The following is a 461,373-nucleotide window of genomic DNA, read 5'->3' as shown; positions in this document are numbered from 1 at the left end:
AAGATGGTTGAGTGGCCCAAACGAAATAGAGAGCGATCGGGTGCACTTAACAACTGTTCTTTCGACAAACTTAAAACAGGAATTTCTCTATTTGGAACGGTGTCTTTTGGTTTGTTAAATAGAAACTTCCACATGAGCTGGAGCGTTTTGCCAAAAGAAGGCTTGTGTTGGTTTGGACGCGTATTTCTAAATTTGCCATTGTGCTGCTGTGATGGCATTAAGGGAGCAGGCAAGTCTGTTGTGTTTAAAATAGTCATTTTGTTTTTCCTTATTGGAACAAACCTATATGTGCAAATAAGAACTTGGGCTAAGTGCTTATTTTGATTTATTTAAATGAGTATTTGCTCACTCATTAATTGCTTTAAAAATAAGGACGCCGCGCATCCTTAACTTTTATCTAAATTGAAACTGCATGCCAAAACGCTTCAAAACCAGATTTACGATAACGCTCGGTTTGAGAAGGGTCTTGGGTAATAAAATTAAGTGTAACTTCGGCAAGCGCACCTAAAATTGAAGCAATAAATAACGGTGGATAATCTCTTAATTTGCCATCGTTAATACGTTCTTGAATGTTTTGGGTGAGGTCACAAAAGGTTTGCATGCCAATTTGTTTGCTTTGTTCAGTAATTTGTTCCGAGGTTGAAAGCTGTGCCATGACTTTACGTTTAAGAGGAGCTTCTAAACTCCAGTCCAAATAGCTTTGCCAAATATGTGACATTTGTGTTTGTAGGTCAGAATCAGTAGGGTAACCAAGCATCATGACCTGACGTAGTTCAGCCTTTAGTGAAAGATATAACTGGTTCAGCAGTTCTTCTTTATTACTAAAATAGGTAAATAAAGTACCTTCTGCTACACCAGCGACTTTTGCAATTTTTGAGGTAGACGCACGCTCGCCAAGCTCTGCTAATGTTTCAATAGCAGCGCTTAAAATTGCATTCCGTTTATCTTCACTACGAGGACGAGCCATATATAAATACATTAATTGAGTGATTACTCAATCATACATAAAAATAATGAGAGAGCAAGACAATATGAATATATTTATGTCTATTCTTTAAAGTTTCAATAAATTGATTTTGTTCTAAAGATAATGAGGATAGTTTCAGGACTATTTGGTCTCAAAAGAGCAGCTCAAATTTAACCTGCCAATCAATTCAAAATAATGAAAGTCAGCTTAAGTTTGAGCATGCAAAGTTATACTAAATGAGTATTTATTGAATACTTACTCGCCAGATCGCATTCCCAACATCATCTGCAACCAGTAAAGCTCCTGAGCGATCTTGTGTTAGGCCTACAGGTGCACCATACAAACTCTTTTGATCTTGAGAGTAAAAACCACTCACTACAGGCTTAGGAATTCCTGTTGGTTTACCATTTATAAATGGGATGAACACTACGTTGTAACCATTTAAGGGGGTTCTATTCCAACTACCATGATTACTTACAAAAGCACCTTTTTTAAATTGATCACCAAGATTTGTTGTTTCCGATGCAAACCATAAACCTAAAGGTGCAACATGAGAGCCTAATGAATAATCTGGCTTAATTGCTTTTTTAACCAAATCTGGGCGTTGTTGTTTTACACGTGTATCTAAATGCTGACCAAAATAACTATAAGGCCATCCATAGAAACCTTTATCTTGTACAGCAGTTAGATAGTCAGGAACTAAACTTCCACCAATTTCGTCTCGCTCATTTACTATGGCGAAAAGTTGATTGGTTTCAGGTTCTATTTGTAAACCTGTTGGATTTCGTATTCCACTTGCATAGATACGACTAGCGCCAGTAAGTACATCAACTTCAAGTACAGTTGCTCGGCGATATTCAACAGCTAAACCTTTTTCACCAATATTACTATTCGAACCAACACCAACATATAGCTTGGTTCCATCTTTACTGGCGACTAAAGATTTTGTCCAATGATGGTTAATTGTGTCCGGTAAATCTGCTAGAACTGTTCCCGTATCATTAATAGAGGTTGAGCCTTCTACATAATGATATTTAGTAATGTTGTTTGTATTGGCAACGTATAAAGAGTCACCAATGAGCTGAACACCAAAAGGAGAATAGAGATTTTTTAGGAAAACATATCGTTTCCATTCACCTGTTTCAGTTGGTCGTAATAAGGTTATTTGGTTTCCACCTTTTCCGCCCTTTCCAGAAAGGCCTTTAACTTTATTTGCAATAAGCTGTTTTGGTGTCGTAGTCGGTGCTTCCCCTGGGCTATTCGATTCAACAACTAAAATATCGCCATTTGGAAGTGTGTAAAGCTGTCTTGGGTGTAATAATTTATCGGCAATTTTTTCAATTTTTAAACCTTGTGCGACAACAGGTTTTTGATTTTCTGCCCAACCCACTCCTCGGGGAACTTTCATAGGAGGAACTAAATAATTTTGGGCTTCTGGTAACTCAGGATTTGCACCATACTGTTTATCAAGATCAATAACATTTTCTTTACTACATCCAAATAGTGCTAAGTTCATTAAAAAAAATAATGTGGTTTTATAGATAGTTTTCATATTCCCTTCCTATTAATCTTCTACATCATTTCTAGCAGTCGACTCATATATGTAATAAATACAAATTAATAAAACAGTGATGAAAGAAAGAATTACGTTAGCAGGAACAATCCCATACGCATCTCGACTATGTATAAAAGCATTAAAGATTCCGCTCACTATGGCAAAACCATAAAGGAAAAAACCAGCTATTTCAGCTTTCCTGATACTTTGTATTGGTCGAAACCACACATAAAATAAATTAATTAAACGAGGAATAATGGCAAAAATTAGTCCCAACACAACGAGCCAACTCGCTGCATTGGCCCATAATATTTCACCTGTATTTTTATAAGTAATATCAAAAATTAAAGCTCCAACAAAAAAACCAAATGGAATAGGATTTAATAATGAATAAAGGGTGAAAAGCACTCCATTTCTTGATCTTACTATTTTCATAATCCATCCTTTTTTATAAAAAGAGTATTATTTTTATATATTCATATAAATATTTTGGATGTTTGTTTTTTGTAATGTTAATTTAGTAAATTACTTCCATTTATTATTTGGTTAGGATAGAGGTATGTTTATATGAAATAAAGTTTTTTTATAGGATTTTATTGAATTAACTTAGTGATTTTTTTGAAATTTAAATTTTTTATTAATTTAATTTATGAAAAAATTTTTATTAAAAATAAATGTTTATGATTTATTTATGCTTGTGGATATATTATATAATAATATTTTAAGTGCTTATTAGGTTAATTTATTTGAAACAAAAAACAATTGTTTTAAAAATAATGTTTCAAGGTTTGTACTTTTTTGTTGTCTTAAATAATTTAAAATAAAACTTGGTTTTAGATATTTTATTATATTTGATTTACATCAAGAATGGGTAGAGAAAAAATTAATGAGGAAGTCTATTTCATTAATTTAAAAGCCAATATATCAAAACAAAAAGCTTCTATGTTTTTTGTGGGATTAATGGGGCAATGGTTCAGCTTTTAGACCAGAACAAACCAGATGAAAGACAAATAAAAAGCCTCATTTTGAAGCTTTTTATATCAGCTTTAAACAATAGAGGCTGTGCCTGATTATGTTGTTGAGTTTGACCTACAAACTGTTTAATAGTCAGCTATATTTAACACCACTTTCCCTTTTGATCTGCCAGCATTTACATATTGAAGCGCTTCTTTGATTTGAACAAAGCCATAGGTCTGGTCAACCACAGGTTTAATTTTTCCAGCTTCTACCAGTTCAGTAATTTTTGAGAGCTGTTGACCATTTGGCTGCATAAATAAAAATGTATAAGTAATGCCGCGTTTCTTTGCTTTATGTCGAATTGACCAGCTTAACATCGGGATAACACATTTTAGGAACCAGTTCGGATTAATTGCCTCTGCAAAAGCATGGTCAGGTGGTCCTGAAATACTAATAAGACGTCCACCGCGTTTAAGAACGTTTAGTGATTTTTCTAAGGTTTTCCCGCCTTGTGTATCTAAAACTACGTCGTAGTCTTTAAGCTCCTGCTCAAAGTCCATTGTTTTATAGTCAATGATGATGTCGGCGCCTAGCTCTTTCACCCAACCACTATTTTTGCCACTGGTTGTGGTTGCAACCGTAGCGCCAAGTGATTTGGCAAGTTGAATTGCAATTGAACCCACACCACCTGAACCTGCATGAATAAGTACTTTTTGACCAGCTTTAACTTTTGCAATTTCAACCAGCGCTTGCCAGGAAGTTAAGGAAACTAAAGGTAGGGCTGCTGCTTGTTCCATCGAAATATTTTGCGATTTAAGCGCCAGTGAAGACGCTTGAACGACCGTATATTCAGCAAAAGCACCGTTTAAATCGGTCTTGGCATAGACTTCATCTCCGACTTTAAACTGAGAAACCTTCGAGCCTACTTCTACAACTGTACCTGCAAAATCATTGCCTAAGATGAAAGGAAATAGGACGGGCAGAATTGCCTTAAAATCACCCTCTAAAACTCTTAAGTCCAGAGGATTAATACTGGCTGCATGTACTTTAACCAGTACTCCATTTTCGGTTAAAGAGGGTTTGGGTTGTTCATTGATTTGTACATCATCAATCTTGCCGTAGCGGGTTATATAAGCTGCTTTCATTTGGAACCTCTATTCTTTTTGAAATTTTTTAATGTTTTAGTTTTGATTCTGCACTACACCTTCATGCTTCGCTGAACTAGCTTGTCAAAGACTTTGACAGGAGCAAAGCGACGAAGAGCTTTTAATTTTTTTGCAGTTTTACCTGCTGTATAGCGAGGTACGACGTCTTGACTCTCAATGACATTTAAAATGGTATGGGCCACTACACTCGGGTCATCTGACTTATTAATTGAATGAATCATTTGTTTGTGTAGCTTTTCACGCGTTTGATCGTAAAAAGAAACTTTATTGTCTGCTTCAAGTAAGTTTACTCCTAAAGAAGTATTCGTATAAGCAGGTTCAATCAAAGATACACGAATACCTTGTGATCTTAACTCGTGGTCTAAAGACTCAGAATAACCTTCAAGTGCATGTTTAGACGCCGAATAAAGAGCGCCAAAAGGCATAGGCACAAGTCCAAGAATTGAACTGATATTTAAAATAAGCCCTGATTTTTTCTGACGCATGTGCGGAATAACTGCGCGAGTCATTCGAACAGCACCAAAAAAATTAGTATCAAAAATAGCCTGTGCTTGTTGCATTGAGCTTTCTTCAGCACCAGCGGGTGAAATTGCAAACCCAGCATTGTTAATTAAGACATCAATTCGACCTTCATTTGCTATTACTTTTTCAATGGCTTGAGCGACTGAGTCATCTTGATTTACATCTAACTCAATCAGATGAAATTTATAGTTTGATGAGTTTTTTGCTTGTCGGCTTGTGCCATAAACAGTAAATCCTGCCTCATGTAAAAGGTCTGCGGTTGCTAACCCAATACCCGAAGATGCGCCTGTAATGAGAACTACTTTGCTGGTCATATCATGTTCCTTACTTAAACTTTGTCGCCTGAACCAAATCAATTCCGGCTTGATTTTTTCATCATAATCTAAAAATAAAATAGTTACTACTAAAAAGATAGTGACAATATATTTTTGCCTGTGTATAGTGAGTATTAAATCGATACTTACTCTGTTTTTTATCTTTTCTCCCTTTGAAAGATCACTCATAAAAAACAGATAAATCAGATCAATGAATTAAATTTGAGGATCAGAGAAATGAAGTTTTTATTAAATACAGTGGCTATGAGTTTGACGGCGTTATCTGTTTTTAGCGCTCCCTTAACTCAGGCAGAGGTTGTGCCATCGGTTTCTTTTAATGAACCGTCAATTCAGGCACATAAAGTGTCATCAATTGCCGTTAGCAATCTGCAAGCAGGGCAAAACGCCGAGCAAGATACAAATTGGAAGAATGTACCCACTCAATTTATTAATGCAGGTGGCGTTAACTTCGCTTACCGAGAATATGGTCAACAAAACGGTGGAACGCCTGTCATCTTCTTAAATCACTTGGCGGCTGTTCTAGATAATTGGGACCCACGAATTATTGATGGAATTGCGGCTAAACATCATGTGGTGGTGTTTGATAATCGTGGTGTTGGTGCTTCTACAGGTAAACCAGCCCAGTCGATTGAGCAAATGGCAGACGATGCGATTGCATTCATTCAAGCAAAAGGCTTTAAGCAAGTTGATTTATTTGGCTTCTCGATGGGTGGCATGATTTCACAAGAGATTGCTTTGAAGCAGCCGAATTTAGTTCGAAAAATGATTTTGTCGGGAACTGGTCCTGCGGGTGGTACAGGCATTAGTACGGTTGGACGAATTTCTAATTGGGATTTAGTTCGTGGAATGGTGACTGGCCAAGACCCTAAGGTTTATCTTTTCTTCACGCGTACAGAAAATGGTAAAGCTGCCGCTAAACAGTTTATTCAACGTATTAACGAACGTACCGAAAATCGCGATAAAGAAATCACCATTTCTGCTTACCGTGCCCAGCTTAAAGCACTCAAAAAATGGGGAAGTAAGAAACCTTCCGACCTTTCTTTGATTCAACAACCTGTGTTAGTTGCTAATGGCGATCATGACCGAATGGTCCCAACTGTGAACACCTATGATTTGGCAAAACGTTTGCCGAATAGTTCTCTCGTAATCTATCCCGATGCTGGCCATGGTGGAATTTTTCAATTCAATGAAGATTTTGTAAAACAATCACTTACATTCTTAGCGAAATAAGAACTTAAATTTAGGATAATGACGATGACAACAATTACACACCAAACAGCCGAGACCCAATTCATTGAAGTAGATGGAGCAAAATTTGCCTATCGTCGATGGGGTAACTCAAATACAGGGCAACCACCGCTATTTTTTCTTCAACACTTTCGAGGCGGTTTAGATAACTGGGACCCAATCATTACCAATGGTTTGGCACAAGGGCGTGAAGTCATTTTGTTTAATGGTCGAGGCATAGCTTCATCTACAGGTCAGCCTCGTACCCGTATTGAAGATATGGCAGATGATGCAGCCGCTGTCATTCGTGCATTGGGCCTAAAACAAGTTGATTTATTAGGCTTTTCACTCGGTGGGTTTCAGGCACAAGATTTAGTACGCCGTCATCCTGAACTTGTAAGAAAGCTGATGCTTTTAGGTACAGGGCCAAGAGGGGGTAAACCACGCGGTGACGACCCAGAAGTGGCGACATTAGTATTGAAACATGCCACAACTGCTGTGCCATCTGAAGAAGACTTTCTCTTTTTATTTTTTGGCCGATCTGAAGCTGCTATTCAAGCGGGCCGTGAATTTTGGCAACGTCGACATGAACGCAAAGATCAAGATACCCCAAGCTCAGTTGAAGTCATGCAGGCACAAATCGAGGCCAATATGCATTTCTTACCTAAACTTGATGAACAAGATCCATTTGCGCATTTACGTGAGATTAAACAACCTACTTTTATTTTAAATGGTGTTGATGATGTGATGATTCCGACCATCAACGCCTATCACATGGCACTTAACATTCCAAACGCGCAGCTATTTATCTATCCAGATGCAGGACATGGCGCTCAATTTCAATACCCTGAACGCTTTGTAAAGCATGCAAGCCAGTTTTTAGATGAATAAATGCATGAGTTCGAGCTAATCAATTTGATGAATCAAGAAGGCAAAAATCATGAAATTTAAATTGTTGCTGTGGATGCTCACTAAGCTCATGCAGCGTGCGGTAAAAAAGAATCCGAAATGTGCAGCGTTTGTGAATGATAAAAATGTCACCTTTCAGATTCAGACGGCAAGTGGTGAAGGGCGATATTTTGAAGTCAAGAATGGCAAGATTAACTCTTATTCAGGGCTAACCAAGTCGCCAAGTTTTATCTTTACATTTAAGACTGCGAGTAAAGGATTCGCCGTATTGTCTGCTAAAGACAGCGTGAATACGTTTTTAACTGCACTAAAAACACAAGACCTCGTCATTAGTGGAAATTTTGTAGATGTAATGTGGTTTCAAAGTTTAGTGGACTTTATTCAACCTCATTCAAAATCATCTTTAACTGTGTGAGATAAGACCATGGCTCAACCGCAATTAAAAACTAATCTCTTAAATCAGCCATTAATGTTACCCAATGGCTTTAGCATTCCAAACCGACTAGCGAAGGCTTCAACCAGCGAAACCTTAGCCACCTATTCAAATAATCCAACTGAAAAACATGTGCGGTTATATCAGCGCTGGGCTGCATCAGGAATTGGGATGATCATTAGTGGCAACATTATGATTGACCGACGTGCCTTGGGTGAGGCGGGTAATGTGGTTGTTGAAGATGAACGTGATTTGGCGATTTTACAAAAATGGGCAAAATCGGTGACCGAGCAAGGTTCTCAGTTGTGGGCACAGTTAAATCACCCAGGGAAACAGTCAACCAAAGGGTTAAATGTCCGTACTATTTCTGCATCGGCAGTGCCGTTTGGGCCAGAAATGCAATCTTTATTTGCGACGCCTGATGAAGCTGCACAAGCAGAGATTATAGATATTATTCAGCGTTTTGGTCGTAGCGCAGCGATCTGTAAAAAGGCTGGATTTAGTGGCGTTGAGATTCATGCTGCACATGGTTATCTGATTAATCAGTTCTTGTCGCCCTTACATAATTTAAGAAATGATGAATGGGGTGGTACACCTGAAAAACGCCGTCGTTTCTTAATGGAAGTTTATGCAGAAATCCGCAAACAAGTCGGTAAAGAGTTTCCGATTGCGATTAAGCTTAATTCGGCAGACTTTCAAAAAGGCGGTTTTACCGAACAAGACTCGTTAGAAACCATTCAGGCTTTAGCAGATGCAGGCATTGACCTTATAGAAATATCAGGCGGCACCTATGAATCAGGTGTAGCCAAAGCGCCACAAAAAGCATCGACCATTGCCCGTGAAGCTTTCTTTATTGATTTCGCAGAAAAAGTTAGAAAACTTGTAAAAACACCGTTAATGGTTACAGGTGGTTTTCGAACCGTAGAAGGCATGAATCAAGCTTTGCAGTCTCAAGCGTGTGATGTTATTGGGATTGCGCGAATTATGGCGATTGAACCTGATGTACCCAAACTTTTACTGGCAGGCAAAAATGGTCTTCAGTCGGTGCATCCTATCAAAACAGGCATTAAGAAAGTCGATAGTCTGGGGGTTATGGAAGTACTTTGGTACACCCAACAAATAAAACGCATGGGTAAAGGTCGAGAGCCAAAACCTCATGAAAGTGGTTTATGGGCATTTATTAAATCGATTTTACGTAGTGGTTGGGGAACGTATGCCACCCAACGGGCACGGGCAAAGTAACCTATTTACTTTACATGAACCCAATAAAAAGCACTCTAATTGAGTGCTTTTATCTATTTAACTTATCCGATTTTTTGACTAATCGGGCGAGTACCAATTTCGGCACCAGTAACTTGATCAATCACAATTGGCTTAATTTCAGTGCCTTGTTCTGCATCAAGAAAAGTCACCATTTTTTCGGGTTGTTCAAAGGGTTTATGTTTTCTACCCCATGCACCAATCACAAATAAAGCTGGTAAAAAATCTTTACCCGCTTCAGTTAATAGGTACTCTTCACGTGGCGGATGTTCAGAATATTGTCTTTTTTCGAGTAAGCCTTCCTCTACTAAAACAGACAAACGTTTAGTTAGCATGGTTGGTGCAATACCTAAACTTTTACGGAACTGATCAAAACGTGTAAAACCCGCATGAGCATCACGTAAAATCAACATACTCCACGCATCACCGAGAACAGAAAGACTTCTAGCGATTGGGCAGACTTCAAGATTGCTATTTTTACTCATATCGAATTAATAAACCCAATAGTAACTACTAAAAAAATACTAACACAATTCCACTAAATAAGCTATTACACTCGTCATGCCGATTGATAAGTTATAGTTAAAAAACGGTGTACTTCAATGTAAATTTAATCCTGCCAATAAGGTGTTTCACCATAGACTTCAGCAAAATAATCAATAATTACCCGAATATTTAAAGGCGGATGACGCACATTCGGATAAATTGCTGCGATGTGCTGTGGTTGCGATTTAATAGAGGATTCATATTGAGGTAAAAGTTTGATTAATTTGCCATTCTTTAAAGCCTCACCAATTAACCAGTCAGGAAATAAAACAATTCCCATTCCATTAAGTGCAGCCATCATTAAGCTTTCAGCATTATTTGAAGCAAGTAAGGGCACAATTGGATAATGTACCCATTCCTCATCGGGTTTTCTCACTAACCAACGATTAGGACCTTCAAATCCTTTATAGACTAAACATTTATGATCATGGAGTTGTTGGGGATGATCAAGCGTGCCGTATTTAGCAATGTAAGTAGGCGATGCTGCCAAATGATATTTTTGTGTGCCGAAAATACGTGCATGAAACGATGAGTCTGTCAGGGTTCCAATACGAAAAATTAAATCGGTACTATCCCGAAGAGGGTCTATAAATTCATCCGTCTGAATGAGTTCTATTAAAAGTCTTGGATACCGTTCTGACAAACCCGCTAACCAAGGCGCAATATGCCGTTGACCAAAAAATACGGGTGCATTAATTCGGACCAGTCCAGAGGGTTCTATTGTTTTATCTTGCAATGCCTTTTGGGCTTCATCAAATTGCTCTGTAATTCTTTTGGCATATTCAAAAAATAATTTACCCGATTCGGTCGGAGTGATTGCTCTTGTATTTCGATAGAAAAGTTGCTGCCCTAACGCATCTTCTAACTGTTGAATGGTTCGAGAAATCATCGATGCCGACACATCTTCTTTTCTCGCCACAATAGAGAAGTTTTGAGCATTATATACACTGATAAAAAAGCGAAGGGTACGAATATCAATCGAATTGGTTAAATTCATTTGTGCAATTTCTGCAAAAGTGATTCATGAATTATGCTGTTTTTCTAATGAATTGACTACTCTAAGATTCGTTGTCTAAATAAAATGAGGCAATGTTTTATGCAAATTCTATTACTGTTCCTTACCATTTTGGGTGGAATGGGGCTATCAGTAGAAGCAGGGCTGTTAGGGCCATTAGGAACAGAAGTTGGAGAGTTGTGGGCTACTTTTAGTATTTTTGGCGTAGGGGCCGCACTTACTTTTTTATTAATGCTTTTTTTTAGCCCACGTAACAGTCCTTCATTTTTTACCCTTCCATCTTGGCAGTTATTGGGAGGTGTTATTGGTCCGATCTACGTCATTATTCTCACCATTACCGCGCCGATTATTGGCATTGCCATGACCATGATTGGAATTTTGGCGGGTCAAGTTTTTAAGAGTCTGATTATTGATCACTATGGACTACTCGGAACTCCGCATAGAAAAGTAGATCGTAAACGTGTGCTTGCGCTTTTTTTTATTGTGGTTGCACTTTCATTAGTTGCAAAAGCATAAGTGGGTAATATGACAATATTCATGATTTTATTGGCAGTCATCGGTGGTGCTCTTTTAAGTGTTCAAGCCGCAATTAATGGTCAGCTTGGCAGTAAAGTTGGCGTATTTCGCAGTGCGTTTTTGACGTTTTCGGTAGGTGCTTTAATTACGGCATTGCTTATTTTTTACTTTGAGCCAAAACAAACTTTAACATTGCTAGACGTACCTAAATGGCAATTGCTTGGGGCAATGTGTGGCGTTCCCTATATTGTAATTATGGTCTTAGCTGTGCAAAGAATAGGGGCGGCTGTTGCTACGGTTGCGGTGATTTTTGGGCAACTCTTAATGAGTATGTTGATTGATAATTTTGGTTGGTTTGGCAATAAAATTCTACCTTTTTCAACATATCGATTAGGCGCACTCATCTGTTTAGCAATTGCCCTTTATTTTATCTATTCGAGTAGTAAAACGACTCAAGCAAAACCTAATAGTTAACATATATATAAAGTTGGAGAGTTTTATTAAGATAATATTTAAGATGTTCCTTAAATGTGTAATTTAATGAAAAACAATAATTAATTAAATATTATCTAGCCAATTTCACATTGACACCTTAAATATTGCAGATTACCATTTGCGGGCTGGCCTACATTGCCAGACGGTTTTGACGGACCGTAATTCAACCACATCAGAATTATTTCTTCTGAGGAATAGTTTTGTGTGCACATCTCGTTCCCTCCCGTAGCGGTAGGACGGGAGTGGGACACTTTCGAGTGTGCTGGAGTTGAACCAGTCCGTCAACCTGCTTCCGTTCTGCCACCATAATTTATAATGTTTCGGCAGAACTCCCAAAAGAAGGAGTTGGCTATGCACATTTATAAATTATTGGCAGTCATTGCCAAAGTCTATAACGACACAACTTAAACCATTTTAAAGCAGTTTGATCGCCGTTAGGCTTTTCAGGCTTTAAATCATTTCGATTAAAAACTTAGCAACAATAAAACTTGAGATGTGCCAAGCACAGTCTTTACGGCTTTGCTGTGCCTTTTTTTCTCCCAGAAAAGGCACAGGCTTTTTAATCTCTTTAGAAACAACAAGAATTTATAACGGTAAAAATATGCCAACTTTAGAAACTTCTTCCAAAAAATTACAGGTTATTCATACTGCAATAGAGCTGTTTAATAACTATGGATTTCACAATGCAGGCGTGGACCTCATTGCTAAAAAATCCAAAATACCTAAAGCTACGTTTTATAACTACTTTCACTCAAAAGAGCGTCTTGTTGAAAGGTGCATATCTTTTCAAAAAAGCCGACTGAAAGAAGAAGTGCTGGCAATTATTTACTCAAGCCGTTACCGAACCTCAAGCGATAAACTCAAAGAGATTGTTTTTTTACATGTTCATTTTAATAGTCTGTACTACCTTTTACTGAAAGCCTTTTTTGAAATTAAACAGATTTATTCTCAGGCCTACCACATGGCAATTGAATATAGAAAATGGCTGCTTCATGAGATTTTTGATCTGGTGTTTAGTTTGGAAAACTGCCCACTAAAACCCGATGCCAACATGGTTTTAAACCTTATTGATGGCTTGATGTTTCAGATTTTAAGCTCAAATCGTTTGGATGAAAGGAATGTGGTGGTGGAGAGGTTTTTTGGGTAATATTTGACAATGCTTAATTCTAAATTTTACTAACTAAAGGTTAGAGATTAATTTAAAGTTATAACTGTAGATTATTAAAACTAAACAAATAATGAGGGGATTTTAATGCAAGATGTGAGGACAGGCTTATTAATACTTGAAAATAAAGAAGTTGAGAATATAGCTGATATCTATTCTTTTGAACAAATTAGAGAAATACTGATTTTTGCTCTAACTGATAGTACTTCTGAATATTGGACTATATTAGCTCTAAACCTATTGAGTAAAAAATCTGAGTATATTTCTGATGAAATAATCTTAATGCTTAAAGAAATAGCAGGCATGCCAAAAAAATATACACAAAAAACCAGACATGAGGCATTAAAAATATTTAAAAAACAAAATGGAAATACTAATTAAGGGAGTTATATGAATTGAATTTTTCAAAGAATATAGTAGTTAATTTAACATAGAAGTGGCTATGTATAGATTGGATATACCGCAGTGAAAATTATGAATGAAAACTACGTTAATATTTTCATAGTGTTGGAGTTGTATTGTGCAAAATATAAAAATTAAAAATGATTCATGCCATTTTTTTTATGAACAAGAAGCAAATAGTAAGCAAATTATTAAAGTTTGCTTTGACATATCTGATTTTGATGAACTTCAACAAGTTTATGATTTTTTTGGCGAGAAAATATATGGAAATAATCGAGAGCACTTGAATGACATTCATGCAAATACAAAACAGTTTGGAAGTAATTTGTCTTCATTTCATGACTACTTAAGAGGATACCTCATTGGTGTTTTTCTAGAAAAAAGAGATGAAATTTTATCAGTAATTATAACTAATAAAAACAATAAAAATATTGATGAGGATTGGTTGGCTTTTTTTAATATAATAGTGCAAACTTTTTTTGATTCGCATAGAGATATAAAATATGGGCTTTATATGACATTGGATTTTTCAAGAAGTATCATGGTTAATATGATGGATTATTTTAGTTTTTTAATTTCTGATTATCATAATAGACCAAAAGATGAGCTAGATGAGAATGGTAATTATATGTGATATTTAATTAATTTATGAAGTTAAATTATAACCGCTATATAAATATAGAGTAAAAAAAGTGCATGATGTGATTGAGTCGTCAGTTCTTAGAACCAAATCTCCATTTTTTATTATCGCTAAAAATTTCTTTATCTTTGGATTGCTTTGGATTTTATCTTTATTCTTGTATGGGGATTTTGACACTAAGTCATATTTTTTTATATTTATTTATCTAATTAGTTTCTATGCTACTTATTTTTTTGGATATTTAATATCTAAACCTATTCTTGCAGACCTTGACTCTAACACTCTTAATCAAGTTAAGTTTTTAAGCCTTATATTTTTTACTCTTTATTATGTAATAGTTCCTCTACGCTGCTTTCTAGTTGAAATTCATGATGGTTTATATGGTTTTAGACTTGGTTTTGGGTTCGTTTTTCCGTTCTGGACACTAACCCCAATTTTTATCACTAATCTGAAGGATAAGTTTTATATTTATTTATGTGTCTTGCTATGTGCTCTAGAAGTAATTTTTTGGATATTGCTTTCTAAAATGAGTGGATCTGAATTTTACAAGAGACCTCTATCTGTTGCTATGTTCGTAGGTTCTCTTATATTTGCATTAACGTTTCCTTGGTATTTATCTTGGCTAAGAGAAATAGACATCAAGAAATGGGTTTTACCATTCTTTTTTAAAGAAGATAGATTTATATCTAAAGTAATATCATGGGTGACAATAGGACTCGGTAGTTGCTTTATGTTCTTGTTCTATTTTTTCTTCTAAAAAAGAATTCTAAAAATAGTAGAATTACAGCCTTTTTATTAAGAACAGAGGCGCAATTAGATGAAGCTTAAGAATATTAGGCAAATTTTTTAAATACTGGAGTACTATCAAATGCTACAAGATATTGGGGATCAGTATCCAAATGGCGCAATTAATAAAGAAATTATTGAAAATTTTGCAGCTACCTTAGAGGTAGTATTTCCGCCAGAATATGTTGAACTTATTTCTCAGCATGATGGCATTTATCCTGAAATTTCTAGCTTTGATTATGTTGACACTGATGGTGAACTAAATATCAGTACAGTAGAGTTGGGAGGATACTTGCATGAACCTCGAATAGAAGGGATGCAATTTCCCGAAGGGGCTGATGATTATGACGGAAAATTAATTAGCTTTGGATCTACACCTGGTGGGAATTTCATTTGTTTCGATTACAGATTTCCTTGGATCAAAGATCAACCTAAGATCGTGCTTGTTTTACATGATGAATTCTATGATTTTGGAATGAATGAGGGTAAAAGAAAGGTTCTGTACTTAGCAGATAACTTTGAACATTTTATTAATGCTTTACATAAATTTATTGAGTACTGATTATTACTGTCATTAAAGAAAGCCCACCACAATGCATGCTTCGTTATTACACACTGATTAAAATATATACAGAAACCTCGCTAAAACGAGTTGGAACGCTACAAACGTGAATGATACTTTAAATTTCACTCTTCCCAATAAGTGAGGTGAGCAATGAAATTGTTAGCTTTGTTCAGTATGGGAGTTGCAGCGAGTTATTGTTATAAAACTATAAAAAATAGCGAGCAAGCTCTTCTGAAACCAACTTTTGATGAAATAGTAAAAAACTTTGTATTAGCAGAATTTAAAGGCTAATACATACCATTAATTTTAATTAAATAAAAAGCTCATCGGAAGATGGGCTTTTTTGTTTTTTGTTATAGAATTCAGTTTTATTTTTTAGAAAAAATACACAAACTCTCTTGTTTATTTAGGTGTGTTGACCTAACAATGCGATATAACAGGAGTGTCAAATTATGAAAACAAGAATTGGCTACATTCCTAATGAGGAAGAAGAAGAGGAATCTTTGCTTACGGCGAAAGTTGATTCTGAAATTGAAAAATTAAGAAAAAGAAGGGATGAACGCACACTAACCTATACTGATGAGGAAAAAGATATTAAACATAAAATTCAAATAGAATCTTCATTGAAGAGTTAATATTAGATCTTCACAACTATATTGCGAATTAATTTGCAAAACCATTTTTTTTAAGGGTATAGAAAGTAGTACTTACATAGAATCTATGGCGATTACATTTAGCTATATTATTATTTCATTTTTTAACGTTAAATTTATCATAATTTCATAAAGAGGTACTGAAGCGTACAAAGACTTTTGAATCTCATAACTATAAGGAGATGGAGATGCCAAGGTATTTAGCTATCGCAGATAAAATATATGAAAAAATAAAAAATGATAAGTTATATACTGAAAATACAGTTGAGAACTTAAATTGTCTAATCTGTGAAATCCGTAAAGCTATTAAAGGTACTGAGTTTAAACTTAAACATAATTTTATCAATTTTGAAGAGTGTCTCTTAAAGCCATTAGCTGAGTGCGAAGTCAAAATTGATCTTTCTCTTATGCCTAAGTTTCAAAATGAAGATGAATTTATTTTGTGGTTGGCTGGCTTTATTGAAAGAATAACAATCGGTGGAAAGCCAAAACTTCCTCCTACGTCTCAGATGATACCAAAAGGTTTTGAATTTAATAAAGATATCAAATCTGTACCAATAATCCCCCAAAAAGAAGAAAGTGTTGAAATGATAATAAATTATTTTAAATCTGAGGATTACTTTAAAAAAACTAAAATATCTTCGTGATAAGAATATGAAGGTGTATGTGCATCATACTTCTTTACACTGCTGAAAATATTACAGCGACCGCCTCTGGGGCGGTTTTTTTTAGTTGAATTTTTTTAGCTTTAAATAGAGCTAAATCATTTAGGATTTTGAACAACATAAAAATTAACGACAGTAGAATTCGCCAAAATTAGATAAACATTTTTTAGTAATAAAAAAGATAATACGGTATAAAGATCGACGTGATATGGTATGTGAACACCTCCAAAAATAAGGATTAGATATGTCGGGCAATACAACGAAATGGCTTTGTGTGGGTGGTGTTCTAAGTGGAGAGTGGAGAGAGCAGCAATTAGAAGCTTTTGATGTTGATCCTAATGATTTAAATACTCATAGTTATGAGCCAATGAAACTTATTAATCCTGTTACCAAGGCAGAACAACATTTCTACGTATATACGGAGCTACAGGAACAAGCATATGAGAGGGCAATAAATTTTGCCTTATATAAAAATCAATAAGGATGAGAGAGCACTTAAGTGCTCTTTTTCTTATGGACAGATAAATACCAGTTAAGTTTAAAAACAATTAAAAAAGCCCCTCATATCTGAGAGACTAGTCATATCAATTTTCTGGAATGAATGGCTGTAATTTCTTAAATAACTAAACAAATCAAATTGATAAAAGTAGTTAATATTAAAATAAATCAGTGCACTAATTTATTTTTTATAGTAGCAGAGCCTCAAAACATCTTCCAAGGCACTGTTAATAAGAAATTATTTGTTATTTGGATCAGGTTGTTCATTATTCTCAGGCAGATCTTTTACGGTGCCAGGAACTTGTGAAGGTTCAGTTTCAGTAGGTGGTGTCGCCACAGAATGCTTGTTCATTTGAGCTTTGATTAGATTTGTGTTGTTAGTTGTATTTTGTGAAAAACTTTTAAAACCTGACATTTTTATCTTCTTATCTTCACTAGGGAGAGTTCATAGTACGCTTTAAAAGCCTTTACATTGCGGTAGTTTTAAGACTGATATGTGTTGATATGTCCTAGAAAGGATCTTTATCTCGACGACTTATTTCATAAATAAAATCAATTATATATAACCTGTTGAGTCTTATCCTTTAAATTTTGAAATTATGCGATCCAAATTTCAAGTAGGGGTACATAAAGCACACATATATAAATTTTTAAAGATAGTGGATTAATACAGTTTTAAAAATTAATTCAATCGAGTTGTCTACAAAATATTGATAGTATAAAAATATCGTTAGGCATAATATGCATGATTAAATTGGAGCATATTGATGCTAAAAGACATTACAATTATTGATTTCCAAGGTAAAGAAAAAAGAGCACAGGCAAACTATACGGAAGTAAATACTAATAAAATCAAACATTCATCTAGAGTTCAGAGACCAAAAGTTGAATATATTTTGTTAAAAGGTGAATTTATTTACCCTACTTCAAATTCTGTTTTCTACAGCTCCGATGGTAACAGCTATTATATAGAGTACAAATGACTCACTTCGGTGGGTTTTTTAATGGGTAAAATATAAAAAAGAAGTTGGCTTTAATCCAAGCAAAAATAAGCTCATCGGAAGGTGGGTTTTTTTTATTATAGTAGTGTTTATTGAGACTGAGACTAGAGCTTTTGATTTATAATTTAAATCCAAAGAATTTTTACGTCCAATAAAAATGAAACTATCTTCAATTATCCTTGTCTTATTTTATTTAAGCTCTACTTACTTACATGCTGAAAAATTAGAAAAAGAGAAAATCGAAACTTATGTAAAGTCGATAGAAAATTATCGAACTGCTGAACAAAACTTAGAAAATTATTTAAGCGGAATTCATTCGGTAGGACAAGTTAGCTTTAAACATCAAATGAGAATAGCAGACCTTTTATGTGATGTGGGGAAAGCGCAAAAACCTATGATTGAATTTATGGAGTTAAATAAAGAAAGATTTGGATTGAAACAACAGGATGTTATGAATATTTTTCCAAATGATCGACAAAAATTACAAGAGGAATTGGAAGAATTAAAAGATACACCGTATGAGTGCGGTAAGCAGAGTTATAAACATTTGTTGTGATGATCTTGTCACGGCAGTAACTGCCCTAAAACAAAAAATAATAGCTAGTAAGTTTGGTTTATTAATGAGCCAGCATCAAAAATAATATTTTTACAACCAGATAGCCTCAGAAATTATGGCACAAGATAGCTCCAGCTTATTGATTGTTTATGAGACATCATCTTATAACTTTTAATACTTGCACTAAGTTAAGCAAAAAGACTATTTAAAAAATAAACAAAAAATAACGGTTAATAATATTTTGTTTTATAAATTGTAATTCTCTAATTTTTCCTTATAAATATTATATTTAATGGCGAAACATTATATGAATACCTGAGGTTATGCTCCTCATGTTTAAAATTTGGTTGGTTTTTATAGAAACAATATATCGTTATATTTAAATCTTATTTTTTTGACCAGAAGGTAAAAAATGAAAAAAATATTAGCACTAACAATTTTAATATCCTCAACTTATACATTCGCTACACCAAATAATGGAGCTGAACAAGATATTCGAAGCTATTCTTTATTGCATGGCGTAAGTACAGCAGAAGCAAATAAAGCATTAGTATTAGAAGCTAACCGAGACTCGGCACTCGACACTATTGAAAAAGAATTTAAAGGGCGTATAGGTGGTATTTACGTGGAAAACGCACCTACATATAAAATTGTGGTTAGAGTCAAAGGTTATGGCCAGAATGAGAAAAGAAATGTAGCGGTAGGGAATGCTATTTCAAAAAGCAATTTGCCTATAGAAATTCAATACGGAGCTAAAGAAACAAGAGAGAATGCTAAAGGACAATTAAATAAAGCTGCTAAATTAGCTAGTAAATATTTTTCTAAAGTTCAAACTGTTGGATATGACGAAAAAAGTGGAAGTATTTATGTTCGTGTAAAGGGCAAACAAACAACAGAGAACCAAAGAAAAATAGATCAAATCAAAGCTGAATGGAACAACCCGAACTTACCGCTAGAAATTAATTTAGTTAACTGGTCTGTAAAGCCTCTTGTAGATGCTAATGGTGGGACTTTTGTTGCAGGACAAATCAGCTCAACAATGTATGCAGATTGTACTACAGGTTTTGGCATCAAAAATGCCAATGGTACAAAGTACATGAGTACAGCTGCTCACTGCCCTAATAACTTCAAGAGTAAACAGGATGGAACTCCATATACATTTGTAGGTGAGATTCCGTTTGCACAGTCTAATGATCTTCAGTGGAATAGTACAACAGCCAATATCACCAATAAGTTCTACGTAGGACCAACCACCACTAGAACACTTACTGGTCGACGTACTCTATCTGCAACAAGAGTTGGTGATAGTGTTTGTCACTATGGTAATGCAACAGGATATAGTTGCGGTACTGTTAGAGGTGTGGGCGTAATTGTTCCAGAATATGATCCTAATACTGGTGCGCCTCTATTTCCTGGCAGTTTTTGGGTAGATGTAAATACGTCTACTTGTGGTGGTAGTGATAGTGGTGGGCCCGTATTTACAGCTTTAACGATTGCCAGTGGTATTCTTTCACTCGGAGCAATAGATGATGTAACAGGTGCTTGTCAAGGATATTACTATGTCCCTACAGATAAAATTTATGAAAATGGTTTTTCTTTCATTTACTAATTAAATTCCATAGATGCGATAGCATTTTTTTTGATTAAATCTAAATACAGACTATTCTGTATTTTTAACTCCGCTAAAAAATTATTTAGCGGAGTTTTTTATGGGTGAAATCTAAGAAAAATAAAATAGGCTTTAATCCCAGTAAAAATAAGCTCATCGGAAGGTGGGCTTTTTTTTAATTTATAAATTTCCATAGAAAGTTCACTTATATTGTATAATTTTCAATCAATTAAAATAAATTAAGTAAAATTAATATATTGTTTTATAATACTTTTTATCGGAAAATTTTACCAAAAGTTAAAAAAATCTTTATTTTAAATGAAGAGGTTAATGGAAACCTCTTAAATAAAATAAAGGAAATTAAATGGATATTTTAAAATTAATAGGCGGAAATCTGCTCGCCGTGGCTTTTGTAACGGGAACTCAAACCTCACATGCAGAATTTAAACGGTTTTCTGTGTCTGCTGGGTGGTTGCATGTCATGCCACAAGGAAAGGCAAATCCATTCAACATCAATACTGCTGTAGCAAATGGAACCACGGCCAAAGTTGGAGCTATTTCTACTTCAGCATTTATGAAATCAATAGACCCTAATGCAACATTATCAACTGGAGAAAATGCCAAAGAAGTTCTCGATATGGTATTTAGCCATCCAGTCGATGAAAACGGCAATCAGCAGCAATCAGTTGGTCAGTTATTAGGGCTTGTAGATGAAAATGACATGGTTTCGGCTGATCTAACTGGAACAGCGACTATTAAAGGATTGGAGCAATGGGAAGCTCAAGGCACAGGCCTTGAAGCTGATGATGTAGATACTTTGGGATTAATGTTTAATTATTACGTTAATGAAAATGTGTCATTACAGCTCATCGGTGGGATTCCTCCAAAGGTTGATATTAAGGGGAAAGGAGAAATCAACGCGCCGTTATCTGGCTTTGCAAATCCAGAAGGCCTCGCTGCTTTAGTAATTGGCGATAAACTTGATTTATTACAAGATATTCCGATCACTAATCTTGGTAATAAATCGAAAGCTGCTACGGTACGTGCATGGACTCCAGCATTAGAGGCTCAATATCAGTTCGGAAAGGCAGGAGTAAATAAATTCCGCCCATATATTGGCGCAGGAATTATGTATTCACGCTTCTCTAATATTAAGTTAAACGACCAAATTAATTCTGACTTAATTGCTGCGGGGCATATGATTCAGAATGTTCTAGATAACAATGCTGGTGCAGCTTTAGATGGTAAAACTTCGAGTGCAAATCCATATGTTCGAGTTAAAGCAACTGATGCGATTGCCCCAATTGTGAGTCTAGGAGCTACTTATGACATTACGCCAAATTGGTATGCCGTTGGTTCAGTGTCTTATGCTAAGTTAAATAACCGCGCAAATATTGATGTGATTGATAGCAAAACAGGTAAGCAGTTAATTCATGCCTCAACCAAAGTTGATATTGATCCTTTAATTACATATCTAGGTGTGGGGTATCGTTTTTAATATTTGTCTTTAAATTAGAATCGTATTTACTACAGTAAAGAAAGCCCTGCTAAATATTGTTTTTAGTAGGGCTTTCTTAAATTATGAGAGCAAATTAAATATCATTGCTTAAACCACTTTTTGAACCTTTTGCGCCTTCGGCAAAGTTGGTTTCCTTCCCAAATATAACGCAATCATTGCACCCGTAAATGTAAGCATACATAGCGGTAAAAGAGAAATAGGGAAACTACCCGAGTAGTCTTTGACTATGCCCATGATAGAGTTCATAAGGCCAGTACCAATATGCGCGATAGTATTGACCGCCGCAATGCCCACAGCAACTAAAGTAGGTGGTAAACGTTCAGAAACCAAAGCCCAGAAAGGACCTTTAATGGCATAGTTACCCATCAAAACTAACGAGAATAAAAGCAAGCTTAATGTTAAAGATGAAGTAAAAATCGTAAGAAGCAAACCAAGACTCGTCACAAATAGCGGAATAGCTGTGTTCAAACTCTTATTACCACTTTTATCAGCATGTATGCCCCAAACAATCATAAACACAGCGGCTAAACCAAACGGAATCATATTTAACAGACCGGTTTGCATAGCAGTTAAATGAAAGGCTTTTAAAATTTGAGGCATCCATAACGATAAAATATTGCTGGTTGCTGAACTTCCTGCATAGATAATTGCGAAGAACCATAAATATTTATTGGTAATAAGAAGTTTAAACTTACTCTTTTTCTGCTCAGCACTGTCTTGTTTTTCAGAATTTAACAATTGGTTTTTTTCAAAAGTTAAGGTGTTTGAGAGCCATTCCTTTTCTTCTTGATTTAACCATTTAACATTATTTGCAGTGTTAGGCAGCCATACAAGACAAAATAAACCAAGAAGAATCGCGGGTAAGGCTTCTAAAATTAAAAGCACTTGCCATCCACTTAAACCCAGTAAACCATGTAAACCTAATAATAAAGCAGATAACGGTGAACCGATAAAGTTAGATAAAGGAATGGCAACCATAAATACAGCAACAATTCGAGCCATATATCGTTTTGGGAACCAGAGCGTTAAATACAGTAGTACGCCCGGGAAAAAACCAGCTTCGGCAGCGCCGAGTAAAAATCTTGAAATCGAATAAGAAATGGGGCCGGTAATGAAGGCGGTACAGCAACCCACAATTCCCCAAGTAATCATGATTCTTGCAATCCAGATACGTGCCCCCAGCTTTTCCATTGCCATGTTGCTGGGAATTTCAAATATAACGTAGGCAATAAAGAATAATGTCGCACCGAAACCAAAGGCGGTAGCAGTTAAACCAATTTCTTGGTTCATGGTTAAAGCGGCGAAACCAATATTCACCCGATCAATATAAGCGATGAAATAACAAAGAATGAGGAAAGGAAGAATACGAAAAGAAAGTTTACGGATCGTTGACTTTTCTACTTCCGATATAGATATATCATTTTTCATACATACTCCTTATGTACGTGAGAAATCAAACAGCTCGGTCGGGTTCTGATTTAAAATTAAACATTGCTCGTGTTTATCAAACACGATGTGTTTAAAAGTTTTAAATGCGTCCTCATAAGTTATTGAAGATTCATGTTGGGTATGCGGCCAATCGCTTCCCCAAATGAGTTTGTGTAAAAAGCCTTTTTCTTTAAGAATGTTATAGGCCTGTCGTGCCATATTTATATTGTTAGGCGTAGTACCTAAACGGTAGAAACCGGACACTTTAATCCAGTGCTGTTTTACGTTAAGTAAGCTTAGAAACTTCTGATAATCTGGATCTTCAATCCCTTTAACTGGGTCAACTCGGCCAAAATGGTCAATCACGACATTAAAACTATAGTCACCCAGTTGTGGTAAAAGCTGGACCAGATATTTTGGTGGAGCGTGCAATTCAACTTGCCAGTTGAGACTTTCCACATTTCGTAAAAACTTTTGCCATTCAGGCGTATTTAGCGAAGGTGGGTTAAGACCGAATAGATTTAAGCGAATACCGACGATGCCTTGTTCTTTAAGTTGCAATAGCTCATCAAAAGCCGTCGTATGTTGAACAACGGCGATTCCTTTTAAACGGTCAGGGGATTGCTGAATTGCATTTAACATCGCTTGATTATTTGTACCCAAAAAGCTGGGTTGAACTAAAACGCCATGCGTAAAATTGTGTTGATCAAGATGAGAGACAAAACTTTGTACAGTTGCATCGTAATCAGGTGCGTATCGTGCTGTTTCGATACTGTGGTCCTGAGTCGAAAAAACATGTGCATGTGTATCTATACAGTTCATTTCCATCTCACATTACAAATTTTAAAGCGAAAATAGCGATTAAAGCTGCGATTAGTCCTACAGGAATGGCTTTAAATAACAGTTGATTAAAGAATTTGGTTTTATCGATATCTGCTGGTGCTGAAGCCATAATGAGGCTACCGCCAGATGAGAAAGGAGAAATAGCTGTAGCTTGTGCCCCCACAACAATACAAATGAAGAGCACAAGTGGATTTAATCCAGACGTAATTGCAAGCGCTGGAACAATTGGAAATAGGGTTGGGGCAACAACACCAAGCGTGCTTGAAAAGACAGACATGATGGCACTAATCAGGCATAGCAGTACTGGAATAACCCAAACTGGAACGTTGTGTGCTAACCATTCTGAAAGTGTCGTAATAATGCCGAGTTTCACGCCTAATGCGATGAGCATACCGACACCACAAATCATGATAAGCGTTCCCCAAGGCACAAGTGCAACGACCTTTTTCTCATCGGCAAGTTTCATGAGTAAACTGATGAGTGAAAAGGTAATGGCAAGGAAAGCAATATCAATTTTGGAATTTAAAAAACTGATGGTTTTTGCATCTGGAAAAACAAGGTGCAATATGGGAAAAACCAAAACAATCGACATCATTAAAATAATGAGAAAAATTGATTGTTTCTGCTTTTTGTCGAATGGCTCAGGCTTTTGATCTTCAATGACAATTGAATTACTTTTTCTATTCCAGAGGGTATAAATTCCCAATACTGCAATTGGAATAATTAAAGTTAAGACAAAAATTCCGCTACTATATGAAAAAGCGGTTTGAGAGCTAATGCCTGTATTTTCCATTAAGCTTCGGAAAATAATGCCACTTTGTGATGTCATAAAATTTGCGCCAGCTAAAGCGCCGTAATTTGCAGCCATCCCACCAATAATCATATTCATATTGGTTTTTTTACACAGCAGCAGGGTAATCGGTGCCATAAAAGCAAGCACCGTATAAAAACCTGCGCCTAGGCCGGCAATAATGGTCGCGGCGAAAAAAATCGCTAAAGGTAAAAACTGAGGAAACTTACGGCATTTATATAAAAGATGGCTGGCAAGCTTCTCTAGTGCGCCATTTGCCAGAGCAAAGTTATAAAACAGAGTAACAGATAAAATAATAAAGAAAATTTTGACAGGCCATAATTCAATAACTTCAGAAGGCTTAAGACCCATACCAAAACAACCGATCAGGTAGGCAAACGCGATTGTAAAAAATCCAATATTGATTTTTGTTTTATAACCTAAACCTATAGATACAGCTAAAGCCATCAGCATTAATGCAGTCATATTATCTTCCTTGATAAATATATAAACATCTAAACATATATATGTTTGGTTTTTTGTATTACATAGAACTATGCTAATATTGTCAAATCGATTTCATAATGTTTAACGCAAATGCTTGATGAGACTGCATTTAAAAATTTTAAATTGCCAAGATATGAAAAGGTCCGTTGGGAACTTCAAAAACTCCTGATCCAGTCTAAGTGGACAGTGGAAGAGCCTATTCCAAGCGAACAAGAGCTTGCGCAAATGTATAGCGTATCGGTTGGAACCGTTAGAAAAGCTGTAGAAGGGCTGGTTGAGGACGGCTTGTTAATTAAGTTGCAAGGAAAAGGCACTTTTTTAAAACAACCTAATTTTGAAAACTCACTTATTCGTTTTTTTAGACTACGTAATAAAAAAGGCGAACTCATTCAGCCACAAGGTCAAATTAAAAAAGTAGAAGTATGTGAAGCGATACCGGAAGTAAACTCAGAGCTGGGGCTTGGGCTTACCGAAAAGTTGCTTTATATCGAGCGTGTGCGTAAGCATGAAGAAGTCGTTGTTTTAAGTGAAAGAATTTGGCTGCCTGAAGGTTTATTTAAAAATCTGGAAGAAATTCCGATCTCTGATTTTGGTAATTTACTTTATCCTTTTTATTATCAGCACTGTGGCCAATTTGTTTCTTCTGCAAGAGAACGGTTAACTTTTGAGAAAAACATTAAAGATAGCTATTTAAATAATAAGCTTGAAGATCCTTTAGTTAAGGTATGCCGTATTGCAAAAAATCTTGAAGGGGTTGCAGTTGAATACCGTGAGTCGTTTGGCTTGGCTCATAATTTTCATTATGAAATAGCAATTAACTAATTCTTTTTATAATCTTTAATTTTGGTTTGTAGTGGATTTTTTTACGATCTGGCGGAGGTAGAAACTACCTCCCTAATGATTCAGCACCCGCTTTTCGAGCATTTCCATAAAAGTTTTTAAAATAATGTTGTGGTTTTTGCCTTTATGAGTAATTAAGCAAATGGGCGTGCTGTAATGCATTTTTTCCTTTGAAACAGCTTGCATAAAACCATCTTCAACCCATTTTTTTGCATAGTGGTCGGGTAAAAAACCTAAGAATTTTCCCGTTAAAATCAGAAATGCGATTCCTTCACGGTCGCTTGCTGTCGCTTTACAGTCTAAAAGCTGGTGCAACTTTGCCGCTTCAGGTGTGATTGCATAATTAGGAAGTACAGCTTGCCATTTTTTTAATTCATCTAGTTCCATCTTGCTACATTTGCCAAACAAGGGATGGTTTTTACCGCAGTACAAAAATGAACTTTCGCTATATAAGTCAAAATAGTCTAGGCCAGACAGCGGAGTCACAAGGGGAATTGCTCCAGCATGTAAACGGTTATCTAATACACGGCACTCAATATCTGAAAGTGTGCTCATGCTAATGTTAATGATCACTTCCGAATGTTCTTCGGCAAGTTGTGCCAGCGTATTGGTAATGTAGCCACTTGGCATGGTCACAAGGTTATTAATAATACCTATATTAAATTCGCCTTTTAGACGGTTATGCATTTGATTGACTTTGGAGCGAAAGTCTTCGATAGATGCGGTGAGCACTTCTATATATTCTAAAATTTCCCGTCCTTCATCAGTCAATGCAAACCCTGCGCGGCCACGTTGGCATAGCCGAATGCCTAAACGATTCTCTAAATCGCTCATATGCAAACTAATTGCAGAACGACTAATGCCAAGAATACTTTCGGCAGATGTAAAGCTGTGACAGTCACAAACCGTTTTAAATATTTTAAGTAATTTAATATCAAAATCAGTGACTTGATTTAGTTTTTTAGGTTTCATTTAGTTTTGTTTTTTTAAATCTAAACTCAAGATAATTTGAATTTATCAAAACTATAGTGCTATGTACACTCAAAAAATAGCCTCAAAACAAGAAGAGTGATTATGTTTGATATCGACAAATTAACTGATGGCGATTCTGCATCGGAAAATATTCAATCAAATGCTCAGATGAGCTTAAATTATCAAGCGCATTGGATGCCATTTTCTGCAAATCGCAATTTCCATAAAGATCCACGGATGATTGTTGGTGCTAAAGGGTCTTATTTAATTGATAGTACTGGCCGTGAAGTCTACGACTCATTATCAGGGCTTTGGACTTGTGGTGCTGGGCATACGCTTCCTGAAATTCAGCAAGCCGTAAGTACTCAGTTAGCAAAGCTGGATTACTCGCCAGCATTTCAATTTGGTCATCCATTGTCGTTTCAACTGGCTGAGCGAATTATTCAACTTATGCCTGAAAAATTGCAGCATGTGTTCTTTACCGACTCGGGTTCAGAGTCTGCCGACACCGCAATTAAAATGGCGCGTGCCTATTGGCGAATTAAAGGCAAACCAAGCAAAACCAAGTTGATTGGGCGTGCACGTGGCTACCATGGTGTAAACGTTGCAGGGACAAGTCTTGGTGGTATCGGTGGCAACCGAAAAATGTTTGGTCAGCTTATGGATGTAGACCACTTACCGCATACCTTACAGCCCGATTTAAGTTTTACCAAAGGCTGTGCTGAAACAGGTGGTGTAGAGCTTGCCAATGAGATGCTTAAGTTAATTGAGCTACATGATGCTTCGAATATTGCTGCCGTCATTGTAGAGCCTGTTTCTGGTTCGGCAGGATGTATTGTGCCGCCGATTGGTTATTTAAAACGTTTAAGAGAAATCTGTGATCAACACGATATCTTACTTATTTTTGATGAAGTCATTACTGGTTTTGGGCGAATGGGGACTTGGACGGCTTCAGAATATTTTGACGTTACACCAGATATTTTAAATTTTGCCAAACAAATTACCAACGGCGCTATTCCACTGGGTGGCGTAGTGGCAAGCCATGAAATTTATGATGCCTTTATGCAGCAAGATTTACCTGAACATGCGGTTGAATTTACCCATGGCTATACCTATTCGGCGCACCCAGTGGCTTGTGCAGCGGCTTTAGCAACACTTGATGTTTTAGAGAAGAAAAATTTAATTCATCAATCAGCTGCTTTAGCTCCAAGCTTTGAAAAGCTTTTACATGAATTAAAAGGCGCTCCAAACATTCTTGATATACGCAACTGCGGGCTGATTGGTGCTGTGCAATTAGCACCGCGTGATGGCGATGCGACGATTCGTGGTTTTGAAATTGGTATGCAGCTTTGGAAAGCGGGTTTCTATGTCCGTTTTGGCGGAGATACGCTTCAGTTTGGCCCAATGTTTAATAGCACAGAGACAGAGTTACAACGACTCATGAATGCCGTCGGTGAGGCAATTTATCAAGTGAAATAACATTGATCGATTTAAAACTTAATTGGACAAGATGAATAGATACAAGGAATAAAGATGAATACTTTAGAGAATTTTGACAGTAACACGGTTGCCAACACAGAAATAGATTCAAGTCAGCAAACCATTAAAGTGGTAGGGCATTTTATTGATGGTGGACTCGTCACTAAAACCACCAGGAAACAGCCTGTTTATAATCCAGCGACTGGCGAGAGTACAAAAGAAGTTGCACTTGCAGATGCAGAGCTGGTCAATCAAGTGGTTCAAATTGCAGAGCAAGCTTTTCCTGCATGGCGTGATACACCAGTGATTAAACGCGCACGTGTGATGTTTAAATTTAAGCAATTACTTGAAGAAAATGCTGACAAGCTTTGCCAACTCATTGGTGAAGAACACGGAAAAATTTGCCACGATGCTAAAGGTGAATTACAACGTGGGATTGAAAACGTTGAATATGCATGTGGTGCGCCGGAGTTTTTAAAAGGCGAATATTCAAAAAATGTGGGTCCAGATATTGATTCGTGGAGTGAGTTCCAGCCGCTAGGTGTGGTTGCAGGTGTTACGCCTTTTAACTTTCCTGCAATGGTTCCGTTGTGGATGTTCCCAATGGCAATCGTTTGCGGTAACTGTTTTATTTTAAAACCTTCGGAAAAAGCGCCTTCTGCCGCTTTATTTTTAGCGGAGCTTTTAAAACAAGCAGGCTTGCCTGATGGTGTTTTTAGTGTTGTAAACGGCGATAAAGAGGCGGTTGATACGTTGCTTCATCATCCTAAAATTCAAGCAGTTAGCTTTGTTGGATCTACGCCTATTGCAGAGTACATATACCGTACGGCAACGGCGAGTGGTAAGCGCTGCCAAGCTTTAGGGGGAGCAAAAAATCATGCAATTATTATGCCTGATGCCGATATTGATAATGTTGTGACTTCTTTGTTAGGGGCGGCGTTTGGCTCATCTGGTGAACGTTGTATGGCGTTATCAGTCGCAGTTGCAATTGGCGATGAAGTTGCCGACGTTGTGATTGAAAAATTAAAACAAGAAATGAAGCAGTTGAAGTTTGGGCATTATGCAGATGAGCGTAATGACTTCGGACCGCTCATTACGCAAGCACATAAAGACAAAGTACAAGCTTTTATTCAAAGTGCAGAGCAACAAGGTGCTAAAATTGTTGTGGATGGTCGTGATGCAAAACCGGCAGGTTATGAAAACGGTTTTTTTGTTGGGCCGACTTTAATTGACCAAGTTTCACCAGACATGACAAGTTATCAGCAAGAAATATTTGGTCCTGTTTTACAGGTCATTCGTGTACAAACCATGCAAGATGCAATGCAACTTATTAATGACCATGAATATGGTAATGGAACGTGTATTTACACTCGTGACGGTGAGGCTGCACGTTATTTTACGAGCAATATTCAAGTCGGTATGGTTGGGGTCAATGTGCCATTACCTGTACCAGTTGCATATCATAGCTTTGGTGGTTGGAAGCGTTCATTGTTTGGTGATTTATATGCATATGGTCCAGATGGTGTGCGTTTTTATACACGCCGTAAAACCATTACCCAACGTTGGCCTTCAACTCAGCTTCGTGAAGCCAAACAATTTGCTATGCCTACATTAAATTAATCAATAAAAAGGGAAAACTCTGATTTTCCCTTTTTTGTTTCGTACAAGTTGGAGAAGTACATTTTTAAGACGGTTTTAAAATCAGTTTGTCAATTTGAAGGAATCGAATATGAACAATGATAAAACAATAAAATTAAGTGAAGGACTTTCTAATCGACATGTCACCATGATTAGTATTGGTGGTGTTATTGGTGCAGGTTTATTTGTAGGCTCTTCTGCGGCAATTGCAAAAGCAGGGCCTGCTGCCGTACTTGCTTATATAATTACAAGTATTTTAGTTTTTCTGGTCATGCGCATGCTGGGTGAAATGGCGGTCGCGCAACCTGATACAGGTTCATTTTCTACATATGCCCGTAAAGCAATTGGCCCTTGGGCAGGGTTTACCATTGGATGGCTATATTGGTGGTTTTGGGTGTTGGTGATTCCAATCGAAGCCATTGCTGGAGCTGAAATTTTACACGCATGGTTCCCGCAAATTTCTAGTGCCGTTTATGCATTTGCCTTTATTATTTTACTCAGTCTAGCTAACTTTTTTAGTACCAAAAGCTTTGGTGAATTTGAGTTTTGGTTTGCACTCATTAAAGTTATTGCGATTGTAGTATTTATTATCATTGGAGCAATGGCTGTATTTGGAATGTGGCCTTTAGCAACAAATGTCAGTGGCGTTGGTAACCTATTTTCAAATGGTGGTTTTATGCCACACGGAATGGGCGGTGTTTTATCAGCCATTTTAATCTCAGCATTTTCATTTTTTGGAATAGAAATTCTTTCTATTGCAGCGGCAGAATCTAAAAATCCAGAAGAAAAAATTAAACGTGCAACGAATTTAGTGCTTTATCGAATTATATTATTCTTTGTTGTTTCAATTTTTCTTGCTGTTGCTTTGGTCGATTGGCGTTCGCCAGACTTACAAAAATTCGGGACCTTTCAGTTTGTGTTAATGAGTTTAAATGTTCCCGAAACTAAATTGATTATGGATGCTGTGGTTTTTATTGCAGTTGCAAGCTGTATGAATGCCGCAGTTTATACCTCATCTCGAATGTTATTTGCTTTAGGTACACGCCACGAAGCACCGAGTGTTGTGACAAAAATTAATAGAGCAGGTGTACCGACTTCAGCTGTATTTTTATCTACTTTGGTTGGTGTGATCTGCTGTGCGGTGAACTATATGTTCCCAGGACAAGTCTTTGGGTTCTTGCTATCCACCACAGGCTCAATCGCATTACTTGTTTATCTTGTAATTGCATTTTCTCAATTACGGTTAAGACATAAATTGGAAAAAGAGGGCGCAGCTATATCTTTTAAAATGTGGTTGTTCCCATGGTTAACGTGGTTTGTGATTTTGGTCATTATGACCGTTTTAGGTTATATGTTCTTATCACCAACCTATAGTTATGAAACTACTTTATCTTTAGGCGTAACTTTATTGGTGGTCATTTGCGGGTTGTTTGTCACGCGAAAGCGTAAAGCAACCAGATCGGTTGCCATGAATTTAGATTAATTTAAAAAAGAGTTTATAAAGACTTTGTGTAGTGAGATTTTATTCATCTATGCAAAGTCTTTTTGTTTTTATTAGTTTTTTAATGGTGTCTGTTTAAATATTCTATTCAGAAAAAAGTTCAAAACATACTCTTCTTAACCATTGGTTACTTGGTGTTTGATGAATTCGTGCATGCCAATGCTGCTTTACGCTATAAGTCGGAAAATGATAAGGAGGTTCTAAAACTTTTAAACCACCTCTGACTAAAAGCACCTGACTTAAATAATGAGGAATAGTCGCAATCGCGTCGGTGTCTTGAACAACCAAGCCAACCCCTAAATAGCTTGGCAAACGAACCAGAATATTTCGGTTTACTCCCAGTTTTTGTAACTCATGCTCCAGCACGTAGTGTCCACCCGTTGCAAAAATATCGACATGTAGCTCTTGGCGAAATTCTTGGTCTGAAAGCATTGTGCCTGTAAGCCTTGGGTGTTCTTTACTGGCAATACAAATATAACGTTGCTGGAAAAGTGTTTGCTGATAAAAACCTGCTTCAAGCTGAGGCAAAAAACCAATGGCTAAGTCAATATCGCCATTTGACATCATCACTGGTGTATTGGCATCAATTGGGACAATTTCCAAGCGAATATTGGGTGCGTGGGCACGTAAATAATTGATCAGTTTGGGTAATAAAACCAGATGGCTAATATCAGTCATGCTGATTTTAAATTGATAATTTGAAGTCTGAGGATCAAATTCAATATTGTAGTTTTGAACCAGTTTTAGTCGGTTCAGAATTTCTACAACTAGCGGATATATTTGTTTAGATAACTCAGTAGGTTGCATCTTATTTTCAATACGGACAAAAAGTGGGTCCTGAAAATGCTCACGTAATTTATTTAACGCAATACTTAAAGTGGGTTGTCCAATTTCAAGCTGTTCGGCAGCTTTAGACACACTGCTATGTTTATAAATTTCAAAGAAAATTTGTAAAAGCCGAGTATCAAGATCAAACACTTTAATTTCCTTGTATTGTTTTTATCAATACAGACTATTGTTTTTTGTGCATGGATTCAACAATTTTCGATTGTTACATTGATGATCAAGGAAGAATAGGCCGTAAAAGTACAAAGTCTTCTTGTACAAATTGGCCTTAAATAGAGGATCTGAAATGGAACAGTTAGCAACACTAGATGACTTGCCGAAACGTTATCTTAGTCAACTTGAAGAATCAAATTTAGTCCCTTTATGGCCAAGTTTACGTAATGTATTACCTCCGCATAAACCGATGCCGCAGACCGTAGCAACCGCTTGGTATTTTCAGAATATTAAACCTTTATTGCTCGAAGCAGGTGAGTTAACACCAATTGAAAAAGCTGAACGCCGTGTATTGGTTTTAGCCAATCCCGGACATGGTCTGGAAAATATGAAAGCCAGTTCGGTCATGTATCTTGGCATGCAGCTTTTGTTGCCAAAAGAGTGGGCGCCGTCACATCGACATACCCCAAATGCAGTGCGTCTGATTGTTGAAGGTGAAGGGGCTTATACAACGGTTGAAGGTCAAAAATGCATGATGGAGCATGGAGATTTAATCCTTACACCATCAGGGCTGTGGCATGAACATGGACATGATGGCGATGAGCCTGTCATCTGGTTAGATGTACTAGATTTACCTTTGGTTTATTACATGGAGGCTTCTTATGTACAACCGGGTGAAATCCAAAAAGTGACCAGTGCCGGAAATGCTCATCATTATGGAACTGGCATTGTACCAACTGCACATTTTACCCGTGAAAATGCCTTGTATCCGATCATGCGTTACTCTTGGAAAGAAACCAAAAAAGTTTTGCACGCGCTTGCAGATGATAAAAACCATCAAGCCCCAACTCAGGTGACTTACATCAATCCTGAAACCGGTGATGACTGTCAAAAAATTATTGGTTACTCCGCTTTAATGCTCAGACCAAATGAAACTTTACAGCTCCAACCGCGTTCTACTGCCCAAATTTTTCATGTGATTGATGGTCAGCTCCAAGTCAAAATTGATCAGAAAGATTTCAATTTAAATAAAGCTGATACGGCATGTGCGCCATGTTTTGCTCATATTGATTTAATCAATACCTCAGATCAACCATGCTATTTGTTTATTGCAGATGAAGCGCCCTTACAACGGAAACTGGGTTTGTACTCTGTGCGTGAGCGCCAGTAAATAGAATATTTTATAAGGATATAAATCATGTCAAATACTCAACAACCGATATTAATTGCTGGTGGCGGCGTTGGCGGGTTTGCAGCTGCACTGGCTTTGGCAAAACAAGGTTTTAAGGTACAGGTTTTTGAACAAGCACCTGAAATTGGTGAGATCGGTGCAGGAATTCAACTAGGTCCTAACGCATTTCATGCCTTTGATGCGCTAGGAATTGGTGAGATTGCTCGTAGTAAAGCAGTTTATACCGACTATATGGTTATGCACGATGCGATTGATGAATATCAGGTCGGCAAAATTCCAACCGATGAAAAATTCCGTGAACGTTTTGGTAACCCATATGCGGTGATTCACCGTGCCGACATTCATGGTTCATTGGTCGAAGGTGCTAAACAATACGGCAACTTGGAAATTATTACTAATTGTCATATTCAAAAAGTTGACCAAGATGATGCTGGCGTAACGATTACCGATCAAAACGGGAAGCAATATCATGGTCAGGCACTTATCGGTGCTGATGGAGTTAAATCTGTTGTGCGTGATACCTATGTGGGTGACCCTGCATTGGTTACAGGTCATGTGGTTTACCGTGCTGTAGTACCTGAAAGCGAGTTTCCTGAAGACTTGAAATGGAATGCAGCCAGTATTTGGGTCGGGCCAAATTGTCATCTTGTGCATTATCCACTACGCGGTGGAAAGGAATATAACGTTGTGGTGACGTTCCATAGCCGTGAGCAAGAACAGTGGGGCGTAACCGATGGCTCTAAAGAAGAAGTGCTGTCTTATTTTCAAGGGATTTGCCCGAAAGCCCGTCAATTGATTGAGCTACCTAAAAGCTGGCGCCGCTGGGCAACCGCAGACCGTGAGCCGATTGAAACATGGACTTTTGGCCGTGTGACATTACTTGGGGATGCAGCACATCCAACCACGCAATATATGGCGCAAGGTGCATGTATGGCGATGGAAGACGCCGTAACTTTAGGTGAAGCGTTACGTGTTACTGACCATGACATTTTAAAAGCTTTTGATATCTACCAAAAAGCACGTGTGGCACGTACAGCGCGCATTGTTTTGTCTTCACGTGAAATGGGCAAAATTTACCATGCCAAAGGTGTGCAACGCTTGGTTCGCAACGATTTGTGGCGTGGACGTCCTACTGAACGTTTTTATGATGCAATGGAATGGTTATATGGCTGGAATGTCAATAACTGCCTTGATGCAGTGAAAAATTATCAAGGAAATGTAGCATGAAACTCTATAGCTTTTTCCGTAGCGGTACATCGCATCGAACTCGCATTGTGTTGAACCTAAAGGGTTTGGCTTACGAAGCAACTTATATCTCACTCGCTAAAAACGAACATCATCAAGCTGCTTTTAAAGCTTTAAATCCGCAAGGATTTGTACCCGTACTTGAAACTGAATCGGGAAACTTGTTGCAAAGTCCAGCCATCATCGAATGGCTAGAAGAACAATATCCCGAACCTGCTTTATTGCCTACAGATGCATTGGGTCGTGAAAAAGTCCGTGCCATTGCTGCATTAGTTGGATGCGATGTTCACCCCTTAAACAACAAGCGTGTTCTTGAATATTTACGCCAGAACTTAGGGTTGGATGATGCACAAATCAATGCATGGTGTGCCAAGTGGATTCAAGATGGATTTGCAGCTTTAGAACATATTTTGGAACAAGACCAGAGTCGCGAAAAGTTCTGCTATGGCAAGCAACCGACCATTGCAGATGCCTATTTAGTTCCACAAGTCGTTTCTGCCGAGCGTTTTAAAGTCGATTTATCGGCTTATCCAAACATTAATGAAATTTACCAACATTGTATGACCTTAGAAGCATTTCAAAAAGCAGCACCTGAACAGCAGGCTGATGCATTTTGAGTCGTGATTAACTTAATAGAAGGAATTTATATATGTCATTTATTTTTGAACCAATGACCACTGCGGGTCTATTTATTCACGGCTCAGAGCATAAATTTCCTGTACGCCGTGTGTATTGTGTCGGCCGTAACTATGCTGCTCATGCACGTGAAATGGGTTTTGACCCAGACCGTGAACCGCCATTTTTCTTTTGTAAGCCAAATGACCTTGAGTCGGTTGTTCCAGTAAATACAGATGCGGTTGATATTCCATATCCATCTGAAACTTCAAATTTTCATTATGAAATCGAATTAGTCGTTGCAATTGGTAAAGATGCCAAAAATGTCTCAGTTGAGGAGGCAGTGAACTATATCTATGGCTATGCCGTTGGTTTAGATATGACCCGCCGTGACTTACAGATGGCAATGCGTGAAAAAGGCCGTCCATGGGAAATCGGTAAGGCTTTTGATTTTTCTGCACCAGTTGGCCCAATTCATCCGATTACTCAAACGGGTGAAATCAATAATGCCGATATTCATTTAACGGTAAATGGTAAAACCGGACAGCACAGCGATGTCAGTCATCTGATTTGGTCTGTGGCCGAAACGATTGCCAATTTATCTACGTTATTTAAATTAAAAGCAGGTGATTTGATTTTTACAGGAACTCCAGAAGGCGTGGGTGCGGTAGTGAAAGGTGATGTTATGCATGCAGACATTACTGGACTGACTGGAATTACGGTGAATGTGAAATAAATTAAATTGATCTGATTTATTGAAATAGGTGCTCAACCTAAATAAAAAATACAGTTGGGCACCTTTGCTAAGGATTGCATATACGCCAATGTATTGGCGAAAGGAGCTCTCATGTCTCAAAATTCTATAGACGTACAAAGTTTCATTGATGAAATACCGCTATCGTCTTTGCAAAAATTAATCATGTGGTTGTGTTTTTTGATTGTTGCGATTGATGGGTTTGATACCGCAGCAGTTGGGTTTATTGCACCTGCTTTAAAGGCAGAATGGGGGTTGCAAGCAACCGATTTGGCACCTTTATTTGGCGCTGGCTTGTTTGGACTGATGGCAGGTGCACTCATTTTCGGACCGTTATCCGATAAATTAGGCCGTAAACCGATTTTGATTGGTTCGGTGATTATGTTTGGAATTGCCAGTGTTTTTGCATCTTTTTCAGCAGATTTACAAACCCTAATTATTTGGAGATTTCTCACTGGTTTGGGTCTAGGTGGGGCTTTACCCAATGCAATTACTTTAACGTCTGAATATGCGCCTACATCTCGTCGCTCTAATCTTGTAACCATGATGTTCTGTGGCTTTACTGTTGGTTCTGCTCTTGGGGGTATTTTTTCGGCTCAGTTACTTCCTCATATTGGCTGGCACGGTATTTTGCTCATTGGGGGAGTGTTGCCTTTAGCGACTGTACCTTTCTTATATTTTTTATTACCTGAATCTATCCGATTTTTAGTGCTTAAAAAGAAAGGCACCGAAAAAATTGAAAAGATTATTCACCGTATCGCGCCGCATTTAAATAGTAATCCTACGTTGGTTCCAACAGTCAATGAAGTCGAAAAATCAAGTTTGAAAGATTTGTTTAATAAAGGCTTTGCTTTGGGCACTTTTTTGATTTGGTTTACCTTTTTTATGAGCCTTCTCATTATTTATATGATTTCAAGTTGGATGCCTACTTTACTGACCAATGAGGGCTTTAATTTATCCAACGCGTCATGGCTGACTTCAATTTTCCAAATAGGTGGAACCATTGGTGCCATTGTCTTAGGCCTACTGATGGATAAGATGGATGCAACCAAAATTTTAAGTACGGCTTATGTTTTTGGTGGTTTTTTCCTGATTTGTTTAGGGTTTGGAATTGAACAGGCAAATACGGCTTTATTGATGTTTGCCATGTTTGGTGTAGGTGCAGGAATTAGTGGTTCGCAAGTAGGAGCAAATGCTTTTGCATCTAGTTTTTATCCAACACATTGCCGTGCAACAGGGGTAAGTTGGGCCAATGCAGTAGGGCGCTCAGGGTCGATTGTGGGGTCAATTATGGGCGGCTGGTTAATGTCATTAAATCTCTCCAGTTTTGAAATTTTAAGCATTTTAGCGATACCTGCATTTTGTGCCGCGGTTTCATTGTTACTCATTAAACGTTTAAAGAAAAATCGGTCTCAAGTTTTAGTCGCTTCAAATTGAGATAAGGCTATCGCAACGAACAAATATATGTCTGCGCCAAAGGATGGCGCAGACAATAATTAAAGGATGATTTGTTTCATGAAATATTTAAAAATACCATATTTAAAGTTTTCTACTCTTTTATTTATCTGTAGTGGTCATTCATTGTTGTGGGCAGCCAATACCACTCAACAAGACGAAGATGAGTGGAAATTCACGCTAAAGAATGCCTATATCAACCGCGACTTTGATAATGATGCACTCAAAGATACGGGTAGCTGGTCTCAGGCAGCGTCATTATTTTATAAATCGAAAATGCATGATACTCCGCTGCAAATTGCAGACAAACCCATCACCATTGGGGCTGATGCTTCTGTTCAATACGCTGTACGTCTAAGTTCAGATAAACATGTTGCGGACACGGTCTTACCTTTTAATAAGGAAACACAATCTCAAGCATCAGACTTTTTAAAATACGGTGCCACTTTAAAGCTGGGCTATGACAAAACCTTGCTGAGTGTCGGTGAACTCTGGTTAGACCTGCCTGTAACGGCTGTTGATGCCAGCCGACAATTACTTGCCTCTTATTGGGGAACCAATCTTAAGTCGCAACTTTCAGATCAGCTCTATGCTGAAATTGGACGGGTTGAAAAAGTGTCGCCACGAAATGAAGAAGACTTTAAAAAGTTTTCGTTTACATCAAATGGAATTACCAAAGATTCTGATGGCTTAAATTATATTGACCTGCGCTATCAAATTACGCCGTCACTCAAGGGCGAATACTACTTTGGTAACTTGGAAGACCTCTACAACAAACACTATGTAGGGCTTGAGCATAATTGGAAACAACCTAACTTTGCTCTTACGTCTAAGTTTAAATATTTCAATGCAAAAGATGACGGCAATACTTTTGATATTGATGCACAAAACATTGGGGTGCTAGAAACACTCAAAGTAAAAAATCATACCTTTGGTTTAGGTTATCAACAAATTATCGGCGAGTCAGCCTATCCCTTACCGGATGGCTTTTTACCAGAGACTTATTTCATTAACTGGAATGCCACGGGATTCTTTAAAAAAGAAGAAAAGTCTTACCACATTATGTACGGCTACGACTTTAAAGACTATATACCGGGCCTAAATGCGATGGTGAAATATGTTTACGGCCATGACTTTAAAGCGGCCAATGGCGAGAAAAACCATGAAACTGAGTCGAATGTGATTTTAAATTATGCGTTTCAGCAGCCGTTCTTAAAAGGCGTGGCCCTGCAATACATTCGTATTGATTACAACGTAAAACATGGCAATGACTTTGGTGAAGACCGCTTGTTTGTAAACTACACTAAAAAGTTTTAAAGACTTTTTAAAACTCATCATTAGAAAAGAGACCGTAAATGGTCTCTTTTTCTCTCATATTTTGAAATCTAGACTATCTATTTATTCGTATCTATTGATACTAAAACCGATAAACCAGGGCGTAATAATTTAACGTCTTTTTGATTTTCAACAAGCTTGATTCGTAAAGGAAGACGCTGAACAATTTTGGTAAAGTTACCAGTTGCATTGGTCGCAGAGATCGGAGAGAAAAATGCGCCAGTAGATGGAGAGAAACTATCTACCACGCCTTTTAGCTCAACGTTATAAGCATCTACATAGACATTAACAGGTTGTCCAATTTTTATTTGTTTTAGCTCAATTTCACGGAAGTTGGCTTCTACATAGACTTGATCTAAAGGCACAACCACCATGAGTGGATTACCAGCGCTCACAAAGTTACCTACGTTAGCTGATTTTTGACCAATCATGCCATCAATAGGCGCACGAACTTCTGTATAACTCAAATTCAGTTTTGCTTTATCAAGTGCTGCTTGTGCTTGTTTAAGAGCAGCTTGTTTGGCTTGTACCTGAATCTTGTATTGGTTGAGCTGATACTGTGCATCAATCACTTTTTCTTTACTACTGTCTAAGTCAGCATATTGTTCCGTCAAAGTCGTCTTAGATTGCTGTGTAATTAATCTAGACTCGGCCCCAAGTGCCTGTAGTTCCTCATAACGCGCCGTATTATCTTTTGTGAGTTTGATTCCAGCTTCTACTTTTCTCAGCTGTGCTTCAGTTTCTCGAATAACAGTGGGTTGTCTATCAACTGCGAGCATCGCTTCACTCACGTCAGCTTGTGCTTTTGCATAATTAGATTCAGCTTCAGCCAAAGCAGCTTGATAATCACGTGCATCAATCCTTGCTAAAAGTTGGCCTTTTTTTACGGTCTGATGATCTTTAATATAAATTTCTTCAATATTGCCAGATACTTTAGGGGCAATGGTTGAGTACTCTACATCCACACGCGCATCGTCTGTTTCAATAGTCGAAGAGGGTAAAAATATAAGTTTTAAAACCCACAAAATAGATGCTAAGACAATAATGAACGCAATAACCATAACCCAATGCTTTTTGAGATATTGCACCTTTGTTAACTTAGGTGGTTCGGTGTGGATAGTATCTTGGGCTTCGAGAGTACTCATAAAGATTTTCCTGAGTTATGACTATTCATTAACTTAATGAGAGCAATACGTGGCGGATAGGTTCGAACAGGCAAAATCAACATCACAATGAATAAAATAGCGGTAAGGCCAGCTAAGATGAGATATTGATCGCTAATAACTAAAACAGATTGTTGTGCTTGAATCGCAGAATTTAGGGCAGATAAACCACCTGAAATACGATCACTACCATTTGCAGTGAGTACAGGGGGAGTAAGTGGATTAATGACAGGGCCTTGAATATTTTGGAAAACATGTTGGGCTGTATTTTCAATCAGCCGTGTTGAATGGTATTCACCGCGCACTCTATTGATCCAATCCAAAATACAAACACCCAGTACACCGCTAATCGCACGCGGAGTATTAATCATTGGTGATGCATAAATTGCCATGGTTGGGTGAACGCTGTTTGTTCCCATCATTAAGAGCGAGAGCACGACACAGGTTTGCCCCAAACATGAGATTGCATGCCAAAAATAAAACTGATCTTGATTCCATGTGGTATCAAGTTGACTTGCACCTAGGCAACCCGCGATGACCAGAAGTAAACCAAACCCGTGTACATATCGGCTATCCACCCAAGCTTGATTTAAAAGCTTCACAACAATAGGAATATAGATAAATTGCAATGCCGCAATTTGTAAGCCAATCCACATGGTCTGAGTGGGTTTATAGCCATGCACAGCACTTAAGTAATTCAGTGGTAATGTGCTGGTGGACATACCAATAATGACAAAACAAAACAGGGCAATAACAGCGTAGGCAAAATTTCGGATTTCGAGCATTTGCGGTTTAATTAATGGCGATGGATAACGCCATTCATGTATGAAAAACCAAGGTAAAGTAATTGCACTAATTAAGGCCAATACACAAATTAATTGTGAATGGAACCAGTCTAAATGGTTGCCATGCAACAACATGGTGCTCAGGCTGGCTAAGCTAATAATCGCTAAAATAGCACCCATCCAATCGTAAGTTTTTATTCTTGAATAATTCAATGGATCTTGGGGAATCCCCAAATACACCAGTGCAGCGCTTAGTGCACAAAAAGGAATGGTTTGGAAAAATATCATTTTCCAGCCAATCACATCTAAATAAAATGCAGAGAGTGCGGCACTTAAGTTGGGAAAGAATGTTGCAGTTAATGCATAACAGGCGAGACCCCATAGCCGAATGTCAGGTCCTAAAAATCTAAGCGCACAGGCCATGAGCAAAGGAATGGTTAAACCATTGGCGAGCCCTTGTAAGCCACGCAATAAATAAAATATTTCGATATTGGGGCTAAAAGGAATTAAAACGCTAGAAAAGAGACAAAGTCCTATGGCAAAAAGCAGAACTCTGCGCATAGAAAAAATGACCGCCCAACTGGTGGATAGAATCATTCCAATAATCATGGCACTTGCATAAATACTGTTGACCCAAGAACCAGAGTCAACACTAATTCCCATCGCGCCACGAATGTCGACTAAGGTAATGCTCGTGATTCGGTTGTTAAATTCAACAGTCATTGCAGCAAATATTGCACCTGCTAAACCGATGAGTGGCTTTGTATTCATTTTTTACCTTAAAATCTTAAACTTCCATTCATTGCACGGAGCAGATATTTACTGTACTGTACCGATCGGTACTCTACTCTTTAATTAAATTTCCGTCAATTCTCGATTTTGAACTTTTCGATGAGTTACACTTAGAACGAAATCGCTAAAATTTTTATAAGGCCAATATGTCAGTTTCAACTAAAGCTAATGAAAAAGATCAAAAAATTCTGGATGCAGCAACCAAGTTTTTTTTGATTCACGGTTTTAGTGGCACAACGACAGACATGATTCAAAAACAAGCGGGTGTTTCAAAAGCAACGATGTATGGGTGCTATAAAAATAAAGAAGCGATGTTTGCAGCGGTGATTGAACGACAATGCACGAACATGCAAGAGCAAATCATTTTAGTCGAGACAAAAGCTGAAAATTTACGCTCGGCTTTAACCGAGATGGGGAAAACCTATCTGTGTTTTATATTGTCGCATTCAGGATTGGCATTTTTTAGAGTTTGTATTGCAGAAGCAGTTAGATTTCCCGAGTTATCTGAAAAATTCTTTGAAGTAGGCCCGCAAAAGCTTGCAAATATTATTGCGGGTTATCTTGAAAAATCTCAAAAAAATAAAGAGATTGAGTTAAATTCCTCTGCCGATATAGCAGCAAATATATTCTTGGCATTATTACGAAGTGATGCCCATCTAAAGTGTCTGACACATCCTAATTATGCAATTTCTGATAGTGAAATTAGTACTTGGGTTGAGTACGCAGTTGATTTATTTATGAAAAATATAAATTACAACCCCTGTTAATTTTGGGAATTTTATTCTATTTATCAGCTCTGCATGTAGAAGTTAAAAGAGACCAACGAGTGGTCTCTTTTTTTTTAATTGATTAGATAGCTGCTTTGGTCATCTCACCATTGACCAGTCTTAAAATCTTCAACGGGTTGCTATCTTTTAGAGCCTCTGGCAATAAGCTTTGCGGATAGTTCTGGTAACACACAGGACGCAAATAACGGTCAATTGCCAAGGTTCCAACAGAGGTACCTCGTGCATCTGAAGTGGCTGGATATGGTCCGCCGTGTACCATCGCATCACACACCTCAACACCCGTTGGATAACCATTGATGAGCAAACGGCCGGCTTTTTCTTCTAGCACAGGAACCACATCTGCAAACTCGGTTAAGTCTGCTTCATCGGCAATTAAAGTTGCAGTGAGCTGACCATTCATGCTTTGTAAGGCTTGAAGAAGTTGGGCTTTATCTTCAACTTCAATTACCACTGTCGCTGGCCCAAAGATTTCTTCTTGCAGAAGCTGATCACCTGCAAGTAATAGCTCCACATCAGCTTTAAATAGTTGTGGCTGTGCCTGATTGCTTTGCTGGGCTTGACCTGCCAAGTGTTCAGTGCCTTGATGCTCGGTTAAGTGCTCAAGACCAGCGGTATAGCTTTTTAAGGTTCCGGCATTCAGCATAGTCTGTGCAGGTTTGCCACCCATAATTTCAGTTAGGTTGTTAATGAGCTGGCTAAACTCGGCTGATTTAATGCCTAAAATTAACCCCGGATTGGTACAGAACTGACCACAGCCCAAAACAACTGAGTCGCCTAAGTCCTGTGCAATTTTATCCCCACGGTTTTTTAAGGCTTCGGGCAACATCAGCATTGGGTTAATACTGCTCATTTCAGCAAAGACAGGAATCGGTTGTGGGCGGGCCGCGGCCATGTCACATAAAGCTCGGCCGCCTCGTAGTGAACCTGTAAATCCAACCGCTTGTATTAAAGGATGCTTCACTAAAGGTTCACCCACGCCATTACCGTAGATCATGTTAAATACGCCTTTAGGCATATTTGATTTTTCTACGGCACGTTCAATTGCTTGAGCCACAAAATCTGCCGTGGCCATGTGTCCACTATGGGCTTTCACTACCACAGAACAACCAGCTGCCAGTGTAGAAGCAGTGTCGCCACCTGCGGTTGAAAAGGCTAACGGGAAATTACTCGCCCCAAATACAGCAACAGGACCAACACCAATTTTAATCTGACGTAGGTCTGGGCGAGGTAAAGGCTGACGCTCAGATAAAGCAGTATCAATACGGGCACCTAAAAAGTCACCACGACGCAATACTTTAGCAAACAGGCGCATTTGTCCACTGGTACGGCCCCGTTCACCTTGTAAACGGGCAAGTGGCAAAGCGGTTTCTTGCGAAATAGTCTCTAGAAAATCGGTGCCCAAAGCATCGAGTTCATCAGCAATGTTTTCTAAAAATGTAGCACGCTGTTCAGGTGAAGTATGACGGTAAGTTTTAAAGGCTTGGCTAGCTGCTACACAGGCCTGATTCACTTCCTGTTCGGTTGCATGGTGAAACTCATAAGGCAAAGCCTCACCAGTTGTTGCATTCACACTTTTTAATAAAGTTGTACTTTGTGCGCTACGTGAACCGCCAATAAAGTTGTGTCCGATAATGGTCATAACAAATATCCTGAAATTAATGAGAGTGTCTTGGGAGGTTGTCTTGATTTATGACTCGCATATATAAAGTTGCAGGTTCCAAACAACCACCAGTAGATAATTGCCCCACCATGTTGCGATACATTTCTTGCCAAGGCGTTTGAGATGTAGAGACAGTTGGTTTCCATTCCTCGCGGCGTTTGTCTAACTCTTCGTCTGAAATGAGGACATTTACGGAGCGTTTATTGAGATCAATACGCAAACGATCATTGGTTTTTAATAAAGCAATGCCACCGCCTACCGCGGCTTCAGGTGACATATTTAAAATAGAAGGGCTAGCAGATGTTCCGCTTTGACGGCCATCACCTAAACAAGGCAAGGAGTCAATTCCTTTTTTAATTAACTCTGCGGGGGGAGCCATATTTACAACTTCCGCACTGCCAGGATAGCCTACTGTGCCCGCACCTCGAATGACCAAAATACAATGTTCATCAATGTCTAAGGCTGGATCATTAATTCGTGCGTGGTAGTCCTCTGGCCCTTCAAAAACGATTGCCCGTGCTTCAAAGCTATTTTCCCCATTTGGGTCAGATAAATAGGTTTTCTTAAATGCTTCACCCACAACAGACATTTTCATAATGGCGCTGTCGAAGAAATTGCCACTAAGCACAATAAAACCTGCACCATGTTTTAATGGTTGTTCATATGGAAAAATAACATCTGCATTGGAGGTTTTTGCATTTTTAGCAATTTCTCCCATCGTTTTACCGCTGACTGATGCACAGCCTTCATGTAAAACACCTGCTTTTTGTAATTCATGTAAAACAGCTGGAACACCGCCAGCACGGTGAAAACCTTCACCCAAATATTTACCCGCAGGCATGCAGTTCACAATGAGAGGAATGTTCTCCCCAACGCGTTGCCAGTCTTCTAAACTCAGCTCAATACCCATATGACGGGCAATTGCAATTAAATGAGGAGGGCAGTTACTTGATGCACCTAATGCTGAGGCTACTGCAATGGCATTTTCAAATGATTGTTTGTTCATGATTTTAGATGGACGTAAATCTTCTAAAACCATTTCACATATTCTCTTACCTGTCATATAGGCCATTTGCCCGCGTTCGCGATACGGCGCTGGAATGCTTGCACATGAAGGTAAAGACATGCCCAGAGCTTCTGCCAAGGCATTCATAGAAAGTGCAGTGCCCATGGTGTTGCAATGCCCAACTGAAGGTGAGGCGGAAGTCGTCATTTCCATGAATCCTTCATAGTCAATTTCACCTGTGGCAAGTAAATTTCTTGCATGCCAAAGCACAGTCCCAGAACCAATTAACTCACCTTTAAAATGGCCATCTAGCATTGGTCCACCAGACAACACAATGGCTGGTATATCTGTCGTTGCGGCAGCCATTAAACAAGCAGGTGTAGTTTTGTCACAACCTGTAGTTAGCACCACACCATCAAGCGGATAACCATGTAATATTTCAACTAAGCCTAAGTAAGCTAAATTTCTATCAAGTGCGGCAGTAGGGCGACGGGTTTGTTCTGCAATCGGGTGAACGGGGAATTCCATGGGAATACCACCCGCATCTCGAATACCTGCTTTAACCCGTTCAGCAAGTTCTTTGTGGTGACGGTTACATGGAGTTAAATCACTACCAGTTTGTGCAATACCAATAATCGGGCGACCTGATTGTAGTTCGGCACGGGTCAGGCCATAATTCATATAACGCTCAACATAGAGTGCTGTCATGTCAGCATGTTCAGGATCATCAAACCATTCTTGGCTACGTAAAAAAATCCGTTTATTTTGATCATTCATTTTTTTGATCCTTTCACTCATACTTTTTGAAATTTAGTTTATTCACGAGATGAATCTTACAATTCAGCCGATCGATAATACGTGAAAATTACAGTAATTCACGTTGCTTTAAATTACGCATCAAAGCATTTATTCCAAAATTCCACGGCGTTGCTTTGTCGCTGGTCATAACCGTGTTGTATAAAGTACCAAGTTTAGGTGAATGAATACGGACGACATCCCCGACTTTATGGGTAAAGCCAGCCCCAGCTTGTTCACGATCTTGAGTAGGCGCAAATAAAGTTCCCAAAAATAGAACAAAACCATCTGGATATTGGTGATTTTCATTCAGGGTTTGTTGAATTAAATCTTCCGGATCACGGCTAATTTGAGACATAGAACTCACACCATTGAGCACAAAGTTATCTGTACCTTCAATTTTCAGTTCAACATCACAAGCACGAATGTCATTTAAAGTAAAAGTATGATCAAAAAGGCGAATAAACGGTCCAATTGCACACGATGCGTTGTTATCTTTTGCTTTACTTAATAACAAAGCACTACGACCTTCAAAGTCCCGTAAATTCACATCATTACCTAAAGTCGCACCTAAAATTTTACCGTGGCTATTTGCAACCAATACAACTTCTGGTTCCGGATTATTCCATTCAGATTTCGGGTGAATACCAATATTTTGACCAGTTCCCACAGCCGCTAAAACGGGTGCTTTAGTAAAAATTTCAGCGTCAGTACCAATGCCCACTTCAAGGTATTGAGACCACATTTTTTGTTCAATTAAATATTCTTTGAGTTGAAGTGCCTTTTCAGAACCGGGTTCAATTGTTTTTAAATTATCACCAATTACCCCTTGCACAACTGCACGGATCGATTGAGCTTTTTGTGCATCGCCGCCTGCTTGTTCTTCAATTACGCGCTCTAACATGCTTGCTGCAAAGGTCACACCAGCTGCTTTAATCACTTGCAAATCAATAGGGGCTAAAAAATATGCCTTGTTTGTATCTGGTTCAGCGACTGTGTTGGCAAATAGCGCATCAATTGATCCCACTAATTTTCCTTCAATTTCAGATAAAGCTCTTAAAGGATCTGAACTTTCTAGTAACTGGGAAATCGTGTGGAACTTTTCAGAAATATCAAAAACCTGATCGCCTTTTAAAAGAATCGGAGATGGACCAGAAATTTGATTTGGAATCCACGCACGACCAATTAAACATCCTTGAGTAGCATCGTCTGGTAATGAGTTCTGGGAATTTAACGTAAAGTTCATTTAAAGCATCCTTCTTTTATTTGAAATCATGATATGTTTCTTATTTAATAAACACCAATCGTAATAATTTAATTATTAATAACGAAAAGTTATCGGAAAGGATTTTTGAAAATGGCGGATTTAACTTACGCAAGCCTGAATAATTGGTTGAAATTCAAACATCTGGTGTTGTTAGAAACTTTGGCGAGGACCAATAACATGCATTTGGCAGCCGAGCAGATGAACCTAAGTCAGCCCGCGGTGAGTAAAATGCTAAAGGAAATAGAAGGTTTATTGGGCTTTCCTGTTTTTGAGCGACTGCCTCGAAATATGCCAGTAACAGCTTTAGGCGAACATGTAATTCGATATGCGCAGCGAGTTTTAAATGATGCAAAGCATTTTGTCGAAGACATAGAAATTTTACGGTTAGGCGGTCACGGATTTTTAAAAGTAGGCGGTATCTTTGCAGCAACAGCGGTGGTGATTCCAAACTCCATTATTGAGATTAAGAAACAATGGCCGTTACTTTCTATTGATGTTGTTGAACAAACCAGCGACCATTTAATGGAAATGCTAAGTGAACACACTTTAGATTTAGCCATAGGCCGCTTTACCGATGTGACACAAAGTCAGTTTTTTGATTTCCAACCGTTAGGCCCCGAGCCGTTTTGTATTGTTGTTAATAATGCCCATCCATGTGCCAAGAAAAAGTTTTGTACATTAGAAGAATTACTAAATTGGCCATGGGTACTTTATCCTAAAGGCACGCCAATTCGACAGCGTATGGAAGGTGCATTTGCCCGAGCAAAAGTCAAAATTCCTTTAAATACAGTCAATACCATGTCGATGCAGACATTTTTGCAGATCTTAAAAGGGGCGCCCATGGTGGGGATGTTGCCCGAAGCCATGGTGATTGATCAGGTAAAAGAAGGGCAATTACAGATTTTAGAAACAGATCTAATTTTAGATGCGCAGGATTATGGAATTTTAACGCGCAAAGGTGAGCCAGTTTCTGATATTGCAGCAGCATTTATTAATATTTTACTTAAAAATGCAAAACGTAAATAATCTATTCAGCCTCAAGCCATAGTTAGGTTTGAGGCTTTAAAATTAAAAAGAGAACCTGCTCTGTTTAGTAAATTTATAAACATAAAACTGATATTAAAAAGTTATCAATATTTAGAAATTATTCATTGGAAATTATTGCAAGGACTCCTTATCGTTTAATTCACGACAATTACAAAAGTTTTTAAGTGAATAAAAACTAGGAAAGGACCTCTGTATGAATGTGCTAATCACTGGTGGAACAGGTTTTATTGGAAAGCAAATTGCCAAAGAGATATTAAAAGCTGGCAGCTTGACTTTAGATGACAATAAACCTCAGTCCATCGATAAAATTATTCTATTTGATGCATTTGCTGGCGATGATTTGCCACAAGATCCAAGAATTGAAGTGGTGGTAGGCGATATTACCGATAAAACCACTGTGGCAAATATTACAGAAAATATTGATGTTGTTTGGCATCTGGCTGCTGTGGTGAGCTCAGCAGCAGAGGCCGATTTTGATTTAGGTATGGACGTTAACCTCTACGGACTCTTAAATTTATTAGAAGAATTAAGAAAGAAACAAACCACGCCTCGGGTTATTTTTGCCAGTGGCTGTGCTGTATTTGGTGGCCAATTACCAGAAGTTGTGACAGATGAGACAGTAGTTACACCAAAGTCTTCTTACGGCATGCAAAAAGCAGTAGGAGAATTACTGGTTTCAGATTATTCACGTAAAGGCTTTATTGATGGCCGTGTTTTAAGATTACCGACGATTGTGGTTCGTCCAGGCAAACCAAATAAAGCTGCATCAACATTTTTTAGTTCAATCATCCGTGAACCATTAAAAGGCGAAACGACTGTTTGCCCAGTCCAGTCAGATACTCCAGTTTTTGTTACTTCACCACGACGTTGTGTTGAATCAATGATTAAAGCTGCGTCAATTTCTTCAGATGTACTTCAAGATAACCGAATTATTCCTCTACCAGGATTAACAGTTACGGTTAAAGAAATGCTTGAGGCGCTTGAAAAAGTTGCAGGCAAACAAGCAACTGATTTAGTGCAATGGCAAGAAGACAAAACTATTCAACGTATTGTTCAAAGTTGGCCTGTTCAAGTGAAAGCTGAATATGCCGAATCTTTAGGTTTCCAAGCAGACGAAAATTTTGAAAGCGTGATTCAGGCACATATAGAAGATACCCAAAATTAATGGCAGTGATCGCCAATTGATGTGAGAGTTATTATGGAAGATATCAAAAATGTAACTGCTCTCGAAGAGCAGACAATCAAACGTATTTCGAATCGAATTATCCCGTTTCTTATTATTTTATTCATTATGGCATTTCTAGACAGGACCAATATTGGTTTTGCTGCGCTACACATGAATGATGCACTTGGAATTACTCAAACGATTTTTGGTCTAGGTGCGGGTGTTTTTTTTCTAGGTTATTTTATTGCCGAAGTGCCAAGTAATATCTTGCTTCATCGTTTTGGAGCGCGAATCTGGATTGCCCGAATCATGATTACTTGGGGAATTATTGCCGGACTCATGGGTTTTATTCATAGCGGCACGCAGTTTATTGTTTTACGGTTTTTACTTGGTATTGCAGAAGCGGGTTTCTTTCCGGGCGTTATCTTTTATTTAACCTTGTGGTTTCCCGCAAAATATCGTGCTCGTGTTTTTGCCACGTTCTATCTTGGATTACCAATTGCTCAAATTATTGGGGCGCCAATTTCAGTTGGTCTCATGCAATGGGGCAATACCATTGGTTATGAAGGTTGGCGTTTGATGTATATCCTAGAAGGTATTCCATCCATTATTTTGGGATTAATCTGTCTAAAATATTTAACCAATAATCCAAAAGAAGCACAGTGGTTAACGGCTGATCAGCGCCAATGGTTAATGTCTACACTAGAACGTGAAGAAAGAGAAAAAGAGCAATCTGCCGATGCTGCTTTAACTAAAGGTGAACTCATTAAACAAGTGTTTAAAAATCCTTTAGTGTGGATTATGGCAATTGTGTACTTTGGAATTACTTCTGGTTCAAATGCAATGTTCTTCTTCTTACCAAGTGTTTTAGAGTCATTCCGTAATACGTTTGGTATGCAAATCAGTCTTATTCAAAATGGTTTACTCACCGCAATTCCATATGCATTTGCAGCAGTCGGAATGGTTTTATGGAGCCGCCGTTCTGACCGTAAACAAGAGCGTTATAAACACGGCGCTTGTGCTGCACTTATGGCTGCATTAGCAATTGCGATTGCACTACTTGTAAATCAACCGTGGGCCATTATTGTGGGCTTTATCTTTCTTGCCATTGGGGTGTTTAGCGCAATTAACATTTTCTGGACCATTCCTGGGCAAACTCTCACGGGAGTAGGGGCCGCAGCCGGAATTGGATTAATTAACTCAGTGGGTAATTTAAGCGGTTTTACGGGTCCATATTTAACTGGATATTTATATACAACTACCGGCACCTATACAGTAGCTTTCCTGGCCATTGCAGGCTTTGTAGCGATGGGTGGCTTAGGACTGCTGCTATTAGCAAAGTTAAAATCGAATAGCTTAAAAGTAGAAAAACAGCAACTTAAAGTTCGAGCAGCTGCGGAGATAAAATAATGGCGACCATCGGGTTTGTGGGTACAGGCATTATGGGAATGCCAATGGCTATGAATTTACTTAAGGCAGGTCATCAGCTAAAAGTCTGGAATAGAACCTCCTCTAAAGCAGATAGCTTAAAAGAGGCGGGTGCTCATGTTTGCTCTGAACTTGAACAAGTAGGGAAAGATGTAGAGTTTCTGATTTGTATGCTCAGCGATGGAAAAACTTGTGATGAGATTCTGTTTAAACAGCATGGTGCCATCTCTCAGCTAAAACCTGAAAGCACGGTTATCGTCATGAGTTCGATAGCGGTTGAGGTTGCAAAAGCACAAAGTGAAAAGTGTAAAGAAAGAGGATTTCAATATTTAGATGCTCCTGTTTCTGGTGGTGAAAAAGGTGCTCAAAATGCAAGTCTTGCCATTATGGTGGGCGGTGACGCTAAAACATTTTCACAGGCTGAAACTATTTTAAGTGCAATGGGGCGCCCAATTTTAGTTGGTGGTGCTGGCTGTGGAATGCTCGCAAAACTTGTGAATCAAATGATTGTAGCAACGACCATTGCAACTGTAAGCGAGGGCTTATTATTGGCTAGTAAAGCAGGCGCTGATCCTATTAAACTAAAACAGGCACTCACAGGAGGTTTTGCCGATTCTCCAATTTTACAGCAGCATGGTGAACGTATGCTAAATCGAGATTTTAAACCGGGTGGCACTGCTCGAAACCAGCATAAAGATATTCATACAGCCGTTAGGTATGCCAAATCACTAGAGTTAAATTTGCCAATTGCTCAACAAGTCAGCCAATTATTTGAAAATATGCTTGCTGCTGGAGACGGTGAGTTAGATCATTCTGGTTTAATTCGTGAGCTTGAGCGAATGAATCAGGAGTAATTGCTTTGCTCAATGTTGATAGAGTATTTTTTATATTTCTATTTAAATGATTAAATTTAGCGGTATTTGATGAATGGACATAATCAAATACCGCTTTTTTCTGGTATTAATTTTTTAATGGTCCACGGTTATTACTTTTATATATTCTTAATATCTACTGACGGAGAAACCCCAAAAAAGCGTTTATATTCTCGGGAAAATTGCGACAAACTTTCATATCCGACTTGAATACTGGTCGTTGAAATATCATATTCTTCGGTCATTAATAAACGTCGTGCTTCGGTTAACTTCATTCTCTTTTGATACTGTAAGGGACTCATTGAAGTGATATCCCTAAAATGTTGATGAAAACTAGAAGCACTCATACCCATTTTACTTGCCAGTTCTTCAACGCTAAAAGATTTTGCAAAATTTGTTTTCAGCCATTCAATCGCTTTCACAATTCGATGGCCAGTAGTTCCGGCCGCCACAATGCGTTTAAGTCGATCGCCTTGTGGGCTCATCAATAAACGATAAAAAATTTCTTTAATAATAAGGGGAGACAAGATGGGAATGTCTTGTGGTGTATCTAATAGTTTTATTAACCGTATAAAAGCATCATTCAGCTCTGAATTCACTACTCCAACAGCCATTCCTTTTTTCTCAGTATTTACGTCTTTAAAAGGAATGTGGGCTTCAAGCATGATTTGAGCGAGTATATACGGGTCTAGCCGTAGCACTATCGAAAGATAGGGTCGTTCAATTGAAGCTTCAAGAACTTGAGCAATTACAGGTAGGTCAATTGCCGTAAAAAGGAAATGGTTAGAGTCGTACGTATAGGTTTCTTCGCTAAGAGTTACCTGTTTCTTCCCTTGAGCAATCATACATAGACTCGCATCCATCATACTGCTACTTGGTTGGGTCATTTTTTCTGCACGAAATAAAGTCAGTCCCATAATAGGTGTTTCGAATGTACCTTTTTCTCGGGTCCATTGATCGACAAGTTGAGCTAATTCTTGATTATGGTTTAGAGACCTATTCGCCATTCAGATTCCACCGATTACTCTCTGTGTTTTTATTGTAGGCATTTCAAATAAGAAAAATAGTGAGAAGTGCAACAATTCGGAGGATTAGGCAAATCTGTGAGAGGAATAGAACAACAGCTTACGATTTTCATTTTTATACTGATCAACATGGCACAAAGTCGATGAGTTGGAACTTAGTGAACCAAAACGTTCTAAAACCTATTTATGGATTTTCAAAATCTATAGCCATCAATGAATTTCCAGCGAAGAAATCGTCTTTATTTAAACATTAAACATGAGAGAAAAAATATGACAATTGAAGTTTTAGGTTATGCTGCGCTGTCATCAGAAACTCCTTTAGTTCCGTTTAAGTTTGAACGTAGAACCCCACGTGAAGATGATGTTGTTATTCAAATTGAATATTGTGGTGTTTGCCATTCCGATCTTCATCAAGCTAAAAACGATTGGGGATTTAGTACTTATCCAATTGTTCCGGGCCATGAAATTGTAGGTCGTGTCACTTCAATTGGTCCTAAAGTTACAAAATATAAGGTTGGTGATTTAGTGGGAATTGGCTGTATGGTCGATTCATGCCGTACTTGTTCGGCTTGTCATTCAGGGCTAGAGCAATATTGTGAAGAAGGTAACATCCAGACTTATGGCGGCGTAGATCGCCACGACCAACGCCCAACTTATGGTGGATATTCACAAAGTATTACGTGTAGCCAAGATTTTGTATTAAAAGTACCTGAAAATCTGGATGCTCAAGCTGTACCACCTCTACTATGTGCTGGTATTACGACTTGGTCGCCGCTGCGTCACTGGAATGTTGGAAAGGGTAGTAAAGTCGCTGTAGTCGGTTTAGGTGGTTTAGGACACATGGCGATTAAACTTGCCAATGCTCTAGGTGCAGAAGTGACATTATTCACTCGTTCAGCAAACAAAGAACAGGATGCAAAACAACTCGGAGCGCATCATGTTGTGTTATCAACAGATGAAGCTCAAATGAAATCAGTGTTAAATCAATTTGATTTGATTATTGATACGGTGCCTTATAACCATGACTTGAAGCCTTATATTCCAACACTAGCTTTAAATGGAACAATTGTGCTGGTCGGATATTTAGGTGAAATTAGCGCAAATTCAGTACCTATGATTTTAGGAAGAAAATCAATTGCAGGGTCGGTGATTGGCGGAATTAAGGAAACACAAGAGCTACTCGATTTTTGTGGTGAGCATAATATTGTTTCTGAAGTAGAAATGATTGACATGCAAAACATTAATGAAGCTTTTGAGCGCATGTTAAAGAGCGACGTGAAATATCGTTTTGTGATTGATATGAAAACACTGTCTGAAGATTAATTTAGTCGTCATTTTGGCTGTGCATACGATGAGGAGTGTGCACAGCTCAAAGATTTAATACCAATGTGAGTGTTATGATTTAGATGGAATGTATTTACGCATAGCAAAGATAAATAGCGTAAATAAAATACTGAAACCAAAAACAGGTAAGCTTAGCCCTAACACGAGACCCACCAATATTAATCCTATTTTTTGTGAGCCAGTTGCACGGTTCCAAATCAATAAGCTTTGACCAACAAAGTGACTCGTCATGAGTTTAAAATTCGAGTTTTTAAACGCAGCCCTATATGTATAAACAATCATAATGCACAGTATGAAAGCATAAAGCGCCAGTACCAATTGATTTATCCAACCAAATAAAACACCAATATGCGCATCAACTCCCCAACGAGTGAGCTTTGCCACCAGTGAATAATCTTTAAAAGCAAGTTGATCGATGACTTTATGTTGTTCCATATCGATTGCGATACTGTCTGCTTGAGTTGGCCATTTACGTTGAATCTCGGCTATCGTCCAAGCTTGATTTCCACTGGTTGGTGGCTTGATTTGTATTTGTGCCGCATCAATGCCATGTGCTCTGGCTATTGAAAGAGCGCTATCGTATTCACTTGAAATAATATTTAAGTTAACGTTTTCACTGTGCGGCATTTCGTGATGTTCATGGTGCATCACTGTAGGTAAATTATCTTCTTGAAGAGAAGTTGCCAATGTCGGGGTTTGCCAATTAAGCCATTGACGAGCAACCCGAATATTATCTCCAGCCCACTCGGACCATGTAAGACCCGTAATGGCGATTATTAATAAGAGAGGGAATAACGCTAAACCCAACGTGCTATGCCATTTCAGTAATTTATTTTTTTGTGTTTGCCTAATTTTAAGATTTTTACGACGTTTCCACCAATTATATAGTCCAGTTAAAGTCAAAATGGCTAACCAGCTTGCTGCCAGTTCACTATAAAAGCGACCCCATTTTCCTAGTAATAAATTGCTATGTAGCTGGTCGAGTGTAGTTCGAAACGGCAGAACCCCACTGGTACCATAAACCGCTAGATGGCCTTTGGCTTGAAGCGTAAAAGGATCAATAAAAACGGCTTCACTCGTAAAATCATGTAGAGGATCAGAGAAAATTACACGAGTTGTTTGGTCAGCACTTGGGGCTGGTCTAACTTCAATCACCTGTGCAGACTTAGGCATTACTTGCTTTGCGGCTTCAATTTGCTGGCTCAGCTTATGTGGCGGTTGCTTCAGTGGCTCAACAAATAGAACATCTTTATAAATCGCTTGCTCTATTTTAGGCGTAATTGCATAGAGTAAACCAGTGATTGCTGCGAACAAGATAAATGGCGCAATAAAAATACCAGCATAAATATGAATTAAACGGTAAAGACTACGCCAGAAGGATGATTGGATCTGCATCAGAAGAGAATGTTTGTCAGGTGTTGGGCGGATTATAACGACTTATTTATCTTGATGCTGATTGAGCTGTAACCAGTATTAAATTATTTGAGTAGCGCTTAGGCATATTGTTTGGTTTGATAATTAAATGGTTTTTATTACTTGGTAAACTATATATTTTTTAATTACGCTTTAAGATCTTATTTACATGACATATTTAATAATTACATAACTTATTATTTAAAATAATCTTGATATATATAGTGTGTCTCTCTACAAGAACGGATGATATGCAAATATCAGAATTAATATTTTAAAAACCGCTTATTTTAGGATAAGCGGTTTTATTAGAATAAAATTGTATTACAGTCCCAAATTAATGATGGCCTTGAGAAACGCCACCATTTCCATCAGGAAGACTAATTCTAATATTTTGCATCATGCCTTGATCTTCATGATCTAAAATATGGCAGTGCAATACAAAGTCACCGATGTAGCGTTCGTACTTGGTTCTAACAATGACTTTATAACTGGCTCCTTGTACGTTTTTAACCCAGATAGTATCTTTCCATGTCCCTTTTAGGCCGCGATATTGTGGGTCAGGGGCAGCTGTTTTGTCATAGTCATCCATGGCGTTTATATCACTGACATCTTTACCGTTAGGGTCATACACTGCCACGACTTGAAATGGGTTTACATGAATATGAAAAGGGTGGCTGGCTAATTTAGAGGTGAGTATCCATTCATCGGTTTTGCCTAACTCGAGCGTACGGTCAATTCGATCGGGTTGATAAGGTTTTCCATTTACCTGAAACTGAACTGGATCAGCATTTGTATCAATATTAAATTCTAAAAATTGTTTATACGGTGTAGCTGGTAAGTCCTGATGAGGAATAAAGTAGCTGAATTTCAAATTTTGTTGTAAATCTTGAAGCACAGCAGGACGCATATCTGGGGCAATATTGCGTGCTGCATTATTGCTTAACGCCGTTGTTAATGACTGAGGTGCTGAAGTGGCTTTATTGACTTGAATGATGCCCAATAAGCGTCTTTGCGAAAACGTACGGTCCACGTTAGCCGAAGCTGACGCCGCTTCATCAATTAAACAATAATGGCCTTCTTGTGGGAATTGCATTAATGCATCATAACGGTAACCCGGTTGAAAAACGGTAACTGTTTTATCCATAACCTGTTTAAAGGTTAGACCATCGGCTGCAATCAGGTGTTGGTTCACAATAGGCCCTGTACAGCTCTCACTTAATAATTTCTTTTCACCCATTGGGGTCAAATCGAGTTTGGAAGGAACATTCTGCATTTGACGAACGCTTAAGTTGATACTGTCGCGGACACCTGCATGTACCATTCGCCAACGCTCAACTTGTCCTGCAACCGTTTGAGTAATAAAAGGTTGTACTTCACCATTAATGCTTGTATATCGTCCTGATTTCCCCCAATCGCCCGGACCAAAACCCTGATAATCCCTAATTTCACCCATTTGATTGTTTTGGCAAATATAGTTGCCATTTTTATCGGTTTCGATTTTTCCGTTAGCATCATAGCAAGCATATTGGATTTGCTGAAAAACTAGCGTTCTTTCTTTAAAACCATAAGTAAGTAAATCTAAATCACCTGTCTTGTTTGGGGTAGGCTGACGATATCCACGAATGATTAAAGCACCTGCCATACCACTTGCAACTTGAATTGCGGTTGAACCATGTCGATGTGGATGATACCAAAACGTTCCAGCTGGATGATCGGGCGGGATGTTGTATTCATATTGGAAATTAACACCCGGATTAATTGAAACTAAAACGTTATCACTATTTCCTGCTGGATTAATCCATAAACCGTGAGTGTGCATGTTGGTGCCATCAAAACAATGAGGTTTATTCACCTCAAAATGATCGCTAGTACAACTTGGGTCTTTAGGAAGTTTTTTGTGAGTAATCGGGTCTATATCAAGTTGATTATCTAAGTTTGCTCGTACGGTTTCTCCGGGAAATACTTCAATCGTCGGAGCAATATAAGGCGTATTGGGCTGAGTATTTGTACCTTGATAACTACGTAACACAACTTCGTCATAACGATTTGTTGCTGGGTTCCATAGTCTGTTCCTCGTTTTTTTAACTTCCCATGTAAATAATGCTTCATTTGAGGATTGCATTTGCGGCGTATTTGTTGATGAAACTGTCGGATTTGGTGCAGCAAGTAATGCGACATGATTGCGAGCAACTGTCATATCGGGAGGGTCTTCTAATATACGTTCAGAAGAATCATTTGCTGATACACACCAACTTGCTAAAGTTAGAGGCGTGCATAATATTAAATGAGCTATTTTCATAATGAATATAGGCCTGAAAAAATCAGGCCTCTCCCTTAATTATTATTTTGACGTTTCTAAGCGAACCTGAGAAATACTCAAGCCTTGAGAGCTTACTTTTTCTTTCACTTGATCAAGTGTTAAATCAGTAGCAACAAACTGAACTTCTAAGTCTTCAGCAGCCATGCCTAATTGCTTAACTTGATCACTGACTTGATAGACCAATTGGCCAATATGACCTGGGTGTCCGCCGTGGTCATGATCTAACACACCGAAGTAGTTAATTGTGGCAACATAAATTTTTTGGTCAGATTTATTTTTTGGAGATAGATAAATCTTATAGGTTAGATTTGGATTACCAATCATTTGGACATTATCTAATATTAAATAGGTTTGTCCTGATGAGAGCTTTGTTTGAGTAAGTTGACTTGAGTTCTCTAGGAAACTTGCAGTTTGAGGGGCTAAAGCTACTTTTTGAGTTACACCCATAAGCTTAATGCTTTTATTACTGCTAACTGGTTTATGATTCATTTTAAATAGATTTGCTTTTTCAGCACCTTTACTGCTCATGACAGTAGCTTCAACTTTACAAGCATTTTCATTGGTATATCGCACTGGAATTTTACCGGGGGTGAATACATCAGCAATGGTCATGGTGACTTTGTTGCCGTTTTCATCTGCAAAAGTATATCGGGTGTCATACCAACTATCTGGCATACCTAAATTTTTCTTGGCCCATTCAAGCGTAATGGGTTGCCCATTTGCTTTTTTATTTAACCAACATTGCCACAAACGGTCGATATTTGCATGGTGCATATAAAATACGGGGTCTAAGCCTGCAATTGGTACAAATCCCATATCCGGTAGTACACAGTTTTTACCGACTGCACAGTGCATTACACCATGGGGTTGAGACTGTAATTGGTTAGAGAAGTCTGTGAAGTTATCCCATTTAAATGCTTGAGCAGCGCTGGCATTGTCTGGATCGATGGCGCTGATATTTGTATTTAAACCCGGTGTACGGTACTGATCATATAAAGTCCCAGCCTGTTTACCCCGGACCAATTGAGGGAGTGCTAAGCCTTTACCATTAGCAGATTTTTCTTGGTAATAATCCCAATAAGGAAGAGAGTAATCTTGCCCAACATATTTACGTACCGTTCGCTCATAAAAATAAAGCATCATACGGTGCCACGGTAAGAAATTTAGATTGCCATGTTGGCATGTACCCCAAACTTCATCGGTAAAGCCATCATTTGGGACTGGTGAATTTTGAATATGTTTATAGTAACTGTCACATACTGCTTTACTATATACCTGTAAACACTGGGGCATACGGTATTGATTAACATAATAATCTTTGTCTGTTGCATGTGTACCTGTGCCAAAATAGCCATGCGTATTGGCCCAGTAATTAAAGCTTGTACGAAACTCGGGTGATAAGGGGGGAGCATTATTATTTGCCCGCATTTTTTCCAAACCCTTTTGTAATGCGCTTACTTTGGCTGGATCTTTTGCGAACTCCGTAGCACTCATTCGTAGCGAGTCAGCATGAGTTGCTAAACTCATGCTAAACAAGAGAGTGCCTAAAATATAATAATTTCTCTTCATAATTTTAAATCCTTGTCATGTTTAATGTTTTTATATTTGATTATTTGTAATGTATGAATTTACCTTTGTTTGGGTAATTCTTAACCTAATCTAGCATATAAAATAGTTTTTATTAAAGGTTTATATTTAATATTAATAATGAAAAAATTAATTTTAAATCTTGTAATTTTTTAGAAAAACTTAATTATTTAGTGTCTTGTTTTTAATATAGTTATTATTAATAATTAAAAATATTTTAAAATAAATTTAATTATATTTTTGTGTAATATATTTTGTTTTTTAGAATTTTTATGTCTAAAGTCTCACTGTTGTCTAAAATATTAAATTTAAAAATTTATGATTAATTATAAATATTGAAAAGTGATTTTTTTATTTGGGTGGGTAATGTGTGAATTCTAAGATTTCGAAATAATGATCTATCTTCTGACTTTAAAATACAGATTACAATTGCATGATTATTAAGTTTATTTTGTAATTCTGGCATTTTTATTGCTTAATCGTTGTTATCTTCAGCCCAATACTTGATTTGATAGCTTCATTACTTATGATTCAAACACTTTTGAGCACTTATGGTGTGTTTTTCACATGAAAAATGCACCAAATAAGTACGTCTTTTTATTATGCACTGTATTTGTGCATTGGATGATGTAATGAAGTCATTGGTTTCAATACTGACTTTACTCATTCTATGTGGATGCTCTTCATCTGAACAAAGTAGAAAAACTAAAGAAAAGTTAACAGCCCATTCGATATGTGTTTTTGATAGTACAAATACAAAAGTCTGTGTAGCCAAACCTGCCCAAAGAATTGTTTCTTTGTTTGAGTCGGGTTTAGATGGTTTATATATGTTAGGGCAAGGCCATAAAGTGATTGGTATACCAGCTGAGGTCTACATTCAACCTTTATTATTCAATGCTTATTCAAAAATAGATCAACGTATTGCCAATAAACAGCTTGCGGCGCCTTCACAAGGGGCAAATGCAACCAATATTGAAAGTCTTGTGTTGTTAAAACCTGATCTGGTGATTTTGGGGAGCGGGCAAACCCAAACGATTGACCTGTTGCGGCAGTTTGGCATTGCTGTATATGTCATGGAGTCAGGTACTTACCAGCAAGTAAAAGAAGAGTTATCAGAAATTGCCGTTTTGAGCGGTGCCCAAAAGCGTGCTCAGGAAATTCTAAATTTCTCAGATGAAATTGTGGCAGAGGTCGCAGCCAAAACTGCACGTCAGCCAAATAAACAATCGATTTACTATGCGTGGTCAGGAGGGCGTATTTTTTCTACCTCGGGACGTCAGTCGATTACCAATGATTTTATTGAACTCGCTGGTGCTTACAACATTGTTCAGACCGATGCTAACCAGCCCAATGTAAACCCTGAGACCCTAATTGAATGGAACCCCGATAATATTGTGCTTTGGAATACAAACCCAAAACTGATTTATGAACGAAAAGAATTACAAGGCTTAAGTGCCGTACAAAACCGTAAGGTATTTAATTTGAGTCCTGCATTTATATATAACCCTCATACCATCAAAATCATTATTACGGCGATTTATTTGAATCATAGTATTTATCCTGAACAGTCTGATTTACCTGTAAGTGCTTTACAACAGCGTATTTTAACTAAGTTGTATGGTGAGCAGCTTGCCAAAGCGTTGGTGCAATGAATATGGAAAAGCTCAAATATTATTGGTTTTACCCATTACCGTTCATGATGATTTTTATCTCATTGCTCATAGGGCCAACGCAGACCTTGAGTGCATGGGACTATGTGCTGTGGGGGGTGCAAGCGGTGTTTGGTACGCCATATTTTGATGCTGAGCAATTTGGACTGATGCAAAACATTTTGGTCAATGTCAGATTACCTAGAATTTTACTGACTTTTATGGTGGGGGCTGCGTTAGCAACTGCGGGAAATGGTTTACAGGCATTGTTTCGTAATCCTTTAGTTGACTCGTATGTACTCGGTATTTCATCTGGTGCGGCGTTCGGTGCAGCTTTGGCACTTTCTTTAAGTTGGCTTTCACCAAATCTATCCGCCTTTATTTTTGGCGTTTGTGCTGTTGGCTTAACGTATTTATTTGCGCATCAAAAACACGAAAGCCAGACATCTTTAGTGATGGTAATTTTATCGGGCATGATTGTTTCGGGGCTATTTTTGGCGGGGCTTACAGTTATTCAGTACTTAAGTGATCCTTTTAAACTGCAAGCCATTGTGCAATGGACGATGGGCAACTTACATCAGGCGTCTTGGCAAAAAGTTCAATACGCCGTGCTACCGATTTGTATTGGCCTTGCCGGATTATTTGCGATGCGTTGGCGCTTAAACTTAATGGCACTTGGTGCTGAAGAAGCACAGGCGGTTGGTGTTAACCCACGCTGGGAACAGCTTCTTTTAATTGCGCTGGTGACTGTATGTACGTCAACTTCTGTGGCTGCTGCTGGCATTATTAGTCTATATGGGCTGTTTATGCCGCATATTGTGAGAATGTTGGTTGGGCCAGATCACCGTTACAGTATTCCTGCCAATATGATTTTGGGCGGCAGTTTTCTCCTGTTGATTGATAACTTTTCTCGGGTTTTACTGACGTTTGAAATACCGATTGGCATTTTTACCATGTTACTTGGTGCACCATTTTTCTTATTATTAATGAAAACACAGAGGACTCATTGGGCATGATTCAAATTGATCAGTTAAATTATGCCTATGGGCACAAACAGGTCCTTAAAAATATTCATCTGGAGTTTCCTGAAAATCAGTTTTCAGTGATTTTAGGGCGTAATGGTTGCGGAAAATCGACACTTTTTAAATTGATGGCGGGCCTAGAACCTGTAAAAGATGGCTTGATTCGTTACTCTGGAAAACCACTATCGGACTTTAAAGGCAAAGATCGGGCAGCCTTACTCGGCTTTTTACCGCAGTTTCATAAAACCGTATTTCCATTTTTGGTTAAAGATGTAGTGATTACGGGGCGTGCTGCTTTTAGCAGATACAGACCTTCAAAATCAGACTGGGAACGTGTAGACCAAGCTTTGCTTGATTTAGACATCGAGCATTTACGTGACCGTCCTTATACCGAATTATCGGGAGGTGAACGGCAATTGGTTATGATTGCCCGCATTTTAGTACAAGCACCGAAAGTCATTTTGCTTGATGAGCCAACCAACCATCTCGATGTTTATTACCAGTCTTATTTAATGAAAAAATTGCGTCAGTTGTCGCGGCAAAATTTTACGGTGATTGCGATTATGCATGATCCCAATTTGGCTTTTTTATTTGCCGATCATTTGTTTTTTATGCGCCAACATGAGGTGGTTAAGCCTGAGTCAAAAACACGAATAACCGATCCGAAGTTTTTAAAAAGTGTCTATGATGTTGAGTTCCATGAAGCCATGATTCAAGACAAAACCATTGTTATCCCTGATCATTCTTGGCTATAAATATGACTTTTCACTATCATCTAGCAGACAAATCAGACTATGCATCTGCGGTAGAGTTTGCACTTTATACAAGACATTTATTATTTCCAGAAATCTATCATGGGCAAGTCCCCAAAGATTTAAAAAATTTTGGGCAATATTATGTTAATGATCCACTAGGTTGCTTTATTACGGTAAAAGATAAAAACCGTATTATTGGCACTATTGCATATCGGGCGTATGACCATCGTTTTGATTTAAATTTGCCATCTAAGACAGTGGAAGTGGTTAAGTTGTTTGTATTGCCTGAATACCGCCGCAATGGCATCGCAACCATGCTATGTAAAATGTTGTTTAGCCATGCACAGAAGAATGAAATTACTACTTTGTATTTGCATACCCATCCATTTTTACCTGCGGCTGAAGAGTTTTGGCGGCTTCAAGGCTTTGACGTTATTAAACGAGAATGGATTGATACGTATGACACCATTCACATGAGTAAATCTTTATAGTGCTTTATCATGCGTATGAAATCTTTTTTGAAAATGGGTAGGTGGATAACCCATAATTTTACTGAACATTGCGGTAAAAGCTGCCGAGTGTTCATAGCCCAAACTAAAGGCAATTTGTGTAATTGAGATATTTTCTTTTAAGGCATTTAAAGCGTAGATGATGCAGACTCGATTACGCCAAGCTTGAAAGGACATACCCGTTTCTGACTTAAACCAACGATGAAAAGTCCGCTCGCTTTTATTGTGGTCATGTGCCCAATCTTTAGGGCTGCTATGAATATCAGGATGCTCCATAAACTCAGCACACTGTTTAGATAACAATGTGTTGTGAGGCAGAGGAATAAACAGAGGTAGGGCTGGTGCAGCTTCTAACTCATATAACAATAAATCGATAACAGCGCCGTCACGGCCTGCACGTTGGTAGTCAACAGGTAGCTGATTTGCCTGAATGAGCAGTTGATGTAGCAAAGGCGAGACTTTTATAACCTCGCAATATGTTGCCTGTCTTGGCGCATGGCTCGCTTCTATATACAAACTATAAGTACTGACTTTAGATAACCATACCCGATGTGGTTTACCTGCGGGTATCCATACACCGCTGTACGGCAACACGAGCCATTGTCCATCTTCAGTTTCAACTTTCATGAGACCTTCGGGTGCATATAAGAACTGAGCGCGGCGATGGCTATGTGTATCTAACAAGGTATCAGCAGGATAATCTGACCCTAACGCTAGAACCGCTTGCGGTAGATGGTCTACATCGTTAATTGGAATATTACGCATATATTTTTGGCTGAAAAAAATAAAAAGATGGCTTTTCTACGTTAGTTTGCCATAAGGCTATTTTATATCATGCCTCTATAAATATGAGGAAGATAACGATGCTATATGAGCTATTTTTATTTGGTCTACTTTCAGGCATAACCACTTTGTTATTTGGTTTTGGTGGCGGATTTGTTGCTGTGCCTTTGCTTTATACAGTCATTATTCAAAAGTGGGGCAATGAAAGCAGTGTCGGCATACATGCCATGCAAATTGCTGTAGCCACATCAGCCTTTGTCATGCTGTGCTCGGCAAGTTTTGTAACCTTTCGGCACTATCGGTCTGGACATATAGATTGGCAAAAGATCCGCTTTTTATGGGCTGGTATTGCACTTGGTGGAATTGTCGGTGCAGTAATGGCCTCATTGTTTAATGGCAGCTGGCTTCGCTGGATATTTATGGGCTATGTGTTCATAACGATTATTGATTGTTATCACCGACCAGGATTTATGGTGACATCAAGGCAAAAGCAACACTATGGGCAGAACAGCGAACTTATTAAAGGCGGAGTTATCGGCTGGGTTGCAGCATTTTTAGGTGTTGGAGGAAGCGTAATGACAGTTCCTTTATTACGGCGGCGGGGTAGTTCTATGGCAGAGGCTGCGGCTATTGCAAACATTCTCACGCTGCCTTTGTCTATAACTGCAACGCTAACCTATTGTGTGTTATCACTTTGGCAATCTACATGGGTACCTAGTGGATTTATCGGTCTAATCTGGTTTGAAGCTGCTTTATTCTTGGTTGCTGGAACATGGATCGGGCTATATTTTTCAGAAAAATTTATTTCAAAACTGCCGGATTTATGGCGGGCAAAGTTGTATCCGCTACTTTTAATAATAGTTTTACTAGTCATGCTTTTTGTAAATTAACTTTTTATTTCAATTAATTGAAGAATAATATCTCTTAAAAATTGAATCTCTAAATGCTCTAAAACCCCAAATTTTATGTCTCAAGTGGCTTTGAAAAAAGTTTGAAAAATAGACTTGAAATATATAGTGGCTTTATGCCACTATATATTCATCGAAGGTCATCAGACAAAAAGAGGATGATATGGCTATCCAGCTTTTAGATGCGGCAAGAAATGAAATTCCAGTGAAATTCACGCAGTTTTCTGGTGGCGAGCGTCATGTTCAAATTGATGAGACAACGTTAAGTTCACTATCTGGCAACGTATTGGTCCGTGCCAAAATGACCTCAAGTCACGATGTGATGGACTATTTGTTACTTGAAAATATATTGCTGAATCAGGGTTTAACCGTTGACTTAGAAATTCCGTATTTTCCATACGCACGACAGGATCGTATTTGTGCAGTAGGCCAAGCGTTCTCGCTTGATGTGATGACGAAACTACTTAACATCAATGCCGACAAAAAAGCGGGAAAACAAGGCAAGGTAACTGTTTGGGATTGCCATAGTGAAGTAACGATAGCCTTACTCGCTGCCAATACTTCTTTTAAGGAAGTTGTAAACATCAGTTCAGTTGACATCATCGCAAAGAGTGAAGCGCTAAGCACACTGTTAAAAGATGAAAAAACAGTACTGATTTGTCCAGACAAAGGCGCAAAAGCACGCACACAAATGGTTGCAGATGCTTTTAATAGCGAACGTAAACAACCCATTACTATTGTTCAGTGCGATAAAAAACGTGACCCTGTAACTGGCAAAATTTTAGGTACACATGTACATGCGACTGATTTATCAGGATTAACAGCGGTCATTACCGATGATATTTGTGACGGCGGTGCAACCTTTATTGGTATTGCCAAAGAACTCCGTCGCCTCAATTGCCATAAGGTCGTTCTATATGTGACCCACGGTATTTTCAGTAAAGGAATAGAGGTTTTTGATGGACTGCTTGACCAGCTATTTACCTCGGACAGCTTTCCACAACAACCATCAGACAAAATTTCAGTAATTGCTTTTGCAGCAAAATAAAGAGAATAAAGATGACTATTAAACTTAATCCATTAAACGCTATCGATTTTTATAAAGCTGATCACAGACGTCAGTATCCAGCAGGTACAGAATACGTGTACGCAAACTTTACGCCGCGTTCATCTCGACTCGCTAAAATGTTGCCTGACTTCGACGATAAAGTTGTATTCTTTGGGCTTCAGGGTTTTATTAAACACTTTTTAATCGATACGTGGAATGAAGGCTTTTTCAAGCAACCTAAAGATAAAGTGGTGGCTGCATATAAACGCCGTATGGATAGTTCACTAGGTGAAGGTGCTGTACCGGTTGATCACATTGAAGCATTACACGACTTGGGCTATTTACCATTACGCATTAAAGCATTGCCAGAAGGTAGCCGCGTCAATATGCGTGTACCCGTGCTTACTGTAATTAATACCGATCCGCGTTTCTTTTGGCTAACTAACTATATTGAAACGGTGTTAAGTGCTGAGCTTTGGAAAAGCTGTACTACTGCCACAATTGCCTACGAGTACAAACGCTTATTAACGCAATATGCTGTAAAAACTGGTGCACCACTAGATTTTGTACCTGTGCAAGGACACGATTTTAGTAGCCGTGGCATGAGTGGAATTTATGATGCGGCACAATCAGGAGTAGGCCACTTAACCAGTTTTATTGGAACAGACTCGGTTGCTTCAATCGACTACGCCGAAGAATATTACAATGCAACAGGTGTGATTGGAGTATCTGTACCTGCAACTGAACACAGTGTGATGTGTATGGGGACAGAAAACAGTGAGTTAGACACATTTAAGCGTTTAATCTGCGAGCTTTATCCGTCTGGTGTTGTCAGTGTCGTGTCTGATACTTGGGACTTTTGGCGAGTGATTACCGAGTTTACCGTGGCGTTAAAGCCTGAAATTTTGGCAAGAGAACCTAATGCTTTAGGCTTGGCTAAATTGGTTTTCCGTCCAGACTCTGGTGACCCTGTTAAAATTATTTGTGGTGACCCAGACGCCGAAGTCGGCAGCCCAGCTTATAAAGGCGCAGTTGAATGTTTATGGGGAGTGTTTGGTGGTACTACAACTGAGCAAGGCTATAAAGTGCTTAATGAACGTGTTGGTTTAATTTACGGTGACTCAATTACCCTAGATCGCGCACAGCGTATTTTGGAAGGGCTGGAAGCCAAAGGCTTTGCTTCAAATAACTTGGTGTTTGGGATCGGCAGCTTTACCTATAACTACTTAACTCGCGATACCTTTGGGTTTGCTGTGAAAGCAACTTGGGGACAGGTAAATGGAGTAGGCCGAGAGCTGTTTAAAGACCCGATTACTGACTCAGGCGTAAAAAAATCTGCGAAAGGTCTTTTACGCATCGAAGAAAGTGAAAATGGTTTTACCTTGTTTGATGAGCAAACAGCCGAACAAGAACAAGGCGGAGCACTAAAAACCGTCTTTGAAAATGGTAAACTTCAATATGAGTGTACTTTGGATCAAATTCGTGAGCGTTTATCCATCGCATAACTGAGTTTAGATGAGCCGTTGCGTGTGTATCGGCTCATCATTTTTATTGAGAGGCTGAACGTGACTATTCAAACTGAACAAGAATTCCTTGCCAGTTATGATCGCCGAGATTATGACGCACCTTTACTCACGGTCGATATGGCTATTTTCTCGGTTTTTAATGGTCAGTTGCAGGTATTACTCATTAAGCGCCCCAACTTTCCAGCCAAAGGCGAATGGGCTTTACCCGGCGGTTTTGCCGATTTAAAGTATGATCAAGACTTAATGGCCACGGCATATCGTAAGCTAGTCGAAAAAACTGGGATTTCTTCGCCTTACTTGGAACAAGTTGCCTCTGTCGGCAATGCTAAACGTGACCCGCGTGGTTGGGCCGTGACGATTTTGTATTTTGCTTTAATTGATTTTAATGCTTATCAACACCAAGCGTTGGCTGAATACAGTGAATGGGTGCCAGTAGCAAAAGCACAAGATTTAGCATTAGCTTTTGATCATAACGAATTACTGACTTTGGCATTAGAGCGTTTAACCAATAAAACCCGCTATACCGCATTACCAGCCAGTCTGATGCCTGAATTATTTACGCTGACTGAGCTACAAACCATTTATGAAATTATTCTTGGGCAATCCTTAGAAAAAAAAGCATTTAGACGCCGTATGATAGAAGTTGGCGCAGTTGAAGAAACCAACCACAGTAAAATTGTAGGGAAACGACCAGCTCAGCTTTATCGCTATGCACTCGATTCTTTCGATTTTATATTTCCTCGCTCACTCGAATTACCCAGAAATAAAGAGGGTGAAGATAAGCAAAACAATGAGCTTTCTGACTAGCGCATATTGATGCACTTTGATTTATAATGCCGCGCTTATGATTGATGTCATGTTTTGATCAGCACTTTGCCTATGTCACACGTTTCTCCCTGTTTCCAACAAAATCAGTTTTTTGTGTTGGTAGAATATCTCACTTCACTGCATGAAATTTATCCTGTGAAACATGAGTTTGCAGGGTATCCAGCTGCAATGACATTGGCAGATCGCGTACATTCAGATCATGATATCGCGCCGCTTGAAGCCAGCAAAAGTTACCCTGACTCAATCGATAAAGTCTTACACTTTTCAGGTAAGGCCCGAGACATACAAGACTTTGAGCACTTTTTAGAACAAGCTCAAGCAGCCAATATTCAAAACTTGTTATTGCTTACAGGCGATAAACTCAAAGAACACTATAATGGTCGAGATGGACAGCCTCGTAGTCGTTACTTAGAGTCAGTAAACGCCGTAATGGCTGCCAAGCAGCATGGTGGTTTCCGTATTGGGGTTGCTTTTAACCCATTTAAATATGTCGAAGCTGAGCGTGATGCACAGTACTTAAAACTACATAAGAAAATTAAAGCAGGTGCTGACTTTATCATTACCCAATTGGGCTATGACATTGAAGCCTTAAAGCAAGCCAAATCATTTTTAACAAAGCATCATTATCCACAGCAAATACTGGCTTGTGTGATGCCACTGACTTTGGGCCGTGCCAATTTTATGGTGAAGCATAAAGTCGCGGGTATTGTAATTACCCCACACATGTTAAAAGTTTTGGCAGATGAAAAACAGGCAGGGAATACAGACCGCGTTTATTTACGCTGTGCTTTACAGATTTTGATATGTAAACATTTAGGGTTTGCAGGAATTCACTTATCTGCTTGCCATAAGCCAGAAGAGCAAATGTTGCTTGAAAGCTACGTCAAGCAATATCGCCATTTGGAGCTTAAAGTTTTAGAAGAGCTTTGGAATTCACTTTGGCAAGTCACGTCAGGTAAAGAGTTTTCACCTGAAATTGCTCGATTTTCGCGTCAGCCCACATCTAGGCAATTAATTAAATATCGCCAGCTACATGTCATGCATGAAGCAATGTTTGAATCAAAAATTGCCAAAGGTGTAGGACGGTTTATTTTCAAAGCATCTTTTTGGGAAAATGCTTTGGTCGCCAAAGTACTACTTAAAACAGAAGTACTAAGTAAACACAGCCTAGTGGGCTGTGAAAGCTGTGGTCAATGTCGTCTAAGCGATACTTTATATATTTGCCCTGAAACGTGTCCAAAAGGTTTAGCCAACGGGCCTTGTGGTGGTACAACTTTAGATCGCTGCGAATTTGGTGACCGTGAATGCATTCATTCAGTCAAAGCAAGGCTTGCTAAAGCCCTTGAACAAACTGAAATATTAAAAGAAAAACTCATTCCAACTGTGCCTCTTGAAACCAGAGGAACCAGTTCTTGGAAAAATTGGTATTTAGCGACTGAGGCTTAAGATTTGTATAACTTCCTTGAATTGATTTTGTTAAAAAATCAATTCATATGCTAAAGCACAGCAATAATTTAAAAATAACAATTGTTTGGCTTAATTATGTTCAATCAAGATGTCTACCGAGGAGTATACTTAAAGCAAATCTTTTGCGTTAAAAGGAAAGCTGTCTCAATGAAAAAGTTGGTTGCTGTACTTACTGTAATTGTTGTTTTAACTGGATGCGTTTACGACCCTGTTAATTACGACAAAATACACGACCAAGAGTTCCAAGACCACCTCAGGCAAAACGGTTAGTAATAAAAAGCCCACTCAATGAGTGGGTTTCATTTTTGGTTCTGGTAATCTCTTTAACTTCCCGTGAAACAATTGCGGTCCAAAAAGTTAAGCTGTTCCCTTATTACTAAATTTATTCTTCATTTATACATTTAAATCCGATTTCAATTTTAGGAAAGTTACCTAAAATATAGGATGGTTTCTTAGTTGGGTAAACAATTCTGTATCAGTTCAATAATTCTTTTATCAGGTTTAACTAAAATCCTTTCGCCAGTGGTAAGAGCTATAATTATTTTCCACTTATTGATAGCTTTCCTTTTTATACCTTGATTTATTAAATCTGGTGCCCATATGTTTTTGACTGCATTTACTTCAATTGCCCATCTAGCTACTTCACCATAATTAAGCATTTTAGGAAGAGGAGTGTTAATAAGGTTAGGATTTATAGGAACTACAAAAGCTTTTTTCTTATCCATGCGCCAGCTTACACTTTGAATAGTTACTGGTCGATTTCCATTATTTGTAATTTCAATATGGATATAATGGTCATCATCATTATATCCATGATTAGCGCTAAACAAAAAAATTAAGTTGGAAGTAACTAACAAATTTACTTTTTCATTCTTACGAGCTAAATATAGTGAAGTAATTACTGCCGCTAAAGTTCCAATAGAGGCTAACCAAGTGCCAATCATTGACCAAAAAGAAAGATCAATATTTGTTAATCCAAAATAAGTGGTTTCTATAGCCATTAATTTAAGCCTTTAAGAATAACTCATAAATCTAATCTAATTTAGCTGATGCAAGTATTAACTTAACTGATACTTCATGAAGATTACATTAATATTTTTATGTGACAATTAGTAATCAGTTTGTTACAGTGGGTTAATTTATAACAAACGGTGAAAAATAATGAAACAGATTACATTAATAATTTTATTAACTTTAAGTTCTGTCAGCATTACAGAAGCTGGTAGAGGCCGCCAACCCTGTTCAGGTAGTAAAGGCGGGGTTAGTCACTGTGATGGTAGTAAATTCGTCTGTAGGGATGGCTCAATAAGTGGTTCCAAGAAAATTTGTACTAGATAGGTTTGGCTATGGGTTTTAACTTTAGAAAGAGTTTTAAAATCGCACCTGGTGTACGGCTCAATGTTGGCAAAAAAGGAATCTCTAGCGTTTCTATCGGTGGCAAGGGCGCTCGTGTAAATCTTAGTAAGAAAGGAACACGAACTACTGTCGGGATTCCTAGAACAGGCTTGTCATATAGTAGTTTTAGTTCCCATAAGAAAAAAGTACCACCTCAATTAAATAGCTACCAACAGCAACCATTTATTGATACTTCGACTTCTCAAATGCCACCAAACAGAAGTGTTTCATTTCTGCTCGGTTTTGGAATCTTTTGGATGCCGTACATCTTTGCATGGTTTACTTTAAGATCTGGCTATTCCAGTACAGCTCGGTGGATAAGCTTTATTTGGATGGTATTTGTTTTATTGATTGTTATGGCAGATTGAAACAGCTAATTATTAATAATGAGTTAATTTATGAAAAAGATTATTTTTACTACAGTGTTGGGTTTGATAGTTTCTAATTTTACAAATGCTGACACCCTTATTCCAAGAAGCGTTCAAGGCGATAAAGGAAAATATTATTTAATTGAGAAGAAAAAACAAGGCGATATTATTATTACACTTCACAAACGCATTGGTGTAGAAACTACAGATTATACTCGATTGGAGACAAACTGTAAGACTATGAAAATGCGTGAAATTGGAACTGGCGAGGGATCAATAAAAGCTATAAAAATTAATCCTACTAAGTGGTTTGATTTGGTAGAAGGATCAAGTAAAAGTGACCTAGCTCATTTTGTTTGTAAGAAATAAAATTAGCAAAAGTTAAACTTCTAAATCCTCAAACTTATTGATAAGAAAAAGAGTCTTAAAAGCACCAAAGGGTGCTTTTTTATATCTACATATTTTATTAAAAGTACTTTTGTTTCTTCATCAATTGATTTTATTTCTATATTTTTAAATTCGTTATTGTACAAACTCTTTAAATTTTCTATAGGTGTGTTATAGAAGAGCATAAGCTCCATTTTTCTCAAAATTCGATGTATTTCGTTAAATAGGTAAACGATGACCGTACTTTTAGAAAAGGATTTCAGCCCGTCTGAGTTTACATTGTTTTCTGAAATATTATGGAAACTTGGCTCAGGGAAAGGGCAATATAATTTACGTGAAAATATCATTGCAGATATTGCCATGTTGTTGCGGGCTGATTTTGCCGCGTCTTATATTTGGGATTCAACGCATAACTTATCGACAAAAGGTGTGATATGGAAAATCGACCCAAAAGCGATGGAGGACTATGAGTGTATTTGGCAATTTAATGACCCTATTACTGCACAGCTTCATAAACTCCAGAAACCGACATTTGTAAATGAGGTCATGCCTTTGGCAGACCTGAAAAAAACAGGCTATTACAATGAGTTTTTAAAAACCTATGGTTTGTATCACGGTATAAATATTTATTTTGTTCGAAATGGTATAGATATTGGTGATTTACGCATTTGGCGTGCACAAGATGCTGAAATGTTTGGTGAGCGTGAAAAAAGAATCTTAAATCTGCTTGAACCTTATTTTACCCAAGCCTTACCACTAGATCTATCAACACAATATGGTCTGACTCCACGTGAACAAGAAGTGGTTCATTTGGTCTCTAAAGGTTTAAGTGATAAAGAAGTGGCAAGTTTACTGGGAATTGGTTTTACCACATTAAGAACCCATCTGAATAATTCTATGAGAAAAATAGGCTGCAATAATCGCACTGAAATGGCTTTACTCATTCAACATTAAAGCAAAGCAATCCTCAATTTTGAGGATACGAATTATCAAGCAATTTGTACTAAGTTCTTAAGATCACAACTTAAATGGATTTTAAGTCACCATGTCAAATGCAGTTGAAAAAAATGATTGGATTGAGTCACAGGGTTTATCAAATGCTTCAGTAGATGTCATCATTCAAATGATTCATGAAAAAAAAGTGTCTTGTGAAGAACTCGTGCATCATTACTTCGACACTATTGAAAAACAACAGTCTTTAAATGCTTTTATTAGCACAGATAAAGCTTCAGCAATTCAACAAGCTCAATATTGGGATGAATATCTACTTAGTGGAAAACCATGTCGAGCTTTAATGGGCATTTTAATTGCGGTTAAAGATAATATTCATGTTGTTGGTTTCTCAAATAGTGCAGGCACACCAGCTTTAGCTGATTTTAAGCCTAAAAGCTCCGCACCGATTATTCAAAAGCTGATTGACCACGGCGCGATCATTGTTGGTAAAACTAATATGCACGAATTGGCTTTTGGGGTAACAGGTTATAATACTGCCATGCACATTGAAGGTGTCGTGGGTACACGAAATGCCGTAAATCCATTGCACATTGCTGGTGGGTCTTCTTCAGGTAGTGCTGTGGCTGTTGCCGCTGGAATGGTTCCGATTGCGATTGGTACAGATACAGGCGCTTCGATTCGTTTGCCAAGTGCATTAAATGGTTGTGTTGGCTTTCGTCCAACGGTAGGAAGATACTCACAAAACAGTATTACCCCAATTTCACATACGCGGGATACTGCTGGCCCTATTGCACACACAGTATCTGACATTATTTTAATTGATGAGCTTATTACTCAAGAGTCAAAGAAAAAACCATTACAGCCTCATCAAATTAGGCTCGGTATCAACCCATATTTTTGGAATCATTTAGATGAAGATGTTCGTGAGCAGGCTCATATTGCGCTTGAGATTTTAAAAGATGCGGGAGTCGAAATTATTCCTGTCGATATGCCGAATTTAGAACAACTTAATCACGCTATTTCATTTCCAGTGGTTGTCTATGAAGGCAAATATGACCTTATCCAATATTTGAAAGATCATCATGTAAATCTGTCTTTAGAAGATGTAATTGATCAAATCTCAAGCCCAGATGTACAGGCAATTTTTAAACAGAATATTCTTCCCCAATTAATTCAAGATCAGACGGGGCAACTTGTTCCTGTTTTACCTTTCTATCAAAAAGCCATCAGTGAAGCTCATCCCCAATTGCTTGAACTCTACCAAAACACATTTAAAGCGCATAACTTACATGCTTTATTACTTCCGACATCACCGATTGTTGCACCACTCGCAAATGAACAAGCCAACTCAATTGAAAATTTTCAAACACTCATTCGAAATACAGACCCCGGCAGTAATATCGGATTACCAGGGCTGAGTTTACCCATTGGAAAGGGAGCGAAATCGAAACTACCCGTTGGATTAGAAATTGATGGTTTACCTCATCATGATGGTGAAATACTTGCGATTGGAGGAACTTTAGAAGAAATATTTAAGGTTTTAAATAAGTAAAAAATAAACTGATAATTCTCTATTTTCTAAATAAAAAAGAGTTAAAAGTAACTCTTTTTTTAGATTAATCTTGTTTTTAATGATGTTTGGTTTCTTAAAAATAAGTTGGATTTGGTCGGAAAATTTTTATATTATTTTATTTAATATTATTAATCATAAATACATCTTTAATAAGCTGTGCTTTACTATGATTGATAAACCAGAATTTTTATATTTTATGCTTCTATAAATATTATAAAAATTCTCGAAGAATTTATTTAAATTACATATTGCTCTAATTAAATCAACATAAGTTATACAAAGTAAACGCTAATTTTTAATATTAATGCAATAAATTTTTCTACCAATTAATCACTTCCATATAAATAATTATATTTATAAATTATTGAATTCATTTGTTTAAATTAATTTTTAAAGAAAGTTTTTATAATTAAATTTTTTAGAAAATATAAAATTACATAATTTTTAAACATATTTTTTATAGCATGCAGTCTATTGGCGTAAATAGAAAAAATATATGTCAAAACGGTCAATGATATTTAATCGATTTAAGAACCATAATTTGCACCAAATTTTACGCTGTCACGATTCATTGAATAAACCAAGTGAAAAGTTACGTAAAAAAGACGCTAATAGTTTATTGGTGTAAATAAAAAATCGAATATTACAAATAAACGGAATGAATATGGATAACGTAGCTCAGCTAGAAACTGACACTAATTTCCAAAGTCGAAAAAAGATAACTTGGGGTGTTTTTAGTGTCCTGCTGTTATTTTTAGTCGCAGGCATTATATATTATTTTTTTATATACCGATTTTATCAATCTACTGATAATGCTTATGTTCAGGCAGATGTTACTTGGGTCATGCCAAAGATTTCAGGTGAAGTGATTGAGTTATTAATTAATGATAATCAGGTGGTAAAAAAAGGGGAAACTTTAGCGGTATTAGATCATCGCGATTACCAAGCTCGCTATGATCAGGCCCGTTCTGTGGTCAGCTTAAAAGAAGCAGCGCTTGGCGTACAACAACAAAATGAAAAGTCTGCTCGGTCTTCAATTACGGAAGCAAAGAGTGGTGTAGTGGCAGCGCAAGCTGATTTAACTCGTTTAAGAAAAGATTTTGAACGTTATCAAGATTTATTAAAAGATGGGGTGATTACCCGTCAAAACTTTGAGGGTATTCAGTCTCAATATTTAACAGCCCAAGCGCAACTCAGCAAGGCACAAGCCGCCGTCAATGCAGCAGAAGCTCAGTTGGGGAGCTTACAGGCTAGTCGAGCGCAGCTTTTAGCAGATATTCAAAGTGCCAATGCAAACTTAAATCTTTATCAGGTCGATCTGGCTTCCTCAAAAGTGGTCAGTCCAGTAGACGGCAAAATCGGTAGTCTTGCAATCCAGAAAGGCTCACGTGTTTCTCCGCAAACGCGCTTAATGGCGATCATTCCTGAAAATAGTTTGTATGTACAAGCGAACTTCAAAGAAACCCAAATTGAAAAAATGCATATTGGTCAGAAAGTTGAACTCAAACTTGATGCTTACCCAAGCCTGACCTATAGCGGAAAAATTGAGAGTTTTTCACCAGCTTCTGGCGCAACTTTTTCACTCATGCCACCAGACAATGCCACTGGTAACTTTAACAAAGTTGTACAACGCATTCCTGTGCGTATTGCCATAGATTCAAGCCCGCATATTGATTTGATAAAACCTGGAATGTCGGTGAGTGCCACCGTTGACCTAAGAACTTAATAATAAAATTTTAGGTAATAAGAAATGATTAAGCACGTTGAAGCCGAGTGGATGTTTCCCGCAAAGACGGCATGGGCAATTTTTGCTGCCATGATTTTTGGCAACTTCATGGCGATTCTTGATATTCAGATTGTGGCGAGTTCTTTAAACGAAGTTCAGGCTGGAATGAGTGCAAGTCGTTACGAAGTTACTTGGGTGCAAACGGTTTATTTAATTGCCGAGATTATTGCAATTCCAATGTCGAGTATTGTCTCACGGGTACTTTCAACACGGGTGTATTACACCATCTGTGCAATTGGTTTTACGGTCAGTTCTTTACTTTGTGCCTTGGCATGGAACTTAGAAAGTTTATTGGTTTTTCGTGGCATTCAAGGTTTTATGGGCGGTGGAATGATTCCGACCTCCATGACCGCATTGTACTTACTTTTCCCTGAAGCAAAACGCTCATTGCCTTTGGTGATGTTTGGAATGATCAGTACTTTGGGGCCGGCCATTGGCCCAACCATTGGCGGCTGGCTCACTAATAACTTCTCATGGCACTGGATGTTCCTGATCAATATTATCCCAGGGATTATTATTGCGACCGTCATCTACTCAGGTCCAAATATCGACCGTGCGAACTATTCACTCATCAAAAGTATGGACTGGTTTAGCCTGATGGGTATGGCGATGTTTTTGGGTGGGCTTGAATATTTCCTTGATGAAGGCGCAAGGCATGACTGGCTTGCAGACACAGGCGTTCGTATTGCTTTCATGATCTGCGTTGTGGGCGGCATGATCTTCTTCTCTCGAAGTTTTACCCAGCCTAAACCTTTGCTCGATTTATCCGTATTTAAAAATAAAAACTTTACCTTAAGTGCCATCACAACGTTTGTGATCGGCATGGCGCTCTATGGCTTGGGTTACATGATTCCCGTGTTTCTTGGGCAAGTCCGTGAAATGAACAGTAGCCAAATTGGTCACGTCATGATGGTGACAGGCATTGTGATGTTCTGCTTTGCGCCGTTTCTTGCATGGCTTATTCCTAACTTCGATACTCGAAAAACCGTATTTGTCGGAATGATTTTGGCTGGCTTTGGTGTTTGGCTCAATTCGCACCTCAGCATTCATAGCGATTATGACTTTATGTTTTGGCCGCAAATTTACCGCGGTATTGGCCTCATGATCTGCCTAATTGTGGTTTCACATTTAGCCATGAGCACTTTGCCACTCAGTAAAGTTGCCGATGCCAGCGGTATTTATAACCTGATGCGCAATATCGGCGGTGCGGTTGGACTGGCACTGATTAACTCATCATTAGATTGGCTCACTGCGCTACATGTCACGCAGATTAATCAGTCGATGACACCGCAAAACTGGATTTTCACAGAAAGACTCGATCAACTCACGGCGCAATATCAGGAAGTTGGCTCAAATGCACAGCAAATCGCGCTCAGTGTGATCTATCGTGATATTCATTTTCAGGCTCTGACATCGAGCTTTAATGACTTATTACGCATGCTCGCAATCATCATGTTTGTGACCGCATTTTTAACCATCTTTATGGATCGGGGGAAGAAAATGAACATGTAGCGATTTAGAAATAAAGAGCAGCTTTCAAAGAATGAAAAACAATAGGGCATATTAAAACGTATCCCTTCATAGAAAAAGAACATTGAGATGAGTTTTCTAAAATCGGTTGATGAGATCGGGGAACTCGCAAATTAAAGGTGGAAGGTTAAAGGATTATGATTAATACAACGTATAAACTAATTTCAAAATTGAACCTGAAAAACACGACTTATGGTCAATATTTTGAAAAAGAGCAAATCGATACTGAGCGATTAAAAGTGATGTATTCCATTTACGAACAGTATTATGAAAATACGAGATTTTCTATTTTCGTAGATGATTTCCAAAATAAAAGTGGTGCAATCTTAATTTTTGATTCACAAACAAATGAGATTGTGGGCTTCTCTACCGTTGTAGTGCAGCATTTCTACTTAAACGGTAAGGACTACACCGTATTATTTAGTGGTGATACGGTCATTTTGAAGAAGTTTTGGGGTACGCGTAGTTTACAAAGTACCATGCTCAAACTCATGATCAAGTTAAGAGTGAAATATCCATTTAACGAACTCTATTGGCTCCTGATTTCTAAAGGCTATAAGACCTACCTCTTACTCGCCAATAACTACTATGTGTATTACCCAAATATTAAAGATGAAAACCAGCATCTCTCAGAAGTCGTCGAACACTACTGTGAGAAATTTTTTGGCGAATATTATGACAAAGATGCAGGCCTGTTAAATTTTGGAGATGACTATCAACCTTTAAAAGGTGAGGTCGCACCAATTACTGCCGAAATGAGAGAAAAGAATCCAAATATTCATTTCTTTGAGCAGTTAAATCCGACATGGAAAGCAGGCACAGAACTACCGTGTATTGGTCGATTAGGCTGGAAAGATATTGCTCGTTTCCCAGTGAAGCTCATTACTAAACCTACAAGTAAGGGAAAATTTGAAGCCTGTGTAACGTCTAAAGCAAAACGTAGAGAGGCCATCCAATGAAATCTAATGAATGGCTGACGCTTGGCTCGCACCTGATTTTAAAAAAATGGTGTGATGCATCTGACCGTAATTTCCAAAAACAGTTTAACGCTTTAGAAGCGACACAACGTCAAATCCTGCATTCGATTCTACAGACCTCTACGTTTGCGAAAGATAAAAAAGTTCAAAACTATGAGCAGTTTGTAAAATCATTTCCTGCAACACGTTATGGCGCATGGCGAGAAGACATTCAACGCTACCGTGAACAAAAGCTTTCACTGTCTAGCAGTAAACTGGTTCGTTTCCAGCCGACCAGTGGTTCGAGTGAACAAATTAAGTTTATTCCATACACCAAGTTGTTTTTAGATGAACTTGATCATGCGATTGCGCCGTGGATGGCGAGTTTATATCGTAAATGTCCACAGCTCAGTTCGGGTACACATTATTGGTCGGTGTCGTGGTTGCCTGAAAGCCAGCGTGAAGTCTTAAAAGATAAAAACCTAAATGATGATAGTGCGCTACTCGGTGTCGGTAAGCGAATTTTGTCTAAGTTTACCCAAGCGGTTCCAAGTAATGTTGCCTTTGCCGCCAATGCGGACGATGCACTGTTTGCCACCATTTGTTATTTGGTCGCAAACCGTAACTTAGCCATGATTTCGGTGTGGAGTCCAACTTTTGCGCTGCAATTGCTGGAACGTTTGGAGTTGCTACAACAAGATGTGATTGAGGTTTTACAAAGTGGTTTATGGGGCAACCGTCAGGCTTCATTAAAAGAAGTCACTGCACCGCATAGCCCTGAAAGTGCTCAAGCCTTAATTGATAGTTCAAACGGCGAACAAATCGACTTTAAAAAGCTCTGGCCAAAGTTAAGCTTAGTGTCGAGTTGGGATACCGCAGGTTCAAAAGCTTGGGCTGAAAAATTACAAGAGAAGTTACCCAGTGTGCAGTTTGAAGGCAAAGGTTTATGGGCGACCGAAGGTGTCGTTACGATTCCCTATAACGACCAATACCCGCTGGCGTATCAAAGTCACTTCTATGAATTTGAATATTTAGAGGGTGAGAAACAAGGGCAAATCATTCCGTCGTGGCAGCTTAAACAAGGCGATGTGGTCAGCCCACTGATTACTTCGGGTAATGGCTTACTTCGCTACTGTCTGGATGATTGCTTAAGAGTGACTGGCTTTATAGAGCAAATTCCATGTTTTGAGTTCCAAGGCCGCCGTTTTGGGGTCGATCTGGTCGGTGAAAAACTCGCACCTGAAACTGCTCATCAGTTATTGTCGCAGTTAAATGAAACTGAATCGAAAGCGATTTCTTTACTCGCGATTGATACGCAGCAACAGGTTAAACCATTTTATTGCGTGCTTTTTGAAGGTGACATCCATCACAGCATTAACAATGAATATATCGACAGTATTTTGCGTCAAAACTTCCATTACGAACTTGCTCGAAACTTAGGACAGCTTGATCAACCTCAGATTCGCCAAGCCAATAATGGTTGGAATGCCTACAAAAAACTGGTCATGTTTGATGGCATTATCGAAGGCAATATCAAACCTGAGCCACTTAAAAAAGTCACCCTCAATAGTTTGGAACAACTATGAAAGGGATGAAGCCATTTAACACTCGTTTTTTAACACTTCGACACGCCTTGTATTTAGGCGTGTTGGTTGTGTCGAATGTACAAGCCATGACTTTAGATGAGGCTTTGTCTGCCAGTTTAAGACATGAAAGTCAGCTTGAAGTCAGCCGTTTAAGCGTAAACCAATCCTCCGCAATGCTTGAGCAAGCCAAGCAACGTGATGGACTCAAAGTCAATTTAGTCGGGCAACTGGACTATGAAAGAATAGATACGCCTTCACACGTTTTGTTTCCAACCGAAGGAAACCGTAAAGGTCGAAGTTTACAATTGCAGGCAGATTATCCGATCTATACGTCTGGACGACATCGTTTAGGAATTGATGTTGCCGAAAGTCAGCTCTCTGCACAAAACCAAGGTTTGTCAGATCAGAGATCGGAAACCATTTTAAACACCGTGATGGTTTATACCGACGTATTAAAAAAGAAAGCCATTTTAGAACTTAGACAGAAGACTATGGCAAATCTACAACGGTCTTTATATGAGTCAAAGCGCCGTTTTGACGTGGGCATGATTACCCGTGCGGACTTGGCTCAGGTTTTGGCGCAAGTCGCACAAGGACAAGCCGATATTACACAGGCCCAATCTAATTTAACCGTAAGCGAAGCACAGTTTTATCAAGTGACAGGTGTAACGCCTGACAACCTTGTTGCGATTAAACAACTACCTGCTATTCCTGCTAACCTAGATGAAATTTTGGCGCAAACTAAGAACCATCCGGCTCTAATGCGTAGCAAATACGAAAAGCAGGCTGCCGAGAAACAATATGCTTTAACTAAACGCGAACTCTGGCCAACGGTCATGCTCACCAGCCGTGCCGGAAAACAAGATGAAGCAAGCTATATTGGTTCGGAAAGTAATAACTATATGGTTGGGGTGCAGCTCAATGTACCGCTCTATGACGATGGTTTAAATCGCGCCAATGTTAAAAAAGCACAGGCCGATATAGATTTGGCTAACCAAAAAACGCGAAGTCTTGAACTCGATTTGAATAAGCGTACACGTACGACCTATGCGCAGCTTCAAACCATTCGACAAAATAAAGAAGCATTGGCAAATGCCATAGAGGCTGCGTCTATTGCCTTTGTCTACACGCGTAAAGAGTTTGATGTTGGCACAAAAACCACGTTTGATTTGCTCAATACCGAGCAAAAGTTACTCGATGCAGAAACTCAGAAAACCGTGAATGACCAAGACGAAGTGGTGTTTGTCTATCAGCTACTCGACCAAATGGGGCGTTTAAATAACTTAGTTCCTGTACAGACCGTACAACAGGTGAATAATGAATAAAACAAATCCACCGCTTACTGATAATACGCTTATTACCCGTGAAGCAACTTTGGCAGATGATCAGGCTTTAAGAGATTTAATCGCCGTGCCGATGACCACCAAAGGTATACAAATTAGCTTTCAGCGTGAACCGAGTTATTTTAGGGCGTCCGACATTGTCTATCGGCATAAACTGCACGTCGTGATTGAAGACACCGAGAGTCAAAAGAAGGTGGCTTGTTATAGCAACGGATACCGTCCGTGTTATGTCGATCGAACCGTTCAAAATTTAAGATATGCGGGAGATTTACGGGTAGATCACAGCTATCGTGGTAAATCACTGGTAAAGGTTTTAGGCAAGCATGTAAAAGATACGATGCACGCACCTAACTTTAGCCAAATGATTATTTTTGATGATAACCATGCCGCGCGCGCTGCCATTCAAACTGGTAAAACGGGAATGCCTGATTATTATGACGAAGGACTCATCGAGACATTAAGCCTCACCGACACTGGCGCAAAACGAAAAATCACGGCTTTTTTAAAACAGACTTCTCAGCAGAGTGACATTCAAGAGATTCGTACATGTGTTGCTGAAGCTCAGCATGTAGAAGCCATGAACCAATTTATTAGCGACATGGCAGAGTTTTATAACTTTATTCCCGCCTATAACTTTGAAGAACTGGCCCAAGGTCATCGGTATTTTTCAGGAATAAAACTCTCAGACTTTTCACTTTATTTTAAGGGTGAAAAACTGGTGGGTATGTTTGGTTTATGGGATCAGCACAGTATTAAGCAAACTAAAATTTTGCATTACAGCTCAGCCATTGGTGTGCTTAGACCCATTTACAACTTGTTGACTCCAATCACTAAAGGTATGCGTTTGCCTAAACTCGGAGACTCTATTCAGTACCATGTGCTACATACCCTCATGTGCCATCCCGAAGATTTAGCTTTGCACCACAAAATGCTTGAAGATGCCTATAGCAAGTCAAAACAGCAGGGTGTTGGTGTAGTGAGCTTTACGCTTTCCCATAAAGACCCGCGCTATCAGTTAAACCAGTTTTATAAAGGCGAACGTTTAACAGGAATGCATGGTTTTATTAGTTATGAAGGCGATCCACGACCTCATTTTGATAAAAACTTGATTCCATATTTAGAGGTCGGACGTATTTAACCTTGAGATAGGTTCGCCGTAGATAATAAATGAGCAAAAATTTGCTCAATTCTTAGGTAAGTTAAATAGGATTGAGCAAATATATGCGCAAAATGGTCAATGTCAGCTAGAGCAAGAGACTTTTCTGATGGTAACTTTGATTACGTTACAAAATCAAGATAAAACATTTTGGATTTAATAAACCTAGCGAATTTGACCCTTTAGCCCAACCTATCTTGCGCCGTTGAAACAATTAACATGGTTTGAAGATAATAATCTACACGTGAGTGATTATTGTCCTTATGTGAGTTATGCGCATTAAATGCTGCATCATGAAGTTTCACGATTCGAGCGACCGGATTCGAACTACAACGAATTAAATATTCTTCGCGTGTTTCACTTTCCCGTTTAGTTAATGCATCAACGGCATCGCGGACTTCTTTTCCAAACAAACTTTCGATTTTGTCTAGCGTAAGAGGGGTGTCTTCAACGCTATCGTGTAGAAGGGCTGTAATAATATAAACTTCTGAAAATTGATGCTCAATTAATGAATTGACCACACCTTTAATATGATAATCAAAGTAATCATGAGAACCATACTTTTGACCTTGATGAGATTCTTTTGATAATTTCTCTGCTAGTTCAATTTGATTTTGAGTCATTTTTTGCTCTTATCACTTTAAGTATATGACGCGGCCTAATGGGTGAGATGGCGCGATTAAATTCAAGTTTATACTGAATACTCAAATGAGGCATATATAAAAAGCAGCCTCGAAATGAGACTGCCCATTTTTAAGTGAACGATGAATCGGGGTATTCTTCATAAGCTTTAAATATTTGATAAAGTGAATGAGCTATTACCGCCAGTTAAAGCGACGTTCGTACCATTGATTAATAGAACAGGTTTATTTCCACCAATATTGGTTACGGCTAAGCTACCAAACCACCAGTTGTTATGTCCAACATAGTGACCTTGAGCGAGATATACGGGAATGGAAGCCGACGAAGTTTGCAAATTAACGCCAAAGTAGAAGTTAAGCTTGCTAGGGGTGTCGCCACTACTTTGACTATCAGCAAACATGTGACTACCTTTTTGTAATAGTTCAACATAACTATCAGCAACCTGCGAAGAGCCGCTACGGTTACAGTCTAAAGTGATAGTCCAAACATTTCCTTTCTTAGTAATGGATGGTGGCGGATCACAGGTTTCACCGTCTGTATATACAACTGAACCATCAATATATGTGATATTGGTTAATAGCCTAGTATCATCGGTAATAACAACAGTGTTGGATGAAGTTGACATGATTAAATCCTCTTAAATTATGTTTTATCCAATCGCTTTATTTTATTGTTTATAAAAGTAATCGCGCTGGATGATTTGTCTGGTATTTTAAATACCATTGGTTATAAAGCGTTTAAAGTATGATTTATTTATATGTCTTGGGTTTATATTTTCCTCTTTATTAAAATACCATTTGAGTTGAATTATTGATATTGTATTTATTAAAAATTAAATTGTTTTTGATACAAATTATATTTTACTGGCATTTTTTAACTATATTGTTTATAGGTGTGTAAATAGTTTTATTTTTTAAAAATAAAGATAACTCTTAATTGAAATGCGTTATTAGTGCTAATTAAAGCACTAGATAAAATAGAAATATTGTTTGTGTTTTGCTATAAGTAATTGAAATGGTTGATATAAATACTGTATTTTAGTTTAATTAAATTTAAGAATCTTATTATTAAGTTATATTAATTTTTTAATTGAGAGCTAGTTTTATTTTAGTTTTATTAGTTTGTCTTTATAATAAATATTAATTACTAAAAATAATGGATATTTTATATGGAATAATTATTCTGATATAAATATTTATAAATATTAGTGCCATAATAATAAAACTATTTAATATCTTAAAATTTTATCAATTATGTCATGAAGAAGTCAGAGTTGATTATTGGTTGCTTAAAGAGAGCAGATTGTTTCTTAATTTTTTCCATAGATTCATAAAGGGAGTTATTTAATATTTAAGCCATACTAGACGTTCAGTTTTAATGATTTTGAATTTTAACTTAATGATATAAAAGTAGATGGTAAATATTACTTAAGAATTTTCTTAATTATCTAATTAAATGAAAAATAATAACTATTTAAATAATTTCTAGCCAATTTCACATTGACACCTCAAATATTGAAGATTACCATTTGCGGGCTGGCCTACATCGCCAGTCGGTTTTAGCAGACCGTATTAGACCGCATCAGGATTATTTCTTCTGAGGAATAGTTTTGTGTGAGCATCTCCTCGTTCCCTCCCGTTGCGGTAGGACGGGAGAGGGACACCCTCGGGTGTGCTGGAGTCTAACCAGTCTGCTAACCCTCTTTCGTTCTGCCACCATAATTCTAATGTCTTGGCAGAACTCCATATATAAGGAGTTGGCTTTGCACATTCATCATTTCTTGGCACCTATTGCCAAAAGCTATAACGACACAGCTTAAAACATTTAACGCAGCTTGATCGCCGTAAGGCTTTTCAGGCTTTAGCTCGTTATTACTTAAAACTTAGACAATTAAAACTTGAGATGTGCTGGGCACAGTCTTTACGGCTTTGCTATACCTTTTTTTCTCTCCCAAAAAGGCAGCGGTTCTTATATCTCATTTATATACAACAATAATTTTATAACGGTAAAAATATGCCACATTTAGTTCTCCCAACACGTGCATTACAAGTCGTAAATAAATCAATCGAGCTATTTCATCACAACGGGTTTCATCTGGTCGGCATCGACAGAATTGTTAAAGAGTCTGAAATTCCCAAAGCGACTTTTTATAACTACTTTCACTCTAAAGAACGCTTTATTGAAATTTGCCTAATAGTGCAAAAAGAACGCTTAAAAGAAAAAGTGATTTCAGTGGTCGAATATGACCATGACTCAAATGCAATCGATAAACTCAAAAAGCTCTATCTTTTACATGCAGACCTAGACGGGCTGTATTACTTATTATTTAAAGCCATTTTTGAAACAAAACTGACCTATCCAAAAGCCTACCAAACCGCCGTGCGATATAGAACATGGCTCACCAATGAAATTTATAGCCAGCTTAGAGCACTTAATACCGATGCTTCCTTTACCGATGCCAAACTATTTATATATATGATCGAAGGTGCTGTTATTCAGCGTTTAAGTTTGGGTGAGCTTGATGAGAGAGTGGTTGAGGTGTTTTTAAGGGGGATGGGGTGAGGCGTAAAGTAAATGTTTCTATTTACATTAAAGCGATTTAAACAGCCCTAAATAAGTATTGGGTATACTATATTCAGAACCTATAGAATTAAAAATAAATTAACCAATAGGTTGATTTGTTTTTTAAATTGATTTATCTTTATCTAAATACTGTAAAAGTATTCACTCTTTCAATTAAGGAAGAGTAGCGCAATAGGGTTATGAAAATGTCTAAACTAACAGAATTTGGAAAAGCGATTAGGAAGCTTCGGATTGATTACGATAGCAACCTGAACGAACTTGCTACTTCTATTGGTGTTAGTTCAGCTTTCTTATCAGCTGTTGAAACAGGAAAAAAGCCAGTAAGTGCTGAATTAATTACAAAAATTACAAATGCTTTAGGACTAAGTAATGATGAAGAGAAATTGCTAACCCATGCTGCTAGCCAGAGTGTTGATAACGTTGTAATCAGAACACAAGATGCTGAAGAGGCAGAAATTGCTTTGATGTTTGCTAGACGTATTCAAACACAGTCAGTTGATTTAGCTGAATTACGGAAAATTTTAGAGGAGAATTAATGGATGGCATTTGCCTATTCAAAGCCTAGAGGGGTTAAAGTCCCTCCACTGAACAAACAGAGCATTAAACATAAAGCTCGGATTATTCGTGACAAGTTGTTTAAGTTGGACCCAAGTGAATCAATAGATTTAAGTAGGATACTTGAACATAAATTGCACCTTTTAGGTGTAACTTACGAAGTCTGGGAAATTGAAGAAATGCCTGATGTTGAAGCTTTGACTAATCCAGATGCAATGACAATTATTCTTCGAACAGATACTTATGAGGCTTTATGTAATCCTAAAGACCCTAAGTTCCGTAGAGCTAGATTTACTGTAGCTCATGAAATTGGTCACCTATTTCTTCATGAGGGATTTGCCTTAGCTCGTGGAGCCAATCGACACCAGCATTATGAAGATTCTGAATGGCAAGCAGATACTTTTGCCGCAGAACTTTTAATGCCATCCGAGGAGTGTTTAGGCCTAACTATTGAAGAGATACAGGCTAAATTTCTTGTAGGGTACAAAGCAGCAAAATATAAATTTGAATCTTTAAAATGAAAAAACCGATATGAAAGTTAGCTCTCATATCAGTTTCGGATAGTACAACCTAAGGGCTATTCGGCTTCTTAGATGAACTACATAAAGCGTAGGAACTTCATTGTAGATCATTTAAGCAAGCTTTTCAAATCTCCTTAGGTGGGGAGGTGAGCTATGTGCTTAAGAAGTTAGGTACTCAAAAACCGCCGAAAGGCAAAAAGTGGGTGTTCTGCCGTTATCGTCGTGTGCGAGGTAATTCAGGCCGAATTTTAGATGCTCACAAGTACGGCTATCATGCGTGGGCTTTCTTGGTTCCATGTGCGGCTTAAATGATCTGGTGCATAGGCATTCTTTATGTCTATGCATTTCTAAAACAAACAATGGAGATATATTTGTTATGAATGAAAAAAATAATGATAAAAAAAGTAGTCGAGAGCTTTTTTTGTTTACTGCCGAAGGGCGTAAAGCTGTAATGGAATATATGCGTAATCTTACTCCTCAAGTATTAGTCGGCTCGGCTTGGGTTGTATTCGCAGTACGTTCAATGCAATTATCTTTTTCTTGGGAAACACTAATTTTTTGGGGTGTAACTTGTGGAATGGTTGTTTTGTTTTTCTATATAGTTATAAGTAATATGACTGATTTTATTAACAAAATTACCGAACACATGGAGAAGAAAGTCAAAGGTATAGAGGGATTTCAACCCTGCGAAAACCCTTATAATTTTCAAATATGGATTCGGCACTTAGGGAAAACATTAAAATTAGTTTATGAGAATGAAAAAATATTATTTGTTGAATTCTTCCTTGCTATATTTTTCTTAATAACGCCAACAATAATAGTTTTTTTAATAGCTGCAAAACAGGCAGATGATCTTTATAGATCACTAATAGGGGGATAATAAAATGAGCAAAAATCTAATTAATCATAAGCGGTGTCCAGATTGTGGTTCACCGATAAAGGGGCATTACTATTATTGCGGACGTTGTGGTAATAATGATGTAGTAAACTGGAAAATTACAGGATATTTTTGGCTAGTAGTAGGCTCTATTTTTCTAATAGCAATGTATTTGGTGACTAAAAATTTCTGTAGTCATCCTTTTTTCACACAAGTTGATTTTTGCAAATATTTTTAAAGGGATAGCACTATGTTTGATAATTTTAAAAATAGATACTCACGTCGATTGAAAGCACGAAACCAAGAAGGAGATTTAATAGAATTTCAATTTTTCTCACAATATAAACCAGAAGAGCATGCTCAAAAAATTGAAGATATTTGGACTTATGATTTGATTCGTCTAGAGGGTTATCCTCAACCAATAAGGTTTTTATGGGGCAATCAGTCATTTCATCATCCCGTATCAAAAAAAGAATACTCAATAATCTATGGAGAAGAAAATTAATGAAAGTTAAAGAATTAATAGGAAAATTACAGGAATTTGATCCTGAACTAAAAGTTCTAATTGCAAATGAAGAAGAAGAGATTATCGGGACAAATAAACTAGTTCAATTTTTTGATATTCATAATATCAGTCCATTCAATGCTGAAACTCATCGTAATGAGAATGGAGAAATTGATTTCAAATTTACGGGAATGGCAACTAAAACATCCCAAGAATTTATAAGTATTGATGTGACATCTCAATTTTAGAGTTAGAAATTCTTATGTATACAAATTATTGGATTAGTAACGGTTTTATCTATGGTCCTGAGTACTCAGGAAGATTTTGGATTGAAAATGGTTTTATTTATGGACCTAAAAACTCAGGGAAATTTTGGATTCAGGATAATTTTATATATGGGCCAAAAGATAGTGGAAAATTTTGGATAAGTGAAGGGTATATTTACGGACCGAAAGGAAATGTACCTTGGATAGACTAAATACATCAATAAGCTCTATATTGAGATCTGTTCGCAAAATTTCAGGTATTATAGGCACTATCCCAAGCTCATTCCATGCCTTTTTCTATTGATCACACTCGTTTTAAATGAATCAATTTTGGTTAAAGCACTAAAAAGCCCTGAACATTCAGGGCTTTTATAACAATGATCTATTCACATACTTCTACAAAGTTTCGAGCAGTCTTATCTTTGCTATCGCGTAGCTTAATAATTTTTTGTCTTTCACCGTATAGGCTGTGAACATCATTTAAGGTTTCATCCTTAAGTTGTCTTTTGTATGGACCTTCAACTTTATTTACGTAGTTTTCCATGAATACCATCATCCAACATATTGTGTTGAGGTCACCATAGTCATAACCGTTTTTATCTAAGCCTTGAATCCAGTCTGGGTATTCTTCATTTAAAAGACTCCGTGCCGTTTCTAACTTAACATAGGAATTATTAAACAAAGAGTTTTTTAAAGCAGGCTCGTTGTTCACATTCTTATTCGCTTCAATGATCAATCTATAATTGTCAGTAGCATAATTTTTCAGATCTACTTTCACATAGTTATCAATGTCTTCTTTATCTGTCGAAGCCTTACAAGAAGTCAGGAATAAGCAGGAAAGTAGCAATATTGGTATTAATGTAATTTTCATAGTGAGAAGCGGTTATTAGGTGGAGAGTAGTGGTATTTCTGAATATATAATGAAACAGTGGCTTGATCGTAAGTACGTCCAAAGACATTTTTGTACATATATTCGTTAATACCATATGGTCCATTGTTGGTATACGTAGCTAAAGCATTAGCGGCAAGAACAGGCTTACTCGCATTAGATAATGCCAAATCTATTATTTCTCCAAAGTTTTGTTTTGCAATTGCCATACGAGCTTTAAAAGTATCTTTTGCAAGCTCTGTAATCATCTCAGCACCTTTATTCCTAGAGTGCTTTTGAGCATAAAGGGTGAACTTCAAATACATCATGGTATGGAATGAATAGCGTTCTAACACTTCATCTGAAAATTGACGTAAATCAAATTCAAGACCAAAACGGATTGCTAGATCATGCTCAAATGGATAATGCTGTTTTACCCAATCCCATTGTGCCTGATTCATCATGAAAGTGTAGGGTACTGTTGTATGATAGTTTAGGATTTTAACAATGCTATTACATAAGAGAGGATCTAGTAATTCATCCGCATGACAGACTTTAACTTCGTTATCCAAAGAGGGAATTAATGTCGGTGAAAATACTTTATCTTGTGCCATTATCAATCCTTAAAGCGGGGGGAGCGGTTTAGAAGCATCAATCGTCTGAAACTCCACCTCATCAGGTGTAGCAGCATTGATAACATGAGTTTTACCTTCTTTATCAGTCCAACCAGTTTCTACCTTTCCATCCTTCTTATAAATAATTGAATAAGGAATATCGCTAAAGACCTTTTGTGTCTTCTCGTCCTTTAACTGAAACTGAATTCCATATTCTTTAGGTTTATCTTCTACAAAGCTATCTCGAGCAGCCGTATTCGTAGTAGCTGCACTTTGAGACGAACCACCGCCATTATCCTGAACAACTAAATTTTGTTGAGGCAATAATTTGCAACCGCATGAAAGTGAATCATTTACACGCGCGGCAGCTTTACCAAAAATTTGCATGTATGGATCGCCAGATACAATAGTTGCAATGACTTTATGAGTTGGGCAGGTTGCTTTATCACCTACACATGCAACGGCAATACCGTCAACTAGAAACATACTGTTCCCAGAAATTACTTGACCACCACCTGAAGTTGGGCAGCCTATTGTTATATATGGTGTTGCCAAAACTATTCCTTCTTATTTTCGTGAAGTGGGGGAATGATAGCAAAGAGGGGTAGACAGTGCTGTATAGTTTTATTTAAGCAACTTCATGATGATAGTTGGTAAAAAGGAAGTCATTTTTATATATAATTCCTTCGCAAATAATTATTTAATTAATATCTAAGAAAAAGCTTTATTTAACTTTGAGAAAAAAATATGAAAGATATTGAAATTTTAGAAATAAAAGAAATTGGCGATTATGAAGAAGGCCTATCACTATTGTTGGAAGATTCTATCAATAGCGGAGCTTCAATAGGTTTCTTAGCTCTCATAGAAAAGAACGAAGTCGTAAATTATTGGCATGAGGTTAACCATAAATTACCACAAGGTAATAGCCGTCTATGGATTGCCATACGAGAAGGAAAAATTGTAGGTAGTGTTCAATTATCTTTGGTGAGTAAAAAGAACGGAGTTCATAGAGCCGAAGTTGAAAAACTCATGGTGCTTACCTCTGCAAGAAAACAAGGAATAGCCACGTTACTAATGAATGAGCTAGAAAAGTTTTCAAGAGAAAAAGGTCTGCGCTTACTTGTCTTAGATACGCGTGAAGGTGATGTGTCCGAACTTTTGTATAGTAAAATTGGATTTGTTCATGTGGGAGTAATTCCAAGTTTTGCATTAAGTTCTAATGGGAACTACGACGGCACAGCTATTTATTATAAAAAGCTTGTTTGAAACTAGAAATAACTATCCAAATGCATATACAACTACAGTGAAATATAGAACATAGCTTACTAACGAAATAATAGCTAGCTTAGAGTAACTTAAGTCAGATGCTTCTATTTACGTTAAAGCACTTTAAAAAAAAGCCCCGAGGAATCAGGGTTTTTTAATTAATTACCTACTTCAACTTCGTAAATAGTTTTAAACGAAGTCTTTAGTTTTTCATCTTGAGTTCCATCAATGTACTTTTGCATTTTCTCTTTGTACTCTGGGTGTCCGCCTTTGTACTTGGCTAGTAAATAGGTAAATTCACCTTGCTTATAATCAGGATCTGCCTTGTTTTCTGGTTTATCTAGCTGTGCTTTTAAAATGAATGCTGCATCATCAAAGCATTGGGTAATCAAATGCTTATCTTTCTGCTGGATATTTAATATATGGCATTTTGCGATATATAGTGCAGGATTTTCAGGCTTTCTTGCTATTTGTTTATCAGTTAAAGCTAAGGCTTCATCGTACATCTGTGCAGCTAAGTACACATTCATTTGAAGCATTTCTCTTTTGCCCTGGTCTTCCATTGCATTAATTTCAGGCAATAGTTCCTTCATACGTTTTTTTAAAACTTCTGGACTTTCAAGAGAATACTTTTGAACATAATCATTGTGTTTATCTAAAATTTGCTGATCCTTAGCAGACAGCTTTTTAGGTGCCTGAGTTTCATTTTTTACTTCGGTTTGTTTCGTGCTTTCAGAGGCGTTGCTGCAGCCGCTTAGAAGTGCTGAACCAATAATAAATAGTGCTAATTGCTGTTTCATTTTTTACGTCTTGTCGCAGATGTGATTGTAAATTCATGATTGGTATAGGATGGATTTGGTACGACTTGTCCTCCATCTATCCATCTTGGTATAAATATAAGGAAGAATAGATACACGAAAAAAGGCATAGAAGCCAATCACTAAAATTAAAGGAAGAATATAGTAAAGCGCTATATTCTTTTTCTGCTTAGAAAGCATATAAAACTCTATTGTAGTTATTTATGATTGCGAGTGATTTTCTAACTATTGAAATTGGAAATCAATATATGAATTTCTTAATTAAATAAAGACGAATATTTCTATAACATCCGTGTCGAAAAATTGGTTTAGGTTAATGATGAAAGAAGAAGTTTGCTTAATTTATTCATCATTTAACGCACATTCAAAATTACTAGGGTTTTCTTTACATCTCACTTTTTTCAAAAAATTCATCATTTTAGGGTCATAAATGCCTGCCTTGGTTAGCTGTATGCGTGCCTCGCGCATCATTTTCATATAATTTAATTGTTCATTTTTAGGAATATCCATCCAATATTTTGAAGGAATATCACTTTCATATTTAGCAATAATGCCAAACGTTCTATTTAATTGGCTGGCTACCCAAGTCCGCGACTTTTGTCCAAAACCTGCTGGAAACTGATCTTTACGAATAATGAAGTTTGCTGAAATTTGAGTCAAAGGAAAACGAATGATTGCTCCTTTCTCACCTAAACCTTTGTGTAGTTCAAATGGTTTAAATGCAACAATTGGAGCAGGGACAATATCAATTTCATGGTTATTAAACTTCGCACCAGCATTGGTGACATCTACAGATACAGCCTGACCTCCGACATGTTGCACAAGCTTTGGCTGCGCTTCATCATATTTAAATACCCCAATTTTTTTACCAGCAGCTTTAGCGAGCGTATTGATACTTCTATCATTTACAAATAAATATGCAGGGCCAATTGTACCTAAACCTGCAATTTCGTAAGGACCTACCACCATGTTTTTTGCTGCCATTGGTGAAGACAACAGCTTATAGGCATTAATTGCCGTTTTCATATTTGTTAATGCGCCAACTGCATCTAACGATCCTGTATATTTATTAAACTGACGGCCACGTAAGCCACTAATAATTGCTCCGTCACATTTGCCGACTTTTAAGTCTTCAGCCGCAACACGCTCATCAACATATGCTTTTAAAGATATATCAGCTCCCCAATTTTTGGCTTCAAGTGCATAGTCTTTGGCTAAAGCGAAAGCATCTCCCGATTTACCAATGGGGTCAAAAACACAGACTTCTTGTTGTTTGGCATAAAGAGTTGTTGTTAAACATGTGCTTGTAATAAATAAAATAATCTTAAAACGATCCATATTTAATTATCCATTATTTAAATTATAAAAATTATTTTATAAATCTTGGTTAGATTAGATATGGCATTTCAATAAAAATTTTAAGGGAAAAAGTCAAAAAGCAGCTTTGGGTAAGGAAGTCATTTAAGTATTTTTTAGAATGTTTTTTGTCCGATTTGCGGACAAAAATCTCATAAATCGGTATTTTCTCTATTCTTTTTATATCCTTAAATAAACTTAAAAATTAGTTTATCCATTCCACAATGGAGATTAATTTATGGAAAGCTTAAAAACAAAAATTGCAATTATGGACTCAAGGCTAACGAGCTTACCCAACAGTGAATTAGAGATTTTTGCGAGTAGTGCAAAGCATCGCAATAAACTATCTAAGTATATCAAGAGTAACAAAACTGTAGTCAATGGATAGACCTCAGTACTCAAAGACTTGATACAAACAGATCAACAAGAAGATTAGAAAACGATTATTAGAATTTAAATGATTTTTTGGAGTTAACAATGAGATTTAAAAAAGGATTTTTAGCACTTAGCCTAGGTTTACTCTTTATAAACTTAGGATGTTCAAACAATGATAGTGATGACAATAATGCTGCTGCAAGTATTTATATTAATGGAAAAATTTATACAGCTAAAGATAAAGACTCCCTTCAACAAGCTATCGCAATTGCCCATGATGGAACCATTTTAAAAGTAGGCAGTAACGAAGAAATCAAAAAAATTGCAGATAACAATACGCAAATTATTGACCTTGAAAATAAAGTTCTAATGCCAGGTTTAATCGATAGCCATATTCATGCCTTGGCTTCTGGTGTGGAGGCGATATTAGCCACCATGGACAGCGGTGATACCACCATAGATATTTCTAAAGTCGAAGCAAAACTTAAACAAGCCAGTCTCGACGGTACGGGAGTTGCTGGAGATGTTTTATTTTTAAATGGTTTGTCGTCAGAATATTGGGAATTGGCCGATCAACTCTCAAATGTATTTAATAATAATGAATGGAAAGATCGCCCTGTTGCTTTAGTGGGTAGTGACCATCATACCGCATGGGCAAACCAAGCACTTCTAAAGAAAGCGGGTATAGATGCAAACTTCATTCAGCAATTAAGCCCAGATGACCAGCAAAATGTTGCACACAATGAAAACTTTGAACCAACTGGATTTGTGATTGATTCTGGCTGGGATATGGTAAGTGATAAAATACCATCTGTATCACATGATCTGCTTTATAAAGGTTCTAAAGAGGCAGTTAAATACTATAACAGTTTGGGTCTCACCGCGTGGATGGATATCGCTGCAAACGCCAGTCCAAATAAAGGAATTACTAATATTAAAAATACAGAGGAAACCCTAGGGATGATTCCAATGTATAAAGAATTATCTCAGAAAGGAGAGTTAACAGCACGAGTTTCTGGGTTACATGTCATTAACTCAAAAAGTACGCCTCAAGTTTTTAACATCATTGAGTCAATCAATAGCAAATATAAAAACATAGATAACTTTAATTTAGTCGGTGTGAAAGTCTTTGCAGATGGCGTATTAGAGATTCCAGCGCAATCGGCTGCATTACTTGGTCGGTACTCTAATAGTAACAAGCAAGGGACTTTGTTATTTGACCCAAATACTTTTAAGTTGGTTGTTGATGAAGCAGATAAGCGAAATATGATTGTTCATATTCACGCTGTTGGAGATAGAGCTGTACAGGAATCTTTAAACGCCTTTGAGTATGCTCGCTCAAAGCGTCAGAGCAACGTCCCTCATAGCATTACCCATCTACAACTCGTTGACCCTAAAGACTATAAGCGCTTTAAACAAAACGATGTGATTGCTTCGATGCAATTGGCGTGGGCCTATGAAGACAGTTTTAATAAAGAATTGGTAAAACCTTATATCGATGCAACTTCTTATAAGGGAATGTATCCTGCACATTCGTTGTTAATTAACGGCGCAACCATTGCTGGCGCAAGTGATGCTCCAGTTTCAACAGCCAATCCTTTTGTTGCCATGGCGACTGCAATTACCAGAAAAGGAAGTGAAGGCGAAGTTTTAAACCCAGCAGAAGCCATTGATCGAGATACCGTCTTTAAGGCCTATACGATTAATTCAGCGAAAGCGCTTTATTTAGATAAAAGCATCGGCACGCTCGAACCGGGCAAAAAAGCCGATATGATTTTAGTAGATAGAGACATTTTTAATGTTTCACCTGAACAGTTGGCCGAAACAAAAGTGGTGTGGACCATTTTTAATGGGAAGAAAGTTTATCAAAAGTAATCTGGCTGTTTAGGCTTTAAGGTGAGCTGAAGAAAAATCAGCTTACTCGCTGGATCGTTTTATACAGAAGTTACGTTACTTTGGTGGGTATAAGCCGTAGGACTTTAGCTAACATTGAGCAAGATAAAGGTAAACTAACTTAGACTGTGTTAGATAAGGTATTTCAGCCACTGGGTTTAAAAGCGGGTCTTGTCCCTACACATGAGCATATTGTTGGGAAAATTATAAAGCCAAGCGAGTAAGTAAATAACTTTGTGAGTATTCAGAAGGGTAAGCTTTGAATATCAAAACTAGCTCATTAATGAAAAAGTCTATCAACAGCTTGGGGTATAGCGGTAGTCATAAAGATTTTAACATTGACTAATCATTAGAGAGATCTATAGTTTTAAACAATAGTTGGGATAATTGGGTTTGAAATAAGATGACTTTAATAAATGATCTAAGCCCAGTCATAGAGAAGACCAAAGCCTTAGCTCGTAAAGTTGATGGGTTGATTCAAAATGAAGATTTTCAAACAGAGATCTCAGGTTTTTCCCTACATAGACGGACGAACAAACAGTCCATACATTGCATTTATGATTTAGGTCTTGGGGTCATTTTACAAGGAGAAAAGCAAGTTCTTATTGGAAATGAGATTTTTAGTTATAGCCGTGGCCAAACCATGTTAACGACCATTGATTTGCCAGCAGTAAGTCGAGTAACACAGGCATCATATTCAGAACCTTTTCTTGGAATGATGCTTAAATTAGATATTGGAATGATCACAGAAATAGCGGGGAGCATGGGGAACATTCATGTTACTTCAAATATTCCATCTTTTTCGATTGAGGAAATGGATATAGGACTGATTGAGGCTTTAGATCGTTTAGTCGATTTAGTAGAAGACCCTTCAATGATTTCTCAAATAGCTCCACTTATAAAACATGAAATTATTGTTCGATTATTATTAGGTAAACATGGTGACTACCTAAGAAACCTAATAAAAATAAGTGTGAGTGAAAAGAATATTTTTAAAGTCATTTCATGGTTAAGAAATAATTTTCTAAATGATGTCAGTGTTGATGAAATAGCTGATCAAGCAAACATGACACCGGCAACGTTTAGGAACCATTTTCGAGAAATCACGAGAATGACGCCGCTACAATATCAAAAGCAGTTAAGGTTACAGGAGGCTCGCAAGTTGATGTTAATGCAATCTATTGAGATAAGAAGAGTTGCTGAGTCAGTTGGTTACGAAAGTCAGTCTCAGTTCACAAGAGAATATGTACGTTTATTTGGGATCACGCCACAAAAAGATCTAAAAGAAAATACTACCAAGTAAAGAGTAGGGTCTAAAAAACCATATTTTGATAATTAAAGCTCGAAATAGGCAAACAATATTTAAAATTAGGCAAATTGAATAAACAACTTCACCGTAGACTGAATTCATCAAGCAAGTGTACTTATTTATTACCGATATTGATGAGGTGAAAAGATGGAATCAGTAAAAATAAAAAATACCTATTGGGATATTGCTGCCGATTTGTATTTCCCACCAGATTTTGATTCAACAAAAAAATATCCAGCAATTATTAGTGCACACCCAATTGGAAGCTGTAAAGAACAAACTTCTGGCAATGTATATGGTCAAGCATTGGCAAAAGCTGGATTTATAGTCATTGCTTTTGATGCAAGTTTCCAAGGTGAGAGCGGCGGTGAACCACGCTATATTGAAGATCCAACATTACGTGTTGCAGATTTTAGTGTGGTGGTCGATTATCTGGTGACTTTGAATTATGTTGATGAAAATCGCATTGGGGTACTTGGTATTTGCGGTGGTGGCGGCTACTCGATTAATGCTGCAATGACTGAAAGACGTATTAAAGCGGTCGGTACAATTACTGGTGCGAACTACGGTCGCGTTATGCGTGAAGCAAGCGCAGGTAATCCAATTGCATTTTTAGAAGCAATCGCGGCCCAAAGAACAGCAGAAGCTCGCGGTGCAGAACTTCGTGTAGATCAAGGTTTATATCCTACTGTCGAAGCTGCAAAAGCAGACAACGCTGATATTGATCCATTGGAAGCGACTGAATATTACCGTACAGCGCGTGGTGAAAAACCAAATGGTGTAAATAAAACATTATTTTCTCGAAACGCTGTTGCTGTGGGTTGGGATGCGTTCCATTTAGCTGAACTGTTATTAACTCAACCCTTAATGATTATTGTCGGCAGTAAACCGGGTGGTTTCGGTGCGTATCGTGATGGTTTTGAAATTATTAACCGTGCAGCTTCCAAAAATAAAGAATTAGTTGTTGTCGATGGTTGGTCACATTACGACTTATATGACAAACCTGAACCAGTAAAAGTCGCTTTAGATAAGCTCATTCCTTTTTATCAAAACAATCTTTAATTTAATTAAAAAATCGGGGCAATAGTCCCGATTTTTTTACGCCGTTAATAGATTAAATATCGTTTAATTAATATGTATCTCAGCAGAATAGGCAAACAACTTTTCAGTTTAGGCAATTTGCATTAATCCTCTCAATTTATACTTTTTCTTAGAAAGTATTTTTACGAGATGAAACATGACAATGGAATATTCTAAATTATTTCAGTCTTTTGCTTTAACACCCGATATTGAGTTGCGTAACCGAATCATTATGGCGCCTATGACAACATGGTCAGCCAATCCTGATGGAACTGTATCAGAGCAAGAGTTGAACTACATCCGTCAGCGAGTGAACGGTATTGGTTTGGTCATTACAGGCTGTACCCATGTACAAGAAAATGGTATTGGCTTTACAAATGAATTTGCTGCATTTGATGATCGTTTTATACCGAGTCTAAAAAAATTAGCTCAAGCTGCAAAAAGCGGCGGAGCGCCAGCAATATTACAAATTTTTCATGCGGGCAATAAAGCGATACCTGATTTAATTCCAAATGCAGATGTGATCAGTGCCAGTGCATTAAACACACCTACAGGTTCCTTTGTCGATAGTCAGATGACGACCCGTGCTTTATCACATGAAGAAATTTTAGAGGCTATTCATGCTTTTGGTGAAACAACGCGTAGAGCGATAGAAGCTGGGTTTGATGGTATAGAACTACATGGAGCACATGGATTCTTAATTCAAAATTTCTTCTCGCCGTTGTTTAATCAACGTCAAGATGAATGGGGCGGTTCTTTAGAGAAGCGTATGCGTTTCCCGTTGGAAATCGTAAAAGAAGTAAAACGTGTAATTAAACAATATGCCAAAAGGCCATTTGCTTTGGGTTATCGCATCTCTGTTGAAGAATACGATGAAAATGGATTGCGAATTGGCGATAGTTTGCAGCTTATAGATTGTTTAATTGACTCAGCTATCGATTATTTGCATGTTTCATTAACTGATATTTTAAATAGCAAACCTGTCGATGGTGTTGATGAAAAACTGGCTATTCAACGTGTTATAGACCATGTGAATTATAGAATTCCATTCATCTCGGCTGGAAAAATTCGAACACCACATCAAGCGCTACAAGCATTAGCACTTGGGCTACCTTTAGTCGCAATTGGTAAAGCACTTGTAATGAATCCAGACTGGGTTGAATTGACCGCTAATGATCAGGCCGATCAGATTTCCACAGAATTAGAGCTTGAAAAGGACCCTGAATTACACATTCCAGATCATTTATGGCATGAAATCAAGATCAGAAAGGGTTGGTTCCCCATACGTCAACTAGAGCAGGTTTAATCCTGCTCTAAGTTTAAGTGTTATGGAATGGCTATAAACATACAGAAGATATTCTTTTATCAATATGGCTACTCAATAATTCTAATAGTTTGATTTTTTAATTATTTTAACTAAACAATTATTTACTGCATTCATTACAGATGATAAAAATTATTGTAGTTTTTGATTGGATTTAAATTTTTTTATGTCTGTCTCTTTTGCCCAAAGAAGCAAAAATATAGATCAGCTTATTCAAAAGGTTTCACATTTTTCCGAAATCGAGGGTGAGCATGAGTCTATTATTTCGGGGCTTTCTTTTCATAGTCGAATAAGTCCAACTGAGAGTACACATTGTATTTATAGCCTAGGACTAGGACTTGTTTTACAAGGACAAAAAGAAGTTACTATTGGAGATAAGGTTTATCAATGTCAAGAAGGTCACAGTATGTTGACCACTATTGATTTACCTATCACATCTCATGTTGTAGAAGCATCTTTAAAAAAACCGTTTTTAGCTCTTTTACTGCTATTAGATCTTAAAATGGTAAATGAGGTTATTGCAGATTTGTCTGTAAAAGAATTACCAACTTATTCTGATGATATATATGAATCTTTTACGGTTGAGTTAGCAGATATACCGCTTACGGATGCTGTATTTAGATTGGTCAAGTTGATAGATGAACCAATAATGATTCCACATCTAGCTGATTTAATTAAAAAAGAAATTGTTATAAGACTTTTAAATAGCTCTCAAGGCGTTTATTTACGTCAACTGGTGAAATCTGGCTCAGTCAATCAAAAAATTCATCAAATCGTGAGCTGGCTAAAAAACAATTTTGCTCAACCCATTCGCATGGATGATTTAGCTGAAAAAGCTTTTATGAGTCCATCAACTTTCAGGCAGCATTTTCGTGAAGTAACAGGAATGAGCCCGTTGCAATATCAAAAGCAACTTCGTCTACAAGAGGCTCGTCATTTAATGCTTAATCAAAATCTTGATGCAGGAAGGGCGGCTAGCTTAGTGGGCTATGAAAGTGCATCGCAATTTAGCCGTGAATACTCTCGCTTATTTGGAGAATCTCCACAGCGTGATATTCAACGTATGAAACAGAATACATAAATTATTTCTATCTATCATTCTAAATTTGAAAGGCATTTCATCTTCGTGCTTGTTAGAAGTAGAAATTATAAAAAGATCATGTTTGAACTAGCCAATTTCTTAGCGAGTTCAATTACTATACTGAAAATCAGTTTTCAATCATTTGATTTTAAAAGGATCTTCAATTGCTAGGGTGCCTACATTATCCCAGAAGTTTTGTAGCACAATCTTTAGAGGTCTCAAGATAAAACTAAAAATGGACTACACACATGTAGTCCACTGATTATTTACAGCACTAAAAAATGCTTAGCTCTATGAATCCTTTTTAGCTGCAAGCGCCTTGCGGTCAGTTAGACGATCATAGAATGCTGCTGCTTTGAAACCTGTTTTAAATACACACCACTGGAGTGGTTCGGGTAGCGTAGAAGGGGTCTTGTGGTATAAGTTGTTCAGAATAGGGTTTACTACTCCTTTGATTTTCTCGGCAAGAAGTTGTCCCATGAGCGACTGAGTCGCAAGCCCATGTCCCGTACAGCCAGCTGCATAGATAATATTTTGATGTGGCCCAGTTAATCCAACCACAGGCAAAAAGTCATAAGCCACACTAACGTAACCACTCCAGCAGTGCTTAATACCAAGACCTTTCAAGGTTGGGTGACGTTCACGTAATGTCTGTGCTAGTAAAGCATAGGCATCGTGATCTGGTATGTTCGGAGTTTTTGAACCGTAAACATAATTCAACTTCTTAACGGTCAACACCATTGTGTTGTGTGCAGTCAGACGATGACTTTCCATCATGAGGTGCGGTGTAATAATACCTTCTCGGCCAGGCCAGCCCAGAGACTCCAATTGCTTTGGAGTTAATTGTTGAGTTTCAATTGCCGACACCCGTATCGGAGCAACTTTATCACGTAGCATTCCCAACTGAGGTGTGAAAGCATTTGTGGTTAACACCATGATGGGTGCGCTGGCACTACCGCGAGCGGTTTTGCAGTTAATGATTGGTCCTTCGCTATAAGAGAGCAATGGTGTTTTTTCATAAATCTTAACACCTGCCTGAATGGCTGCACGGCGTAAACCACTCACGTATTTACCGGGGTTTAGCGTGCCGCCGCGTTGTTCGCTACCAAACAGAAAAGCTGGTGGAATCCCGCGAGCACGCATTTCGGCTTGATCTACAAAGCGAGTACGGGATCCTAGCTCCTCACCAACTCTCATACTGCGGCGTAACCATTTTTCCTGCGAAGGATCTATGACAGCCCGTATAATGCCAGAAGGATTGTAATCACAATCGATGCCTAACTCGACCAGACGCTTTTCAACATAGGTCACGCCCTCATCGTAGAAATTGACAAACTGTTTTGCACGTTCAACGCCGAGGCGCTTGGCGAACACTTCGAATTCAATTCCCATACTACCAAGCAGATAGCCAGCATTACGACCGCTGGCACCGAAACCACCGAACTCTTGCTCAAGTATGATGACTTTTGCACCACGAGCTGTAAGTTCAAGAGCTGTCGACAACCCGGCAAAACCAGCACCAACCACAATGACATCTGCGCTGACCGAACCAACTAACTCAGGTTGAAGATCGCTAGGCTGTTCTATCCAGCCACCTAAAAGACGAAATGGCATAGATTCAGGGTGGCCACTCATTACTTGTTCATTTGAATAATTCATTCGCTATCCTTCTGTATAACTTCTCAGTGCTAGAGCACCGGCTTTAATCTTTTTTAAAAGCAATGCTCTTAGTACGTTTTACTGGCGGGCTGGAATAAATGATTGAATGGAAACTTTCTGTGAGCGCTCAAGGGCATCATAGGCGTAATACAACTGAATGATGGCATAGCCCCATGTTACGAAAGCCCAAGTCATGAAAATCATATGGGTATCGTCGCCAGGGATCGGGAAAAAGTCATATACAACTGCTACTGCTAAACTCACCACAGCGGTTATTGTGGTGGCCAATGCATGAAAAATCTCTCCGGCACGTGCTAAGCAAATAATGAAATAGAACAGATAAATCACAAGGAAGACCCACATGGTGACGTAAAAATACGGACGTATTTCTTGAAAAAAATCTGCCAGAAAGACTACAAAAGTGCCGGCAAATGAAAATGCGAACAGCATGACTTCCTTAAAAGCGGACGGTTTGTAATTATGGGTCAGTGCCATTAGACCAAGTACAGCAATAATCGGCATGCCGAAACTACGCGAGAATGAATCGAGAAACATGGTAATTGAAAAATTAATATTCGAACTTGTCAGCATATAAGAGACAAAGTTTGTCGCGGAAAACGCAACGATCCAACACTCTAAACCGAGCAGAATATTCTTTTTTTTAAGGAATTTAGCGCCGTATATCCAGCCAATAAGGGCTAATACAATACAGGCGACCAGTCCAAAGATATTTACAATTTCCAAAATGGCGGCATGTGTCATTTCACTATTCGTTAAGATTTTTGATGTAGTAGCTTCCGTTTGGCTACCTGCATCAAGGCCAAGAATTTTCATAATATGACTTCCTTGTAATTAATTGACTGTCATGTCAGTAAAATAATATGCTATGATGAATTAGTAAACAATTTTTTATTTATGAAGATGATGGAAAATAAAATAGGAAGGCCGAGTAAGGCCCAAGAAAGGTCTTATGAAATTCTTCAAGCTGCTGTTTCAGTTGTGGCGAGAGAAGGGTTAGAAGGAATTACTTTTGCCAAAGTAGCAGAAGCTTCAGGCATGCAACGTACTCTCGTACATCATTATTTCTCGTCACGTTCAGAATTAATGAATGCTTTTATTGAACATTACATTTCGAAAATGGGTACTGAAATTATTCATCGTTTTAGTGGGAAACCATTGAGCGAGCGAATCATCATGATGTTCACACCCGAAGTGTATCGGACTCAAGATGATTTAATAGTTTGGTTTGAGTTGGTGGCTCAAAGTGCGAGAAATCCATTTATTCAGCAGATGCTCCATACACTTTGGACAAAGCACTGGCTTCCGGATTTTGAAAATCAATTGGCACAAGAATATCCAAAAGCGACTCCAGAAGCGATTAGCTCGGCTGCATATGTACTAGTTTGTTTGTTTGAAGCCTATTGGGCGTTTAGTATTCAAGGTGTCACTGATCAACAGAGACAAAAGCAAATGGAGCAAACGGTATTAATGATTTTAAATAGGCTAAGCTAATTATCCAATTCACAGTACCTATTTCTTATCTTTTAGAAAAACATAAAATTTAAAGGCTAATGACGGGTGCAAATTAGCCTTTAAAAGATTTATGAAGAATGGATTATTTATTTAACCCTCCACCCAAGGCTTTATAGAGTTCAATTTGATTATTTAATTTGGTTTGTTCGAGAACCAGTAAACCTTGTTGAGCCGCATATGCAGAACGCTGAGCATCCAAAACAGTCAAATAACTATCAATTCCAGCTCTAAAACGGGCTGTAGAAAGTTTATAAGTGGTATCGGTTGCAGATACTAAACGGCGCTGGGCGTTTAAACGCTCTTCAATATGAGCATGGGCAGCTAATGCATCGTTGACTTCACGGAAAGAAGCCTGAATCGCTTTTTCATATTCAGAAAGCGCAATTTTCTGGTCGATCTCTGAAACCTTAATATTGGCTTTACGCGTTCCCCAATCAAAAATAGGCAGGTCTATGCTAGGGCCAACTGACCATGCAAAACCGCCAGATTTAAATAAATCTTTGAGTTCAGTCGATGCATATCCAGCTGAACCCGTAAGTGTGATGGTCGGAAACATGCGGGCTTTTGCTGCGCCAATGTTGGCACCAGCTGCACGAAGTTGATATTCAGCGACTTTCAGGTCTGGACGGTTTTGTAGTAAATCGCTACTTAAACCTGTTGAAAAATTCTTTTCTTGAGTAATTGTTTTAACCGACTGAGTTGGAAGCAGGTTTGATGGAACCGCTTGTCCAGCCAAAAGATTTAATAAGTTTTGCGCTTGTGACACTTGAGTTCTGTAGTTTGCGACATCATTACGTGCTGTTTCGACCGAAATTTGGGCTTGGCGTAAAGGTATTTCGCTATCAATCCCGACATTAAAACGCTTTTGATTCAGATTGTACGAATCAAGTTGAGCTTTTAAAGTTTGCTGCGCAAGATTTAAGTTTGCTGTAGCAAAAGAATAATTTAACCACGCTTGTGCAACTTGGCTCACCAAACTAATTTGAGTTGAGTCTTTAGCACTTTGTGTTGCTAAGTAATTATTTAATGCTGCATCTTTGAGACTTTGAACGCGTCCCCAAAAATCAAGTTCATACGCCGTTACACCCAAACCTACCTGAAACGTAGAGTAAGGATTGTTAGGATTTACTGAAGGGTTAACTTGCCTAATGGCATTTGCTGTCGCACCAATCGTCGGTAGTTGGTCGTATTTGGTAATTTGGTATTGCTGCTGAGCACGCTCAATATTTAACGCTGCTGTACGTAAATCGCGATTATTATTCAAACTTATTTCAATCACTTCTAATAAACGAGGATCGGAAAAAAAGGCTTTATATCCTTGTTCAGCAATTGAAGGACCTGCATAAGTTTCGGTGAAATTTTGTGGAATATTAGACTTCACAGTGGGTTGTGGCGGCTGCATGCTTATACATGCAGTTAAAGTAATTGAGAGGGTGGAAATCATAAATCCACGAGATAAGACAGCCGATTTAGACATGCTTTTCTCCAAATAATAGAATAAATTTAGGCATAAGAGGAGCAAGGGAAATTGATTAATTTCCCTTGCTTTATTTCATTTAAGATTTAATTTTCTGTTTGGAAGAAAACAGTTTTTCGGCTGCACCTAGTACAAAGATGAAGAATACCGGTACAAAGAAAATTGCTAGGATGGTTGCTGAAATCATGCCGCCAAACACACCAGTCCCGAGTGCATGTTGTGTTTCAGAACTTGCACCAGATGCAATCACTAAAGGCACCACACCACAAGTAAAGGCAAGGGAAGTCATCAGAATAGGGCGTAAGCGGAGTTTGGCTGCGGCAACAGTAGCTTCAACTAAACTCATTCCTTCTTCTTTGAGCATCTTGGCGAATTCAACAATCAAAATCGCATTCTTGGCGGAAAGACCGATAATCGTAATCAGGCCAATTTTGAAAAAGACATCATTCATTAGCCCTTTGGTCATAATGGCAATGATCGCTCCAAAAATACCTAATGGTACAACCAACATAACCGATAGCGGAATTGACCAACTTTCATAAAGGGCTGCGAGTACGAGGAATACCACTAACATCGACAAACCAAGCAAGAATGCCATTTGTGATTCTGATTGTTTCTCTTGAAGAGAAATACCAGTCCATTCATAGCCAATCCCTTTTGGTAATTTTGCGATGAGTTGTTCCATTTCACGCATTGCATCACCAGATGAAGTATCGAAGTTAGGAATACCCGCAATACTCAAAGATGGTCGTCCGTTATAGCGATTGTATTGTTGCGGTGCTTTGTTCCATTGAGGTGTCACAACTTCCGATAAAGAAACCAGCTGGCCACTTGCACCCATCACTTTAAGATTCAAAATATCTTGCAATTTCATACGTGATTTTGCTTCAACTTGCACAATCACTTGCTGCATACGACCTTGGTTTGGAAAGTCATTGATATACATTGAACCCATTGACGTTGAGATGATGTCTGACACGTCGGCAAATTTAACGCCAAGTGCATTCAATTTATCTCGGTCAATTTTTAAAGAAATATTGTCTCCTTGAGGTAGGCCTTCATTCCAAACCATATAAAACTTTTTGTTTTTGGCTGCCATTGCCATTAATTGATCTTGGGCAGCAAGTAATGCAGGCATACCTAAGTTGGCCCGATCTTGTAGTCGAAGGCTAAAGCCAGAGAATGTACCTAACTCATCAATGGCTGGAGGTAGAACGGCCATAGATGAACCTTCTTTACTATGAGCCATTGTTTCATTAATTGAGTTAGTCATCTCAGATGCTGACGATTTTCTTTCTTTGAAATCTTTTAGTGTTGTAAAGGCAACGGCAACATTCTGACCTGAACCACCGAAACCCCAACCTAAAATTGACGTATTACTTTTAACATCCGGATTGTCTTGTATGCTTGCTTCAAACTCTTTCACTACATTTTTAGTTCGCTCAGTAGAAGCATCAGATGGAAGTTGGAACGTTGTTAAGAACCAACCTTGATCTTCTTCAGGCATAAATGCTGTTGGCCAAAACTTCATTCCAGCAAAAGTCGCAACTGTAATAATGACAAACAGCACCATCATTGGAATGGTATGTTTGATGACCTTAAAGAGAATGATTTCATACTTTTTAGTAAGGTTATCAAAGGTACGGTCAAACCAAGCAAAGAATCCTTTTTTCTGATGATGTTCATCAATTGGCTTAAGAATTGTCGCGCAGAGTGCAGGGGTTAAAATTAATGCTAACAGCGCCGAGAACAAGATTGACACCGACATGGTCAGCGTAAATTGCTTGTAAATAATCCCAACTGAGCCACTTGCAAACGCCATTGGTAAAAATACGGCTGCAAGTACCAAGGTAATCCCAATAATTGGACTGGTGATTTCCTTCATTGCTTTAGATGTTGCTTCTTTAGGTGGTAAGCCTTCAGTCGCCATAATCCTTTCGACATTCTCTACGACGACAATGGCATCATCGACGATAATACCGATGGCGAGCACCATACCAAACATGGTGAGCACGTTAATCGAGAACCCTGCAAGCAACATCACAGAGAATGTTCCTAGCAATGCAATAGGGGCAACAATTGCCGGAATAAGCGTATAACGGACATTATGAAGAAACAGATACATCACAATGAAAACCAAAACCATGGCTTCAATTAACGTGTGAATTACTTTTTCAATCGATATTTTGACAAATGGAGCAGTATCGTAAGGAATACTAAATTGCATACCTTCCGGTAAATTGACTTTTAACTCTTCAATTTTGGCTCTGACACCTTCAGCCGTTTTTACAGCATTTGCGCCAGGGCTAAGCTGGATTGCTGCCGCCGTTGCCGGTTTACCATTTTCTAAAATAGCGAAGTTATATGCTTGTGAACCAATTTCAACATTAGCTACATCAGAAAGTCTAATGACACTACCGTTGATCTTACTTTTTAAGCTGATATTTCTGAATTGTTCAACGTCATTTAATTGTCCTTGCGCAGACAAAGGAACCGTGATGAGCTGTCCTTTCTCAGCAGGTAAGTCACCTAAACGGCCTGGAGCGATTTCGACATTATTTTCACGAATTGCCGCATTTACGTCACTAATTGAAAGACCATATGAAACTAACTTGTTTGGATCTACCCAAATACGCATGGCCTTTTCGGCGCCAAATGATTGGACTTTACCAACGCCTTCAACACGTTTTAATTCTTCAACTACATTTCGGACAAGGTAATCGCTCAGATCAACTTCCGTATATTGTCCATTCGGTGAGTTGATTCCGACCAACATTAAGAAACCTGAAGACGAAGCCTCCACTTGTAAACCTTGTTGACGAACAATTTGTGGAAGACGGGCTTCAACAGCTTTAATTTTATTCTGCACATCAACTTGAGCCATATCGACATCTGTACCCGGTTTAAAGGTAGCCGATATTTGAGCCATACCAGAGGTGTCTGTTGTTGCGCTGTAATAAAGTAAATTTTTAACGCCGGATAGCTCTCTTTCAATCAGAGTCACAACACTATCGTTAATTGTTTTAGGTGTCGCACCTGGGTAGACAGCACTAATGGTGACTTGTGGAGGTGCAACACTAGGGAAGCGTGCTATAGGGAGTTTGGGAATACTGAGTAATCCAAACAAAATAATGAAAATTGCAATTACCCATGCAAATACGGGGCGACGAATGAAAAATTGTGACATCATCATTGAGCTCCTTGAGTAATGGGTGCTTTCCACTTACTTATTTCAAGCTTTTGATTCGGTTGAATTCGATCAATTCCTTCAACGATGACTTTGTCACCTACTTTGAGTCCTTTATTTACTAAGTAGAACTGCTCATATTGCTGTCCAAGTTCGATCGGACGGATGTCTGCCAAACCTTTAGCATTAATGACATAAACCTGTGGGTCACCATTGTTATTACGCTGGATTGCTTGAGAAGGCACAAGAAGGGCTTGAGGGACGGATGCTCGGTCAATATTGACACGTACATACATTCCAGGAAGTAGTTTGCGTTCAGGGTTGTTCACAACAATACGAATGGTGACATCGCCTGTTTCCGGATCTACATTAATATCTTCAAACAGCATTTTTGCGCTGACGTTGTAGAATTGGCCATGGCTATTAGCAATACGAACGGTTTTATCGCTATTGGCAGATAATTCGCCGTTTTGTAATGCAGTTTGTAAGCGCTCGTATTCACCAATAGATTGCTTTACATCAACATAAACTTTGTCAATCTGTTGTATGGTCGCCAAATTCTTCGTATCACCTTGGCTGACTAAAGCACCTTCAGTCACAAATGATTGCCCAATACGACCAGAGATTGGCGCACGTACTGTTGCGTATTGCAGATTCAGGTTTTGACGGGTGAGTAGAGCTTTCATTTGTGCGACATCAGCTAAAGCTTGGCGATATTCAGCCTGAGCATTACTGACTTCTTGTTTACTAATTGCATTACTTGGTAACAGTTGTTCATAGCGTTCCAACTGGACCTTTAAACGTGTGACCTCAGCTTCGGCTTTATTGAGAGAAGCCTTGTTGCTATTTACATCAGCCTGAAAAGTCTCAGCATTAATTTTGTATAAGGCTTGCCCAGCTTTTACTTCACTACCTTGAGTAAATAATACTTTTTCGATAATACCGCCGACTTGCGGACGAATTTCAGCAGTACGGAAGGCTTGAACACGAGCTGGGAGGTTTTCGCTAAAATTAACGGATTGTGGCTGGAGACTTAATACACTGACTTTCGCCGGTGGGACTTCTGGTTGTTTAGCCTCTTCGGAACTACAACCTTGGATGACTAGCCCAATAGATAAAAATAATGGAAGTAAAAGATGCTTTTGCATACTGTCCAAACCTATGGAGTTTTTGATGTTGTTATTATTTTGGGTAAGTGTGTAATCAAGATCTTTGAAATGTGGAAAAAGTGTGGAGATCAGCACATAAATAAGCGTATTATGACGTTTGTCTGAAATTTTTCGATGATTTACCTATGTTCGAAGCTTCATTTTCTTTTGATTGCCGTGATAAACAAATTCTTGTTGTAGAAGATGAATACGATATTGGGGACATTATTGAACAATATTTAAAACGTGAAGGCATGCGAGTTATTCGGGCAATGAATGGTAAGCAGGCAATCGAAATTCATGCATCACAACCCATTGATTTAATCTTACTTGATATTAAATTACCTGAACTCAATGGTTGGGAAGTGCTCAGTAAAATTCGTCAAAAAGCACAAACACCTGTCATTATGCTGACTGCATTAGATCAGGATATTGATAAGGTGATGGCCTTAAGAATCGGTGCAGATGATTTTGTGGTTAAGCCTTTCAATCCGAATGAAGTGGTTGCACGTGTGCAGGCTGTTTTAAGAAGAACCCATCAAAACAAACAAGCTGCTGTCAAAAATCTGTTTTATAAAAATATTGAAATCAATACCGAGATTCATAGTGTCTATATCAATCAGCTAGATAAGAAAATCTTACTCAACCTGACGTTAACTGAATATAAAATACTACTCTTAATGATTAATCAGCCCCATAGGGTATTTACTCGAGGTGAGTTAATGACTCAATGCTTGCCCGATAGTGATGCTTTAGAAAGAACGGTTGATAGCCATGTCAGTAAGTTAAGAAAAAAACTAGAAGAGCACGGGCTTGAACACATGCTTATTAATGTCCGCGGTGTCGGATATAGATTAGATCATCCCCAACAATAATAGGATTAGATAGAAAAAATCCAACATGCTAAAAGTTGATAAAAGACAATGAAAAATAAATTAGGGATTAATAAGCAATTTTTTATTGCTTTTAGTATGGTGAATTTAAGTATCACTTTATTGTCTGTATTTCTAGGCTATGTTGTTTATAACTATGCAATTGATCATGGCTGGATTTCATTAAGTTCCCTGCAAGGAGACTTTACAGATTTCCATCTGGTTGACTGGATTTGGCTAGGTACAGTCATTTTATGTGGTTCAATTATTTCTTTAATTATTGGGATGCAGTTAGCAAAAAGATTTATTGTGCCCATTAATTCATTGGCAGATGCCGCGAATAAAATTAGTGAGGGTGATTTGTCTGCCCGAGCAAATGATCAAAAAGTCCACTCCACAGAGATTTATACATTAATTTTAAATTTTAATGATATGGCTCAAAAGCTTGAAAGTTCTGTACACAATGCACAAGTATGGAATGCTGCTATTGCCCATGAATTAAGAACACCAATTACAATTCTGCAAGGTAGATTACAAGGGATTGTAGATGGAGTTTTTAAAGCTGAGCCTGAACTCATCCGAAGTTTGTTGAATCAAGTAGAGGGGCTGTCACATTTAGTAGAAGACTTGAGAACATTGAGCTTATTTGAAAATAAACAGCTTAAGTTAAATATTGAGTCAGTGGATTTTCTGAGATGCGTTGAAAAAGTAATACGGATGTTTGATGAAAAACTTAGACAATCAAATTTTACTATAACTTATAATATTTCTAATGAGTTGGTATCTTGCGATGCAAGACGTATGGAGCAAGTCTTAATCGCATTGATTGATAATGCAATTAGATACTCTAATCCTGGAGTTTTAAAAATTAAGTCTTCAGTTGAACAAGGACAATGGATATTAGAAATAGTCGATGAAGGTCCGGGAATTCCAGTTGAATATCAAAAAGAATTATTCAATCCTTTTTATAGAGTAGAGCAGTCTAGAAATAAAGCTTTAGGAGGAACAGGGCTGGGCTTAGCAGTTGTGCAAGCCATTGTTTTAGCTCACTCTGGCACTATTCGATATGAAAATCGGAAGCCAAATAGTGCTTTTATTATTCAAATAAAAACAATTGTTTAATCTAAAATATTTATAGTTTTCAATAAAAGAAAGAAACCTCTATGAATAGAAATTTCTTTCTTTTGGGTATCTTAGATATTAAGTGTTATATGATTCCAGTCGTTTTAAAATCCTGAACATTTAACATATCGATTGGGCTCATCATCTTACCTTCATGTTCGACAAATCCAACAAATGTTGTACTCATATTCCAGCCGAGCAATCCTCTTAGCTCATCTGGAAAGCTTTTAATTATTTCGGTTGATAGAGATAAATAATGGTTTTCTTCCTGTCGTAGAAAGCCAAGATCATAAGACATGGTCAATCCTATACGAGGCGCATGGCTTACATTAGCTCCGCCGCCATGATAGGTAGAGCCAATCCATATTAAAGCATCTCCAGCTTTCATTTCAGCCGCGATCGTTTCGTCTTCTTTAGGTACTCTTTGATCATCCCACAAATGGCTGGCAGGAATAACACGTGTAGCACCATTTTCTTCAGTAAAATCAGTGACGGCAAACATGATTTGTACCCTAGCTTCACGACCATAACCCGGATGTTGCCACATCCATACAGTATCGTCACGATGTAAAGGTTGTGCTTTTTGACCGGGCCAAATTTGAATCGCTTGAGTCACACCAACCTGAATGTCTGGATATAATTCAATTCTATTTTCACCACTCCAAGCCTGTAGAGGAGTTTGGAGAATCGCTTTTGCTGTATCTAAAAATACTGGATTCATTGCCACCAATGGCATTTGTGGCAAGCGCGCAAATAAGCGGCTCATTCGGCGGGTCTTTGTACCTGCAAAATATTCATCTTCGCCGTCTGGAATCAACTCTAATTGCTGAGATAATGTTTGATAAATATCTTGGGTATTTTCATCATTTAAAAAATTTTCAATGATGACACCACCATCTCTTTTAATAATCGAAACGATTTCATCGATTTGTGTATCTTTGCTTAATTTGACGAGTGACATAAGATTTCCTTATCCATCCTGATTGAGAATATTCCAAAGCATTTAAATGAACTGCTTTGTTGTGCGATTGGTTTTCATACATATCACTTCAATTTTCGTATTCATCCTTATAGCCACTAAATTTTGAGACTGTCGTAGAATGCTATGAACTTATGTATGTGTTTGAATTAAATATTTTTCTATAAAGAAAATTTATAAACCTTCATTTCTATTTGCTTGGGCAGCAAGAGTTTTCTTCAAGAAACTAATCTGATCGCTGAGTACAGTCCCATGCCATAATTCTGTATAGAAATCAAAATGATCAATTGGATATTCGAGTAGTTTAGAAGGCCCTTGAATTAGGCTGGCCGTTTTTCGAGCTGGGTCAGGTGGGGCAATTTGGTCATTCGAACCGACTTGAATCAAAGTAGGGCACTTAACATTTTTGGCAAAAGTAACTGGACGGTTGTATGAGACTTCTAGAGCTGCACGAGCACAGACTTCATTACGCCAAGTTGGACCCGCCATTGCGGTATAGCTTTCTTCAGCACCAGGCGTACTAATCATGGCAGCTGTACCAGGCTGCCCAACAATTGGAATGAGATGTGGAGGGCGTTGAGCTATGGCATGAATTAAATCCTTTATGCCATGACCTATAGCCGTTGTTATTTGCTTTATCCCTCCATATTGGAAAACTTGTTTTAACGCTGCTAAACCATCTGTAGCAGGATTCATTGATATGACAGCTGATATTTTAGGGTCTTGTGCAGCAACGACAACGACATGACCACCCGAATACGAAGTACCCCATTGCACAATCCGATTGCGATCAACAAATGGCAAACTTCGTGCAGCTGCAATTGCTGCATGATAATCCTCACGTTGGTTAATATAGGATACATGTTGTCTAGGTAAGCCTGCTGACTCGCCAAATCCACGATAATCAAATGCGAATGTATCAAAACCTGCTTGACTGAACGGCTCGGCAAAATCTAATAACCCTGTATCTTTTGTACCACCAAAGCCTGTTGCCATAACAATGCAAGGTCGTCCTCGAGATGTCATGAACTGTTCTGAAGTTGAAGGGATATACCATGCAGAACAGGTAACTCCTTTACTTATAAATTTAATATTTTCCATCATATTTTCCCTAATTGATTTTTGTCTCTTACTCGTACTTTAGATAAGAGATCAAAATGTAAATCGCCGTTGTTAAGCTTGGATTTTTATCTTTTCTGGCATCGTTTCTGTACTAACGACGCTTGGTTTCCTCTTGGGTTTGATATTTGTAAAATATAGTTCTTTATCAAAAACTGAACCTTTACGGAGTCTTTCAACATCGAATTTATAATCTTGTTTTACAATCCATGGACCTTCTGTGCCTGCCATTGGAAATTGTGCAATACTTCGTTGAATGTAGCCTGAGTTCAAATCCACAAATGGAACACGTTTCATGTTTTTATCATTAATTACAGGCGTGAATGTTCCATACTTATTTTCATCCATGTAATCCAGTAATCTACAAAAGTGTTTCCATACCAAATCAACTTTTAAAGTCCACGCAAGATTGGTATAGCCGAATGCGAAGGCAAAGTTGGGAATATCAGATAACATCATTGACTTGAAAATAGTGGTCTCTGGGTAATTAATTTTTTTCCCATCCACAACTAATTGAGTTTTACTAAATGCGACTGCGTTTAGACCTGTTGCGGTCACAATAATATCGGCTTCTAATGTTTTACCCGATTTAAGCAAAATGCCATCTTTGGTAAAACGTTCAATATGATCGGTTACCACAGAAGCTTTTCCAGCAGAAATCGCTTTAAACATATCTCCGTCTGGTACAACACATAAACGTTCATCCCATGGATTGTATTTTGGTGAAAAATGAGTGGCGACATCAAAGTCTTTTGGTACGTTTCGTTGTACATCTGAGATTAAAAAGCGACGCATGAGCTTCGGAAAGCGACGACTTAAATTGTAGACACCTCGAGTCAAGGCAATATTTTTACGGCGGATAAGATCGAAAGCACGTTGTGGTGAAAGAACACGATTGAGTGCGTTCGCGATTGAATCTGTACTTGGGGCAGCCATGACATAACTTGGCGATCTTTGAAGCATTGTGATGTGCTCAACATTCTGAGCCATCGCTGGAATTAAGGTAACAGCTGTAGCACCACTACCAATGACCACAACTTTTTTGCCAGAATAATCTAGGTTCTCTGGCCAATGTTGAGGATGAATGATGAGTCCTTGAAATTCCTCGGTTCCCTTAAACTCAGGTGTATAACCGTTATCATAGTCATAATAACCTGTACTCATCAGTAAGAAGCGGGAGCGGAAAGTGGTTAAAGTTTTTTGATCTTTACGCTTCACCTTAACTGTCCAAAGACCTTCAGTAGATGAGAATTCGGCACTTGTCATATAATGGCCAAATCGAATATGAGATTCAATTTCGTTCTCTGTGATCGTTTCTTTTAAATAATTACAGATCATTTGAGCACTGCCAAAAACCCTTTTATTGGTCCAAGGCTTAAAGCCAAATGCAAAAGATTGCATGTCTGAATCTGAGCGAATGCCTGGATAACGGAACAGGCTCCATGTGCCTCCAATTTCGTCACGACCCTCTAGCATAGTGAATGTTGTATTCGGTCTATATTTTTTTAAATGGTAGGCTGCACTAATACCTGAGATCCCTGCACCGATAATTAAAACATCAGTAATATCAATTTGATCTGATGTACTCATATCTTTTTCCTCTTCACACAATTTTAATAAATTGAGCATCAGTTAGATTATCTAAGATGATGATTTTTATAATCTTCATCTTCCCTGATGAACAAAGTCCTTGATCCAATCCACTTTCACTTCGATTTAAATCTAAGTGAGGTTTAGGTATGTGTGAATATTATTAAGCTAATAATTACACACTGTCAATGACTACGTGTAATTATTGCTTGCAACATAGATAGATTAATTATTACCGTCTTGTAGAGGAAAAATTTTTTAATTTAAGATTTTGATTTTTATAAATTATATTTTATTTTTAATTAAGTAATTTCTTCTTGTATTACGTCATTAGGATATGTGATAAGAGGGGATAAAGACTTGTCGAAAGATTTTTTAATACCTACAATGACGCCATGCTAAAAGGAAATAGGATAATATGACAACTTCTCGCCGTAGACCTAAACATGATCCAAAAGAATCTGAGCGAGAAATATTAGAAGCTGCTGAACAGTTTTTAAATGAGCATCATTTTCGTGACCTCAATATTGATGAGGTCATGCGACGTACAGGTTTAAAACGTCCGGCTTTTTATGTCCATTTCCGTGATAAACACGATCTTACGCTTCGTCTTGTTGAGAATATCGCTAGAGAATTGTTCAATATCACAGAACGGTGGTTAGCAGGAAATAATCTTCAAGACGATCTAGAGCGTGCCTTAGTCGACTCTATAAATGTCTATATAGAACATGGTCGTTTATTAAGGGCCTTTGTCGAAGCGGCAAGTGGAGATGAACGTGTTGATAGCGTCTATCGAACTATAATTCAAGACTTTATCAAGGCCGCTGCTCAACATATAAGAGCAGAACAGCAAGCAGGAAATATTAAACAAGATTTAGATGTCGACGAAACAGCGAAAGCGCTGATCTGGTTGGAAGAGCGTTATCTTTCAGAAGCATTCGGGCGCTCATCTCCTGTAGAACCTGAAGTCGTTATCCGTGTACTTCGAAATATTTGGACTTCAACACTTTACGTGAACAAATAAAAATTCCACCTGTAAGTTTAATCGATTTTAGATTTAAAGATATTTTACTTATCAGCTGATTATATTGAAAATTATAAACAAAGATAACAGATCCTTATTAATTACACAGAGTCATTGACATGGTGTAATTAATTTTGTAGCTTGTATTTTGTTCATCAAAATTACTCGCAGTAATTGAAGTGAATGAATAAATTGCTAGGTAATTAGTGATTTAAAAAAATTATAATTTAAGGATAAATAATGGAAAAATCTCTAAACAAGGATTGTGCTGAGTTAAGATTGCACTTGGAAATCGTAAAAAATACTTTCGGAAACGACCCGAATAAATATTTCTTTAGCCGAAAATTTCAGATGAAATCTGGGTTAATGATATTTAGCGTAATTGGTATTTGTTTTAGTAGTTATAGTCACGCTTCAGCACTTGACCAGTCAGGGCAGTCAATACTGCCATTTTTAGAGGCTGGTAATTATGCAGAAGCAAATGCTTTCGCTGTTGATCCTTCTGTTTCTGGCGTAGTTCATGATCGTCCAGATCTTGTTCGACCTAACCAGAGTCGTAATACAGGAGATATTGGGCAAGACAATCAATTTTATACTGCTGCATTAAAGCTACAACTTACAGACCAATTCAGTTTTGGTTTACTTTACGATCAGCCTTTTGCTGCAAAAACAGCTTATCCACTTCTTCCTAATAATAGTTATTCAGATGATGCCAGCCGTGAAGGTACTTCTGTAAATGTAAAAAGCCAAAATTTAAGTTTTATTTTGGGTTATTCACCTATTAAAAACTTTCAAGTTTATGGCGGACCTGTCTATCAAACTGTAGAAGGTGATGTCTCTTTCAGAGGAATGGCATATACCGAAGCTTTTAATGGATACAATGCTAAATTTAAAGAAAAGGGAGAATTGGGTTGGCTCGTAGGAGGAAGTTATCAAATTCCGGAAATTGCACTTAAAGCGGCTGTAACTTACCGTTCAAAAATTAAATATGATTTTCAAGTAGATGAAAACATCTTTGGTGAGCCATTAAAATATACTGCGCCAGCAAAGACAAAAGTCGAAACGCCTCAATCAGTAAATATAGATTTTCAAACAGGTATTGCTGAAAAGACGCTTGCTTATATGAGTCTGAGATGGGTGAATTGGAAAAAATTTAATATTCGTCCAGTGCAATACGATGCTCTTACAGCAAACTATATGGATACATTAACTGGAGGATCATATAAACAAGGCATTGATTTGGATTCTTACCAGAAAGAACAATATACAGTGACTCTGGGTCTAGGACGTCAGTTAACTGAACGTTGGAGCATTGCATCTGATATGGGGTGGGACTCAGGTACGGGTAATCCTGCTTCAACACTTGGACCAATGAAAGGCTACTGGTCTTTTGGTTTTGGTGCTCAATTTAACCCAACGCCTAACTATTTTATTGCTGCTGGCGTAAAATATTTCTGGTTAGGAAATACTAAAGCTGAAGGTGGTGGCTATTATTTACCAATCGAAGGTATAAAAGAGTTTTCAGAGCAGGCTGAGTTTAAAAATAATCACGCAATTGCATATGCGTTAAAATTTGGATATCGGTTTTAAATTGGGAAGAGTAGTTAAATTCAACTACTCTTATTCTCAAGCTTTAATTAATCTTTACTTAAGAATATCCTTAATTATGTAATTAAATGAAAAACAATAATTAATTAAATAATTTCTAGCCAATTTCACATTGACACCTTAATTTTTGAAGATTACCATTTGCCTGCTGGCCACATTGCCAGTCGGTCGTCGCAGACCGCATAATAACTCCCGCATCAGAGCCATTCCTTCTGAGGAACAGCCTTGTGTGGTGAACTACTCGTTCCCTCCCGTAGCGGTAGGACGGGAGAGGGACACCTACGGGTGTGCTAGTTTGAGTTATTACTAGTCTGCGAACCCTCTTCCGTTCTGCCACCATAATTTAAAATGTCTGGCAGAACTCCCTATAGAAGGAGTTGGCTTTGCACATTCATTATTTCTTGGCAGTCCTTGCCAAAAGCTATAACGACACAACTTAAAAATTTAAAGCAGCTTGATCACCCAAATGTTTTCAGGCCTTAAGTCATTACGGCTCAAAAAAACTTGCATTAACAATAAAACTTGAGATGTGCCAAGCACAGTCTTACGGCTTTGCTATGCCTTTTTTCTCCCAAAAAAGTATCTCTTTTAGAAACAACAAGAATTTATAACGGTAAAACTATGTCAGATTTAGAAATCTCTTCCAAAAAATTACAGGTTATTCGTACGGCGATACGCTTATTTACCACCTATGGTTTTCACACAGCGGGAATAGACCTGATTGTGAAAGAATCTGAAATAACCAAAAGCACTTTTTATCATTATTTTCAGTCCAAAGAGCGCCTGATTGAAATGTGTATCGCCTTTCAAAAGAGACTCCTTAAAGAAGAAGTACTGTCAATTATTTACTCAAACCGATACTACACTTCAAGCGATAAACTCAAAGAAATTATTCGTTTACATGTCTACTTTAATAGCCTGTACCACTTATTACTCAAAGCCATATTTGAAATTAAACTTGTTTATTCGCAAGGTTACCGTATGGCGATTGAATATCGAAAATGGCTACTTCATGAGATTTTTGATCTGGTTTTTAGTCTAGAAACTTGTGCAATAAAACCCGATGCCAACATGGTGTTAAATCTAATCGATGGCTTGATGATGCAATTTCTAAGTTCCAATAGTTTGGAAGAAAGAGATGTCATGCTAGAGCTATTTTTTCAAAGCAAGTACTTGAATATAAAAAATAATTTAAAAATATGCTGTGACGAGTAAACCAGAAGTGTCGTTCGATCAGCTAAACAGTTAATGTTTTGACTTTTGGGGGAGAATATTGTTATTTTGTTTTACGTTATTCATAAATTAATTACGAATAACGTAATTAAAATGAAAAGAATTGAAAGCGCAACATGGAGAAGGGATGACCATGAAAGAAGTTGCATTAAGTGATTTGATCAATCAGCAGAAAGTTGGACGCTATCAGAAATTTATTTTGTTCACCTGTTTACTGCTGATGATTATGGATGGGTATGACATTCAGTCTATGGCTTACGCAGCCCCCATGATTATTGAAGAATGGGGTGTTCATAAAACCATGTTAGGCGTTGTGTTTAGCGCCAGCTTATTTGGTTTGTTTGTCGGATCATTTTTATTAAGTTCACTTTCCGATCGATTTGGCCGTCGCCCCATATTACTGATCTCAACCTTTATGTTCTCCATATTGATGCTGGTCACACCACATGTCGGCAATATTGAGCAATTGACTGCAATCCGCTTTGTTACAGGAATTTTTTTAGGAGGCATCATGCCAAATGTTATGGCTTATAGCTCCGAAATTGTTCCATATAAATCTCGTATTTTCACCATGATGGTCATTTCTTGTGGCTATACGGTCGGGGCAATGTTGGGAGGAGGCATATCCGCCTTATTGGTTCCTTGGGGAGGATGGCAGGCGATTTTCTATTTTGGTGGTATTGTTCCTTTAATTATTTTCTTTATCACGTTGTTTAAGCTGCCAGAGTCTTTATATTTTTTAAGTGAAAATAGTAAAAACACGCCCAAAATTTTGTTTTGGTTAAAGAAATTTTATCCTGCATTAACATTTAATTCAGAGATGAAAATCATTAATAGGACTGAAGTTCAGGTTAAGAAGTCACCGCTTGAGTTATTTAAAAATAAGCGTGCGTTTTTTACCTATTCCATCTGGATCATCAGTATTTTAAACATGATCAGTCTCTATTTTCTGGCGAACTGGCTACCGACTTTGTCTAAAGAGTCAGGGCTTTCATTAAATCAGGCATTGATGATCGGCTCCACTCTACAATTAGGCGGTACGATTGGTAGCATTGTAATGGGCCTTAAAATCGATAAGACTGGATTTTATAAAGTATTAATTCCTGTTTTTTTGGTTGCAGTGATTAGTGTTGCTTTAATTGGCTATGCTATTAGCCATATCGTTTTATTATTTTTCATCATTTTTATTGCTGGCTTTGCGATTGTTGGTGGGCAACCTGCCATTAATGCGCTGTCTGCAAGTTATTACCCGGTTTCACTTCGTACCACTGGGGTGGGCTGGAGTATTGGGATTGCCCGTTTGGGTTCGGTCATTGGGCCGTTATTTGGTGGCTATCTTTCTCAATTTCTGGTCATTACCCATTTATTTGTAATTGCTGCAATACCTTCGTTGTTCGTTATTATCATGCTGATGATTCAGGCGAAGTATCGGTCATAGCGCTACAAGAGAATGAGTGGGAGAGGTTGCTTGAGTATTTCTTCCTGCAATTAGATATGTGAGAGTCGAGAGGGCTCTCACATTTAAACTTGATTGTGCCAAGCTAGTCGATCAGATTGTTACTGCTCTAGATATTTTTTCAAATAGTGGCCTGTGAATGATTTTTCTGCGGAGAGCAAACAGGTAACAGTTCCAGAAAACACCAATTCACCACCTTTGTCACCAGCTAATGGACCAATATCAATAATCCAATCTGCTTGGCTAATGATGTCTAAATTATGTTCGATAACGATGATTGTGTTACCTTTTTCAACTAAGCTATTTAATAAACTAATCAATTTTTCAGTATCAGAAGGATGTAAGCCTGTACTTGGTTCATCTAATACAAAAATATTATCTGTTTCATTGAGCTCTTTTGAGAGTTTTAATCTTTGACGCTCGCCACCAGAAAAAGTATTTAAGCGTTGGCCAATTGCAATATAGTCTAACCCTAAGCTTACCAATGAATTAAATTGCTGCTGCAAATTATGATCTTCAAAGAAGTGACTGGCTTCTGTAACAGTCATTTTTAGAATTTCAGCAATGTTTTTACCCTTATAGAGATATTTCAGCACCTCTGGGGCGTATCCTGAGCCGTGACAAAGGTCACATGTCATTTCAACATCATCTAAAAATGCGAGTTCAATTTTCTCGATACCTGATCCTTTACATTGAGGACAAGCACCTTCGCTGTTAAAACTAAAGAGCTTAGCACTCACTTTATTTGCCTTTGCAAATAGTTGACGAATCGGATCAAGAAGGTCTAGATAGGTTAGTAAATTTGACCGGATGCTTGCAGTAATTGCAGATTGATCAATCACTTTTGTTTCAGGATATTGTTGCGGTAAGACTTTACTGATTAACGTACTTTTTCCAGAACCAGCAACACCTGTAATAACGCTTAGACAATTTTTGGGAATATCGACATCAATATTTTTTAGATTGAATAAATGGGCATTTTTAATCGAAATCCATTCATTACTCATACGGGGTGTTTTCTTATATGTATTTGGTCTTTTAAAAAACTGGCCTGTTAAACCTGATGAGTTTTTTAACTCTTCGAAAGACCCTTGGTAAATAATTTGACCACCATTGACACCAGAAAGAGGCCCCATATCAATGACATGGTCAGCTGTTCTAATAAGATCAGGGTCATGTTCAACCAGTAAAACACTATTTCCTTTATCTCTAATCTTTTGAATGATTTTAATAATATTATCTAAATCTTTTGGATGTAGCCCAATACTTGGCTCGTCAAAAATGTAGAGTAGATCAACTAGACTATTACCCAAATGTTTAACCATTTTGATTCGTTGTGATTCACCGCCTGATAATGTATTGCTCACACGATTAAGGTTTAAGTAACTGAGACCAACTAAGTTTAAGTTGCTCAGTTTATTAATGAGTTCATGTAAAACGGTTTCAAATTTCTCACTTTTTAAGGACCCTATAAACTCTAAAAGCATTGATACAGAGAGGGCTGTACATTCAGCAATATTTTTTCCATTAATCTTACAAGATAAAGATTTTTGATTAAGCCGTTGGCCTTTACACAAAGAACATTCTTTGGTTGTAATAATCTGCTCAAGCTTATTCCCATAACGATTTCTTTCTCGTGTTTCTCCTTTTAGAAAGTTACGTTCAAATCTGGTCACCAATCCTTCGTAAAGTGCAGTTTTTCTCCATTTACTTGTTGGATTCAAAGGCTTGTGCTGAGGGGCATACAAAAACAAGTCCCATTCTTTTTCACTATAATCTTTTAACTTTTTATCTAAATCGAAATAACCTGAATCTGCATATCGAGTCCAACGCCATGCTGTGGGTTGATAGGTAGGAAAATTGATAGCGCCTTCTTCATTTAAGGATTTATCTAAATCTAATATTTTATAAATATCAATTGTTTGCTCTAAACCAATACCTTCACATTGTGGACACATGCCATTGGGATGATTAAAAGAAAAAACATTCGAATATCCAACAAATGGTTCACCCATACGTGAAAATAATAAGCGAAGATTGGCATAAATATCTGTAATTGTTGCAACGGTTGAGCGGATGTTACCCGTTAAACGCTTTTGATTAATAATGACAGGTACATTTAAATTCTCAATTTTATCAACATCAGCCACACCAAAATGCTGTAAACGATTGCGGACAAAACTATCTTGAGTTTCATTAATTTGTCTTTGTGCTTCTGCGCCAATGGTTTCAAAAACTAAAGAAGATTTACCCGAGCCAGAGACACCAGTAAAGACAACAATTTCATGTTTTGGGATTTTTAATGAAATATTTTTAAGGTTATTGTGTCTGGCTCCATAAATATTTATTGTTCTTTTAGTCATGTGTGATCACTTGAACTTAGGGATTTATAGTAAAAGTAAAATAAAATTTCTGAAAAGCGTGTAGATGTTTCTTAAATGAATTGTTTAAATATTCAACTTATAGGGCTTAATTGTTAGGAAGCTATTACATATTTTCCTACTAAAGAAGAGTGGTGGCAAACCACCACTAATTAAAATGCTGAAGTTAGAGTTTTGATCGCTACGATTTCTGTTTTGCTTTTTGGCGTAAGACATACAAATATAAGCTTTCTACTTTTTCACGTGCCCATGGTGTGGTACGTAAGAATCGTAAGGATGATTTAACACTTGGATCTATGCAAAAACATCTAATTTCAATTTTACGACTTAAGCCTTCAAATCCACCGTAGTATTCCAATAATTCATCCAATATGTCAGCAAGTTTTTTGCCGTGTAAAGGGTCATTGGAAGCATTCATAATAGATCAACAATATTTTGAGAGTCCCTTATTATAACCTGAGCTAGTTGGAAAATGAGAAGAATTGCGAAAACACATCCCAAAGCGTATTCGGCTGTAATTAATTATCAAAACTGGCTAATGTGATAGAAATCTAAAGAATAGCTGTACGCACGTACTATATCAGTTTTTCTAAGCCTGTAAAGGGTGTTTTTAAAATATATTTATAAATTTCAATAAGATATAAATACTTTGTGTATTAAAATTTAGCCTAAGCAAATTAATAACTTTAATGCTCAAAAGGCGATTTAGAGAAAGAAATCTGTACCGCAGTAGCCAATAGCCAAAAATGAAGCCCGTAAAGGTGGTAAGTAGCTTACGCGTTCTAGCTAGGGCAAATTAAAAATAATGACATTTTGTAGAAGGCTGCCTAGAGTGTTTTTCTGGCTAAGATTAGAAATAGGGTTAGTCAATTTAAGTTGTTAAGAGTGCCACGGCTAGTAAGTTGCTTGAGCAGCAGATACAGTTGAAGAAGCTTTTAATAATTCAGTGTAGTGAAGCGTAAACGGCGAAGTAACAATGCAGAGTAGCCAGAGCCTTATCTATTGTAGGTTTCCAAATCTTCTATTTAACATAATATACATTATGCGAACAATTATATAATTTACTATTAAGTCTCTGATGCTATTGAATTTTTAGCCCTAGCACTTTCTTCTAAGTGTAACGCCTTACCATCACACCATTACGATAAATATTGCCGTGCTTAATGATAACCTCAAGGGATTTCTTTACTCAGATAATATTTATAAAACTTAATTAATTGATGACGCTTTTCATCAATTTTAGCTGCCCACGCATATAGCACCATTTGCTTAAGTCCACGACCAAACTTCTTTAACTCTAAAAAGCTAAATGAATATTCATTATGGTTTTATCTCAAATACATGTGTTTCTTTAAATAATTTTTAAAGATGTTGCGTCTGAATACTGCTATGCTTTTCTCTAGTTCATATTTCTAATTGATATTGTTCATTCTTAAAAAATCGTACATATTTAAATTGTAGTCAGAAAACTATATTTTACGCCTCAATACATTGAAAAAGTGTGATGAGTTTCAATGTATTTTTGGTGCGTAATAATTTTTAATAAATAAAGTGAAATTAATTTTTAATTAATTTCTAATAAAGTTAAATTGGTCACATTTTAAATAAAATTGGTATCTTATTTCTCTGTAGTAATTCTGCAATATAAATATTAGAGATAAAATAATAAATTACATATTTATTAAATATTTAATCATATATCATATAATGTTTTTATATTGACCTGTTTATTTGTTAATCTTTAATTTTAAAAAATATATAAATATCAATTATTTAAATTAATAATATTTATTTTTAAATAATTACGTGGATTAATATGATTTAAGAATTTTAACTATTACATTATTTAAAATGATTAATGTGATTTATATCACATGAAAATTAATAATTTTTCTTGATTTAAACTTAATGATTGTTTTTGAATTAAAAATATTGTATCAAATATATATAAACTATTTTATAAATAGGTATATAAAATGAAAAATAATATTTTTAAACTTCTTATTCTGATGGTGCTTTCCACTTCCCCATTATTTTGTTATGCAAATAACACGATAATGATAAGAGGAAATATTGTTGAAGATACATGCTCAACACAACATAGCGAGATAGAATGTGTTGAGGTAAACAATTTAAATATTAAACTTGATAGTGAATATTTAAATAAAAATAGCCTTTCTAACTTAGCTCAACATACTGAGAAAATGGACACTAGCATTGAAAGTATAGGCTCTAATCGCAAAGTGGTGGTTATCAATTATCACTAACTTACTAAGGCGTAGCTTTTGAGGCTACTCCTATAATAAGTATGAATTAAGAGTGATTTGTCGAATTCATCGCACATTTTGATGAATTAAATGATGAGTCGCTCTTTTTTTATAAAAAATGGCTATTCGTATATTTTTTCTATATACATATGCATAAATTATTCTATATAATTGTATTGTAAGAATTTAAGCTTCTTTTTCACATAATTTGTTCAATTCTTTTTTATTTACATAGTGTTCTTATGTAACTTGCTTTTTTCGGCAGTCCCTCTTTTTCATAAAACAAAAAAACTTTTATAAACAGCTATATAAGCTGTAGTTACCAACCCTGCATTCCAAATCAAAAAATGTGATTTAATTAAAATTATGAAAAAATAATGTGATCTAGTTTGCATTTTGTTTAAGAAGTGTTAATATCGCCGCATTACTTTTCAAGATGTCAAACACTGGAAAAGTAAGGAAATAAACTTTTATCCAGACTTTTGAGAAAACACTATGAAAAAACTTGCTTTGATCGCTGCTCTTTCGGTTGTAGGGATTGCGAATGCTCAAGCTGCTGATGGTACAATTACAATTAATGGTTTAGTTACAGACAAAACTTGTGACATCGTTACTCCAGCTGGTAAAGACTTCACAGTTACTCTTCCAACTGTTTCTAAGCAAACTTTAGCTGTTGCTGGGGATGTTGCTGGTCGTACTCCTTTCCAAATTAAATTAGCTAACTGTTCTGAAGGTAAAGTAGCTACTTACTTCGAACCAGGTGCTAACGTTGACTTTAATACTGGTCGTTTACTTAACAAAGACGCTACTGGTGCTAAAAACGTTAACGTTCAACTTTTAGGTAGCAACAACAACTTCATCCCAGTTCTTGCTGCTGGTGCAAACGGTGCTCAAGCTAACTCTCAATGGGTTGACGTAGCTGCAGCTGGTAGCGCAGACCTTAACTACTATGCTGAATACTATGCAACTGGCGCTTCTACTGCTGGTAAAGTAAACACTTCTGTTCAATACACAATTATCTATCAATAATTGATGGATGAGAGGGTTTCTGTGTTCGCATAGAAGCCCTCTTTTTGTGATGCTTTCCCGAATCTTTGTTGGTTGAGAATTCTGAAATGAAATTGAACAGTTATAATTTTTTGTTAGGTTTGGCATTTGCTTCAGCAGTTGTTGCACCTGCTACTCAAGCAGAAATTGTAATTCATGGCACTCGTGTGATTTATCCTTCGGATGCTCGTGAAGTTACACTACAAGTTAGTAATAACGGTTCAAAACCAGCACTTGTCCAAGCATGGCTTGATGAAGGCGACTCAAAAAGCACTCCGGACCAATCAAAAGTACCTTTTATGATTGCTCCTCCTATTTCTCGTGTTGAGGCTACAAAAAGTCAGACTCTTCGTATTACTGCTCTGCCAACAGCTTCTCAGCTAAATCAGAAGCAAGAAACAGTTTTGTGGTTAAACGTTTTGGATATTCCTCCAAGACCAACTTCAAAAACTGAAAATACGACGCCTGATAATTTCCTGCAATTAGCAATTCGCTCACGTATTAAATTCTTTTATCGACCAGCTTCGATTAAAGACGATGCGAATTTAGCAGCTGATAAGCTTCAATGGGTTAAATCTGGTCAAAACTTAACGGTAAAAAACCCAACTCCTTTTCATATCACGATGACTTCTGTTTACCAAAAGGCAGGTGATAAAAAAGTTGATTTATTACCTCAAGGTTTAATGATTAAACCTTTTTCTGAAGAGTCTGTTCAGCTTAAGAATGGCAATCTTCAAGATATGAGTTTTATGAATGTCAATGACTATGGTGGTCGAGTCGAACACCAAATAAAACTTCAGTAATCAGATTTATCTTTTTAATAAATTTAAGCACCTATTATGTGAGTAGGCGGACTTAGTTATGCCAAAAAAAAGGCAAGAATCTTATAAATTATTAAAACGCCATATTTGTTACTACTTGGCTTCTGGTGTTGTCACAATGACAATGCCTGTATTCGTGCACGCTGAAGAAACAGCTGCGAGTGCTCCTGTAGAAGCTGAATTTGATTCTGCTTTTTTAATTGGCGATGCTCAAAAAGTTGATATTTCTCGTTTTAAATACGGTAACCCTGTTTTACCAGGCGAATATAATGTTGACGTTTATGTAAATGGCCAATGGTTTGGCAAACGTCGTATGTTCTTTAAAGCATTAGAATCAAATAAAAATGCTGTAACCTGTTTTACAGGAAATACTCTTGCTGAATATGGTGTAAAACAAGAGATTTTAGCGCAGCACGCTTCTCTTCAAAAAGAAAATAGTTGTTATAAAATTGAAGAGTGGGTTGAAAATGCATTTTATGAGTTTGATAACTCTCGCTTACGTGTAGATATCTCGATTCCACAAGTTGCTTTGCAAAAAAATGCGCAAGGCTATGTCGACCCAAGTTTATGGGATCGTGGGATTAATGCAGCTTTTTTATCTTATAACGGCAGTGCCTACAAAACATTTACTCAGTCTAATGATCAAAGCGAAACGTCAAATGCTTTTATGGGCGTGACTGCTGGATTAAATTTAGGTGGTTGGCAATTACGTCATAATGGTCAATGGCAATGGCAAGATACCCCTGCCGAAAATCAATCTAAATCAAGTTACGAAGAAACAAGTACTTACTTACAGCGAGCATTCCCTAAATACCGTGGTGTTTTAACACTTGGGGATAGTTTTACAAACGGCGAAGTATTTGACTCATATGGTTATCGTGGTATCGATTTCTCAAGTGATGATCGAATGCTACCAAATAGTATGCTTGGTTATGCTCCGCGTATTCGTGGTAATGCTAAAACCAATGCAAAAATTGAAGTTCGTCAACAAGGCCAACTTATCTATCAAACTACAGTAGCACCAGGTAACTTTGAAATTAATGACCTTTACCCTACTGGTTTTGGTGGTGAAATTGAAGTTTCTGTTATTGAAGCGAATGGTGAAATACAAAAGTTTGCTGTGCCTTACGCATCTGTTGTGCAGATGCTACGCCCTGGTATGAACCGTTATTCTTTAACTGTAGGTCAGTTCCGCGATCCAGATATTGATCTCGATCCTTGGGTTGTTCAAGGTAAATATCAGCAAGGGATTAACAACTACCTAACAGGTTATACGGGTATACAAGCAACTGAAAACTATGCTGCTGTATTGTTGGGTGCTGCTTTTGCTACGCCAATTGGTGCTGTTGCGTTAGATGTTACCCACTCTCAAGCTGACTTTGAAAAGCAGTCATCACAGTCAGGTCAAAGTTTCCGTTTAAGCTATAGTAAGTTGATTACCCCAACCAACACAAACTTAACACTAGCAGCTTATCGTTACTCAACAGAAAACTTCTACAAATTACGTGATGCTCTACAGATTCGCGATTTTGAAGAAAAAGGTATTAATACTTACTCTGCTGGTCGCCAACGTAGTGAATTCCAAATTACCTTGAACCAAGGTTTACCTGAAGGTTGGGGTAACTTCTATGTAGTGGGTTCGTGGGTTGACTATTGGAACCGTAGCGAAAGTACTAAACAATATCAGCTTGGTTATAGTAATAATTTCCATGGTTTAACTTATGGTTTATCTGCAATTAACCGTAAAGTTGAATATGGCTCAACGAATCAAACGCACGATACTGAATATTTAATGACATTATCGTTCCCGATTGATTTCAAAAAGAATTCAGTTAACGTCAACGTTACTGCCTCTGAAGACAGCCGTACTGTTGGTGCAAGTGGAATGGTTGGAGATCGCTTTAGTTATGGCGCTTCAATGTCACATCAGGACTATGCGAATCCATCATTTAACGTAAATGGTCGTTATCGTACTAACTATACAACTGTTGGTGGTTCTTATAGTGTGGCTGATTCTTACCAACAGGCGATGGTTAGCTTAACTGGTAGTGTAGTTGCACATTCAGAAGGTATTTTATTTGGACCTGAACAAGGTCAAACAATGGTACTTGTGCATGCGCCAGATGCTGCCGGAGCAAAAGTTAATAATGCCGTTGGTTTAAGCGTGAATAAAGCGGGTTATGCGGTAGTTCCTTATGTTACTCCGTACCGTCTTAATGACATTACCCTTGACCCACAAGAAATGTCGAGCGAAGTAGAACTTGAAGAAACAAGTCAACGTATTGCACCTTTTGCTGGTGCAATTGCTAAAGTAGATTTTGCGACTAAAACTGGTTATGCAGTTTACATTAATAGTAAAACTGTAGATGGCAACAGTTTACCGTTTGCAGCGCAAGTCTTTAATCAGAAAGATGAAGCTGTCGGTATTGTTGCACAAGGTAGTATGATTTACTTACGTACCCCACTTGCTCAAGATCGTCTCTATGTAAAATGGGGTGATGAGAGTAACGAGCGTTGTTCAGTTGAGTATAACATTAGTAATCAGTTGCAAAATAAGCAACAAAGCATGGTAATGACTGAGGCTGTCTGCAAATGAAAAGAATATTATTAACAGGTTTTTTATTTACGGCTGGTCTTGGTGTGTATGGTGAAGCTAATGCTTACTGTACTTTAGGCAATGATAATAATGGAGCCCCATTTAGCTCGGTTGACATTTCCATGGCCGTAGGTCGCGTTGTAGTCCGACCAAGTGATCCTGTTGGAATGGTTCTAAGAAAAGCAACTTTTCCAATTACTGACAATGGTTCAACAGCAAAATGTACGTCATATAGTGATACTATTACTGCTGCACTTACCCAAGGCTATGCATTAAGCCCACTAGGGAATAATATCTATTCGACGAATATTCCAGGAATTGGTATTCGTTTGTACCGTGAAGCGGAAAATGCAACTAACTTTTCTGGCTATTATCCGTATACCCGTAGTTTAACACCAGGTGTGAAATATTTTCTTGCTTCGGGATATTTTGTTGTCGAAATTGTGAAAACTGCTGCGCAGACTGGTTCGGGTGCATTAGTGCCTGGTTTATATAGTCGATACTATGTAAGTGGTTATATGAACCGCCCTTTTTTAACTAGTACAGTTAACGGTGATGCAATTACTATCGCCTCTTCTTCATGTGAAATCCAAGGTAACATCAATAAAGTTGTACAGCTTCCTACTGTTACAAAGGCAGGGTTCAAAGGTGTTGGCTCCACTCAAGGTGAACAAACTTTTGATATGAACATTCTATGTAATGGTGGTATCAACCCTACTGGTTATGAAGAGAAAAACGTCATTAGTTTAAGTTACGACTTTACTCAAGACGGTACAAATAGTCAGGTATTAGCAAATACAGCTACCGCTTCTGAAAAAGCGAATGGTGTAGGCGTACAATTATTGTGGAACTATCAAAATAAGAATCAAGTCATTAAAAAAGGTGACAAATTAGCCTTAGGTACATTGTCTTCTAACCAGACACTTCAATATAACGTACCAATGACAGCCCGCTATTATCAAACAGCAACAAATGTGACTGCTGGTAAAGTTCGTGCAATGGCTACTGTAACGATTCAATATGATTAATCATATTGAATCGTTATTAAGTGGAATAAAATTTAAAATCATAAATATTAATAATAAATTTTACTTTAATACTACTTTCTAAAAATTTAACACTTAACTCGATAGGAATATTTATGAAAAAAATAGGTATAGTTGCTGTTAGTGCAGTGACATTATGTTGGGCTATGTATGAGGTATCTTCTGACAATACGAGTACCAGACAGCGTAATGAATCTAACCAAAAAGTAGCATCTCAAAACAATTCATCAACTACAAAGAATGAAAAATTAGCACCTCAAATGTTCTTGGCTCAAACTACCTCCCTTAATTCTTCAGCCCCAGTCTGCCAATATAATTTTGACGCGACTCAAGAAGATTACGATCTTTGGAACAATGAACACCCTGAATATTTTTCTATGAATATATTTCCTTTAATAAGTGGGCAAAAATTTGGTTTTAAAGTAGAGCCTATACCAGAAAATGAGTATGGTATTGTAGAGTATGTAGCTAGAAGTGTAGCTAGTCTTAATTCGTCTAATGAAGTTGGAGATTTAACGATACCTCACACAGGTATTATTGCATTTGAAATGGAGCTTAAGATCCCAACCTCAGCTCTTGGGAGCACATCACTTGGAAATTCTACTTATTACTCCTCTAGCATTGCATTTAGTGGTGTAACAAATAATGGTTATACAGTTAGATCCAATTTTGGGTTTGGTATGGGCGGGTATGATCCAGATTTTGGTGAAAATCCTGCTAGCTTAAACTATTTTGTAGCATACCGACTTAGTGATGAGAGTGGCCCTGACAGTCGATATTCTAAAGGTCAAAACATGACAAATAATGCAAATGGATACCAAAGATTAGGTATTTATATTAATCAGAACACTAAGCAAGTTGGCTTTATTATAAATGGTGTTGATCAAGGATATAAATCTACTTTGCCTGCTCCACTAGAGAATATACGTTTTTCGGTTTCAAGCGCTATTTCAATAAATGCTGAACAATTATTTGGACAAGAGTTGTCGAACGAACTCATTACTGACCGTAATGCGTTACAGTTTAGCTATCCTCAGGGTACAACTGACATGTGCGGTAATGTTATTTAAGACATAAAACTATAAGTTGTAAAAAAGGGCTGAATCACAGCCCTTTTTATTTCATTTAGAAATGAATGACTGTGCGGATTGATTTGCCTTCGTGCATTAAATCAAAAGCAGTATTAATGTCTTGTAAAGGCATGGTATGCGTTACAAAAGGCTCAAGTTGAATTTCACCTTTCATTGCATCTTCGACCATTTTAGGAAGTTGTGAACGGCCTTTTACACCACCAAAAGCAGTACCTAACCATTTACGGCCAGTAACTAGCTGGAATGGACGAGTCGAAATTTCTTGACCAGCACCAGCAACCCCAATAATGACTGATTGTCCCCAACCACGATGCGCACATTCTAAAGCTGAGCGCATAACATTGACGTTACCAATACATTCAAATGAATGATCTACGCCCCAGCCTGTCATTTCTATAATGACTTGCTGAATTGGTTTATCGTAATCTTTAGGGTTTAAGAAATCTGTAGCGCCAAATTGCTTAGCAAGTTCAAATTTATCTGGGTTGGTGTCTACTACAATAATTTGCCCAGCTTTCGCTTGTCGTGCACCTTGTACAACAGCCAAACCAATCCCGCCTAAGCCAAATACAGCAACAGAATCACCTTCTTGTACTTTAGCTGTGTTATGCACGGCGCCAATACCTGTAGTCACACCACATCCAAGTAAACATACTTGCTCGTGATTCGCTTCAGGATTGATTTTAGCTAAAGATACTTCTGCAACTACTGTATATTCACTAAATGTTGAACATCCCATGTAATGATAAATTGGTTCACCATTATAAGAAAAACGTGTGGTTCCATCTGGCATGACACCTTTACCTTGAGTCGCACGTACTGCAACACATAAGTTGGTTTTTCCAGATTTACAGAATAGACATTCTTTACATTCAGCGGTGTAAAGTGGAATCACGTGATCACCAGGTTGAACGCTTGTTACGCCCTCACCCACTTCAACTACCACACCTGCACCTTCATGACCTAAAATGGCAGGAAACACACCTTCTGGGTCATCACCAGATAATGTAAAAGCATCGGTATGACATACCCCTGTATGGGTAATTTTTATTAAAACTTCACCCGCTTGAGGTGGTGCAACATCAACTTCAACAATCTCTAAAGGTTTTCCTGGGGCAAAGGCGACAGCTGCACGAGATTTCATCTTTGGGTTTCCTTTAAATCATTCGGTATTTATAGTCGAGCAAAATAGATTATATATCGGTAATACAAGAGCTTAATTTTGCTTAAATTAAAATTGGCTTTCATGACAATCCATCACAGCATAGCCAGTCATGTACCTCTAAGCAAGCTTCAGTTTCAAAAAGAAGAAAACCTCTTACTGGAAGAGGTTTCTTATCAAATCACTTATCTTATAAAAGGGTTATGTTTACTTAGAGGTAAATATCTGGTGGATATGGTGTGTTATCGCTAATTGGCGAATACAGCGTATTTTCAACAAAGAAGCCATTTGGAGCCTGAGTGGTATCAATCGTAATTGAATCAAACATAACCTGTGGATAGGCCCAGATAAATTGCTTCATTAAACCTAAAGAAACATTGTTTTTCATGTCACCAAAAATTCGTTGCCAAATGGGCGTTCGATAGGGCTTGGTTTTATCAAACCCATAAATATATGCAATAGATACATCAGGAACGAATCCGGAGAGATAGATGACTTTATTGGCAGGATAGCCTAGTCCTTGTATTGGTATTTGTGAAACTGCCTGATGTGCCAAGTCTAAACGAGCTTCCAATAGCCAGTCATAAGCTTCTGTCATCATGTAATCAAAATTAGGATATGAATAATGTTGGCTTGGATAGTTAATATAAGTGGCTAAAGTCTGAATCGGAGATTGAATAGAAGGAAAGAAAATAAGCGGGCTAACTTTAGCAGCGGAGTATTTCGCTTTGATAACGGTGCGAATGTCTTGGCAGGTTTGACCTAATTTATTTCTGAGCCATGTTTTAAACTCATCATATGGCGTTCCTGTCTTATTCATTGCTTCATAAATTGTACCCAAATCTGGTGCATATAAACCTGTATCTGCATTAAAGGCTAGTTTTGTTGGATAGTCATATACACAAGGTAGATTTGTGTCAGTGTTATACCACCACCAAGGTTCACCAATCTGCATGTTTACATCACATCCCCCTACTACCATTGCATCTGCAAATTCAATAAAGACTTTACGTAAATATGCCAAAGCATTCTGATGACTTAAACTAAAAAAATAGCTCGGTGGTTGGTAGCCTGTTTTACCTAAATTACTGTTCCAGTCACGCTGTGCCCAATATTCATTGGCTCCCAAGGAATACATTTCAAAGCTTACCCCAAAGATGGGTTGCAGACTGGCACTATGTAAAGCTTGAGCATATTTCTCATGCCATTTACGCGTGCATGAGTTAACGACCGCTTCACCTGTTACCAACGTATCTGGTATTTGCCATTTATTAATATCACTTTTCCATGTCATTTCAGGATAATGCGACATTCCACAATAGTGGTTAACCAAACCGTTATATCCCAAAGTCACCATATTGTTGACTAAGCGCTGAGGGTTTAAATCATAGTGGTCGTCATAGCTGGTACAGATACCATAATTGTGCTGAGGGACAACCACACGGCTCAAATTTAACTTTGCATTTGTACCGGTTACGACTGAATTGGTCAGACGAATATAGCCATCTTCAGGCTGGCTTAAAGGTAGGGCTGATTGGCTATTATAATGGCTCGTGAAACCGGAAAATGAAATCCGCTGAATGTTAGTCACTGGAAAGCTATCTGTAGCAGAAAAGCCAGCTTTTACTGTATCCCAGTTAATATGAATATGTGCCGTTCGTGATGAAGGATTATTTGCGTAATTAAATAGGACAACATAGGCAACTTTATCTACACCATTTTCATTATAGTACACCGTTAAAGTGGGCGTTAAACTTGGATTGTTAAGCACTGGCATCGTGGCAGATAACTCAATATCGAAGTCCCAAATCACCCCTGCATAGCTATATTTGGTTTGATACGCTAAAAATTTATGATCTTTAGTGTCAGAAGAATCCCAACTAATTCCTACTAGATCATTTGCCATTCGTGCTCTAAAAGATGCTTCAAAACCATTTCCATAATTCGTAATAGCAAAAGACATTGTTTGTGGACCATCTATTCTCCAATAGATAGGACTAAACCGATCAATAAGTGTATTTTGAGTGATTGGATGTGGTGATGAATTAGAATTATTTTGTACATTTTGTGAATTAGTTATCATGTCTACATTCTCTTAATGTATTAAGAGGTTTTATATTAAATAATAATTTTTATTTTATTGTTCAGATAAGTAACAATGACGTTTAAATTATTTACAGTTAATATTTTTAATAAAGCTCAAAATATAGTTAAACAATTAAACTTAATATTATCCTAAAATATTTTTGCACTGAGGAGATAATCAATGTCAAATTTTATGCAGCCTACACATTTTAGGGTGTTGTTTGTATTTACTCCTCTTGTTTTTGCACTAACAGGTTGTAGTGACGCTTTATATTCTCAAAAAACCACACCAGTAAAGACTTCTTCGGAAAATATTATATATCCAAAGATCGATCCATTTTTAGGAGAAAAGTTACAGCCTAATGAGGAAGTGCTAGCTCAGAACATAGCTCAAGTCATTGAAAAGTCAATTCGTGAACAATATACGGCGGGAAATGCTTTACGTGATGCACATCCTAAAGCGCATGGGTGTGTTCGAGCCGAGTTTCATGTCTCAAAAAATATACCTACTCAATTGGCTAAAGGGATATTTATTCCAGATCAAACTTATCAAGCATGGATTCGCTTTTCAAACGCCTCAAATGATGCATCGAATGCGGACATTAATAAAGACGCACGCGGAATCGCCATAAAACTTTTAGGTGTATCTGGAGACAAAATTTTAGAAAGTGAAAAACAAGCAACCACTCAAGATTTTATTATGATTAATCACCCTGTCTTTTTTGCCAACGATGCTAAACGATATCTTTCTTTCATGAATGATGTGAATAGTCACAATATGATCAGAAAACTTCATATTCCGATTGCTTTGGGTTTTAAAGGAACCATGAATGCACTCGGAGCACGTAATTCGCAAATCGCAAACCCTTTATATGCACGGTACTGGTCTATGGTGCCCTATCAGCTAGGATTAGGTAATGATCGACAAGCAGTTAAATATTCAGTTCGTTCTTGTTCAATGCAATCAAATAATCTACCTAAAAACCCTAGCCATGATTTTTTAAGAGAAGCTTTAAAGAACACTTTGCAAAGTACAGATGCTTGTATGGAATTTCTTATTCAGCCAAGGACCTCAAGCCAAATGTTGGTAGAAGATTCAATGACAGAATGGAATGAGAAAGCGGCTCCCTTTTATCAAGTGGCGACTATCCATATTCCAAAGCAAAACTTTGATACAGCTGAACAAAATAAGTTTTGTGAAAATCTATCTTTTACGCCGTGGCACGCCTTACCAGAACATAGACCATTAGGTGCAGTAAATCGAATGCGTAAAGTTATTTATGAAAATATCAGTAGAGTTCGGCATGATATGAATTCAGCACTTAGACAAGAACCTTAAATACCTTATGCATTAATGCCCTTGCTTGTATCTATGGTGATACGATCAATGAAATCTGCCAACCATAAAATAAACTCATCTTCATTTTTATGTCTTGGTATCAAGCTCATGTCTAATCTAATAGGTAATTCATTTTTAAAGCTAACAACTGCACCATCAAAATTCACAAAGTTATATAAAAATTTTAATTCTGTACCTGCAATGGCTTTTTTGATTTCTATGATGAGATTATTTAAGTTTTTAAAATGATTGTTAGAGTATTTATATTTAATATTTTTATTAATTTTTTCTGCTAATAGTAAGTATTTTGGCATTTCTATCTCCTTTTTAATTATTTATAAAATATAATTATAATTTCAAAGTTATAAAAATAAGTTTTTAATTTTTATTAAATTGTTTCTGTTTTTTTAATTTCAAATGATCAGTTGTGCCTATAATAGCAACATATTGTTTAAAAATGTGATTTATTTTTGACTTTTTATTCTGATTAAATTAGTAGGTATTAATATCGACTAAAACACTCGGCTTTAAAATTTATATTAAATAGGCTCAACATATTTAAACTATTAAGCCTATTTAACTTTTAATATTTACTTAAGAGGAAAAGCACTCCTTTAAATCTTAAGTAAGTTTGCGGAAGTTCTTCACTCTATGAACTTTCCCACATTTCCTACACTCTTTAATTTCGTCGTGAGTTATATCAAAATCATATTCCCAGACATGAATACAGAAAATTTGTCTAAGATTGTGGAGCATAGACACCTCCTTATAAAAAACTGACTCAGCAGTTAGTTCTTTATCAATGTACTTCGCTTATTTTGATGAATTTTCCTCTTTAGCTTTATCCTCCTTGTGTTTACAGCAGTAACCAAAAACAGCACCGGCGCCAAAGAAAAACATAGCTTTAAACATACTTATCTCCAAAAGATCATTAAGCAAATTTAAAACTAACATTGAAGGTTGTATCTGTTTTTAGGCCAATGAGGTTGATTCTGTGCGTTATGCAAACTTTTGTGAAAAGTTATAACAATATATTTTATAAGAATAAGAGAGCTAAATTAAAAAACCGCCCCAGAAGGCGGTTGCTGAATTTACAGCGACATATAGAAGTGTAGTGGACGATCACTTCTATATTTTTTGAACTTATTTTTCTTCTTTTATAATTTTAATAAAGGCATCTGATTTGAAATAATTAATAATCATCTCTCCATCATCACTTGTCGATGATGGCACTTTAGGAGGATCATCATAGTTAAACTTAAAGTCTGGAGGAATAAATTTCGAGATTGGTGGAAGCTTGGCCTCTCCTCCCGTTGTAATTCTTTCAATAAAACCCGCGAGCCAAAGTATATATTCATCTTTATTTTTATGGTTGGGCATGAGGCTCATATCCAACTTAATTGCACAGTCTTCTAATGGCTTGGTTAAGCACTCTTCAAAATCTATAAAATTATATTTAAGTTTAAACTTAGTTCCTTTAATTTCCTTACGAATTACACCAACCAACTGATTTAAGTTCTCTGCTGAGCTTTCTGAAAATAAATTTTTGTCATCAATTTTTTTATAAACATTCTCAGCAATGATTAAATATTGTGGCATTTTATTTTCTCCCTTTTATTATCAGGCTACTCACTCAGCCTTTTAAGGAAGTATGATAGATATCATGTTTTCTAATGTAATTGTTGTGCTGCCAATTGTAATTAGTGTGTTTTTGTGAAACTTGCAAGCATAACCATCCGAAAAAATTAAAGTTAATGCAAACTGAGTCTCGTTTTTTTACTAAGCATTTATTTTAATCAAAAATTATTTTTAGCTCATCTAAAGTTGGAAGCTGATTATAAGATTGATCTGCAATTACGGTATTTGCCCAGTTTGTCTTCGAAAATATACAAAAATTAAGCTTCTTTAGAACTTGAATGTCTTTGTCTAATAGACCTAATGGAATCCACATAAAATGAGTAGTTCCTACCAAATTAGGTACAGGCGATCCACATTTACTACAAAATGAAGATGTGAAGCCTGTTTCTTTTTTATAAGTATGGATAAGCTCAAAACCTGAGAGCCATTCAAATTTATCCTTACTCACTAAAGTTGCTGCATTCGCTCCTGTTCCAGTTTGTTTACGACAGAGACTACAGTGGCAATGGTACACAGTCTTGATTTCGTTAGTGATGGAAAATTTGACTTCATTGCATAGACAAGAACCTACATGACTCATCTCGAGCATCCTTAGAAAATAATATTGAATATAGCATTAGCCTTAAAAAGGTTAAATTTAACTTTATATGTTTAAATGGATATGCTCTCTTAGAAGTGCCTATAAATATAAGGAATTGCTAGAGTTGAGGCTTGGCAGAATGCATTTATACCGTTTAATATGAATTTTGACATATAAATTGAATATAAAAATGCTGTGATGTGCTTATCTTGGATGCGACTTAAAAGCTTACATGATTAATCAGTTCTATCAGCAGTACAGTAATATGGCATTAAATGCCTGGGGCTTTACACATACACCTTCGTATAACGATACATACGACCCTGATGAGAATGATACAGTGACAAATAGCTTTAATTGGTTGAATGATGAACAAGCTACAGAAAAAACTAAACAAGGATTAACTGCTTTTGTTGCATTGGATGATGCTTTTATCAGTATCGCCTCTCGTATGTATCTGATTAGAAATGCAAAAGAAAAAATCGATTTACAATATTATATTTGGACAAATGATTTTGTTGGAAACCTAATGCTGCACGAGTTATTAACGGCAGCAGATCGTGGTGTAAAAGTTCGCTTACTCATTGACGATCAAAATGGAGTAAAACTTGATGGTGTTCTAAGAAGTCTTCTACACCATCCTAACTTTGAAATTCGTTTATTTAATCCATACAAATTTAGATATATAAGAATCTTGGACTATATTTTCCGGTTCAAGAAAGTAAACCATCGTATGCATAATAAATTAATTATTGCAGATGGCGTGATTGCGGTAACAGGCGGTCGTAACATCAGTAGTGAGTACTTTGATGCAAGTAGTAAGTTCCAGTTTACAGATCTAGATATTCTATTTTATGGGCATACAGTACAGCATGCTCAAGCAGTTTTTAATGATTTCTGGCAAAGTGAGTTAAGCCAAGATGCGACCAAGCTGGTCGGGACTTGCGCTGTCCACCACTTGCAATCTTTACGACAGCATTATCATGATTTGCTTCATGAAAGTGAAAATCATACTCAAACCGAAGACAAGCTTTATGATGCTCAAACTTATTTAAAAGAACTTTTAGAGCATTATCCAATTCAATGGTCAAAAGCATATTTTGTTGCAGACTCACCGAAAAAGATCTTAGGAATAGCTTCTAAAGAAGAGATGCTTTATGGGCAAGTTATGGCCATTATGGGTGAACCAAAGCAGCATATCGAATTGGCTTCAGCTTATTTTGTTCCTACACAACAAGGTGCTTACTATTTAAAACAGTTAAAAGTTCAAGGTGTTAAAGTCAGGGTTTTAACGAACTCTTTTGCTGCAAATGATGTGGCAATTGTGCATGCTTTTTATAGTCAATATCGGGTTGAAATGCTGAAAAGCGGTGTAGAACTATTTGAGTTTAAGCCATTTTTAGAACGCAGACGTAGAACATGGTATGAAGTGGTAACTGGAAGTGTGATTCCAGCAAAAGGTAAAAATAAATCGAGCTTGCATGCCAAATTTTTTGATGTAGACGGTAAAGTGTTTATTGGTTCTTTTAATTTTGACCCACGTTCGACTTACTTAAATACTGAGGTTGGTCTTGTTATTGAGTCAAGTCAATTACAAGCTCAAATTTCGGTCATGCTCGATCAGCATTTACCTCAAGTCGCCTATCAACTTAAGTTAAACAGTGAAGGTAAAATTATTTGGTTAGATTATCAGTCAAATGGACAAGTTGTTGAATATGAAAAAGACCCAGATACGAGCCTTTTCCAACGTACAATGATTAAAGCCGTTTCATATTTACCCGTTGAATGGATGATGTAAGAAGACTTCAACTTGACTTATAAAATCCCAATCTCTTTAAAGAACTTTTGATAAGCCTCAGCTTTTTTCTCTAGCGCTAATGGATATGCTCGAGACGAAGATGGTAAGCGATATAAATTAATATCCCTTCCTGCAAAGTAAGTCGATGTAGATGTCCCTATAAGGGGTTTTTCAGTGTTCTCGGGTAAAACTGAAATTAAGGTATCAGTTGCTTTATCGCCAGTGGTCATAATGGTCTGACATAGAGGAATCTGCTGAAGCAAAACGGTAAGATCTGTTGGCGTTACGATTTCAAGAAATTTATCTGCGGCATTTCCCTTCAACCGCTTAATTTGATAAGCCGTGTCAAAGATCGCAATACCTGTTTCAATTAAGAAATTTCGGATAAGTTTTTCATTAAAATTTTTTTGGTTTTCACTTAAAAAATAAGTTTTGTCTTGGAAAAAAATTAAACCAAAAATTCGCCACATATCATTTTGGAAATTTGGATAGTAAAAATCCATCTTCCATTTATTACGCGGTGGTGGAAAGCTACCCAACATGAGTAAACGCGCATTTTCAGGTAAAAAGGGTTCTAGTGGATGTGTTTCTATCTCAATTATCATAAAAAATCAGTGTTTACTTAAAAACTTTATAAACAAATTAACCTATTTTTTAGTTAATCACGAGTCATGAAATGCAATTTCTCTTAATTAAAGCGTTAATGGGAAAAATCAGCTCTCACTGAAAAACATTGAGGTGATACCTCAGTAGGAATCACCTCAGAGCTGCTGAACTCAAGCTTATTAAGAGTTCAAGACTTTAAAAACCTTACCTGTTCTTGGATGAGCAAAACTGTTATCCGGATCTAAATTAATAACTTTATCCGAAATCACAATTTTAGAAAGTGGCAACCAACTTTGCTCTTGTTCAGCTTGGACAAAGTTTTTTTCATAAATATTTTCATAAATTTGTTCAACTACAATTTCCATACCACACATACTTTTGGCATTTACTTCTTTTAAAATATGGCGCTTTGACATTCTAGTCTCCTTTTTTATTATCCGCATCGCTAATAATAAAGACTCCACTGATACAATATGTAAATTTTAATAATGAAAGTGTTTTTTTTGTTTTAATCATACTTTTGTAATAATTAAATGAATAGTTGCGTAATTATTTAATTTAAATATTATCTTTAAGTTAAGCTGTTTAAAATAATTATGAGTTTTAATAAAATTAAAGGGTTCATTATCTGAACCCCTTCTTTATTTAATTTTAAACTTGTACAGCGTTATCAATTGAGCCGTCATCTTGGTTTTGGACCCTGTCTTTACTAGTCACTGAGTCGCTATCGTGATCTGTGTTAAAACTCTTACTGTTCTTTTGCTTCTTCTTGTAGACACACATCCCAATCGCAATACCTGTTCCTATCACTAAAATTGACTTTAACATTTTGCACCTCTTCGATTGACGGAGTAACTTTTGAAAAATCAGCTTTAATTAATAGCACATAATTTGTTATTTAACGGCTTTCATTTGCTCCGCTTTTGTAAGGTATTTAATTTTTATGTTAATTGAATAGTGTAATAGTTAAAAAATAAATTTTGATACAAAGCAAAAAGCCTATTCAATATTTTGAATAGGCTTTTTGCTGTATTTCAGGATTAAGCAGTATTATGAATTGCTTTAAGCAATCTTATTATCTTTGAATACACTACAAATGTATTTAATGCTGAACTTTTAGTCAAGATAGGATTGAGGAGTTTTACTAATAATTAGTGATTATTGTGATGACTGTCACGTTTATTTTATTGAGATAAGAAAAAACCCATTTCTACTTCTCATGAAGAAATGGGTAATGTGAAAACCACAAAAGACCTGAAATACCAAATGTTCTTACATTCAGTAAGGTTGAGTGTAGTGAATATACCGAATGGTTGACAATTAAACTATTTGTATTTTTTTTAGTCATTTCGGCCAATAAAAAAACAGTTATGATTCTGTAAATTAATTCTGTTTAGTCATTCATTAGTGACCAAAAATTCTATCAAGCACCCTCAGCCAATTATTAAGACATATATTTTCAATCAGTGTTTTCGAGTAACCACGCTGTTGCATACGCTCAATTAAACGATGTAGCCCCAATACATCTTCAAGTTCAGTACCAATAAGTGCACCGTCAAAATCAGAGCCAAAACCTACATGTTCTTCGCCCAAATGATCCATTAAATATTCTAAATGTTCTAAAATTACATCGATGGATGTATCTGCATTGCGTTGTCCATCCGATCGTAAAAACGCGACATCAAAATTTACGCCCACCATACCTTTACTCTCTCCGATTGCTTTAAGCTGCGAGTCAGTTAAGTTGCGTGCTTGAGCACATAAAGCATGTGAATTAGAGTGCGTTGCTACAATAGGCTGTTGCAATATTTCTACCGTATTCCAAAAAGCTTGTTCATTCATGTGTGATACATCAATCACCATCTTTTTATCAGCACAGCGTTTTATAAAGTTTTTGCCATCGCTGGTAAGACCTGCTCCAGTGTCGGGCGAATGCGGAAATTTAGCATTTAAACCATGTCCAAAGCGGCTCGGTCTATTCCAGAGAGGGCCAATACTACGCAGGCCTCTTTCATAAAATACATCGAGTAAATCAGGGTTATGTTGTAAAGCCTCTGCACCTTCCATATGCAATACAATTGCTAGCTTTTGCTCTGCTAAGCAATCCTGAATATTTTGAACTGATGTGCAAATTTTAATATTTTCAGAGCGCTGAGCGAGTTGATGAGCTAAATCGAGTTGTTCCAAGCAAATTTGTTCAACTTGCTGTTGGGTAAAATCAAAAGCATTTTGATCAAATAACTTATTGGGATGATGCTGTTGCACATAGCTGTATGGCGGTAAAAAAATCGCAAACATTCCTCCAATAAAACCAGCTTCTTGACAGCGTTTTAGATCAAGATGACCCGCTAAACGTTCATGAATAAAAGCATTTACTGGATCTGGATGATCACTTAGCCATAAGCGTGTTAAAGCATCATTATGCCCATCAAAAACTGGAATATGACTAGGCTTCATGAGCATTCCTATTACTTGCTATATGTCTGTAATTGTGTGGACTGGAATATTTTGCGTAGCGCTTAAAGATTTAGAGTTTCTACTATTACGGAATACTAAGTTTTGCAGTGGTGCAGCCAACTGACTTTCTGATCGTGCTTGTTCAATCATTTGATGATACGGCGATTTCCCACATACAGGATCGGCATTAGCTGCATCTCCAGTCAACATATAGGCTTGACACCGACATCCGCCAAAATCTCGATCTTTATCTGGGCAACTACGGCAACCTTCTGCCATCCATGCATCACCACGGAAATGATTAAATCCAGTTGATTTGTACCAAATATCTGACAATTTATGTTCGCGGACGTTTGGAAATGAAATTGGCAATTGTCGTGCTGCGTGGCAAGGTAGCGCTATACCATCTGGAGCAACTGTAAAGAAGATTTTACCCCAGCCATTCATACAAGCTTTTGGCCGTTCTTCATAATAATCAGGCACTACAAAAATGAGTTTGCAAGGATGGTTTTGCGCTTTTAATTTTTCTCGATATTCATTGGTAATCCGTTCTGCACCTGTCAGTTGCTCTTGTGTGGGTAATAAACCTTGGCGGTTTAAAAAAGCCCAACCATAAAACTGACAAATTGCTAGCTCGACTGTATCTGCATTCAGCTCTAGGCAAAGTTCAATGATTTGTTCAATCTGGTCAATGTTATGCCGATGAATAACAAAGTTAAGCACCATTGGATAATCATATTTCTTAACCAGTCGGCACATTTCATACTTTTGTTCAAAAGCATGCTTTGAACCTGCCAAGGCATCATTTACAACAGGATCACTCGCTTGGAAGCTCACTTGAATGTGGTCTAAACCCGCTTGCTTTAGATCGGCAATACGTTGTTCGGTAAGGCCCATACCTGAGGTAATTAAGTTGGTATAAAACCCTTGCTGATGAGCATGTGCAACGAGTTGTTCTAAATCTTGACGTACCAGTGGTTCACCACCCGAAAAACCGAGTTGAACAGCACCCATCTGACGTGCTTGATCAAAAACATCAAACCACTCTTGAGTGGTCAGCTCATTTTTATGCTGAGCATAGTCCAATGGGTTTGAGCAATATGGGCATTGTAGCGGACACCGATAAGTAAGTTCCGCTAATAACCATAAAGGTAGGCCAACACCTTCTGTCATACTAAATCAATCCAGTGTTGCTGCTTTGCGACCAGCATGTAATCCACTACATCCTGATCAATCTCAGCAATATCACCAAATTTTTGCTTTAACTGAGCAATAATTGCGGAAACATTTTGCTGCCCATCAATATATTGCCCAATTGCCCCTGCACTTTCATTTAACTTGATCATGCCTTCAGGATATAAAATCACAAAACCATTTTGAGCTGGCTCGAACTGAAAACGGTAACCTTGTCGCCATGTTGGCACAAGGTTTAAATCAAACTGCTCTTTATTCATTTAAATAGTCCTTTGTGCCAAACTCGTTTACTTGTCACACTGTGATACGGTGCTTCATTGTGAACATATGCAAGTGTTAAAGCATCTAAAATGCTCCATAAAATATCCAGTTTAAACTGCAATATTTCAAGCATTCGCTCTTGTTGCTCATGAGTTGTAAATGAATCAAGCGTAATTGTTAAACCATGTTCAACATCACGGCGTGCCTGACTTAAACGAGAACGGAAATATTCATAGCCTTTATCATCAATCCATGGATAATGCTGCGGCCATGAATCAAGTCGTGACTGATGAATTTGTGGAGCAAAAAGTTCAGTTAAAGAACTGCTTGCTGCTTCACGCCACGAAGCACGGCGTGCAAAGTTCACATAGGCATCTACTGCAAAGCGAACACCCGGTATTACCAGTTCTTCAGAAATAACTTGTTCACGACTCAAGCCCACAGCTTCGGCTAAGCGTAGCCATGCTTCTCGACCACCGCCATCTGGATATTCACCATCTTGATCGATCATGCGTTGAATCCATTCTTGACGGACTCGTTGATCTGGGCAATTTGCCATAATCGCCGCATCTTTAAGCGGAATATTAATTTGATAGTAATAGCGGTTTGCAACCCAAGCCTGAATTTGTTGCTGGGTGGCTTTACCTTCATACATCATCACGTGAAATGGATGATAGATATGATAATACTGACCTTTATCGATAATGGCTTGTTTAAATTGTTCTGTCGTTAAAGCTTCAGGTGTTTGAGTCATATTTCACCTTAGAGTTCAATCTGCATGCCGTCATAGGCAACTTCTACACCATTTGCTTTAAGTTCTGCAAACTGGCTAGAGTTTTCATTTAAAATTGGATTGGTATTGTTAATATGAATCAGCACTTTTTTAGGTGTACTCAGCTGATTTAAATAAGACAGTGAACCACCTTCGCCACTAATATATAAATGCCCCATTTCACGGCCAGTTTTAGTTCCAACCCCTGTTTGTTGCATTTCATCGTCTGTCCAAAGCGTACCATCAATCATGACGCAGTCTGAACTCTGCATAATCTGCATGATTTGATCGTCAATTTTTCCAAGACCGGGTGCATAGAATAACTGCTTTTGTGTCTTATGATCTTTGATAATTAAAGCAATATTATCGCCGTCATGTGGGTCATTTCGATGCGGTGAATATGGTGGCGCAGCACTTTTAATAATTAAGGGCAAAAATTCTAAATTTTCAAAACCATCAATTTTAAAGGCTTGTTTAGGATTGATCTCATGGTATTGAAGACCGCCATTCCAGTGTTTGAGCATATTAAATACTGGAAAGCCGCTCGTTAAATCTTGGTGGACCATTTCTGTGCACCATACATTCATTGGACAACCTTCGCGTAAGGTTAAAAGCCCAGTCGTATGGTCTAACTGACTGTCCATTAAAATAACGCTTGTTATTCCTGTATCACGCAATTTACGCGCGGGTTGTGCTGCTTTAAATTCGAAAAGTTGCTGGCGGATATCAGGTGATGCATTTAATAAAACCCAGTCTGTCCCATTTTCAGAAACAGCAATTGATGATTGAGTACGGGCTTTGGCTTGGATTGTGCCTGTGCGTACACCGTGACAGTTCGGGCAATTACAATTCCACTGCGGGAACCCGCCTCCGGCAGCTGAACCTAAAACATAAATATACATAGAATTAATATCTTATTAGAAAGAGATAAGCCCTAGAACAAGACTAGGGCTTATGACATATTTGGATAATACTGAATTAACGTGCTTCGAAGTACATAGTAACTTCAAAACCAATGCGTAAATCAGTAAAAGCTGGTTTAGTCCATTGCATAAATTATCTCCGGTTCATATTAATCTTGTGAAATGAATCACTTGATTAAATCTTATAAGGTCATTAAAAATTTATTCTAAATAAAAAATTTGGGTTTGTAGACCACCCCTAGCCAAGATATTGTTCGATAATTGTGTTTTTTGTCCAAATTTTAGTATTTTGAACATATTTGCTGATTGAAGGTTTCATCAAACATTCATACTAAAAGCGTATTTTTTATCCGTCTTAATTGATCAAATGATAAAAAAATGAAAAATTTAACAACACTTTTTAAAGTAACAACACTTTCTCTGGCAGTAACGTTATTGGCTGGATGTAATGACGATGATGATAATGACACCGCACCACCGGCTCAAAGAAGCAATCAAACTGTAAATATTTTAGCTTTTAATGACTTTCACGGAAATCTTGAGCCACCTAAACGCTATGTTGATGCAACTAACCCAAATGATGCATCTCAGACAGTACGTATTCCCGTTGGTGGTGTGAGTTACTTTGCAGATGCAATTAAGAAACTTAGAGCTCAAAATCCCAATAATGCTGTTGTTTCAGCGGGTGACTTGATTAGTGCTTCCCCACTCACTTCTTCATTGTTTTTAGATGAACCGACCATTGAAGTCATGAATGATATTCAAATTGACTTTAATGCTGTCGGTAACCATGAATTTGACCGTGGTACAGATGAATTACGCCGTTTAAAGAACGGTGGATGTCAGCAATATACAAGCACTACACCTTGCCAAATAAATAAAAACTTTAGTGGTGCAAAATTTGATTTCCTTGCTGCTAACGTAGCAATGAAAAATGATGCCAGTAAAACGATCTTTCCTGCATATAAAGTCAAAACTTATGGTGGAATTCCAGTTGCATTTATTGGTTTAACCCTTAAAGCAACGCCAAGTATTGTTTCTGCTGCCGGCATTAAAGATGTTGAGTTTCGTGATGAAGCCGATACGGTAAACGCCCTGATTCCTGAATTACAAAAACAAGGAATTGAAGCGATTGTAGTGGTGGTACATGAAGGTGCAGCGCCAAGTACGAAGTTTAATGAAAAAACATGTGATGGCTTAAGCGGCCCGATTTTAGGAATTTTGGATAAGCTTAATTCCGCAGTTGATATTGTTGTTTCAGGTCATACACACCAATCTTATATTTGTGACTATTCTACAAAAAATCCCGCAAAACCGTTCTTACTTACCTCAGCTGGACAATATGGCACGCTCATTACTGACATTAAGGTTGAACTTGATGGTAAAACTGGTGATGTGATTAAAAAGGATGCTAAACAAGTTCCTATACAAAGCGAAGCCTATACGTCTGGTACAACCACGGTAAGCCTTACCGATCTCTATCAAAAATTTAGTAAAACTCCAAGCATTGAAGCCATTTTAGATAAGTACCGTCAAGCGGTGACCACAATTTCAAGCCGTGTGGTTGGAACTGCAACAGCAGTAGTCAGTCGTACTCAAGTTGAAAGTGGTGAAAGCCCATTGGGTATTATGATTGCAGATGCTCAACAAGCGGCTGCCTTAAAAGCAAGTAACCAAGGCTCTGACTTTACCTTAATGAACCCAGGTGGTGTCCGTGCAGACCTACTCATTAACAGTAGTAACCAGATTACCTTCGGCGATGTTTTTGCGGTGCAACCTTTTGGTAATTCTATTGTGACCCTGAGCTTAACTGGCAAACAAATTAGAGATGTAATTGAACAGCAATGGTCTGGTGCAAATGCAAACTCACCTAGAATTTTACAGCCGTCTAAAGAATTAACTTATCAATATGCGGCAAATACGTCTGTTTCACCACGAGCAAGTAACATCATGGTTGCTGGTTCATCATTGGTTGACACTAAGGTATACCGCGTGACGGTAAATAGCTTCTTGGCAGATGGTGGTGACAACTTTACAGTATTAAAAGAAGGCCAAAACCGTGTAGGTGGTGGTCAAGATATTGATGCTCTTGAAAGCTATATTGCGGAAAACTCAAAGAATTCACCTTTAATTATTCCAGCGACTACTCGAATTAAAGTCATCAAATAGCAAATTTAATAAAAAAGGACAGTTTAGGCTGTCCTTTTTTCTATCTGAACTTTTTATTCTGTATAAAGATTAAGTTCAATACTGCTGATATTAGTTCCTGTATTCGCAAAAATAACATCTATGACTTCATGCAGTAGTTCTTTCACTTTTTCATGTTCATAGCTAGTTGCTTCTGCGGTTTTAAGACAAATCAAGTTACAGCTCATTTTATCTTTTCTGATCTTATAAATACTTTTACTTTTTCCTAAGAACACCCTTTTGATGAGCTTGCGATTTTCAAATTCAGATAAGATTCGATAAATTGTTCCGAGCGTAATTTTATGTTCATTTTTAATTTGCGCATAAATGCTCACCGCGCTTAAGCCTTGTGGATTTTGATTTAAAATTTCAAAAACTTGTATTCTCGATTTTTTTATTGGTAGTCCATTTAATAATGATTTTGAAGTTGCCGTCATGATTAATTAGCCTTAATGTTGAAAAGTATAGAAATTCTTAAAATTATTTTGTCTACACTGGTTTGAAAATTATGGATATTTGTTTAATAAAAAACAAAGCCTATTCCCCTACGAATAGGCTTTGTACTTGGTTTTAACTTAGAAACTATAAGTTGCTTTTACAAAATAGTTACGTCCATAGAGTTTGGTGTTGAAGGTTTTGTTTTTATCTTCCAGATCAACATCGGTTAGGTTTTTTACACCATAGTCCAATGTTAAACGTGGTGAAAGTGGTGAAGTAAATGTCACGTCATAGGTGGTATAAGCTGGTAACTCTTTGGTTGCAGAGTACATTTGTTTGCCTACGTAGCTCACCCCTGCATTTACACGGAAATCTTCAACCAATGCCCAAGAAATTGAACCGTTGGCAAGCCATTCTGGTCGTTCAGTTAAATCTTGGTCTGTCGTTTTATTTTTTGCATCGAGGTAAGTTGCGTTTGCCTTAACACCTACATTGTCTGTGAAATCGTAACCACCTGTAAGTTCCACACCTTTGAGTTCTGCACGGCTCACATTGGTCCAGATTTTTCTAAAATCGCCGACTAAACGCGGGTCTCCATCACTTAATGTAATGGCTTCGATCAGGTTCTTCACATCATTTTGGAAAACCGTAACGCCTGCATTCCAGTTTGGTCGAGTTACAATTAAAGACGCTTCGTAGTTGGTACTTTCTTCTGGTTCTAGGTCTGGATTACCTCGAATGTGACAACTGCCCCCACAAGAAATCATTGAGTAATTGATATCTAGCTGAGCAGGAGCCGGAACTTTATAAGCTTGGCCTACACCACCTTTTAGCACAACACCTTCCGCGAGTTCATAGGACAAATAGGCTTTACCAGTCGATTTACCATCGAAGTCATCAAAGTCGTCGTAACGGCCGCCTAAAGTTAAAGTCAGTGCATCATTAATATGGGTATCGTTTTGAACAAATACACCGTAGCTCTTCTGCTGGTTTTTTCCAGTGCCGATATAGCTCACAACGTCTGTAATTTTTTGGTCTTTATAATCAAAACCTGCTGTGGTGTTATTCATCAGCCAATCAAAGTTAGCAAAGGCACGACCAATTAAATTTTCTTGCTTATATTGACGGTTTTGTGGCGCATCATATTCGCTATCGTAGTCAGAAATTTTAGCTGTTTCTTTACCAATGTAAGCTTCTGTTTTACCCCAACCCCATTTTCCACGGTGAGCAATTCCTACATTGGTTCGTTTCATTTCTGATTCTTGAATTGAAGTTGCCGCATCTTGAGTCAGGGGGCGTTTATCGTTGTTATAACCCAAATCTAGGTCTAAAGTTTGTTGGTCATTAATATTCCAACTTAATGTACCGTTTACGTTTTTAGTATCTTTTTCTACAAAGTAAGCCCCATCTGGATCTGGTTTGCCATTTCGGTACCATGCATCACGGTTATAGGCATCTCCTGCCAAAGTAAAACTTAGATTGTCGGTTAAACCGCCGTATAAGTTAAATCCGTAACGGAATTGCTCTTTACCATTTCCGCGGTCTGCTCGGTTATATTGGCCAAAGACCGAACCATGCAGCTGCCCATCCTCGGCTTTCTTGGTAATAATATTGATGACTCCGCCCATGGCATCTGCTCCATAGAGCGACGACATTGGTCCTCGAATCACTTCTACTCGTTCAATACTATTTAAAGGGATTGCACTCCAGTCAAAGTCATTACCTCGCCACATGGCACCATTAGATGACATGCGCTTACCGTTAAGTAGGATGAGTGTGTAGTTTCCCGATGTATTTAGCATTCCCCGTATAACGATTTTATCTTGTCCACTGTTGTAGTTATAAACCCCAGCTTGTTTTTGTAAAACATCAGCAAGGCTGAGCGCCGCACTACGTTCAATCTCTTCACTCGTGATCACACTAATGGATGCAGGTGCTTTATCTACATCTTGTTCTTTTAATGCAGCGGAAACCACAATCGTTTTAAGTTTTTGAACTGATTCATTATTACTCGGCTGTTCACTATCTGTATTTGCTTGAACTGCAAACGGAAGCAGTGTTGAGATGGCGACCACCAGCGCCTTTTTAGTTAACGTCATTTCTCGGCCCTTATTCTGGATAATAATTACCATATGATAATTGTTATCATTTATGATGTGCCGAGCATCATATACTCATGACTTTTTCTGTTCAAGATAAAAATAATTATTAGTTATATAATGATAATCATTATTGTTTGTGATTTAAAAAAGCGTTAACATGGCACTTTCGTGTGCCTAAAAACCTATTTAAAACAATCTTAAAGTAGACATAACAATGCTCTCTCGATTTTTTATCTACCACCCTATCTTTGTTTCTGTCATTGCAATTACTATTCTTATTTTTGGTTTTTTTGCCACTTTAGCCATGCCGGTCGAACGCTATCCGAACCTTGCACCACCCGGTGTTACGGTTGTTGCGAACTATCGTGGTGCAGCTGCTGACACAGTCGAAGAAAGTGTGACCCAAATTTTAGAACAACAAATAAAAGGTCTGGATAATTTGCTTTACTTTACGTCCTATAGTGAATCATCAGGAACGAGTAGCATTGATATTCATTTTAAAATTGGCACAGATATTGATAAAGCACAGCTCCAAGTACAAAACCGAATTAATGGTGCATTAAACCGTTTACCTGAGGAAGTTCAAAGACAAGGTGTAAACATATGGAAAACCACGGGCGATATGCTACTTATTGTGGGGCTATATGATGAAACAGGTAAAACCAGCAATATTGATTTGTCTGATTATATGGTGAATCACTTTGAACAGCCTTTAAGTCAGTTGCAAGGCATTGGTGAAGTTAATGTTTTTGGTTCAAGCTATGCTATGCGCATTTGGTTAAATCCAAATCAGCTTAGAAATTACCAACTTGTACCGAGTGATATTGAAAAGGCCCTCGAAGATTATAATACTCAGATTGCTGCGGGTTCGATTGGTGCAATGCCCTCTGCTGCTGACCAAAATATTTATGCAAAAGTAAAAGCAGGTTCACGTTTAAAAACAATAGATGACTTTAAATCGGTGGTGGTTAAAGCAAATGTTGACGGTAGCCTTGTTTATTTAAAAGATGTCGCGAGAGTCGAATTAGGGGCAGAAAATTACGAAAGTATTAATACTCTTAATGGCTACCCATCGGCAGGTTTAGGAATTTCTCTAAGCCCTGATGCCAATGCAATCGAGACTTCTGCTCTTATTAAAGAAAAAATGGCTCAGCTTAGCCAGCATTTACCAGCTGGATATAAAGTCGTTTATCCACGAGACAATACGCCATTTATCGAAGAATCTATTAAGCAGGTCATAATCACTTTGCTTGAAGCAATCGTGCTAGTTGTTATTGTGATGTATCTCTTTTTACAAAATTGGCGTGCAACTCTTATTCCAACCATTACAGTTCCCATCGTCATTAGTGGCACATTTGTGGTGTTGTATTTGTTTGGAATGAGCATTAACACACTTACGCTATTTGCTCTGGTTTTAGCGATTGGGTTATTGGTTGATGACACGATTGTAGTCGTGGAAAATGTTGAACGGCTTATGCACGAACAACAGCTAAGTGTACGTGAAGCTTGTTTAATGTCGATGCAAGAGATTAGCGGCGCATTGGTGGGTATTACGCTGGTCTTAACCGCGGTATTTATCCCAATGGCTTTTTTTAGTGGTTCGACGGGTATGATTTACCGTCAGTTTTCTATTACATTAGCAGCAGCCATGTTGTTATCGCTATTTGTAGCCATGACCATCACACCAGCAATGTGCGCAGTTCTATTAAAAAAACAGCATAAAAAACCAAAATGGGGACAAATGCTTGAGCTTGCTCTTGAAAAAGTCAGATCAGCTTTTAGTTTTTTATCGGTTCGCTTAACTCAATTTAAAGTATTTTCCAGTCTATTGGTTGTGGGCATAGCGGTTATTTTATTTATGATTTACCGCAGCTTGCCTACAAGCTTTATTCCAAATGAAGATCAAGGACTGCTGGCTGTGCCTTATAGTTTGCATAACAGTGCTTCAATGAGCCAGACGGAAGAAGTTGGAAGACTCGTCAATAATTATTTTTTTGAACATGAAGCCAAAAATATTAATACCGTACTGGTCGTGAATGGACAAAACTTTTCAGGGAGCGGTCCAAATTTGGGTATGGCCTTTGTTTCGCTTAAACATTGGAATGAGCGTAAAGGAGAAACTAATACGGCGAGTGCTATTCGTGAACGTGCCCAAGCATATTTACAAAAGAACTTACCCGCTAAAGTCATGGTAGGAATGCCGCCAAGTGTATCTGGTTTAGGTCAGTCTGATGCTTTAGAGCTTTGGCTTAGAGATGTAAATGGTCAAGGGCGCGATGAATTAATTAAACAATATAAAGCCTTAGAAAAAGAATCTCAGAATTATTCGGCCTTTGAAAATCTAAGCCCGCTTGTGAGTGAAGATAAAGCCGAAGTATTTATTCAACTCGACCAAAATAAAGCCAAAATGTTAGGAATTGACCAACAAGCAATTCGTTCAACCCTTTCGACGGCTTGGGGTGGAAACTATGTGGGCGATTTTGTTGAACGAGGTCGAATTAAGAGAATCATTATGCAAGGCGATGCAGAATTCCGTTCTAAACCCGAAGATTTAGCATATTGGCATGTGCGAAATAACTCAGGTGGTATGCTTTCTCTCGCCCATTTTGCGCAAAGTCAGTGGACAGGTGGCCCAGAAGCTCTTACCCGATTTATGGGACTAGCTGCCATTCAACTCGAAGCCAATGTAAGTCCAGGCTTTAGCTCAGGTCAGGCAATGCAACAGTTAAGTGATATGGTCAGTAAACAATCTGGTATAGATGTCGCATGGAGCGGTCTTTCTTTACAAGAGCAACAATCTAGCCGCCAAGCAATTTATTTATATCTTATTTCTATTTTGTTTATTTTCTTATGTTTGGCTGCCTTGTATGAAAGCTGGAAAGTTCCTTTTATTATTTTACTAGGGCTTCCCTTAGGCATTACAGGCACTATTATTTTTGCTTGGATTTTTAAGTTACCTAACGATGTTTACTTTCAAATTGCCCTATTAACAGGTATTGGCTTATCTTGTAAAAATGCGATTCTCATTGTTGAGTTTGCGACTCAAGCACTCAAACAAGGAAAAAGTAAAATCGATGCGGCAAGTGAGGCTTTGAAACTGCGTTTACGTCCGATTTTGATGACATCTCTTGCCTTTGGTGCGGGTGTGGTTCCTTTAATTTTTGCAACTGGTGCAGGCGCTGCGAGTAGATATGAAATTGGAATGAGTGTATTTGGTAGTGTTGTGTTTGGTACATTACTGGTACCGCTATTTACTGTGTTCTTCTTTGTTGTGGTTCATCGTTTACCGAGTTTTCAGTGGTCAATGAGCAAACTATGGTTGAGCCGAACTTTGAGATTTAACAGCCGTATAAAAAAGGATAATACCTCCTTTTAAAGATTAAAATAAAAAATGGCAGATATTAAATCTGCCATTTTTTATTCTTTAAATTTAAGCGACTAGCTTATCAATCCAAACTTCTAAGGTTGGTTGTTCAGCCAAATCTTCAAAGCTTACCTGTGCGCCGTAAGCTTGCCATTTACCCACTAATGTCATGAGTCGTACCGAATCAAGCCCAAGCATGAGCAAATCATCATTTAACTGAATGTCTGATGCAGGAATCTGAAGCTGCTCGCTCACCGCCAAAACAATACCTTCTTGAGTGAGCGGTGATGCCGCTTGTTCAAGCGCCCAAGCTCGTGTGACCTGTTGAATTGTCATCACTTGCCCACAACGTGTACTTGCGTATTTTAAAGCCATATCGTGTTCTTCACGGCTAAAATCAGCGAGCGCATCTCCACATAAAAATGGCTGGATATTTAGCATAAAGGCTTCCGCTGCACTCATAAGACAGCCAATATGAGCATAGACACCACAAATGATGAGCTGGTCACGGTTTGACTCACGCATGAGTTGTTCAAGTGGAGAAAACTTAAATGCGCTATAACGCCATTTTGTTAAGACAGTATCATTTTTTTGAGGAGAAATTTCCGGCAAAATTTGAGTAATTTTTGGATCATCTTTTAGGCCAGTTCCCCAAAAGTCAGTTAATAACTGGCGATGTTCCGGTGTCTGGTTACCGGGCTGTGCCGTATAGACCACAGGGATATTAAACTTACGCGCAGTTTCAATTAGTTCTTTGGTATTTCTAATAAGCTCTGGAATAGGCGCTTGAGTTTGATCATAAAAATCTAAAAAATATTGCTGCATATCATGTACTAATAAAACAGCGCGATTGGTATGCAACTGCCAAGATGTTTTATTTGCCGTAAATTCGTGGGCTTGTGGCATGCTGTAACTAGCAATTTTAGGAATACTCATCAAATTTTTCCTTTTTTATCTTTAAGCAAGAACATTGGTATTAGTTTCAAGTTGTTGACGTAATCTTTTTTTGTCGATTTTTCCAAAGGCTGTATATGGAAATTGCTCCAGAAATTCGACCCGATCGGGAATTTTGTAGGTAGCAAGTCCATAGTCTTTCAGATGTTGACGAACTGACATTGCAAGGCGAATTTGGCTTGGGTCATCACTTTGTGCTTGCCATGCAATAAATGCACAGCTTTTTTCCCCCATAATCTCATCAGGCATAGCAACTAGTGCTGCCAAACGGATTTGTGGGTGAGTTAATAAAGCTTGTTCAACCTCTTCAGTCGCAATTTTTTCACCAGCACGATTGATTTGTTCTTTTGAACGCCCTTCTACCACAATGCAGCCATCTTTCCGAATACGCACTAAATCGCCTGTTCGATAAAAACCATCCAGTGTAAAAGAACGTGCATTGTGCTCTGGTGCTTGATAATAGCCGCGAATGGTATAAGGCCCACGAGTCAGCAAATGCCCTACTTCTCCAGCGTCTACTGGCTGATCGTTATCATCTAGCACCAAGATTTCATCATCTTGTGATATTTTTAAACCTTGGGTATGAACGATTTGCTCTTTCGTCATGTCAAAACGGGTGTAGTTCACCAGCCCTTCAGCCATACCAAAGACTTGTTGTAGATTGACTTGAAATTCATCAATTAGGCGTGAGGCAACGGCATCGGGCAAACGTGCTCCTCCGACTTGCAAACAACGTAAAGTCGATAATATTGGATCTTGATCTTTTGCCGCTTTATCCATCCATGGTCGGACTAAAGCAGGAACCAAGCAAGCATCAGTCACACCGTGTTTTTTGATTAATGAAAAAGCAGTTTCAGGACTTGAATCAGTTCCTAAAACCACAGCACCACCCGAATAAAAAATACCTAAAGAACCGGCCGAGCTCATTGAAAAGTTATGTGCCACGGGTAAAACCATGAGTAAGCGTGATGACTGATTGAGACGGCAGATTTTTGCGCTTTCACGTACGCTATATAAGTAGTCGTCATGGGTACGTGGAATCAGTTTAGGAACACCAGTACTTCCACCTGAAAGTTGTAAGAAAGCAACCTGATCTGCCGTAGTCGGCGAAATCGCTGCATCCAAAATACTGGTTTCTTTTAATAGATCTTGAATGGCTATAAATTTGCCGGCATTTCCAAGTACAAATACATGTTGTAAGCAAGGAGCAGTTTGCTGAAGCTTTTCGGCAAGCTCTCGGTAGTCAAATTTTTGTGCTCCAAAATCAGCACAGAAATAAGCTTTTGCTTGAGTTTGTTTAAAAAAACTGCTGAGTTCTGCATAGCGATGTGCAGGTAAAGACATCACAGGTAAAGCACCAAGCCGAATCAGTGCAAAAAATAAAATATAGAACTGATAGTGATTCGGCATCTGTACAACCGCTTTATCACCCGCTCTTAGTCCATGTTGATATAAGTGACTGGTACAGTAATCAACTAAATGATCAAAATGAGCGTAACTGACGGCTTTATCCCCATCATATACAGCAATATTTTCTGGGTATTTTTGAGCACTTTCACGCAAGAAATCACTCAAGTTTTGCCCAAGCCAATAACCTTTTTTACGGTAAATCTCAGCAAACTCTGCTGGATATGGCACGGCGCCATCCAGATAAACCTGTGTTGTCATGTATTTGGTCCTTGTATTGGCAATTGATTGGGCGAAATCTGGAATCCGTCCAGCACAGTGCGAAATTTAGCGGCAGTTTCAGCATGTTCAGCTTGCGGACGAGATGCTTCCACAATGCCTGCACCGGCAAATAAACGGGCAATGTTTTGATAAATTCGAGCACAGCGAACAGTCACCGACCATTCACCATTACCTTGTTCATCTGCCCAACCCATAGTTCCTGCAAATAATTCACGATTAAATGGTTCAAGTTGCTGAATTAATTCTTTAGCAATCGGACTAGGCTCCCCACAAATTGCAGGTGTTGGGTGTAAGCGTTCAATTAAGTCAAAAACATGAGTATCGGCTTTCTTAAGTTCGCCGGTGATATGGGATGCCAAGTGCCAGAGGCGTTTGGTACGAATGAGGGATGGTTGTTTTGGTACTTGTAATTGCTTGCAAAAAGGTGTGAGCTCATCGGCAATCATTTCGATGACGAGTGCATGCTCATGTTGATCTTTTTGTGAAGCCAGTAATGCTCTGGCATTGTTTTGGTCTACGGTTGGGTCATCATCACAAGCCAATGTACCGGCAACCGGTTTACTCCAGATTTTTGTATTTTGCTTTGCAATTAAGAGTTCAGGGCTTGCACCGACAAACCACCCTTCACTTTGAGGATGCCTCGCAACTGCATAGTTATAGCCTTCGGGATTATGCTTAGCTAAGTTATAAAATAAGTCTGAGACAGGAATATTTTGTTCAAATTCAAGTTGTAAAATACGAGCAAGTACGGCTTTATCGAGTTTTTTTGCTTGCATTTGCTGAACTAAATATTCAACTTGCTGTTGGTAATGTTCACCTAAAGGGAAATAATCCGCCTTTTCTAAAGATAAAGAACCAAAATCAATATCAGATTGTGCATAGAGTACTTTCTGAAAGATTTTTGCATTTTGCATGAGCATTAAGTTGACATCGGCTGCCGAGCAAAATGGTAGTCCACCCATAATTTTGACGTCTTTATAACCGTCATTTATTGCATGTTGTAATTGAGTTCGCGCTTCATCTAGCCAATCTTTTAAAAGGCTATTTTTAGCGACCTGAATATCTCGTAATTTTTGATGACTATTGATGGCGTATTCTGGCGTGGTAAAAATAAAACCTGCGTCATTTCCACAATTTAAAATTTCTTGCGCTAGTGCAACGCGGCTTTCAGTAAAATTTTCTCGTTGGATAAAATATGGATGCTGTGCCGACATCTCGCAACTCCTTATCAGTTATTTTGTTGTAATGAATGGATGTTTAAACGCCTAAAGTGGCTCCTCCATCAACCACAATTTCTTGCATGGTAATTTGTGCGGCCTGATCAGAAAGTAAAAAACTTACCGTATTGGCGATATCTTCAGGTTGGGCTAATTTCCTTAAGGGAATGCCTGTACGGTAATGGCTTAAATCTCCATCGATTACCGCAGGCGGAGGCGAATTATCTGTCCAAAGCTGCTGCTGCATTTGAGTTAGCGTAGAGCCTGGTGAAACAATATTAAGCCTGACTTGATGAGGTGCAATTTCAAGCGCAAGATTACGGCAGTAATGGCTCAATGCAGCTTTTGTAGTTGCATACATGCCAAGTTGCATACGTGGCATACGTGAACTATTTGAGCTAATCGTGACAATACTTCCCTGCTTTTTTTCACAAAAATGCTTGGCCAGTTGTTGACTAATCGCAATAGGTGCCATGACATTTACTGCGAAAAGTGTTTGCCAGTCTTCTGTTTTTGCTTCAAGCATAGAACGCATAATCAAAACACCCGCCGCATTCACTAAACCCGTCACGCTATATTTGTTTAAAATATTATTAATGAGCTTTGCTGTTGTTTCTTGATCAGTAATATCTTGCTGAAAGCCTTGCCAACGTGAAATGTCACCTTCTTCTAGCTTTTGAGTGATTTCCCATTGTTCTGGGTTTTCCTGTCGGTCGATGCCGATCACTTGATACCCTTGCTGCAATAATTTTTTTGCAATAGCAGCTCCAATACCTCTTGCAGCACCTGTGACTACGATGGTAGAGCTCATGTTTTACTCCAGTTTGACTCGAATATTAAATTGCGTCACATAATTGCAAATAATTATCATTATTATCAAGTGCGATAAATATCAAACATAAGATTACAATCTAAATCAAGTTATTTATTAACCATAAATCTAACTTAAATTATTGTTTTTAATTAACATTAGTAAAACGCATCTTTTTTTATTGATTATAATGATAATTGTTTTCATTTACTAATGAGAATCATTCTGATAATTTTACCGCGCTTTCTTGTCGAGATGGACTCAAAATGAAGCCATTTTCTCAACCCTTACATCCCCTATTTCAACAACTCAATGTTGGGAGTGAAGTCTGGTGGAATACCGTAAAAAAACTAGGTAGCCCGCTGGTCAACCTACAAAAAAATAAAGCGCTATGTACCTTTATTTGGCGTAGTTCTGAACTCAAAGAAAGCCTTTTTGTTTATATCGATATCTATTCACAAAGCCCTTCTATCTATCAAAAGTGGAATCGTTTTAGCCGCGTAGCTGGGACAGATGTGTACTTTTTTGAAATAGAGTTGCCTCTAGCTTGGGCTGGTAGTTATGTGGTCGTGACATCTAGTGAGGAGGCCCCAGAAACAGATTGTGCAGCAACACGACGCGCATGGTGGCAAACCCAGCTTAAACAGAATGCTCAAATTGATCCATTCAATCAACATCGATTTTACACGGGACATCTGGCTCGATATATCAATCAAATTCAACTTGAAAACACAAAATCTTTAATAGCCGATTGCCCGATTACAAAAACATTTCAATGGTCAAGTCGCTTATGCCAACAGGACTATTTAGTCGACGTTTTTATTAGTCATCAATCAACTCAAGAAGACTTGCCACTCATCATTTTGCTTGATGGCCAAATCTGGAGCCGAGAGCTGTCGATTATTCCCGATCTTCAGCATTTAACTGTTGCAGATAAGATTCGCCCAGCAGTTTATGTTTTTGTTCATAGTTTAAATAGTCAACAACGCCAACAAGATTATGGTTGTCATGATGCGTTTAGTCAGGCGTTGGTTTATGAACTTATTGAAACGCTTCTAAAAGAATATTCCTTTATTTCTAAAACAGACATTACCTTATGTGGTCAAAGTTTAGGTGGATTATGCGCTTTACATAGCGCCTTGTTGTTCCCGACCATTTTTACTTCTCTGATTTTACAGTCTGGATCTTATTGGTGGTCAGATTTTTCGAACAGTACGTTAGGTCAAAAATATAAAGGGAATATTTTAGAACTGCTTCAAAACCTATCTCATCCATTATCAAAAACAACTCGAATTTATATCAGTGCCGGCACGTATGAAACCGATATGCGGGACGATGCCCTACAGCTTTATCAACAATTGCAATCATTCAATCAAGTGAGCTTTCACAGTTTTTCAGGCGGACATGATGCCGTGAACTGGCGTACCGACTTGCTTAAGGCATTGCAAAAAACTCTTTCACTATAACCATTTGTTTCATCAAGGATAACAATATCATGAGCAACTTACAGGAAAACTATATTAATCCTTTCGATAACGAAAGTTTGTCTTTTCAGGTTTTAAAAAATCAACAAGGTGAGTTCAGTTTATGGCCTGCTCAACATCAGGTGCCGTCGGGTTGGGATGTTCAGCATGGATCGGATACACGGGCTTCGTGTATTGCATATGTGGAAAAGCACTGGGTTACGATTAACCCCTTTCAACAAGCGTAAAAAGGAGTATTGTCATGAATCAGGCATTAAACAATGAATTTACTCCGGACCTTTCACAACCCACTCGTTTTGAATTGGCCTCTACTCAGCTCGGCATTTTCCTTGCCGATCATTTAAGTTCAATTGAAGATTTATATACTATTGCGCATTGTTTGGAACTACCAAAAACTGTCGACATCCCCACATTTAAAAAAGCAATTCAAATCGGCTTAAATGAAGCCGACACGGTCATTGCTTCATATTCATCTGACCCGTCTCAACCATTTATTGAGCTTAATAATCAAGTTCAGTTTCAAATCGAAGAATTTGATTTTTGTCATTTAACGCCTAAAAAAGCTCAACAACGCTTATGGGACTGGATGCCATCAGATCGTCAATGTGCTAAATCACTTAAAGCTGGTGAATCTCAACTGTTCCGTCAGGTGCTATTTACTACACATGACAAAGTGTATTGGTATCAACGTTATCACCATATCATGCTTGATGGCTTTAGTATGATTAACCTAACCAAACGTATTGTTGAGCTATATCAACAATTACAAGAAGGAAAAGATCTTTCGGTTTCCCCGTTCATTGGCGTGAATGAAGTTATTTCAGAACGTCAGGCTTATGAAAATAGTCATCAATTTAAAATAGACCAAGCTTTCTGGAAAGCTTACTGTGAAGATTTACCTAGTCCAATTAGTTTAAGTACTCATCATTTAGCGGCAAAAACTACAGCAACATTTGTTAAGCATCAGTTGCGTTTTTCGCAAGGAATTTTAGAGCAAATTCAGGCTTTAGCTGCGCAAACCAAGTTAGCTTTAAATGACATGATGATGTCATTGTCATTACATTATATTTACAAAATGACCGATAAAACCCAGTTGGTTAACGGTATTCCATTTATGCGCCGTTTAGGTTCAAAAGCGATTCGCTCAACCTTACCGACGGTAAATGTCTTGCCTGTGAAGTTTAAAGTTGTTGAAAAAGACAGTTGGGTAAGCTTGGCTCAACATGTACAAGAGAAATTACGACAAATTCGTCCACATCAAAAATATGATGCTGAACAAATTTTAAGAGATTTAAATAGTATCGATATTCATGAACGAATGTACGGTCCTATTTTAAACTATAAAGCTTTTGATCAAGACTTGATGTTAGATGGTGAAAAGGTCAAAACACACCATATTTCTACAGGACCAATTGATGATTTTGAGTTTTCTTTTATTGTTCAAGATCATGAGCTGATTATCGAACTACGTGCAGATTCGCAGCGTTATACACAAGATGAACTATTTAACCATGGTCAACGCTTAACTTTATTACTTGAACAAGCTCTAATTCGTCCAGAACAGGCATGTAGCAATTTTAATATTACGACACAACAAGAACTTGCTGCCCTAACTCAAAGTGGCATTGGTCCACGTGTTAGCCATCCTGAACAATATAATAATGTTCTAGATATTTTTTATGAGCAAATTAAAAAGTATCCCGAACGTACCGCAATTGTGAGTGGTGAACGTCTAGACCTTCAGCATCTCCGTTTTGCTGAGCTTGCAGTACAAGTGAATCAACTGACTCGTTTTTTACAAGAAAATGGAGCCAAAAAGCAAACTGTCATTGCTGGAGCTATTCCTCGTTCGATTGACTCAGTTGTGGTGATGTTATCCGTATTAAACTCTGGTGCAAGTTTCTTGCCTCTCGATTTAGATTATCCAATCGATCGTATGCAAATGATGTGTGAAGATGCAAATCCATTATTTGTATTAACCACACAAGCACTCGCACAGCAACTACCACAAAATATTCAGCAGTTATATCTTGATCATGAAGATGTTCAAACGCAAATTCGAAAGCAAGATGCGAGTGATATTCCCGCTGAAAATCGCAAATTTGATTTCCAAGATGTTGCTTATGTAATTTTTACCTCAGGAAGTACGGGTCGTCCTAAAGGGGTAATGAATACACATGGTTCTTTACTCAACCTCATTTTGTCGCATAAACCAACCATTTACTGGCCAGTATTAGAAGCTGTAAATCAGCGTTTCCCTGAGCGTCCGTTACGTGCAGCGCATACACACTCTTTCTCTTTTGATTCATCTTGGTTGCAAGTTTTCTGGATGTTATGGGGCCAAGAGCTACATATTTTTGATGAAAACATGCGTCGAGATGCATTTGGTTTAGTGCAAGAAATTCAGCAACGACAAATCGATACACTGGATTTACCGCCATCTTTTTGTGCGCAAATGATGACGAATGGTTTATTTGCTGAAAATCAGCATCACCCAAGTCTTATTTTGATTGGTGGTGAAGCTGCACCTCTAGCCTTATGGCAACAGCTCAATGCTCAGCCAGCGCTTTTTGCTCATAACTTATATGGCCCAACAGAATATACGGTTGATACTTTCCGGGCAGAATTAAAACAGACCGCTCGCCCTGTCATTGGTAACCCTATTGGTAATACACAGGCCTATGTATTAGATCGCCATTTACAACGATGCCCTACAGGCGTGATTGGTGAACTTTATATTTCTGGCTTTGGCATTGCCAATGGTTATTTAGGTCGAGCTGATTTAAGTGCTGCCCGTTTTGTAGCGAATCCATTTGAACATGGACAGCGCATGTACCGTACGGGTGATTTAGTCCGCTGGAATAGCGCGGGTAAACTTGAATTTATGGGGCGCTGTGATGACCAAATCAAAATTCGTGGTTATCGAGTTGAGATTGGTGAAGTTGAAAATGCACTTTCGATTTTAGCCAATGTTGAAAGCGCAGTCGTGATTGCAGAACCGATCAATAACAGTCATCGTTTACTTGGTTACTGTGTGGTCAAAGACATTGAACTTGATGAAAAAACCAGTGAGCAATTAAGTCAACAATATTTAAGCCAGTTACGTCAAAACCTGCCTGAATATATGGTGCCATCTGCCCTGACTGTTATGTCCGAATTTCCACGAAATGTAAGTGGCAAAGTCGATAAAAAGGCACTGCCAAAGCCTCAAATTCGTACCCATAGCCGAATGGCCGAAACGCCTGAACAACAACTTTTATGTCAAATTACTGCATCTGTTCTTAAGCTTGACGCAATTGGAATTGATGATGACTTCTTTATGACAGGTGGCGATAGTATTTCGGCCATTATGCTTTGTACTCAACTACGCCAACGTGGTTATGGTTTAAGACCAAGTGATGTATTTCAATTTAAAACAGTCGCCGCTATGACACCGCAACTCACCCGTTTAGATGAACAACAAGCAGCCGTTTCAAAACCGTTATTTTCAGCAGACCTAGAGCAAAAAGTTCAAGAAAAATATGGAAAAAACAGCACTATTTTACCTTTGCTTCCTTTGCAAAAAGGCATGCTGTTCTTATCTCAAGTAGAAAATCAATCGAACTATAATGCCTTTACTCGTCTTAGTTTAAATGGAGAAATTGATCCGGTACGTTTGCAGCAAGCTTTGATTACCGTATTAAAACGTCACCCGCAACTAGGTGGGCATTTTGATAGCGAATTAGCTGAAGAACCTGTTTTTATCTATTCATTACATCCTAATCAAGCTTGGCCAGTTCAGTTTTGTTCGGTCACTCCCGATTTGCTTGAACAAACCATTCAAGAAGCATTGCAGCAACCGATTCACCTCGACCAACCCTATGGCTTAATTCGGGCAACCTTAATTCAACATGCTCCAGAACAGTCAGAATTATTGATTATGGTGCATCATCTGTTGACAGATGGTTGGTCAACTCCGCTGTTTTTACAAGACTTTATTAAAGCCTATCAGCAAACTAACCAACAATTGCCTGTGCTTGAATATAGTTATGAAACAGTGATTAAAGCTTTATCTGGACGTGGCCATGAAACATCAAAAGTAATTTGGCAACGTGATTTAGCAGATTTACAGCCACTTATTTTATTTAATCAACCACAGCAAGCTATACAGGAAACTCCATATCGTTTAAGTGCCGAGTTGGGTGCAAAACTTCAACATAAATTACGCCAACAAGGCATCACGCTCAATGTCTTCATGCAAATGATTTGGGCAATGACTTTAAATATTTATGCTCATCGTGAAGATATTGTGTTTGGTACTCCTGTTTCGGGACGTTCGGCACCTATCAATGGTTTAGAGCAGCAGATTGGATTGTTTTTAAATACGATTCCAGTGCGTGTAAAACTCAACATGCAGCAAACACTTTGGGAACAATTGCCTCAGTTACAGCAATTGCATGTTGAACATTTAGAACATGATGGTTTAGGACTAAGTGCAATTCAGCAATTGATAGCTCAGGGCAATCTTTTCGATAGTTTGTTAGTTGTAGAAAACTACCCCGATAACCAGTATTTACAGCAAAAACTTGGTGATGCTGCTATTTCCAAACTCACAAATCGCGGTTATAGCCATTACCCGCTTGCTTTGTTGGTTATTCCTGATCATCAAATTGAGCTATTGCTCGAACAGCGTGGTGTAATTGATCGACCAGAGCATTTCCTAGAGCGAATGGTTCAATTGATTGAAATTGCATTAAATGAACCAGAGACGTCTCTAAGTCATTATCGCTTGCAGCTGGTTGAAGAACGCGATTTAATCCAGAAAACGAATCAAACCCAATACTATGTTCGTCAGAGTACGTTACAGCAATTACTCAGAGAACAAGCTCGAATTGTACCTGAACAAACGGCGTTATCTGATGAAAATCATCAGCTCAGTTTCAGTGAAGTGCGTTTGCAAGTTTGTGCTTTAGCACAGCAATTGCAAAGAGCGGGTGTACAGGCTGGAGATATTGTTGCCGTTGCCCTGCCAAGATCAGTCAAACTAAGTATTGCGATTTTGGCGGTAATTGAAGCAGGTGCAGCTTATTTACCTATTGATTTACAACATCCGACTGAACGCATCAAATTTATGTTGCAGGATGCTAAATCTAAACTTGTGATTGGTGAACAAAAAGATTTAGCAGCTATTGTTCACACATCAATAGCTACCTTTGCTTTTAATGAATTATTTGATGAAACAAAGGTTGATTTAAGTAGCTATAAAACGACAGTTATTACCCCACAGCACCCGGCATATTTAATCTATACATCGGGTACAACAGGCCAGCCAAAAGGCGTCATGGTTTCTCACCAAGCTATTGTGAACCGTATTTTATGGATGCAATCAGAGTATCCGCTGTCAGCAACCGATACGATTTTGCAAAAAACACCATGTACTTTTGATGTTTCAGTATGGGAGTTTTTCTGGTCATACTTAGTGGGTGCAAGATTGGTTATGGCTCCTGTGGATGCACACCGTGACCCATTGGCATTATTAAGTCTCATTCAAAAATATCAGATAACAACATTACATTTTGTACCGTCAATGTTGGCTATTTTTGAAAATGCTGCTACCGAAATTTTGTCATCTGCTCAGCGTCAAAGTTTACCAATTCGCCGAGTGTTCTGTAGTGGTGAGGCATTACCAACAGCTCTAGCAAAATCATTTACCGAGCACTTTAGCTGTGAGCTACATAACTTATATGGCCCAACAGAAGCGGCCGTAGATGTGAGTTATATGGATGCAACACTAGGTTTACACCCTGAAGAAAGTAGCGTCGCAATTGGTTATCCAGTCTGGAATACCCAGCTTTATATTTTAGATCAATACTTACGCCCTGTTCCTGTTGGAGTGGACGGTGAGCTTTATTTAGCAGGTCATCAATTGGCAATGGGTTATTTGCATCGAGCGGACTTAACAGCAACGCGTTTTGTGGCAAATCCATTCGCAGCAGGTCAACGCATGTACCGTACTGGTGATATTGCCCGTTGGCATGCAGACGGCAGTATCCAATATGTAGGCCGTGCTGATGATCAGCTAAAAATACGGGGTCAACGTATAGAACTGGGTGAAATTGAACAGCAATTACGCTTAATCAGTGGTCTAGATGTGGTGGTACACCCGATTCCTTCTGAAAAAAATAAAGCTGATGTTCAGTTGGTTGCTTACTTGCAAACAACAGAACCTGTGGATATTGAGCGGTTAAAGAAACAATTGGCGAAACTGCTTCCAGTATATATGGTCCCGACTCACTATGTATTAGTCGAGCAATTCCCATTAAGTCATAATGGTAAGCTAGACCGTAAAGCACTACCGCAACCACAGTTTGATCTTTCAAATACAGAAAAACAGTATGCTACCACTGCTTTTGAACATGAACTGACACGTATTTTCCAGCAAATTTTAAATACAGATCAGAATATTGGTGTTAACGAAGATTTCTTTGCCATTGGTGGACATTCCATTTTGGTAATGAAGCTTGCAATTGAAATCCGAAAAGTATTCAAGCGGACCATTCCAATTGGTCAATTGATGAGTCACGTCACGATTCAACGTTTAGCTGCTTTACTTCTTACACAAGAACGTTTAGCAGAAGTTGAACAAACTGGCATGCAGTCTATTTTACCAATCCGTTCCGGCTCTGGACATCCATTGTTCTGTTTCTTCCCTGGTTCTGGTTCTGCATGGCAATATACTGTGCTGAATCGTTATTTACATTCCGACTTATCAATTATTGGATTGCAGTCTCCTCGACCTGAGGGCCTATTGGCAAATAGCGCTGATATGGATGAGCTGGTTGAAAAACAACTTGAGATTATTCGCAAGCAACAGCCAACAGGACCTTATACCTTATTAGGTTATTCACTTGGTGGCACTGTGGCTTATGCAGTTGCAGCGAAGCTCACTGAACAAGGTGAAAAAGTTGATTTTCTCGGTTTGTTAGACACTTACCCTGCTGAAATTCATCAGTGGTTAGATTTGTCGGTAGAGGAAATGAATGCTGAAGCTGAACAAGAACAGCTTCAATTCTTCAATGATATTTTAGTCGATGCAGATACGGCTTTAAGTGAAGAAACACGGCGTCTACAGGAGGATATTTTTGCAAACTATCGTGATGCCGTCCGTTTATTAAAACCATATAAAATGCCGCACTTTGATGGTGAGCTACACTTGGTTGTCGCTGAAAAAGACTTGCTACCATATATCCAACCAGAACAACAATGGTCACCTTTAGTCAAAAAACTTAATATTGTTCGGCTAAGTGAGGCAGACCATACTGATATATTGTCTCCGCAGCAGCTTGAAACACTTGGCCCCATTTTAAACCGCATGATTTGTCAGGCACGCGGTTTAGAGGAGCGTATGCCATGAGCTTCAAATCTATATTGACCGACTTTAGTCTTTTAAAACGCAATGCTCATTTCCGACATGTATTTATTGCCCGCACATTGTCATTGTTAACGATTGGTATGTTAGTCGTGGCTATTCCAAAACAAGTCTATGACATTACGGGTAGTTCGTTAAATGTTGCAGTTGCAATGGCTTTTGAAGGTATTGCCATGTTTATTGGCTTGTTACTTGGTGGTTTGCTGTCAGATCGCAAAGATCGAAAATGGCTGATTTTATTGGCACGTGGTGTGTGTGGTTTAGGCTTTGCTGGCCTCGCCATCAACGCCATGTTTGAGCATCCTTCGCTTTATGCCATTTACTTTCTTTCAGCATGGGATGGTTTCTTTGGTGCACTTGGTGTAACGGCAATGATGGCGATCATGCCTGTGATTGTAGGGCGCGAAAATATTGTACAAGCCCGTGCAATCAGCATGGTATCCGTACGTCTTGCAACCGTTATTTCACCTGCAATCGGCGGTATTTTAATTGCTGCTAGCGGTGTTGCGACCGTGTATTGGGTCTCAACCGTAGGTACTTTACTCACTGTGTTTTTATTGATGGGACTACCTGCGCTTAAACCGCAACATGTGTCAAATGGCGAGAGCCCTCTTCGCCAATTAGTCCAAGGCTTTAAATTTGTCTTTAAAAATAAAGTAGTTGGTAGCACGATTTTAATAGGCACACTGCTCAGTTTTAGCAGTGCTATTCGTATTATTTTTCCGCAAATGGCAGATGAAATTTTTCACGGCGGTGCATTCGAACTCGGGCTTATGTATACGGCAGTGCCTTTAGGCTCGACTTTAGGAGCTTTACTCAGTGGCTGGACAACACGTTTACTCAGACCTGGCTTGGTCATGCTCTATACGTGTTTAGGGATTTTTAGCTGCATGATTATGATTGGACTTTCACCGTGGTTAATCGTGACTTTGCCCATTTTATGTGTATTTGGATATTTGATGTCGATTGCCAACTTGCTTCAATACAGCATTGTGCAAGGACATACACCTGATGAATATTTAGGGCGTATTAATTCAATCTGGCTTGCACAAGATGCATTAGGCGATTCGATTGCCACCACAACTTTAGGTCTTTTAACTCGGTTCTTACCAATATCCGGAAGTATCCTCTTCTTTGGCATATTAAGCTTTGCAGTCGGTTTTATGTTCTTATTCAACTCTCAAGATATGCGTGAAACAGGATTCCAAGATCCTAAGTTACAAGAAAATTAATCTCTAAATAAAAAAGAAGGCAATTCGTTGCCTTCTTTTGCTTTAAGCAGAATGATGTGCTTGAAAAACCCAAGTCATAATATGGTCTTGTTCTATGGTCCAGCCACCGTCATAGTGTTCTAAGAGTTGATAGCGCTGCTGAATTTCCGGCAAAAAAGTTAGCGTTAATGTTTGATTTTCAAAATTAATATCGACTATAGATGCTTCTAAAAAATCAATATATTGCTTTGCAGTAGGATAAACCGCTTTATATAAGCTTTCTTTTACAGAGAAAATTAAACTCACATAACGGGCAAAATCAAAAAAATCAGCCGCTTTACTTTTCCATAAATCAAACTCAGATGGTGTTAAAACAAGATGTGCACTTTCTTGAGCAAATTCTGAGGTCACCCAGTGTTCAATATCAATTCCCAAATAAATCGCATTGTTAGATAACGCAACAATTAACTTATTTTGTGAATGACTAATACTCCCCAAAACATGGGATGGCCAAATGGGCAAAGGTTCGTGCATCGAGGTTATTGGCTGATCTAAACCGAAATGATGATTTAAAACAGCCTGAGCTAAGACCCTGCCACATAAGTACTCATTTTTACGTTCGACACGCGCTTGAGCAATTTTTAATGGATGCTCTAATTGTTGGTCTATATGCAAACACTGCGTTTTTGATAAATCTAGCCCATAACAAAATAGCTCTGATGCAAGAAAAATAGGACTCGAAATTTCATAAATTGATTTACTGATTTGTTCAGGAATGTATAGATAATGACTCACTGGATTCGACTTCAAAATAAATATTTTTAATGAGTTATCTCCTATCTTAACTTACTTACTGCAAATCTATAAATAATTATATTTATCATTTGATAATAATTATTATTTACTTATACTGTTGGGTAAATTTTGACTTTAATTTACTTATAAACATCGATTATGAAACTTATAGGACTTTTTTTGACCCTGTTGGGAGCGGTGAGTATCTATTGTAGTCATAGCAACCAGAATCTGTTGTCTCAACATCTTCCTACTTTCTTTAAGTATTTAGGTCTAGTGCTATTAGGCATTGGATTTATTACGCTCTTTGCAAGCTTACCAAAAGTAGTTGCCGTTTTTTGCTGGTTCATGCTCATTATTTTTGCGTGGTCGTTTCTTCCCTTTATGGCGCTTTTTAAACGGAAACTGGTTTCATGAAAGCTAAAATTCAGTCTCCTATCCAGCCAGACTGGTGGGGTAAAACCTTTGCTGGGGGTGTTTTAGGTCTAAGTCTTTCTATCGCGATTGGTAATTTGATTGTTTTATTAGGCCAACCTTATATAGCCATGGATTTATTGGTGCAATTGGGGATGTGGAGCATTCCATGGTGTTGGATGCCTATTATGTTTGTCAGTTATTTTTTTACGACTGGGCGAAAAGCGCTTATCTATTTATTCATTGCTAATGCCCTAGCGTATAGCTGTATTTTTGTATTACGGGGGTAAACATGAAAGTACGTTCAGACATCATGAAATTAGCAAAAAGCATGCATACTTGGGTGGGTGTATGTGCAGGGATTTTGCTTTTTATCTGTTTCTTTGCTGGTGGGCTCAGCATGTTTCAGCACCATATTAGTAAGTGGGCTACCCCAACACAGCAAGTTTTACCGAAAGTCTCACCCGACCAATATAATGAGCTTATTCAAAAAGTACAGACTGCCTATCCTGCTGCGCAAAAGAACTTCACACTAAATTTATCGTCCAATGAATTTCACTATGCACCCATTACTTGGAGTGAACATGAACGTGGAGATGGCTTTAATACTGCTCAGGCTACGTGGATGGCAAGCTTAGACGATAAAGGTCAGTTAATCGTTGCTCAAGAAAACTTATCTAAGGCAGGTTGGCTAATTGAACAGTTGCATGAAACGGCAGGCATACCCGGTATGGCAGGCCATCACGGACTAGGCCTTTATGTGATGGGTGTTGTTTCGATTCTATATTTTCTTGCCCTGCTTTCAGGGGTAATCATTCTATTACCCACCTTGGTAAAGGATTATTTTGTCATTCGCCCTGGTAAAAATAAAAAGCGTTTTTGGTTAGATGCGCATAACGTGATTGGAATTACCAGCTTACCGTTCCACATCATTATTAGTATTAGCGTTATTGTCTTTGCTTTTCATGACCTTTTTTATGATGCGATTGGACAACTTGCACTCAAAGGACAGCCTGTTTTTCAGCGTTCTCCCCCTGCACTTATTCAGCCTAAACAAACACAGATTAATGTGCAGCAAATACTAGCTCAAGCTAAAAAAGTAGCACCTGAATATTCAGTTGACTATATCCAGTTCAGTGGCCTAGATAAACCTGAAAAAGCTAATGCACGTATTGCCCTCTATAGTTCAGATCAGATGTTGCGCGGTGCGAATCATGACTTTATGCGTATGAACCCATATGCAGTTGAGCACTTTAATCATAAAGGCATTAACACACAGACTGATGCCGGTAATAAGCTAATCAACGCTATGTTCAGCTTACATTTTGGAAGTTTTGGTGGTACGGGCGTACGTTGGATTTATTTTGTGTTAGGTGTCGGTGGCGCTTTCTTATTTTATACGGGCAACATTCTTTGGGTTGAAACTCGTGCACGTAAGCAAAAGCGTGCTGAAGATCCTGTTCCTGTTCAACGTAAAGATGTAGTGTTCCTTGCAAACTTAACTATAGGTGCATGTTTAGGGTGTGTTTTAGCAGTCGTGGGTACAATGTTGGCCAGTCGTTGGCTTTTCGCAGCGCTTAACATTGAAAGCATGAATCACCTCTTTATGTATGGTTATTATGCGATTTTCCTACTGACTTTGATTTATACCTTTGTGATTGGCTATGCAAAAGCTTTACCACAACTGCTGTTAACCTTGGTTTTAGTGTTATTTGCGATTCCGTTTACCTCCCTTTTAGCCTACTTCATTCCTCAAAGTGGCTTATGGGTACATGGTGGAGAAATCTTAGTGGTTGATTTCTTAGCTATCATTTTTGCTTTCGCTTTCTGGCATTTTTATCAACAAGCCCAAGATCGCCTAAAATCTGCTCCAACAGGCAGTTTATGGGCTAGCTAACCACCATAAATCAACATGGCTGAAATAATGTGTGAAAAATGAAAAATGAAAAATGAAAAATTATAAAATCCACATTGTTTCGGTCAGTTGTTTAATTTCCTGAATATCATGACTCACATAAATCATCGGAATTTTTATTTCTTCTTTTACTTTCTGAAAAAAAGGAATAATTTCAGCTTTATGATTCGCATCTAGTGCCGATAAAGGTTCATCAAGTAGTAACAGCTTAGGTGAATATAACAATGCTCGACCCAGTGCCACGCGCTGTTTTTCCCCCCCTGAAAGTTTAATCGGCATACGTTGTAATAAGTGGCCTAACTTTAATAACTCAATAATATAATCTGCTTCAAAGTGACGCTCTTGTTGAGGCAGGTGCTTAAGACCAAATAATAAATTTTGCTTTACCGTTTTATGCGGAAAAAGCTGAGCATCTTGAAAAACTAATCCAACATGCCGCTTTTGGGTGCTCAAATTAATGTTTTGATCTGAATCAAACCATGTTTGATCCTGTATTTTAATGAGTCCACTATGCGGTGTGTTCAGCCCTGCAATGGCATGTAAAATCGATGTTTTACCTGACCCAGAGGCACCAAATAGCCCAATAACAGAAGCATCTGACTGGAAACTAGGCTCAATATGAAATTGACCCATCTGTAGGTGAAAACGGCAATCAATCAACATAACCTTACCGTCCTAAACGTTTCTTTTGATAACGATGAAACCACTGTGCAAACCATAAGGCTAAAAAAGCCACGCTTAACGATAAAACAATAAGCCGTTGAATAGCGGCCTCTGTATCGGGCTGTTGCATTAAGCTATACATGGCTAGAGGCAAAGTGCGTGTTTCATTTGAAATATTACCCACAAAGGTAATGGTTGCACCAAACTCACCTAAACTGCGGCAAAAACATAAAATAGCACCAATTAAAATACCACTGCTGGCAAGAGGTAAAGTGATATGAAAAAATGCCCCTAAAGATGAGGCACCTAATGTCTTTGCTGCCTTTTCTAAGCGCTGATCGACCAGTTCAATTGCTAGTCGAATCGATTGCACCAATAGCGGGAAACCCATCACTGCCGAGGCAAGAACTGCGCCTTTCCAGTTAAATGCAAAATCAATTCCGAGTGGCGCCAAATATTGCCCAACAACGCCGCGGCTCCCAAAAACTTGTAAAAGCAAATAACCAGGAACCACTGGTGGTAACACCAAAGGTAAAAACACCAATGTTTCAATGAATGACTTACCCCAGAACTCTTTACGTGCCAAAAACCACCCCACACAAATTGCAGGAATAATACTGACGACAAGACAACTTGCCGCTACCTTACAAGAAAGTTGTAGCACGCTGAGCTCTTCTGGGGTTAAAGAGAACATCATGGTTTTGCTGGAGCCAACACACTAAAGCCATATTTTTTAAAAACAGCTTTGGCTTGATTGCTTTGTAAAAACTGGTAGAACTTTGCTGAGTTTGAGTTCTTTTTAATTATCCCTACAGGATAAATAATTGGTGAATGTGCAATTTCTGGAAATATGCCAGCTACCTTCACATCTTTGCTAATTGCTGCATCGGTTGCATAGACAATACCAACCTGACATTCACCACGCGCAACAAAGTTTAGCGCTGCTCGAACATCTTCTGTTTCAACTAACTTTGGCTCAATTCGGCTCCACCAACCTAAATTGGTAAAAGCTTGTTTAGCATATTTTCCGACAGGCACACTTTTGGTATCCCCTGTACAAATCTTTCCTGTAAACACTTTATTTAGATCGGTTGTTTTATCTAGTTTTACATTTAGTGACTGCCCTTTTGGAGTAATTAGAACCAAACGGTTGCCTAATAAATTCACACGGTCATTTGCTGCAACTAATTTTTTGTTTTGTAGATAATCCATCCACTGCGTATCAGCAGAGATAAATACATCGGCTGGTGCTCCAGCTTCAATTTGTTTCGCTAATGTCGATGAGCCTGCATATGAAGTTTTGACTTCTATCTTGTTTTGTTTTTCGTAAATTTTTTCTAAATCGTTAATTGCATTCGTTAAGCTCGCTGCTGCATAAACGGTAACCGATTCAGCCTTAGCTGGAACATTAAAGACCAATCCTATGCTGAGCATCGAACAAGCTAAAGCCAACTTTTTTATCTCCGTATCACTTAACATTATGTCTTACCTTTTTGTCGTTTTTTGCAGCGATATATACCCAAGAATATAGCGATAAGCATACGCTATGAAAAGTAGAAATTATTTATACAGATAGATATTTTTTCTGAGCAACTGAAAACTATATAGGTAGATAGAATTGATTCGCGCCTAAATTCTTTGATTTATAAAATATTTCTCATCTTATTTCTTTAAATAACTACTCATAATTTGATAATTGTGTTCTAAGGCTTGTCGAGCATTGATTTCCATTTGTCGGTAATGCTGTAAAACCTTCTCTCCTAAAGCTGTAACGGCCGCCCCACCACCATGTGTTCCGCCTGTTTGAGTTTCTACTAGAGCTGTTTCGAAGCATTGATTCATGGTGTCTACCAACTGCCAAGCACGGCGGTAGCTCATATTCATAGATTTTGCGGCTTGTGAGATCGAACCCGTTCTCACAATTGCTTCAAGTAAGTCTGCCTTTCCAGGGCCGAATGCGATGTTCTGCTCTAAAAGAATTCTAATCTGTAATTTTAAGTTTTGTTCTTTCATCGGCTTAATTCACAAGATTTGATTTTGTTCTGGTTAAGATTATATGGAAATTTAAAAGATAGGACATATACATTTTTAAAATGCGATTACATCTTAAAGATAGTCTTATTAAAAAATCAAAACTGCACAAAGTGGATAAAGATCTGGAAAAAACGGATAGAGGCTAAAGCCTAATCGCGGTTCAATCAGTTAAAAGCTGAATGAATAGGATTGAGCAAATGACCTCATCTAATTTAAAACAATGGAATGATTTTGTAGATGGATGTATCGACTTCCGTCCTAACGATGGCGTGTTTCGTATTGCACGTAATATGTTCACTGAGCCTGAACTATTTGACTTGGAAATGGAACTTATTTTTGAAAAGGTTTGGATTTATGCATGTCATGAAAGTGAAATTCCAAACAATCATGATTTCTTAACAGTTCAAATTGGTCGTCAACCGATTATTGTGAGCCGTGATGGTAAAGGCGAACTACATGCGATGGTAAACGCTTGTGAACACCGCGGTGCGACTTTAACACGCGTTGCTAAAGGCAACCAATCTACATTTACTTGTCCGTTCCACGCCTGGTGCTATAAGTCAGATGGTCGTTTGGTTAAAGTCAAAGCACCTGGCGAATATTGTGAAGATTTTGATAAATCAAGCCGTGGCTTAAAACAAGGCCGTATTGCCAGCTATCGTGGTTTCGTATTTGTAAGTCTTGATACTCAAGCAACAGATTCTCTAGAAGACTTTTTGGGCGATGCAAAACTGTTTCTTGATTTAATGGTTAACCAGTCGCCTACGGGTGAACTCGAAGTGCTTCAAGGCAAATCATCTTATACCTTTGCAGGTAACTGGAAGCTACAAAATGAAAATGGCTTAGATGGTTACCATGTAAGTACTGTTCACTATAACTATGTTTCTACAGTCCAACACCGCCAACAAGTCAATGCATCAAAAGGTGAAGAACTCGATACGCTTGACTATAGCAAATTAGGTGCTGGTGACTCAGAAACTGATGATGGCTGGTTCAGCTTCAAAAATGGTCATAGCGTATTATTTAGTGATATGCCGAACCCAACTGTTCGACCGGGTTACAGCACAGTTATGCCATATATGGTCGAAAAATATGGTGACAAATATGCTGAGTGGGCAATGCACCGTTTAAGAAACTTGAACTTGTACCCTAGCCTATTCTTTATGGATCAAATTAGCTCACAGCTTCGTATTGTTCGCCCTGTCGCTTGGAATAAAACCGAAGTCATTAGTCAGTGTATTGGTGTTAAAGGTGAATCTGCGGAAGCACGCCGTAACCGTATCCGCCAGTTCGAAGATTTCTTTAACGTATCAGGCCTTGGTACACCAGACGATTTAGTTGAATTCCGTGAACAGCAAAAAGGTTTTCAGGCACGACTTGAACGTTGGAGCGATATTTCTCGTGGCTGTCAGTCTTGGGAATATGGCACGACCAAAAACTCACAAGATTTAGGCATTCAACCTGTCATTACTGGCCGTGAGTTTACCCACGAAGGACTCTATGTAAACCAGCATGGACATTGGCAACGTCTAATGCTCGACGGATTAAACAAGAAAGCATTAAAAATGCAGGATATTACTTTTGAAAACAATGCCGTAATGGATGAGGTGTAACCATGTCACAAGAACTATATTTTGCTGTATCTCAGTTTTTGTACAAAAAAGCAGAACTTTGTGACGCTTATGACTGGGATGCCTACCTAGAGCTTTACGATGAAGATAGTGAATATCATATTCCGCAATGGATTGATGACCATAACTATGTTCAAGATCCGAATCAGGGTTTGTCTTATATTTATTATGCGGACCGTACTGGACTCGAAGACCGTGTATTCCGTATTCGTACAGGAAAAGCAGCTTCGGCAACGCCATTACCACGCACTTTACACAGCATGAATAACATTCGAGTTAAAACACTTGATGATGGCCTAATTGAAGCAAAAGTTGCATGGCAAACACTGTATAACCGTCAAGGTCTAGAAGGCTGTTTTTACGGACACGCTACTTATCTTTTACGTCAAACAGCAGATGGTTTCCGCATTCGTCGTCAGCACAGCATTTTGCTTAATGACAAGATTGATTCCGTTTTAGACTTCTATCACGTTTAAGGGAAATGAAAATGGGACATTCAGTTGCACTTAACTTTGCCGATGGCAAAACCTTTTTCATTTCGGTAAATAACGACGAATTACTGCTTGATGCAGCAGTTCGCCAAGGAATTAACCTGCCGCTAGACTGCCGTGAAGGTGTTTGTGGTACCTGTCAGGGACAGTGTGAAACTGGTCTTTATGAACAAGAATATGTTGATGAAGATGCATTAAGTGAGCGTGATTTGGCTGAGCGGAAAATGTTAGCTTGCCAGACGCGTGTGAAATCAGATGCAGCTTTTTATTTCGATCATGATTCTGCTATTTGTAACGCTGGTGATACTTTAAAAATTGAAACCAAAGTGACTGCGGTTGAGTTGGTTTCTGAAACAACAGCAATTTTGCATCTTGATGCGAGCAGTCATACTGAACAACTTCAGTTTTTACCGGGTCAATATGCTCGTTTGCAAATTCCAGATACTGACGACTGGCGTTCTTATTCTTTTGCAAATAGACCAAATGCAACCAATCAATTACAGTTTTTAATTCGTCTTTTGCCAGACGGTGTGATGAGCAATTACTTGCGTGATCGCTGTAAAGTTGGACAAACCCTGCTCATTGAAGCACCTCTGGGTAGTTTCTATTTACGCGAAGTACAGCGACCACTCGTTTTTGTAGCTGGTGGAACAGGGTTATCGGCTTTCTTGGGAATGTTAGATAACTTGGTTGAGCAGCCTAACTCACCTGCTGTTCAGTTGTATTACGGCGTAAATAATGAAACCGACTTGTGTGAACAACAGCGTTTACATGCCTACGCAGAACAGCTTCCGAACTTTAGTTATCACCCGATTGTGACTAAGGCAACCGAAGCTTGGCAAGGCAAAGCGGGTTATATTCACGAGCACTTAAATAAAGATCAACTGGCTGAACAGGCTTTTGATATGTATTTATGTGGCCCACCACCAATGATTGAAGCTGTTAAAAATTGGTTAGATGAACAAGCTTTGCAAAACTATCGTATTTACAGCGAGAAGTTTTTACAGAGCAATACATCACGTTAAAAGTATAAATAGCTTAAAACTACTAAACCTGAAATGATTCAATATACTCTTATAAGGGGTATATTGAATTTTCGTTTTTAAATTAAAAACCATTATATATCAATAGTATAAAATAAAAGATTCCGATAAAATAAATTGACCAATTCGCTCGGATTTGCTATAAATTTTGATAGATCTTAAGGAATAAGATCATGATGAGATTAACTTATAGCACCTTTTATATTCCCCTATTCTATTTCTCAAATGTATTAAATTGATGGACAAAATCCGACTTAAAATTTGAGAAAATCACATTAATTAGCGGTTAAATTGGTCTGTATTTTGCTTATATCTCATTGTAATTTGCGAGTAACTTAATTTTTTAAGTGCCGTATTTACTTGCTGTGCAGCGAAGTTTTAAAGCTTTTATAACACAAGTAAATACAGGAGTGAGCCAAAAGGGATATATATGAACCAAGCCAACTCCCCCGAACTCAGTGGGCGTCATTTTCAAAATGAGTCTATCTTTACCAATCATAATTTGGTGTTTGATCATCACGATTTAAATGAAACCTGCCGAAATGTAGGTCAAATTTTTAAACCGCATGATCTTAAAATCTCTCAGCAGAAGCGAGATTTCAGTGCAACCATGCACCATGTTAAAACAGGTGCATTGTCTATTAGTCGTTTGGAATATGGCGCTGATGTCATTATTGAACCAGATCATCTTGATAACTTTTACCTAATTCAGATTCCAACTCAAGGCTATGCAGAAATCGAGTTTGGTTCACAAAAGTTTATTTCTTATTCTCAAGTCGCTTCTCTTATTTCTCCTCAGCAATCTTTACGTATGCGCTGGCACGCGAACTCACCACAGCTCATTCTAAAAGTTTCAAAGGATGATTTTACTTACCATTGCCGTCAGCACATTGCTGATTCTGAAAATAACTTACTCGTTTTTGATCCTAAATTAGACTTTGCTACACAAAGTGGAGCCTACTTTTTACAGCTCGTAAGAACATTGATGGACGCGTTAGCATGTGATCAACATCCACTCCATCATCCTTTAGCCTTTAAACAATTTGAGTCAAATCTATTTAATGCACTTATTTATGGTCAACCCAATAATGCATTACATAAGCTTGATCATTATAAAGAAAAAACCGTCTCACCTTATTTCGTGAAGCGCACAGAAGCCTATATTAAAGAACACTTACATGAGCCGCTGAATGTCGAAATTTTGGCTGAACATGCGGGTGTGAGTGTGAGAACACTATTTACTGGCTTTAAAAATTATTTGGGGACTACCCCAATGTCTTATCTTAAAGAATTACGCTTTGAACAAGCTCATTTAGAACTTATGCATAATGAACATCTATCGGTTACTGACGTTGCATTTAAATGGGGATTTACTCACTTAGGCCGTTTTTCTCAAGAGTACAAACGCCGTTATGGTGAGCTACCTTCGTCTACTCGCCGATCTGGACAGAGTGAAGGTGCAGGCTTAATTACGTCAATTTTTTCTTAAAACAAATAGAGAAAGCCTTTTATATTTATTGATATAAAAGGCTTTTTTATAAATTGTTTATAGATTAGAAATGATGAACATAACGAACTTGTAATCGAGTTCCTTCTGGTCGATTTTCAGCATCTTGCTCAAAATAAGCATTTGCGACTAAATGATCATTTTTAGAGAAGCTATACATCGCACCAGGACCAATTGCCCAGACTTGCTCACGTCTACCTTTGACTTTTTCACCATCAACTTCAGTGTCAGTGACTTGTTTTAGCCAATAACCATTTAGTCCTAAACGGAACTGTTCAGTAATGGCATAGTCTGTTGCGAAGTTTGCATGGATCGCTTGACCAGCTTGCATATCATTTGCTCCAGCAAACGCATAGCTAGGGTCATCATTTTTAAAGTTATAGAGATAATGGATACGTGTTGAAGCGGTCCATTTGGGATTAAACCAATATGTGGCAGCCCAATAAGGATCAAATGAAACAGCGTTATTACTTGGGTTAATATCTTTTTGCTGGTCATATTCCCCAGTCGGCAAATTGACCTGAAACTCAAAACGATGTACAAACTTCGGCCCTTGTGCACCCATGATTGGATCGAACTGAATAAAAGGTCCAATCATAATGTCGCCAAAGCCACTTTGAGCTTTAATTGCAGCATTATTCAAGCCATCATCCATGTCCATTTTGCTGACAAAAGGAATTAAAAAATTCATACCTAGGCTGGCTTTATCTTTTACTCGGACATTCGATAAATAACTAATCTGCTCAACCAGTACTTGATAATTTAAATCTGTTTTAGGCAACCCGAGTTTTTGCCCATTGGCATCGACCAGTTTATTGCTATCGTAATTTTGAAAGTAGGTTTGAGCATACCAGCCGGGTCCTGCGGGTAATCCACCATCGAGAAAGCTGGTCATACCTAAGTTTACGGTCGGTAAATCATAGGCATGTGTAACCAACGGCAAACCCAACAATGTCCCTGCTAAAAATCCATGTTTAATTAAAGTGCTTTTCATCTTCTTATTTCCTATAAAAAAATCACGACCGGATTGATCGTGATTGTGGTGAATTAATATGCTAATTCTGGATGCTCTGCGGCAATACGATATTTTCCTGCGTGGAATACCAAAGGTTCACCTTGGCGTTGTTGATATTGTTCAATCTGACCAATAAAAATCAGGTGATCTCCACCTTCATACTGATTTACATTGCGGCAAACCAAGGTTGCGAGTGCATCAGTCAAAATTGGAACGCCAGCATTGCATTGTTGATGGGCAATGCCTGCAAATTTGTCTTCAGCACCTCGAGCGAAATGCCCAGAAAGCTGATGATGCTCCTGTGCCAACATGTGAATGGCAAAATATTCAGCTTCAACAAAATCAGACAAGCTTGGTGCTGTTTTTGAAAGGCTCCATAAAATTAATGGTGGATCTAAAGATAATGATGAAAATGAATTGGCTGTCATACCTATTTTCCGACCATCTTTACCACGAGTTGTAATCACGGTAACGCCAGTTGCAAACTGTCCAAGTAAATTACGGATTTCTCTTGGGTTCTCCGCATTAATAATTTGTAAACCTTGAGTTTCAATTGTGTCCATTTTCATATCTCCCTTTGCTGTTTTGCCCTTAAGCCACTTTTGCTGCGGTTTTTGAGGCCATGAATGCTTGAGCCTGATTTGCATCAAACCACCACGGAGCAAAGGCACGAGGGTCATCAAAGTTATTGGCCATAATTGAAGCAATGCTTTGGTTTTGGCTTGCGGCTGCTAATAGCTCAACAACATGGGGTTGCGGTGGTACTAACAGACTATTGGTCCAAGCCACCACTTTTTCTGCATAAGCCCAATAACGTTCAAAAGTTTGAACCATCCATTGTTCGCTAAAGCTTTGATTATCATTGGCTAAAATGGCATCGAAATAGATCTTGCTACACTTAGCAGCATTGTTTGAGCCTTGACCAGTAATTGGGTCATTCACCACTAAGGCATCTGCCATACCAAAAATTTTCTTGCCAGACGGTAATGTCAAAACGGGTTTACGTACGGTCGGTGGGAAACGCCCTGCTAAATATCCACCAGCATCAGTTAACTCAACATTTGTGCAGCGCTCATATTCCCAAGGCACAAATTTCTTGAGTAAGTCCAAACTACATTGCAGATGCTGTTCAGGTGTTTTGACATCTTGCCAGCAGTCCATTGGCCCATTTGGAATACCTTCAAACACCATAATGTCGCAAGGACCATTTACTGTAAGTGCTGGAAATGAAAAGTACTCGCCCACTTCTGGAATAATATTAAAAGTCACACGAGAGTATGGGGAAATTGGCTTCATGTTTTTGACATAGGTTAATGCCAAAGCGCGCTGTGGTTTATCAAAAACACTACGTGCATCATCACGTTCAAACTGTTTAACGACTTCACCTTTACCAGCCGCGAGTAATACAAGCTCGTAGTCGTTTGCGAGTTGTTCTAACTCTTCTATTCCCACATCCTGAATCACCAATCGACCGCTTCGGCGTTCAAATTCTTCCATCCAATATGGCATTTTGACGCGTTGATCGACCGATTGAGCGTAGCGTTCAAGGCGAGCACTCCATTCAAATGCTTTACCACCATTTTCAGGGTTAACTAAAGCCAGTCCGATACCTTCTACCGCTGGACATTGTTCTTCCCAAAAATTTAGTCCCAAGTCACGTTCAGTTTGTAAAGCGGTATGAAACATACACTGGCTTGACATGACTTTACCTTGACGAATTTCATCGGCAGTTCGGTTGGTGATCATTGTCACGTCATAGCCTGTATCTAATAAGCCCAAACCAAGCTGTAAACCAGACTGTCCTGCTCCAACAATTGCAATACGGCGCATAATCTTCTCCATAATTTTCTAAATGTGCTTTTAAAATGCTGTGCTATTCGGCTAAACGTGGAATAGCGGGCTGTGATCCTTCAGGGCCCATCACTGAATAGCCACCGTCGACCGCATAATCTGCTCCGGTAACAAAGCTCGCAGCGGGTGACAATAAAAACAAAACAACATTGGCGACTTCTTCGGGATGACCCAATCGGCCTAGTAAGTGATAATCGGCTGCCACGCTATCGGCCTTTTCACGGTTATTGCCACTGACTTCTGCAATGACACGAGACCATGTCCAGCCCGGTGAAACGGAGTTGACGCGAATACCATCGGCAGCAAAATCCATTGCCATGCTTTGTGTGAGTTGACGTATCGCGGCTTTAGACACTGGATATAACCAGCGCCCTGTTTGTGCCACTTTGGCCGAGATTGAAGTGAAGTTAACGATTGAACCTTGCTGCTTTTTTAGGTCATTGTATAAAGCACGGCTCAGCTCAACTGTAGAGACCAAATTAATATCGAGTGCTTGTAACCAATCCTGACGGGAAGATTTAAAACCGTCATCTAAGTAGGTACATGCCAAATTCACCAAGTAACTCACTTCACCTAAATGTTGGTGAATATCTGCCACAGCTTGTTGAATAGCCGCATCGCTGGTTAAATCGGTTTGAATAAACATCACATCATGGTTAAAGCTTTCTGCAATTGCTTTACCTTTGGCATCAATATCTAAAATAGCGACATGAGCACCTGCACTCGCCAAAGCTTGCACAACAGCTTTACCAATGAGTGTTGCGCCACCGCTCACCACAGCGACTTTTCCTTTTAAATCTATATTCATTGCAATTCTCCTTAATTGACTAGCTTGCCTTCACTACTTGACCAAGATGGCATCAACGTATTGGAAGGAAGATCTTCATCAAGAAGTTTTCGTGCTGTTTCGACACCTGCAACTGGTAAGCCTGTTGGATCTAGTAAACCAATTTGAACGAGTACCGATGCTTGGTCCCAATAAATATGCTCATGGCACAGCTTTGACCCTCTGAACTGAATTACACCTAACATTGGAATTTCGACATATTTGCCAGTTGGTTTTACACCTGGTAATAACCAATCAATTTCAGCATCGTGTGTAAAGCTCATAATGAACTCGTCTACCACTTGCGTTGAGCCAACCGTACGAGAGATCGAAGTGATCTTCATATCTTTCGGGTTTTGATGAACAAAGTGATATTGATAAAAGCGAGCAAGCTGGCTTTGACCTACACCACCAGTTAAGGTTGGAATATGGTTGACATAAGGTTCTGCGACCATCGTTGCCATAGTTGCAGGCACGTCACGCGTATCGAACTCATGACGAATATGCTCTTCCCATAGTGCAACTAAGTCATATTTCGGCCCAATCGTGTCATGTAGTGCTGTTACTGTACGTTCATGGGCAAAGCGTGCTGAAGGTTTGTGGTAATGGTTGCTTTTTGGACGTGCAAAAGCATGATCAACCCCTTCATAAACATAAGCTTGTACATTTGAATATTGGTTAGCTGCATCAACAATTGTTTGCCTCGCATCTGGCGGTGTAAATTGGTCCAGTTCTGCAATATGTAAAACCAAGCGCCCTTTTACGTTGGATAACTCATCTATCGCTTTTTCAATGCCTACACCGTAATACCCAACTGCGCATGCCACTTCCGAAAGTCGACAGCCCGCAAGATACGCAAGCTTTCCACCCAAACAGTAACCCACCACACCGAGGCCTGTAGAGGTGTCACATTCTGGTCGGGTCTTTAAAAAAGATAAGCTGTCCTGAATATCTTCAACCCCAAGATTTTCATCATATTGCTGATAAAGCTCGAAAGCCTTTTGAAAATCTTCTGGTGTGTAACCCAGTTCGATATTAGGTGTTACACGCCAAAATAAATCAGGAACTAAAACTGTATAGCCTTCTTCTGCAAGAAATTCTGCTTTTTCTCGCATGGCTGCATTTACCCCAAAGATTTCCTGACAAAGCACCACTCCAGGTCCTTTTCCTGTTTCTGGTGTCGCTAGATATGCACTGAACTGTTTTCCAGATGCTGTTTTAATTTGAACGGTTTGACCAGCCATAGTGTCAACTCCTGACATTGTTATGGCTTTATCTTCTATCCGAATTTTTTTTTAAACTGTCCAAAAGCTGCAAGCACTATCCAATCTCTGCGCAATTATCAAAATCAATAAAAATGGATAAAACACTAAAAATTAGAAAACTAATAAATTTCATAACTTTAAATTAAAAATAAAATTAATACTTTTTATCTAATTTGGAAAAAATGGATGAAGATTAGGACTTATTGGATAGTGGCTATTGGCTAAAAATAGTTCAATCAAGTCATGTAATTCGTTTGATTACATAAAAAAAGCCCAGTCATTTTCTAAATTAAGGCGTTTTATTTATGCATCGACCATGGCCACTTTATGGACAACAAAAAACGTTAATGCTCATCAATATTTTATGTTGTAGTGCATTTTCTACTCAGGCTTATTCAGCGGATGAAGAATGGAAATTTACATTAAAAAATGCATATATAGACAGAAACTATGACAATCCAGATGTAAAAGACACAGGTAGCTGGTCACAATCCGTTTCTCTATTTTACAACTCAAATATGCATGATACGCCGTTAGAAATTAGTGGAACCCCGATTCAAATTGGCGCAAATGCTTCAGCACAATATGCGGTTCGTTTAAGCCAAGATAAACATGTTGCGGATACGGTATTGCCTTTTGATAAAGCGACGCAGTCTCAAGCACCTGATTATCTAAAATATGGCGCGACTTTAAAGTTAGGCTATAACAAGACCCTACTAAGCATTGGTGAATTATGGCTGGATTTACCCGTAACCACTGTAGATGCAAGCCGACAACTCCTGACGTCTTATTGGGGAACTAATCTTAAAAGTCAGCTAAACGATAAGCTTTTTGCTGAAATTGGCCGTATTGAAAAAGTATCACCGCGAAATGAAGAAGATTTTCATCGATTTTCTTTTACTTCAAAAGGTGTGACTGCCTATTCCGATGGCCTTAACTACATAGATCTTCGCTATCAATTTACGCCTACGTTGAAGGGTGAATATTACTTTGGAAATATGGAGGATTTATATAACAAACATTATGTCGGCGTTGATCACCTATGGAAAAACTCTAATTTTTCAGTTAATTCAAAATTCAAATATTTCAATGCCAAAGATAATGGACATCTTTTTGACATCGATGCACAAAATGTAGGGTTACTAGAAACGCTTAAAGTAAAAAATCATAGCTTTGGTTTGGGTTATCAACAAATTATTGGTGAGTCTGCTTACCCGTTACCAGATGGTTTTTTGCCTGAAACTTATTTCATTAACTGGAACACCACTGGTTTCTTCAAACAAGATGAAAAGTCTTATCACTTCATCTATGGCTATGACTTTAAAGATTATGTGCCTGGTTTAAATACGACTTTTAAATATGTATATGGCGATCACTTTAAGACAGTAGATGGCTTAAAAAATAAAGAAAGTGAAGCAAACGTTATTGTCAATTATTCCCTTCAACAGCCATTACTCAAAGGCTTAGCTCTTCAGTACATCTTCATCAATTACGACGTTAAGCATGGAAATGATTTCTCTGAAAACCGTTTCTTCGTCAATTACAGCAAAAAATTTTAATGAATAAGGAATACATATGAAAACGATAGATGCAAACACGATTATCAACCGAGAGAAACTGTCTCCACTACAGTGGATGGTTTTTATCCTAGGCTTTTTTGTCTTCTTCTGTGATGGTCTAGACACGGGAATTATTGGTTTTATTGCTCCAGCATTGCTCGATGATTGGGGAATTACCAAGCCACAACTCGCTCCTGTTTTAAGTGCTGCCTTAGTCGGCATGTCAATTGGTGCAATCATTTCTGGACCTTTGTCCGATAAGTTTGGACGTAAAGGCGTCATCGTTTTTACAAGCCTTTTATTTTCAATATTTACAATTTTGTGTGGCTTTGCTAATTCAACTCAAGACTTGATGATTTATCGCTTTATTACAGGTGTTGGTTTAGGCGCAGCCATGCCAAACATTAGTACCATTGTCTCGGAATACATGCCTGTAAAACGTAAAGCATTCTTAACAGGTCTTGCTGGCTGTGGTTTCATGCTCGGTATTTCTTGCGGCGGTGTGCTATCAGCTTATCTATTAGAAAGTTATGGCTGGGCAAAAGTGATTATTATTGGCGGAAGTATTCCCCTAATTTTAGTCGTTGCTTTATTACTTAAATTACCAGAATCAACTCAATACTTAATTACACGTCATCAAGAAGACAAAGCTCAGCGTATTTTAGAAGATATTCAAGGTCATTCCTTCCAAGAGCCAGTAAAACTTGTTTTAACTCAAGCAGGAAATGCCTCTGATGAAAATCCGGTTAAAGTGGTTCTAGGTAAATACCTTTGGGGTTCAAGCATGCTTTGGCTCTGCTGCTTTACCAGTCTATTGGTGTTTTATCTTTTAACAAGCTGGATGCCAACAATTTTAAAAACAGCAGGTTTTAGTACCCAACAGTTTAGTTTAATTGCCGCGATTTTCCCTTTTGGTGGTGTAATTGGCGCAACTATTATGGGATGGTACATGGATAAACTAAACCCAACTACAGTCATTAAATATTCATATCTTATCGCTTTCGGACTATTCATTGTTGCAGGTCTGGTGAGTTCAAATATTTTCTTGTTAGGTCTAACTATTTTCTTAATTGGGGCCTTACTGGCAGGTGCTCAGTCTTCATTACTGCCACTTGCAGCTATGTTCTATCCAGCGGTGTGTCGTGCAGTTGGTGTTTCATGGATGCATGGTATTGGTCGTATCGGTGCAATTTTAGGTGCTTTCTTTGGCTCGCTCATTTTCACTTTTAACCTAAGCTTAAGCGGTATTTTCTTTATTCTTGCACTACCAACCTTCATCTCATTTATTGCACTTAGCTTGAAAGTGATTTATGAAAAATCTAAAAACAAACAAGTATTAAAACTTGAAGAAAGTCTCTAGACATTAATCGATAAATAAAAAACTGATTTAGTTGCCTAAATCAGTTTTTTTAATGGAAAAATTAAATATTAGAAAATCTTACCTTTGGTCTCACTTGGATTTTCTCCGAACTCTTCACGATATTCTTGAGAAAAACGACTTAAATGGTTAAAGCCCCAGTCATAAGCAAGCTTTGAAATAGAAACCTTTCTATCTGCTCCTGTTGTGCTCAAGATTTTATAAATTTGTTGGAGACGATATTTCTTTAAATACGACATAGGGCTTGTGCCGTAGTACTGTTGAAATTCGTCATACAATTTTGATTTTGAAACCCCAGCCAGACGTTGCAAATCTTCTGCACAGATTTCTTCGTGCGCATGTTCAATAATAAAATTACGAACCTTACGGATATAAGCTGGCTCATCCTGATGTGAGAGTGACTTTAAGGCTTCAGAGTAGTTGTTTTCTTGAGACAACAATAACGCTTTAATTACAAAATTTTCATAGTCTTCAGACAACAGCTGCAAACCATAGAAATTGCTATATTGCGATTTTAACTGTACAAAATTTTGAATATTCTTCCACCATGCACCAATCAATTGCTCCGAGTCTAAGTGCATTTCAGGATTAAAAATAATAGGAGTTTCAATTGGTTTATTGAGTAGATCTGCAAGGACAATTTGCATACTTCGCTCAGGAATAACCACCTGAAATTTTCTGCAATCTTTATCGATAATCAGATCTTGTTGATCGTTATTTGAAACAATAAGGCCTCTATTTTCATCAGATTGATAATGAGCGCCACGAATGTTGAGAGCTTGTCGACCTTGTATAGGCAAACTAATGCTATACGCTTTTAAATTTGAGATATTAATAGCAACGTTTGCACCATAACTGATTGTACCGATCGCCATTTTTTTATTAGGCAAACGCATTCCATCATAGTGAAAATCGAGAGTGTCTTTGTAAATTGTGTCTAGACGGTGTTCACCACAAATCGTGGACATTAAATTCTGCGCAAATTCAGCTTTGCGAGAATAATGATTGAGTTCCGTCTGTTGGCTGAGTGATATCATATCCTTTTCACCTAGCTAAATAACTTATTGCTTAAAAAGCAACTTGTATGCCAATTAATATCCTTTAATTGACGCATTTTCCTGAAAAATATCGAATCAAGAAAGAGAGTAAAGATTACTTTCTCATACTCTATTAGATTTTAAAAATGGAAATAAGTTAAATACCTTTAAAGTATAATTTCATACTTTAACAAACTTATTTTATTAGATTTTTTATAAACAAATACAGTAGAGATAAATCATTATTTTGAACAGTAGACTATCGTAAATTTCAACGAATAAAAAACCGCCTATTTTAAATAAGCGGCTTTTATACAACACTTAAATTATTGTGCTGTGTAGCCACCATCCATAACCACAGCTTGACCTGTTACTCCACCAGCTTTACCACTTGCAAGGAAAATTGCATAGTCAGCAATTTCTTCAACAGATAGCAAACGCTTTTGAGGAACCATGGCCAAAATTACGTCTTCAAGTGCGCTGTCTAAACTCACATTACGCGTTTTAGCCAAATCTGCAATTTGACCGCGAACCAATGGTGTATCTACATAACCTGGGCATAAAGCATTTACTGTAATACCGTCACGTGCACATTCCAATGCCGCAACTTTTGTTAAGCCAATTACGCCATGTTTAGCACTGTTATAACCTGCCTTTCCAGCAAAACCAATCAAGCCATTAATTGAGGCCATATTAATAATACGGCCATATTTTTGAGCTTTCATGAGTGGAAAAACGTGTTTAATACCAATAAATGCCCCTGTTAACATGACCTGAACTAGCTTTTGAAAAACAGCCGTTGGAAACTCTTCAATTGAAGAAACATGTTGGAAACCAGCATTGTTAATTAAGATATCAACTGTACCAAAGGTCTTTTGAGTCAGCTCAATCGCTTGTTTATAAGCATCTTCATCGGTCACATCACATGGTGCAGATAATGCCTCAAAACCTTGCTCTTTAAGTGAGTTCGCCGTTTCTTGACACTTTTCCGCATTCATATCAGAAATAACAACTTTGGCACCCTCTTGAGCAAATTTCTTAGCAATCTCTAGACCGATACCACTTGCAGAACCTGTAATAAAAGCGACCTTACCGTCTAAAAGTTTTGTCATTTATTTACTCCTTAATATTTATAACGCGCTGATTTAAACAATACCTGTTACGGTAAAGACCGTAATCACCACAAATACCGCTAACGTTTTAATTACCGTGACTGCAAAAATATCTTTATACGATTGTTTATGGGTTAAACCTGTAACAGCGAGTAAAGTAATAACAGCACCATTATGCGGAAGCGTATCCATACCACCCGATGCCATCGCAACCACACGATGCATAACTTCTGGTGGAATGCCTGCGGCTAAAATCGCGGCGTTATAATGTTCAGCCATTGCACTTAAAGCGATACTCATACCACCAGAAGCTGAACCGGTAATACCTGCTAAAACGGTTGTGGTCACAGCCCCATTCACTAAAGGATTTGTAAAGGTACTGCTCATTGCATGGCTAATCAGAGCAAAGCCTGGTAATGACGCAATAATTGCCCCGAAACCATACTCAGAAGCTGTATTCATCACTGCTAAAAGTGAGCCGCCAATACTGGCATTAATGCCCTCTTTAAAATTTGTCACTACACGCTGATAATCAAATAAAATGGCAGAAATAATCCCGACAATAAGTGCAAGGCCTACTGCCCAGATTGCACCAGTTTTCGCAACATCTACGGTGTAATCCGCTAGACCGACAGTGGCAAAATCAAAACCATTTGGATACCACTCTTTGATTGCTTTAGACAAATATTTGTTCATTACAGCAACAAGAATAAGAGGTACAAAAGCTAAGAACTGACGCGCCGTACTTCCATTATTTTGCAAGTTCATATCGGCTTCAATTTCTTGAGACGAGGTATTGTCTACTCCAAAGCCAGAGTAGCCTTCACCTGCTTTCGCAGCAGCGCGGCGACGCCATTCTAAGTAAGCCAAACCCATGCATAGAACAAAAATTGCACCGATAATTCCTAGAAATGGTGCGGCATAAATATTGGTGCCAAAGAATGTAGTTGGAATTACGTTTTGAATTTGTGGCGTACCCGGCAATGCATCCATAGTAAATGTAAATGCACCAAGCGCGATGGTTCCCGGAATTAAACGTTTTGGAATATTCGCTTGTCTAAATAGCTGGTTTGCAAAAGGATAAATGGCAAATACAGCAACAAATAAACTTACACCGCTATAGGTTAAAATTGCACCTAACAATACGACGGTTAAAATTGCTTTTTTTGCTCCAATCCATCTCACAATGGTTCGTGCGATAGATTCAGCAATTCCTGACATTTCAACGACTTTACCAAAAATTGCCCCGAGTAAAAATACAAGAAAGTAATCTTTAATAAAGTTCACCATTTTGGGCATAAAAACGCCCGAATAAAACGGTAAAACATTGGCTGGGTTAATGAGTAAAACTGCAAGTAAGGCACAAATTGGTGCCATTAGAATGACTGAAAAACCCTTGTAAGCTGTATACATCAACAGCCCAAGTGAAAGTAGAATTACAAATAATTCCCACATATATTCTTTCTCCCTAAAGAATAGATATTAGGTTCAATAAAATTACCAAAAGATATTTAGGTTATCCCAAACCTAAAATGATAAAAATCACAGTATCTATGTGTGGTAATAGGTAAATTAGCTTAAAAATAAAATATCACTAAAATATTTAAAAACAATGTAATTTATTTAAATTTTAAAAAACACATAAAATACATATATTTGCATTGCTTGATCGGTAAAAAAACATTATCTAAAAGCCCCTATTGTTTTATAAAACTTATTAATTATTGAGTAAATTAAATTAATATCTCTATATTATTTAATAAACACAATTAAATAATATGTTTTTTAAAATATTCTTTATCAAATAAAAAACAAAAGCCCCCTAATAAGGGCTTTTATCAAAATATTAGTTTTATTAATTGTAAAGTATTTCACTTAAGAGCTTTACAGTAGCAAAGTCAGCTAGCATTGAACGTTCAGATTTACACTTATCAGTCTATATTATTAACAATTGGGTTATTTTGATTCTGCATAAATGTAATCCCATAAAATTCAATACTTATATCTGATTTATAATGGTAACAATCTAGGTCTACGATATGGACCAGAACTTATACGAAAAATATTTTTAACATTTGGTTTGATATTTTGTTTCTCAAAGGCAGGGTTAAAGCTTGATCCAGCACACAGTCCTTTTCCTTCAGGATCAGGTGCCACTGCCATACTCCATTGCCCTACTGGTAAATAAAATGTTGCTTTCTCACCTGTATCAAAACGTCCAATAGTTTCATTACGAAAGAGAACACTTAAATAACAAGCGCTACCTAGAAAGCCAGTATCTCTAGTGATTTCAACTTCAGCATAACCATCTTTATTTTCTTGATAAGCTAATAAACGTTCTTTGGGTGATTGCTTTGCCATAGTTGTCGAAATAGGCGTTGTGGCACACCCAACCAAAGAAACGACAAAACCCAATAAAAGTATTTTTTTCATGACATTACCCACTTTAATAATGAGTTAAATTTAACAGTTCAGAAAACAGAAAACCACCCAAAGGTGGCTTAAAACTTAATGATATTTTAGTAGTGAGAGTAAAAACTTAGTTAGTGTTAAATTAAAGTTAAATACACTACAGTAGATCCAACAGAAAAAATATGTGCAGCTCGTAAGTTCTTCTATCAGCTAGCCTTGAATGCATCAAAGACTGCTCGAACTTCATGGTAATTTTTTATCTTATTCCCTGTTGTTATATCTGCATCAAAACTAAAATAAGTCAGTTTTTTTTATTTCCATCTCATAGATTTCTCAAATTAAAAACCACTCAAATGAGTGGTTTTTAATCAAATAAAGTTCTTAAATAGTACTTCCACAAATATCAGTGGAACCAGTTGGATATGTGAACTGCATATTTGACTTATCAGTTACTAACTGAACTGAAACAGTTTTACCTAAAAATTTAGAATTAGGATTTGGTGATTGTATACCCACACCATTAAAGCCAATATTTTTAAGGGCATTTTCAGCAACTAAATTAAGATATCCATAATTTATGCCGTTGATGATATACCCGATTTGTTTACTAATCTGGTTAAAGTAAAGCCCAACTCTAACTTTGCCGTCTGAAGGCAAAGTAATAGGTATTAATTTTTGAGCGATATCTTTAACAACTACTGAACCCGAAGAATCTCGTGTTCTAGTAATTCCAATAAGTGTGACATAACTTCCATCTGCACGTGTTGAATCTTTATTTATTAATGCATAGCCTAGATCAATACTTATTTCATTTTTTAAATTAGAAGCACCCAAAATCTGAAAGGCCATTTGTTGAGTTTCATAACTGTCACCAAGCACAACATTTTTAAGATTTGAAGCATCAAAAACAAATTCTGTAGCAACAATATTAGTTCCCACAACCGTTTTATCTACTAGAGGAGTTGGACCAGAAGTTATACTTATAAGTTTGCTAGAAGTCACGACTTGATCTACAGGTGTACTTCCCACATAAGTAATTGTTGCTGTCCCTTTTTGCTCAGTAATACTAATTGGAGACATTAATTTTATCTGTCTTCCACCCGCAGCATTTTTTGCATCTACTTGAGCCTGAGTTGCATCAAAATTATAAGTACAGGCAGCATAAGTATTTACTGAAATTCCACTACTAATTAATAAACCCAAAATAATTTTATTCATGTAATCTTCCTTTTTATTTGAGCAAATAGTATAGCTAAGCATTTAAAAAGATTGATCAAAAACTGATAAGCGGTAACTTTTAATTCTTTAAAAAATTTCTCTTATGTAATGTCAATATTTAATTTCTACTACAATAATATGAACGATATAAATTAATATATAGATTAGCACTGCTAATACACCACCGATTACTAGCGCTATCTCCATGGAATTAGAAGGATTATTTTCTAGCAAAAATTACAGGATATTTCGTATTATTAATTTTTTCTTCAGCAATTCGATAATGCTTTTTACCTATTCTTATAAAAATAAGGATACAAATAATAGGTAAAATAAATAATGAGTAATAAACTAATGAATCTACTGACAATTTGTTATTGATCGCATCATCACATTTATAAAAATACTTTTGATCTTCTTTACTTAATTTACTGACTTTTTCAGAAGTAATTTGACTAAAATCAAAATCATTACGACAACTAGATATGAAGACATCTTTAGCATCTCTAGAACTACTTGACCCACTACTCGTATGCCGCATAGGCACTGTTGTATAAGACATATATATTATTAGAAAATAAAAAACCAGATTTTATTAGATTAATAATAATTGGCAACCTAAGCCTTCCTCAACTGACATTTCCAGATTGTACTTACTGGATCTTGTTGAAGATGAATAATTCGAAATGAACCTATAATAGTTATCCATTCATCATCAAGTTTTGGAATTATAGTCAATTAATTCTACAGCACGGTTGCTTTTTTATCTGTAGCCAAGTTCAAAAGGGTTTAGATTTTATATTGATTGTATGAGCAAAATAGAATTACACATCTGAGTAATTTTCTTTAAATTCATTTTTAGAGTCCCCATTTGTTGTTTTTTTAGCTGGTCTTTTTTCATCCAGCCCTGTAAGTAGAAGAACCAAAAATAACTAAAAAAGTCCTCTTCAGAGAGCTTATATTTTTAAGTAGAAAAAACTACTCTAATTCATATCCTATCGTTGATTAAACTTGATATTGATCCACTTTCAAATTAGGTTGATCTACAAGTAATTCAATAAAACATGGAATTGATGTAGTATTAAGCAAATACGGATTAAATTCATCAACATGATGATGAAAAAAGAAATCTTTTATTTTCGTATTTATAGGAGCAAATTTCATACTCCAATGTTTAAATAATCGCTGCTCGGATGGTTCCGAAAAGATAATTTCACAGTTCTGATGTCGCGAATCTTTCAAAATTGAATTATAAAATAGTGATTCAACTTGTTCTTTGTCACCCTCTAAGTACTGCAAGAAAAACCCATTACCATAGTAAAGCACTCCTGTAATATCATTATAAGAGTTGAATTTGACTGCTTCTGTAAGGATATCAATTAAATCTTGTTTTACTTGATTATGTTCACTATTGGTTTTACTTGCATACATAAAGCCTATTAAACTCATAGCGATAACTCGAAGATAAATGTCAATGGTGCATTCTGACACTTACATACTATCCTTACAATGTGGCCTACTTAAAACCTTGTATTTCAAGAGTAAAGATTATTATCTTTTTTGAAAATGACAAACTTTAACAACTCGAAATCTTTTGTAAATTAAAGCCAACTAACAAACTCACTAAAAAGTATTAATTTCAGTAAAATTAAAAATTATCTTTAATTTGTGGATGTCTAATGGAGAACCATGAAATTATTCTTCAAGATGAACATCATAAACAACTTAAGATTGTCAAAGTTCAGGATGTACGTTTTGATGTAAATACGCTTAACAATAGTTATCAATGGTTATGGGTATTTGATCATAGTTCAGAGTTTTTCCCTTTTGAGTTGTGGGATCAGCTCGACAATGCAACTGTTCATCAAAATATAAAGCTAGATAATCATGTTTTTAAAATTATCAAAATTTTGACAAAGAAAACTAAAGTTAGGCCCTCTTAAGATATAGCTGTATAAATAAAATAGAAGCTTAGGAAATAGGCATTCCTTAAAGTTTTTAAATCACTACTGGCGTAGCAAGCCAAGCATATAGAAATTGTTCTTGGCAATGAGTTTGTTAAATTTTTTCAATTTAATTCTGAGACTAAATAGCCTCTATGACAATATATTTTCCTTCATAGAAAACACCATCTGCACTTGTTTCTTTTAATTTGCAATAAATCGCAATTGGATGTGTCAGTTTTTTATTTTCTTCACTAGGGACATGAGTAATCCCAGATAAAAAATTTGAATTATCATTTTCTAAACTCCAAGACGTACCTTCATCTTTATGCCATTTATTATTTGGATATTTAGAATCTAACCATTCAATACACTGCTTCATAGTTGAGAATTTTTTTGTTTCCTCTTTTTCAATTTTTGATGCTGCACTTACCGAGGCTCCAAACATCAAGAATAAAGCTCCAATTAAAGTTTTCTTCATGAAATTACCCTTTATTATTAATAATTAAAATTTAAGAGCTTAAGATATAAAAAAAACATCCTTAGGTAGATTAGTTTTTAGGAAGAGTTTTGTTAATTTCACTACTGGCAGTTTCATGAAGTTTTAATAAGTTGAAACTTTCATAGTTAGCTAAAATACAAAAAAGAAGAGCAGCTAGCAAAACTAGGGTTATCTTATTCATTTCATTTTACCTTGAGATTTTATTTTTTTAATCCCAAAATGCTACACGAAAATATTATCAAAACCTTAATTGTTAACAATCTACCACAAATTATTACAAAAACTATTTGGAATAGTTAATTACCTTTTCTAAATCTGGTAATAGTCAAATAACTGATGAATGAACAACAATGACCAGACAGGATTTTTATGCCAACTTTGTTTTTCTCATGGCCATAAAAAACTATTGAGGTTTTATAAAGGTGGTTATCTATAATTCTTTGACACACTTTAATGAAGCTGCCTTTAAGTCATTATCAGCTTTGTAGATCATATTTGAACTAGAGGCACTTAAAATTGCTCTAGCTTCAATTATATCTTTGTTAAGAATCTTAACGTCTAGAATCATACCATTTTCAATGTAAATCATATTATTTGCATACTTAATTTTGTTGAAGACAACGTGTCCACTCGTATCGTCACAAAGTATTCCATTGCCATCTGCTTCTAGTTTTATGGTTGATATGCTTGGGCCGATCGAAATCGTCCATATGCCTGATATTGAAGGTGTTGAAGGCTGCAGTTCACTAAAATTATTATTAGTCATTTGAGTAGTTGGGCTTACACACCCACTTAATAAAAAAATTAAGCTTAATGCAACTATCTTTTTCATAAAATTATCCATTTTAATTATGAGTAAAATTTAACAGTTCAGAAAATAAAAAACCACCTGAAGGTGGTTTGAGTAATTTATTAATCCTACATTTCAGTTTTTAAAGTAGGCATTGGCGGTAAAAAGTCTGATTTTATCAGTTGATCTGTATCATACAGTACTAAACTCACAGGACCTGCGGCATATGGAGCCAATTCGTAAAGCTGATAATCAAAAGTAACACCACCAGATTGATTGATATAGAAATTTTCACTTACTTTAAAGTCTTCTTTGCTAATAGAGGGTTCCATATCATTTTCTTGGCACCAATATTCGTACTGTTTCCATAAAGCATCTTTAAGTGCATCCATTTTTCCATTGACTACAATATCTTTTAGCCCAATGCGCTTTTTGCTTTTTAAGTCAAAGATATAATCTTCAAAAGTTGATATACCATGAGCTCCGCCAGAATATTCCGAGCTAACTTTCGAAATTTGAACATATTGACCAAATTGTCCATTAAAGCGATAAACTACACTTTCTGACCAGTTATTAAGCCCCTCAGCTTGGGTTTGATTTAATTGCTTTTGCTTTTCTGATACGGGAGTAAGTGCATCTGTATAATCTTTACGGATTTCTTTATCAATGACTTGATCAATCCAACCAATATTACTTTTAAGTGCAATTGCTTCTTTAGAAGTACATACAACACCCTCAACATCTGGATTAGGTCCACAAATTTTGGGTTGTTCAAATTTCACAAGAAAACTACTCGCTATCATTGCAGGAATTTGATTTTCTTCTTTTTGAGAGTCTTCATTAGCTTTTATATTGGACGTTTTTTCTGCTTTTTCTACAGGTTTCTCCTCAGCTTTTTTAACACAGCCACTTAATATAAGTGGTATTACGACCAAGCCAAGCATAGTTTTATTCATTAATATTACCCTTACACAATTTCATTTATCTTTTAAATTAAGTTTTAAAGAATTTAAAATTCATAAATATTTTAATTGAATTAATACTGTCTTTATATTGAGATATAGTTTTTTTTGATAAACCGCATTTATTTAATCATAATTATTCAATAGAATGCCAATGTAAAATCTTGATAAGAAAACAAAATATGATGTGGATTAAATTTATATTATACCCTTTAGGTATGTTTGTACTGTGGCAAATCATTTTCATCAGCGAACAGCTTTCTTTAGAATTTTTAAATGCACCAGAAATACTTGTAGCTATAATAGCCCTGATCATAAATTGTGGTATGCAAATTTGGATTGGCTATAAAGTTCCTCAATTAGCACCGAAATATAAATTTGTAGCGAGTACTACATACATTATCTTCTTCACTTTTTTAGTAGCAATTTATTCAACAACTATTTTATTAGAAGGCTTAAAAGTTGCCCCTCAAGCAATTTGGCTAGGTTATTTATTTTTTCATGTCGTTGGAATGGCTCTATATTTTGCAAATAATACCGATGAATTCTGCTTGGAAAATTTACTAAAATAATTCAGCATATTGTTCTCTACTTTCTTTTTCATAATTTTTTGTCAAAAAACATCATATTAGACAAATTTTCGTATAAATTACCCTTCTAGGTGAGCTGAGCAATCTAAAGGAATGAAATGACGCTTAAACAATTAAAAGCTTTTTTAGCTCTTGCACGTACCCTCAACTATGCCAATGCATCTTTAGAGCTACATCTAAGCCAGTCTGCTTTAAGTCTCACCATCAAGAGTTTAGAAGAAGAGTTAGGCGGTAAATTGTTTAACCGTAACACACGTCGTGTTGAGCTTACCCAAGAAGGTAAATCCCTCATTCCCTATGCTAAAAAATTACTCGCCAATTGGGATGAAATGGAGAACGATGTCAAACAACGTTTTAAACTCAATCGCGGAACCTTAAGTATCGCCTCAATGCCCTTTGTGACTCATGCAATTCTGCCTGAGGTGATTCATCAATTTTTAGAACTTCATCCCAACCTGAACTTTTCAATTCAAGATATTCCAAATGAAACCATTATAGAAAAAGTACAAGACGGCATTTTTGAACTTGGTATCTGCTTTGAACCTGATCTCACCGAAGGCTTAGAATTCAAGCCACTGTTTGAAGAAGATTTCTTAGCTTTATTACCTAAGACTCATTCACTCGCTCAATTACCTTCTATTACATGGCATGAGCTTTGTTCAAATCCATTCGTGACCTTACAAAAACCTTCAATTGTTCGATATTTAGTTGAGCAAAATTGTTTGCGAAATAATATAACGCTCGATTTGAAAGTTGAATGTCATCAAATTTCATCACTTTCAAGTTTTGTGGCTTATGGAATTGGAGTAAGTGCGATTCCAAGGCACTTTGCTAAACACATTGATAAAGAACACAACGTATTGATTGAATTAAAGGATGAGTCTATTCATAAGACTGTAGGAATTGTTTATAAAAAGAACTTTGAAATTTCAAATATTTCGACTCAATTTATTGAGGCTTTAGTTCAATATAAATTTTAAAAAATTAAAGACTGCATTTTAGGATGAGCTAAGCAGACGCTTAAGCTAAATTTTTTATTTTTATATTTTTCAACATCTTAAAACATTTTATTAAAGATTTAAGCGTTATATACGACTGCTTTTTTATTGTTAATTTGATAGTATTCATTGATTATACTTATTAATCCTTTAAAAAAATTAACTTCTATAACACGAAATGAGATGCTAAAACTAAGATTACTAAGGGATATAGGATAACAATAGAATGAATAAAGTTTATGCCAATGCAGAGGCAGCACTGAAAGACGTTATTGCAGATAATCAAACACTTGCTGTTGGCGGTTTTGGTTTATGCGGAATTCCTGAAAAACTGATTGTTGCAGTTAAGCAAAGTGGTGTGACTGGTCTTACTTGTATTTCGAATAACGCAGGTGTAGATGATTTTGGTTTAGGTATTTTGCTTCAAACCAAACAGATCAAAAAAATGATTTCTTCTTATGTTGGTGAAAACAAAGAATTTGAGCGCCAATATTTAAATGGTGAACTCGATGTTGAACTTACACCACAAGGTACTTTAGCTGAAAAGTTACGTGCTGGCGGTGCAGGAATTCCAGCATTTTATACTCAGACTGGCGTCGGTACACTCATTGCCGAAGGTAAAGAAGAACGTACCTTTCATGGCAAAAACTACATTTTAGAAGAATCTTTAACAGCAGATGTTGCTCTTGTTAAGGCCTACAAAGCAGATAAAGCGGGTAATTTAGTATTCCGTAAAACTGCTCAAAATTTTAATCCTGAATGTGCGATGGCTGGAAAAATTACAATCGCAGAAGTTGAACAGGTTGTTGAAATTGGTGAATTGGATCCGGATGAAATCCATTTAGCGGGTATTTATGTAAACCGTATTGTACTGAATGCATCACCTGAAAAACGCATTGAGCATAAAACTTTAAGCACGGAGGCAGTATAAAATGGCTTGGTCACGCAATGAAATGGCACAACGTGCTGCAAAAGAACTTGAAGACGGTTTTTATGTCAATTTAGGTATTGGCTTGCCTACTCTAGTTGCCAACTATATCCCTGAAAATATTAATGTTTGGCTTCAATCTGAAAACGGTTTATTAGGTATTGGCGAGTTTCCAACTGAAGAAACGGTTGATGCTGATTTGATTAATGCTGGTAAACAAACAGTCACTGCTCGCCCTGGTGCTGCTTTTTTCTCAAGCTCAGAATCTTTTGCCATGATTCGTGGTGGCCACGTCAACATTGCAATTTTAGGAGCAATGGAAGTTTCTGAAAATGGTGACTTGGCTAACTGGATGATTCCAGGTAAGAAAGTCAAAGGTATGGGTGGCGCAATGGACTTGGTTGTTGGTGTCCAAAAAGTTGTAGTGCTTATGGAACACTGCGCAAAAGATGGTACGCCAAAAATTGTGAAAAACTGTAGTTTGCCTTTAACAGGTAAAGGTGTGGTTCATCGCGTAATTACTGACCTAGGTGTAATGGACATTACTCCACAAGGTGTTGAGCTGATTGAACTTGCTAAAGATGTCACGCTTGAACAGATTCAAGCTGTTACGGGCGTCGAATTCTACAAAACCTTAGTCGCATAAAATAAATTTTTAGTAATAAATATAAGGCTTAAGTTAGAAAGTGAGCTTGAGTCTTAACCCTTTTAAGCACCGGATGTGCTGTTTATAAATAAGAACGAGAAGGATTTTTCAGCTATGGAAAAACAGCAAGGAATTTTTGAAAGATTTGCTCTTCGGATTAGTGACTGGTCTGAAAAATGGTTTCCTGATTCATATATTTTTGCTCTACTTGGCGTCATTATTGTGTCTGTTGCCGCCTTAGGTATCGGTGCGCCAATTCACGATGTCGCGACTTCTTTCGGTAACGGTTTCTGGAGTCTTATTCCCTTTACCCTGCAAATGACGATGCTCATTATTGTAGGTTATGTCGTTTCTGTTTCTAAGCCCGTAAAATTTCTTATTCAAAAAATGGCACGTATTCCCAGTTCTGGACGTGGTGCTATTGTTTTGGTTGCAACTGTCAGCTTGTTAATTTCATTGGTCAATTGGGCTGTAAGCACGATTCTTACTGCACTTTTAGTGATTGCATTAGCAAAACGTAAAGAGCTGAACATGGATTATCGCGCTGCTGCGGCAGCGGCAATTATTGGTATGGGAGCAACGTGGGCTCTTGGAATCAGTTCTTCGGCTGCACAGCTTCAGGCAAATAAAACCAGTTTACCTGAGTCAATTTATAACCTGACAGGTGTTATTCCATTTACCGAAACGATTTTCCTTTGGCAATCAATTGCGATGACCATTATTTTGGTGATTGTTTCAATTGCGATCGCGTATTGGTCAGCTCCAAAAGGTAATAATGTTAAAACGATTGATAGTTTTGACGTTCAATTTGAAGAAGACAAACCACATGAGGAGAAATCAACGCGTCCGGGTGACTGGTTAGAAAACTCGCCGATTTTAACGATTATTGTGGTTGCTTTAGGCTTAATCTGGATGTTTTTTGAATTTTCAAAAAGTAATCCAATCATCGCTATTTCAAGCTTAAACACATACAACTTTGTTTTCTTAATGCTGGGTCTAGCGTTGCATGGAACACCACGAAACTTTTTAAATGCTGTTTCAACGGCAGTTCCAGCCGTATCAGGCATCTTAATTCAGTTTCCACTTTACGGAAGCATCGCCTTTATTATGACGCAAGCTTTAAACAGCCAAGATTTATCGCTTTCGCATTATATAGCCGAGTTTTTCGTTTCAATCGCCTCAAAAGAAACCTTTGCAATTGTGATGGGAATTTACTCTGCCATCCTTGGATTTTTCGTACCATCTGGCGGTGGAAAATGGATTATCGAAGCACCATATGTCATGCAAGCAGCAAATGATTTGAAAGTTCATTTGGGCTGGTCTGTACAAATTTATAATGCAGCCGAAGCTTTACCGAACTTAATCAATCCATTCTTTATGCTTCCAATGTTAGGCATTTTAAAACTAAAAGCAAAAGATGTGATTGGTTTTACAGTCACTCAGCTTGTTGTGCACTTCCCGTTAGTTTTATTTTTATTATGGTTCTTTGGAAGAACGCTTAGCTACACCCCACCCACTTTTTAATTTATTGGCGTCTTTAGTTTCGACTAAAGGCAAATTTAGCAAATACATCAATAAGAGATATTAAGATGAGTTCAATTGTTATAGTTTCAGGTAGTCGTACTGCAATGGGCGGTTTTCAAGGCAGCCTATCCGCTTTAACCGCACCAGAACTTGGCGCTGCTGTAATTCGCGAATCTATTCAACGTGCAAGTGTTGCACCAGACCAAGTAGATGAAGTTATTTTTGGTTGCGTATTGAGTGCAGGCATAGGTCAAGGCCCTGCTCGTCAGGCGATGCGTAAAGCTGGTGTACCAGATCATGTGGGTGCAGTCACCATCAATAAACTATGTGGTTCTGCTATGAAAGCGGTGTTAATGGCTTCAGACACCTTAAAAGCTGGTAGTGCCAATATTATTGTTGCAGGTGGCATGGAATCTATGACCAATGCGCCGTATATTCTGCCGAAAGCTCGCGGTGGTTACCGTATGGGTCACGGTGAAATTAAAGACCATATGTTTTTAGATGGTCTTGAAGATGCTGAAACAGGCCGCTTAATGGGTTCTTTTGCTCAAGACATGGCAAACACCAAAGGTTTTACACGTGAGCAAATGGATAACTTTGCGATTTCTTCTTTGAAAAAAGCGCAAACTGCCATTACCGAAGGTTACTTCAAAGAAGAGATTGTTCCTGTTGAAGTCAAAACACGTAAAGGTGTTGAAGTTATCGATCAAGATGAACAGCCATTAAAAGCTAATCTTGAGAAGATTCCAACATTGCGCCCAGCTTTTAGTAAAGATGGAACAATTACAGCTGCAAACTCAAGCTCCATTTCTGATGGTGCTGCTGCGTTAGTACTTACCACAGAAGAATATGCTCAAAGCCATGGCTTAAATACTTTGGCAAAAATAGTTGCAACTTCTACGCACTCGCAGCATCCAAGTGAATTTACCATTGCTCCGATTAGTGCGATTCAAAAAGTGCTTGAGCGCGCTGGCTGGTCTGTTGACGAGGTAGATGCTTGGGAAATTAATGAAGCTTTTGCAATGGTGGCAATGGCACCAATTCATGATTTAGGTATCGATGAAGCAAAAGTCAACGTACATGGTGGTGCTTGTGCTTTAGGACACCCAATTGGAGCAACTGGCTCAAGAATTATTCTTTCTCTTATCTATGCTTTAAAACGCCTAGGTAAAAAGAAAGGTGTTGCCGCGTTATGTATTGGTGGTGGTGAAGCTACAGCGGTCGCAATTGAAATCTAAAAATTAAATCACACAGAAGGTGTAAGCGTTTTTCTTACACCTTCTTTTTTTAGACTTTAAAAAGTTCATAACAGGTTTGGCGGAACCACTTATGGCTACTTTTATGATGGCAAGACATATGCCAATGTTGTTTAACATCATAGGTTGGGAAGTCTAGAGGCGCCGGTAAAATCTGTAAATTTTCTCTAACCAATAAAACTTGGCTTAAATAATACGGTACCGTTGCAATCGCATCTGTTTCTTGTACTACTAATCCCACTCCTAAATAACTTGGTAATCGAATTAAAATATTTCGATCCAATCCTTTGTTCTGTAATTCATTTTTAATATGGTAATGCCCAATTCCTGCATCAATATCAATATGATATTCACGCATATAATCATCTAAAGTGAAATTGTTTGGGTCTAAACGAGGATGGCTTTTTGAGCTAATCACCACATAATGCTGTTTAAAAAACTTTTGTTGATAAAAGCCTTCTTCTAACTGGGGTAAAAAGCCAATTGCGAGGTCAATTTCACCATTTGCCATTTGGTAGCTGGTTTCTGGCGTAATCGGCCTAATATTTAAGCGAATTAAAGGCGCTTTCTCTTTCAAATAGTTGGTTAATTGCGGTAATAAAACCAGATGAGAGACATCTGTCATCGCAATTGTAAAAAGCTGATCTGAAGTTAGCGGGTCAAAGTTCACACTAAAGTTATTAATGCTTTCAACTTTATCAATCACTTCACTAATGAGTGGAAAGATTTCTTTAGCCAATTCGGTTGGAATCATTTCATTTCCAACACGAATAAAAAGTGGATCATTAAAATGCTGACGGATTTTGTTCAGTCCATTACTAACGCTCGGTTGTGTAAGGCCAATAGCATCGGCAGCCATTGAAACGCTTTTAAACCGATAAATATGATAAAAAATATTTAGTAATCTACTATCTAGATCAAACAAAATTGTCTCCGTCTGGATCAAATAATCCATTCAAAAGGAATGAAATCAGGTATAGCATATATAAGAATGCCCACTAAATTTCTGAATTATTGATATATGGTCTAAATTAACAAAGAATCTAGACCATGAGCAATGCTTTATAAAGCCTTTCATCACAAAGACAAAGGTATGAGCTCTTTAATTGATTACTTTGTATGTAAATATGTTGAACACATCACATATCATTATAAATTTTAATCATGCTGAGTTTGGAAGCCCTTCCAGATTTGCTGAACTGATTTGTTATCACTCAAGTTATTTTTAAAAATATAAATATCTTGTGGCAGACAATACTCATTATGATCCAACATGACCAATTTTCCGGTAGCGAGATCTTTTTCTACATTAATTTTTGGAATCCATGCGACACCTAGACCTTGTAGCACAAGTTCTTTCAAATTGGTGGCATTGTCAGTCTCATATAAAGTTTTATAGATCAGTTTACCTTCGATCAGTTGATCTACCAATTTTCGCAAATAAGCGTGTTTACTATAAGCAAGCAAAGAAAAATTACTCTGAATTGTATGCTTAGGCGTATGGTCGGCTTCGGTAGCTGATACTGGAACAATCTCTGTTTCAGCAATCTTGATGCCACTTAAAATATCATCACCAACCCGATTAATATTAGATCGATCTGCATAACAAATCATAAAATCACAGGCGCCTTCTTTTAAAAGAGATAAGCCTTCACCACTATTCGTCGCGACAATTTCAATTTTTAAATCACGCATAAACGTTGGGAATTTTTTTAAAAAAGTAGTCAAAAAACCTGATGCTAATGAATGGACAACACAGAAACGAATCGTTGATTCGGTTTCATTTTTGATATTTTTAATCAGCTTGGCTGTTTCTTCTACCTGCTTCTCAATATTTTTAGACATGACCAACATAATTCGCCCAATGTCGGTAAATTCAATATTATTTTTATTATTTCGAATAATAACTTCAGCACCAATCATCTCTTCTATTTGCTGAATTCTACGCGTAAAAGCAGATTGACTAATAAATCGTTTTTCGGCTGCTTTTGAAATAGAACGCTCTCGTTCAAGTGTCAAAAGGTCTTCTACCCAACGTACTTCTAAGTTCATTTTTGCATTCCCTTTTTATAGTTATGTCCTTAATTTGTCTGGTTGGGAAGCTGAATAAATAGCTGAATAGATGAATAAAAACTATAAAACATGGGAGTACCTGCAAAAATGCGATGGAGGGTTGGCAAAGCCAAACAATAAAAGTAAGTATTTAAATAATTCTGACATAGAAAAGAGCGTAAGAGAATAAAAGACTTTGATTTAACTCAACAACTCATACAAATATAAAATTATTACTCTAAAAATTATTTTAAATCAAAAAGTAAGAAGCATATAACGCAAGTAAATAACAAGTTTTAAGTTAATAAAAAATAGAAATAATCCTATGCTTTACTCATGTTTTATTTTTTATAAAAAAAGTCCGCACCTTGGGGAAGAATACGGACTGTAAAACTAAAAATGACTATCTTGCTTATTTCAGGAATTAAGCTCTCTGACTCAATAAATTCATTTAAATCAGAAGATATGCTTGCAGTATAGCTCAGTCCACAAAACCTGACTATTCTACTAAAGTATTTAACTTAAGATTGAATTAAAACGAATTCTTAATATTCACCAATGAGGTAATATAACTTTCTTGAAATTTCAACCATCATATTAGAAGTATATTGAGTAATTTCAAAAACTTGCTTTTTCTGGGGATTGAACACCATATTGTCATTTTCATCACTAAAAAAGATATAAGTGGTGTATTTATCCATATGGTGGATATGCTCTTTTAAGCTTAATTTTTCCCCAGAATTGGGATCATAGGCGATAAACTTCATTCTCATGAATTTTGTCTCTATACATACAGTCTTTTACCCAAATTTTAAGAAAATCTAGATAAAACAATATTTTGATGGATAATATGGAATGGTTAACCTAAGAACTAAGGCTACTTGTAAGATATGGGCACAATACTATTAGCCTTGTTTACAGAACTTTCAGCAGAAGCGATTGATTGCTCTGCTTCTTTAAGCAGACGAGAAGTTTTAGACTCACTTTTCTCTTCACCGTGGAAAAGCACATAGTATGTAAAACTTCCCAAAATAATTAATGCGGCTGTGACTTTTAACATAAACTTAAAACTAAGATTTTTTCGTATTATAGTGTTTTTTATGTGAAATGCATCACATTTTTATATAAATTTGTTAGATAAACTACATTTCCGGTTTAATTATCCTCATTAATTTAGTTGATATTTCACTTAAATTAACAAGTCTAAAATTGTGCATGCAGCTCTTTTTCAAATTACATCTTCATTTAGTTCATCATAGAACTTTTTATTTTTAATTTATCTAAAAAGTAAACTATTAATTTATAAAATAAAATTTAGATGTAATGTGTGAAGAAAAAAGTTTTTCTATTTTTAGGTTTAGAAAAGGAAAAAATTGATATGCAAAAAATGCATAATTAACTTGATAAATGCATTAGAAGAGAAGCATTTCGAAATCTAATATGAATTATCTTCTTTACTAATTCGAAGTTTAATGATGAACGCTGAAATTACCACCCGTATTGAGAAGGATCTTATTGGTTATAGAGAAATCAATAATAATGATTATTACGGAGTTCAAACATTACGTGCTCTAGAAAACTTTAACTTAACACAAAGCAAAGTGGGAAATTTCCCTCATTTAATTAAAGCATTAGCAATGGTAAAACTTGCTTGTGCTGAAGCGAACTATAATCTTAAAAGCTTAGATCAAACTAAATTTGAAGCGATTGAATACAGTTGTAATCAACTTATTCGCGGTAATTTTCATGACCAGTTCCCGATTGATATGATGCAAGGCGGTGCTGGTACTTCAACCAATATGAATGCAAATGAAGTATTGGCGAATGTTGCTTTAGAATATATGGGACATTCTAAAGGTCAATATCAGTATCTACATCCTAATAACGACATTAACATGTCACAGTCAACAAATGACGTGTACCCTACTGCGATTCGCTTAGGTTTGTTATTAAGCTTAGATGAATTAAATCTTCCTTTTAATAATTTAATCTTAAGTTTCCGCAACAAGTCTCAAGAATTTGCTCACATCTTAAAAATGGGTCGTACTCAGTTACAAGATGCTGTGCCTATGACACTAGGACAAGAATTTGGTGCTTTTGCAGTAACTCTACAAAAAGATCTTGAACAAATTAATACGCTTATTCCAAATGTTTTAGCTTATATGAACCTTGGTGGTACCGCGATTGGTACAGGAATTACCACTGAATATAGTTACCGTGAACTTGCGATTCAAGCGCTTGGAAAAATTTCTGGTAAGAAAATTAAGTCTGCTCCTGATTTAATCGAAGCAACTTCAGATATGGGTGACTTTGTTCTTTTATCTGGTTTATTAAAGCGTACCGCAACTAAGCTTTCAAAAATTGCCAATGACTTGCGTTTACTTTCAAGTGGTCCACGTACTGGTATCAATGAAATTAACTTAGAAGCACGTCAACCAGGTAGTTCAATCATGCCGGGTAAAGTAAACCCAGTCATTCCTGAAGCGATGAACCTTGCTTGCTTCCAAATTATTGCAAATGATTTGGCTGTAACTTTAGCTGCTGAAGCTGGTCAATTACAGTTAAATGCAATGGAACCACTTATTGCATTCAAACTATTTGAATCTATGGATTTGCTTGGTAACGCGATGGCAATGTTCCAAAGTAAATGTATTGATACGATTACGGCGAACCCTGAGCATTGTAAAGCTTTAGTTGAAAACTCAATTGGTATTGTGACTGCGCTTAACCCATATTTGGGTTATGAAACTACAACTCGTATTGCTAAAACTGCAAACGAAACTGGACAAAGTGTATTGGCACTCGTTCAGAACGAAGGCTTATTATCAGCACAAGTGCTTGATGATATCTTGTCGATTAATAATATGGTTAAACCAAAGATGTCGGCTTAATTCCTGAAAATAAAAAAGGAGCTTTTATAAGCTCCTTTTTTATTTGTTCTATATTTTAAAAACTGAAAGTTGTAGAGAACTGGGCTGTACGTGGATTACCTAAGAATAAATAGTCATCCCCCATAAATGCCCCTACATCACGCCAATATTTCTTATTAAATAAGTTATCAATATTGAATCTGAAGGTCGTGTCATGCCCAGCAAAATTTGTTTTATAGGCAGCACCAATATTAAAGACACTGTATCCGCCTACTTTTGCAGTTCCCTCCTTATTTGCATATTTACTGCTACTGTATTGCATACCACTGAGTAATCTTAACCCTTCAACTGAAGGTACTTTATAAGATAACTGTGCAGTTGCGCGGACTTTCGGAACATTTTGAGTTTGATGGCCTTTGTAGCTGTCACTCTCAATATCAACAAGACGTGATTTCGTATAGGTAACCCCTGAACTTACATCGAGTGTATCGGTTAGGGCACCAGTTAAACCTAACTCAATACCTTGATTGTGCTGTTCACCTTGCTCAACAAAATCAAATGTTCCATCTGCATTAACTTGGCTATATTGATTGTCTTGCTTTAAATCAAAAATAGCTGCTGTTACCAAAAAGTTTCGAATTTGTTGCTTAACACCAAGTTCATATTGTTCAGAATTTCTAGGTGATAAAACTTCTAGAGGATTATTAGCAAACCATGGAGCTTCTCCACCATCCGATAATCCTTTGGCATATGATGTATAAAGATTAGTCGTAGCAGTTGGACTATACATAAGCGCTAATTGCGGTAAAAACTTATTTAAATCGGTATCTCGGCTTTGCTGACCATCTGCTTTATAAGCTTGCTCATCAAGATGAATAAGTTTTCCCCCCAATAACGTTGACCATTGATCGTTAAATTGAACTCGGTCAGAGATTATAAATGCAGTCTGATCACTTTCTAGGGCTTTGTAACGATCACCTGGAATTTCTGATGATGGACTGTAGTCAATCGTATCTTCAAAGATATTGCCTGTTCCTACCGCTACATTCAGTGGTGTATGGTGCTTTAAGGTTTTATAAGTACGTTGTAATTCGAAAGCTACTTGATGCTGAATGTTGCCAGTGTTGAATTGACCATTTAACCCAGCAGTAAACTGGTTAGTAACACGTGTGTCATCTGGGCTGCGGAAGTCATAAATGTCATAGTTACCGTGTTTATCAAAAGTATTACCTAAGCCAGTAACTTCACAAATATCGCTATAACATCCCCACGGGAAAGCACTATTATCATCAATCACAACACGGCTTTGAGATGCACTTAAGCTACCATTCCATTGATCATTAAATGCGTATTGATATTTTAAACTCGCATTTACACTGTTATTTACAACAGGTTTACTCCAAGACTGATAACCCAACAAAAGATCTTGATCTACATTTGTTGGTACTTCTTGCCCATCAAGCAGTTGATAACCTGGTACCGAACGTTGGCTTTGATGCTGAGCTTCAATGTCAAACAGTAGTTTAGAGCGATCATTAATTTTCCAGTCTAAAGCTACTGAACCAAACTCACGCTTACCATTTGCATGATCAACATTTGGATGAATACTTTCATGCGCCAAATTGATTCGATAACCGAAACTATCATTAACAAAGCCGCCAACATCTGTTGCCAGTGTGTAGCCGCCTTCTGAATTTGCATCGACCGTAATAGTTTTAACATCGGCAGGTCTTTTGGTTACATAGTTAACCACACCACCTGGTGTCGACATGCCACTTTGAATCGCAGAAATGCCTTTTAAAATCTCAACTTGCTCTTTATTTTCTAAAGCTACATTTTGCTCGCCACGTATGGTATGGCCGTTAATGAGATAACTAGAGCCTAAATCGAGGGCAAAACCACGTGCTACAAAGTTTGGATAATAGCCAATGGCAGCGTAGCCATCTCCTAACGATGAATCATTTTTAATAACATCAGTTAGCGTTTTTGCATGTTGATCTGCTATGCGCTCAGAGGTAATGGTGGTAATAGATGCAGGAACTTTCTTTACATCGCCTGTTTGAAAACCAGATAAATTAACTTTCTTTGATGTGTATAGCGCATCATTATTTTGGGCGGCGTTCACAGTAATGGTTGGGAGCTGGGAAACCTCCGCTTCATTTGCATAAACGACAGATGTTATGAGTGCAATAGATGAAGCCAATGCTGTTTTAGAGCATGTCATGAAGTGAAGATTTAACGAACGTCTTTCCATTGAATAACTACCTGCCATACCGTGCATAATTTGAAGCGCTAGAAGTAACTACTGAGCCTATTTTTAGCCACGCAAGAATACCGCTACATATATTGAGAAACAACTTATTCTGTATTTTTTCGATTAAGTGAATGTGATACAACTTTTATGGGCTTATCATTATATAAATTTCATGTATTTTCTTAGAAATTGACGCTATAACTTTTTAAGCATTACCAAATATTCAAAATAAACTTAAGCTAGAAATGGTACTCAACAGGAGAAATAGAACAGAAAAATAATATTGTTAAATTAGCTTACTGATTTTAAATACTATTAATTATCAAGTTAAGACAAAGGAAGTGTTCGATCATCGGTAAAAATATCATTAAATCGAACAAAAGGACGTAATCTCACTAGAATCGAATTTTAAAATTAGAAAAAATGAAGGTTTAGGAATTTAAGGACATGCTCAGGATTGAGTGATATTTAAAGTTTCATTCTTTTTTCTATCCAGCATATCTAAAAATTCCTCGTTTTTGTCTGCAAAATGATGGAAGAAATATGACATACACTCAGGAAGAAAAACGTAGCAGAATACGTGGGATTGTAGGCGCAGCCTCTGGTAATTTAGTTGAATGGTTCGACTTTTATATCTATGCAGTATTTGCTGCCTACTTTACTCAAGCTCTAACTGCACCAGATATGGATAGTACGACTAAATCTATCTATGTGTGGGGGGTATTCGCTGCAAGCTTTTTTATGCGTCCTATTGGTAGTTGGGTATTTGGGCGTATTGCAGACCGGCATGGTCGAAAAAAATCGATGGTCATCTCAATTTGTCTTATGGCTTTGAGTTCTTTTTTATTTGCAGCCCTACCCACTTATGAACAAGTTGGCTTATTTGCCCCTTTCCTTTTACTAGTCGTACGCTTACTTCAAGGTCTATCGGTAGGTGGTGAATATGGTGCTGTAGCAACATATATGAGTGAATTAGGCTTAAAGGGTCAACGTGGTTTTTATTCCTCTTTCCAATATGTCACCCTTTCTGGTGGCCAGTTACTTGCCAGCTTACTTGGCGTTATTTTATTAACGTTTTTAAGTGAGCAACAATTACTTGATGGCGGGTGGCGTATTCCATTTGTTATTGGTGGTTTTGCCGCAATTTTATCTTTACTGGCACGTAGCCGCTTAGAAGAAACACTTTCTCATCAAGACAGCGAACGGAAAGAATCTGGTAGCTTAAGAGAGCTCTTTAAAAAACATTGGAAAACTTTTTTATTGGTGGTGGGTTATACCTCGGCTGGTTCATTAACGTTTTATGTAGAAACTGTTTATTCAAAAACCTATTTAACCAATTTAGGAATGGACGGAAAAACCGTTGGTTATATCATGACCTTCGCACTATTTGTCTATATGTGTGCTCAACCTGTATTTGGCTCAATTTCGGATCGTATTGGGCGACGTTCTTCAATGCTAGCATTTAGCTTATTATCTGCGATTTTTATCTATCCAGTCATGGCCATTGGGATGCCTAATTATATAGATTCGCCGATTATCATTGCCTTACTACTCATTTTTATGATGATGATTCTGAGTTTCTATACCTCTATTAGTGGTTTGGTAAAAGCAGAAATGTTCCCACCTCATGTACGAGCTTTAGGTGTAGGGTTTTCTTATGCTGTAGGGAATGCGCTGTTTGGTGGTTCTGCACCTTCGGTTGCCTTGCAGTTCAAAGCCGCTGGAATTGAAAATACCTTCTTTATTTATGTGATTGTCATGCTCATTATCTGTTTCTTGTGTAGCCTTGCGCTTCCTAAAAAACCCGATTATTTAGAACATGATCATTAGAAAATAAAAGATAGATATTCTTCTAGAGATTTTTTTAGAAGAATATCTTTTTAAAATAATAAGAAGTTCATTTTTATTCTGTATTTTATAGCTGCATAGTACATCTAACTTATTTAATTCAGTAAAAGTAACTAGTTTTTAATGTTCTTGATCCATATGAATCAATTTTTTTGATGGGATAAAAATGGAAAACGAAAAATTCCCTTTACCTGAAAGTATTATTCAAGTCACCTTCTGGCAAGCTTTTTTATTTTGGCTCAAGCTTGGCTTTATTAGTTTTGGTGGGCCAGCTGGACAAATCGCTGTGATGCATGAGGAACTCGTTGAACAAAAGCGCTGGATATCTGAAAAAAGATTTTTGCATGCCCTCAACTACTGCATGTTGTTACCCGGTCCTGAAGCACAGCAATTAGCAACCTACATTGGTTGGCTTATGCACAGAACTGCTGGAGGATTAGTTGCAGGTATTCTATTTGTATTACCTTCCTTATTTATTTTAATTGGACTGTCTTGGGTTTATATAAAATTTGGAGATGTTCCTGTGATTGCAGGTATTTTCTACGGGATTAAGCCTGCCGTTACCGCAATTGTATTTCATGCAACGTACCGAATAGGTAGCCGTTCGCTTAAAAATAAATTTTTATGGTTCGTCGCAATTGCGGCGTTTCTTGCCATTTTTGTCTTAAAGCTTCCTTTCCCTCTTATTGTTCTATCAGCTGGTATTGCTGGCTATTTAGGCAGTAAAAGGTACCCAGAACTATTTTCCTCAGTCGCTGGGCATAAAGCCAGTCAAAAGGATTATGGTCCGGCATTTATTGATGATGATACCCCGACACCAGAGTATGCTAAATTCCATTGGTTGCGGTTAGCTAAACTTATTTTTGTGGCAATAATTTTATGGTTATTACCAATTTTAGCTTTAGGCGCATATTTTGGATGGCATCATTCTTATACTCAAATGGCATGGTTTTTTACTAAAGCTGCATTACTCACTTTTGGTGGGGCTTACGCGGTTTTACCTTATGTCTATCAAGGTGCTGTAAATCATTTTGGATGGCTTTCACCCACTCAAATGATTGATGGTTTGGCTTTAGGCGAAACGACACCTGGCCCACTCATTATGGTGGTTGCCTTTGTTGGTTTTTTAGGTGGTGTCAATCATTCCTTACTTGGCTCTGAGCATCTATTTTTTGCTGGAGCACTCGGTGCAATCATTGTGACTTGGTTTACTTTCCTTTTTTCATTTGTATTTATTTTTGCTGGTGCACCCATTATTGAATCTACACATAATGAAATTAAATTTACGGCGCCACTCACTGCAATTACCGCGGCTGTGGTCGGTGTAATTTTAAATTTAGCATTATTTTTTAGTTATCACGTGCTATGGCCACACGGTTTTTCTGGTCACTTTGATGTTATCGCAGCCTTAATTACCATTGCTGCATTTATTGCGTTATTCCGCTTTAACATTAACGTGCTGTATGTCATTTTTGCATCAGCACTGATTGGTTTAGGTGTTTATATTTTATAAAAATGAGTCATGAGCCCTTTAACGTAACTGTGAAGGACTCATACCATAAAACTGTTTAAAGCGATGGCTTAAATGGCTCGCTGAGCTAAAACCACACACCAGCGCGATATCTTGTAAAGAAAGCTGAGATGACTGAATTAAACCTTTTGCCTTAGTTAAGCGTCTTTGCATGACATATTGGTGAGGTGCCATATGCATGGACTGTTTAAACATATGGGCAAAATGATATTCGCTTAAATTCACAACATTTGCTAAATCAGACAAAGTTAATGCTTGGTCTAAATGCCCTTCAATCCAGTCTTGAATATATTTAAGTTTATGAGGCGCCAGCCCACCTTTAATGACGGGTTGCTGCCACTTCACGTTGCTATATCTTCGAATTAAATGATTGAGCAATAAGCTGGCAGTGGTACTCATCTGTAAATGGTTTGCTGAATCTTTCCAATCACAATCTAATAGGAAAAACTGGTATAACGCTCGAATCCGCTCATCGTCATTGAACACCACTTCATTTAGTTCAATTTGATTGGGTTCTTTGTCCCATATTTTTTCAGCAACATCACGCAAATGTTGATCGGTATAATACAAGTGGACAAATTTAAGCCCACCTCGTATATCCCAAGTCGACTCCTGATGTTCAGGCAATAAGCAAAAACGACCCGGCCCACCGCCATTTTTCCAGCCCGCAGGTGTTTTTTGATAGCTTTCATAGCCATCTTGAATATACAGACTTAAAGTGTGGTGATCGCTACAGACACTTACACGATCTTGCTGATTAGACCAAAATGCAAGTTGCATATTTTCATCAAGCACCACCGTTTCGTGAAGCTTGGCTTTAGATTGCTGTAGCTGTTCTAAAGTTTGATAGGCCATGCAAAATTAAAACGAATCTCATTGAGCTTAAGTTAACCATATTCAGCAAAATTGAGCTAGTTTAGTTCTATAAAAAACGCAAGATCTTGCATGTAGAACACAAGAATATATACGTGAAAAATTATGCATTCCTAGATACTTAAGCTTGGTAATCGAGGATGAACTTATGAATATTTTACTCTATGTTGCGGTGGTGTTGATTTGGGGAACAACATGGATTGGAATTGCCGTTCAGAGCCATTATGCAACGCCTGTCGTCGCAATTTTATGGCGTTTTGCTATTTCAGCCTTATTACTTTGGGTTGTTTTACTATTTTCTGGAAAATTACAGCGAATTGCATTAAAAGATCATTTATTTTGTATGCTGCAAGGTCTATGTGTTTTCGGCCTAAACTTTATTTGTTTTTATACCGCCGTTAAATATGTAAATAGCGGTTTAGAGTCTGTCATTTTTTCGATGGCTGTTTTCTTTAATGCCATTAATGCGCTTATCTTTTTTAAGCAAAAACCTTCCCCAAACTTTGCGCCAGCTGCACTTTTAGGCCTAGGTGGTATCGTTTTACTCTTTTGGCATGATCTCATAAATAGCCAATTTAATGCTCAGTTATTATTAGGTATTGGGCTATGTGCTGTAGGCACTTACGGTTTTTCTTTAGGAAATATGATCAGTGTTAGACATCAAAAACGTGGTCTAAATATCTTTTCCACAAACTGTTATGCCATGACTTATGGATCGTTAGTGATGTTAAGTTTAGCTTTATTTACTGGCCAAGATTTAATGCCTCCAATGAATTTCCCATTTTTAAGTTCGGTACTTTATTTGGCTGTATTTGGCACAGTTATTGGGTTCTCTGCTTATTTTTCTCTGGTTGGGAGAATTGGTGCTTCAAAAGCAGCGTATAGCACGTTGCTCTTCCCTTTAGTTGCTCTAACTGTTTCTACCTTCTTTGAAGGATATGAGTGGACCTTAAATGCTGTATTTGGAATTTTATTAATCTTACTTGGGAACTACCTAATGTTTAGTAAGTTTGAAATTGGAAAAAAGTTATTTAATAGTCAAAAAAATTGTGAGAAGCAGGCTTAACAGCCTGCTTTTTTATAAATAATAATTAATTTTAGCAGCTCATTTTTAGCATCAACTCGAAATCTTTTAAAGCCGCAGCTGCTGTAGCTAAGGGCGCAGATGCTCCTCCACTTACAACAAGCTCACCCATTTCTTGAGTTAACACTCGAATGCATTTATTAGAACCTTGCAGATGAGCAAAAGGATGATGTGTTGGAACTAGCCTTAACTCAACACCTGTCTGAATTTGCTGATTTTTATTATGAATAAAACCCACCAAACGAGGAATTAGATTTTCTTTTTTCCAATCACGAATATGATCAGCAGTCACATGACTGATTCCTTGTCTTGGAATATCTTGAATTTTTACATCAGCTCCCAAAACAGTATTTGCCAATATCGTAATTTTGGCAGCGGTATCCCACCCATCTACATCGAAAGAGCTGTCAGGTTCTGCAATCCCTTTTGCTTGAGCTTTTCCAAGAGATTCTGCAAACGCACATTCATGTTGCAACATATCATTCAAAATAAAATTTGTGGTTCCGGTAAAGACACCTTCTATTTCTAAAATTTGACAGCCAGCCAAGTTATATTCAAATAAATCAACAGTTGGTAAAGCTGCAGCAGTCGCACCACTAAAAAATAGTTTTTTATTGTGCTGATGCGCCAAGTTAATTAATTTTTTACCATCTACGACTAGAGCACCTTTCGATACTGCAATCGCATTCATGTTATGTGTTAAAGCATAGTTTAAATAAAATAGTCCTTTTCCACCTGTCACATAGTCACTTGGCCCTGTTTCAATAATGGCATCTGCTTGAACCTGCTCTAAAAACTTTTGCTCAGTTAGGCCTACTTGATACTGTGTTTTATCTACCCACATTGAAGCTTGTAAACCTTCTTGATCAATTAAGCCTGATGATGAGTTGCAGACACCCACTAAACGGGCATCAATTTGATATTTTTGTTGATAGTATGTCGATCGATTTAAAAGAAGCTCTGCAATTTGTTGTCCAATCCTTCCAAAACCACAAATTGCCACGTTAATTCGCTTCATATCGCTTTGTCAAAAATTTATATGGTTTAAATCAAATTTCCAAAGATAATTTTAACATCTTATCTTTGGAAAATTGCTATTTATAGAGAAGGTTAAAATATTATATCGTTTAGATATTTGTTAGATTAACAATCTTAATGACCATATAAATTGCGACAGCAAAAACCATCAAAGCAAAGACTTTTTGCACGATTGCAGACGGAATAAAACGAATAGCTCTGCGTCCTAATAACATACCAAATGCACATGCGAGTGCGAACGCACTAGTAATAGCTACTGGATAGTGAAAACCCTCTGCAATATGCATCACAATGCTTATCCCACTAATGAGGAAAATAATCATAAGTGAGGTTGCAACAATGCTATGCATATCCAAATTTGTGACTTTTCTAAGCGCTGGCACAATTACAAAGCCGCCACCAACACCTAGCATACCAGTTAAAAGCCCCGCGATAATTCCAATGCTGGCAAGAACGCTTCCCGTTTTTAAATTCCAGATAAAGCGTCCTGTACTTGGGTTGACCTGACACGGCGGGTTGTGGAAATCCGAAACTCGGTTACTGATGAGTCGATAGCCCACTGTAAACATGACCAAGCTAAACATTAACATGAGCCAGACAGGTGAAATCGCATTGGCTATTAAAATACCGATATGTGCCATAGGGGCACCAATTAAGGCAATCCAAATAGCAGCACGATAACGAACTATCTTTTTAAATAAGCCTTCAATAGTTCCAATGAGTGTAGAGAGTGCGACAGCGAGCAAACCAATAGGCGCTGCTTGAGCCACTGTCCAGCCTTGACTGGTCATAAGTGCGGGTACGGCAAGAATACCGCCCCCCGCCCCAGTTAGACCAAGTAAAAAGCCAATCACGATGCCTTCAACGACAAGTAGTAACATATCAAAAGCCTAAAGTTGCATATATTTCATTTGCAGTGGACTGCTGGTTAATGAGTGAATAAATCTGCGAAGCTTTAGTCGCTTCTCAGAACAAAGCGTTGCTTTGTTTATCCTCTTAACTCGAACATAGTTCTCGTCTTGCGCTCGGGTAAAGCGTTGCTTTACTTATCCTCGCTCAGGTTTGACCATCCACTCGCGGCCCTTGAGCATGCCTTGCCAGTAAATGGGCGGTAAAATCTGTTCTTTAAGCAGCCAAGCCAAACGAGATGGTTTTTGCCCATCAATCACCCATTTTGGAAAACTTGGAAGAAGCTTACCGCCGTAACCAAACTCAGCCAGAACAATTTTTCCACGTTCTACAGTAAGTGGGCATGATCCATAGCCGTTGTATTCACAGAAGTTCTGCTCGCCTTTGAGCTGCGTTATCACATTCACAGCGACGATCGGAGCTTGTGCGCGCGCAGCAGCAGCCGTTTTGGCATTAGGCGCATTCATCACGTCGCCTAAAGCGAAAATATTGGCATGCTGTGTGTGTTGTAAAGTTTGAGGATTCACACTCACCCAGCCTGCGTCATCAGTGAGTGTGCTAGCACGAATAAAATCTGGGGCTTGTTGGGGTGGAACAACATGCAACATATCGAAATCGGTCTCGACTAATGCTGCATTTTCCTCATTCACTACCTTAAACCATGCTTTTTTTGCAGGCCCATCTACTTTGACCAGTTGATGATTAAAATGAAGTTCAGAGCCATATTTTTCGACGTATTGCATGAGTGCAGGCACATATTCCTTCACACCAAATAAAACAGCGCCAGTGTTATAAAAATGTATAGAGATATCTTTTAGTTTGCCTTGCTTTAACCAGTAGTCAGCTGAAAGATACATTGCTTTTTGAGGAGCACCGGCGCATTTAATTGGCATAGGCGGCTGGGTAAAGATTGCCTTTCCACTGTTTAGCTGTTGCACCAGTTCCCATGTGTACGGCGCTAAATCATAGCGATAGTTAGACGTCACCCCATTTTTACCTAAGGTTTCGGCTAAACCATCAATTCCATGCCAGTTGAGTTTTAAACCAGGACACACGACCAATGCTTTATATTGAATCGGTTGGCATCCTTCCAAAATAACATGATTGTGCTCAGGATCGAATCCAGCAACGGCTGCTTTCATCCATTTAACTTTTGAAGGAATCACGCTTGCCATAGAGCGTGCAGTTACTTGTGGTTTAAAAATACCAGCCCCTACCATGGTCCAGCCGGGTTGATAATAATGAGTATCGGCTGGATCAATAATGACAATATCTAAATGAGGTTCACGAGACAGTAAGCTCGATGCTACAGAAATTCCAGCTGCCCCAGCACCAACAATCACAACGCTATAACAAGGAATTGTGGCTGGTTCATGATCACGTTTTAAAATACGTGGAACCAGGCCTTTTAAGTTAAAACCAAGTTTGTTACCTGATTCCACTAACAAAGCCACATCTTTTGAGTCTACTTCGGTCAAAGCCCATAAACTGATTGCACGCATACCAGAACGGCAATACGCTAAAACAGGTTTTTGGGCATTCTGATAAAGTTGCTTAAACTCGGCAACTTGTTGATCGGTAATTTTGCCACTGGTAACAGGCTGATAAATTACCTTTAGGCCATGGCGCTGAGCTGCTTCTTCAATTTCAATTATATTGGGTTGATCTGCACCTTCTCCATCTGGGCGGTTACATATCAGAGTCTTTACTCCCTGATCTGCAATTTTTGCGACATCATCAGCGGTGATTTGAGCAGCAACATAAAATTCTTGATTAACTCGTTTAATTTCCATATTGCCACCTTATGATTGTGAAATTGAGCCGCAGGCCTGATTAGCAGGAAGTGCTTTATCGATCTGCTTTGGATATGGAAGATTTAAATTATTCATTAATTTAATAAAATCTTCACGCGAACGATTCTGGCCTAAACGTGAGTTATTTAAACGTTCATTGCCAATCGTTGAAGATAAACGACCTTTATAATCGTGTCCCGGGTAAACAATTGTTTCGTCAGGCAAGCTAAATAGTTGATTATGAATACTGTCATATAGTGTGCCTGCATTTCCCTGCTGGAAGTCAGTTCGACCACAGCCATCAATTAATAATGTATCACCAGTGAAAACCATATTTCCCACCAAATAACTCGTACAAGCATTGGTATGACCTGGTGTATAACGTGCTTCAATACTAAGTTTGCCTGGTTTCAGCGTACAACCATCTGTAATAAGAATATCTCCACAACTTACATCTGAATTTCTATGTAAAACCGATTTACAATGAAAACGTTCACGCAGTAAATTTGCAGCAGTAATATGATCTGCATGAACATGTGTATCTAAGGTATAGATGAGCGTAAATTGATGCTTTTCTAATTCTTTTGCATAGATTTCTATATCTGATGCCACTGGGTCAATTAAAACAGCCTCTCGTGTTTCTTCACATCCAAGCATATATGTATAAGTCGAACTTTCTTGTTCAAAAAATTGCTTAAAGAACATGATTTATACCCCGATAATTTATTTCTATCCTATATTTTGCAAATACAATGCCAATTATTTTTATTTAAATAATAAGTTTAAAAATCATATAGTTAATTGAAAATTTAAAATTAGAATCAGAATATAAACTTTTCTTGATGTTACTGTGAAACTCAAGTATGTTTCAATGAAACGATTGTGAAACATATGAAATGGCAAAGCTAAATTTTGAGTCAGAACAAGATTTTTATATTTTATTTGAGCAACTTAAGGCTTTATTCCCAAATGCGAGTCTGTTTTTAGCAGACACAACGACTCACGCAATTCACTATAAATTTAACACAGATGATATTTCTGTCGAGAGCATGGCAGCGCTTACTCAAGATCATCACAATCAATATCTCGAAATTAATACTCCTAAAGTTAGAAAGCGATTTATCTATCAAGAACATGATATTTATATTGCCGAGCATCGGATTATTGGGAAGCTACATATTTTACAGCCGATAAGCAATGAAAATGACATTACAGAACCGTTAGAAATAACAGAGCAATTGAAAGACTTAGCCAAAGTTTTTAATAGCTGCTCACCAGAAATGGCTCGTATGTTTTCGATTATTCAAAGAGTAGCTATTACTGAATTTCCAGTGCTTGTCCGCGGTGAATCTGGGAGTGGTAAAGAATTGGTAGCAAAAGCCATTCACGATTATAGCCAGCGCAAAAACAAAATTTTTGTAGCGATTAACTGTGCTGCTCTCAATGCCAATATTTTAGAAAGTGAGCTGTTTGGACATGTTAAAGGTGCTTTCACAGGAGCAATTCGTGACCATAAAGGCGTGTTTGAACGTGCCGCTGGTGGAACACTGTTTCTGGATGAAATTGCCGAAATTCCTTTAGAGCTTCAAGCTAAATTATTACGAGTGTTAGAAACAGGTGAATTTACACCTGTAGGTGGTGAAAAACCGATTCAAGCCAATGTCCGAATTATTACTGCAACACATAAAGCTTTACGCGAAGAAGCTAAAGCCGGACGGTTCCGTCATGATTTACTCTACCGTTTACGCGTAATTCCAATTTTTATACCACCACTCAGAGAACGAAAAGTCGATATTCCACTCATTGTCGATCAGATTTTAAAAGAAAGCTCAACTCAACTCGACACCATGCCTCGTCACGTCAATCAAAAAGCCATGCAAGTTCTTTTAAATTATGACTGGCCGGGAAATGTTCGCGAGCTTAAAAACACCCTACTTTATGCATTAACGATGGCAAATGGTAAGGATGAGATTGAAGTTGAAGACTTACCAAATGAACTTTTAAATACTGACGATTACGTTAAATTGCCTGAGACAAATACCGAGCTTAGTCCAGAAAATGTACAAGCTGCTTTAGAAAAATATGACCATAACCTGAATATGGTTGCTAATATTTTTGGTATTAGCCGTACAACGCTTTGGCGATATAGACAAAAACATAAGCTTTAGCTAGGTATTTGTTGAATCTAAGGCGTATCATATTGCAGTTGGTTAGATCCATTAAATTCAAAGGCTTTCTATGATTGTTCGCGATAAAAGCAACGTTTTTAAACTCTTATTTGCATGGAAAGGAACTGTTCTACCCAAGGTCTTGCCAGCATTGAGTTTTGTTGTATTTATTTCAGCATGTGTAGTTTGGCTTTCTTATTATCATTGGATTCAAATTCCTACCGTACCCGCGATTGGATTTACAATATTTGGTGTGATTCTTTCGATTTGTACGGGTTTTCGAAATAATGCCTGTTATGATCGATGGTGGGAAGGTCGCAAACTTTGGGGAGCTTTAATTGCCAATGCCAGACATATTGTTAGAGACAGCCACGTTCTCACCAATGAACAACGTGAACATTTAATTCATCAGGTCTTAATTTTTAGCAATTTATTACGTGATCGACTGCGCCAACAAACCGCTGAACCAACCAAATTTCTTGAACATGCGTATTTAAATAACTCTTCACTTAATTATTTAAATGAGCATATTAATGCACCGCAATTTGTACTCGAAAACATTCAAAAAGATTTAGTTAAAATACTCAAAGATGGCGAAATTAGTGACATTATCTATAGCACCTTAAATCGACATATTGTTGAGCTAGGTAATATCCAAGCAGGTTGTGATCGAATTGCTGGCACGCCTTTGCCTTATTCATATTCAGTACTTTTACATCGCGCTGTTTATTGTTTTTGTTTCATATTACCGTTTAGCCTTGAAGCGGCTTTAGGTATTTGGACACCGCTTATTGTCGGCTTAATCGCTTATATGTTTTTAGGTTTAGACGCCTTAAGTGCTCAAATTGAAGAACCTTTTGGTTTGCAAGAAAATGATTTACCGCTCGATTCAATTGTACGCTTGATTGAGCGAGAGTCTCTAAGCTCTTTAGGACAGCCATTACCGCCTATTATTGAAGCCCAAGACAACAATTTACTTTAATAAAAAAAGAGCGAATCATTGCTCTTTTTTTATAGGTTTAAGTATTTATTTAGGGCTGTACGATAATCTTAACTGCTGACTCATTATTATGAATTAAGGTTTCAAAACCTTGTGAAATCAAATCATCAAGTTGAATACGCTGGGTAATAAAAGGTTCAAGATTTATTTTTCCTTCTTCGACCAGTTTAATTGTTTCTTGATGGTCATTTACGTAGGCAATTGTGCCTCGTACATCAAGCTCTTTCATCACCACACTATGCACATTAATTGATGCTGGGTGGCTCCAAATCGAAACAATAACAATAACGCCTGTTGGTTTGACTGCTGCAACCAAAGTATCTAACACTTTGTTAACACTACTACATTCAAACGCGACATCGACGCCATCACCATTGGTAATTTTCATGACCTCAGAAACAACATCAACTTCTGAAGGGTCTAAAATATAATCTGCAACTCCCGACTCTTTGGCTTTTTCTTTACGTTTTGCACTTAGCTCGGTAATGATGACCTTAAGCCCTTTCGCTTTTAAAATTGCCGAAAGCAATAAACCAATTGGGCCCGCACCACCTACCAGTGCAATATCACCAGCCTTTGCACCACTACGCACATAGGCATGATGACCCACTGATAACGGCTCAATTAAGGCTGCTTGATCCAGTGGAATTTTATTGGAAATTGGATGCACCCAACGGCGTTTAACCGCAATTTTTTCCGATAAACCACCACCACGCCCACCTAAACCAATAAAGTTCATATTTTTGGAAAGATGATAATTGTCACCTGGTCCAGTCGGCACATCATCGGCCACAATATAAGGCTCTACCACCACATGCTGACCAATTTCAATATCATCAACGCCTTCACCTACGGCATAAACCACACCTGAAAACTCATGGCCCATGGTAATCGGTGCAGATTCACCTGAAATAGGATGTGGATGTCCACATGGTGGAATAAAAATCGGCCCTTCCATAAATTCGTGCAAATCTGTACCACAAATTCCACACCAAGCTACCTTAATCCCTACAGTGCCGGGAGTGACTTCTGGTTCAGGGATATCTTCAATACGAATATCGCCTCTGTCATAAAAACGCGCTGCTTTCATTATTATCTCCCTCAAATCAGGATGTTGTTTTAGCGATAGACAATGCCACCGTCCGTTAAAATGGATTGACCCGTAATATAGTCCGAATCTTTACTTGCCAGAAAAGCAACTAAAGCGGCTACATCATCTGGTGTTTGGGCTCTACCTAAAGCAATACCTTCCACATATTTTTTATAAGTTTCACCGATTGCGGCACCCGTAATTTCAGCAAAACGTTTATCGATTTCAACCCACATATCTGTTCCGACAATTCCGGGACAATATCCATTTACGGTAATACCCTGACTAGCATATTCTTTTGCAGCAGCTTGGGTAAGTGCTCGTACTGCAAATTTGGTTGCCGAGTAAATACCGAGTAAAGCAAACCCATCATGCCCAGCAATTGAACAGGCATTAATGATTTTACCTTTATGTTGGCGTTGCTTAAATTTTGCAGCAGCAGCCTGTATTCCCCACAGCACTCCACCAATATTGATATCAACAATTTTTTGAAATTCATCAGATGTGATATCCGCAATCGCTTGAACTTGTGCAATTCCAGCATTATTAATCATGACATCAAACCCACCAAGGGCCTGCTCAGCATGATTTATAGCAGCATACACTTGCTCGCGGTCACTGACATCGGCAATAAATATGCTCGCATTTACACCTAAAGCCTGAATTTCCTGCTGCACATCATTCAGTCGATCTTGTTTCATATCGACTAATGCAATATGTGCCCCTTCTTGCGCCAAGCGCAGGGCAATCCCACGGCCAATGCCTTGAGCTGCCCCTGTGACTAAAGCGACTTTATTTTTTAATCCCTTAACCATGTTCAACTCCTGTAAATGCAGAATTTCTACATATGAATCGCTCTTTGCATTGAAGCCAAAATGGATTCATGCATGGCTTCTGATAATGTTGGATGCGGGAAAATCACTTGAGCTAAACTTTCATCAGTTGCTTCTAGATATTTAGCAATTGCAAAGCCTTGAATGTGTTCAGTCACTTCATGGCCTACCATATGTGCACCAAGTAGTTCGCCCGTCTCTGCATGTATCACCGTTTTAACGAAACCTGACGCATCTCCAATTGCCAAAGCTTTGCCATTCGCAGTTAAAGAAAACTTGCCGGTTCGTATAGGTAGGTTCTGAGCTTTTGCTGCATTTTCAGTTAAACCAATACTCGCCACTTGTGGATGAGTAAAAATACAACCCGGTATCTGGCTACGATCGAGCGAATGTACATTCGCTACACCAGCAATTTTCTCGACACATATCATGGCTTCATGGCTTGCTTTGTGGGCAAGACACGGTGCTCCAGCCACATCACCAATCGCATAAAGCCCTGCTACATTGGTTTTACAATAGTCATCAATTGCCACAAAACCTTGTGGATTGAGTTCTACACCTAAACGTTCTAGTCCTAGCCCCGTGGTATTAGGCTGTACACCAATTGCCGAAAGCACACGGTCAAAAACAATCGTTTGAACGTCACTTGCAGTTTCAATCACACAGTGAACTTGCTCATTTTCAATTTGAATGCTTTGAACAACAGCATCGGTTAAGACTTTCATTCCTTTTTGTTCAAATTGCTTTCTGACAAATTGAGCAACTTCTGCATCTTCAGTCGGTAAAATCTGTTTGGCTAAATCAATAAGCGTGACCTGACAGCCCAAGTCTTGATAAAGACTAGCAAACTCACTACCAATTGCACCTGAGCCCACAACCAGTAAAGTTTTTGGTAACTGCTCTGGAACAAGAGCTTCTTTATAGCTCCAGACGTACGTTCCATCGACATGAAGCTGAGGAACATGTCGAGCTTTAGCTCCAGTTGCCAAAATAATATGGGGTGCACTCAAAGCCTGACTATTACCTTGAGCATCGGTCACTTCAATTTTTTCTTTCGCTATAAGTTGAGCACGGCCATTAAACACTGTCACCTGATTCTTTTTAAGTAAATAATCGATGCCTTGTACTAACTGAGCTGATACTTGTCGGCTATGTTGCACAAGCTTTTGTATATCAAAATCGAGTTGAGATACCTGAAAACCAAACTGTCCAGCATGTTTAAACTGAGTTGCAAGCTCTGCCCCTGCAAGCAAAGCTTTGGTTGGAATACAGCCCCAATTTAGGCAAATTCCGCCTAAATGTTGCTCTTCTACAATTGCGGTTTTTAAGCCGAGCTGGGCTGCACGAATTGCAGCCACATACCCACCCGGTCCCGCGCCAATCACAATTAAATCAAATTGAGCTTCTGACATGCGGGTTCTCCTACACCAAAATTAAAGCAGGATTTTCAACAAACTGCTTAAAGCTGGCCAAGAATTTCGCCCCAACTGCACCATCAATGACGCGGTGATCGCATGACAACGTCGCTGTGACAATCTCACGAACCACGACATTGCCATTTTCAACAACAGCACGTGATTCAGAAGCACCTAATGCCATAATTGCACCTTGCGGTGGATTAATAATGGCATCGAACTGTTTAATGCCTAACATTCCTAAATTTGAAATGCTAAAGCTGCCGCCCTGAAACTCATCAGGTTGTAACTTGCCAGTCTTGGCACGTGTTGCCAAATCACGCATGTCATCGGAAATCTGTGCTAAAGACTTCTGATTTGCTGCTTTTACAATGGGTGTAATTAAACCGTTTGGAATCGCTACGGCCACCGAAATATCCGCTTGAGAGAACTGTAAAATTGATTGAGTCGCCTCATCAAATTGAACATTCACCTCAGGTACTTTAATGAGTGCCGCTGCAGCTGCCTTAATTAACATGTCATTAATAGAAAGCTTCACCTGTGGCACAGTTTCATTAATTTGCTTACGTAGTTTTTGCATAGCTTCTACGTTTAGATCGACTACTAGGCGGAAATGCGGTGCGTTACGTTTTGCAGCCTGTAACCGTGAAGCAATCGCTTTACGCATACCATTCATCGCCACAGTTGTAACGGTCGACTGTGGCTGAGCAACAGCACATTGAGCAGATTGTTCATTTACCGACGTTGGATTGTTACGATAATAAACTGCTTCAACATCTTCTTTACAAACCCGGCCACGAGTACCTGAAACACGGCAGTCATTTAAATTAATGCCCCACTGTTTTGCTAAACGACGTGCTACAGGCGTCGCTGAAACTCGGCTATCGTCGGCAGTAGATTTAACTACTTTAGCTTGAGTTTGCTGTTTAACGTCAGGCCACTGACCTCCAGCAGCCTGCACAGCTTTCTGGATGTCTTGAACACTAATACGTCCTTCACGGCCAGAACCTGTGACTTTCGCTAAGTTCACATTATGCTTTTCAGCAAGTTTTAACGCATGCGGTGTTGTAATCAACTCATCAGATGTTTGATAGCCTTGCAATGACTCCGGTACATCGTAGTCACCTTTAGCTACCTTTGCAGGAGCTGGAGCACTTGCAGCTACAGAATGTGGTTGTTCTGCTTTTTCAGCAACAGGTGCAGATGTTTGCGCTTTACTTTGTTCCGAAGGTGCTTCAGGGGCCTTAGCTGCTGAACCACCTAGTGATGCAATAAACGTTTCAATTTCTGCATCAGAAACTTCACTATCAGCACATACCGCAATAAGACCACCAACAGGTAAAGTATCCCCGTCTTTTGCTAAAATTTTACGGAGTGTTCCAGCAAAAGGCGCTTCTAATACATTGACGATTTTTGTGGTTTCAATTTCACAAATTTCATCGCCTTTATTAAAGCTATCACCTTCTTTAATCAACCATTGGGCAATCGTGCCTTCTTCCATGGATAATCCCCATTTCGGGATCTCCAGCGTTTTAATTTCGCTCATCCTAAGCCTCCAATGTTTTTCGCACAGCTTGCTCAATACGCTCTACACTTGGAATCCATTCTTTTTCTAAAACTGGAGAGAATGGAACAGGCGTATGTGGTGGCGTTACGAGTTCAACAGGTGCTTTCAAATAGTGGAAACCTTTTTGTGCAACTAGTGCAGCAACATCATGCCCAAAGCCACAGCGTGCCGCTGATTCGTCCACAATAACCACACGTCCAGTCGATGCAACAGACTCTAAAATTCCTTCTTCATCCAGAGGTGAAATTGTACGAGGGTCTACCACTTCAACCGAAATACCATCTTTTGCTAGTTTGTCTGCCACTTCATTGGCACGGTGTACCATCAACCCTAAAGCAATAATGGTCACATCTGTCCCTTCACGGGTGTAATTTGCTACACCAAATGGAATGGTATAGGCATCATCTGGAACTTCACCTTTAATGTCATAAAGCATTTTATGCTCACAGAACACCACAGGGTCGTCATCTCGAATAGCCTGAATTAATAGCCCTTTCACATCATATGGGCTAGATGGAACCACAACTTTTAAACCCGGAACCGCAGCAAATACGTTATATGGTGACTGAGAATGCTGAGCTGCAGCAGAAAAACCTGCACCAATCATGCCACGTACAACCATTGGCGCTTTTGCTTTTCCGCCGAACATATAACGGAACTTAGCGGCTTGGTTATAAAGCATGTCATGACACACGCCATAGAAATCCATAAACATTAAGTCAGCAACAGGACGTAAACCTGTAGCCGCAGCACCAGCGGCCATACCAATAATCGCTGATTCGGTAATTGGGGTATCAATCACACGTTCTGAACCAAATTCTGTCCATAAGCCTTTGGTTACACCAAGTACTCCACCGAAGCCTTCAAGCTCGTTATCTTCGGTATTCTTACCACCATGTCCACCACGAACATCTTCACCAACTACAAAAACCGTTGGGTCACGGCGCATTTCTGATTCAATGGCTTCTTTAATCGCATTACGAAAACTTTTATTTGGCATCTTTACTATTCCTTTAGTAAGAGACATAGACGTCGGTAAGGAGTTGTTCTGGTTGTGGGTATGCCGCAGCACGAGCTTTAGCAACAGCATCATCAACATTTGCCTTAGATACTGCATCAATCTCGTCTAGTTTGGTTTCATCAATTTTGCCTTTGACTTTCTCGCGGAAAATTTTCAAAGGATCTTTATTTTCTTTGATGAACTCGACCTCTTCTTTAGAGCGAATTAAGCCCGGGTCACCTTCAAAGTGGCCATAAAAGCGGTTCGTAATGGTTTCAATCACACTTGGACCTTCACCACAGCGTGCACGATCAATAGCAGCTTGGGCCGCTTCATAAACTGCAAAGAAATCGGTACCATCAACTTTAACTGCTGGTAAACCAAAACCAGCTGCACGACCAGCAATATCCTTACTTCCTACCGCGTAATCATGGCCCGTTCCTTCACCAAAACCGTTATTTTCGAAAACAAAAATTACTGGAAGTTTAAGAACAACAGCCATGTTCATTGCTTCAAAGGTCAGGCCTTGGTTTGAACCGCCATCACCTGTAAAAGACAGTCCAACGCCACCAGTTTTTAAGGTTTTTGCTGTCAACGCTGCACCAATTGCTAAAGGAGGCCCGCCGCCCACAATTCCGTTGGCACCGAGCATACCTTTATCCAAATCGGCAATATGCATAGAACCGCCTTTTCCACGGCACAGTCCGTCATCTTTACCGAAAATTTCCAGCATCATGGCGTGAATGTCACAACCTTTTGCAATACAGTGCCCATGTCCACGATGGGTTGAAGTGATATAGTCTTTGTCGGTTAGATTTTCACAAATCCCGACTGCTACAGCTTCTTCTCCACTGTATAAGTGAATAAAACCTGGAATATCACCATTGGTATTTTCTTCGTGAAGTCGATCCTCAAATTCACGAATATCACGCATGCGTTTATATGCTGCGAGTAATTGATCTTCCGTTAATTGCATATCCTTTTCCTTTATTATCTTGATTTTAAAAGTTCAACCAAGTTTCAAGCGAAAATCTAATTCGCTATAAATACTTAAATCTAAAATCAAGAATTAATCTATTAGACTAAAAAGTTTTTATTTAAAATAAAATTAATTAATTTTTTAATTTCAAAAACTTAACCCATAAAAATAATTTAAAAAAATTTTTATAATTTTCATTGAGTTAAAAAACAAACCTTTAACCAACCTTTCTTATTTTATAATACTCGCCACACCCTGTGTATTTAATTAATTGCGACTTATTAATATGATTTAAATAAGTTGTTAAATTAAAAAAACAGGAGTTTAAATAATTTTTAAACAAAATGGAATTATGAATATGGATTTTAAAAGACAAGCAGAAACTGGTATTAAATTAAGAGGAGCAGATAAAGTCGCTCGCATTCCTATTAAAATTTTACCTACAGAAGAGTTACTCACTAAACCGGATTGGATTAGAGCAAAAATAACCGATTTTGAAGAAATCAAACGGATAAAAAATTTGCTGCGCCAACAAAAGTTGCATAGCGTTTGCGAAGAAGCAGCCTGTCCAAACTTACCCGAATGTTTTGGTGGCGGTACGGCTACATTTATGATTATGGGAGACATCTGTACTCGTCGCTGCCCTTTTTGTGATGTTGCTCATGGTCGCCCAAAACCTTTAGATGAAGATGAACCTAAACATTTGGCAGAAACGGTCGCAAACCTAAACTTAAAATATGTCGTGATTACCTCTGTTGACCGCGACGATCTACACGATGGCGGCGCTGCACATTTTGTAAAGTGCATTGAAGAAATCCGAAAACGTTGCCCAGAAACTTTGATTGAGATTTTGGTACCAGATTTTCGCGGTCGTTTAGAGACAGCGCTTACAACTTTGAGTTTATCTCCACCAGATGTGTTTAATCATAATATTGAGACAGTTCCTCGTTTATATAAAGCGATGCGTCCGGGCTCAGACTATCAACACTCACTAGAGCTACTAAAACGCTTTAAAGCATATTGTCCCGATATCAAAACCAAGTCTGGTTTAATGGTTGGGTTAGGAGAAATTGAGGCAGAAGTACTTGCTCTACTTAATGACTTAAAAGATTATCAAGTAGATCTTGTCACGATTGGTCAATATCTTCAGCCTTCAAAATCATATGCACCTATTCATCGGTTTGTAAATTTACAAGAATTTGAACGATATACTCGACATGGTAAACGATTAGGTTTTAAAAATATTTGGAGTGCACCGATGGTTCGTTCTAGCTATTTTGCTGATCGACAATATTTTGGAGAAGCAGTACCAAAACCTTTCAACCGACAAGATGTCTTATCGTAAGGATTAGCCAATTAACAAAACTTATCCAATAGGATAATGGTCAAGACCTATAAATTTATTTAAGGTAAGCAGATAACGAGGAAATAGTCACAATAAAAAAGTTATAACTGTTGAGCGGCTACGGATACGCCATTTCAATGATAAAGGAATTTCGATATGGATATGTCAAAACAATTATCATCACCTTTTTTAGATACTACGCCGTCATTATTTCGGCCAGAAAAGTCATCTCATTCTCAACAATTAGGAAAAAAACCACCAGTTGACCTCGATGCGGCTCCATTATTTGATCTAACCGAAGAATGGGAACATTCATTGTTTGGTCGTTCGATTCACGAGTGTCATCGGAATTTAATGCATATTGCCGAAGATGCCGATATGGCAATTGGTGTGACCGACCCACATGGCACTCTACTTTGGACATGGAGTAGTACACCGATGCGCTCATCGGCTGAGCAAGTTCATTTTGTTGAAGGTGGTCAGTGGTCAACTCAGGCAGTGGGACAAAATGCAATTGGTCTAGCATTAAATACTCATTCAGCTAACTGCGTTTACTCACACGAAAACCAAATGAATAGTGTAAGAGATTGGGTCTGCTATGCAGCACCTATTACCGATACAAATACAGGCCAATTTTATGGCATTATGAATTTGTCGACTAAATATCAAAAACATAATTCTCTGGGGCTTTTAGCTGTTGAAAGATGCGCTGATATTGTGAAGCAAGCAATTCAGCTTCATCAGAAAAATATTTTATATATTAAGGCCTTTGGTACTCCTAAAGTTCAATATAATCAGCATAGTCTGACGTTGACTCAACGCCAGATTGAAATTCTGTGTATTCTAACCCTTTGTCCAGAAGGGATTAATCTTGAAGAACTTCACTATGCGTTATATGGTGACCGGCCCGTAAGTACCACTACCTTAAAAGCAGAACTTTCTCAACTTAGAAACTTAATACCCGGGGTCATTGAGTCACGGCCTTATCGACTTAACTGTGAAATTCAATGTGATTTTTTAATGGCAGAACAAGCATTAAATCTAGGCTTCACATCAACTACTCTTACTCTTTATAGAGGGAGCTTTTTAGCTAAATCAGAAAGTCCATTTTTATGTGCATGGAGAGATTGCTTTGATGCTCGCTTGAGTCATGTGATTTACCAAATTGAAGATATTGATCAATTATTACGAGTAGTCAGTCGAGTTCCAGACCGCGTAGATGCTGTTGAACGTTTACTTGAATTATTACCCAAAGAAACACCTTATCGAACTAAACTTTTAAAATTGCTTGAATAAAATAAAAGGGAGAATATCCATACGATATTCTCCCTTTTTTAAGTGAGATCAAGCAGAAGCCTGAAGCTGTACCTTATAGCAATCGTCTAGGGCTAATTCATAATACCGCAGCCCTTCTTCGGCAGCATGAAATGCCTTTTGCTGCCAATCAGGACGATCATTACATAAGCGCTTAATCAGCTCCATGGCTTCATAAGGATGAAGATCATCATAATGCGCATGCGCACGCAACCAAGCTAAAGAACGTTTATCAATCGTGACTTCAGGATGATTAGTATAGGTATGAATACCTTTATAAACCTGAATTGACCAATCTCCTGTTGCCCATTCAATTGCTAAATTTGTTGCAGCAAGACATTCTGCCAAATTTCCACGATAACTCATGTTCCATAAGAAATGGTTTACTGCATTCATCGCAGCTGGTGGCCGCACACTATCAAGTTCATCGACAGTTAAACCAAAACCTCCAGCCCAATCGCGATACCATTTTAAGTGTCGCTCTTCTACCTTAATATTTTGGATTAACCAATCTCGTGCTTCTGTAACGCCAGGTTCAGAAAACCCAGTTGCTTTGCCTAACGCCCCAGCCATATATGACGGGAAATGCGCGACTAATGGATAGAAATTAAGTAACGCATATCGGAAACTATCTAGGCTCAATCCCCCATTGGCCATTTCCGTAAAAAACGGATGTTTACTCACCCGTTCTTTTGCTGGTAACAGGTCATCCCAGAACCGTTGTGACCATTCATTATGCGGCGTAATTTCTAAATTCATTCCATATTGATTTAGAGCAGTCATTGCTAATTTTCCTATTTATATGACAGCAATCATCTGTATTTCACGCTACAAGTCTATCCGAAAACGATAAAGATACAATCGTTAATCGACCATTTGTAACTTTTTTCGATGGATTGCGATACTTTAGATAATTGTTACGCTAATCATTGAAATGTCGTGATTTTTATCACATTTAACTCAGATAAAAATCATTACTTTTTTAAAAAATCTGTATTATTATTTTAAATAAATCACACATTATATAATCAATATTTTTAGATGGAACTTTACTAAAAATAAGTCTCATTTTATGACAACTTCCAATATAGAGAGTATTAATTATGAAGTTGCAGGGTTCCAATATATTGGGACAGGAACAAATAGATTTATTAACCACACGAGGATTAAATTTCGTATGGTTTCCAAAGCAGCTTGAAACGATTTATCGTTTTCAATACCAAAACGGTGCTGCCTATGAGTTCCGCTATAGAGCGCCTATTATTTTAATATTATATATATTTTTAAGCTTTGGTATATATCAAGTATTGCCAACTGAACAAGTTTTACCCTGGTTTAGTTATTATTCTTGGGTGGGTGTAATTATTTTTCTTGCCTGGATTTTATCGTTTATTAAAAAATTAAATCAGTATTTTGATTATTATGTAGGAATTGGCTCAGCTTTAGCAGTCGCAATTACTTTTATTTTAATTAACGTTATAGAAAATGGCCAAGAGAACGTTCTTTTTCATGCGGCGATGATGTATGCGATTGTGATTATCTATGGTGCAGTAGGTATGCGTTTTTACACAGCCATATTTGCTGGATGGGTTGGAGGACTTGTTGGAATTTTGGTAAGTAACTACTTAAATGGGGTGATCGACTGGACTTTCTTGAACCGAACTTACACCTTCAGTAGTTTCTTGGGCATGACCCTTGCCTATGCAACTGACCGCCAACATCGAGAAAACTACTTACAAAACTGCATGATCGAGCTGAATCGCATTGAACTGATGCAGCAAGCACAGCAATTATCTTTGCTTTCCCAGCAAGATGCACTCACTGGTTTAGCCAATCGACGCTATCTAGATGAAACACTGGATAACGAATGGCGCCGTGCTTTACGACATGAAACACCCCTTACCATCATGATGGTCGATATCGACTATTTTAAAGCTTACAACGATACTTTAGGGCATCTAAAGGGTGATGAATGCTTAAAAGAAATCGCAATTGCTATTTCCTCTATTGCCGCACGCAGTGGTGATTTGGTTGCTCGTTATGGTGGCGAAGAATTTTTACTGTTATTTCCAATGACAAATTCTCAGCAAGCTTTAATCCAAGTTGAACGTTTAATGAATGCTATTGATAAAATTGCAATTAAACACCCATGTAGTGATGTTTCACCACAAGTCACTATTAGTGTTGGTGTGGCAACCACGATTCCACGTCTAAATGATTCAATTTCTGCTTTCGTTGCTCGCGCTGACCATGCTTTGTACAAGGCAAAAACGAATGGGCGTAATCAATTTAAGATCGCTGTAAATGAAGAACAAATTGTAGATTTAACTTAAAAAGTCTGACTTACATTTGAAATGACTCAATATAAATAATTAGCTTTTCCATCCGTGGCAAAGCTAAAAATAATTTAGAATCAGTACATACGAAAACCTCTTTTATTTAAATTTAAACCATCTGTTAAAAATAGCTTATATAAACTTAATAAATTTAGCGACTTTCAATTAATCAACTTTTGTATTAGATAATAAAAATTATAGGCTCCAATCCATATAATGTAGAAAATTCCACTTCATTAGAACCCTCTCTTCAGTTTCTTCCAAAATTTAATTAAAAAATAAAAAAAAGAATTTTGTTCTATTCTCTGCGGCACAGTAGAAATGGTTTCAGCCGAAAATGGTAAGATCGAAACAATATTTTCATGTATTGTTTCATAATTTGGATAAGCTTCTTTTTTTATTATTTCTATAATTTTTTGTATTTCATCAAGGGATAAATTCAAAAACCTCTTAATTTCTTGAGCTGTTTTTGACTCAATAGATAATAAAGCACAAACTCTAGTAACATTAACAATCTGCTCTGCATGAATATTTTTAAAGTTTGGATAACACACAAGTTTATAAAGTATCTTTGTCTCTAAATGATTTTTAGAGACTATATTCTCATTATTTGTTATACGTTCTTGATGACTAATTTTAAAATATTCATTCTTCTCAATATCTTGTAAAATATTAAGAAGCTCCTGATACCTTATTGGCCTCTTCAAACCATATTGGTAGCCTTTTAAAAGTTCAGGATTATTACTCAATACGATCTTAATTTTTTTTGGAATAAGTATATTGGTGTAGCCACTATCTAAATCAATAATATGTATGTCTGGATTGTCTTCACTGTATATCCAATTCCCTAAAAGATGAGATGACAAAGATAAGTCATGAATAACTTTTATCATTGCCTCTAAATTTTTAGGCAATAGCCTATCCTTTGACATACAGCCAATTCTATATGTGCATTGATTCATTGATATTTCCCCAATTTCAATGATGACTTTGAAAATTCTTTGTTTAAAGTAATAAAAATTTAAATATGTGTAGTAAGCTGATATAAAAGCAATTTGATTAAATTAACTTTATTTGATAAATATAAAAATCTGGTTTAGTAAAAATTAACAATATTTAATTGCTGATTATCCACAGATAAATATATTCAAAAATAAATCGCAGAATATTATATTTATATAAATATTATAAGACAAGACAATAATTTAAAATTTAATGAAACTTCAGTGTAATAAAAACTTAAAACCCCATATTTAAATTAAATACGGGGTTTTAAGTACTATAATCAAAAAATATGATTAAGGTTCAATTGGCGCAAATGGAGGAATAACATCTGCATTTTGGGCACGATGGCGTAGGAAGTGATCCATTAAAACAATAGCTAACATTGCTTCTGCAATCGGTGTTGCACGTACGCCTACGCATGGATCATGGCGACCTTTAGTCAACACATCTGTATCTTCACGATTTAAATTAATCGTTTTACCTAGTGTCGTAATGCTTGCTGTTGGTTTTAGTGCAATAGCAACTCGAATGGATTGACCACTTGAGATACCACCCAAAATCCCACCAGCATGATTCGCTAAAAAGCCATTACTGGTCAATTCGTCACGTGTTTCATGACCAAACTGTCCCGCAACTGCAAAACCATCACCAATTTCTACCCCTTTAACCGCATTAATACTCATCATCGCATGAGCAATATCAGCATCTAAACGGTCAAAAACAGGTTCACCCCAGCCTACAGGAACTTTTTCAGCCAAAATTTCTAGCTTCGCGCCACAGCTTGTTCCCTGTTCACGTAAAGAAGTCACTAAAGCTTCAAAACGTGGAACAGCGTCTACATCGCCACAGAAAAATGGATTATTCGGAACTTCATTCCAATCCAGTTTTTCGGCAACTTCATTGCCGATTTGAGTAACGTGACCACGAATCAAGACGCCAAATTTTTCCGCCAAATATTTTTTAGCAATTGCACCCGCTGCAACACGCATAGCAGTTTCACGAGCACTAGAACGTCCGCCGCCACGATAGTCACGGAAACCGTATTTTTGCGTATATGTATAGTCGGCATGGCCAGGTCTAAAAGTTTGGGCAATATTGCCATAATCTTTTGATTTCTGATCAGTATTCTCAATCAATAAACCAATTGGTGTTCCTGTCGTTTTACCTTCAAAAACACCTGAAATGATTTTAACTTGATCAGGCTCTTTACGTTGAGTCGCAAATTTAGAAGTTCCCGGTTTACGACGGTCAAGATCTTTTTGCAAGTCTTCTTCAGTTAGCTCAAGGCCTGGTGGCACACCATCAACAATTGCCATTAAGCCAACGCCATGAGACTCACCACAAGTGGTTACACGAAAGAGTTGTCCAATACTATTCCCTGCCATATGCCCAACTCCTTATATTTGCTCTTCAAATAGTTTTCTATAACGGCGACATTGTTCAGCAGTCAAAGCAAAAATACCTGAACCCCCTTTTTGGAAAGTGAGCCAGTTGAAATCAATCGTATTAAAGTTCTGACGCATAGACCATTCAGAATTACCTACTTCAATGACAATAAGACCATCTTCAGTTAAGTAATCTGCCGCTTGTGCAAGCATTTTACGAACTAAATCTAAACCATCTTGGCCTGCTGCCAATGCAAGTTCAGGTTCATGTAAAAATTCTTCTGGTAAGTCAGCCATATCTTCAGCATCAACGTACGGTGGATTACTTACAATCAAATCATACTGATTTTCAGCTGGAATCTTGGCAAACAAGTCAGATTCAAGTAATGCAACTTGATATTGCTTATTGTGGTGTTCTGTATTAATTGAAGCAACTTCTAAAGCTTCTTTAGAAATGTCAGTTGCATCTATTTCAGCGTCTGGATATGCATAAGCCAAAGCAACCGCAATACATCCAGAACCTGTACACATATCTAATATACGTTGTGGGGTTTTAGGTTTTGCATTTTCTGGTAAATTATTGAGAGCTTCACGCATTTGACCATTTTCATCTAAACAATATGGTGCAAAACGTTGTTCAATTAATTCTGCAATTGGTGAACGTGGAATGAGTACACGCTCATCTACATAGAATGGCTTATTAAAGAAATAAGCAAGATTTAATAAATAAGATGTTGGAATACGGTCATTGATACGACGTTCCAATAAGCTTAAAAATTCCGCTTTTTCGCTTGGTAATAACTTCGCATCTAGAATTTCTGCGTCTGCTGACCATTCAAGAGATAAGGTTTGTAAAACTAATGCAGAGCTTTCTGCAAAATAATCTTCAGTACCTTGTCCTAAATGTGCATCATGTTGACGTAATGCTGATACCCCAAAACGAATAAAATCTCGAATTGTTGATAAATTTTCAGCAGCTTCCTGTAAATGTTCAGGGCTAATCGTCGGTCGCTCCACTTAGGCGTCTCCAAAGGCAAATTTTGCAAAGTGACTATTCTACTGAGTGAGGTACAGCAAAGCAACGCTTTGCCTTGTGAACAGGAGTTTTACATGCCGATCTCTAACAATCACACGTTAAAATCAGAATACTTTGTTTTAATTAAGAAATAATGAACTTTTAACTAGAGATTGATTTAAATTTTTAAAATAAAAAAGCGGCCTTTAAATACTGACCGCTTTTGGAGATTAGTCGACTTAAAGCTTAAGCTTTTCGGCAACATAATCAGAGTCTTTATCTCCACGGCCCGATAAATTCACTACGATCATGGTTTCTTTCGGCAGTTTTGGTGCTTCTCGAATGGCCCATGCGACAGCGTGTGAGCTTTCAAGTGCAGGAACAATGCCTTCAACACGAGAAAGTATCATAAAAGCATCTAAACATTCTTGGTCAGTTGCAGTGCTATATTCAACACGACCTAAATCTTTTAAAAAACTGTGTTGTGGCCCAACACCCGGATAGTCTAGTCCTGAAGCAATAGAATGCACGGGTAAAGGTTCACCCGCGTCATTTTCAAGCACATAACACGCCATACCATGAATTTGACTTGGCTTACCTAAAGTTAGCGTTGCCGAATGCATATTGGTTTCTAAACCATGTCCAGCTGGCTCAACCCCAACAAGTTTTACGTCTGAGTCATTTAAAAATGCAGTAAATGCACCTATTGCATTTGAACCACCACCTACACATGCCACAACATAATCGGGACTTTTTCCAAATCGCTGATGCGTTTGATCTTTAATTTCATTGCCAATAATAGATTGAAAATCACGAACCATTTTAGGAAATGGATGTGGACCTACAACAGAACCAATAGCATATATAAAGTTTTTAGGATCTTTTAAATATTCTTCAAATGCACTATCTACAGCATCTTTTAATGTTGCTGTACCACGTGTAACTGCCACCAAATGAGCACCCAAAATTTTCATTTTGACCACGTTTGGATGTTCTTTTTCGATATCGACTTGACCCATGTGAATTTCACAGGGAATTCCTACTAATGCACAAGCGGTTGCCAAAGCGACCCCATGCTGACCAGCACCTGTTTCAGCAATAACTTTCTTTTTGCCCATATATTTAGCAAGTAAAGCTTCACCTAAGCAGTGATTAATTTTGTGGGCGCCCGTGTGGTTCAAATCTTCACGTTTTAAGTAAATTTGTGCGCCACCTAAGTGTTCAGATAGACGCTTCGCATGAAATAAGGGACTTGGACGGCCTACATAATTCGTAAAAAGGTCTGATAGTTCATTTTGAAATTCAGCTGTATGACGAATTTCTTCATAGGCAACATTAATTTCATCCATTGCTTCTTTTAAATGTGGAGGAATGAATTGTCCGCCATATTCACCAAAAAATCCTTGTTCATTCGGCAAAGCAATACCGTTAATTTGATGTTGCATATCATTCCTCTTTTTTAAATTATTAAAGTTATTAAGCTTATCGAGAAAGGTAACGCGTTAAATCCTCAATGCCTTTTAGCGTCATTGGATACATATGATTTTCAAAAATCTCTTTAATCCAACCAATGGTTTGAGTGTAATGCCAATACCCTTCTGTTTCAGGGTTTAACCACGCTGTTTTATCAAAATGTTGACGTAGGCGACGTAACCAAACTTCACCTGTTTCATCATTCATATATTCAACCGAGCCACCCACCGATTTCAATTCATACGGTGCCATACTGGCATCACCCACTACAATTACACGATAGTCGCGTCCATAGGTGTGAAACAAATCCCATGTGTTCATGCGGGTTGCTGTTCTGCGGTAGTTATCTTTCCAAACATAGTCATAGAGACAATTATGGAAATAGAAATATTCGAGTGTCTTAAACTCACTTTTAGCGGCACTAAACAGTTTTTCGCATTGAGCAATGTGAGCATCCATCGAACCGCCCACATCAAACAACATCAGCACTTTTATTCGGTTTCGACGCTCAGGTACCATTTGAACATCAAGAATACCTTGCTTGGCTGTTTCACGGATTGTACCGTCAACGTCTAATTCTTCAGCTGCACCTTGACGGGCAAATTTACGTAACCGACGTAAAGCAATTTGCATCTGGCGAGTACCAAGAACTTGGTCGTCATCCAGATTTTGATATTTACGTTGTTCCCAGACTTTAACCGCCGAACGTTTACGCCCTGGTCCACCGATTCTGACGCCTTCTGGATGATCCCCAAAGGCACCAAAAGGTGAAGTACCGCCAGTACCCAGCATGCGGTTACCACCCTGATGTTTTTTATGCTGTTCGCGTAAACGCTCTTCCAGCATTTTCATCAGTTCTTCTAAGGAACCTGCTTTTTGGAGTTCTGCTCGTTGTTCAGGAGTTAAATGCTTTTCTAGAAGTTCTAAATCAAACCAGTCTTTTGGTAACTTATGAACTTGCTTGAGTAACTCATCCAGATCAAAGGTTTCAATGCCATCAAAGTAATCTTTCATGGCACGATCGAACTTGTCAAAAAAGCGCTCATCTTTAACTAAAATTGTTTTAGCAAGTTGATAAAACTCTTCTTGATCAGCAAAAACCAAACCTTCACTCACAGCACGGTTTAAGTCAATGAGTTCACGAGTTGTAACTGGAACACCGTATTTACGTAAGGTGTAAAATAACCGCACAAACATGGGTTATTCCCTCCTTTAACGTCGAGACATGAAAGCCAAACGTTCGAGGAGTTGCACATCCTGCTCGTTTTTGATCAGCGCACCATATAAAGGTGGAATCGCTTTTGATGTATCTCGATTGCGTAATACATCTTCTGGCATATCGTCTGCCATGAGTAAGCTTAACCAATCAATTAACTCAGAGGTTGATGGTGGTTTCTTCAAATTAGGAATTTCACGTAGTTTAAAGAAAACCTGTAAAGCTTCGTTTACTAGTGTTGCAGAGATATTTGGGAAATGAACCGCAATGATTTCTCGCATTGTAGCTTCATCTGGAAACTCAATGTAATGAAAGAAACAACGACGCAAAAAAGCATCTGGTAATTCTTTTTCATTATTCGAAGTAATAATTACAATCGGGCGTTGTGTTGCCGTAATTGTTTCATTGGTTTCATAAACATAAAAAGACATTTTATCGAGTTCATGCAGCAAGTCATTTGGAAACTCGATATCGGCTTTGTCAATTTCATCAATTAACAAAACACAACGCTCTTCACTCGTGAAAGCTTCCCACAGTTTACCGGGTTTAATATAGTTCTTAATATCGTAAACTCGATCATCACCTAACTGGCTGTCTCGTAAACGAGAAACCGCATCATATTCATACAACCCTTGCTGCGCTTTGGTTGTCGATTTGATATGCCAAGTGATCAGTTTTAAACCCAAACTTTGTGCTACTTGTTCAGCAAGCAAAGTTTTACCCGTGCCAGGTTCACCCTTAATTAGTAAAGGCTTTTGTAAAGCACGAGCTGCTTTTACAGCGAGCTTAAGACTATCAGTCGCGATATATTGATCTGTACCGGTAAAATGTTGGGTATCAGCAGACATGTAAAGACCTTATTTTTCTATTTCAATGGTTAGATGGAACGCATGCTTTTGTTTGTTGAATATTTTGACCAACAATAGCCAACAACCAAACCTAGACCAACTACAAACAGAATTAAAGATAAATTTGACCAAATTAGAGGGCTATCTTTAGTTAAAACACCAAAAAGAAGTCCAAAAATAGCAGGTGCTACAGATGCATTCGGTCCTTCAGACACTGTTGGGGTAACTAAAATAGCAAATACAATAAGCCAGCTAATTGCACCAAAAGTTGTAGGAAGGCGACGCATTAATCGCCACCAACACCATAAAGCAATAATAGCGCCTATTCCATAAGCTGTTAAAGCAATAACACCTTCAGGAACAACATCCAAAAAAGAGAATAATTGATTCATTATTCCAGTTTGATCTTCACGCACCACGTAAGCCCTCTGGTTCAACCGCATTCGGATTAATTAATCCTTCTGGCGGCATCTGAATAAAGAAACCTTTTGTTTGTAATGAGTCTAAAACATGTAAAACATTAACACGCGCCAATTTACGTGTTGGAGCTAATTCTAAATGCATGACAAACGTTGTACGACCAAACGCTTGTAAAACAGCTTCAGGAACATTTTCAAACGGATCAGCTTGTTCCGCATCGTCAGGATAGTTTGGACGAGCAATATACATGTACATTTCATCTTTTTTGCTCGATCTATAAATATCACAGTGCATTTCAAATCAACTCTTGAACTAAGGACAGCATACATGAAAAAAAACGACTCACACACGCAGGTTTGTTTACGCATCAGTCGTTTTTTTAATTCTTGAGAAATATTAACCTACAACATTGATTAAGGTCGATAATAACTTTGTTCCAGATAAAAGCTGGCTTTTACAATAAATTAATAAATATTTGATTTTAAACATTAAACATAATTTTTCACTTTAATAAAATAAAAACAATTTTTAGGAAAAAAGGAAAAATGTTCGTTACTGAGTACTTTTTGTGATCTATCCTTAATACATTCCCCCATTAATACTATGAAATTTATGATATTAAAGGGGGTTATTACATTTTCAAATTCACATTTAAGTAAAACTTCTAACCACTTAATACACATTGGGAGACATTACTTAACTGGTTTAAATTCTCAGCATGTTTAAATATTAAGTATCTTAATATAAATAGGGAGGATGAACCTATGCCTCGAGGTGATAAAACAGCCTACACAGCAAAGCAAAAACGTCAGGCTAAACATATTGTTGAGAGTGAAGTAGATAGAGGTCATTCTCAAGAAGAAGCTGAACGAATTGCATGGTCTACTGTCAATAAACAAGATGGTGGCGGTAAGAAAAAGTCTCACTAAAACAAACTTTAAATACTTCTTTAGCTTGGGCTAAAGAAGTATTTTCATCAAAAATAAATTAATGGTGTTTAGAAAACTCGCGAGCTCTTTATATAGTCATCGCTTACTTGATTTAAGGCATCCAAAATAGCACTATCATTTTGATTTAATAGAGCTTCATTTAAACATTCCATGTAGTCTATAAGCTTAGACTTAGAGGTATTGGCAAATTCAGAGGTAACAGCTTCATCTTCATAGAGGATTACGTAAGTACGTGCAAAGCCATAGATTAAATAGACGGCTGCTTTTTCTTTTGTATTTTGAGATTCTTTAAGAGACTGTTCACAAGCATTCTTTAAATCTTTAAATGCGTCTGTACCAGTAGATTGATTTTGGAAAGATAAAAGTATTGTTTGGAAGTTCATATCCATATTCCACTCAAAAAGTAAAGCTACAGAAGAAGATCAACTCTGTCAAATAATATCCTGATTAATATAAGTTTAATTGTAAATAAATTTATATTTACTTTCCCTGGATTACGAAAAATCATGCAAGAAAAAACCACCCTTGTTTTAAGGGTGGTTTAGTTAAAATGCAGTAATAGTTAGAAGCTTATTTCAATTGTGATCGTGGTACCGGAATGCTCAATATCAGTTGAGACATTAAATCCTCTGTTTTTAAGCTCCTCTTCAACCAGAGTAAGATGATCAGGGCTTATAGCATCAACAGGAAACCAGAAAGTTGCTTTTCTCTTCCCCTCCTTAGATTCAGACTCAGTACCAGTTAAAATTTTTTCCAATATGACGTCTTGATTTATTTTAAAGTTTTTAGCATTTTGACGAGCTTGTTCAGCATTAAAGTTGTTAAGCATATTTATCTCTCTAATTATTAATTTATCTAAGTTTATAGCATAAAAAGGCTATATGAGTTTTAGTGTTGTGTAGTTAAAACCAATCAAAGATATAAGTTTACTGGTTGAATAAACTTTCTACCCATTCAATAAATTTTCTCGCATTTCTATTTTTAAAATCCTCCTTATTTGGAATGTAGTAACACAGCTCTGCTTGAATGGGTTTGGTTTTAAACTCCTGTAAGAGATTCGCTTTAACGAACCTATGGGTAAGTGTAGCAGAACAAAATACTAATCCATTGGCAGATAAAGCCTCATGTATGCCAAAAATTTCCTGATCAAATTTCTTAATTATCAGCCTCTTTTGGTCCCATCCATTCACCTCAAGCCATGTCTCTAATGGTGGACTTGGTAATACTTTATTTTTCCATTCTGTGGTGAATAACGTTATTGGCTCACTCCTATCTTTGGACAGAGTAAGGTTAGATGCACCAAATACATTAAAAGACTCATATTTAAGGACATCTTTAGAAGGTACTAAAGATACATCACCATATCGAATAGGCAATGTATATAAGTGACTTTCTAAAGCTTCGCCTGTAGAGAATTCAACTGAGATATCGGGGTGCAATTGATAAAATTCATTTATAGAAGGAATTAACAGCATTGCAGCGAGTGAAGACGTACTAGCCACTCTCACTACATTCCCATTTACTGTTATTTCATCTAATGCATCCTCAATTTTACGAAACCCTTCAGAAATTGCCCCAGCCAGCCTCTCTCCGATGGTTGTAAGCGTTATTTTTCTTACTTGTCGATGAAACAAGTCAACATTTAATCTGCTTTCTAGATTAGTAATATGATGTGAAATCGCAGTTGGTGTTAGCGAAAGTTCTTCAGCAGCCAATTTAAAACTACCCAATCTAGCGGCTGATTCAAATGCCTTAAGTGCTTGCAAAGAGACTTGCATGCTTTCTCCAAAGTTATATTTATAGGTGATCTAAACTCATCTATAAATGTAATTTTCTCGTTTGTCTACTTATCTTTTAAAACTCAAAATAAATTAAACCTTAACTTTTTGGAATTTATGATGAGTAAAATATTACATATAGATGCTAGTGTAAGAGCTGCAATTAACCCTAATCCAAACCATAATTCGATTTCTAAAAATATTGCCAGCCGATTGGTCAGCTCATGGAAAAAGCAACTGGCTATAGATGAATATATCTATCGTGATGTAGGAATGAATCCCCCACCATTTATTAATCAAGACTGGATTGATGCTGTATTCACACCTGAAAATAAAAGAACTCAAGCTCAATGTGATGTTTTATCTATATCAGATCAGTTAATAGTAGAAGTTTCGAGTTCAGATATTATTCTAATTTCTTCACCTATGTACAATTATGGTATGCCTGCTCAACTTAAAGCATGGTTTGACCAAATTATTAGGATTAATAAAACATTTGATTTTGATCTCGCTCGAGGAGACTTTCCTTTACAACCGCTTCTATCTGGAAAAATTTTAATCATTATCACCTCTAGTGGAGAGTTTGGTTTTGAGAAAGAAGGCATCCGCCATCACATGAATCATCTTGTACCTCACCTTCGCACGCTCAGCAAATATTTAGGCGTAAAGAAAATTTATGAAATTGCTTCTGAATATCAAGAGTTTGGAGATGCAAGACATCTAAAATCATTAGAAAATGCTTTTCAAAAAGTTGAGAAACTCGTAGCTGAACTTTCCACTTCATATACAGAAAATTCGTAAAATATGAATCCTTAATTTTTAAAATTTAATAATCTACTGACATTTCAACTGAGTTGTATGATTAAAAATAAAAAGCCAACCCAATTGGGTTGGCTTTTTTATTTCTGCACCGAAACAAACTTATAGTTATATATTATTTATATTGAAATTGTTTTTCTTACAACCAAGAATATACAGACCTGTATGTTTAATCAATTGAATTTTTCTCATTTAAGGAGTTAATTTAATTCATTATCAATTTTACAAATTAAAATGACTTCAACCCATCACTTTATTAGCTTTTTAATAAAGTTAATTATTTAATATAACTAATATAAACTTTTACTTTATTAACTATTAATATTGAATATCTATTATTTATAAATAAAAACTACTCAATTTAAATTATTCATTACTCTTCATTAAAAAAGCCCATCACAAAGATGAGCTTTTAAATTTTAACTATCACATCATTTTAAATGGATAGACTTTGTTTTTCTTCTTGAAATAACTGAATTAATGGTTGAGTTAATAGCTCGTAACGCCAACCCAAAAGATAATCAGGTAAATCTTGCTCATCCCCTTGAGAAAGAACATGTTGATGAATTGCATTTAGCCATTTCTTTCTAAGCAATACTTCTTTAGGAATAGAAGTTTCACTTATTGCATGGGCAAGTACCATATCCATTTTATGCAATGTTTCTTTAGATGTTACTTTAAAAGGTTTGGCTATTCTTGTTGGCCATTCACTTTCAATCGGTAAATCTTTAAGTAATTCTAAAATAGTTTTTCCATATTCACGAACTACATTTGGGCGAATATCTCTAACTTGCGAGAGTTGAAAACTATTACGTGGATTCTTTTCAACCATATCAATCATGGTTGAGTTTCTAAGAATAAAACTACGTGGCTGGTTCGTTGCTTTAACAATGTATTCGCGCCATTCACTTAAATTTTGCAGTTGCATCAATTGACGGCGCGAATGACGATAATTACCAACATCGGAATAGAGTAACTCTGTCGGCGTTTCACTGATAATTTCTTTAGTTAAACTACGACAATCTTCAAGAACAAAGTCATAAAGCCCTTTCTGCTTAAGCTGTTCTTGAATATGATGCGCTAACTTCATTATATATAGAACATCATTGGCTGCATAACAGAGTTGCTGAGGCGATAAAGGCCGAGCCAACCAATCAGATCTTGTTTGATCTTTTTCAATGTCAATGTCGAGGCAAAGCTTCAACGCGCCTTGGTAACTTACTTGCAGCCCATGGCCCAAGAAAGAAAGGCCTACTTGAGTATCAAACACATTAAGCAGATCTTCTTGATCAGCGTAATGATAGATTAAATCGATGTCTTCCCCACACGCATGAAAAATGTTCTGCTGAGCGAGAAATATTTTTTTCCAAAACTGACTTAGATCTAATGAAACACCATCCAACAGATAGACATCGCCATTTACATTAACTTGACATACTCCAAGTTTAGGCCAGAGTGTGTCAACCTTAATAAATTCTGTATCAAGTCCATATATCGAACATTGATCCATTTTTTGAAGAACATCAACCAAATCGGTTTGCTGTTGGATAAACTGAAACATGCTTTCTCAAGTAAATGCAAAGAGTGCTTAGAACTCTGGTATATATAACATAGAAGTAGGAAATTACCACTTAAACCTTTATGAATACTCTATTTTTGAACAATTTTTCGAAAATAGATAATTTTTTGATCTTTCATTTATATTTTTAAAGTTAACTCCAAATATTCATTGTTTAAAATCTATAAGATTTTTTTCATTCTTATGGGCTTTCATATTTTATTTAATCGTTTTTTAATTAAAGACAAAATAACATTCGTCTTATATAACTAAATTAATAAATCTAATTCAATTTTATATGATATCAATGAAACAAGCATCGAAATGCTTATTTCATTCTCATACGATTATGAACTGCCTGACTTAAGGTATGGCTATCTACATACTCAAGTTCACCACCTTGCGGTACACCTTGAGCAATACGTGTCATTTGTATAGGTAAGTGCTTAGTCGCCTCTACCAAATAATGAGCAGTCGCCTGTCCCTCTACAGTCGCATTTGTAGCCAAAATCACTTCTTCAATTTTACCTTGGCTTAAACGTTGAATCAGATAAGGAATACCAATTTCTTCTGGACCAATACCATCTAGAGGTGAAAGATGCCCACCTAAAACATGATATTTACCACGGAAACTTCCGCTTTGCTCAATCGCCATTACATCTGCTGGTGATTCAACCACACACAATAGTTGATCTTCTCGCTCAGTTGAGGCGCAAATATCACAAATTTCATGTTCAGTTAAAGAATGGCAAACGCTGCACTCATGAATATAACTTGAAGCTTCATGTAAAGCATGCGCTAATGCAAACGCACCTTCTCGATTTTTCATCAAAAGATGTAATGCCATACGTTGAGCCGACTTCGGTCCAACGCTAGGCAATATACGTAAAGCTTGAACGAGTTGTTCAAATCTATCGCTAAACACAGAATTTCCTTAGAACATGCCCGCTAAACCAGGTGGCAAGCCCATACCAGAATTCGCTTTTTGCATTTTTTCTTCAGAAATAACTTCAGCTTGACGTACAGCATCATTTACCGCTGCAGCAATCAAATCTTCAATCATATCTGGTTCATCTTGAAGTAATTCAGGGTTAATTTCGATACGTTTTACAAGATAGCGACCATTCATGGTTACTTTAACCAAACCGCCACCAGCTTCTGCATGAACTTCAGTTTGAGCAAGCTCTTCTTTCGCCTTTTTTATATTTGTTTCCATATCTTTTTGCATGCGCTGCGCTTGCTGCATGAGCATATTGATATTCATAACTTTACTCCGTATCTCTATCAAATCTTTAAAGTATTATGCGTCATCTGGTAATACTTTATAAAAACTTAATCTCATTGAACCAACCTATGCGATTAAAATACATACAGATTAGTGCATTGAACTCAAATTAATCCGTAATTCTGACACAATAGGCTAATGTTTTCTATCAGTATCTCTCGCTCTATTTTACGTAGCGACATGCGTAACATGCTCATACTTAGGTACACTTCCTAAATACTTAGATGGCATACATTAAAATCTTATAAAAACTCATAGCCCTATTGAGATGCCTGTAGACCTTTATCAATTGTTTTATATTCACTTAAGGGAACTTTCTTAAAGGAGGTATTTGCTTCTTGAATAGATTTATCTGCTTCTTCAACAGACTTCTCTGCATTGTTAATCAATAAAGTTGTCTCATTTACGGGGTTCTGACTCGGCTTGGTCAGCAATTTGTATCCAACCACCCCGATTACCCCCACTACAACGACAATAGCAATAGGCTTAAGCATTTTAAAACTCACATTTCTTTTAATTAAATTTACAGTCTTTATACCTTGTACTCTTAGCTCCAATTTAAACAAAATGTAGTTTTTTTATTGTAATTCTGAAATTTGAGTAACATTTAAATATAAAAAAAAACCATCTCGATTAAAGAGATGGTTTCATGAAAAAAATAACCCAAAAGAATTATTTCAATAAGGATAATTAGATCAGATCAAGACCACGTGAGATATCACGAATAATGTCATTAATATCTTCTAAGCCTACAGATACACGGATTAACCCCTCTTGAATACCGGCCGCAGCTTTTGCATCAGCAGAAAGTTTGCCATGTGTAGTCGTTGCAGGATGGGTAATTGTTGACTTCACATCACCTAGGTTACCAGTAATTGAAATAAACTTAGTATTATCAATAACCTTCCAAGCGCCTTCACGTTCGCCTTTAACAACGAAAGAAACAATTCCACCAAAACCAGTTTGCTGTTTAGCAGCAAGTTCATAGCCTTCATGAGCTGGTAAGCCAGCGTAGTAAACTTTTTTTACTTTTTCATGAGTAGATAACCATTCTGCAAGAATTTGAGCACTCTCACAGTGTGCCTTCATACGCAAACGTAAAGTCTCTAAACCTTTTAAGAAAACCCATGCATTAAATGGACTCATTGATGGTCCTAGCGTACGGACAACACCAAAAACTTCTTCTAATAACTGATGATTACCCACAACAGCACCGCCTAATGCGCGCCCTTGTCCATCTAAATATTTAGTCGCAGAGTAAATGACAAGGTCTGCCCCAAACTTTAATGGTTGCTGTAAAACAGGCGTACAGAAGCTGTTATCAACTGCAAGTAATGCACCATTCGCATGAGCAATATCTGCAAGCGCTTGAATATCTGCGATCTCTGCTAGAGGGTTAGACGGTGACTCAACAAATAAAAGTTTAGTTTCTGGACGTACTGCGTTTTTCCAATCGTCCAAATCACATAAATCGACAAATGTAATATCTACGCCAAACTTAGCAATATATTTTTCAAACAAGGCAACAACTGAACCAAATACTGCTCTTGAGCAAATAACGTGATCACCCGCTTTGAGATAAGCCATAGTAACTGACAAAATCGCGCCCATTCCAGAGCTTGTCGCAACAGCACGTTCAGCACCATCTAAAGCTGCTAAGCGTTTTTCGAACATCGATACAGTCGGATTGGTAAAACGAGAATAGATATTTCCTTGAACTTGACCAGAAAATTTTGCTGCAGCTTCTTCTGCATTTTCATATACAAAAGATGATGTCAAAAAAATCGGTTCGCCATGCTCACCTTCAAAACTACGAGTATGTCCGGTACGAATGGCTAAAGTATCAAGTTGGTATTCTAAATCATCAGACTGGTTCATTAAATGTTCGCCTTTACTGGTCATGTACTAAAAAACTATCATCATTTTGAGTGTCTAAGGTATTTAAGGTCAAGGTAAACCTTAAAATTATCGCTTAGACTTTATTTAATTTTAGTAAATAGTTGGTAAAGCAAGATGAAACGCTTAAAGTCCCTTGTCTCAGAACAAAGCCAAATCAAGCACCTTTCTGCCCGACTATTTCATTCAAAAACATTAGTACTATCTCAAAGCACTCCCTTTGAGGTGATTGGCGAATTCAATCAAACGCGTATTCGTTATTACGCAGCAACACAAAAAAAATTTAAAGAACCATTAGTGTTTGTTGCCCCACTCGCAATTAATATGGCGATTTACGATTTATATCCTTATCGTTCACTTATTAAATACTTTCAAAATGCAGGTTTTGATGTCTATTTGGTCGATTGGGGTAATTTAAAGTTTAAAGATAGACACCTTAACTTTTTATCATTTATTGAAGATTTCATTCCTAAAGCAATAGAACACGTTCGCGTACATTCAGGAAGTGAGCAAATTTCGCTCCATGGCTGGAGTATGGCAGGCATATTCGTTACTTTATATGCTGCTCTGAATCAACCCAACTACATTAAAAATTTAATTGTTCTTGGTAGTCCAATAGATAGTTATGCATCTGGCCATATTGGCAAGCTCTATCAAACCATAAATCATTTGATTAGTCGTAATAAGAAAATTAAGGAACGTATTTACTCTGGATTACCAAAACGTCTGATCCACAGTCCCGGAATTTTAAATTCATTAGGTTTCAAAATTCTCGATCCTAAAGGTTGGTTTGATGGACATCTGCAATTGCTAAAGAATCTTGATGATCTACAATTTGTACAAGAGCATGCAACCCTAAGTAACTTTTTAAATAATATGATTGACTATCCGGGTGGTATTAATCAGGACATGTTGTTTAATGTTTGGCTACAAAACCCGTTAAAACGTGGCTTTATTCAGTTAAAAGATAAGAAAATCGAATTAAAAAATATAGATTGTTCCCTCTTAGTTGGCGCGGGTCGTAGTGATCAGTTGGTCAGTGCTGACGCTGCTTCGCCATTAAGTCAATTGACAAGCAGTCAGGATGTCACGTTTACTCTCATCCCCGGTGGTCATTTGGGCCTAATGTCGAGTCAAGCAAGTGCTCTGGAGTTTTGGCCGAAATTGGCTACATGGCTCGCCGAACGTTCAACACAAATTTAAGGATAAGGTCATGAGTCAATCTGTTGCATTTATTGGTTTGGGTGCAATGGGCTACCGTATGGCAGCGCATTTACCAAAACGCTTCGATACTGTCTATGTATGGAATCGAAATTTTGAAAAAGCCAAACAACATGCAGCAGACTATGGCACTCAGGCTGTCTCATTAGAGCAAGCCGTACAAGCAGATATTATCTTTTCATGCTTACCGACAAGTACTGATGTAGAAGCGCTTATTAGTAGTGTAGAAATTAAATCTGGAGCAATCTGGATAGACTGTACCAGCGGGGTTCCTGACTCTGCCCGCATCTTAGCTAGCTCATTAAAGCAATTAAATGTTGATTTTCTAGATGCTCCTGTAAGCGGTCAAACTGTAGGAGCTGAAAATGCAACTTTGACTGTAATGGTGGGTGGCGATGCAGCAGCTTTCGAACATGCATTACCAGCTCTACAAGCGGTAGGAAAATTAATTAAACATGTGGGTGAGTCAGGTGCTGGATTTGCAGTGAAAGCAGTTAATAATATGCTACTCGCGGTCAATCTTTGGTCTGTTGCAGAAGGTTTCAGTGCTTTAAAAGCGCATGGGGTAAGCTTGAACGAAGCTTTAGAGTGTATTAACGCTTCAAGTGGTAAAAGTCTGGTGACAGAGACTATCTTTCCACAGCGTGTATTGAGTCGCGAATTTCCAGTAACCTTTGGCTTGCCTCTTCTTGCCAAAGACACAGGAATTGCTTTGGATTTAGTCCAGCAAGCAAAGCTTCCTGCCCCGCTTTTGTCATTAACACAAAGTTTAATCCAAGCTGCTCATTTAACTGCTGAAGACAACAGTGACTTCTCTGCGGCAGTTAAAATGTATGAAGCATGGACAAAGATTACATTAGAGTAAATTTAATCTTTTAGAGGACTGCCTATTAAACTTAATTTTAATAGGCTCAATAATGAATAGTATGAAACCTCAAACATAGCAAACTCATGTCATTCATTACGAAAAATTTTCTATATAAAAGCATTAAGTATGTGAAAGATTATTATTTTTTACACTAAGCAGGTGTTTTATTAACCTTTTTATAATCGGAGGAGTTAAAATAGTTTACAATCATTTGCGCACTTTTCTCGGATACAACCTTAGCTTGTTTCATTTTTGCTGAATAAGGATTGGCAAGCATACAGCTGGGAAGCAAAGTATTAGCAAGTGGTGGAAACTTTTCTCTTCCTCCCAAAGTAATTTTTTCAATAAAACTAGCCAACCACATAATATATTCTCCTTTATTTTTATATGTTGGCATTAAACTGATATCGAGTTTAGCTGAACATTCATTTGCTGGCTTATTTAAACATTCTTCAAAATCAATAAAGTTATATTTTAATTTATATGAAGTATCTTTTATCTCTTGTCGGATCATACTAACTAAGCGATTCAAGTGTTCAATAATATCTTCTGAGAAAAGCTTTTCTTCTTCAGATTTTTTATAAATGCTTTCAGCAACGAGTAAAAACTGTGACATTCTCTATTTCCTTTTAATCTTGTCTCCGATGAATCATCAGATCCTTTAAGGAAGTATGATGAATACAACATTGCTATATGTAAGTAGATTAGACTAAAAAGTAACCACAATAGTAAAAGTGAAAGTTGTATGCGAAACGTATCACACTAATTAAACATATAGCCAAATATAACTCGTAAGAATGGGGTTAAATTAATATATTTCGAAATAACTTAAATAAAAAAACCCATCTCAATTTTAGAAATGGGTTACAAAAATAAAAAACTATCAAACGCAGCAATTTAAGGACCATATAATAGAAGTTAAAACATGCAAAATCAATACATCTTTCAATTGAAGTGTAAAATAAGATTACTTTTAACGTGCTTATATTTTACAGCTTAAAAGAAAAAGCCCATTTCCGTCTAAATTAAAATGGGCCCAGTGAATTCCACTTAATCCTAAAAACAAAAACTGTGATAATTATCACGTTTTGTGTTTTTGATAATGTCATTGCTCATCCCCTTTTTCATTGACCTAATTTCAAACTTCATTTGTCTATTTAGCAAATGAAAAGGCTATAAGATCTCATCTTTTTCTAAAAGTTTTATATCTGATGACCTCAATCAGAAGCATATTTTCATATCACCTATAAAAGTTAAAAGTGAATTAAAAAGAATCAAATTCTAAAAAAATATATATAATTTATCTTAAGTTTATGTTTTTATTTGATTTTTATAAATTATTGATATCTAATGTTTTTATTTATTCTATGAACAAATTATCACCCAAAATGACATTTGAGTAATTAATAATCATTGAAATATTGGTAATAAACCTTATATTGAGTACAGGTTCATACCTTTAACTGAGGAAACGCTCATGAATAAATTTATGGTTGCAGTCTTTACTGGCATGGTGAGCATTGCTGGTTTAAGCGTTCAAGCTGCAACGCCTGAGCAAGAATGTCAGAAATTGCAAGACGACTATAATTTGATTTATGCATCAAAAGGCTTTTGTTTCAAAGATCCTGATGCTAAAGAAAAATATGGTAATGAAAACTGTCATACGACAAAACCAAAGTTTTCTGACAAAGAGCAACAACGTCTTGATGCTATTAAAGAGCGTCAGAAAGAATTGAAATGTAAATAATTTTAAAGGAATAATACATGGCATACGATGATCAAAATATCTTCGCAAAAATTTTACGCAATGAACTTCCAGCGATAAAAATCTATGAAGATGATCAAGTTCTAGCTTTTATGGATATTATGCCTCAAGCCGATGGTCATACATTAGTTATTCCAAAAACACCTGCTGTAACGCTACTTGATTTACCCCCTGAAGCAGCTGCATATACCATCCAAATTGTTCAGAAAATTGCGAAAGCAATGGAAAAAGCTCTCAATTTGGAAGGTATCGTCTTGATGCAACTTTCTGGAGCAGCGGCAGGACAAACTGTGCCGCATGTTCATTTTCACCTTATTCCTACAAATGTGCATCAACTTGGAAGACATGCTGTAGAGTTAGGCGATCAAGAAAAAATCAAAGCTTTAGCTGAGAAAATTAAAGCAGCTCTTTGATTTTTAATCTATTAAAGCGGAGTTTTTACTCCGCTTTTTTTCGTCTAAAAACTATAAAAACCTAAAATAATTAATTTATTTCTAAATTTTAATCGTCATAAAACTGTCATTTATTTTTCACGCCCCTGTCACAAAGTTTGCCGATACTGCTTAGCAAGTTGGTGAGCTTTTGTAACTTTTTGTACATAAGTCAACTACAAAATAAATAGTTAACTAGGCATACGCCATTTTTAAATACCTTTTGGAGAAATCTCAATGAAGAAATTGCTACTCGCTGCCGCAGTTGCAACTTTGAGCATGAACGCGGTGCAAGCAGCGCCAACTTTGTATGGCAAACTAAATGTTTCTATTAACCAAGTTGATAATAAAAATTTCGATGGTAAAAGTGATGTTACCGAAGTTAACTCAAACTCTTCTCGCATTGGGGTAAAAGGCGAAGAGAAATTAACTGACAAGTTATCTGCTGTTTATTTAGCTGAATGGGCAATTTCTACTGATGGTTCAGGTTCTGATACTGACCTGAGCGCTCGTAACCGTTTCATCGGTTTAAAAACTGAAGGTGTTGGTACTTTAAAAGTAGGTAAATACGACTCTTACTTTAAGACTGCTGCTGGTGGTAACCAAGACATCTTTAATGACGATACACGTTTAGATATTACCAATATCATGTACGGTGAAAACCGCTTAGATAACGTAGTTGGTTTTGAACTAGACCCTAAATTATTAGCTGGTTTAACTTTCAACATTATGGCTCAGACTGGTGAAAGCACCTCTGACAGCAAACAAGGTGAAACTGGTAAAGACAGCAAGAATGACAGCTTTGACTCTGTGTCTACTGCACTTGGCTATGAAAACAAAGACCTTGGTTTAGCAGTAGCTGCTGCTGGTGACTTTGGTATTAAAGGTAAATATGCGGCTTACGGTCTGAAAGATGTTTATACAGATGCTTACCGTGTAACTGGTTCTTATGACATCGCAAAATCAGGTTTTGTTGTAGGTGCTTTATGGCAACACGCTGAACCTACTGATGAATTGACTGCATATGGTCAATCATATAAATCAGATGGTTCAATCGATAAAGCTGGTAAAGCTTACCGTGGTTTAGAGGAACAAGCATATGCAGTAACAGCTGCTTATAAAATTCCTAACACTAAACTTAAAGTGAAAGCAGAATATGCTTCTGCTGAAACACAAGTAAGTGGTCAAGCAGATCGTAAAATTGATTTGTACGGTTTAGGTCTTGATTACCAAATCAATAAACAAGCTCGCTTCTACGGTATCGTTGCTCAACAAAAACGCGACTGGTTGAATGATGACGACAAGCAAACTGTTGTAGGTACTGGTATCGAATATAACTTCTAATTAGTTATCTTTGATTCATATCTAAAATAAAAGGGCTAATGCCCTTTTATTTTATTGTTCAGATTAAAAAAGCCGATATACAAATTATCGGCTTTTTTTAACTTTGTAGCTTACTTTAAGAAACCACTTACAAGATTCATGACGTTTTGAATGTCTTGGTTTGCTTCTTGATGGTCGGTACTATCACCCTGAGGTGTTAATGAGTCAATGACTTGAGGTAAGACTGAAGCAATTGCACCGTAAACTTGCTCTTTTGGCGCTTGAGCCTGCTGGGCAACTTGCTCAATATCTGCTGGGTTAAATAAACTTTGTAATTGCTGGGTAGGAACTTCACTATTACTTTGATTTGGATCAACCCAGCTTTGAACTTGGTTACCTAAACCCGCACCTTTTAACTTTTCTAAAGCAGCCTGCAAACCACCTTGTTGTTGAACCCAACCTAAGATTAAAGGTACAACTGCAATTAATAAACTTTGTACGCCACCACCTGCTTGAGGTGCGTTATTATTTCCAGTCACTTGACCTAATACAGAACCTAGTACTCCTCCAAGACCGCCTTGTGCACCAGAAGAAGTATTGCCCCCCATTTGTCCGAGTACTGAACCTAAAATTCCACCTAAACCACCTTGGCCTGACGCTTGTTGGTTTCCACCTAAAGCTTGCTGAGCCAAAACTTCAACAATGTTGCTTAAATTTGTCATGTAAAACTCTTATGTATGGTTTACACATGAGCATACGCGGATTCTTGTTAAGACAGCAAAAGCCAAATTGTTAAATTTTGAAAGAGATTTCGTGGTCTCTTACCAGCGAAATTTATTCCAGTTTTCCGGGTTCGCCCAAAACTTTGAATTAAACCAATCTGGAACATGCTTATAGGTCAAGATGTTAAATTGCCATAAAGCAAAATCACTATCATGTGAAGTTTTATCAATGAGTTGCGTAAAACCTAAAGAGCGTAATAACTTTTCATCACTGCGTTTACTTACCACAACAATTCGTTTTGCTAATAAATCTCTTAGCTTCACTAATAATTGTGATTTTTGTACTTCAGTTATGTTCTGCATTTCATCTGTATCAAACAATACAAAACCCAAATCATAACGCTGAGTAAAAGGCAGACTTAAAAGCTCAGTTACGGTAAAATAGTGCCATTGAATTGCGTTATTCTGGTCAATTTTCTGGCCAATACAAAGTGCAGTATGAATGGGCTGTTCGTTTGATAAATCGTCTAGCATAGAAGTGATGACATTTTGTTCAGCCATAACTGCAACCCTTAATTGAAAGATGTGAGTTTAAACTTTATGGAACTACAAGGCATTTGCCATAAAATGCATGCAGGCCTAAAAGATGCTAGTGTAACTGATCAACAGACAACCAAGGCAAATGTTGAATACAAATTTGTATTAGACCGTTCAGAAATTGATCTTCCTTTTAATTTAGGACAAGAACTAGAAATCGAATGGACAGGTAATATTTATTGCACTTCTTGTGGCACTAAAACACCAAAGTCTTATTCTCAAGGCCACTGCTTTAAATGCTTTAAAACTAAAGCAGAATGTGACCTATGCATTATGAAACCTGAAACATGCCACTATCATTTAGGTACATGTCGTGAAGATGATTTTGCACACAATGTTTGTTTCCAACCGCATATTGTGTATTTGGCAAATTCGAGTGCTTTAAAAGTGGGTATTACTCGCGTTAGTCATATGCCAGGTCGTTGGTTAGATCAAGGGGCAACCCAAGCCCTACCTATTTTAAAGGTTGGATCACGCCGTTTATCTGGTCAACTTGAAACTATGTTTGGTTCTTTAGTTGCTGACAAAACTGATTGGCGTAAACTCCTTAAAGGCGAAGCTGAACCTTTAAATATGGTTGAACAACGTGATCAGTTAATCGAAGAGTTTGCACCTAAAATTCAAACTATTCGTGAGGAATTTAGCCAAAATCTTGAATTTAACGAAACTGTTGAATTATTAGAAGATGAATTGCCACGTGAGTTTGTTTATCCAGTTGAACAATATCCTGAAAAAATTAAGTCTCTAAACCTAGATAAAACACCAAAAATTCGTGGTGTATTACAAGGTATTAAAGGGCAATATTTAATCTTTGATATTGGTGTTATTAATATCCGTAAATATACGGGTTACGAGCTGATCGTACGTGCTTAAATAAGTTTTAAAGCCCCTAAAATGGGGCTTTTTAATTAAGATAATCTGTTTCTAAATAGCCAAGCTGCCAAAGGTAAAGTGACCAGTCCAAGTATGATCATTGGAATAAAGTTGAATTTGACTTGTGCAAAGCCTGCACCTTCCAAATAAACTCGTTGTACTAAGTTAATTCCAAACCTCAATGGATTTGCGTACGTTGCTATTTGTAATGCTTCCGGCATGTTTTCTACAGGAGTTAATAAACCTGAAAGCAACATTAAAGGCATAATCAATAAAAACGTAAAAAGCATGGCCTGTTGCATATTTAAAGATAATGCTGAAATAGATAAACCTACCCCAACGACAGCTACATTAAAACTCAACAAACCAAAATAAAGCAGTCCAATAGAGCCATTCATAGGAATTTTAAACCAGAATAAAATGATCAATAAAATAATGGTCGATTGCATCAGCCCTACAAAAATTGGTGGTAAGGCTTTACCAATCATAATTTGTAATGGTGTATATGGTGTCACTAATAACTGATCAAAAGTACCTTGCTCTCGTTCACGCGCAACTGATAAAGCCGATAGCAGTAATGTCTGCATCATACTTAGTGCCGCAATTAATGAAGGCATTAGGCTCCATCGAGACTCTTGATTTGGGTTATACCATGTTCTTGTTTCAAGGCTAATGGGCAAAGCTGAGTTAAATTTTTGCTGATTAAACTGACCAATAATTTTATTTAGATATGAACCTGCCACGACCGCAGTTGATGAGTTCCTACCATCAACAATCACCTGTACAGGAGAGCTCTGGTTATTATTTAATTTGATCTCAAAGTCTGGTGGTATCGTAATCACAGCCAATGCCTGACGGTTATCAATGACCTGTTTGATTTGACCAGTATATTCAAGTGTTGCAACTCGCTTAAAAATACCAGAGCCATCTAGTTTTGAGATGAGTTCATGTGAAACCTGCCCATTGCTCTGGTCTAAAATTGCATAATCCACACGGTTAACATCATAAGTGGCAGCATAACCAAATAAAAGCGCTTGCATGAGGGCTGGTACAAATAAAATGACTCTATTTGCAGGGTCACTAAAAATGGTTAAAAATTCTTTTTTGACCAAAAAACTTAAGTGTTTTAGCCAAGCGATTAGTTGCTGCCACATAACTTTATCTCAACCGTTTTTTCAGTGAAAAGTTCACAGCACATATCAAAACAATGATATATCCCAACAGAAAACCGCATTCTTTAAACCATAACTTCCAATCATCACCTCCCATAAATAAGGTTTTAATTAAAATCATAAAATGTGTAGCTGGAAGCAACTGGCTAATAATTTGTACAACCAAAGGTAAGTTACGGGTATCAAAAACAAATCCAGAAAGCATCAGCGCTGGCATAAAACTTGCCAATAAGGCAATTTGACTCGCCTGAAACTGACTTTGAGCAAAGCCTGATATAGTTAAACCAAGTAATAACGAGACGATTAAATAGAGAAATGAAGCAGATAAAATTGAGAATAATGAACCGCGCATAGGCACTTCAAAAATAAAATATGCAGCAACAAGACAGATCATGATATCAATCATGCCAACCACCACATAGGGAATCAGTTTTGCTAATACAATTTCAAATGGCCGTACAGGCGTAACAAATAAAGCTTCTAGAGTTCCCCTTTCCCTTTCACGGGCAATAAGTAAACCAGTTAAAAATGCACCAATTAAAGTTAAAATGAGCACCATTAAGCCAGGGACTAAAAACCAAGTACTGTTACCAGATTCGTTAAACCATATTCTTTGTTCAATATTAACGGCGCTTGACGTTGCTAATATTGGGCTACGGTCAAACTGTATAGACGGTGCTGTAGCTAAAGCACCTGCAACATAACCTTCTAAGGCTGTTGCTATGGTGGTAGATGTCCCATTTAATAATAGTTGAACCTTGGCATTACCTTGCTGTGCCTGACTGGCAAAATCTGAAGGAAAATGCAAAATGGCATCAATTTCGCCATCTCGAATGGCCTGCTCTGCTTCTGGTAAATTATGAAACTCTTGACTTGTTAAATATCGTGAACCATTTAAACCAGCTAAAGCCTGATTGATCTGCGGTGAAGACTGATCAACGACAACGCCGACTCGTGCCTGATTTAAGTCAAAGGAAAGTCCATAACCAAACAGTAGAATTAAAATAACAGGCAAAATGAGTCCAATCCCGAGACTGCTTTTATCACGAATAAGCTGCTTAGTTTCTTTACGAACTAATGCTGTCACCCGATTCCAAAATCCAAGGCTCATTGTAGACCTCCTAAACAGCGTGCCTTAATGCGCGTGCTTGTTCCACAATTGCTATAAAAGCCTCATTCATGTCACCAATATGTTTATCTTTACTTGCCAGTTCGCGTACTTGTTGGGGAGACCCTAAGGCCAATAACTTTCCAGCATCTTGTATGGCAATGCGGTCGCAATACTCTGCTTCCTCCATAAAGTGCGTCGTAATGATGATGGTAATGCCCTGATTTGCTAGCTCACCAATGCTGTACCAAAATGATCGCCGTGCAAGCGGGTCAATTCCGCTCGTGGGTTCGTCTAAAAATAAAATTTCTGGTTCATGTAATAGTGCAGCAGCCATAGATAGCCGTTGTTTATAACCACCGGGTAAATCACCACTTTTACTATGAGGCTTTAAATCATATTGCTGTAAGGCTTTATCAATTTGTTGATTTAGTTTTTTGCCTGACAACCCATAAGCTCCACCAAAAAACTTTAAGTTTTCTAAGACAGTTAAATTGCTATAAAGTGCAAATTTTTGAGAGACGTAACCTACTTTTGCTCTTGCCTCAGCACGAGCTGTGCGTAAATTTTTACCAGCAACTTCTAAATACCCACTACTTGCTGGTAGCAATCCACATAACATTCGAAAAGTTGTCGTTTTACCCGCGCCATTTGGCCCAAGTAATCCAAATATTTCACCACGCTGCACGTCAAATGAAGTATTGGCAACGGCAGTAAAATCTCCAAAAGTTCGGACTAAATCTTTAACTACAATGATAGGTTGCTCTGATTTTGAATTATTGTTTTGTTCTAATTGAAAAGCTTGCACAGAAATAGATATATGTTTTGGTTGCTTTCGAGTCTGCTGCAACAACAGCATAAACGCATCTTCAAGTTCAGGTGGTCGCGTATTTGCTTTTAGCCCTTCAGGTAAAGTATCGGCTAATAGCTCTTTTTGACGACTAATAAAGTTCACTTGTTCACCCTTTGGACCAGCATCAATAATATCTACATGGTTATCAAGTAACTGGGCTTGTAAGGTCCGAGCGTCAATCTGCTCTGAAGGTTTTATATTCCATGTTTGTCCACGTGCTATTTCTTTTAATTGTTCAGGTGAACCTTGTTTTAAAATTTTTCCCTCATGCATGATATAGACTTGGGCACATTTTTCTGCCTCATCCATATAAGCAGTACTTATAATTACGCTTAAGTTTTCTTCCTGAACAAGCTGTTCAATAATGATCCATAAATCCCGCCTTGATAAAGGATCCACTCCAACACTAGGCTCATCAAGTAACAGTAACTCTGGGGACCGGACTAACGTACATGCCAGCCCTAGTTTTTGTTTCATCCCACCAGAAAGTTGCCCAGCTAGGCGTTGAGTAAACTGAGTAAGATCCGTTATTTCCAATAAACGTTTAAACCTTTGCCCCCGTACATCCTTTGGAACGCCATGTAAGTCGGCATATAAATCTAAATTTTCCTGTACGCTTAAATCTTCATATAGTCCAAAGCGTTGTGGCATATAGCTAATACGGTCCTGTACAGCTTGCGGATTTTTACTCACGTCAATTCCGAGTACATTTAATGAACCCGAAGTGGCTTTATATAGTCCTGCAATTAATCTTAATAAAGTTGTTTTTCCCGAACCATCTGGACCAACTAAAGCTGTAAGCTCTCCTTTGTTAATTTGCATATTCAAATCAACAATTGCACTAATATCGGCTGACTTTTTACTCTCAGCCTTAAAAGTCATGAATAAATTTTTAACTTGAACCACTACTTTTTCATCAGTCATGAGCTTTCTCACCTGAAGCAAGTGGTACTTTTACAGTCACAGGTTGGCCCATTTTTAATTGATCATTCGGATCATTTACATAGACCCTAACCTCATAAACCAGTGTTGTTCTAATCTCTTCGGTTTGTACTGTTTTCGGCGTGAACTCAGCTACTGAAGATATATAGCCAATTTTTCCATTAATAGGCTGATTAGGATCAGAATCACGAATAACTTGGGCCGTGCCCCCCATCTTGATAGAACTTAAATCTTGTTCGTTTACATACACACGAATCCATTTGGGATCGGTTAAAGCCAATGTATAAACGGCCTTTTGCGCAGTTGTCATATCGCCAACTTCTTGTAACCGAGCTCGTACCACTGCATTTACAGGAGACTTTAATTCAGCTTGAGTAAGGTTATAGTTAATTAGATCTAAATTAGCTTTGGTTACTTCATACTGTGCTTTGGTCGCTTCACGATCTTCTTGTCGAGCACCCTTAATTATTAATTCTAAATTAGCTTGTCTTTCACGGACCGCTGCTTCGGCACTATCTTTATTACTTTTAGCATAGTCTAGCTCTTGTTGGCTAATTGCCCGACCATCCGTACTACTTACCAAAATTTGTAAGCGTTGCAAGTTTTTGTTGGTTTTATCAAGCTCAGCTTGGGCAGATGCAAGTTGTGCTTTTGCTTGACTAATTTCTTCTGGGCGAGCTCCCACATCTTGTTTAACAATTGCCTCTTGTTGAGCTTTAAGTTGTGCTTGAGCTTGTTTTGCCTGAATCTCTAGTGCATTGGTATTAAGAGCCGCTAGTACTTGACCAGCTTTAACTTTATCACCTTCTTGAACTAATAGTTTCTCTATACGGCCAGACTGTTCAAATGCAAGTGAAATTTGGCGAATATCAACATTTCCATATAAAGTTAATACATTATCTTTTTGATTCTTATTATTATATTTCCATGCCCAAAAGCCGATGATAACCATAGCTATAACAACCAAGACGACGGCAATCAGTTTTTTATTCATCTTATTAGCCTTCTTATTAAATTCAAATTTTGTTAGTTTAAATTCAATTTAAATTTAAATTACTCCAATCTTCGAATAAAAGATATACTTTTATGGTGAATCAAAGTTAGGGTTAAACATGTCCCGATCTAGACGAAGTGATGGTGACTTAACCAAGTCCAAAATTATTGAGGCAGCAGGACCTTTAATTGCCCAATATGGTTTTGCAAAGACAGCGAACAAAACAATTGCTAACGTTGCGAATGTCGATTTGGCTGCAATTAATTATCACTTTGATGGTCGAGACGGACTATATCAAGCTGTGTTAGTGGAAGCTCACGCTCATTATCTTGATGAAAAATATTTACTAGAACTTGTTGAAAGCACTCGGTCACCAGAAGAAAAGCTAAGCTTATTACTTGAGACCTTGCTGCATAAATTAACTGAAAAAGATGTTTGGCATGGCAAAGTCTTTATTCGTGAACTCTTTTCGCCTTCTGAGCATTTATTAAATTTTATTGAACTTGCAGGTATGAGGAAATTTTTTCTTATTCGTAAGTTAATTAGTCAAGTTGCTGGTTTAGATGAAAATGATCCGGCTGTTTTGCCTTGTATTTTAAGCGTGATGACACCTTGCATGATGCTCATTATTGCAGGACCTAATGCTCAAGCACCTGAGCCACTTAAAAATATTGCCCAGATGCCATTACACGATTTAGTTGAACATTTTAAGAAATTTTCATTAGCTGGCTTAAAAGCAATTAGCCAATCAAATCTTAAAAATTAGCCATTTAAATATTGCAGAATTGCCTGCACTGGATCTTCTGTATTTCCAGAAATAAGTTGTTTATGCATGGTTAAGTGTTGCATCACCTGAATTTGAGCTGTCTCAACATTCATTAGCTTTTCTATTTCAGTGGCTAAATTTTCTGATGTTGCATCAGCCTGAATCAGCTCTTCAATGACTTTCTTACCAGCAATAATATTCGGCAAAGAATAATAAGGAATTTTCACCAAAAGCTTAGCAATTATATAGGTCAACCAATGCAACTTATAGAAAGTGACCATCGGTCTATGCATTAACATTGCTTCTAATGTTGCAGTCCCAGAAGCTAAAGCAATGATATTACTTGCATTCATGACCATACGGCCAACTTTAGACTCGCTATCTGTATTTTCTAAAATATGAATTACAGTTTTCAAATTAGGTGCTAATTGTTCAACACCCTGCTCAATCTGTTGCTTACGAGCATCGTTAATTGCGGGAATTAAAAATTGAATGTCTGGATATTTCTTATGCAAAATATTGGCAGTTCCAAGCAGCATAGGCAAAAGCCGTTCTACCTCACCTTTTCGGCTACCTGGTAATAACGCAATATGTTTTTGATTTTCATTAAGACCTAATTGCTGTTTGGCAATTTGGATTGGATTTTCAATTGGCAATTGTTTGGCTAATGGATGACCTACAAATGCTGCAGGAACTTCATATCGTTCATAAAAAACTTTTTCAAAAGGAAATAAGCAAAGTACTAAATCTATACTCTGTTTAATGCCATGAACACGTCCTTGGCGCCACGCCCAAACAGAAGGACTGACATATTGAACTGTTTTTATTGGAAGATTCTTTTCTTTAATATTTTTAGAAAGTCTGAGATTAAAATCTGGTGCATCAATACCAATAAAAATATCAACTGGATTTTGAGTCCATTGGTTAATTAGACCATCCCGCACGGCGAATAATTTTTTTAAGTCTTTTAATACCTCAACAATCCCCATCACAGACAGAGTTTCCATTGGGTAATAACTGTTAAAACCTTCAGCAATCATTTGAGGACCACCGATTCCCTCAAATTCGGCATCGATTCCTTGTTCTCGAAAACTCCGCATAAGTTTCACACCAAGCGTATCTCCAGAAACTTCCCCAACTACAATGCCTATTTTAAGTTTTCGGTTTGCCAAGGCGATTTACCCAAGAATTTGAAATAATGCATTCTAGCATAGAGGTTTATCAATCTTGAACTTGATCGATATGTACTTACCAAAAGCAGTCACAGCACAAGCTATCTAAAATTACACTCATTCACCATCTTTTAATCTAAATTAACAATGCAATTTGAATTGTAGCTTACATTTACAAACAATAAAATAAATGAGAATTATTTACATTATCCTTAATCTTATGAATATCCCACCTCAACCATTTAAGCTTACCGTAATCGCCTGCGCGATTTGTTATGCGAACCTCTCTTATGCTCAAGACTCAGAAGTACAATCTTTACAGACGATCCAAGTTAAAGCATCAAATGCTGAGCAGTCTTCTGAACAAACCAAAGCATATAATGTTAAGAACTCGAGTAGCGCAACCAAGCTTAATATTGAGGCTAAAGAAACTCCTCAAACTATTAATGTCGTTACTCGTCAACAAATTGAAGATTTCGGACTTAACAATACTCGAGATGTTTTAAAAAATACTCCTGGTGTAACCGTATCTAATCAAGAAACTGAGCGAACAACTTATATGGCTCGTGGCTTTGAGATTTCAAATATATTAACTGACGGCGTGGGTTTTCCCCTCTCAGGTTATAACTACAACAATACGAATCCTGATACTTATTTTTATGATCGTGTAGAAGTCGTTAAAGGTGCTGATTCTTTAACTAACGCCTTCGGTGATCCGAGCGCAACAATTAACAATATTAGAAAACGCCCGACTCAAGAATTCCAAGCAAGTGGCGGTGTAAGTTATGGTTCTTGGGATACGCAGCGTTATGAAGCTGATGTTTCTGGCGCAATCATACCGAGTGGAAAAGTACGTGGCCGTATTATGGGCTATGAGCAAACTGGTGATTCTTACCTTGATCGATATTCATCAGAGAGAAATGGTTTCGCAGGTATCATTGAAGCTGATTTGACAGATAGTACTTTACTGACCGCAGGTTATAGCCAAGAACAAAATAAACCCAATGCAAACAACTGGGGTGCTCTGCCTTTGTTAGATGCCAATGGTAAACAAATTTCATATGACCGCTCATATAACCCTAACCCTGACTGGGCACACTGGGATAACGAAACACAAAATGCTTTTGTTGAATTAAAGCAAAAAATTAATGATCAATGGACCGCTAAGCTGACCTACAACTATCTTGATACCAAGCATAATAGTCGTCTTCTTTATTATTATGGTTATCCAAAAGCTGATGGATCAGGTGTTTCTCTAACCCCTTGGGGTGGTCAAGAGCACCAAGAAAAACATGCTGTCGATTTTAATCTCGAAGGAACATATAAACTTTTCAATCGAGAACATGAGGCATCTTTAGGCTATAGCTATGTACGTAGTCATCAGCAAGATAAACAATCTACAGGAACGATTAACGATAGTAACGTCATAAAATCAACCACTACGGATTGGTCAAGTTGGACACCGCAATCTATAACTTGGTCAGATTTCACAGAAGCTGCAAACTATAAGCAGAATATTAATTCCATCTATGCTGCGACACGCTTACATCTTAATGAAGATTTAAAACTTTTACTTGGTGCAAACTATGTCCAAGCTGAAAGTAAAGGTGAAAGTTATGGTTCCCCAATGTCATATAGTGAAAGTAAAGTCTCACCATATGTTGGACTAACTTATAACTTTACACCTGAATATACAGGTTATATGAGTTACACCTCAATTTTCCGTCCTCAAACTGGTATTGATAAAGATACCAATCAAGCTTTAAAACCTATTGATGGTAAAAGCTATGAGATGGGCGTAAAAAGTTCATGGCTAGATGACCGTTTAACTGGAACACTTTCAGTATTTAAAACTGAACAAAATAATTACCCTCTACGTAGCTCTGATGGAAATCCACTTAATCGAAAAGTACCAACGAGTGATTTAGAGTCACAAGGTGTAGAAGTCGGCTTATCAGGTCAAATCACAAATAATGTGAATCTTTCTTTCGGCTATGCTCAATTTAGTATTAAAGATATAAAAAATGGCGGCGAGGCAAGAACTTATAATCCAAACCAGACGCTTAACGTGCTAACCACCTACACGCCACCAGTTTTACCAAAGCTAAAAGTTGGTGCAGGCTTACAATGGCAAGATGGGATAAAGTTATATGATTCAAATGTTAACAGTACGATTAAACAAGATGCATATGCTTTAGTTAATTTAATGGCGAGCTATGAAGTCAACGATCATATTACGCTTCAGGCAAATGGTAATAATATTTTTGACAAGAAATATTTAAATAGTTTTCCAGATGGCCAAGCTTTTTATGGTCCTTCTGCCAACTATACAGTTGCTGTAAAGTTTAAATATTAATATCGTAGCCAATCCCAATTTAGGGATTGGCTTTACTTATTATTCTTTGTGTATGTGTCAGTCAAGATGTCCAAAACTGTAAATCTCCCAGTGTCATATCGTATAAAAGTTTTCTATCGATTCTTGCTAGTTTTCGGTATGGGCTTTGCTTGTATGGCGTATTTAAGTATTGGACTCACTGGAATTTTCCTTTTGTCCCTCGACAAAGCTGAAGCTATATATCTCGCGGCATTTATAGCGATTTTATTTTATGTCGTCTTTGTAATTGTTGGTTTCTGCATTCAATCACTTTTGAAACTCACTGGGCTGTCGATCATTTTGTGCGCCCTTTTCTTTTCTGTGACACGTATGGTGGGTTATGCATAAGGGTATACGTCAATCTATGGCATGGCTACACTCATGGACTGGCTTAATTTTTGGATGGCTCGTGTTTGCCATTTTCTTAATGGGTAGCCTATCTTATTACCGCCACGAAATTAATTTATGGATGCAACCTGCACTTGCGCAATATCAAGTAAAGCAAGATATTGCTATTAAAACAGCATATCAATATTTACAAAAAAATGCTCCAGATGCTAAATCTTGGTATTTAACTGTTGCAACACCAGAAAGTCCCGTCAACACCATGTATTGGGAAAAAGCTGACGGCGGTTATGGCAATGCCACGCTTGATGCTAACACAGGTAAAGAACTTCAACTTTCGGCGACCTTGGGCGGTGATTTTTTTTACCGTTTCCATTACCAACTTTTTGGCATTCCAATCATAGTTGGGCGATTAGTTGTATGTCTTGCTGCATTTATTATGCTGATTGCTTTGGTTTCGGGCATTATTACCCATAAAAAAATATTTACCGACTTTTTTACTTTGCGTACATTTAAGTCTCAGCGTTCATGGCTAGACTTTCACAATATTTCTTCAGTCGTTGCACTTCCCTTCTTTTTAACTATTACATTTACAGGCTTAGCTATTTTCTTTTATTTATATCTGCCTTGGGGAATGCAAAAGATTTACCCTGAAAACCCTTATCAATATTTTACCGAAATCCGCACAAAGACTGTACTTGAAAATCAATCAATTCAGCCTGCTCAAAACTTAGCTATTGATAAGCTATTGAACCAAGTTCAAAAAAGTTGGGGTAATCAACCTTTATCAACGATTAGTGTAAAAAATCCGAATACCAACCAGGCGCAAATTACATTTATTCAGCAAGAAGACCGCTCTATTACTCGTAATCAGGCTCAAATTACATTAAATGCATCAACTGGCAAAGTCTTAGAAGACACACGTAATAATAGTCCTATTGCAACGTTAAATGCGGCTGTCTATGGCCTACATATGGCGACATTTGCTCAACCCTTACTCCGTTTAGGATTCTTTTTCTCAGGCATTCTAGGCTGTGTAATGATTGCTTCCGGTTTGTTACTCTGGAGCCTTAAACGCCAAATTCAAAATAAGAATAGTAAGTTCCACTTTGGACACTATTTAGTTGACCGTTTAAATGTTGCAGCATTTGTTGGCCTGCCATGTGCGACTGTCGCCTATTTAAGCGCGAATCGATTATTTACAGTTACGCCAACCACGATCAATTATGAAATTTATAGTTTTTTCTTAGTTTGGCTCATCAGCTTGATCATTGCTTTATTCACTAAAAAGCAGCATTTGTGGCGAACTCAACTTTGCGTTTTTATTATGCTGTGTATTGCACTTCCCATCTTAAATCTAAGTTATTTACTTAAACATGAGTATGTTCAAAGTCTCAGAGATTATTGGACCTTTGCACGTGTAGATGTATTTTTATGGATCTTTGCAGCTTTAGCAATTTTCATATTCTACAAAATTCAACCTATTCAGCATACAGCTGTAGAAAAAATTCAAAAAAAGCTAAATAAATTAAATACTGAGGTGAGCTCATGATTGTTATAGCTTTCATCTTAATTTTATTAGGAATGTATTTGCTATTTATGGCGAGTGAGAAATATAGATCACCGAAATCAACAGGTCATTTCAAATCGTTAGCTCAAAAGTACTACCGATACTTTAAAATAGCTGCATTCATATTATTTGTTTTATGTGCATTTATTCTGATTAAACACTATAAATTTTCAATTGGTTTTGTCAGTTGGTGGATCTTTGCAACGCCATTAACTTTTGGTCTCATCCTTCTACTTAACCCTTTAAAATCATCTAAATAATATTAGCCCCTAATAATTTGATGAAAAATAGCTCAAGCTAAGCAAAATTATAATTGCTTAGCTTTTTTTTGCATAAGTAAATCATTATTCATGACAACTGTTTATCTCTAAAAGGAATAAGATATGGACGTTTCGTGATATGTGGCGATAAAGATGTCTGGTGCTTTTGAATTTATCTTAGCGGGTATGTTAGTTGGTTTCTGTGTAGGGATTACAGGAGTTGGTGGTGGATCATTAATGACACCAATTTTAATTGGCCTTTTTAGAATTGAACCTCATATCGCCATTGGTACCGATTTACTTTATGCCGCAATTTCAAAATTTTGTGGATCAATGGTTCACGCTAGAAAGCTTAATATTGTCTGGCCAATTGTTTTATGGTTAGCAGTAGGCAGTATTCCTGCATCTTTCGCTACAACGTGGGTACTCGAGCATTATTTAAGTCAGTCAACACATTATAAAGCTGTGTTAACCATGGTGTTGGGCTTTATGCTGACTTTGACTGGTGTTTCTATCATTTTCCGCTCCCGTATTGAGAAGTTCTTTAGTCGTTTTAGAAATAAAGAAGTCACTCAAACTGAGACTGAGCATTTAGCTATCCATAAAAAACGTAGCTTTATCGTAGTTATGGGTATTATCTTAGGCGTATTCGTAACTCTTTCCTCGGTTGGTGCCGGTGCATTTGGGATTATGGCACTTGTGATCATGTTCCCGAACTTACCAATGATTCGAATTATTGGGTCAGATGTTGTACATGCCGTATTGCTCACTTTAGTGGCTGGTCTTGGACATATGAGTGCTGGTAACGTCGACTTTACGCTTCTTATGTGGTTATTGGTGGGTTCAATTCCTGCAATTATTGTTGGTACGCTAATTAGTTCTCGTATGCCTGAACGTTTAATCCGAAAAATTTTAGGGATTACCCTATTTGCCCTCGGTGTTAACTTTATGGTTCACCCAGTCAAAGCAAAACCGAAAGCACCTGTGGTACAACAACAAGTTGTGGTTGCCGAAAAAACAAGCAACTCAACTGAAAGATAGCAAAATCAATAAGATTTTTCCAAACTGAAATACCATGAGATGTAGGATTTTCATAATTATTTCATGGTATATTCAGTATACAAAACAACCTTTAGTATGATCGAACCAGTGACAGCAATGACTACACATTTAAATTCCGTTTCAAAGCCAGATATCGACGACGTTAATATTAAAAGCATTCAAACTCTTGTAACACCAAATGAGCTTAAGTCAGAACTTCCTTTATCTGATGTTGCTTCACAAACTGTTCTAAAAGGCCGCGAAACCATTCGTAATATTTTAGATGGTTCTGATAAACGTTTGTTTGTCGTTATTGGTCCTTGCTCTATTCACGACCCGAAAGCTGCTCACGAATATGCCGATCGCTTAAAAGTGCTAAGCGAAAAAGTTAAAGATACTCTATATCTAGTTATGCGTGTTTATTTTGAAAAACCACGTACGACAATTGGTTGGAAAGGTCTAATTAATGACCCTGACATGAATGACTCGTTTAACATTGAAAAAGGTTTACGTATTGGTCGTAAACTCTTGCTTGAGTTAAATGAAAAAGGTTTGCCATGTGCAACTGAAGCACTTGATCCTAACTCTCCACAATACTACCAAGACTTAATTTCATGGTCTGCAATTGGTGCACGTACAACCGAGAGCCAAACTCACCGTGAAATGTCTTCTGGTCTATCATCACCAGTTGGTTTTAAAAATGGTACAGACGGCGGTTTAACTGTTGCCACCAATGCCATGCAGTCTGTTAAATATGGCCATAGTTTCTTAGGCCTTAATGAAGATGGTCAGGTTTCAATTATTAATACAAATGGTAACCCTTATGCACACGTTGTATTACGTGGTGGTAATGGTAAGCCTAACTATGATGCTGGCTCTGTTGAAGAAGCAGAAAATGCTTTAGCGAAAGCAAAAGTTAGCAATAAAATCATGATTGATGCGAGTCACGCGAACTCAAATAAAGACCCGTACTTACAGCCACTTGTTCTTAAAAATATTACTGAACAAATTTTAGATGGTAATAAGTCAATTGTTGGTCTTATGGTTGAAAGTCACTTAAAAGGCGGCCGCCAAGATATTCCTGAGAATCTTTGTGATCTCGAATATGGTAAATCAGTGACTGATGGCTGTATTGACTGGGAAACAACTGAAAAAACATTACTTGAAATGCATGAAGCTTTAAAAGACGTTTTACCAAATCGTTAATTCATCTTTTTAAGATGATCAAGTAAGCCCTCATTTTTGAGGGCTTTTTTATTTTTCTTTGTCGGAATTTAGCTATGATGACTTTTCTTTTTTGATTATACTTCGGCGAGCTTTTCCACTACGACCGCCTAGAATATGGTGCTGAGTTCCCGTCAACATTTGCTGAAGTGGCGCACGCTTTTAAGTGCTATCACTTTGCTGTGTTTACTATGGCACATTTTTCTGCCTACTTTAGTGCAAATTGGCATCGTACCTGAGTTATACACCATGCCTAGTCACTGTCAGCCAGTCACGCTAGAGCATTCATCGAACCAGCAAAATTTCAATACTCAACAGCATCACTCTTCACATGCCCATCACCATATGGAATCTGTTCAAGATAAATTTCATAGTTCGCATGCTCAAGAAGTCTTTGCTCTAGCTACTCAAATCATGAAGCATTGCCCGCTTTGTACGCATGGTCTAGATGCAGCAATTTTAATTCCTTTAATTGCTTTGATTTTTGTTTTAATTTTACGTTGGTTTACCCGTGTACGATGCCTGTGCTATACGTGGACAATACAGCTAGAACTTCCCCCTACCTTCTATATTTTACCAATTAAACACGCCCCACCTGCTGCTCTGTAAAAACGCAACTTTTACCATCCTTGATTTTCAAGGACTCAAAACTTATTGCTTTTTATAGGGTCAAAATATGTTATCCCTCAAATTCCGTTTATCTGTTTTAAGTGCGGCGTGCTTTTCTGCCTCAGCCAGCCCTATTATTTTTGCTGAAGATTTAACACCAGCAAATAGTGACACAAAAATCTTAACAACGATTGTAGTCACAGCAAGCCGTGAAGGTGAAATACTCAATAAAACACCAGCAGCGATTAGCCAAATTAATAATGACCAAATTGAAAATAAACATGCCACGTTTATTGGACAACTTGTGAACCAGACACCAGGGGTTTTAATGAATGACCTTGGTAATGAGCAGCACATGATGTCTATACGCCAACCCATCACAACCGCAGCTGTATATCAATATTTAGAAGATGGTCTTTCAATTCGTCCTGTAGGCGTGTTTAACCACAATGCCCTATATGAACTGAATATGGCTGGCGTGGACAATATTGAAATTTTGCGTGGACCTGCGAGTAGTGTTTATGGGAGCAATGCCATTGGCGGAACTATTAATTTTTTAACAAAGGCGCCAAGTACAACACCAACAGCTGATATTGGCCTGAGTGCGAGTAGCGAAGGTTATCGCCGTGTAGATATGGGGGCCTCTGATACTTTTGATACAAACAACGGAACACATGGTTTAAGAATTTCTGCCTATGCCAGTGATCGCGGTGATAGCTGGCAAGATCATGCCGAATCAGATAAACAAAGCGTTACCTTACGTCATGATTGGCAGATTTCAGACACAACTAAACTGAAAAACATTTTTAGTTATAACCACTTATATGCAGATATGACAGGTAGTTTAAATGCTGAAGATTATAGTCAACGCCTTGGCTATAGCTATCAGACATTTACCTATCGTGAAGTAGATGCAACTCGATTGTCTTCCCAGCTTAGCCATGACTGGAATGATCAGCAACAAAGTCAAATTACTTTATATTATCGAGACAATACGACAGAGCAAAACCCAAGCTATAACATAAAAACAGACAAGAAAGACGGAGTTGCAACAGGAACATACAGCGGACAAACAACATACAATAGTTTTCAGTCCTATGGGCTTAACTTACAACATTCAGCAACGCTAGGCCAAGTTAAGTTAGTCGTCGGTGGCATAGCTGAGCATTCTCCGACCCAAGGTCGAACCAATGACATTGAAGTTTTTCGAGATCCAGTTACCCGTATTTATACAGGTTTTAAACAGCGAAAACTTTTACGTGATTTTGATGTCGATGTTGATAATGAAGCAATCTACGCACAAGCTAACTGGCAAGCTCTACCTACTTTAAACTTAGTCGGTGGTGCTCGTTATGACTGGATTCATTATGATTATCAAAATAATTTAACTCCATCTAATGTTACGGGCGCACCTGATGAAACACGAAATTTTCATAAGGCTAGTCCGAAACTAGGTGCAATTTGGAACTTAACACCACAAATTGACTTCTATACAAACTGGTCACAAGGCTTTGTCCCACCAGAAGTTAGTAGCCTTTACGGCGCAAATTTAGTCACACCAAATTTGACTGAAGCAACTTTTACCAATATTGATGCGGGTATTCGCTTTAAAACATTGAATGATCGTTTGGATGGTGAAATTACGCTTTATCGTTTAAACGGTGAAGATGAAGTGATTAGTTACACCAAACCAGATAATAGCCGAGAACCACGGAATGCGGGTAAAACTCGTCACGAAGGTATTGAAGTCGGTGCAACTTGGCAAATTTCCGATCAGCTTGACCAAAAATTGAAACTCTCGGGTAGCTGGGCTCGCCATCGTTATGAACAATTTCAGCCATCATCCACTATCGACTATAGTGGTAATGATATGCCGAGTGCCCCAAAAACTTTTGGTACGCTGGAATATCAAATTAAACCAATTCCCGAACTACTACTTTCAGCAGAAGGTGTCTATGTAGGTTCATATTGGATTAATGATGCTAATACACAAAAATATGACGGACACACAGTACTCAATCTTCGTGCGAACTATCGTAAAAAAGCTTATGAGGTATATGGTCAGATTTTAAATGTGGCAGATACTCATTATGCTGAAAGTACTTCTTTTAGTAATAATGAAGTGAGCTATACGCCAGCTACACCACGTATCTATTTATTAGGTCTACGCTATCACTTTGGTGATTAATCAACTTTAAGTTTGTGGTCATCAATTTGGCCACAAACTTATATCTAGCTATAAATAAAAATAGCTCACCACAAAAGCAAAAAGTAGCACGGTTTCGCTAAGCTCAATTGCTGCTCCGACTGTATCACCTGTAATACCGCCAATTCTTTTAATAAACAGATGCCTTAAATAAACAAGGCCAATTAAAAAACCAATGATGGCAATAAGCCCTTGCCATTCCCAATATAAAGCCAATAGCAGAACGAACCCAACTATTATCCAAGAAGCCGTTTTAGGTAAATGGTCAGTTAACGAACGACCTAAACCTTTTTCACGGACATATGGTGTAGTTAAAAACAAAATAGATGGCACAATACGCCCAAGTACGGGAACAAAGACTAAAAATAGCGTTTGATGCTGTTCAATCAACACATAAATCAGTACAAACTTGAGTAAACAAATAATAACTAAACTTAGCACTCCAATTGGACCACAACTTGGATCCTTCATGATTCGTAAAGTACGTAGTTTGTCTCCAAAACCACCTACCCATGCATCTGCCGTATCTGCTAGCCCATCTAAATGTAATCCCCCTGTCAGCCAAATCCATAAAGTCATGATGATGGTAGCAAGCAAAATAACGGGTAATTTAACTAAAAGACATGAGATAAGAAAAAGAATGCCACCAATAATCAGCCCAACCAGTGGATAAAACAAAATAGCTCGACCATTTTGTTGCGCCGTCGGCATTGACTTTAGCTCAATAGGCAGAACAGTTAAAAATTGCAATGCAATCCAAAAAGGTGTCATATCCAAGTCTCTAACTGATCTATATTTAAAAGCAAATTGGATTATGAAGAAATAAAAATAGGAATAGCAATCCCTATTCCCATCAAAGACTTCAAAAACTGAAAATCTATTGGATTTGATAGCACTGTTTCAATTTAATGTAGTCATAATAAAAACTGGTTGGTGTATAACGTGCATAGTTACATGCAGATTTGAACAAAGTTTCTTTTTCGTTATAAAGCATTTTTACCAAAGTATTGCCTTGGCTATTTTGGTAAATATCCCATTGGACATTTGCTGCCATAGGTGAAACTACTTCACCGCGCCATGCGCTGGTTGAGTAATTATAAGTCTGACGTAGTGGTAAAGGCTGCATCATATTATGTAAATCTAGGCTGGTTGCCAAAGGAATAATAATTTCAGCATGGGCAAACCGTAAAACTGCTTTGTAAGGCTGAGCTTTATTTACCACGGCGTCAACTTGTTGGAACAGGTCCTTTTTAAGCCCTTGAGCAATTTCACTTGTGACTTGATTTGACTCTGTAAAACTTGGACCTTTTTCGTAAAAATCGTTTGCATCATTAAATTCAGCATAAAATTTTGCAGCATCTAACGGCATATATTTATCAAAATCGATACCTTTTAACTCATCTTTCATACCACCAGAAATTGAATAGAGCTCATAAACATAAGCTGCTGCATCAACTGCGCTAGCAATCGTATTTTTCCCCTTACCTTTTTCTGTAATTTGCTCACCTTTTGGTGAAGTTACCGTAAAGGATCCAGTATTGCTAAAGCTATAACCTGTTGTACCCAGTTTTTTAATAAAGTCTGCTTTAAAAATCGGATTAAGTACAGTTTGGGCCGTTTTTTCAGCTGCTGTATTTTTTGATAACTCATCTAACTTTTGTGCTAAATCTTTATTATTTTCTTCAAAATCCTGATAGGCCTGACTAGCATCATAAATTTTTTGTTGATTAGGACTCAATGGCTGAGTTAAATCTTCATCTGCATTCAAACTATGAAAATAGAGTTTAAAACGATCAACGCCACCATCTTCAACACTTGGAACGCTTGCACTCGATAAACTAGTATAAGACGTTGGCACAATTTTATCTTTAAGTTGCGGTTGTTGTTGAATGAGTTCAGCCGTGAAGAACTTAGCACTATCTACTGCACGATCCACTCCAGAACTTTGTACCAATATAGATGCTTGCGAATTTAAAAGACTTGGTAAGCGTTGTAATAAACGATCTGCAATGCCACGGTGTTCTAAAATACCAGTCAGGGTTTCATTTCCGTAACCGTACTGGCGGATTCCTTCCACGCCATAGCCTAATAAGATATTGGCTTTCATCATCGCTTCTAAATCTGCACCCAATTGTTCACCTAATGGTGTTAAGGCATTTTCTACTTTTGCCTGTTTCCATAAATTATAAAGTGCCAAATCATATTTCAGACTTGAGAGGCCTCTTGAACCGTGACGCGCCACTAACTCTGTAAAAACTGGCTGGAACCCAGTGGGTGCTTGTTCGTAGTTTTTTATTTCTTGTTGTGGTTGGTAAGGTGTTTTTGTTTGATAATATTTTGATGAGTTTGTTGGAGCAGTTGTTTGAATGTCTTGATTATCATTATTGTCACAAGCCACGAGTAATAATGATGCTGCAAGCACAGTCGTTTTAAATAAAATATTCATAAGTCAGATGAGTGATTAATAAGAAATGCCAATAGCTTAATTTTTAGCAATGACAGTTCTATTACAAACACTCAAATATCTGTATAAAAATAATAACTTACAAATGTATAGAAATATAAAAAGGCTATATCAACATAAAGTTTAATTGATCATCTGTTTCAGAAAATTCGAATGAATATAATTTCCCAAGCTCTGCCGGCATTTTTAGCAAATCATCTAAAGGTTGTTGCTGGGCTAAACAAGCTAATAGCTTAATCACACCACCGTGGGTAACAACCAATGCATGTTGCCAGTTTTGGTTTTGCATCTGTACAAGTAGTTCCTGAAAACCTTTAAGAACCCTTGTTTGAAACTGCATTAATGTTTCTGCGCGTGGTGGACAATATTGACTCGGTTTTTGCCAAAAATTTGCCAGTAATTCTGGTGAAGTTTCATAAATTTGCTGAGTTGAGACGCCTTCCCACTCACCAAAATACATTTCTTTTAAGTCATGGTTTAAAAGTAAAGGTAACTGAGTTGTCTCTGCAAGTTTCTCAGCAAAACAAGCACAACGTTTTAATGAGGAACTTACAATGACATCCCATGATTGATTTGTAAGTTGCTCAATGGTTGACTGCATTTGCTGCCAACCTTTTTCCGTTAACTCATCATCCAAATGCCCACGTAAAGTATGGCTATATTGACTCTCACCATGTCTGAGCAAATCAATTCTGAATTTACCCAATTTTATCCCCGCTTACGGCAGCTTGAGCAAAGGTAGCCATTTGGTTGTGTAACACACATGCCATTTTAACTAATGACAAAGCAGTACCTGCCCCACTCCCTTCACCTAACCGCAAATTCATCTTTAAAATCGGGTCAGCATTGAGTTCTTGTAAAATACGTTGGTGGCCATATTCTGCCGATTGATGGCCAAATAACATCCAGTCACGTACTTTAGGATTCATTCGTACCGCGCATAAAGCAGCGACCGAACTAATAAAGCCATCCACAATGATAGGTAAACCAATCTGCGCACATCGAATATAAGCACCTACAATTGCCGCAATTTCCAATCCACCTACAGCACACAATGTTTTGAACGCATCACCAGTAACATGTTTATGATGAAGCTCGATTGCTTGTTCGATTACTTCAATTTTATGTCTTAACTGATCGGCACCAATTCCTGTACCAACTCCCGTTAATTGCTCAGCAGTATCATTTAATAAAAGACATGCTAAGGCAGAAGCAGAACAGGTATTTCCAATTCCCATTTCACCAGCAATATAAATATCTGCGCCATCGGCTTTAGCTGTATCTACACTCTTTTTCCCCAACTCTAAAGCAGCACGACATTCGTCAGCATTCATTGCAGCTTGTTTAGCAAAATTTGCTGTACCAGCTCGAATACAATGACGTTCAACGCCTGCGTATTCATATGCTTCACCTACTGTACCGCAATCAATCACTTGCAAATGAGCTTGATGATATTTGGCAATTACACTAATTGCTGCCCCGCCAGTCGTGAAGTTTTGCAGCATTTGACGAGTTACAGCTTGAGGGTATGCAGAGATATTTTCTTCAACCACGCCATGATCGCCCGCAAAAATGGTGATCCATGGATGATTAATTTGTGGATGTGCATTTGACTGCAAACTGGCAAGTTTAACTGCTATCAGTTCTAAATCACCTAAAGCACCAGTAGGTTTAGTGAGTTGGAGTTGGTGTTGCTCAGCTTGTTGTTTTGTGTCCACATTAGGTTGCTGTACAGATTCTAACCACCAGTTCATTTTATTTCTCACCTTTTAAAATCATTGGAAAACCAGCCACACAAAACACAACCTTATCTGCAATTTGCCCTAGAGCTTGATGTAGTCTGCCTGTTTCATCGACAAACCGTCGACTGATCTCACCGAGTGGCACAACACCTAAACCCGTTTCATTACTTACTACAATAATTTCTGACTCAAGCGTAGGTAAAACTTTTAACAGCTGCTCACACTCAAATTGTTGAATACTTTGATCATCTAAAACTAACAAATTGGTTAGCCAAAGTGTTAAACAATCCACCAAAATAATTTGATTAGGTCGATCAATTTTCTGCAAAGTTTTTGCTAACAATAAGGGTTCTTCAACCAAAGACCAGTGAGCAGGACGCTGATTTTGATGATGTTCAATTCGACTTTGCATTTCTGGGTCAAGCGCTTGCGCCGTAGCAACATAAGTCACCGCTAATTGCATATTTATTGCTGTTTGTTCAGCGAGTCGGCTTTTGCCAGAACGGGCTCCACCCAAAATCAGTTGCAACATGAATCACCTAAGAACAAATGCTGAGACGGATATAACTTACCTTGTAAAGTTTGAGCTTGATAACAACCAAACGTTAAATGCTCGACTTTAAGGTCAAATTCAACGTGTTTGTATTGTACAGGTAATTGGGAAATTTTATGTAAAATCAAATCACTACTATAGTCTTTTTTATACACCCCCAATGTAATATGCGGACAATATTCTAAAGCGGCAATTTCATGAGAAATTAAACCTAACTTTTGGCGTATTAGAGGTAAGATATTCTCTGTATCTTGGATTTCTACAAATAAAGCAGTACTAAAACTATCGACTAAACCAATTTTTAAATGAAACGGGGCAAAATCTTCTTTTCTTAAAATTTCCCTTTGCTGCTCAAATTCGCTAAAAATAAAGTCATCAGGATAGGTTCTGGTTTCGTGTTTTAAAAATCCGCATATAAACAGCGTAATATGATATTGACGGCTATTGGGTTCTAATAAGAATTCTGAAAAATGCGCGCGCAAGGCATCTAAATAATCAACTAGTTTTTGATCATTAATTTCTAAATACCATAAAGCATAATTTTGACGCCCAAGATGCCATTCGGGATAGTCCCGTATAGATGTTGGCACCATGAACGTCGAAGGTTTTAGCAGCACAGCTTTAATTCAAAATCATTCAATTTTCGTATTAAAGCACGTTTACCTTTCAGTTGTAGAATATTAATTATTTAAACGAACTTAAGCATACTGAGTACGCGTACTTTTGGAGTTGGTAATATTCATGTTTAAAGGCTGTTTGCCTTGTTCAGAAAATAAATATTGAACTAATTGCGTTAACTCAACTTCAAGTTGTCTTTTTTGGGAAGTACTCATATCCAATTTCTGAATTTGCTGCTGTAAATGTTTAATCGCATCACCCTCTTCAATTTCTAAATATTGAATCGCATAGGCATACCCTAGCGCAGCGCCTTTTAATAGGTTTTTATAAGACAAATCATGACCTATATTCACCTCAATTGACGCGATTACTCTTTCATTATGAGTTAATTTGCGAAGTGGATCTCTAGCAACTCGTTGACAAGGGTCTTTAAAAGCATATTCACATGAGTCTAGAAAGCTTTGTGCCATACGATCCAAATCTTTTGCATAGTTAGGTAACACAATTGCAAGCCCTTGCTTTACTTCTCTAATTAAGTTTTCTGCAAAGGCTTTAACTGAATGATCACCCATGGCAACACCAATAGATTCATATCCTAGTAAAGATGCGTACCAAGCAAGCATGGCATGTACACCGTTCCATAGTCGGTTTTTGATTAATTGAATGTCTGTAATCTGATTAACCAAGACAACTTGACGTAACTTTTCGAGTAAAGGACTGCCTTTTTCTACATAAATTGGCATATCCGTTTCGCTATGAAACAGAATTAGGTCCATGCTTTGTAATATATGACCTGGCTGGAAATTACGGCGCATGTTATCAACATATAAAGATGCCTGATTTTGCTGATCTTGAGTCAACTTAATGCAATCTTCAATTTCGACTTGTTCATCATGCTCCACATCAGATAAATGCTGTTCAAGAAAGTGATGCTTAATGCGAAGTTGGCGATATAAATTTTGATTAGATAGCTTTGAAACCATACGGTTTACAACGGTGTCACAAAAGTAATGTTCTTTTAAAATATGCTCAGTTACGTCTTCATCATTGGTTAACTCTAGTAGAGCTTCTCTAAGATGCTTCATAACCAAATATTTCGCACCGACTTTATTCAAAATAATTAGAAAAGTTAGCGGTTCAGCACATGTTTCAAGTGGCGAGTTAAAACGCGCATATAATCCTTTTGCAATTATTTTTGATTCAGCCTCGATCGCTTGTTCAGGTAAGCAAAGTGCAATCAAACTTGAATGGGTATACATCTCTAGCATTTGTTGTTCGTTGTCAGAATCAACAATGATCATATTCTCAATACGTTCATCATAAGAAAACTGTCCATAGCGAATACTATAAGTTCCAAATGCATTCACAGCTTCTCGAAAAAGACTATTTCGTGTAGAAGCAATAATTCTCTTTGGTTTTGTGTATCCATCCCAATGTGACAAGATTTGCGCTATATATCCCCCACCGATAGCACCAAAACCGTGTATCCCAACCGTCAATTGATTTAGGCTTTGTGGAAAAGGCTCATGTATCTCTGGCATATCCATAACAGGAATAAATTGGTCGAGATCGGTTAAGAAGTCATACATCTGATCATAATAAAAATGTGCTTTTTCTAGCATTTCATCATTTGGTTCTTTAATATCTTTTAATAAAATCGTTAAACCTTTTGAAGTGTGAGCCGAGGTTAAACCATTTTCAGAATCTTCAAACATAAGACACTGATTAGCGTCTAAGTGAAGTTGACTAGCAGCTTTTAAAAAGATTTCTGGATGCGGCTTTCCTTGCTCTACTTCATCACCACAGGTAATCACATCAAAAAATTTATAAACATTGGCATTAATTAAATATTCTTCAGCAATTGCTCTACGGCTTGAAGTCGCAACAGCCATTCTTAAGCCAGATTTTCGTAAACGTTCTAAAACTTGAACCAAACCTTTTTTAATCGGTACGCCGTGTTTTCGAATATATTCGAGTTCCATCTCATCAGCTTTTTTTCGAATTTCTTTATAGGGAACATTTACGCCATATAAACGTTGAGCCAATTGCTCAGCCGTAGTTGCACTTAAACCTAAACATTGCATTAAATATTCGTGTGAAAATTCCTGTCCAATGAGTTCTTGAGATGCTTGTTGCAATGTTTGAAACCGCAACCTCTCAGTATCAAACATTGTCCCATCCATATCAAAAATTGCTCCATGAACAGGTTTTCCATGAAAAATAAGCACGCTTTTACCTCTTTTTTGATCATGTTTTATTCAGGGTATACAAAAAATTGGTTAAAAAGGCAGGATATTAATAAATGAAACATTAGTGGTTATTTTTTAATCAAAAATATAAGAGATCTGTTACTGAGTACTGTTAATACTCTAAAAAGGTTGAACAATATGAATAAGTATGAAGCTAACTGTAGATGCAAGAACGGCAAGCCATCCTCGCTTGCCGCTCTTGGTTTATTCTTTTTGTTGCGCTGATAGTATTTATTTTTCTTAGTTCCGTTTACCGCTACTTGAACCCGCATATTTTTATAATGTCTCGCAGGTGTCACATACCAGAAATCAACTCACCTTTCTCTATTCTTATTGTTGGCGCTTCTGGTATAACTCTAAAATTCATAAGAAAATTAGCATGAACGAATAGAATATAAGATTGATATTACGACCACTGTCTTTGCTCCTTATTAGAAATGGCTACATCGCCACTATCAATAATGATAATCATTTTCATTTAATAATTCAAGCTTTTTCTTCGTTATTTGTGCTTCTCTCCTTTTTGAAAAAAGATCTGCAACAAGTAATAGCCCTCAATAAAGTATTTTCTAAATGTAGTTAGAAAACGATTAATTCTTAAACTACACTTCTAAACCATTATTATTGATCAAGTACATCAACAAATTGGGCATTTAAAAGCTGAGCTAAATCTTTTGGATTTAAACCAATATCCAGCCCCCTTTTTCCACCACTTACATAAATTTTGTTAAAGTTTTGAGCTGATGCATCAATGACAGTTTTTAATCGTTTCTTTTGGCCTAAAGGACTAATCCCACCTACTAAATATCCTGTTAAACGTTCGGCATCTTTAGGATTAGCCATCTGTAATTTTTTACATCCAAACGCCGTAGCTACTTTTTTTAAATTTAATTGGTGATTAACTGGCAAGACAGCAACGAAATAATTTTTATCGTCACTTACCATTAGAGTTTTAAATACTTCGTTTACATCTAAATCTAATTTTTCGGCTGCTTCTAATCCAAAACTTTTGGCATTTGAATCATGTTCATATTCATGAATAGAAAATTCGATTTTATTACTTTTTAACAATCTACATGCAGGAGTCATGGTATATGGTGTTATAGATAAAATTATTTCGATTATAGTTTTTTTAGAAAAAATTTAAAATTTGCTTAGGCTATTTACATGAGTTACATAAAAATTCAAACAGCAACTGAAGAAAAAATAATCTCAACTTGATATTCGGTGCTCGACTCCATATATTTTATTTAGATTTGAAGTCTGAGCTGACAATTTTATGAGTTATAAACACAACAATCTGATGGCAATGCGTCACCGTTTTTGGGATGAATCATCAGATTCTGTATTAAATGAAAAGCAATTTTTGCAGCAGACGTTAATTGAACAAGGTATTTTTAATAATGCAACTCTTGATGATGTTAAGTACTTCTTTTATACCCTTCCTAGCATCATTATAGTAAAAGCTCATGCATTTGGTTTTATGCATGATTCAGTCAAACAGATGTTATTGCAACATATTCAGACCAATCGCGTGCATTTGATGCAGAAATCTGAATTAAAGATTCAATTTAAAATGTAATCCATTTTGCTATCAAAGGTCTGTTTTATCTTAGTTTTACTTATCTGAATTGTTTTAATTTCTTAAATTTGCAAATTGCTTAGGCTATTTAAGGATTAATGGAATAAAGATGACCATTTCGGCCTATCATTCAGTCTGAGAGAACTATTTTAATACGCTCAAAACATGTAATATTCGTTACAATTTTAGATCACCAGCGTTTGGCTGCATGATGCGCATAGGATTCTATTTTCATGTCAAATCAGAAAGATAAGCTTAAGAGTTTAAAAACTTCTTCCATGGATCGACGCTTATCAATCGCGAAAGCTTCTTTACTTGCAGGAACGCGTTGGGCAACTGCGAGTGCCTCTTCTTTATTTTCTAATGAAGAAGAAAAAGAAAAGAAACGTAAAAAAGCGATGAGCGAACAAGCTAACTATCTGGTTTCTGAAATAGGTAAACTTAAGGGTTCTATTGTTAAAATTGGTCAAATGATGGCTCTTTATGGTGAACACTTTTTACCAGAAGAGATTACTCAAGCTTTAAATACCCTAAATAACCAAACTGTTGCCTTAGATTGGCCTGCAATTAAGCCACATCTACAGGAGCAATTGGGCGCGAAGTTAAATGATTTAACGATTGATCATGAACCAATTGGTACTGCCTCTCTTGCACAAGTACATCGTGCAACCCGTAAATCAGACGGCTTAGAGTTAGTCTTAAAAATCCAATATCCTGGCGTTGCAAATGCAATTGACTCAGATATGAGCTTGTTTAAAAACATGCTTAAACTGACACGTATGGTGCCTCAAACCCGTGAATTTGATCAGTGGTTTGATGAAGTACGTGAAATGATGCATCGCGAAGTTGACTACGATGTTGAAGCTGCCACTACCCGTCGCTTCGGTGAACGCTTAAAAGATGACGAGCGTTATATTGTTCCGACAATTGTAGATGAATACTGTACCAATCAAGTACTTTGCATGACTTTTGAACGTGGTGTTCCAATCAATAGCCCTGTGATGTTGTCTTTGCCTCAAGAGCGTCGTAATCAGCTCGGCGAAGCTTCACTTGAAATTGCAGTTCGTGAAATTTTTGAATGGGGTGAAATGCAGACTGACCCTAACTTTGGTAATTATCTTGTTCGTTTGGGTAATGGCCAAGACGTTCAGGACAAAATTGTGCTATTAGATTTTGGTGCTATCCGTCAGTTTGATGAACATTTGTTAGCAGTTGCACGTCAACTCATTCAGGCAGGTTATCAGCATGATAAAAATGCGATGGTGGAAGCCATGACTGGATATGAATTTTTTGATGCAATGCCTGAAAGTATTAAACCAGGCATGGCCGATGTCTTTTTAATCGCGACAGAAGCATTTAGTACCCCTGCAAATAATCCAGATATGCCTGCTGGCCTTATGGATGAACATGAACGTTATGACTGGAAGAAAAGTCAGTTACATAGCCGTGTTATGCAGCAAGCAAGTAAATCAATGGCATCACGTTATTTCTCGATTCCTCCAAAAGAATTTATGTTTATTAGCCGTAAGTTTATTGGGGCCTATACGTTTATGACAGTTATTGATGCAAAAACAAATGTGCGACGTATGATTCGTAACTTTGCTTAATTTAATAAAGGACTAGAATGATTCCATGTCATTCTAGTCAATACCTCTCAACCTACCCAACAATCAAATAATTTTAAATAAATAAAATCAAAAACTTATAATTTTATTATTTTCTATTTGCCATTTATCTACTCATTTTTCGAATGTCAGTAACGACATAGTTTTTTAATATAAGGCGTGTCAGCATAAAACAATAACAACGTGTTAGGACACCATAATCATGACAAGTATGATCAATAAAGCTCAGGGTTTGGGTTTATCGCTGATCACCAGATTGGCTGGAAGCGATGTACTTGATCAACTCAAGTTGCGTAAATTTGTTGAAAAATCTCTTTATCAAGGTTCAAAAGCGGGTTTTAAAGCATTAAGCCAGACTCAAAAAGCATTTAAACCAAAACAGATCTCCCAACAGCGATTACCTCGCCAACAAAAAAATCTATTTGATTTAAGCCTAACTGAAGAACAACAAATGACCTCTGATGCAATGTCTCAATTTGCTCAAGAGGTTTTATTAGGATTAGCTCATGATGCTGATCAGGCAGCTCAGTTTCCTGAAAGTCTTTGGCAATATGTTGAGGATCTAGGTCTTAACTACTATGCACTCCCAGAGGCATTAGGTGGTGTCGCGGCCGAACAAAATATTGTAAGTAATCTATTAATAGCTGAAAAACTCGCTGAAGGTGATTTTAGCCTTACAGCAGGATTACTCAGTACATTTAGCGTCATTAATGCAATTACACGTTGGGGTTCTACTGAAGTTCAGTCAATGTACCTACCATGTTTTGCAGAAGACTCAGACATTACAGCAACCTTTGCAGTTCAAGAGGCAACTCCAGCATTTAATCCTTATGCTTTAAAAACAAAAGCATCACTTGAAAATGATCAGTTTTTTATTGATGGTGAAAAAACATTAGTAATTTTAGGTGATTTAGCTGACGTATTTTTAGTAAGTGCAGACTTTAACGGCAAGCCAGACGTATTTGCCGTGCAATGCGGTGACACAATTTCAATTAAAAACACTCCGGCCATGGGTCTTAAAGCCACAGAAACTGCAACTCTTCGCTTTAATCACACTCCTGCTCTACGCTTAGGTGCAACAGACTTTGATTACACTGCTTTTTTAGATTTGGGTAACTTAATGTGGTGTGCAATGGCCGTAGGTACATGTGAAGCTGTAAAAGCTTATTGTATTAAATATGCCAATGAACGAACTGCATTCGGTGAACCAATTTCTCATCGCCAAAGTGTAGCTTTCATGATTGCAGATATGGCAATCGAAATTGATGCAATGCGTATGTTGATTTTAAATGCGGCAAGTCTTGCAGAGTCAGGCAAGCCATTTCACCGCGAAGCTTATCTAGCACAACTACTTTGTGCTGAAAAATCCATGAAAATCGGTACAGATGGAGTGCAAATTCTTGGTGGACATGGTTTCACAAAAGAACATCCTGTTGAACGCTGGTACCGTGATCTACGCGCTACTGCAATTTTACAATCTGGCTTACATGCTTAAATGATCAATCAGAGGATACTTTAATGAATTTACAAAATCCTAAAAAATTCAAGATGATGATTGATCAAGCACATGATGTTGCGATCAATGTTTTACGTCCTATTTCTCGTAAATATGATAAAGCTGAGCATGCGTATCCCAAAGAGCTCGATATGCTCGCTTCTCTGATTGATGGCATGAATGAAGGTGGCGAAGGTATTAATGCTGGAGCAGCAGGTGCTGGAAAGCGCGGTGATACAGACAATGAAGGTGTTCGTAACGGAACCAACATGTCGACCGCTCTTGGAATTATTGAGATGTGTTATGGCGATACTGGCTTATTACTGAGTATGCCACGTCAGGGGCTTGGGAACTCAGCAATTGCTGCTGTCGCAAATGATGAGCAATTAGAACGGTTCAACGGAACATGGGCAGCAATGGCCATTACTGAGCCAGGATGCGGTTCTGACTCTGCTGCGATCCGCACCACTGCAACCAAAGATGGCAATGACTATATTTTAAATGGTGAAAAGATTTTTGTGACCTCTGGCGAACGTGCAGATTCTGTCGTCGTTTGGGCCACGCTTGATCGCAAACTTGGACGTGCAGCGATTAAATCATTTGTGGTACCAAAAGGTACGCCAGGAATGAAAGTTGAACGCCTCGAACATAAATTAGGAATTAAGGCTTCAGATACGGCAGTGATTAGTTTTATTGATTGCCGCGTACCAGCCGAAAACCTTTTAGGTAATGCCGAAGTAGACGTCGCTAAAGGTTTTGCTGGAGTAATGGAAACTTTTGATAATACTCGGCCTTTAGTTGCAGCAATGGCAATTGGTTGTGCTAAAGCTTCACTAGAACGTATTAAAGAGATTTTTAAAGATCAACTCGATCCTGATTACTCTACCCCCTACCTACATACTTCTAACCTTGCAGCACAAATCTACCGTATGGAAGCTGAGTGGGAAGCTGCTCGCCTACTTATGTTAAAAGCCACGTGGATGGCAGATAACAAAAAACCAAACTCTAAGGAAGCTTCTATTGCAAAAGCCAAAGCAGGTCGTGTGGGTAATGAGATCACTTTAAAATGTGTCGAATTGGCAGCAAGTGTTGGCTATAACGAAGATGAGTTACTGGAAAAATGGGCACGTGATTCGAAAATTCTTGATATTTTTGAAGGTACTCAGCAAATCCAGCAATTGATCATTGCCCGCAGAGAACTGGGTAAATCTTCTAGCGAACTAAAATAATAATTAAGGGAAATTTTCCCTTCTTTTATTAGCTGTTTATGTAAAAACTTAAAAGCCCTCTAGCGATTAAACTAGAGGGCTTCGTATTTCAGGAATTTACATTTTTATTTATTCGGCAGTTGTGCTGTCTAACGCTTTATCAACTACACCAAATTTCTTAAAGATTTTTGCACGTCTTTTTGACGAAATATTTGCTTTATTTAAATCACCTTTATAATGATCAAAAACTCGCTTATCCATTATTTTAAACCACAATGAAGGGATTAATGCCGGTAATAACATACTTGCATAACCGCTTGGTAGCTCAGGTGCCTCGTCAAAATGACGTAATGCTTGGAATGGACGAGTCGGATACGCATGATGGTCTGAATGACGCTGCAACTGGTACAAGAACAAGTTTGTTACTACGTTATTGTTGTTCCAGCTATGCTCTGGCATTGTACGTTCATATTGACCATTTTCTTTTTTCTGACGTAATAAACCATAATGCTCAATATAGTTAATAATTTCAAAAAGACTAATGCCATAAAATGCTTGTGTTGCTAAATATGGAATTGTGCTTTTGCCAAATATTCCAACCATAGAACCATGAAAAGCAGCAGTCATTCCCCAGCCTTGTAATAGCTCATTATCTGAAGACCAGAATTCTTTACCTTTACGTTTTAAACGATTTTTTTCAATTTCTATTGCAGACTTAAAAGAACCAACAACAGTACGCGGCCAGAACTCATAGAATGTTTCACCCATACGAGATGAAGCTGGATCTTCTGGTGTTGCTGCACGCTTATGATGACCGTAAGGATGCTCAATACGGAAATGATTATAGCCAGTTGGAACTAAAGCAAGATGAGACAAAATATGGTCTATACGATCATGCTTATGACTTAACTCATGGGCTGTATTAATCGCAATACCATTGATTGCACCCATTGAAATACCAAGTAAAATCTTATCAATAAAAGATGTCGTTTTACGACTTGTTAAATAACATGCATAAACATTTGCTGCATACTGTAGAGGAATAAAGCTCTTCACAAGACGTGAATAATATGGATCTTTTTCTAAAAGCTTAATTTCTTCATCTGTCGGATTTCGAGCATCTTTCCCAATAATAGTATCAATTGCAGGAATCACGACATGTAATAAAAGTGGACCACCTAATGCGAAGACTTTCTTCAAAGGACGTGGACCAAACTGATAACCAGCTAAAATACCCAAACCGATAGCAGGTAAAGCAGGACTAATCATCCATAAAAAGCGTTTGCGATCTATTTCACGCATAGACGCAGGCACTGGCATAAGTTCTTGCTGAACATTTACTGGTGCATTCATAGCTATATTTCCTTTTTCTATATGTCTATATAGTTAAAGAAATAGTGTTTAGTTAACAGTAGTAACCGTCCAAAAAACCTATGTTAAAGTCTTTGGCATTTTCTTCCACTTTTCTGTCCTAAAAACACATGTTGATCTATTCTTATAGCTCACTATAATTTTATTAAAATAATGATTGATCATTTAAATATGGATGCACTAAGTAAATTTTTTGATGATATTCACCTGAATAAGTCTGAATACATCTATTTAAAAGCGCAAGGAGAATGGGCTTTTAAAACACAAGATCAATCTGCTCTACTTGCTTATATTGTTTTAACTGGTTCTGTATATATTCAACTTAACACTTCAGAAAAAATAACTGCGACTGCTGGCGATATTATTTTAATTCCTTCGGGGAAAGCACATAGTGCGACTGACTCAAAATCAACAGCGAGTAAGTTGGTAGATTCTTTAGATATAACGTCGCTTTTTAATGGTCATAGACAAGATGCCATCGAATTTGGTACTTCATCTCCAAATAATACATTATTGCTATCTTTACGCTGCCAAATCGATACTCATATGGCTGGGCCACTCATTAATGCCCTGCCGTCCATCATGCATATTCAGCATGAAAATCAAACCACTCCACCCGAATGGCTACAAATTGGGCTTTATTTTCTAGCAATTGAAACTCAAAAAATCAGGCCAGGTCACGACAAAATTATTGATCATCTAGTCAGTATTTTGCTCATTGAATGCATTCGTGATCATATTCAACAAATGACAGATCAACAAAACTGGTTAAGTGCTTTAACTCATCCTGAACTAAGCAATGCACTATCTGCTATTCATAGCCAGCCAGAAGTTACATGGACAGTTGAATCTTTAGCTGAACAATGTTGTATGTCACGTTCTAAATTTGCAAATTTGTTTAGCAGTATTATTGGTGAACCACCTCTAACTTATTTACAGCATTATCGTTTCCGTTTAGCCAGTCAGTATTTACGCACAAGTAATTTATCAATTCAGCAAATATCAAATAAGGTTGGCTATTCATCCGAAACAGCATTTAGTCAGGCATTTAAGCGAATTTTTGATTTATCTCCTAAACAATATAGACAGCAATATATTGGGCACAGCTTAGATTAACTGCCAATAAAAAAAGCGCCGAGGCGCTTTTTTTATTGAATCAAATTATTATTTAATTTTCGCATGTGATTTTAAATATTGACTGTAATCTTCCAATATTTGTTGACCACGTGACTGACGATAAAGTTGCTTTAACTGCTGTAACTGATCAGCAGGGATAGCATTCGCAGCCGATGAATTTACATTTGAAACTGCAACAACAACTAGCTCATTTGGTAAATTTGCTGTCGTAACAGACCACATACCTGGCTTAGGTGTAGCTGCACTAAATGCTGCACGCTCAATTTCACGCTTTAATCCTTGTGAACGACTAAATACGCCAGCCGATTCAAATGCTACTTTATTCTTAGCAACTACTTGATCTGCCGGTTGAGTTTTAAATTCAGCTAGCATTGTAGCAATTTTAGCTTGAACAGCTTTACGTGCTTTTTCATCGATAACTTTTGCTTTCGCTTCATTCATCGCCTGTGCTAAAGGTTTTACACCAGCAGCATGATAATCACGTACTTTAACCCATACCGTATCACCATTCGCTAGCTGAATATTAGATGATGCATTACGGTCACCATTTTTCACGTCATCATTAAACAATTTAATTTTAACGCTTGGATCACTTAAATATGGATTTTGTGTAGCTAAAGTTACGCCATTTAATGATTCAACTTTTGTACCTTTTACTTCTTGTACAACTGCTTCTAAAGAATCATTACCAACAATCGTTTCATTTAAACTGTTTACAGTATCTGAATAAACAGTCGCAACTTTATTCTTTTCAACCTCAGCAGTTAAACGTGCCTTCTCAGCTTCGAATGAAGGAATTTGATTAGCTTGAGTTTCTGCCTCAATAATATGATAGCCATATTGAGTTTTTACTGGTTGAGAAATCTGTCCATTTTTCAAGCTCACTACAGTTTTATCAAATGCATCGGAAAAAACCCCTGGTGCATATGCTTCAACTAAACCACCTTTTGCTTTCGAACTTGGATCTTCAGAGAACTGAGATGCAGCTTGTGCAAATGTAAGACCGCCTTGAATTTTCGCATATACTTCTTTAGCAAGTTTTTGAGCTGCTGCATCATCACGAGCATCTGTAGTAATTAAAATATGCTTCACAGTACGTTTAGCATCTTTTTTCTGAGTTTCAACAAACTTGCTATACGCTTGTTGAAGTTCAGCTTCAGTTGCAGGAGCTGGTTTAGCCATTAGTGATGGCGACACAACCACATAATCCACATCAACAGAAGATTGTTGTTTAAACTCATTTTGGTGTTTGTTGTAATAATCTGTAGCTTCTTGATTAGAGGCAGTTAAACCAGTTTTATAACCATCTAATTTAATACTAGCCAAATGTAACGTACGTTGTTCAGTTTGCAAATTCGCAATTTGCATTAAATCAACTTTACTTACTAAAGAGTAATCAGAAAAAGTTGACGTTAGCATTTTTAAAGCATGATCTTGACGAAGACTAGCAATTAAGCCCTGACTTGTCATACCAATAGAACGTAAGTAATTTTCATAGAGTTTTTGCGAGAACTGTCCATTCTCTTGCAAACTAGGCTGTTGAGCTAACATTTGCTCAATTTGAGTATCACTAAGTGAGATACCTAATTTTTCAGCTTGTTGAATTAGTAAATTACGCGACACTAAAATATCGAGTGCCTTAGCCTGAATAACAGGCAAATTAAGTAGACTCTCATCGCCTTTAACAGCAGCTAAATATTGTTCTTTGTAAGACTGAGTTAAAGTTTCAAGGTCTTTTTTAGATATTTCTTGGCCATTTACTGTTTTTGCAACATCAGCCTTATTTCCCCTATTAAAATATCCTTCAATACCTACAAGTGCTAAAGGGGTCAAAAACAAAATTAGAAGGACTTTGCCGAGCCAACCCTTAATGACTGTACGAAACGATTCCATAAGTATTCCAATATTTTATTTCGAGGAGAATTTTAACTGAAAAACCACAATCAATGAATGAGCAATATTGGTCAATTCAGATTTTTAATAAAAAACGCGCCTATATTGGCGCGTTTAATCATCTTAAAAGATTAAGCTACTGAATCTTTAAGACCTTTACCAGCTTTGAAGCTAGGTACTTTTGTTGCTTTAATTTGAAGCTCTTCACCAGTTTTAGGGTTACGACCAGTGCGTGCAGCACGTTCTTTAACACTGAAAGTACCAAAACCAACTAAAGTTACTGTGTCACCTTTTTTAAGTGCTTCAGTAATTGACGCAATTGTCGCATCGAGTGCCTTGCCTGCATCAGTCTTAGATACTCCCCCTTTTTCAGCAATTGCATCGATTAATTCTGATTTATTCATGAATAAAACATCCTCTTAATATCGTTTGTTTAAGGTCCAAGGCTATAGTTTAAAAGGCCATGACGCCTTTATAGCAATGCTTTGGGGGAAAACGCAATACTAGAGCAGGGCTTTTAGCGAAAATAAATGCTAAAAAACTGTTATATATTTGCTAAATCCCAACATTTTTTACTTTTTATTCAATTTTTCTTTCAATTGCTGGTTTTCTTCTATTAAAGCATCCACCTTAATATGAAGCTGTACCAAGAGCTGTTCAATGTGCTGTAAATCCTTCGGAGTGACCAATCCAATCCGGTTTAAAGAATGGTTCACACTGGTATCAAGAATTTTCTCTACTTTATCTTTTGTTTCAGATACAGATTCTTTTGCTTTTTCTGTGACTTTGCCTACAGTGTTATCTGCTAAGTCTCCAGTTTTTGACTCTAGTTCTTCACCGACTTTGACTAAGGAATCAAAGAGTTTGTTGCCCTCTTCTTCTGCGCGTGAAAAAGCTCCTAGTCCAGCTAGCCAAATTTGCTTGGTATACTTTCTAAAATCCAAAGCTGACTTTCTTGAACCTCTTGATTTTAATTTATTTTTTTCTTCTGACTCTTCTGTCTGCGTATCTATATTTGCATTATCCATTAATCTAAACTCCTAATCAGATGAGAGAGATGATGACTGATTTGACCACAAAATATTTCTATAATATCAAAGTAAAGACTTGATCCATTTACAAAACTGTTCTACAAAGCAATTAAGTCATGTAAATATATTTAACACGACATTGTGTTAAGTTTGGGATAGGATGTCCCATTCTTCGGTTAACTGCTATTTGTAAGGATAAACTTTTATGAGTGAAACGCAACAAAGACAAAAACATCCCCGTCTGTTGCTGAATATCGTTCTAATTATTTTAGAAACTTTCTTTTCATTTATTCTCACCCACGATGGTGTTCTTCGCTTGCAAGCGAAAAAGTTTATTTCAAACAAAACGACTATTCGTATCAATAGCTACCTACCTTTTTTTGACTTTTATGTTCAATTTACAGAAAAGGGTTTGTTGTTCGATATCCATTCTTTTGACCGACGTATTGATCTTGAAATCAATAGTACACTTATCGATTTAATTAAGATTTTCGCTTTTTCAAACCAGCGCAGTCTTAAAAATATGCGCATTGATGGTAATGAAGAAACTAAAAAAGAGTTATTAGACTTAATTTCACACCTTACTCTGCCTAAACTTTTAGCAGACTGGAAGCAATGGTTTAATACACCTGATGATGAAGCTGAAGCCCTTGCTTCACGCAAAAGAATTGCCCCATTGCTTGAAAAAATTGATCAACAACGATCAGAAATCAATTCACTTCATGTGGAAATTAAACAATATCAAAATCGAATTACTCGCTTACAGCAGCGTCAACGTAATATTAACCTCTCCTTTGGTATAATTAGCCTGATATTTATTGTTTATTTCATATATAATTTATGGGTTGCTTAAATTATTTTTCCATTTTGTTCCTGCACTTGAATTAAAAATAAAAAAACTTGACTATTTTAGTCGGGATTCATAAAATCCTATTATCTAGTCTTAACATGTGTATCGAATCATGCGCCTTACAACTCGCGGTCGCTACGCAGTGACTGCTCTACTTGATTTAGCTTTGCAGCCAACTGAACAAACGATCACGCTCGCCGAAATTGCAGCTCGCCAATCCATTTCAGTTGCTTATTTAGAACAGTTATTCGCAAAACTTAAGCGTCATGGGTTAGTTTCTAGTGTTCGTGGTGCAAATGGTGGTTATCATTTGGCTCGAAATGCTGATGAAATTACTGTGTTAGAAATTATTGAAGCTGTAAATGAAACTGTTGATGCAACTCGTTGCGACCATAAAGGTAACTGCCAAAATGGTGCAATGTGTCTCACACACGATTTATGGCAAGAACTCTCTCATCATATTGCCGACTATTTAGCAAAAATCTCTCTTGCCGACCTCATTAGCCGAGACAACGTTCAAACTGTTGCATTACGCCAAAATGTGACTGGCATAGATTCAGCTCTTTTATCGGGTACAGGTATTTGATATGAAACGTCCAATTTATCTTGATTACGCAGCAACCACTCCAGTAGATCCGCAAGTTGCAGAACGTATGATGGAGTGTTTAACTTTCGACGGTACCTTTGGTAATGCTGCATCTCGTTCCCACGCTTATGGCTGGCAGGCAGAAGAGAAAGTTGAATATGCACGTGAGCAAGTTGCAAATTTAATTAAAGCTGATCCACGTGAAATCGTTTGGACTTCTGGTGCAACTGAATCAGATAACCTTGCTCTAAAAGGTGTAGCGCAGTTTTATGCATCTAAAGGCAAGCATATCATTACAAGTAAAATTGAACACAAAGCTGTTCTAGATCCTTGTCGTGAATTAGAAGACCAAGGTTTTGAAATTACTTATTTAGAACCAGAACCACAAACTGGTTTAATTACCCCTGAAATGGTAAAAGCTGCCCTTCGTCCTGATACTGTTCTTGTTTCTCTTATGATGGTAAATAACGAAATCGGTACAGTTACAGATGTAGCAGCAATTGGTGAATTAACACGTGCCAATAAAACCTTCTTTCATGTAGATGCTGCTCAAGCTGCTGGTAAAGTTGAAATTGACCTATCTACTATGAAAATTGACCTAATGAGTTTCTCAGCTCATAAAATTTATGGTCCAAAAGGTATCGGTGCATTATATGTACGTCGTAGCCCACGTGTTCGTTTGAAAGCACAAATTCATGGCGGTGGTCATGAACGTGGTATGCGTTCTGGTACTTTAGCGACTCATCAAATTGTAGGTATGGGTGAAGCTTTTGAAATTGCTGGCAAAACAATGCAAGCAGAACAAGAGCGTATTCGCAAGCTTCGCGACAAGCTTTGGAATGGTTTACAAGATCTTGAACAAGTTTTCTTAAATGGCCATCCAACTCAAAACGTTGCTAACTATTTAAATGTCAGCTTTAACTTTGTTGAAGGTGAATCTTTAATGATGTCGCTCAAAGATGCTGCAGTATCAAGTGGTTCTGCTTGTACTTCTGCAACCTTAGAGCCTTCATACGTTCTTCGCGCATTAGGTTTATCTGATGAGCTAGCACACAGCTCTATCCGCTTCAGTTTTGGTAAATACACAACTGAAGAAGATATTGACCATGTGCTTACAATTACCAAAGCCGCTGTTGAGAAATTACGTGAACTTTCTCCGCTTTGGGATATGTACAAAGAAGGTATCGATCTTTCTACAGTTGAATGGGCTGAACACTAATTCATTGAAATTAGTGTTTTTACCCTCATATTAATATTAGGCTGACCCCGAGGTTTGGAGAAGCGAAATGGCTTATAGCGAAAAGGTAATTGATCATTACGAAAACCCTCGTAATGTTGGTGTTTTAGACAAAAACTCTGAAAATGTAGGTACAGGCATGGTGGGTGCACCAGCATGTGGCGACGTGATGCGTTTACAAATACAAGTAAACGATAGCGGTGTAATTGAAGAAGCACGCTTTAAAACTTATGGCTGTGGTTCAGCAATTGCTTCTAGCTCACTTGTAACTGAGTGGTTAAAAGGTAAAACTCTTGATGAAGCTCAAGCAATCAAGAATATTGATATCGCAACTGAGCTTGCTCTTCCACCAGTAAAAGTTCACTGCTCTGTACTAGCTGAAGATGCGATTAAAGCTGCGATTGAAGATTACCGCACTAAAAAATCAAAAGCTTAATTTGTTATTACTGTAAACGTTGGAGTTTTCATGATTCATTTAACTGAAAATGCTGCGACTCATATTAGCAATTACCTCAAGAATAGAGGTAAGGGTGAAGGCATTCGCGTGGGTGTGAAAACTTCTGGCTGTTCTGGGTTGGCTTACGTTCTTGAATTTGTTGATTCTGTCGACGAACATGACGAAGTTTTCGAACAATTTGGCGTTAAGGTATTTGTAGATCCAAAAAGTCATGTCTATTTAGAAGGCTTAGAAATGGACTACGTCAAAAATGGCCTTAATGAAGGGTTCGAATTTAACAACCCCAATAAAAAAGGTGAATGTGGTTGTGGTGAGTCTTTCACTGTATAACCCATCTCCTTCCATCTCTCATTAAAACAGTGTCTTATATAGCACTGTTTTAATGTATTTAATTAACGTGGACCTCCTTTCTAATGAATCATTTTGAGTTGTTCAATTTACCCGTAGAACTCGATATCGATTTGGCGAGCTTAAAATCTAGTTTCTTGAATTTGCAGCAGCAATATCATCCAGATAAAGCAGAAGATAAAAATCAGGCATTGATCAAATCAAGTGAAATCAATCAAGCTTTTAAAACATTATCGCAAGTAGATAGCCGCGCAGCTTATCTTTTAGCATTAAAAAAGCAAGATCATCACCTTGATCAATCTATTAGCGATTTTGAGTTCTTACAATCAGCTTTGGAACTTCGTGAGCAACTTGATGAAGCAACCTCCCCAGAACATCTAAGCACTCTTAAACAAGAAGTGTTTCAATGGATAGAAAGTTTAGTTCGCGAATTTAAAATTGATTACTCAGATGAAGACTGGGGTGAAGCTCGCGATACTGTACGTAAATTACGATTCTTTCAGCGCGTTCTTAATGATATTGAAAAAGCAGAAGATCAAATGTTGGATGACGAAGACAACTTTGATTTAGACGACGATTTTTAATTTTGCTTTTTCCAATTTATATTCAAGGGATTTAACTCATGGCACTTTTGCAAATTGCTGAACCGGGTCAATCCAGTGCCCCACATCAACACCGCATTGCGATTGGTATCGACCTAGGAACAACACACTCCTTAGTTGCGACAGTGTTATCAGGCAAGCCTAAAGTACTCAATGATGAAAAAGAAAGAAGACTCCTTCCTTCTATTGTGCACTATGGAAATGATGCAACTCACTACGGTGAAGAAGCAAAGCCTTTCCTTATTGCCGACCCGAAAAATACAATTGTTTCTGTAAAACGCTTTATGGGTCGTTCAAAAGCAGATATCAAATTTCAGCATCCATATGAATTAATGGGTTCTGAAAATGAGATGCCAGCTTTTGAAACACGTGCTGGTCGTAAAACCCCTGTTGAAATTTCTGCAGAAATTTTAAAACAATTAAAAGACCGTGCTGAAACTAGTCTACAAAATCCAGTAAATGGTGCAGTTATTACTGTTCCTGCCTATTTTGATGAAGCTCAGCGACAAGCAACTCGTGATGCAGCACAACTTGCTGGTTTGAATGTACTACGTTTATTAAATGAGCCAACCGCTGCTGCTGTGGCTTATGGTTTAGACCAAGAAACTAATTTAGCTACAGATCATAACTATGTAATTTATGATCTAGGTGGTGGTACTTTTGACGTATCAATCTTGCGTTTCTCACAAGGTGTCTTTGAAGTATTAGCTACAGGTGGCCACACTGCTCTAGGTGGTGACGATTTAGACCGTCTCATTGTTAAATGGGCTAAAAAGCAGTTAGATATTGATACTCTGAGCGATGAAGCATATGCAGCATTTATGGTTGCTGCTCGTCAAGCTAAAGAACAATTATCTACTCAAGAATCAGTTCAGTTAAAATTACTTGAAAATGTATTAACATTGGACCGTCCAACTTTTGAAAGTATTATTCAAGTTGCTTTAGATAAAACCATCAGTGTTTGTAAGCGTGTTTTACGTGATGCAAAACTTGAATTATCAGATATTCAAAATGTTGTTTTAGTGGGTGGCTCTACGCGTTCGTATGCTGTTCAACAAGCGGTTCGTAATGTATTTAATCAAGAACCTCTTTGCACGATCAACCCTGATGAAGTGGTTGCAATTGGTGCTTCGATTACTGCCAACCAATTAATTGGAAACAGTCAAGACGGTTCATTACTTTTAGACGTAACTCCTCTTTCACTTGGCTTAGAAACCATGGGTGGATTAGTAGAGCGCCTTATTTCACGTAATACTGCTATTCCTGTTGCTCGTCGTCAAGAATTCACAACTTATCAAGATGGCCAAACTGCCATGCTTATTCATGTGGTTCAAGGTGAACGAGATTTGGTAGAACATTGTCGTTCATTAGGAAAATTTGTCCTTCACGGCATTCCACCAATGACTGCTGGTCAAGCACGTATTGAAGTTACCTTTCAGGTAGATGCAGATGGTCTACTCACTGTTTCAGCTCGTGAAACAACTTCGGGTGTACAAGCTCAAATTGATATTAAACCATCTTATGGCTTATCAGAATCTGATACTGAGCGCTTATTAATTGAAGGTTTCCAACACGCGGAAGAAGATAAAAATCTACGCCATTTAAAAGAAACCAAAGTTGAAGCCCAACGTGAACTTGAAGCATTAGAACAAGCTCTCAAAGTTGATGCTGATTTACTTAATGATGAGCAGCTTGAAGCACTTAAAACTGCTGAAAATTTGCTAAAAGTTCAGCTTGAAGGCAACGATATTCAAGCAATTGAAAAAGCTGTAGAACAACTTAAAGTACATAGTGATGCTTTTGCCGCACTACGTATGAATCGACATATTGACCACGCCTTAAAAGGTACAAAACTTGAAGATTGGTCAAATTCAAACTAAAAGGTATAGGTGATCAATATGCCCCGTATTAAAGTACTTCCTCATGCTCAGTTTTGCCCTGAAGGCGCAGAATTTGAAGTTGAACAAAATGCAAATCTTTGTCAAAGTTTGCTTGATCGAGGAATTAAAATTGAACACGCTTGTGACATGTCGTGTGCATGTACAACTTGTCACGTAGTCGTTCGCAAGGGTTTTGACAGCCTAGAAGAAATGGATGATGTTGAAGCAGATCTTTTAGATCGCGCTTGGGGTCTTGAACCAGATTCTCGTCTCTCTTGCCAAGTGAAGATTGTTGATGAAGACTTAGAAATTGAGATTCCTAAATATACAATCAATCACGCATCCGAAAGCCATTAAAATAAAAAAAGCTGCTTTTAAAAGCAGCTTTTTTTTACTTCACGTTTTAAGCTTTAAACCTGATCTTGTTGATCAATTTCAATAGGCTTAACTTCATCTTCAAGTCTCAAACGTGCAATACCTTGAGTATTAATTAAAGTTTGTTGAACTTTAAGTCGTTGAATCATTTTCTCAAGTACTTCTACTAACTCAGGGTACTCATAGTTTTGTACTTCTTCTAAATTAAGGACTAAATGGAAGCCTTTATATTCATAGTCGAACCATTGCTGATGATCTGACTTATTCCCTGTATATTTCTCCATTACTTGCCATGTCTTCACAGCACCTTGAATACCTTTTAAGTAAATTGGTGTTTTTGGAGCACAAAGAAAATCACTTTTGATTAATTGATAAGTATCATCTGAAATTAAAATTTCATCTATTTCAGCAGCATATTGTAAACGAGCTGCTAAATTCACATCACGACCTACAATAGTATAAGCCATACGATGTGTTGCTCCATAATTCCCTACGTGGCAGTAACCAGTACTAATTCCCATGCGAATATGTAAGGCTGAGTAGCCCATTTTTTTCCAACGCTCACGCAGTAATTTCATTTGCTGACGCATAGCGATTGCCATTTCTACACAGGCTTTTGCATCTTGTTCTACACCCTGAGAATTCGGATCACCAAAAAATATGAGGATGGCATCCCCCATAAATTTGTCTACGGTAGCTTCATACTGCTTGGCAATTTCCGTCATATGGCTTAAATAGTCATTAAGCAAAAATGCCAAATCGTCAGGAATTAAAGTTTCTGATAATTCTGTAAAACCCTGAATATCAGAAAAAAATACAGTCATTTTTTTTCGTTTATATTCAATTTTTGCTTCCGCTTCACCGCGCATAATAGATTGCCACAACTGTAGTGGCGCATATCGGCTTAACTGATTAGCAAAAGCAATATAGCGGGTCATTTGGTCATAGTAATGTTGACGCTGCTGGGAGATTTTTTTAACCCAACGATGTTGGTAGTAATTTCCAATGGTAATAAACATGACCAAACCCAAGAGTGTAATTACCGTTAACTCTTGGCTAGTAGGTTCAAAATATGTATAAAAACCAAATAGGAAAAAAGTACTTAAATAAAAAATAATCGCGCCTAGCAGGCTCGTCAAACAAATAACTGCGAAAGAAATACGGCTATTAATTGCAGAATAAAATAATGCAAATACTGCAATAAATGTAGGGACTAAATTAAGATGCAGACCCGCTAAGGTAACTGCTACAACAATTGCATCAATTGCAAAAAAGACACTTTTTTGAGTTTTCTTATCAAATTGGTATTGAAGCCAATGTTCTAACTTTGAACTAATAAAAAGTAAAAAGAGAAAGAAAGGAGGAACGTAGATCTGATAATTTGTATTAGGTGAGGTAAAAGCATAGATCACTAAAATTAAGGACAGAATTGAATATCCCATCAAACGATGAAAATATGCAAACTGCTTAGGCTCTCTATCGATAAACCTCTCTAATTGCACCCTGTCCTCCATACCTCAATGTAGCCACATTCATATAAATGTGGCATTGCATTGATTTAATCCATGCGCCAATCAAAAGGCATATCACCTTGACCACGTAAAGCAAGCATAAGGGTTTGACGCATATGAGCCAGTACATCATTTGTGTATGGAACCGCAGGAGTTCCCCAAACTGGCTTTGGCCATGCAACATCATTTTGATAACGTACAACATGATGGAAATGCAACTGAGGTACCATGTTACCTAAAGCTGCAACATTCATTTTATCAGCACGGAATACTCGAGCTAGCTGGCTAGATAACCAACTTGATTCACGTAAAAACTGTTCTTGATCAGCTTGGCTCAATTCATATAATTCTGTGATTCCCGGTACACGAGGGATTAAAATCAACCACGGGAATTGCATATCATTCATTAAACGACATGTTGAAAGCGGAAAATCGCCGACAAAAAAAGTATCTTGAGCAAGTTGTGGATGCAAACTAAACATATCTTTTATAAATGACAATAAACAATAATGGCTAATACTATCACATCAGTTTTGATGTGAGTATTGCTAGTGGCTGGTTTGATTACAAATAACAATGATTTTATGCACTTATTCCTCCTGTGATCCGAAAAATCGTGCATAAAATTCTGATATCAGCTTTTAAAAAATTTGTATGGGATTAAAATCACTTTGAAACACTATTTAAGCATGTAATTCATTTAATAATTTAGCTAATAAATCATTAATAAATTGAATGCGTTTTTCCTGTTCTTCTAACTGAACCATAACTTTTAAACGCTGTCCGCCTTCCATACGATAATAGGTCGGATGCTTCTGCATCAGCTGAATGATGCTAATCGCTTGAACAGGTGTATCAGGTGAAAATTCAATATTACCACCTTGAGTATTAATATCGATTTTTGTGATACCCAGTTGCTCTGCTTTCAAGCGAATCTGATGGACCGTAAACAAATGTTTAACCGATTGCGGCGGAACCCCAAAACGATCAATAAGTTCCATACGGATATTATCAAGTTTTTCTTGTGTATCTGTATTACTAATACGTTTATAGAACAATAAACGCTGATGCACATCTCCTAAATACTCATCTGGAATCAGTGCCGGAATATGTAAATTAATTTCTGCAGTCAGCGATAAAGGTGCATCAAAATTCGGTGTTTTTCCTTGCTGAATCGCCTTAGTGGCTTTTTCAAGCATTTCCATATACAAGCTATATCCAATTGCCTGCATTGAACCGCTTTGTTGTTCACCTAAAAGCTCACCAGCACCGCGAATTTCTAAATCCTCTGTAGCTAACATAAAGCCAGCACCGAGTGTAGAAGCACGCTGGATTGCGTCCAAACGTTTTTCTGCATCACCTTTTAAGTGTTTTATAGAAGGAACTAACAAATAAGCATAAGCTTGGTGATGTGAACGCCCTACACGACCACGTAATTGATGTAATTGAGCCAAACCAAGTTTATCGGCCCTTTCTATCAAAATTGTGTTGGCATTTGGAACATCAATACCGGTTTCAATAATCGTTGAGCATACCAATACGTTAAACTCTTTGTGATAGAACTGCTGCATCACTTGTTCGAGCTCTCTTTCTCTCATTTGCCCATGTGCGACTGCCACACGAGCTTCAGGTACAAGAACGCGGATGTTTTCAGCGGCTCTTTCAATCGTATCGACCTCATTGTGTAGGAAATATACTTGGCCACCACGTAGCAACTCACGCAAAATCGCTTCTTTAACAGAGGCTTCTGTATGCTCTTGCACAAAGGTTTTAACAGCTAAACGACGGGCTGGTGGTGTAGCAATGATAGATAAATCACGCATTCCCGAGAAAGCCATATTTAAAGTTCGTGGGATTGGTGTTGCTGTAAGCGTCAACATGTCCACATCTGCCCGTAACGCTTTAATACGCTCTTTATCACGCACACCAAATCGATGCTCTTCATCGACTACCATTAGGCCCAAATCTTTAAATTGCACATTTTCTTGTAAAAGTTTATGTGTTCCAACCACAATATCGACTTTACCAGCAATTAAATCTTCAATATTTTTTGTATGGGTTTTACTTGAGCCAAAGCGTGATAGCACTTCTATACGCACAGGCCAATCAGCAAAACGATCTTTAAAAGATTCATAATGTTGTTGTGCAAGTAAAGTCGTAGGCACTAAAACAGCAACTTGCTTGCCATTTTGCACAGCAACAAACGCGGCTCGCATTGCCACTTCTGTTTTACCGAAACCAACATCACCACAAACAAGTCGATCCATAGGTTTAGCTTGTTGCATATCGTGAAGTGTTGCTTCAATAGCATTCGCCTGATCAAGTGTTTCCTCATAGGCAAATCCACTGGCAAATTGCATATAAAGCGATTGATCGAGTTCGAAACCAAAACCAGGTTTTGACTGACGACGTGCTTGTATATGTAATAATTCGGCTGCAACATCATGAATTTGTTCTAAAGCTTTACGTTTAGCTTTACTCCACGCATCACTTCCAATTTTATGAAGTGGCGCTAGATCGGGATCACCGCCACTATAGCGACTGATCAGATGCAAATTAGTCACAGGAACATAAACTTTTGCCCCTTCAGCATAATTGAGTTGCAAGAATTCATAATCTTGCCCTTCAATTGCTAAAGTAACTAATCCTGCATAACGTCCCACACCATGATCAATATGAACAACTGGGGCATCAATACTGAGTTCAGTCAAACTGCGAATTAAGAACTCTTCTGAAACTTCTTGCTGACGTTTACGACGACGCTGAACTACCCGATGTTCATATAACTGATTTTCTGAAATAACCGTTAATTGGTCTGTTAAAAGTAAGCCACGGTCGAGCGGTGCATTTGTAATAGCAATCGCAAACTGACTCGTTTGAAATTGTTCAAAACTGTCTACGCTAGGGATATCTCCTAGACTGGCACGCAAACCATCTCTTAGGCTTTCACGTCGGCCTGCACTTTCTGCAACCAATAAAACGGGATGATTTGCTTCATCAATATATTTTTTGACGACGGTAAACGGTTTTTCCTTTTTCGGATCGACTGCTAATTTTGGCGGCTGCTCAGCCTTAAGATTTAATGCGCCAGCTTTTTCTTCAACCAATTCGGCACTTACAAGCATACGCGGGAACTGGTTTAAAGCACTCAGCAAATGGTTTGGAGCAACAAATAATTCTTCAGGAGGAAGAATTGGCTGATCTACATTATGACGTCTGTCTTCGTAACGACGGAAAACTTCTTTCCAAAAATTAGTTAAATCGGTGTCTACATCATTAGTTGTAATTACAATGCAATTCTTTGGCAAGTACGTTGTAAGTGTACTTTGCGATTGCATTTGTGCTTTATCAAAAAATAATGGTAAGTAAAATTCAATTCCTGGTGAAGCAATTCCCTCTAAGACATCTTGATAAATCGGGTTTTTCTTAGGATTAGCAGTCGGAAAAAGTTCAGAATATCGATCTCTAAAAATTGAGCGAGCTTCTTTTAATGGGATTTCTTTTGCAGGTAAAACTGTAAAACTTTTTAAAGCTGTAGTCGTTCTTTGTGTTTCTGGATCAAAGAATTTTAATGTATCAATTTCATCATCAAACAGATCAATACGGATAGGTGCTTCTTGTCCTGACGCAAAAATATCCATAATACTGCCACGCACAGCAAACTCACCGTGGTCATAAACCGTATCTACCAAGTGATAACCAGCTTGTACCAAACGTAATTTTTGCTGTTCTAAATCAAATTTTTGCCCTACACGAATATCAAAATGTTCACCCAAAACCCATGAATATGGCGCAACTCTTTGAGCTAAAGTACTTGCTGAAAGGAGTAATACACCCTTCTGAGGCATATTAGATAAAATTGCGAGGCGTTCTGAAACAATATCTTGATGAGGTGACAAACGATCATACGGTAAGATTTCCCAATCAGGGAAAATTGTTGGTTTTATGCCATAAAATTCAAGTTCACTTTCTAATTGAGCTACATGCTGGTTATTTCTGGCAACCACAACAAGTAAAGACGAATGCTGAACAGCAATTTCTTTAAATAATAATGCAGCAGATGAACCTAATAACGACCCCACCCAACGCTTTTCACCGGCCTTGAGCTGTTGTAAATTCAATTGAGAGATTTCTTGTTGAAACATGTATATGGCTTTTATCAGCTAAGAAGATATAGGCCTAATAGTAGCATGATGTTTTTAGTGAATTGAGTTATTTTTTTGAAAATCAAACTACTAGTTAGCCCTACTTTTTATATTTTTTAATCAATTAACTATGATTATTTATCACGCAAAAACAAAACGTAATATTGATTTAATATTTGTATAATCGCTTTAAGCTGAAGTAGCTTTTCTTGTGTATTTCCTAATCTTTCTACATAGCGCTGGGTTGCGATTTCCAGATCAATTTTTTCACTAATTTGTGGAGTAATGAGGAATAACTTTTGAAGATTATCAAAATTTTGTAATTTACGATTTGAGAAATACTCAAGATGTTCTGACCATTTCTCATTAATTACCACATCGTTAATGATAGGTCCTCGTTCAGAATCAAATTTTAATTGATTCTCTTGTAAGTAAAGTTGTTCTGGCGTTTCTTTTGAGCCTTGAAAAAGCTGAGTTATCTTCTTAAACATTTCATCACATCATATTAATTTTAAATTTAAGTCATGGAAGTGATCTAATTACTTCCATGACTTAAGCCATCTAATTTAATGACTATTCATCGCCTAAATCATCAAGAAAATCGACAGTTGGTACAAAAAACAGAGTTCCAGACTGAGCAGTACTAAAGTCAAGCAACCGATCAAGATTACCATCCTCATTGCCTAAAAACATGTTTTCAAGCATTTGTCGGGTTGTACTAAATTTACGCGAGTAACCAATAAAGAATGTGCCATATTCATTTCTAGATGGATTTGAAAAAGGCATATTAGCTCGCATAATTTTAAGCTCATTGCCTTCTGCATCATGAGCTTTACTTACAACATTATGAGCAGTTAAAGGCTTTTCATCATCACCGAGTTCAACATCATTGAACTTTTTGCGCCCAATCACTTTTTCTTGCTCTTCATCGGTTAATGAACGCCATTTCTCCATGTCATGGGTATATTTTTGAATAAAAGCATAGCTTCCCCCGATAAAATCAGGATCTTCATTACCCACTAACGCCCACTGTGCTGCAATAACAGGTTCAGGGTTTTCAGTCCCATCAACAAAGCCAATAATTGCACGTCCGTCAAAATAACGAAAACCGTGAACTTCATCAATTGGATACGTTACTTTACCAAGCTGTTGATTAATTATATTGCCCAGCTCGTAGCATAAAGCCTGACGATCAGCACGAATATGAAAAAATAAATCACCCGGCGTTGAGACAGCCGTATATTTCGGGCCTCTAATTTCTTGAAATGGCTGTAACTCTTGAGGCTTCGCTTGCTCTGGGAATAAAATATCCCATGCATTTGAACTAAAACCCAACGTAGCATTAAATTTACTTTCTGGGTAACGATTAGACAGACTTCTGGTTAGCGCTGAAAAATTAGCAGCAAAATCTTTTACTTTTTCTATTACAGAATCACCTTGAGCCAGTCCTAATACAATAAATAATGCATTTTCACCAGGAGCGCTCGTTACAGGCTGAATTCTCATACATTCCATAAAATATGCCTTTTAGGTAATTAACCTTATTAATTTAGCATACTCATTTTCTTTTCATACATCTTGTAATGAAATCTGAGGTTGTAAAGAGTTTAAGTAAAGCGCCTTAAACTCTTACTAAAATAGATATTAATTAACACCCATATTGCTTCTTTAAATATTTTACGATTTGAGCCGACTCAAACATCTTCACTCCTGTATTTGGATCTACCAAATACGGCACCTGCATTTTACCTTGCATAATAGGCAAAATTTTTTCTCTTTTACCATCTTTTAAAGGTATATATTTACCTGGCTTTAAACGAAGTATGGCAGGTCCCATATCTTGCCATCTTTCTTTTGCCACATTATGCAAAATATATGGAAGCTCAAGTTCACAGAGTAAACTTCTTACGACTCTTGAATAAGGACTTGCCTCAAAGCTCCACAACTCAAGTTTTTGCTCAGGCGCAGCTCTATCAACAATTTTTTTATTTATCCAAACTCCACGAGCACCATTTAATATGGTCCCTGCAAATGCCACATACGGCATGTTCGGATAACTCGAAAATTTCTCAGGTGTCTTTCCACTCTTACCGTAGTGTTTAAATAAATGATGAATAATATCTTGTGATTCATATAGCTGATCACCAGTATTTTCATCAATTAAAAAAGGAAATTTTAATTTCCCGCCTTTTTCTTTTACAACTGAACGATACTTTGTTCCGCCTTTAGGACATGGATAAATTTCGACATCCAGATTCAAAAGTGTAATCACTTCACGAACGCGGCGGCAAAATGGTGAACCTTCAAATTCATATAGTTTCAAAGCTTTTACAGGTTGCTGAGGAAAAGCAGTGCCTGTTACGCCCCTACCACCTTCAGCAATTGCAGATACAACTGCTTGAAGTACTTTAATTTGATGAATCACCATCATGCGTTCCTTTATATTAGAGAATTAGACTAATTTTTCTTTTGCAATCACAATTCCATTATTATCAGCATAGATAAAATCACCTGATTGAATTGTGACACCACCAAAATACAAATTAATATCTACTTCACCAATGCCTTTACGATTACTTTTTTGCGGAATTGCAGCCAATGCATGTACGCCTAAATCCAAAGTTACAAGCGCATCTACATCTCGTACACAACCGTAAATCACGACACCATTCCAGTTATTTTTTACTGCTGATTCAGCAATCATGTCCCCCATGAGTGCGCAGCGCATAGAGGCACCGCCATCTACCACTAATACTTTATCTGTACCATCTGTTGCCAATAACTCTTTTACACGTGAGTTATCTTCAAAGCACTTTACTGTTACAACCTGTCCCCCAAAAGTTTTACGTGCACCATAGCTTTGAAAGAACTTTCCATCCATTGAGGGAATTACAACCTGCAAGTCTTTTTCAGGGTTATCATCTAATAAATCACATGTTACAAATGGCACTGTCGACACTTTTATTCTCCCTTATCGAGTTTTCTGTATGCTCAGATTATCATATCGCTTAAAGGCTTCAATTTGCGTTAGCGCCGCTACGACCATCGTATGAGCCAATTGCTCCGCAGTGACAGGCTTATATTTGAATGGTTTTTGTAATCTATTCTCAATAAATTTAAATAGACTTTGTCCTAAATCTTCAATAAATCGTACATCACTGCGTTTACCAATAAGTAAAGATGGTCTAAAGATAGATAATTTCTCGAGTTGTAGACTTTCAATATAATCTTCTAGTTGTCCTTTCACTTTATTATAAAAAATCGGTGAATTGGCATTTGCACCAAGTGCACTCACTAACAATAAATGAATATGTTTATCTTGTACCAAATCTGCCAAATGAGCATTAATTTCATAATCCACAGCGTAAAAGGCCTGTTTTGAGCCTGCATTTTTTAATGTTGTTCCCACACAGCTAAATGCATGAGTATGACCGTTCACATCTTCATCATTCAACATTAAGAAATCTTCTATAACCAGCTGATTAACTTTTTTATATGTATTAAGTAGTTGTGATTCTTTTCTTACCACAACAGTAATCGCTTCAAATTCTGGTGTTTGCTCAAGCTGTTCAACAAGAGCTAAACCGACAAGTCCTGTAGCACCTATCACAATTGCTTTTTTCGTACTTATAGTCATTTTTTATCCAACCCTCTTTAAGTTTGTATCAAATTTAACCTTTTCTTACGGTTTTAGCAGCCCCTAAAACCGCTTAAAATGCTCGCAAGGCTTGACTTCACGGTGTCTATTCATCACAATATGGCACTTGTTTACGGGCTGGTGATGGTTACACCAGTTTACTGGATTGACCACAGCCCGCCCAGACCAACTTATTTTCAAGGAGTGCAAGAGTGGCAAACTCTGCTCAAGCTAAAAAACGTGCGCGTCAAAACGTTACTGCACGTAAACACAACGCAAGCTTGCGTTCTATGGTTCGTACATACATCAAACGTACTTTAAGTGCAATTGCTGGTGGTGATCATGCTGTTGCTACAGAAGCTTACAAAAAAGCTGTTCCTGTAATCGACCGTATGGCTGATAAAGGCATCATCCACAAAAATAAAGCTGCTCGTCATAAGAGCCGTTTAAATGCTCAAGTTAAAGCGTTAGCTAACTAATTGAAGCATGTAAAAAAAGCCCTATTGGGCTTTTTTTATTACCTATCGTTTTTGAGCTTATAGCCCTGTGTTAAATTTGGCTACATTCAGCTCATAGGCCTTACCTCTCCAAATCCATTTTAATTTACAATTTGGAAACTCTTCACCTTCAAACCATACAAATAAGCCTTCCATCATTTCAGGCCAATCTTCTTTCTTAATTTTATTTTCACCAGAAATTACAGCAACAATCGCAGCAATAATAGTGTCATGACTGACAGCTAAACTAAGCCCACCTTGAGTTTTGGGATGAGTATGGTAAATAAGCTCTAGCACGTCTAAAACACCAGTAATGGGGTGTTTCATGCCGGGTAATGCATTATTAACAAAACTATTAATAAAACCCAAGGCGCCTTGTTTTTTAAAATAAGGAGCAGCTTGCTGTATATCTAGTACAAAGCTACCGGGTTCAACTAGTAGTCCTTGCTCAATAATTTCAATGGTATGCGTATTAGATTCGGGACTTACATCATCAGCCCCTTCAATCATGAGCGCAGCCGTATCGACACAACGTTGTATTGGACTTGAAATACAATGCTGGATAACACGATCTGTATTTTTAATTAAATAATTACCCCATGCCTGCGCAAGCTCACGCCCTTGAGGAGTAAGTTGGAGGTCATATCCTGCTAAACCCTGCCCGTCTACAAGTTCTCTTAGAGAATGGCGCGTAAATAAGGTCACGGGAGTTGAAGCATCGGGCAATAAATCAATTGCTTCAAACATACTTTTAGGCAATAAATCGAGTGCCATTGTTATCTTGTCATCTTTTTTCAATACTTTGCCACTATAACATGTCTGGCATAACTCTCAATCTATAACACTTGATTGGGCTAATGCTTCAAATGCTATTTTTTTGCTTTCCTGATCACGAAATGCGATAAAGCCCTTATTTAAAACCGTGTGTCTCTGGTTATATTCAAAAGGTTTTCCATCAAGAGTAAGTAAACCACCACCTATACTTTCTAACAACCCTTGACCAGAACTTGTATCCCATTCAGAAGTTGGATGGAATCGTGGGTAAATATCTATCTCACCTTCTAACATCATGCAAAATTTATAGGCACTTCCTGCTTCTCTTCTAATAATATTATGTTCTTTTTCGATAGGCTGAATAAATCTTTGATATTTCGGATTTTTACTGCCATGACTAAGTCCTATTTGTATAGGTGCATCTGGTGAAGGCGACGTTATCTGATATTGATACCATTGCTTTTGACTAAAACTATATTTAAAAGGTAAATCTTGCAGATATCCTAAATACACGACTTGTTCACATGGCACAGCAATAACTGAAAAGATTGTCTCTTTACCCTTAATCAAGCTTAGGTTTATCGTAAATTCATCACGCTCATGAATAAACTCTTTAGTTCCATCAAGAGGATCTAACATCCAACACGTAGACCAGTCATGGCGGGCACTATAATCGCTTTCTTCAGACAAAACAGGCAAGTCGGGGGTAATCTCTGCCAAATGCTTTAATAAGAAAAGATTCACTTTTAAATCTGCTTGAGTTACAGGTGAATCATCTTGTTTTTCATGAATAGTAAACTCATAACCCGCTGAATAATTTTGATATTCTTGTAATAGAATCTGGCTCGCTTGTTCCAAGACAGGAAGAAGCTGATTAATCAGAGTATCTTGTGGGCGCGTAGTTGTTATAAACATAAATATGCTCTACATAGTTTCATTTCTATTATAGGTGAATTATGAACAATTCAATATTCGCCAACAGTTTGATTTACTAAAAAAGTAATTTATCTTAATGATTAGATGAACAAAACTTTGTATGCACACTATATAGTTAATATGAATAATGAGGATGTTAAAAAAACCATTATTATGTACAAAAAACAATCTATAAGTTATGAAAAATAAACAACTTAAATCAGATTCATCCATTTCCTTTTCATGTATTTCTTGCTATGTTCAATCACACAATAACAAGATGGAAGAAAGCGCACATGATGCTATATGGATATCATTTCTCGACAATAGAACGTAACTGGGAAGAACTTACTCCCTTAAATGAGTTCCTACAAACATTTGCAGATGATGATGGTGGTGTTTCAACAAGAGATAAAGAGTCACTTAAAGAAATTATAGCGAAATCTGATACAGCCTTGGCTTTAGCTAGAGAAATGGGTTGGGATGGGAGTTATACAGGTTGCCCTTATCTATTCTGGTTGCCAAACAAAAGTAGCCAGTCTTTTGAATATGGTTTTGTATTTAAACAGACCTCAGATAATACAACTTTTGTGATTTCGCCTATTGAATTGAGTTATCTAGCTCAGGATTCTGAAGTACAAACATTAAGTAAAAATATTGAATAAATAATATAGGTTATTGATTCAAAGTTGATATCAATAACCTCATTTTATTTTAGATAGATTAGTCAAACATGCTTAACTGTGGTGTCGGTTTTATAACTTTTTCTTTTGGCACATGAGAGCATTCAAATTCTTCAACCGGAAAGCCTTCGATAAAGCTGGAAATATCAGGTGATTCTAAACTTAACCACTCTTCTAGTCGGTCATGTGGAATCACAATCACTGATCTTTTGACATCACCTGGTTCGTGAAAGTCTTTCATCATGGGATGGTCTATGGCGTCCATCGTCAACATGCTTGCAGAACGAATAACCGTCTCATTAATTTTGCAAATTTCATAAATCGCTGCAATGAAAAAAGCTTGCCCATCTTTACGGCGTACACCCCATCGTTCCGGCTTATCATTTATATATTTACTTTCATAAAACTCGGTCACTGGAATTACCCCAAACTTACATTTAAGAGCAGCTTCTTGAAAACTCGGTTTTTGGAAAATCGTTTCATGACGGGCATTATAGGTATGTTTCGCTATGTTGGTATCTTCAGCCCACTTTGGAACCAAACCGAACATGACTTCACGCCATTCAAGACTTTGTGGTGATTTGAATAATAGTGGCATTGTTCCCGCAGGATAAACCTCTTCGGCATAGCTAAAGCCAACCACAGGCAACTGAAGTTGCTGTAATTGAGCAAGAGATAAAGGTTTAAAGTTGGCACACATAGCAAGAATAAAATACTCTATATTTACTTCTGTTATTTTATAAGCATTTAGGCAATAAACCAAATAAAAAGGCACTCGAAAGTGCCCTTAACGACATAACTTTACGCTTATGAAATGTGTTGAATCCCTTGAGGAATCGCCTGCAATAGACGTTTAGTGTAATCATGTTGAGGATGTGCATAGAGCTCATCCGAATTGGCAATTTCCACAACTTCTCCATGATTCATGACCATGACCTGATCAGAGATATACTTCACAACCGATAAGTCATGTGAAATAAAGATGTAACTGAGCCCGAACTCATCTTGTAAGTCTTGCAATAAGTTAAGTACCTGCGCTTGGACTGAAACATCGAGCGCCGAAACGGATTCATCACATATCAAAATTTCAGGCTTTAGCGTTAAACAACGTGCAATCGCAATACGTTGGCGTTGCCCACCCGAAAACTCATGCGGGTATCGATAATAAGCTTGTTCAGGTAAATTCACTCGTTCAAGTAAATTAAGCGCAATTTGTTTACGTTCAGCATCATCTTTGCCAATACCATGAATTTGCATAGGCTCTAATAATATCTGCCCAATAGTAAAACGTGGATTAAGAGAGGCATAGGGGTTTTGAAAAATGATCTGAATCTTTCGTTGATATTTGGCAAACTCTTTTTCAGTTAATGAAAGAATATCTTTACCTTCGATGAAAGCCTGCCCACCAGATGCCTGATGTAAGCGCATAAGTAATAGTCCAACAGTCGTTTTACCTGAACCTGACTCACCGACTAAACCTAAGGTTTTTCCTTTAGCAAGTTTAAAAGAAACTCCTTTAACGGCCTGAAACTCTTCTTTGCCAAATAGACCTTTACGACTATAAAAGCTTTTTTTCAGGTCTTTTACTTCTAAAATGATTTGCTCATCACCATTTAAGCCACGTTTGCGTTCGGGAATTTCTGAAGCATCAAAACTTTGTTCGATCAATATGTTGTCTTCTTGACGCATAAAATCGCTCGTCACTGGTAAACGATAAGGTCGTTGTGACATTTGCGGGCGGCAATAGAGCAAAGCTCTCGTATATACATCTTTAGGCTGTTCTAAAACCTGTTCAGCAGCGCCTTGCTCTCTAATCTCACCATGACGCATCACAATAACTTTATCTGCAATTTCACCGACCAATGCCAAATCGTGAGTAATAAAAAGCATCGACATTTGACGGCGTTTACGCAATGACTCGAGTAAATCAATAATCTGTTTTTGGATGGTGACATCAAGTGCAGTAGTCGGCTCATCGGCAATGAGCAGTTTAGGCTCACACGCAATCGCCATAGCAATCATGACACGTTGTTGTTGACCACCCGAAAGTTGATTTGGATAGGCATCAATTTTAGTTTCAGGTGAAGGAATACCTACTTCTTTAAGCAACTCTAAAACGCGTTGTCGGGCCTGTTTACGGCTCAATCCCATATGCAAACACAACACTTCTGCAATTTGATTGCCAACCGTAAAAACAGGATTTAATGATGACATCGGCTCCTGAAAAATCATAGCAATATCTTTGCCACAAATTTTACGCATCTCTGTACGAGATAAGCTGAGCAAATCTTTACCTTCAAATATAATTTTACTTTGCTCATCAATTTTACTCTGACCTACAGGCAGTAAACCCATAGTTGCCAAAGAAGTAACCGATTTGCCGCTACCCGACTCACCTACTAAAGCAACCGTGGTGTTCTCTGGAATGTCAAAGCTAATTCCTTTTACGGTTTCAATATATTGTTTATCTTCACCTTTAAAACTTACTCGTAGATTTTTAACGTGCAATAACGGCGCATTCTTATTTTCATGTTCTGACATTAGGATTTCCTCTTATTTTAGTTTTGGATCTAATGCATCACGGAGTGCATCAGTAAACATTGAAAATGCCGTTACCAAAACAGCCATCGCGACAGAGGCCGCGACAAGCTGCCACCACTTGCCTAAAAGAAGTTCACTTTGTGCTTCATTTAACATGCTCCCCCAAGACACTACGCCTACTGGCACACCAAAACCTAAGAAACTCAAGATGACTTCAGATTTAATGAAAGACACCACCAAAATTGACATTTGGACCAAAGCGATATGGCTGACATTAGGGAAAATATGAATGAACATACGGCGGAAGTGTCCAACGCCAATTGCTTTAGCAGCTAGAACGTACTCACGTGCAGTATGTTTCATATATTCGGCACGAATTAAACGATAAACACCCGTCCAGCCCGTTAAACCTAAAATCAGAACAATGGATAAAATGCCTTTTTGTTGAAGTACGGCAGCAATAGCAAGCACTAATAATAAATATGGAATTGAGGTAAAAATGTTATAAAACCAGTTGAGAATATCATCCACCCAACCACCAAAATATCCAGAAATTGCGCCTAAAAGTGTACCGATGCCTACCGCAAGTAAAGCGGATATCACCCCAACAATAATTGATGTTTCAGCACCTTTAATAGTCTTTTTAAGGACATCTTGTCCCCATTTGTCAGCTCCAAATATAAGTGTGCTTTTAAGTTCACTTTGCTGATCAAGTAAATGTCCTCCCAGCTGCTGATCAATTGCTTTCATATCATCAGCTAAAGGGTCAACTACACCATAATAATCAATTGCACTTCCCGCACTCTTTTCTTGTTTAATTTCAGCCTTGAGTTGGTGAATTACATCTTTTAAAGGATCAACTGGATTTTCTGGTAACTCTTCTTCAATCGCTGCTTCATTTTGCCCTGCACCTGTTGTCTTATCTGCGCCTATAAATGTAGGTGGTGCATAACTTACTGCAACCTCTTTATTCCAGTCAGATGCAATCACACCCGTCATTGATAGAACCAAGATAATAAAATAAAGCAATACAATCACTAGCGATGACATTGCGATCTTGTCGGCCCGAAGACGACGCATGGCAAGTTTCCACAGGCCAGATGAATGAGCTTCGGCTTTTGTTTGTTGTTTTCTTTTTGATAAAACGCTCAGCATAGCCCACCTACTTCAACTGTACACGTGGATCAACCACTTTGTAGACCAAATCGGCAATCAGGTTAAAAATCATAGTTGCAGCGGCGATGTAAACTGTAATTGCCTTAATAACAGGAAAATCACTCCGCTCAACTGCAATAATCACCTCTCGACCAATCCCGGGAATACCAAAAAAACGTTCAATTAAAAATGCGCCTATGAGCAATGCAGGTAAAGTTGACATCACATCGGTAATAATAGGAATTGAAGCGTTCCGCAGTACATGTACACCTAAAATTCGGCTTTCACCTACACCTTTAGCACGTGCTGTTCGAACATAGTCCTGATTAATTTCATCAAGCACAAAGCTACGATATAAACGTAAAGTCGGTGCAATACTCACCACCAGCATGATTAGAATTGGTAGTAAGGCAAACTTAAATAAATTATCAGTAAAGCTATCGCTCCAGCCTTGTACAGGAAACCAACTTAGCTGATAAGCCAGAACATATTGAAAAACGATAATGTAAACTAAGATGCTGATCGACATGCCGATGGTACAGAGCATCATGACCATACGGTCGGTTAGAGAACCACGTACAGCTGCAACAGCCAATGCCAAAATAATCGAAATAACCGTCTGTAAAATAGTCAGTGGAATTAAAAGCGTGAGCGAGGGTCCCAATCGGGTTAAAATAATTTGAGAAACAGGTTCGCCAGTACTCCAACTTGCACCATAGTCAAAAGTGAGAATCTGCTTAATGAAAATCCAGAGCTGAACGTAATAAGGCTGATCTACACCTAACTGCTTACGAATGTTTTCAATCTGCTCAGGATTAGACATCTTGCCCGCTAAAATATAAGCAGGATCGCCACCTACCCAGTTAAAAAGAATAAAAATAAGTAAGACTACCCCCAACATAGTTGGAATCATCTGCCATAAACGCCGAATAACATATGCCAGCATAGTGATAATTCCTTATTTAACCCGATGTCCGGTAATTTCATTAAAGAACGCTTTATTGTCTGGTTCACGGCCAAGAAAATCTTTAACTAATTCAGCAGCCGGCTTTTGACTACCTTGTGACAAAATGGTTTGACGGTAACGCTGTCCAACTTGTGGGTTATTAAGGTTATCCCCGTACGCAGAAAGCATGTCCAAAGCCAAAACCTCAGACCACATATAGCCGTAATAACCTGCTTGATAACCACCCATCAAATGCCCAAACTGCCCAGGAAACTCTGTTGTTGGTACATAACCTAACGCTGTAGCAGCTTCCATTTTTTGCCAATTTTCTAAAGGCTTTACTTCTAATGCATCGGCGGTATGTAATGACATATCGTACTGTGCATAAAGAGTTTGACGCGCATAACGCAAGCCGCGTCCATAGTTATGTACTGCTTTTAAACGAGCAATTAGTTCATCATCAACACGTGGACATGCTGGATCACAGTAATCAGCCACTTTAGATAAAGTCTCTTTACGGCGTGCCCACTCTTCATACATTTGAGACGGCGCCTCTACAAAATCACGCTCTACCGAGGTTCCAGACTGACTGGCATAACGTGTATTGGATAAAATGCCATGTAAGGCATGGCCAAACTCATGAACAAAAGTTTCTAGCTCATCACTGTTTAAACCTTTACGGTTAAAATTGGTGACTAATGCTGAAACTGGTAATCGATTGGTTAAAGTGCTGCCACCATATACTCCCCAAACGGCGGCATGGCCATACTTCCCTTCACGAGGAAATTTATCCATATATAAGCCGCCAAGAAGCTTTCCTGTTTTTTTGTCAACTACATCGTAATATTCAACTTCATCCTGCCATGCTTTAACTTTGACAGGTTTAAAATCAATGCCATAAAGGTCAGATGAAATGGAAAATAACCATTTTTGAGAAGCTAAAGTGGGGAAATAATCACGAAGTTTTTCCTGATCAATCTGATATTTATTCTTACGAAGTTTTTCACTCCAGTAAGCTTCACTCCAACGTGTGATCTCGGTTTTTTCTAATGGCGTTTTTAAAGTTTGTGCTTTAAATGCACGGAGTTCTTCTACTTCTTTACGTTCAAGTGGTGCTACTGTTTTTTGGACTTCTGCTAAAAATTGATTTACAGCCTCAGGCGTTTTAGCCATACGGTCTTTTAAAACCCAATCTGCATAACTTGCTTTTCCAAATAACTGAGCAAGCTCATAACGCAAATCTATTGCCTGTTTAAGTAGTTTTAAATTTTGCTCAGTACCACGTCGAGTAAAGGCAATTTGATATCTTTTCCGAGCATCATCATTATCTGCCAACTCCATAAATGGACGATATTCAGGATATTCAAACCCTAATAAATAATTACCTTTAGCATTTTTCTTTAATGCTGAAATATAACTTTGAGGTAAGCCTTTCATCTCTTCAGGAGTAAACTCAAGTTTCTCCGGATTATCGCGGACATTACGCGCATACTCTTGTTCGAGTTTGGTCAACTCATCCAGAATGGCCTTCATTCGTGCACGCTTTACTGGTTCAAGTTGAACACCTGTGTCTTCAAACTGATCTAGAATATCTTTGCGGTATTTTTGGTCAATTGGGTCTGTTGTTTGTGTATTTTTAATTAAACTATATAGCTTCGGGTTCTGAAATATATCAGTGTGAAACTGATTAATTTTAATTTCACAGTCTTCGGCTACCTTACGTAATTTTGCATCTGGGTCTACATTACTATATAGACTTATCGGACCGGAGAAATCTTCAAAATGCGCAAAAATTTTATCCCATTTTGCCAATATAGGTGCCGCTGCTGCATTATCTTTAACAGGCGTTTTTTCAAAAATAGTAATCTGCTGTTGAATCTTTTTTAAATTAGCATCACACCATGCTGGGAGTTGTTGTGCTTTAAGTAATGGCAAAGTAGGACGTGTTGTCTCTGCCGTTGCAAACTGACTTATACCTATGGTCAACATACATAAAGTTGTCATTTTCAATGCATTATTTTTCATCATATCTCCAATTTTTTCATTTAATGATTAGATTTAGTATGTGTATCGATATCAAAATACATCCACTCAGCATGCAAAATTGGATGCTTTTTATATCCAATGATTTGTGGTTGAGCCAGCATATTTCGGTAGCGTGCATAAGAGACCTGAACAGGCATATACACTTCTAATAAACGTGTCATTTTTCGATAAAGTGCATCTCTCTCAGGGCCTGCTTGCATTTGTTGTGTCTGACGATATAACTGATCAAACTCTGGTGTCGAACCACAAGACCAGTTCGTCATATGCGTATTGGGTCCATAAAAATTCTGCATAAAATTATCCCCATCTGGATAATCGGCTATCCATGCAGAAGAACCAAACATACCTTCACATTGTTTTTGCGCTCGAATGAGATCTGCAAAAAGCATGGGTTTAAAGACCATGCGAATATTTAAACTATCAAAGTTCTTTTTCCAAAGTTCAGCACTTTGCTGCCCAATGCTGTCACTGCGCGCCATATATTCAATGACGAGAGGCTTGCCATTTGGCTGTGTACGCCAACCTGAGGCATCTTTTTTATAGTGATATCGATCTAATAGTAAATTTGCTGCTTTTACAGAATATGGCGTACTGCTTCTATATTGTGGATCGTTACCCACTACCCCTGGTGGAACTGGAAAATCTAAACGCTGAGCATCATCATTTCTTACTAATTTAATTTCTTGATCTATTGAACGAGACATTGCTATCGCCCGGCGTAAAGCAATCTTTTCTTTACTCATTCCACCAACGACCGGATTCTTAAGATTCCAATAGATATAGCTAATTTCAGGATCAACAATACGAGATAGCTGGACACCTTCTTTAGCAAGTTCAGGTCTTAATTTACCGTCTTTAATTGCTTTTGCGACCAGTTGACCTTCAAGCTGAAATATATCAATTTCACCACGCTGAAATGCCAGCCATCGCGATTGATTTTCTTCCATAACCTGAATATCAATTGTGCCTATTTGAGGCATTTTTTTACCTTTAAGGCGTTTTACAATTGCCTCATCCTCAGGGCTACTTGCAGCAAAGTTCCAAGTAAAACCACGGAAATCAGGATTCGCTTTTAAAACAATACGTGATGCTGGTACCCATTTACTGAGTACATAAGGTCCAGTCCCTACAGGATGGCCCATTACATAACCTGCTTTATCTTTATATTTTTCGATGACTTCACGTGCCACCGCACCTGTAGGGTCATGTGCCAGTAACAAAGGAAAGTTATAATCTGGCTTAACTAAACGAATCACCAAGGTATATCTATCTGGTGTTTGTAAACCAATAACTTTTTGGTCATAGTTAAATTTTCCAGTTTTATTGGCTGCATTTATTAATGCATTCATACCTTCAATTTTATTCTCTAACAACCAGCTATTTGGAGAACGTAAATTCGGGTCCAATAAACGCTTAAAAGAGTACGCATAATCATTGGCGGTTAATTCTCGTGGTTTACCTTTAAAAACAGGGTCCTGTGTAAAATAAACACCCTTTTTTATATGAATGGTATAGGTCAAACCATCGGCACTGACTTCTGGCAGGGCTGTGGCTATTTTCGGAACGAGTTTTGCTGGCCTTGCTAAGTAATCATAGGTATATAAAGTTTCAAATATTGAAGTGGTTACATGTGCCGAATATAGATCATGGATATAAGCTGGGTCGAAACCTGTTTCTGCTGTCGGGAATACATAACGTAGAATTTTATTGGGATCGGCTGGGCTTTTAGCATATAGAGCTGTAGAACCAGTTAATGCCATGCTAGCAAGTAAAAAACCGACACCACAATGCTTGAGCTGTTTTATTAAATTTTCAGTCATATTTATCTTTATCTAAAATTATTTTTTAACAGGGGTAATATCAAGATATTGCCAGTTCGTATTCATCATTGGGTGGGGTTTAAAACCCTGAACTTGTGGCCGTATCAACCAATTACGAATTCGCGTGACATGAATAATCCAAGGATTATCAGCTTCAATCTGGCGGTTAAGCTTTTCGTAATATGGTAGACGTTGTTGGGGCGGTAAATGAGTGGCTTTATTATAAAGAGCATCGTATGTTTTAGACTGGTAACAAGCATGGTTTCCCTGACCAGCATTTGGTCCATACAGTAATTGTGCAAAATTATCTCCCTCAGGATAGTCAGCAATCCATGCGCCACTCCAAATCATATATTTACATTGAGTTGCGGCTTTTAAGTTATCTGCAAAATTACTCACCTTAAAGTCAGCTCGAATGCCAATCGCATCCAGATTCTTTTTCCAGAGTTCGGAGTGGATAACTGAGGCCGAGCTATTTTCTGTATTAATTTTTAAAATTAAAGGTTTTCCGTTTGGCTGGGTTCTATAACCATCAGCACCTTTTTTATAACCATAATAATCAAGTAATTTATTTGCCAATAACGGATTGTACCCTACACTACTTTTATATTTAGGGTTATAGCCATTTACACCTTCAGGTATAAACATTTCTGCTCTAACTGCTTGCCCTTTATAAGCCTGTTTTATACTTTCTTTTTGATTGTACGATAAAGTAATTGCTCTACGCAGAGCTATCTTTTCCGGGTTAAAACCACCAATGACCGGATCACGCATGTTCATCATCGTATAGGTAATTTCAGGCTCTTTATATGGAAAGTGTTTAATTCCTCTTTTTTGAAAAGAAGTCTTAAGTTGATTTCCATCTAAAGCTTGAGGAACAGCATCTGCTGTAAGTCTGTCAAAATCTAATTGACCCGACTGAAAAGCTAACCACCGTGACTGTTGCTCTTCAATAATACTGACCACCACCTTGCCAACTTGCGGCATTTTCTTACCGCTCATTTCTTTAATAAGCTGGTTATCCCACGGCGTGCCTGTTGACTTAAAATTCCAGACAAAACCTCGATAATCAGGATTGGCAACTAATTCGACCTTACTTCTTGGAACATATTTACTTAACATGTAAGGTCCTGTACCAACTGGATGCATGCCAATACGATCACCGTAATAGTCAACAACCTCTTTAGCAACGCCACCAAAGGTAATATAGGCAAGAATATAAGGAAAGTTGAAGTCTTGGCGAGTGAGAGTAAATTGCAGAGTATAGCGATCAAGCGCTTTAAGCCCTGCAATTGGCACAGCATAATCAAATTTTCCTGTTTTTTTTGCTTGAGCTACAACTACATCAGCCCCTACCAATTTTCCATCCAGAAAAGAAACAGAAGGCGCTCTGTTTTTTGGGTCTAAAATACGTTTAATTGAATAGACATAGTCTTCTGCCACAAGCTCACGGCGCTTACCTTTAAAAGCAGGGTCCGCAGTAAAATAAATACCGGGTTTAATTTTAAATGTATAAACTTTACCATCTTGTTCCACTTTAGGCAGGCTTTCAGCCGTATAAGGAACTAACTGTACAGGACGAGCTAAATAATCATATTTGAGTAAAGGCTCAAATATGGCTTCCGCAATACTCGCGCTATAGAAATTAGTAGTCTTGACCATATCGAAGCCATCATCTGGGGCTTCATAGGCAACGTGCAAAATTTTGTTTGGTTGTGCTGGCGTAATTGCGTAAGCACAAGGGATTGATGTAATAGCCAGACTTAAAATGGCGAGCTTAAAAAATTTTAATTTCAAGTTCATACCCACGTAATTAGTTTTTTTAAAAGATATTATCCTTTTGAGTAACATCTAAATCTGCATAAGAAAAGTTCTTTTTCGACAGATAGGCCTATTTAGGTCTTAAAATTCACTTTCCTTTATCATCTTTTTTATTTGATCAAATGGAAAAATAAAGTCAAATACCTAGAGTTTTATAACTATTGAATATAAAGCGAATTTCATGCCATTTATTAATATCCATCTTAAAATATTTTAAAATATTAAAAATTCATATTTTTATTAGATACTTAAAAACATTTGAACTATATAAATAAAAGTAACTTTTTGCCAAATATTATATTCATATAAGTTAATCATCTCACACCTTAAATGCACAAATAAAATACATTAAAAATTAATTATGATCCACATTAGAACCAGCTTACTTTACACATAATTTTTAAATAATTTATTGATTAATAATTAAATTATAATCAAACTACATAACTATAGATATTATAACATTACCTATTCAAAAGCTCTAAAACGATACATTTTTATTTAATAAGCATGTGAAGAGTCTAGTAATGTATATTTTTTACACAAATAAATTTGAAACTTTTCGCCACCATCAAAAATTTTTCCAAATGGAAAATTTATTTTTATCTAAAAAAAGCTGAAGCATCCTACTCAACCATAATAAAATCAATATATATCAATATTTTGCATAAACTAAAAAAAGAAAAATATATAGTTGGCACTTGCTTTGCTTAAAAACTTTCCAGCAATATCGCTAACGACAACAAAAAGGGATCAAATCCACGATGAAAAAAAAATACAATGTTCGATCTCAGGTAACCCCCAAGATTGGCAAAACAATTCTTAAATTAAGCACCCTTAGTTTAAGCATGATGTGTCTTACCATGGCACAAGCAGCAGAAACAGAACAATCAAGCAATGATGAAAAACCAACAAAAGTCGTAAAAGTTGCGGTGACAGGTTCTTCAATCAAGGGAGTTGCAGCACAAAGTGCTTCGCCCATTACTATCGTAAAAGTTGATGAAATCTTAAAACAAGGGGTGACAACAACCGAAGAAGCCTTAGCAAAAATCAGTGCAAATCAATCAAGTTTTGTCACTGCGCAAAATGTAGGTGCTAGTGGAACTGTAGGGTCAGCAGCAGATCTCCGAGGAATTGGTGCCAATAAAACCTTAATCTTACTTAATGGTCGTCGGTTGGCTGCAAATGCTTATGATAGCGGTGTCACTAATTTAAATATTATTCCACTCGCTATGTTAGATCGCATTGAGGTCTTACGAGATGGAGCATCAGCAATTTATGGTACAGATGCGATTGGTGGTGTAATCAACTTCATTACTAAAAAACAATTTACTGGTTTAAACATCAGTGGAGGTTTGACACAACCAGAGCAAAATGGGGGGGATACACAAGATGTAAGCGTATTTGGTGGTTATGGTGATCTTGATGAAAATGGCTTCAATATCTTTGGTGTCGTCGATTATCGACATGGCAACGATGTTATGGCTAAAGATCGTAAAGTTAGTAAACGCGGAGGATTATTGCCAGAGTTAGGTATTACAAAAGGTAGTAGTGGTAGTTTTCCTGCTAACTTTTATGACACAAAAACTGGTACCGAAGGAAACCCATATGCAGCAACTGGATGCGGGAATAACCCGCTCGTGTACGCTCAAGGTGGATTCTGCCGTTATAACAGTCAAGCAGTGATTGGAATTGTTCCAAAAACTGAAGATATTTCAGCATTGGGACGCGCTACTTTTAAGCTGAATGACAATTTAAATGCTGTAGCAGAATATGTTTACGCACGCAATGAAATTACTACTTCTGTCGCTCCAGACGTTTTCTTCGATTTAACATTGAATCCTGATAGTAAATATTATCCAGGTAATGGAATTACACCTGCTATGAATAAAGTCAGTGGCCCACTTGAACTTTATATTCGTTCTCAAGCTGGTAATCGTGTTAGTTCTAGTATTAATGAGTCACATCGAATATTCGGTGGTTTAGAAGGCGAAGCTTATGGTTGGGATATCAATACCGGTATTACTTATGCTCATAGCGAAGCAGAAGACCGGCTAAACAGTGGATATCTTAACTACAAAAAAACTCAAGAAGCTTTAAATAATGGGATTTTAAACCCTTTTGGTCCACAAGCACCAGAAGATACGAGTTTATGGGATACACTGGGCGTAACTGGTGCTTATTTAAAAGCAGATGTTGATTCAACTACTGTTGATTTCACTGCTAGTCGACCTATATTTACATTACCAGCAGGTGACGTTGGTTTTGCAGTAGGAGCTAGCTATCGCCATGATGAATGGACCTCAAACGTGGTGTCTGAAGTGGCTAGTCAAGCACCAAGTACAGGGGTTGATCCTGATGAACCTACAAATAAAGGAAAAAGAGATATTAAAGCAGTCTTTACTGAACTGCATATTCCATTACATAAAACATTAGAAGCTCAACTTGCAGCCCGTTACGATGATTATAGTGATTTCGGAGATACGTTTAATCCTAAATTCGCACTTCGCTGGGAACCAATTAAACAATTAATGTTTCGTACCTCTTATAGCACAGGATTTAGAGCACCAACTTTATGGGAAGTAAATGCTCCTAACTCTATAACAAATACTTCAGCTTACTATAATGACCCTGTACTTTGTCCGAATGGCCCTCCTAAAAATCCAGGAGATACTCTTCCACCTGGTGGTGTTGCCAGCCGTGATTGCGAAACCCAATTTGATCGCAAAAATGGAGGAAATAAAGATCTTGATCCTGAGGAATCAAAATCGTTTACAGCTGGTTTGGTTCTAGAACCAATTAAGAATTTAGTTCTAACTTTAGACTACTTTAATATTGAAGTTGAAAACCAAATAGCAGCATTACCTGAAGGTGATATTTTTAACAATCCAACAAAATATGCCGATAAGTTCGTACGTAATCCAGATGGAACCCTTAATCATATCATTACAACTCAAGACAATATGGGTGACTTAAAAACTTCAGGAGTTGATGTAAGTTTAAACTATATAACACCAATGACAGCAACAGGTCGATTTGGTTTTGGAATTGATGGAACTTATGTCATTAAATATAAATATCAAAATGAAAAAGATGGGGAATGGATTAGTAGTTTAGGAGCATATGTTGGAGATGCTCCAATTATTCGTTGGAAACATACTGCTAATTTATATTGGAATTACCAAAACTGGGGTGTAAATTTCCAACAACAATTCACTCGTGGTTACGATGACCAAAATTCAAGTTCTTCTGTTGCGGAAGGTTATCGCGATCATAAAGTAAGCGACTATACAATTTATAATATTTCAGGCACATACAAAGGCTTTAAAAATCTAGAAGTTACAGCAGGTATTAAGAATATCTTTGATGAAGACCCTCCTGCTTCAAATGTTGGTGACAACTTCCAAATGGGATATGACCCACGTTACGCAGATCCTTTAGGACGTACCTACTTTGTCCGAGGTACATATAAGTTCTAAATGGTTGTTCTGCAAATATAACTCTCAACAGTTAGTTTGCAGAACAAATACTCATTCTTAGCCAAACAGTCATTTAAAAAATTGTTTGTCTACAGTTTCAGGAGTAACTATGGGCATGACTTTTACAGACATAGAAAATAAATCTGCAAAGCGCCTTATTGGTATTGCCGCAGTACTTTTTCTGCATCTTATTGTTGCCTATATTCTGATGTCAGGTTTAGCAAACAATATTCAAAAACCAGCAGAAAAACCTGTGGAATTACAAATTATTCAAGACATTAAACCACCTCCTCCACCTAAACCAGAGGAGCCAAAACCTAAGGAAAAACCGCCAGAGCCACCTAAAATGGTAGAAAAAGTTGCCAAAGTTCCTGAGCCCCCTAAACAAGTAGAGAAAGTAGCGACACCGGTACAAAAAACGACACCAGTAGCTCAACCAACTAAAGTTGCTACCCCAGCTCCTGCTGCACCTAGCACCCCATCACCAAGTCCTGTTGCCGCACCAGCTCCCCCAGCTCCAAAACCAGCTGGCGTAACACGCGGTGTTTCAGAAGGTTCTGCTGGTTGTGAAAAACCGGAATATCCTCGTGAAGCACTGATGAATGAAGAACAAGGTACCGTGCGTATACGTGTTTTGGTTGATACTTCAGGCAAAGTCATTGATGCCAAAGTAAAAAAATCAAGTGGCAGCAAAACCTTAGATAAAGCAGCAACTAAAGCTTACAGCTTATGTACATTCAAACCAGCAATGAAAGATGGCGTGCCTCAGCAAGACTGGTATGAAATTGAATATCCATTCGTAATTGAATAAACAATTGAATTAGTAAGAAATTAAAAAATATTGGAGATAATATGATGAAAAAATCAACTCAACCGCTAGTACGTTTCGCTTCTGCAAGTTTAATCGCAGCTTGCTCATTACTTCCATTAAACTCGGTTTTTGCAGAAGAAACGAGTAATGCTCCTGTGGCAACAGCAACCGCTGAAGCTACTTCAAATGCAAATACTCCAACTCCACCACCGAAACCAGCAACAAGCGAAACTGTTAAAAACCCTTATGGTCTAGAAGCGCTTTGGCGTGAAGGAGACTTAGTCGCTAAATCTACTTTATTTATATTAGTACTGATGTCTATTGGCACGTGGTACATCATTATTTCAAAATTCTTACAGCAAGCTAAAGTAAAACGCCAAGGTAAAGAAGCAGAGAAAAGTTTTTGGGAAGCAACTTCACTAGATAATGCAGCTGATAATTTAGAACAAAGTAGCGCATATCGCTTTATTGCAGAAAAAGGCATTAACTCAACTAAATCGCACGGCGGCTCTTTACTTGAGCGAATCGATTTTAATACATGGGTGAGCATATCAATTCAACGTGCAATTGAAAAAATACAAAATCACTTAGGTGGTGGTTTAGCTTTCTTAGCAACAGTTGGATCAACGGCACCCTTTGTTGGTCTTTTTGGTACGGTTTGGGGAATTTATCACGCATTAACTGCCATCGGAATTTCAGGTCAGGCATCTATTGATAAAGTTGCTGGTCCTGTCGGTGAAGCTTTAATTATGACAGCTATTGGTCTTGCAGTCGCAGTACCCGCTGTACTTGGTTACAACTGGCTGACTCGCCGTAATAAAGCCGTTATGGAAAATGTTCGTTCGTTTGGTTCAGATTTACACGCAGTTTTATTAAGTGGAGAAATTAGTACCAATAATTCGGTTAACCGTAGCATTAAATAACGAGGAGTAAACGTTATGGGTATGAGTGTTGGTTCTGAAGATGACGATGAAATGATTGGTGCAATTAATACAACGCCTCTGGTTGATGTCATGTTGGTTTTACTTATTATTTTCCTAATTACCATTCCAGTAGTTACACATACGGTTCCAGTGAAACTACCAGAAGAAAAAAATACTCCATATGCCACCACACCTGAAAATATTCAACTTTCTGTGAACAAGAAAGGAGATATTTTCTGGAATGAAAGCTATGTGCCTAATAAAGAAATATTGCTATCAAAGCTTCAAGCAGTTGCACAAAAAAGGCCTCAGCCAGAAGTTCATATTCGCGGAGATCAGCTTACTCATTTTGAGGCGATAGATCAGGTCATTAGCACGACCAAACAAGCTGGTATTGGCAAAATTGCATTTGTTACTACCCCACCAGCCTCCCAGTAATTATTTTAAGGAGAATTTTATGGGTATGAATGTCGGTTCAAATAATGATGACGATGTGATGTTAGAGGTCAACATGACACCTCTTATTGATGTCATGTTGGTACTTATTATTATGTTCATTATTACTATCCCTGCACCAAACAATGCGATTAATATTAATTTGCCAAATGGGACACCACCACCAACAAATGAAAAGCCACCTGAAGTGATTGATGTAAGAATTGACGCAGCAGGTAAAGTGTTTTGGAATAACCAGCAGGTTTCAGACCGCACCGCACTAGAGACTTTATTCCAAGGTGTGGTTGCCAAAAAAGATCAAGACCAGATCAAACTTAAACCAGATCAAATGGCTGAATATAAAAATGTAGCTATGGTCATGGCTACAGCACAGCGTTTAGGTGTCACCAAAATTGGAATTGTGAGTAATAGTTAAGTCATACATTTAATTTATTCTTTCAAATAAAAAAGCCTCCGAAGAGGCTTTTTTTTATGACAGGTTAAAATTAGTCACCTGTATAACCTTTTAACTTTAAACGAGCAGCATGAAGTAACGGCTCAGTATAACCTGAAGGCTGTTCACAACCTTTAAAGATGAGGTCAGAAGCTGCTTGGAAAGCAATATTAGTTTCAAAGTTAGCTGCCATTGGCTTATACAATGGGTCATTTGCATTTTGCTCATCAACAATTTTTGCCATGCGTTTAAGCACCTCTTCAACTTGTTCACGAGTCACAATACCGTGACGTAACCAGTTTGCAACGTGTTGAGAAGAAATACGTAATGTTGCACGGTCTTCCATTAAGCCCACGTTGTTAATATCAGGAACTTTCGAACAACCCACGCCTAAGTCGACCCAACGAACAACGTAACCTAAAATACCTTGGCAGTTATTTTCAAGCTCATTGTTGATTTCTTCTGCTGACCAGTTTGTTTCTGGTGCAAACGGAGGAGTCAACAAGTCATCTAATGACAACATTTCTTCAGCTTTCAACTGATCTTGACGTGCTTTAACATTCACTTGATGGTAATGCATCGCATGAAGTACTGCACCTGCTGGAGATGGAACCCAAGCACATGAAGCACCCGCATTTGGATGTGCAGCTTTAGTTGCCAACATATCTTTCATGCTATCTGGTTTTGGCCACATGCCTTTACCAATCTGTGCTTTACCTTGTAAACCAGTCTTCAAACCAATTGCAACGTTACGGTTTTCATAAGCAGCAATCCATTTTTGTGTTTTTACAGCTTCTTTACGAACAACTGGTGCAGCTTCCATTGAAGTATGAATTTCATCACCAGTACGATCCATGAAACCAGTATTAATAAAGATTGTGCGGTCTTTTGCAGCAGCAATACAGTTTTTCAAGTTTACAGATGTACGGCGCTCTTCATCCATAATACCGATTTTTAACGATTTAGGTGGTAAGCCAATCGCTTGTTCAGCACGTTCAAATAACTCTACAGCAAACGCAACTTCTTCTGGACCATGCATTTTTGGTTTAACAATATACATAGAACCTTTACGAGAGTTCTTATTTTCGTTTTCACTACGGATGTCTGCAACTGATAACAATGGTGTTACCAATGCATCCATAATACCTTCGAAAATCTCTTCACCATCTACCAAAATAGCTGGGTTAGTCATCAAGTGACCTACGTTACGAAGTAACATAAGTGAACGACCATGAAGTTTTGTAGTGCCACCAATTAAGTTTTTAATTTCGCGATCTTTATTTAAATCACGAACAATCGTTTTACCATTTTTCTCGATAGATTCTTGAAGCGTACCTTTCATTAAACCTAACCAGTTACGGTAACCTTCAACTTTTTCTTCAGCATCTACTGCCGCAACAGAATCTTCTAAATCCTGAATAGTAGTTACAGCTGCTTCGAATGTTAAATCTTTAACACCCGCTAAATCAGTTTGACCAATTGGGCTAGATGCATCAATTTCGATAATGACATGAAGACCATTACTTAAAAGAACAACTTCTGTAGGGTTCGCTTCTTCACCGTTGAAACCAACGAACTGAGCTTCATGAGCTAAACCTGTTTTTGACCCATCTTTCAAAGTCACAACAAGTTTATTTTGCTCAATCGCATATTTTGTCGCATCTGCATGTGAGCCTTGTGCAAGTGGGAAAATTTCATTTAAGAAATTTTTAGCGAACTCAATCACTTTTGCACCACGTACAGGGTTATATCCTTTACCTTTTTCAGCTCCGCCTTCTTCAGAAATTACATCGAAGCCATAAAGGGCATCATATAAAGACCCCCAACGCGCATTTGCTGCATTTAAGCTATAACGTGCATTACGTACAGGTACAACTAACTGCGGCCCTGCCAATAATGCAATTTCTTCATCAACGTTTTCAGTTGTAATTTGAAAGTCTTCAACTTCTGGCAATAAATAACCAATTTCTGTTAAGAACGCCTTATAAGCACCTAATTCAAATTTATTGTTGCGGTGCCATTCATCAATTTTTGCTTGTAATTCATCACGCTTAGCCAATAATGCTTTATTTTTTGGGCTAAGATCGACAACAACTTGCTCAAAGTTCTTCCAGTAAGTTTCACTATCTAAACCAGAACCTGGTAAAGCTTCATTTTCGATAAAATCGTAAAGTTCTTTAGCAATCGCTAACTTGCCTTTTTGAATACGTGCAGTCATTGTCTTTCCTGAAGTTGCTACTTTTTATACCAAGAGAATCCTAGTATACCGATTTAAATTAAGCTGAATACTAATATCACATTCCTAAATAGTAAGCATTTTCCCTTGTAAAACTATTGACAAAGATAAATTTTTCTATATAGGAAATATTAAAATTCTAACTAGGATTCTCAACAATTTATTCAATATTTAAAGATACTGAAACTAGACTTTTTGTTAACAGACAAAAAAATTCCACTATCTTATTTTTCTAAAGCGTATTTAGTTATATCAAACTTTGCAGCTTGAAAAAGCACTATTTAACGAAATTTATCTATTTTTGTTGTAAAAAAAGCGCCCTATATAGAGCGCTTTTCATATCTATTTTTTATGCGTTTTTAGCTTCATCAATATGGCGATGTTCTGAATGCAAATATTCATCCGATTGCATTTCCAATAAACGCGAACGTGTACGTTCAATTTCAAAGGCTAATTTTTCACCTTGATAAATATCAATAATACTATCTTGCGAAGTTAAAAGTAATTTTACTCCACGATCATAAAACTCATCGACTAAGTAGATAAAACGACGTGTACCTTCAGACAAGAAATCTGTTAAATGCGGAACATTACTTACCAGAACCGTATTATAGATATTTGCAATTTCAATAAAATCTGCTGGGCTACGTGGTTTAAAACAAAGTTCAGAAAACTCACACCACAACACATCTTCTGTATGCCCCAGAGTCTCGACCACACGATTATTAATCACAATCGGCTCTTGAGAATGAGCTTGGGTGTGAGTTAAAGCGCTAAAACGTTCCGACATCCAACTTTGGACTTCATTACTTAATGGTGATTTAAATAATTGAGCTTGTTTTAAGACACGTAAACGATAATCCACACCTGCATCTACGTTTAAAACAGTACAGTTCTTTTTAACCATTTCAATTGTTGGCAAGAAACGGTCACGATGAATACCGTTTTTATATAAACCGTCTGGTGCAATGTTTGATGTAGCAATCAATGTCACGCCACGAACAAACAATTTTTGGAATAAATCACTCAAGATCATTGCATCAGTTACGTTTGATACAAAGAACTCATCAAAACAAATAACGACTGCATCTTTATAAATTTGGTCAGCCACAATTTCAAGTGGATTACGTTGACCAGAAAGCTTGTTTAATTCTTTATGAACATGTTGCATAAAATGATGAAAATGCATACGTGTTTTACGACGAAATGGCACTGACTCATAAAATTGATCCATAAGCCAAGTTTTTCCACGGCCTACTCCACCCCACATATAGACACCTTTAGGTGAAGTTTGGCGGCGAAAACGACGGAAAGCTTTTTTAGAGGCTTTATAACGGTTTAAAAGTTCTTTCCATACACGGTCTAATTCTTGCACTGCCTGTGCTTGCGCTTCATCTGCCATAAACTGGCCTGAAGCTAAAGCCTCAGCATAGCGTTCTGCTGGGGAAGAAGGTGAGAATGCAGTACTATGAGAAGATTTTAAATTTAACATATCGTTTTATTTCAATTTTAACTGATAGGAGTATAGCGAACATTTTGTTCAACCACATTAGCTTTTAGCATCAAGAATTACGACGATGACTCTTTGCCATATTGTCGAGGACTCTGCCCAAACCATCGTTTAAATGCATGATTAAATGCCGCTGGTTCAGAATAACCGAGTAAGTCGGCAATAACTTCTATTGAGTATTCTCTATATTCCATAAGCTTTAATGCCTTATTCTTGATAATTTGTTCACGAATTTGCTTATAACTCGTATTTAACTGTTGCAATTGATGCCTTAAAGTCCTTTCAGGCATTTTCAATGCAAAAGCTGTTTCCGCCATGCTCGGGATAATTCCTTGTTGCAACTCAAGATAATCTTGCACACATTGTATGATATGTGGAGTTTGGTGATCTTGTTGATTTAATCTTGTTATTTCTGTAATACATTTTGATTCATAAATACGATGTGTAATGATGTCCGCAGAAGGAATTTTGATTTCAAGCACATCTTTGCTTAGGCTAAATGCTGCATATTTACCATTAAAATGCACATCATCGCCATAGTATGCAAAATAGCGAGATAAGGTCTCTGAGTCCGTTGGTTTTTCAAATGGAAGTTCTATACGCATAGCGGGCATTTCTAATCCCATCATCATATAAATATCTTGAATAAATTTATAAGTTCCTGAAACTTCACATTGTGCCCGTAACTGTCCCATTTGGGTTTTCAAATCAACAGGCAAATAATTTAAGATGGTTCGCTCATCCGTTTCATAAAGTCCTAAAGCACCAAATAAATGAGTAAGTCTTTGATATTTTATTCCTTTACTTAATGCAGTTTGAACATCATTACTTGTTACAAGCAACATAAGTAGTGGTCCGTAACCGGCCAAAGCATAATGCTGTCCAATGAATAGACCCTTTTCAGGCTCAACATTTTCGCTAATAATTTGTTGTATATCCCATTCTAAGCGATCATGAATTGTAGAACTCGGATCTAAAGCATCAACCTTAATTCCTATACCAGCCAAACGTGAGTCGACATCAATGCCCGCATTGCGCATTCCTTGAATTAAATACATTAAACCAAGTATCGACCGTTTCATTCTTCTATCAATTTCCCTAGACTCAAATGTTTTACTATAAAGAGGAAAGAAAATTAATTGCCGAATCTATCAATTTTCACGTCGATACAATCATGTTTAAACTGATCAAAAAACGTTAGTCTTGCCTGCAATCCTCTTTTCAGCTTATGCAGGGTTTCCAATGCTAAACATAAAGCAAGATGCTATTCAAAAAACTAAAATCGCTATTATTGGTGCTGGATTTGGTGGCCTAGCAATGGCAATTCGCTTACTGCAAAATCAACAGCAAGACTTTGTTATTTTAGAAAAATCAAACGATGTCGGCGGAACTTGGCGCGAAAATCGCTACCCTGGTGCAGCATGTGATGTTCAATCTCATATGTATTCCCTCTCTTTTGCACCCAAAACTGACTGGTCAAAACGTTACGCTGAGGGACCAGAGATATTTGAATATATTCAAGATATTACCGAAAAATATAAGATTAAAAATTACTGTAAGTTCAACCACGATGTAACTCATGTCCAATATGATGAAATGCGTCACCTGTGGACTCTTGATTTTAAAAATCAGCCTTCCATTGAAGCTCAATTTGTCGTTTTTGCATCAGGTCCCTTACACATCCCACAAATCCCACATATTCAAGGCATCGAAAAATTCAAAGGAAAAGTATTTCACTCTTCACAATGGGAGCATGACTATAACCTAAACGGTAAATCAGTCGCTTCTATTGGTACGGGTGGTAGTGCAATTCAATATATTCCAGAAATAGCTGGAGATGTTCAACAGCTCTATATATTCCAAAGAACGGCAGCTTGGGTAATACCGCGAGATGAACGCAAATACTCTCGTTTAAGTAAAGCATTATTCAAATCTTCTAATCTCTATCGCCAAATTCATCGTAGTCGTCTTTACTGGAGTAATGAGTCACGCGTTGTACCCATTGTTCAACCCCAAATTATGAAATATGGTCAAAAGTTGGCAGAAGCTTTCATTCGTTTCCAAGTGAAAGACAAAGAAGTAGCCAAGAAACTCACACCTGACTTTGTGATGGGATGTAAACGTATTCTTATTTCAAATAAATATTTCCCTACATTTAACCGTAAAAATGTTGAGCTAGTAACGGATAGTATTCAAGAAATTAAAGAAAACAGTATTGTCACTAAAGATGGTAAAGAACGGTCTATCGATTGTTTAATTTACGGTACAGGTTTTATTACTGACCCACGTATTTACTTGAAACATTTCACTTGTATTGGACGCAATCAAGTTGAGTTAAAACAGGCGTGGAAAAATGGTGCAGAAAGTTATTACGGCATTATGACTAAAAACTTTCCTAATTTATTCCAATTAGTCGGCCCTAATACAGTATTAGGTCATAATTCGATTATTTTTATGATTGAATCTCAAGTAAATTACATTTTACAACTCATCCAACTTGTAGAAAAGTCTGGGCAAAAAGCAGTTGAGATTAAACCAGAAGTTCAAGATACTTTTAACGAGCGGGTTCAAACTCAACTTAAAGGAACTGTGTGGCAAGCTGGAGGTTGTAGTAGCTGGTATCAATCTGCCGATGGAAAAAACTTTTCACTATGGCCTACCTATACATGGAAGTACTGGTTAGAAACGCGCAAAGTTAATCCTAAAGATTATTTACTCTTAAATAAAAGCGCACAGAGCTATGCAGCTTAAAATGTTCAAGACATAATAGGTGGGTTAAAACAATCCACCTATTATTATATGCAATCTTTTTCTCTCATCATTCAAATTTTTTTAGCACTTGCTTCCGGCTATTTTCTAGCACCCAAACTATCTTTAAATATCCAAAAGTTTATTTTTAAAATACTGCCCTATTTTTCTTATATTCTCTTAGCAAGTGTAGCTTTAGAATTAACACTAGCACTTGATCAAATTGAGAATCCTTCTGCCATACTTCCACCCGCTATTATTATTGCACTTACAACATCTTTTGGTTCTTTCTTTACCTGTTTATTGGCTTATACAATTTTTGATAAACAAAGTGTCAAAGGCAAAATTTCACTTCAACTTTTTGTAAATGCTTTAAAAAATATTGCAAAGGCCTTTCTTGCTTTAGGGGTCGGTGTTCTATTAGGAGCTATTGCCACTCAATTCAATTCACATATGGCCTTTAATAGTTGGTATTTATTACTACTATTTATTTTCCTAATTGGTATTGAACTTGCCTTCACTCATTTCAACCGTACGTGGTTAAGCTGGAAGATTTTAATTGTACCTTTGGCTGCATTTATCGGCTCATGTATAGCTGGCTTCTTTAACTACTTTTTGCTTAGCAAGCATTTTGCACTGAATGAAACGTTAGCATTAGCACAAGGTTATGGCTGGTATTCAATGTCAGGGATCTTATTTACGCAATTACACTCGGCAGAACTAGGTGGTATTGCATTATTAACTGATTTATTTAGAGAAATTGTGGCTATATTTTTAATGTATACAATGGGATGGCGTTTTCCACGCCCTGCTATCTCAAGTGCTGGCGCAACGTCAATGGATGTTACCTTAGCCATGGTAAAACAGTCATGTGGTACACATTATGTACCACATGCCATGATGAGCGGCTTATTATTAAGCCTACTCGCCCCGCTATTAATTAGCTTATTCCTAAATTTTTAAGCAATTGAACTAAGAATAGACTTCAACATTTCTGTTGGATTTTCTGCTTTAGTAATTGGTCGACCAATAACCAAGTGTGTAGAACCATCAAGCATAGCCTGCTTCGGAGTCACAATACGTTTTTGGTCGTCCGCATTTGAACCTTCTGGACGAATACCAGGTGTTACTAAAGAGAAGTCTTGTCCAATCAATTCACGTAGAGTTTTAGCTTCTTGTGCAGAACAAACCACACCATCTAATCCACTTTCTTTCGTGAGTTTAGCTAAGCGTTTTACATGCTCTACCGGCTCAATATCTAAACCAATATCTTTTAAATCTTCACGCCCCATTGAAGTTAACACAGTAACCGCAATTAATTGAGTTTGATAGTTACCTGCTTTTAAGCGTTCTACACAAGTTTCCATCATTTTACGGCCACCTGAAGCATGGACGTTGACCATCCACACTCCTAAATCAGCTGCTGCACAAACAGCCTGAGCGGTAGTATTTGGAATATCATGAAATTTAAGATCAAGAAAAACTTCAAAGTTTTGTTCTTGAAGTTTTTTTACAACAGATGGGCCTTCATGAGTAAAAAGCTCTTTACCCACTTTTACACGACATAAAGTAGGATCAAGTTGTTCAACAATTTTTAAAGCGTCATATTGGCTTTTTGCATCTAACGCAACAATGATACTCAAGAGACTTTCTTCCATCATATAAAATCAGCATCATTATAATAGACAAGTCATCAAGTAATAAAGGAATGTATAAGGAAGGCTTTCAAATTTAGAGACAATAATCTTATGGGGAATTATTTTTAGAATAAATACAAAGAAGAACAGGCTAATAAATTAAGGAATTTACTACTCTTTACTCGTAAATAAAGAGTAGTGTTCAAATTATAACGGAGTAGAGTTTTTATCTTGGGGATAAACATCTAAAACGGTTTTTTCATGTCTTACATTTGCAGCTGCCTCAGCTGCTGCTAATTGAGCACTTTGGATTTGTTCTTTTCTTAAATGGTCAATATCTTTACGCAGGCGTTTAATTTCCCAACCTTTTTGAAATACTCTGAAAACCTGCACACCTAATAAAAGACCAACCACAGTTCCTAGCACCAATGTGAGTAGCAATAATAAGCCTAAACGCATAGCTGGAACTTGGGTAAATAACAAATCAACAGACAGCTCTGTTGGATTTTGCAATACAAGGGCTAAAGAATAACCAAATACAACAATAAGCAATGCAATTAAAATATAACGCATAGGCACCCCGCTTATAAATTTTTATTTATTTCCCGGATTCGTTGACTGCATCACGCAGTGCTTTACCCGGTTTGAAATGTGGAACAGCTTTAGCTGCCACTTCTACTGATCTTCCTGTTTTAGGATTACGACCAACTCTTGGATCACGGTGGTGTAAAGCAAAGCTACCGAAACCACGGATTTCAATTCGATTATCAGTTGATAGGGCCTCTATCATTTGATCAATCATAATTTTAACCGCCTCTTCCACCAAAGGTTCAGCTAAGTGTGGGTTTTTCAGCGCAATGCGTTCAATCAAATCAGACTTATTAAGAGCTTCAGTAGTCATCTACGACCTCGTTATTTATTGCTACTCTATGTCGTCTGATAATAACCTGTTTAAATACAAAACGGTAGCGCAGTATGTTGAATACTAGGCTACCGTTTACAGTAATTTGTATAAAAAGTACAATTCCGTTACATGAAACTGTACTTTGTTAACCTATTACTTCATTTGTGCTTTAATCAAATCACCAATAGTCTTAGGACCATTTTCTTGATTTGTTGTTGCTGTACGCAAGCTAGCAACTGCTTCTTTCTCTTCAGCTTCGTCTTTTGCTTTAACAGACAAGTTGATAGAGCGAGATTTACGATCAACGTTGATGATTTTCGCTTCAACTTCTTGACCAACTTCTAAGAATTTAGTTGCATCTTCAACGCGGTCACGGTTGATTTCAGAAGCTTTAAGAGTAGCTTCTACTTCGTCAGCCAACTTAACAGTTGCGCCACGAGCATCAACTGCAGTTACAGTACCTTTAACTAAAGCACCGCGTTCGTTAGCAGCTAAGAAATCATTGAACGGATCGCTGTTCAATTGCTTGATACCAAGGCTGATACGGTTACCTTCAGCGTCTACAGACAAGATAACAGCTTCAACAGTGTCACCTTTCTTGTAACGACGAATAGCTTCTTCACCTTGCTCGTTCCAAGAAATATCAGACAAGTGTACTAAACCGTCGATACCGCCGTTCAAGCCAATGAAGATACCAAAGTCAGTGATAGACTTGATAGTACCAGATACTTTTTCGCCTTTCTCATGAGCTTTAGCAAACTCTTCCCATGGGTTAGCACGAGTTTGTTTGATACCAAGGCTGATACGACGACGTTCTTCGTCAACTTCAAGAACCATAACATCAACTTCATCACCAATCTGAACAACTTTAGATGGGTGGATGTTTTTGTTAGTGTGGTCCATTTCAGAAACGTGAACTAAACCTTCAACGCCTTCAGCGATTTCAGCGAAACAACCGTAGTCAGTTAAGTTAGTTACACGAGCTTTAACGATAGAACCTTTAGGGTAACGGCTCATGATCGCTAACCATGGATCTTCGCCTAATTGTTTAAGGCCTAAAGATACGCGGTTACGCTCACGGTCAAATTTAAGTACTTTAACAGTAACTTCTTGACCAACTTCAACAACTTCTGAAGGGTGCTTGATACGTTTCCAAGCCATATCTGTGATATGGAGAAGACCATCAATACCACCAAGATCAACGAATGCGCCGTAATCAGTAAGGTTCTTGATTGTACCTGTAACTGTTTGACCTTCTTCAAGTTGAGCAAGTAATGCTTCACGGTCAGCAGAAGATTCAGCTTCCATAACAGCACGACGAGATACAACAACGTTATTACGTTTAGCATCAAGTTTGATTACTTTAAACTCTAACTCTTTACCTTCAAGGTGAGTAGTGTCACGGATAGGACGAGTGTCAACTAATGAACCTGGTAAGAATGCACGAACAGGACCGATGTCAACAGTGAAACCGCCTTTAACTTTACCAGAGATAACACCAGTAACGATTTCGCCATCTTCAAAGATTTTTTCAAGTTTAGTCCAAGTTTCAGCACGCTTAGCTTTTTCACGTGATAAAACTGTTTGACCCATACCGTTGTCAAGAGCTTCAACAACTACGTCAACAGTATCACCAACCTGAACTTCAAGTTCACGTTGTTCATTTAAAAATTCAGCACGGTCAACAATGCCTTCAGACTTTAGGCCAGTGTCAACAGTTACCCAGTCGCTATCGATGTTTACAACAACACCTTGGATGACTGCACCCTTTTCAACGTTGAGGTTTAATTCACTTTCTTCAAAGAGGGCTGCAAAAGATTCGGTCATGATATACCTGATAAATTCAGCGGTCTTGGATCAGACAAGGCCGGTTTAGTTAAGTATCAACATAGTCTTTATAGACTGATCAAGCTATGCGTCAACTGATAATTCTATTTGCTAAATTGTACGGCTATCGACATAATCAACCATCAACTTAAATACCTGATCGATCGTTAATTCCGAACTATCAATGATATAAGCATCTTTGGCTGGCTTGAGCGGAGCAACTTCTCGCTCCATATCTCTTTTGTCACGCGCCTGTATATTAGCTAAAATGTCGTTTATTTTAGCATCTAGGCCCATGCCCTGCAACTGTTTTACTCTTCGCTCAGCACGCGACTCAGCCGAAGCAGTCAAATAAATTTTTGCATTTGCTTCTGGAAAAATAGCTGTAGCCATATCACGGCCATCTGCAACTAAGCCAGGTTTTTGTGCAAAAGCTCTTTGTCTCTCAAATAACGCCTGTCTAAGTTCGGGAATTGCAGCAACTTTCGATGCATATTCACCCACACGTTCTGTACGAATTGTTTGAGATACATCTTCGCCATCTAGAAAAACTAGAATGCCTGCTGGGGAAGTTTCAAATTTAATATCTAGTTGACGTGCATATTGAATACATTCTTCGAGTTGACTGTCTAATTTCTCTAATAAATCATGTTTATGTAATGACAACCCCAACAAACGATATAAGGCACCAGAATCAAGTAAATGATATTGATAATATGCTGCAAGTTTTGCTGCCAATGTTCCTTTACCCGAACCACTCGGACCATCAATAGTAATAATTTGAACTGTCATTGAACTCTCACTAAGAAGCAACTGCTTTAGCTAATCTCGAAAAGCCTAGTGTAATGGCTAGTTTTAGCTGTGCAAGGATTAATTTACTCACCACTGGAGCTTTTGCCGTTAACTCGATGCGATATGTAACTAAAGTTATGTATGGGGTGATTTCAGAAAACTCTATTCGACCTAAATGGTGTTTAATCAAAGGATTGTCTATTAATTTATATTCAATACTTTTATTTTCTTCAAGCAAGGTAATTTCTTCTTTAATTGGCTTAATTGGACCAAACCCCATACGACGAACTGAACCTAAACCATCAGGTCTTTTAGAATCTGCTGAGTCTTTCACACGTACGACTTGTAATGGCGCAAAAGCAGTATTGTAAGTTGCATGTTTAGAAAGCAAATTAAATACATCACTAAGAGGAGCATTAAATTCTTTTTTTACGGTAATTACATTACGCATTGAATATTCCTTATTAAAAAACATGACAGTAAAATTGCGTTAGTTTGCCATAAGCTCATGCTACTTTTTAATCATTTAAGGACGTTTTCTGTTGTTTTTCTTGTTTCTTTTGCTCGCGTCTTTGTTTAAAAAAATGACTGAGTTGTTGGGCACATTTTTCTTGTAAACAACCTTGTTGAAAGGTAAATCGATGATTGTAATAACCATCTTGTAGTAACTGACGAGCACTTACCAATGAACCCGCTTTAGGTTCTGTTGTACCAAAAACCACATGTTTGATTCTTGCATGTACTAATGCACCTACACACATTGTGCATGGCTCAAGAGTGACATATAAAGTCGCATCGTCAGGTAATCGATAATTATTTAATGATAAGCATGCTGCACGGATAGCTTGAATTTCTGCATGTGCAGTTGGGTCTAACAAACTAATTGGAGCATTATAGCCAGATCCGATCACTCGATTTTGGCTTACTACAATCGCACCGACAGGAATTTCACCATGTTGTGCAGCTAATTCAGCTTGCTCGTAAGCAAGCTGCATCCAATATTCATCACTAAATTCAGTCATGTATTTTAGGTGATCACACCGTGTTGTCTAAGTAACGCATTCCAGCTATCTATTGAAGTCACTGGCGGACAATCAGCTAATATGCCTCTTAAGCTTAAGTCTTCACATGGCTTCCATTCTGGCGATAAATCTTTATCAACCAAGCGTGCACGGACACCTTCTACAAAGTCAGGATGACGAATTTTCCACTCAGAAATCTGAGCTTCAAGATCAAACACTTCATCCCAAGAGTGTATCTGCTTGCCCCATTGCCACAGCAACCAAGTGATTGCCGCAGTACTAGGAGATCCTTTTTGTAAGTTCTCACTCGCTTGGCGTAACCAGTCACTGCTCGCATCACGCAAGCTCACAATAGCTTGATAATCTTGTTCAAAATTAAAACCGCGACAAACGCTATGAATCACGTCTAGCGAGTTCTGTAATGGACCTGCCGCAACCGGACGATGCAAACTATTTAAAGTATCATCAATTGCGCGGAAATCCCCAGCAGGATAATGAGCCCAATTAATATTTAAAACTTTTTGCAAAACATTATCACGTTGTGCTTCACAAATATGTGTAGCCCAACCGATGCTATATGCCCCAGCAGCTGTCATGATTGAACCAGTTAAACCAGTAAACAAGCCTATTGGACCACGATCTGCTAAGAAGCGGCTCGCCCCTACATCCGGATATAAACCAATATTAATTTCAGGCATTGCTAAACGAGAATATGGAGTTACTAGACGGAATGGTGCAGCCATAAACAAGCCCAAACCACCACCCATAACATAACCTTCGCCCCAAACAACTACAGGCTTAGCATAATTATGTAAGAGTAAATCTAAAGCATATTCTTGCTGGAAAAACTTATTCGCTGTGTCTACTTCTTGGTTTATAACAAGTTGACGTAATTTTCTAACATCACCACCTGCACAAAAAGCTTTTGGTGTAGTTGAATCTAACCAAATTGCTTTAACGCTCTCATCATCACGGAAATCTTCAAATACTCGTAATAATGCCGTTACGATTGATTCATCTAAAGCATGCAATGATTTAGGACGATTCAAACGTACTATACGCCAGCCGTTTTTTGCTTCTTCGACCACCAAGTCCGGGTGATAGTTATTTAGATTGGGAGAGTTCATCATGCGTCCAATTGCCAGTCTATGGGCTCAATGCCATGTTGTTTCAAATATTGATTTGTTTTTGAGAACACTTTGCATCCAAAAAAACCACCTCTGTTTGCAGCAAGGGGCGATGGATGTGCAGCGGTTAAAACCAAGTGTTTATCTCTATTTATACGTTGTCCTTTGCGCTGTGCATAAGCACCCCACAAAATAAATACTACATGTTCTCTTTGCTCATTCAGGACATCAATAACTTCATCCGTAAATGCTTCCCAACCTTGCTTTTGATGGGAGGTTGGCTGTCCAGCTTCGACAGTAAGCACGCTGTTCAGTAAAAGTACGCCTTGCGTAGCCCATTTCGTTAAGTCGCCATGACGAGGAGCAGGAATACCCAAATCTGTATGTAATTCATGAAAAATATTACGTAAAGATGGTGGTAATGCAATACCTTTTTGAACAGAGAAACTTAATCCATTTGCTTGGTTTGGTCCATGATATGGATCTTGTCCAAGAATAACGACCTTCACATCAGCCAATGGTGTCGTGTTTAGAGCACTAAAGATTTGTTTACTCGGTGGATATATTATTTTTTGTGCTTGTTTCTCTTGAAATAAGAAATCGCGCAAATTATCCATTTGAGGGCTTAACAAAAAAGGCGCTAAAGATATTTTCCAGCTTTCTTCTAATTGAACTTTACTGAGTTTATCTTGCTGTTGCTCAGTTAATTGCATTAATGTCATCCTAGATCAATTTTCAATTCTACAAATACTGTGAGTAATTCGACTTATACTTCGACTTGTAAATCAACTTGAGGATTATTAAATTTAATCCCATTTTTCAAGTCTTCATACATTTGAGGATTTGCCCACTCTATCTGAATTTGTTCTGAAAAAACAATTCCATCGAGGCTTAAAATCCCCATTTGTTCATTTTGAATATCTTCAATAAAGCTTTGTGCATATCCAGTATCAGTCTCATGAACAATAACTGAATAAACCTCAACATCACCTTCCCCATTTTGAGTGATAGTTGATTGTAAAACTTGCTGAGCTAGATAAAAGAAAATACGTGAAAATTGTTCAGCCGAAGGCGAAACAGGTAAAGAAATCCAACGAGCACTAAAAGTCTGACAAGCATCAATGTATTGAGAATCATCTTTTTCCCAAAAACAGATTGCATGATCAAAGCTGTCAATAAGATCTTTTATTACCCCTTTTAGAAGCCCAAAATCATAAACCATTTGTCCATGATCTAATTTCGAAGCTTTAAGCAATAATTCGACTTTATAGCTATGTCCATGAATTGATCGCTTACAACGATCCGATGTACAGTTACGTACAACATGTGCATTTTCAAACTTAAATAACTTACGAATTAACATGTGCCAAATCGATCATTCCTTCTAGGAACATTATTATAAAGCAAAAGACGAAAACTTCGCACCACTTTTCAATTAGAAACAATTAGCGAAAAGTATGATAAGACTTGTGAAGAAATATTGAAGATAAATATATAGAAAATTTATCTTCATTTTATTCAGTGATTAGAAAAGTTTATAACCTTGACTTTTCAACAATACGACAAATACAAATAAATCAAAATTTTTCAATTAGTTAAATGGTGACATGTTTCTAGAATAAACATAAACCTGCTTATCATTACGCATTAGTGCACTTGTAAATTGTCTTTTCCGATTATTTAGCACGACCTCAATTTGTGCTTGAAAAAAACTCGACTTTACATCTAACAAGCTATTCACCTCAGTTCTCTTTTGAGTGTCGACTGTTGAAAAAGCATTCAATTGCCATAATTCATCAATATTTTGAAAGAATTTTAAATTTTGTTGGCGCATCTGGAGCTCTTTTTCTACCGCCCCTAAATCTAATTTTGGATCAATACTCGCTAAAACTAATGGCGAGGCTGTATTAATATTCACTTTTGTACTTTCAGGTAATGCAGAAATATAAGGAGCAATTAAATCATATTTCTTACCGTCAAAACCTCTTACTAATTTTAACTCTTCAATACGATGAAATTTAGCATTTGAAGCTAAATAGCTAGGATCAAGACCTTCATAATAACTGCTTTCAGCACCCATAGGCCCAGATGGTTCGTCATCTGGATCTTGCCAATCAATAACTGCTTGACTTAATTCTGCTGGCAAGCCTACACGTACAAGTAATCGCTCAAACCAATTTTTAGCAGCTTCGTTTACCTTACCTTCATTCGTCGTCAAATTGTTTAGGTTAAATTTGCCTGAGTCATCCAGTAAACGTCCTGATACTGTTCCATCTTCTATTGGAAAAGGTGGCATGGGTTGTGCCCATGTTTCTTTTAAATGATCAATGCCACCAGCATTGTTTGCATCTTGAATTAATAATTCAGAAAAAAAAGCCTCTGCACTTTTTGCATAGAGTAATGACTGATTTTGACGCATCAAATAACCAGTATTTTCCATCGTATTGGTTTGATGCTTTGCAATAGAGGCAGCTAAAATTGTAGCCAAAGCAACCATAATTAGAATGGTGAGCAAAGCAACGCCTTGCTGGCTTTTTTTATAATGCAACACTACCCCACTCCTTTATTGGAGAGCGATAAATCACCTTGATTTAAGCTATAAATCCACTCATAACTTACACCAGCAACTGTGAGCTGTATTTTTATTCCTTTCGGCAGCTTTCTAAATTCTTCAGGTTTAGTGGGATCAATATTAATTTCTGGCCACTTTGTCACTTCTTGAGGCGTTAGTACCATAATTTGAAATTGTTCAACTTGGCTTAACAGCGTACTTGATAGTGGTTGCTCTCTGTTTGAAGTATTTAAATTACTATATTTAAGACGATAAAGCTTTTTTTGATCAGGATCATATTGATATTCAATACGCTCAAAAGGTGATAACCCTTGTTTTAAGGGATCAGTAACACCAGCCTTACTAAAATGAAGAACTTGATTATCAAGTTCTAAGGCTGGACGTAATTGCCCGCCTTGATTAGCTGATACAGGTATAATCTGTAATGTATCTCGCAAAACTTGTTGATAAGCATCTTGTAATTCGAATAACTGTACTTCGTGTTGTGCATTACGATCACGGACTTTTAATAAATAATCAAAAATCTTCCACCCCAACAAAGATAGAACAGCAAAAATTGCAATTGCTACTAAAAGCTCAACTAAAGTAAATCCTGAGCGAGGATTAACAAAGTGAAGCTTTGTCTGAGCGCAAGACGAAGAGCTTTGCTCGGAGTAACCTCTCATCATCTGCTCCGATCGTGCCGTAAGACGAGAAGCTGGAGTTCTCGAGCGAACATATTTATTTTTTATCATTATTTTGCTTTCATTGGATAATTAAAAAATACCAAGTGGGTAATACCATTTTGAACTTTCCCTTTATCAGAATCATATAAGCTAATTTGCAAATCTACTTTCTGAACATTCGGGCTGACTGTAGATTCAGCAGATTTATCAATCTGCCAGGTTTCACCTTGAGAAGTAACTTGCTTACTTTGAGTACCTTGAAGCCATTCTTGATTTATCTCCATTAAGGCAACTTCATTCATTGCTACAAACTGAGCTTTTGTTCTAAGAATTGCATTTGAGGTAGATTGGGTATATTGCATGGCTACTTTAGTTAACGCGACGGCAGCTACCGCAAAAATTGCTAAAGCTACCATTACTTCTAATAGAGTAAAGCCTTTAGATTTCATTTATTTTACCCAAATGATCAATTTGTATTTCTGAACCAATTGGTTTTTGTTCAAAGTAAAACTGTATTTTAACTGTTTTAGCTTCACCATTTCCAAACCAGATTAACTGCGGAGCCTGCCCGCCCACTAAATCTGTATTTTTAGCTTTTGAATAGGTTTGGCCATCTAGAGGTTGTACTGTAAACGATACATGTTTAGGCAATTGGCGCGTAGTAAATTCTGGGTATTTCTGCCAACGGTTTTTTAAATCTTGTACCTGTAATTTACTCTGATCGTGGTATTCATATAGCTCATAAGAAAATGGAGAAACGTCAGTTTCACTCATAGTAGATAGAGCTAAAACACGAGACTGATCAAGTGACTCTTTACCAATTTTATGTGCATCAAGCAAAAATAACTCTCTTGCTTGCATCGCTTTCTTTTGGTCAACCCCACCTATATTGAGTACAACAAGCGAGGTCATAATCGTCATAATAACAATCACCACCATCACTTCAATGAGGGTAAAACCTTTTTGTGATTTAGGCGGTGATTGAGATTTCATATCGACCTATTAAGCATATTGTTCAACAGTTTGTTTAGGTAAGGCTAATGCCTGATCAATATAAGCCACTCTTAAAGTGTCCCGTGAACCTAAATAGCGTTGGTAAAAACTTGAGTTGAGAATAGCTGCTGCACCATGAGTTAACGACCAAATAGAAGCCAGATAATCTCGAGTTGTCATATTGCTTTGAATCGATTCTAAATAGTGATCTGTCATGCGAATGATAATTCGTAATCGTTGTTTACGCACTTGATAAAGCTCATTAAAAAGGTGATGCACACCTTGAGCTGTAATCGAAAGTTTTTCCTCAATTTGATGAAATAAGACTGTCCGTTCAGGATGGTGTAAATGATGCAGCATAAAAAAGGCCAAATGTTCTGGAAAGGCCTTTTCAGTATCTTGAACCATTTCGAGTAACATACGTTCATTACGAATAATCAACAGCATGTACAATTCATCTTTACTTTGAAAGTGTTTGTACAAAGTTCCTTTTGCTAAATCAAGCTCAGCAGCCAAGACATCAAGTGTCATTCCAGCTTCGCCATTTTCTAGCAATAATTGCTCCGCAACCTGAAATATTAATACTTCTCTTGCTCGGAACTGAGCCTGACGATCCATCTTCACGCAATTACTCTCTTATATAGTTTCTATAAATTAAATCGCTTTTAGCAAGTTCTCAAAATTTTGTGAGGTGATCATTGCAATTTCCTCAACCGATTTATCATATACATCGCTGAGCGCTTTGGCTACATAAGGTACATATTTTGGTTCATTTGTTTTTCCACGGTATGGAACAGGTGCCAAATAAGGGCTATCTGTTTCAATTAAAAGCCGATCTAGTGGCACTTGTTTAGCTACATCACGTAAGTCTTGTGCATTTTTAAATGACACAATACCGGAAAAAGAAATGTAATAACCACAATCCAAAACAGCCTTTGCTGTTTCCCAATCTTCGGTAAAACAATGCAAAATTCCATGGGTAGAGTTTTCAGCACGAATAATATCTACCGTATCATGCTTTGCTGAACGAGTATGAACGACAACTGGTTTTTTTACAGTTTTCGATGCTTGGATATGTCTTGCAAAACATGCCTTTTGCTCTTCAACAAAATCTGTACTGTGATAGTAGTCCAGTCCAGTTTCACCCAGAGCCCATACTTTTTTCGACTGAGCCAATTCAATCAAATATTCGGTCGTGGCACGAGCCATTGTATCGGCATCTTCGCAAGGATGAACACCTACTGTATAACCAACGTCTTCATGTCTCTTTGCAATCTTTGCCAGTGCAATGTGGTCATCAAGATCAACGGATATTGCCATAAATTTAGACACACCTTCTGCCCGCGCTGCTGCAAGCGCAAGGTCCAGATCGCCGTTATAAGGCGTTAAATCTAACATCGTTAAATGGCAATGCGTATCAACAAACACTTTTCTATCCTATTTGATTACATGGTATAACTTGGACGATCTAGAGACATACTACCAGCCAAAACTCTTTCTGCCTCAGCTTTATAGTAAATTCCCTTATCCCCACTTAATTGAATAGCAAAACCTTGAGGTTTAAATCCACTCTGCTTGTGCGATATCCAGATCACCTTACCAGTAAGAGGAATCTTTTGAGACTGCTCAGGCAAAGTAGCTAAAATGAAAATTTCTTGTCCCATTTTTACTTTTTGTTTTGATGGTACAAATAGGCCTCCACCTTGCACATATCCCATATAGCTTGCTTGTAAAGTAGCTCTATCAGGAATATTTACCTGAATAATCCCCCCCATTTGCGGCTGCATAATCTTCCCCTTAAATATTCATTAACGTTATAAACAATTGATCTATAATAAGTTGACTTTGTACATTTTGCTCAACAAGCTTTTTTGCTTGTTGTAGTTCACTATAAATATTGAATAAGCTTTCTAAATCGTAATATGGAATTAATTGATCAAAATTTAAATCTGTATTTTTCTGCGGTTGATTTAGCTTGACACAAATTAAATCTCCCAACAAGTACTCAAAAAGTCCAATAAAATCGCTAAAACTTAATTCTTTTTGCCATTTTCCTGAGAAAAATAAAGGCATATTTTTTTGAGCTACAATTTTTAGCCAGTCATTTAAGAAACTCTGTCGTTTAGTAAACCAATCACTTTTTGCAATTTCTATGGCTTGTAAAGGCATATCATTAGATAGACCAAGCAATAAATTAGGTTGTACTTCTGCAATTTCAGATAAATGCTCATTCAAATATGAAGTAGCCTGCTCATATGAAATGCGATCTAAAGCAAAGTGCTGCAATCGGCTACGAATAGTGGCTGGTAATTTAAGGTAGTGATCGGCTAATAAAATTAAAACAACACGCTCACCTGGTTCTTCTAAGGTTTTTAATAGCGCATTTGAAGATGCCAAGTTTAGAGCTTCAGCAGGTTCAATAAGAATAACGCGCCAACCCTCTCCTGTTTGTTGCACAAAAGGCAGTAAATCTCGAATCTTTTCGATTTTTATTTTTGCATTTTGCTTTTTATTTTCTTCATCTGTTGTGATATGGACATAATTTGGATGAGTATCCGATTTTAACCATTGGCAACTGCTACACTCACCACAAGCACCCTGAGGTTGCTTATTTAGACAAAGTACCCACGCCAAAAAATGCTTAGCAAAAGCATGTTTCCCACAGCCTTCCTTGCCATAGAATAATAGGCCATGTCCAATATTGGGAAACCTTGTTGTTAAGGTATCCCACGTTGTTTTCTGCCAAGGATAAACCATTGAAGTTACATTCGGATTCATTAAAAATTAACGCTTATTCAAAAGATTCGACAGGCATATTATTTAAGCGATCAAGATCAGCTTGAGTGTCCACACCAGGTGGTAAATTTGCTTGAGCAACAGCAATCGCAATACGATGTCCATTTTCTAAAACACGTAATTGTTCAAGACTTTCTAATTTTTCAAGCTTACCCATATCCCAGGTCACATATTCTTGCAATAAGCTCACTCGATACGCATATAAACCTAAATGACGAAATGCTTGTGTATGTAAAGTCGGTTCTTCATGTTTAGCTCCATCCCGATCATAAGGAATAGTTGCTCGGCTAAAATATAAAGCTTCATTTTGTTTAGACATGACGACTTTTACAATGCTATCGCGCTGAAATTCATCTAAGCTATGAATAGGCTCGCACAACGTCGACATTGAACAATTTGGTTTATCAACCAAAAGTTTTGCAACTTGCTTAACAAGTTGGGCTGGTAATAAAGGTTCATCTCCCTGAACATTTACAATAATGTCATTAGAATCCCAACCCTTAATGCGCGCAACTTCGCTTAATCGGTCTGTTCCTGATGGGTGATCAGGACTCGTGAGAACAACATCTATACCATCTGAACGGCAAATCTCAGCAATACGCTCATCATCTGTTGCCACACATAGATCATCAAAACCTTCGACTTTTTTGGCTTGATCCACTACACGTAAAATCATAGGACGGCCATGAATAAGCAACAAGGGTTTACCTGGCAAACGCGAACTTGAGAAGCGTGCTGGAATGACGATGTGTTTCATTTTTTCTTCCTAAGATAATTGGATATCAAGTTGTTGCAGTTGCTGCTTTAAAACCTGATAACACTCTACAGACAGAATAGCTTTAACAGGAACAACCCAAATAGGCTGTTTAAATTCTGGATATTTTTCAAGCAATGGCAATAATTTAACCGCATCTTTTTCAGTTGTAATAAGTGGCAGTTCATCATTAAAAATTAAATCATCGATTGAGTAATCATGATGATCACGAAACGCATGTTCTTGAAATTGTTTCAGGCCTAAACCTTTAAGTGTTTGATAAAAACGCTGTGGAAAGCCAATACCCACTACAGCATGATAATTACTTTGAGGATTAAAGCCGTGTTCGGCCCTTTGCGAAGGATTGAGTAAATATGGCTGTCCAGTCTCAAGATGCATATTTAATTTTGTAGTTGGTTTATATGTATGTTCAATTACTGTTCCAGTTTCTAAACGCTCAATTGGCTCTCTCAAATATCCTTCAGGTAATAGTTTTTGATTTCCTAAACCTCGATTTTGGTCGAGTACAATCCACTCGATTTGTCGTCCCAATGCCCAATGCTGCAAACCATCATCACTAATAATTAAATCTAGTTGTGTTGATGCTAATAAAAGTTCTATTGCAGCCTGCCTATTAGGACCTACTGCCATTGGTACACTTGTTGATTGAACAATTAATGCAGGCTCATCTCCAACCTGAGTTGCTTGAGCACCCGAAGTAACCAACATTGGAAAAGGACCTGTACCACCATACCCACGGCTAATGACCCCAACTTTGACATTATGCTGTTGTAGATAATTCACCAGTTGTATTAATAACGGAGTTTTTCCACTTCCGCCCACGGTAATATTACCAATCACCATGACAGGTACAGGTGCCTTATAAACTTTCTTTAAACCCGCAGTATAAAAATTACGATTTAATAGAAACCCAGCACGATACAAACAAGATAATGGACGTAAAGCAATCAACCAACTCGATTGCTTATTCCATGCATTCTGGATCAGCTGGGCCAATGACATGCTTAGTTATCCTCAAAATTACGCTGATGTAATTGATAATAAGCACCATGTTTCTCGAGAAGCTCTTTATGAGTCCCTTGCTCAACGATTTGTCCTTGATCCATCACTACAATACGATCAGCATTTTCAATTGTTGATAAACGGTGTGCAATAACGATTGTTGTACGATCTTGCATCGCTTCATCAAATGCTTGCTGAATAAAATGTTCAGATTCATTATCGAGAGCACTTGTAGCTTCATCTAAAATTAGAATTGGAGCATTCTTTAAGATTGCTCGAGCAATTGCAATTCGTTGACGCTGACCACCAGATAGGTTTAAACCTTGTGCGCCTAAAACAGTGTCATAACCGTTTGGCAAATTCATGATGAAGTCATGTGCATAGGCTGCTTTTGCCGCTGCATAGATTTTTTCATCTGATGCACCTTCCAACTGACCATATGCGATATTTTCACGAACAGTACGGTTAAATAATATAACCTGTTGATTTACCATTGCAATTTGCGTACGCAGGCAAGAAAGTTCAATATCATTAATTGGCAAATCATCTAAATAAATTTGTCCACTCGATACTTCTTGGAAACGTACCAACATATTAACTAATGAACTTTTACCAGCTCCTGAACGACCAACCAATGCCACTGTTTGACCTGGGAGAATATCTAAAGAAAAATCTTTAATAGCTGCCACATCATCAGCATAATTTAATGTCACATGATCAAAACGGATTGCCCCATTTAATTTAGGTTTCAATTGACCGTTATTTTGCTCTTCAGGTAAATCTAGTAATTCGAAAACAGAATGAGCTGCTGCTAAACCACGTTGTAACTTTTCATTAACATCAGTCAAGCTTTTAACAGGTTTTGCTAACAGGCCAGCTGCAGTAAGGTAAGCTACAAATTCACCAGCACTTGTATTACCTAAAATCTGAGGTCGTAAAGCTAACCATACAATAAGGGCCATAGCACAAGCCATTACGACCTGAACAACTGGACTATTCAGGTTTTGCACAATCACCATTTTTAAACCACGTTTTAAGTTCTCTTCCGATGACTTATAAAAACGTTTTTGTTCAGATTCTTCACCAGCAAAAGTTTTTACTACAGCATTACCATTAATACTTTCCTGAACAACATGGTTCACATCACCCATTGTATCTTGAACTTGTAACGAAAGCTTTCGCATACGTTTCGAAGCTTTACGTACCAATACACCAATTACTGGTAAAAACACAAAAACGCATAAGGTAAGACGCCAATTGGTATAGAACAGATAGCCTAATAGTCCAATAGTAATCATCCCATCCCTAACAATGGTTCTTAATGATTCCGAAGAAGCAGCTGTTAGCTGTTCAACGTTATACATAATTTTGGCGGTAATATGACCAGATGAATTATCTAAGTAATATTGTGCTGGGAGTTTTAAAAGTTTCGCATAAACTTCCTGACGAATACTAAAAACTAAACTACGGGAAATCACCGCAGTATAGTAACCGCCCATAAATAGGCCTAAGCCGCGGAAGAATACTAATAAAATAATTAATAACGGGAACCAATCCAAATCTGCTCTACTACTGTTTTGGATTGCATCAATAATAAATTTAATCAATTTAGCAACGGAAACTTCTGTTGCTGAGTTAATACCGAACCCGATAAGTACTAATAAGGCCACGCCCCAATAAGGTTTTAAATAGGCTAAGAGACGCGTATAAACCTTAAAATCTTGATTCACTCAGAAAAACCTCTAGAAGGAACTTTGGTACTAATATTGATGTTAACAAAACCGAGTTGTCCTGCCACATCCATAACGCGAATTACATCCTGATGAGACGCTTTGGCATCCGCAGCAATGATGAACATAAAGTCACGGTGCTCTTGAGCAACTTGCTTAATTGCAGTACTCAGATCAGCAACCTCTTTAGATGAAAGCGCTTGACCATTCACAGCATAATGACCAGCAGAGTCTACCACGACTTCAATTTTATGATCGTACTGTTTTGGTGGAACACCTTGTGCATCTGGTAATGTTAAATTGATGCGACTTGGCTGATTAAAAGTGGTCGACAACAATAAAAAAACCAAAATGAATAACAAACAGTCAATCATAGGCGTTAAATTGATATGAATGTCTTCAACTTGAGAACGTTTAAACTTCACTTGGCATCCACCTCTTAACCAACACGGCGGTGTTCAGCTAAAGGCGAAGAGCGCTTATAGAACAATGAAGCATGAAACAAGGTCGATTGCTGTTCTAATTCAGCAATATAATCTTGCACTACTCTTTGGAAATAGCGATAAGCAATTAGAGCAGGAATTGCAATTAACATTCCCACAGCTGTAGTAATTAATGCTTTAGAGATACCAGGGATCATTAAACTTGGACTACCAGCCGATCCAAAATCAATCACAAGAAATGATTCAATAATTCCCACCACAGTGCCAAGCAATCCGAGTAACGGCGCTACAGCACTTAAAGTACCCAAGAAATTAATATTTTTTTCTAAATAGGAAATTTCTTGAGAAGCTGCAACTTCCATTTGCGCACGAGCAAATTGCTCGCCCTGTTCGCGATGCTCAAAGCCTGCTTTTAAAATGTGTCCCAATGCACTATTTTGCACTTCTACATTTTGTTCTAAACTTTCCACTATATCTTCAGCTCTTAAAGAGCTCTTACCGCTTAATGCTTCGGGTAGAACTTGTGAACGTCTTAACCGAACAAAACGTTCAATACTGATCGCAACAGTTAAAATTGAGCATAAAATTAAAGGCAGCATCAACCAGCCACCCGCTCTCACAAGTTCCCACATATGTTCTTCCCCAAGAATATAAAATTAGAAATACATGACCCAACTGCAAATTATTCTGGCAAGCAAATATTTAAAATGCCATCTAACTCATCCAAGGTATGGTAATGAATAACAAGTTTACCTTTACCTTTTTGGTTATGATCAATTTTTACATTAGCGCCAAAACGCTCTGATAATTTCTGTGTCAATTGCTCAATATCTGGTGCTACAGGTGCTTTTTCCTTTTCCTGCTTAGGCTCACTTCTATCACGCACCAATTGCTCTGTTTGACGAACGGACAATCCTTTCTCGATTACAATTTTAGCAACTTCTAATTGATCTTTACCTTTCAAGGTCAAAATTGCTCGAGCATGCCCCATATCGAGCTGCCCTTGCTGCATGAAATCTTTAATATCATCAGCTAAACTCAATAAGCGCAGTAGATTACTGACAGTAGTACGTGCTTTACCAACTGTGTCAGCAATTTCTTGATGACTTAAACCAAATTCATCATGAAAGCGTTGTAGAGCTATTGCTTGATCAATTGGATTTAAATCTTGACGCTGAATGTTTTCGATTAACGCTAATGCAATTGCAACCTGATCATTTAAGTCACGAACAATTGCAGGAATTTCAGTTAAGCCCGCAAGTTGAGCTGCACGCCAACGACGCTCACCCGCAATGATTTCATATGGATGTGTTTCATCATCAACTGGACGGATTACAATAGGCTGCATCACGCCATGTTTTTCAATAGAAGATGCTAACTCTTGTAAATCATGCTCATGAATAAAACGACGTGGTTGATATTCACCACGTTTCAGTAAATTCACATCAATTTGCTTTAACTGTCCGTGGTCTAACGCCTGTGCTTCCAGTTGTAGTTTTTCTTTTTGAATTGAACCAAGTAATGCATCTAAACCACGTCCTTTAGCCAATCCGCGTTTTTTGATGCTCATACTTTACTTCCTTTCTTCACTTTACTTCTCTTTAACATCTCAGCTGCAAGATTTAAGTATGCAACTGCACCTTTAGAACTTTTTTCGAAATAGATTACAGGCAACCCGTGTGCTGGTGCTTCTGCTAAGCGAACATTTCGTGGAACAACAGTATCATAAAGTTTTTTGCCGAAATATTGCTCTAGTTCTGCAGACACATCACGTGTTAAAGCATTTCGTGCATCGTACATCGTACGTAATACACCAATAATTTCTAAATCAGGATTGAGTGCTTTTTGAATACGATCAATAGTCTGAGTTAAATCAGCCAAACCCTCTAGCGCATAATATTCACATTGCATTGGAATAATTACACTATCTACAGCCGCCAAAGCATTGACAGTAATCAAACTCAAACTTGGAGCACAATCCACAATGATATAGTCAAATGAGTTTCTGATTTCATTCAAAGCATTCTTTAGAATGAATTCACGACCTTCCTGCTCTGCGATAGCGAGCTCTACACCTGAAAGCTCACGATTAGAGCCTAGAACTTTATATCCAACTTCTGCTTTTTGAATGGCTGTTTCAATTGGAACTTCGCCAAGAAGAACATCTGTAATTGAATACAAAAGATCGTTCTTTTGAATACCAGACCCCATCGTAGCATTACCTTGTGAGTCCATATCTACAAGTAATACACGTTTTTTTAATACAGCTAGAGACGCTGCAAGATTTACTGCAGTCGTTGTTTTACCAACACCACCCTTTTGGTTTGCAATCGCAATAATTTGAGCCATGGTAACCTTAATACTTTTTATTTAGATACGTTGAAGTAAAAGTAAATGACGTTGTTCATCAAGTCTTGGTACGCGCAGTTCAATCACTTTACATGAAAAGTCCTGCTTGAGCTGCTCAATTTCCTCAACTGGCACTACACCTTTCATCGCTGCGATTATACTGCTCTGATGAAGGTATGGCTGAGCTGCATCTACAAAGTCCGTTAAAGAAGCAAAAGCTCGACTTGTTATGACGTCAAACTGGCCAAGCTCATCAATTGTATCTTGATTCTCAACACGTGTTTGCACTGCCACAACGTTACTCAATTTAAGATCAGCAATAAATTGCTTCAAAAAACGAATTTTTTTACCATTAGAATCTAAAAGAACACATTGGCGTTGTGGCTGACAAAGAGCAATAATCATGCCAGGCATTCCACCACCTGTACCCACATCAAGCAATCTACCTTCAGGTAAGTCATTTAAAATACTTAGACTATCCAACAAATGCTTCACTAACATTTCTTTCGGATCACGAATTGCTGTCAGATTATATGCTTTATTCCAAAGTACCAAAGCATCTTGATACTTTAACAATAATGCCAAAGCTTCATCGCTAAGCGATAAACCTAATTTTTGACTACCCTGTTGTAACTCTTGAAAAAACGGATGCATAAACAGATAACATCTAAGTAAAATTTAAAACAAAGTATACCCATTTATGCATCGTGGAACACTAGTTAACGATTAGGGATTACACACTTAATCGTAGAAGCCTTCACGAATTTGCAAATCTAGCTCCAATAAACGCTCAGGCGTTCCCACATCTACCCATGCACCTTTAAGCTTTTCACCAGATATTTTTTGATTGTGCATTGCTTGCTTCAACAGTGGAGCTAAAGGACGTTTACCAGGTTCCAATCCATCAAAAAGCTTAGGATGGATAACAGACACACCACTAAAAGTGAGGTTCTCACCCGTCACATCTTGATCAAATGTAAAAGTGCGCCCATCCAATAATGTAAAGTCGCCTTCAGGATGCTGCTTAGGGTTATCAACCAATACAAGATGAGCTAAATCATCATTTAACTTAATATGGGGTAGAGCTTCAAAATCCATTGTGGTCCATACATCTCCATTCACCAGAATAAACGGATCTGTTCCAAGCAGTGGCAAAGCATTAATAATTCCACCCGCTGTTTCTAGCCCCTCATCCTCTCGTGTCCAACGGATATCCACACCAAATTGCGAACCATCACCTAAGCTACCGATGAGTTTATCGGCCAACCATGCAGAATTGATGACGATTTCAGTTACACCAATTTTCTTAAGTTTTTCAATATGCCACACAATTAGCGGCTTACCACCAACCTCAAGCAGAGGCTTTGGTGTATATAGCGTAAGTGGACGCATACGATTACCTAAGCCAGCAGCAAGAATCATTGCTTTCATTATGCTGCTACCTCATAACTACCATATTTCTCGATAAATTTAGGCATTACTACGTTATTGATAAATACCATAAATTCTTCAAGTTCAGCGTAACCACGACTTTCTTCAAGTAAATACCACATGACTCTCGGTAAGTCTTTTAAGTATCCAGACTTACCATCACGCTCAAACAGACGAACAAAAATGCCAAGAATTTTAATATGGCGCTGAATAGCCATTAAATCTGCATCACGCTTGAACTGCTCAAAACTGCGATTCTGTTTAGCAGATTCAGGCAATAAGTCATAAAAGGTTCTAAACCATTGATAAACATGCTCAGCATTCCATTGAACATATGCATCACGTGTAATCGAAATTAAGTCATATGTATCAGCACCAATAACAGCATCTTGGAAGTCGATTACTCCAAGCTCTAGTTCATTTTCAATTTTCATCAGATTACGACTGTGAAAATCTCGGTGTACAATAACTTGCGGTTGGGCTACTGCGGCACGAGCCAAGAACTCAAATGCGTCATCAATCGTTTTTTTCTGCTCAGCAGTCGGCTGAATAGCAAGCGATGGCAACATCCAGTCTGTGAGTAACTGCATTTCCAACATTAATTTTTCGTAGGAATAAGCTGGAAACTGGTTAGTCCCATCAATAGATTGCAATTGAATAAGTTGTTTAAAACTTTGTTCATAGTATTTATCAACTGTTTCATCATTTAATAATGTAGACAACAGCACATCACCAAAATCTTCCAATAACAGAAAACCTTGAGCCAAATCTTTCGCGACGATCTGAGGTACGCGTACACCATGGCCTGCAAAAAATTCGTCAATGGTCACAAACGGAACACAGTCTTCTTTTTCTGGAGGGGCATCCATGAGCATATACGTTTTATTTTGTAACTGGATACGCGCATAACGTCGGAAGCTTGCATCACCTGCTAAAAAAGCGATCTTAAATTGATCATTTTTAAGAACAGATGTAAGCCATGTATATATCAATTGTTCACGTTGTGTATTCATTTGCAATAAAATCTAAAACAAGCTGAGATTTTTGAAGGGTTAAGTGTAGCCACTTATAAACTTTTTCTCTATGATGCGACAATAATTAATTGTGAATTAGCATACTTGGTTAATGAGACAATGAAGCATCAGTTTAAATTTAATCCTTTAGCGACAGCTATTTTTACGCTCTTATGTGGCTCCATACAATCAAGTTATGCTGAGTCAGCTGATGTTGTCTCCAATATAGACAATAATCAACTTAAAGCGAGCATCAAAGAAGCCTACCCGGGTCAAGAATTCTTTCAACAGTACTATGTTGATAAATCTGCACCTGAGGCCCAGCTTCGTGACAATAAATATTTAAGCTCGGCATTTTGCCAGGGTACTTGGGTTACACCGATTAACCCACAGACCAAAGCCTTAGATGCTGATAAGACGACTTCTGTCGTTACGGCTAATTATGGACATTACAATCCTGCCGGCGACTCGGTTTTAGAAGGCGATGTCGTTATTGATCAGGAAGGGCGCACAGTTCGTGCTGACAAGGTTACGATTGATAAGACACAAACCTTTGCACACGCACAAGGCCGAGTACAACTCGCTCAAGGTGGGTTGCTTTCACAGAGTGACGAAATTAATTACAACCTAAAAAACCAGACTGGTAATTTAGAAAATAGTTTTTATATTTCTGAACAGCAACATGCTCATGGTCATGCAGGGAAAATCGAAAGAACATCACCAAATGTGATGGTTCTTAACGATGCGACCTACTCGACTTGTCCACCGGGTCAAAAACCTGGTTGGAAAATTCAAGCAAATAAAATTGAGTTAAATCAGGAAACTGGACGTGGTACAACCCACGGAACAAAACTATATGTTAAAGATGTTCCAGTTCTAGCAATTCCCTACTTTAACTTCCCAATTGATGATCGCCGAACTACAGGTATTCTTAATCCACAGTTTGGCTTCTCAAACGATGGTGGTGTTGAGCTCTCTGTTCCGGTTTATTTAAACCTTGCACCTAACTATGATCTGACACTTACTCCACGCTATTTAGCAGACCGCGGTGCAATGTTAAAAGGTGACTTTAGATATTTAACCGATGGCTTTGGTGCGGGTGAGATGTGGGGTGGCATGTTGCCATCTGACAAAGAATATGATGATAAAGATCGTAAAGATTTCCATTTCTTACATAACTGGAATATCAACGATCAATGGTCGACCAATCTAGAGTACAACTACGCTTCAGATAAAGACTATTTCTCAGATTTAGATAGCAGCCCTAACTCTAAAACAGACTTAAACTTACGTAGAGCATGGGAGCTTAACTATCAACACGGTATTCCGGGTTTAAAAGCTCAGCTTAAGGTCGAAGATTTCCAGACACTTGACCCTGACATTGCCGATGTTGATAAGCCTTATGCACGCTTGCCACAATTCTTATTGAATTATGTCACGGGTAATCCATTAGGTTTACAATACGAATTTAATAACGATACTGCATACTTCAAGAAATCAATTAATGATGATTCTGCTCAGGAAAGTAGCGGTACACGTATCTACAACCAGTTTGCAACACGCTACAACTACCGTACACCAGCAGCATTTGTAATCCCTGAAGTTTCAGTACGTTCTATTCAAACATTCTACGATAAGGACAGTATCGCATCTCAAGGTCTAGATGGCGGTTCTGAAAATAAATCAGTGGTTGTACCTCAATTCACATTGGATACTGGACTGAATTTTGAACGTGAGGGCAAGTACCTACAAACACTTACCCCTCGTGCGTTTTATGCATATGCTCCATACAAAAACCAAGACAACTATCCAAATTTTGACTCAACTTCAGCATCAGTAAGTTACGATCAATTATTTAACCCTTACCGCTTCTACGGACATGACCGTCTTGAAGACAACAACTTTCTATCACTTGGCGTAAGCTATAGCCTTTTTGACACAGTCGGCTTAGAGCGTTTACGTGCAAGTGTTGGTCAAAGTTATTATTTTGAAGATCGTCGTGTGACATTAAAGCAACAAGATGAGATTGATACTGAAAGTAACACTGGTCCAGTTGTAAGTTTAACAAGCCAGTTAAACCAAAACTTCACCATTGCTGCTAACTCAGCATGGATGTCTAATGGTGACAATGCTCAGCGTGATTTCCAAGTTTATTATACTGGAGATAAAGGAAACCTATATAACTTAGGCTATTTCTACCGTAAAGATATTGCAGGACGTCAAGATACTTACGATCAGGTTGTTGCATCGTTTATACAACCAGTTAAAGATAATTGGCGTATTATGGGCCACGTACAATATGACATGGACAATGATGTTGCCCGCGAGATATTACTAGGGGTTAACTATGAGTCATGTTGCTGGGGCATTTCTGTCTATGGTCGCTCATACTATAACGATCTAGATGATCCAAAATCTCCAGATGTTAGTGAAAAACGTGCCATTATGGCCGAAATTACGCTAAAAGGTTTAGGTGGTTTAAACAATAAACTCGCGTCTTTACTTGAAAATCGCGTTTTAGGTTTTAACAAAATTAATCAATCTTGGACACAACGTTAATGAAGACAAAGCATCTTAAACAGTTTTTTAAAGCAACTACCCTTGCTGCCCTAATCTCTTCATCAATGCATAGTTTTGCCCAACCCGCTGATGAAGTTGTGGCAATTGTGGACAATAGCGTAATTTTAAAAAGTGATCTTCAACAAGGGATGGCTGAAGCCGCTCACGAACTACAAGCACAAAAAAAAGAGGTTCCCCCTCAGCAATATTTACAATTCCAGGTGTTAGATCAACTCATCTTGCGTGAGGCACAACTTGAACAAGTTAAAAAATATGGCATCAAACCTGATGAAAAAAGCTTAAATGAAGCAGTCTTAAAAGTAGCAAGTCAATCTGGAAGTAAAAGTTTAGAAGCTTTCCAGCAAAAGTTGGATGCTATGGCACCAGGAACTTATGAAAGTTTACGTGGCCGAATCGCTGAAGATTTAGCGATTAGCCGTTTGCGCCAACAACAAGTCATGTCCCGTATTAAAATTAGTGACCAAGACGTAGAAAACTTCTTGAAATCACCTCAGGGACAGGCTGCTTTAGGCAACCAAGCACACGTAATTCATATGCGTATTACTGGTGATAATCCGCAGGAAGTTCAATCTGTAGCTCAAGAAGTACGTTCGAAGCTTGCACAAAGTAATGATATAAACGCCTTGAAAAAACTTTCAACTGCAAATACAAAAGTTGAAGGTGCTGACATGGGATTCCGCCCACTTTCAGACATTCCCGCCGAACTTGCAGCCCGTATTACCCCATTACAAGAAGGTCAAACAACCGACTTAATTTCAGTACGTGATGGTGTACATGTTTTAAAACTTATTGAACGCAAACAAAATGAGCAAAAAGCTTTAGTACCTCAATATCAAACTCGCCATATTCTTATTCAACCGTCTGAAGTGGTTAGCCTTGAAAATGCCAAGCAAATTATTGACAACATCTATAAACGCTTAAAAGCTGGCGATGATTTTGCAACTCTTGCAGCGACCTACTCAAATGATACAGGCTCTGCGCGAGATGGCGGCAGCTTAGGTTGGGTTACTCCAGGCATGATGGTGCCTGAATTTGACAAGAAAATGCAGGAAATTCCTGTCGGTGAAATCAGCGAACCATTCCAAACTCAATTCGGTTGGCATATTTTACAAGTAACTGAAAAACGTGAAAAAGATATGACTCATGAATATCAAGAGCGTATGGCACGTCAAATTTTAGGTGAACGTCAATTTAATACTGAAATCGACAGCTGGTTGCGTGAAGTGCGTGCGAATGCTTATGTAGAAATTAAAGATCCAAGTCTAGACAAAAAGAACTTACAAAAGTAAGTCTTTTGTCTTCATTAAAACCTGCGTTCATCGCAGGTTTTTTTTATGAATAAAATTCACTTAATAAAAAACCGGTTATAAAAAACCGGTTTTTTTAAATTAAACCCTAACGGGAATTATTTATAACGATCAACCATTTTCTCTAAAGAAATTGGACGAATCTTGTCAGCATTTCCAGCTGTACCAAATGCTTCATAACGATCGATACAAATTTGCTTCATTGTATCAACTGTTTTAGCAAAGTATTTACGTGGATCAAACTCAGATGGATTCTCTGCCAAAAATTGACGAATCGCACCAGTTGAAGCTAAACGTAAATCAGTATCGATGTTGATTTTACGTACACCGTGTTTGATTGCTTCTACAAGCTGCTCAACAGGTACACCATAAGTTTCGCCAATATTACCGCCAAACTCATTGATTACCTTTAACCATTCTTGCGGAACAGAACTCGAACCATGCATTACAAGGTGAGTATTTGGTAATGCCGCATGAATTTCTTTAATGCGGTCAATTGCCAAAATATCTCCTGTAGGTGGACGCGTAAATTTATACGCACCGTGTGAAGTACCAACTGCAATTGCTAGTGCATCAACATTCGTATCAGCAACGAACTGAGTCGCTTCTTCAACAGAAGTTAAAAGTTGTGAGTGGTCTAGCACACCTTCTGCGCCAACACCATCTTCTTCACCAGCCATACCAGTTTCAAGGCTACCTAAACAGCCAATCTCACCTTCGACAGAAACACCACATGCATGCGCTAAAGCAACAACATTACGAGTTACATCAACGTTGTATTCGTAAGATGTAGGTGTTTTACCGTCTACACCTAATGAACCGTCCATCATCACAGAGCTAAAGCCAAGCTGAATTGAACGCTGACAGATATCAGGGCTTGTACCATGATCTTGGTGCATTACCACTGGAATATGTGGCCATTCTTCAATTGCAGCCAAAATAAGATGGCGTAAGAATGGAGCGCCTGCATATTTGCGAGCTCCAGCTGATGCTTGAACAATTACAGGTGAATTGGTTGCATCCGCGGCAAGCATGATTGCGCGCATTTGTTCTAAGTTATTTACGTTAAATGCTGGTACGCCGTAGTTATGTTCAGCAGCGTGATCCAAGAGCTGGCGCATTGAAATGAGTGCCATAATATCCTCCCAGGTAGTGCGGGTTATTCTACCCTTTCATTTATTTCAATTCAGCAACAAATCACAGTATTTCAAAAAAAATCCCCGCATATGCAGGGATTTTTTAACAAAAAACAACAAATTAATGTGTTTCTGAAGCAGCAGCCTCGCTTGATGCACTACCTTCAACCACATCAGTATTCTTTTCATCTAAAACTGGTTTATCAATCGCATCAATTGCTGCTTGTTGCTCAGGCGTTACTTTTTCAGAAACAGCAGTAGAAGCTGCCGATTCTTGTCCAGCCTGAGATGCTTCATCTTTCTTAGCACAAGCAGTCAACATCATCGGTACAATTAACACAGCAGCAAATGTAAGCTTTAAATTCATCACTATTGTCCACAGTTGGTGATTTAATGCTCGCTATTTTATTGCAGATATATGACAGTTTAATGACCTATCCATGAAAAAAGGGACTGGCAACCCAATCCCTTATTGTTTTTAGATAACAGTATTAAGCACGCTCAAGTAAAACTGCAACTGCTGGCAAAGTCTTTCCTTCAACAAACTCAAGGAATGCACCACCACCTGTAGAAATATAACCAATTTGATCAGCAACGTTATATTTATCAATCGCAGCTAAAGTATCTCCGCCACCAGCAATAGAGAAACCAGCAGATTCAGCAACAGCAAGCGAAAGCGCTTTCGTACCTTCACCAAACTGATCAACTTCAAATACGCCTACTGGACCATTCCAAAGAATCGTTTTTGATGTTGTTAAAATATTTGCAAATGCTTTAGCTGTTTCCGGGCCAACATCTAAAATCATGTCGTTTGAAGTTACATCTTCTACTTTCTTCACAACTGCTTGCGCTGCTGCTAAAGAACCCAAGAAATCTTCAAAATTAATTTGCGAAGCATCCGCAACTACCACATCTGTAGGAAGTGGAACACTTACTTTCGCTGCAATTTGTTTTGCAGTTTCAACCAAGTCAGCTTCGTATAGTGACTTACCGACATTGAAACCAGCAGCAGCCAAGAATGTATTGGCAATACCACCACCAACGATGAGTTGATCACAAATACTAGAAAGTGAGTTTAGAACATCAAGTTTAGTTGAAACTTTAGAGCCTGCAACAATTGCAACCATAGGTTTTTCAGGAGTTTGCATTGCACGGCCTAGTGCATCTAACTCAGCTGCCAATAAAGGGCCAGCTGCTGCTACAGGAGCAAAACGAGCTACCCCTTCAGTAGAGGCTTCTGCACGGTGAGCAGTACCAAATGCATCCATTACAAATACATCGCATAATGCAGCATATTTTTGTGCAAGCTCTGGATTATTTTTCTTTTCGCCATGGTTAAAGCGTACATTCTCAAGCAATACAACTTGACCAGCTTCAACTTCTACGCCATCTAGGTAATCAGTTAACAATTTAACTTCTTGACCCAATACTTCTGTTAAATAAGCAGCGACTGGTGCAAGTGATTGTTCCGGCTTTGGTTCACCTTCAACAGGACGACCTAGATGTGAAAATACCATCACTGCTGCGCCTTTTTCTAAAGCAGCTTTGATCGTTGGTAATGCTGCACGTAAGCGAGCATCACTAGTAATCACACCATTTTTGACAGGAACGTTTAAATCTTCACGAATAAGGACGCGTTTACCTGTTAAGTTAAGGTCAGTCATACGCTGAAAATTCATGTAAAGCTCTCTTTATGATTTTAAAAACGCGCCAATTTTAAATGATTACATCAAAAAAGGTTAGTTTTTTTGCATAAAAGCTGTAGAAAGCCTGAGTTTTGATTATGATAGAGATAGTCATTTGATATTTCATCCATTATGTCTATTCATCCAGATCCACAAATCAATCGTTTAAATGTTTTAGGGGAACCTTTAGCAAGCTGTTGTTTCGACCCTATTACTGGCTATTTTAGAAATGGTTTCTGCCACACAGCAGTAACAGACCTTGGTCAACATACCGTATGTGCGCAAATGACCTCTGATTTTTTAAATTTTTCACAAAAAATAGGTAATGATCTTATTACCCCGTTACCAGAAGTAGATTTCCCTGGCCTAAAACCCGGTGATTTCTGGTGTATCTGTGTAACCCGCTGGGTAGAAGCATATCAAGCAGGTCAGGCACCTCCTATCAAAATACATGCATGTCACCAAGCTGTATTAAGCTATGTACCTTTAGATGTTTTAATGGAATTTGCAGTGTAATGGTTCAGCCACAAATTATTTTGGCGTCAAGCAGTCAAACACGTAAAGCCTTAATGGATCGCTTAGGGATTAACTATATCTGTGTGAGTCCTGACATTGATGAGAGCCCTCGCAATGAAACCCATGCCGATGAACTTGCGAAAAGGCTAGCTTTCACAAAAGCTCAAGTGGTTGCTGCACAAAACCCACATGCAATTATTATTGGTTCCGATCAAGTCGCATGGCGAGAACACGCTCCTAACGACTTTATTGGTAAACCAATGACCACTGAGAATGCCAAAATACAGTTAGCAGAAAACTCAGGTCGAACTGTCTTCTTTAGTACGGCACTCAGTGTGCAATGGCTTGATGGGAATTTTGAGCAAACGCTTGTTGAACATTATCAAGTTAAATTCCGAACCCTAACTCAAGCTGAAATTGAACGATATATTGCATTAGATCAACCACTCCATTGCGCTGGTAGCTTTAAGTGTGAAAGTTTAGGAATTAGTTTGTTCAAAAAAATGACTGGCCTAGATCAGACGACACTTATGGGTTTACCCATGATTCAACTTTGCCATATTCTAAGGCAGCTTGGTCTACAAATTCCTTAATTTTAGATGTTTTTATAAATAGGTTATTTCCATGACAGAACCTTTAGCAGTTTTAGGCGGTATTACTGCCGAACAATTTTTAGCAGAATATTGGCAGAAAAAACCTTTACTAGTACGTAACGGGTTGCCAGAAATTGTAGGTCTTTTAGAACCCCAAGATGTGCAAGAACTTGCTTTGGAAGAACATGCGAGTGCCCGACTCATTCGCCAAAAAGATAAAAATCCAAATGAATGGCACGTCAAGTCTTCACCTTTAACCAAGGGTGATTTTCAAAAGCTCCCAAAACTATGGACTCTTTTAGTACAAGCTGTAGATCATTATTCATTTGATCTGTCTGAACTTTGGAAAAAATTTCCATTTATTCCTCAATGGCGCCGCGATGACATTATGGTCTCCTACGCTCCTAAAGGTGGCTCAGTAGGAAAGCATTTTGATTTTTATGATGTGTTTCTAGTTCAAGGTCATGGACATCGTCGCTGGCAGTTAGGACAAATGTGTGATGCAAATACTTCCTTTGTACCAAATCAACCATTAAAACTCTTGCCAGAAATAGATGTACAATTTGATGAAATTTTGGCACCTGGTGATTTACTATATATTCCGCCTGGAATGGCACATTATGGCGTTGCTGAAGATGATTGCCTAACGTTCTCATTTGGCTTTCGCATGCCAAACGTTGCAGGGATGATGGAACGTATTAGTGATCAATTTTCAGCTAACACTTTATTGCAAAATCCTGTTGTCGACATCGCACGTAAACAGATGAGTCAAGTTGGTGAAATTAATACCTCTGAACTTGGTTACTTAAAAGACTTAGTATTAGCTCAATTACAAGATTCAGCAGCACTTGATGCCGCTATCATGTCTTATATGAGTGAACCTAAATATCCGGATAATATTCCAGAGGCTGATGAAATCGAAGCCGATGACTTGAAGGAAATTTTGCACGAAGGTTACGAGGTTCTTTTAGAGCCAGCCTCTCGACTACTCTATACAGAAAAAAGCGGAAGCCTAAACTTTTGGGGAAATGGTGAAGCGCTATTTATAGTTGAGTCCTTTGAGCAAAAATTAAAAGCAATTGCTAATGGAGAAAGTCTAGCTTTCGATAGCCAATTTAGTGATGATGAAACGCTAGAAAACGTTGCTCACTTGTTAAATGAATCTATCCTGATGCTTTTACCTCCTGCAGAGTAAACGTCTTAATAAAAGTAGACTTTTTCATGAGCGTGGAAAAGTCTACTTTTTAAATTAACAACCTATATTCAAAATAAACTCGATTATTGCTCATTAAATTTATCTGCAAATCCTTAAATAGCGCGTAATCAAAGTTATTAAGCGTAAGAAATCTTGAAATCAAAATTAAAAATAGAAAATCTTATTATTAAAGAAATAGCATACCTCTTACTTACTTTTTCCTTAAAATCTAAACGATACCGTTTAAAAAAATAATATCTTTTTTCTATCAATAACAAACAATACCTTGTAAAATTAAAGGTCCAGATTCTCATTAATACAGATCACATTTCAAGCAAATAGCAATTCATTTGTGAGAGGCTAAAAAAATATGTCGAAAAAAGATGACATTATTAACACCGCATTAAGACTTTTTAACTCGTATAGCTATAATTCTATAGGTGTAGATCGCATCATTAATGAATCTGGTGTTGCAAAAATGACTTTCTATAAGCATTTTCCATCAAAAGAAAAGTTAATTGAAGAATGCCTACTTCTACGGAATACGCTTTTACAAAATTCGCTTACTTCTGCTTTATCACAACATGATGAGTTAGATCCTCTCGCGAGAATTAAAGCAGTATTTTTATGGTATTCCGACTGGTTTAATAGTGAAGATTTTAATGGCTGTATGTTTCAAAAAGCTTTGGAAGAAGTTTTAAAACAGTATCCATCAACACACCAACCCGCTACGTTGTATAAAGCTTGGTTGACTCAACTTATGCAAAATCTTCTTAATCAATATGATGTAAAAGAACCAGGTCCTTTATCTTTATTACTCGTTAATATATTGGAAGGTATGACCATTCAAGCTCAGGTCGAACATGGTTCAATAAAAATCTATGATTATTGGAATCGGGTTGAAAAGTTAATCGACTTTGAAAGAGCAGCTTAAAAATAAAGCGTGATGTTCTTCTTCTTATATTAATGTTCTTCTTATCTATCACGCTGCGTCTGAAAGTCATTTTGGTTCTAAATTAGACGTTTTTTTCGACCCTACCGAACCAAAATATACAGACCTGTCTGTACAAAACAGATTATATATTTAAAAAATAAAAACTCAATCACTTTTTATGATTCCTTTAAAGATAAATTAGATTTAACTATTTATCCGAGTGAAATAGCAGTTATTTCATATTAACTTCAATTCACTTATACTTAACAATTAAACTTATAACACAATGCAACACTTTAGACACAAAAGAACTACAAACAACTGTTTTTAATTAAAAATACTACTTATTTATCAGTTCCCCTTATATTGCTTTTCAACAAAAACAATTGGATTGATTAGTTTTGCTACATTCATTTCTGCAAGATCAATCTATACTATGCCCGCTATATTGATATAGGTATAAAGTATGAAAGATGGACTCCAAATTGAAGAAATGAAAAATGCGGCTGATTCAGTCGTTGGAATTCTCAAATCTTTGGCTAATACAGATCGTTTATTAATTTTATGTCACTTAGCTTATGAAGAGCTAAATGTCTCACAAATTGAAGAGAAGACTCAAATTACACAGCCCACTCTTTCACAACAGCTTATGATGTTACGTAAAAGTGATGTTGTATCAACTCGTCGCGATGGTAAGCAAATTTTTTATTCTATTAAGGATGATAATATGCATTCAATTTTAAATACGCTTCACCAACTGTATTGTGCAAGTAAATAAAATCTTTAAATTATAAATTTATAATAATAGTAGTAATTTCCTGAAATATGCGATTTTTCAGCTTGAAAGCTTAGAGTCTAGTCCAAGCACAAAGTTTTGAAAATTCGCGTAGCTTTTCCAAAGTTTTACTTACCTCTTTACTCTTTTAAAATTCATTTCTCTGTAGTTTATCGGATACTTGCACAGCTTTTTGATCTAATTAATTTTTCAATGAGCATTTAACAAACAAAATCACCAATTATAGATTCCCATATTTAAAATTAATCAAAATAAAAACAATGACTTAATATTACCAATAATTATAAAAACTTATACTTGCTATAAAAAAGCTTAAGATTCACAGCACTTAAGTATAAAATACTCCGCTTGTTCAACCTTTAGCCATGATTAGGTTAATAAGGCCTTTATATGCTTGCATTCTTTTCTCGATTAAGCTTAGTCACTAAGATTATTATCGCCATTATTCTAGGGATAGGCGTTGCATTACTATTTCCGAACGTTACGCCTTATTTAAGTTTATTTGGTGAGCTTTTCATTAAAGCCTTAAAATCGGTTGCCCCTATTTTAGTTTTTGTATTGGTGCTTTCCTCTATTGCCAACTTCCAAGTAGGCCATAGTGCAAATTTACGCCCAGTCTTACTTCTATACGTAATAGGGATGTTGCTAGCCGCTTTTAGTGCTGTTATTGCAAGTTTATCTTTTCCAAGCACTCTTTATCTCAACACGGTTTCTCATAATAATTTACAAGCACCAGGAAGTTTAGCTGATATTTTAAAAAATCTGCTTTTAAGCTTTATTGCGAACCCTGTTCAAGCAATTAGTGAAGCAAACTTTATTGGTATTTTAGCTTGGGCAATTGGTTTAGGTTTAGCCATGCGCCATAGCTCAGACACCACAAAACAAGTGATGCAAGATGTTGCACATGCTGTCAGTGCTATTATTCACAAAGTAATTGCTTTTGCACCAGTCGGTATTTTTGGATTAGTTGCAGTGACTTTTGCAGATGCTGGTCTCGCGACGCTTGAAAGCTATGCACACTTATTAGCGGTATTACTAGGAACAATGTTATTTGTTGCCCTCGTGGTTAACCCTATTTTGGTAGGCTTAACAATCCGCGGCAATCCATATCCATTAGTTTTTAAATGTTTAAAAGAAAGTGGTATTACAGCATTCTTTACACGAAGTTCTGCAGCCAATATTCCGGTTAACTTAGATTTGGCTGAGCGATTAGGTGTTAATCCATCTACAGCAAGTGTGTCTATTCCATTAGGTGCGACAATCAATATGGCTGGTGCGGCAGTGACAATTACTGTACTCACACTTGCAACTGTACATACACTTGGTATTCATGTTGATTTGGCTACAATGGTTATTTTATCAGTTGTTGCTACAGTTTCAGCATGTGGTGCATCTGGTGTTGCGGGAGGGTCTTTACTTTTGATTCCAGTAGCATGTAGTTTATTTGGTATTTCAACTGAAATTGCTATGCAAGTTGTTGCAGTGGGTATGATTATTAGTGTATTGCAAGACTCTACAGAAACAGCGCTTAACTCTTCTACGGATGTTTTATTTACCGCAGCTGTAGATATTCGCTCTAAACAAGCCTCTTAAACACATGCCATTTCAACGTCTACCAAACTGGTTCCAACTCGGAGCCTTTTTACTGGCATTCAATGCCGGAATGATTAATGTATTAGGGTTAATTACCCTTTTGCATCAATCTATTTCACATATGACTGGCAACGTTAGTATGCTAGCTATGAGTTTGGTAGAGTGGCAACCGAAACATATCATTTTCTTGCTTCTAGTAATTATTTGTTATGTTTGTGGTTCATTTTACAGTGGTTTTATTTTAGGCAGCAGTCACTTTCGATTAGGTCGTCGCTATGGCTTACCTTTGAGTCTTGTTGCCTTATTCATTTTTCTTTGTTGGCTATTACTACCTTATTTTCCACGCTATGGATTATTATGGGCTTGTACAGCGATGGGCCTACAAAATGCGATGGTAAGCCATTATAAAGGAACCATTATTCGAACTACCCATCTATCTGGTGTTTTAACAGATATTGGTTTAGCCCTTGGATACAAAGCTCGAGGCTTACCAGTAGAAAACCGACGTATTGTTTTACACTTACTTATTTTTACAGGTTTTCTGCTTGGTGGGATACTCGCAGCACTAGTACATCCGTATTTAAAGTTACAAGCATTTTTATTGCCAGCAACTTTAAGCTTAGTCTTAAGTATTTCTTACTGGGTAGTTTATCTCTATAGCCCTTCAACTTCACATAAGGATTAAGTCATGGTTAAAAATGCCTTACAAGCACAGCTACTGAAAGCTGGGTTAGTGGATAATAAAAAAGCAAAAAAACTAACAAAACAAGCTCACCATGAGCAACGTATCGGTCAAAGTGATGAGCCAGCAATCAAAGCGAATATTGAAAAAGCTCAACAAAAAAAGTTAGCTAAAGATCAGGCTTTAAACTTAGAAAAACAACAACAGCTTGAGGAAAAAGCCCTCAAAGCATCAATCATTCAAATGATTAAACATCATAAAATTTCAAATACTGATGGCGATAGTGTTTATCAATTTATTGATGAGAGTAAGATCAAGAAGGTATATATTTCTCAGCAAGTATATAATGCACTTGTTACCGGTAGCTTAGTCATTGCTAAAGACCAAGATCAATACGCTTATTTGCCAAAAGCTTTAGCTGAAAAAATAGATCAAAAAATGCAAGGTTTCATTTTAATGAATAATGCTGAGAAAAATGAACAAGCCACTGATGAAGAAGATCCTTATGCAGCGTATGTTATTCCTGATGATTTAATGTGGTAATACATACAAGGGCCTTTATGATGCAGATATAAAGGCCTTTTTCGATTTAGGTTAAAAATTATTAATTTAACAAACGTTCAAAATATTAAGAAAAAATACTTAAAGAATAAATTCCTTCACCACTTTATCTATTAATCCCGATATAATAAATCATAATTTTTAAGTCCTCGCGACAGTCTTGAATATTTCTTCAGACATCCAAATTTTACGTCATGTACTAATGAATGACGTACAAAGTAATCAGTTCATATGTATTTACACATGCTCAAAAGATCAAAAACCTAAGTAATATTGATCTAACTGACTTTTCTGTAAATTTAATTGCAAAAACTTAATTAAGTGGCTTTTGTCTTAAAGGTAGTAATTCATGCTGAAGTGGTTTGAAAAACTTGTAGATCCCTACCCAACAAAAGGTCTGGATGAACCTTTACCAACTCGTTTTTTCCCATTTGTCTGGCAAGCGACAGAAGGCTTACGCCCATACTTATTCTTACTTATTCTTTTTACAGCAGGTGCTGCAAGCTTTGAAGCCTTACTTTTTTCAAAGATTGGACAACTCGTGGATTGGTTAAGTAAAAGTCATCCTGAAAGTTTTTTAAGTCAACATGCAGCTGATTTACTAATTTTAATTAGTGTTTTATTTGCTAATATCTTTTTCGTAAATTTTCAATCTATTATTAAACATCAGATTTTATATAGTACTTTTCCAATGCGTTTGCGTTGGCGTTTTCATAATCTGTTATTGAAACAAAGCTTAGATTTTTTCCATAATGACTTTGCTGGAAGACTTTCTGCAAAAGTTATGCAAACTGCCCTAGCAGTCCGTGAATTCTGGATTATTTTGGGTGACATGTTAGCATACGTGGCTATTTACTTTATTACGGTTAGCATTGTCCTTGGGGCTATTTCCCCTATTTTGTTAATACCACTTTTAGTTTGGTTAACTTTATTTCTCTTAAGTGCATGGTTCTTTATTCCCCGTTTAAGTAAAGTTTCTCAGCAACAAGCTGATGCCAGAGCAGTTATGACTGGCCGCATTACTGATGCTTACACCAATATTCAAACTGTTAAATTGTTTGCTCATGCGGGACGTGAGAGCCAATATGCAAAAGCCTCAATGAAAGAGTTTATGACAACAGTCTATGCTCAGATGCGTTTAGGCACTCTTTTTGAAATAAGTATCAACATGCTATCAGCTGTTTTATTTATTGGTGTTATTGGCACGTCAGTTTGGCTATGGACTCAAGGTTTAGCAGCATTAGGTGTAATTGCAGCGACTACTGCCATGATTTTAAAGCTTAATAGTATGGCTGAATTTATGATGTGGCATATGTCCGCGTTATTTGAAAATGTCGGAACCATTCAAGATGGTATGCAGACATTAGGTAAAAAAATCAATATTCAAGACAAACCAGATGCAAAAACTCTTGAAGTTGCCAAAGGTGAGATTGTATTTAAAGATGTGAGTTTTGCTTATAACAATAAAAATGTAATTGACCACTTCAATTTACATATTAAAGCAGGTGAAAAGATTGGTATTGTTGGGCGTTCAGGTGCAGGTAAATCAACTCTAATCCAACTGCTTTTACATTTTTATCATCTTAAAGACGGTGAAATTTTAATTGATGGCCAAAATATTGAAAATGTGACTCAAGATAGTCTAAGAGCCAATATTGCCTTAGTAACCCAAGATACGTCTTTATTACATCGCTCAGTAGCTGAAAATATTAAATATGGCCGTCCAGATGCATCTGATGCCGAGATGGAGAATGCTGTAAATAAAGCCAAAGCAGCCGAATTTATACCTCAATTGGTTGACTTAAAAGGTCGTAATGGATATCACGCCCAAGTCGGTGAACGTGGTGTAAAACTTTCTGGTGGTCAAAGACAACGTATTGCTATCGCACGTGTATTCTTAAAAGATGCTCCTATTCTCATTTTAGATGAAGCAACCAGTGCACTAGATTCAGAAGTTGAAGCAGCAATTCAATCCAGTTTAAATGACCTGATGGTTGATAAAACGGTTATTGCAATTGCACACCGATTATCTACTATTGCACAAATGGACCGTTTAATTGTTCTTGATGAAGGTCGAATTGCTGAGCAAGGAACACATGAAGAGTTAATTGCTCAAAATGGAATATATGCACAATTATGGAAACGCCAAACAGGCGGTTTCCTATTTGAACAAAAAGTTTTACAGGGTCAAGATTAATGCTTTATTTAGAAGATTTGAAAATTGGTGATCGTTTCATTAGCCGTGAATATGAAATCACCTTAGATGAAATCAAAAAATTTGCAAACTCCTATGACCCTCAAACATTTCACACAGATGAAGAGCAAGCTAAGCATGACCCTATTTTTCAGGGGATTGCTGCAAGTGGCTGGCATACGTCAGCCATCACTATGCGTTTATGGACAGAATGCATGCCTATTCATGGCGGCCTAATAGGTTCTGAATCTAGTCTACGATGGCCACGCCCTACTCGACCTGGTGATAGAATTCATGTTGAAGCTGAAATTTCAGCTATCACACCATCCAAAACAAAATTAGATCGTGGTATTGTTAGTTACGTTACGCAAGCCTTAAATCAACATGGGGATGTTTTACTTATTTCAACAACAAAAATTGTTGTCTTTAAAAAAAATGTTTAAAAATGGTTGATATGATTGTCTAACAGTTTTTATAAACTCAGATTATATTTCATGACAATATGTGTAAGAAATGCATGTGAAAAATTGATGAGAGCAATGGAACGCATATGAAAATTACCTCAGCTCGTCAAGATCAGGGTATTCCGGGTGTCTATGGCTTATTGCTATTAGATGTTGTTTCACGTTGGGGATACAACGACGAAACATTATTTGCTCCATTTCATCTTACTAGCGAGCAACTGGCGGATCCTGACTATCGTATTTCTACACCAGTAGCAAATGAACTGGTAAAACACGCGCTTAATTTAACTGGCGAAACTACGTTGGGTTACCATCTTGGTACTCAAATGCGTATTTCAATTCATGGCTTCATTGGCTATGCAATTATGACAGCCAAAGATATTACTGAAGCAATTGCTCTTGCGGCTCGCTTTATTCAGCTACGCTTACCCTTTTTACAATTATATTTCTCAACTTTTGGGCCCAAAGCAACCTTACAATTACAGTGTGATATTGAACTTGAACCTTTGCGTACAGAAATCGTTTTAGGTTTAACCATTGGTATCATGAGCATGGCGAAAGCGATTACTGGTATTGAAGATTTAGCTGGTGATGTAGATTTAGATTTCCCAGAACCAGTAGGTTTTGACAAATATAGAAATAAGCTAAGCAGCACAATTCGCTTTAACCAACCTCATTTAATTTCAAGTTTCGATAAAAAATATTTAGGAATTAAATTGGTTAATGCTGACCCTATCGCAAGTCAAGTTGCTATTAATCAGTGCGAAGCTGAACTATCCGCTTTAGGTGAACGCCGTCGTTTAGCAATGCGAGTTCGTGATATTTTAAGTAATTCTGAACAACATTATTTAAGCATCGAAAATGTAGCTGAATGTCTACATATGTCTGATCGAACACTCAAACGTCAATTAGCAGCGGAAGGAACATCATTTTCAACTTTAGTTGATGAAGTACGCTATCGACATGCAACATCTTTACTTTCACGTACAGATTATAGTCTTGAACAAATTGCTGATGAACTTGGCTATTCGGACGTTGCAAATTTTAGCCGTGCTTTTAAACGCTGGAGCGGCCGCAGTCCGAGCAACTGGCGTAAAGACCCATACTTATAATTTTTAAAACTATTGGACACAAGCTTAAGGAGTTACCATGAATCATCCTTCGGAACTGAAGTATGCACGTACACATGAGTGGGTAAAGATTGAGGGTGATCTTGTTATTACAGGGATTACCGATCATGCACAAGATGAACTTGGCGATTTGGTTTACGTTGAAACTCCAGAAGTTGGGAGTAAAGTTACTGCTGGCGAACAAGCTGGTGTGGTTGAATCAGTAAAAACTGCTTCTGACATCCATGCTCCTGTTTCAGGTACTGTAGTAGAAGTAAATACTGACCTTGAAGATGATCCTGATTTTGTAAATGACGATCCATATGGTAAAGGTTGGATTTATAAAATCAAACCAGACAACATTGCAGATGTTGAAAAACTTTTAACAAATGCAGAATATGAAGCTGGCTTATAAAAGATAGCTAAAGCTTTTCATATTTAATAAAAACCAGTTTAGTCTTAAACTGGTTTTTTCTTTATCTATTCAAATTCAGTTTTACGAATCGGTGACCTCTATGACAAAGCTTGTTGTATTCTCTGGCGCTGGCATGAGTGCCGAAAGTGGAATTAGCACTTTTCGTGACAGTAATGGTCTATGGGAAAATTACGACATCCAACAAGTTGCCACACCTGAAGCATGGCAAAAGAACCCTGCTCTAGTTCAACGCTTTTACAATGAACGACGTAAAAATATTTTAGAATCTCAACCCAATTCAGCTCATCAATATATTGCAAAGTTACAAGACTATTTTGACGTACAAGTTATTACTCAAAACATTGATGATTTACATGAACGTGCCGGAAGTACCAAAGTTTTACATTTGCATGGAAACATTCGTTTAGCAAAGAGTTCTGGCCCAAATGCACAATTTACAACTCAATTTTATGTCATTAACGGTTGGAAATTAGATTTAGAACATGACCTGTGTCCAGATGGTTATCCCCTTCGTCCACATGTTGTTTGGTTTGGTGAAGCTGTACCTGTTTATGAAGAAGCAATTAGAGTCGTGCAAAGTGCAGATATTTTTATTGTAATCGGCTCTACATTAAGCGTATATCCGGTTGCGGGTTTAGTGCATGAAATTGCAGCTCAATGTAAAGCTTACTATATAGATCCCCAAGCAGATCATGGACGTGTTCCTCAACAATACGAATTATTAAAGATGTCAGCGACTCAAGGAATGCATGAACTTTTTGAAAATTTAACCAATTAATTGCTAATTTTAAGGATTAAATAAATGTAATTTGAATAAAAACTACTATCTTTTAGATAAAACTTCCTAACATTGTTCTAATTTTGCTCAATAAAACTTTATCTCCTAACCATTTTGTAACTAGATTTAGAGTTATTTTTTTGAAATATTTTTTATTCTCCCCAAAATTTAAAAAAAACAAATATTAAAAAATTATAAGCTAATGATTAATATTATAATTTTTCTCTTTAAAAACCCACTTATTTTAAGTTACACAATGATACAAAAGTACAATATAAAAATAACAGAGTAAAAAAAATCTTTTGTGGTTGAATCTCAACCTCTTGAATGCCGTACAAGAAAACAGCGACCTGGATTAGGTTACAATCACGGATTATGGATATAAGGACACACATCCATCATGAGTTATTTTGATCCCACCCTCATCATGTTTATGGTGTACATCGTAGCAATGGTACTTATTGGCTTATTTGCCTACCGTGCTACAAGCGACTTCTCCGATTATATTCTCGGTGGTCGTAGTTTAGGCAGTTTCGTTACTGCGTTATCCGCAGGCGCATCAGACATGAGTGGCTGGCTACTCATGGGTTTACCTGGAGCGATTTATCTTTCTGGTCTATCTGAAGCGTGGATTGCAATTGGTCTAATTATCGGTGCTTGGCTTAACTGGCTACTGGTTGCTGGTCGATTACGCGTTCATACTGAAATTCAAAACAATGCATTAACTTTGCCAGATTATTTTACAAGCCGTTTTGATGATCAGAAAAAAGTACTTCGCATTTTCTCTGCCGTTATCATCTTGGTTTTCTTCGCTATTTACTGTGCTTCAGGCATGGTAGCTGGTGCCCGTTTATTTGAAAATTTATTCGGCATGTCATACAACACAGCCATTTGGCTCAGTGCTATTGCAACCATCAGTTATGTTTGTATTGGTGGATTCTTAGCAATTAGCTGGACTGATACATTCCAAGCTGGATTGATGATTTTTGCTCTATTGTTAACACCAATTGTGACTTATCTTGCAATCGGGGACACAACTCATTTTGTTACCCTAATTGAAACTGCTCGTCCACATGCATTTAACATCTTCTCAGATTTTGGGGTGGTAGCAGTTTTATCCTCCATGGCATGGGGCCTCGGTTACTTTGGTCAACCCCACATTCTTGTACGTTTCATGGCGGCTGATTCAGTAAAATCTATTCCTGCTGCTCGTCGCATCGGTATGACGTGGATGATTTTATGCTTAATCGGTGCTGTAGGTGCGGGTTTCTTCGGTATTGCTTATTTTGAACAACACCCTGAATTAGCAGCAGTTGTGAGTAAAAACCCTGAAACTGTATTCATGGAATTGACTAAAATTTTATTCAATCCATGGATTGTGGGTATCATTTTGGCTGCAATTTTAGCTGCCGTTATGAGCACGCTAAGCTGTCAACTTTTGGTATGTTCAAGTGCTTTAACTGAAGATTTATACAAAGGTTTCCTCCGTAAAAATGCATCTCAAAAAGAACTCGTATGGGTTGGTCGTCTCATGGTTCTTGCCATTGCTCTTCTTGCAATTTTTCTTGCAGGGAACCCTGATAGTAAGGTTCTTGGTCTTGTTGCTTATGCATGGGCTGGCTTCGGTGCAGCGTTTGGTCCGCTTATCATCTTGTCATTGTTCTGGAAACGTATGAATTTACAAGGTGCTTTAGCTGGTATGATCGTTGGTGCAGTTGTAGTAATTGGCTGGAAAAATCTTTTCGCAAGCACAGGTGTTTACGAAATTATTCCAGGCTTTATCCTTGCATTTATTAGCATCATTGTTGTTAGTCTTTTAACTAAAGCGCCAAATACTACGGTAACTGGGCGTTTTGAAAAAGCAGATGAACTCTACAAAGAAAGTGTATAAGTTATTGAAATAAATAAAGGGGCTTCGGCCCCTTTATTTATTCTTGGTTTTAATTTTAATTTTAGAAGTGTCTTTTACCACTTGCATGACTGGATAACTACGAGTCTCTTTGACTCCGGGCAATTGCCACAACACCTGCCCAGCAATGCGTCTAAATTCCTCCATACTGCCACTGCGTAATTTAATTAGAAAATCAAAGCCACCACTCACCATATGGCATTCAACAATTTCCGGATAGTGCACCACAGCATCAATAAATTCATCTAAAACGTTAGGTGTCGTTTTATCCAGTAATACCTCAACAAACACCAGAAAATTAGCATTTAACTTAACTGGATTTAATTTAGCTTCATATCCTAAGATGAATTCATCTTTCGTTAATTTCTGAACTCGGGCCATCACAGCTGTTGGAGATAAATTCACAAGTTCGGCCAATTTACTATTAGAAATTCGCCCATCTGTTTGAAGAATATCCAAAATTTTTAAATCAGTGCGGTCAAGGCTTAATATTGGGCCATTCATCTGAATTTTCCTCTAAAAAATTGGCTAAATATAGTGAGTTATTCGGTGTTTCTTCTGTAATGATAAATTATCTAAACCTCTCTACTCAAGATGAGTTTACGAGAGCTGGTTGGCGGAAACAGATATGAACACAATGGATACTTTTCATCAAATGGATAAATCTCACCAAGGCTATATCACCGAATTCAACGATAAAAGTGAGTTTGAACAACGCATCAATACAGCTTGGCGACGTGCTGAACCAGAAGCTGTAGAAGAGCTATTACAAGCTGCTGCGGTATCTGATGATTTAGATCATAAAATTTATGACCTTGCTTTTAATCTTGCTAATAATTTACGTGAACGTAAGACCTCTTCGGGTAAAGCAGGTATTGTTCAAGGGTTATTACAAGAATTTTCTCTTTCTTCACAAGAAGGCGTGGCACTCATGTGTCTTGCTGAAGCTTTGCTTCGTATTCCTGATTCAGCAACACGTGATTTGCTTATTCGAGATAAGATCAATCAGGGTAACTGGAAAGAACACGTTGGCCAAAGCAGCTTAATGTTTGTAAATGCTGCTGCATGGGGCCTCATGTTAACTGGTAAGCTTATGGAAACTCCAAAGCAAACCAGTCTTTCAAGTGTACTTACTGGGCTCTTAGCACGTAGTGGTCGTGGCATTATTCGTAAAGCTGTTGACGTCGCAATGCGTATGATGGGTGAGCAGTTTGTGACTGGTGAAACCATTGAAGAAGCTGTAGACCATGCGAAAGTACTCGAAGACAAAGGGTTCCGTTATTCTTACGATATGTTGGGTGAAGCAGCCTTAACCGAACATGATGCTGAACGTTACTTTAACGATTATACGCAAGCTATTCATGCAATTGGTAAAGCATCTAATGGTAAAGGCGTTTATGATGGCCCAGGTATTTCAATCAAGCTTTCTGCTTTACACCCTCGCTATCAACGCGCGCAAATTGAACGTGTTCATCAAGAACTTTACGGCAAAGTATTTGAACTCGCTCTTTTGGCTAAAAATTACAATATTGGTTTAAATATTGATGCAGAAGAATCAGAACGCTTAGAAATTTCGCTTGAATTACTTGAACGTCTTTGCTTCGAGCCAGAACTTGCAAACTGGAAAGGCATCGGTTTCGTTATTCAAGCTTATCAAAAACGCTGTTTCTTCGTGGTTGATTATATTATTGACCTTGCTAAACGCAGCCAAAAACGCCTCATGATCCGTCTTGTGAAAGGTGCGTATTGGGATAGCGAAATTAAGAAAGCGCAAATCGAAGGTATGGATGACTACCCTGTCTTCACTCGTAAAGTACATACCGATTTATCTTATATCGCTTGTGCTAAAAAATTACTTGCAGCGCCAGAGTTCATCTATCCGCAATTTGCTACTCATAATGCTCAAACATTGGCAACGATCTATCATTTAGCTGATCCAAGCAAATATTATGCTGGTCAGTATGAGTTCCAATGTTTACATGGCATGGGCGAGCCGCTTTATGAACAAGTTGTTGGTCCACGTGAGCAAAATAAATTAGGCGTGCCATGCCGTATTTATGCTCCTGTTGGTAACCATGAAACTTTGTTGGCTTATTTAGTTCGTCGTTTACTTGAAAATGGCGCGAATACTTCATTCGTTAACCGTATTGCCGATAAAACGCTTAAAGTTGATGATCTTATTCAGTCTCCAATTTACGATATTCGTAATGCAGCTAAGCTTGAGGGTTCGATTGGTTTAAAACATCCATCTATTCCACTACCTTTAGATATATACGGAACACTTCGTAAAAACTCTAAAGGCTATGATTTAGCAAATGATGCTCCACTTGCAGCTCTAGACAGCAAAGCTCAAGAATTACGTAATCGTGTTTGGCAAAGCCATCCATTATTGGCAAATAACGATTCATTAGAGCAAGGTCATTCTGTTGCAATTACAAACCCAGCACAAAATGATGAAATTGTTGGTTATGTACAAGAAGCTGATCTTAAGCATGTCGAAATCGCTCTTACTGCAGCTGAACAAGCTCAATCAGAATGGTCAAATACGCCTAAAGAACAGCGTGCTCAACACTTAAAACGTGCAGCTGACCTAATGGAAAGTCGCATTCAAGAATTGATGGTTTTACTTTGCCGTGAAAGCGGGAAAACTTATGCCAATGCCATTGCAGAAGTTCGTGAAGCTGTAGATTTCCTACGTTACTACGCAACTCAAGTTGAGAATCTTCCTGCAAATACAGCTATTCAGCCTTTAGGTACTGTACTTTGTATTAGCCCATGGAACTTCCCTCTTGCGATTTTCTCTGGCCAAATTGCTGCAGCATTAGTGAGTGGTAACTGTGTTATTGCTAAACCTGCTGAACAAACACCATTAATCGCAGCTCAAGCAGTTCAGATTTTATGGGAAGCTGGTATTCCACATGGTGCTGTACAGCTACTTCCTGGTCGTGGTGAAACAGTGGGTGCTCAGCTTAGCCAAGATAGTCGTATCGATGGCATCATGTTTACTGGCTCGACTGAAGTTGCAAAAATTTTACAGAAAACTGTTGCGAAACGTTTATCTGATAATGGTCAATCTATCCCTCTCATTGCAGAGACTGGCGGTCAAAACGCCATGATTGTGGACTCCTCAGCTTTAACTGAACAAGTTGTGCTTGATGTTGTTAGTTCTGCTTTTGATAGCGCGGGTCAGCGTTGCTCTGCTTTACGTATTTTATGTGTGCAAGAAGACAGTGCTGCAACCGTTATTAAAATGCTTAAAGGTGCAATGCAACAGTTGATCGTAGGTAACCCTGCAATTTTAAAAACTGACATTGGTCCTGTTATTGATGACGAAGCAAAACAGACGATTGACCAGCACATCCAAAAAATGAAGTCTAAAGGCTACCCTGTACATCAGTTGATGTTTGGAGCAACAAGCCAAAATGAATTAGATAAAGGAACTTTTGTTGTACCAACAGCAATTGAACTTCCTAATCTTGATGACTTACAACGCGAAGTTTTTGGTCCAGTTTTACACATCATTACCTATAAGTATGGTGAGCTTGAACAACTCATTTCACGAATTAATGCCAAAGGTTATGGTTTAACAATGGGTCTACATACCCGTATTGATGAAACCATCCAAACAGTCATTCAACATGCTGAAGTGGGTAACCTTTATATCAACCGTAATATTGTTGGTGCTGTTGTTGGTGTTCAACCATTCGGAGGTGAAGGTCTATCTGGTACAGGTCCAAAAGCTGGCGGTCCGCTTTACATGTATCGCTTAATGCAACATTGTTCAAACAAAGTATTGGCAACACCATTTGCCATGAAGACTGAACAAACTGCTTTTGAAGGCTTTAACCGTGAGGTTTATCAAAGCTTACAAAATTGGGCGAAGCAGCATTTACCGCAAGCAAATCGTGAGATTGAACCATTTGGTGTTGGTAAATTCTATGAGTTACAAGGCCCTACTGGGGAAAGTAACCAATATATTATTTTGCCGCGTCATCGTGTTCTTTCGATTGCAGACACTGAACAAAATCAATTGCATCAGTTGCTCGCAATTTTTGCAGTAGGTAGCCAAGCAGCAGTAATGCCAAATAGTCCATTATTGGCAAAATACAAACAAACTTTGCCAAAAGATGTGCTTGCAGCAATTACTACGGTTAAAAACATCACATCAGATGATTTTGATGCAGTTTTACATCATGGTAACCGTGAAGAAATCTTCTCATTACAGCAAGAAGTTGCTAAACGTTCTGGTGCAATCGTGGGTATTACACACGTTGAGCCGAATGAAACTATTCCACTTGAACGTTTAGTGATTGAACGTGCAATTAGTGTGAATACAGCTGCAGCTGGTGGTAACGCAAGCTTAATGACAATGACTGATTAATCGATAATTTTCTAAAAAAGCCCAAATCTCAGTATTTGGGCTTTTTTATTTAATAAAGTAATCTATTCTTAAATATATAAATTTTATCAAATCGAGATTTTCATAATGGTCTTTTTAGAACCAGAACAATATCAACAAAGATGCGTTCAACTTTTTAATTCGTATAAAAAATATATTTCTACACTTCTACCCTTTGCCAAAATTGAACACATTGGTTCATCTGCAATACCGAATGCAATTTCAAAAGGTGATCTAGATATTTACGTTGAAGTTAAACCTGATCAATTTGAATTCGCAATAGCGCAGTTAAAAGCACTTAATTTTATGGAGAAGCAAAATACACTAAGGACAGATGAGCTTTGTATGCTCGAATCACTCAACAACGATGATGTGGCATTTCAAATTGTAGTAACGGATTCAGTATTCACATTTTTCTTAACATTTAGAAATAAACTTATGGATTCTCCAGCTCTAGTCAACGAATATAACCAGTTAAAATTAGAGTGTAGCTATTTAGACCATGACCAATATAGAACAATAAAAGCAGATTTTATTAATCGCATTTTGAAACATCCTTAATTTTAACGTTAGTCTTGCTTATCGATATCTAGCTAAAATTGGCTCCTGTAACTCCGTTTTTTTTGATACCATTCACTATTTGATTCTGTCTAAATTTTCTTTGTCTATGACCTCTTCTTATCATCAACAACTTCAAACTAAAATTGACCGCATTACTGCCCAATTTTCTGAATTTACTCCACCTACATTAGAAGTGTTTGAGTCACCTGAACAACATTTCCGTATGCGTGCTGAGTTTCGTATCTGGCATACAGAAAATGACATGTTCTATGCCATGTTTGAACGTAACGATGATGACAAGCAAAAAACAGTTGTACGCATTGATGAGTTTCCTATTGCGGACCAAAGCATTAATGATTTAATGCCAAAACTTTTGGAAGAACTCAAAGCGGAACCCAAGCTTTCTAACCGTATATTTGAAGCTGATTTCCTCGCTACACTTAGCGGAGAAATGTTAGTTACCTTAATTTACCACCGTAAACTAGATCAAGAATGGGAACAGGCAGCTAAAGCGCTTGCTGAGAAATTAGACATTAAAATTATGGGCCGCAGTCGTGGCCAGAAAATTATTATTGGCGATGATTTCGTCGTTGAAGAATTCGAACTTTTAAACCGTTCATTTAAATACAAACAAATTGAAAGTAGCTTTACTCAGCCAAATGCACAGGTTTGCAAAAAAATGCTGCAATGGGCATGCGATGCAGCTGAAGGATCGAAAAAACACTTATTAGAGCTGTACTGTGGTAATGGTAACTTTACTCTTCCGCTTTCTTTAAAGTTTGAACGCGTTTTGGCAACAGAACTTGCAAAATCCTCTGTTTATGCTGCTCAATGGAACATCGAACAAAATCAGATTGATAATATTCAAGTAGCCCGCCTTTCAGCTGAAGAATTCACTCAAGCTTATCAAGGTGAGCGCGAATTCCGCCGTCTACAAGAAGCAAATATTGATATTCAGAGCTATGACTTTGATACCGTATTTGTTGATCCCCCACGTGCAGGGATTGATGACGAAACTTTGAAATTATTACAGGGTTTTGAACGTATTATTTATATTTCATGCAACCCAGATACACTGTATGAGAACTTAAAAATATTAGGTTTAACTCACCGTATTACTAAGTTTGCATTGTTCGATCAATTCCCTTATACGCATCATGTTGAGTCAGGTGTATTACTTGAGAAGATTTAAACAAAATCTTTCATTGTAAAGTTTTAAGTAAGGAGGTTATATACCTCCTTATTTTTTAACACTTTATTAGTTAAGTATTTAAATTTTCAAAAAATATCAAGTCATCTATTCGTCATAATTTCGTTTAACTCTAGCATTCCTATCGAAAATTCTTGAGTTCAATTGGTGGATTTATCACTTATAGAGACTTGTATTTTATTTTAAATTGGCTATATTTCGAGCTATGTTAGGTTGTATATGAAGGCTCTATGAGTTTTTGGCAAAAGCTGTTCTTAGCAGATCAACAGCATAACGAGCATAAAAACCAAACTGCTTGTGTTGAAAATGACTGCTCATGTAAAACAAATGAACAACTTCTAAGTGCTCTTGCACTAGCAACAGATGAAGATGTCATTAAGGGAATAAAAAAAGTTCTTATTTCCCGTGGTTATAGCCGAAAAGAGTTAAATGAACTCACTCAAAAACCATCTATTCACTAATAAAAAAGCCAGTCTTGTACTGGCTTTTTTATATTTCACTTTATTTGGCAATCTGTCTGATCAACCGAACCAACTATTGGCCCCATTTCAAATAATTGATCATTACGCTTGTTTTTTTGAATATATAAACTAGAAATAGAACCATCAAGATATAAAGCCTGCTCTACCTTAAGATTTCTTTGAAAGAACTGAGCAACTCTATAGAAACTCACGCTATGTTTCGATATTACAAAGTAGAGCTTATTATTTCGAATACCCACGCCATTACGAATTTTGTTCGATTGAGAGTCTGGTAAAAAAAGGGAGTTTATCTTCCCATCAATAACTAACATCGGGCCAGATTGTGTCGCATACTCAACGTGCAAATCGCGTCGACTATATTGCTGTGTTGTTAAAATAAAGGCCTGTTTTTTATTCCAACCTAGCACTCCATTCGGCTGTAAAAAGAAATTTCCCCATCCTTTATTTTCATTTAATGGCTGAATTACTTTAGCCTGTTCAACATACAGCCCTACTGGAGAAAATCCCGGATGAAACATCCCTGCATTCATTGCAAAAGAAAGATGCTCACATCGTTTTAAATTTTTCTGAATATTATTAAAGCTTTTGTAATACTTTTGATTAGTGGAATTCTTAAGAAAAAGACGCAACTGTTTTAAATTGCTAATTGCAATCACATCATATTGATCGCCCTCCGCCGTTTTAAGTTTCTGATGTTCTATGGCATAGACAGACTGAATCAAAAGACCATATATCGTTAAGCACCATATCAACCATTTCATTTAGTGTCCCCAAGCATGACATTTTTCCTTCATATGAAATCTTTAAATTATATACAATAAAGACAAATAGATTAGGTATGTACCAAACTCATTCATTCGACGTAATCAATACACTCCACATGACTGATATTGGTTATAATGTTGGCAGCTTTCAATAAAAGCCATTTACACTTTATTGGATCAGCGTAAGCATGCAACAACCGAATAAGCGCTACCCCCTAGGGGCTCATCTCATCGTAAAACATCTCGGCTATAGCCATCATGGTATATATGCTGGGAGAGGTCGAGTTATCCATTATTCAGGCTTAGCGCATTTCATCAAAAAACGCCCAATTGAAATCACTTCAATAGATGCATTCTCGCATGGCAAAAAAATACACGTTCGCTCTTATGACAAGCCGCGCTATAAAGGCAAAGCTATCGTGCGCCGCATGCGTTCACGTATGCATGAAAACAATTACCATCTAATTATTAACAACTGCGAACATTTATGCAGTTGGGCAATTACTGGAATTGAAAGTAGTACCCAAGTTGAACGTATGATGCACCGATTAACGACCATCGGTTATGTAAGTTCAATCATGAGCTATATGAATGGTATGATGCTTACTGTCGCAACCACATGTTTTGCTCTTGTTCTTTATATTAAAAAGAAACTACGTGATCAGGCAAAAATGAAGATCCCTACTTACCAATTCCTAAGAGAAAAATCTAAACGAAGGAATATTGATCCTTCAGCACCCTTAGTATTCTTAGATCCAGATAAAAAAGAACCAATTTAATAAAAAAGCCCTCATATTTGAGGGCTTTTTAGAAAACTTAAAACTTATTTTTTAGCTGCACTAGCAGCAGTTGCTTCAGTGGTAATATTTACAGTGATCTTATCACCAACGTTCGGCACATAACTTCCTAGACCAAATTCAGAACGATTGAATGAAGTTGTAGCATTAAAACCAATCGCTGGAACTTTCGCCATTGGATGCTCGCCTTGCTTATTTAAAACAGCATCAAGTACAACAGGTTTAGTTACACCTTTAACAGTTAAATCACCAGTAATTTTAAAGTGCTTTTTGTCTTTAGTTTCAACTTTAGTACTTTTAAAAGTAATGTTTGGATATTTAGCTGCATTAAACCAAGCTTCTTCTTGGAACTCTTTATCCAAAGCAGGAACGTTTGTATTTACGCTGCTTAAAGGAATAGTTACATTAACAGATGAGTTTGCTGGTTTAGCATTATCAACTTTAATTACACCTTGGATATCTGAGAAGTTAGCGCTTGGAGTAGAAAAACCAAAGTGATTCCACGAGAAAACAGTAGCTGTATGTGTTGGATCAATTTTGTAGTCAACTGGAGCAGCTAGAGTAACTGAACTAGCCAATGCTACTGCCAAACCGAAGCTTAATGTTTTAAGATGCATTTTTCGTATCCTTTATTGATATAGTCATTAGTGTATACATCAAGTAATTTAATTCACTATTCTTTATAAAACGATATGTTTCATCCATGCAACAATAAAAGCGTTACAGTTATTATTTAAAAACAATATTATAAAGTATAGGTACTATCGTACCGTGTCTGGATTCTTAAATTAATTCGTTTTTACTTCGATTTTTGATTAATAATAAGGTAAAACATGGCTAACACTGCTCAAGCACAAAGTACTTCCACTCCATATCGAGTAACTCTTACCGATCCTTCAGGTCACCAATGGTTTGCTGATGAACCTACCGATAAAGGTGGGCAAGATACTGCACCAAACCCAGTTCAAATCTTACTGTCTGCTTTAGGTGCTTGCACTACCATCACATTAGAGATGTATGCGAATCTTAAAGGTATTAAGATTGATCATGTTCAAGTGGACTTATCATTAAACCCAAATGGTGAGCCTGAGAAAGGCCAAAATAATATTGAACGCAAAATCACGCTTAAAGGTGAATTCACGGAAGACCAGCACAAGCGATTATTAAAAGTTGCTGAAAACTGCCCTATTCATAAATTACTGACGTCTCAAATTAATATTCAAACCGAACTTAGCATTTAATCTTCAAATATAAAAAAAGCGCTCCATGAGGAGCGCTTTTTTTACACTACTTTAATATTTAAGCAGTTAATTCTTTTACTGCCGTAACAACAGCTTCAGTTGTAATACCAAAGAATTGGAACAAGTCTTTTGCTGGTGCAGACTCACCATAAGTTGTCATACCAATTACTTTGCCATCAAGACCAACAAACTTCCACCAGTAGTCCACATGAGCTGCTTCAACTGCAACACGTGCACGGATATGAGCTGGTAATACAGCTTCACGATATGCAGCGTCTTGTTTCATAAACTCTTCTGCACATGGCATAGAAACTACACGCACACCATCAAGTTGAGCATAAGCTTCCATTGCTAAAGAAATTTCAGAACCAGTTGCAATAATGATTGCTTTCAATTCGCCTTTTTCTTGAGCAAGAACATAACCACCCTTTGCAACATTTTGAATTTGTTCTTCAGAACGTGCTTGGAATGGTAAGTTTTGACGAGAGAAAATAAGTGCTGTAGGGCCATCTTTACGCTCTAGAGCAGATTTCCACGCAGTAGCAGTTTCTACAGTATCAGCAGGACGCCATGTATTTAGGTTCGGTGTACCACGTAAAGAAGCAATTTGTTCGATTGGTTGGTGAGTTGGACCATCTTCACCTAAACCAATTGAGTCATGTGTATAAACATGAATTACACGTTGTTTCATCAATGCAGACATACGTACTGCATTACGCGCATATTCCATAAACATTAAGAATGTTGCAACGTAAGGAACAAAACCGCCATGCAATGCAACGCCATTCGCAATTGCAGTCATACCGAACTCACGTACGCCATAATATACGTAGTTACCAGCTGGGTTTTCTTGAATACCTTGGCAACCTTTCCAAAGCGTTAAGTTAGAACCAGCTAAGTCAGCAGAACCACCTAATAATTCAGGCAATAAAGGACCAAATGCTTGTAATGTGTTTTGGCTCGCTTTACGTGTTGCGATGGTTTCGCCTTTCGCATTTGTTTCACGAATGAAAGCATCTGCTTGTGCTGCAAATTCAGCTGGTAAATCACCGCTAATACGACGAAGTAACTCAGCTGCTTCAGTTGGATATTTTGCTTGATATTGTGCAAATACCGCATCCCAAGCTGCTTCAGATTCAGTACCTTTTGCTTTCGCGTCCCATGCAGCATATACATCAGCAGGAATAACGAATGCTTCTTCTTTCCAGCCTAATGCTTCACGAGTTAAAGTAATCTCATCTTTACCTAATGGCGCACCATGACAGTCTTCTTTACCTTGTTTATTTGGTGAACCTAAACCAATAATCGTTTTACACATAATGATTGTTGGTTTTTGAGTTTCAGCTTTTGCTTCGATTGTTGCTTGACGAATCGCATCAGCATCATGTCCATCAACACGAAGAACTTGCCAACCATAGGCTTTAAAACGCTCTTCTGTATCATCGCTGAACCAGCCTTCTACTTCACCATCAATTGAAATGCCATTGTCATCATAATAAGCAATCAATTTACCAAGCTGTAAAGTACCTGCTAAAGAACATACTTCGTGAGAAATACCTTCCATTAAACAGCCATCACCCAAGAAACAATAAGTAAAGTGATCAACTACTTTTAAATCATCTTTATTGAACTGAGCAGCTAAAGTCTTTTCTGCCAATGCAAAACCAACAGCGTTTGCAATACCTTGGCCTAAAGGACCAGTCGTAGTTTCAATACCTGGTGCATAACCATATTCAGGGTGACCAGGAGTTTTTGAATGTAATTGACGGAACTGTTTTAAATCTTCAATTGAAAGATCATAACCTGTTAAATGAAGCAAAGCGTATTGCAACATTGAACCATGGCCGTTTGATAAAACGAAACGGTCGCGGTTTGCCCATTGTGGGTTAGTTGGGTTGTGATTTAAAAACTCGCGCCAGACGACGTCAGCAATATCTGCCATCCCCATTGGAGCACCAGGATGCCCTGAGTTTGCCTGTTGCACAGCATCCATTGCCAATACACGAATTGCATTTGCAATACGACGTTCGTTTAAAGGGGTCGTCATAAGATCAGAATCCAATTTTAATAGATTGATGAAAAGAAGAAGATGAATAACAATTCAATGCCGCTATATTGTCTTAAAAAAAAGGCTGAGGGTAAACCCCAACATAGTATATTTCTTTATTTTTAACCGTTTCTTGGTTACACAAAAATCATTTGGACCTTTAAGTTATACAAAACAGTGCTCATTTTCTTAAATACTGCTTCCCTATACGAACAGACCATTCTATTAGACTTTGATATATAGATAAAATATTTTGAAATCTCTATCTAGGTCGATCATGTTTCTTTTCTTTAAAATCCTACTTGTAAGACATAATCTTTTTGTTAATTCATATGTCTAAAAAGTACTCTAATAACTTGTTATTAAAATACCAATACTTTAAATAAACATTCTTTATATCAATTTTACTAATACACTTATCAATTAAAACACAGTATAAATGAAACAAATTCATGCTTTTTGGTCAGTATGAACTGGTCCTTAAGCTCAAGTCGATGTAACATATTATGTCTTTTGAAATAACCAAGATAGGACTTTCATGCGCGAGTACGCTGTTTTTACCTCGGAATCTGTAAGCGAAGGTCATCCCGATAAAATGGCCGACCAAATTAGCGACGCTATTTTGGATGCAATCTTAAAAGAAGACCCATACGCACGTGTTGCATGTGAAACACTGGTAAAAACAGGCGCTGTTGTACTTGCTGGTGAAGTAACAACGACTGCTAATATTGATGTTGAAGCTGTTGTTCGTAATACTGTTAACGGTATTGGATACCACCACTCTGATCTTGGCTTTGATGGATCAACATGTGCTGTAATCAATATGATTGGTAAACAATCACCAGAGATTGCACAAGGTGTAGACCGTCAAAAACCTGAAGATCAAGGTGCCGGTGACCAAGGTTTAATGTTCGGTTATGCAAGCCGTGAAACAGATGTTTTAATGCCCGCTCCGATTTCTTATGCTCACCGTTTAATGGAACGTCAGGCTGAACTTCGTCGCTCAGGCACACTTCCATGGTTACGCCCAGATGCAAAAAGCCAAGTTACTTTTGCATATGAAAATGGCAAGCCTGTACGTCTAGATGCAGTTGTTTTATCTACTCAGCACGATCCTGAAATTACTCAAAGCCAGCTTAAAGAAGCTGTTATTGAAGAAATTATCAAGCCGATCATTCCTACTGAAATGTTCCACGCTGCGACTAAATTCCACATTAACCCAACAGGTATGTTCGTTATTGGCGGCCCTGTAGGTGACTGTGGTTTAACAGGTCGTAAAATTATTGTTGATACATACGGTGGTATGGCTCGTCACGGCGGTGGTGCTTTCTCTGGTAAAGATCCATCTAAAGTTGACCGTTCTGCTGCATATGCAGGCCGTTATGTTGCAAAAAATATTGTAGCAGCTGGCCTTGCTGACAAATGTGAAATTCAGGTGAGTTACGCAATTGGTGTAGCAGAACCTACTTCAATTTCAATTAATACATTTGGTACAGCAAAAGTTTCTGATGAGTTGATTATTCAACTTGTTCGTGATCATTTCGATTTAAGACCGTTTGGTATTACTCGTATGCTGGATCTTATTCAGCCAATGTATAAACAAACTGCGGCTTATGGCCACTTTGGTCGCGAAGGATCAGATACTGCATTTACATGGGAAAAAACTGATAAAGTTGAAGCTCTTAAAGATGCTGCTGGCCTCTAATATAAAGTCATAAAAAAGCCCGCCAATGAGCGGGCTTTTTTACAGTTCAAATTTCATAATATGTAGGGTTTACTCTTCTAGCAACCATCCTTGATGCCATATCATTTGTAGCTCTGATCAAAATTTATTGTCTTGTGGTTTTATCATCCTGATTTAATACATCAAGTAATGTTGACTGCGTCGGAGTATCTTGATGATTCTGGACATAAATATGGACAACTTTAAATACAACGACAACCGCTAGACAAGCCATCACACAAAACATCCACAACCCATACGGGCTTCGAATATGTTGCGAACCACAATATGGACATGATTTATCAGTTGATGCCACAACTTTGTCGCAACACGCACAATGGTATTGATATAGCATAGGTAACCCTCCTTCCCTCATTTCAACCGTTGTTTTTTTAATAGGTTTGCTGCATTTTTAATTTATACATCCTTTATATTTATCCTATGTGAAATGAAAAGATAATTCAATCTGAATGAACAATTGAGTCAATTAAAAAATATTATTAAAATACAAAAAGATAAGTTAAATATTATTTTTTTGGCACTATTTTTCTTATTTTGATATTTTGCCAAATTTGCTAAAATAAGCGAATAATCTCACATTTTAGGCAAATGCATGTCTCATACACAGCTGATTAGTAAAGGTGGCTTTCGCGAAAGAGCAAACCGAAGTCGAGGTTATCAACAATCTGAAAACAAGCAAACCGCTCTACCTTCAAATAAATATCAACCACAGTCGAAACCACAAGAAGATACTGAATTAGAAATAGACGATAGTGATTCATCTACTTCGGTTTCTCAGAATCAATAATAATTTTAAAAATAAAAAAAGCTTAAACCTCATGGGTTTAAGCTTTTTCATAACATAATTACTTATTAATCTTTATTTTTATGCTCAATTTTTTTGTGGTTTGGAGTAACATCTCGCGCTTCGCCATCAATAATGTTTGAGTCATGGTATTGGCCTTGACCACCACCTTGCTGATTCTGCATATCTTGCATTTGACGCATTAAATCAGCAAATGGATTTTGTCCTGAAGCATTACCGCCCATACCACCCATCATTTTATTCATCATGGCTTGTTGGCGTTTTGCAAGAGTTCTCATCGCTATGTTACGAAATGCAGTTTGAACACCAGGAATCAAAATTAAAACAGCCAAAACATCAGATACAAGGCCTGGCAACATTAATAAGAAACCTGCAAAAGCGTAAGCAAGTTTTTTAGTTACAGTTGGGTCACTACCTAGCTGGCCTGTCATCTGCATTTGCTGTAATTGAGGCATAATACCAGCAGTACTTCTGCGAATAAGCCCCAAACCAATAAAGAAAGCAATAATGAACCAAAAGAACACGTACCATCCACTGATGAACTGTGCTACGCCAATCCATACGGCAATTTCAACAATCGCGCCCAGAACTACAATAAGAAGTAAATTCATGTAAAACTTTATCTATCTCAAAAAGAAAATTCATTGCAGTTCTATTTGACCTAACCCTATTTAAGTTTCACATAAGGATTAAGCATTTCTCTTAACTCTGATTGTTCTGTCTATTTTCTAAAAAATTAACAAGAACTATCGCATGGGAAAGAGTCTGCAATACTGGAGTACATTTGATTTTAACTCGATAAAAACAAACATGCTTTCTTATTAATGAGTGCTGTATCAGGTTTATCAAGTGCCACTTCAATCAGATTTTAAATTTTTTACTCTATTTGAGCGAAAAACTCTTCTAAAAAGAACATATTTAGTCAAAAAAGGTCTTATTTACTTAACAAAGTTCAGACTGTTCCTTTATTTCCGCTTTATCTTTAGAAAACTTTAAAAGTTCCACTAACATGTAGATTTCCCTAAATAGCTTACATTTTACCTATCTAAAGTCAGTTCTATCCAAGTTAAATTAATTAATAACACTTCACAAATTAAACTCAGTCAAAGCTATGTATAAAAAAGTCCTTGTCGTTGCAACAGCTACTCTATTTTTATCTGCCCGCTCTTCTAACACGGTAAAACAACATCAAATACATTCTATTTCCGCCAATAAAAATTCAGAAGAAATTAAATCTCTGTTTGATCAGGCACAGACCACAGGAGTTTTAGTGGTTAAGCGTGGGCAAACCGAAGAAATTTATGGCAATGATCTTAAAAGAGCATCAACCGAATATGTTCCCGCCTCTACCTTTAAAATGCTAAATGCTTTAATTGGACTTGAACATCATAAAGCAACGACAACTGAAATATTTAAATGGGATGGGCAAAAGCGTTTATTTCCTGATTGGGAAAAGGACATGACTCTAGGCGATGCTATGAAAGCTTCTGCTATTCCAGTTTATCAAGAACTAGCTCGTCGTATTGGACTTGATCTTATGACTAAAGAGGTAAAACGTATTGGTTTCGGTAATGCTGATATTGGTTCAAAAGTAGATAATTTTTGGCTTGTCGGTCCACTTAAAATTACACCTGAGCAAGAAACCCAATTTGCTTATAAATTAGCTAATAAAACTCTTCCATTTAGTAAAAATGTACAAGAACAAGTCCAATCAATGGTGTTTATAGAAGAAAAAAATGGACGTAAAATTTATGCTAAAAGTGGTTGGGGATGGGATGTTGAACCACAAGTTGGCTGGTTAACCGGCTGGGTCGTTCAACCGCAAGGAGAAATTGTGGCATTCTCGCTCAATTTAGAAATGAAAAAAGGAATCCCTAGTTCTATCCGAAAAGAGATTGCTTATAAAGGATTAGAACAACTCGGCGTTTTATAATTTAGGCTCTATAGCCCTGTTTTTATTTCATCATAAACCGGGCTATTTTCTTAAACTTGAGATTGAGCTTTATAATTTATCCATCAACTGGCTGCTTTGGCGTATTTAAATTTAACTGATAAAAAGCGGCATCTAACCATTGTCCAAACTTAAACCCGACCTGTTTAAAGGTACCTGCATAGATAAAGCCCATTTTTTCATGTAAACCAATGCTTGCCTGATTGGTCGCATCAATACAACCAATCAATACATGTAGCTCAGCCTCTTGAGCACGCCCAATCAACTCTTGCATTAAAATTTTGCTTAACCCGCTGCCACGATGCTCATGATGAATATAAATACTATGTTCAACAGTATATTTATAGGCAGGAAAAGCCCTGAAAGTTCCCCAGCTCGCAAAACCCAACAACTTGTTTGTTTCGTCAATAATACCAATCACTGGAAAACCATTTTCTTTTTTAACTGAAAACCATGTTTTCATTGAGTCAATTGAGCGCGGTACATAATCATACAGTGCTGTAGAATTAATAATTGCCTCATTCAGTATCTCTAATATAGCCGCTGCATGTTCTGCTTCATTACAATCAATTAAACGAAAATTAGAATTGAGGGAATAGATCATAAAGATTCCTTAAAGGCAGATATGAGTTGACTAGAGACGACTAAGATATAGCGAGCGACTTGAGCTGAATTATTAATGTATATAACAGGTTGGTTGAGTTGCATTGCTAAGCAATCCCCTTTGCTTAAAGCATAACAAGCTTCACCTAATTGAATATCAATTTGCCCTTCAACCACCCAAAGTTGCTGTTGTACAACATTAGAGGTTTCATTAATTTCATAAGTAATTCGTGACTGAGGCGGAAATTCAATTTCAACAATTTGAAATGGAGACTTCCAATTTGGAGGAGAGACTTGACGGCGAATATATCCTGTTTCAGGGTCTTTCCATTCTGATTGTTGAATACGTCGAACTATAGGTTGTGGTGACTGATTATTTTGTGAAGTGGCGAATAGCTGAGTTAAAGGAACCTCTAAACCATTTGCAAGCTTTTCAAGGACAACCGCTGTTGGACTTGCCTCACCTCTTTCAATGAGTGAAATTGCAGAACGGCTTACCTGACATCGGGTAGCAAGAACATCTAGCGTATATCCACGCGCTAGACGTAGTTCACGTACTTGCTGCGCAATGCGTATATTAATATCTTCCATCTGCCGACAGACTTTAATTCCAAAATTATAGATAAGTATTCCATTAAAATAGAATTACATCAAATGATTTTAGAAAATATAAATTGGTTTAATAAAAACCGAAAAATAACCATTCATCACAGCATTCTTTAAATTACTCATGCATAACCGTTTTGGCTATGTAACAATACCTACTGAACTATTTATATAAGTCTTCACATGGCATTGATTATTGGTATTGACCCGGGTTCACGCTTAACAGGTTATGGAATCATTGAAAAAGATGGTAGTAAACTGCGTTTTGTTGATGCTGGTACAATCCGAACTGAAACTCAAGAAATGCCGGAACGCTTAAAACGCATTTTTGCTGGCGTCGAGCGAATTGTGAAATTTCATGGTCCCACTGAAGCTGCGGTTGAGCAGGTCTTTATGGCTCAAAACCCAGACTCTGCTTTAAAACTGGGACAAGCTCGTGGTGCTGCCATAGCCGCATTAGTTAATTTAGATTTACAAGTTGCAGAATATACTGCCCGTCAAATTAAACAGTCTGTCGTTGGTTATGGTGCCGCAGATAAAGAACAAGTACAAATGATGGTCATGCGGTTACTTAACTTGACGATTAAACCTCAATCCGATGCAGCCGATGCTCTTGCTGCCGCTATTTGTCATGCTCATGCATCGGGAAGTATGAGTAAACTTTCTGTCCTTAATGCCTTAGGCGGTATGGCACGTGGACGAAGCCGCTCTAGCAGCCGTAGACGTTAAAACTTTCTTACTTAGTTCACTACTTGAGTAATTGTTTCATTCATTTGATAAGCCTGTAAACCACGCATACCTTGTTTTGCAAGTTCATCACCTGCTTGAGCATGAAGGGTAACAATCTCATGTAATGCAATTGCCTTATGGAACTGGGCTTTTAGACTTGCAATCATTCCAGCTAATACATCACCCATTCCACCAGTTCCCATACCGGCATTACCTTCGGTACAAATATACAAGTTATCCTCTAAAATTAAGCTACCCGCTCCTTTAAGTACCCACTGACCCGCATATTTATTTTGCAAAGTATAAATTGCAGCAATTCGGTCATTTTCAATTTGTGCTGTAGAGGAACCAAGCAAGGTAGCAGCTTCTCCCGGATGAGGCGTCGCATAAACATGTACACCCAATTTTTCAGGCTGCTTGGCAAGAAACCATAAAGCATCTGCATCTAAAACAGTTTCTAGGTGTGTACTCTGATTTAACAAATTAAACCATTGCTGATAAATTTGCTGTGCCCAGTCATCTCGCCCTAGCCCCATTCCAAAACATACTGCATCAACGTGAGATAAAATCTCTCTAATATTTTCTTCATCTAAAGCATTAATATCACGGAGCATAATATTAGGTGCCCGCGATAAAATAGGTTGATGATGCTTTTGATGACAAATCACGGTCACCTTACCTGCACCTGCATGAAAAGCAGCCTCAGCAGCCATAATGACAGCGCCACCCATTTGCTCATGTCCACCAACCACTAAGACATGACCATAGCTCCCTTTATGACCAAAAGCCAAACGTTTAGGAAGCTTAATATTTGTAGATGTCAAATAAGCTAATGGTTTCAGCTCTTCATCTACTGGAATTAAATTAACTAAATGAACTTGCCCCACATATTCTTTACCTTGACCTGTAAATAATCCTGCCTTAAGACCTAAAACAGTAAAGGTATGATCAGCTCGTATTGCAAAAGGTAAAGCACAGCCTGTATTTGCGTGCAAACCACTTGGTATATCAATCGAAACTTTTAAACCAGATTGTTCATTAAATTGTTGAATAGCTTGTTGCCAATTAGTATTTAATTCGCGATTTAAGCCTATGCCAAATAGAGCATCAATATGGCAATCAAATGTTCTTTTAATATCAAAATTTGAATGAATTTGAACTTTCTTTTCTATCGCAAATTGCGCTGCACAATGTAAATCGGTTGATTCACCCAATTGAGCTGCAAATATTTCAACGTGAAATCCAGCTTGTTTTAGATAACCTGCTATAAAGTAGCCATCACCTGCGTTATTGCCTTGCCCGCACCAAACAGCAATATTATTAATGGTACGATCTTTAAAAAGCTCGATGAACTGCTGAGCGATTGACCAAGCTGCTTGTTGCATTAAACCTAATGAGGAGTTTTGTGCAGCAAACCAACGCCGCTCCCATGCTCGAATATCATCGCTATGGTAAACTACCGCCTGCATATTATTATCCTCTTGCATTTTGGTTTATGACATCTTCCAACACATCACGCATTGCAGTGCAACAACTTGATCCTCATGAATTAAAAGCATGGATCAAAGCTCAAGCCTTAGACTTGGGTTTTGCTGATTGTGTCATTGCGAAACCAGATGCTCAAGAGCAAATGCCGCGTTTTTTAGAATATCTAGAACGTGGTTATCATGCAGACATGACCTATTTAGAAGAAAATCTAGAAAAACGAGCCGACCCTACATTATTAGTTCCTGGCACAAAAAGTATTATTTGCGTTCGTATGAACTATCTTGTGGAATCTCCAAAACCTCGATATGTACCTTTTGAACCAAATTCTGCCATTATCGCCCGTTATGCACGTGGCCGCGATTACCATAAAGTCATGCGTGGCCGATTGAAAACTTTAGCAACACGAATTCGTGAAAAAGTCGGCGATTTTGAATCTCGCCCTTTTGCAGATTCGGCTCCTATTTTTGAAAAATCGTTAGCTGAAAGTGCAGGAATGGGTTGGACAGGTAAGCATACGTTGCTCATTCACAAAAAATCGGGTTCTTTTTTTGTATTAGGCGAGCTATTTACATCACTTGATCTACCTTTCGACGAACCTGCAACAGCACATTGTGGTTCTTGTAGCGCTTGTATTGATATTTGCCCGACACAAGCGATTGTCGAGCCTTATATGCTAGATGCAAGGCGTTGCATTGCTTATTTAACTATCGAATACAAAGGAATTATTGCTGAAGAATTACGTTCAGGAATTGGTAATCGAATTTTTGGTTGTGACGACTGCCAATTAATTTGTCCATGGAATAGTTTTGCCAAAACTGCGTCCATTAGCGATTTCAATCCTAGAAATGGATTAGACAATATTAGTCTACTGGATATCTGGCAGTGGGATGAAGCTACTTTTTTAGCCAATACAGAAGGTAGTCCTATCCGCCGAACAGGTTATCAATCTTTTAAACGCAATATTGCTATCGGATTAGGAAATGCTCCTTATTCAAAAGAAATTGTAGATCAGCTACACAAAGGCAAAAATTTACATGACGAAATCGTCAATGTGCATATTGATTGGGCAATTGAACAGCAACTTAATCAACTTCAGCTATCAAATTAAAAAAATGATGTTTTTTGCCCTATAGCTTTAATACGAATTCTGTATGATTATGTGTAGTGAATTAATGCCATCATCATGGATATGACAATGACTCTACGTAATGATTGGAATCGTGAAGAAATCCAAGCTTTATATGAACAACCTTTTTTGGATTTAGTTTTCAAGGCTCAGCAAGTACATCGTGAGCACTTCACTGCCAATTCGATTCAGGTCAGTACCCTTTTATCTATTAAAACGGGTAAGTGTCCTGAAGATTGCAAATACTGCTCACAATCCGCACATTACGAATCAAAATTAGAAGCAGAAAAACGTATCGCTGTAGAAAAAGTGATTAGCGAAGCAAAAGCTGCAAAAGATTCAGGTTCGTCTCGTTTTTGTATGGGTGCTGCTTGGCGTAACCCACATGAGCGCGATATGCCTTATGTTTTAGAAATGGTACGTGAAGTAAAAGCGTTAGGTTTAGAAACATGCATGACTTTAGGCATGCTTAACCAATCTCAAGCAGAACGTCTACAAGTTGCTGGTTTAGATTATTACAATCACAACCTAGATACATCTCGTGAGTACTACTCTCACATCATTAGTACACGTACTTTTGATGATCGTTTAAATACCCTAGATTATGTTCGCCAAGCTGGTATGAAAGTTTGTAGTGGCGGTATTGTAGGTTTAGGTGAAAGCCGTGATGACCGTGTTGGTTTATTGCATGAACTAGCTACCTTGCCAATTCATCCAGAATCAGTACCAATTAACATGCTTGTTCCAATTGAAGGAACACCTTTAGCAGATGTTGAAAAGCTTGATGTAATTGAGTGGATCCGCACTATTGCCGTTGCACGCATTATTATGCCGCATAGCTATATTCGTTTATCTGCTGGTCGTGAGTCATTAAGTGATTCAGATCAAGCATTAGCATTTATGGCGGGTGCAAACTCATTATTCTCTGGTGATAAATTACTCACCACACCAAATGCAGGTGAAGGTAAAGACCAAGCATTGTTTAATAAACTAGGCTTAACCGCAGAAAAACCAAAACCTACAGTTGCTGACTTATCAGTAAATGCAATGAGTGCATAACTGAGTGCAGTAAAATTAAAAAGCCCTGATTTTCAGGGCTTTTTAATTTAAACAGAAGTAACTAAAATTCCGTAAGTGGCATTAAGAAATGTCCCTACCCGAATAATGTCTTTTCCTGCTGCATGTGTTACAGACAGCTCTTGGCTCAATACATCAAAATTAAAAGAATCGAAAACATCTTGATGGTGTAAGAGCCAAGTCACTGTATCTGCTATCTGATCATCCGTAATATAAGTTAAGGCCTTAAAGTCTTTACTCATAAATAACTCTTAAAAATAAATTTTATGAATTTTATATGAGTTCACTCTACCTTAAAAGAAAATCTAAGCTGCTTTAGGATTCACTAAAGAACGACCTGACAATAAGCTTGTTAAAGCTTGCGGTGAAAATTCCAAAGAAAGTACATGATTCTTGAGATTAACAGAGTGCTTACTAATCAATGGAAGTAACCCATCTTCTGTTTCAAAGACGTATTCATCTGCAATATTTAAGATACCCTCAAGATTAGTTGTACTTGAAGCAAGATCATGACTAAAGATGTCATAAATCGTTTGTAGGTTAAACGTTGTCTGCTGCTCCGTTGGGTGCTTAATCAGATAATCCTTTAAAAACAAAACTAGTTTATGAGCAAAGAAAAAGTAATTTGGTTTATAGCTATACTTCATACTATTCATGGAACGGAACTCCAGATTATCTTTTATTGAATTACAACTAAAACAGTAGGAATTGAATCTTAAAAAATTCTTAAAAAATAAATTTATTCACAAGATAAATTAAAAAATAATTTTATTATTAAAAAACATATACTTAAACAAATAAAACACACTTTTTTAGTCAAAAATATTTTAATGTTAGATTAATTTAATAAAATACAAATACTTAAATATTACAAGTTTTTTAATTCTATTTTAAAAATGAATCACAAAGTATTTTACCAATTGATAAAAAATATATTTCAAATATATTTCTTTATAAAAAAATTGATCAAAATATATATAAATATAATGTTTTTCTTGTTTTTTGGTTGAAAAGTGATATATTTCCTTCGCCTTACTTAAGCAGAATAAACTTGCTGAAAAGTAATGGATTTTATTTTAAAAGGCTATTCTGGGGATTTTATGAAAAAGTTTATTTTTATAGCAGCGGTTTCTCTCTTAAATATAACAAATGCACAAGCAGCAGATGGCACAATTACTATTAATGGTCTTGTTACGGATAATACTTGTACTATTGATACTGGAGATAAAAATCTAACAATTAATTTACCTACAGTTTCATCTCAAACTTTAAAAAATGCAGGTGATGTGGCTGGTCGTACTCCATTTCAAATTAATTTAACGAACTGTGCTTCTGCTGGTAAAGTTGCCACTTATTTCGAGCCGGGCGCTACCGTTGACTTTAATACTGGTCGTTTATTAAACCAAGCAACCTCGGGTGCGGCAACAAACGTGAATATCCAGTTGCTAGGCAGTAATAACGCCGTAATCCCAGTACTTGCTACAAGCACGAATAGTACGCAGACCAACTCGCAATGGGTAAATGTTTCAGCAGGTGGTGATGCTGACCTTAACTATTATGCTGAATATTATGCTACAGGTGCTTCTACTGCTGGTACGGTAACATCGCAAGTAAAATACACAATTATTTATCAATAAAATTAAAACTGAAGCTTCTATTTCTAAATAGAAGCTATCTCCTATCTATTATTCATTATTGAGAATATGGCTCATGCTTTTTCGTGGTCGTAAGTTTTTTTGGGGATTAGTTTGCCTACAGGTAGCACTGACTACCACAGGTCATACTGAAATTGTTTTGCATGGAACTCGTGTCGTTTACCCTTCAAATGCACGTGAGATCACACTACAACTCAGCAATAACGGCACAGCTCCGTCTCTTGTTCAAGCTTGGATTGATGATGGAAATGCAAAATCAACTCCCGATGAAGCAAATGTGCCTTTCATTATTACTCCCCCGATTTCACGAGTAGAAGCAACTAAGGGCCAAACTTTAAGAATTACAGCTCTACCTAATTCTTCTCAATTAAGTCAACAACAAGAATCCATTTTCTGGCTTAATGTTTTAGATATACCTCCTAAACCCGAAGGAAAAACTCAACAAGACCAAAGTACCCCAATTTCTAATAATTTTTTACAGCTCGCTGTTCGCTCAAGAATTAAATTCTTTTATCGCCCTATAGATCTAAAAGAAAATATTGAACAGCTAAGTGAAAAAGTTCAATGGAAAATAAATGATCAATATCTTGTAGTAAAGAACCCGACTCCCTTTTTCCTCACTATCACTTCTATTTTTCAAGGAACTGAAAGCCATAAAGCAGACTTGTTACAACAAGGTTTAATGGTTGCCCCTTTTTCTGAAGATAAAATAAAACTTAAAAATAAAAATGTATCAGATATGAGCTTTGTATATATCAATGATTACGGTGGAAGAGTTGAGCATCCAATAAAGTTCTAAACTTACTGTATTACTAAAAAAACCTAAATACCTATCATGAATAGGCTCTAAAACTATGTCTAAATGGTTTATACCTTATATATGTTTAAAAAGCCCTTTTACTTATTATGTGGCCTTAAGTATTGCTTTATTTATACCTTTGGCAGCATATGCACAAAATAATGTTGATGTTTCAGGTTTCTCAAAAGCAGAATTTGATAGCAATTTTTTAGTAGGTAATGCACAAAAAATTGATATTGGTCGTTTCAAATATGGAAACCCCATCTTAGCTGGTGAATATAGCTTAGATGTCTATATTAATGGTCAATGGTTGGGTAAACGACGCATGCGCTTTAATGCCAGCTCTCCTAACGTAAATGCTGAAACCTGTTTTACAGAAACCATGTTACTAGAATATGGTGTAAAAGCTGATGTGCTTAGCCAACATTCTCATACATCCTCTCTTTCTTGTGATGCACTAGGTCATTGGATAGATAATGCTTTTTATTTATTTGATAGTTCTCGTTTAAGAATTGATATCTCTATCCCCCAAGTCACATTAGAAAAAAATGCACAGGGCTATATCGATCCACATCTTTGGGATCGAGGAATTAATGCAGCTTTTTTGACATATAACGCGACTGCTTATCGAATAGTTAACGAACAACATGAAAGTGCATATGCTTTTATGGGAACTAATCTCGGAGCAAATTTAGCGAGTTGGCAATTTCGCCATAATGGACAATGGAAATGGCAAAGCCAGTCCAGCTCTCAATCCAATAATTCTTCTTATACATCAACAAATACATATGTACAAAAGGCCTTTCCCCAGATTCATGGTGTTGTGACTTTAGGCGATTATTTTACTAATAGTGATTTTATCGATTCTTTACCATATCGCGGTGTAAATATTTCAAGTGATGACCGAATGCTTCCAAACAGTATGCTCGGTTATGCTCCCAGAGTGAGAGGTTATGCAAAAACCAATGCGAAAGTCGAGGTTAGGCAACAAGGCAACTTAATTTATCAAACAACAGTACCGCCCGGAAACTTTGAAATTAATGATCTTTACCCAACAGGATTTGGAGGCGAGCTAGAAGTTTCGGTAATTGAATCTAATGGCGTAATTCAGAAATTCTCTATTCCCTATGCTTCTGTCGTCGAAATGCTACGCCCGCAAATGAGTCGATACTCTTTCACTTTAGGGCAATTTAGAGATTCAAACCTTGGCCTAAATCCTTGGCTAATACAAGGTAAATATCAACGAGGAATTAATAATTACTTCACAACTTACAGTGCAGTTCAAGCAACACAACAGTATCTCTCACTCTTACTAGGTACAGCTTTTTCAACACCTATTGGAGCGATTTCTTTTGATGCAACCCAGTCAAAAACTGAGTTTGATCATCAACCTAAAATGACAGGACAAAGCTATCGTTTAAGCTACAGTAAGTTATTTTCCCCAACAAATACTAATTTAACATTAGCGACTTATCGCTATTCAACAGAAAACTACCTCAAATTGCGTGATGCAATTTTAATTCAAGATTTACAAAAGCAAAATATTGATAGCCTTTCCGTAGGCAAACAAAAAAGTGAATTTCAGATTACTTTAAATCAGGTGCTTCCAAAGCAATGGGGAAATTTCTACCTAGTTGGTTCATGGATAAATTATTGGAATCAACCCAAGACCAATAAACAGTTCCAATTAGGTTATAGCAATCAATTTAAAGATTTAACTTATAGTTTATCTGCAATGAGCAGCGAGATTACCGAAGCTGATGGGCGGGCTGGCCAAGATACTCAATACCTAGCGTCCCTATCCTTTCCCTTAGATTTTAAGAAAAATTCTCTAACTTTTAATAATGTTATTGGTGACGACAGTCAGATTTTAAGCTTCAGTGGCTTTTCAGGAAATCGCTTAAACTACGGCGCATCAATTTCTAATCAGGACCATGATCAAACCAACTTAAATATTAATGGTACCTATAAAACAAACTATACAACACTTGGTGCTTCATTCAGTCATGCAGATTCATACCAACAAGAAATGCTTAGCTTTAGTGGCAATGTTGTTGCACATTCACAAGGAATTTTGTTTGGGCCAGATCAAGCCCAAACCATGGTGTTGGTCTATGCGCCAGATGCGACAGGAGCACAAGTCGGTAATACACCTGGGCTAAGTATTAACAAAAACGGATATGCCGTTATTCCGTATGTTACACCCTACCGTATGAATGACATTAGCCTTGACCCGCAAAATATGTCTACACAAGTTGAGCTAGCTGAAAGTAGCTTACGTATCGCCCCTTATGCAGGCTCAATCACTAAAGTCCAATTCTCAACAAAAAAAGGTTATGCACTTTTTATTAGTACAACAACATTGGATGGTTCACATCTACCTTTTGCCGCACAGGTATATAACCAGAATAACGAAGTAATAGGCATTGTCGCACAAGGTAGTCGCATTTATTTACGAACACCCTTAATCCATGACCGTTTATATGTGAAATGGGGAAATACGAGTACTGAAAAATGCGAGATTGAATACGATATAGCGGATCAAATAAAGCATAACAACCAACCAATTATTATGACAAAGGCAGTCTGTAAATGAATAATATTTTAAAAAAAATTGGATTTTTAGCGGTGAGTCTATTTGCTTATAACCATACAAATGCAAATTGTACTTTAAGTAAAGGATTTACCACTGTCGATATTCCAATGACGATAGGTAAAATCGTAGTAAAACCAACAGATCCTATAGGAACCATATTACAAAGGAATACTTTTTCAATCTCTCCAAATAACTCAAGTGCAACATGTAGCCGTGCAAGTGATCAAATTATTGCAGCTCTCCCCTTAAATTATCCAATTAGTGCTATAGGCAATAATGTTTATGCTACCAATATTCCAGGTATTGGTATTCGTCTTTATCGTGAAGCTGCCGATGCTTCAGATTTTTCAGGATATTATCCTTATAGACGTACATTAACACCCAATCAAACATATACACTTTCCCCAGGATATTTTGTTATGGAAGTTATTAAAACTGCTATGACAACTGGTTCTGGAGCCCTAGTTGCAGGCCGTTACAGTACCTATTACGTATCAGGGCAACAGAACCGCCCATTTTTAACCACTACTGTATTAAGTAATGCCCCTATTCTTATTGCATCTTCATCTTGTGAAATTCAAAATGGTGTAGATTCACCAGTTCAACTTCCAACCGTGATGAAATCAGGCTTTAGAACGATTGGGTCAACCCAAGGGGAACAGAATTTTAATCTATCGATCTTATGTAATGGTGGCGAAAACAACTCTGGTATCGCTACGAGCAATACGATCAGCTTAAGTTTTGATTATAATTCTGATACATCCAATAATCAGGTGATTAACAACAGTGCTGCGAATTCAATAAAAGCTAACGGTGTTGGTGTTGAGCTGTTATGGAATCTGAATGGAGCAAATAATCCGATTCAAAAAGCAACCAAACTCAATATAGGTAGCGTGAGTTCCAACCAAACTGTTGAATATGATATTCCTTTAACTGCTCGTTATTATCAGACCGCCACCAATGTGACCGCAGGTGAGGTTAAAGCCACAGCGACGGTGACGATTCAATATGATTAATATTCTCTATAAAACTACTAATCAAGTAAGCTTAATACTAATAAGGGAACTAAAAGGCTAATTTTTAGAACTTTGTAGTTCTATTAAAAAATCACATAAAAAAATGCTCATAAGCAAAAATAGCAAATGAGCATTAGTGATAACCACTTAACCTGAAATACAAATTGTGGGAAATAGATCACAATTTGCATGACTATAATTTCAAAAAACAGCTTAAAGATCAAGTCTTTTTTTTAACAAATATTCTAATAACCAACATAACATATTGTTTTAACTAAATTAAAAAAATAAATTTAATTCATGAGCACTATTTTATAGTGTTTCTAAAGAATTATCATTCTATTAATTAATAAAAACTTAATTTTAAGAAAAATTAAAATTCACTCACTAAGCCTAAAAAAAACAAAAATCCATTTATTTTCATAAATTTAGATTAAAACCATAAAAATTAAAATTTTAATGAATTACATAATTTATAATAAAAAAAACATAAATAAATTTAGAATTCCCCTTCAATTACAAATAATATCCTTAGACTTTTTATCAGAACGTAACATGCTCATTTTTTGGAAAATATTATGTATCTTATTACTAAGTCTAGGCGCTACAAGTATAGGTTTTGCGATTAGTAAGATCGATCTTTTTCTTTTCTTTATAGGTTTACTTTTATTAACCTGCTTTGTCTTAGCTTTAAAGCAAGCACGTGAAGATGCTGGTTTCTTTCCAGATAATTAAAATATTATGAATTTCTAGGATATAGCATCAATACTAAAATCATGATTGAATGCGCCATATAGTCTATAGGGATGGTTGTAATCAAAATATGTCAAAAAGTTCTTCAGATGCTGGAATTTTTTTATTGATGACTTATCAGACTATGCAAAAGATGGGTTTAGATGCCGCATCTATTTTTGCAAGTGTAAATTTACCCAATCAACCACCCGATAAAAATATTCGTAGAGATAATTCTACCCAACAACGGTTTTGGACAGCTGCTGAAAAAATTAGCCAAGATACAGACATTGGTCTGCATGTCGGTAGGCAAATGCCATCCTTCAGAGGCTTGGTAATTGAATATCTATTTTTGAGTAGTTCAACTTTCGGTGAGGGTTTGCAACGTGCTCTAAGATATCAGGCCATACTTACAGATGTATTTGATTTAAAATTAACAGTTAAAGAAGATGAAGCAATATTATCTGGTTTTGAACATCCCGTAAGACATTACCTTGAGTGTGGAATTGGTATTTTTCTTAATTTTTTTAAATATATTACAAATAACGAGTTTAGACCTAGTCAAATTACTTTATCTTATCAACAAGGTGCTTCAGCTAGCGATTATCAAGAAGCTTGGAATTGTCCCGTAATTTTAAATACAAATCAAGGCGCTATAATTTTTCCTAGTGCGTTATTAAATAAAACATCACCAGCAGCTGAACCTGAATTATTAAAAATTCATGAAACAATTGCTGAACAACAACTATCAACTTTAGAAAAACATCAACTTGTTTATGAAATTGAGCGCTTACTCAGCAATGGGCTACTCGAATCGGGAGAATTCGATCAAAAATTTATTGCTGAGAAATTAAATCGTAACCCACGTACTCTGCGTGCTGATTTACAAGCAATAAATACCAATTATGAGAAAATTTTAAACCAACATCGGGAAAAACTTGCTAGACGCTTGCTAGCACACACCCAAGAAACTATTGATCAGATTGTTTATTTGACCGGTTTTTCTGAACCCTCAGCATTTACACGGGCTTTTAAACGTTGGAGTGGTGAAACTCCAAGCGCATATCGCCAGCGCAAACAAAAACAGTCAAATTGATTCTAAAGGCAATTATTCTGCTGCCTATTAGGTCAAAGAGATAAAACTTCCTTCTTTTAGAATAGCTTTAAATTGTAATTGATGAGAAGTGATTAATATGCTCGGACTCCCTGTAGGTATTTTTGTTGCAAATGGTCTTGAATGGTACTTTCATAAAGTTTGGTTACATGAATATCCAAGTCAGTACCGTAATAGTCCTTTTTTCACCCATATCGCGCATCATAAGCGTGCTCGTTTAAATAGCTTTCAAGATGAAGGTTATGCCGAATCAATGTTTAAAAATGCTGAAATGTATAACGAAAAAACAGCTCTGCTTGGGTTAGCTGGGGCCGCTACTATTTTTTTACCTGTAGCACCCTTTTTTACTGCCGGGCTTTATTATGGCTTATGGAATTATTGGCGTGTACATTCAAAGGCTCATTTAGACCCAGAATATGCAAAGAAACGTATCCCTTGGCACTATGATCATCATATGACGAGCAATCAAAATGCTAACTGGTGCGTTACCAAACCTTGGTTTGACTATATTATGGGAACTCGGGTCACGACAGAAGTGTCTCAAACTGAAAGTAATCCTTTAGGTATCAAATTACCAAAGTTGTTAGAAAAACCGATTAATTTTGCTGCTCGACGCATACTTGCCAAATCGTATACCAAGATTGTTTTAAACTCCGATCAAGACCAATCTAATTTACGTAAAGGAATAGAAGTTAGTTTGTCTTAAAATTTTATCCAAATATAAAAGCTGCGGACTCCAGCAGCTTTTATATAAATGGATCGCAATTAAGAGATTAGACTTTAAAAGGCTCAAAACAAGACATAAGAAAATCCATTACTACTCGGATAGCTGGACTATGCCGTAAATCTTCATGTGTAACTAACCAAATTTCAGCACTCATCGGATAATCATCTTGTAATCTAACTAAATTGCTAATAGCGCCTAAAAAATCCGGTAAGACCGCTAAACCCACTTCTCCACATGCAGCTCTCCACTGTAACTCAGGATGGTTGGTCACCATTATGGGTTCTTTATGATCTAATCTTTCTTTTAACTTCTGCTGTTTTTGACCATGTACTCCCCCTACTTCTACACTAATCCATTCATAATTTTCAGGAGCTGTTGAAGCCAAATAATTTGGACTAGCATATATTCCAAAGGGTATTTCCCCTACTTTACGAGCTACTAAACTTTCATCTTTAGGACGGCCAAATCTTACCGCAATATCAGCCTCACTATGTTGTAAAGAAACATAATGAACATCACCGAGCACGCGCAATTTTAATTGAGGGTAATAACGATAAAATCTGCCCAGATGAGGCATGATGAGATGTGCTGCAGTTAAAGGAGGCATACTAATAGAAACACTTCCCATCACTTCTTGCTGACCAGCCTGAGTTAAACGTTCAATTGAAAAAGTTTCTTCCATCATACGAGCAACCACCTGTGCAAGACGTTCACCATCAGGAGTTAGGATGTAGGTACGTGGTCTACGATCAACTAATTTAAGTTTTAAGTTTTGTTCTAGCTGGGCAATTCTTCTAGATACAGTTGCATGATCTACTCCCAATTTTCGGGCAGCAGCTGACAGTGACTTTTCTTCTGTAAAAACTGAAAAGTAATGTAAATTTTCCCAATCGATCATTGTGCAAATTTTCACATTAGAAGTGTATTAATATGGAATTGTACACCTTCATGTAATTGCCCAGAATAAAACCTTTCTTGATGGGAGCCTGTCCATGAACAGAACGGTGGCGTATGCCTATGCTGGTGTTGTCTTAACAATGTTTTTTTGGGGATCAGCATTTAATGCAATGTCTTATATTATTCAACATATGCCTCCGCTATCTGCTGCATCTGAACGGTTTTCAATTGCAAGCCTAGCGTTACTTCTGATCTTTTCAATAACAGGCCAACTAAGATGGGCAGCCTTAAGCCAGAATTTAGTTATCTACCTTGTGATTGGGGTAATTGGAATTGCAGGCTTCAACATAGGCTGTTTTTATGGATTGCAAACGACATCTGCCGTGAATGGTGCTCTAATTATGGCAACTACACCGTTAATGACTCTATTAATGACAATCATGTTAGATGGTGAAAAACTTACCACTAGTAAATTTTTAGGCGTTTTATTCGGCTTAAGTGGTGTGTTACTTGTGATTAGTCAGGGCCACATAACAACTTTACTTCACCTCAAAATAGACATTGGAGATCTATTTATATTATTGGGTGCATTTGGATTTTGTTTCGCAAATGTGCTGTCTCGTCGTTATGTAAAAAATGCTACGCCGCTAGAAACAACGACTTTTTCTATGATGTTTGGGGCAATAACACTTGGTTTGTTAAGTGTGATATTTGAAAATCCTCTTTCAGCCATTGCATCTGCACCTGTAAATACACATTTAGCCATGGGATATGTGGTGATCTGCTCTACCATGATTGCTTATTTATTCTGGTTTAATGGTATACAAAAGTTAGGTGCTGGCCGCGCTTCGGTATTTTTTAACTTTGTACCAGTGTTCAGTATGATAATTGCTTTGCTTGCTGGGCAGACCCTTAATATCTGGCAGTTGGTAGGAACAGCTTTGGTGATGCTTGGTGTCATGAGTAGCGGAGGTTTTTTAAAAATTAAAAGTACTCCACTTCTGGCAAAACATTGTACAAAATAAGAAATATGCTGCTACATTAAAAATCTATCACTAATATGTAGCAGCGTTTTCAAATATAAAATAATAATAATTTCTTTAAGTTCTTATATTTTCAAATATATTCTTACCTTTGTAATGGCTTATACAAAAGCTCATCTTAATTATTCCGTTGTAACAAATACTGTATGTTTCTTTAAAACTTAATAAAAGATTGCCATATATAGTTTTAAAACAACCAAAGGAGATATTAAAATGAAGCTGGATTTTACAACAATTGAAAAGCAAGCCAAATTGCTACAAGAAGAGCAAGAAAAGATCGAGCAACGAGATCATGAATTTCAAGTTGCCTTAGATAAGCATAGAGAATCTCTAAAGAATTTATTTAAGGATCTTTTCTCTGACCGTGAAATTAAGACAGAAAATGGAGGTCATTTTTGTGTAACCTTCGGAGATTTCAAAATTTCCTTATTGATTGAAACTGCTAAATTTGAAAATGGTGTTCCTGTAAAATTAAACTCTGTAAATCCCGTTATTATTAAATGCAAAAAAGATAAGCCTATTGCAAAAGCACAGTTTACTGATGCAACACAATATCTAGATAACCATTTAGAAACTCCAAATTATCAATATTATTTTAAGCAAGAAGATAAAACCCAACTCGTGCAATTTTCTGAACTTCCTACTTATTTCCAAATCGTTTTAGATGCTAACGCATAAAGTTGAGCCCTCTATAGAGGGCTTTTTTATATATTATTTTTCTATTATTTAACTTTTTAAAAAATAAAATTCGTCAAATACTTTTTCTATTTATCTATGAATTATTTAAGCTACTTTTAGCTTTTACAGCCTCAAAAATTGTTTGATTATTCTTTAAATTACTTGTATATACATGTTTGTATTTGTTTGTACAAAGATTGAATTAATAAAAATAGAGTGAACTCTTAAAGGACAAGGAGAGTGAAATGGACTCATCGGCTGAGAAAGCAAATAGTAGTTTTATTGAAAACCGAAGCATTGATTTTATTCCAGAAAATGAAAGACATGGCGGAGTATTTGCTCAATTCACCCTCTGGTTTGGTGCTAATTTACAAATCACAGCCATTGTGACCGGTGCATTAGCAGTTGTATTAGGCGGGGATGTTTTTTGGTCTATTATTGGTTTATTCGTGGGACAATGTTTTGGTGCTGCCGTTATGGCACTACATGCCGCCCAAGGTCCTAAACTTGGCCTTCCTCAAATGATTTCAAGCCGTGTGCAATTTGGGGTATATGGTGCTTGTATTCCAATCATACTTGTTTGCCTCATGTATATTGGCTTTACCGCAACTGGAGAGGTATTAGCCGGTAAAGCAATTGCACATCTAGCACATGTCAGTAATACAACTGGTATCTTAATTTATGCATGTTTAATCATTATATTTGCAACGATTGGATATCGTTTAATTCATTTGGTAGGCAAAGTAGCCAGTATTATTGGTTTGATCGCTTTTGTGATTATTTTGACTCAAATTTTAGCACTTTCTGATTTTTCTCAACTCTTAGCAGTACGTCATTTTAGTTGGTCTTCATTTTTGTTAGCAGTTTCACTTTCTGCTTCTTGGCAAATCTCTTTTGGACCTTATGTTGCAGACTATTCCCGTTATCTTCCTACTAAAACATCTTCATCTCGTGTATTTTGGGCCGTTGGTTTAGGTTCTCTATTGGGTTCACAAATTTCTATGAGCTTAGGTCTTTTGATTGCTCAAGTCGCAAACGGCAATTTTGTCGGAAATGAAGTTCAATATGTTGTGGGTATGAATCCAATTGCCCTCGTCGTGACCTTTTTATATTTTAGTATCGCTTTTGGTAAAGTTACTCTGACAACCTTAAATGCTTACGGTAGTTTTATGTGCATTGCTACTGTTTGGAATAGTTTCAAATCGACAAATCAAATCTCAAAAATAACAAGATTACTCATTGTCCTTGCTATGGTTGTGATTTCGACTTTTATTGCAATTATAGGTGAACATACTTTTTTAAGTGCTTTTAAAGCATTTATTTTGTTTTTACTTACATTCTTTATTCCATGGAGTGCTATTAATCTGGTTGATTACTACTTTATCTCTAAAGAAGGATGTGATGTAGATGCGCTCTATGATCCAAATGGAAAATATGGCCGTTGGAATCGACTTGGTATCACCTGCTACTTTCTCGGTATTTTGATCCAACTACCCTTTATTGATAGTAAATTTTATACGGGACAAATTGCTGCAATGTTAGGAGGGATCGACTTATCCTGGCTGGTAGGACTGATCTCTACAGCAGTGATTTATTATATTTTCGCCAAGAAAGCTCAACTTAAGTTTTCAAAACAGTTAGTCATTGATCAAATCAAATAATTAAACTAGAGATAAGCTATCAAAGTCACACACCTTGATAGCTTATTAAGCTGATTTAGTGACTATTCTTGCAATGCTTTAGCTTATGCCGAAACAGGCAATCCAAATAACTTATCAAAGCTCCAATTAAATATAAAAGTATAGATAGGAATAATGATAATAAAAGCTACATCTAACCAAAAAGCAGCAATCAGAGAAATATCCATCCACCATGCAATAAGAGGAATCAAAAATAGAACTAAGGTAAGCTGGAAACCAATCGCATGTCCAACTCTACGCTTAACTGTACGAACATTACTGCTTTGTCTAGCCTCCCACTTCTCATATAAAATATTGTAGATAAAATTCCAAGTTACAGCGATGGTCGTAATCATGACAGAGAGTGGTCCTGTATGTTCAACACTATCACCTGCCAAAATCGCTAAACCTACTGATGAAATAATCATTCCGATAAGTTCATAAGAAGAAACATAGACAATTCGACGCTTTACACCTTGCATAATAGGCAAACTCTAATTAATTCTTTATATTTTAATTTCAGTCAAAATCATATATAAAGTTAATAGCTTTCAGTTCTACTGATATCAAAATGAATTTTAATAGTGAAAATATTGAACTCTTTATTACTGTACTTGATACAGGCTCTTTCTCTGCAGCCGCCCGTAAACTAAATCGAGTCCCCTCAGCAGTCAGTATGGCGGTTGCTAATCTAGAAGCAGAATTGGGTTACACCTTATTTGAACGTACTCCACGCAAGGTCATTCCTACACCTACCGCATTAGCTTTGGAACCTCAAGCACGAATTATTTCTGAACAACTTAGACTATTTAGTACTCATGCCCACGAACTTTCTTTAGGACTAGAGAGTAAATTACGTATTGGTGTGGTCTCAGATGTAAATACAAAACTATTATTTTCTTCAATAAAAAAGTTAGCTGATAAATTCCCCTTACTAAATATAGAGGTTATTACTGCACCTCAAGATGACATCCTGAATTTACTTTATAGGGAAGAAATTAGTCTTTGCTTAGCGGGTTCAGACCTCAATATAAAAATGCGTGAAAATCTACAATTAGTAAAGACTGAAACAGTTGTTGCTACTATCTCGTCTAGTCATGCTCTTCTACAAGAAAAAACAAAGCATTTTTCTATTGAAGAGTTAATCAATATTAGACAAATTGTAGTGGCGAGTAGCGACCATGAAATGACTGATTCTCGATCAATTATTGGTGCTATGTACTGGAAAACGAATAGTCTACAAACAGCAATTAATATGGTTGAAGCAGGACTCGGTTGGGGAAATTTCCCCTTATCATTAGTACAAGAAAAAATTGATCAAGGTCATTTAGTTCTTTTAGATTTTAAAAATACTAAAAATCATTTACCTCTATCCATTTACTTAATTTGGCTTCAAGACCGCCCCTTATCTAAAGCGGCTCGAGAACTCATTCAGATTATTCAAGAAAATTTATAATTTCTTATACTGTAGCTATGAACACACATGATCTTTCTATAGATTTATTCCTGATTATATATACTTACTTTTAAAATTTAGATTATTGCTCTAACCTATTTTCTCTATATTACAAAAAGCAAGAAGCCTACTTTAAAAAGTAGGCTTCTTACTGTATTTCAGGACTAAGCAATAGTTTTTTATTTTGGGAAAATACATTTGTACTTTATTAAAACCTAGCATTTTAGTCAAGAATAAATTCAATAAAATACAATCATTTGTATCGAGCGTGAAAGTAGTCACACTTTAAGTTTTGTATAGAAAACACATGAGAGAAAGAAAGAAATTTCAATTAAAAAAACTTCCAATTACCCCACCTAAAAACTTCTAATTTTTAATAAAATCAGATAAAGGTCTTAATTTTAAGGAGGCTCAATTTGCTCCCTTATTTTTTTGTATTTCCTCGTTAAAGCTTATGGATTTTTTTCCTATGCCCTAAACAAAATTAATTTCATAAATATTATCTTTGTACTCTTATTTTTTGAAAATTAATTAGAATTTTAGATTTATCTTACTCAAAAAATTAATTACTTTCATTAGATTTATTACAGTAACTATTAGACTGCAAAGAATAACCCTCATTAAAATGATATAGAATTGACTATGATAAGAGTACATCATTCTATAAATATGATTTTATAAAGTTGTACGTTTTCTAAATATTTAGCGTAGATAAATATTTCTTAAATTAAGTTTATTTAGAATATTCTATAGTCGTTATTGAACAAATATTTATAAATTCTGCGTAAGACATAAATGTATAAATTATGTTTGTAAACTTTTTTGAAAAACCATCTTTGCTCACATTTTAAGCAATATTCAATCAACCTGAAATTTGATTATTTTTCAAACAAAAGATGTTTTAAAAGAATTAACTATTCGAATGGATAATTAACTAAAACCCAATCACTATAAACTTCTGACTGGCATAAGTTCTAATTGATCGATAAATAACTAAGTTCACTTTACTCATGAAGTACTCATACGCTAGAATCACTCTCGCTCGTAATATTTAACCAAAATAACACAATATTTTTTGGGTCTTGTATACGCCTAGTTTAGAAAATGACTTGTGTTTGATTAAAAAATTGATTAGTATTGCACGCACTGAAAGGCCTTGAGATTTAAAGCTTTTCTGTCTTATAGGGCCTATAGCTCAGTTGGTTAGAGCAGCGGACTCATAATCCGTTGGTCCCGTGTTCAAGTCACGGTGGGCCCACCAAATACAAACCTCATAAACTAAAAAGTTTATGAGGTTTTTTTAATGGTTATCTCAATAGAATTCGTTTTACCGTTATAAACAATATAAAAAATTTAATTATCAAAATGTAAATTTTATTTTATCTTAAAATTTTAACTGCTTTAAAATACGTTTTTTCTAAACTCAATACTTCTATTTCTTCTATTAAGCTAAGATTTTCTTCCGCATAAGTTCTGTATGTTCTAATTGAGCATCCCAAAATTTTTCCCATAAATCACAATACTCTAAGCATAACTTTTCGATATAGTTATAATCTTCTTCCGTACAAGCTTGCATTAAGACATACCATAAGTCTTCTTCATGATCATCATCTGCGGCTTCGGCACTTTCATCTTCAGAAATACCATGTACATGATAATAGCCACCACCCTCTACCTCTAAACCTACAGCTTTAGTCGCTTTACGTAACGGTGGACTATAAAGAATCACCTCTTCTTCTGCGACTGCTAATAAGGCTGAAACAGCTTTATAGTCATCATAAGCATTTTCTAAAAACACTCTAACTTGATCTGCAATTTCAGTCGGCTGATAAGTCAAACGATCTTGTTCTGTAATACCAAAATCATTTAATACATCTTCAAATAAAGGATAGTGAGCATATTCAGGATTTCCCTGATAATAACCATCTTTGTCTAAACCAGGACGAAATCCAAACTCATCAAAAATATTTAGGCTCAAAAGAAAACGCGGAAACATTTTCGCACCAGCATGCAATCTTGGCTCTAGTTGTTTAGTTTGAAATTGGGCCATGAGCAATGCATCAGTAAAAGTTTGTACGATTGCATGGCGGTATTCTAAGTGTATTTTTTTTAAATTTTCTTTATTAATTTCTCCGTTATTTAAAATATCAATTGCTGGATGATGTGATACCGCATGCTTAGCAATTTTTTCTCTTAATCGGGTCAAAAAGTCTAAATTTTTTTCCCATAGTTCGGTAGAAATGCTTTGCTTCATCCCTGCGAGTGCTTTCTTTCTAGGGTTATTAAAATTCTCAAATTTCTTAGGCATATCTACTCTCATTAAACTTATTGAAGCCTGATCGATTTTTACATATTTTATTATAAAAACAATGACTTAAATTAATATTTAAATATGTTCCCTTATCAATCCATATTAGAATTAAAATCGTACGAAATCAAATAGAAAATTAAAAAAAACTTATGTTAATGATAATCATTATCACAATATCAACTTGAATCCAAGCCCTTTTTTTATTATGATCATTGATATTAAAATTTTAATTTTTCGATTAAGTTATAATTAGTTCTAACTATATGGAATAGTAATGTCAAAAAAAGAAGATATTATAAATACTGCTTTAAATTTATTTAATCAGATTGGCTACAATGCAACTGGTGTTGACCGTATTATTGCTGAATCTAATGTTGCAAAGATGACCTTTTATAAATATTTTCCTTCAAAAGAAAATTTAATTATGGAGTGTTTGCAACATAGAAACTTAAATATTCAAAATTCAATTAATGAACAATTAAATTTACGTCAAGATGCTAACCCGCTTGAGAAAATTCATATTATTTTTAATTGGTATATTGAATGGATCAATAGCGAAACATTTAATGGTTGCTTATTTAAAAAAGCATTTATTGAAGTATCTAAACAATATACTTCAATCCGTGAACCATTTTACGAGTATACAAAGTGGTTAACTCATTTATTACAAGATCAGCTCACTCAATTAGGTATAGAAAACCCTACTCCCCTTACTCATATCATTATTTCTATTATTGATGGGATGATTATTGATGGAACAACAGATAAAAAACTAATTAATGCTGAAAAAATTTGGCAGTATATTGAGTTTTTAATTAATGAAGAAATACCTCAACAGATTTCTTAATTTTTAAATTATCTAAGTTTATTATGTTTAAAGAAAAATAAAAAAGAACTTTTTAAATCTTCAAGCTTAGATAATGTTCATTTTTAATTGGCTACTTTAGCTTTCATAATTTTTCTAGGCTTTTTTACAAACTCATATTAGAATCCTGCAAATTTATCACCTTGCACTGATCTATGAAAAAATTTCTAGCTAACTCTATCTTTAAAGCTGCTGGTTGGACCTATAATGTAGATCCTAAAATTCTTGAAAAAAAACAAGTTATTATTGGATTTGAACATACCTCAAATCTAGATGCAGTGCTCTCTATTGCTCTCTTCCAAATTTTAGACATTAAGATTCATACTTTAATAAAGAAAGAACTTTTTAAGGGTCCCCTTAAGCCAGTTTTAGAAAAACTTGGTGGCATTCCAGTTGATCGCAAAGCGAGTAAAGATATTGTTTCTCAAATGGTTGAACAATTTCAAACTCATGAAACTTTTAACTTGGTGATTGCTCCAGAAGCTACTCGGGCGAAAGATGGTTCAGAACGTAAACCTATCCGTACAGGTTTTTGGCATATTGCGAAAGCTGCCAATGTTCCAATTGTACTCATGTATGCCAACGCCCGAAGCAAACAAGGCGGGATTCTAGGCAAAATTTATCCAACAGACTTACAAAAAGATTTAGAAACCATTAAAGAGCTATATGCGCAATTTGACATAGATGTCAAAATTAACTAGATCAAATTGGATTTGATTCGGCCTAATCTCACTCATTAGGCCTTAACGTTATTATTCTTATTCAATTGGCTAACAAAACGCAGGGCAACAGTTTTCAACAAAACCAAGCCTATGCTAATATTCCAGCACTTTTGCATTTTCTTTTTTTGGAGTTCACGTCCATGGCGGGTCATTCTAAATGGGCCAATATTAAGCATCGTAAAGCGAAACAAGATGCAAGTCGCGGTAAAGTTTTTACTAAATATATTCGTGAAATTGTGACTGCTGCCAAACTTGGTGGTGGAGATGCTGCTAGTAACCCTCGTTTGCGTGCAGTAGTTGAAAAAGCTCTTTCAGTTAATATGACACGTGACACCATCAACCGTGCAATCCAACGTGGTGCCGGTGGTGAAGATAATGATGATTTAAAAGAAGTAACTTACGAAGGTTATGGTGTTGGCGGTGTTGCTGTTCTTGTTGAGACAATGACAGATAACTTAAACCGTACAGTACCAGATGTACGTCACTGTTTTAGTAAAACGAATGGTAACCTAGGAACTGCGGGTTCTGTTGCTTATCTATTTACTAAACGTGGTGAAATTACTTTTGAAGATGTTTCTTTAGAAGACAAAATCATGGAAATTGCTCTAGAAGCTGGTGCTGAAGATATTGAAGTTTCAGAAGATGAAATTTTGGTAATCACTTCACCAGAAACTTTTGGTGAAGTTCAAGATGCTCTCACTGCTGCTGGTTTAAAATCTGACAACGCTGAAGTGGTTATGAGTCCATCAACTAAAGCTGAAATTACTGATGTCGACCAAGCAAAACAAATTCTTAAAATGATTGATATGTTTGAAGATCTTGATGATGTACAAAACGTTTATACTAACGTTGAGTTCACAGATGAGGTTTTGGCTCAACTTGATGCCTAAATCAAACATTTGAATTAAAAAACGCACCTAATGGTGCGTTTTTTTATAGTTTATTGAGTAAATTATAACAATTAAAAACATTATATTTTTTAATAACAAAGCTGGAATGCAGCGCAACAACATTGTCAATTTTTCCAATACGTCTTAATAAAATTTCACTGTAGTCATCCATGTTACGTGCTACAAGTTCTAAAATAAAATCGGCACTTTGCCCTGTCACGAGAAATGCATTGGTCACTTCTGGAATTGCTTCTATTTCAGAAAGAAACTTATCAAATGTTTCGGTGTCATGCTTACTCAATGAAACTTGCAATAAGATGTGTAAGGTAAATCCAAGTTTACTAAAATTAATTTCCCTTTTGAGCTGCCCCATAATGTTGGCTTCAATCAGATGCTTAATCCGGCGATGCACAGAACTGACTGACAGATTGATCCGTTCTGAAAGTTCATTCAAATTTAAGTCTTCATGAGACAAAATTTCTAGAATTTGTTTATCAAAACGATCTAACTCCATTGTTATCTCCAGCCAGAATTTTACAGTGACGACAGTATACCCTATACAACTCATCTGCATTTAAAATACAAAGGTTTAAAAATAGCTAAAACGTTTATCCTTTTACACATTTTATTGCAGATGTGCATTTTAACCGTGCAAATAATGGAGCATATGGCGCATTTTAGAAAGTTAATTTCACTCCCTTATTTATTTTTTTCAATATAAGATATTACTCGCCCCATTATTTGAACGTAGACTAATGATAATTATAGAAATTTGACTATTTTTCTAAATTCTTAAAGTTGGCATTATTATTGTTATGTATTTGCAGGAAAATTTTTATCCATGTCGGGGAGTTCCTGTGAATAAGATCAAAACACTAGTGCTAGCAATGAGTTCTTTAGGCGTAATTAGCGTGACGATGCCTGTGCATGCCGCTACAGATGCAGAAGTTAACGCCTTACGTGATGAAGTAAAGGAGTTAAAACAACTCGTCCAGAAACTATCTGATCAACAAAAAACAGCTTTGTCGGTTAGTGCTCCAACAACAATTCCCGTAGCACAAGCTAATCCTACACCTCCTGTATCAAAACCAGGTTGGATGGCTATGACCGATGGGCAAACCCAAGTTAAGCTTTATGGTAGTGTCCGCGCAGATGCAACCTATGACTTTAAAGGTTCAAATGGTAGCATTTCAAATGGCGCTAACTATCCATTAAATAAAGATGATCCGAAACAAGACTCACTAAATGTATCTGCCGCAACTTCAAGAATTGGTCTAGACATTACTCGACCTACCCAATACGGAGATTTAACCGGTAAAATTGAAGCCGATTTCATGGGTGGAAATGGCGACAATGGCAATGGTACCTTCCGCGTTCGCCATGCCTATATGTCTTTAGGTAAATGGTTAGCTGGTCAAACCACCTCACCTTTTGTAAATACCGATACATCACCAGAGACAGTAGATTTTAATGGCGCTATTGGTACAGGTACTACACGTACAGTACAGGTTCGGTACACTCAGCCAATTAATGCACAACAGAAAATATTAGTTGCCTTAGAAGGCGGTGATGTTGAAAAAGCCGGTAATGCTGCCGGTGGAAGCCGCTTTCCTGCTTTAACAGCACGATATGATTTCAAAACTACAGATAATAAAGGCCTATTACAGTTACACGGTCTTGCCCATGAAAACCGTGTAGCTCCCAAAGATAGTACTTCTGAAGAAAAATTTGGTTGGGGTGTCGGCGTTGGTGGTAAATATGATTTAACGCCTCAAGATAGCTTGGTTGCTAATTACTATCATGTTAAAGGAGATGGCCGCTATTTACTTTATAGCAACTCAGCTTATGCCTATGACACAACAACTCAGGATATTAATTTAGGTGAATTTGATAGTGCCGTTATTGGCTATCAACGGAAATGGAGCCCTATCCTCCGCTCTACTTTTGCAATAGGCGGTATTCAATACAAAGATGATAACACCTATGCAAATAGCAATTTAACCAGCACCAGCTATAACAAAGAAATTTATAATGCCTTGGTCAATTTAATCTGGAATCCGGTTAAAAATATTGATTTAGGTGCAGAATATACATATGGCCAACGAGAAACTTTCGCAGGCGATAAGGGTGATTACTCTCGTGTCAATTTATTAGCAAAATATAGTTTCTAAAAATTGGACGTAAAAAAAGAGCCTTTTTAAAGGCTCTTTTTTTATTAATGGTATTAATGCATGGCTTGAATTTTTTCTAAGAAGAGCTTCGCGCGCTCGTGGCGAGCATCTAAATTATCAAAGAACTCATGCGTTGGACAGTCTTCTAAAATCTTACCTTCATCCATAAAAATTAGACGGTTAGATACTCTTTTAGCAAAACCCATTTCATGTGTCACGCACATCATGGTCATGCCCTCATGTGCAAGTTGCACCATCACTTCAAGTACTTCCCCGACCATTTCTGGGTCAAGTGCAGAAGTTGGTTCATCAAACAACATACAGATTGGGTCCATGGACAAGCCACGAGCAATCGCTACACGTTGTTGTTGACCACCAGACAATTGGCCAGGAAACTTATCTTTGTGCGCAAGTAAACCTACACGCTCTAAATATTTCAAACCTTTTTCACGAGCATCGGCAACTGAACGCTTTAACACTTTAACTTGAGCAATGGTTAGATTTTCCAAAACAGTCATGTGCGGGAAAAGTTCAAAATGCTGGAACACCATTCCCACTCGTGAACGGAATTTAGCAAGATCCGTTTTTGGATCTTTCAGAGAAACTCCATCAACAATAATATCACCTTGTTGAAATGGTTCTAACGCATTTACTGTTTTAATGAGTGTTGATTTTCCTGAACCAGACGGTCCGCAAACAACAACGACATCACCTTTTTCAATACTCGTCGTGCAATCTGTTAAAACCTGAAAATCACCATACCATTTAGAGATATGTTGGATGTCTATCATTGGCATTTAAAATCTCCAATTAGCGAATGATGGCAATTTTTTGCTGTAAGCGTTTGACTAATTGCGACAGCACAAACGAACTACAGAAGTAAACTACAGCGACGATTAAATAGAATGTTGCTTTGGTTTCAGGACCATATGTATTAGCCAATGTATCTGCACGACCTAAAAAGTCTGGTGCACTAATCACATAAACTAATGAGATATCCTGAAATAAAATAATTGTTTGAGTTAACAATACTGGGAGCATGTTACGAAAGGCTTGAGGTAAAACCACGTAGCGCATTGATTGACCATAGGTAAAACCTAGCGCGTAGCCTGCATTGACCTGACCTCTTGAAATAGACTGAATTCCGGAACGTACAATTTCCGAGAAAAATGCAGCTTCAAAAATAGCAAAAGTCACAACACTTGAAAACAATGGTCCCCAATACGTATCAGATTGAAACTCAAATATTTTCGGCAACAAAAAGTAGAAAATAAAGATCACCTGAATCAGTGGGATACCACGAAACAGATCGACATAAAATTTTGCGAAATTACTTGCGATGGCATTGTTTGATAAACGCATCATTGCCAATGGGGTTCCGATTAGGATACCGCCCATCATCGCCAATACAGTCACGGTAAGAGTAAAAATGAAACCTTCTTTGAGTGCCGCGATCACATCAGGGTTATGTAATAAAGAAAAATCCATAATTACTTCCCTCCTGAGCCTAAGCCAGGCACAGCCATTCGTTTCTCAATCCATGCCATGATAAATTTAATGCTATAAGTAATAATTAAATAAACAGGTGTAGAGAGAATAAGAATAATGATGTCCTGAGAAGTTTCTTCCCGCATGGTTTTTGTATAAGCGAAGAAGTTCAAAACACTCAAAGCATACAAAACAGCCGAGTTCTTGAAAACGTTCATTGCTTCAGAAGTAATCGTTGGCCACACTGTACGATATGCAACAGGTAAAATGACATAACGATAGCTTTGTGCAGTGGTAAAACCCATTGCAGAAGCTGCAAACTTTTGTCCACGAGAAACAGTATTAATACCGGCACGTATGTGTTCAGATACACGTGCAGCAGTGTAGAGACCTAATGCAAAAACACCAATAACTGCAGGTTGCTGATTTAAAATATTTTTCCACCATCCACCTGCAACAACGTCCCCACTTCCTGCACTTAAGCTGTCCGGTAAGAATTCCGGAAAAACAAATGCCCAGAAGAATAGCTGTACAATAAGTGGAATATTACGGAAGATTTCAACGTAACAATTGCCAATAAATGCGAGAGGTTTGTTAGGTAATGTACGAATTACCCCTAGGAGAGAACCTAATAAAAATGCGATAAGAAAGGCTATAACAGCTGTCCAAACCATAGTAAAGACGCCTGAACCTAACATTTGTAACCATGTGGGCGCTTCAGCATGAGCATTGTAGCTTGTACTACCAATTGCTCTACAGACTGATTCTGCCCATGCGGCTTTATCGACACCATATTCATTAGACTCCGCACAGAATATAGTCCAGTTTAGCGAGCCGACTGACATGTTTGCCCCTTAAATGAATATCTTTAGGAAAATAGACCGCTTAAGCAAGTGAGTCTCACTTGCTTAAGTAAATTTAGGACAAAAAGATCTTGTTAGATCCCTGCATCTGTTGGGTGAGCTTTTAGTTTTTTATAAGATGAACTTTGTGGCATGTTCAAATTTGTATTTTTTGGTGGAATTGGCGATAAGAACCACTTCTTATATAAAGCGTCCATTTGACCAGTTTTCCATAGATTATTTACAGTACGGTCAGCAATCGCTTTGAATTTTGTATCACCTTTAGCCAGCATAATGCCATAAGGCTCTGATGAAAGTACTGGACCAACAATTGCGAAAGCTTTAGGTGTAGAAGATTTAGCAACTAAGCCAGCTAAAATATTATCATCCATAACAAATGCAGCAGCACGGCCTGACGCCATCATTGCAAACGAGTCAGAATGATCTTTACCATAGATATTTTGGATATTAAGCGCTTGGCCTTTTTCATTCATCTTGATGTATTTATCAGATGTTGTGCCTTGAGTTGTTACAACTGCCTTGCCATTTAAATCTGCCAAACTCTTAATGCCTGAGTTCGCTTTAACTGCCATACGTACTTCTGTCGCATAGTAGTTTGTTGAGAAGCCCACTTGTTCTTGGCGTTGCTTAGAGTTTGTGGTCGTACCACATTCCATATCAATATTACCTGCTAAAAGTTCAGGAATACGTGTTGATGAAGTTACTGCCTTGTATTCAACTTTTAGCCCAGGCATTTTCAATTCTTTTTTAATGTCATTTGCAAACTGGTTACAGATATCGACTGCATAACCTACTGGTTTACCTGCAACAACATATGAAATTGGGTCAGAAGATTCTCGGTGGCCAATAACGATTTTTCCGGTACTTTTAATTTTAGCTAATGTATCTGCTGCCTGAATTTGAGAAGTAGCGCCAACCGTACAAAGCATAAATGTTGAAACAATGAGAGAGGTTGCAGAACGTTTCATAAGAACTCCTTGATGATCATTCTCTCTATTTATCTATAGAATCATTCATATAGAGTAATAGAGTGATTTATTATTAAATTGCAATTATCGCGCCAACTTTTCCAAGTAGGACACATCCATTTGCTTCACTTATTTTATTCAGTCTGTTTTGCAGAGTTAATACCTTTAAAACTGCTAACATGTTTCTACTTTAATCTATGTTTTAATCTTCTGTCTATTATTAAGCTCATCTATTTACACTTTAATGTGGCAATTATTGATTACAATGTAAACATATGCACAATAAAGTGGCTTAACTTCAGCTAAAAACTGTTTTTAAAAAAATTGTATTTTGTGAAAAAACATAAAAATTAAAATTATTAAGTATTTAGACTAAAGTTGAATAATGAGCTAAATGAAGAAATTCCCACAGCAAAATAATATATATAAATGTTTTAATAAAAAGCATTTAGAAAATTGATAGTAATATTTAAGTTAATAACTGACCTTAGAAATATTACAAAAAAGCCCTGATAAAATCAGGGCTTTTTATAAAGTTTAAATTCCTCGCCAATCTACGCGTGCGTTTCTTTCGGTTTGATATATTCTTAAAACATATTGGCCTAGAGGTAAATCAAGCAAATATTTTTGATAATTGCTCCATTCCTCAGAAACTTCTTCTGCTTCTTCACGCTCCCATGGCGTGCCTTTCACCTCTAATAGTGGTGCAAGCATAGAACACACAGAAATATCAGCTAGACTTAAGCGATCACCCACCATATAACGTGCCTGATTTTCTATTAAGCAGTTATTGAGTTCATTTATGAGTTCATCCATACGCTCTTTGGACTGACCCACCAACTCCTCTTCAAGTTTATAGTTCTTCTTTACAAGGGTTTTTAGAAAAGGTTTCGATATTTTCTCAAACTGGCGTAAATAGCCTTGTTCACCCATCATAATTTCTAAAGCATGGTCTCCTTGCGCCAATGTATGAGCTAGAGCCCAACGGCGTACATGTATACCAAGCTCATCAGCTAAACTATCAATTTTAAGAGTTTGTTGTCTAAGTTGCTCATCACGACGCAAAAGCGCGTGTTCTGGGTAGGTATCATCCAGATAAAGTGCAATCTTGGTTGATTCAGCAATCCATTGATGGTCATCTTTCAAAATTGGCAATAAATTTTGGCCTGTTTTGAGTTGTGCAAAAGCACGATGAAATCCTGGAATTAAGTTATGAGCCACATAATCAAGTTCTTTATGGTCTAACAACCAGCGAGCTTTCTCACAATAATGGGACAAAGGAAACTGATACAAAACCCGCATAAAATCTCCACGTTTATTTTTATTTGACTATTTGTACAAAAATGGTCGATGGTAAGTAGATACTTTAGAAGCTATTTTTATTTAAAACAATGGATATTGTGCTCATTTTTTGCTGACAGTTAGGTCTATATTTTTTATATCTTTTTTTACCGTACTTATAGCTCTTTTTCATATTAAAACTAATTTTATTATCAGCTTTACGCATAAAAACAATAATCAATTGATTTATAAATACTTTTAATATCTTTATTTCTCCATTAAAAATCAAAAAAAATGCTTTGCACTTTATTTCATAAGCTGAGCATAAGTCCTCGTTTAGTGGAAAAATATTTCTTTTGTAAGGTAATGACAGCAATACAAGGTGTCATTATGTCTAATTCTCTATCTAAAACGACGGCATACGTCCAAATCATTCAAAATGATCAACAAGCCATTAATGCTGCTTATCAAGTGGCTGATTTTGCTTTAGAGGGTCGTAATACACGTGATCAACAACGCTTATTACCACATGAGCAAATTGAAAGCTTTAGCCAGAAAGGCTTAGGCGGAATTCGAATTGCGAAAAAATATGGCGGAGCTTTTGTTTCCAATAAAACACTCGCTCAAGTTTTCCGTATTTTAAGTAAAGGTGATGCGAACGTTGGTCAGATTCCACAAAATCAGATTAGCCTTTTAAACCTGATCGAAATTATGGGCACAGAACAACAAAAACAATTTATCTTTTCAGAAATATTGGCAGGCAAACGTCTTGCTAACGGTGGACCAGAACGTAATACACATGACTCAAAAACATTAAAAACCACACTTACCATTGAAAATGGCAAATATATTTTAAACGGCGAAAAGTTTTATTCGACAGGTACAAGTTTTGCGCATTGGCTTGCAATTAAAGCGGTTCATCCTGAAGGTCATGTGGTTTTAGTCATTGTTAACCGAGAGACTCAAGGTATTGAAGTCATTAATGACTGGAATGGATTTGGTCAGCGTACTACAGCGAGTGGTACAGTTAAATTAAATCAAGTTGAAGTTAATCCAGAACTCATCTTTGATGAACGCTTATTAACTAAAACCCCTACCTATCGCGGTGCTTATTCTCAGTTATTACAAGTTGCCATTGATGTGGGGATTGCAGAAGCTGCATTTGACGATACTTTATCGACTATTCATAAAGCACGTCCAATTATTGATGCAAATGTTGAAAAAGCCAGCTTTGAACATTACACCCTGCAAGAAGTAGGTAAGTTAAATATTTTGCTCGATGCTGCAATTTTACTGCTTGATGACGCTGCTGAATATTTAGATGAACTTGACCAACTTCAAACTGTGACTGATGAACAAGTAGCTAAAGCTTCAATTTTGGTCGCAGAAGCAAAAGTCTATGCCAATGATGCTGCTCTACAAATCTCTGAAAAATTGCTGGAACTAGGCGGTAGCCGTTCAAGTTTAAGCCAACACAATTTAGATCAACATTGGCGAAATGCCCGTGTACATACCTTACACGACCCTGTTCGTTGGAAATTACATGCCATTGGCAATTATTACCTTAATGGTCATTTCCCTGCCCGCCATGCCTGGATTTAAGGAGAAATTGTCATGACTTCATATCAATCTGTTCAAACAAAACAAACCTCGGCATCTGGACAAGCGCACATTATTCAAAATGATGCAGAAGCATTAGAAGTTGCCAAACAGTTTGCTGAGCAATTTAAAAAAACCGCAGTTGAGCGAGACTCTAAGCGAATTTTACCCTATACAGAAATCGATGCATTGAGCCAATCTGGTCTTTGGGCAATTACAGTGCCAAAGCAATATGGCGGTGCCGAAGTTTCAAGTCATACAGTCGCTAAAGTGATTGCACTTTTAAGCGGTGCAGATGGTTCAATCGGACAAATTCCACAAAACCATTTCTATGCCTTAGAAGTATTGCGCAATACAGGCACAGAAGCTCAAAAACAACGCTTATACGGCGAAGTTTTAAATGGCACTCGTTTTGGTAATGCACTTGCTGAGTTTAAAACTAAAACTTCTACTCACAAACAAACCAATATCCGCCCTCATGAAAATGGATATTTGATTCAGGGTGAAAAGTTTTATTGCACAGGAAGTTTATTTGCACACCGTATTCCAACTCTAGTTTTAGACGATGCAGGCCGAGAGTATCTAGCCTTTGTAAAAAGTGGTTCACAAGGACTAAAACTTGTTGATGACTGGTCTGGTTTTGGACAGAAAACCACAGGCAGCGGCACAGTTAAATTTGATCAGGTTTTTGTCGATGCGGATGATGTTATTCCTTTTGATACTGCATTTTTACAACCAACCTTAGTGGGCCCTTTTGCTCAAATTATGCATGCATCAATTGAGGTAGGCATTGCACGTGGAGCCTTTGAAGAAAGCTTGCAAAGAGTACATCAAGCGCGCCCATGGATTGATTCAAATGTAGAAACTGCAAACCAAGATCCTTTAACGATTTATGAATTAGGACGCATTGCCGTAGATGTACGGGCAAGTGAAGTGTTATTAAAACAAGCTGCTCAATCAATTGATGCCGCAAAAATTGAAACCACACCTGAAAGCATTGCAAAAGCTTCAATTGATGTTGCCAAAGTACGTGCTCATAGTAGCGATACCGCACTAAAAGCATCGTCTAAGCTGATTGAACTTGCTGGTAGTCGTGGTAGTCAATCACAAGATGGTCTAGACCGTTTCTGGCGCAATGCACGTGTGCATACGTTGCATGATGCTGCACGATGGAAATATTACTTTATTGGGAACTATGTACTTAACGGTGTTCTACCACCTCGTCGGGGGACATTGTAATGACAGATGTTAAAGCGAAAGAAATTTTACTTAATGCCTTTGATATGAACTGTGTTGGACATATCAATCATGGCTTATGGACACATCCACGTGATGAATCACACCGTTTTAATGAGTTGAGCTATTGGACAGAGCAAGCCAAAACCATAGAAAGTGGTTTATTTGATGGTTTGTTTATTGCCGATATTACAGGTGTGTATGACGTCTATCAAAACGGTATAGATCTCACTTTAAAAGAGTCTATTCAACTTCCAAGCCATGACCCATCTACACTCATTTCAGCTATGGCGGCAGTCACTCAAAATTTAAGTTTTGGGGTCACTGTGAACTTAAGCTATGAGCATCCGTATCAATTTGCCCGCCGCTTTGCGAGTCTTGACCATTTAACTCAAGGTCGTATTGGCTGGAATATCGTAACGGGTTATCTAGATAGTGCGGAACGTTTGATTGGTCAAAAAGGTTTAAAAGACCACGATGCTCGCTATGAACAAGCCGAAGAATTTTTAGAGCTTTGCTATAAATATTGGGAAGGTTCATGGGAAAACGACGCCGTTAAAAAAGATAAAGTACAGCGTGTTTTTACAGACCCGTCTAAAGTTCACACCATTCACCACCACGGCAAATATTACCAAAGTGAAGGTGTGTTTCAGGTGTCTCCTTCTGTGCAACGCACCCCGACACTGTTTCAAGCAGGTGCTTCACCAAAAGGCATGCAGTTTGCGACTCGCCATGCTGAGTGTGTATTTATTGGCGGCGACAAACCCGAAAAAATACGCGAACAAGTGAAAAAGATTCGTGCTCTTGCAGAACAGCAAGGCCGTTCAGCAGATGATATTAAAGTCTTTGTCGGTATAACCATTGTTGTGGCCGAAACACATGATCTCGCTGTACAAAAACTTAATGAATATCGTCAGTATGCGAGCCCTGAAGCAGGCTTAGCGCATTATGCGAGTTCAACAGGCATTGACTTAAGTAAGTTTGCTGACGATGAAGCAATTCCTTACCAAAAAAGTAACAGCATTGTTTCGATTACCGAAAAGTTTAAAGAGCAACAAATAACGAAAAATGACTTAAAAGCTCAGCATGTTTTAGGTGGTCGTTATCCACTCATTGTGGGTAGTGGCGAAGAAGTTGCTGAATACTTAATTCATCTTTTAGATGAGACAGATATTGATGGCTTTAATTTAACACGTACTGTTGCACCTGAGTCTCACCACGACTTTATCCGCTTGGTCATTCCTGAGCTACAACAACGTGGTCGCTATAAAACTGCATATAAAACGGGTTCACTGCGGAACAAAATTTTTAATCGGGGTGATCAATTACCAAAACAACACCCTGTTCAAGCGTTCCGATGTAGTCCCAATAACAACAGCAAAAACTTAACAACAATTGAAGAAATAACCGCTTAAATTTGGAGATAGACATGGCTCAAACAGCCTCAAAAAAATGGCTAGGCGTAGGCTTAGTCGTTGTAGTCCTTGTTGTTGCTTTATTCTTATGGAATAAACATCGTCAAAGTGGCTCAAATGAACTTGTGATTGGCATTAGTCCCCCATTTGCAAAAACTTTACAAGCTGCTGCCGATGAAGCAAAGAAACAGGGGTTAAATGTAAAACTGGTCGAATTTTCTGACTGGAACACACCAAATATTACCTTAAATCATGGGGATATTGATGCGAACTTTTTCCAGCATCAACCTTTCTTAGACAATGCGATTAAAGAAACTGGCTTTAAATTAAAAGCATTTGCAGTAGGTGCAGCATCACATGTGGGACTTTATTCAAAGAAATATAAAAGCCTTGATGAATTGCCACAAAACGCACGTGTAGTCATTCCAAATGACCCAGTGAATCAAGGTCGTGCCCTACTACTTTTACAGCAAGCTAAATTAATTACGCTTAAAGATTCAAACAATCATTTATCTGCACTTAAAGATGTTGTTTCAAATCCTAAAAACTTGCAATTCATCGAGGTTGAAGGACCACAAACTGCTCGTGCAATTGATGATGTTGACTTAGCTTTTGGCTACCCACACTACTTGCGCTTAGCAAAAACAGCTGACCCTGATAGTGCTCTTTTACTAGATGACAATACCAATAAACGTTACGCGATTTTGTTTGTGGTGCGTGACGACTATCAGGACAAGGGCAACAAATTAAAGAAATTTGTTGAGATCTATCAAAACTCGCCAAAAGTTAAAGCTGTGTTAGATGCCGAGATTGGGCCAAAACTTTGGTTTCCTGGCTGGAAATAAGGAGAATGACCATGGTGAGTTTTGGATCACAAGTTGATTTTTCTCTACCTCATATCAAAATTCGTGGTTTAAATAAGTTTTACCAATCGCAAGGTCAAAAGCTGCATGCTTTAAAAGAGATTAACCTTGATATTCCTCAAGGTAAGATTTTAGGTATTATTGGTAAAAGTGGTGCGGGAAAATCTTCCCTACTCCGCACATTAAATGGCTTAGAACAAGTGAATACAGGCAGTATTCATATTCATCAACAAAACATTGCTGAATTGAGTCATGTCGAGCTTATTCAAACACGCCAACGCATTGGAATGATTTTCCAACATTTCAATTTGATGTCTGCAAAAACGGTCTGGGAAAATGTGGCATTACCCTTAAAAGTTTCCAATTACAACAAAGCAGATATCGATGAGCGTGTAAATGAAGTTCTGGCACTCGTAGGTCTTGCAGATAAGTCTGGTCATTATCCGTCACAACTTTCAGGCGGACAAAAGCAACGTGTCGGTATTGCACGAGCACTTGTTCACCACCCAGAAATTTTACTTTGTGATGAAGCCACCTCAGCACTTGACCCAGAAAGTACCGCTACTATTTTGGCTCTACTTAAAAAGATTAATCAGGAACTTGGTCTAACAATTGTACTCATCACACACGAAATGCAGGTCATTCGAGAAATTTGTGATCAGGTCGTTGTGATTGACCAAGGTGAAATTGTAGAGGCTGGGCAAGTCTGGTCTGTATTTTCACGACCAGAGCAACAAATTACTCAAGAATTGTTGAACCTTGAGCAGATCACGCTGCCTTTTAAAATCAGTCCTCTACCCGATGAAGATTCGACTCATATTATTGTAAAACTGAAATATGAGGCTGAAGCACATCAAGTACCCGATATACAAGAGCTACTTGCTAGATTTAAAGCACCCGTCAATTTATATCAAAGTCAGGTCGATACCATTCAAGGGCACATTATTGGCTCACTTTTAGTGGGTATTCCTAACGTAGAAATTGATCTTTCATCTATACGACAAGATGCATCAACTGCAATTGCACAATTTGAGGTACTTGGCTATGCACGACCAGCTCATTGATTTATTAATTACTGGAACCGTAGATACCTTACTCATGGTAGGTGCATCTGCATTTATTGCTTTTTTAATTGGCTTACCTATTGCTATTGTTTTAGTCAGCACTTCTGAACACGGCATCCATCCGTCACAAAAGATTAATCAGGCTTTGGGTTGGGTCATTAATATTACTCGCTCTGTACCCTTTCTAATTTTAATGGTTGCACTTATTCCGCTTACTCGCTGGATTGTAGGTACAAGTTATGGTGTGTGGGCGGCTGTTGTTCCGTTGACGATTGCTGCTATTCCCTTCTTTGCACGTATTGCAGAAGTCAGCTTACGTGAAGTCGATCAAGGCTTAATTGAAGCGGCACAGGCCATGGGTTGTAACCGTAAACAAATTATTTGGCATGTACTTTTACCAGAGGCTTTACCAGGAATTGTTGCCGGCTTTACCGTGACGATTGTGACTATGATTAACTCCTCTGCGATTGCTGGTGCTATTGGTGCAGGTGGTCTAGGAGACATTGCTTATCGTTATGGCTACCAACGTTTTGATATGCAAATTATGTTGGCTGTAATTTTTGTGCTCATTGTTTTAGTCATGTTAGTACAAGCGACTGGTGACGCATTAGCCCAGCAACTTGATAAACGTAAAGTTTAAAAGCAATACAACCCTGCTCTAGCCATGACTTTGTCATGGCTTTCATGTAAAATCAGCGACAATTTTTAATTTACACATTTGTGAGTGGTTTTCATGGGTTTTAATTGCGGTATTGTTGGTCTGCCAAACGTAGGGAAATCTACCCTTTTCAATGCATTAACGAAAGCAGCGATTGCAGCGGAAAACTTCCCTTTCTGTACCATTGAACCAAACACAGGTATTGTTCCTGTACCAGATCCACGTTTAGACAAACTTGCTGCAATTGTTAAGCCGCAACGTATTTTGCCAACTACAATGGAATTTGTGGACATTGCAGGTCTTGTTGCTGGTGCATCAAAAGGTGAAGGCTTAGGTAACCAATTCCTTGCTAACATCCGTGAAACTGATGCAATCGCTCATGTTGTACGTTGTTTCGAAGACGAAAACGTAATTCACGTAAATGGTAAAATTGATCCATTAGACGACATCGCAACTATTAATACTGAACTTGCGCTTGCCGATCTTGAAACTGTTGCTAAAGCAATTTTACGCTTAACTAAAGTTGCTAAAGGCGGTGACAAAGAAGCTGTAGCAACTAAAGCAGTTTTAGAAAAAATTCAACCTTTACTTGACGAAGGTAAACCAGCTCGCGCGGCTGATTTATCTGATGACGAACGTAAATTAGTTCGTGGTTTTGGTTTAATGACTTTAAAACCAACCATGTATATTGCAAACGTTGCAGAGGATGGTTTTGAAAACAACCCACACTTAGACGCAGTTAAAAAACTTGCGGCTGAAGAAAATGCTATCGTTGTTCCTCTTTGCAACCAGATTGAAGCTGAAATTTCACTATTAGAAGATGAAGATCGTGCTGAGTTCTTAGAAGCAATGGGTATGGAAGAACCAGGCTTAAACGTGGTTATTCGTGCAGGTTATGCGCTTTTAGGTTTACAAACTTATTTCACTGCCGGTGTACAAGAAGTACGTGCTTGGACGGTAAAAGTTGGTGCAACCGCTCCTCAAGCAGCTGGTGTGATTCATACCGACTTCGAAAAAGGCTTTATCCGTGCTGAAGTTGTTGCATATGATGACTTCGTACAATACAACGGTGAAAATGGCGCTAAAGAAGCTGGTAAATGGCGTTTAGAAGGTAAAACTTACGTTGTTCAAGACGGCGATGTAATGCACTTCCGTTTTAACGTATAAGTTAAAGCTCAAAAAAAGCCCCATCATATTGGGGCTTTTTTATGTTTAATGACTTAAATCCATCGCCTCTCGTTTACTGCGCGCCTCTTGTAAAATACGCGCATGCAAAGGCTTTCTAAAACCCAGCATAAATATAAATTCTGCCAATACAAATAATGGTCCTATCGCAAGTCCTATCACATCATCCACAAAAGCTGGTTTTTTCTTTTCAAAATAATGTCCCACAAACTGAAAGACCCAACCCACCACAAAGAAACCAATACTTGCCGCTAACCATTGCTCTAAAGAAAACTCGGCAATTTGGCTCGCCAGTGGATACACAGCGACTAAAAGAATGAGCATGAGTAAGCCAAATACTTTATCTAAAATAAAATAATAAATCGTACTAGCTGCAATCAACAGCATGGCCAAAGTCAGTTTAAAACTACCCATATCGACCCCAGCTCTGGCTGTTAAACAGAGAATTGAAAACACGATGAGTGGAATACCAATAAAATGCGTCAAAATATTTTTATGATTTAAGTGGTAAGCAGCATATTTGCTAAGTTGTTGCTCCAGATTCGACATGAGTTGTTCCCTATTCATCTATCTATAGTCATACTGTACAAATAAGGAAAACTTAAAGTTGTCAGCTATTTGACAAAGTAATGATTTTTTTCATGGATGGCCCAATATTGGACATTATTTATATTAATCGACTAAGAGAAAATACATGGTTTAGTTTGCTTCCGGAAGCATTCCAAAACTTTATTCTAGAGCATGGTAAGCAAAGAACATTTGAAAAAAACAATTATGTGTTCCGTGCCCAAGATGTGTTTGATGGCATTTATACTGTGCTTGAAGGCTCAATTAGCTTAGGTTATGTCGATGTAAATGGTAATGAAGCTCTTTCTGCAATTGCTGAGCCAATTATGTGGTTTGGTGAAATATCGCTGATTGATCATGAACCACGTTCGCACGATGCGATTGCTTTGAAAAAAAGTACCGTTCTGCATATTCCTGCAAAACCATTAAATGAATTACTCAAAAACAATCCATATTATTGGTACTACTTTGCTCGTTTAACTAGCCAAAAACTCAGATATGTTTTCTTAGAACAGATTGCGATCCAAACACGCAGTATTTCTCAAAGGCTTGCTCAACGTCTTCTATTCATTTTAGAAGGATATGGGAATCATATTCTTATTCATGATCATCACATCCATATTTCTCAAGAACAATTGGCAAATATGCTGACCACATCCAGACAGACAATCAACCATGAGTTGAGCCTGCTCGAAAAACAGAAAATCATTAAAATTGCTTTTAGAAAAATTGAGATTCTAGATATTGAGAAATTAAAAGTAGTTGCTCAAGCCCATTCCTAATCTTTGCATAACCAGCTATATGACAAAAACTTAAAACCAAATTAAAAAAATAGATAACGCTGCAAAACAAAACATTGTTCAAACTCTATTTCACAAAATAAATGTTTTAAAGCAGATATTTTCATTTTACACTCAAGCTGAGCAATAATACTCAACAAGGCGCTGATTAACATGAAAAAATTATCAACAATTCTTACAGCTGGCGTATTGGCTATGTTAAGTGTTTCGGCATTTGCATGTCCAAAAGGAACTCAATTACAAGGTGGTACAGGGCCAAATCATAAGGGCGGAAAATGTGTTGGTGCACACGGCAAAGCAACTGCTAAAAAAGAAGCAGTAAAAGCAAAACAAGATGTTAAAAAAGATATGACTGAACAAAAGCATGAAGCAATGATGAAATCTATGCATGCTCAACATGAATCACAGCAAATGACTCATCAAATGAAACAAGATGCAGTGAAAACAGCAAACACAGCTAAAGCTGCGGCGAAGCCGTAATTAATATTCACTCATTATCGTTTTAAAAGCAAAAAAGCGAGATTGATCCTCTCGCTTTTTTATATTTATAATTTTTTATTTTGGCGAAGTATTTCCAAGATTTGGCGTATCGATCGCATCCTTACATTGGGCTTTATCTCGCTCATAATCTGCTTGTTTCTTAGCAACTGAATCATTATTTTCAAGCGTTTCGCGTGCCCACACATCTAGACTCGTTAAAGCTTTACGACAAAGTGCATATTTCCCTTCTGTCACGGAATCAGTCATTTTCACATTAATACGCCAGTCTGTACTCAATTGACGTAAAGGTTTGCGAACTTTGTCATCGATTTGACTCAGCTGCTTTTCATAAACCAAATGCTCAACCGTATTAATCAATGTCCATGCTTTTTGAGCATAAACAGTTGCATCATTGGTCAGTTTAGGTGCTGGCTTAATTTCTACTTTTTTTTCTGCCTCATGATTACCATTGTCACAGCCCTGCAATGTAAAAATACCTGCACTCAACATGGCGATATAAACTAAACGAATCTTTGCGTTGAACATAGCAAACTGCCGATTAAACATTTCGGCACTATGCTATTAAATTCGGCTACAATACTCAATCTTTCAAGTATTTTTATCATTTGGTTTATTGCCAAGGTGTATTGTGTCCGAACAACAATTGATGCCTGCCCAAACGGCAACTTTTTGGCAAGGCGCCAAAGATAGTCAAGCTATCGTATTTACCTATTTACCTGTTTCTTTTGCCTTTGGCGTTTCTGCATCTCAGTTTGGTTTTACACCATGGGAAGCTTTTTTCCTATCTTGTTCAATGTATGCCGGAGCTAGCCAGTTCTTGGTTGTCGCACTTTTGGCTAGCGGTTCATCTATTTGGTTAACTGCATTAACAGTCATTGCACTGGATATTCGCCATGTGCTTTATGGACCAGCTTTATATAACCTGATTCCAAACAAATTAAATCTAAAAAAAACGGCGGTGTGGGCTTGGGGCTTAACCGATGAAGTTTTTGCAAGTGGAATGATTCAACTTTCACAGCGTAGACAACAATGGTCCGAGTCTTGGATGTTAGGCTTAAGTCTATTTAGTTGGATGGCTTGGGCAACTGGCTCATTGTTAGGCGGATTATTTGCAGATCAGTTGTCTCATCTTCCCAAGTTTTTACAAGCAGCCTTAGACTTCTTATTGCCTGCGTTATTCTTAAGTTTTTTATTAGCAGCATTTGAGCGAAAGCATAGCCTTGTAGTTGCTGTATCTTTGGTTGTTTCAGCGTTGTCCTGCTATTGGATTAACCTCTCTGCGGCTATTTTTATTGGTATTCTTTCAGGCATTTTAGCCGGCTTGTTTAAACATTATGTGCTGAAACAACAAGAAGAGGTCGAAGTTTAAAATGAATCTAGAGATTATTCTGGTTGGCATCATTGTTGGTATTGCCAATTTTGCCTCACGTTTTGGACCGTTCTTTGTTATACAAAAGCTACAAGGTACACAGCAAAGACGCGGTTCAGTCTGGCTAAAAATTGCTTTGGGAAGCATTGGTATATCTGCAATTAGCGCAATGCTTGTTGTGGCCACTCTTCCGCCACTTCTTGAAAATCCAGATAAAAGCCTAGCTATGCTTATCGGTTTTTTAGTGCTAGCAGGTCTTTATTTTAAATTTAAGAAAATTGTTCCGGCAACGTTAACTGCCGCAATTGTTTATGGCCTGATCTATACTTATTTACCTTTATAAATAGATAAACTGATCTTCCTTATATAAAATAAAACCTAGCCAGAAGCCTTTAAGATTGAAACTTCTGGCGTAAAAATCTAATTTTTGAATTGATTAAAAAGATAATCTTACCTACTTAATAGAGATAAAAATGTCACAAGTTAAAATTTATGCCAATGAACAAACGATTATGCAGTATCGAGAATTACTTTCTCATGCAATCCATCAAGCGCTCATTGAAGAATTGAAATATCCTATCGAGAAAAGATTTCAACGTTTTATCAGTCTTAAGCCTGGAAATTTTATCTATCCTTCTGACCGCAGCCAACACTACATTATTATAGAACTCTCAATGTTTGCAGGACGTAGCGCGGCTACTAAGAAACAACTCATTCAAACTTTATTTCGCAATATTGAACAACAATGCAAAATAGCTCCGCAAGATATTGAAATTACGATTTTTGAAACCCCTAAAGAAAATTGGGGTATTCGCGGCAAAAATGCAGATGAGTTACTTTTAAACTATCAAGTTAATATCTAAAAAATGACATCTTAATTGTCCGACAAAATTAATTTTTTTATGTGTGATAAAGCTTAACTCCCTCATAAGTTCTGCTATGCTTAAAAAAATAATTTTGTCAGGATGATTCGCATGAGCGTGACACTCGGTACCCCCCTTCAATCTTCTGCATTTAAAGTTTTATTGTTAGGTTCAGGAGAGCTTGGCAAAGAAGTTGTAATTTCTTTACAACGCCTTGGTGTCGAAGTACATGCAGCCGACCGTTATGATCATGCGCCAGCCATGCAAGTTGCACATTTTTCTTATGTGTTAAATATGGCTAATCCAACTGAGTTAAAACAGCTCATCGAGAAAATTAAACCGAATTTAATTGTTCCAGAAATTGAAGCCATCGCGACAGAAGTTTTGCTTGAAATTGAAGCGAGCCAAACTGCAACTGTTATTCCTTCTGCTAAAGCTGTAAACCTGACCATGAACCGTGAAGGTATTCGTCGTCTTGCGGCTGAAGAACTTGGTTTACCTACCTCTGCTTACCGCTTTGCTGACTCACTAGAAAGCTTCCGTGCTGCTTGTGACGATATTGGTTATCCAAACTTTGTAAAACCAGTAATGTCATCTTCTGGTAAAGGTCAGTCTCGTGTAAAAAGTTTCGATGAAGTCGATACTGCTTGGGAATATGCGATGCAAGGTGGTCGTGTTAACCAGGGTACAGTCATCATTGAATCTCAAATTGACTTTGATTTTGAAATTACATTACTTACCGTTCGTGCTAAAAATCCTGAAACGGGCGAAATTGAAACTCACTACTGCGACCCAATTGGTCACCGTCAAGATGCTGGTGATTACGTAGAAAGCTGGCAACCTCAACCAATGACTGTGGCTGCACTTGAAGAAGCAAAACGTATTGCAAATAAAGTGACAACAGCGCTGGGTGGTTGTGGTATTTTTGGTGTAGAGCTGTTTATTAAAGGCGACAAGGTCTGGTTTAGTGAAGTTTCGCCTCGCCCACATGATACTGGCCTAGTGACTCTAGCGTCACAATTTCAAAGCGAATTTGAACTGCATGCTCGTGCAATTTTAGGATTGCCAGTAAATACAGCTCGCCATAGTGTTGCGGCTAGTGCAGTTATTTATGCTGGGGTTGATGCTAAAAATTTAAGCTACAGCGGCTTAAATACGGCATTAGCTAACCCAAATACTGACTTACGCCTGTTTGGTAAACCAGAAGGTTTCAAACGACGTCGTATGGGTGTGGCAACTGCTCGTGCAGAAAATACTGATCTTGCTCGTACTTTAGCGAAAGAAACCGCTGATCAAGTAAGCGTAAAAACCAACTCTTAATATTTACTTTTTGGTAGACCCATTTTCATGATCAATACATCGCCATTGCTGAACTACGTTACAAGCCATCATGATATTAAAGCCATTAATCAATGGCGAACGGATGTAGAAAAGCAATTGCAGGATTCATATGAAAATGGGCAATCTATTCGAGAAGTCATTAAAGCGCGCTCAGACCTCGTTGATGAAGCACTGATCTTTTTATGGAAACATGCTGAACTTGATCAAACAGGGCTAGGTCTTTTTGCTGTGGGTGGTTATGGGCGCCGTGAAATGTTGCCCTATTCCGATGTTGATATCATGATTTTATCGGAACATGAAATTAACGAAGAAAATGAAAAACATATCTCTACTTTTATTTCTTCATTATGGGACGTTGGAAACTTTAAACCCGGCATTAGCGTTCGCACCATTCAAAGCTGTGTTGAACAAGCTGCTACCGATTTAACTGTTGCAACTACACTTATTGAAGCTCGTTTAATTACCGGTAATAGTCAACTTGCAAAATGGCCACGTCGTATTGTTTCACAAACGTGGACAGACAAAACATTTTTTGATGCAAAAATGGCTGAACAAGCTAAGCGTTACCACCAACACAACAACACTGAAAGCAATTTAGAACCCGACATTAAAAATGCACCTGGCGGTATTCGTGATATTAACCAGATTGGCTGGATTGCTAAGCGTCATTTCCGCGTAAACCGTATTTATGACTTAGTTCATTTAGGTTTTATTTCAGAATTTGAATTAAATGTTTTAGAAGAAGCTGAAAGCTTTCTTTGGGAAATTCGTCATCATTTACATCGCCTAGCGAAGCGTGATGAAAACCGTCTTCTGTTCGATCATCAAAGAGAAATTGCGGCTCAATTTGGTTACGCTCGTCAAGAAGGTCAGCCTGTAAACTACGGTGTCGAGCAGTTCATGAAACGCTACTACCGTACGGCTCAACAGGTTTCAACACTCAATGAAATGTTATTGGCCTACTTTAGCGAATCAGTTATTACTCCGCGCTTACCAAATTACGAACGTAAAATTGAAGTCGTTAATGACCACTTTAAGATTGTCGACAATAAACTTGCCGTACAGCACCACAAAATCTTCGCAGAACATCCAAGTGCTATTTTAGAACTATTCTATATTTTGGCTAATCGACCAGATATTGAAGGTATTCGCGCTCGTACTTTACGCTTACTTATTCTTGCTGCAAAACGTATTAACCAAAATTTTCGAGATAACCCTGAGCATCAAGCACTATTTATGTCGATTATTCGCTCACCTTATCGTCTATACGATACTTTGGTAGCGATGAAACGATATGGTGTTTTAGGAAACTATATTCCAGCCTTTGGTCAAATTATGGGTCTTATGCAATATGACCTATTCCATATCTATACAGTTGATGCTCACACATTATTATTACTGCGCAATTTAAACCGTTTTAAAGAACCTGAATTTGCCAAAGAATTCCCTGTTGTAAGCTCAGTTTTCCAACGTCTCGCTCGTCAAGATATTGTATTTATAGCTGCATTATTTCATGACATTGCCAAAGGTCGCGGTGGAGACCATAGTGAACTTGGTGCAGAAGACGCGATCGAGTTTGGACGTGCGCACGGTTTTACAGAGCGTGAATGTAAATTAATTGCATGGCTCATCCACAACCATTTGCTCATGTCGCTAACAGCTCAGAAAAAGGATATTTCCGATCCGGATGTTGTTAAAGATTTTGCCGAAAAACTTGGCGATATGGAACATCTTGATTATTTATATACCTTAACAGTTGCAGATATTAATGCGACAAATCCAAAACTGTGGAATACATGGCGTGCCTCGCTTATGCGTCAACTTTATACGCATGCCCGTGATGTCATTCGTACAGGTTTAAGTCGTCCTGTTGACTATCAAATGCTGATTGAAGACACCAAATTTGCAGCAAGCGAATTACTGGTAAATAACTTCTCATTGGCAGACGTTGAAAAAGTATGGCAAGAACTGGGCGATGAATACTTCATTAAAGAATCGGCAGATGAAATTGCATGGCACACTCAAGCAATTTTGAAACACGGCGATAATCCAGAGCCATTAGTACTATTACGTGCTCACCGTAAAGCTGCCCAAGATGCCGTGCAGATCTTTATATATACGCGCGACCAACCCAACCTTTTTGCAACGACTGTGGCAGTTTTAGACCGCATGAACTTAGACGTTCAGGATGCAAAAATTATCACAGCAAGTACCGCATTTAGTTTAGACACCTATGTGGTGCTGGATCGCTTTGGTACATTGCTAACCGACCCCGAACGCGAAGAAACGGTTAAAACTGCATTAGTGAAGGCGCTTAGTCAGCCAGATCAATATCCGGGACTTATGCAACGCCGTATTCCACGTCAACTACGTCACTTCGATATTGAAAATACAGTTGACGTAACATTGAATGAAGCGTTACAGCAAAATATGGTTGAAATTTCAACACTTGATCACCCCGGCCTACTTGCACGAGTAGGTGGCTTATTTATGATGCAAGGTTTAGACATCCATTCAGCTAGAATTGCAACTTTAGGTGAACGTGCAGAAGATATTTTCTTTGTCACGAAAAAAGATGGAAAACCGTTAAATAACGAAGAGGTCAAACTCTTCTCGGAAAAGCTTAAAGCTGCATTAGATGAAGCATCTAATCAAATTTGTCAGCACTGAAACTCAACTACTTGGTAACTGTTTAATGAACTCTAGCTTGTCGTTATTGCACCCCTATCCATTTGAAAAGTTAAACCAGCTTTTTAAGGATACTACTCCTGCTAACCTTCCCTTGATTCCTCTATCAATTGGTGAACCAAAGCATCCAGCACCAGAGTTTGTTAAACAGGCAATTATTGACAACTTCAATCATCTATCAACTTATCCAAATAGTAAAGGCTTACCTGAGCTTCGCCAAAGTATTGCAGACTGGTTAAATAAGCGCTTTAAACTTAACAGCATTAGTGCTGAAAACCACATTTTGCCAGTGTCTGGTACGCGTGAAGGGATTTTCTCATTTGTTCAGGCGCTCATTAACCGTGAAGACGTTCCGTATGTGGTAATGCCGAATCCGTTTTATCAAATTTACGAAGGCGCCGCTCTACTTGCCGGTGCAAAACCATACTTCATTAATTGTACCGAAGAAAATGGTTACTTAGGCGATTTTGATGCTGTACCCGCAGAAGTCTGGGAAAAAACTGCCCTTCTTTTTGTATGTACGCCGGGCAACCCGACTGGCACTGTGCTTTCTAAAGAACAATTCAAAAAGTTAATTGCCTTATCTGATCAATATAATTTTGTTATTGCTTCTGACGAATGTTATTCAGAGCTTTGGTTCGAGCAAGCACCTACAGGTTTATTGGAAGTTTGTGCAGAACTTGGTCGTGATGACTATAAAAACTGTGTCGTATTTCATTCACTTTCTAAACGCTCAAACTTACCGGGTTTACGCTCAGGTTTTGTAGCGGGTGATGCAGAATTATTAAAACCATATTTGCAGTACCGTACTTATCATGGTGCAGCAATGCCTGTTCAACATCAACTTGCATCAATTGCGGCATGGAATGATGAAAACCATGTTGAAGAAAACCGTAAACAATACCGTGCAAAATTTGACTTGTTTCAATCTGAACTAGGCCATCTACTACCATTACAAAAGCCAGATGCTGGTTTTTACTATTGGTTGAAGGTAGACAATGATGAAACTTTTGCCAAGCTGTTAATGGAAAAAGCTCATATTAAAGTTTTACCGGGTCGTTATTTATCTCGTGATACAGATCAAGGTAACCCAGGGGAAAATCATGTACGTATGGCTTTAGTCGCCGATTTAGCACAGTGTGAAGAAGTGGTTAAACGTTTAAAAGCAATTCTTTAAGCATATAATAAGGTGTATAGCCTTCATAGTTATTTAGCATGAAGGCTATACAACCGAAATTAACTATAAATAACGAGTAAAATTGCAAAACATATAAAAGCCAGACTAGAACAATAATATAAGCCTATCGCTGAACGTTTAATCAGTTCTAGAACTCGATTTTGAAGTAATAGCCGAACCAACAGTAAGTTCCAACCAAGTACAACTCCAGTCATCCACGTACTCATCAGTAATTTTTGAACTAAACTAAATTGATGCTGAATAAGCAACATCAAGCTACTATAAAACATAATATTTTTGGGATTAAGTAGACTAGATTGTATTCCCAACATTAAGCTCTTAACTTTATCCGAATGTTGGTGCTCCTGATCAATCAATTCATTTTTTTCAGTAGCAAAAGTTAAGTTACTAGACCGAGCAGCCTTAAAACAAAGAAAGCTCAAATAAACCAAATACCCAGACCCAAGCCATTTAAGTACTAAAAGAATGGTCGTACTCAAATTTCCAAGCAACATAAATCCGAACATACAAGCCATCAAAATCAAGGCATTACCAAACGCAATTCCAGCAATAATGCCATATGTATATCGAGAACCTTTTTGTAAAAGGCTGGTGAGAATAAGGAAAAAATCTGGTCCCGGAGATAACAGCGCTAAAAAGTGAGTAAAGGCGATAACTAAAAAAACTTCCATAACGATTTCATCTTTAAAACTGTATGGAATAGCTTAAAAATAAAGAAAAATAATTTATTGTAAATTATTGCGCGGCTGCGAGTTGGAACTGACGAGGAGTAATTCCTGTATGCGCTTTGAAAGCTTTATGAAAATGGCTCTGATCACTGAAGCCTAAATTTACTGCCAACTCCACAAGCGAAATCCCTTGTTTTAATTGAGCTCTGGCTTGATTAATCTTTAAATTAATTTGAAATGCGTGAGGCGTTAAGCCAACATTAGCTTTAAAGAGACGAATAATTGCGTATCGACTAAGACCTACCCGCTGTGCAAGCTCTTCTAGAGAAATAAATCGTTCGGATGATTTGATAATATGAATTAAGTCCAAGAAGTCTTTATACAAATATTGAGTTTTCTGTATTTCTTCTAATATAAAATGAGGTAGTAACAACTGAGTAAGGCAATAGATAAGCGACTGTTCTTTTCCAAGAATCAATTTTTCAGGATCAAACAAACTTTTATTCATACCAGAAAAAGCCTGATATAAAGACTCATCTTTAATAATGAGAGGTCTATGTTGGGGTAAATTTAAATCAAAGCCCTCTTTTTGAAATTCGGCATACCATTGATTAAGCCAAGATATATCCAGATGCAGCATCTGGTAACTCCAAGCCTGATCAGGTAATGGATTACAAGAATGTTCTATGTGGGCAGGTACAATGACTAAGGTACCAGCAGAAATCTTTTGTGCTGTACCAAATGAACTTTGAAAAACGCTATTCCCTTCATCTATAGCTCCAATAGAAAATGTTGGATGACTATGAGACTTATAACATGTTCGACTAAAACAAGATCTTCTGGCTTCAACATAAGGCATTCGCCCATCTTGCCAAAACTCAAATGCTTGAGGAATAGCGTTCATTTAATTTATTAACTTGCTAATGCTTTTTCAATATCAGCTTCTAATGCTTCTGGTTTAGTCGTAGGAGCATAGCGATTAAGCACTGCGCCATCTCTCCCTACCAAAAATTTAGTAAAGTTCCATTTAATAGTACTACTGCCTAAAATGCCTTTAGCTTCACGCGTCAAATATCTAAAAATCACGTGGGCTTCTGGTCCTTTTACATCTACTTTTGCAAACATCGGGAATTTCACCCCATAGTTGCGTTGGCAGAACGTACCGATTTCTTTATTGTTACCCGGATCTTGCCCGCCAAACTGGTTGCAGGGAAACCCTAAAACTTCCAAGCCCTGATCTTTATATTTCTCATAAAGTTTTTCAAGGCCAGCAAATTGTGGTGTAAAACCACATTTACTTGCAGTATTTACAATTAGTAAAACTTTACCTTTGTAATCAGCTAATTGCTTAACTTCACCCTCTAACAGTTCAGCTTCAAACTGATAAATATTACTCATGGATAGGTTTCCTCATCATTTTTTTCTTGTGATTTAAGTTGTAATGATGCCGAGTTTACACAATAGCGCAAACCAGTCGGCTGTGGTCCATCTTCAAAAACATGCCCTAAATGGGCTTCGCAATCATGACAAACTATTTCTGTTCTGACCATACCATGCGATAAATCATCATGTTCTTCAATTGCAGTTGGCTCTATCGGTTTAAAGAAGCTAGGCCAACCACAACCACTGTCATATTTAGTGTCTGATGAGAACAATTCTGCACCGCAGCAACGGCAGACATAGGTACCATGTTGCTTCGTATTCCAGTATTGCCCCGTAAATGCTGGTTCAGTACCCTTTTGTCGTGTGATCCGATATTCTTCTGGTGATAACTCTCTTTGCCATTCCCGGTCTGTTTTATTGACTTTTCCCATGACATGCACCTTTTATTCTGATGTAAACATAAATCGTGTTTTATATTTACGCCATTCATCAAAAAAACACTAGTCTCTGAACGTAAAATTTGTTGGATTTTAAACATCTAAGTACTAGAAAGCAAAAAGTAAGCAAAATTTAAAATCAAAAGTAAGCAAATTTATATTTTATTTTCTTTCAAGGAAGCAAAGATGGTGCTATTCTTGTTTGGCACGGTTGTATAGGACAAAACATGTCTCAGAAAAAAAGTGTGCTTTTCCAGCAACTATTACCAGTTATCAAACAGTATCAGCAATCGGGCTTTACCCATGAAAAAATTGTTGAATTACTAAAAGATCAACACGATCTGAATTTGGTAACAGTTAAAACATTTAAAAGTTATTTATACCGATATGCAAAAGTGAATCCAGCTATGTCTAAAAATATTGCTACCCTCCAATCTATGCCAACTTCTCGAGAAATAAAGAAATCATCGAAGCTTGAGCATGTTTGTTATGACATTCGCGGACCAGTATTACGAGCCGCCAATGAAATGGAAGAGCAAGGACATAAAATCATCAAGCTAAATATCGGCAACCCTGCTCCATTTGGTTTTGAAGCCCCACAAGAAATTATTAATGACGTTGCTTTAAACCTACCAAATGCGATTGGTTATGTTGACTCAAAAGGTATCTTTCCAGCACGTAAAGCTATTTGCCAATATTACCAACAAAAAGGCATCCTAAATATGCACGTGAATGACGTGTATATTGGTAATGGTGTGTCTGAACTTATTGTAATGGCGATGCAAGGCTTGCTTGATGATGGCGACGAAATGTTGATTCCAATGCCGGATTATCCGCTTTGGACAGCAGCTGTTAATCTTTCAGGTGGTACAGCAATTCACTATAAATGTGATGAAGAAAATAGCTGGTATCCAGATATTGCTGACATTGAAAGCAAGATTACATCGAATACTCGCGGTATTGTCATCATTAACCCAAACAACCCTACTGGTTCAGTCTATCCACGCCATATTCTTGAACAAATTGTAGTGCTGGCAAAAAAATATGATCTAATTTTATTTGCTGATGAAATTTACGACAAAATTATTTATGACGGCATTGAACATGTTTCAGTAGCCTCATTAGCTGGCGACCAGCTTTGCGTATCTTTTAATGGTTTATCAAAAGCTTATCGTATTGCAGGTTTCCGTTCAGGCTGGATGGCAATTACCGGAGATAAAAGCCGTGCTGCTGACTATATCGAAGGTTTAGATATGTTGGCGTCAATGCGCCTATGTGCAAACGTTCAAGCTCAATATGCGATTCAAACTGCTTTAGGCGGTTATCAATCAATTAATGACCTGATTCGTCCAGGTGGTCGTTTGTACGAACAGCGTAATATTGCTTGGGAAATGCTAAATGAAATTCCTGGTGTAAGCTGTGTAAAACCAGATGGAGCAATGTACTGCTTCCCTCGCCTCGATCCAAACATCTATCCAATTGAAGATGATGAAAAATTAATGCTTGATTTGTTACGTGCAGAGAAAGTGTTACTGGTACAAGGTACGGGCTTTAATTGGCCAACTCCAGATCATTTCCGTGTGGTTTTCTTACCGGCCGAAAATGAATTACGAGAGGCAATCACTCGTTTAGGTCGTTTCTTAGCCAATCGTCGTTAAAAAAATGCATATCAAAAAAGGCATCTTAAATTGGATGCCTTTTTGATAATTTTATTTAACTAATTTAAAAAAAGAATAATTACAAACACTTCCACGCTTTCATTTTTCCCAAAATAAAACATTGAATTTAAATAACTTCTATTAAAAATTTAATTTATTTAATCTTTAAATTCTGTTTAACAATTTATTTCTATATTTTTTACCATACGTTTAAATTTGTGCGTAATTTCACATTTCGCCCAATCTTCATTATGCAAAAAATGCATGGATCAATATTTTTTTGCATTTCACACTGCTTCAAAATCGAGCAACAATCCCCCTCCATAACAACATCACCATATTCGATTCGGTTAAAACAGATACAGGTATCTAGGAAGATAAAATCGGTAGAACGACCGGACTGAACTAACAAGGAAAGCTTTCAATCATTCAAATCCCATCAAAGAATGATTGAATCAAATGGATAGAGGTTCATATGAAGCAAAAGAAATTGCTCAAGTATATTGTTATTGCTATTTTACTTGGCGTACTGACAGGTTGGATTTGTCACCACTTCTTCAATGAGGGCGAACAACTCAAACAGATCGCTTCTTATTTCAGCATCGGCACAGACATCTTTTTACGCCTCATCAAAATGATTATTGCTCCATTGGTATTTGCCACAATTGTTTCAGGCATTGTATCAATGGGGAAATCTACATCAATTGGTAGTATCACACTCAAGTCAATGACTTGGTTCATTACTGCTTCGTTTGTATCGCTTGCTATCGGAATGGGTTTAGCAAACTTTTTCCAACCTGGTGCAGCTCTAGATTTAGCACTACCAACAGCTCAACAACTTAGTGGCGCTTCTCTCCCAGCGACCACTGGCTTTACGCTGCAATCATTCTTAAGTCATGTGTTTCCACGCAGTATTGCAGAAGCAATGGCAAATAACGATATTTTACAAGTACTTGTTTTCTCAATTTTCTTTGGTTCGGCACTCGCTTTTGTAAATCAAGGCAACGAGAAAGGGTCTGTTATTGTTCGTTTGACTGAAGAACTTAGCAAGATCATGTTCCGTATTACTGATTACGTCATGATGTTTGCACCTTTTGCAGTATTTGCTGCAATCGCTTCAGCAATTACAGTACAAGGTTTAGGCTTGATTGTTGACTACGGCATTTTAATCGCTGAGTTCTATTTCGGTCTTCTGCTACTTTGGATCATTTTGTTCTCTGTTGGTGCAATCGTACTTAAAAAAGATATTTTCCGCTTAGGTAAACTCATTCGTGAACCTGTAACTCTTGCTTTTGCTACAGCTTCAAGTGAATCTGCCTACCCTAAAGTAATGGATGCACTCAATAAATTTGGTGTACCTAAAAAGGTGACTAGCTTTGTATTACCGTTGGGTTATTCATTTAACCTAGATGGTTCAATGATGTACACCACGTTTGCGGTACTCTTTATTGCTCAAGCTTACAACATCGATCTTAGCTTCACTCAACAAATCTTAATTCTGCTAACTCTAATGGTAACAAGTAAAGGTATTGCAGGTGTATCACGAGCTTCAATTGTAGTTATTTCAGCAACACTCACCATGTTCCATTTACCTGAAGCTGGCATTCTTTTATTGCTTGGTATCGATCAGTTCCTTGACATGGGTCGTACTGCCACAAACGTAGTAGGCAACAGTATTGCTACCGCTGTTGTTGCTAAGCTTGAAGGCGAAAAAGTAGCAGATACTGAAGAGTTACCAGAACCTGTATTAATTAAATCAACTCAAGAACAAACAACCGCTTAAGTTTCTCTTTTCTCCCACTCTCCCAACTTAAGAGCAATTTTATATGACCTTATAAAATTGCTCTTCTTTTTATTCTAAAATTAAACAATAAAAATTTATGTGTATTTCCATATTAAATAATGAACTAAATAATGTATTTTCACTCCTATTAAATTTCCTTAAAATAAACCTTAAAAAGAGAATAAAAACCACCCAAACAGAATCTATATTCTTAGAAATAAACATCAATTGATTAATTTTTAATTCATTTCATTACTAATTAATTATATTAAACTATTGAAATTACTATTTAGTTCAACTATCAAAAAATCCATATAATTTTATTAATAAATAATATTATATATAATCAATAACATATAAATACCAAATGGTAAATAAAACTATGTCAAACCCATTATTTTTAAATTTTATAATAGTGATAAAATTATTTACCTCCTTTATGTTAAAAACATAAAAAAATAAGATAAATTAGAAAAACTTAATAGATTTTTTATTTTATTCATGATATTTATTAACGCTAAATAAAGGCAATGACTAAGCAATTGTTGATGAAACAAAATGCTATTCAGGGATGCTTCTTATTCAAACAAGTTACGAATATGTTTTACATGGTATGTGTTTTGCTTAGGAAAAGCTGACATATTCGACAAACTTTTTTTACTTTCGTCACTTCATAAGGATATTTTCGATGTTGACTAAAACTGTTAAATCTTTAGGTTTAGCGATGGGCTTATTGGCCTGCTCTCTCCCACTTTACGCAAAAAATAATGTAGTTGTTGTAGCCACTGGCGGTACTATCGCGGGTGCTGGCGCAAGCTCAGCAAACAGTGCAACCTATACTGCTGCAAAAGTTCCAGTTGATGCCTTAATTAATGCTGTTCCACAAATCAAAGATTTGGCGAATGTCACCGGTATTCAAGCATTACAAATCGCTTCTGAGAGTATTACTGATAAGGAATTATTGGAAATTGCTCGTCAAGTAAATGAACTGGTAAAAAAACCATCTGTTAATGGTGTCGTGATTACTCACGGTACAGATACTTTAGAAGAAACAGCGTTTTTCTTAAATCTAGTTGTTCACACTGATAAACCTATTGTACTTGTTGGTTCAATGCGTCCTTCAACTGCCCTTTCAGCAGACGGACCACTTAACCTTTATAGCGCAGTTGCTTTAGCTGCTTCTGATGATGCAAAAAATAAAGGCGTTATGGTTCTTATGAACGACTCTATTTTTGCAGCGCGTGATGTCACTAAAGGCATTAACATTCATACAAATGCTTTTGTTAGCCAATGGGGCGCTTTAGGTACGTTAGTTGAAGGCAAGCCATACTGGTTCAGACAATCTGTAAAACGTTTTACAAATGCTTCAGAATTTAATATTGAAAATATTAAAGGCGATGCACTTCCAACTGTACAGATCGTTTATGGTTCAGACTCTATGCTTCCAGATGCATATGAAGCGTATGCAAAAGCAGGCGCTAAAGCGATTATTAATGCAGGTACTGGTAACGGTTCTGTACCAAAATATATCGTACCAACTTTACAAAATCTTCACGACAAGAACGGTATTCAAATTATCCGCTCATCACGTGTTCCACAAGGTTTTGTATTACGTGATGCAGAACAACCTGACTCTAAATATGGTTGGGTAGCAGCACATGACTTAAACCCTCAAAAAGCGCGTATTCTTGCTGCATTAGCTCTTACTAAGACTAATGACGTTAAAGAAATTCAACGTATGTTCTGGCAGTACTAAGTTTTTCAACCAGCTCAAACCTTGGTGTTTGAGCTGGTCATATTTTATAAAAATAATGTCTTTTATATTAAAACTGTACAATAGATGTTCAACTCATTCTTCTTAAATAATAAAATCCTTAACAGTTTGCCAAAATATTAACCATTTCCTTTTAACTTTGCGTGTTAAACTATGCTTCGGTCGCATTAAGGATTGGTTTATGCAGTTTGTTCATCTAGGTATTTATACAGAATTTTCGATTACAGAGTCGATAGTTCGCATACCTGACTTGGTCAATGCTGCGGTTAAAGACCAAATGCCTGCGTTGGCATTAACTGACCTCTCTAATCTCCATGCGGCAGTAAAGTTTTATAATTCTTGTTTAAAAAAAGGCATTAAGCCTCTTTTAGGTAGCACAATTCGCCTTGATGATGCTCAACACCGTGCAACCTTACTTGCAATGAGTGATGTCGGGTGGAAAAGTCTAACCGAAATTGTTTCACGCGGTTTTATTGAAGGACAACAGCTCAGTATTCCATGTGTACAAAAAGAATGGATACTTGAACAGCATCAAGATATTATCGTTTTACTTGGTCAGCATAGTGATGTTGGTCAGATGCTTTGCTCATCTAACCCGCAAAAAGCAGCTCCCCTTTTAGAAGCATGGCTCGAAAAATTTGGTAACCGTGTTTATCTTGCTTTAACACGTACCGACCGTCCCGGTGAAGAAGACTTTATTCAAGAAGCAACTAAGCTTGCTGCACAATATAATATTGGTGTAGTTGCACATAATGATGTGCACTTTGTAGAAAAAGAAGATTTCGAAGCACACGAAGCACGTGTTTGCATCGCTGATGGTTATGTACTAGCAGATAATCGCCGTCCACGCATATATAGTCCTGAGCAGCACTTTAAAACCTCAGATGAAATGATCGAATTGTTTTCCGATATTCCTAGTGCTATCGAGAACACCTATCATATTGCTAAACGTTGCAACGTTAAACTGCAACTCGGTACTTACTTTTTACCTGACTATCCAATTCCAGATGGTTTTACCATCGACACTTATTTTGAACATTTATCTAAAGTGGGCTTGGAAGAACGCTTAAATTATCTTTACCCTGTTGAAAAACGTGGCGAAGACTGGCCTGAGATTCGTAAGCCTTACGATGAACGAATTGATTATGAAGTTGGTATTATCCTGAAAATGGGTTTCCCTGGATACTTCCTCATCGTCATGGACTTTATTCGATGGGCAAAAAGTAATGGTGTTCCTGTCGGGCCAGGTCGCGGTTCAGGTGCAGGTTCATTAGTCGCCTATAGCTTAGAAATTACTGACCTTGACCCTCTTCGTTACGATCTGCTCTTCGAACGTTTCTTGAACCCAGAACGTGTATCGATGCCTGACTTTGACGTCGATTTCTGTATTGCCGGACGTGACCGCGTTATTGATTACGTATCGCGTACTTATGGTCGCGAAGCCGTTTCACAAATTGCAACTTTCGGAACCATGGCAGCAAAAGGTGCAATCCGTGATGTTGCACGTGTATTGGGTAAATCTTACGGTTTAGCTGACCGTATTTCAAAAATGGTACCTACCAAACCGCTCGGTGTGGATTTAGCCACCGCCATTGATATGGAACCTCAGCTTAAAGATATTGTGACCAATCCATCTAACCCAGATAACGACGATGCAAGCGAAATCTGGGAAATGGCATTAAAGTTAGAAGGTATAACCCGAAATACTGGTAAACATGCCGGAGGTGTAGTTATTGCACCAGGTAAAATTACCGATTTCTCGGCTGTACTTTGTGATGCAGATGGAACAAACCGTGTTGCTCAATATGATAAAGACGATGTAGAAGCAGCGGGTCTGGTCAAGTTCGACTTTTTGGGTTTACGTAACTTAACCGTTATTGAAGACGCGATTCAAAATATTAATAAAAACCGCGACAGTAATGATCAACTCAATATCTTGCATGTTCCTCTAGACGACGCTAAAGCCTATTCTGTCTTTGCCGATGCAAATACGACAGCGGTATTCCAGTTTGAATCCGTCGGTATGAAACGGATGCTTAAAGAGGCACGTCCAAGCAAATTTGAAGAAATTATTGCGTTCGTATCCTTGTATCGTCCGGGTCCAATGGATCTGATTCCTGACTTTATTCACCGTATGCATGGTGGAGATTTTGAATATCTCCATCCTCTTTTAGAAGGTGTATTAGAACCAACTTACGGGATTATGGTTTATCAGGAACAGGTGATGCAGACTGCACAGATCTGTGCAGGTTATACGTTAGGTGGCGCAGACTTATTACGCCGTGCAATGGGTAAAAAGAAACCCGAGGAAATGGTCAAACAGCGCCAAATCTTCTTAGAAGGTGCTGCTGAAAAAGGGATTGACGAAAGTACAGCAAACCATATCTTTGACTATATGGAAAAGTTTGCAGGCTATGGTTTTAACAAATCTCACGCGGCTGCTTATGCCCTAGTTGCCTATCATACTGCATGGTTAAAAGCTCATTATCCTGCTGAGTTTATGGCAGCGGTAATGACATCGGAAATGCAAAACACGGACAGTGTTGTATTTTTGATTGATGACTGTCGAAACAATAATCTTGAAGTCTTACCACCATCAGTCAACATGTCGACTTATCACTTCCATGCAAGTAACGATAAAACGATTGTTTACGGTTTAGGTGCAATTAAAGGCGTCGGCGAACAAGCAATGCAGTCAGTTATTGACTCTCGTCGACAATTTGGTCCTTATACAGATTTATTCGATTTTTGCCATCGTATTGATTTGAAGAAAATCAATAAGCGTACTCTTGAAGCTTTAATTCGCGCGGGTGCACTCGATTGCTTAGGAATTGAACGTGCAAGCTTAATGGCACAATTGCCTGAAGCTGTTCAAGCCGCTGAACAAGCTCGAAGTAACCGTGAAAGTGGAATTATGGATTTATTTGGTGAGGTTGAAGAAGTTCAACGCAAGCCAGCTAAACCAGTAAAACCATGGAGTGACGAAGTTCGTCTCAAAGGCGAAAAAGATACGCTTGGTTTATATTTAACGGGTCATCCAATTGATGTTTACCGACAAGAACTCAAAGCTTTTATTCCTGTAAAACTAAACGAAATTACTGCGACGCGTCGTGGTGTTACAACGGTTTATGCAGGTTTGGTCATTGATGTCGCAAACTTCCCGAACCGTGTGGTTATTGTACTTGATGATGGTACGGCACGTATTGAAGTCAGCTGTAACCATGAACGTTTCCAACGTTTTAAAGATATTGTGCAAGTTGAACGTGTTGTAGTTTTCGAAGGCGAAATCTATGAGCGAGAAGGCTTTGATCGTCCAATGGGACGTTTAACCAAGGCTTTCACATTAAATGAAATAAGACAAAAACGTGCTAACAGTATTCAAATCAAATTAACAGAAGAGTTCATGCAGCCAACATTGGCAAAAGATCTGCAAAACATGATCTTGCCATTTTGCAATGTAGATATGCATCAACATATCACTCTACAATTACAGATTGATCAACCCTATGCTCAAGCCGAACTTCAGCTTGGTCCGCAATGGAAAGTCGCTCCTCTAGATGAATTACTTGCTAAACTCAGAGATTATTTTGGTAAAGATAATATTTATATTGAATATCAAGTAAAGTCGAAAGCAGCTAAAGCAGCAGACCCTGTTCGTCCACATGCTGTTGCCCCTCCTCCTGCGGGTATGTCTATGGACGATGCATTGGATTTATACCAAAGCGAAGTTTCTCAATATTCGTAATTTCTGGAAATCTTATGAGTTCGTTTGACCACACCACCGTGTCAAAACAATTAGCACAAGTGCGTATTGTCATGGTAAATACGACTTTACCTGCCAATATTGGTAGTGCTTTACGTGCCATGAAAACAATGGGACTAATTAAATTAGTTCTCGTAGCACCAAAAACATATCCTCATCCAGATATACAAGCACTTGCCGCTGGTGCCCAAGATTTATTTGAATATCTTGAGATTGTAGATACCTTAGAAGATGCGATTAAAGATTGTCATTTAGTATTTGGAACAAGTGCTCGTAGTCGCACCATTCCTTGGCCTTTACTGGATGTGAGACCTGCAGCTAAAGAAGCTATTAAGGCAACATCTCAAGGACAACAAATTGCTATTGTTTTTGGCCGTGAAGACCGTGGCTTAACAAACGAAGAATTAGCACTGGCAAATTATCATTTAACGATTCCTGTCAATCCGGACTATGGCGTGTTAAATGTTGCGCAAGCGATTCAAGTTGTATGTTACGAACTTCGCATGTCTACTCTCGAGCAAGAGCAAGTCGATCAGAATGTAGATGAAATGCCATTAGTTCAAGGCCAAAGCATGCAATGGGATGAACCTTTGGTGACTCAGCAACAAATGGAAGAGTTTTATCCTCATCTAGAAAAAATGCTGACTGAAATCGAATTTTTAGATCCAGAAAATCCACGTTTATTACCTTTACGCTTGCGTCGTTTATTTGGTCGTATACAATTAGATCGTATGGAATATCATTTACTTCGCGGTATTTTTAGTCGCGTACAAGCTTTAACAAGTGGTAAATGGAAAAAAGCATTATCTGACAAGGAGGATCAACCCAATGCTTAAGCAGCTTAAAGAAGATATAAAAGCTGTATTTGCGCGAGATCCTGCTGCCCGCAATACACTCGAAGTTCTTACCACCTACCCTGGCATTCATGCAATTATGATGCATCGTGTCGCGCATGAATTATGGCAAAAAGATTGTAAAGGTGCGGCACGCCTACTTTCTTCATTTAGCCGTTTTGCAACAGGTATTGAAATTCATCCAGGCGCTAAAATTGGTAAGCGTTTTTTTATTGATCATGGCATGGGTGTTGTGATTGGTGAAACTGCTGAAATTGGCGACGATGTAACGCTTTATCATGGTGTTACCTTAGGTGGTACAACATGGAAGACCGGCAAACGTCACCCAACTTTAGAAGATGGCGTGGTGGTTGGTGCGGGTGCGAAAATTTTGGGTCCATTTACTGTAGGTAAAGGTGCCAAAGTCGGTTCGAATGCTGTAGTGACCAAAGCTGTTCCTGCTGGAGTAACTGCTGTAGGAAACCCTGCTCGCTATATCTATAAAGATGCCGACAAAACTAAAGATAAAGATGAAGAACGTCGCCGCGATTATGCACAAAGTATTGGTTTTGCCCCATATGCGACAACTGCTGATCAGTCGGACCCTATTTTAGAAGGTATGCGCGTTTTGCTCGATCGTATTCAACACAATGAAACACGTATGAATAATTTATGTCAGCGTTTATCAGAGCTAGACCCTAGTTTCAAAAAAGAAAGTCAAGATGAACAACCTTTTAGTGATGAAGAGCTAAAAATTCTTGAAGAAGTGCGTCGTGAATGTGGTGCACAAAACAAGATATCAAAAACGTAATATTCTTGATTCATAATGTAACACGCTTACCCTTGCATGTCGGTTTAGCTTTTTCTAGACTTGTCACTACCAAATCTGACTTTACTAAAATGAACGGAAGATCCTATGAATTTTAAGCCTTTGGCATATATCATCCTTGCGACTTCAAGTTTAACAGCTTGTACAATGGCACCTGTAAAACAACAAAAAATTGAGCCTTTTGTTTTCAAGGAACCAGAGCTTACTCCTCCTTTTTATGCGTTAAATCCTTTTAACTACGATCAACCGCCAGCATTTGAAGTTGCCTTAAAAGATGCTGCTGCACAGCCAGTAACCAAAATGGTCGTTAATCGTCAAGATGACCCGACTAAACAGCTTACTCTCGACGTCAACAAACTGATTGTTCCGACTGTAAATAATTCACAGCGTTCAATGAAATACGCAGTTTTAGCTGGTGAAAATGAAATTGATGTTACAAGTATTGACGACTTTTTACAGTTAGTAGAAGGCAAAGCTCGTCACTACCCACCTCGCTTTACTGATCGCCAAGAACGTAAAGGTTTCGAAAGTAAACTTAAAGAAGTAACACAACAACTTGATACACTTGCTGCAAACCCAAATGCATCATTTGATATTTTGCTTCGTGCTTTCAAAGCAAGTGTTCTTGCGCGTAATCTTGATTTAGGTACCGTTCATACCACTAGATCTTTAGAATATGCTCAAAGACTTTTAAAAATTAGCCCAGATGATGCAGAAACGAACTTCTGGTTTGGTTTCGGTTTATCTGAAGGTGGTGGTCAACGTGAAGCCATTCCTTACTTAGATAAAGCCATTAAAGGTAATGTTCAAGAAGCGTATCTAGCTGCTGCAAATAACTATATTGCAATGGAGCAAAAGAAAAACGCGATTCAGACACTTAAAAATTATAAAGTGAAATATCCAGATGAATCGGAAATTGCTGATCGTTTAATTCAAGAAATTGAAAAACAAGGTCGTTGGAATGTATGGCAAGTTTTGACTAACCCTGCAATGTCTGCAACTACAACACCAAGTGCAACATCTAAAAAATAAGCTTAGTGCTTCAAAAAGGGCTGTTTTGACAGCCCTTTTTTGTATTTGATCATTTGAAAATTACTTTAAAATTTGTATGATCTACCTACCATTGAGCCACTATATTTTGACCCTAATGTTTTCAATAAAAAGAAACAAAACACTGTTGACGGTCATGCTACTCGGTTCAATTCTGAGTGGATGTCAGGTCGTAAATGTTAAACAACAAGCTTTAAATGTAACCATTGCAAATGAACGCAATAGTATTCTTACGCAAGATAAACTCAGCGAAGCAAGCCTGAATGTTTTATCTATGTCAGGTCAGGAAGCTAAAGTTTGTACAGACACCCCTGAAACCTGTGTAAATCAACTCAAAAACCTTCCTCAAATTTTAGATGAACAATTTTTATCTGCTGCAAGCGAGATGTACCTGGCAAAAGCAATGGCCTTATCAGATACCTCTGACTGCAAAGTAAGTAGATTTACCAAACATAAATCTGAAGAAGAACAAAAAAGTATCCAGAATAGTTATGATAACTGCGTAGACCAGCAATTGAATTTATTAGATAAAAGTATTCGTTATAGCTATGCTTATCTTTTTGCAACGAAACGCTTACCTGCCGACCGTATTTTTGATAATAGACAAGTTCAAATTCGCGACTTCTATAATCAAGCAATTGCCAAAATGGTCAGTGTTTATGATTTAAGGCACCCCAAGAAAAATGTGGTTGAACCACAAATTCACATTGGTAAAAGTGTTTACACAATTGACTTTGAGTTTCATAGACAGTTAACAGGTCAAAAATTAGAAAAATTAATTTCAAGTTATAACTTAAATTTTTCAGGGTTAAGAACTATTAACCGCCGTGATGGTTTTGGCTCTGAATTTGTGGCTGTTTTCCCGAGTTCAGGAAGCGAAGATATTAATGAATATATTCTAGACCCGCTTAAATACAATTATAAAAATGGTGTAAATCCAAATATTCATCATGCACGTTATTTGGCTGCAACTATTGTCGCTGAACCAAAACATGCGACCACTGTTGAAGAAATTATTAATAATCCTGAATTCATAATTCGAGTTTATGACCCATATCGGACAGATAATATCAAGGTAGCTGGTAAACAATATCCTCTGGCTGCTAACTTTTCAGCGCCTTATGGTCTATGGCTGGCCGAAAATAACTTAGGTGTGGCAGCTTATTTAAGCCTGATTGACCGCGATCAGCATTTAACTATGCCGCACCTCTACATGCTTGAACCGTATAATCCAAATAAGAAAATTATTGTGTTAGTCCATGGTTTGGCAAGTAGCCCTGAAGCTTGGATTGCACTCACCAATGATGTTATGGGTGACACGGTTTTACGAGACAATTACCAAGTTTGGCAAGTCTTCTATTCAACCAATATGCCAATTTTGGAAAGCCGTTTCCAAACTTATGCCCTTCTTAAACAAGCTTTTGGTTCTTTGAACCCAAATGACCCTGCTGCACATAATGCTGTTCTTGTGGGCCATAGTATGGGAGGTATTATTAGTCGGTTACTGGTCAGTGATGGTGATATTACTAAGCCTGCTTTAGATTTGATGACGATTCGTCAGCAAAACCGTTTCAAGAAACATCCAATGGTTACTGAGCGATTGCAAATGCATTCAATCAATAATTTTGATCGTGCAATTTTCTTAGCTTCTCCTCATCGAGGTACAGATTATGCCGATCGTTGGTTTACGTTAGCTGCACGTAAAATTATTCGCCTACCAGGTGCATTTTTATCAGCTGTAGCAACGTCTCTCACCACTGAAAATTTAGATGTTAAAGATTTCTTGGGTAATATTGATAATGGTTTGATTCAAAATGGTCCAAGTGACTTAAGTCATCAGTCCAAATTTATGGAACTTACAGAAAATATTAACCCGCACCAGGGGTTAGTCTTCCACTCTATTATGGGGAATATCACCAAGAGCGATGATCCAAATGTGATTACTGATGGTATTGTTCCTTATAAAAGTGCTCATTTAGAAGGTGCCAAGTCTGAGAAAGTTCTTCCGGGTGGTCATTCAATCCAGCTCACTCCACAAGCGGTACTAGAACTGCGTCGTATTTTACGAGAGCATTTAGTCGAACACGGTTTATATAAACCATAAAATAAAAAGAGCCAAAGGTTGTCCTTTGGCTCTTTCGTTTTGAAATTAAATTTTATTGCCCAGAACGGATGATGTAATCAAACGCAGAGAGTGATGCTTTAGCACCTTCACCTGTAGCAATAATGA

The 461,373-nt window shown here is 37.4% G+C and carries 429 protein-coding genes, 1 tRNA gene and 7 pseudogenes (1 of these 437 only partly in view); 223 read left to right on the top strand and 214 right to left on the bottom strand.

Annotated features, from left to right (window positions below; all coding sequences use genetic code 11):
- From ACT53H_RS08965 to ACT53H_RS08940, 6 genes are all read right to left on the bottom strand, one after another.
- Positions 1-257, bottom strand: partial view of an MBL fold metallo-hydrolase gene (locus tag ACT53H_RS08965; protein ID WP_476009099.1) — the beginning only. Its footprint begins 763 nt before the window's first position; the window shows 257 of its 1,020 coding nt (coding positions 1-257); its start codon is at positions 255-257; its stop codon lies beyond the left edge, outside the window.
- Positions 258-397: 140 nt separating this feature from the next.
- Positions 398-967: a TetR/AcrR family transcriptional regulator gene (locus ACT53H_RS08960; protein ID WP_144729852.1), complete on the bottom strand. Its 570-nt coding sequence runs from the start codon at positions 965-967 to the stop codon at positions 398-400.
- 244 nt (positions 968-1,211) lie between these two features.
- On the bottom strand, positions 1,212-2,519 hold the full coding sequence (locus tag ACT53H_RS08955) for a PQQ-dependent sugar dehydrogenase (RefSeq protein ID WP_476009098.1): 1,308 nt from the start codon (positions 2,517-2,519) through the stop codon (positions 1,212-1,214).
- Between the two features lie 12 nt (positions 2,520-2,531).
- Positions 2,532-2,957, bottom strand: a complete 426-nt coding sequence (locus tag ACT53H_RS08950) for a DUF2231 domain-containing protein (RefSeq protein ID WP_476009097.1) — start codon at positions 2,955-2,957, stop codon at positions 2,532-2,534.
- 665 nt (positions 2,958-3,622) lie between these two features.
- Positions 3,623-4,624, bottom strand: coding sequence for an NADP-dependent oxidoreductase (locus ACT53H_RS08945; RefSeq protein ID WP_476009096.1), 1,002 nt, complete (start codon positions 4,622-4,624; stop codon positions 3,623-3,625).
- Between the two features lie 53 nt (positions 4,625-4,677).
- Entirely contained in the window at positions 4,678-5,481 is an 804-nt protein-coding gene (locus ACT53H_RS08940) for an oxidoreductase (protein ID WP_476009095.1), read from the bottom strand.
- A gap of 237 nt (positions 5,482-5,718) precedes the next feature.
- On the opposite strand from ACT53H_RS08940, the gene ACT53H_RS08935 reads away from it, so the two are divergent.
- From ACT53H_RS08935 to ACT53H_RS08920, 4 genes are read left to right on the top strand one after another with little or no spacing between them, the layout of a single operon-like run.
- Positions 5,719-6,732, top strand: coding sequence for an alpha/beta fold hydrolase (locus tag ACT53H_RS08935; protein WP_476009094.1), 1,014 nt, complete (start codon positions 5,719-5,721; stop codon positions 6,730-6,732).
- Between the two features lie 24 nt (positions 6,733-6,756).
- On the top strand, positions 6,757-7,620 hold the full coding sequence (locus ACT53H_RS08930; protein ID WP_476009093.1) for an alpha/beta fold hydrolase: 864 nt from the start codon (positions 6,757-6,759) through the stop codon (positions 7,618-7,620).
- A 46-nt stretch (positions 7,621-7,666) separates the two neighbouring features.
- Entirely contained in the window at positions 7,667-8,053 is a 387-nt protein-coding gene (locus tag ACT53H_RS08925) for a hypothetical protein (RefSeq protein WP_004792125.1), read from the top strand.
- Between the two features lie 9 nt (positions 8,054-8,062).
- The gene (locus ACT53H_RS08920) at positions 8,063-9,313 is read left to right on the top strand and encodes an NADH:flavin oxidoreductase/NADH oxidase family protein (protein WP_476009092.1); all 1,251 of its coding nucleotides are present in this window, start codon (positions 8,063-8,065) and stop codon (positions 9,311-9,313) included.
- A gap of 62 nt (positions 9,314-9,375) precedes the next feature.
- On the opposite strand, the gene ACT53H_RS08915 is transcribed toward ACT53H_RS08920, so the two are convergent.
- Positions 9,376-9,816 (bottom strand): winged helix-turn-helix transcriptional regulator, encoded by a 441-nt coding sequence (locus ACT53H_RS08915; RefSeq protein WP_107881418.1) that lies wholly within the window; start codon positions 9,814-9,816, stop codon positions 9,376-9,378.
- Between the two features lie 125 nt (positions 9,817-9,941).
- Positions 9,942-10,874: a LysR family transcriptional regulator gene (locus tag ACT53H_RS08910; RefSeq protein WP_476009091.1), complete on the bottom strand. Its 933-nt coding sequence runs from the start codon at positions 10,872-10,874 to the stop codon at positions 9,942-9,944.
- Positions 10,875-10,973: 99 nt separating this feature from the next.
- Here ACT53H_RS08910 and ACT53H_RS08905 point away from each other — a divergent pair, with 99 nt between their 5' ends.
- From ACT53H_RS08905 to ACT53H_RS08835, 15 genes are all read left to right on the top strand, one after another.
- Positions 10,974-11,408: a DMT family transporter gene (locus ACT53H_RS08905; protein ID WP_476009090.1), complete on the top strand. Its 435-nt coding sequence runs from the start codon at positions 10,974-10,976 to the stop codon at positions 11,406-11,408.
- Between the two features lie 9 nt (positions 11,409-11,417).
- Entirely contained in the window at positions 11,418-11,882 is a 465-nt protein-coding gene (locus tag ACT53H_RS08900) for a DMT family transporter (protein ID WP_476009089.1), read from the top strand.
- A gap of 622 nt (positions 11,883-12,504) precedes the next feature.
- Positions 12,505-13,050 carry a TetR/AcrR family transcriptional regulator gene (locus ACT53H_RS08895; protein WP_476009121.1) on the top strand — a complete coding sequence of 182 codons (546 nt, stop codon included), beginning with the start codon at positions 12,505-12,507 and terminating at the stop codon, positions 13,048-13,050.
- 105 nt (positions 13,051-13,155) lie between these two features.
- Positions 13,156-13,449, top strand: coding sequence for a hypothetical protein (locus ACT53H_RS08890; RefSeq protein WP_174765375.1), 294 nt, complete (start codon positions 13,156-13,158; stop codon positions 13,447-13,449).
- Positions 13,450-13,588: 139 nt separating this feature from the next.
- Positions 13,589-14,104, top strand: coding sequence for a hypothetical protein (locus ACT53H_RS08885; RefSeq protein WP_238611461.1), 516 nt, complete (start codon positions 13,589-13,591; stop codon positions 14,102-14,104).
- Between the two features lie 58 nt (positions 14,105-14,162).
- Positions 14,163-14,867 carry a hypothetical protein gene (locus ACT53H_RS08880; RefSeq protein WP_476009088.1) on the top strand — a complete coding sequence of 235 codons (705 nt, stop codon included), beginning with the start codon at positions 14,163-14,165 and terminating at the stop codon, positions 14,865-14,867.
- A 111-nt stretch (positions 14,868-14,978) separates the two neighbouring features.
- The gene (locus tag ACT53H_RS08875; protein ID WP_476009087.1) at positions 14,979-15,458 is read left to right on the top strand and encodes an SMI1/KNR4 family protein; all 480 of its coding nucleotides are present in this window, start codon (positions 14,979-14,981) and stop codon (positions 15,456-15,458) included.
- Between the two features lie 153 nt (positions 15,459-15,611).
- Positions 15,612-15,752, top strand: coding sequence for a hypothetical protein (locus ACT53H_RS08870; RefSeq protein WP_004792143.1), 141 nt, complete (start codon positions 15,612-15,614; stop codon positions 15,750-15,752).
- Positions 15,753-15,913: 161 nt separating this feature from the next.
- Positions 15,914-16,096, top strand: a complete 183-nt coding sequence (locus tag ACT53H_RS08865; RefSeq protein WP_151748298.1) for a hypothetical protein — start codon at positions 15,914-15,916, stop codon at positions 16,094-16,096.
- 206 nt (positions 16,097-16,302) lie between these two features.
- The gene (locus ACT53H_RS08860; RefSeq protein WP_476009086.1) at positions 16,303-16,761 is read left to right on the top strand and encodes a hypothetical protein; all 459 of its coding nucleotides are present in this window, start codon (positions 16,303-16,305) and stop codon (positions 16,759-16,761) included.
- A 262-nt stretch (positions 16,762-17,023) separates the two neighbouring features.
- Positions 17,024-17,260 carry a hypothetical protein gene (locus ACT53H_RS08855; protein WP_004792149.1) on the top strand — a complete coding sequence of 79 codons (237 nt, stop codon included), beginning with the start codon at positions 17,024-17,026 and terminating at the stop codon, positions 17,258-17,260.
- Positions 17,261-18,044: 784 nt separating this feature from the next.
- A complete protein-coding gene (locus tag ACT53H_RS08850) occupies positions 18,045-18,260 on the top strand; it encodes a hypothetical protein (protein WP_004792153.1) in 216 nt (71 codons plus the stop codon).
- Positions 18,261-18,435: 175 nt separating this feature from the next.
- Positions 18,436-18,834, top strand: a complete 399-nt coding sequence (locus ACT53H_RS08845; RefSeq protein ID WP_476009085.1) for a hypothetical protein — start codon at positions 18,436-18,438, stop codon at positions 18,832-18,834.
- 412 nt (positions 18,835-19,246) lie between these two features.
- Positions 19,247-20,443, top strand: a complete 1,197-nt coding sequence (locus ACT53H_RS08840; protein ID WP_225623320.1) for a S1 family peptidase — start codon at positions 19,247-19,249, stop codon at positions 20,441-20,443.
- Positions 20,444-20,807: 364 nt separating this feature from the next.
- The gene (locus ACT53H_RS08835; RefSeq protein ID WP_476009084.1) at positions 20,808-21,941 is read left to right on the top strand and encodes an OmpW/AlkL family protein; all 1,134 of its coding nucleotides are present in this window, start codon (positions 20,808-20,810) and stop codon (positions 21,939-21,941) included.
- Positions 21,942-22,049: 108 nt separating this feature from the next.
- On the opposite strand, the gene ACT53H_RS08830 is transcribed toward ACT53H_RS08835, so the two are convergent.
- The 3 genes from ACT53H_RS08830 to ACT53H_RS08820 are packed head-to-tail and all read right to left on the bottom strand — an operon-like array spanning position 22,050 to position 25,509.
- Positions 22,050-23,390: an MFS transporter gene (locus ACT53H_RS08830; RefSeq protein ID WP_004792157.1), complete on the bottom strand. Its 1,341-nt coding sequence runs from the start codon at positions 23,388-23,390 to the stop codon at positions 22,050-22,052.
- A 9-nt stretch (positions 23,391-23,399) separates the two neighbouring features.
- Positions 23,400-24,212 (bottom strand): amidohydrolase family protein, encoded by an 813-nt coding sequence (locus ACT53H_RS08825; protein WP_174745885.1) that lies wholly within the window; start codon positions 24,210-24,212, stop codon positions 23,400-23,402.
- A 7-nt stretch (positions 24,213-24,219) separates the two neighbouring features.
- Complete coding sequence (locus ACT53H_RS08820) at positions 24,220-25,509, bottom strand: SLC13 family permease (protein ID WP_151962907.1); 1,290 nt, start codon at positions 25,507-25,509, stop codon at positions 24,220-24,222.
- A gap of 111 nt (positions 25,510-25,620) precedes the next feature.
- Here ACT53H_RS08820 and ACT53H_RS08815 point away from each other — a divergent pair, with 111 nt between their 5' ends.
- Complete coding sequence (locus ACT53H_RS08815; RefSeq protein WP_476009083.1) at positions 25,621-26,352, top strand: GntR family transcriptional regulator; 732 nt, start codon at positions 25,621-25,623, stop codon at positions 26,350-26,352.
- A 72-nt stretch (positions 26,353-26,424) separates the two neighbouring features.
- Here ACT53H_RS08815 and ACT53H_RS08810 read toward each other — a convergent pair whose 3' ends face one another.
- A complete protein-coding gene (locus tag ACT53H_RS08810; RefSeq protein WP_296517518.1) occupies positions 26,425-27,342 on the bottom strand; it encodes a LysR family transcriptional regulator in 918 nt (305 codons plus the stop codon).
- Positions 27,343-27,438: 96 nt separating this feature from the next.
- Between ACT53H_RS08810 and aptA the strand changes: the two genes are divergently transcribed.
- The 3 genes from aptA (at position 27,439) to ACT53H_RS08795 (ending at position 31,942) form a co-directional block, all read left to right on the top strand.
- A complete protein-coding gene (gene aptA, locus ACT53H_RS08805) occupies positions 27,439-28,821 on the top strand; it encodes an omega-aminotransferase AptA (RefSeq protein WP_476009082.1) in 1,383 nt (460 codons plus the stop codon).
- A gap of 54 nt (positions 28,822-28,875) precedes the next feature.
- Entirely contained in the window at positions 28,876-30,441 is a 1,566-nt protein-coding gene (locus ACT53H_RS08800) for a CoA-acylating methylmalonate-semialdehyde dehydrogenase (RefSeq protein WP_476009081.1), read from the top strand.
- A 109-nt stretch (positions 30,442-30,550) separates the two neighbouring features.
- Positions 30,551-31,942, top strand: a complete 1,392-nt coding sequence (locus tag ACT53H_RS08795; RefSeq protein ID WP_005305585.1) for an amino acid permease — start codon at positions 30,551-30,553, stop codon at positions 31,940-31,942.
- A gap of 102 nt (positions 31,943-32,044) precedes the next feature.
- Here ACT53H_RS08795 and ACT53H_RS08790 read toward each other — a convergent pair whose 3' ends face one another.
- Complete coding sequence (locus ACT53H_RS08790; RefSeq protein WP_476009080.1) at positions 32,045-32,938, bottom strand: LysR family transcriptional regulator; 894 nt, start codon at positions 32,936-32,938, stop codon at positions 32,045-32,047.
- A gap of 154 nt (positions 32,939-33,092) precedes the next feature.
- Between ACT53H_RS08790 and ACT53H_RS08785 the strand changes: the two genes are divergently transcribed.
- From ACT53H_RS08785 to ACT53H_RS08760, 6 genes are all read left to right on the top strand, one after another.
- On the top strand, positions 33,093-34,130 hold the full coding sequence (locus ACT53H_RS08785) for a cupin domain-containing protein (protein ID WP_476009079.1): 1,038 nt from the start codon (positions 33,093-33,095) through the stop codon (positions 34,128-34,130).
- A gap of 27 nt (positions 34,131-34,157) precedes the next feature.
- Positions 34,158-35,378, top strand: coding sequence for a 3-hydroxybenzoate 6-monooxygenase (locus tag ACT53H_RS08780; RefSeq protein ID WP_476009078.1), 1,221 nt, complete (start codon positions 34,158-34,160; stop codon positions 35,376-35,378).
- The gene (gene maiA, locus ACT53H_RS08775; protein ID WP_068556582.1) at positions 35,375-36,013 is read left to right on the top strand and encodes a maleylacetoacetate isomerase; all 639 of its coding nucleotides are present in this window, start codon (positions 35,375-35,377) and stop codon (positions 36,011-36,013) included. Before ACT53H_RS08780 ends, maiA begins: the two co-directional genes overlap by 4 nt.
- A gap of 32 nt (positions 36,014-36,045) precedes the next feature.
- Positions 36,046-36,747 carry a fumarylacetoacetate hydrolase family protein gene (locus ACT53H_RS08770; protein ID WP_476009077.1) on the top strand — a complete coding sequence of 234 codons (702 nt, stop codon included), beginning with the start codon at positions 36,046-36,048 and terminating at the stop codon, positions 36,745-36,747.
- Between the two features lie 111 nt (positions 36,748-36,858).
- A complete protein-coding gene (locus ACT53H_RS08765) occupies positions 36,859-38,202 on the top strand; it encodes an MFS transporter (RefSeq protein ID WP_476009076.1) in 1,344 nt (447 codons plus the stop codon).
- A gap of 78 nt (positions 38,203-38,280) precedes the next feature.
- Positions 38,281-39,537, top strand: a complete 1,257-nt coding sequence (locus ACT53H_RS08760) for an OprD family outer membrane porin (protein ID WP_476009075.1) — start codon at positions 38,281-38,283, stop codon at positions 39,535-39,537.
- Between the two features lie 77 nt (positions 39,538-39,614).
- Here the strand turns inward: ACT53H_RS08760 and ACT53H_RS08755 are convergent, their stop codons facing one another.
- Both ACT53H_RS08755 and ACT53H_RS08750 read right to left on the bottom strand, forming a co-directional pair.
- Positions 39,615-40,700 (bottom strand): HlyD family secretion protein, encoded by a 1,086-nt coding sequence (locus ACT53H_RS08755; protein WP_476009074.1) that lies wholly within the window; start codon positions 40,698-40,700, stop codon positions 39,615-39,617.
- Positions 40,697-42,274: an MFS transporter gene (locus tag ACT53H_RS08750; RefSeq protein ID WP_476009073.1), complete on the bottom strand. Its 1,578-nt coding sequence runs from the start codon at positions 42,272-42,274 to the stop codon at positions 40,697-40,699. Before ACT53H_RS08750 ends, ACT53H_RS08755 begins: the two co-directional genes overlap by 4 nt.
- A 167-nt stretch (positions 42,275-42,441) precedes the next feature.
- Here ACT53H_RS08750 and ACT53H_RS08745 point away from each other — a divergent pair, with 167 nt between their 5' ends.
- Positions 42,442-43,062 (top strand): TetR/AcrR family transcriptional regulator, encoded by a 621-nt coding sequence (locus ACT53H_RS08745; protein WP_476009072.1) that lies wholly within the window; start codon positions 42,442-42,444, stop codon positions 43,060-43,062.
- 82 nt (positions 43,063-43,144) lie between these two features.
- On the opposite strand, the gene ACT53H_RS08740 is transcribed toward ACT53H_RS08745, so the two are convergent.
- The 3 genes from ACT53H_RS08740 to ACT53H_RS08730 all read right to left on the bottom strand — a co-directional run bounded on the left by ACT53H_RS08740 (position 43,145) and on the right by ACT53H_RS08730 (position 47,790).
- Entirely contained in the window at positions 43,145-44,722 is a 1,578-nt protein-coding gene (locus ACT53H_RS08740; protein ID WP_476009071.1) for an aldehyde dehydrogenase (NADP(+)), read from the bottom strand.
- Positions 44,723-44,738: 16 nt separating this feature from the next.
- The gene (locus tag ACT53H_RS08735; RefSeq protein ID WP_353153990.1) at positions 44,739-46,526 is read right to left on the bottom strand and encodes an IlvD/Edd family dehydratase; all 1,788 of its coding nucleotides are present in this window, start codon (positions 46,524-46,526) and stop codon (positions 44,739-44,741) included.
- A gap of 88 nt (positions 46,527-46,614) precedes the next feature.
- Entirely contained in the window at positions 46,615-47,790 is a 1,176-nt protein-coding gene (locus tag ACT53H_RS08730) for a fumarylacetoacetate hydrolase family protein (RefSeq protein ID WP_174759561.1), read from the bottom strand.
- A gap of 111 nt (positions 47,791-47,901) precedes the next feature.
- On the opposite strand from ACT53H_RS08730, the gene ACT53H_RS08725 reads away from it, so the two are divergent.
- The 4 genes from ACT53H_RS08725 to ACT53H_RS08710 all read left to right on the top strand — a co-directional run bounded on the left by ACT53H_RS08725 (position 47,902) and on the right by ACT53H_RS08710 (position 52,305).
- Positions 47,902-48,837 (top strand): LysR family transcriptional regulator, encoded by a 936-nt coding sequence (locus ACT53H_RS08725; protein WP_238611407.1) that lies wholly within the window; start codon positions 47,902-47,904, stop codon positions 48,835-48,837.
- 214 nt (positions 48,838-49,051) lie between these two features.
- Positions 49,052-50,023, top strand: a complete 972-nt coding sequence (gene denD / locus ACT53H_RS08720; protein ID WP_174759735.1) for a D-erythronate dehydrogenase — start codon at positions 49,052-49,054, stop codon at positions 50,021-50,023.
- Between the two features lie 33 nt (positions 50,024-50,056).
- On the top strand, positions 50,057-51,433 hold the full coding sequence (locus tag ACT53H_RS08715; RefSeq protein WP_174759734.1) for an MFS transporter: 1,377 nt from the start codon (positions 50,057-50,059) through the stop codon (positions 51,431-51,433).
- Positions 51,433-52,305 carry an NAD(P)-dependent oxidoreductase gene (locus tag ACT53H_RS08710; RefSeq protein WP_238611406.1) on the top strand — a complete coding sequence of 291 codons (873 nt, stop codon included), beginning with the start codon at positions 51,433-51,435 and terminating at the stop codon, positions 52,303-52,305. The genes ACT53H_RS08715 and ACT53H_RS08710 overlap by 1 nt, the downstream gene beginning before the upstream one ends.
- A 137-nt stretch (positions 52,306-52,442) precedes the next feature.
- On the opposite strand, the gene ACT53H_RS08705 is transcribed toward ACT53H_RS08710, so the two are convergent.
- Entirely contained in the window at positions 52,443-53,330 is an 888-nt protein-coding gene (locus tag ACT53H_RS08705) for an AraC family transcriptional regulator (RefSeq protein WP_476009070.1), read from the bottom strand.
- A 288-nt stretch (positions 53,331-53,618) separates the two neighbouring features.
- Between ACT53H_RS08705 and ACT53H_RS08700 the strand changes: the two genes are divergently transcribed.
- Positions 53,619-54,671: an NAD(P)-dependent alcohol dehydrogenase gene (locus ACT53H_RS08700; protein ID WP_004792216.1), complete on the top strand. Its 1,053-nt coding sequence runs from the start codon at positions 53,619-53,621 to the stop codon at positions 54,669-54,671.
- Between the two features lie 72 nt (positions 54,672-54,743).
- On the opposite strand, the gene ACT53H_RS08695 is transcribed toward ACT53H_RS08700, so the two are convergent.
- The 3 genes from ACT53H_RS08695 to ACT53H_RS08685 all read right to left on the bottom strand — a co-directional run bounded on the left by ACT53H_RS08695 (position 54,744) and on the right by ACT53H_RS08685 (position 59,997).
- The gene (locus tag ACT53H_RS08695; protein ID WP_476009069.1) at positions 54,744-56,087 is read right to left on the bottom strand and encodes a PepSY-associated TM helix domain-containing protein; all 1,344 of its coding nucleotides are present in this window, start codon (positions 56,085-56,087) and stop codon (positions 54,744-54,746) included.
- A 355-nt stretch (positions 56,088-56,442) separates the two neighbouring features.
- Entirely contained in the window at positions 56,443-58,407 is a 1,965-nt protein-coding gene (locus ACT53H_RS08690; protein WP_476009068.1) for a multicopper oxidase family protein, read from the bottom strand.
- Between the two features lie 42 nt (positions 58,408-58,449).
- A complete protein-coding gene (locus ACT53H_RS08685; RefSeq protein ID WP_476009067.1) occupies positions 58,450-59,997 on the bottom strand; it encodes a tyrosinase family protein in 1,548 nt (515 codons plus the stop codon).
- 650 nt (positions 59,998-60,647) lie between these two features.
- Here ACT53H_RS08685 and ACT53H_RS08680 point away from each other — a divergent pair.
- The 4 genes from ACT53H_RS08680 to ACT53H_RS08665 are packed head-to-tail and all read left to right on the top strand — an operon-like array spanning position 60,648 to position 63,932.
- The gene (locus tag ACT53H_RS08680) at positions 60,648-61,667 is read left to right on the top strand and encodes an ABC transporter substrate-binding protein (protein WP_476009066.1); all 1,020 of its coding nucleotides are present in this window, start codon (positions 60,648-60,650) and stop codon (positions 61,665-61,667) included.
- 2 nt (positions 61,668-61,669) lie between these two features.
- Positions 61,670-62,680 carry a FecCD family ABC transporter permease gene (locus ACT53H_RS08675; protein WP_476009065.1) on the top strand — a complete coding sequence of 337 codons (1,011 nt, stop codon included), beginning with the start codon at positions 61,670-61,672 and terminating at the stop codon, positions 62,678-62,680.
- The gene (locus ACT53H_RS08670; RefSeq protein WP_000614440.1) at positions 62,677-63,441 is read left to right on the top strand and encodes an ABC transporter ATP-binding protein; all 765 of its coding nucleotides are present in this window, start codon (positions 62,677-62,679) and stop codon (positions 63,439-63,441) included. The genes ACT53H_RS08675 and ACT53H_RS08670 overlap by 4 nt, the downstream gene beginning before the upstream one ends.
- Before the next feature lie 2 nt (positions 63,442-63,443).
- Positions 63,444-63,932 carry a GNAT family N-acetyltransferase gene (locus tag ACT53H_RS08665; RefSeq protein WP_049836720.1) on the top strand — a complete coding sequence of 163 codons (489 nt, stop codon included), beginning with the start codon at positions 63,444-63,446 and terminating at the stop codon, positions 63,930-63,932.
- Here the strand turns inward: ACT53H_RS08665 and ACT53H_RS08660 are convergent.
- Positions 63,927-64,715, bottom strand: a complete 789-nt coding sequence (locus tag ACT53H_RS08660) for an AraC family transcriptional regulator (RefSeq protein ID WP_476009064.1) — start codon at positions 64,713-64,715, stop codon at positions 63,927-63,929. The genes ACT53H_RS08665 and ACT53H_RS08660 overlap by 6 nt on opposite strands.
- Before the next feature lie 98 nt (positions 64,716-64,813).
- Between ACT53H_RS08660 and ACT53H_RS08655 the strand changes: the two genes are divergently transcribed.
- From ACT53H_RS08655 to ACT53H_RS08635, 5 genes are all read left to right on the top strand, one after another.
- Entirely contained in the window at positions 64,814-65,623 is an 810-nt protein-coding gene (locus ACT53H_RS08655) for a sulfite exporter TauE/SafE family protein (RefSeq protein ID WP_476009063.1), read from the top strand.
- A gap of 181 nt (positions 65,624-65,804) precedes the next feature.
- On the top strand, positions 65,805-66,689 hold the full coding sequence (locus tag ACT53H_RS08650) for a phosphoribosyltransferase family protein (protein WP_476009062.1): 885 nt from the start codon (positions 65,805-65,807) through the stop codon (positions 66,687-66,689).
- A gap of 11 nt (positions 66,690-66,700) precedes the next feature.
- Positions 66,701-68,194: a nicotinate phosphoribosyltransferase gene (locus tag ACT53H_RS08645; RefSeq protein WP_476009061.1), complete on the top strand. Its 1,494-nt coding sequence runs from the start codon at positions 66,701-66,703 to the stop codon at positions 68,192-68,194.
- Between the two features lie 60 nt (positions 68,195-68,254).
- A complete protein-coding gene (gene ntrR / locus ACT53H_RS08640; RefSeq protein ID WP_476009060.1) occupies positions 68,255-69,022 on the top strand; it encodes an ADPR responsive transcriptional repressor NtrR in 768 nt (255 codons plus the stop codon).
- A 72-nt stretch (positions 69,023-69,094) separates the two neighbouring features.
- A complete protein-coding gene (locus ACT53H_RS08635) occupies positions 69,095-70,489 on the top strand; it encodes a methylenetetrahydrofolate reductase C-terminal domain-containing protein (RefSeq protein ID WP_476009059.1) in 1,395 nt (464 codons plus the stop codon).
- A gap of 473 nt (positions 70,490-70,962) precedes the next feature.
- On the opposite strand, the gene ACT53H_RS08630 is transcribed toward ACT53H_RS08635, so the two are convergent.
- The gene (locus ACT53H_RS08630) at positions 70,963-71,511 is read right to left on the bottom strand and encodes a hypothetical protein (RefSeq protein ID WP_062848484.1); all 549 of its coding nucleotides are present in this window, start codon (positions 71,509-71,511) and stop codon (positions 70,963-70,965) included.
- Between the two features lie 160 nt (positions 71,512-71,671).
- Here ACT53H_RS08630 and ACT53H_RS08625 point away from each other — a divergent pair, with 160 nt between their 5' ends.
- From ACT53H_RS08625 to ACT53H_RS08575, 11 genes and pseudogenes are all read left to right on the top strand, one after another.
- Positions 71,672-71,848, top strand: a complete 177-nt coding sequence (locus ACT53H_RS08625) for a YdcA family protein (protein WP_476009058.1) — start codon at positions 71,672-71,674, stop codon at positions 71,846-71,848.
- 8 nt (positions 71,849-71,856) lie between these two features.
- Positions 71,857-72,060: pseudogene (locus ACT53H_RS08620) on the top strand (DUF4236 domain-containing protein); the annotation flags it as partial.
- Positions 72,061-72,303: 243 nt separating this feature from the next.
- Positions 72,304-72,642, top strand: a complete 339-nt coding sequence (locus tag ACT53H_RS08615; RefSeq protein WP_476009057.1) for a hypothetical protein — start codon at positions 72,304-72,306, stop codon at positions 72,640-72,642.
- Positions 72,643-72,894: 252 nt separating this feature from the next.
- Positions 72,895-73,614: a response regulator transcription factor gene (locus tag ACT53H_RS08610; RefSeq protein WP_476009056.1), complete on the top strand. Its 720-nt coding sequence runs from the start codon at positions 72,895-72,897 to the stop codon at positions 73,612-73,614.
- A 91-nt stretch (positions 73,615-73,705) separates the two neighbouring features.
- Complete coding sequence (gene iaaH / locus ACT53H_RS08605) at positions 73,706-75,166, top strand: indoleacetamide hydrolase (protein WP_476009055.1); 1,461 nt, start codon at positions 73,706-73,708, stop codon at positions 75,164-75,166.
- A gap of 685 nt (positions 75,167-75,851) precedes the next feature.
- Positions 75,852-76,913: an HlyD family secretion protein gene (locus ACT53H_RS08600; RefSeq protein WP_476009054.1), complete on the top strand. Its 1,062-nt coding sequence runs from the start codon at positions 75,852-75,854 to the stop codon at positions 76,911-76,913.
- Between the two features lie 24 nt (positions 76,914-76,937).
- Entirely contained in the window at positions 76,938-78,485 is a 1,548-nt protein-coding gene (locus ACT53H_RS08595) for a DHA2 family efflux MFS transporter permease subunit (protein ID WP_476009053.1), read from the top strand.
- Positions 78,486-78,673: 188 nt separating this feature from the next.
- Complete coding sequence (locus ACT53H_RS08590; protein ID WP_252613489.1) at positions 78,674-79,462, top strand: hypothetical protein; 789 nt, start codon at positions 78,674-78,676, stop codon at positions 79,460-79,462.
- A complete protein-coding gene (locus ACT53H_RS08585; RefSeq protein ID WP_476009052.1) occupies positions 79,459-81,045 on the top strand; it encodes a GH3 family acyl-acid amido synthetase in 1,587 nt (528 codons plus the stop codon). The genes ACT53H_RS08590 and ACT53H_RS08585 overlap by 4 nt, the downstream gene beginning before the upstream one ends.
- A complete protein-coding gene (locus ACT53H_RS08580; protein WP_476009051.1) occupies positions 81,042-82,370 on the top strand; it encodes a TolC family protein in 1,329 nt (442 codons plus the stop codon). The genes ACT53H_RS08585 and ACT53H_RS08580 overlap by 4 nt, the downstream gene beginning before the upstream one ends.
- Entirely contained in the window at positions 82,363-83,526 is a 1,164-nt protein-coding gene (locus tag ACT53H_RS08575; RefSeq protein ID WP_476009050.1) for a hypothetical protein, read from the top strand. The genes ACT53H_RS08580 and ACT53H_RS08575 overlap by 8 nt, the downstream gene beginning before the upstream one ends.
- A 200-nt stretch (positions 83,527-83,726) precedes the next feature.
- On the opposite strand, the gene ACT53H_RS08570 is transcribed toward ACT53H_RS08575, so the two are convergent.
- Both ACT53H_RS08570 and ACT53H_RS08565 read right to left on the bottom strand, forming a co-directional pair.
- Positions 83,727-84,167 carry an HD domain-containing protein gene (locus ACT53H_RS08570; protein ID WP_476009049.1) on the bottom strand — a complete coding sequence of 147 codons (441 nt, stop codon included), beginning with the start codon at positions 84,165-84,167 and terminating at the stop codon, positions 83,727-83,729.
- A gap of 167 nt (positions 84,168-84,334) precedes the next feature.
- Positions 84,335-84,811, bottom strand: coding sequence for a hypothetical protein (locus ACT53H_RS08565; protein WP_476009048.1), 477 nt, complete (start codon positions 84,809-84,811; stop codon positions 84,335-84,337).
- Between the two features lie 1,388 nt (positions 84,812-86,199).
- On the opposite strand from ACT53H_RS08565, the gene ACT53H_RS08560 reads away from it, so the two are divergent.
- From ACT53H_RS08560 to ACT53H_RS08525, 8 genes are all read left to right on the top strand, one after another.
- The gene (locus ACT53H_RS08560) at positions 86,200-86,748 is read left to right on the top strand and encodes a TetR/AcrR family transcriptional regulator (RefSeq protein WP_476009047.1); all 549 of its coding nucleotides are present in this window, start codon (positions 86,200-86,202) and stop codon (positions 86,746-86,748) included.
- A 206-nt stretch (positions 86,749-86,954) separates the two neighbouring features.
- The gene (locus ACT53H_RS08555; protein WP_031224770.1) at positions 86,955-87,305 is read left to right on the top strand and encodes a helix-turn-helix domain-containing protein; all 351 of its coding nucleotides are present in this window, start codon (positions 86,955-86,957) and stop codon (positions 87,303-87,305) included.
- A gap of 3 nt (positions 87,306-87,308) precedes the next feature.
- Entirely contained in the window at positions 87,309-87,845 is a 537-nt protein-coding gene (locus tag ACT53H_RS08550) for an ImmA/IrrE family metallo-endopeptidase (protein ID WP_119684991.1), read from the top strand.
- 155 nt (positions 87,846-88,000) lie between these two features.
- Positions 88,001-88,153 (top strand): hypothetical protein, encoded by a 153-nt coding sequence (locus tag ACT53H_RS08545; RefSeq protein WP_162897223.1) that lies wholly within the window; start codon positions 88,001-88,003, stop codon positions 88,151-88,153.
- A gap of 68 nt (positions 88,154-88,221) precedes the next feature.
- Positions 88,222-88,725 (top strand): hypothetical protein, encoded by a 504-nt coding sequence (locus ACT53H_RS08540; RefSeq protein WP_119684992.1) that lies wholly within the window; start codon positions 88,222-88,224, stop codon positions 88,723-88,725.
- A gap of 247 nt (positions 88,726-88,972) precedes the next feature.
- The gene (locus ACT53H_RS08535; protein ID WP_274568767.1) at positions 88,973-89,227 is read left to right on the top strand and encodes a hypothetical protein; all 255 of its coding nucleotides are present in this window, start codon (positions 88,973-88,975) and stop codon (positions 89,225-89,227) included.
- A complete protein-coding gene (locus ACT53H_RS08530; protein ID WP_476009046.1) occupies positions 89,227-89,475 on the top strand; it encodes a hypothetical protein in 249 nt (82 codons plus the stop codon). Before ACT53H_RS08535 ends, ACT53H_RS08530 begins: the two co-directional genes overlap by 1 nt.
- 14 nt (positions 89,476-89,489) lie before the next feature.
- Positions 89,490-89,705, top strand: coding sequence for a hypothetical protein (locus ACT53H_RS08525; protein WP_274568766.1), 216 nt, complete (start codon positions 89,490-89,492; stop codon positions 89,703-89,705).
- A 170-nt stretch (positions 89,706-89,875) separates the two neighbouring features.
- Here ACT53H_RS08525 and ACT53H_RS08520 read toward each other — a convergent pair whose 3' ends face one another.
- From ACT53H_RS08520 to ACT53H_RS08510, 3 genes are read right to left on the bottom strand one after another with little or no spacing between them, the layout of a single operon-like run.
- Entirely contained in the window at positions 89,876-90,364 is a 489-nt protein-coding gene (locus tag ACT53H_RS08520) for a hypothetical protein (protein ID WP_476009045.1), read from the bottom strand.
- A complete protein-coding gene (locus ACT53H_RS08515) occupies positions 90,361-90,975 on the bottom strand; it encodes a hypothetical protein (RefSeq protein ID WP_069140490.1) in 615 nt (204 codons plus the stop codon). The genes ACT53H_RS08520 and ACT53H_RS08515 overlap by 4 nt, the downstream gene beginning before the upstream one ends.
- Positions 90,976-90,984: 9 nt before the next feature.
- Positions 90,985-91,530 (bottom strand): PAAR domain-containing protein, encoded by a 546-nt coding sequence (locus ACT53H_RS08510; RefSeq protein WP_476009044.1) that lies wholly within the window; start codon positions 91,528-91,530, stop codon positions 90,985-90,987.
- Between the two features lie 192 nt (positions 91,531-91,722).
- On the opposite strand from ACT53H_RS08510, the gene ACT53H_RS08505 reads away from it, so the two are divergent.
- Both ACT53H_RS08505 and ACT53H_RS08500 read left to right on the top strand, forming a co-directional pair.
- On the top strand, positions 91,723-92,241 hold the full coding sequence (locus ACT53H_RS08505; protein ID WP_476009043.1) for a GNAT family N-acetyltransferase: 519 nt from the start codon (positions 91,723-91,725) through the stop codon (positions 92,239-92,241).
- Positions 92,222-92,293, top strand: a pseudogene (locus ACT53H_RS08500) (TetR/AcrR family transcriptional regulator); the annotation flags it as partial. The gene ACT53H_RS08505 and the pseudogene ACT53H_RS08500, both read left to right, overlap by 20 nt.
- Positions 92,294-92,399: 106 nt before the next feature.
- Here the strand turns inward: ACT53H_RS08500 and ACT53H_RS08495 are convergent.
- From ACT53H_RS08495 to adeT1, 3 genes and pseudogenes are all read right to left on the bottom strand, one after another.
- Positions 92,400-93,041: a hypothetical protein gene (locus tag ACT53H_RS08495; RefSeq protein ID WP_476009042.1), complete on the bottom strand. Its 642-nt coding sequence runs from the start codon at positions 93,039-93,041 to the stop codon at positions 92,400-92,402.
- An 84-nt stretch (positions 93,042-93,125) separates the two neighbouring features.
- Positions 93,126-93,239: pseudogene (locus ACT53H_RS08490) on the bottom strand (alpha/beta hydrolase family protein); the annotation flags it as partial.
- Between the two features lie 162 nt (positions 93,240-93,401).
- Positions 93,402-94,397, bottom strand: a complete 996-nt coding sequence (gene adeT1 / locus ACT53H_RS08485) for a putative multidrug efflux protein AdeT1 (protein ID WP_476009041.1) — start codon at positions 94,395-94,397, stop codon at positions 93,402-93,404.
- Positions 94,398-94,892: 495 nt separating this feature from the next.
- On the opposite strand from adeT1, the gene ACT53H_RS08480 reads away from it, so the two are divergent.
- From ACT53H_RS08480 to ACT53H_RS08455, 6 genes and pseudogenes are all read left to right on the top strand, one after another.
- Positions 94,893-96,665 carry an amidohydrolase gene (locus ACT53H_RS08480; protein WP_476009040.1) on the top strand — a complete coding sequence of 591 codons (1,773 nt, stop codon included), beginning with the start codon at positions 94,893-94,895 and terminating at the stop codon, positions 96,663-96,665.
- 71 nt (positions 96,666-96,736) lie between these two features.
- A pseudogene (locus ACT53H_RS08475) lies at positions 96,737-96,907 on the top strand (helix-turn-helix domain-containing protein); the annotation flags it as partial.
- A gap of 179 nt (positions 96,908-97,086) precedes the next feature.
- A complete protein-coding gene (locus tag ACT53H_RS08470; RefSeq protein ID WP_476009039.1) occupies positions 97,087-97,986 on the top strand; it encodes an AraC family transcriptional regulator in 900 nt (299 codons plus the stop codon).
- 153 nt (positions 97,987-98,139) lie between these two features.
- On the top strand, positions 98,140-99,054 hold the full coding sequence (locus ACT53H_RS08465) for an alpha/beta hydrolase (RefSeq protein ID WP_476009038.1): 915 nt from the start codon (positions 98,140-98,142) through the stop codon (positions 99,052-99,054).
- Between the two features lie 175 nt (positions 99,055-99,229).
- Positions 99,230-100,378, top strand: coding sequence for an NADH-dependent flavin oxidoreductase (locus ACT53H_RS08460; RefSeq protein WP_476009037.1), 1,149 nt, complete (start codon positions 99,230-99,232; stop codon positions 100,376-100,378).
- 184 nt (positions 100,379-100,562) lie between these two features.
- Positions 100,563-101,477 carry an AraC family transcriptional regulator gene (locus ACT53H_RS08455; RefSeq protein WP_476009036.1) on the top strand — a complete coding sequence of 305 codons (915 nt, stop codon included), beginning with the start codon at positions 100,563-100,565 and terminating at the stop codon, positions 101,475-101,477.
- A gap of 291 nt (positions 101,478-101,768) precedes the next feature.
- Here ACT53H_RS08455 and ACT53H_RS08450 read toward each other — a convergent pair whose 3' ends face one another.
- Positions 101,769-103,136 (bottom strand): NAD(P)/FAD-dependent oxidoreductase, encoded by a 1,368-nt coding sequence (locus ACT53H_RS08450; protein ID WP_476009035.1) that lies wholly within the window; start codon positions 103,134-103,136, stop codon positions 101,769-101,771.
- A 78-nt stretch (positions 103,137-103,214) separates the two neighbouring features.
- Positions 103,215-103,970 carry a hypothetical protein gene (locus tag ACT53H_RS08445; protein WP_353153864.1) on the bottom strand — a complete coding sequence of 252 codons (756 nt, stop codon included), beginning with the start codon at positions 103,968-103,970 and terminating at the stop codon, positions 103,215-103,217.
- An 81-nt stretch (positions 103,971-104,051) separates the two neighbouring features.
- Here ACT53H_RS08445 and ACT53H_RS08440 point away from each other — a divergent pair, with 81 nt between their 5' ends.
- Positions 104,052-104,648, top strand: coding sequence for a TetR/AcrR family transcriptional regulator (locus ACT53H_RS08440; protein ID WP_476009034.1), 597 nt, complete (start codon positions 104,052-104,054; stop codon positions 104,646-104,648).
- 103 nt (positions 104,649-104,751) lie between these two features.
- Here ACT53H_RS08440 and adeC read toward each other — a convergent pair whose 3' ends face one another.
- From adeC to ACT53H_RS08425, 3 genes are all read right to left on the bottom strand, one after another.
- Positions 104,752-106,146 carry an AdeC/AdeK/OprM family multidrug efflux complex outer membrane factor gene (gene adeC, locus ACT53H_RS08435; RefSeq protein WP_476009033.1) on the bottom strand — a complete coding sequence of 465 codons (1,395 nt, stop codon included), beginning with the start codon at positions 106,144-106,146 and terminating at the stop codon, positions 104,752-104,754.
- A 79-nt stretch (positions 106,147-106,225) separates the two neighbouring features.
- Positions 106,226-109,336: an AdeB/AdeJ family multidrug efflux RND transporter permease subunit gene (locus ACT53H_RS08430; protein WP_476009032.1), complete on the bottom strand. Its 3,111-nt coding sequence runs from the start codon at positions 109,334-109,336 to the stop codon at positions 106,226-106,228.
- The gene (locus tag ACT53H_RS08425; protein WP_474769567.1) at positions 109,336-110,481 is read right to left on the bottom strand and encodes an efflux RND transporter periplasmic adaptor subunit; all 1,146 of its coding nucleotides are present in this window, start codon (positions 110,479-110,481) and stop codon (positions 109,336-109,338) included. Before ACT53H_RS08425 ends, ACT53H_RS08430 begins: the two co-directional genes overlap by 1 nt.
- A gap of 146 nt (positions 110,482-110,627) precedes the next feature.
- Between ACT53H_RS08425 and adeR the strand changes: the two genes are divergently transcribed.
- Both adeR and adeS read left to right on the top strand, forming a co-directional pair.
- On the top strand, positions 110,628-111,356 hold the full coding sequence (adeR, locus tag ACT53H_RS08420; RefSeq protein ID WP_151962842.1) for an efflux system response regulator transcription factor AdeR: 729 nt from the start codon (positions 110,628-110,630) through the stop codon (positions 111,354-111,356).
- Positions 111,357-111,404: 48 nt separating this feature from the next.
- A complete protein-coding gene (gene adeS, locus ACT53H_RS08415) occupies positions 111,405-112,475 on the top strand; it encodes a two-component sensor histidine kinase AdeS (RefSeq protein ID WP_476009031.1) in 1,071 nt (356 codons plus the stop codon).
- An 85-nt stretch (positions 112,476-112,560) separates the two neighbouring features.
- On the opposite strand, the gene ACT53H_RS08410 is transcribed toward adeS, so the two are convergent.
- From ACT53H_RS08410 to ACT53H_RS08400, 3 genes are all read right to left on the bottom strand, one after another.
- A complete protein-coding gene (locus ACT53H_RS08410) occupies positions 112,561-113,436 on the bottom strand; it encodes a phytanoyl-CoA dioxygenase family protein (RefSeq protein WP_107879905.1) in 876 nt (291 codons plus the stop codon).
- Between the two features lie 192 nt (positions 113,437-113,628).
- A complete protein-coding gene (locus tag ACT53H_RS08405; RefSeq protein WP_476009030.1) occupies positions 113,629-114,555 on the bottom strand; it encodes an alpha/beta hydrolase in 927 nt (308 codons plus the stop codon).
- 72 nt (positions 114,556-114,627) lie between these two features.
- Positions 114,628-116,163, bottom strand: a complete 1,536-nt coding sequence (locus ACT53H_RS08400; RefSeq protein ID WP_476009029.1) for a flavin-containing monooxygenase — start codon at positions 116,161-116,163, stop codon at positions 114,628-114,630.
- 418 nt (positions 116,164-116,581) lie between these two features.
- On the opposite strand from ACT53H_RS08400, the gene ACT53H_RS08395 reads away from it, so the two are divergent.
- The 4 genes from ACT53H_RS08395 to ACT53H_RS08380 all read left to right on the top strand — a co-directional run bounded on the left by ACT53H_RS08395 (position 116,582) and on the right by ACT53H_RS08380 (position 121,466).
- Complete coding sequence (locus ACT53H_RS08395; protein ID WP_151962838.1) at positions 116,582-117,187, top strand: TetR/AcrR family transcriptional regulator; 606 nt, start codon at positions 116,582-116,584, stop codon at positions 117,185-117,187.
- A gap of 240 nt (positions 117,188-117,427) precedes the next feature.
- Positions 117,428-118,777, top strand: a complete 1,350-nt coding sequence (locus ACT53H_RS08390) for an outer membrane protein transport protein (RefSeq protein ID WP_476009028.1) — start codon at positions 117,428-117,430, stop codon at positions 118,775-118,777.
- Positions 118,778-119,416: 639 nt separating this feature from the next.
- Positions 119,417-120,010, top strand: a complete 594-nt coding sequence (locus tag ACT53H_RS08385) for a TetR/AcrR family transcriptional regulator (protein ID WP_476009027.1) — start codon at positions 119,417-119,419, stop codon at positions 120,008-120,010.
- A gap of 151 nt (positions 120,011-120,161) precedes the next feature.
- Entirely contained in the window at positions 120,162-121,466 is a 1,305-nt protein-coding gene (locus tag ACT53H_RS08380; protein ID WP_476009120.1) for an MFS transporter, read from the top strand.
- Between the two features lie 119 nt (positions 121,467-121,585).
- On the opposite strand, the gene ACT53H_RS08375 is transcribed toward ACT53H_RS08380, so the two are convergent.
- Both ACT53H_RS08375 and ACT53H_RS08370 read right to left on the bottom strand, forming a co-directional pair.
- The gene (locus ACT53H_RS08375) at positions 121,586-123,847 is read right to left on the bottom strand and encodes an ATP-binding cassette domain-containing protein (protein ID WP_476009026.1); all 2,262 of its coding nucleotides are present in this window, start codon (positions 123,845-123,847) and stop codon (positions 121,586-121,588) included.
- Positions 123,848-124,046: 199 nt separating this feature from the next.
- Positions 124,047-124,283 (bottom strand): VF530 family protein, encoded by a 237-nt coding sequence (locus ACT53H_RS08370; protein WP_312823216.1) that lies wholly within the window; start codon positions 124,281-124,283, stop codon positions 124,047-124,049.
- Positions 124,284-125,841: 1,558 nt separating this feature from the next.
- On the opposite strand from ACT53H_RS08370, the gene ACT53H_RS08365 reads away from it, so the two are divergent.
- The 6 genes from ACT53H_RS08365 (at position 125,842) to ACT53H_RS08340 (ending at position 132,712) form a co-directional block, all read left to right on the top strand.
- Complete coding sequence (locus tag ACT53H_RS08365; RefSeq protein WP_049836651.1) at positions 125,842-126,132, top strand: hypothetical protein; 291 nt, start codon at positions 125,842-125,844, stop codon at positions 126,130-126,132.
- Between the two features lie 495 nt (positions 126,133-126,627).
- Positions 126,628-127,161 (top strand): fimbrial protein, encoded by a 534-nt coding sequence (locus ACT53H_RS08360; RefSeq protein WP_000731817.1) that lies wholly within the window; start codon positions 126,628-126,630, stop codon positions 127,159-127,161.
- A gap of 86 nt (positions 127,162-127,247) precedes the next feature.
- Complete coding sequence (locus ACT53H_RS08355; RefSeq protein WP_004792379.1) at positions 127,248-127,982, top strand: fimbrial biogenesis chaperone; 735 nt, start codon at positions 127,248-127,250, stop codon at positions 127,980-127,982.
- 58 nt (positions 127,983-128,040) lie between these two features.
- On the top strand, positions 128,041-130,596 hold the full coding sequence (locus ACT53H_RS08350; protein WP_174730871.1) for a fimbria/pilus outer membrane usher protein: 2,556 nt from the start codon (positions 128,041-128,043) through the stop codon (positions 130,594-130,596).
- Positions 130,593-131,624 carry a fimbrial protein gene (locus ACT53H_RS08345; protein ID WP_476009025.1) on the top strand — a complete coding sequence of 344 codons (1,032 nt, stop codon included), beginning with the start codon at positions 130,593-130,595 and terminating at the stop codon, positions 131,622-131,624. Before ACT53H_RS08350 ends, ACT53H_RS08345 begins: the two co-directional genes overlap by 4 nt.
- A gap of 113 nt (positions 131,625-131,737) precedes the next feature.
- On the top strand, positions 131,738-132,712 hold the full coding sequence (locus ACT53H_RS08340; RefSeq protein WP_476009024.1) for a DUF4882 family protein: 975 nt from the start codon (positions 131,738-131,740) through the stop codon (positions 132,710-132,712).
- A 55-nt stretch (positions 132,713-132,767) separates the two neighbouring features.
- On the opposite strand, the gene ACT53H_RS08335 is transcribed toward ACT53H_RS08340, so the two are convergent.
- Positions 132,768-133,877: an S-(hydroxymethyl)glutathione dehydrogenase/class III alcohol dehydrogenase gene (locus tag ACT53H_RS08335; RefSeq protein WP_174759370.1), complete on the bottom strand. Its 1,110-nt coding sequence runs from the start codon at positions 133,875-133,877 to the stop codon at positions 132,768-132,770.
- Positions 133,878-134,106: 229 nt separating this feature from the next.
- Positions 134,107-135,978, bottom strand: coding sequence for a non-contractile tail sheath protein (locus ACT53H_RS08330; protein WP_476009023.1), 1,872 nt, complete (start codon positions 135,976-135,978; stop codon positions 134,107-134,109).
- 183 nt (positions 135,979-136,161) lie between these two features.
- Here ACT53H_RS08330 and ACT53H_RS08325 point away from each other — a divergent pair, with 183 nt between their 5' ends.
- Positions 136,162-137,319 (top strand): catalase family protein, encoded by a 1,158-nt coding sequence (locus ACT53H_RS08325; protein ID WP_476009022.1) that lies wholly within the window; start codon positions 136,162-136,164, stop codon positions 137,317-137,319.
- A 5-nt stretch (positions 137,320-137,324) separates the two neighbouring features.
- Here ACT53H_RS08325 and ACT53H_RS08320 read toward each other — a convergent pair whose 3' ends face one another.
- The 3 genes from ACT53H_RS08320 to ACT53H_RS08310 all read right to left on the bottom strand — a co-directional run bounded on the left by ACT53H_RS08320 (position 137,325) and on the right by ACT53H_RS08310 (position 139,546).
- Entirely contained in the window at positions 137,325-137,633 is a 309-nt protein-coding gene (locus ACT53H_RS08320; RefSeq protein WP_004792391.1) for a hypothetical protein, read from the bottom strand.
- Between the two features lie 829 nt (positions 137,634-138,462).
- On the bottom strand, positions 138,463-138,918 hold the full coding sequence (locus tag ACT53H_RS08315) for a hypothetical protein (RefSeq protein WP_476009021.1): 456 nt from the start codon (positions 138,916-138,918) through the stop codon (positions 138,463-138,465).
- Between the two features lie 193 nt (positions 138,919-139,111).
- Positions 139,112-139,546, bottom strand: coding sequence for a GFA family protein (locus ACT53H_RS08310; RefSeq protein ID WP_476009020.1), 435 nt, complete (start codon positions 139,544-139,546; stop codon positions 139,112-139,114).
- A gap of 223 nt (positions 139,547-139,769) precedes the next feature.
- Here ACT53H_RS08310 and ACT53H_RS08305 point away from each other — a divergent pair, with 223 nt between their 5' ends.
- Positions 139,770-141,335, top strand: a complete 1,566-nt coding sequence (locus tag ACT53H_RS08305) for a phospholipase D family protein (RefSeq protein ID WP_476009019.1) — start codon at positions 139,770-139,772, stop codon at positions 141,333-141,335.
- A gap of 17 nt (positions 141,336-141,352) precedes the next feature.
- Here the strand turns inward: ACT53H_RS08305 and ACT53H_RS08300 are convergent, their stop codons facing one another.
- The 9 genes from ACT53H_RS08300 to pqqA all read right to left on the bottom strand — a co-directional run bounded on the left by ACT53H_RS08300 (position 141,353) and on the right by pqqA (position 147,678).
- A complete protein-coding gene (locus ACT53H_RS08300) occupies positions 141,353-141,940 on the bottom strand; it encodes a uracil-DNA glycosylase family protein (protein WP_296524468.1) in 588 nt (195 codons plus the stop codon).
- 180 nt (positions 141,941-142,120) lie between these two features.
- Positions 142,121-142,357, bottom strand: coding sequence for a hypothetical protein (locus ACT53H_RS08295; protein WP_004792401.1), 237 nt, complete (start codon positions 142,355-142,357; stop codon positions 142,121-142,123).
- A gap of 235 nt (positions 142,358-142,592) precedes the next feature.
- Positions 142,593-142,769 (bottom strand): hypothetical protein, encoded by a 177-nt coding sequence (locus tag ACT53H_RS08290; protein ID WP_004792403.1) that lies wholly within the window; start codon positions 142,767-142,769, stop codon positions 142,593-142,595.
- 576 nt (positions 142,770-143,345) lie between these two features.
- Entirely contained in the window at positions 143,346-144,398 is a 1,053-nt protein-coding gene (locus tag ACT53H_RS08285; protein ID WP_476009018.1) for a dipeptidase, read from the bottom strand.
- An 18-nt stretch (positions 144,399-144,416) separates the two neighbouring features.
- Positions 144,417-145,571: a pyrroloquinoline quinone biosynthesis protein PqqE gene (gene pqqE, locus ACT53H_RS08280; RefSeq protein WP_476009017.1), complete on the bottom strand. Its 1,155-nt coding sequence runs from the start codon at positions 145,569-145,571 to the stop codon at positions 144,417-144,419.
- Positions 145,568-145,852, bottom strand: coding sequence for a pyrroloquinoline quinone biosynthesis peptide chaperone PqqD (pqqD, locus tag ACT53H_RS08275; RefSeq protein ID WP_004792407.1), 285 nt, complete (start codon positions 145,850-145,852; stop codon positions 145,568-145,570). The genes pqqE and pqqD overlap by 4 nt, the downstream gene beginning before the upstream one ends.
- The gene (gene pqqC, locus ACT53H_RS08270; RefSeq protein ID WP_476009016.1) at positions 145,849-146,607 is read right to left on the bottom strand and encodes a pyrroloquinoline-quinone synthase PqqC; all 759 of its coding nucleotides are present in this window, start codon (positions 146,605-146,607) and stop codon (positions 145,849-145,851) included. The genes pqqD and pqqC overlap by 4 nt, the downstream gene beginning before the upstream one ends.
- Positions 146,608-146,615: 8 nt before the next feature.
- A complete protein-coding gene (gene pqqB / locus ACT53H_RS08265) occupies positions 146,616-147,527 on the bottom strand; it encodes a pyrroloquinoline quinone biosynthesis protein PqqB (protein WP_057076255.1) in 912 nt (303 codons plus the stop codon).
- Between the two features lie 76 nt (positions 147,528-147,603).
- Positions 147,604-147,678, bottom strand: a complete 75-nt coding sequence (pqqA, locus tag ACT53H_RS08260) for a pyrroloquinoline quinone precursor peptide PqqA (protein WP_001982218.1) — start codon at positions 147,676-147,678, stop codon at positions 147,604-147,606.
- A 248-nt stretch (positions 147,679-147,926) separates the two neighbouring features.
- Here pqqA and ACT53H_RS08255 point away from each other — a divergent pair, with 248 nt between their 5' ends.
- Complete coding sequence (locus tag ACT53H_RS08255) at positions 147,927-149,717, top strand: bifunctional metallophosphatase/5'-nucleotidase (protein ID WP_476009015.1); 1,791 nt, start codon at positions 147,927-147,929, stop codon at positions 149,715-149,717.
- A 53-nt stretch (positions 149,718-149,770) separates the two neighbouring features.
- Here ACT53H_RS08255 and ACT53H_RS08250 read toward each other — a convergent pair whose 3' ends face one another.
- Positions 149,771-150,172: a transcriptional repressor gene (locus ACT53H_RS08250; protein WP_005305185.1), complete on the bottom strand. Its 402-nt coding sequence runs from the start codon at positions 150,170-150,172 to the stop codon at positions 149,771-149,773.
- 138 nt (positions 150,173-150,310) lie between these two features.
- Complete coding sequence (locus ACT53H_RS08245) at positions 150,311-152,272, bottom strand: TonB-dependent receptor plug domain-containing protein (protein WP_476009014.1); 1,962 nt, start codon at positions 152,270-152,272, stop codon at positions 150,311-150,313.
- Positions 152,273-152,489: 217 nt separating this feature from the next.
- On the opposite strand from ACT53H_RS08245, the gene ACT53H_RS08240 reads away from it, so the two are divergent.
- Positions 152,490-155,651: a multidrug efflux RND transporter permease subunit gene (locus ACT53H_RS08240; protein WP_476009013.1), complete on the top strand. Its 3,162-nt coding sequence runs from the start codon at positions 152,490-152,492 to the stop codon at positions 155,649-155,651.
- 54 nt (positions 155,652-155,705) lie between these two features.
- Here the strand turns inward: ACT53H_RS08240 and ACT53H_RS08235 are convergent, their stop codons facing one another.
- The 5 genes and pseudogenes from ACT53H_RS08235 to ACT53H_RS08215 form a co-directional block, all read right to left on the bottom strand.
- Complete coding sequence (locus ACT53H_RS08235) at positions 155,706-155,894, bottom strand: phosphopantetheine-binding protein (protein ID WP_235823111.1); 189 nt, start codon at positions 155,892-155,894, stop codon at positions 155,706-155,708.
- A gap of 30 nt (positions 155,895-155,924) precedes the next feature.
- Positions 155,925-156,575, bottom strand: a pseudogene (locus ACT53H_RS08230) (isochorismatase family protein); the annotation flags it as partial.
- Between the two features lie 21 nt (positions 156,576-156,596).
- The gene (locus ACT53H_RS08225; RefSeq protein ID WP_476009012.1) at positions 156,597-158,261 is read right to left on the bottom strand and encodes a (2,3-dihydroxybenzoyl)adenylate synthase; all 1,665 of its coding nucleotides are present in this window, start codon (positions 158,259-158,261) and stop codon (positions 156,597-156,599) included.
- Positions 158,258-159,496, bottom strand: coding sequence for an isochorismate synthase (locus tag ACT53H_RS08220; RefSeq protein ID WP_476009011.1), 1,239 nt, complete (start codon positions 159,494-159,496; stop codon positions 158,258-158,260). Before ACT53H_RS08220 ends, ACT53H_RS08225 begins: the two co-directional genes overlap by 4 nt.
- Positions 159,497-159,539: 43 nt before the next feature.
- Entirely contained in the window at positions 159,540-160,310 is a 771-nt protein-coding gene (locus ACT53H_RS08215; protein ID WP_476009010.1) for an SDR family oxidoreductase, read from the bottom strand.
- Between the two features lie 266 nt (positions 160,311-160,576).
- On the opposite strand from ACT53H_RS08215, the gene fes reads away from it, so the two are divergent.
- The 4 genes from fes to entS are packed head-to-tail and all read left to right on the top strand — an operon-like array spanning position 160,577 to position 170,434.
- Positions 160,577-161,776, top strand: a complete 1,200-nt coding sequence (fes, locus tag ACT53H_RS08210; RefSeq protein WP_476009009.1) for an enterochelin esterase — start codon at positions 160,577-160,579, stop codon at positions 161,774-161,776.
- Between the two features lie 29 nt (positions 161,777-161,805).
- Complete coding sequence (locus ACT53H_RS08205; RefSeq protein WP_476009008.1) at positions 161,806-162,021, top strand: MbtH family protein; 216 nt, start codon at positions 161,806-161,808, stop codon at positions 162,019-162,021.
- Positions 162,022-162,035: 14 nt separating this feature from the next.
- A complete protein-coding gene (locus ACT53H_RS08200; RefSeq protein ID WP_476009007.1) occupies positions 162,036-169,187 on the top strand; it encodes an amino acid adenylation domain-containing protein in 7,152 nt (2,383 codons plus the stop codon).
- Positions 169,184-170,434, top strand: a complete 1,251-nt coding sequence (entS, locus tag ACT53H_RS08195; protein WP_476009006.1) for an enterobactin transporter EntS — start codon at positions 169,184-169,186, stop codon at positions 170,432-170,434. Before ACT53H_RS08200 ends, entS begins: the two co-directional genes overlap by 4 nt.
- Before the next feature lie 42 nt (positions 170,435-170,476).
- On the opposite strand, the gene ACT53H_RS08190 is transcribed toward entS, so the two are convergent.
- The gene (locus ACT53H_RS08190; RefSeq protein ID WP_476009005.1) at positions 170,477-171,208 is read right to left on the bottom strand and encodes a 4'-phosphopantetheinyl transferase family protein; all 732 of its coding nucleotides are present in this window, start codon (positions 171,206-171,208) and stop codon (positions 170,477-170,479) included.
- Between the two features lie 413 nt (positions 171,209-171,621).
- Between ACT53H_RS08190 and ACT53H_RS08185 the strand changes: the two genes are divergently transcribed.
- Positions 171,622-171,912: a hypothetical protein gene (locus tag ACT53H_RS08185; protein WP_476009004.1), complete on the top strand. Its 291-nt coding sequence runs from the start codon at positions 171,622-171,624 to the stop codon at positions 171,910-171,912.
- Positions 171,913-171,914: 2 nt separating this feature from the next.
- Positions 171,915-173,519, top strand: coding sequence for a PepSY-associated TM helix domain-containing protein (locus tag ACT53H_RS08180; RefSeq protein ID WP_476009003.1), 1,605 nt, complete (start codon positions 171,915-171,917; stop codon positions 173,517-173,519).
- Between the two features lie 60 nt (positions 173,520-173,579).
- On the opposite strand, the gene ACT53H_RS08175 is transcribed toward ACT53H_RS08180, so the two are convergent.
- The 4 genes from ACT53H_RS08175 to ACT53H_RS08160 form a co-directional block, all read right to left on the bottom strand.
- Positions 173,580-174,200, bottom strand: coding sequence for an ATP-binding cassette domain-containing protein (locus ACT53H_RS08175; protein WP_174729221.1), 621 nt, complete (start codon positions 174,198-174,200; stop codon positions 173,580-173,582).
- 4 nt (positions 174,201-174,204) lie between these two features.
- Positions 174,205-174,897 carry a molybdate ABC transporter permease subunit gene (gene modB, locus ACT53H_RS08170; protein ID WP_174729219.1) on the bottom strand — a complete coding sequence of 231 codons (693 nt, stop codon included), beginning with the start codon at positions 174,895-174,897 and terminating at the stop codon, positions 174,205-174,207.
- Entirely contained in the window at positions 174,894-175,679 is a 786-nt protein-coding gene (gene modA, locus ACT53H_RS08165) for a molybdate ABC transporter substrate-binding protein (RefSeq protein WP_174729217.1), read from the bottom strand. The genes modB and modA overlap by 4 nt, the downstream gene beginning before the upstream one ends.
- A 183-nt stretch (positions 175,680-175,862) precedes the next feature.
- Positions 175,863-176,213, bottom strand: a complete 351-nt coding sequence (locus tag ACT53H_RS08160) for a winged helix-turn-helix domain-containing protein (protein WP_174729214.1) — start codon at positions 176,211-176,213, stop codon at positions 175,863-175,865.
- A gap of 218 nt (positions 176,214-176,431) precedes the next feature.
- Between ACT53H_RS08160 and antA the strand changes: the two genes are divergently transcribed.
- The 4 genes from antA to ACT53H_RS08140 all read left to right on the top strand — a co-directional run bounded on the left by antA (position 176,432) and on the right by ACT53H_RS08140 (position 180,888).
- On the top strand, positions 176,432-177,847 hold the full coding sequence (antA, locus tag ACT53H_RS08155) for an anthranilate 1,2-dioxygenase large subunit (protein WP_476009002.1): 1,416 nt from the start codon (positions 176,432-176,434) through the stop codon (positions 177,845-177,847).
- Positions 177,848-177,849: 2 nt separating this feature from the next.
- Complete coding sequence (gene antB / locus ACT53H_RS08150) at positions 177,850-178,341, top strand: anthranilate 1,2-dioxygenase small subunit (protein WP_003651713.1); 492 nt, start codon at positions 177,850-177,852, stop codon at positions 178,339-178,341.
- A gap of 5 nt (positions 178,342-178,346) precedes the next feature.
- Positions 178,347-179,381 (top strand): anthranilate 1,2-dioxygenase electron transfer component AntC, encoded by a 1,035-nt coding sequence (gene antC, locus ACT53H_RS08145; protein WP_312823313.1) that lies wholly within the window; start codon positions 178,347-178,349, stop codon positions 179,379-179,381.
- A gap of 448 nt (positions 179,382-179,829) precedes the next feature.
- Positions 179,830-180,888 carry an AraC family transcriptional regulator gene (locus tag ACT53H_RS08140; RefSeq protein WP_353153698.1) on the top strand — a complete coding sequence of 353 codons (1,059 nt, stop codon included), beginning with the start codon at positions 179,830-179,832 and terminating at the stop codon, positions 180,886-180,888.
- A 64-nt stretch (positions 180,889-180,952) separates the two neighbouring features.
- Here the strand turns inward: ACT53H_RS08140 and ACT53H_RS08135 are convergent, their stop codons facing one another.
- Genes ACT53H_RS08135 through ACT53H_RS08115 form a run of 5 tightly spaced genes read right to left on the bottom strand, consistent with a single transcriptional unit; the run spans position 180,953 to position 185,842 of the window.
- Positions 180,953-181,900: a SphA family protein gene (locus ACT53H_RS08135; RefSeq protein ID WP_174732014.1), complete on the bottom strand. Its 948-nt coding sequence runs from the start codon at positions 181,898-181,900 to the stop codon at positions 180,953-180,955.
- A 53-nt stretch (positions 181,901-181,953) separates the two neighbouring features.
- On the bottom strand, positions 181,954-182,484 hold the full coding sequence (locus ACT53H_RS08130; protein ID WP_476009001.1) for a flavin reductase family protein: 531 nt from the start codon (positions 182,482-182,484) through the stop codon (positions 181,954-181,956).
- 28 nt (positions 182,485-182,512) lie between these two features.
- Positions 182,513-183,751 carry a styrene monooxygenase/indole monooxygenase family protein gene (locus ACT53H_RS08125; protein ID WP_476009000.1) on the bottom strand — a complete coding sequence of 413 codons (1,239 nt, stop codon included), beginning with the start codon at positions 183,749-183,751 and terminating at the stop codon, positions 182,513-182,515.
- Positions 183,752-183,794: 43 nt separating this feature from the next.
- Entirely contained in the window at positions 183,795-184,580 is a 786-nt protein-coding gene (locus ACT53H_RS08120; protein WP_174732023.1) for an SDR family oxidoreductase, read from the bottom strand.
- Positions 184,581-184,591: 11 nt separating this feature from the next.
- On the bottom strand, positions 184,592-185,842 hold the full coding sequence (locus ACT53H_RS08115) for a dienelactone hydrolase family protein (protein ID WP_476008999.1): 1,251 nt from the start codon (positions 185,840-185,842) through the stop codon (positions 184,592-184,594).
- Positions 185,843-186,210: 368 nt separating this feature from the next.
- Between ACT53H_RS08115 and ACT53H_RS08110 the strand changes: the two genes are divergently transcribed.
- Positions 186,211-187,422, top strand: coding sequence for an OprD family outer membrane porin (locus ACT53H_RS08110; RefSeq protein WP_476009119.1), 1,212 nt, complete (start codon positions 186,211-186,213; stop codon positions 187,420-187,422).
- A 16-nt stretch (positions 187,423-187,438) separates the two neighbouring features.
- On the top strand, positions 187,439-188,782 hold the full coding sequence (locus tag ACT53H_RS08105; RefSeq protein WP_476008998.1) for an MFS transporter: 1,344 nt from the start codon (positions 187,439-187,441) through the stop codon (positions 188,780-188,782).
- Between the two features lie 68 nt (positions 188,783-188,850).
- Here the strand turns inward: ACT53H_RS08105 and ACT53H_RS08100 are convergent, their stop codons facing one another.
- From ACT53H_RS08100 to ACT53H_RS08065, 8 genes and pseudogenes are all read right to left on the bottom strand, one after another.
- Positions 188,851-189,837, bottom strand: a complete 987-nt coding sequence (locus ACT53H_RS08100; protein WP_174759485.1) for an AraC family transcriptional regulator — start codon at positions 189,835-189,837, stop codon at positions 188,851-188,853.
- Between the two features lie 326 nt (positions 189,838-190,163).
- Positions 190,164-190,949: a 3-hydroxybutyrate dehydrogenase gene (locus ACT53H_RS08095; RefSeq protein ID WP_004792476.1), complete on the bottom strand. Its 786-nt coding sequence runs from the start codon at positions 190,947-190,949 to the stop codon at positions 190,164-190,166.
- A 33-nt stretch (positions 190,950-190,982) separates the two neighbouring features.
- The gene (locus tag ACT53H_RS08090; RefSeq protein ID WP_174732120.1) at positions 190,983-192,404 is read right to left on the bottom strand and encodes a GntP family permease; all 1,422 of its coding nucleotides are present in this window, start codon (positions 192,402-192,404) and stop codon (positions 190,983-190,985) included.
- 555 nt (positions 192,405-192,959) lie between these two features.
- Positions 192,960-193,382 (bottom strand): hypothetical protein, encoded by a 423-nt coding sequence (locus ACT53H_RS08085; protein WP_033852369.1) that lies wholly within the window; start codon positions 193,380-193,382, stop codon positions 192,960-192,962.
- 360 nt (positions 193,383-193,742) lie between these two features.
- A complete protein-coding gene (locus ACT53H_RS08080) occupies positions 193,743-194,579 on the bottom strand; it encodes a DUF4882 family protein (protein ID WP_476008997.1) in 837 nt (278 codons plus the stop codon).
- A gap of 220 nt (positions 194,580-194,799) precedes the next feature.
- On the bottom strand, positions 194,800-195,141 hold the full coding sequence (locus ACT53H_RS08075; protein WP_476008996.1) for a hypothetical protein: 342 nt from the start codon (positions 195,139-195,141) through the stop codon (positions 194,800-194,802).
- A 56-nt stretch (positions 195,142-195,197) separates the two neighbouring features.
- Positions 195,198-195,454, bottom strand: a pseudogene (locus tag ACT53H_RS08070) (glutamate 5-kinase); the annotation flags it as partial.
- A gap of 130 nt (positions 195,455-195,584) precedes the next feature.
- On the bottom strand, positions 195,585-196,028 hold the full coding sequence (locus ACT53H_RS08065) for a BLUF domain-containing protein (RefSeq protein WP_476009118.1): 444 nt from the start codon (positions 196,026-196,028) through the stop codon (positions 195,585-195,587).
- A 230-nt stretch (positions 196,029-196,258) separates the two neighbouring features.
- Here ACT53H_RS08065 and ACT53H_RS08060 point away from each other — a divergent pair, with 230 nt between their 5' ends.
- The gene (locus ACT53H_RS08060; RefSeq protein WP_476008995.1) at positions 196,259-196,522 is read left to right on the top strand and encodes a hypothetical protein; all 264 of its coding nucleotides are present in this window, start codon (positions 196,259-196,261) and stop codon (positions 196,520-196,522) included.
- Between the two features lie 142 nt (positions 196,523-196,664).
- Here ACT53H_RS08060 and ACT53H_RS08055 read toward each other — a convergent pair whose 3' ends face one another.
- From ACT53H_RS08055 to ACT53H_RS08045, 3 genes are all read right to left on the bottom strand, one after another.
- The gene (locus ACT53H_RS08055; protein ID WP_151962770.1) at positions 196,665-197,003 is read right to left on the bottom strand and encodes a hypothetical protein; all 339 of its coding nucleotides are present in this window, start codon (positions 197,001-197,003) and stop codon (positions 196,665-196,667) included.
- A gap of 451 nt (positions 197,004-197,454) precedes the next feature.
- Positions 197,455-197,856, bottom strand: a complete 402-nt coding sequence (locus ACT53H_RS08050) for a J517_1871 family lipoprotein (protein WP_476008994.1) — start codon at positions 197,854-197,856, stop codon at positions 197,455-197,457.
- 86 nt (positions 197,857-197,942) lie between these two features.
- Positions 197,943-198,770: an RsiV family protein gene (locus tag ACT53H_RS08045; protein WP_476008993.1), complete on the bottom strand. Its 828-nt coding sequence runs from the start codon at positions 198,768-198,770 to the stop codon at positions 197,943-197,945.
- Between the two features lie 188 nt (positions 198,771-198,958).
- Between ACT53H_RS08045 and ACT53H_RS08040 the strand changes: the two genes are divergently transcribed.
- The 6 genes from ACT53H_RS08040 (at position 198,959) to ACT53H_RS08015 (ending at position 204,700) form a co-directional block, all read left to right on the top strand.
- Positions 198,959-199,348 (top strand): hypothetical protein, encoded by a 390-nt coding sequence (locus ACT53H_RS08040; RefSeq protein WP_004792487.1) that lies wholly within the window; start codon positions 198,959-198,961, stop codon positions 199,346-199,348.
- A gap of 116 nt (positions 199,349-199,464) precedes the next feature.
- On the top strand, positions 199,465-200,346 hold the full coding sequence (locus tag ACT53H_RS08035; protein WP_004792488.1) for a LysR family transcriptional regulator: 882 nt from the start codon (positions 199,465-199,467) through the stop codon (positions 200,344-200,346).
- Between the two features lie 244 nt (positions 200,347-200,590).
- Positions 200,591-201,295: a CoA transferase subunit A gene (locus ACT53H_RS08030; RefSeq protein ID WP_004792489.1), complete on the top strand. Its 705-nt coding sequence runs from the start codon at positions 200,591-200,593 to the stop codon at positions 201,293-201,295.
- A gap of 1 nt (position 201,296) precedes the next feature.
- The gene (locus tag ACT53H_RS08025; RefSeq protein WP_004792490.1) at positions 201,297-201,938 is read left to right on the top strand and encodes a 3-oxoacid CoA-transferase subunit B; all 642 of its coding nucleotides are present in this window, start codon (positions 201,297-201,299) and stop codon (positions 201,936-201,938) included.
- Between the two features lie 114 nt (positions 201,939-202,052).
- Complete coding sequence (locus ACT53H_RS08020) at positions 202,053-203,462, top strand: short-chain fatty acid transporter (protein ID WP_476008992.1); 1,410 nt, start codon at positions 202,053-202,055, stop codon at positions 203,460-203,462.
- Positions 203,463-203,527: 65 nt separating this feature from the next.
- Entirely contained in the window at positions 203,528-204,700 is a 1,173-nt protein-coding gene (locus ACT53H_RS08015; protein ID WP_476008991.1) for a thiolase family protein, read from the top strand.
- Between the two features lie 49 nt (positions 204,701-204,749).
- Here ACT53H_RS08015 and ACT53H_RS08010 read toward each other — a convergent pair whose 3' ends face one another.
- From ACT53H_RS08010 to ACT53H_RS07995, 4 genes are all read right to left on the bottom strand, one after another.
- A complete protein-coding gene (locus tag ACT53H_RS08010) occupies positions 204,750-205,643 on the bottom strand; it encodes a LysR family transcriptional regulator (RefSeq protein WP_003651675.1) in 894 nt (297 codons plus the stop codon).
- A gap of 233 nt (positions 205,644-205,876) precedes the next feature.
- On the bottom strand, positions 205,877-206,770 hold the full coding sequence (locus ACT53H_RS08005) for a LysR substrate-binding domain-containing protein (protein WP_476008990.1): 894 nt from the start codon (positions 206,768-206,770) through the stop codon (positions 205,877-205,879).
- 545 nt (positions 206,771-207,315) lie between these two features.
- Positions 207,316-207,537: a hypothetical protein gene (locus tag ACT53H_RS08000; RefSeq protein ID WP_014206692.1), complete on the bottom strand. Its 222-nt coding sequence runs from the start codon at positions 207,535-207,537 to the stop codon at positions 207,316-207,318.
- Between the two features lie 110 nt (positions 207,538-207,647).
- Positions 207,648-207,830 carry a hypothetical protein gene (locus tag ACT53H_RS07995; protein ID WP_476008989.1) on the bottom strand — a complete coding sequence of 61 codons (183 nt, stop codon included), beginning with the start codon at positions 207,828-207,830 and terminating at the stop codon, positions 207,648-207,650.
- Positions 207,831-208,242: 412 nt separating this feature from the next.
- Between ACT53H_RS07995 and ACT53H_RS07990 the strand changes: the two genes are divergently transcribed.
- Positions 208,243-209,661, top strand: a complete 1,419-nt coding sequence (locus ACT53H_RS07990) for an aspartate ammonia-lyase (protein ID WP_004792497.1) — start codon at positions 208,243-208,245, stop codon at positions 209,659-209,661.
- 55 nt (positions 209,662-209,716) lie between these two features.
- Here ACT53H_RS07990 and ACT53H_RS07985 read toward each other — a convergent pair whose 3' ends face one another.
- Complete coding sequence (locus tag ACT53H_RS07985) at positions 209,717-211,921, bottom strand: TonB-dependent siderophore receptor (protein ID WP_476008988.1); 2,205 nt, start codon at positions 211,919-211,921, stop codon at positions 209,717-209,719.
- 516 nt (positions 211,922-212,437) lie between these two features.
- Between ACT53H_RS07985 and ACT53H_RS07980 the strand changes: the two genes are divergently transcribed.
- Together ACT53H_RS07980 and chrA are read left to right on the top strand one after the other, a co-directional pair.
- Positions 212,438-213,724 carry an MFS transporter gene (locus tag ACT53H_RS07980; RefSeq protein ID WP_476008987.1) on the top strand — a complete coding sequence of 429 codons (1,287 nt, stop codon included), beginning with the start codon at positions 212,438-212,440 and terminating at the stop codon, positions 213,722-213,724.
- A 184-nt stretch (positions 213,725-213,908) separates the two neighbouring features.
- Positions 213,909-215,255 (top strand): chromate efflux transporter, encoded by a 1,347-nt coding sequence (gene chrA / locus ACT53H_RS07975; RefSeq protein WP_476008986.1) that lies wholly within the window; start codon positions 213,909-213,911, stop codon positions 215,253-215,255.
- An 18-nt stretch (positions 215,256-215,273) separates the two neighbouring features.
- Here chrA and ACT53H_RS07970 read toward each other — a convergent pair whose 3' ends face one another.
- A complete protein-coding gene (locus ACT53H_RS07970; RefSeq protein ID WP_476008985.1) occupies positions 215,274-216,128 on the bottom strand; it encodes a helix-turn-helix domain-containing protein in 855 nt (284 codons plus the stop codon).
- 166 nt (positions 216,129-216,294) lie between these two features.
- Between ACT53H_RS07970 and ACT53H_RS07965 the strand changes: the two genes are divergently transcribed.
- Entirely contained in the window at positions 216,295-217,212 is a 918-nt protein-coding gene (locus ACT53H_RS07965) for a DMT family transporter (RefSeq protein ID WP_476008984.1), read from the top strand.
- A gap of 31 nt (positions 217,213-217,243) precedes the next feature.
- Here the strand turns inward: ACT53H_RS07965 and ACT53H_RS07960 are convergent, their stop codons facing one another.
- From ACT53H_RS07960 to ACT53H_RS07945, 4 genes are all read right to left on the bottom strand, one after another.
- Positions 217,244-218,248, bottom strand: a complete 1,005-nt coding sequence (locus ACT53H_RS07960; protein WP_476008982.1) for a homoserine dehydrogenase — start codon at positions 218,246-218,248, stop codon at positions 217,244-217,246.
- Between the two features lie 109 nt (positions 218,249-218,357).
- Positions 218,358-219,149, bottom strand: coding sequence for a sulfite exporter TauE/SafE family protein (locus ACT53H_RS07955; RefSeq protein ID WP_174740458.1), 792 nt, complete (start codon positions 219,147-219,149; stop codon positions 218,358-218,360).
- 165 nt (positions 219,150-219,314) lie between these two features.
- Positions 219,315-220,970 (bottom strand): bifunctional protein tyrosine phosphatase family protein/NAD(P)/FAD-dependent oxidoreductase, encoded by a 1,656-nt coding sequence (locus ACT53H_RS07950; RefSeq protein WP_174740456.1) that lies wholly within the window; start codon positions 220,968-220,970, stop codon positions 219,315-219,317.
- A 9-nt stretch (positions 220,971-220,979) separates the two neighbouring features.
- On the bottom strand, positions 220,980-221,675 hold the full coding sequence (locus tag ACT53H_RS07945; protein WP_174729713.1) for an MBL fold metallo-hydrolase: 696 nt from the start codon (positions 221,673-221,675) through the stop codon (positions 220,980-220,982).
- Positions 221,676-221,866: 191 nt separating this feature from the next.
- On the opposite strand from ACT53H_RS07945, the gene ACT53H_RS07940 reads away from it, so the two are divergent.
- Positions 221,867-223,138, top strand: a complete 1,272-nt coding sequence (locus ACT53H_RS07940) for a sigma 54-interacting transcriptional regulator (RefSeq protein ID WP_312821909.1) — start codon at positions 221,867-221,869, stop codon at positions 223,136-223,138.
- Positions 223,139-223,208: 70 nt separating this feature from the next.
- Positions 223,209-224,120: a bestrophin family protein gene (locus ACT53H_RS07935; RefSeq protein WP_312821908.1), complete on the top strand. Its 912-nt coding sequence runs from the start codon at positions 223,209-223,211 to the stop codon at positions 224,118-224,120.
- Positions 224,121-224,169: 49 nt separating this feature from the next.
- Here the strand turns inward: ACT53H_RS07935 and ACT53H_RS07930 are convergent, their stop codons facing one another.
- Genes ACT53H_RS07930 through ACT53H_RS07905 form a run of 6 tightly spaced genes read right to left on the bottom strand, consistent with a single transcriptional unit; the run spans position 224,170 to position 231,019 of the window.
- Entirely contained in the window at positions 224,170-225,228 is a 1,059-nt protein-coding gene (locus ACT53H_RS07930) for a 2,3-butanediol dehydrogenase (protein WP_004841242.1), read from the bottom strand.
- Positions 225,229-225,257: 29 nt separating this feature from the next.
- Positions 225,258-226,043: an acetoin reductase gene (locus ACT53H_RS07925; RefSeq protein ID WP_476008981.1), complete on the bottom strand. Its 786-nt coding sequence runs from the start codon at positions 226,041-226,043 to the stop codon at positions 225,258-225,260.
- A gap of 26 nt (positions 226,044-226,069) precedes the next feature.
- Positions 226,070-227,473: a dihydrolipoyl dehydrogenase gene (gene lpdA / locus ACT53H_RS07920; protein ID WP_476008980.1), complete on the bottom strand. Its 1,404-nt coding sequence runs from the start codon at positions 227,471-227,473 to the stop codon at positions 226,070-226,072.
- Between the two features lie 10 nt (positions 227,474-227,483).
- Entirely contained in the window at positions 227,484-229,022 is a 1,539-nt protein-coding gene (locus ACT53H_RS07915; RefSeq protein WP_476008979.1) for a 2-oxo acid dehydrogenase subunit E2, read from the bottom strand.
- A gap of 1 nt (position 229,023) precedes the next feature.
- On the bottom strand, positions 229,024-230,043 hold the full coding sequence (locus ACT53H_RS07910) for an alpha-ketoacid dehydrogenase subunit beta (protein WP_005304999.1): 1,020 nt from the start codon (positions 230,041-230,043) through the stop codon (positions 229,024-229,026).
- 13 nt (positions 230,044-230,056) lie between these two features.
- A complete protein-coding gene (locus tag ACT53H_RS07905; RefSeq protein ID WP_476008978.1) occupies positions 230,057-231,019 on the bottom strand; it encodes a thiamine pyrophosphate-dependent dehydrogenase E1 component subunit alpha in 963 nt (320 codons plus the stop codon).
- A gap of 361 nt (positions 231,020-231,380) precedes the next feature.
- Here ACT53H_RS07905 and lipA point away from each other — a divergent pair, with 361 nt between their 5' ends.
- Positions 231,381-232,367, top strand: coding sequence for a lipoyl synthase (gene lipA / locus ACT53H_RS07900; RefSeq protein WP_476008977.1), 987 nt, complete (start codon positions 231,381-231,383; stop codon positions 232,365-232,367).
- A 156-nt stretch (positions 232,368-232,523) separates the two neighbouring features.
- Positions 232,524-233,663: a transcriptional regulator gene (locus ACT53H_RS07895; protein ID WP_476008976.1), complete on the top strand. Its 1,140-nt coding sequence runs from the start codon at positions 232,524-232,526 to the stop codon at positions 233,661-233,663.
- 48 nt (positions 233,664-233,711) lie between these two features.
- Here ACT53H_RS07895 and ACT53H_RS07890 read toward each other — a convergent pair whose 3' ends face one another.
- On the bottom strand, positions 233,712-234,464 hold the full coding sequence (locus ACT53H_RS07890) for a TenA family transcriptional regulator (RefSeq protein ID WP_174732502.1): 753 nt from the start codon (positions 234,462-234,464) through the stop codon (positions 233,712-233,714).
- Positions 234,465-234,784: 320 nt separating this feature from the next.
- Between ACT53H_RS07890 and ACT53H_RS07885 the strand changes: the two genes are divergently transcribed.
- Positions 234,785-236,014: a GGDEF domain-containing protein gene (locus ACT53H_RS07885; RefSeq protein ID WP_174732745.1), complete on the top strand. Its 1,230-nt coding sequence runs from the start codon at positions 234,785-234,787 to the stop codon at positions 236,012-236,014.
- A 239-nt stretch (positions 236,015-236,253) separates the two neighbouring features.
- Here ACT53H_RS07885 and ACT53H_RS07880 read toward each other — a convergent pair whose 3' ends face one another.
- The 8 genes from ACT53H_RS07880 to ACT53H_RS07845 form a co-directional block, all read right to left on the bottom strand.
- Complete coding sequence (locus ACT53H_RS07880; protein ID WP_474769743.1) at positions 236,254-236,979, bottom strand: hypothetical protein; 726 nt, start codon at positions 236,977-236,979, stop codon at positions 236,254-236,256.
- 336 nt (positions 236,980-237,315) lie between these two features.
- Positions 237,316-238,407, bottom strand: a complete 1,092-nt coding sequence (gene aroC, locus ACT53H_RS07875) for a chorismate synthase (protein WP_174732008.1) — start codon at positions 238,405-238,407, stop codon at positions 237,316-237,318.
- Positions 238,408-238,419: 12 nt separating this feature from the next.
- Positions 238,420-239,424: a 50S ribosomal protein L3 N(5)-glutamine methyltransferase gene (gene prmB, locus ACT53H_RS07870; protein ID WP_111853831.1), complete on the bottom strand. Its 1,005-nt coding sequence runs from the start codon at positions 239,422-239,424 to the stop codon at positions 238,420-238,422.
- A gap of 237 nt (positions 239,425-239,661) precedes the next feature.
- A complete protein-coding gene (trpB, locus tag ACT53H_RS07865) occupies positions 239,662-240,867 on the bottom strand; it encodes a tryptophan synthase subunit beta (RefSeq protein ID WP_476008975.1) in 1,206 nt (401 codons plus the stop codon).
- A gap of 37 nt (positions 240,868-240,904) precedes the next feature.
- Positions 240,905-242,092, bottom strand: coding sequence for a vWA domain-containing protein (locus ACT53H_RS07860; protein ID WP_174741065.1), 1,188 nt, complete (start codon positions 242,090-242,092; stop codon positions 240,905-240,907).
- 15 nt (positions 242,093-242,107) lie between these two features.
- On the bottom strand, positions 242,108-242,959 hold the full coding sequence (locus ACT53H_RS07855; RefSeq protein ID WP_002113662.1) for an AAA family ATPase: 852 nt from the start codon (positions 242,957-242,959) through the stop codon (positions 242,108-242,110).
- A 29-nt stretch (positions 242,960-242,988) separates the two neighbouring features.
- Positions 242,989-243,375 (bottom strand): hypothetical protein, encoded by a 387-nt coding sequence (locus ACT53H_RS07850; protein WP_013198006.1) that lies wholly within the window; start codon positions 243,373-243,375, stop codon positions 242,989-242,991.
- Complete coding sequence (locus ACT53H_RS07845; protein ID WP_004792546.1) at positions 243,368-243,673, bottom strand: YcgL domain-containing protein; 306 nt, start codon at positions 243,671-243,673, stop codon at positions 243,368-243,370. The genes ACT53H_RS07850 and ACT53H_RS07845 overlap by 8 nt, the downstream gene beginning before the upstream one ends.
- Positions 243,674-244,143: 470 nt before the next feature.
- Here ACT53H_RS07845 and ACT53H_RS07840 point away from each other — a divergent pair, with 470 nt between their 5' ends.
- Positions 244,144-244,308 (top strand): hypothetical protein, encoded by a 165-nt coding sequence (locus tag ACT53H_RS07840; protein ID WP_002113596.1) that lies wholly within the window; start codon positions 244,144-244,146, stop codon positions 244,306-244,308.
- 68 nt (positions 244,309-244,376) lie between these two features.
- Here the strand turns inward: ACT53H_RS07840 and ACT53H_RS07835 are convergent, their stop codons facing one another.
- The 3 genes from ACT53H_RS07835 to ACT53H_RS07825 all read right to left on the bottom strand — a co-directional run bounded on the left by ACT53H_RS07835 (position 244,377) and on the right by ACT53H_RS07825 (position 246,107).
- A complete protein-coding gene (locus tag ACT53H_RS07835) occupies positions 244,377-244,712 on the bottom strand; it encodes a hypothetical protein (protein ID WP_174759700.1) in 336 nt (111 codons plus the stop codon).
- A 179-nt stretch (positions 244,713-244,891) separates the two neighbouring features.
- Positions 244,892-245,158 (bottom strand): hypothetical protein, encoded by a 267-nt coding sequence (locus tag ACT53H_RS07830; RefSeq protein ID WP_005304955.1) that lies wholly within the window; start codon positions 245,156-245,158, stop codon positions 244,892-244,894.
- Between the two features lie 97 nt (positions 245,159-245,255).
- The gene (locus ACT53H_RS07825) at positions 245,256-246,107 is read right to left on the bottom strand and encodes a LysR family transcriptional regulator (RefSeq protein WP_476008974.1); all 852 of its coding nucleotides are present in this window, start codon (positions 246,105-246,107) and stop codon (positions 245,256-245,258) included.
- A 117-nt stretch (positions 246,108-246,224) separates the two neighbouring features.
- Here ACT53H_RS07825 and ACT53H_RS07820 point away from each other — a divergent pair, with 117 nt between their 5' ends.
- Positions 246,225-246,908, top strand: coding sequence for an FMN-dependent NADH-azoreductase (locus ACT53H_RS07820; protein WP_476008973.1), 684 nt, complete (start codon positions 246,225-246,227; stop codon positions 246,906-246,908).
- Positions 246,909-247,362: 454 nt separating this feature from the next.
- On the opposite strand, the gene ACT53H_RS07815 is transcribed toward ACT53H_RS07820, so the two are convergent.
- The 5 genes from ACT53H_RS07815 to ACT53H_RS07795 all read right to left on the bottom strand — a co-directional run bounded on the left by ACT53H_RS07815 (position 247,363) and on the right by ACT53H_RS07795 (position 251,647).
- The gene (locus tag ACT53H_RS07815) at positions 247,363-248,487 is read right to left on the bottom strand and encodes a ribonuclease D (protein WP_476008972.1); all 1,125 of its coding nucleotides are present in this window, start codon (positions 248,485-248,487) and stop codon (positions 247,363-247,365) included.
- Between the two features lie 325 nt (positions 248,488-248,812).
- Positions 248,813-249,409 carry a recombination mediator RecR gene (gene recR, locus ACT53H_RS07810; RefSeq protein WP_004792557.1) on the bottom strand — a complete coding sequence of 199 codons (597 nt, stop codon included), beginning with the start codon at positions 249,407-249,409 and terminating at the stop codon, positions 248,813-248,815.
- A 9-nt stretch (positions 249,410-249,418) separates the two neighbouring features.
- Positions 249,419-249,748 (bottom strand): YbaB/EbfC family nucleoid-associated protein, encoded by a 330-nt coding sequence (locus tag ACT53H_RS07805; RefSeq protein ID WP_004792558.1) that lies wholly within the window; start codon positions 249,746-249,748, stop codon positions 249,419-249,421.
- A gap of 281 nt (positions 249,749-250,029) precedes the next feature.
- Positions 250,030-250,263, bottom strand: a complete 234-nt coding sequence (locus tag ACT53H_RS07800; protein ID WP_004792560.1) for a hypothetical protein — start codon at positions 250,261-250,263, stop codon at positions 250,030-250,032.
- Between the two features lie 196 nt (positions 250,264-250,459).
- The gene (locus tag ACT53H_RS07795; protein ID WP_476008971.1) at positions 250,460-251,647 is read right to left on the bottom strand and encodes an O-succinylhomoserine sulfhydrylase; all 1,188 of its coding nucleotides are present in this window, start codon (positions 251,645-251,647) and stop codon (positions 250,460-250,462) included.
- Positions 251,648-251,782: 135 nt separating this feature from the next.
- On the opposite strand from ACT53H_RS07795, the gene ACT53H_RS07790 reads away from it, so the two are divergent.
- Together ACT53H_RS07790 and ACT53H_RS07785 are read left to right on the top strand one after the other, a co-directional pair.
- A complete protein-coding gene (locus tag ACT53H_RS07790) occupies positions 251,783-252,868 on the top strand; it encodes an alpha/beta fold hydrolase (protein ID WP_353153589.1) in 1,086 nt (361 codons plus the stop codon).
- Positions 252,869-252,878: 10 nt separating this feature from the next.
- Positions 252,879-253,751 (top strand): NAD(P)-dependent oxidoreductase, encoded by an 873-nt coding sequence (locus ACT53H_RS07785; protein WP_476008970.1) that lies wholly within the window; start codon positions 252,879-252,881, stop codon positions 253,749-253,751.
- 154 nt (positions 253,752-253,905) lie between these two features.
- On the opposite strand, the gene ACT53H_RS07780 is transcribed toward ACT53H_RS07785, so the two are convergent.
- Positions 253,906-254,370 carry a hypothetical protein gene (locus tag ACT53H_RS07780; protein ID WP_144730470.1) on the bottom strand — a complete coding sequence of 155 codons (465 nt, stop codon included), beginning with the start codon at positions 254,368-254,370 and terminating at the stop codon, positions 253,906-253,908.
- A gap of 861 nt (positions 254,371-255,231) precedes the next feature.
- Here ACT53H_RS07780 and ACT53H_RS07775 point away from each other — a divergent pair.
- The 3 genes from ACT53H_RS07775 to ACT53H_RS07765 all read left to right on the top strand — a co-directional run bounded on the left by ACT53H_RS07775 (position 255,232) and on the right by ACT53H_RS07765 (position 257,294).
- Complete coding sequence (locus tag ACT53H_RS07775; RefSeq protein WP_004792570.1) at positions 255,232-255,501, top strand: YARHG domain-containing protein; 270 nt, start codon at positions 255,232-255,234, stop codon at positions 255,499-255,501.
- A 17-nt stretch (positions 255,502-255,518) separates the two neighbouring features.
- On the top strand, positions 255,519-255,932 hold the full coding sequence (locus ACT53H_RS07770) for an HIT family protein (RefSeq protein ID WP_111853820.1): 414 nt from the start codon (positions 255,519-255,521) through the stop codon (positions 255,930-255,932).
- 255 nt (positions 255,933-256,187) lie between these two features.
- Positions 256,188-257,294, top strand: coding sequence for a porin (locus ACT53H_RS07765; RefSeq protein WP_151962739.1), 1,107 nt, complete (start codon positions 256,188-256,190; stop codon positions 257,292-257,294).
- Between the two features lie 110 nt (positions 257,295-257,404).
- Here ACT53H_RS07765 and ACT53H_RS07760 read toward each other — a convergent pair whose 3' ends face one another.
- Together ACT53H_RS07760 and ACT53H_RS07755 are read right to left on the bottom strand one after the other, a co-directional pair.
- Positions 257,405-257,995, bottom strand: coding sequence for a YidB family protein (locus ACT53H_RS07760; RefSeq protein WP_476008969.1), 591 nt, complete (start codon positions 257,993-257,995; stop codon positions 257,405-257,407).
- A 99-nt stretch (positions 257,996-258,094) separates the two neighbouring features.
- Complete coding sequence (locus tag ACT53H_RS07755) at positions 258,095-258,556, bottom strand: DUF6231 family protein (protein ID WP_474769760.1); 462 nt, start codon at positions 258,554-258,556, stop codon at positions 258,095-258,097.
- Positions 258,557-258,595: 39 nt separating this feature from the next.
- Between ACT53H_RS07755 and ACT53H_RS07750 the strand changes: the two genes are divergently transcribed.
- Positions 258,596-259,465 (top strand): DUF2797 domain-containing protein, encoded by an 870-nt coding sequence (locus tag ACT53H_RS07750; protein WP_004792580.1) that lies wholly within the window; start codon positions 258,596-258,598, stop codon positions 259,463-259,465.
- A 35-nt stretch (positions 259,466-259,500) separates the two neighbouring features.
- Here ACT53H_RS07750 and ACT53H_RS07745 read toward each other — a convergent pair whose 3' ends face one another.
- From ACT53H_RS07745 to ACT53H_RS07730, 4 genes are read right to left on the bottom strand one after another with little or no spacing between them, the layout of a single operon-like run.
- Positions 259,501-260,619 carry an ABC transporter permease gene (locus ACT53H_RS07745; RefSeq protein WP_443272498.1) on the bottom strand — a complete coding sequence of 373 codons (1,119 nt, stop codon included), beginning with the start codon at positions 260,617-260,619 and terminating at the stop codon, positions 259,501-259,503.
- Between the two features lie 4 nt (positions 260,620-260,623).
- Positions 260,624-261,748, bottom strand: a complete 1,125-nt coding sequence (locus tag ACT53H_RS07740) for an ABC transporter permease (protein ID WP_476008968.1) — start codon at positions 261,746-261,748, stop codon at positions 260,624-260,626.
- Positions 261,749-261,758: 10 nt separating this feature from the next.
- Positions 261,759-263,522 carry an ATP-binding cassette domain-containing protein gene (locus tag ACT53H_RS07735; RefSeq protein ID WP_476008967.1) on the bottom strand — a complete coding sequence of 588 codons (1,764 nt, stop codon included), beginning with the start codon at positions 263,520-263,522 and terminating at the stop codon, positions 261,759-261,761.
- On the bottom strand, positions 263,515-264,534 hold the full coding sequence (locus ACT53H_RS07730) for an HlyD family secretion protein (RefSeq protein ID WP_476008966.1): 1,020 nt from the start codon (positions 264,532-264,534) through the stop codon (positions 263,515-263,517). The genes ACT53H_RS07735 and ACT53H_RS07730 overlap by 8 nt, the downstream gene beginning before the upstream one ends.
- Before the next feature lie 118 nt (positions 264,535-264,652).
- Between ACT53H_RS07730 and eppR the strand changes: the two genes are divergently transcribed.
- Positions 264,653-265,300, top strand: coding sequence for an error-prone polymerase regulator EppR (gene eppR, locus ACT53H_RS07725; RefSeq protein ID WP_151962733.1), 648 nt, complete (start codon positions 264,653-264,655; stop codon positions 265,298-265,300).
- On the opposite strand, the gene lpxB is transcribed toward eppR, so the two are convergent.
- Positions 265,297-266,472: a lipid-A-disaccharide synthase gene (gene lpxB, locus ACT53H_RS07720; protein ID WP_476008965.1), complete on the bottom strand. Its 1,176-nt coding sequence runs from the start codon at positions 266,470-266,472 to the stop codon at positions 265,297-265,299. The genes eppR and lpxB overlap by 4 nt on opposite strands.
- 220 nt (positions 266,473-266,692) lie before the next feature.
- On the opposite strand from lpxB, the gene ACT53H_RS07715 reads away from it, so the two are divergent.
- The 8 genes from ACT53H_RS07715 (at position 266,693) to ACT53H_RS07680 (ending at position 276,083) form a co-directional block, all read left to right on the top strand.
- Positions 266,693-268,828: a TonB-dependent siderophore receptor gene (locus tag ACT53H_RS07715; RefSeq protein ID WP_476008964.1), complete on the top strand. Its 2,136-nt coding sequence runs from the start codon at positions 266,693-266,695 to the stop codon at positions 268,826-268,828.
- Between the two features lie 66 nt (positions 268,829-268,894).
- Complete coding sequence (locus ACT53H_RS07710) at positions 268,895-269,194, top strand: hypothetical protein (protein ID WP_174729680.1); 300 nt, start codon at positions 268,895-268,897, stop codon at positions 269,192-269,194.
- Entirely contained in the window at positions 269,187-270,743 is a 1,557-nt protein-coding gene (locus tag ACT53H_RS07705; RefSeq protein ID WP_217487648.1) for a PepSY-associated TM helix domain-containing protein, read from the top strand. The genes ACT53H_RS07710 and ACT53H_RS07705 overlap by 8 nt, the downstream gene beginning before the upstream one ends.
- A complete protein-coding gene (locus ACT53H_RS07700; RefSeq protein WP_174729677.1) occupies positions 270,740-271,021 on the top strand; it encodes a DUF1634 domain-containing protein in 282 nt (93 codons plus the stop codon). Before ACT53H_RS07705 ends, ACT53H_RS07700 begins: the two co-directional genes overlap by 4 nt.
- 153 nt (positions 271,022-271,174) lie before the next feature.
- The gene (locus ACT53H_RS07695) at positions 271,175-272,062 is read left to right on the top strand and encodes a sulfite exporter TauE/SafE family protein (protein WP_151962729.1); all 888 of its coding nucleotides are present in this window, start codon (positions 271,175-271,177) and stop codon (positions 272,060-272,062) included.
- A 96-nt stretch (positions 272,063-272,158) separates the two neighbouring features.
- Positions 272,159-273,268, top strand: a complete 1,110-nt coding sequence (locus ACT53H_RS07690) for a 3-deoxy-7-phosphoheptulonate synthase (RefSeq protein ID WP_004792605.1) — start codon at positions 272,159-272,161, stop codon at positions 273,266-273,268.
- A gap of 135 nt (positions 273,269-273,403) precedes the next feature.
- On the top strand, positions 273,404-273,895 hold the full coding sequence (locus ACT53H_RS07685; RefSeq protein ID WP_476008963.1) for a hypothetical protein: 492 nt from the start codon (positions 273,404-273,406) through the stop codon (positions 273,893-273,895).
- 67 nt (positions 273,896-273,962) lie between these two features.
- Positions 273,963-276,083, top strand: a complete 2,121-nt coding sequence (locus ACT53H_RS07680; protein ID WP_476008962.1) for a TonB-dependent receptor — start codon at positions 273,963-273,965, stop codon at positions 276,081-276,083.
- Between the two features lie 48 nt (positions 276,084-276,131).
- Here ACT53H_RS07680 and ACT53H_RS07675 read toward each other — a convergent pair whose 3' ends face one another.
- From ACT53H_RS07675 to ybaK, 8 genes are all read right to left on the bottom strand, one after another.
- On the bottom strand, positions 276,132-276,872 hold the full coding sequence (locus ACT53H_RS07675) for an adenosylcobinamide-GDP ribazoletransferase (RefSeq protein ID WP_476008961.1): 741 nt from the start codon (positions 276,870-276,872) through the stop codon (positions 276,132-276,134).
- A gap of 106 nt (positions 276,873-276,978) precedes the next feature.
- A complete protein-coding gene (locus tag ACT53H_RS07670) occupies positions 276,979-278,547 on the bottom strand; it encodes a histidine-type phosphatase (RefSeq protein WP_312821843.1) in 1,569 nt (522 codons plus the stop codon).
- A gap of 124 nt (positions 278,548-278,671) precedes the next feature.
- Entirely contained in the window at positions 278,672-279,271 is a 600-nt protein-coding gene (locus ACT53H_RS07665; protein ID WP_174729668.1) for a histidine phosphatase family protein, read from the bottom strand.
- Positions 279,264-280,319 (bottom strand): nicotinate-nucleotide--dimethylbenzimidazole phosphoribosyltransferase, encoded by a 1,056-nt coding sequence (cobT, locus tag ACT53H_RS07660; RefSeq protein ID WP_476008960.1) that lies wholly within the window; start codon positions 280,317-280,319, stop codon positions 279,264-279,266. Before cobT ends, ACT53H_RS07665 begins: the two co-directional genes overlap by 8 nt.
- Before the next feature lies 1 nt (position 280,320).
- Complete coding sequence (gene cobU, locus ACT53H_RS07655) at positions 280,321-280,839, bottom strand: bifunctional adenosylcobinamide kinase/adenosylcobinamide-phosphate guanylyltransferase (protein WP_476008959.1); 519 nt, start codon at positions 280,837-280,839, stop codon at positions 280,321-280,323.
- Positions 280,827-281,453, bottom strand: coding sequence for a 2'-5' RNA ligase family protein (locus tag ACT53H_RS07650; protein ID WP_476009117.1), 627 nt, complete (start codon positions 281,451-281,453; stop codon positions 280,827-280,829). The genes cobU and ACT53H_RS07650 overlap by 13 nt, the downstream gene beginning before the upstream one ends.
- A gap of 105 nt (positions 281,454-281,558) precedes the next feature.
- Positions 281,559-283,706, bottom strand: coding sequence for a bifunctional mannitol-1-phosphate dehydrogenase/phosphatase (gene mtlD, locus ACT53H_RS07645; protein WP_476008958.1), 2,148 nt, complete (start codon positions 283,704-283,706; stop codon positions 281,559-281,561).
- Between the two features lie 642 nt (positions 283,707-284,348).
- Positions 284,349-284,816 carry a Cys-tRNA(Pro) deacylase gene (gene ybaK / locus ACT53H_RS07640; RefSeq protein WP_004792620.1) on the bottom strand — a complete coding sequence of 156 codons (468 nt, stop codon included), beginning with the start codon at positions 284,814-284,816 and terminating at the stop codon, positions 284,349-284,351.
- 190 nt (positions 284,817-285,006) lie between these two features.
- Between ybaK and ACT53H_RS07635 the strand changes: the two genes are divergently transcribed.
- From ACT53H_RS07635 to ACT53H_RS07620, 4 genes are all read left to right on the top strand, one after another.
- A complete protein-coding gene (locus tag ACT53H_RS07635; RefSeq protein ID WP_174728587.1) occupies positions 285,007-285,309 on the top strand; it encodes a hypothetical protein in 303 nt (100 codons plus the stop codon).
- A gap of 233 nt (positions 285,310-285,542) precedes the next feature.
- On the top strand, positions 285,543-286,916 hold the full coding sequence (locus tag ACT53H_RS07630) for an ABC1 kinase family protein (RefSeq protein ID WP_004792624.1): 1,374 nt from the start codon (positions 285,543-285,545) through the stop codon (positions 286,914-286,916).
- A 229-nt stretch (positions 286,917-287,145) separates the two neighbouring features.
- Complete coding sequence (locus tag ACT53H_RS07625; RefSeq protein ID WP_476009116.1) at positions 287,146-288,429, top strand: acyl-CoA dehydrogenase family protein; 1,284 nt, start codon at positions 287,146-287,148, stop codon at positions 288,427-288,429.
- 23 nt (positions 288,430-288,452) lie between these two features.
- Positions 288,453-289,658, top strand: a complete 1,206-nt coding sequence (locus ACT53H_RS07620; protein ID WP_312821838.1) for an acyl-CoA dehydrogenase family protein — start codon at positions 288,453-288,455, stop codon at positions 289,656-289,658.
- A 108-nt stretch (positions 289,659-289,766) separates the two neighbouring features.
- On the opposite strand, the gene ACT53H_RS07615 is transcribed toward ACT53H_RS07620, so the two are convergent.
- Positions 289,767-290,990, bottom strand: a complete 1,224-nt coding sequence (locus tag ACT53H_RS07615) for an alkane 1-monooxygenase (RefSeq protein ID WP_004792629.1) — start codon at positions 290,988-290,990, stop codon at positions 289,767-289,769.
- A 189-nt stretch (positions 290,991-291,179) separates the two neighbouring features.
- Here ACT53H_RS07615 and ACT53H_RS07610 point away from each other — a divergent pair, with 189 nt between their 5' ends.
- Positions 291,180-292,124: an AraC family transcriptional regulator gene (locus ACT53H_RS07610; RefSeq protein WP_416202045.1), complete on the top strand. Its 945-nt coding sequence runs from the start codon at positions 291,180-291,182 to the stop codon at positions 292,122-292,124.
- 48 nt (positions 292,125-292,172) lie between these two features.
- On the opposite strand, the gene ACT53H_RS07605 is transcribed toward ACT53H_RS07610, so the two are convergent.
- The 3 genes from ACT53H_RS07605 to ACT53H_RS07595 all read right to left on the bottom strand — a co-directional run bounded on the left by ACT53H_RS07605 (position 292,173) and on the right by ACT53H_RS07595 (position 295,066).
- Positions 292,173-294,038, bottom strand: a complete 1,866-nt coding sequence (locus tag ACT53H_RS07605; protein WP_312821836.1) for a SurA N-terminal domain-containing protein — start codon at positions 294,036-294,038, stop codon at positions 292,173-292,175.
- A 131-nt stretch (positions 294,039-294,169) separates the two neighbouring features.
- The gene (locus tag ACT53H_RS07600; RefSeq protein WP_001043034.1) at positions 294,170-294,442 is read right to left on the bottom strand and encodes an HU family DNA-binding protein; all 273 of its coding nucleotides are present in this window, start codon (positions 294,440-294,442) and stop codon (positions 294,170-294,172) included.
- A gap of 168 nt (positions 294,443-294,610) precedes the next feature.
- Entirely contained in the window at positions 294,611-295,066 is a 456-nt protein-coding gene (locus ACT53H_RS07595) for a phasin family protein (RefSeq protein WP_004792635.1), read from the bottom strand.
- Positions 295,067-295,274: 208 nt separating this feature from the next.
- Here ACT53H_RS07595 and ACT53H_RS07590 point away from each other — a divergent pair, with 208 nt between their 5' ends.
- The 8 genes from ACT53H_RS07590 to fdx all read left to right on the top strand — a co-directional run bounded on the left by ACT53H_RS07590 (position 295,275) and on the right by fdx (position 301,386).
- Entirely contained in the window at positions 295,275-295,922 is a 648-nt protein-coding gene (locus ACT53H_RS07590) for a hypothetical protein (RefSeq protein WP_476008957.1), read from the top strand.
- Between the two features lie 109 nt (positions 295,923-296,031).
- Positions 296,032-296,505, top strand: coding sequence for an Rrf2 family transcriptional regulator (locus ACT53H_RS07585; RefSeq protein WP_004792640.1), 474 nt, complete (start codon positions 296,032-296,034; stop codon positions 296,503-296,505).
- Between the two features lies 1 nt (position 296,506).
- Positions 296,507-297,724 (top strand): IscS subfamily cysteine desulfurase, encoded by a 1,218-nt coding sequence (locus tag ACT53H_RS07580; protein ID WP_004792644.1) that lies wholly within the window; start codon positions 296,507-296,509, stop codon positions 297,722-297,724.
- 67 nt (positions 297,725-297,791) lie between these two features.
- Complete coding sequence (gene iscU, locus ACT53H_RS07575; protein WP_004792646.1) at positions 297,792-298,178, top strand: Fe-S cluster assembly scaffold IscU; 387 nt, start codon at positions 297,792-297,794, stop codon at positions 298,176-298,178.
- A gap of 30 nt (positions 298,179-298,208) precedes the next feature.
- Positions 298,209-298,529, top strand: coding sequence for an iron-sulfur cluster assembly protein IscA (gene iscA / locus ACT53H_RS07570; RefSeq protein WP_004792648.1), 321 nt, complete (start codon positions 298,209-298,211; stop codon positions 298,527-298,529).
- A gap of 83 nt (positions 298,530-298,612) precedes the next feature.
- The gene (gene hscB, locus ACT53H_RS07565; protein ID WP_005304822.1) at positions 298,613-299,131 is read left to right on the top strand and encodes a Fe-S protein assembly co-chaperone HscB; all 519 of its coding nucleotides are present in this window, start codon (positions 298,613-298,615) and stop codon (positions 299,129-299,131) included.
- Between the two features lie 38 nt (positions 299,132-299,169).
- Positions 299,170-301,029, top strand: coding sequence for a Fe-S protein assembly chaperone HscA (gene hscA / locus ACT53H_RS07560; protein ID WP_476008956.1), 1,860 nt, complete (start codon positions 299,170-299,172; stop codon positions 301,027-301,029).
- Between the two features lie 18 nt (positions 301,030-301,047).
- Positions 301,048-301,386: an ISC system 2Fe-2S type ferredoxin gene (fdx, locus tag ACT53H_RS07555; RefSeq protein ID WP_004792653.1), complete on the top strand. Its 339-nt coding sequence runs from the start codon at positions 301,048-301,050 to the stop codon at positions 301,384-301,386.
- Between the two features lie 53 nt (positions 301,387-301,439).
- On the opposite strand, the gene ACT53H_RS07550 is transcribed toward fdx, so the two are convergent.
- The 8 genes from ACT53H_RS07550 to ACT53H_RS07515 all read right to left on the bottom strand — a co-directional run bounded on the left by ACT53H_RS07550 (position 301,440) and on the right by ACT53H_RS07515 (position 310,697).
- Positions 301,440-302,906: an adenylate/guanylate cyclase domain-containing protein gene (locus tag ACT53H_RS07550; protein WP_023274248.1), complete on the bottom strand. Its 1,467-nt coding sequence runs from the start codon at positions 302,904-302,906 to the stop codon at positions 301,440-301,442.
- A 56-nt stretch (positions 302,907-302,962) separates the two neighbouring features.
- Entirely contained in the window at positions 302,963-303,397 is a 435-nt protein-coding gene (locus ACT53H_RS07545) for an HIT domain-containing protein (protein WP_004792657.1), read from the bottom strand.
- Positions 303,398-303,598: 201 nt separating this feature from the next.
- Positions 303,599-307,060 (bottom strand): transcription-repair coupling factor, encoded by a 3,462-nt coding sequence (gene mfd / locus ACT53H_RS07540; protein ID WP_476008955.1) that lies wholly within the window; start codon positions 307,058-307,060, stop codon positions 303,599-303,601.
- A 134-nt stretch (positions 307,061-307,194) separates the two neighbouring features.
- Positions 307,195-307,551, bottom strand: a complete 357-nt coding sequence (locus ACT53H_RS07535) for a hypothetical protein (RefSeq protein ID WP_476008954.1) — start codon at positions 307,549-307,551, stop codon at positions 307,195-307,197.
- An 82-nt stretch (positions 307,552-307,633) separates the two neighbouring features.
- The gene (locus ACT53H_RS07530) at positions 307,634-308,566 is read right to left on the bottom strand and encodes a Dyp-type peroxidase (RefSeq protein WP_312821935.1); all 933 of its coding nucleotides are present in this window, start codon (positions 308,564-308,566) and stop codon (positions 307,634-307,636) included.
- 142 nt (positions 308,567-308,708) lie between these two features.
- Positions 308,709-309,491, bottom strand: coding sequence for a glutathione S-transferase N-terminal domain-containing protein (locus ACT53H_RS07525; protein ID WP_224971715.1), 783 nt, complete (start codon positions 309,489-309,491; stop codon positions 308,709-308,711).
- Between the two features lie 21 nt (positions 309,492-309,512).
- Positions 309,513-310,019 (bottom strand): ribonuclease E activity regulator RraA, encoded by a 507-nt coding sequence (gene rraA, locus ACT53H_RS07520; RefSeq protein WP_476008952.1) that lies wholly within the window; start codon positions 310,017-310,019, stop codon positions 309,513-309,515.
- Positions 310,020-310,031: 12 nt separating this feature from the next.
- Positions 310,032-310,697 carry an NAD(P)H-binding protein gene (locus ACT53H_RS07515; RefSeq protein ID WP_151962711.1) on the bottom strand — a complete coding sequence of 222 codons (666 nt, stop codon included), beginning with the start codon at positions 310,695-310,697 and terminating at the stop codon, positions 310,032-310,034.
- Positions 310,698-310,909: 212 nt separating this feature from the next.
- Here ACT53H_RS07515 and rpsT point away from each other — a divergent pair, with 212 nt between their 5' ends.
- Positions 310,910-311,176, top strand: a complete 267-nt coding sequence (rpsT, locus tag ACT53H_RS07510) for a 30S ribosomal protein S20 (RefSeq protein ID WP_004792670.1) — start codon at positions 310,910-310,912, stop codon at positions 311,174-311,176.
- 57 nt (positions 311,177-311,233) lie between these two features.
- Here the strand turns inward: rpsT and ACT53H_RS07505 are convergent, their stop codons facing one another.
- Both ACT53H_RS07505 and ACT53H_RS07500 read right to left on the bottom strand, forming a co-directional pair.
- On the bottom strand, positions 311,234-311,968 hold the full coding sequence (locus ACT53H_RS07505; protein ID WP_151962710.1) for a histidine phosphatase family protein: 735 nt from the start codon (positions 311,966-311,968) through the stop codon (positions 311,234-311,236).
- 57 nt (positions 311,969-312,025) lie between these two features.
- Complete coding sequence (locus ACT53H_RS07500; RefSeq protein ID WP_440202561.1) at positions 312,026-312,883, bottom strand: 3'(2'),5'-bisphosphate nucleotidase CysQ family protein; 858 nt, start codon at positions 312,881-312,883, stop codon at positions 312,026-312,028.
- 296 nt (positions 312,884-313,179) lie between these two features.
- Here ACT53H_RS07500 and ACT53H_RS07495 point away from each other — a divergent pair, with 296 nt between their 5' ends.
- Positions 313,180-313,548, top strand: a complete 369-nt coding sequence (locus ACT53H_RS07495) for a hypothetical protein (RefSeq protein WP_151962708.1) — start codon at positions 313,180-313,182, stop codon at positions 313,546-313,548.
- Positions 313,549-313,606: 58 nt separating this feature from the next.
- On the opposite strand, the gene ACT53H_RS07490 is transcribed toward ACT53H_RS07495, so the two are convergent.
- From ACT53H_RS07490 to ACT53H_RS07460, 7 genes are all read right to left on the bottom strand, one after another.
- On the bottom strand, positions 313,607-314,266 hold the full coding sequence (locus ACT53H_RS07490; protein ID WP_174740298.1) for an SOS response-associated peptidase family protein: 660 nt from the start codon (positions 314,264-314,266) through the stop codon (positions 313,607-313,609).
- A 107-nt stretch (positions 314,267-314,373) separates the two neighbouring features.
- Positions 314,374-316,107 carry an ABC transporter ATP-binding protein gene (locus ACT53H_RS07485; RefSeq protein ID WP_476008951.1) on the bottom strand — a complete coding sequence of 578 codons (1,734 nt, stop codon included), beginning with the start codon at positions 316,105-316,107 and terminating at the stop codon, positions 314,374-314,376.
- 12 nt (positions 316,108-316,119) lie between these two features.
- Positions 316,120-317,262 (bottom strand): ABC transporter permease, encoded by a 1,143-nt coding sequence (locus ACT53H_RS07480; RefSeq protein ID WP_151962705.1) that lies wholly within the window; start codon positions 317,260-317,262, stop codon positions 316,120-316,122.
- 7 nt (positions 317,263-317,269) lie between these two features.
- Entirely contained in the window at positions 317,270-318,208 is a 939-nt protein-coding gene (locus tag ACT53H_RS07475) for an ABC transporter permease (RefSeq protein ID WP_005304778.1), read from the bottom strand.
- Between the two features lie 12 nt (positions 318,209-318,220).
- Positions 318,221-320,233, bottom strand: a complete 2,013-nt coding sequence (locus ACT53H_RS07470; protein ID WP_476008950.1) for a M3 family metallopeptidase — start codon at positions 320,231-320,233, stop codon at positions 318,221-318,223.
- A gap of 20 nt (positions 320,234-320,253) precedes the next feature.
- On the bottom strand, positions 320,254-322,074 hold the full coding sequence (locus ACT53H_RS07465; RefSeq protein ID WP_476008949.1) for an ABC transporter substrate-binding protein: 1,821 nt from the start codon (positions 322,072-322,074) through the stop codon (positions 320,254-320,256).
- 18 nt (positions 322,075-322,092) lie between these two features.
- Positions 322,093-323,883, bottom strand: a complete 1,791-nt coding sequence (locus tag ACT53H_RS07460) for an ABC transporter substrate-binding protein (RefSeq protein ID WP_474769851.1) — start codon at positions 323,881-323,883, stop codon at positions 322,093-322,095.
- Between the two features lie 160 nt (positions 323,884-324,043).
- Here ACT53H_RS07460 and ACT53H_RS07455 point away from each other — a divergent pair.
- The 6 genes and pseudogenes from ACT53H_RS07455 to ACT53H_RS07430 all read left to right on the top strand — a co-directional run.
- Positions 324,044-324,112 (top strand): annotated as a pseudogene (locus ACT53H_RS07455) (hypothetical protein); the annotation flags it as partial.
- A gap of 547 nt (positions 324,113-324,659) precedes the next feature.
- A complete protein-coding gene (locus tag ACT53H_RS07450; protein WP_476008948.1) occupies positions 324,660-327,374 on the top strand; it encodes a TonB-dependent receptor in 2,715 nt (904 codons plus the stop codon).
- 109 nt (positions 327,375-327,483) lie between these two features.
- On the top strand, positions 327,484-328,185 hold the full coding sequence (locus ACT53H_RS07445) for an energy transducer TonB (RefSeq protein ID WP_476008947.1): 702 nt from the start codon (positions 327,484-327,486) through the stop codon (positions 328,183-328,185).
- Between the two features lie 41 nt (positions 328,186-328,226).
- Positions 328,227-329,108 (top strand): MotA/TolQ/ExbB proton channel family protein, encoded by an 882-nt coding sequence (locus ACT53H_RS07440; RefSeq protein WP_004792695.1) that lies wholly within the window; start codon positions 328,227-328,229, stop codon positions 329,106-329,108.
- Positions 329,109-329,123: 15 nt separating this feature from the next.
- Positions 329,124-329,546 (top strand): ExbD/TolR family protein, encoded by a 423-nt coding sequence (locus tag ACT53H_RS07435; RefSeq protein ID WP_004792697.1) that lies wholly within the window; start codon positions 329,124-329,126, stop codon positions 329,544-329,546.
- A 19-nt stretch (positions 329,547-329,565) separates the two neighbouring features.
- Positions 329,566-329,979, top strand: coding sequence for an ExbD/TolR family protein (locus ACT53H_RS07430; RefSeq protein ID WP_312821825.1), 414 nt, complete (start codon positions 329,566-329,568; stop codon positions 329,977-329,979).
- Between the two features lie 70 nt (positions 329,980-330,049).
- Here the strand turns inward: ACT53H_RS07430 and ACT53H_RS07425 are convergent, their stop codons facing one another.
- From ACT53H_RS07425 to ACT53H_RS07415, 3 genes are all read right to left on the bottom strand, one after another.
- Complete coding sequence (locus ACT53H_RS07425; protein ID WP_440202569.1) at positions 330,050-332,215, bottom strand: malate synthase G; 2,166 nt, start codon at positions 332,213-332,215, stop codon at positions 330,050-330,052.
- 367 nt (positions 332,216-332,582) lie between these two features.
- Positions 332,583-333,725, bottom strand: a complete 1,143-nt coding sequence (gene zapE / locus ACT53H_RS07420) for a cell division protein ZapE (RefSeq protein ID WP_144730587.1) — start codon at positions 333,723-333,725, stop codon at positions 332,583-332,585.
- Positions 333,726-333,802: 77 nt separating this feature from the next.
- Positions 333,803-334,825, bottom strand: a complete 1,023-nt coding sequence (locus ACT53H_RS07415; RefSeq protein WP_476008946.1) for an AraC family transcriptional regulator — start codon at positions 334,823-334,825, stop codon at positions 333,803-333,805.
- Between the two features lie 121 nt (positions 334,826-334,946).
- Here ACT53H_RS07415 and ACT53H_RS07410 point away from each other — a divergent pair, with 121 nt between their 5' ends.
- Both ACT53H_RS07410 and ACT53H_RS07405 read left to right on the top strand, forming a co-directional pair.
- Positions 334,947-336,494, top strand: coding sequence for a flavin-containing monooxygenase (locus ACT53H_RS07410; protein WP_174759441.1), 1,548 nt, complete (start codon positions 334,947-334,949; stop codon positions 336,492-336,494).
- Positions 336,495-336,542: 48 nt separating this feature from the next.
- On the top strand, positions 336,543-337,454 hold the full coding sequence (locus tag ACT53H_RS07405; RefSeq protein ID WP_476008945.1) for a LysO family transporter: 912 nt from the start codon (positions 336,543-336,545) through the stop codon (positions 337,452-337,454).
- On the opposite strand, the gene pyrF is transcribed toward ACT53H_RS07405, so the two are convergent.
- The 28 genes from pyrF to ACT53H_RS07265 form a co-directional block, all read right to left on the bottom strand.
- Positions 337,451-338,149 carry an orotidine-5'-phosphate decarboxylase gene (pyrF, locus tag ACT53H_RS07400; RefSeq protein WP_476009115.1) on the bottom strand — a complete coding sequence of 233 codons (699 nt, stop codon included), beginning with the start codon at positions 338,147-338,149 and terminating at the stop codon, positions 337,451-337,453. The two genes, ACT53H_RS07405 and pyrF, sit on opposite strands and share 4 nt — an antisense overlap.
- Before the next feature lie 186 nt (positions 338,150-338,335).
- The gene (locus ACT53H_RS07395; protein WP_004792713.1) at positions 338,336-338,701 is read right to left on the bottom strand and encodes a lipopolysaccharide assembly protein LapA domain-containing protein; all 366 of its coding nucleotides are present in this window, start codon (positions 338,699-338,701) and stop codon (positions 338,336-338,338) included.
- A gap of 25 nt (positions 338,702-338,726) precedes the next feature.
- Positions 338,727-339,029 (bottom strand): integration host factor subunit beta, encoded by a 303-nt coding sequence (locus ACT53H_RS07390; protein WP_003651488.1) that lies wholly within the window; start codon positions 339,027-339,029, stop codon positions 338,727-338,729.
- Positions 339,030-339,185: 156 nt separating this feature from the next.
- Complete coding sequence (gene rpsA / locus ACT53H_RS07385) at positions 339,186-340,859, bottom strand: 30S ribosomal protein S1 (RefSeq protein WP_004792715.1); 1,674 nt, start codon at positions 340,857-340,859, stop codon at positions 339,186-339,188.
- 111 nt (positions 340,860-340,970) lie between these two features.
- Positions 340,971-341,651, bottom strand: a complete 681-nt coding sequence (gene cmk / locus ACT53H_RS07380) for a (d)CMP kinase (RefSeq protein ID WP_476008944.1) — start codon at positions 341,649-341,651, stop codon at positions 340,971-340,973.
- Positions 341,652-341,661: 10 nt separating this feature from the next.
- The gene (locus tag ACT53H_RS07375; RefSeq protein WP_013198075.1) at positions 341,662-342,102 is read right to left on the bottom strand and encodes an SRPBCC family protein; all 441 of its coding nucleotides are present in this window, start codon (positions 342,100-342,102) and stop codon (positions 341,662-341,664) included.
- A 67-nt stretch (positions 342,103-342,169) separates the two neighbouring features.
- Positions 342,170-342,673 carry a tRNA adenosine(34) deaminase TadA gene (gene tadA, locus ACT53H_RS07370; protein ID WP_174759072.1) on the bottom strand — a complete coding sequence of 168 codons (504 nt, stop codon included), beginning with the start codon at positions 342,671-342,673 and terminating at the stop codon, positions 342,170-342,172.
- A 5-nt stretch (positions 342,674-342,678) separates the two neighbouring features.
- The gene (locus ACT53H_RS07365; protein WP_111853773.1) at positions 342,679-343,803 is read right to left on the bottom strand and encodes an enoyl-CoA hydratase/isomerase family protein; all 1,125 of its coding nucleotides are present in this window, start codon (positions 343,801-343,803) and stop codon (positions 342,679-342,681) included.
- The gene (gene ung, locus ACT53H_RS07360; protein WP_004792723.1) at positions 343,800-344,513 is read right to left on the bottom strand and encodes a uracil-DNA glycosylase; all 714 of its coding nucleotides are present in this window, start codon (positions 344,511-344,513) and stop codon (positions 343,800-343,802) included. The genes ACT53H_RS07365 and ung overlap by 4 nt, the downstream gene beginning before the upstream one ends.
- Before the next feature lie 53 nt (positions 344,514-344,566).
- Positions 344,567-345,163 carry a 6-pyruvoyl trahydropterin synthase family protein gene (locus ACT53H_RS07355; RefSeq protein WP_004792725.1) on the bottom strand — a complete coding sequence of 199 codons (597 nt, stop codon included), beginning with the start codon at positions 345,161-345,163 and terminating at the stop codon, positions 344,567-344,569.
- Positions 345,164-345,391: 228 nt separating this feature from the next.
- Entirely contained in the window at positions 345,392-346,351 is a 960-nt protein-coding gene (gene gspK / locus ACT53H_RS07350) for a type II secretion system minor pseudopilin GspK (RefSeq protein ID WP_174740068.1), read from the bottom strand.
- The gene (gene gspJ / locus ACT53H_RS07345) at positions 346,351-347,106 is read right to left on the bottom strand and encodes a type II secretion system minor pseudopilin GspJ (protein ID WP_476008943.1); all 756 of its coding nucleotides are present in this window, start codon (positions 347,104-347,106) and stop codon (positions 346,351-346,353) included. The genes gspK and gspJ overlap by 1 nt, the downstream gene beginning before the upstream one ends.
- On the bottom strand, positions 347,106-347,486 hold the full coding sequence (gene gspI / locus ACT53H_RS07340; RefSeq protein ID WP_004792732.1) for a type II secretion system minor pseudopilin GspI: 381 nt from the start codon (positions 347,484-347,486) through the stop codon (positions 347,106-347,108). Before gspI ends, gspJ begins: the two co-directional genes overlap by 1 nt.
- Positions 347,476-348,030, bottom strand: a complete 555-nt coding sequence (locus ACT53H_RS07335) for a type II secretion system protein (protein WP_476008942.1) — start codon at positions 348,028-348,030, stop codon at positions 347,476-347,478. The genes gspI and ACT53H_RS07335 overlap by 11 nt, the downstream gene beginning before the upstream one ends.
- 9 nt (positions 348,031-348,039) lie before the next feature.
- The gene (locus tag ACT53H_RS07330) at positions 348,040-348,648 is read right to left on the bottom strand and encodes a TetR/AcrR family transcriptional regulator (RefSeq protein WP_034591080.1); all 609 of its coding nucleotides are present in this window, start codon (positions 348,646-348,648) and stop codon (positions 348,040-348,042) included.
- A gap of 36 nt (positions 348,649-348,684) precedes the next feature.
- Positions 348,685-349,458 (bottom strand): TatD family hydrolase, encoded by a 774-nt coding sequence (locus tag ACT53H_RS07325; RefSeq protein WP_476008941.1) that lies wholly within the window; start codon positions 349,456-349,458, stop codon positions 348,685-348,687.
- Positions 349,459-349,475: 17 nt separating this feature from the next.
- Complete coding sequence (locus tag ACT53H_RS07320; protein WP_003651467.1) at positions 349,476-349,817, bottom strand: PilZ domain-containing protein; 342 nt, start codon at positions 349,815-349,817, stop codon at positions 349,476-349,478.
- 10 nt (positions 349,818-349,827) lie between these two features.
- Positions 349,828-350,808 (bottom strand): DNA polymerase III subunit delta', encoded by a 981-nt coding sequence (locus ACT53H_RS07315; RefSeq protein ID WP_476008940.1) that lies wholly within the window; start codon positions 350,806-350,808, stop codon positions 349,828-349,830.
- 13 nt (positions 350,809-350,821) lie between these two features.
- Positions 350,822-351,583 (bottom strand): 3-deoxy-manno-octulosonate cytidylyltransferase, encoded by a 762-nt coding sequence (kdsB, locus tag ACT53H_RS07310; RefSeq protein ID WP_474769877.1) that lies wholly within the window; start codon positions 351,581-351,583, stop codon positions 350,822-350,824.
- Between the two features lie 9 nt (positions 351,584-351,592).
- The gene (gene lpxK / locus ACT53H_RS07305) at positions 351,593-352,603 is read right to left on the bottom strand and encodes a tetraacyldisaccharide 4'-kinase (protein ID WP_476008939.1); all 1,011 of its coding nucleotides are present in this window, start codon (positions 352,601-352,603) and stop codon (positions 351,593-351,595) included.
- Between the two features lie 2 nt (positions 352,604-352,605).
- Positions 352,606-354,333 carry a lipid A export permease/ATP-binding protein MsbA gene (msbA, locus tag ACT53H_RS07300; protein WP_174728425.1) on the bottom strand — a complete coding sequence of 576 codons (1,728 nt, stop codon included), beginning with the start codon at positions 354,331-354,333 and terminating at the stop codon, positions 352,606-352,608.
- Entirely contained in the window at positions 354,330-354,758 is a 429-nt protein-coding gene (locus ACT53H_RS07295; RefSeq protein WP_004642621.1) for an ExbD/TolR family protein, read from the bottom strand. The genes msbA and ACT53H_RS07295 overlap by 4 nt, the downstream gene beginning before the upstream one ends.
- A gap of 14 nt (positions 354,759-354,772) precedes the next feature.
- Complete coding sequence (locus tag ACT53H_RS07290) at positions 354,773-355,408, bottom strand: MotA/TolQ/ExbB proton channel family protein (protein WP_174739156.1); 636 nt, start codon at positions 355,406-355,408, stop codon at positions 354,773-354,775.
- A gap of 50 nt (positions 355,409-355,458) precedes the next feature.
- Positions 355,459-356,346: a ParB/RepB/Spo0J family partition protein gene (locus ACT53H_RS07285; protein ID WP_005304694.1), complete on the bottom strand. Its 888-nt coding sequence runs from the start codon at positions 356,344-356,346 to the stop codon at positions 355,459-355,461.
- On the bottom strand, positions 356,343-357,125 hold the full coding sequence (locus tag ACT53H_RS07280) for a ParA family protein (protein ID WP_003651453.1): 783 nt from the start codon (positions 357,123-357,125) through the stop codon (positions 356,343-356,345). The genes ACT53H_RS07285 and ACT53H_RS07280 overlap by 4 nt, the downstream gene beginning before the upstream one ends.
- Before the next feature lie 21 nt (positions 357,126-357,146).
- Entirely contained in the window at positions 357,147-357,779 is a 633-nt protein-coding gene (gene rsmG, locus ACT53H_RS07275; protein ID WP_003651451.1) for a 16S rRNA (guanine(527)-N(7))-methyltransferase RsmG, read from the bottom strand.
- A gap of 87 nt (positions 357,780-357,866) precedes the next feature.
- Complete coding sequence (murU, locus tag ACT53H_RS07270; RefSeq protein ID WP_174739159.1) at positions 357,867-358,556, bottom strand: N-acetylmuramate alpha-1-phosphate uridylyltransferase MurU; 690 nt, start codon at positions 358,554-358,556, stop codon at positions 357,867-357,869.
- On the bottom strand, positions 358,556-359,569 hold the full coding sequence (locus ACT53H_RS07265; RefSeq protein ID WP_476008938.1) for an aminoglycoside phosphotransferase family protein: 1,014 nt from the start codon (positions 359,567-359,569) through the stop codon (positions 358,556-358,558). The genes murU and ACT53H_RS07265 overlap by 1 nt, the downstream gene beginning before the upstream one ends.
- 120 nt (positions 359,570-359,689) lie before the next feature.
- Between ACT53H_RS07265 and ACT53H_RS07260 the strand changes: the two genes are divergently transcribed.
- Complete coding sequence (locus ACT53H_RS07260; RefSeq protein WP_004792757.1) at positions 359,690-362,128, top strand: LPS-assembly protein LptD; 2,439 nt, start codon at positions 359,690-359,692, stop codon at positions 362,126-362,128.
- On the top strand, positions 362,128-363,438 hold the full coding sequence (locus ACT53H_RS07255; protein WP_174739164.1) for a peptidylprolyl isomerase: 1,311 nt from the start codon (positions 362,128-362,130) through the stop codon (positions 363,436-363,438). The genes ACT53H_RS07260 and ACT53H_RS07255 overlap by 1 nt, the downstream gene beginning before the upstream one ends.
- A gap of 116 nt (positions 363,439-363,554) precedes the next feature.
- On the opposite strand, the gene fba is transcribed toward ACT53H_RS07255, so the two are convergent.
- The 3 genes from fba to ACT53H_RS07240 form a co-directional block, all read right to left on the bottom strand.
- Positions 363,555-364,592 (bottom strand): class II fructose-bisphosphate aldolase, encoded by a 1,038-nt coding sequence (gene fba, locus ACT53H_RS07250; protein ID WP_005304678.1) that lies wholly within the window; start codon positions 364,590-364,592, stop codon positions 363,555-363,557.
- A 121-nt stretch (positions 364,593-364,713) separates the two neighbouring features.
- Complete coding sequence (locus ACT53H_RS07245; RefSeq protein WP_013198094.1) at positions 364,714-364,959, bottom strand: hypothetical protein; 246 nt, start codon at positions 364,957-364,959, stop codon at positions 364,714-364,716.
- Positions 364,960-365,083: 124 nt separating this feature from the next.
- Entirely contained in the window at positions 365,084-366,271 is a 1,188-nt protein-coding gene (locus ACT53H_RS07240; protein ID WP_004792764.1) for a phosphoglycerate kinase, read from the bottom strand.
- A 138-nt stretch (positions 366,272-366,409) separates the two neighbouring features.
- On the opposite strand from ACT53H_RS07240, the gene ACT53H_RS07235 reads away from it, so the two are divergent.
- The 14 genes from ACT53H_RS07235 (at position 366,410) to putP (ending at position 380,019) form a co-directional block, all read left to right on the top strand.
- Positions 366,410-366,793: a DUF2237 family protein gene (locus tag ACT53H_RS07235; protein WP_003651438.1), complete on the top strand. Its 384-nt coding sequence runs from the start codon at positions 366,410-366,412 to the stop codon at positions 366,791-366,793.
- Positions 366,793-367,386 carry a Maf family protein gene (locus ACT53H_RS07230; RefSeq protein WP_174728443.1) on the top strand — a complete coding sequence of 198 codons (594 nt, stop codon included), beginning with the start codon at positions 366,793-366,795 and terminating at the stop codon, positions 367,384-367,386. Before ACT53H_RS07235 ends, ACT53H_RS07230 begins: the two co-directional genes overlap by 1 nt.
- A gap of 31 nt (positions 367,387-367,417) precedes the next feature.
- Positions 367,418-368,581 carry a ribosomal protein uL16 3-hydroxylase gene (locus tag ACT53H_RS07225; protein ID WP_476008937.1) on the top strand — a complete coding sequence of 388 codons (1,164 nt, stop codon included), beginning with the start codon at positions 367,418-367,420 and terminating at the stop codon, positions 368,579-368,581.
- A 370-nt stretch (positions 368,582-368,951) separates the two neighbouring features.
- Positions 368,952-369,515: a TetR/AcrR family transcriptional regulator gene (locus tag ACT53H_RS07220; protein ID WP_004792769.1), complete on the top strand. Its 564-nt coding sequence runs from the start codon at positions 368,952-368,954 to the stop codon at positions 369,513-369,515.
- Between the two features lie 466 nt (positions 369,516-369,981).
- Positions 369,982-370,293: an ArsR/SmtB family transcription factor gene (locus tag ACT53H_RS07215; RefSeq protein WP_002121379.1), complete on the top strand. Its 312-nt coding sequence runs from the start codon at positions 369,982-369,984 to the stop codon at positions 370,291-370,293.
- 408 nt (positions 370,294-370,701) lie between these two features.
- On the top strand, positions 370,702-371,904 hold the full coding sequence (gene sstT / locus ACT53H_RS07210; protein ID WP_151962678.1) for a serine/threonine transporter SstT: 1,203 nt from the start codon (positions 370,702-370,704) through the stop codon (positions 371,902-371,904).
- A gap of 4 nt (positions 371,905-371,908) precedes the next feature.
- The gene (locus ACT53H_RS07205; protein WP_004792773.1) at positions 371,909-372,589 is read left to right on the top strand and encodes a YoaK family protein; all 681 of its coding nucleotides are present in this window, start codon (positions 371,909-371,911) and stop codon (positions 372,587-372,589) included.
- 3 nt (positions 372,590-372,592) lie between these two features.
- Positions 372,593-373,129, top strand: a complete 537-nt coding sequence (locus ACT53H_RS07200; protein WP_174746469.1) for a DUF2058 domain-containing protein — start codon at positions 372,593-372,595, stop codon at positions 373,127-373,129.
- 367 nt (positions 373,130-373,496) lie between these two features.
- Positions 373,497-375,344 carry an ABC transporter ATP-binding protein gene (locus ACT53H_RS07195; RefSeq protein ID WP_238611163.1) on the top strand — a complete coding sequence of 616 codons (1,848 nt, stop codon included), beginning with the start codon at positions 373,497-373,499 and terminating at the stop codon, positions 375,342-375,344.
- Positions 375,344-375,784, top strand: a complete 441-nt coding sequence (locus ACT53H_RS07190; RefSeq protein WP_004792778.1) for a MaoC family dehydratase — start codon at positions 375,344-375,346, stop codon at positions 375,782-375,784. Before ACT53H_RS07195 ends, ACT53H_RS07190 begins: the two co-directional genes overlap by 1 nt.
- A gap of 107 nt (positions 375,785-375,891) precedes the next feature.
- On the top strand, positions 375,892-376,917 hold the full coding sequence (locus ACT53H_RS07185; RefSeq protein ID WP_474769893.1) for an AraC family transcriptional regulator: 1,026 nt from the start codon (positions 375,892-375,894) through the stop codon (positions 376,915-376,917).
- A 37-nt stretch (positions 376,918-376,954) separates the two neighbouring features.
- Positions 376,955-377,329 carry a glycine cleavage system protein GcvH gene (gcvH, locus tag ACT53H_RS07180; RefSeq protein ID WP_005069578.1) on the top strand — a complete coding sequence of 125 codons (375 nt, stop codon included), beginning with the start codon at positions 376,955-376,957 and terminating at the stop codon, positions 377,327-377,329.
- Positions 377,330-377,420: 91 nt separating this feature from the next.
- Entirely contained in the window at positions 377,421-378,128 is a 708-nt protein-coding gene (locus tag ACT53H_RS07175) for an SIR2 family NAD-dependent protein deacylase (RefSeq protein ID WP_476008936.1), read from the top strand.
- A gap of 400 nt (positions 378,129-378,528) precedes the next feature.
- On the top strand, positions 378,529-380,019 hold the full coding sequence (gene putP / locus ACT53H_RS07170; protein ID WP_004792784.1) for a sodium/proline symporter PutP: 1,491 nt from the start codon (positions 378,529-378,531) through the stop codon (positions 380,017-380,019).
- A gap of 33 nt (positions 380,020-380,052) precedes the next feature.
- On the opposite strand, the gene ACT53H_RS07165 is transcribed toward putP, so the two are convergent.
- On the bottom strand, positions 380,053-380,541 hold the full coding sequence (locus tag ACT53H_RS07165) for an Lrp/AsnC ligand binding domain-containing protein (protein WP_004792785.1): 489 nt from the start codon (positions 380,539-380,541) through the stop codon (positions 380,053-380,055).
- A 124-nt stretch (positions 380,542-380,665) separates the two neighbouring features.
- Here ACT53H_RS07165 and putA point away from each other — a divergent pair, with 124 nt between their 5' ends.
- The 4 genes from putA to ACT53H_RS07145 all read left to right on the top strand — a co-directional run bounded on the left by putA (position 380,666) and on the right by ACT53H_RS07145 (position 386,668).
- The gene (gene putA / locus ACT53H_RS07160; protein ID WP_476008935.1) at positions 380,666-384,418 is read left to right on the top strand and encodes a trifunctional transcriptional regulator/proline dehydrogenase/L-glutamate gamma-semialdehyde dehydrogenase; all 3,753 of its coding nucleotides are present in this window, start codon (positions 380,666-380,668) and stop codon (positions 384,416-384,418) included.
- 105 nt (positions 384,419-384,523) lie between these two features.
- Positions 384,524-384,997, top strand: a complete 474-nt coding sequence (locus ACT53H_RS07155) for a GrpB family protein (RefSeq protein WP_476008934.1) — start codon at positions 384,524-384,526, stop codon at positions 384,995-384,997.
- A 106-nt stretch (positions 384,998-385,103) separates the two neighbouring features.
- Entirely contained in the window at positions 385,104-386,189 is a 1,086-nt protein-coding gene (gene trmA, locus ACT53H_RS07150) for a tRNA (uridine(54)-C5)-methyltransferase TrmA (protein ID WP_416715591.1), read from the top strand.
- A 248-nt stretch (positions 386,190-386,437) separates the two neighbouring features.
- Complete coding sequence (locus tag ACT53H_RS07145; RefSeq protein ID WP_003651412.1) at positions 386,438-386,668, top strand: hypothetical protein; 231 nt, start codon at positions 386,438-386,440, stop codon at positions 386,666-386,668.
- A 35-nt stretch (positions 386,669-386,703) separates the two neighbouring features.
- Here ACT53H_RS07145 and ACT53H_RS07140 read toward each other — a convergent pair whose 3' ends face one another.
- Positions 386,704-387,450, bottom strand: a complete 747-nt coding sequence (locus ACT53H_RS07140) for a phosphodiester glycosidase family protein (protein WP_476008933.1) — start codon at positions 387,448-387,450, stop codon at positions 386,704-386,706.
- Between the two features lie 191 nt (positions 387,451-387,641).
- Here ACT53H_RS07140 and ACT53H_RS07135 point away from each other — a divergent pair, with 191 nt between their 5' ends.
- Positions 387,642-388,232: a lecithin retinol acyltransferase family protein gene (locus ACT53H_RS07135; RefSeq protein WP_476008932.1), complete on the top strand. Its 591-nt coding sequence runs from the start codon at positions 387,642-387,644 to the stop codon at positions 388,230-388,232.
- A 44-nt stretch (positions 388,233-388,276) separates the two neighbouring features.
- Here ACT53H_RS07135 and ACT53H_RS07130 read toward each other — a convergent pair whose 3' ends face one another.
- Complete coding sequence (locus ACT53H_RS07130) at positions 388,277-388,867, bottom strand: YceI family protein (RefSeq protein ID WP_174739716.1); 591 nt, start codon at positions 388,865-388,867, stop codon at positions 388,277-388,279.
- 216 nt (positions 388,868-389,083) lie between these two features.
- Here ACT53H_RS07130 and ACT53H_RS07125 point away from each other — a divergent pair, with 216 nt between their 5' ends.
- Positions 389,084-389,491 carry an OsmC family protein gene (locus ACT53H_RS07125; RefSeq protein WP_151828050.1) on the top strand — a complete coding sequence of 136 codons (408 nt, stop codon included), beginning with the start codon at positions 389,084-389,086 and terminating at the stop codon, positions 389,489-389,491.
- A 58-nt stretch (positions 389,492-389,549) separates the two neighbouring features.
- On the opposite strand, the gene tkt is transcribed toward ACT53H_RS07125, so the two are convergent.
- The gene (tkt, locus tag ACT53H_RS07120; RefSeq protein WP_004792800.1) at positions 389,550-391,538 is read right to left on the bottom strand and encodes a transketolase; all 1,989 of its coding nucleotides are present in this window, start codon (positions 391,536-391,538) and stop codon (positions 389,550-389,552) included.
- 538 nt (positions 391,539-392,076) lie between these two features.
- Here tkt and metK point away from each other — a divergent pair.
- Positions 392,077-393,243: a methionine adenosyltransferase gene (gene metK / locus ACT53H_RS07115; RefSeq protein WP_174742192.1), complete on the top strand. Its 1,167-nt coding sequence runs from the start codon at positions 392,077-392,079 to the stop codon at positions 393,241-393,243.
- A gap of 124 nt (positions 393,244-393,367) precedes the next feature.
- Here the strand turns inward: metK and ACT53H_RS07110 are convergent, their stop codons facing one another.
- Complete coding sequence (locus tag ACT53H_RS07110) at positions 393,368-393,616, bottom strand: hypothetical protein (protein ID WP_005304620.1); 249 nt, start codon at positions 393,614-393,616, stop codon at positions 393,368-393,370.
- Between the two features lie 258 nt (positions 393,617-393,874).
- Between ACT53H_RS07110 and ACT53H_RS07105 the strand changes: the two genes are divergently transcribed.
- On the top strand, positions 393,875-394,069 hold the full coding sequence (locus tag ACT53H_RS07105) for a hypothetical protein (protein WP_151962669.1): 195 nt from the start codon (positions 393,875-393,877) through the stop codon (positions 394,067-394,069).
- A gap of 65 nt (positions 394,070-394,134) precedes the next feature.
- On the opposite strand, the gene ACT53H_RS07100 is transcribed toward ACT53H_RS07105, so the two are convergent.
- The gene (locus ACT53H_RS07100; RefSeq protein WP_049836499.1) at positions 394,135-394,698 is read right to left on the bottom strand and encodes an FxsA family protein; all 564 of its coding nucleotides are present in this window, start codon (positions 394,696-394,698) and stop codon (positions 394,135-394,137) included.
- A gap of 500 nt (positions 394,699-395,198) precedes the next feature.
- Between ACT53H_RS07100 and blaOXA the strand changes: the two genes are divergently transcribed.
- Entirely contained in the window at positions 395,199-396,020 is an 822-nt protein-coding gene (gene blaOXA / locus ACT53H_RS07095) for an OXA-213 family carbapenem-hydrolyzing class D beta-lactamase (RefSeq protein WP_476008931.1), read from the top strand.
- Positions 396,021-396,096: 76 nt separating this feature from the next.
- Here the strand turns inward: blaOXA and ACT53H_RS07090 are convergent, their stop codons facing one another.
- Positions 396,097-396,642, bottom strand: a complete 546-nt coding sequence (locus ACT53H_RS07090; RefSeq protein ID WP_476008930.1) for an N-acetyltransferase family protein — start codon at positions 396,640-396,642, stop codon at positions 396,097-396,099.
- Positions 396,639-397,232, bottom strand: coding sequence for a helix-turn-helix domain-containing protein (locus tag ACT53H_RS07085; RefSeq protein ID WP_476008929.1), 594 nt, complete (start codon positions 397,230-397,232; stop codon positions 396,639-396,641). Before ACT53H_RS07085 ends, ACT53H_RS07090 begins: the two co-directional genes overlap by 4 nt.
- Positions 397,233-397,430: 198 nt before the next feature.
- On the opposite strand from ACT53H_RS07085, the gene ruvC reads away from it, so the two are divergent.
- A complete protein-coding gene (gene ruvC / locus ACT53H_RS07080) occupies positions 397,431-397,976 on the top strand; it encodes a crossover junction endodeoxyribonuclease RuvC (protein WP_002121356.1) in 546 nt (181 codons plus the stop codon).
- An 11-nt stretch (positions 397,977-397,987) separates the two neighbouring features.
- Here the strand turns inward: ruvC and ACT53H_RS07075 are convergent, their stop codons facing one another.
- A complete protein-coding gene (locus tag ACT53H_RS07075; protein ID WP_476008928.1) occupies positions 397,988-399,445 on the bottom strand; it encodes an NAD(P)H-hydrate dehydratase in 1,458 nt (485 codons plus the stop codon).
- 26 nt (positions 399,446-399,471) lie between these two features.
- Between ACT53H_RS07075 and queG the strand changes: the two genes are divergently transcribed.
- The gene (queG, locus tag ACT53H_RS07070) at positions 399,472-400,572 is read left to right on the top strand and encodes a tRNA epoxyqueuosine(34) reductase QueG (protein ID WP_004792814.1); all 1,101 of its coding nucleotides are present in this window, start codon (positions 399,472-399,474) and stop codon (positions 400,570-400,572) included.
- Positions 400,573-400,659: 87 nt separating this feature from the next.
- On the top strand, positions 400,660-401,649 hold the full coding sequence (gene bioB, locus ACT53H_RS07065; RefSeq protein WP_004792815.1) for a biotin synthase BioB: 990 nt from the start codon (positions 400,660-400,662) through the stop codon (positions 401,647-401,649).
- A gap of 47 nt (positions 401,650-401,696) precedes the next feature.
- On the opposite strand, the gene ACT53H_RS07060 is transcribed toward bioB, so the two are convergent.
- Together ACT53H_RS07060 and ACT53H_RS07055 are read right to left on the bottom strand one after the other, a co-directional pair.
- Complete coding sequence (locus ACT53H_RS07060) at positions 401,697-401,909, bottom strand: hypothetical protein (protein WP_174728239.1); 213 nt, start codon at positions 401,907-401,909, stop codon at positions 401,697-401,699.
- A 63-nt stretch (positions 401,910-401,972) separates the two neighbouring features.
- On the bottom strand, positions 401,973-402,323 hold the full coding sequence (locus tag ACT53H_RS07055) for a hypothetical protein (RefSeq protein ID WP_004792817.1): 351 nt from the start codon (positions 402,321-402,323) through the stop codon (positions 401,973-401,975).
- Between the two features lie 444 nt (positions 402,324-402,767).
- Between ACT53H_RS07055 and ACT53H_RS07050 the strand changes: the two genes are divergently transcribed.
- From ACT53H_RS07050 to ACT53H_RS07020, 7 genes are all read left to right on the top strand, one after another.
- A complete protein-coding gene (locus tag ACT53H_RS07050; protein WP_421613622.1) occupies positions 402,768-403,304 on the top strand; it encodes a fimbrial protein in 537 nt (178 codons plus the stop codon).
- Between the two features lie 73 nt (positions 403,305-403,377).
- Positions 403,378-404,121, top strand: a complete 744-nt coding sequence (locus tag ACT53H_RS07045) for a fimbrial biogenesis chaperone (protein WP_353155324.1) — start codon at positions 403,378-403,380, stop codon at positions 404,119-404,121.
- A gap of 55 nt (positions 404,122-404,176) precedes the next feature.
- Entirely contained in the window at positions 404,177-406,717 is a 2,541-nt protein-coding gene (locus ACT53H_RS07040; RefSeq protein WP_476008927.1) for a fimbria/pilus outer membrane usher protein, read from the top strand.
- On the top strand, positions 406,714-407,733 hold the full coding sequence (locus ACT53H_RS07035) for a fimbrial protein (protein WP_476008926.1): 1,020 nt from the start codon (positions 406,714-406,716) through the stop codon (positions 407,731-407,733). Before ACT53H_RS07040 ends, ACT53H_RS07035 begins: the two co-directional genes overlap by 4 nt.
- A gap of 555 nt (positions 407,734-408,288) precedes the next feature.
- Positions 408,289-408,468, top strand: a complete 180-nt coding sequence (locus tag ACT53H_RS07030; RefSeq protein ID WP_151962660.1) for a hypothetical protein — start codon at positions 408,289-408,291, stop codon at positions 408,466-408,468.
- Between the two features lie 88 nt (positions 408,469-408,556).
- Positions 408,557-409,561 carry an AraC family transcriptional regulator gene (locus ACT53H_RS07025; protein ID WP_353155328.1) on the top strand — a complete coding sequence of 335 codons (1,005 nt, stop codon included), beginning with the start codon at positions 408,557-408,559 and terminating at the stop codon, positions 409,559-409,561.
- Positions 409,562-409,658: 97 nt separating this feature from the next.
- Entirely contained in the window at positions 409,659-410,285 is a 627-nt protein-coding gene (locus ACT53H_RS07020; RefSeq protein WP_238611146.1) for a sterol desaturase family protein, read from the top strand.
- A 67-nt stretch (positions 410,286-410,352) separates the two neighbouring features.
- Here the strand turns inward: ACT53H_RS07020 and ACT53H_RS07015 are convergent, their stop codons facing one another.
- Positions 410,353-411,204 (bottom strand): LysR family transcriptional regulator, encoded by an 852-nt coding sequence (locus ACT53H_RS07015; RefSeq protein WP_476008925.1) that lies wholly within the window; start codon positions 411,202-411,204, stop codon positions 410,353-410,355.
- 94 nt (positions 411,205-411,298) lie between these two features.
- Here ACT53H_RS07015 and ACT53H_RS07010 point away from each other — a divergent pair, with 94 nt between their 5' ends.
- The 3 genes from ACT53H_RS07010 to ACT53H_RS07000 all read left to right on the top strand — a co-directional run bounded on the left by ACT53H_RS07010 (position 411,299) and on the right by ACT53H_RS07000 (position 414,585).
- A complete protein-coding gene (locus tag ACT53H_RS07010; RefSeq protein WP_174731931.1) occupies positions 411,299-412,228 on the top strand; it encodes a DMT family transporter in 930 nt (309 codons plus the stop codon).
- Positions 412,229-412,459: 231 nt separating this feature from the next.
- Positions 412,460-412,924, top strand: a complete 465-nt coding sequence (locus tag ACT53H_RS07005; protein WP_151962657.1) for a hypothetical protein — start codon at positions 412,460-412,462, stop codon at positions 412,922-412,924.
- Between the two features lie 245 nt (positions 412,925-413,169).
- Complete coding sequence (locus tag ACT53H_RS07000; protein ID WP_476008924.1) at positions 413,170-414,585, top strand: purine-cytosine permease family protein; 1,416 nt, start codon at positions 413,170-413,172, stop codon at positions 414,583-414,585.
- A gap of 83 nt (positions 414,586-414,668) precedes the next feature.
- Here ACT53H_RS07000 and ACT53H_RS06995 read toward each other — a convergent pair whose 3' ends face one another.
- Complete coding sequence (locus ACT53H_RS06995) at positions 414,669-415,085, bottom strand: PACE efflux transporter (RefSeq protein ID WP_476008923.1); 417 nt, start codon at positions 415,083-415,085, stop codon at positions 414,669-414,671.
- An 89-nt stretch (positions 415,086-415,174) separates the two neighbouring features.
- Between ACT53H_RS06995 and ACT53H_RS06990 the strand changes: the two genes are divergently transcribed.
- Both ACT53H_RS06990 and ACT53H_RS06985 read left to right on the top strand, forming a co-directional pair.
- On the top strand, positions 415,175-416,059 hold the full coding sequence (locus ACT53H_RS06990; RefSeq protein WP_476008922.1) for a LysR family transcriptional regulator: 885 nt from the start codon (positions 415,175-415,177) through the stop codon (positions 416,057-416,059).
- A gap of 1,184 nt (positions 416,060-417,243) precedes the next feature.
- Positions 417,244-417,320, top strand: a tRNA-Ile gene (locus ACT53H_RS06985).
- A 183-nt stretch (positions 417,321-417,503) separates the two neighbouring features.
- On the opposite strand, the gene ACT53H_RS06980 is transcribed toward ACT53H_RS06985, so the two are convergent.
- On the bottom strand, positions 417,504-418,367 hold the full coding sequence (locus ACT53H_RS06980; protein WP_004792833.1) for a heme oxygenase-like domain-containing protein: 864 nt from the start codon (positions 418,365-418,367) through the stop codon (positions 417,504-417,506).
- 277 nt (positions 418,368-418,644) lie between these two features.
- Between ACT53H_RS06980 and ACT53H_RS06975 the strand changes: the two genes are divergently transcribed.
- The 3 genes from ACT53H_RS06975 to ACT53H_RS06965 all read left to right on the top strand — a co-directional run bounded on the left by ACT53H_RS06975 (position 418,645) and on the right by ACT53H_RS06965 (position 420,847).
- Positions 418,645-419,217 (top strand): TetR/AcrR family transcriptional regulator, encoded by a 573-nt coding sequence (locus ACT53H_RS06975; RefSeq protein WP_238611142.1) that lies wholly within the window; start codon positions 418,645-418,647, stop codon positions 419,215-419,217.
- A gap of 173 nt (positions 419,218-419,390) precedes the next feature.
- Entirely contained in the window at positions 419,391-419,936 is a 546-nt protein-coding gene (locus ACT53H_RS06970; RefSeq protein WP_004792837.1) for a 1-acyl-sn-glycerol-3-phosphate acyltransferase, read from the top strand.
- 161 nt (positions 419,937-420,097) lie between these two features.
- Positions 420,098-420,847: a YebC/PmpR family DNA-binding transcriptional regulator gene (locus ACT53H_RS06965; protein WP_005304550.1), complete on the top strand. Its 750-nt coding sequence runs from the start codon at positions 420,098-420,100 to the stop codon at positions 420,845-420,847.
- Between the two features lie 43 nt (positions 420,848-420,890).
- On the opposite strand, the gene ACT53H_RS06960 is transcribed toward ACT53H_RS06965, so the two are convergent.
- A complete protein-coding gene (locus ACT53H_RS06960; RefSeq protein WP_353155341.1) occupies positions 420,891-421,361 on the bottom strand; it encodes an Lrp/AsnC family transcriptional regulator in 471 nt (156 codons plus the stop codon).
- 343 nt (positions 421,362-421,704) lie between these two features.
- Here ACT53H_RS06960 and ACT53H_RS06955 point away from each other — a divergent pair, with 343 nt between their 5' ends.
- Positions 421,705-423,018, top strand: a complete 1,314-nt coding sequence (locus tag ACT53H_RS06955) for a DcaP family trimeric outer membrane transporter (protein WP_476008921.1) — start codon at positions 421,705-421,707, stop codon at positions 423,016-423,018.
- A 53-nt stretch (positions 423,019-423,071) separates the two neighbouring features.
- Here the strand turns inward: ACT53H_RS06955 and ACT53H_RS06950 are convergent, their stop codons facing one another.
- From ACT53H_RS06950 to ACT53H_RS06930, 5 genes are all read right to left on the bottom strand, one after another.
- Positions 423,072-423,815: an amino acid ABC transporter ATP-binding protein gene (locus tag ACT53H_RS06950; protein WP_004792844.1), complete on the bottom strand. Its 744-nt coding sequence runs from the start codon at positions 423,813-423,815 to the stop codon at positions 423,072-423,074.
- A 13-nt stretch (positions 423,816-423,828) separates the two neighbouring features.
- Positions 423,829-424,506, bottom strand: a complete 678-nt coding sequence (locus ACT53H_RS06945) for an amino acid ABC transporter permease (RefSeq protein WP_005304545.1) — start codon at positions 424,504-424,506, stop codon at positions 423,829-423,831.
- 2 nt (positions 424,507-424,508) lie between these two features.
- On the bottom strand, positions 424,509-425,351 hold the full coding sequence (locus ACT53H_RS06940; protein WP_005304542.1) for an amino acid ABC transporter permease: 843 nt from the start codon (positions 425,349-425,351) through the stop codon (positions 424,509-424,511).
- Between the two features lie 92 nt (positions 425,352-425,443).
- Complete coding sequence (locus ACT53H_RS06935; RefSeq protein WP_004792851.1) at positions 425,444-426,337, bottom strand: amino acid ABC transporter substrate-binding protein; 894 nt, start codon at positions 426,335-426,337, stop codon at positions 425,444-425,446.
- A gap of 537 nt (positions 426,338-426,874) precedes the next feature.
- Positions 426,875-427,639: a glutathione S-transferase family protein gene (locus ACT53H_RS06930; protein WP_151962652.1), complete on the bottom strand. Its 765-nt coding sequence runs from the start codon at positions 427,637-427,639 to the stop codon at positions 426,875-426,877.
- A 345-nt stretch (positions 427,640-427,984) separates the two neighbouring features.
- Between ACT53H_RS06930 and ACT53H_RS06925 the strand changes: the two genes are divergently transcribed.
- From ACT53H_RS06925 to ychF, 7 genes are all read left to right on the top strand, one after another.
- Positions 427,985-429,220 (top strand): SfnB family sulfur acquisition oxidoreductase, encoded by a 1,236-nt coding sequence (locus ACT53H_RS06925; RefSeq protein ID WP_476008920.1) that lies wholly within the window; start codon positions 427,985-427,987, stop codon positions 429,218-429,220.
- Positions 429,221-429,232: 12 nt separating this feature from the next.
- Positions 429,233-430,456: an SfnB family sulfur acquisition oxidoreductase gene (locus ACT53H_RS06920; protein ID WP_111853724.1), complete on the top strand. Its 1,224-nt coding sequence runs from the start codon at positions 429,233-429,235 to the stop codon at positions 430,454-430,456.
- On the top strand, positions 430,456-431,868 hold the full coding sequence (locus ACT53H_RS06915) for an LLM class flavin-dependent oxidoreductase (protein ID WP_476008919.1): 1,413 nt from the start codon (positions 430,456-430,458) through the stop codon (positions 431,866-431,868). Before ACT53H_RS06920 ends, ACT53H_RS06915 begins: the two co-directional genes overlap by 1 nt.
- A gap of 14 nt (positions 431,869-431,882) precedes the next feature.
- Positions 431,883-432,713: a MetQ/NlpA family ABC transporter substrate-binding protein gene (locus ACT53H_RS06910; RefSeq protein ID WP_476008918.1), complete on the top strand. Its 831-nt coding sequence runs from the start codon at positions 431,883-431,885 to the stop codon at positions 432,711-432,713.
- A gap of 5 nt (positions 432,714-432,718) precedes the next feature.
- On the top strand, positions 432,719-433,795 hold the full coding sequence (locus ACT53H_RS06905; protein WP_476008917.1) for a methionine ABC transporter ATP-binding protein: 1,077 nt from the start codon (positions 432,719-432,721) through the stop codon (positions 433,793-433,795).
- Complete coding sequence (locus ACT53H_RS06900) at positions 433,776-434,435, top strand: methionine ABC transporter permease (protein WP_476008916.1); 660 nt, start codon at positions 433,776-433,778, stop codon at positions 434,433-434,435. The genes ACT53H_RS06905 and ACT53H_RS06900 overlap by 20 nt, the downstream gene beginning before the upstream one ends.
- A 93-nt stretch (positions 434,436-434,528) precedes the next feature.
- Positions 434,529-435,620 carry a redox-regulated ATPase YchF gene (ychF, locus tag ACT53H_RS06895; RefSeq protein WP_004642544.1) on the top strand — a complete coding sequence of 364 codons (1,092 nt, stop codon included), beginning with the start codon at positions 434,529-434,531 and terminating at the stop codon, positions 435,618-435,620.
- Between the two features lie 45 nt (positions 435,621-435,665).
- Here the strand turns inward: ychF and ACT53H_RS06890 are convergent, their stop codons facing one another.
- Positions 435,666-436,187 carry an Mpo1 family 2-hydroxy fatty acid dioxygenase gene (locus ACT53H_RS06890; protein WP_151962645.1) on the bottom strand — a complete coding sequence of 174 codons (522 nt, stop codon included), beginning with the start codon at positions 436,185-436,187 and terminating at the stop codon, positions 435,666-435,668.
- 92 nt (positions 436,188-436,279) lie between these two features.
- Between ACT53H_RS06890 and ACT53H_RS06885 the strand changes: the two genes are divergently transcribed.
- Positions 436,280-436,987: a Crp/Fnr family transcriptional regulator gene (locus ACT53H_RS06885; protein WP_476008915.1), complete on the top strand. Its 708-nt coding sequence runs from the start codon at positions 436,280-436,282 to the stop codon at positions 436,985-436,987.
- A gap of 171 nt (positions 436,988-437,158) precedes the next feature.
- Positions 437,159-437,485 carry a hypothetical protein gene (locus ACT53H_RS06880; RefSeq protein WP_476008914.1) on the top strand — a complete coding sequence of 109 codons (327 nt, stop codon included), beginning with the start codon at positions 437,159-437,161 and terminating at the stop codon, positions 437,483-437,485.
- A gap of 75 nt (positions 437,486-437,560) precedes the next feature.
- On the opposite strand, the gene ACT53H_RS06875 is transcribed toward ACT53H_RS06880, so the two are convergent.
- Positions 437,561-438,031: a hypothetical protein gene (locus tag ACT53H_RS06875; protein WP_174739220.1), complete on the bottom strand. Its 471-nt coding sequence runs from the start codon at positions 438,029-438,031 to the stop codon at positions 437,561-437,563.
- A 121-nt stretch (positions 438,032-438,152) separates the two neighbouring features.
- Here ACT53H_RS06875 and ACT53H_RS06870 point away from each other — a divergent pair, with 121 nt between their 5' ends.
- The 6 genes from ACT53H_RS06870 to dapC all read left to right on the top strand — a co-directional run bounded on the left by ACT53H_RS06870 (position 438,153) and on the right by dapC (position 444,944).
- Positions 438,153-438,875 carry an AzlC family ABC transporter permease gene (locus ACT53H_RS06870; protein ID WP_476009114.1) on the top strand — a complete coding sequence of 241 codons (723 nt, stop codon included), beginning with the start codon at positions 438,153-438,155 and terminating at the stop codon, positions 438,873-438,875.
- 1 nt (position 438,876) lies between these two features.
- Positions 438,877-439,218, top strand: coding sequence for an L-valine transporter subunit YgaH (ygaH, locus tag ACT53H_RS06865; RefSeq protein WP_005304506.1), 342 nt, complete (start codon positions 438,877-438,879; stop codon positions 439,216-439,218).
- A gap of 130 nt (positions 439,219-439,348) precedes the next feature.
- A complete protein-coding gene (locus tag ACT53H_RS06860; RefSeq protein WP_005304505.1) occupies positions 439,349-439,738 on the top strand; it encodes a tautomerase family protein in 390 nt (129 codons plus the stop codon).
- Between the two features lie 102 nt (positions 439,739-439,840).
- Complete coding sequence (purT, locus tag ACT53H_RS06855; protein WP_476008913.1) at positions 439,841-441,058, top strand: formate-dependent phosphoribosylglycinamide formyltransferase; 1,218 nt, start codon at positions 439,841-439,843, stop codon at positions 441,056-441,058.
- A gap of 27 nt (positions 441,059-441,085) precedes the next feature.
- Positions 441,086-443,749: a [protein-PII] uridylyltransferase gene (gene glnD, locus ACT53H_RS06850; protein ID WP_476008912.1), complete on the top strand. Its 2,664-nt coding sequence runs from the start codon at positions 441,086-441,088 to the stop codon at positions 443,747-443,749.
- 25 nt (positions 443,750-443,774) lie between these two features.
- Positions 443,775-444,944, top strand: a complete 1,170-nt coding sequence (gene dapC / locus ACT53H_RS06845; protein ID WP_476009113.1) for a succinyldiaminopimelate transaminase — start codon at positions 443,775-443,777, stop codon at positions 444,942-444,944.
- A gap of 59 nt (positions 444,945-445,003) precedes the next feature.
- Here dapC and ACT53H_RS06840 read toward each other — a convergent pair whose 3' ends face one another.
- The 4 genes from ACT53H_RS06840 to msrB all read right to left on the bottom strand — a co-directional run bounded on the left by ACT53H_RS06840 (position 445,004) and on the right by msrB (position 447,447).
- Positions 445,004-445,636, bottom strand: coding sequence for a LysE family translocator (locus ACT53H_RS06840; protein ID WP_476008911.1), 633 nt, complete (start codon positions 445,634-445,636; stop codon positions 445,004-445,006).
- Positions 445,637-445,700: 64 nt separating this feature from the next.
- Positions 445,701-446,537 (bottom strand): AraC family transcriptional regulator, encoded by an 837-nt coding sequence (locus ACT53H_RS06835; RefSeq protein ID WP_238611130.1) that lies wholly within the window; start codon positions 446,535-446,537, stop codon positions 445,701-445,703.
- Between the two features lie 8 nt (positions 446,538-446,545).
- Positions 446,546-447,031, bottom strand: a complete 486-nt coding sequence (locus ACT53H_RS06830) for a glutathione peroxidase (protein ID WP_003651303.1) — start codon at positions 447,029-447,031, stop codon at positions 446,546-446,548.
- Positions 447,028-447,447: a peptide-methionine (R)-S-oxide reductase MsrB gene (gene msrB / locus ACT53H_RS06825; RefSeq protein WP_004792889.1), complete on the bottom strand. Its 420-nt coding sequence runs from the start codon at positions 447,445-447,447 to the stop codon at positions 447,028-447,030. The genes ACT53H_RS06830 and msrB overlap by 4 nt, the downstream gene beginning before the upstream one ends.
- A gap of 233 nt (positions 447,448-447,680) precedes the next feature.
- On the opposite strand from msrB, the gene ACT53H_RS06820 reads away from it, so the two are divergent.
- The 8 genes from ACT53H_RS06820 (at position 447,681) to ACT53H_RS06785 (ending at position 461,247) form a co-directional block, all read left to right on the top strand.
- Positions 447,681-449,111, top strand: a complete 1,431-nt coding sequence (locus ACT53H_RS06820) for a pyridoxal phosphate-dependent aminotransferase (RefSeq protein ID WP_476008910.1) — start codon at positions 447,681-447,683, stop codon at positions 449,109-449,111.
- 475 nt (positions 449,112-449,586) lie between these two features.
- The gene (locus ACT53H_RS06815; RefSeq protein WP_174732717.1) at positions 449,587-450,894 is read left to right on the top strand and encodes a dicarboxylate/amino acid:cation symporter; all 1,308 of its coding nucleotides are present in this window, start codon (positions 449,587-449,589) and stop codon (positions 450,892-450,894) included.
- A gap of 688 nt (positions 450,895-451,582) precedes the next feature.
- The gene (locus tag ACT53H_RS06810; RefSeq protein WP_004792894.1) at positions 451,583-452,650 is read left to right on the top strand and encodes a type II asparaginase; all 1,068 of its coding nucleotides are present in this window, start codon (positions 451,583-451,585) and stop codon (positions 452,648-452,650) included.
- 199 nt (positions 452,651-452,849) lie between these two features.
- Positions 452,850-456,413, top strand: a complete 3,564-nt coding sequence (gene dnaE, locus ACT53H_RS06805; RefSeq protein WP_151962633.1) for a DNA polymerase III subunit alpha — start codon at positions 452,850-452,852, stop codon at positions 456,411-456,413.
- Positions 456,414-456,427: 14 nt separating this feature from the next.
- Positions 456,428-457,267 (top strand): RNA methyltransferase, encoded by an 840-nt coding sequence (locus ACT53H_RS06800; protein WP_476008909.1) that lies wholly within the window; start codon positions 456,428-456,430, stop codon positions 457,265-457,267.
- Entirely contained in the window at positions 457,260-458,075 is an 816-nt protein-coding gene (cysE, locus tag ACT53H_RS06795) for a serine O-acetyltransferase (protein ID WP_151962632.1), read from the top strand. The genes ACT53H_RS06800 and cysE overlap by 8 nt, the downstream gene beginning before the upstream one ends.
- Before the next feature lie 105 nt (positions 458,076-458,180).
- Positions 458,181-459,125 (top strand): ABUW_2363 family tetratricopeptide repeat lipoprotein, encoded by a 945-nt coding sequence (locus ACT53H_RS06790; RefSeq protein WP_312822520.1) that lies wholly within the window; start codon positions 458,181-458,183, stop codon positions 459,123-459,125.
- Between the two features lie 115 nt (positions 459,126-459,240).
- Entirely contained in the window at positions 459,241-461,247 is a 2,007-nt protein-coding gene (locus ACT53H_RS06785; RefSeq protein ID WP_476008908.1) for an esterase/lipase family protein, read from the top strand.
- Positions 461,248-461,373: the final 126 nt, after the last annotated feature.

The organism is Acinetobacter sp. DMC2 (assembly GCF_056314305.1).
Note: the sequence above shows the minus strand (reverse complement) of the source record. Positions and strands in the feature narration are given on the sequence as shown.

What these genes read in the sequence shown, in the direction of transcription:
- ACT53H_RS06925 (WP_476008920.1), top strand. Translation starts at nt 427,985, where the DNA reads ATGACAGCAATACAAGGTGTCATTATGTCTAATTCTCTATCTAAAACG.
- entS (WP_476009006.1), top strand. Translation starts at nt 169,184, where the DNA reads ATGAGCTTCAAATCTATATTGACCGACTTTAGTCTTTTAAAACGCAAT.
- cobU (WP_476008959.1), bottom strand. Translation starts at nt 280,839, where the DNA reads ATGTTGCAACTGATTTTGGGTGGAGCCCGTTCTGGCAAAAGCCGACTC.
- ACT53H_RS07000 (WP_476008924.1), top strand. Translation starts at nt 413,170, where the DNA reads ATGGACTCATCGGCTGAGAAAGCAAATAGTAGTTTTATTGAAAACCGA.
- ACT53H_RS08655 (WP_476009063.1), top strand. Translation starts at nt 64,814, where the DNA reads ATGCTATATGAGCTATTTTTATTTGGTCTACTTTCAGGCATAACCACT.
- ACT53H_RS08745 (WP_476009072.1), top strand. Translation starts at nt 42,442, where the DNA reads ATGTCAGTTTCAACTAAAGCTAATGAAAAAGATCAAAAAATTCTGGAT.
- antC (WP_312823313.1), top strand. Translation starts at nt 178,347, where the DNA reads ATGAAAATGGGACATTCAGTTGCACTTAACTTTGCCGATGGCAAAACC.
- queG (WP_004792814.1), top strand. Translation starts at nt 399,472, where the DNA reads ATGACATCTTCCAACACATCACGCATTGCAGTGCAACAACTTGATCCT.
- ACT53H_RS07930 (WP_004841242.1), bottom strand. Translation starts at nt 225,228, where the DNA reads ATGAAAGCAGCGCGTTTTTATGACAGAGGCGATATTCGTATTGAAGAT.
- ACT53H_RS08480 (WP_476009040.1), top strand. Translation starts at nt 94,893, where the DNA reads ATGAGATTTAAAAAAGGATTTTTAGCACTTAGCCTAGGTTTACTCTTT.
- ACT53H_RS07475 (WP_005304778.1), bottom strand. Translation starts at nt 318,208, where the DNA reads ATGCTGGCATATGTTATTCGGCGTTTATGGCAGATGATTCCAACTATG.
- ACT53H_RS07650 (WP_476009117.1), bottom strand. Translation starts at nt 281,453, where the DNA reads ATGGTGCCAACATCTATACGGGACTATCCCGAATGGCATCTTGGGCGT.
- ACT53H_RS08320 (WP_004792391.1), bottom strand. Translation starts at nt 137,633, where the DNA reads ATGCCAAAATACTTACTATTAGCAGAAAAAATTAATAAAAATATTAAA.
- ACT53H_RS06860 (WP_005304505.1), top strand. Translation starts at nt 439,349, where the DNA reads ATGTCACAAGTTAAAATTTATGCCAATGAACAAACGATTATGCAGTAT.
- ACT53H_RS06810 (WP_004792894.1), top strand. Translation starts at nt 451,583, where the DNA reads ATGTTGACTAAAACTGTTAAATCTTTAGGTTTAGCGATGGGCTTATTG.
- cysE (WP_151962632.1), top strand. Translation starts at nt 457,260, where the DNA reads ATGCTTAAGCAGCTTAAAGAAGATATAAAAGCTGTATTTGCGCGAGAT.
- ACT53H_RS08405 (WP_476009030.1), bottom strand. Translation starts at nt 114,555, where the DNA reads ATGGAAAATATTAAATTTATAAGTAAAGGAGTTACCTGTTCTGCATGG.
- ACT53H_RS06900 (WP_476008916.1), top strand. Translation starts at nt 433,776, where the DNA reads ATGCACGACCAGCTCATTGATTTATTAATTACTGGAACCGTAGATACC.
- ACT53H_RS07260 (WP_004792757.1), top strand. Translation starts at nt 359,690, where the DNA reads ATGAAGCATCAGTTTAAATTTAATCCTTTAGCGACAGCTATTTTTACG.
- ACT53H_RS08610 (WP_476009056.1), top strand. Translation starts at nt 72,895, where the DNA reads ATGACCGTACTTTTAGAAAAGGATTTCAGCCCGTCTGAGTTTACATTG.
- ACT53H_RS08960 (WP_144729852.1), bottom strand. Translation starts at nt 967, where the DNA reads ATGGCTCGTCCTCGTAGTGAAGATAAACGGAATGCAATTTTAAGCGCT.
- ACT53H_RS08115 (WP_476008999.1), bottom strand. Translation starts at nt 185,842, where the DNA reads ATGGCTGGTCAAACCGTTCAAATTAAAACAGCATCTGGAAAACAGTTC.
- ACT53H_RS08355 (WP_004792379.1), top strand. Translation starts at nt 127,248, where the DNA reads ATGAAATTGAACAGTTATAATTTTTTGTTAGGTTTGGCATTTGCTTCA.
- ACT53H_RS07895 (WP_476008976.1), top strand. Translation starts at nt 232,524, where the DNA reads ATGGATATGTCAAAACAATTATCATCACCTTTTTTAGATACTACGCCG.
- ACT53H_RS07680 (WP_476008962.1), top strand. Translation starts at nt 273,963, where the DNA reads ATGTTATCCCTCAAATTCCGTTTATCTGTTTTAAGTGCGGCGTGCTTT.
- ACT53H_RS08940 (WP_476009095.1), bottom strand. Translation starts at nt 5,481, where the DNA reads ATGACCAGCAAAGTAGTTCTCATTACAGGCGCATCTTCGGGTATTGGG.
- ACT53H_RS08770 (WP_476009077.1), top strand. Translation starts at nt 36,046, where the DNA reads ATGTCATTTATTTTTGAACCAATGACCACTGCGGGTCTATTTATTCAC.
- ACT53H_RS07860 (WP_174741065.1), bottom strand. Translation starts at nt 242,092, where the DNA reads ATGTTTGTGCGGTTATTTTACACCTTACGTAAATACGGTGTTCCAGTT.
- ACT53H_RS08650 (WP_476009062.1), top strand. Translation starts at nt 65,805, where the DNA reads ATGGCTATCCAGCTTTTAGATGCGGCAAGAAATGAAATTCCAGTGAAA.
- ACT53H_RS07535 (WP_476008954.1), bottom strand. Translation starts at nt 307,551, where the DNA reads ATGTTTAAGAAGATAACTCAGCTTTTTCAAGGCTCAAAAGAAACGCCA.
- ACT53H_RS08680 (WP_476009066.1), top strand. Translation starts at nt 60,648, where the DNA reads ATGAAGTCATTGGTTTCAATACTGACTTTACTCATTCTATGTGGATGC.
- ACT53H_RS07100 (WP_049836499.1), bottom strand. Translation starts at nt 394,698, where the DNA reads ATGAATTTACTTCTTATTGTAGTTCTGGGCGCGATTGTTGAAATTGCC.
- ACT53H_RS08285 (WP_476009018.1), bottom strand. Translation starts at nt 144,398, where the DNA reads ATGAAGCCTAGTCATATTCCAGTTTTTGATGGGCATAATGATGCTTTA.
- ACT53H_RS07805 (WP_004792558.1), bottom strand. Translation starts at nt 249,748, where the DNA reads ATGAATATCAATATGCTCATGCAGCAAGCGCAGCGCATGCAAAAAGAT.
- trpB (WP_476008975.1), bottom strand. Translation starts at nt 240,867, where the DNA reads ATGCAACATCAAATTAACGGTATTGCTTTGCCGAATGAACAAGGATTT.
- putA (WP_476008935.1), top strand. Translation starts at nt 380,666, where the DNA reads ATGAACACAATGGATACTTTTCATCAAATGGATAAATCTCACCAAGGC.
- ACT53H_RS07025 (WP_353155328.1), top strand. Translation starts at nt 408,557, where the DNA reads ATGTCAAAAAGTTCTTCAGATGCTGGAATTTTTTTATTGATGACTTAT.
- ACT53H_RS08735 (WP_353153990.1), bottom strand. Translation starts at nt 46,526, where the DNA reads ATGAATGATCAAAATAAACGGATTTTTTTACGTAGCCAAGAATGGTTT.
- hscA (WP_476008956.1), top strand. Translation starts at nt 299,170, where the DNA reads ATGGCACTTTTGCAAATTGCTGAACCGGGTCAATCCAGTGCCCCACAT.
- ACT53H_RS07985 (WP_476008988.1), bottom strand. Translation starts at nt 211,921, where the DNA reads ATGCACGGTATGGCAGGTAGTTATTCAATGGAAAGACGTTCGTTAAAT.
- ACT53H_RS08685 (WP_476009067.1), bottom strand. Translation starts at nt 59,997, where the DNA reads ATGAAGAGAAATTATTATATTTTAGGCACTCTCTTGTTTAGCATGAGT.
- ACT53H_RS08220 (WP_476009011.1), bottom strand. Translation starts at nt 159,496, where the DNA reads ATGTCGGCACAGCATCCATATTTTATCCAACGAGAAAATTTTACTGAA.
- denD (WP_174759735.1), top strand. Translation starts at nt 49,052, where the DNA reads ATGAATGTGCTAATCACTGGTGGAACAGGTTTTATTGGAAAGCAAATT.
- ACT53H_RS08825 (WP_174745885.1), bottom strand. Translation starts at nt 24,212, where the DNA reads ATGAACTGTATAGATACACATGCACATGTTTTTTCGACTCAGGACCAC.
- ACT53H_RS07090 (WP_476008930.1), bottom strand. Translation starts at nt 396,642, where the DNA reads ATGATCTATTCCCTCAATTCTAATTTTCGTTTAATTGATTGTAATGAA.
- ACT53H_RS07945 (WP_174729713.1), bottom strand. Translation starts at nt 221,675, where the DNA reads ATGTTCTTTAAGCAATTTTTTGAACAAGAAAGTTCGACTTATACATAT.
- ACT53H_RS06880 (WP_476008914.1), top strand. Translation starts at nt 437,159, where the DNA reads ATGAAAAAATTATCAACAATTCTTACAGCTGGCGTATTGGCTATGTTA.
- ACT53H_RS08565 (WP_476009048.1), bottom strand. Translation starts at nt 84,811, where the DNA reads ATGTCAACTTCATCCAACACTGTTGTTATTACCGATGATACTAGGCTA.
- ACT53H_RS08495 (WP_476009042.1), bottom strand. Translation starts at nt 93,041, where the DNA reads ATGAAACAGCAATTAGCACTATTTATTATTGGTTCAGCACTTCTAAGC.
- ACT53H_RS08630 (WP_062848484.1), bottom strand. Translation starts at nt 71,511, where the DNA reads ATGGCTATAGAAACCACTTATTTTGGATTAACAAATATTGATCTTTCT.
- ACT53H_RS08375 (WP_476009026.1), bottom strand. Translation starts at nt 123,847, where the DNA reads ATGACTAAAAGAACAATAAATATTTATGGAGCCAGACACAATAACCTT.
- ACT53H_RS07595 (WP_004792635.1), bottom strand. Translation starts at nt 295,066, where the DNA reads ATGGATAATGCAAATATAGATACGCAGACAGAAGAGTCAGAAGAAAAA.
- tadA (WP_174759072.1), bottom strand. Translation starts at nt 342,673, where the DNA reads ATGACTGAATTTAGTGATGAATATTGGATGCAGCTTGCTTACGAGCAA.
- ACT53H_RS07830 (WP_005304955.1), bottom strand. Translation starts at nt 245,158, where the DNA reads ATGCTTAACAACTTTAATGCTGAACAAGCTCGTCAAAATGCTAAAAAC.
- ACT53H_RS08695 (WP_476009069.1), bottom strand. Translation starts at nt 56,087, where the DNA reads ATGCAGATCCAATCATCCTTCTGGCGTAGTCTTTACCGTTTAATTCAT.
- ACT53H_RS06835 (WP_238611130.1), bottom strand. Translation starts at nt 446,537, where the DNA reads ATGAACGCTATTCCTCAAGCATTTGAGTTTTGGCAAGATGGGCGAATG.
- ACT53H_RS07395 (WP_004792713.1), bottom strand. Translation starts at nt 338,701, where the DNA reads ATGCGTTATATTTTAATTGCATTGCTTATTGTTGTATTTGGTTATTCT.
- ACT53H_RS07915 (WP_476008979.1), bottom strand. Translation starts at nt 229,022, where the DNA reads ATGAGCGAAATTAAAACGCTGGAGATCCCGAAATGGGGATTATCCATG.
- ACT53H_RS08035 (WP_004792488.1), top strand. Translation starts at nt 199,465, where the DNA reads ATGACGCTTAAACAATTAAAAGCTTTTTTAGCTCTTGCACGTACCCTC.
- lpxK (WP_476008939.1), bottom strand. Translation starts at nt 352,603, where the DNA reads ATGTCATTGGCCCAGCTGATCCAGAATGCATGGAATAAGCAATCGAGT.
- ACT53H_RS08515 (WP_069140490.1), bottom strand. Translation starts at nt 90,975, where the DNA reads ATGGCACAAGATAAAGTATTTTCACCGACATTAATTCCCTCTTTGGAT.
- ACT53H_RS07505 (WP_151962710.1), bottom strand. Translation starts at nt 311,968, where the DNA reads ATGGCACTCGATTTATTGCCTAAAAGTATGTTTGAAGCAATTGATTTA.
- ACT53H_RS07265 (WP_476008938.1), bottom strand. Translation starts at nt 359,569, where the DNA reads ATGAATACACAACGTGAACAATTGATATATACATGGCTTACATCTGTT.
- ACT53H_RS08705 (WP_476009070.1), bottom strand. Translation starts at nt 53,330, where the DNA reads ATGGCGAATAGGTCTCTAAACCATAATCAAGAATTAGCTCAACTTGTC.
- ACT53H_RS08045 (WP_476008993.1), bottom strand. Translation starts at nt 198,770, where the DNA reads ATGAATAAAACTATGCTTGGCTTGGTCGTAATACCACTTATATTAAGT.
- ACT53H_RS07835 (WP_174759700.1), bottom strand. Translation starts at nt 244,712, where the DNA reads ATGAACTTCCAAACAATACTTTTATCTTTCCAAAATCAATCTACTGGT.
- ACT53H_RS07525 (WP_224971715.1), bottom strand. Translation starts at nt 309,491, where the DNA reads ATGATGGTGATTCATCAAATTAAAGTACTTCAAGCAGTTGTATCTGCA.
- ACT53H_RS08820 (WP_151962907.1), bottom strand. Translation starts at nt 25,509, where the DNA reads ATGACTGCATTAATGCTGATGGCTTTAGCTGTATCTATAGGTTTAGGT.
- ACT53H_RS07140 (WP_476008933.1), bottom strand. Translation starts at nt 387,450, where the DNA reads ATGAAATGGTTGATATGGTGCTTAACGATATATGGTCTTTTGATTCAG.
- ACT53H_RS07240 (WP_004792764.1), bottom strand. Translation starts at nt 366,271, where the DNA reads ATGAATTTTCAGCGTATGACTGACCTTAACTTAACAGGTAAACGCGTC.
- ACT53H_RS08325 (WP_476009022.1), top strand. Translation starts at nt 136,162, where the DNA reads ATGTCAAATTTTATGCAGCCTACACATTTTAGGGTGTTGTTTGTATTT.
- ACT53H_RS08755 (WP_476009074.1), bottom strand. Translation starts at nt 40,700, where the DNA reads ATGAGTACTCTCGAAGCCCAAGATACTATCCACACCGAACCACCTAAG.
- ACT53H_RS07585 (WP_004792640.1), top strand. Translation starts at nt 296,032, where the DNA reads ATGCGCCTTACAACTCGCGGTCGCTACGCAGTGACTGCTCTACTTGAT.
- ACT53H_RS07245 (WP_013198094.1), bottom strand. Translation starts at nt 364,959, where the DNA reads ATGAATTTAAAGCTTACATTTGCTGCTGTGTTAATTGTACCGATGATG.
- ACT53H_RS07890 (WP_174732502.1), bottom strand. Translation starts at nt 234,464, where the DNA reads ATGACTGCTCTAAATCAATATGGAATGAATTTAGAAATTACGCCGCAT.
- ACT53H_RS08795 (WP_005305585.1), top strand. Translation starts at nt 30,551, where the DNA reads ATGAACAATGATAAAACAATAAAATTAAGTGAAGGACTTTCTAATCGA.
- ACT53H_RS06870 (WP_476009114.1), top strand. Translation starts at nt 438,153, where the DNA reads ATGCCTGCCCAAACGGCAACTTTTTGGCAAGGCGCCAAAGATAGTCAA.
- zapE (WP_144730587.1), bottom strand. Translation starts at nt 333,725, where the DNA reads ATGTTAAATTTAAAATCTTCTCATAGTACTGCATTCTCACCTTCTTCC.
- ACT53H_RS08525 (WP_274568766.1), top strand. Translation starts at nt 89,490, where the DNA reads ATGTATACAAATTATTGGATTAGTAACGGTTTTATCTATGGTCCTGAG.
- ACT53H_RS07775 (WP_004792570.1), top strand. Translation starts at nt 255,232, where the DNA reads ATGAATAAATTTATGGTTGCAGTCTTTACTGGCATGGTGAGCATTGCT.
- ACT53H_RS07685 (WP_476008963.1), top strand. Translation starts at nt 273,404, where the DNA reads ATGGTGCTGAGTTCCCGTCAACATTTGCTGAAGTGGCGCACGCTTTTA.
- ACT53H_RS06885 (WP_476008915.1), top strand. Translation starts at nt 436,280, where the DNA reads ATGGATGGCCCAATATTGGACATTATTTATATTAATCGACTAAGAGAA.
- ACT53H_RS08120 (WP_174732023.1), bottom strand. Translation starts at nt 184,580, where the DNA reads ATGAATATAGATTTAAAAGGAAAAGTCGCTGTGGTGAGCGGTGGCGCA.
- ACT53H_RS08175 (WP_174729221.1), bottom strand. Translation starts at nt 174,200, where the DNA reads ATGTTGATTGATTGCCGTTTTCACCTACAGATGGGTCAATTTCATATT.
- ACT53H_RS08570 (WP_476009049.1), bottom strand. Translation starts at nt 84,167, where the DNA reads ATGACTCAAAATCAAATTGAACTAGCAGAGAAATTATCAAAAGAATCT.
- ACT53H_RS07745 (WP_443272498.1), bottom strand. Translation starts at nt 260,619, where the DNA reads ATGTGGCAGCAACTAATCGCTTGGCTAAAACACTTAAGTTTTTTGGTC.
- ACT53H_RS07740 (WP_476008968.1), bottom strand. Translation starts at nt 261,748, where the DNA reads ATGAGCCTTGGATTTTGGAATCGGGTGACAGCATTAGTTCGTAAAGAA.
- ACT53H_RS07635 (WP_174728587.1), top strand. Translation starts at nt 285,007, where the DNA reads ATGAGTTATAAACACAACAATCTGATGGCAATGCGTCACCGTTTTTGG.
- ACT53H_RS08920 (WP_476009092.1), top strand. Translation starts at nt 8,063, where the DNA reads ATGGCTCAACCGCAATTAAAAACTAATCTCTTAAATCAGCCATTAATG.
- ACT53H_RS08410 (WP_107879905.1), bottom strand. Translation starts at nt 113,436, where the DNA reads ATGTCACTCGTCAAATTAAGCAAAGATACACAAATCGATGAAATCGTT.
- ACT53H_RS07925 (WP_476008981.1), bottom strand. Translation starts at nt 226,043, where the DNA reads ATGGTTAAGGGATTAAAAAATAAAGTCGCTTTAGTCACAGGGGCAGCT.
- ACT53H_RS08635 (WP_476009059.1), top strand. Translation starts at nt 69,095, where the DNA reads ATGTCACACGTTTCTCCCTGTTTCCAACAAAATCAGTTTTTTGTGTTG.
- ACT53H_RS08100 (WP_174759485.1), bottom strand. Translation starts at nt 189,837, where the DNA reads ATGATATCACTCAGCCAACAGACGGAACTCAATCATTATTCTCGCAAA.
- dapC (WP_476009113.1), top strand. Translation starts at nt 443,775, where the DNA reads ATGAACTCTAGCTTGTCGTTATTGCACCCCTATCCATTTGAAAAGTTA.
- ACT53H_RS08005 (WP_476008990.1), bottom strand. Translation starts at nt 206,770, where the DNA reads ATGAACTTAGAAGTACGTTGGGTAGAAGACCTTTTGACACTTGAACGA.
- ACT53H_RS07950 (WP_174740456.1), bottom strand. Translation starts at nt 220,970, where the DNA reads ATGGAAATTAAACGAGTTAATCAAGAATTTTATGTTGCTGCTCAAATC.
- pyrF (WP_476009115.1), bottom strand. Translation starts at nt 338,149, where the DNA reads ATGGAAGAAAGTCTCTTGAGTATCATTGTTGCGTTAGATGCAAAAAGC.
- ACT53H_RS08020 (WP_476008992.1), top strand. Translation starts at nt 202,053, where the DNA reads ATGGAAAAACAGCAAGGAATTTTTGAAAGATTTGCTCTTCGGATTAGT.
- ACT53H_RS08060 (WP_476008995.1), top strand. Translation starts at nt 196,259, where the DNA reads ATGGAGAACCATGAAATTATTCTTCAAGATGAACATCATAAACAACTT.
- ACT53H_RS08810 (WP_296517518.1), bottom strand. Translation starts at nt 27,342, where the DNA reads ATGAAACCTAAAAAACTAAATCAAGTCACTGATTTTGATATTAAATTA.
- purT (WP_476008913.1), top strand. Translation starts at nt 439,841, where the DNA reads ATGATTCGCATGAGCGTGACACTCGGTACCCCCCTTCAATCTTCTGCA.
- ACT53H_RS07910 (WP_005304999.1), bottom strand. Translation starts at nt 230,043, where the DNA reads ATGCCAAATAAAAGTTTTCGTAATGCGATTAAAGAAGCCATTGAATCA.
- ACT53H_RS07590 (WP_476008957.1), top strand. Translation starts at nt 295,275, where the DNA reads ATGAGTGAAACGCAACAAAGACAAAAACATCCCCGTCTGTTGCTGAAT.
- fes (WP_476009009.1), top strand. Translation starts at nt 160,577, where the DNA reads ATGAAGCCATTTTCTCAACCCTTACATCCCCTATTTCAACAACTCAAT.
- ACT53H_RS07970 (WP_476008985.1), bottom strand. Translation starts at nt 216,128, where the DNA reads ATGGCCTATCAAACTTTAGAACAGCTACAGCAATCTAAAGCCAAGCTT.
- ACT53H_RS07255 (WP_174739164.1), top strand. Translation starts at nt 362,128, where the DNA reads ATGAAGACAAAGCATCTTAAACAGTTTTTTAAAGCAACTACCCTTGCT.
- ACT53H_RS07530 (WP_312821935.1), bottom strand. Translation starts at nt 308,566, where the DNA reads ATGAGAATTCAGCCTGTAACGAGCGCTCCTGGTGAAAATGCATTATTT.
- ACT53H_RS08505 (WP_476009043.1), top strand. Translation starts at nt 91,723, where the DNA reads ATGAAAGATATTGAAATTTTAGAAATAAAAGAAATTGGCGATTATGAA.
- ACT53H_RS07545 (WP_004792657.1), bottom strand. Translation starts at nt 303,397, where the DNA reads ATGTTTAGTTTGCATCCACAACTTGCTCAAGATACTTTTTTTGTCGGC.
- ACT53H_RS07185 (WP_474769893.1), top strand. Translation starts at nt 375,892, where the DNA reads ATGAAAATTACCTCAGCTCGTCAAGATCAGGGTATTCCGGGTGTCTAT.
- bioB (WP_004792815.1), top strand. Translation starts at nt 400,660, where the DNA reads ATGACTCTACGTAATGATTGGAATCGTGAAGAAATCCAAGCTTTATAT.
- ACT53H_RS07715 (WP_476008964.1), top strand. Translation starts at nt 266,693, where the DNA reads ATGAATATCCCACCTCAACCATTTAAGCTTACCGTAATCGCCTGCGCG.
- ACT53H_RS06960 (WP_353155341.1), bottom strand. Translation starts at nt 421,361, where the DNA reads ATGGAGTTAGATCGTTTTGATAAACAAATTCTAGAAATTTTGTCTCAT.
- ACT53H_RS07620 (WP_312821838.1), top strand. Translation starts at nt 288,453, where the DNA reads ATGAATTTACAAAATCCTAAAAAATTCAAGATGATGATTGATCAAGCA.
- ACT53H_RS07430 (WP_312821825.1), top strand. Translation starts at nt 329,566, where the DNA reads ATGGGTATGAATGTCGGTTCAAATAATGATGACGATGTGATGTTAGAG.
- ACT53H_RS08450 (WP_476009035.1), bottom strand. Translation starts at nt 103,136, where the DNA reads ATGAATTATTCAAATGAACAAGTAATGAGTGGCCACCCTGAATCTATG.
- gspI (WP_004792732.1), bottom strand. Translation starts at nt 347,486, where the DNA reads ATGAAATCTAAAGGCTTTACTCTATTAGAAGTAATGGTAGCTTTAGCA.
- ACT53H_RS08225 (WP_476009012.1), bottom strand. Translation starts at nt 158,261, where the DNA reads ATGACAACACAGGTTTATCTGGATGGCGCCGTGCCATATCCAGCAGAG.
- ACT53H_RS06815 (WP_174732717.1), top strand. Translation starts at nt 449,587, where the DNA reads ATGAAGCAAAAGAAATTGCTCAAGTATATTGTTATTGCTATTTTACTT.
- ACT53H_RS07480 (WP_151962705.1), bottom strand. Translation starts at nt 317,262, where the DNA reads ATGCTGAGCGTTTTATCAAAAAGAAAACAACAAACAAAAGCCGAAGCT.
- ACT53H_RS07955 (WP_174740458.1), bottom strand. Translation starts at nt 219,149, where the DNA reads ATGTTACTACTTGTCGTTGAAGGCATCGTGATTGGCTTTTTACTTGGT.
- ACT53H_RS08785 (WP_476009079.1), top strand. Translation starts at nt 33,093, where the DNA reads ATGGAACAGTTAGCAACACTAGATGACTTGCCGAAACGTTATCTTAGT.
- ACT53H_RS07040 (WP_476008927.1), top strand. Translation starts at nt 404,177, where the DNA reads ATGTCTAAATGGTTTATACCTTATATATGTTTAAAAAGCCCTTTTACT.
- ACT53H_RS07935 (WP_312821908.1), top strand. Translation starts at nt 223,209, where the DNA reads ATGATTGTTCGCGATAAAAGCAACGTTTTTAAACTCTTATTTGCATGG.
- ACT53H_RS08905 (WP_476009090.1), top strand. Translation starts at nt 10,974, where the DNA reads ATGCAAATTCTATTACTGTTCCTTACCATTTTGGGTGGAATGGGGCTA.
- ACT53H_RS08840 (WP_225623320.1), top strand. Translation starts at nt 19,247, where the DNA reads ATGAAAAAAATATTAGCACTAACAATTTTAATATCCTCAACTTATACA.
- cmk (WP_476008944.1), bottom strand. Translation starts at nt 341,651, where the DNA reads ATGACAGTTCAAATTATTACTATTGATGGTCCGAGTGGTTCGGGTAAA.
- ACT53H_RS07785 (WP_476008970.1), top strand. Translation starts at nt 252,879, where the DNA reads ATGAGTCAATCTGTTGCATTTATTGGTTTGGGTGCAATGGGCTACCGT.
- ACT53H_RS07110 (WP_005304620.1), bottom strand. Translation starts at nt 393,616, where the DNA reads ATGCTATATCAATACCATTGTGCGTGTTGCGACAAAGTTGTGGCATCA.
- ACT53H_RS07050 (WP_421613622.1), top strand. Translation starts at nt 402,768, where the DNA reads ATGAAAAAGTTTATTTTTATAGCAGCGGTTTCTCTCTTAAATATAACA.
- ACT53H_RS07030 (WP_151962660.1), top strand. Translation starts at nt 408,289, where the DNA reads ATGCTCATTTTTTGGAAAATATTATGTATCTTATTACTAAGTCTAGGC.
- ACT53H_RS07125 (WP_151828050.1), top strand. Translation starts at nt 389,084, where the DNA reads ATGGCTAACACTGCTCAAGCACAAAGTACTTCCACTCCATATCGAGTA.
- ACT53H_RS08915 (WP_107881418.1), bottom strand. Translation starts at nt 9,816, where the DNA reads ATGAGTAAAAATAGCAATCTTGAAGTCTGCCCAATCGCTAGAAGTCTT.
- ACT53H_RS08380 (WP_476009120.1), top strand. Translation starts at nt 120,162, where the DNA reads ATGAAAGAAGTTGCATTAAGTGATTTGATCAATCAGCAGAAAGTTGGA.
- ACT53H_RS07465 (WP_476008949.1), bottom strand. Translation starts at nt 322,074, where the DNA reads ATGACTGAAAATTTAATAAAACAGCTCAAGCATTGTGGTGTCGGTTTT.
- ACT53H_RS08440 (WP_476009034.1), top strand. Translation starts at nt 104,052, where the DNA reads ATGAAGATGATGGAAAATAAAATAGGAAGGCCGAGTAAGGCCCAAGAA.
- ygaH (WP_005304506.1), top strand. Translation starts at nt 438,877, where the DNA reads ATGAATCTAGAGATTATTCTGGTTGGCATCATTGTTGGTATTGCCAAT.
- ACT53H_RS06970 (WP_004792837.1), top strand. Translation starts at nt 419,391, where the DNA reads ATGAAAAAATTTCTAGCTAACTCTATCTTTAAAGCTGCTGGTTGGACC.
- ACT53H_RS07190 (WP_004792778.1), top strand. Translation starts at nt 375,344, where the DNA reads ATGCTTTATTTAGAAGATTTGAAAATTGGTGATCGTTTCATTAGCCGT.
- ACT53H_RS07770 (WP_111853820.1), top strand. Translation starts at nt 255,519, where the DNA reads ATGGCATACGATGATCAAAATATCTTCGCAAAAATTTTACGCAATGAA.
- ACT53H_RS08815 (WP_476009083.1), top strand. Translation starts at nt 25,621, where the DNA reads ATGCTTGATGAGACTGCATTTAAAAATTTTAAATTGCCAAGATATGAA.
- ACT53H_RS08645 (WP_476009061.1), top strand. Translation starts at nt 66,701, where the DNA reads ATGACTATTAAACTTAATCCATTAAACGCTATCGATTTTTATAAAGCT.
- ACT53H_RS07990 (WP_004792497.1), top strand. Translation starts at nt 208,243, where the DNA reads ATGATGAACGCTGAAATTACCACCCGTATTGAGAAGGATCTTATTGGT.
- ACT53H_RS07690 (WP_004792605.1), top strand. Translation starts at nt 272,159, where the DNA reads ATGATCGAACCAGTGACAGCAATGACTACACATTTAAATTCCGTTTCA.
- ACT53H_RS07320 (WP_003651467.1), bottom strand. Translation starts at nt 349,817, where the DNA reads ATGCAGCCGCAAATGGGGGGGATTATTCAGGTAAATATTCCTGATAGA.
- ACT53H_RS06995 (WP_476008923.1), bottom strand. Translation starts at nt 415,085, where the DNA reads ATGCAAGGTGTAAAGCGTCGAATTGTCTATGTTTCTTCTTATGAACTT.
- ACT53H_RS08550 (WP_119684991.1), top strand. Translation starts at nt 87,309, where the DNA reads ATGGCATTTGCCTATTCAAAGCCTAGAGGGGTTAAAGTCCCTCCACTG.
- ACT53H_RS08585 (WP_476009052.1), top strand. Translation starts at nt 79,459, where the DNA reads ATGAAATCTAATGAATGGCTGACGCTTGGCTCGCACCTGATTTTAAAA.
- ACT53H_RS06990 (WP_476008922.1), top strand. Translation starts at nt 415,175, where the DNA reads ATGAATTTTAATAGTGAAAATATTGAACTCTTTATTACTGTACTTGAT.
- ACT53H_RS08890 (WP_174765375.1), top strand. Translation starts at nt 13,156, where the DNA reads ATGCAAGATGTGAGGACAGGCTTATTAATACTTGAAAATAAAGAAGTT.
- ACT53H_RS08000 (WP_014206692.1), bottom strand. Translation starts at nt 207,537, where the DNA reads ATGAAGTTTATCGCCTATGATCCCAATTCTGGGGAAAAATTAAGCTTA.
- ACT53H_RS07225 (WP_476008937.1), top strand. Translation starts at nt 367,418, where the DNA reads ATGACAGAACCTTTAGCAGTTTTAGGCGGTATTACTGCCGAACAATTT.
- ACT53H_RS06905 (WP_476008917.1), top strand. Translation starts at nt 432,719, where the DNA reads ATGACCATGGTGAGTTTTGGATCACAAGTTGATTTTTCTCTACCTCAT.
- pqqC (WP_476009016.1), bottom strand. Translation starts at nt 146,607, where the DNA reads ATGACTCAAACACCTGAAGCTTTAACGACAGAACAATTTAAACAAGCC.
- ACT53H_RS08180 (WP_476009003.1), top strand. Translation starts at nt 171,915, where the DNA reads ATGAAAGTACGTTCAGACATCATGAAATTAGCAAAAAGCATGCATACT.
- ACT53H_RS08725 (WP_238611407.1), top strand. Translation starts at nt 47,902, where the DNA reads ATGGCGGATTTAACTTACGCAAGCCTGAATAATTGGTTGAAATTCAAA.
- ACT53H_RS07880 (WP_474769743.1), bottom strand. Translation starts at nt 236,979, where the DNA reads ATGAATCAATGCACATATAGAATTGGCTGTATGTCAAAGGATAGGCTA.
- antB (WP_003651713.1), top strand. Translation starts at nt 177,850, where the DNA reads ATGTCACAAGAACTATATTTTGCTGTATCTCAGTTTTTGTACAAAAAA.
- ACT53H_RS08950 (WP_476009097.1), bottom strand. Translation starts at nt 2,957, where the DNA reads ATGAAAATAGTAAGATCAAGAAATGGAGTGCTTTTCACCCTTTATTCA.
- rpsA (WP_004792715.1), bottom strand. Translation starts at nt 340,859, where the DNA reads ATGACCGAATCTTTTGCAGCCCTCTTTGAAGAAAGTGAATTAAACCTC.
- ACT53H_RS07815 (WP_476008972.1), bottom strand. Translation starts at nt 248,487, where the DNA reads ATGTTTCAGTTTATCCAACAGCAAACCGATTTGGTTGATGTTCTTCAA.
- ACT53H_RS08625 (WP_476009058.1), top strand. Translation starts at nt 71,672, where the DNA reads ATGAAACAGATTACATTAATAATTTTATTAACTTTAAGTTCTGTCAGC.
- ACT53H_RS07220 (WP_004792769.1), top strand. Translation starts at nt 368,952, where the DNA reads ATGTCGAAAAAAGATGACATTATTAACACCGCATTAAGACTTTTTAAC.
- ACT53H_RS08185 (WP_476009004.1), top strand. Translation starts at nt 171,622, where the DNA reads ATGAAAGCTAAAATTCAGTCTCCTATCCAGCCAGACTGGTGGGGTAAA.
- ACT53H_RS07995 (WP_476008989.1), bottom strand. Translation starts at nt 207,830, where the DNA reads ATGTTAAAAGTCACAGCCGCATTAATTATTTTGGGAAGTTTTACATAC.
- putP (WP_004792784.1), top strand. Translation starts at nt 378,529, where the DNA reads ATGAGTTATTTTGATCCCACCCTCATCATGTTTATGGTGTACATCGTA.
- ACT53H_RS08955 (WP_476009098.1), bottom strand. Translation starts at nt 2,519, where the DNA reads ATGAAAACTATCTATAAAACCACATTATTTTTTTTAATGAACTTAGCA.
- ACT53H_RS07615 (WP_004792629.1), bottom strand. Translation starts at nt 290,990, where the DNA reads ATGAATGCACCAGTAAATGTTCAGCAAGAACTTATGCCAGTGCCTGCG.
- ACT53H_RS07905 (WP_476008978.1), bottom strand. Translation starts at nt 231,019, where the DNA reads ATGCAATTAACGGAAGATCAATTACTCGCAGCATATAAACGCATGCGT.
- ACT53H_RS07825 (WP_476008974.1), bottom strand. Translation starts at nt 246,107, where the DNA reads ATGCAAGTCTCTTTGCAAGCACTTAAGGCATTTGAATCAGCCGCTAGA.
- gcvH (WP_005069578.1), top strand. Translation starts at nt 376,955, where the DNA reads ATGAATCATCCTTCGGAACTGAAGTATGCACGTACACATGAGTGGGTA.
- ACT53H_RS08135 (WP_174732014.1), bottom strand. Translation starts at nt 181,900, where the DNA reads ATGAAAAGCACTTTAATTAAACATGGATTTTTAGCAGGGACATTGTTG.
- ACT53H_RS07015 (WP_476008925.1), bottom strand. Translation starts at nt 411,204, where the DNA reads ATGATCGATTGGGAAAATTTACATTACTTTTCAGTTTTTACAGAAGAA.
- ACT53H_RS08935 (WP_476009094.1), top strand. Translation starts at nt 5,719, where the DNA reads ATGAAGTTTTTATTAAATACAGTGGCTATGAGTTTGACGGCGTTATCT.
- ACT53H_RS08390 (WP_476009028.1), top strand. Translation starts at nt 117,428, where the DNA reads ATGGAAAAATCTCTAAACAAGGATTGTGCTGAGTTAAGATTGCACTTG.
- ACT53H_RS08305 (WP_476009019.1), top strand. Translation starts at nt 139,770, where the DNA reads ATGATTAATCAGTTCTATCAGCAGTACAGTAATATGGCATTAAATGCC.
- ACT53H_RS07365 (WP_111853773.1), bottom strand. Translation starts at nt 343,803, where the DNA reads ATGATGAACTCTCCCAATCTAAATAACTATCACCCGGACTTGGTGGTC.
- ACT53H_RS07500 (WP_440202561.1), bottom strand. Translation starts at nt 312,883, where the DNA reads ATGTTTATAACAACTACGCGCCCACAAGATACTCTGATTAATCAGCTT.
- tkt (WP_004792800.1), bottom strand. Translation starts at nt 391,538, where the DNA reads ATGACGACCCCTTTAAACGAACGTCGTATTGCAAATGCAATTCGTGTA.
- ACT53H_RS08315 (WP_476009021.1), bottom strand. Translation starts at nt 138,918, where the DNA reads ATGCCACAATATTTAATCATTGCTGAGAATGTTTATAAAAAAATTGAT.
- ACT53H_RS08575 (WP_476009050.1), top strand. Translation starts at nt 82,363, where the DNA reads ATGAATAAAACAAATCCACCGCTTACTGATAATACGCTTATTACCCGT.
- ACT53H_RS08085 (WP_033852369.1), bottom strand. Translation starts at nt 193,382, where the DNA reads ATGAAAAAAATACTTTTATTGGGTTTTGTCGTTTCTTTGGTTGGGTGT.
- ACT53H_RS08910 (WP_476009091.1), bottom strand. Translation starts at nt 10,874, where the DNA reads ATGAATTTAACCAATTCGATTGATATTCGTACCCTTCGCTTTTTTATC.
- ACT53H_RS08690 (WP_476009068.1), bottom strand. Translation starts at nt 58,407, where the DNA reads ATGAAAATAGCTCATTTAATATTATGCACGCCTCTAACTTTAGCAAGT.
- ACT53H_RS08875 (WP_476009087.1), top strand. Translation starts at nt 14,979, where the DNA reads ATGCTACAAGATATTGGGGATCAGTATCCAAATGGCGCAATTAATAAA.
- ACT53H_RS07010 (WP_174731931.1), top strand. Translation starts at nt 411,299, where the DNA reads ATGAACAGAACGGTGGCGTATGCCTATGCTGGTGTTGTCTTAACAATG.
- ACT53H_RS08750 (WP_476009073.1), bottom strand. Translation starts at nt 42,274, where the DNA reads ATGAATACAAAGCCACTCATCGGTTTAGCAGGTGCAATATTTGCTGCA.
- eppR (WP_151962733.1), top strand. Translation starts at nt 264,653, where the DNA reads ATGTCCCGATCTAGACGAAGTGATGGTGACTTAACCAAGTCCAAAATT.
- ACT53H_RS06910 (WP_476008918.1), top strand. Translation starts at nt 431,883, where the DNA reads ATGGCTCAAACAGCCTCAAAAAAATGGCTAGGCGTAGGCTTAGTCGTT.
- ACT53H_RS07005 (WP_151962657.1), top strand. Translation starts at nt 412,460, where the DNA reads ATGAAGCTGGATTTTACAACAATTGAAAAGCAAGCCAAATTGCTACAA.
- ACT53H_RS08050 (WP_476008994.1), bottom strand. Translation starts at nt 197,856, where the DNA reads ATGAAAAAGATAGTTGCATTAAGCTTAATTTTTTTATTAAGTGGGTGT.
- ACT53H_RS06920 (WP_111853724.1), top strand. Translation starts at nt 429,233, where the DNA reads ATGACTTCATATCAATCTGTTCAAACAAAACAAACCTCGGCATCTGGA.
- ACT53H_RS07760 (WP_476008969.1), bottom strand. Translation starts at nt 257,995, where the DNA reads ATGACAAATTTAAGCAACATTGTTGAAGTTTTGGCTCAGCAAGCTTTA.
- ACT53H_RS08865 (WP_151748298.1), top strand. Translation starts at nt 15,914, where the DNA reads ATGAAAACAAGAATTGGCTACATTCCTAATGAGGAAGAAGAAGAGGAA.
- ACT53H_RS08330 (WP_476009023.1), bottom strand. Translation starts at nt 135,978, where the DNA reads ATGATAACTAATTCACAAAATGTACAAAATAATTCTAATTCATCACCA.
- ACT53H_RS08945 (WP_476009096.1), bottom strand. Translation starts at nt 4,624, where the DNA reads ATGAAAGCAGCTTATATAACCCGCTACGGCAAGATTGATGATGTACAA.
- ACT53H_RS07330 (WP_034591080.1), bottom strand. Translation starts at nt 348,648, where the DNA reads ATGGATCGTCAGGCTCAGTTCCGAGCAAGAGAAGTATTAATATTTCAG.
- ACT53H_RS08845 (WP_476009085.1), top strand. Translation starts at nt 18,436, where the DNA reads ATGAAACTATCTTCAATTATCCTTGTCTTATTTTATTTAAGCTCTACT.
- ACT53H_RS07290 (WP_174739156.1), bottom strand. Translation starts at nt 355,408, where the DNA reads ATGTGGGAACTTGTGAGAGCGGGTGGCTGGTTGATGCTGCCTTTAATT.
- ACT53H_RS08240 (WP_476009013.1), top strand. Translation starts at nt 152,490, where the DNA reads ATGCTCTCTCGATTTTTTATCTACCACCCTATCTTTGTTTCTGTCATT.
- ACT53H_RS08255 (WP_476009015.1), top strand. Translation starts at nt 147,927, where the DNA reads ATGAAAAATTTAACAACACTTTTTAAAGTAACAACACTTTCTCTGGCA.
- ACT53H_RS08105 (WP_476008998.1), top strand. Translation starts at nt 187,439, where the DNA reads ATGAAAACGATAGATGCAAACACGATTATCAACCGAGAGAAACTGTCT.
- ACT53H_RS08700 (WP_004792216.1), top strand. Translation starts at nt 53,619, where the DNA reads ATGACAATTGAAGTTTTAGGTTATGCTGCGCTGTCATCAGAAACTCCT.
- ACT53H_RS08290 (WP_004792403.1), bottom strand. Translation starts at nt 142,769, where the DNA reads ATGTTAAAGTCAATTTTAGTGATAGGAACAGGTATTGCGATTGGGATG.
- ACT53H_RS08300 (WP_296524468.1), bottom strand. Translation starts at nt 141,940, where the DNA reads ATGATAATTGAGATAGAAACACATCCACTAGAACCCTTTTTACCTGAA.
- ACT53H_RS08080 (WP_476008997.1), bottom strand. Translation starts at nt 194,579, where the DNA reads ATGAATAAAATTATTTTGGGTTTATTAATTAGTAGTGGAATTTCAGTA.
- ACT53H_RS07670 (WP_312821843.1), bottom strand. Translation starts at nt 278,547, where the DNA reads ATGAATATTTTATTTAAAACGACTGTGCTTGCAGCATCATTATTACTC.
- ACT53H_RS07610 (WP_416202045.1), top strand. Translation starts at nt 291,180, where the DNA reads ATGGATGCACTAAGTAAATTTTTTGATGATATTCACCTGAATAAGTCT.
- ACT53H_RS08800 (WP_476009081.1), top strand. Translation starts at nt 28,876, where the DNA reads ATGAATACTTTAGAGAATTTTGACAGTAACACGGTTGCCAACACAGAA.
- pqqE (WP_476009017.1), bottom strand. Translation starts at nt 145,571, where the DNA reads ATGACAGAAGGTGTTGGCCTACCTTTATGGTTATTAGCGGAACTTACT.
- ACT53H_RS08395 (WP_151962838.1), top strand. Translation starts at nt 116,582, where the DNA reads ATGACAACTTCTCGCCGTAGACCTAAACATGATCCAAAAGAATCTGAG.
- ACT53H_RS07450 (WP_476008948.1), top strand. Translation starts at nt 324,660, where the DNA reads ATGAAAAAAAAATACAATGTTCGATCTCAGGTAACCCCCAAGATTGGC.
- ACT53H_RS07675 (WP_476008961.1), bottom strand. Translation starts at nt 276,872, where the DNA reads ATGACACCTTTTTGGATTGCATTGCAATTTTTAACTGTTCTGCCTATT.
- ACT53H_RS08895 (WP_476009121.1), top strand. Translation starts at nt 12,505, where the DNA reads ATGCCAACTTTAGAAACTTCTTCCAAAAAATTACAGGTTATTCATACT.
- gspJ (WP_476008943.1), bottom strand. Translation starts at nt 347,106, where the DNA reads ATGATAAAAAATAAATATGTTCGCTCGAGAACTCCAGCTTCTCGTCTT.
- ACT53H_RS07625 (WP_476009116.1), top strand. Translation starts at nt 287,146, where the DNA reads ATGATCAATAAAGCTCAGGGTTTGGGTTTATCGCTGATCACCAGATTG.
- ACT53H_RS08055 (WP_151962770.1), bottom strand. Translation starts at nt 197,003, where the DNA reads ATGAAGAAAACTTTAATTGGAGCTTTATTCTTGATGTTTGGAGCCTCG.
- ACT53H_RS08015 (WP_476008991.1), top strand. Translation starts at nt 203,528, where the DNA reads ATGAGTTCAATTGTTATAGTTTCAGGTAGTCGTACTGCAATGGGCGGT.
- ACT53H_RS07855 (WP_002113662.1), bottom strand. Translation starts at nt 242,959, where the DNA reads ATGTCTGCTGATACCCAACATTTTACCGGTACAGATCAATATATCGCG.
- rsmG (WP_003651451.1), bottom strand. Translation starts at nt 357,779, where the DNA reads ATGCATCCGTTTTTTCAAGAGTTACAACAGGGTAGTCAAAAATTAGGT.
- ACT53H_RS07730 (WP_476008966.1), bottom strand. Translation starts at nt 264,534, where the DNA reads ATGAATAAAAAACTGATTGCCGTCGTCTTGGTTGTTATAGCTATGGTT.
- ACT53H_RS06800 (WP_476008909.1), top strand. Translation starts at nt 456,428, where the DNA reads ATGAGTTCGTTTGACCACACCACCGTGTCAAAACAATTAGCACAAGTG.
- ACT53H_RS08125 (WP_476009000.1), bottom strand. Translation starts at nt 183,751, where the DNA reads ATGCGCCGTATTGCAATTGTTGGAGCAGGACAGTCTGGTTTACAGCTT.
- ACT53H_RS07820 (WP_476008973.1), top strand. Translation starts at nt 246,225, where the DNA reads ATGATGAGTAAAATATTACATATAGATGCTAGTGTAAGAGCTGCAATT.
- ACT53H_RS08715 (WP_174759734.1), top strand. Translation starts at nt 50,057, where the DNA reads ATGGAAGATATCAAAAATGTAACTGCTCTCGAAGAGCAGACAATCAAA.
- ACT53H_RS08530 (WP_476009046.1), top strand. Translation starts at nt 89,227, where the DNA reads ATGAAAGTTAAAGAATTAATAGGAAAATTACAGGAATTTGATCCTGAA.
- dnaE (WP_151962633.1), top strand. Translation starts at nt 452,850, where the DNA reads ATGCAGTTTGTTCATCTAGGTATTTATACAGAATTTTCGATTACAGAG.
- ACT53H_RS08660 (WP_476009064.1), bottom strand. Translation starts at nt 64,715, where the DNA reads ATGCGTAATATTCCAATTAACGATGTAGACCATCTACCGCAAGCGGTT.
- ACT53H_RS07135 (WP_476008932.1), top strand. Translation starts at nt 387,642, where the DNA reads ATGCAACAACCGAATAAGCGCTACCCCCTAGGGGCTCATCTCATCGTA.
- ACT53H_RS07795 (WP_476008971.1), bottom strand. Translation starts at nt 251,647, where the DNA reads ATGAACCAGTCTGATGATTTAGAATACCAACTTGATACTTTAGCCATT.
- ychF (WP_004642544.1), top strand. Translation starts at nt 434,529, where the DNA reads ATGGGTTTTAATTGCGGTATTGTTGGTCTGCCAAACGTAGGGAAATCT.
- cobT (WP_476008960.1), bottom strand. Translation starts at nt 280,319, where the DNA reads ATGAACTGGTGGTTAGAATCTGTACAGCAACCTAATGTGGACACAAAA.
- ACT53H_RS07495 (WP_151962708.1), top strand. Translation starts at nt 313,180, where the DNA reads ATGATGCTATATGGATATCATTTCTCGACAATAGAACGTAACTGGGAA.
- ACT53H_RS08250 (WP_005305185.1), bottom strand. Translation starts at nt 150,172, where the DNA reads ATGACGGCAACTTCAAAATCATTATTAAATGGACTACCAATAAAAAAA.
- ACT53H_RS06930 (WP_151962652.1), bottom strand. Translation starts at nt 427,639, where the DNA reads ATGCGGGTTTTGTATCAGTTTCCTTTGTCCCATTATTGTGAGAAAGCT.
- ACT53H_RS08460 (WP_476009037.1), top strand. Translation starts at nt 99,230, where the DNA reads ATGACAATGGAATATTCTAAATTATTTCAGTCTTTTGCTTTAACACCC.
- ACT53H_RS08030 (WP_004792489.1), top strand. Translation starts at nt 200,591, where the DNA reads ATGAATAAAGTTTATGCCAATGCAGAGGCAGCACTGAAAGACGTTATT.
- ACT53H_RS07425 (WP_440202569.1), bottom strand. Translation starts at nt 332,215, where the DNA reads ATGACTGCACGTATTCAAAAAGGCAAGTTAGCGATTGCTAAAGAACTT.
- lipA (WP_476008977.1), top strand. Translation starts at nt 231,381, where the DNA reads ATGGATTTTAAAAGACAAGCAGAAACTGGTATTAAATTAAGAGGAGCA.
- ACT53H_RS07885 (WP_174732745.1), top strand. Translation starts at nt 234,785, where the DNA reads ATGAAGTTGCAGGGTTCCAATATATTGGGACAGGAACAAATAGATTTA.
- msrB (WP_004792889.1), bottom strand. Translation starts at nt 447,447, where the DNA reads ATGGGAAAAGTCAATAAAACAGACCGGGAATGGCAAAGAGAGTTATCA.
- ACT53H_RS07085 (WP_476008929.1), bottom strand. Translation starts at nt 397,232, where the DNA reads ATGGAAGATATTAATATACGCATTGCGCAGCAAGTACGTGAACTACGT.
- ACT53H_RS07195 (WP_238611163.1), top strand. Translation starts at nt 373,497, where the DNA reads ATGCTGAAGTGGTTTGAAAAACTTGTAGATCCCTACCCAACAAAAGGT.
- ACT53H_RS07045 (WP_353155324.1), top strand. Translation starts at nt 403,378, where the DNA reads ATGCTTTTTCGTGGTCGTAAGTTTTTTTGGGGATTAGTTTGCCTACAG.
- ACT53H_RS08465 (WP_476009038.1), top strand. Translation starts at nt 98,140, where the DNA reads ATGGAATCAGTAAAAATAAAAAATACCTATTGGGATATTGCTGCCGAT.
- ACT53H_RS08730 (WP_174759561.1), bottom strand. Translation starts at nt 47,790, where the DNA reads ATGAACTTTACGTTAAATTCCCAGAACTCATTACCAGACGATGCTACT.
- ACT53H_RS08340 (WP_476009024.1), top strand. Translation starts at nt 131,738, where the DNA reads ATGAAAAAAATAGGTATAGTTGCTGTTAGTGCAGTGACATTATGTTGG.
- ACT53H_RS08595 (WP_476009053.1), top strand. Translation starts at nt 76,938, where the DNA reads ATGATTAAGCACGTTGAAGCCGAGTGGATGTTTCCCGCAAAGACGGCA.
- ACT53H_RS07750 (WP_004792580.1), top strand. Translation starts at nt 258,596, where the DNA reads ATGGAACTACAAGGCATTTGCCATAAAATGCATGCAGGCCTAAAAGAT.
- ACT53H_RS07605 (WP_312821836.1), bottom strand. Translation starts at nt 294,038, where the DNA reads ATGGAATCGTTTCGTACAGTCATTAAGGGTTGGCTCGGCAAAGTCCTT.
- ACT53H_RS07435 (WP_004792697.1), top strand. Translation starts at nt 329,124, where the DNA reads ATGGGTATGAGTGTTGGTTCTGAAGATGACGATGAAATGATTGGTGCA.
- ACT53H_RS08600 (WP_476009054.1), top strand. Translation starts at nt 75,852, where the DNA reads ATGGATAACGTAGCTCAGCTAGAAACTGACACTAATTTCCAAAGTCGA.
- ACT53H_RS08455 (WP_476009036.1), top strand. Translation starts at nt 100,563, where the DNA reads ATGTCTGTCTCTTTTGCCCAAAGAAGCAAAAATATAGATCAGCTTATT.
- ACT53H_RS08900 (WP_476009089.1), top strand. Translation starts at nt 11,418, where the DNA reads ATGACAATATTCATGATTTTATTGGCAGTCATCGGTGGTGCTCTTTTA.
- ACT53H_RS08560 (WP_476009047.1), top strand. Translation starts at nt 86,200, where the DNA reads ATGCCACATTTAGTTCTCCCAACACGTGCATTACAAGTCGTAAATAAA.
- ACT53H_RS08140 (WP_353153698.1), top strand. Translation starts at nt 179,830, where the DNA reads ATGAACCAAGCCAACTCCCCCGAACTCAGTGGGCGTCATTTTCAAAAT.
- ACT53H_RS08335 (WP_174759370.1), bottom strand. Translation starts at nt 133,877, where the DNA reads ATGAAATCTCGTGCAGCTGTCGCCTTTGCCCCAGGAAAACCTTTAGAG.
- ACT53H_RS06980 (WP_004792833.1), bottom strand. Translation starts at nt 418,367, where the DNA reads ATGCCTAAGAAATTTGAGAATTTTAATAACCCTAGAAAGAAAGCACTC.
- sstT (WP_151962678.1), top strand. Translation starts at nt 370,702, where the DNA reads ATGCTTGCATTCTTTTCTCGATTAAGCTTAGTCACTAAGATTATTATC.
- aroC (WP_174732008.1), bottom strand. Translation starts at nt 238,407, where the DNA reads ATGGCAGGGAATAGTATTGGACAACTCTTTCGTGTAACCACTTGTGGT.
- ACT53H_RS07445 (WP_476008947.1), top strand. Translation starts at nt 327,484, where the DNA reads ATGGGCATGACTTTTACAGACATAGAAAATAAATCTGCAAAGCGCCTT.
- ACT53H_RS08295 (WP_004792401.1), bottom strand. Translation starts at nt 142,357, where the DNA reads ATGTCAAAGCGCCATATTTTAAAAGAAGTAAATGCCAAAAGTATGTGT.
- ACT53H_RS07165 (WP_004792785.1), bottom strand. Translation starts at nt 380,541, where the DNA reads ATGAATGGCCCAATATTAAGCCTTGACCGCACTGATTTAAAAATTTTG.
- lpdA (WP_476008980.1), bottom strand. Translation starts at nt 227,473, where the DNA reads ATGTCAGAAGCTCAATTTGATTTAATTGTGATTGGCGCGGGACCGGGT.
- trmA (WP_416715591.1), top strand. Translation starts at nt 385,104, where the DNA reads ATGACCTCTTCTTATCATCAACAACTTCAAACTAAAATTGACCGCATT.
- ACT53H_RS08930 (WP_476009093.1), top strand. Translation starts at nt 6,757, where the DNA reads ATGACAACAATTACACACCAAACAGCCGAGACCCAATTCATTGAAGTA.
- ACT53H_RS06915 (WP_476008919.1), top strand. Translation starts at nt 430,456, where the DNA reads ATGACAGATGTTAAAGCGAAAGAAATTTTACTTAATGCCTTTGATATG.
- murU (WP_174739159.1), bottom strand. Translation starts at nt 358,556, where the DNA reads ATGAAAGCAATGATTCTTGCTGCTGGCTTAGGTAATCGTATGCGTCCA.
- ACT53H_RS07490 (WP_174740298.1), bottom strand. Translation starts at nt 314,266, where the DNA reads ATGTGTGCCAACTTTAAACCTTTATCTCTTGCTCAATTACAGCAACTT.
- ACT53H_RS07130 (WP_174739716.1), bottom strand. Translation starts at nt 388,867, where the DNA reads ATGCATCTTAAAACATTAAGCTTCGGTTTGGCAGTAGCATTGGCTAGT.
- iscU (WP_004792646.1), top strand. Translation starts at nt 297,792, where the DNA reads ATGGCTTATAGCGAAAAGGTAATTGATCATTACGAAAACCCTCGTAAT.
- ACT53H_RS08535 (WP_274568767.1), top strand. Translation starts at nt 88,973, where the DNA reads ATGTTTGATAATTTTAAAAATAGATACTCACGTCGATTGAAAGCACGA.
- ACT53H_RS06935 (WP_004792851.1), bottom strand. Translation starts at nt 426,337, where the DNA reads ATGAAACGTTCTGCAACCTCTCTCATTGTTTCAACATTTATGCTTTGT.
- ACT53H_RS07515 (WP_151962711.1), bottom strand. Translation starts at nt 310,697, where the DNA reads ATGACTATAAGTACGAAAAAAGCAATTGTGATAGGTGCTACAGGACTT.
- ACT53H_RS07280 (WP_003651453.1), bottom strand. Translation starts at nt 357,125, where the DNA reads ATGGCTCAAATTATTGCGATTGCAAACCAAAAGGGTGGTGTTGGTAAA.
- ACT53H_RS08855 (WP_004792149.1), top strand. Translation starts at nt 17,024, where the DNA reads ATGTCGGGCAATACAACGAAATGGCTTTGTGTGGGTGGTGTTCTAAGT.
- ACT53H_RS08520 (WP_476009045.1), bottom strand. Translation starts at nt 90,364, where the DNA reads ATGAAAATTACATTAATACCAATATTGCTACTTTCCTGCTTATTCCTG.
- ACT53H_RS07390 (WP_003651488.1), bottom strand. Translation starts at nt 339,029, where the DNA reads ATGACTACTGAAGCTCTTAATAAGTCTGATTTGATTGAACGCATTGCG.
- blaOXA (WP_476008931.1), top strand. Translation starts at nt 395,199, where the DNA reads ATGTATAAAAAAGTCCTTGTCGTTGCAACAGCTACTCTATTTTTATCT.
- ACT53H_RS07105 (WP_151962669.1), top strand. Translation starts at nt 393,875, where the DNA reads ATGTCTCATACACAGCTGATTAGTAAAGGTGGCTTTCGCGAAAGAGCA.
- ACT53H_RS06830 (WP_003651303.1), bottom strand. Translation starts at nt 447,031, where the DNA reads ATGAGTAATATTTATCAGTTTGAAGCTGAACTGTTAGAGGGTGAAGTT.
- ACT53H_RS07980 (WP_476008987.1), top strand. Translation starts at nt 212,438, where the DNA reads ATGACATACACTCAGGAAGAAAAACGTAGCAGAATACGTGGGATTGTA.
- ACT53H_RS08675 (WP_476009065.1), top strand. Translation starts at nt 61,670, where the DNA reads ATGGAAAAGCTCAAATATTATTGGTTTTACCCATTACCGTTCATGATG.
- ACT53H_RS08365 (WP_049836651.1), top strand. Translation starts at nt 125,842, where the DNA reads ATGAAAAATAATATTTTTAAACTTCTTATTCTGATGGTGCTTTCCACT.
- ACT53H_RS07440 (WP_004792695.1), top strand. Translation starts at nt 328,227, where the DNA reads ATGATGAAAAAATCAACTCAACCGCTAGTACGTTTCGCTTCTGCAAGT.
- ACT53H_RS07735 (WP_476008967.1), bottom strand. Translation starts at nt 263,522, where the DNA reads ATGACTGATGAAAAAGTAGTGGTTCAAGTTAAAAATTTATTCATGACT.
- ACT53H_RS08430 (WP_476009032.1), bottom strand. Translation starts at nt 109,336, where the DNA reads ATGATGTCACAATTTTTCATTCGTCGCCCCGTATTTGCATGGGTAATT.
- modA (WP_174729217.1), bottom strand. Translation starts at nt 175,679, where the DNA reads ATGTTAAGTGATACGGAGATAAAAAAGTTGGCTTTAGCTTGTTCGATG.
- maiA (WP_068556582.1), top strand. Translation starts at nt 35,375, where the DNA reads ATGAAACTCTATAGCTTTTTCCGTAGCGGTACATCGCATCGAACTCGC.
- ACT53H_RS07205 (WP_004792773.1), top strand. Translation starts at nt 371,909, where the DNA reads ATGCCATTTCAACGTCTACCAAACTGGTTCCAACTCGGAGCCTTTTTA.
- ACT53H_RS06820 (WP_476008910.1), top strand. Translation starts at nt 447,681, where the DNA reads ATGTCTCAGAAAAAAAGTGTGCTTTTCCAGCAACTATTACCAGTTATC.
- ACT53H_RS08040 (WP_004792487.1), top strand. Translation starts at nt 198,959, where the DNA reads ATGATGTGGATTAAATTTATATTATACCCTTTAGGTATGTTTGTACTG.
- ACT53H_RS06965 (WP_005304550.1), top strand. Translation starts at nt 420,098, where the DNA reads ATGGCGGGTCATTCTAAATGGGCCAATATTAAGCATCGTAAAGCGAAA.
- ACT53H_RS06950 (WP_004792844.1), bottom strand. Translation starts at nt 423,815, where the DNA reads ATGCCAATGATAGACATCCAACATATCTCTAAATGGTATGGTGATTTT.
- ACT53H_RS07580 (WP_004792644.1), top strand. Translation starts at nt 296,507, where the DNA reads ATGAAACGTCCAATTTATCTTGATTACGCAGCAACCACTCCAGTAGAT.
- ACT53H_RS07235 (WP_003651438.1), top strand. Translation starts at nt 366,410, where the DNA reads ATGTCTATTCATCCAGATCCACAAATCAATCGTTTAAATGTTTTAGGG.
- ACT53H_RS08765 (WP_476009076.1), top strand. Translation starts at nt 36,859, where the DNA reads ATGTCTCAAAATTCTATAGACGTACAAAGTTTCATTGATGAAATACCG.
- adeT1 (WP_476009041.1), bottom strand. Translation starts at nt 94,397, where the DNA reads ATGGATCGTTTTAAGATTATTTTATTTATTACAAGCACATGTTTAACA.
- metK (WP_174742192.1), top strand. Translation starts at nt 392,077, where the DNA reads ATGCGCGAGTACGCTGTTTTTACCTCGGAATCTGTAAGCGAAGGTCAT.
- ACT53H_RS07710 (WP_174729680.1), top strand. Translation starts at nt 268,895, where the DNA reads ATGTCCAAAACTGTAAATCTCCCAGTGTCATATCGTATAAAAGTTTTC.
- ACT53H_RS07355 (WP_004792725.1), bottom strand. Translation starts at nt 345,163, where the DNA reads ATGTTAATTCGTAAGTTATTTAAGTTTGAAAATGCACATGTTGTACGT.
- ACT53H_RS08400 (WP_476009029.1), bottom strand. Translation starts at nt 116,163, where the DNA reads ATGAGTACATCAGATCAAATTGATATTACTGATGTTTTAATTATCGGT.
- ACT53H_RS07765 (WP_151962739.1), top strand. Translation starts at nt 256,188, where the DNA reads ATGAAGAAATTGCTACTCGCTGCCGCAGTTGCAACTTTGAGCATGAAC.
- ybaK (WP_004792620.1), bottom strand. Translation starts at nt 284,816, where the DNA reads ATGACTCCTGCATGTAGATTGTTAAAAAGTAATAAAATCGAATTTTCT.
- ACT53H_RS07315 (WP_476008940.1), bottom strand. Translation starts at nt 350,808, where the DNA reads ATGAATCCGAATGTAACTTCAATGGTTTATCCTTGGCAGAAAACAACG.
- iscA (WP_004792648.1), top strand. Translation starts at nt 298,209, where the DNA reads ATGATTCATTTAACTGAAAATGCTGCGACTCATATTAGCAATTACCTC.
- ACT53H_RS08425 (WP_474769567.1), bottom strand. Translation starts at nt 110,481, where the DNA reads ATGCAAAAGCATCTTTTACTTCCATTATTTTTATCTATTGGGCTAGTC.
- ACT53H_RS08110 (WP_476009119.1), top strand. Translation starts at nt 186,211, where the DNA reads ATGCTCATCAATATTTTATGTTGTAGTGCATTTTCTACTCAGGCTTAT.
- antA (WP_476009002.1), top strand. Translation starts at nt 176,432, where the DNA reads ATGACCTCATCTAATTTAAAACAATGGAATGATTTTGTAGATGGATGT.
- ACT53H_RS07060 (WP_174728239.1), bottom strand. Translation starts at nt 401,909, where the DNA reads ATGAGTAAAGACTTTAAGGCCTTAACTTATATTACGGATGATCAGATA.
- ACT53H_RS07630 (WP_004792624.1), top strand. Translation starts at nt 285,543, where the DNA reads ATGTCAAATCAGAAAGATAAGCTTAAGAGTTTAAAAACTTCTTCCATG.
- fba (WP_005304678.1), bottom strand. Translation starts at nt 364,592, where the DNA reads ATGGCACTCATTTCAATGCGCCAGCTCTTGGATCACGCTGCTGAACAT.
- ACT53H_RS08345 (WP_476009025.1), top strand. Translation starts at nt 130,593, where the DNA reads ATGAAAAGAATATTATTAACAGGTTTTTTATTTACGGCTGGTCTTGGT.
- ACT53H_RS07200 (WP_174746469.1), top strand. Translation starts at nt 372,593, where the DNA reads ATGGTTAAAAATGCCTTACAAGCACAGCTACTGAAAGCTGGGTTAGTG.
- iaaH (WP_476009055.1), top strand. Translation starts at nt 73,706, where the DNA reads ATGTCAAATGCAGTTGAAAAAAATGATTGGATTGAGTCACAGGGTTTA.
- ACT53H_RS08760 (WP_476009075.1), top strand. Translation starts at nt 38,281, where the DNA reads ATGAAATATTTAAAAATACCATATTTAAAGTTTTCTACTCTTTTATTT.
- ACT53H_RS06840 (WP_476008911.1), bottom strand. Translation starts at nt 445,636, where the DNA reads ATGGAAGTTTTTTTAGTTATCGCCTTTACTCACTTTTTAGCGCTGTTA.
- ACT53H_RS06975 (WP_238611142.1), top strand. Translation starts at nt 418,645, where the DNA reads ATGTCAAAAAAAGAAGATATTATAAATACTGCTTTAAATTTATTTAAT.
- ACT53H_RS08615 (WP_476009057.1), top strand. Translation starts at nt 72,304, where the DNA reads ATGAAAAAGATTATTTTTACTACAGTGTTGGGTTTGATAGTTTCTAAT.
- ACT53H_RS07705 (WP_217487648.1), top strand. Translation starts at nt 269,187, where the DNA reads ATGCATAAGGGTATACGTCAATCTATGGCATGGCTACACTCATGGACT.
- ACT53H_RS08385 (WP_476009027.1), top strand. Translation starts at nt 119,417, where the DNA reads ATGTCAGATTTAGAAATCTCTTCCAAAAAATTACAGGTTATTCGTACG.
- ACT53H_RS08215 (WP_476009010.1), bottom strand. Translation starts at nt 160,310, where the DNA reads ATGAGCTCTACCATCGTAGTCACAGGTGCTGCAAGAGGTATTGGAGCT.
- ACT53H_RS07020 (WP_238611146.1), top strand. Translation starts at nt 409,659, where the DNA reads ATGCTCGGACTCCCTGTAGGTATTTTTGTTGCAAATGGTCTTGAATGG.
- adeS (WP_476009031.1), top strand. Translation starts at nt 111,405, where the DNA reads ATGAAAAATAAATTAGGGATTAATAAGCAATTTTTTATTGCTTTTAGT.
- ACT53H_RS07840 (WP_002113596.1), top strand. Translation starts at nt 244,144, where the DNA reads ATGCCTCGAGGTGATAAAACAGCCTACACAGCAAAGCAAAAACGTCAG.
- pqqB (WP_057076255.1), bottom strand. Translation starts at nt 147,527, where the DNA reads ATGTATATTTATGTTTTAGGTTCAGCTGCCGGAGGCGGGTTCCCGCAG.
- ACT53H_RS07155 (WP_476008934.1), top strand. Translation starts at nt 384,524, where the DNA reads ATGGTCTTTTTAGAACCAGAACAATATCAACAAAGATGCGTTCAACTT.
- ACT53H_RS08025 (WP_004792490.1), top strand. Translation starts at nt 201,297, where the DNA reads ATGGCTTGGTCACGCAATGAAATGGCACAACGTGCTGCAAAAGAACTT.
- ACT53H_RS06785 (WP_476008908.1), top strand. Translation starts at nt 459,241, where the DNA reads ATGTTTTCAATAAAAAGAAACAAAACACTGTTGACGGTCATGCTACTC.
- ACT53H_RS08360 (WP_000731817.1), top strand. Translation starts at nt 126,628, where the DNA reads ATGAAAAAACTTGCTTTGATCGCTGCTCTTTCGGTTGTAGGGATTGCG.
- ACT53H_RS08540 (WP_119684992.1), top strand. Translation starts at nt 88,222, where the DNA reads ATGAATGAAAAAAATAATGATAAAAAAAGTAGTCGAGAGCTTTTTTTG.
- ACT53H_RS08780 (WP_476009078.1), top strand. Translation starts at nt 34,158, where the DNA reads ATGTCAAATACTCAACAACCGATATTAATTGCTGGTGGCGGCGTTGGC.
- ACT53H_RS07695 (WP_151962729.1), top strand. Translation starts at nt 271,175, where the DNA reads ATGTCTGGTGCTTTTGAATTTATCTTAGCGGGTATGTTAGTTGGTTTC.
- ACT53H_RS07755 (WP_474769760.1), bottom strand. Translation starts at nt 258,556, where the DNA reads ATGGCTGAACAAAATGTCATCACTTCTATGCTAGACGATTTATCAAAC.
- ACT53H_RS06945 (WP_005304545.1), bottom strand. Translation starts at nt 424,506, where the DNA reads ATGGATTTTTCTTTATTACATAACCCTGATGTGATCGCGGCACTCAAA.
- ACT53H_RS08835 (WP_476009084.1), top strand. Translation starts at nt 20,808, where the DNA reads ATGGATATTTTAAAATTAATAGGCGGAAATCTGCTCGCCGTGGCTTTT.
- ACT53H_RS08370 (WP_312823216.1), bottom strand. Translation starts at nt 124,283, where the DNA reads ATGAATGCTTCCAATGACCCTTTACACGGCAAAAAACTTGCTGACATA.
- ruvC (WP_002121356.1), top strand. Translation starts at nt 397,431, where the DNA reads ATGGCATTGATTATTGGTATTGACCCGGGTTCACGCTTAACAGGTTAT.
- ACT53H_RS07375 (WP_013198075.1), bottom strand. Translation starts at nt 342,102, where the DNA reads ATGCGTAATGTAATTACCGTAAAAAAAGAATTTAATGCTCCTCTTAGT.
- ung (WP_004792723.1), bottom strand. Translation starts at nt 344,513, where the DNA reads ATGCAATTAACTGAGCAACAGCAAGATAAACTCAGTAAAGTTCAATTA.
- chrA (WP_476008986.1), top strand. Translation starts at nt 213,909, where the DNA reads ATGGAAAACGAAAAATTCCCTTTACCTGAAAGTATTATTCAAGTCACC.
- ACT53H_RS08710 (WP_238611406.1), top strand. Translation starts at nt 51,433, where the DNA reads ATGGCGACCATCGGGTTTGTGGGTACAGGCATTATGGGAATGCCAATG.
- fdx (WP_004792653.1), top strand. Translation starts at nt 301,048, where the DNA reads ATGCCCCGTATTAAAGTACTTCCTCATGCTCAGTTTTGCCCTGAAGGC.
- ACT53H_RS07800 (WP_004792560.1), bottom strand. Translation starts at nt 250,263, where the DNA reads ATGCTTAAGCCTATTGCTATTGTCGTTGTAGTGGGGGTAATCGGGGTG.
- ACT53H_RS07285 (WP_005304694.1), bottom strand. Translation starts at nt 356,346, where the DNA reads ATGAGCATCAAAAAACGCGGATTGGCTAAAGGACGTGGTTTAGATGCA.
- ACT53H_RS08555 (WP_031224770.1), top strand. Translation starts at nt 86,955, where the DNA reads ATGTCTAAACTAACAGAATTTGGAAAAGCGATTAGGAAGCTTCGGATT.
- ACT53H_RS08665 (WP_049836720.1), top strand. Translation starts at nt 63,444, where the DNA reads ATGACTTTTCACTATCATCTAGCAGACAAATCAGACTATGCATCTGCG.
- ACT53H_RS08090 (WP_174732120.1), bottom strand. Translation starts at nt 192,404, where the DNA reads ATGTGGGAATTATTTGTAATTCTACTTTCACTTGGGCTGTTGATGTAT.
- ACT53H_RS07035 (WP_476008926.1), top strand. Translation starts at nt 406,714, where the DNA reads ATGAATAATATTTTAAAAAAAATTGGATTTTTAGCGGTGAGTCTATTT.
- ACT53H_RS08470 (WP_476009039.1), top strand. Translation starts at nt 97,087, where the DNA reads ATGACTTTAATAAATGATCTAAGCCCAGTCATAGAGAAGACCAAAGCC.
- ACT53H_RS07845 (WP_004792546.1), bottom strand. Translation starts at nt 243,673, where the DNA reads ATGCACTGTGATATTTATAGATCGAGCAAAAAAGATGAAATGTACATG.
- ACT53H_RS06875 (WP_174739220.1), bottom strand. Translation starts at nt 438,031, where the DNA reads ATGTTCAACGCAAAGATTCGTTTAGTTTATATCGCCATGTTGAGTGCA.
- kdsB (WP_474769877.1), bottom strand. Translation starts at nt 351,583, where the DNA reads ATGAAACACATCGTCATTCCAGCACGCTTCTCAAGTTCGCGTTTGCCA.
- ACT53H_RS08350 (WP_174730871.1), top strand. Translation starts at nt 128,041, where the DNA reads ATGCCAAAAAAAAGGCAAGAATCTTATAAATTATTAAAACGCCATATT.
- ACT53H_RS06790 (WP_312822520.1), top strand. Translation starts at nt 458,181, where the DNA reads ATGAATTTTAAGCCTTTGGCATATATCATCCTTGCGACTTCAAGTTTA.
- ACT53H_RS08200 (WP_476009007.1), top strand. Translation starts at nt 162,036, where the DNA reads ATGAATCAGGCATTAAACAATGAATTTACTCCGGACCTTTCACAACCC.
- ACT53H_RS07415 (WP_476008946.1), bottom strand. Translation starts at nt 334,825, where the DNA reads ATGAAACGGTCGATACTTGGTTTAATGTATTTAATTCAAGGAATGCGC.
- hscB (WP_005304822.1), top strand. Translation starts at nt 298,613, where the DNA reads ATGAATCATTTTGAGTTGTTCAATTTACCCGTAGAACTCGATATCGAT.
- ACT53H_RS08245 (WP_476009014.1), bottom strand. Translation starts at nt 152,272, where the DNA reads ATGACGTTAACTAAAAAGGCGCTGGTGGTCGCCATCTCAACACTGCTT.
- modB (WP_174729219.1), bottom strand. Translation starts at nt 174,897, where the DNA reads ATGATGTTCTCTTTAACCCCAGAAGAGCTCAGCGTGCTACAACTTTCT.
- ACT53H_RS07055 (WP_004792817.1), bottom strand. Translation starts at nt 402,323, where the DNA reads ATGAATAGTATGAAGTATAGCTATAAACCAAATTACTTTTTCTTTGCT.
- ACT53H_RS07230 (WP_174728443.1), top strand. Translation starts at nt 366,793, where the DNA reads ATGGTTCAGCCACAAATTATTTTGGCGTCAAGCAGTCAAACACGTAAA.
- ACT53H_RS07780 (WP_144730470.1), bottom strand. Translation starts at nt 254,370, where the DNA reads ATGTCACAGTTTTTACTCGTTGCTGAAAGCATTTATAAAAAATCTGAA.
- ACT53H_RS08850 (WP_004792153.1), top strand. Translation starts at nt 18,045, where the DNA reads ATGCTAAAAGACATTACAATTATTGATTTCCAAGGTAAAGAAAAAAGA.
- ACT53H_RS08205 (WP_476009008.1), top strand. Translation starts at nt 161,806, where the DNA reads ATGAGCAACTTACAGGAAAACTATATTAATCCTTTCGATAACGAAAGT.
- ACT53H_RS08670 (WP_000614440.1), top strand. Translation starts at nt 62,677, where the DNA reads ATGATTCAAATTGATCAGTTAAATTATGCCTATGGGCACAAACAGGTC.
- ACT53H_RS08860 (WP_476009086.1), top strand. Translation starts at nt 16,303, where the DNA reads ATGCCAAGGTATTTAGCTATCGCAGATAAAATATATGAAAAAATAAAA.
- ACT53H_RS08445 (WP_353153864.1), bottom strand. Translation starts at nt 103,970, where the DNA reads ATGAAAATTCTTGGCCTTGATGCAGGTAGCCAAACGGAAGCTACTACA.
- ACT53H_RS07470 (WP_476008950.1), bottom strand. Translation starts at nt 320,233, where the DNA reads ATGAAAAATAATGCATTGAAAATGACAACTTTATGTATGTTGACCATA.
- ACT53H_RS07405 (WP_476008945.1), top strand. Translation starts at nt 336,543, where the DNA reads ATGCAATCTTTTTCTCTCATCATTCAAATTTTTTTAGCACTTGCTTCC.
- ACT53H_RS07600 (WP_001043034.1), bottom strand. Translation starts at nt 294,442, where the DNA reads ATGAATAAATCAGAATTAATCGATGCAATTGCTGAAAAAGGGGGAGTA.
- ACT53H_RS08830 (WP_004792157.1), bottom strand. Translation starts at nt 23,390, where the DNA reads ATGAAAAATGATATATCTATATCGGAAGTAGAAAAGTCAACGATCCGT.
- ACT53H_RS07700 (WP_174729677.1), top strand. Translation starts at nt 270,740, where the DNA reads ATGATTGTTATAGCTTTCATCTTAATTTTATTAGGAATGTATTTGCTA.
- ACT53H_RS07965 (WP_476008984.1), top strand. Translation starts at nt 216,295, where the DNA reads ATGAATATTTTACTCTATGTTGCGGTGGTGTTGATTTGGGGAACAACA.
- ACT53H_RS07075 (WP_476008928.1), bottom strand. Translation starts at nt 399,445, where the DNA reads ATGCAGGCGGTAGTTTACCATAGCGATGATATTCGAGCATGGGAGCGG.
- ACT53H_RS07940 (WP_312821909.1), top strand. Translation starts at nt 221,867, where the DNA reads ATGGCAAAGCTAAATTTTGAGTCAGAACAAGATTTTTATATTTTATTT.
- ACT53H_RS06940 (WP_005304542.1), bottom strand. Translation starts at nt 425,351, where the DNA reads ATGTCAGTCGGCTCGCTAAACTGGACTATATTCTGTGCGGAGTCTAAT.
- ACT53H_RS08065 (WP_476009118.1), bottom strand. Translation starts at nt 196,028, where the DNA reads ATGAGTTTAATAGGCTTTATGTATGCAAGTAAAACCAATAGTGAACAT.
- ACT53H_RS07335 (WP_476008942.1), bottom strand. Translation starts at nt 348,030, where the DNA reads ATGAAATCTCAATCACCGCCTAAATCACAAAAAGGTTTTACCCTCATT.
- ACT53H_RS06890 (WP_151962645.1), bottom strand. Translation starts at nt 436,187, where the DNA reads ATGTCGAATCTGGAGCAACAACTTAGCAAATATGCTGCTTACCACTTA.
- ACT53H_RS08740 (WP_476009071.1), bottom strand. Translation starts at nt 44,722, where the DNA reads ATGACCATTATCGGACACAACTTTATTGGCGGTTCACGTAGCGCACAA.
- ACT53H_RS07485 (WP_476008951.1), bottom strand. Translation starts at nt 316,107, where the DNA reads ATGTCAGAACATGAAAATAAGAATGCGCCGTTATTGCACGTTAAAAAT.
- adeC (WP_476009033.1), bottom strand. Translation starts at nt 106,146, where the DNA reads ATGTCTAAATCGGCTGTCTTATCTCGTGGATTTATGATTTCCACCCTC.
- adeR (WP_151962842.1), top strand. Translation starts at nt 110,628, where the DNA reads ATGTTCGAAGCTTCATTTTCTTTTGATTGCCGTGATAAACAAATTCTT.
- ACT53H_RS08310 (WP_476009020.1), bottom strand. Translation starts at nt 139,546, where the DNA reads ATGCTCGAGATGAGTCATGTAGGTTCTTGTCTATGCAATGAAGTCAAA.
- pqqD (WP_004792407.1), bottom strand. Translation starts at nt 145,852, where the DNA reads ATGAATAAAGAGCAGTTTGATTTAAACCTTGTGCCAACATGGCGACAA.
- ACT53H_RS08580 (WP_476009051.1), top strand. Translation starts at nt 81,042, where the DNA reads ATGAAAGGGATGAAGCCATTTAACACTCGTTTTTTAACACTTCGACAC.
- ACT53H_RS07960 (WP_476008982.1), bottom strand. Translation starts at nt 218,248, where the DNA reads ATGAAGCGAATTAACGTGGCAATTTGTGGTTTTGGAAGGATTGGACAA.
- ACT53H_RS07145 (WP_003651412.1), top strand. Translation starts at nt 386,438, where the DNA reads ATGAGTTTTTGGCAAAAGCTGTTCTTAGCAGATCAACAGCATAACGAG.
- ACT53H_RS07790 (WP_353153589.1), top strand. Translation starts at nt 251,783, where the DNA reads ATGAAACGCTTAAAGTCCCTTGTCTCAGAACAAAGCCAAATCAAGCAC.
- ACT53H_RS08075 (WP_476008996.1), bottom strand. Translation starts at nt 195,141, where the DNA reads ATGTCTTATACAACAGTGCCTATGCGGCATACGAGTAGTGGGTCAAGT.
- ACT53H_RS08095 (WP_004792476.1), bottom strand. Translation starts at nt 190,949, where the DNA reads ATGACAAAACTTTTAGACGGTAAGGTCGCTTTTATTACAGGTTCTGCA.
- ACT53H_RS07215 (WP_002121379.1), top strand. Translation starts at nt 369,982, where the DNA reads ATGAAAGATGGACTCCAAATTGAAGAAATGAAAAATGCGGCTGATTCA.
- ACT53H_RS08870 (WP_004792143.1), top strand. Translation starts at nt 15,612, where the DNA reads ATGAAATTGTTAGCTTTGTTCAGTATGGGAGTTGCAGCGAGTTATTGT.
- glnD (WP_476008912.1), top strand. Translation starts at nt 441,086, where the DNA reads ATGATCAATACATCGCCATTGCTGAACTACGTTACAAGCCATCATGAT.
- ACT53H_RS08160 (WP_174729214.1), bottom strand. Translation starts at nt 176,213, where the DNA reads ATGAAAGAACAAAACTTAAAATTACAGATTAGAATTCTTTTAGAGCAG.
- ACT53H_RS08130 (WP_476009001.1), bottom strand. Translation starts at nt 182,484, where the DNA reads ATGGACACAATTGAAACTCAAGGTTTACAAATTATTAATGCGGAGAAC.
- mfd (WP_476008955.1), bottom strand. Translation starts at nt 307,060, where the DNA reads ATGTTTCAACAAGAAATCTCTCAATTGAATTTACAACAGCTCAAGGCC.